We start from the raw sequence: 461373 nt of genomic DNA, 5'->3' as shown, positions 1-461373 counted from the left end.
GATTGCCGCGTTTAATGCCAGCAGATTTGTTTGGTTGGCAATTCCAGAAATGATACTGACGATCTCTTCGATTTTATTCGTCTTTTCAGCCAGTGATTCAGCATCCCTGGCAGCCTGCCTCGTAATCTGATCCATCCGTCCCACCTGTGTGCTCGTTTCACTGATGAACGTCTGGCCTTGTTCACTTTTAACAGCATTGGTCGTGGACATTGTTTCAATCCGATTCGATAGTTCAGCAATCTCGCTGATTCTTTGCACCATATTATCAACAATATCACTCAGCACTGCCGAATGGCCCTGCTGCTGTTCAGCACCTGCAGAGACTTGAAGAATGGAAGCTTTTATTCTCTCGCTTTCATTTTCATGGACCTGTGAATTCTCGAATAGCTTTCTTGCAGAGTCGTGCAAAACCCGGGTATTGTCCTGGCATTGGGCTACGAGCAGCCTTAATTGACTGATCATCGCATCAAAATGGGAGGTCAGCTTCCCAATCTCGTCACTTGAATCACTTGCCAGTTCCACCGCCAGATCACCCTGAACAATTCTCTGTGTCGCTTGTGTGAGGCGATCGATGGGCTTGAATACCCTTTTGAATAAAATAATGATGAAAACAAGGCACCCTATTGAAATTAGTGAACCCGCAATGGCTGTCGAATACATACTCCTGGATACCAGTTCGGCTGGATCAGAGTCTACTTTGAATGAATTCAGCAAGTAAAAATTGTATAACGTCGAAATGGCATAAGCAAAGAATAACAAGCCAAAAAAAGCAAACACCTTTGTTTTCAACGAAAGGTCCCGCATACTATCCACTCCTGTAAAATCCCCAGCGCGAACACTGGGGATGAATGATCTTTCTATCATAATATCGGCATTTCCAGAAAATTTTCCATCCTATTCAACAGCTTTAGCCAGCGCAGCTTCAAATTGTGAAACGATATCCTCTCCGTGCTCAATTCCGACCGAAATCCTCACCAGACGATAAGTGATGCCAAGTTCTTCCTGCGCCTCAGGAGGGAGTGCGCGATGGGAGGTTTTCAGCGGATGGGAGACGGTGGTTTCGACGCCCGCAAGTGTCGGAACGATTTTTACCCAGCCAAGCGATTTGAAAAACTGGGCAGGATCCACATGCTCCGCCAGCTCAATTGATACGATAGCCCCAAATCCTTGTTCAGCTTCTGCGAATGGATAGTATACCTTTGCGATATTCTTATTTTCACGAAGACATTCGGCAAGCAATCTGGCATTCTCCGATTGTGCTTTCATTCTCAAGGCAAGCGTCTTCAAGCCTCTGCAGGTCAGCCACGCTTCAAATGGACTCAGATTCGCCCCAAGGTTGACGATTCTCGCGCGTGCTTCGGCAATCAGTTCTTTCCTGCCAACAATGACGCCTGAAGTGACATCGCTATGCCCGCCAATATATTTTGTCGCACTGTGGACAACCAGATCGGCACCGCCTTCATATGGACGCACATGGAGCGGAGTGGCAAACGTATTATCAACTAATACAACGAGTTTTTTAATCTTTGCCAGCTCGATGACTTCATCCAGCTTTTCAACGCGAAGCAGCGGATTCGTGATCGACTCTGTGTATAGAAGCTTTGTATTATGCTTGATGGCGTTTGTGACATTGCCCAAATCCGAGAACGGCACGAACGTTGTTTCAATCCCGAAGCGCTCAAGCTCTGCTTTTAGCATATGGAAGCTACCTCCATACACATCGTCCGCCGCAACAATATGGTCCCCACTCTTCACAACTGCCAGGACACCTGCCAAAATTGCAGCCAATCCAGATGAAGCCGCCACACCATCCTCTGCATGCTCAAGAGCCGCTACCGCTTGCCCGAGTTCATCCGTATTCGGATTGCCGACCCTGGAGTACAAATAATTGCCCTCACCCTGATAAAAACCCTCCAATTCATCAAGATCATTGAAGGTAAAAGCCGACGTCTGGTAAATCGGTGTTGCCTTGCTTTTAATACCCTGCTGCTTAGTATGTACAGAGTGAAGCACTTCCGTTTCAAATCTGTTGTTCGTCATTTCATCCACCTGCTTTTAAAAAATATAAAAACCTCTCCAAATAAGGAGAGGTTCCAATTGCTAAGCCTCTCTTATCTTCAGAAATCGTTCTTCAGGAATTAGCACCTTTCAATGAAAAAAGAAGGTTGCCGGGCTTCGCAGGGCCTGTCCCTCCGCCGCTCTGGATAAGAGTTATTGATTTAAAATAATTAATATTAGCAGAAGTATATCAATATCGCTGTAAATTCGTCAATGAACGATTTTCTAAAGATTTGTGAAGTCAATCTTCTGGATCACTGTCAAGCAAATCCCATGGTGTGATGACACCGATTGGCTTTCCGTGGCGGTCGCCTGTTTCCGTGATAATGACCGCCTGGAGCTTCTTGCCCCTCGTATGGTAACGCTCGAATAATTCCTCAATATGGTATAAAGATGCTTCCTCATCCACAAACGTCACGAAATAATTTTTCCCCTTGGTCAGCAATTCTTTCACCCGCACATCTTCAAAGTGAACGACACTGTCGGAAAAATGCTTCGCCATCCACTGGATGATCTCTGTTGAAGTCAGCAGTGCAACATATTTATCATCCTTGTCATAGACCGGGAATCTCGTAAAATCAAACTTGTTGATGACCTTAAGCACATCTTTTAGATAAGCATCCTCATAATAATAAAACACAGGACTGGTCGCGATTGATAATGCCGTCTGCGGCTTCTCGAACTCCTTCGCGATTTCCTCAATCCGCTCGACTACCTCGATATGCGGCTCGGCAATATAATAATCCGCATTCACCCGTTCATGGACAATCGCATTCCGCAGCTTGGCAAACTGATGCAGCTCACTTTTATACTTGCGGACCAATGAATGATTCTTATAGCCAGAGTACAGCAGCTCGACAAACGCATCGCTGTCCGTCCCCTTCACCATTTCCTTCAGCGCTTTATGGATCCGGTTAAAAGCCGTTTCAAACTTGCCGGATTGTTCTTTATGCTTTACCTCTTGATTTTCTGAAGACGCCTGAGAAGCAGAAGCTTTTTGCGATTTTTCATTGCCTGTGTTTTGGTTTTTTGCTTCGTCACTGCTTTGATTTGTTCCATTTGTGCTGTTCTGATTCATTGTTTTAGCGTTACTTTTTGTTTTTTTGCTGTTGTTTTGATCCGTTGTTTTACCGTTTTCTTGAGTTGCTGCTTTGCCGTTGTTCTGTTTTGTTGTTTTAGCGTTATCTTGGGTAGTTGCTTTGCCGTTGTTCTGTTTTGTTGTTTTAGTGTTATCTTGAGTCGTTATTTTGCTGTTTCTCTTTTTTGATGGTTTACCATTATTCTGATCGATTACTTTGCTTCTATCCTGCTTTGTTATTTTGCTGGAATCTTTTTTCGGCAGATCGTCAACGTTCTCTTCGGCACGCTTGAGGCGGTTATCGTCAACTGCCGGTCTTGGATTGGTTCGAAGATATGAATTGTTGCCGGTTTTCTTATTCTTGTTTCTATTGTGTTGATTTTTCCTTTTTTTCGACGTTGTCTGTTGCTTATTGGATCTATGTTTAACCTGAATTTCGTTAGCCAAAATGGTCCCTCCGTTGTTTCGAATCACTTCCCTACTCATTACCCCAAAACACGCATTTACTAATCATGGATATATAATGTAGAATTTCCAGATGACTTTTAAGTTTGATACAATAAGTATAGTACATACAATGCAATTAGAAAGTAGATTTTTATAGAAAAGGGTTTGATATTTAGTGGCAGCAACAAAGAAAAAAAGAGTCATAAAAGAGGTCACACAGCTTGTGACAATTACAATCGGGGCGATTATCGCTGCATTCGGGCTTGATATGTTCCTCGTCCCCAACGCCATCCTTGACGGAGGTGTCATCGGCCTTTCGATTATCGCAGCGGAATTGACCAACGTCTCGATGAGTATTTTCCTGATCCTGTTCAATCTGCCTTTCCTTTATATCGGATACAAGAGGATGGGTATGAAATTCACGCTTCGGACGCTGTACGGTGTCATTATTTTATCCGTAACGACAGCGTATTTCCATCACTTCGACCGGGTGACGGATGATTTATTTTTGGCCACCATCATCGGTGCCGTCATCCTCGGAACCGGCGTCGGCCTCGTCATCCGCGCTGGCGGGGCGCTTGACGGCACCGAAATCATCGCAATCCTTGTCAGCAAGAAGCGCACTGTGTCCGTTGGGCAGATCGTCATGATCATGAACTTGTTCATCTTCCTTTTGGCCGCCTTGCTCGTGTTCAGTTGGGAAACAGCCATGTACTCGATCATCACCTATTTTATCGCCTTTAAGATGATTGACGTCGTCGTTGAGGGTATGGAAGAGTTAAAATCGGTCACAATCATTTCCGATGTCCCGGAAGAAATCGCCGAAGCCCTTCTGAAGCAATTAGGACGCGGCATGACCTATATCCAGGGCCAGGGCGTTTTTTCAAGCGAACCAAAGAAAATCATCTATACGATCGTCAGCCGGATTGAATTGTCCACCCTGCGCTCGGTGGTTGATGATATCGATCCGAACGCGCTCGTCGCAATCGAGAATGTAGCCGACGTATCGGGGAGTAATTTTGATAAGGGCAGCGGGCATTAAAAAATGCAGACTTGGTCGAATAATCCATGAATGTGGTCGAATAAATTAAAAATCCGCCAAATTATTTTAAAATGTGGTCGAATTAACTCCAAAAGTGGTCGAATTATTTATTTTTTCGCCAATAAAATTTCTAAAAGAGCTCAATCCTGATATAAAAAATGCCCCTGAGAGGAAATTGCAGGGGCATTTTACTGTTAATCAATCGGATTATTGAATTTTTTCTCTTTCTGGCCGGTTGTAAACTCGACTAGCTCTTCTGGTGTGTTATTGCCTTTTTTCTTATTGTTGTTACGCTGGGCGTTTCCGTTGCCTAGCTTTTGCTTACCCATGCTTCTTCGCTCCTTTTAATGGATTCAAGGTGTAGTATGGATTTTTTCGCTGGCGTTTATTCCAAGTTCGGGTGCACGGCGGACCCTGGTTGCCTGTTCGTAGGCATAGGCAAGCTTGATCAGCAGCGGCTCGCTGAAGGCTGTGCCCGTGAAAGTAATTCCCACCGGTTCTCCTTCTTCCGTGTAATCAGTTGGTACCGTAACCGACGGATAGCCCGCCTTAGAGCCGATCGTCGAGCCGTCCATAGGGAAAAGCACCACATCTGCTCCGTATTCCTTCAGGGCATAGTCAATTCCCTGTTCCCTGGCCATATACAGATTGTACTCGAGTTCTTCGAGGTACTCTGCCTCCGTTAAAGTACCGCTTGTGGCTTCTGATTCCAGCAGCACTTCCTGGCCGTACTTCAACGTTTTCTCACCATGCTCATAATTAAAGGCAATGACATCCGCGAGCGTCTTGATTGGGATATTCAGTCCCTTTAAATAAGCATTCAGATCAGCCTTGAATTCATAGCTTAAAACATTGTGTCCCCACTTCGCTTTTGCTGCTGGGATTGCAGCTTCAATAACCTCAGCGCCAAGTTCCTCCAATTTTTCAAGCGCTTTTTGAAAAATTTGTTCCTGTTCCTTAGTCCATTTACCAATATACTCTTCCCTGGCAACTGCAATCTTTGTGCCTTTTAATGCTTTTTTATCGAAAAGAGAGTCATGGTTGAATTCAACTAAACTTACCATTGTTGCCTGGTCTTGCGGATCCTGCCCGGCAATCGCTTCTAAAAGATACACTGCATCCTTGACGGTTCTCGCCATCGGCCCTGCCGTGTCCTGGGTGTGGGCAATCGGGATGATGCCGCTGCGGCTGACCAGTCCGACTGTTGGCTTGATGCCAACCAGGGAATTCTGTGAGGAGGGGTTTAAAATCGAGCCATCCGTTTCCGTACCAACCGCAGCCGCCGCCAGATTCGCTGCAATCGACGCTCCAGATCCTGCGCTTGAGCCACCGACCTCGAACTTGCCGGGGCCATAAGGATTCAGTACCTGCCCCCCGCGTGAACTGTAGCCGCCTTTCATGCCATTTGCCATGAAATTGGCCCACTCGGTCATATTTGTTTTTCCGAGGATGACTGCGCCGGCTTCCCTGAGCTTGGATGCAACAAACGAATCCTTCAAGGCGATGGAATCCTTCAAGGCCAGCGACCCGGCGCTTGTATGCATTTTATCGCCAGTATCGATATTGTCTTTTACCATGATCGGGATACCGTGCAGCGGACTTCTCGGACCCTTTTGTTTTCGCTCAGCATCCAGTGCAGCCGCGATATGCAGAGCATCTGGATTCAATTCAAGCACCGATTTGATTGTTCTATCAAAAGCAGCGATCCTTGCCTGATACATCAGCACAAGATCATGTGAAGTCAGCTCGCCGCTCTCCATTTTCCCCTGCATGTCATCGATTGTCACTTCCGGGAGCCATTCTTCCATCAATGTATGTAAACGTGGATTTTTCATGTTCAACAGTTCCTTCCAATAATAAACTTCGGAATATATATTCTTTAAATTTCACAAAAATCCCTTTATTTATAGAAAAAAGCTATAGGACCGGCCTATAGCTTTTGAATTCCCTTATTCTGGATCGACAATTTTGCCACCGTAAAATTCCTTCAGCACTGGCTCGATATTAAGCGCCTTGCAGAATTTCTTCAAATCACGTTCTTCTCTTTCATTGACGATCGAGATGACAGTCCCTTCTGCGCCAAAACGGCCAGTACGTCCGGAACGGTGGATATACTTATCCTGTTCTCTTGGAAAATCGAAATGGACGACATGGGTGACACCTTTAATATCAAGCCCGCGAGCCGCGATGTCCGTGACAAGCAGCATCTCACTGTTGCCTTCGCGGAATTTATTCAAGTATTTCTGTCGGTCCTGCTTTGTCAGTTCGCTATGCAGCTGTCCAACCGGGATATCCTTGAAATTCAGCTTCTCAGCAGCGATGATCAGGTTAGGGATGTCCTTAATGAATACGAGCGACTTTGTACCGTCAAGACGCGCGATTTTCTCAAGAATTTTGATCTTGTCACGCTGCTCACTCAGGAAGTAAATATGCTCGACCTTCGCTGCATCAATGGTATCATCCTTTTTCACCTTGATGATTTCAGGATCATTCGCCAGCCTGTTGATTGATTTTTCAACAGCCTCTGGCAGTGTTGCTGAAAATAGTAATAGTTGCCTTTGATCAGCAAGAGTCGATTTTACAATACTCTTAACCGTCTCATTATGTTCAGGGGTCAACAGCTGGTCACCTTCATCAAGCACGATGGTGTGCACTTTGTGCATCTTCAGCTTTTTCTGCTTGATCAGTTCATTCGTCCGTCCAGGAGTGCCGACGATGATGTGCGGGCTCTTTTTCAGCTTGTCAATCTGGCGCTTAAGGTTCGCGCCGCCGATCAGGCTTGCCGATTTGATTCCGCTGCCTTCTCCCCATTTTTGGATTTCAGCGAGGATCTGCATGACAAGCTCCTGTGACGAAGCGAGGATGACAGCCTGTGTATTCTGCAGCTTCGCATCGATTTTATTTAAAACAGGAAGCAGGTACGCTAAAGTTTTGCCAGTACCAGTCGGCGATTCAGCGGCAACATCTTTTCCTTCTATTATTAATGGGATCGTTGTCGACTGGACTGAAGTCATTGCCTCGAATCCAGCCTTCTCCCAGGCCTGCTGCAGGAAAGGGTTCAATTGAGCGATTATTGGTTGAGTTTCTGACATGATTTTCTCCTTCACGTAAACATTCTAGTATTGATACTAGCTAAAACCTGCTTATAAGTCCAGTCTTCCCACGCTGAATCGCGATTTTCATCTAGTTTGTGACTCGGATTTATTTTATTGGCGGAGTTCACAACTTTATTGGCGAAAATATAATTTTATTGGCGACTCATGGACTTCTGTCAATAAAATAGATTATTTTATGCCAGGGATTGGCGTATTTTTTATTCCGCACTCCGTTTACACTTCGTTTGGATGCCTCAGCCAAAAGGAAAAATCAAAAACCGATTATTCCTTTAGGCTGAGGGCAACTCTTTTTTATTGGCGTCTTCTCTTTGCGCCTTTTCGAACGCCAATTCACATTCAATTGGAGTGGCGTATTCAAGTGTGGAATGAATTCTTTTCCTGTTATAAAATTGCACATAAAACTCGACAGCTGCTACCGCGGCTGCCTTTGTGGGAAATACAAATTTATAAAGGTATTCTTTTTTCAATGAAGCAAAAAAGGACTCTACACAGGCATTGTCATAAGGAGTCGCTTTCCTGCTCATACTGATTGTGGCTTTAGCTGTCTTTAGGGCTTCGATATAATTGTTCGAACAATATTGTGATCCACGATCTGAATGGTGGATCCAACCCTCTTCGGGGTTTCGTAATGCAATAGCTTCATTTAAGGCACGGAGTGGCAGAGTATGCTCCATATTATCGTCTATGGCGTAGCTTATAACCCGGCGTGAAAATAAGTCAATAACAGGGTTCAAGTAAATAAAACCTTCTCCTGTATGGATATAGGTAATATCCGTTACCCATACTTTATTAGGCGCCTTGGGGTTGAAGTTACGGTCTAGTACATTTGGATATGTTCTCTTATCATGGTTTGAATCGGTAGTATGAACATATTTTTTCGGTGGCGTCGCATAGAGACCAAGCGCTCTCATACGATTGGCTACCTTCTTTTGTGAGACCTTTATATTATTCTCTGTCACAAGCTTTTTGTGGATCCTAGGACTCCCGAATGTAGAAAGGTTCTCATAAAAGTGGGAAATGATTAGTTTATCCAGATGAGTATCTTGTTTCTGCTTTTCCGTTTCGCCCTGTTCCTGACGCTTTAGCCATGCATAATAACCTGAGGTAGTAACGCCCAGTGCTTTGCACATCCTCACGATGGAGTGTTCATCCCTTTCTGAATGGATGAAAGCAAACTTTACTTCTTTTCTTGCGTGAAGATGTGCATGGCCTTTTTTAAGATTGTATTTTCCTCCTCCAGCTCCAACTTTCTTAATCTTTCTGCTTCATACAATTCTTTGTATTCTGAAGCGGTTAATAAGCGATTCTGGCGGTCTTTCTCTGCATCCTGTTGTCTTTTTCGATAGGCAGCTACCCATTTCTGTAGAGTGTCATACGAAATCTGAAGCTCGTTACTCACATCGACTATTTTTCGACCATCAAAAACAATCATTTTACAAACATACTCTTTAAATTCTATAGGATATTTCTTATATTTTTCCGCCATGTTTACACGTCCCTTATATTGTTGATTATGATTTAAACATGACGCCAATGCCTGTGTCCACTTTTTATACTAGCTTCACTCACATAGCTTTTCTGGCGAAAATTTTATTATATTGGCGATTTCCAACTTTTATTTGGCGACCTGGAAATTCCGCGTGGTTTTTTCCAATTCATATTAAAAAACATCGGACGAATAGTCGCCCGATGTCTTGAAGTTTTATTTATGGATCCAAACTGCACCAGCAGAGTTGTCTTTCGCTTCGCCGATTACCTTGAACTTGATCGGGAATTGAGCTGGAACTTTACGTCCCGCGTCTGGAATCAAGTCATTCATGTAAGACTTTGTAGAATCGAATTCTGTTACTCCTGGAAGACCTTTGTAGTCAAAGATTCCGCGAGATGGAGAATCGACATACCACGCAGGTGTCTGATCCATTGAGAATGCAGCATCTGCTACCTGGTAGCGTGTGCTTTGCTTAACAGAAGGCTTGCCGTTAAGAGTACCAACAATCGCTTCTGGATGTGAGTCGACTGGTCCAAGGAAGCCTTCACCCGGGTGGATACCAACCCAGTTATCTGTGAATGAATCATCCGCATACCATACGACCATACCAGTGTTGTACTTCACGCCGCGTCCTTCAAGCAATGCTTTGTCAGAACCAGCGTAGTTTCTCCACTCCAGATAATAGTAGTGGTCTTTAAAGAACGTGCCATTTGTTTGGATGAAACCATCAAGTGTTACGGCTGCGTCGCCTTCAGCACCATCAGCGAAAACTTCTTCGCCGTCAACTGTCAGCTTAAGCTCGTCCATTGCGAAACCTTCTGGAGCAAGGCCGCCGTCCGTTACGTATTCAAACGCAAGTTTTACTTTCTTGCCTGCGAATTGGCTTAAATCGTACTTTACATCAGTCCAGTTGCCTTCAGTAGTATCCATTCCACCGGCAACGTTTGTATCACCGATTTTGTCGATTTCTACTTCTTTGCCATCCACAAGTGCATTTACGTATACATAATCGTAATCGAATTCAACTTCATAATTCGCTTTGTATGAGAATTCAGCACTTGTTGCGTTTGTCAGATCAAATTCAGGTGTAACAAGTGTTGTATGAAGGTCATCGCCTTTTTGGCTGTAGTAGTACTTTTCGCCAAAGTCAGTTTGGATTCCCTTTACTTCTTTACCAGGAAGGTTTACTTTTACAATTCCCGGATTCTTTGATTTTGTAACACTCTGGTCAATGATTGTTGCCAGACCTTTAGAGTCGATGTCTTCGTAATTCACTTCTGTAATGTTAGCCCAGTTGCCGCCCATTGTCTTTTGGAAGAATTCTTTGTTTTGCGGTGAGAAGCTTGGTGCTTCTGTTCCAGCAATTTTCCCGTTCCAGCTTCCGCCAGACATGATGGACCAGGAAGCTACAGGGTCACCTTGTCCAGTGTACTGAGTGTCATACTCATCTGGAAGACCTAAGTCATGCCCAAATTCGTGAGCGAATACACCTACTGCGCCGTCTTCAGGCTCTACAGTGTAATCGAATGCAGCCATTTGCCCGCCCCAGTAAGGAACTGCAGCAGTTGTTCCAGGTACTCGGAAAGGAGCGTTGCCGACTACCCAGCGGTGTGACCAGATTGCATCGTCACCAAGCTTGCCGCCGCCTGCTTCCTGGCCAACGCCAGAGTGAAGCACCATCAAGTGGTCAACAAGGCCATCCGGCTCATTCTGGTTTCCATCGCCATCGAGGTCGTACTGGTCAAAGTGGTCATATTCAGCTAAGTCGATTCCGGATTCAGCTGCTGCTACCAATGCATCCTTAACAAGTCCGCGTGCACCCTTTGCCCCAGGTGCATTATCATGGCCGCCTTCAGGATTGTCGCCGCCATATTCAGCAGCTGTACCAGGCACCTTCAGCCAGTTGGAAACTTCGCCTGTAACTGTGTAGCTTCCGCCTGATTGCTCTTCATAATATTGCTTGAATGTCTTTACCTTTTCCCCATTGAAAAGTGTGAAGTCTTCATCACCGAACAGCATTTTTTGATAGTGTTCGCGATTGAAGTCATCAGCCCACATATAGCCTTCTTCTTGATCGATGTTATTGTGCGGGAAGTCCGCATATTCTACTAAAAGAACAAGTACCTTATCCTCACGAACGTCTCCATTGTAGTTAGCCTGCTTAGCAGAGTCTACCTTTACTGCACCAGTCGGCTTTCCTTTTTTGAAGTTTTCATGACCTTTATCAAGCTGCTTAGCAAGCTTGTCCTTTTGTTTTGAAACAAAATCTTTGGCTTTTTTATCAAATGCCTGCTCTTCTTTTGTCAAAGACTTATCAGACTTTCCAGGCTTTTCACCTTGCTTCTTCTCGATATAAGCAGTGACTGCCTTGTTTACTTCTTCCTGTGAAGCTCCTTTAGAAATCAGCCCGCGCTTCTGCAAAGCTTTTGCCAGCCGATCTTGGTCGACGATATTCAGGTCGATTGGTGCAGATTCCGGTGCAGTGGCAGCAGCCACATCCTTAGTTGCTGCAGGTGTACCTGCAAATGAACCAGCAAATAACGTCGAAGCGAATACTGCGCTTGCCGCAACGCTGGAAAGTACCTTCAACGAACTCTTTTTCTTCAAAAAGATTACCCCCTGCTATTTTCCAAGTTTCGATTATTCATATATTCTGAAGAATCTGATTGAAATTGTAGCAAGGTTTTGAAAAATTGTAAATTTTTATAATTTAATAATATTTACCTATAAAATTTTGTATTTTTTGTCGGAATAACCCAATCTAAAAATTAATTGATTCTTTTATCCTGTTTTAATCTCAACAATAAGTGTAAATGGAACTATTTCCTTAAACTCATTTATTGGGAAAATTTCTTCGCGTCTCTAAATTTGATTCTATTGGACTATTAGGTAAATACTGGTTCCTAATAAAAAGGAGAGCACAATGGTGTGCTCCCCTTCTAAACTATTAATTTAATTTTGTTACACGGCCCTCGATTTGAGGATTTACTTCACCATGTGCCTTAATATAGTTGACCAATGCATCCAAATCTACTACATCGATTGTCTTATCAGTGATTGTTGCCAGTATTGCATAACCATCCCCGCCGCCTGCCATGTAGTTGTTGACGGTGATCGAGTAAGTTTTATCCATTTCAACAGGTGTGCCATCATTCTTCGTGATCGACACAATGCGGTCTCCCGCAGCTCTTGAATCATCATAAGCTACCTTCAGACCGGAAATAGGCATGATACGGACTTTGCTGCCCCATTGCTGCTCAAGCAATGTTTTAATGACTTCACCAGTCACGTTCATTTTCACAAGATCATTTCCGAATGGCTGGACGGTAAAAGCTTCCTTCCATGTGATGTCGCCGGCGTCGATGTCAGCACGGACTCCGCCAGAGTTCATGAAGGCAAAATCAGTGCCTGTCTGCCAGCGCATAGAATCAGCTACCAGGTTGCCCATAGCAGATTCACCAGCAGCACTTGTATCACGGCTAATATAAGAAGGTGTTGTTCCAATTACTTCATTCAGAATCGGTGCGACATCAGCTACATAGCTATCCAGCATCGCTTTGATTTCAGCATCCGGCTGGATTTTGTCACGGTATGTCGTCACGATTTCAGACTTGCCAACCATGACATCCTTTGTAACAGGGTTGATCAGTAAGTCTACATCAGAAAAAGCAGTACCTGAAGAATAAGACTGGACAACAATCTTGCCATCTACTTTAGTGTTCGTGAAAGCATGATTATGCCCGCCCATTAACACATCTACTTCATCATCCACATTTTGAGCGATCTCAACAAGTTCTTCTCCAGCGTTTGATCCATCTGGTTTAGAGGTTGATGGGTTATGTGCTAATACAACAATTGTTTCTACACCCTGAGCTTTTAACTCCTCAGTATAGCGGTTGATCGCTTCCGCTTCGTCTGTGAACTTTACATCTGTGACAGCACTAGGGATAACAATGCTTGGAGTGTCAGATAATGCTACTCCGATTATTCCGACTGGAATTCCGTTCACATCGATCACAGTATATGGATCTAAAACATTTTCACCAGTCTCTTTGTAAACAAGGTTAGCGGCAAGATATGGGAAGTCAGCGCCTTCGAATTCACCGTACTTATCCACTGTTTTTGGATGGCTTCCACCATCGATTAAGCGCAGCATTTCTTCTACGCCTTCATCAAATTCATGGTTGCCTACAGTACCAGCGTCAAAACCAATCTTGTTCAAAATCTTGATCGTTGGCTCGTCCTGAAGCAACGCTGAAACCGGGGAGCTTGCTCCTACAGCATCGCCAGCATGAAGCATCAATGTGTTAGGATTTGTCGCTTCACGTTCTTTCAAATATGCAGCAAGGTAATCAACACCGCCCGCATTGATTTTAGAATTGTAAGTGTCCAGCTGTCCATGGAAATCATTGATTCCTAAAAGCTGAAGGCCGATTGGCAAATGAAGCTGGTATTTAGCAAATCCATTTGCAGCCTCACCTGCATAGTTAATCAAACCACTCTCTGGCAATGCATTTTGCGCATCAGGAGTTGAGTTGAAAGTAACATTCAAATCTTTGCTTACCCCTGCAAAGCTCCAGTTGTTATCAGCTGATGGATCGATTGTACCAACTTCACGGATATAATCGATGATCGCCTGGCGGTTCTCATCTGGATACATTTCTACTGCTGTCTGGTTTACCACGCCAGGGAATGATCCCGTAGCACGATAGTTGTTTGTTACAACAAGAAACTCTTGCTCAAGGTCGATTGGCTGTCCATTATATTGAAGGTTTTTGATACGGTTTGCCCCAGCATCAACCAGATTGCCCTTATCATCGTACTTAGCCGGCTCTGTCACATCGATTTCATAAGTAACACCATCAATGACATCATAGTTATAAACCGGGAACTTCGGATTGATTAACGGCTGTTCTGTTGTGATGTTCTCATCAATCTGATTGAATTGTCCAGCAGACATTTCAAGCCATTCTTTTACATCGCTGCCTTTGATTTTGATTGTGGAAACTGTATTTGGGTACAAATAAAGATCTGCCACGTTCTTGATTGCAATCGTTCCTTTTGGAATATAAGTGTAATCACTCACACCGCCTCTTCCAGACTTGAATGGAGCACCCGCGGATAGGATTGGCAGATTTTCATCAGACGTTCCTTTTACCTGCTTTTCCACATACCATTTTTGTGCGTTCGTTACGATCTGGATTGATGGGTCATCTTGTACAAGCGCGAAGTAACTGTTGATGTCGGCAGCAGTTTCCCCAACAGGCTGGCGGACATAATTGACAGTTCCTTCATGGTCCTCTTTTACAGCTTCTAAAATCTCTTTGTCAGCCTCAACTAATGGAGTCTTTGTTCCTTTATCGTAAATCGCTCTTAACTCGGACTTAGAATTTTTAACATTCCATTTTCCTTTTTCCTTGGCAATTGTTATGTCCATAACGCCAAGCTGGTTGCCCCAGTTTCCTGCCATGACAACAGGTACACCGTTGATCGTGCCATTGTCAGGGTCCACTCCAGGCAAGTCCGTAAAGCTGCCAGGGAATGTTAAGTGGTTGTGACCAGTGATGATCGCATCAATGCCGTCAACCAGTGACAGGTCGTATGCAGCGTTCTCTTCCATTTCCACAACTTTTTCATCGCCAATTCCAGAGTGGGATAGCGCGATGATGATGTCAGCGCCTTCTTCCTTCATTTTCGGAATTTGTGCTTCAACTGATTTTACGATGTCCTTTGTAATCACCTTGCCATCGAGATTTGCTTTATCCCATTGCAGGATTTGCGGTGTTACAGCACCGACAACACCAACCTTGAGCACCTGTGTCTTGCCGTTATTATCGGTGACTTTCTTGTTGAAAATCGTATATGGCTTAAAGTAGTTTTCATCATTGTCTGGATTATCGTCGCCATCATCCTTGAATACGTTTGCATTGACATATGGCATTGGCGCATCGTCCAGCACTTCGTCAAGGTAATCCAACCCGTAGTTGAATTCATGGTTGCCGACTGTAGCCGCATCATAATCCAATAGTTCCATAGCTTCAAAGACCGGATGCATTTCACCGTCTTCCAGTACATCAACCTTGGCTTTATAGTCGCCAAGCGGATTTCCCTGGATCAAATCTCCGTTATCAAAAAGGAGATTGTTCTTTCCTTCTTTTTCCGCCCTTGCCTGCTTGATCAGGGTAGCCGTCTTGGCCAGGCCGAATTCGTTCGTTGGTGCATCTTTGTAATAATCATAGTTATATAAATGTGTATGAATATCAGTAGTCCCCATGATTCGCAGTTGTACTTCATGTTTTCCTGCTTTATCAGGCTTACCTGCCGCAAATGACTTATAAGAAACAGGTCCTGCCAATACTGACAATGCCATTGTCGTAGCAACGACAGTTTTTCCTAGCTGGCGCAAAGGCTTCTTCAAGAAAATCCATCTCCTTAATAATTAATTTGGTAACATACGAGTTTAATTATAGTAGGATTCATGTAGAAGGAAATGGACTGATAGACCTGACTTTTCTAAACTTTTTGTAAAATTCGAGCTATTTAATAGGTAATTTTTACTTGTTTTTGCAGAAACCCCTCGATATATGTCAGTAATTGCGAATAGTATAATTATCCATTTTTCCGCCAAAAGGACTACAATTGATTTATAAGATTGAAACAATCATAGAGTGGTAATGTATAGGTAGAACCTTTTCAAGGAGTGTTGATAAAGTGAAGGAATTATTGAAAGAATTGATCCTGATTGACAGCTCCACCATGGAAGGGGCCAATCAGGCGGTCGAGTTTTGCAGACAATGGCTGATTGAGCAAGAATTGAAGCCAAGTTTAATCGAGAATAATGGGTACAAAATGCTCGTATGCGAGATTGGCGAAGGCGATAAAACGATTGTTTGGAATGGCCATGTAGATGTTGTCAGCGGGAAAAAGGAGCAGTTCGTCCCCGTTGAGAAGGATGGCAAAATTTATGCCAGAGGCTCAGCCGATATGAAGGCCGGCGTTGCCGCGATGATGTTCGCCATGAAGGAATTACGGGATCAAAAACCTGGTGTGAAAATCCAGCTGCAGATTGTCTCTGATGAAGAAATTGGCGGCCAAAATTGTACAGGCTACCTTGTCGAAAATGGCTATCGCGGAGATTTCGTGATCGCCTCAGAACCGACACAGCTCGGGATTGCCTTGCAGGCAAAAGGCGTCTTAAGACTTGAAGTGGAAGTAACAGGGAAATCTGCTCATGGCAGCCGTCCGTGGGAAGGCGAGAACGCAATCGTCAAAACCTATCAGGTTTACGAAAAACTGCTGGAATTGCCTTTTACCAAAGAAAGCTCGGAGTTTTATCAATCGCCGTCTATTAATCTTGCCATCATCTCAGGCGGTGAAGTTTTCAATAAAGTGCCGGATCGGTGTATCATGTCCCTTGATATCCGTTATCTTCCGGGACAAAAACCTGATACCATCATTCAGCAGATCGAGAGCATTTCCGATGGTAAAGTTACTGTTGGATTAAAAGGTATCCCAGTCGCGACGAAACCAGACGATCCATTCATCACCCAGTTAAAACCCGTCGTGGAAAAGCATATCGATGGTGAAGCCATTCTATTTGGCCAGCACGGAGCAGCAGACACCCAATTTTTCGCAGCCCATGGAATCCCGGCAATCGAGTTCGGGCCAAGTGGTGCGAACTGGCACGGTGACGATGAATTTGTATTGCTGGAATCGGTGGAAAAGTATAAAGAGATTTTAATTGATTATGTAAAATCCTACTAAAAAAGACAGCCACCCGGCTGTCTTTTTATCTGCTAAATCGATATTTCTTTGTCCAAGAATAAAACAATAACCCTAAAACCAAAACAATTTGCAGCAAAAAGACAACCGAATCCCAAAAACGTATGCTGGTCATTGGCTCTGTAAAACCAGGAACCATCATTTCTTTCACCGCGAAAATCATTTGCGGGATGTAATAATAGGCGGTTATGGCGATGGTTAAGAGGACTCCGGCCAGGTAGAAACCCGCATATGTACGGACAAGCCTTTCCTCACCGTCGAAGGTTTCCGTCTGCGGCACCCGCAAAAATGGCAGCCACCGCGCCAGAAAGTTTCGCCCATTTTCCATCAAGTTATAACAACCCGTTTTATTTTCAATCACATAATAAAGATCCGTTTTCATAAAAACAGCAGCCTGATACACCAGGCGTATGAATGTATCCAGCACCACCAGCTTCAATAAACCCATGATGAGCGAACCTTCACTTGTAAACATTTGGGCCAGCAACGCAAAGAATAACACAACAGAATCAAAATACATCCCTGCAAGGTAAAGCTTATTGCGCTTTTCAGCCGGCAGCTTCCAGACCTGTGACATGTCCGTTTCCAAAACCACTAAAAAGAGCCGATGTCCGATTTCTATCTTTGCGGGTAGACCTTCTGACCTGACCGCTAGGACATGACCGAATTCGTGGAGGAGGACGAGAACAAATGTAATCACCAGTAATACCACAATGTTTTTAATCATTATGTCAAAGATAAAAAGATCCGAATAGCGTGGAAAGAGTGTTGGCTTGGATAGCATCAGTCCAATACTTATCAAAAGGAAAACAAGATAACCCTTTGAACTTACAGAATTGAAGAAGAATTGACCTAACTTAGGTGGTATCCATGAAAAGCTTTGATAAGTTTTTATTTCTGCACTCGTCCTAGGTATTGATTCACCGTTCAACTCCCTTACCAAATCTAGATTGATAAGTTGTGATACAAAATCATATATATTTACACCTTCTCCAGGATATTTAGAATTTAATATTTTTTCGATATCGCCAAGTGCCTTATTTTGATTAATCAATTCAATAGCATCAATGCAAATTCTTGGCATTTCGTAGTAATCTGTACTACTGATATCTTCAACAATAAAGTGTTTAGTATCTTTACGAATAATTATAGGACGAAGGGATACTTTTGAGCTAGCAGTAAGATTCATATAATCACCTATTTAAATATATAGGGATGCGGCTATTAGCCAACATCCCCTCCCTATTGATCAGCCCGGCCAGTATGCGCACCACCAGCATGTAGTTTTGATTTTATTTAATTTACGGATTTTCATTTTGTCACCTCCTTTATTCTCTCAATGCTTTGAATAGGAAGGGGTTCTAGCCATTCATACCGTTCATGGAATGAAATCCATTTTGGAAAAACCTTTTCAAATAGTTCTACTAATTCTGGGTCAAATTGTGTACCCTTACCTTCTAATATTCTTTTATACGCTTCTTCAACCGGCATAGCTGACCTATAAGATCGTGATGAGGTCATTGCATCAAATGCATCTGCAATAGATACAACTCTTGCCAAATAAGGTATTTCTGTACCTTTTAATTGTTCAGGGTACCCTTTACCATCCCATCTTTCATGATGTGATTTAATAATATCAATACTCCCCGATAGTCCTCTTACCTTATTAATTGCATCAGCACCAACTTCTGGGTGTGTTTTTATAATTTCATATTCTTCTTTAGATAGTTTTCCAGGTTTCATTAGTATCGAATCTGGAATGTTCACTTTCCCTATATCATGCAGTAAACATGCGTATGTAAAAGATCTGAGTTCATCTTTAGAATAATTCCCAGTTACTTCTGCTAGAGATTTTGCATAGTATGCAACTCTTTCACTATGGCCTTTCGTATACGGATCCTTAAGTTCAATTGTAGCAATTACACCCTTAACAATCCCGGAAAGTTGATTGTCATAAGAGGTTTTTATTGCTTCAATATAGCTTTTAAAACGTTTTAAGATAATAAAACCAATTAATGAAAGAAGTAAAATCAATGCTATAGGAAACAACACTGACGAGGTTTCAAGTAAAATTCCTAAAAAAGCGTATTTCACTATGGTTCCAATAGAAACCGTCCAAAAGAAAATAGAATTAACGAAAATTGGAGCAAATAATATTAAGATTACTTCTACGATATTTCCGCTTTTATATTCCAAATCACTTCCGTAATAAGTAATTGAATCATACATAATAGTTAATAACGAATAACTTATAAAGAAAAAATATTTAATTGTAGATATATATCCTTTTTTTGCCATGAAATATACAATCGGCAACATCAATACTATTAAACAATAATAGTAATATCTAGAATCACCAAAAAAATCCACGGACTGATTCAATACTAACTTAGGGTAAAAATAAAAATAAAAAATATCAAAAGAGATAAAGGAAATATAAAACAAAGCCAAGAACCACTTAATCGCTCTTTTTTCCTCGTGGTGCAAAGATGGATCTTTAAATGAATTTTGCATTATAATACCTCGTTTTCTTAAAAGTACCTAGTCAATTTTCCCTTCATATCGCCATTATTTTGTATAAAATTAATACTTTAAATGAAATAATAAAAAAATGAATAATTTAGCCTACATCATTTTTTCACAATTCGACAATTTTCTCCATTATAAACCAAAAGAACTATTTGGTAAAATAGTCCTTTTGGTTTATTTATTGGGTTATTTTTCATTTTAATTTAATGTATTAACTGGAAACGGGCAATTGGATCGTAATAATCGTACCTTTTCCAATTTCACTTGAAATATTAAATTTCCCATCATGTTCTTCAATGATTTTTTTAGTGACCATCAAACCTAATCCATGTCCATTTTGCTTGGTTGTATAAAATGGTTCTCCCAATTTAGCGAGTGTCTCAGGAGGGATTCCGCACCCTTCATCCTTAACAGAGACAAACACTTTATCATTTTCAACTTTACCATGAGTTATTATAGTTCCTCCATTAGGCATCGCTTCCATCGCATTTTTGATTAAGTTGATAAAAACCTGTTTCATTTGATTTTCGTCGCATAACAGCATAGCGGATTGATCTACATCATATTCAATGTAGATTTCTTTCCTCTGGGCATGCGGGTCAATAACAGAAATAACATACTCAATTATATCGATTAATTTTTTCGGCGTTTTGACTGCAGTATTTGGCTTTCCCAGAATCAGCAGATCATTTACAATAGCATTTATCCGATCAATTTCATTTAGCATGATAGGATAATATTGTTCATCACCCTTATCCTTTTCTTGCTGTAGTTGCGTAAACCCCTTCAAAGAAGATAAAGGGTTTTTTATTTCATGCGCAATCGCAGTAGCCATTTGTCCAATAACAGCCAGCTTTTCTTTTTGTCGTAAATCTTCATAAATAGAAGTAATTGCATTAACATAAGATTGGAAACGATTAAGCAAAATCCATGCAATAGCAGCTATGAAAATAATTAATGCATTTGCCACTAAAACTTCAGTAGTTTGGAAAATCAACCCAGATAGTAGATATTTCAAAAAAATACCCACGCTAATAATCCAGAAGAAACGACTGCTTACAAAAATTGGAGAAAACAAGATAAAATAAATTTCTAGAATATGTCCACTATTAAACTCTTTTTCTGTTCCCCAATAAATCAAGAAATTGTTAATAGCATCTATTAATGTAAAAGATATAAAGTAAATATATTTTATTTTTTCGGGTTGACCTATTTTTACTAAGTATCTTGCTAAAGGAATCAGCGCAAATAAGAATACATGATATAGAAAACCCATTCCCCCTAGAGGTAAACCTATTTCTTCTTTAGTTAAGTATGGGATTAAATAATAATAAATAAAATCATAAGGAACTAATATAATATAAAAAGTCCACAAAAAGAACTTAACTGCTTTTACTTCTTCATAAACTAAAACCGAATTTTTTTTGAATGGTTCCATACGGAATCTCCTTAAATCTTAAAACTTGATAGCCTTATTATAGCAGGATGTGTCATATCTTGTTACTTTTTGTCTAATTTGGCAGAAGATTTTTTAATAAATATTTTTTATAGATTGAAAGGAATCTTTTATAGAATAAATGTGGACCAGGCGATTAATTGCCTGGTCCATCCTGTTTTATGCTGTTTCGCTCAGATTGTATTCATTTAGGATTCCTTCTAGTTTAAGCGCGAGTCCCATGCTGCCCTGGATTTTGAGTTTCCCTGTCATGAAGGCGGCTGTTCCATTCAGCTTGCCCATGATCATTTTCTTGAAGTTTTGATCTGACAGCTTAAGGGTGCAATCTGGAGCTGCTTCTGTTCCTTCGACAACATGTGCCGTTCCGTAAGAGATCAGCAATTGGAATGTTCCGCTGTCATCTCCTGTTATGTCATACTGATATACAGCCTTCATTTTTAGTATTGGCTCTGGTCTTTCATTCATGACCTTCTCGATTTCCTGCCATACTTCTCTGACCGACTTGCTTTCCAACATCCTCGCCACCCCTATCAATCTATTTTTTTCATCATATCCGACTGAACTCCCAAGGGGCAATACGACAATGGCAGTGTTAAAAGAAAATCCCCTACATTCATCGGGTTGCCTTCAACTTAACTACCCGTACTTGCAAAGGCTTTAAGCCCTCTATTCCAAAAAGCATAGGCAATCACACAGCAAACAACCGCAGCAACCGGGGTCCATAGTGCGAATTCTTTATAGCCTGACTTATCGATAAAATAAGCCGCCGGAAAAAATGCGGTGAACCCGTATGGAATAATCCATGTCAGGAACATGCGGATACCCTTATGATAGATCGTCAGCGGATATCTCGCAAAGTCGCTCAGGTTGAAGACGGCCCATACAATAGGAAGACTATCGATCATCCAGAAGCTGAAAGTCGCGAAAAATAAATTAATCGCCACGAAAATCAACCCAGAAGAGATGATCATGATGACCAGCATGGCAATTTCTGTCGCTCCCCAAACAAGGTCAAGCTGTGGAATCGCTGTTCCGAGAATGATCAACCCGATGATCAGCTGGCCAAAGCCATCCTGATGCAGACGATCTGCCACGACATGGAATAGTGGATTGACCGGCCTGATCAGCAGACGGTCGAGTTTCCCCGGTCTTATATACTGCCAGCCAAGCGTCCATAAATTATCAAAGAAAATCTGATGGATCGACCGGCCTGTTGCCGCTATTCCGTATATGAACAATATCTCATAAAACGACCAGCCATTAATCTGTTCAATGTGGTCAAACACTACTTTTACAAAAAAGATCGAAGCGAACTGCTCGAGCATCACTGAGGCGACACCGATCAAAAAGTCAATTCGGTACTCCATCATCACCTTCATATGGCTCTTCGCAAACTCCCAATATAATCTCGTATAACGGCGCATATAATCGCCTCCTAACCTCCAAAAATCGTAATCTGTTTAATCGCCTGCGACCAGATTACCCTTACCAAAACATATAAAGACACGAGCCAAAATAACTGGACGCCCAGTGCCATATAAGCGTCCGTCCCGCTAATGAGGCCTGAGTAAATCGAAACCGGAAGATAGACCATCGCCTGGAACGGCAGGAATTCTGTAATGGTTCTCAGCCAATCCGGGAAAAGCGTGATTGGAACCAGCGCCCCGGAGAAAAACGTAATCAATGATTCCTTCAGCACTCTCACACCCCAGACATTGACCGTCCAGAACGCAAGCACACCGACAAGGAAATCGAAGAATGTACCGATCCAGATGCCCACTAGTGCACTGAGGATAAATAAAATGATCGTCTCAGGTGATTTCGGAAAGCTTAAATCCATAAAGAAGTAAGCAATCAGCACCATCGGCAGTGTCCCCTGGATCAAATACATGATTTTCGAGCCAATATCGACCGCGAACAGTTTAAAAATCATATCGTACGGACGCATCAATTCGATTGCGACCTGGCCGTCCTTAATATTTTCCGCAAGCTCATTGCCAACACCCCCGACAAATCCCTGAAGCATCATCGCAATGACGATATACGTCAGCATCGTCTCAAGGTTGATGTTTTCAATCGTCGTCTGGTTAGCGTAGACCGCCTGCCAGAAGAAGTAAATAATCAACAGCCTCATTACCGCCGAAGCGGTCCCGGCCCAGTACCACGCTGAATAGGCCGTATTCTCCTGCATCCGTCCTTTAGCTATTTGCCAATACTTTCTCATGCTCTCCCCCCTGTTCCTGCTTGTTGTATAGCTCCTCTACGATCGTTTCGATCTTAGGATCCGCAATATTCAAATCACCAATTTCATACATGCCCATCATCTCTGAAATGACGAACGAGCTTTTAACAGCCTCATGGTCAAAAGACAGACTGACCTTCGTTTCTTCTTCATTGGGTAAAATATCTACGTGTCCATTGAGAGTATCTGGCAAAACGAATTTTTCCTTGTCAGCCAGTTCAAAATGGATCACGCGCTTTTGCCCGAATTGCTTTTTGATCTGCTCCAGCCCTCCATCGTACAAAATCGTACCGCCATCAATAATGATGATTCGGTCGCAGATTTCCTCAATATCCTGCATGTCATGTGTAGTCAGCAGCACTGTTGTGCCCCAGCGCTGATTCATTTCTTTGATAAACTTTCTGATTTTCACTTTTACCGCAATATCAAGACCGATCGTCGGCTCATCCAGATAAACAACTTTTGGCCTGTGGAGGAAGGCCGCAGCCAATTCACAGCGCATTTTTTGCCCAAGGGAAAGCTGTCTGACCGGAATGCTGAGCAACGGTTCCAGGTTCAGCACCCCTGTAAACATCGCGATTGTTTCCTGATATTCCTGCTCCGGAATCTCATAAATATGTTTTAACAAATTATAAGATTCACGAACCGGTATATCCCAGAACAGCTGCGTCCGCTGTCCGAAGACCGCCCCGATATTCACCGCATTCTTCTGGCGGTTTTCATACGGCACCAGTCCATTCACTGTCACCTTGCCAGATGTCGGTGTCAGGATTCCCGTCAGCATCTTGATCGTAGTCGACTTCCCTGCGCCATTCGCGCCAATATAGCCAACCGTCTCACCCTGTTCAATCGTAAAATTAATCCCCTTCACCGCATGCTTCGTTTCATACTTCCGGTTAAAAAGCGACTTCACCGCACCCTTAAGACCAGGGTCACGCTTCACCAATTTATATTCCTTTTTTAAATTTTCAACAGTAATCACATTATCACTCTCCAAGAACATACATTCGATTTTCAGGCACAAAAAAACCACAGACATCTGAGTCTATGGTTAGGCAGTTATTTTTCATGACAAAAATAAGCGCTACTACACACAATACAGGCAGGCCGAAGGTAAAACATATGAAATTGTCTTAGTTGCTTGATTCAAATCAATCATTTCGACTGCCTCCTTAAGTTAATACTTTCATATTGTACCTGTTAAAGGAAAAATTGGCAATATTTTTATAAAAAAATAAATAGTGCCTGATTTTACTCAGGCACCGTGAACTAATTTGTTATTGAACTTTAAAAAAGTGATTAATTCTTCCATGGTTTCAAAATGCCCAGTTGTGCCAAATTCATGGAATATATTCATCTTGCGAAGGATCCCGCCGAGGTCAAGGTCGTTGCCGACTAGATAAAGGTTCTGGCCACGTTCTTTCAATTGATCTTTAAGTTGGAGCAGGAGTAATGCTCCCGAAGCATCGACTATAGTGACTTTTTCGATATCAATCACGATATCCTCACTGCTATCCGAACTAATCGTTTTAGTGATCAATTCGGTCGCACCAAAATATAGCGGTCCTTCGAGCGTGTACACTTTTAAACTATTTTCAAACCTACTGGTGATTTTGAAGCCTTCATCGCTCATCCGCTTCATAAAAATCAGCGCGCTCATCACAATTCCAACGCCCACCGCGACCATCAGGTCAATGGCTACAGTTAAGATCATTGTCACCAGCATCACTGCAGCATCGGTTTTCGGCTCGTCCTTAAGAATTTTCAAACTGTCATAATCAAACATCGTAATCCCTGTCATGATCAATATCCCGGCAAGCACTGCAAGCGGTATCTCCTCAGCAAACGGTCCGAACACTAGCATGAAAAGTAGCAGGGCGACGCTGTGGACCATCGCTGACAGAGCAGTTTGGCCACCACTGCGCAAATTGACAACAGAACGGACAGTTGCACCTGCACCAGGCATCGCACCAAACAAACCAGCAAGCGTGTTGCCAATCCCCTGGCCGATCAATTCCTTGTTGCTCTTGTGCTTCGTGCCTGTCATATTGTCCATTACAACAGACGTAAGCAAAGAGTCTATAGATCCAAGAACCGCGATACTTAATGCCGCAGGAATCAATTGAATGATCGTGCCTAAGTCCGTAATTGGCAGATGGAATTGGGGAAGCCCTTTTGGAATTTCGCCAATCCTATCTACACTATCAAAGAATATGAAATCGTTTATAAATGGCAATGTAAAATGTACAGCAGGAAACACTTTTTCCAGAAGGATTACCGCCACTGTACCCAGAATCAGTGCCATCAGACTTGGCGGGATAACCTTGATCCATTTCATCGCAACCAGCATAAAGACAATCGTCAACAGCACAACCAAAAAGCTGCCTGTCACATACTGCAGCTGCCCCATAATAATGATGATGGCAATCCCGTTCATAAAACCGCTAACCACCGGTAACGGAATGAATTTTAAATAATTCCCGGCCTTCAGCAACCCAAAAACAATTTGAAATAACCCGCCCATGAATGCGGCAATGAACGCATACTCCAAACCTTGAGTCGCAACAATCCCTGTAAAAATAATTGTAATCGGCCCAGTCGGACCCGTAACCTGGCTCTTAGTCCCGCCAAACAAAGCCGCAAAGAAACCCGTGATTATGGCACCATACAAACCAATGATAGCACCATCAGAATTACCCGTCGCCTGCATCCCAAAAGCCAATGCCAGTGGCAGCGCCACAACCGAAACCGTAATCCCGGCCAAAAGCTCACGCTTCAGCGTCTGAAACATGTACAATACGCCTTCTTTCTTATACATTTATAAGAAAAATTATACGCCTGTTAAAATCGTTATTGAATATGAAAATAGTAAAAAGAAGTGAACATTTCGAAGTATATATTGGGGGAGTTAAAAAATATGGTCTGACTGATCAGGCAAGGCGGACCAGCCAGAAACTATGCAAGCCAATGACAGCAGTGTAACTAGCAGCAGCAAATAGTGTCAGACCTTTTACGAGCTTTGATTTTGGTACTTTTTTATACAGTGTAAGCAATACTAAAGCCACAGAAAGAAGAACTTTCAGCGCAATGAATACTCCAAGACCAAATGAATAGATCATCTCCATCAATGGATTTGCTTCAGTTATTAGTGAACTTTCAATTCCGGCAACTGTTAAGACTGCGTCGATGAGATTGAGAAGGGAAAAACAATAGAATAACAGGACCAAGTGCATCACCTTCCTTTTCATATTATTATTCCCATGCATCTCGCTGGTAACACTATTTCTTGGCCGGAATGATTGTAGCAAGTATTTCCTTAATCGTATGATTTGGAGTGTCATAACTAAAATATTGATAATTGATAAAATCTGAATATTTTTGGTAAATGTTGCTTCCTTCCTTTTTACTGTTAAAATCTAAATACTTCTTGCTAGATTTATAAGGAAAAGGCTTTATACATTCCAGGAAAGGAAATTCTTGATATACGGAGGATAGTGTCCGGATAATCCTTTTTTTGGTTTTGTGCCTTTCAGCGATTTTTATTAATAGATCAAAGTCTAAATCATCCTTCAAAAAATAAATCATCTGAATAATATCCAAATAGTATTTTAGAGAGTCAAGATTGTGGCGCCATCCATGCAGAACAATCATGTAAAATACATGGGGTCTTGATAACTCTTTAACCGAAGAGTATTGACCTAATGGCTTTGCTGCCAGCCAAAATTCTTCTATATTAAACTGGGCTGTTGACTCCTTCAGTAAATCCCAATGCAGTTCAACCACGAGAGGAATTTTTGATCCAGGAAGCATCTTACTGTAACTGCAATGAAAATGACCAGGAATTTTCTCCTCTTCCACTGTAAAACCTAGTTGGTTCACTAATTTTACGGTTGCATCAACATCATCGGTCTTCACCAACAGATCTATATCAGATGTCTTCCTCGCCCCTAAGCTCCCGAAATAGGATTCCGCGAAGCAGACACCCTTTAGTGTGATGACTTTCATACCTCGATCCTCAAAAGCATTGAGAATCTGAGTTGTTTCGTGTTTTACAAATAAATTAAGCTGTATGGTTTGAAGGTACTGCTCGTATAAATATTGGCGGAAAAAGTCTGGTACTCGCTCAAGCTTTCCTTGTATTTTCAACAAATGATAGAGCTGAGTGGAGATTGAATCTATGTCCTGATTTGTTAAAAGCTGCTCATAATAGACTTCATCACATGGCAACTCAATTTCATTTATATATAACGCTGCCATCAATTGATTTATCATGTTCATAACTCCATTCACTTAGATATCAAGTATAGATGTTCAGACTTTTTAGGCTTCAGTACAGATGAATTCAGCTTTCTGTAGAGACCATTTTCTGAAATCAACTCCTCATGAATACCCATTTGTACTACTTCTCCTTCATCCAGCACAATAATTTGATCAGCATTCTGGATTGTGGATAACCTGTGAGCAATCACAATGGTCGTCTTTCCTCTCATTAAATGTTCAAGTGCTTGTTTTACCTCCGATTCAGTATGACTATCCAAAGCAGAGGTCGCTTCATCTAGCAGCAGAATTGGGGCATCCTTTAAGATGGCTCTTGCAATAGCGATTCGCTGCTTTTGCCCGCCAGAAAGCTTAATTCCCCGTTCACCAATCTCCGAATCATATCCTTGAGGGAGTCCCATTATGAAGTCATGGATGCAGGCCTGTTTTGCAGCCTCGATCATTTCCTCCTCTAAGATTCCTTCTCTCACTAAGGAAAGATTTTCACGGATGGTTCCGGCAAATAGAAATGTCTCTTGTGGCACATGGGCAATGGAGCTTCTTAATTCTGACAGTGTCATTTCTTCTGTGGAAATGCCGTCTATTAAAATCCGACCTGCTTGAGGCTGATAAAAACCTTGAAGTAGATTGAATAACGTCGTTTTCCCTGCCCCGCTCGGACCTACAAGAGCGGTCATTTTCCCTGTTGGAATTTGCATGCTTAAGTTTGAAAAAATCATTTTATTTTCATCGTAACTGAAAGTAATATTCTTAAACTCTATTGATTTCATACTGTGTTTTACCGGTAAGTTAGTTGGTAATTCTAAGGATGCTACTGGTTTTTCAACCAATTCAATGATTCTCTCGATTGCTGTAATTGATCTCTGAAAACCTGCCCATTGTCCCGCCAGGCCAGTTAGCGGATAAACAAGATAACCAACGAGATTGGTAAAGGTTAATAAAGAGCCAATCGACATTTCTTTTTGGTAGACAAAATATGCACCGAGTGACAGACAAGTAAGAAAAACAACAGAACTAATCAGGTACCCACCGGAATAATACCAGCCCTGCAGCTTCGCGTTTTCAAGCTCTAATTTGAAATAATCATCGTTTTCACGAGTGAATTTTTCAAAGACCTTCTTCTCCAGCGTAAAAGAGCGTATAACTTGGAAGCCCTGGAAAGTTTCACTTAAAGTATTGTTGATTTGAGCAATCAAACTATGAAGCTTGCGCCCATTCCGTTTCAGCAGCAAGCCAAATCCCGCACCCGCGACAATCGCTATCGGAGCGATAAGGATGCTTATCATGGACAAAAACCAGTTAATTTGGAAGAGATAAATGAGGACTGCAATATAGGTGAGCGGCAGACGGATTAGATTAATCAAGCTGCTGCCAGTGACACCATCTATGCTATGAATATCATTGGTAAAATACGAAAGAAGATCGCCGGAACGAAGGTTGGAGGCAACACCTGCAGGCAGGCTGAGAATATGCTTGAATAAATGTTCTTTCAAATCCTTTTTCAAGCCATTTGAAGCAATCGTTTCAAAATAAATATCACAGAAATTCGAAATGATGTTCAGAACAGTAAGCCCAATCCCAATCGGAATCAGTCTTTTCAATTCCTCAAAATCACTGCGGATCGCCGCGTCGGTAATATTCCCAAAGAACCAGGCAAAAGCAATGGTAAAGAAAATATCGAACAGTAACAAAAAAAGGAGTGCCGAATAAGCCTTCCAATGTCTAAGGAAAAACGGCTTCAACATCGAAAAGGTATTACGGATATCCTTCATAGAAAAATATTGATTCGCAATCGTTATAAGCTGTTTAACTTTCGCCATAAGGTACTCCACATTTCTGCATAATGAGATTTCCAGTTAAGATACTTCCTCAAGATTCCCGACAGGACAGGCAAGGTCGTGATCAGCTTTGCCCATAGTTCAACTGAGGAACTATGCACAGATAGATTGTGTCTATTCTTTTTAATAGAAGAAAGCTTTCCGATGAGTTGTTCAGGGGTTGCGGGAAAATCATATCCAAGATTTGTATCGCCTTTGAAAAGATAATGTTGGAAGCCATCATTTGATTCTGAACGGATAAACCGGTGAGCAATCAATTGTCCGTGATCGGTGTGGAATAAAATGATCTCTCCCTTCCCAAAAGAACCCGGGCTGCATGGTACGAATTTGCATACATCCCCTCTCTGGATTAGAGGAAACATGCTGTTCCCATGAGCAGGCAATTCAAGAAAGCCATCCTTCTCAATCGCAACCTTTAAAAAACGAATTGTTTCAAGATCAAATAGCATGACAAATCAACCCACACTTCTCCAAATCAGATAGAAATTTATCAATAGCTTCATTTTCGCACTCTGCACCGTATTCCTGGTCAATTGCCATGTGCAGACTCTTCACCGTCTGAGCTTCGCGAAGCTTCAGCCAGCAAAATCCCCCCAGGTCATTAAGCCTTGTGACCGTATATTGATCAGTATCCAGAATAATCCACTCATCCTCAATATGGGTTGCCTCAAAACTATTTTTTTGAATAAATTGAACCATTATGAAATCAGCTCCCAAAATGTAGGATCTTTACGAAAATACAGTTCATAAACAGGGACCTTCTCAACCAAGATCCGCAATAATCCCATAATCCGCTGCGTTTCAGCCGGATCATGGCTCCAGTAAAACACCTTATCCATCAGTGATAATAGTGCATCAGGCTTCCTCATCTTTTCCAGACTGTTAATCTCCGCCTGGTGCAGAAGCTCTATTCCCGCTAATGGAGTTGGCTGTTGATAACCTGTGGATTGCAATTCACTGCGGAAAGGCGAATCAAATACAGTGATCCCATCCTCTTCGATTTTAACGATTGTGGCTTCGTCCGATAATAGATTACGAGGTTGCGATAGCCTTGCAGCAGTCGACTTCCCTGCTCCTGAATGACCAGCGAAGATATGCGCCTTGCCATTCTCGATTGCGCAGGATGAATGAATCAATAAACCCCAATTGTGATAGACAATGTAAGAGCTGTAGAGATTCATTAGCGCATGTTTTAAGGCTAGTTCGTCGTGGACGTGGATGGTAGCTTTTGCATAGTCATGACTTGCTTCTATAAGATAGTCTGCGCGTCGGAAATAGATTTTCTTGGTATCATTGGAGATTTGAACATAGTAATCCTGAAATGGAACTCCGTATCCATCTAGAATTGTGACATTCAAATTTGTCAGTTCATTATTAGATGGAGAAATTTGAAAAGTTCTATAAAAAACTTGTTCGTTTGTTTTATCCTCAAAACAAACTATAAGGTTCCCAAACAACGCATGCTTTTTTGTCATAACTATCTCCTCGAAATCATTAAAGTAAAATTAATTACAACGATCATTACCGTTATAGTGTCCATTATGCTTTCCATTGTTATGACCATTTCCAGGATTAACCGGACCTACGGGATGACCACCTCCAGGTTCTGTACCATTATTAGGTGGAATCCTTCCACAACCAGGATTCCAACTTTGTGCAGTTTCAAAACTAATGGGCTGATGACTTAAAACTAGTGGACTTTCGTTTATTTTAATTTCTTTCATGACACGTTCCTCCTCTTGTTCATTATAAAGAACAATGAAACTAAAATAATAGCGCGTATTCCGCACTTCGCCTTCTTTACTTATGCCATTTTATTATAACAATAAACTCTGTTCTTTTTAAAGAATATGTTTTCGACAATTTCTTTAATGCTATTTAAATTGATGTTACATTTCTTAACCAGCGACCAAACTTTGAACTCTTTTTAAAGTAATAATTCCGGTGCACCAACCACCAAAATACAAAAATACCTATTATATCCTTCACAATGTCTCCTAAAGAAAAGGATCGAAACGGAACATATAACTGGTGTATTTCATCAACTATTCCGTACCCAAGAGCAATTACAGCAGCAGTTACCTCTTGCCAGGTTCGCAACCTACCTAAACTGAGGAATACAAGGATAATGCATAAGTACAACAAGCCAAATTGAAAAAGATGAGCTAACTCCAAAGCAGCACCGATAAGCAGAAAAACAGATCTGCTCAATGAACTGGAAATACCCACTAAACTTTCAGGATCAAAGTAACTTGATTGAATCCAAATAAAGGCCATATAGCAAATGGTTAAAAGTATAAAGAATAAGCTTTTGAAAAACAACCGCATGTTTACCACCCTTGTTTAACTTTGTTTTTTATGTTTTAGCGTTCTTCAGAAGTCTTATCATTAAATCCTTATTTGGATAATCTGTTTCATTAAATTGTTTGATTACATTGTTAACGTCATACCCTACTTTAATGATGGAAGTTTGATAGAAGTTACTATCAACTTCCATGATTGTATAGGAAGCTCTTTTATCCCCATCAAAAGGCAATCCTACACTCCCTGTATTAATAATACATTTACCTTTGAAAAACTTAATATATGGTTTATGGATATGGGCACATACATATATATCAGCTTCTTCAACCATCATTGTCTTCAGAAGGTTTTCTTCATTTTCATCAGGCGGTACTATTTCAAACATGCTATGCGGAGTTGCATGAAAGGCACATATTCGGATGCCCTCGATTTCAAGCTTCATACTTTCTGGTAAGCATTGTAGATATTGAATATCATCCTTAGCCAAGTTAGATAAAGTCCATTCTCGTTCTTTATTCATCACCTCCAAGGAATTTTCCGCTACTTCTCCCAATTTAATTCCTCTTACTAGCCATTCATCAGCATTACCTTTAATCACACTTGTTTGCAGGCGTCTAACTAGGTTTAGTGAACGCTGTGGTTCTGGTCCTCTAAAACAGATATCTCCCAATATAATAATTTTATCAACACTTCTTTGTTGGATATCCTTTAATACTTCTTCCAAAGCCACTGCATTTCCATGTATGTCAGCTGCAAATGCTATACGCATGGTTTGCCCCCCATTTAGTTTTGTGCAGTTAGATAAATGGTTTCCAAAGTTTTAACTTCTTTTGCAGGTACACCCGCATAAAGGGTATTAGGTTTACAATCTTTATTAACTACCGCGCCTGCTGCGATAACGCACCCATCACCGAGTACCACTCCTGGGAGTATCGTTGCTCTAGCACCAACCCAGCAGCCTTTTCCAATTACTACTGGTTTTCTATCTGATATCCCTGCTCTTTTTCCTGGTTGCCCGATTTTGTGGCTTGATGTACATATTAAAACATCAAATGCTATTGCAGCTTTCTCTTTGATGATTACGGTTTCCCAAGCGTCAATAAAAACATTATGATTAATGAAAACGTCTTTTTCTATAACTACACTTTTACCTCTGAATATGCAACCTGCCCTTATGTTGCTTGAATTTGTTCTCATTCCAGATAATTTGTATAAGTAGTACCTTACAATTTTAGGAATTAAAAAGGACTTTGCCATCCCATTAACGACAAAGTTCCATGTAAATGATGAAATAACCCCTTTAATTTTTGACACCAAATAAACACCTCATTAGCGGAATTATTCAACACTATATACCCTTACCTTGAAGCCGTTTTTTAAAATAATAGTGGAGAGGAAATGTGATTAGCTCTTTTTCATAACGATTCATTGCTGTAATCCACATTAAAATTAAAAAAACTAATGTAAAAATAGATATCTTTATAGCGAATAACAACCAGGAATCCACTGGGAATTTACCGTTTATTGTAAATCCGAATAATAAACTGATTATTAAAGGAACACTCATGAGGATAATATTTTTCCAAAAGTCCGGAATATTAATCTGGATTTTTTTCCAATAATAAATATTTATTATTAAGACGTTTCCTATAAAAAAAGCAATAGCTGTCCCTATTGCTGCTCCAACAGGTCCCCACCACTGAACAAAAAGAATACTTAAAAATACATTTCCAACTGCAACAGCGGCGTTGATTATTGTCTTGAATTTTTGCATATTCTTTGCTTGGAGAATAACCCCTCCCATACTCTGTAATAGAGATACAATCATTGGGATTAATATGATGATCGCTATTGTGTAAGAAAGCTCATAATCCTTTCCCACCCATAGGATAATGAATTCTTTGCCAAAGACTATAAAACCACTTAGAGCAAAAGATACAACAATGTATTGAAGCCTGCCTATCCGAATAAACAAATTAGAAAGCTCTTCATCTGAAGTTTCTTTCGTCGTCATCCTGGTGACTTTACTTAAAAACACATTGGAAATTGCTGATGAAAAACCTGAAAAATAACCAGTGAACATAGTACCGATTGCATAAATTGAAATAGCTGCTGTCCCACTATATATACCCAATAGAACCTGATCTGTTGTATCATAAAGCTTGCTGATGATTAGATTTAAAAATATATAGGATGAAAAAAACATGACTTCTTTAAATAAAGAATTCTCAACTTTTTTAAAGCTTATTTTTATCCTTAAAAATCTAAAACAGTAAAACGCATTCAGAAAGATAGTGACTATATTTATAATGGCAGTGATGGTTACCATTGCCACAGTGCCATATCCCATAATTAATAAAGGCAGCATCACAAGAGGACTAATAATGGAACCTGCTATGACGACTAACTTTTGAAAAATAAACTTTTCATGTGCAAGTACAATGACACTAAATAACCCTAATCCTATACCTAAAGATAGATTCAAAGTTACTATAGCCATTAAAACTTCTAATGTTTTCTGTTCATGAACAGTTAGGGAACTTCCGAAGATAGTACCAGAATTCCAAGTAAGGAATGAGCCTGCGAGGAGAGCTATCAAACCCAGGACGAAATACATCCGAAAAAACATTCCATAAATTCTAGAACAGCTTTCTTCATCATTTAATGCTTTATACTTTGCTGTATATCTTATAACTGCATTGCCTAAACCAAAATTTAAAACCCCAATATAGCCTGTCGCTGAATTAGCTAAACTGTATAAACCGTATTCAGACTGCCCAAGCAAGTTCAACATAATTGGAGTATACAGTATGGATATTAAACTATTAATAATTAATGCAGTATAAGATAATATCGCTCCGGCTTTTAATTGATTTTTCACCTTATTAACCCACCATTATTATTTATATAAAAACTTCTATTACCTTTTGAATTTCTTCTCTATTTTCTCCAACATTGATTGTGCTAAGTTTTTTTTCGCTATGATCGTGTAGAATCAACTGTTTTAATGCGTTATAAAGCTCACTTTCTTCGAAGTTAATAACTATCCCTCTTTGTTTCGATTGAATTTGTTCCATTGCACCCACAAAATTCGTAGCAATAACATTAGTTTTGAATAGTAAAGCTTCTGCTAGAGTTATACAATATCCCTCGTGCCGTGAGGGTTGAACATAAATATCACACTGTCTCATGAAAGGATACGGATTACTTTTTGATCCCAATAATATAACATCTTGGGTTAAGTTATAATTATTTATTAGTTTTTCATATTCTCTTCTTGAACTTCCTTCTCCTATTAAGTACCAACGAACATTAAGTCCAGATTTCTTTAAATTTGCCATTACTCGGATAGCTAAATCTTGGCCCTTTTCTTTACTCAATCTTCCCACTGTTAAAATTCTGATTCCATAAAATTCATCTGTAAACCCTTCGCCTATCCTTGCTTCATCGAGCACTTTCTTTGTTGGAACTAAGTTATGAAAAACCTTCACTTTATTAGTCAAACTAGGTATGATACTTACCAACTTATTTTTTGCTTCCGATGATACAGTATAAATACTATCGAATTCGGGATAATTATTGAACGCAAAATTCTGATTGAAGCCTATTTTTGTAACATCAAAATGAATCCATTGAAATTTCTTTTTAGCACTTACTTTTCTTAAAATAAAATAGCTTATGAAGTCCATTGGACCAGCATAAGCTATTGCTGCATCATAATCATCTGAATGGAATGAAATTTTTTCCATCAAATATTTAAACAGGGAGCTTCGATCTTTTTTCATAGCTGATATAAAATAACACCAAGATAATTGGAAAAGTTCATTTATCCTTTTATTAATTAATGTTCTTATCAATATCTGTTTTGGTGGATTGTTCATTAAACTTTTTATACTTTCATATCCACTAAGCTGAATCACCTTAACTCTCTTAGGAATAAACTCTAAAAAACCGCCATACTCCTCAAGCATTAAGATGGTAATATCATACCTATCCTCTGGCATTGCATCTATCAGATTTAATAAAGCTTTCTCCGTTCCACCAATATTCATGTTAATAACCATAAATAGTACTTTTTTCTTCATTTTTAGTTTCACCTACATCAACTGATTAGTCGATAAAATTTTTCGATTTCTTCCACATTTCCTTTCTTCTCTGTTAATAGGTAATTTTTAATTTCTTCTCTTAAATCTGGGTTCTCAACTAACTTAAGAATGCCTTCACAAACTGCATCAGCATTCATTTCAACAACCAGGCCATTCTTTTGATCAATCATCTGGCTAAAAACAGCATCAAATTTAGTTGTAACAACCGGAGTATTTAGCATCCTTGCTTCTGCAATGGCTAACCCAAACCCTTCAAATCTGGAAGTTTGTACATAAATATCTGAATTTTTTATATAAGGATAGGGATTTGCTTTTACTCCTAATAATATAAACTCCTCAGTTAAATTATTTTTTTGTATTAACTGTTTTATCTCTTCTTCTAATGGTCCTTTTCCCAATACATACCATCTAAATTTCACTCTTTTCTCTTTTAGCTTTTTACCTGCTGTGATAGCGATATCATAGCCTTTTCCGTAAGCAAGTCTTCCAATAGTTAATATCCTGATTCCTTTAAATCCATCGTTGAAGATATCTAGGTTAAGATTAGCCATTTCTATAATTGTTTGTGGATTATTGATATCATAGATCACCTGCGTTTTATTTTTAAAGTTGCGAAATGTTTCTAAAAAAGCCCCTTTTGCCGAGTCAGACACTGCAACAATTCCATTATATTGCCGATAGAAATTTTGTTGATATTCCTTTTCTAATTCATCTAAGCTACTACAAACATTTACCCAAGCAAACTTTTTAGTAGCTTTTACTTTTTCTGCAACATAAAACGTCGGAACTCCTTGCGCATAACTTATTGCAATATCATAGGTTTTAGGATTTTCCTCGATTACCTGTGAAGCACTTTGCCAAAATACTCTTGCTTTTTGAGCGTTACTATATTTCTTTCTCCTGAGTTCTATTGTGTATCTTAACCTGGAAAATAACATTTCATATTTAAAATTCCTTGCTGAATACCAAACAGCCCTTTTCAAGGGCATACCGGTAAACTTTGTGTAGCGTATAGGTTCAAGTATATTCACGTATGAAGGAACTAATTGTTGTAAAGCTCCTCCATGCCCAAATAACATTAAATCGACATTATATTTGGTACGATCGATTAACGACAATAAAGTTACCAGACTCTTTTCTGCGCCTGCACACTCGAGAGAATCAATTACAAAAAGCAAATCCTTTTTCACTTTTTCGATCACATCACTTCTGGTTATATTTAGGTTTTAGATTACTCTTTCTTTCACCTGAATTTTATGTTTTAGTTCAGTTGTTGAAACCCCTTTTGTATAAGGAAAATAAACAATTTCCACCCCTACTTTATTAAACATCTTATCCACCTCACTGAACAAAGGGCTTCCTTTCCAGTCATCACCCACGAACATGACATCAAACTTTAAGTTTTCCCACGCCGAAAATTTATCGCGATTTACTTGGGGAACGACCATGTCTACATATTTAATTCCTTCAATAATTTCTGCTCGATCTGCATATGGAATTACCGGTTTCTTATTCTTGTATTCCACTACCAGCTCATCTGTACTGACACCAACTATCAAGAACTCACATTGCTCTTTCGCTCGCCTTAAAATATTTAAATGACCCACATGAAACAGGTCAAAAACACCTGTTGTATAACCGATTTTATGCTGCTTCATTCATTACTCTCCTTTCTTTGCCAAAACAGATTTCTTCCAGGCGGGAAGCCAGGTTCTTTGCTGCATTTCCATCTTCATAAGATCCTATTTTTGATAAAAAGCTTTCAAGCACTTTTCTATATACTGTCTCGTCATAGCTTTCAATTTTCAGCAAAAGCTCTTCGTTGCTTAAAGCTCTAGTAAACGGCATATCCTTCAAATCAAAATATAAGCCTCGTTCATTTTGAATGTAATCTTCCAAGTCAGGGATGTATAAAAAACAAGGTTTTTTAGTGACTGAGTAGTCGAATACCAAAGAGGAATAATCCGAAATCAGGAAATCCGCGATACATAATAGCTCCTGGATGTCATCATATTGGGTGACGTCTATGACTTGACCATTTGCTTTTATTTGATTTGACATTGATATAAGGTGAGGGTGCAGCTTCACTAAGAATATCCACTCTCCACCAAACTTTTTCGCTAGTGCTTCCTTTACTTTTGCAAAATCGATGTTATATACATCAAGGTTTTTCTCTTTTCTGAACGTTGGTGCATAGAGAGCAATTTTGCAGGTTTCTCGAATATTAAGTTTTGAAAGTGTGGATAATCTCAGGTCGTTATTTGAATTGGCAAGGATATCGTTTCTTGGGGTACCATATTTAAAAATCTCTCCATCATACCAAAAGGCCCGCTTAAAGATTTCGGTGCTGTAGTCACAGCCAGATAGTAATAGATCACATTTTTCCGAATCCTTTTTTGCCATTTGTACATAATTGGAAGGAAGATGTTCCTCAGCATCTTTTTCAATCTGCTTTAAACGAAGTGAACTGTGCCAGGTCTGTATGTAATATTGCTCTTTTCTTTTTACAAACAAGTCAGTGGTTCTGAAATTTGTTATTAACACCTTGGAGGTACAAAGCTCATAAAAATAGCGAATAGACATTGTTTTCACTTTTCTTATCCCTTCAATATCCACCTTGGAATCTGGGTTATTCAATGCCCATACCAGGTCAAAGCAATCTTTAGGATAAGTTTTTAGAATATACTCGGTAATATACTTCGGATTGCAGCCATATTGGCTTCCGTAGTAGCTGAAAAGAAAAATTTTGTTCTTCTTAATAGGAAAACAATTAAAAAGAAAGATTATTACAATTGCGACATACTTTTTAAAGACTCCCATAAAATCTCCTCTTTATACAAAGTAAAAAAAACTTCTTCAAATTTTGAGAAGTTTTTCAGGTTGAGTATTCTTTTTGTTTAGTGGTACCATCTGAAATCCTGAAGGCTCAGAAATGATCTCAAGTTGCCTGAAGACTTTCTTGACAGCAGTAAATAAAATATTTAGTATTGGGTGCAGCAAAAACATTGTTAACTCCGTTTTAAGAGTTTTATCTTGAGCTACTGCATTTTTCAGTTCTGCTGAGTTCTTTCTAATATAATCTCTTATTTCTTTCCGATACAAACCACTTTTATTTTTTCTCCAATTCAGTATCAACAAGTTATAGTGAATTAAACTGTTTTTTAATATTCCCTTATATGATTCATCTACCAAGTCTTGATAGTTTTCTTCTATAAATTTGTGCCTTTCTTTTAAACCTGCCAGGATATCCAGGTTCCTCGGTGTATAAGAAGCAACGATACTGTCGCTTCTTTGCATATAGAAATACAATGGCTGATTTATAAGGATGAATTTTTGGACACGGTCCATCACTTGATGCGCCCAAAATACATCTTCAAACAGAACACCCTTTTTAAAAGGAATGTCTTGAAGGATACTGGTTTTGTAGAGCTTTCCCCAGGCAAAATTCTTAACTCTTTCATTTTTCACTAATTCATACATTAATGACTCCGTATTTAGTATTACAGGTGGTCTTTTCGCATTGTAATGCTTGCGGTCAATGAGTAAATGGTCTTCATAGGCATAATAAAAAGCAGATTGAACTACATCTGCTTTATACTTCTTACTGGTGGATAATAGTATGTCTATTGCATTAGCTGCTAACCAATCATCACTATCCACAAAAATCATATATTTGCTTGTAACCTTCTCCATTCCTGCGTTCCTTGCATCCGATAAACCGCCATTTTCTTTATGGATCACTTTTATCCTTGAGTCATTAGCAGCATATTCTTCTGCAATACTGCCGCAGCGGTCTGGGGAACCATCATTAACTAAAATAATTTCAATATTTCTATAGGTTTGATTCAATATACTATCAATACATCTATTCAGATATTTTTCTACTCTATAAATAGGAACGACTACACTAACTTTATCAGGCATTCTATTTCCGCCTACCTTCGAATATTTTACAGGAGTTGGACGAAAGTCGGCTGATTGACCACTCCTTATTTATTTGGATACTTTCTCATTCTGCCACTTGATAAATTCTATAAGCTGTTTATATTCTTGGATATTATCCTTTTTAATGCCTGTTTTTTTCAGTTCTTCTGCAAATTCATAAAGTTCTTTATCGTGGCGAACTCTTTCTGTACTATGACCGTTTATCAACAATGCTTTAAGGTCTACGTCTAAAACATCCGATATCTTCTCCAGAATTTGTATGGAAGGATTTTTATGTACATCCCGTTCTATATTGCTTAAATATGACTTGGAAATCCCGGATCGATCAGCTAATTCAGAAAGGCTCAGCCCCTTTCTTCTTCTAAGTTCAGATAAATTTTTTCCAATCATGTGGGTTACCTCATTATCCTTGGATATTAAACTATTTTTCTTTCAACCTCTTTTACGTTAATAAGATTTTTAATGCAATTAATGACTCGTGATTGGTCTAGTTCCTCCATATTGGAGCCTGAAGGCAGGCAAATTCCGTGGGAGAATAATTGATCTGAGACACTTTCCTTTTCACCATGTGTAAAATACTTGGCACCTTTGAACAAAGGCTGCATATGGAGCGGCTTCCAAACAGGTCTTGCTTCAATGTTTTCTGCAGCTAACCCCTCTATTAGTTCACTTACTGTAACACCTGCTTCTGTTTCATCAATCGCCATTGCTGTCAGCCATCGATTTGAATAGGTTTCATTTAACTCCGGCATAAACTGAATTCCAGGTAATGCAGATAACTCTTGATAATACCTTTCAAAAATTGCTCTTCTTGCTTCGACTCTTTCTTCCAGGACCTCTAGCTGCGCTCTGCCAATTCCAGCTAAAATATTGCTCATTCGATAGTTATAACCGATATTGCTATGCTGATAATGAGGTGCTGGATCTCTTGCCTGTGTTGCCAAGAAGCGAGCTTTATGGATTGCTTCGGTATCGTTTGATACAAGCATGCCGCCACCAGAAGTGGTAATAATTTTATTCCCGTTAAAAGAAAAAACACCGAATTGGCCGAACGAGCCGCTGGGCTTTCCTTTATAGGATGATCCAAGGGATTCTGCTGCATCTTCAATCATTGGAACTTCATACTGAGCGCACAAAGCACTCAGCTCATCCATCTTTGCGCTTTGGCCATATAGATTAACAACAATCACTGCTTTAGGAAGCCTCCCCCTTAAAGCAGCATCTCTAAATGCTTTTTCTAACGCTTCCGGGGACATATTCCATGTCTCTAGTTCAGAGTCGATAAACACCGGCTCAGCACCCAAGTACAAAATTGGATTAGCACTTGCGATAAAAGTTAATGTGGAACAAAATACTGTATCCCCTTTTTCCACTCCCAATAAAGAAAGAGCCAAATGAATCGCAGCCGTTCCAGAACTGACGGCAGCAGCTTCATTGACTCCTGTATATGCGGCTATTTCCTTTTCAAATGAGTCTACATTTGGTCCAAGAGGAGCTATCCAATTTGTCTCGAAAGCTTCTTTAATATATTTTTGTTCATTTCCGCTCATATGCGGGGAGGAGAGGTAGATTTTTTTTTGAACCGTGGTATTAATCATTTATACACCCCCAGTTACTTCTTTCATTTTCACAATCGCGGGTACACCTACTGCGGTACTGTTTGCTGGAATATGATGAATCACTGTCGCACCTGCTCCAACCATTGCCCATTTCCCGATTTCCATACCTGGGATGACAGTTGCACTTGCCCCAACGTGAGCTCCTTCTCTGACCGTGACATTCCCGGTCAAAGTGGCAGTTGGGGAGATATGGACGAAATCCTCAATTTTGCTATCATGCTCAACAACTGCAGATGTATTTATGATCACGTGCGTTCCCAACAAGGAATCCGAATTGACAACTGCACATGGCATTACGACGCTTCCGGGTCCGATCTTGGAGTATTCACTCACTTGAGCTGTCGGGTGGATCAAAGTTGTATAGAACTCTTCGGGAAACCCAAGTCGCTTTACAATTTGCATTCTTACTTTGTTATTTCCAACAGCAACAAAAAACTTCACCTCAGGGAATTCCTCAGCAATCCTCTGGGAAGCATCCACAGGCCCATACAAGATCTGTTCATGAAAAAATTCAGCATTAAATTTATCATCGAGGCAGCCGACTATTTCTGCATTTCCCATGGCTTTAATGACATCTCTAACGACTTTACTATGTCCTCCCTGACCTATAATGGCAATTTTCATCCGTGACCCTCTTTTACGATAGATTTTGAACCTCTAAACGGTTCCATCGTCACATTGCCCGGCTGTGTGACGCCTTCGGATTGGACTACTTTGTAAAGTGTCCTCCATAAGATTTTCAGATCCAGAAGGAAAGAATGATTTTGAACGTACCAAACGTCTAATTTGAACTTTTCTTCCCAGGATAATGTGTTTCGGCCGCTGATTTGAGCTAATCCGGTGATTCCGGGTTTAACAAGATGGCGTTTCGCCTGATCTTTAGTGTATAGCGGAAGGTATTCCATCAATAACGGCCTTGGCCCCACCAGACTAAGATCTCCTTTTAACACATTGATCAGCTGCGGCAATTCGTCCAGACTGTATTTCCTTAAAAATTGGCCCGCTGGACTCAAACGAATTTTATCTGAAAGCAGCTTTCCATTTCGGTCCCGCTCATCTGTCATCGTCCTAAACTTATAAAGATAAAACGGCTTTTCATTTAATCCTGGCCTCTTCTGTTTAAAAATGACTGGTTTCCCCAGTTTCACTTTTACAAATACAGCAGTAGACAAGATGATTGGTGATAATACAACAAGGAGTAAAATTGAACTACTTAAATCTAAGAGCCTTTTCATTTTTGCAACCCCTAGCAACGGTTATGATTAATGTTTATTTTCTAAAACTAATGTGAGCTTCTCTTGGATTTCTAAAATTAATTCTTCGGTTTTGATGTCCTCAATTAATTGCCCCCTAATATAAACTTCCTGCAACAATTCCTTGAAGCGTTGTTGTGGCGTTTCCTGTACACTCATTGCAAAATCCTCTTCTCATTCATTTTTTCGCATAAAAAAAATCCCCACTTTTTGATAAGTGCGGATTGCTTTCTTCATATCCGTTCGGATTCTTCGATTGCCATCTCCATGAATCTTCACACATTTGATGAAGATCCTTTTCTGCTGCCCATCCCAACTCCTGCTTCGCTTTCATTGGATCAGCAAAACAGATAGCAGCATCTCCTGCTCTTGATTCAGCAATTCTATAGGGAATAGGAATGCCAGCGGCTTTCTCAAAAGCTTCTATCATTTCAAGTACACTGTACCCCTTTCCGGTACCAAGATTAAAAGACTCGACTCCATTACTTGTATCTATTTTTTCAAGCGCCTTTAAATGACCCTTGGCAAGATCAACTACATGAATGTAATCCCTCACCCCAGTTCCATCAGCTGTTGGATAATGATTGCCAAAAACACTGAGCTCTGGCAGTTTACCGACAGCAACTTGAGTGATAAAGGGCATTAAGTTATTTGGAATTCCATTTGGATCTTCACCAATCATTCGGGATTCATGGGCTCCGATTGGATTGAAATACCGCAACAAGGTGATGCTCCAGTTTTGATCAGATTGATAAAGATCCCTTAATATTTCCTCTATCATTAACTTCGTCCGCCCATAAGGGTTCAGTGCTTTTAAAGGGAAGTGTTCTGAAATTGGAACTTTCTGCGGCATGCCATATACTGTCGCTGAGGAACTGAAGACAATTCTGTTAACATTGTATTTCTTCATGGTGTTTAATAGATTGATTGTACCGGTGATATTATTATGGTAATACCTAAGCGGCAATCGAACAGACTCTCCAACAGCTTTAAGACCGGCGAAGTGAATGACAGCATCAATCTCATTTTCAATAAAGACCTTTTCAAGCTCTTGCTCATTCAATAAATCAACCTGATAGAACGGAAAGCTCTTCCCGGTGATTTCGCTTATTCTGTTTAATGCTTCTTTCTTGCTGTTCATCAGATTATCAACAACAATAATCTCATTTCCTGCATTTAGCAATTCCACACATGTATGACTGCCTATATAGCCTGCACAGCCTGTTACAAGAATTGACATAGATCCACCTCCGTTTATGCATTTATTAAGCCGTAAATCTTCTGGACTTCATTTTCATTTCCATAATCCATTGACTTTGTATATTTGATTAGCTCATCTCTTAAAATCGGATTATCAAGTAACTCTTGCAGCCCCTCAACAATCCCATCTGCTCCCATTGAGGTTATAAATCCATCTACCCGATCATTCACCTGGCTTTTCGCCGTTGGAAAGTTGGTTATGACAACTGGCTTACCAAGTATCTGCGCTTCACGAATGGTTACTGCTTTCCCCTCATATCTGGAGGGCTGGACATAAATATCGCATGCTTTTATGTATGGATACGGATTCATTTTTTTACCGAGAAGGAAAAAATGATTTTCTAGCCCTAACTCAGTTATAAGCTTACGCAGCTCATTTTCCTGTGAACCATATCCTACAACATACCAAGCAACATCATATCCTTTATTGATTAATTGCCTGCATGCCCTGATTGCATTGTCAAACCCCTTCGCATGAGAAAGCCGTCCAACGGACACTAGAATGGTTTTGCCTGGTTCTTTTTTGATCTCATGCCCACTCTGAATTTCAGATTGCTGTCTTACAAAATCCTGAGAAAGGATATTTTCTATGACCATTGTCTTTTCTTTTAAATGTGGAAATTGGTTTAAAAAGGTGTTCGAGCATTCCTCTGAAACTGCGACTATTTGGTCTAGATTTTTCCACATTTTCATTTCCGACTTTTTATCAATAAAAATATTGGAATAATCCGTATGGACCCAGCCGACCTTCCTTTTCGCCTTTACTTTTTCCCCGATGAAATGATGCGGCCATAAGAATCCAATTGCAAGATCATACTCCTTTGATAATTCAGGCAAAAATGGGCGTGTAAGCTCCCAGCCATATTGGATCGTTAAATATCCCGGTTCCTCAACCTTCATCATTTTCCCCTTGATGCTGCCTTTATACTTCGCTAATAACCTAGAGACCGCAATAGGGTATCGGCCATCTCGTATAATCTGTAAAATCGATTTTCTGAATGTACTATAAGCTGGATTCTCTGGGAGCAATTTCGGTCCTTCAGGCAATAACGAAAAGAACTCTCCTTCATGCTTAAAGAGCATTAAATCGACATCATATTTTTGATAGTCAATGCTATTGAGCAACCCAATCAAACTTCGTTCAACCCCGCCTATGGCTAAATCAAATGAAGCAATCAATACCTTTTTCTTCATTTAGCACTCCGCCCCAATAGTAAATTGCTAACCAACTCTGTAAAGCTTCATCCACTCCTCAATATTTTGTTGAATACTAAAGCCTTTTTCAGATAACGCTTTAACTAAAGTGTCTCTTTCTGGCTTTTTTATATGGATTGCTTTTTCTACTTCTTCTCCCCATTTATCTGGACGCTCACCGAGACTTAAATACCTTACTAAGCCGAGCCCCATATCTGTACTAATGGGAACCGAATTCGACAAGATACAAGGAGTTCCGCTTATCTGGGCCTCAACTGTCACTATCCCGAAGCCCTCAAATATGGAAGGGAAAAGAAAAACATCGAAAGCCTTCATCAGTCTCGGAATATCAGAGCGTACTCCTAAAAAACGAACATGCTTGGAAAGGCCCATATTCTCTGCTTCTTGTTCAATATTTTCTTTTAAAGGACCATCTCCAACCAGCAGCGCCACATACTTTTTATCTTTTTTCACCAGTTGTTTTAGAACTTGCAGAATAAAAGCCTGGTTTTTAGACCTTGAAAACTTTCCAACATGACCGATGATCTTGGCATCTTGCTCGAGCCCAAGTTCCCTGATTACACTCGTTTTAGTGATTGTTTCATCAAGATACTGTCCTAAATCAATACCATTCTTCAGTATTGTTACTTGATTTTCATCAACTGCCTTTTGACCAAATAAAAAAGCTCCAGCCTCTTGGCTGCAGCTGCAATATTGTGTCGCAGAGATTTTAATGATTGACTGCAAACCCTTTAGTACAAGCTTTTGTTTAAAGCTGTTAATCATTGGCCAGTTGTTGCTGTGAGAGTGACAAATACGATGTGGAATTCCTGCAATCTTTGCTGCAAGGGCAGGAAATCCACTCTGGTAATCGGTATGTGAATGAACGGCAATATAGAGATTTGACGACATGATTTCTGCGAGTTTTTTAACGTAAGATATTGGCCCCGCATTTCCTAGGCTGGGAACGCGATAAATCTTTCCGCCTAATTTTTGAATTTCATTATCGTAATCTCCTTGGTCATCGCGATGGACAATAAAATCAAATTGAAGCTTGCATCTATCCAGATTTCGATAAACATTCATAAGTAATGTTTCCGCCCCGCCTCGATCCATCGTACTTACGATATGCAAGACCCTATCGATATGATTCTTTTCCACATTTTATCCCTCCTATCATTAAAAGCTGATATAGTCGCTTTTATAGTTAATATTCAAGCTGATTACGCTCTCGTAATAATAAAAAAGAAAATAAAACACTATGATACCTAGGTACACGAAACGCTGTTCTTTAGGATTAAATAATTTAACGATCCAGGCAATTAAAATCAATTGGTATAAAGTAAAATAAATCGAAAACCGGGCAAAGATCCAATTCTGTGTCGATATAATCATAAATACCAAACCGATTAGAGACATATTCACTATATAATCGCTTTCAGGAAATATTTCCCTTAATCTATCCCTGCCCAGGAATGCAATAAATAACGGAGCTCCAAAAACAGCCACTCTAATTATATTGGCACCACCCTCTTGAAAATCTTTGTAATGACCATATTGTGTATTCTCTATGCTGGAAAACAAGATTGCTGAGAATTTATCAAAGCCTGCCACAATAACCACAGCGATGACCAGTAACATTATAGTTGCTCTTGACCACGCTTTATAACGAACTAAAAAATATATTGGCAGCAAAATTAAAGCACTTTCATGGAATGTAGAAGCAAATAAAACGATTAGTGCATATGCAAAAAAGTTCCCACTGATAATAAACCTGGTGGCAGTAAAAGCGATCGCCGCTGTAAGAACCTGCCTTAGACCGTTCATGGAGACGAGAAATAATCCACCTGTAATATAAACATATGCACTGAGCTCGAATTGTCTAGAGTACTTAAGAAATATGAGTACAATTAGAACATTGGAAATTACTGCAGCTGTAAATATCAATATTTGTGGATCGTCTGATATTCTTTTTAAGAACATTTGCAGGATCCAAAAACCTATGTTTTCTTTCTCTTTTATCTGGCCCCAAGTAAAGTCATTTAATTCGTAGGCATACTTATAAAAGTAAGTATCCCCTATATTGGATCTTAGTCCACCAACTAACGCCAATGACAAAAGAGCTCCAAGCGCGAATATTTTATTATAAGAAATAGACGTGATGGATACCGAGGAAAATGCAGGTTTGGCAAAATATCTGCTTAAGAAAGAAAAGACAAAGACAACTGCAAGGTTCCACCATAAAATGGTCATATTTTATTCCTTCCACTTTTATATAGTACGGGTTTTAAATGAGATAAATATTGATAATAGCACACCAAAAGGGAATGCAAGTGCCGTCAATGTTTTGTTGGGTGTCTCCTTTAATACGTTAAACTCCTTACTTAACAGAGTACTCGAAACATAATGAATTGCTTGCTTAAATTTAAATCTCCAATTGGCAAAAGGCAATTTCATTAATTCTTTACGATAAAACGCGAACCCTTTTGGATTCTTCCGAAATTGCTTTATCATATTAAGTGAGGAACCATCGGGTAAATATTCTACATGGCATAAAACATCATTCATTAGGAGCATTTCATATTCTTGATCAAGTTTATAATACTTATAGGCCAGCCCCACATATTTTTCATTTTCGAATACTGGATATGGGAATTTTTTCGTTAATTCCGTCCGATAAACTAACTTCTTATCTCCAGTCACTCCATATTTATAGTAAAGATCGAATAGTGTTGAAGTTTTCAGTTTATCAGGCAGTTTTGACCCTATAACTGTCCCGTCAGAAAAAGAGTCCAGTCCTATCAGACCACTCACATTTTCGCTTCCTTCTCTCTCCCACATTCCCAAAATCTTTTCTACTGCCTCATTTGGGAGATAATCGTCAGAATCAATACAAACATTCAATTCAGTTTTGATTAGTTCATATGCCGTATTATGCGCTCCATGCATACCCTGGTTTTCTTGCCAAATATATTGAATATCCATTAAGTTCTCAGTCTGCCAATTACTTACTAAATCCTTCGTATTATCAGTAGAACCATCATCAATGATCAACCAAATGAAGTCTTTATTGGTTTGCCTTTTTAACGATTCATAACAATTACCCAAACAATATGCCCTATTGAATGTTGGCGTAAACACCGTTAACTTCTTCATTCATCACATCCCCCGTGACAGTAGAATAAAATTTTTGAAGATAGCCGGAAGCATTCTTTATATCGTAGCCATTATCTGAAATCAATGAGTTTACATTGCTATTCCGGGTAGAGTGTTGATTTATTACATCCTGCATCCTCTCAATCCATAATTTTTTATTGGTGAGAGATATAGAATGAACTAAACCAAGTCCCATGTCTATCTCTTTGGTTATAGAATCAGAGATAAGACAAGGAAGCCCTGAAGCCTGAGCCTCAATTAATGAGACTGGAACCCCTTCAAATATAGAGGGAAACAGAAAAACATCAAATGCCTGCAGAAGTTGTTCTACATCCGATCTGCTTCCAAGAAACTTAATATTCTTAGATAATTCCATCTCTTCTGCTTTCCTCTTAATCTCAGGAAGCAGCGGGCCATCTCCAACCAACAAAAGAATGGCCTCTCTCCTATAAGACAGGAATTCTTTAAACAGCTCTAATAAATAGGAATGATTCTTTGGCATAGAAAATCTACCTACATGGCCGACTAAAAACTGATCTTTCTCCATTTTTAATTCTGACCTGATCAATTCCCTTACTTTTGGAGAAAATTTAAATTTGTCTAAATCAATTCCATTTTTTAAAAATATCGTTCCATTGGCTTTTTTCCCAAATAGCCATTCAGCAGCTTCTTTTGAACATGAAACAAAATCAGTAGCATACTTTGGAATCATTGTTCCGGCATACCATTTGTATATTCTCGCCGCTGCCCCACCTTCACTCCTTGTACTATGGCTGTGAGCAATTCTTACAGAAACTCCTGCTTTTTTAGCGGCACGCAATACAAATCCACTCATTTTATCCATATGTGAATGAACGATCTGGTATTGTGGATACTCAATGAAAAATTCGGTTAATGCCTTAAGATATTTTGAATGTCCTACCTCTGTAATATATGGAATTCTATACACTTTCCCACCCAGTTTTAAAATCTCTTCGTCAAAAACCCCTTCTTTACAAGTCAAAAAATCAAACTGGATTTTTGATCTATCAATGTTTCGATATAGGTTCATCAGCAGTGTTTCAGCCCCGCCACGGTTCATGTTGACGACTACGTGTAACACTCTTAAAGGACTGCCCACTGCGACTCCTCCGTTTCTGCCATATATGGTTTGTAGATTGCACTCTTTTCTTGGAGTATTTTATTTGTGCTGAATTTGTTTATAATCAGCCTGCGGCCATGGGATCCCATTACTGCTCTTTGCGCTGGATCCTTTGCCAGTAGCTTCATCTTTTTCGCAAACATATGTGGGTCAGACCCCTGAATTAACCAGCCTTCTTGCTGATTTGTAATTAGTTCTCGGTGGCCTCTGTTTTCTGTGGCGATAACTGGCAAGCCGCATGACATGGCTTCCATAATATTTACAGGGAGACCTTCCCTAAAGCTGGATCCAACCGCTACATCAGATATTTGCAGTAACTGTTCAATGTCTTTTCTGAATCCTAGAAAATGAACCTGATCTTCCACACCTAGCTTTTTAGCCAATTTGCGACAATCCTGCAATGAAGATCCTTCTCCAGCTAAGAGAAGCTTTGCTTTTGGAACTTCCTCCATTATTTGTGCAAGGACTCGAATTAACAGTTGCTGGTTCTTGTTTTTATTGAATTCAGCCGCGTAAAACATTAAAAAATCGCCAACGTTGTAGCCGTAGGCGATTCTTAATTCCTTTTTGTATTCTGTTTCAGCTGGCTTGAATTTATCTGTATTCACTCCCACTCCATGGACATGTTCAATACGGTCCGCCTTGAATTGATGCTGGTTGGCTCTATTGAAATCCTCTTCATTAATTGTAATCAGGCAATCGGTATATCTTGCCAGCCATTTTTCAATAGGATAATAGACTAGCCAGTTTACTGCCGGTGAACCTTTGCAGAAGTGAAAACCATGAGCTGTGTACAAAACTTTTGTTCCTTTTTCTCGCGCTGCCCTAGATGCAAGTCTGGCCAACACTCCCCCAACTGGTGTATGGCTATGAATGATTTGATAGTCATTTTGGTCGATGATTAATTTCAATTGCTGATAGGCCTTCACGTTTTGCAGACTGAATGGTGACCTTTGTATTGGCAAATCATATTTTTTATCAACAAAAGGGAGGTCCATATCACCGTTAGCAGCAACATGGACCTCCCAACCTTGCTCTTTGAACCATTTCATGTAAGGTAAATGAAATGCATTAAAATGATAATCAACCGTAGCACATAATAAAATTCTCTTTTTCAAAGCCATAATCTTAACTCTGCCTAGCTTTTTCAAGATTTAAAATCGAAGAAAAGTAATCTAGCAGATCAGAGCGCAAATCATCCCGTTGCAAAGCGAAATCAATCGTTGTTTTAATAAAGCCCATTTTTTCACCAACATCATATCTGGTGCCTTCAAAATCGTATGCATAAACAGCTTCATATTCGTTCAAGCCAGCGATGGCATCCGTTAACTGGACTTCGCCGCCAGCTCCAGGTTCTTGCTGGTCAAGAATATCAAATACTCTCGAATTCAGAATATATCGGCCCATGATTGCCAGGTTTGATGGAGCCTCTTCAATCGCTGGTTTTTCTACTAAACTGCTGACACTGTAAAATCGTTCGCCAATACAGTTTCCATCTACAATCCCATATCTTGATACTTCAGTTGGATTCACTTTTTGCACTCCAAGAATCGAAGCATTATATCTTTCATACTGCTCCATCATTTGTTGGAGGCAAGGTTTTTCCGCCTGGACAATATCATCACCTAAGAGAACTGCAAAAGGTTCATTCCCGATAAACTTTCGGGCACACCAGATCGCATGGCCAAGCCCTTTTGGTTCTTTTTGGCGAATATAATGGATATCTACGAGTTTTGATGACTTTTGTACCTCAGTTAGTAACTCGAATTTCCCTTTTTCTAACAAGTTTTGTTCCAATTCAAAGGAGTGATCAAAATGGTCTTCAATCGATCTTTTTCCTTTCCCAGTAACAATGATAATATCTTCAATTCCTGACTCTATCGCTTCTTCGACGATATATTGAATAGTTGGTTTATCTACAATCGGCAGCATTTCTTTCGGCATCGCTTTTGTTGCCGGCAAGAATCTCGTTCCCAGGCCCGCAGCCGGGATAATCGCTTTTTTTACTTTCATCTGTTTCCACCCCTAAACTGAAATTGACATAACCTGAGAATTCGCAAACTTATTATTAGCTAATGCTATCAAACGATCTCTCAATTCTTCTTTTTCCATACTTAAGAAGGTGCCGATAATCTCTTCTATCTCGGATATATATAATTCTGATGTTTTTCCTACATAGATTTTTGGATGCACTTGATGTTCGCCCACTTCATCATCCTTCAAAAGCTCTTCATATAGCTTTTCACCAGGCCGTGTTCCTGTATATTCTATTCCGATTTCTTCAACAGAATAACCTGACAGCTTTATCAAGTTTTTGGCCAGGTCTACTATTTTTACAGGTTCACCCATATCCAGCACGAAGATTTCTCCTCCGTGCGCCAGAGCTCCGGCTTGAATCACCAGCCTTGATGCCTCAGGAATCGTCATGAAGTAACGCACCATATCTGGATGCGTTACTGTCACCGGCCCGCCTTTTTCAATTTGTTTTTTGAAAAGTGGTATCACACTTCCTCGGCTGCCAAGAACATTTCCAAACCTGACTGCGACAAATTTTGTGTTACTGCTCTCATCCATATGGTGAACAATCATCTCCGCTAGCCTCTTTGTGGCGCCCATCACGCTTGTTGGGTTAACCGCTTTATCGGATGAAATCATCACGAATGTTTTCACTCCATGCCAGCTGGCAGCATTTGCTACATTCAAAGTACCAATCATATTATTTTTTACTGCTTCTTCAGGATTGCGCTCCATTAACGGCACATGTTTATGGGCAGCAGCATGATAGACAACATCCGGCTGGAATGTCTCCATCACGGACATCATTTTTTTGGCATCCTGGATTTCAGCAATTACGGAAATGAATTCAATCTTTGAACCTCTAAAACTTTCTTTAAGTTCCATTTCAATTGAATAGATACTGTTCTCACCGTGTCCTAAAAGAACTAATTTTTCAGGATTAAATTGAGCAATCTGCCTGCAAATTTCAGACCCGATTGAACCTCCGGCACCAGTAACTAGCACTACTTTGTTTGTGATATCCTCAGAAATTTTGTCGTCATTTAACACGACAGGTTCTCTTCCCAGTAAATCTTCCACCTGAACATCGCGAAATTGGTTTACAGATAGCTTGCCGGTCATAAGATCCTCCAGCATTGGCAGGATTTGCGTTTTTGCATCCGTTTTTATACATTCTTGAAAAATGACATTAAGTTCCTTCCTGCTTAACGATGGAATCGCAATGACAATATTAGTAACTTTTAATTGCTTAACAATCTCCTCGATTTCTCCGACTCCTCCAAAGACTGGTATGCCCATTATGTCCAAGTGATGCTTTTTGACATCATCATCGATAAAACCAACAGGCTGAAGGTCAGATTCATTGCTTTTCAGCAGCTGCCTTGCAACCATTGTCCCGGCGGAACCTGCACCAATAATTAGTGTCCTGTCGCTATATGATAACCGACTTAAATATAAATCTCTGTAAATCCTCCAACAAAACCGAGATCCCCCGATGAACAAAACCAACAGTAGCCATGTTACGGATAACCTTCTTATAAAAACTTCATTAAGTAGAACTCCGTGGAAAATAGCTGCGGTCAGAATCGAAGCAGATGCTATTTTAAAGATGAGGATTAACTCTCCAATACTGGCATATTCCCAGGCTTTTTTATAGAGTTTGAATTTAAAAGAAAATAAATGATGACTTAATAAAATGGCTGTTGCACTTACTAAATAAAAGAATGGCGACGTATCGATTGTCCCGCGTACAAGTAAATGACTAAAGAAAATCGCTGCCAGGACAATTGCAGAATCAATAATGATAAATAATGAAAGCCTCTGCTTATAGGTCATGCTTTTTCTCCTTCCTTATTTTAATCCAATCTCACACTCCGCAGCTTGATTGCATAGTCGATCAACTTCCTGATTTCCTCCAACTGCTCTTTACTGGCGTCCTGCTTTATGTACCGCACTGCTTTTTTTACCGATTTTGGGAACTTATCAATTTCCTTCATATACTTCCTCCTTAGAAATAAAGTACTTACCTATTTGTTCTTTTCAGAAAACAAATAAGTAAGTACTTTATAATAAAATGGGGCATTCAACCCCCCCTCACATCACACTCTCGACGACCAGAGCGTCTAAGGTCTATTCAACCCACAGCATGACCGAGTGCCTCCTTTGATAATGGCCAGGAGACATCACCACAAAACGAACAAATATTTCTCAATAACGAACAAGGCGGTAAAAAAAATAACTATTTCTATGTCTCATTCAATATGACGCCATAAATTTTAGCTTTAGCGAACTCTAATGCCTTTTTAGCTTCCGACGCTTTTTCAATGGCTGTTCTTCCTTCACCTATAACCAGGATTACACCATCACTTTTATTCGCTAGTAATTTTGTGTCTGTCACATCCAATACAGGTGGGGAATCGATAAAGATATAATCGTATTCTTCTAATGCCTTTTGGAATAATTTCTGCATGGATTCTGAACCAAGTAATTCAGCCGGATTAGAATCAAGCTGGCCGCTTGTTAATATGGCCAAGTTCCCTATTTCAGTTTTATATACAGCATCCCTTAATTCTTCTTGACCAGATAATACATCCGCTAATCCCTTACCGTTAGAAATTTTAAATATATAGTGTATATTTGGATCCCTTAGATTAGCATCAATTAGCAACACTTTTTCTTTTTGCTGCGCCATAGATAAAGCAAGGTTCGCTGCAGCTGTGGATTTTCCTTCACTCGAGCCAGGTGATGTCAGGAGCAAGATACTCTTTTTGCCGCCAGTCAAGAAGTGAATATTGGTACGCAGCGTTCTAAATTGTTCAGCTATGATGGAATCTGGATTGGAATAAACAATCAAATTTCTTTTTTGATTTGCATTTGCTGACCTTCGTTTACTTCGGAACACCGGAATCACCTCGCGGGAAGTCAATGGGATGAATACTTTGCTTCTTAATATTCTTTTTAGTCATTTTTGAAATCCTTCCTACTACAGGGAGACCAAGATAATCCTCTACATCCTTCTGGGATCTGACAGTATCATCTAGTGAATCCAAAAAGAAAACGAATCCTATACCTGCAAATAGACCAAAAACCAGTCCGATAATTCCCGATTTGCTTTTTTCCTCATTAATAGGGGTGGAATTGATTTTTGCTGGTGAAAATATCTCCATGTCACTAAAGTCAAGCAGTCTGGTTATCTCAGTCTTAAACTCCTCCGCTGTCGTATTGGCGATTTCAGCTGCCCGATTAGGATCGGTATCTATCACGCTTATATTTACGACCTTAGAGTCATCAAGAATACCAACATTAATCTGATTGGCTAGAGACTCTGGACTTCGATTCAAATCCAGCTTCTCAACTACCTTCTCTAAGACAACCGGATCTTTCAATATAACCTGCAAAGTATTCATATCCGCTTCCTTGCCTATAATGATCCGTGCCGAAGATTGATACAGAAGAGTGATATCCTTTTCCCCATATAAATATCCGGCAATTGATGCAAAGGCAGTTATGATAGCAATGATCCAAAGACGTTTTTTAATGACAGAAAAAATTTCTTTAAGATTTATTTCTTTGGCTATCCCTTTTTTCGTATTACTCATTGCGCATTTAACCCACCTTATAACTTAGTTTGTTCTAGATAAAGAACATTAAGACCAAAAAAATATTCGTTCTTAATTACCGATTATATATACCTATTTTAGTTCTGTATAAAGAACAAGTCAACGAATTTTTTTACTTTTCATTCTTTTTATGATGACAAGCGATCAGCTTGCTTTTTTAATAATCTGTTAAAAATACCTGAGGAATCATTTTCAAGTTGACGAAACTTTCCACTCTGGATGACTTCTCCATCCTCCACTACGATTATTTGATCCGCATTCCTTATTGTCGACAAGCGATGGGCTATAACTATTATTGTCATCTTTCCTTTTAGTTGTTCGATTGTCTCTTGAATTATTGATTCATTTTCTGAATCTAATGCACTGGTAGCTTCGTCAAGGATTAAAATATTCGGATTCTTACTAAGGGCTCTTGCCATTACTAGCCTTTGCCGTTCTCCACCGGAAAGCTTAATTCCCCTATCCCCTATTTCTGTATCGAGCCCATTAGGTAATTTCCTGACAAATTCTTCAGCAGCTGTTAATTCCAACGTCTTCCATATTTGTTCCGTTGTTACTTCCGGATTAATCATTTTAAAATTCTCTTTTATACTCATATTGAACAAAAAGGGCTCCTGTGGAACATAACTAATAGATTTTCTTAATAAAATTAACAGCTCATCTGTAATTGGCTTGTCATCTATTAAGACCTTCCCGTCTTCAGGCGAATGAAGACCCATTAAAATATCAACCAATGTACTCTTTCCCGCACCTGATGGGCCTACTATTGCTGTCATTTGATTTGCTGGAATTCTTATATTAATATTTTTCAAAGCAAAGGTTGAAATTGAAATATCGTATCTAAAATAAACACCCTCGCATTGGATCCCCTTATTCAAAGCGATTCGCATTGCCTTAGTTTTTTTCAAATCAGATAAAACTTCTCTTGCTGCATTACATTCTTCCCGAAGGGCATTTAATGACTTAAAGGCGTGAATTGTTGATGCTACTTGTTCTAGGTTAGATTGAATTCCGATTACTTTCGGCCACAGGCGAGAGAAAATCACAATAATTAATAAGAACTGGGATGGCTGCGAATTGAACATCTTTACAGAGAAAAAAATAAATATCGCTATAAGAATAGCTGAGGAGATTTTATAAAATAGCTGAGAAGAAATTTTATTATTTATATACTCGACTTGCTCTGAATACATTCCTTGAACTACTGATTGAAGCCAGCTCATTTGCGTCTCTTCTAACGCGTTGCTTTTTATATCCTTGATGCCATTTAATTGATCTGTAATCCCTGCTAAGTATTTCTGGGATAACAATGAAGTTTTTCTGCCTAGCTTTTTCGCTTGTTTAATAAATTTCCGAGAAACCAATGATAATATTAGCCCACTGAAAATAACGAATACTGTCATCTTTGCAGATAACCAGAGGGCGAAGCCAATTTGAATAATACTAAATATAATTGTGGTTAATAGCTGAATAAACTGGTATACTCCTCCCGAAACTCTTGCCAATTCAATCGTCATAATATTGATCAGATCAGATTTTCTTTTTCTTGTGAAAAATCCCCAATTAGCATTTAATAATGCATTATATGTGTCTATTCTTATTTTCCCTATAAATCCATGCGCAATCTTGACATTCCTTATATTTAAGTTTCTATCCACCAAATTTTGTCCAGTAATTAATATTACGTAAGTGAGCAGGATGAAAGGAAATTTCAAAGCATTAGGCATGGATTCCCAGAAGCCAATGGGGCCAGTATAGATTTCGAGGTCTAAATTCATTACCCCGCTCTCGCTAAGTAAGGGAACTAGCAGCAATACACTGAGCCCTTCTATAAAACCAATTAATGCCATTCCAACAATATTCCAATAGAGGATGCTGCCAGAGTAGGTAAATAATCGTTGTATATAATACAAGAAGTGTTTCATGTAATATCCTCCTGTAACAACGCCTGCTTCCTTTTCCTTCTAATTACCCAAAGAAATGGCCTTAAAGGAAAATATAAAAAATGAAGGGCCTTTGGCAATGGCAAAGCTTGAGCATCCTCTGGATATGGATATAGGAAACTAAGAATAAATAATACTTTTTGCTTAAACGACATTAATAAAAACAAATGACTTTTATGGTAGTTTGCAATCTCTTCAGGTAAAGGTTCGACATGGAGATTAACTAATTGCTTAATGTAAAATAAGGCTCCTTCAGCCAGTCTTTTTGATCTTTTCGAGTTGGATATTCCCTTTAGTTCGTGTGGACTGTCAGAATTCAACAATTCCGAAGAAAGGAAAAGGGCCTGCCCTCCTATTGCGGTGAGATGATACTTTTTTAGCAGACTTTTAATAGCGTTCCAGTTCAAATCTTTACTAACCAACCTGTCTATATCTACCAGCCAGCGAAGCCGCGACCAACCATGGCGTGCTCCATGTGAAACCAAAAAAACAAATAAATCTTCCTTACCTAACATATACAAAGGTATATCGGTGATCGTACTTTTGTTCTTTCTTTCCCATAAATCTTCAAATGACGGATTCCATGACGGACCTGGGTTCAATCTCCAGTGTATTTCCACCTTTATTTTCTTTTGCGGATGGATGAAAGTGATATGATGATGTCTCCATTTCCAATCATTCAGGACAGTCAGTATATAATCGTCTTTTACATATCCAAGTTTTAAGAGCGTCATCTCAGCTCGTTCTAAATCTTCAATTGGTATAAGAATATCAATATCAGAAGATGTCCTTAAAGAAAGATCCCCATACAAATATTCGCCAAGAGTAGAACCTTTTAAAAAAATTGTTCGGATTTTCTCGGCAATAAAAGTGCTGGATATACTTTCTGATTCTCCTGTCAGCATTAGCATTTGAAAAATGTTTTTTTGATAATAATGCTGCAGCTTTCCTAATACCTTTGCAGGGATAAGGCTGCAATTTATCCCCTTTAACTTAGTATAAAGTATAGGGTAAACACGATGATGAAGTGTTAGCTGTAAAAAATGATCCCAGTTAATATCTCTAAATCTCTCTTTCTCATTCGAGAGATTCTTATCGTCTATTTTAGAATCCAAGATAAAAAGCAGGAGCTGTAATTCTTTTGAAAAATATTTTCTTTCAACCATATTTTCCATGGTAATTTCCTCTTATTCTATAACTTATTTATTCGCAAACTTGCTTATTACGGTAAACCGTTTCATTTCTTCTGCACCACAAACGTAATATGAACCACTTCGCAGCCAAGCATGGGCAATCATTTTCCCATCTTCATCTTTTGCTGTTCCTAGATACAATGTACTTTCAATTCCCCGTCTTTGCAGCATTTTCATGCCTGCTATTGCTTTTACTAAACATTTACTTTCCCAGAATGTATATCTGCTCATGATATGAATAGCACATGATATCGATTTAATAGTGCCGTATAGGGAAGGATCTTCTTGAAAAGAGGATTCACACATGTGATTACCTAAAGTGCGTGTTAACCGCTTAAACGGTATTACTTTAAGGAAACGCGCCAACGCTAGGAACAGAATGGCCTCTAAAAAAAGCAATTTTTCCGTCCTGCTCAAATGGAATATCGTTATTAGTTTTTGAGGAAATAGCATTTTGCCTCACCTGTTTACAGCGGAAATTAAACCTTCTGAATATAATTTATTTGCAAATGAGATTACATGATTCTCACAATCTGATTTATCAACTTCATATTCTACAAGAAGATTATTAATTAACTCATCAATAGAAATTGGTTCTTTTATAATTTCCCAAATAGCTCCACCAATTTCACCTAGGTTATAGTAATTTCCATTATCCATATTAAGCATCACTTTCTCTCCATCCATATCACTAACGATACTTCCCGGCTTCTGAACGATTTTACTTTCCACTGTTAGTTTTTCTTTTATCAGCATCTGCTTCACTCCTAACATAATTCCTTTAAGATTTTCTCCACCATCTCAGGTGCTGTAAAACCATCGATAGGGCGTTGAACTTGGTACATTTTAATCTTTTTTATAATCCCTGCCGATTCTGTAAAGTGCCACTCCATTAGCCCCAGAAGCTGGATTAAGGAGTATCGAAAAGTATGATTGTATAGTGTTTCAAACCTTTCCAGACTTTGAATTGGTCCTATCTTTACACGGTCTTCCTCTGCTCTTGTGATCTCAAATACTCCCGCAAGCGGTAGTTGCTCCTTGCAGTAACTGGAGTGGACAGGAATAGCGAACTTTGTTTCTCTTTCGAATAATGGAGTAAAAACAGAGGAATCCATCCCAAAATTCTGAAGGCTTTCCTGCCATAATTTCTGTTGAGGGTATGTAGGTATAACGAAAGGACATCCTTCCTTATCCATTACTACAGGTATAATATCATCGCTTAAAAGCTGATATCCATGATTAACAAATGTTGAAGCCAGAGTAGACTTTCCTGCACCAGAATGTCCAATAAATGCATATGCCTTTCCATCGATTGCAATAGCACTTCCATGTAGTGCCATCACTTTCCTTTGCATAAGTAACGCACCCATACAAGTTCCGAGAATATAGAGACGAATCTTGTTATCGTCAGATTCTTTCATGGGGGACACCAGGATTTTTTCACCTTTTTCTATTAGAAACGTAGCAGTTTCAGGAATACGAAACATGACCATCTGATCATCCACAAAGAATTTCCCTGGTTGAATCTCTTTTTCTGCCCATAATTCATTTAATTCTGCAATATCGATATTTACTTCATTCATTTCAAATGATTCTTCTGAAACAACTAATTCTGGTAAGGGAATAGTGCTTTTGATTTTTAGGCCAAAGGCGTGATAAACCATTTTTGCTTTTGCTCCAATCATTCGACTCACTCCAATTAATCCATTAATGACTGTTTTTAAAAAACGCCCTCATACGGAAATTAATTGTATAAGGGCATTTGTTCAGGTATGAATCATCATTGCAAATTAACTGAAGTGAACCATTTCATCAACATCTGGTTGAGTGGCATCTGGGGTCTTAATCCCTGGTCCTGCCATTGTCATGCTAACATTAAGTACTTCTAATTCAGGTCTTTGCCATTGCTTTTTCATTCTTTCACCTCCTCTCAAGAAAGTTTTTTTATAAAGCGATGAACTATTAAACTGCGCATTAAAATCCTAAAATCAAAGTCAAATGCATATTCAGGGTTAGAGTTATCTTTTATCTTTGCTATCGCTGTTTTAATAACTTGAGTATCCAAGAAATTCATAGTTACAGCATCACTACTCATTTTTTCCAATTCCCCTATAAAAGTGTTCCAATTATGAGACATTCGATGAACTCCATCAGCGCCTTGCACACCTCTTGAACTCATATTGAGTCTAACTTTATCCGGTAAATACTCTTTTGTTGCCCTTCTGATAAGCGAACGATCTAACCCTTGACTCACGAATTGATTCTCAGGTACTGATAAACAAAACTTGATTAGACGTAAATCATTGGTCGGATCTCTGTCCCATACGGAATACCTCAAGGAAAATTTCGCCCCGTAAGTCCCCGTTATATTCCAATAATAAAGTTGCCTAAACTGTCTATCCCTTACTTCATAAGCTGTTGGAAGTTTAGAAAGGGAAACATCGATCCCCTGAACATGAAGTTTATTGAAAACGTCAGTTTGTTTTGCAAAGTCTGGGTTAATAATTGTTGGAAAATGAAAAGGCTCTTCAGTATTAATCAAACTATATAAAAAAGGGAAGGCCTTTTTTCGAGCGGCTGCCATAATTTTTGATTTATGTACACCCATGTTTCTGCTATATTGATTTAGTTCTTGATAAAGTTTTATCCATTTGATTTTTTTCATTAAAATAGCATAAAAATCTAACACCGGACCCCAAGAAATAGTCCAATTTCCTCGCTGTCCATTCAGTAGAACACCTATATTTTGATTTTGAGCTTGCTCATACATTCCTCTCAGCCAGAACGTATTCTCAAAGAACTTATAAGGCATTTCCAAAGTATCTAGCCAATCATCAATCTCAGTATATGGACTTCTATCTTCAAAACTCAAATAATGATCATTGATATTTCCAACATGGTTTACAGTAGCTTTTATATAGGGACTTTCATCGGCAACTCTGCTTTTATGGGTCCAATCTTCAAATCCATCAACCGGGATATAACTAAATGTATTCAATTTTTTATTTTCTTGTTTTAATGCTTTTGATGCAAAGCTTACTACTGACCCTGAATCTAATCCCCCACTTAAGTGCGCTCCTACATTATGATGTGTTCTAATTCTAGATTTAACAGCTTTTTCAAACATATCCCGAAAGGCTGTTTCATACTCTTCATCTGATTTTAGTTTTAATTCCTTATTACCTTCCATAAGGTAACAATATCTAGATAACTGAACCCTTTCATTCTTCAAACTAATAGAGTGAGAAGGAGCCAACTGTTCTATTCGTTTATAAGTAGTGGAAGTCGGCTCAACTGATTCAAAGTTAACTGGTATAGCCAAAAACTCTGCCATCCACTGCTCATTCAATTCCTTCTTAACCCCAGGCAACGTAAAAAGAGGCATAATAGTAGTACAAAAAGCAAATCTCTCATCATCTTTGTAATAATACAAAGTCCGTGACCCTGAAAAATCCCTCGCACCAAATAGTTTCTGGTTTCTCTCATCCCAGATCATATAAGCGAAGTCGCCTACAAGGTGTTTTGGAGATTCTTCTCCCCATTTATAGTAAGCTAGCAAAATGAGCTGGCTGTCTGGCATGTGTTTCTGTTTTGATCGCTCGACTTGCAGCTTTTCGAACAATTCTTCGCGATTATCGATGATGGCATCTGCAGTGATCACGCATTGTCTTTCGGAATCATAGAAGGGTTGCTGCTCTCCGACGGATTCTGGAGTGATCCATTGCGCATGATTTCCAATGAAGGCATTGTGTTTGTGCCAGACTTGGATATCGTCTGCCGGGAATTTTTCGAGGCCTTTCATTATGTTCCTTCCATGCTCGAAGGGAACTGGCTCTTTTTTTAAATGTATGATTCCTGCAATTGCGCTCATCTTTTCCTCCTGCCATGGATATCTTAATATAGAATACATTTGTTCTTTATATAGAACATATGATAAAAATACCATCTATGATTTACAGTGTCAACATCCTATAAAGAATTTATTTTCAAAATATTTTAGTAGTCATAATTCCTGATTTCTCGACAAAGAAACAAGCCTAAGCGGACTTAGGCTTGTTTTGACTTTTAGACAGCAGTTTCTTTCTCAAGTTTCTCTATTGCCATAACTACATCAAAGTAATCCACTGATTTCAATCGTTCATTAAATTCATGTCCTGATCTCCAAGTTTCTTCCATATAGACTTCCGTCACCTTCTCTGCCCGTTCATCCCCACTAGCTGAATGCTCCAAAGCATTCACACTCTCAAAGATCTTCACCATCAATTCAGCAACACGCTTGGAGTGAAATGTCTTATGGTCATATGATGCGGTCTGGAGAGACACCAGCAGTTTCTCGAGCTGCTCTATTCCACCACGTACTTGGTCGACATGCTCTCCGTTCATTCCAGCAATTCGCACCTTCATCTCCTCCAAAAACAAACCTCCGGCATTAAACTTCTCCATCAATCTCAATACCTCAAGTCCGAGAATATTCGCCGTACCTTCCCATACGGTCAACACTTGCGCATCTCTTAACAACCTTGGTGTAACAAAGTCTTCAATATACCCATTCCCGCCGTGCATTTCAATGGCTTCATGTGCAAAGTGGACGGCCTGTTCTGCGGTTTCTTTTTTCAAAAGTGCTATGTAGAGTCGATTCAAAACGATGTCTTTTTCTGATACTCCTGGCTCATTCCTCATAACTTTTTCAAATAGTGGCAGGTACTTGAAGACGGTTCTGGTTTCGACTTCGAGTTTTACGGCCATTTTAACTAGGGAGTCTTTGATCATTGGGAAGTCGGCGAGCTTTTTGCCGAAAGCGTCCCTCTTTAGTGCGTACTCCCGCGCTTCGCGATATGCGCGGCGCATGATGCCGAGTGAGGCGACGGTATTGCAGACTCGAGAAAGATTGAGTGCTTCCATCATGTAATAAAAGCCTTTTGTAGGATCGCCAACTACATAAGCTTCTGCACCTTCAAATTCGACTTCTGCTGATGGGACTGCCCTAACGCCGAGCTTATCTTTTAGCCTTCGGATTTTGATGCTGTTCAGTTTTCCGTCATCTTTGCGCCACGGTGCGGCGAACAATGTCAAACCTTTTGTGCCAGCTGGGGCTCCTTCTTTTCTTGCAAGCACCATTGCGGCGCCGCACATTCCTGCGTTGGAGGCGAAGTATTTTTCACCGTAGAGCTTGTAGCCGTCACTAGTCTGGACTGCCTTAACTAAATTCGCACCAACGTCGGATCCACCCTGGCGTTCGGTCAGGAATGTCGCGCCTTCGTATAATGTTGTTTCACCTGTAGATAAAACATGTGGCAGGAATTTCTCTTTTAACTCTGATGATGCATACTGATCCAGCAAATAAGCTGTTGCCATAGTCAGCGTCACCGGACAGTAAAAGCCAGGCTCCGTTTGGGACAGGAGGTAGCCCTGGGCGTAGGAATATATATAATTCCCGCGATGCCCGAGCTCGGGAATTTCTTTATGGACATAACCGACAATCCCTGTATTATATGAATCTTCGACCGTTTTCCGATAGCCATCGTTCACCCACACTTCCGAAATATCGTCACCATAGGCATCGAATTTGATTAGCTTCGGCTGGCCTTCTCGGTCAGTGAACCTGGCGCGCTGGTCGATTTCGTTGGCGCATTTTTCGCCGAACGCCCGCAGCTCCCGATCTGCGTACTCAAAAAATTCTTCATCCATTAAATCCTTCAATAAAGCCCGAAGCTGCGGGTCTTCCTCGTAAAAATTCATTCAATTAGCCTCCTTTTAAAATCCTTCATCAGCCTTTCGATTTCTTCCCTGATTTCAACCAGTTCACATATTCTCTCATTTACTTCTGCCAGTTTCTCTTCCCCGTACTCAATCGTCCGTTTCAACTGCTTTTCACCTGAGCGATCCTCGTTAAATAGCAGCACCATCTCCTTGATTTCCTCAAGTGAAAAACCAAATCTCTTCCCTCGAAGAACAAGCTTTAATCTTGTCAGGTCGCTGCTGGAGTAAACACGGCGGCCGCCTTCGGAACGTGATGGATTCAAAAGACCAAGTTCCTCATAATACCGGATGGTCCGAGTTGTGACGCCAAATTCTTCAGCCAAATCAGAAATCGAATACATAAGCAAAACCTCTACTTTTAACAGAATAATCAGTAAATTAATTATACCATTGACGTTAACGTAAAGAGCAAGCCAGATTTCCCAAGGAAACCTGGCTTATTTTTTCACATATTGCAGCGGGTCGACGCTGTTTGATTTTTCATAGTTCCACTGGCCTTCGTGGATTTCGAAGTGGAGATGCTTGCCGCGGCTGTCTCCGGTATTGCCCATGTAGCCAAGCATTTCCCCTTTATTAATGCTCTGTCCGGTTATCACTGTGCTTTTTTCCAGATGGGCGTATAGTGTGGTGAAGGTCTTGCCGTTAATCTTGTGGGTGATCAGGACGCAGTTTCCGTATGTCGCAGAATAATAGGATCGGATGACGGTTCCGGATGCTGCGGCGACAACGGATGAATCTGGAGATTCATCGGCAATGTCGATTCCAGCATGCAGCCTTCCCCATCTTGGACCGTAGCCGGATGTCAAATCGCCTCTGGCTGGCATGATGAATCCCTCTTCTGGTTGAGTGCTACTAAACTCCACTCTCTGTTTTTCTTTCAAAATCGCAATCTCCTGGGATGCCAGGTTGACATAGACTTCATACATATCCATCAGCTCGGATTCGTTCTCCTGTTTCTGCTTCTGAACCGAATCAAGCAAACGCTGTTTCTCTTTGACCCTCTTTTGCAATTCAGCCTCCAGTGAATCCAATTCAAGCTGGTCTTTTTCCAGCAAAACAATTTTCCGCTCCAACTCTGATCCCTGCTTTTTTTTCAACTCCAGGTCTGCCTGATGCTTTGCCAGTAAATCTTTATCTGCTTTAATGAAGGTGCTGACAGCGGTTGCCGCATCAAACAACTGGGATAGATTTTTCGAATCAAAAATCAGATCCACATACAAGCCTAATCCGTCCTGATTCTGCATGGTCTGCAGACGCTTTTTGATTAATTGCTCTCGATGCTTTATGTTGTGAGCCAGCTTATCGATTTCAATTTTCATATCTGCTGCAATTATCTCCGCCTCAACCATTATGCTTTGCAGATCACGGATTTCCTGATTAATCCTCGACACCTCGTCATCCAGTGCCTTCAGTTCAGAAAGATATTTTTGCTCCGCCGCATCCATTGATTTAATTTGCTTTTCTTTCTCAGTGAAATCCTGTTTCAGGTCAAAACGTTTCTGACGGATTTCGGGCAGATCCTCCGTTGCTTCAGCATAGGCTGAACTCATGCCAGCCAGTCCAATCGTCACTGCGAGAAATACACTTCGTTTAAACACCCTTTTCCTCCGTTATTCAAGTCTGCATGACTGATTCTATGTATTCTTTCATCCAGTATACAGAGGCGAAGGTGCTAAATCTGTCGACTTTTGGGTTCGGGAAAAGTAAAAAACCACCCTCGATAGAGAGTGGCTTACATCACTTCTGAATCAAATAATCTACGAGTTTTTCCTTTGGCTTCCCAAAGATTTCTTGCTCCAGGCGACGGCCTGTTGGTGTTGCCGCAAGTCCGCCTTCTGCTGTTTCCCTCAGCGCGGATGGCATCGTCTGACCGATGGCATACATCGCACCGATGACTTCATCGCAAGGAATTCGGCTTGTGATGCCGGCAAGTGCCATGTCGGCAGCAGTGATGGCGTTCGAAGCACCCATCGCGTTTCTTTTTACACATGGAACCTCGACTAGCCCTGCAACAGGGTCACAGACCAGTCCGAGCATATTTTTCATCGTAATTGCAAATGCTTCAGATGACTGTTGTGGTGTTCCGCCTGCCATTTCAACGATTGCCGCCGCGGCCATACTTGCAGCTGAGCCTACTTCTGCTTGACAGCCACCCGCAGCTCCGGAAATCGAAGCGTTGTTGGCAACGACAAAACCGAATGCTGCTGTCGTGAACAAATACTCGATCATTTCCATGCGTGTTGGGTTCAATTTCTCTTTTACTGCAAAAAGTGTCCCCGGCACAACGCCTGCTGATCCTGCAGTAGGTGTTGCACAGATGATGCCCATTGCTGCGTTCACTTCATTCGTCGCGACCGCTTTGCTGACGGCATCTAATAATAAGTTCCCACCCAAGGATTTCCCGGTGGCGATATAGTTTTGCAGCAAGACTGCGTCTCCGCCGGTCAGGCCGGTCTGGGATTTAACGCCAGCCAAACCTCTTTCCACAGCGCGTTCCATGACCTGCAGGTTATTGTCCATCTGGGCAATGATTTCCTCGCGGGAACGGCCTGAAACTTCTATTTCCTGCCGAATCATGATTTCGGCGATCTTCACGTTATTTTTTTCAGCTAATTCAACAAGCTCCGCAACATTACGAAACATGGCTAGCCCTCCTGATGTAACTCATATTTAGTCAACGAGACGGATGACCTGGTCAACACCATCAAGTGCTGTTAACTCCGTATAAACTCCGTCGTCGAGTTTGTGGTCCATTTCGATGACCATGACGGCGATGTCTCCCTTGTCTTTGCGGGAAACTTCCATATGGCCGATGTTAATTTGATATTTGGATAATACAGATGTCACTGCCGAGATCAGCCCGAACCTGTCATGATGGACGACAAGGATCGCCGGGTTGGCGCCGGACAGCTTCAGCTTGAACGAATTGATTTCAGTGATCTCAATCGTTCCGCCGCCGATGGAAATCCCGACAATTTCAAGCTCCTTGCCCTGTCCATCGTAAAGATTTATTTTTACCGTGTTCGGATGCTCTGTGACAGCATCCTCGGTAATGAATTCCACTTCGAGCCCGGATTGCTCCGCGATTTTCAAAGCATCTGGAATTCGTTCATCAAATGTATCAAAGTCCATGATTCCGGCAACAAGTGCCAAATCTGTTCCATGTCCTTTATAGGTTTTAGCAAAAGAGCCGTACAGGGAGATGACGGCCTTTGTCGGCTGTTTTTCGAACAATGTGCGCGCCACGCGGCCAATCCTTGCAGCGCCGGCTGTATGCGAACTCGATGGCCCGATCATCACCGGACCTATAATATCAAATGCAGAACGATATTTCATGGTGCACTGCTCCTTTTACAAATCTATTGAAAGCGATTTCATATACTATTATTTTTAAATAATCCTAGCCATAGTTATCTTACCACATTATCTATATAGTTTAATCATTTATTGTTGGAAATTTAAAAAACCATCCCAGAACAATCAGGATGGTTCCTTCACGCTGACTTTATTTCTGCCGCTGTTTTTCGATGCATATAATGCTTCATCGGCACGGTTCAGCAATGAGTCAATATTATCGCCGGACTGGAATTCCGTTACTCCGAAGCTCGCAGTCAGGCTGCCTGCTCCTTTAAAGCAATGGTTTTCGACGATTTTGCGTAAATGTTCTGCCTTTTCATACACTTGTCCGCCGGTATCATTGATGATCAGCATGAATTCCTCTCCGCCCCAGCGGCCGAAATGGTCTCCGTCTGTTAGATTGCCAGCGATGATGGCAGACAATTCCTTGAGCACACAGTCACCGATTTTATGGCCGAACTCATCATTCACTTTTTTAAAATGGTCAATATCGAAAAAAATGATCGAAAATGGCTTCTTATCATCTTCTGCAGCTGCGAGCTTTACCTCTAGCCAGGCGTCAATCTGATGGCGATTGGCAACGCGTGTCAGGGAATCGATATAAGCGTGCTTTTTAAAGAAATCTCTTTCTGTAAAAGCACGGAACATATTTTGCGCATAAAAAAGTACGAGAATATAGACGATGTTCGCTGCATGAAATTGAGTCAGGGAATCGATGGGTTCTGATGTCAATTGTCCGCTGTGGATCACCGCGATGGTTAAGGTAATCAGGAAGATGAAGATTGAGAAATACAACCCTCTTTTTGTTCCCAGCACAAGAAAGAAAAACATGATGATTAGCGGCATCCAGACGATGAAATCACCGAGCGAACCGCCGGTTATCGCCAAATCGTTGTGGACAACGTCAAATAAGGTAAAGACATGATATATACTGACTAATAATAAATTGGAATACTCTCCAAACCGGATTCCCCGATTGATAAATGCCAGGACCCAGCTAACAGAAAACCAAAAAATAAGTGTAGAGTTTATGATCATATCAACTTGGCTCTGCTTATTCAGGAAGCTATTGATGACAAGGGCAACCGTGATGATCGGCAGCATCCACATGTAGACGCTTCGCTTCAATTCGTCGATACTATCAAATTTATTAAACATCTATCTCATCTCCCCAGCCGCCAGACATCGATAACGATCCAGCAGGCTCTGCCAAGCTTTCCCTCGAAAATAATTATTATGAATTTGAAATAAATGGGTGTCTTATACGAAGATTACAGCGGGAATCCTCTACTTCTATTGTACTAGAAGACACTATTTTAGTATATTTCCAACTGCAAAAAAAGAAGCAAAAGTCCTAGAAAAGACTCCTGCTTCTTTTTAAATTTATCTTATTCCTCCGTCCAGTTCCAGTACGTCATATCCCCAAGGTTGGCACCCTGAATCTGCTCATTTTCTTTCAGCTTGAGCAGTTCTTTTACAGGTCCGGTCACGACAGCGCCGTAAACCTGGAAGCCTTCCTTCATCAAATAATTGTACCGCTCCTCTAGATGGGAAAGGCCTAGGAAATTTTCACGGTAGCTGGTTGATTCGTTATCCAGGAGGTCTTTCATTTGTTGTAACATCAATTTCTTATTTAGCTCAGTGAATTTCTCATCAAGAGAATACTTACTCTGCGAATTATAGTCATCCCCTGTTTCACGTCCGCCTGTAAAACCAAAAGGTGCGACTGACATAAAATCATTGCTTCCCCACGAGCCTTCTTCATACTCCTTCAACTCCCCAGTATACAAAGGCACCCATAATACATCAAGATCATAGGGCTTCAAAAACTCCAGCATTTCTTCAGGTGTCATATACTCTTTTGTTGAAAAAGAAAGCTCGGCAACCGTGCCTTCATGGACCTTCTCAAGCTTCGTCCATACCGAAGGGTCCTCATTCCCCTCAAGCTTCTTTCCGGTCTTCGGATGCTCCGGAAGGTAAAAACGATACTCACTTTCCGTTTTTGGTTTTAGGTATTCAGTTGTATTTGTTGAAAACATCGTAATCAGCCGTTTGGCCAACTGCTTCGTGCCTACCAGTTCCGGCTCCTTTCCAACCATTTTGTAAACTGGATAAGAAATTTTTTGCGTAAATAAAGGTGTGATTTCCGCTGATTCGATGCTGCCAAACTCCTCCTGCATATTCGGCTGCGTCCAGTCCATCGCCACCCTGCTGTAAAAAATATGTTTCTTATCAAGACCGAGCGCATCATAGCTGATCGAAATCACCAGCATATACAGCCAGAAGAGGAACAGCACGGCTGCGATGACTCTGATCACCTTCACCGTCAATGTGAATCGATATTTTAACAGGATTTTCTTTTCCTTGTCTTTATTCCATTCCATGTTCATCGTCCTTCCATCCCTGTTTTTTCGCCATTTGCGCGAGCTTTTTCCGTGCCCGATGCAGTGTCACCTTCACCTGGTTCTCCGACAGGTCAAGTGCTTCCTGTATTTCCTGATAACTGAACATTTCGACCTCGCGCAAATAGAGGATCGACCGATACTGCTCCGGCAAAAAAGTCATCAGCTGCTGCAGGTCATCGAAAGTCTCCGCCTGTATCGCCTCATCCTCTGGCAGCCCATAAGGACTTGCCATCTCATCCTTCGCAAACAAATAATCGGCAAATGGCACCCATTTCCTTCGCTGCCTCTTGCGCCATTCATCCAGGTAAGCATTGCGCGCCACCTTGAACAGCCAGGCCCTGACATCCTCATTCTCATAAAAAGAAAGCGAAATCGTTGCCCGGACAAATGTTTCCTGCGTCAAATCCTCGGCCAGCTGCGTCGACCCTGAAAGCTTCAGCAAAAAATAATACAGGGGCTTCGTGTACTTCCTATACAAATTTTCGAGTTCATTCCTTCTGCTGTCGTCCATACAATTGCCCCTTAATTTAAAATCCCGCTACTAAAACGATGAACTATGTAAAATGTTACACTCTATTTCCGGTTTTTTGGAAAAAACTTTAAAAAACACTATTTTCACGTTGATTGGCTTGGCTTTCTTTTTTAAAAATATGGTACATTAGATAGGAACATACGGAAGGGAGTTTTTTCAATGACTGAACAAAACAATGCTTTGCCGCCAAAAACATGTGAGATCGAGCGTCTGATTACAATGGAAGACGATATTAATTTAGTGCTGGAAGGCAAGAAAACAGCGACTCGCCGTAACGGCCGTTATGCCGATGTAGGCGAAATCATGGAGTTAAAAGGAAAGAAATTCGTCGTGGACAATGTCTACTCACAATCACTTGGCGAATTGACAGCTGCCGATGCACAGCGCGAAGGCTTTGAAACAGTCGAGGAGTACAAGCAGTCGATCCTAGCTTATCACCCGGGAATGCCATGGCTTCCGCAAATGCGCGTTTGGGTGCATGAATTCAGCCCTGTCGAAGAATAAAAAATGGATTTATTGTACCGGATCATCATTTATCTTCACGTCGCAAGCGTGATTGCGTCAATCGGACCTTTCTTCATATTGATGCCGATTGTAAAAAAACTGCCTGATGCTGTGGGAAGAGAACTGGAAGCCCACTTGGCTTTGCTGAAATCAGTCGTGCGTATGTCCAAGCACGCCGGCCACGTACTGATTGGATCGGGAGTGCTGCTCGTCATCCTCGGCCCATGGACATGGAAAACACCATGGATTGTCGGGACCCTGGCGCTGCTGTTCGCTTCCCTGTTTTTCCTGGCACGGGCATTCTCGCCAACACTTCGGAAATTTGCCGAAGAAGGTGCAAACAAAATTGAGCTCGCCGCTAAGCTGAAGCGCACCATCTGGACCTACATCATCTTATTGATGTCGATGCTTTGGTTCATGGTCGTGAAGCCGAATTTGTGGTGAATAAGTGGAAGCCCGGGCTGCGTAACCGGGCTTTTTTTTAGTGGAATGACCGACTTGGTCGATATAATTGGAAATGTGGTCGAATTAATTCAAAATGTGGTCGATATATTCCAAAATCCGCCGATAAACTCAAAAATGTGGTCGATATATTTAAAAATTCGCCAATAAATTAAATTGGCAGTTTGAAAGTTTAGTTTTTTTCAATGAGATAATTAACTACATGGCAGATGATTTCCCTTTTTCAACAGTCTCACCAGCATAATTCATACATAATACATAGACAAAGGCTGTCCTCCATCATAAAGGACAGCCTTCGTTCAACTATTTACCTATTTTGATCGTTTCCTCGCTGTTCGCGGGAACCGTCAATTCTATTTCAAGATATTGCTTTTCTCCATCACTGTAATTTTGTTTTACAGTACCTGATGAAGCCTGGTAACTTCCCGCAGCCATGTAAAATGGAACCGTTACAGTAATCGCCTTTTCCAGCCTGTTTGTCACGGTTGCTTCCTGGCTGGAGGCTTGTCCATTATTAGGCAGGCTGTAGCTCGCTTCGAATGACATGACTCCGCTTTTTGTATCTCCATTTTGGTAGACTGGCGTGGAGTGTCCCTGGTCATCATATTTATGGGATGTGACCTCGCCGTTCTTCACTTTGAAATTTCTGAATCCTACCCACGGTTTTCCTGTCAGTTCAATCGCAGTTGTGGTTGTATACAGGATTCCGTCCTTCTCTGTAACATCATCAGTGTGGGTGTGTCCATGCAGACTAAGATTCACATTGAATTGTTTCATAACATCTGTCAGTTCCTGGGCATTTTCACCGTGCCATTGCTGGTCATACTTGATTCCAAGCTTTTCCCCAAGCAATAAAGTCGTCAATGACCGCGGATTATGCTTGGCATCATACTGCTTCCAATAGCTCTGGACCTCTGGGTCGCTTTGCGGCCAAATATCACGGTCACGCCATAGTGGATTGTGGTGTGAAAACAACCCTTTAATCTGGCCAGATCCAGCTGTCCTTGCATTGGCGGCCAGGTCTCCCTTAATCCAGTTCAGCTGTTCTTCCCTGATTTGCCCGCCCCATGTCGGAACGGAAACAGTTCCTGTGCCGCTGCGGTCAAATTTGTGCCAATCAAAGGAGTTGTAGCCAATATAATGGGCATATGGGCCATAATCAAATGAGAAATACTGCGGGCCAAAGTATTGTTCCCAATACTTTGCACCATCTGCAAGTGTTGCATCCTGGGCATAATAGTCATGATTGCCAGGGACGATGTAAACAGGGACATTCAGTTTTTGCAGAACACGGAATGTCTCTTCATACTCATAAATATATTCCTGCGGGTTCATCTGTCCATACATCATGTCGCCAGTCACGACAACAAAATCTGGATTCGAAAGATTTACTTCTTTAATCGCCTTCTGGAGATATAACCAGCGTTTACTTTCATCCGGATCCCACATGCCAGCTTCTTTAGCGATAGCTGGATCCACTCCGGAAGGATCATCGGGATCACCTAGATTACGGGGAGAACCCACATGTGTATCTGTCAGATGTAAAAAAGTGAAATCCTTTTTAAATTGGTCAACAACCTTAACGGAGTGTGGCTGTTCATCCGTTATACGCTTGCCGTTCCCTGTAAAAGAGACCTCCAGATCGTATAATTTTTCCGGGACATTGTCAGGGATTTGTACTGTCACATCATAAATAGTGCTGCTCTTTTTCCAGTAAGAATTACTTTCAACAGCCTTTTGTACCGGAAGATTGTATTCTGTGGTCAAAGCAGAATGATTCGTTTGTTTTAATTTTACATTCCAGCCACCTGCAACGGCGCCTTTGCTGTCTACTTTCACAGTCAGGGTTTGGCCCTTCTGTTTGATTGCCGGTGTTGCAAAAAGAGGGTAAATGATTTCGTTTACTTTTGGATCAATTGCGATGTTCGGTGCAGAACCCAAGAAATTTGTGCTGTTTCCGATGCCGCCATCCTTAGTCCCTGCAGCATTCAGTAAGCTGCCATTCGCTATAGTGGATACAGGCAAAATGGCAACAAGAAAAGAACCGATGAACAATTTCATTAATATCTTTTTCACTGATTGAATACCTCCTTTTCTGCCATAATCGTAGCATGGCACTGTAAAGGAGGTATGAAGGTTTCATGACAAAAACGCAAAGGATATTACATGATTCGGCAGTCTTCCGCAGCTCTGCGAATCTAATTTTTTCCTTTTCATTTGCATACATAGCCATTTTCCATTTTAAAAAGAAAACAGCCACTTCAGTAGCGGCTGTCAGCAAAAATTCTTATTTGTCAGTACAAAATCACCTTTTACATAGTCAATTGTCACCGTTTTTGCTTCATATTCTATTGAAGGATCCACTGCGACCTTGATTCCATCGACGAGCATGATCTCGTCATCTTCGTCCGGCTCATCCAGAGCCAGTCCAATTCTGGAGCTCCTTCAGCTGATGCCAGCGAAGTAAAGTCGGATGCATGGAATCTGTTCCTTCATTAGTTGCTCGCGTGCGTTGTCCGTTATCTTCATTTTTTCTCAGGGAAGATTCTTTCAAGGGATGTAATCAATTGTGAATCCAAATTCAGTACTTCGCGGACTTCTCTTGCCTTCGACTTCGCTTCCTCGATGCTGTCTGCTCGATTCAGCTTTAGCAAAGTACCTGCGGCCAGCGTGCCTGTTCTCGTTCTGCCCGTGGAGCAGTGGAAGTAAATATTTTTTCCGGACTCGTAAGCAGTTGCCACCTCATCCATAGCCTTTTTGACCGACTCATCCTGCTGTGAGTCATTATCAAACATTGGCAGGTGGGTGCGTGGATATTCATACTCCCCTTCTTTATTTTCCGCACGCAGATCATACACCATATCGATTTTTTCATTTTCAGTAATTCGGGGATTGCGTTTTCGCCCCCGATAAAAATCCTGCCTGGAATTAACGCCTGATAGTTCTTGCTCATTCACTATTCCTCCTTTTTTAAAAGCCAGGAGTTTCCCCCTGGCTACGATAATTATTTCCCTGTCTCAGCAAATGTCTTGATACGGTCACCGATTTGATCACGCACTCGCTGGAACACGGCCCACTTTTCTTCATCGGTTCCCTCAGCCTTCGCCGGGTCATCAAAGCCCCAGTGTTCACGTCTAACATGCGGTGGTGTTGTTGGGCAATGCTCGTCCGCATGGCCGCAAAGTGTAACAACAAGGTCAGAGTTGTTCAGGATTTCAGAATCAATAACATCGGAAGTGTGGCCTTTAATATCGATGCCGATTTCGTGCATAGCATTGATGGCATTGGGATTCAAGCCGTGCGCCTCAAGACCGGCACTCTTAACTTCCCACTCGTCACCCAAGTATTTTTTTGCCCAGCCTTCAGCCATCTGGCTTCTGCAAGAGTTTCCCGTACATAGGAAGTAGATTGTTTTTTTAGCCATAGCAGATTCGCTCCCTTGTTAGATAATTAGCAACCAAATATATAGACCTACCAATGTGATGAACAAAGTAGGAATGGTTAAGATAATTCCTGTTTTAAAATAAGTGCCCCAAGAAATTTTGACGCCTTTCAATGAAAGGACATGCAGCCACAATAGTGTTGCCAGTGATCCAATCGGCGTGATTTTCGGTCCTAGATCAGAGCCTATGACATTCGCATATATCAACGCTTCGCGGATGACACCTGTTGTGTTAGTATCCGCAATTGCCAGCGCATCAATCATGACAGTTGGCATATTGTTCATGATTGAAGAAAGGATCGCAGCGATGAAGCCCATACCGATTGTAGCAACAAACAAGCCCTGGTCAGCCGCTGCCTGGATGACATCAGCAAGGATGTTTGTCAATCCTGCGTTACGCAGTCCGTAAACGACTACATACATGCCAATTGAGAAGAATACAATCGCCCATGGCGCGCCTTTTACGACAGTGGAGGTATGGACAGCCGGACTTCTTCTCGCCATCATCAAGAAGAAAATCGCAACAACCCCGGCAATGAAGGAAACAGGGATGTTCAGGAATTCACTGCCGAAATAGCCGGCAAGCAGGACGGCCAACACAATCCATGATAAGCGGAACATCTTCATATCCTTGATTGCCTCAGCGGGCTTTTTCAAATCTGACATCTCGTAATTTTTCGGAATGCTCTTTCGGAAAAATAAATACAAGACCAGAATACTTGCACCCAGCGAGAAGAAGTTCGGCACGATCATGCGTGATGCATATTCGACGAATCCAATATTAAAGTAGTCAGCAGAAACAATGTTCACCAGGTTGCTGACGATAAGCGGCAATGATGTCGTATCGGCAATGAACCCGCTCGCCATGATGAATGGAAACACCATTTTTTCTTCGAATTTCAGGTTCCGCACCATCGCCAGTACAATTGGCGTCAAAATCAATGCTGCACCGTCGTTTGCGAACAATGCCGCTACGCCTGCACCCAGCAGGGTAACGTAGACAAACATCCTGACTCCGTTTCCTTTTGCAGCACGCGCCATATGTAAAGCCGCCCATTCGAAAAATCCGATTTCATCGAGTATAAGTGAGATAATAATCAGTGCAATAAATGTAAGGGTTGCATTCCAGACGATTCCTGTAACGTCGATTACGTCCTGGAAAGTAACAACACCAAATAATAAAGCGATTAGCGCCCCACCGATGGCAGACCAGCCAATGCTAAGCCCTTTTGGCTGCCAAATGACCAATGTCAGCGTCACGAGAAAGATCAGTGAAGCAATGATTGCTGTCGACAATTTTCATACCCTCCGTTATTCACAGGAAATCCGTTTTCCCTGCTTTTCTAGTTCTATTAATTTTTCATCCTGGCTTGGCAGTGCATCCAAGAGCAATTGAACAAAATCGAAATGCTCAAATTGCCGGTTCAGTGAGTAAAATATCCACTGGCCCCTCCTGCTTTCTTTTACCAGACCTGCGTCTTTCAGCTTACGGATATGCTGGCTGATCGCCGGCTGGCTCGCCTCGAATATTGCCACAAACTCACACACGCAACAATCCTGATCAGCCAGAATCCTCATCATCGTCAGACGAGTCTTATCACCAAGCAGCTTCAGCAAAGCAGCAGCCTGATCCATTTCAATACTTTGCTTAATCAATTACTCTCCACCTCCAATTACCGTATCATCATATAATGATTTGCTTATATGTTCAATACTTATTTATGAATCCTTTACCAAAAATAAATCAAAAATTTTTGATTTAACAGTTGCAAACTGGTTTTATAGGAAATATAATACAATACATCAAGAGATTTTGATTAAGGAGAGCTGAAAGTGGAAAAATTCATTCCTTTAACAGACCTGACTACTGCCAACCAAACCGCTAAGGAACTGCCGCTACAAAGCACCTTTGAAAAATATGAAAAGAAGTTCAAAGCCCTTTCCGACCAAAAACGCCTGCATATTCTTAACCTCCTATGCCAGCAAGACTCCAGCTGCGTTTGCGATCTAAGTGAACTGATTGACATGCCGCAATCAAAATTATCATACCATTTAAAAATTTTGCTTGATGCCAATCTGATCCAAAAAGAAACAAAGGGAACCTGGAGCTACTACGCCGTGAACACGAAAGAAATCAACCACCTGCTATCTCCAGAGCTTTGCTGCCTTTTCAGACCTAGCAACTGTTGTTAGGTTTACTTTTCAAATATTTAATCAATTTTTTTTGATAAATAAATCAACATATTTTGATTAAGGAGAGGATATACATGTTTTATCAAGATTATCAAACAATGGCCCAGTTAAAACAGCGGGAAGTGGAAAGGAGGGCTAGAGACGCATGGAAGTTCTTTGAACAGCCTGAAATGAAAAGATTATATTGGGTTTCCCCAAAACAAGAACAACAGCCAACATGCTGTCCAGTACCCGCCAATTGCTAAAGGAAGAAGGGAGAAGAAAATGATTGAATTTCTAAAAAGTTTTATATGGATTGCGGTTGAATTAACCTTGCTTTTCATTGGGATTTCCTTTTTGATCAGCCTCCTCCAGGGCTATATCCCTTACGAAAAAATCGAGAAAAAATTAACCGGCCGCAACAAGTTGCTCGCAAGCTTTGCCGCCATCCTGTTCGCCTTTATCACACCTTTTTGTTCCTGCTCGACGATACCCGTAGTTGTTAATATGCTGAAAAAGAAAATCCCGTTTTCAATCGTCATGGTTTTCCTCTTCGCTTCTCCTGTGCTTGACCCAACAATCTTAACGATCATGGGGGTCGTGATGGGCTGGAAGGTGACGATTTTGTATACGGTCATAACAAGTATTTTTTCTGTCATCATAGGTTTCACCCTTGATAAACTCGGCTTCCAGCGCTATGTAAAAAACGTCATCATGTCTGGATATGAAGAAAGCAACCAAAAATTCAATTGGCGGTTCGCTGTAAATGAAACCTGGTCGCTGATGAAAAGCGTGTATCCATACTTGCTGATAGGTGCTGCGATTGGTGCTGTCATTCACGGTTTGGTTCCGACAGAGTTCATCACAAAGTGGTTTGGGCACGATGCATGGTGGTTGATTCCGGTTGCCGCTATCGCAGGCATCCCATTGTACATCCGTTTATCAAGCATGATCCCTATCTCACAAATGCTGATTTTAAAAGGAATGGCCCTTGGCCCGGTGATGGCGATGATGATCAGTTCAGCTGGTGCTAGCTTGCCGGAAGTCATCCTGCTAAAATCAATCTTTAAAAAGCAGCTTGTGATTGCCTTCATTGCATCCGTGATCACAATGTCCACCATATCTGGTTTTGTATTCTATTTTGTTTAATAAATCAATTTTTCTTGATGAAAGGAGGTGAAAATCAATGTCTAACTTTATTAAAATCTTGATGGGCAGCAACTCAAAGTCTGATTGCTGCGGCGTGGAAATCAAGGAAGTCCAGGAAACAGAAGATAAAGCTGAAGCTTGCTGCGGCGGGGAAACAGCTTGCTGCTAGGTTTTCACAGTAAAGGGAAGACTGTGCAATTAGCGATTTTCACCGTGCAATTCCCATCATTGTGCGTGCACTTCCCTGCTTTACAGTGCAATTACAGGCAGTATCCGTGCAAATCTCAATTATCATCAAGAGCAGTAAACAAAAAAGGTGGAACCAGGCATCTAAAACGCCTGATTCCACCTTCTTTTTTACTCTTCCACCTCTAAAATGGGCAGGATATCCACTTTTATTTTACGAATGCGGTGATTTTCTACTTCCTTGACGATGATTCTGAGGTTTTCATAATCAAATGAATCACCGTTTACCGGTATGCTTTCCAATGTTTCAAAAATCCAGCCGCCGAGGTTATGATAAGACGTTTCTGGCATCGGCACCTTGAACAATTCGGCAAAATCATCAAGATCATATGCCGCATCGAATTCATATGTGTTTTCATCGATCTTCGTCATGATGTTGACTTTCTCATCATGCTCATCCCAAATCTCGCCGACCAGCTCTTCAAGGATGTCTTCGAGGGTGATCAAGCCGCTCGTGCCGCCAAACTCATCAACGACAATGGCCATATGGCTCTTCGTCCTCTGCAGTTCAGGCAGCAGTGTAGCGATTTTCATCGACTTCACCACAAACATCGGCTGGCGCAGCATCTCACGGACATTGACTTCTTTATTCTGGATCAGTTCTGCAAAAAATTCACGTTCGGATAAGAATCCGATGATATTATCTATATTGTCTTCGTAAACCGGCACCCTTGAAAAACGTTCCTCAAGGAATATTTGCTTGATTTCCTCAAGTGGCTGGCTTACTTCGATTGTAATCATATCCATTCGATGTGTTAAAATTTCGCCGACAAGAACATCGTTGAATTCCAGGGAACGGTGTACAAGCTCCCTCTCCTCATTGTTGATGACGCCCTCTTCTTCACTGATGTCGACCATCACCTTGATTTCCTCTTCTGTAACAGATGGCTGGACTTCCCCATCCTTCGAAAAGACCTTCGATACAAATGCCTTTAGTTTACTGAACAGGAAATTAATTGGCGTCAGGATTTTGATCAGCAACAGCAGAATACCAGATATTTTTAACGAATAAGTTTCTGCATGTTCCTTTGCGATCGACTTCGGCAGGATTTCACCAAAAATCAGGATCAAGATTGTCATACCAAAAGTACTGATGATAAGACCCGTGCTTGCTCCAAAGATATCAACAGCAACCTTTGATGAAATACTCGCCGCCGCAATATTGACGATATTATTACCTACTAGAATAGTAGACAGCGCGTCATCGAAATTCTCAGCAATATACAGAGCATTCTTGCTTCCAGCGCGGCCCTCAGACTCATAGTTTCTCAGCCTGATTCTATTGACACTGGAAAAAGCGGTTTCTGCCGATGAAAAGAAGGCAGACAAAAGAATTAAAACACCTAATAAAATGACTAAACCTATGGGAACTTCCAAAAAAATTCACTCTCCGAAAAAAAATTTGTCAGAATATATTTTACTTGTCTGGCACAAATAAATCAAATAACTCTACCTCAGCCTCACCTATGTACGGTTTACCCGGCACAAAGGTTTCATAATCAGAGATTCTTCATTTCTTCGCCTGTCAATTTATTCTTATTCGTCAACTTAATCGTTGGAATCAAGCGGTAGCCCAGATAAGCAAATGCTGATCCAAGAATCGCCCCGACAAGGATGTCGGCAGGGTAATGCACACCGACCCATATTCGTGAAAAACCAACGACCAGAGCAAGTAATATCCATAAGTATGTATGCTTTCTTTTAAACAGCCAGAACGTAACCGCCATTGTGAAAAAGATAATCGTATGGTCACTCGGAAATGAATTGTTCACTTCCATATCGATCAATTTATTTACATCGGCCAGCTCAGCAAATGGCTGGTTGTTCGAATGAAACATGCCAGCTATCTTCCCGGTGATTTCCGCTAAAATCAGTGCTGCCAAGCCGCTCATAATCATCAATCGGTTTTCATCCTTCCGGCTGAACAAGTAGATTATCACTGCTAACGCCAGAAGATAAATCGTATTTTTTGCAATCAGGACCATAATCGGATTCAAAAACGTGAATTCCTTTCCTAGGTCATTGACCATTTTGAAAAGTTCAATATTCATATAGTGATGCACACACTCCCCATGACAAATTAATATGATTATACAATATTTCCCCTGTCGAAAAACAAAAAACGAAGGCTTTAATCAAAGCCTTCGATCCTAAACAGGGATATATTTATGATTGTGATTGAATGCATCGGCGAACTCATGAATCGCTTCCACATCGAACCTTGATAGATCTTCCGTCTCACCATTCACACTTTTCGCGATGATTTTTTCAAAGAAATTCATTTTCGAAAAAATGAACTCGCCGCCGAAAAGCCCTTTCGCTATTGCAGCTTCTCTCAGATTGGCCGGAAACGCCGCTTCAAACTGTTCCTGCGCTTCCTTCCCTTCCCTCATGCAGCAGAGAAATAATCCAAGATTCTTCCTCTGAAGCACATCCTCATGCTCCTTCATGAATTTCTTGACTTTCCCCTGAATGCTGCCGCCGTGGATGGACCCGCCAATCATCACCGAATCAAACAGCTCCAAATCTGAATGAAGCCTCGTTTTATCAAGATTGATGGCAATCACATCCCCCTCAATCCGCTTTCGTAAAAGATGCACCGCCTTTGCTGTCGTACCATGTGTTGAGCAGTAAACAATCAAACTTTTCATTAGATCGCCCCCATCACTCTCTGGTATTCTGCAATCGTCCATTTGGGTTCATTATAGCTGTTGGGTGCAGAAAAAGTGTGAGAGATGTATGACAGATTTCTTACAAAATCATTCCAATACATCAGGAATACTTCACTTAGTGAAAAAGATTTGGTCTTCTCACCACGGTAGCCTTAATCTCTCTGTTTTTGCAGGGCAGCTTCTCCATTTCTCCGACCGTAACCTTGAGCTTCCTTCTTTTTCGGGCGGAGCTTCCCTCTTTCTCCGACCGTAACCTTGAGCTTCCTTCTTTTTCGGGCGCAGCTTCTCTCTTTCTCCGACCGTAACCTTGAGATTCCTTCTTTTTCGGGCGGAGCTTCTCCCTTTCTCCGACCGTAACCTTGAGCTTCCTTCTTTTTCGGGCGGAGCTTCTCTCTTTCTCCGACCGTACCTTCGAGATTCCTTCTTTTTCGGGCGGAGCTTCTACTTTTCTACTACTAATATCCTAATACCCACCAACTTCTGCACCTTACCCCTTACTTTGTGCTTTCTCCAGCTCCAACAAATGCTGCTTCATCTCAATTCCGCCACGATACCCTGTGATCGCCCCATTTTTCCCGATGACTCGGTGACAGGGAACTGTAATCAGGACCGGGTTTGCGCCGATAGCGGTTCCGACTGCTCTTACTGCGGCAGGCTTCCCGATTTTTACGGCAATTTCGGAGTATGTATATGTCGCACCATAAGGGATTTCTCTCAATGCTGTCCAAACGGCTTCCTGGAATGGGGTTCCTTTTACATCCACTGGCAGGGAAAAATCAGTGCGTCCTCCCTCCAGATATTCCTTCAATTCGTTTGCGTATGGTTCCATTGCTTCTGAATTCTCTGCGAAATCCGCGGCCGGGAACCGTTTTACCATATGTTCGAAGTCTTCCTCAGGCGAACCAACATAGCATAAGCCTTGAGGCGTTGCTGCAATATAGATTGGGCCATGCTCAAACTCAATAATCCCCCAATGAATTATTTGTTCCATGTAGCCTCACTCCTCTTTTTTCTTCATTATATCGAAAAATCTTGCAAACTAAATAGATTGAATTTTCTTTACACTAGCAAATTTTCCCTTTACGATGAAGATGGAGTGCTTAGTACACTCCCATTAAAACAAAGGAGGTTATAAACATGGACAATGCAAAAAAGCAGCTTATTTTATCTAAAAAGGAAGATGGCCCGTAGTTAAGAGAGGAGAATGGACGTGACACAATTGAACAAGGTGATTCAAATTGAGAAATACCACGAAGGATTGGCGGCAGGAGTCGCGAAGATGTGGAACCTGAGCCGGGATGGCTGGGGCGGCGATACGCGAGTCATGACGGAGGAGCAGGTCAAGAAGAAGGAAGCGAACTCGGACAATATCGAGCTGTACCTGGCGCTGGACGGAGAAGAAGTCGTCGGTTACTGCGGTCTGTCGGAGTACAAGGAGGATACAGGTTCGCTGTATATTCCCCTGCTCAATGTACGCCCGGATTATCAAGGCCACAAGATCGGCAAGAAGCTGGTGCTAGAGGCGCTGAAAAAAACCGTTGAGCTTGGCTGGCCGCGTCTTGATCTTTATACATGGGCCGGTAACACGAAGGCCGTTCCGCTTTATAAGAAATGCGGTTTTTTCTGGGAAGATAGGGATGATTCAACCCATTTGATGAATTTCATTCCGCAAGTGCTGAACACGCCGCTGTTACAGCCAGTGTTCGAAGTGCTGAATTGGTATGAGGATAGTACGAGAATGATAGAAGTGAAGCCGGACGGAATCAGGAAAAATGGTTTTATCTTCTATGAATATAGATGGCAGAACGGAAACACGAATGCCCGGGTTCAATTCGAGAGAACGAGCCGTGGCATGTCGCTGGTTGAAACAGATGACTTCCTTATCGAAATGAAGATGGCCGACCATGAAGTCATCCAGGAGGAAGAACGAAAATTTGAAATCAGGATTGTCAACAAGAGCGGCGAGCCACTCAGATTCAAAGCAAGCGGCGCCTCCGAAGGCCGTGTCTCTTACCAATTCGACTCCGAAAAAGTAGTACTTGATGAATCTACTATTTCGGCAGCTTTTACCGTTAAAAAAGGTGAGGAACCGAGCAACTGGCGGACCCACCCAAGCGTTAATGCTACGGTCTTGGTAAACGGGCTTGAATGCGAGCTGAAACTGGGAATCTTCCCAATCGATCCGGCAAAAATCGAAGCCAGTTACAATGGCAATCTCAGTTTTCTAAACAAAGAAACTACTATTCAAGTAGAAGTGAAAAATAATCTCCAGGATGACGCGGAGTTCCTTTTACAATTCCCTGATACGGAACAGATAGTTTTAGAGAATGATACTTACCGTGTAAATGTCCCCGCGAAAGGTCGGAATACCATCACAGTTCCTTTAACGGTAAAAGAACATGGTTTTTACAACCCTGAACTTAAGATTACCGCCACAAAAGAAAACGGTGAGCAGTTGACATTTGAACAGAATATTTCTGTTGCCTTCAAAGGGCTGGGCAAAAAATTCGGTGGTGAATCGAAGGATTTTTGGCATATCTTCAATGGTCTCGGGCAAATCAATGTCCGCAAGCGGGACCTGTTGACGACCGCAGCTAAAAATACCAAAAGACAGCAGCCATTTGCATTCCTGACACCCAAACTCGGGAAACCTTATTCACTCGAGTTCACGAAAAAAAGCCCGGAAGCAGTCACCTGGGAGGCAAATGATTCTTTCATCGATCTGAAAATAAAACTGGAATCAGGCGAAATGGAAGGCCTTATTTTAACCCAGACCTACCGTTTGTTTGGGGACGGCATCATCCATACGTGGGCCGAAATAGAAAATCAGGGAACAGTGGTCCACGAGAACGTTGCATTCAGCCAGCCTGTCTATCAGGAGATCGAGCAGGCTTATTTCCCGCTCGACAATCAGGTTGTCCATTTTTCTGGAAATCGCATCATCGAGTTCGGGGATCTGGATTCCAAGATGATCACAGGAAACTGGTATTTTTCCGAGGGTTCTTCAGGTCCAATCGGGCTGAGCTGGTCTGAAAAAAGCAACGCAGCTCCTGAGGGCTGGCAGTTTGTCATTGAAGACCAATTCGGCAAAATGGAACCTGGTGCGAAGGCGTTTTCTGAAACAATCACGCTGTCACTTGGAGCATTCCAGAACTTCGAGGAATTCATTGCCTATGCAAAGCAGTCTCCAGTTTCTAAAAAGCCGGAGACGACGGGCGAATTTGGATTCCAGGCAGAACGGCTGGTCGTCCGTCCTGATGCCGAGCCAACTTTTAGGTTGAAAACGTTCAGGAACAGTTACCTGGATGGCACGCTTACCGTTGGAAATGAAAGTCATGCTATCAACTCTGATTTGGAGAAGACATCTCATTCTGTTACCTCCCAACTGCAATGGAATCCCATTTCCATCGTTGAAGCTTTCTATGGAGGAAACGGGACTGAGGCAAGATTCTCGGAATTGCTGCTGTCTCCTGCTGGCACAGTTTCTTCTGGCATTGAGGGCGGGGGTTTCACTGTTGATAATGGTGTCATTAAGATGAAGGCAGACCCTGATTTTTATCCAGGAGTATTCTCCCTCCAGTTGAACGGCCAGGAATGGCTCGCCCATTCTTACCCAGAACCGACAGCGAAAAGCTGGTGGAATCCATGGGCAGGCGGCATGAAAACAGCTCCAAACGGAATCAACACCTTCTCATTGTTAAAAGAAAACAGCACCGCTTCCGTGGTCGAACGGAAGGACAATGAGGGCAACAAGTGGATTGGCCTTGCGATCACTACCGAGTTCAAGGAGCATAAAGACTGGAAAGGCGTTCAATATGTCCAATATTATTTATTGCTTCCAGGCGTGCCGGTAGTCGCATCTTTTGCCGAAGTTGTGAATGATGGCGGCAAAAATATTTCCAGGGAAGTGTGGATGACAGACATCTTTGCCGGAGCCGATAATCTGGCGGATTTCAGGATTTCTGTTAATGAGGGTAAAACTATGCGTTCCTACCATGCTGGCAGTGAGGAGATTCCGCTTCTGCTTGATGGCGACTCCCATATCGAGTCGGTTCATTCTCAGGATAAGCTTTATTTTGTTCCAAACAACGACGCGGGACCTACCGAGGCTTATACGAATAAAGAGGTGCTCCAGCTTGCTTCCAAACATCAGGGCAATTTTGAAAAAAGCGCCCCGCTGTTCCTGTTGTTTGATGATCGTAAATTGGCAGCAGATCTGTTGAAAAAACTGAGAAGAGTTCAATTTTAAAAGGAGAAAACATGAAAATCATCGATGCCCATATCCATCTATCAAATATAAAATCCTTTTATGAAACGGCCGAGAAGCTGTCGTTTGTCGACTATTCCGCTGCCGGCATCCAGCAGGAATTCAAGGATGCCAATGTGGTTCTCGGGATTGGCATGGGGTTGACCGAAACCGACAAGATGGGGTTTCCGGATTATGAAGCCCGGACTCCGATGGGACTGGATTTGGAGTCTGAAGTGCCAGCTAATATCTTCTGGTGTGCCGGGGTAAATCCATACGACCTAGATGAGGCAGCACTCAACCGGCTTGAGGATGAACTTCAACATCCAAAGACAGTCGGAATCAAGATTTATCTTGGATACTATCCTTTTTATGCCTATGACGATGTGTATGAACCAGTCTACAAGCTTGCTGCAAAATACCAGCTCCCGGTCGTGTTCCATACAGGCGATACTTATTCCGAACGCGGATACCTGAAATATTCCCATCCGATGGCGATTGACGAGGTCGCGGTCAATCATCGTGATGTTAATTTCTTGATGGCCCATTTTGGAGATCCATGGACCCTGACCGGAGCGGAAATCATTTATAAGAATCCAAATGTTTTTGCTGATTTGTCAGGGTTGATTGTCGGCACAAAGGAAGACTTGGATAAACGCAGCAAGGGACGTTTCCTTGATCACCTGCGCCATGCACTGGAATTCGCCGATTCCTATGATAAACTGCTGTTCGGCACAGATTGGCCGTTGATTCCAATCGGACCATACATCGAGTTTATCAAAGCTTTGATTCCGCCGGAGCATCATGAGGATGTATTTTACAATACGGCACTTAAGTTATTTCCGAAAATCAGGCCGTTTGTTGAGTAAAGAAAACATTCAGCATGTAGTGTACTTTTCCCATAAAACATGAAGAAGTCCCGTTACCACTATGGTAATGGGACTTTATTTTCACCGCCGCCGGAAAGAAGGACCATTCCTGCTGCGGCCTGATTGTGTTCAGGGCAGCACTGATCAAGCATCCTTCACTGTGTCCCATGATGATGATCTTGCTTCCATCGACCTAGGATGAGCCGCAAGCATATCAAGAAATTTTCACCAACTAAAAAGCCCATCCTTTTTATTGGATGGGCTGCCACAGTTATAGGAATAAACCGCCATAGGCTAACGATGCTGTAATGACATATGCGGGATGAACTTTCCATTTTTCCAATAGCAAGTAGCTGACAGCAATTAAGAGGACTGTTTGTATCATTCCACTGTCTACATAAGAGCTAAAGAAAAAGTTAAAAGTCATGACACCCAGCAATACTGCAATGATTGGTCTGATATAATTCGTCATTCTTTTAACCTTTGGGGAATCTTTATAACGGTACAAGACTCCAAGGAGAAAAATCATTAAGATCAGTGAAGGGGCGACTGTTGCGAATATGCCGACTGCAGCTCCTAGTATCCCTCCCTGTTCATATCCAATATATCCTGCCAGTTTAGTGGCGATTGGTCCTGGCAGGGCGTTTCCGATTGCGAGAACTTCGCTGAATTCCGGTACTGTCATCCAGCCATAGCGGTCGACCACCTCATTTTCTACCAGAGGAATCGATGCCGGTCCTCCTCCATAACCCAGTATTCCCGGAATGAAAAAGGCGAGGAATATATGCCAATAAATCATTAGCCTACCCCTCTTTCACTCTTATTCTCCACCCCAGGAGCCTTATCCTTTTTAGCTATTGCAAGAATTAACAATACAAGAATAAGGATAGCAGGATGGATGTTAAGTACTTCCATCAGTATTAGTCCTCCAACAATCATCAAACCTGCATTCACTTTTCCCAGAGTTTCATTTGATTTCTTGAAAAAGTCCCATGTCATGGTTGCCAGCATTACACCAACCACCGGTACCACAGCTTTTGTCATCCCGTCAACCCAGGGTAAATCTTTAAACGAAGATAGGGAGGTTAATAATATAATCATCAACAAGATTGTCGGAACGATTGTTGCTGCTGTGGCGTTCACCATTCCTGTAAAACCAGCCACACGGTAGCCGATATATCCAGCCATCTTTGTAGCAATCGGGCCTGGAAGGGTATTACCTAAAGCTAATACATCAGCGAATTCATCATCATTCATCCATTTATATTTTTCGACAACCTCTTTATGAACGAGCGGGATGGATGATGGTCCGCCGCCATACCCCAGCATTCCTACTCGGAAGAATGCCAGGAATAGATCGAGCTGCTTCATTTTCATTCAACACCTTTTTTGAGATTACCAAGCTGCGATTGCACCGTCAGTCCTCGACTCTGTTCCGCCCGAAAGCACTCCAGTGGCAGGGTCTCTCCAGATAATTTGGCCCCTTCCAAATCCTCCTCCATCCAATGCGACTTGGATTTCGTGGCCTTTCCTGGCAAGTGCCTGGGCAATATGGGGAGGGAAAGTGTTTTCAACAACCACCTTGTTACCCTCCATCCATTGCCAGCGCGGCGAATCAAGCGCAGACTGTGGATTGAGGTTGAAGTCGATTGTGTTCATGATGACCTGGGCGTGCCCCTGTGGCTGCATGTATCCTCCCATGACTCCGAAAGGACCGACTGCTTCATTATCCTTTGTCAAGAACCCCGGAATGATGGTATGGTATGTCTTCTTGCCAGGTTCAAGGCAGTTATCATGAGATGGATCTAATGAAAAATCGGCACCTCGGTTTTGCAGGGCGATTCCTGTTCCTGGTACGACGATTCCTGAACCGAAGCCCATATAATTACTCTGGATGAATGAAATCATGTTTCCTTCCTCATCCGCTGCAGCGAGATAAACGGTTCCGCCCTTTGGAGGTGTACCAGGCTCCGGCAGTCTTGCGGATTCACCGATCAAGCTTCTTCTTGTTTCGGCATATTCGTCCGATAATAGCTGTTCCGAGGATACTGTCATTTTCTCAGGGTCGGTAACATATTTCTTTGCATCCGCAAATGCAAGCTTCATTGCTTCGATTTGCTTGTGGTATGTATCCACAGACTCTTTTTCATTCAGTTCATAGCCCTTCAGCATGTTCAGCGCCATTAAAGCAACAATTCCCTGGCCATTCGGCGGGATTTCCCATACATCATAGCCTCTGTAATTGACTTTGATCGGCTGTACCCATTCAGGCTTATATGAGGCTAAATCCTCTTTTGAAATAAAGCCGCCATGCTGCTTTGAAAATTCATCTATTTTTTCAGCCAGTCCCCCGCGATAAAAACTTTCCGCATTGGTTTCGGCAATTTCACGCAAAGTGCTTGCGTGGCCTTCAGATTTCCACACTTCGCCTATTTTCGGCGCCTGCCCATTTGGAGCAAATGTATCAAACCAGCCTTTGTATTCGTCACCTTTAAAGATTTCTTTGAATTTTTCAAAGGCAATATTCCAATACTTGCCGAGGACTGGCGATAAAGGATATCCCTTTTCTGCATATTCAATCGCCGGCTGCAAAACTTCGGTCAGCGGCAGCTTGCCAAAGCGTCTTGACAGCTCCGCCCATGCTGCCGGTACACCGGGAACGGTAACAGGAACCAGGCCAAAGGTCGGCATTTTTTCATGACCTTTTTCCTTAACAGCATCGATTGAGATGTTTTTTGGAGCAGGACCGCTGGCGTTAAGACCGTGGAGCTCACCTTTTACCCAGACTAATGCGAATGCATCCCCTCCAATGCCATTGGAAGTTGGCTCAACTACGGTTAAGCATGCTGCTGTTGCAATGGCAGCATCAATGGCATTTCCCCCCTTTTTCAAAATATCCAGTCCCGCCTGTGCCGCCAGCGGCTGAGAAGTAGCAACCATGCCTTTCCTGGCAAAGGTTACCGTTCTTTGTGAATGGTATGGATAATTTAAATAATCTAAGTTCATGACTTTCCTCCCTCTTACTTTCATTTGTAAGTTAATTTACCTTATTAGCTTTACAAATGAATTATTCTCTTTTTATAAAACAGCATTTCATTTTCATATCGAAAGAAACGTCCTTACCTCCCTGGTAAGGACCTTGCACATTATGCATAATGGCAAGCAGCAAAATGATTCTCGCTTACCTCTCGAAAAGCCGGCTCCTCTGCCCTGCATCGATCCGTAGCCAGCGGGCACCTTGTATGGAAACGACAGCCGCTCGGAACATTGATCGGACTCGGGACATCACCTTTTAAGATAACCCTTTCCCTCTTCTTATCTTCTTTGGTTGAAGGAATGGCAGAAAGCAATGCCTTTGTATAAGGGTGGAGCGGATTATCGTAAAGTTCTCTCTTATCAGCCAGCTCGACCATTTTCCCTAAATACATAACCGCGACTCGGTCGCTCACATGCTTCACAACACTAAGATCGTGGGAAATAAATAAATATGTCAGCTGATGTTCATTTTTCAAACGCTGCAGCAGATTAAGGATTTGGGACTGGACGGATACATCCAATGCAGAGACCGCCTCATCGCACACAATTAATTTCGGGTTTGTGCAAAGTGCACGAGCAATGCTCACACGCTGCCGCTGTCCTCCTGAAAATTCGTGCGGGAATCGATAATAATGCTGTTCTGAAAGGCCAACTTCGACAAGCAGATTGCAGACATAATCATATAGCTCTTTCTTCGGTACAATTTTGTGAGTTTCCACGATTTCTGACAACATGGATCCAACAGTCATTCGCGGATTGAGTGAACCGTAAGGATCCTGGAAAATAATCTGCATATCTTTCCGATTATCGCGCATCTGACGCTTGGAAACCCTGGTAATATCCACTCCGTCATAAACGATTGTTCCAGAGCTTGGTTCATGAAGTCTGAGGATGGCTCGGCCCATCGTAGATTTACCGCACCCCGATTCGCCTACAATTCCCAGCGTTTCCCCTCTTTTCAGAGCAAAGGTGATACCATCCAATGCCTTTACCACCTGTTTTTCTCCAAAGAACCCTTGATCACCGACAGGAAAGTGTTTCTTCAAGTCCTGTACATCAAGAAGATTTTCCGACGGCAACTTCGCTAATGGCTGGCCCATTTTTCTCACCTTCCTCCCATAAATTTGTGTATTTCCAGCAACTGACTGTGTGGTGTGAATCGACTTGCTCAAGATCTGGGGATTGTGCCCTGCAGATATCCTGTACATACGGGCATCGGTCCGCAAATCTGCAGCCTGCTGGCATTGCATCCGGAGATGGCACAGATCCTTTTATCACAAAAAGTTCTTCCACATCTTCCTCAGCGTCTACATCAGGGATGCACTTCATCAGACCTTGTGTATATGGATGCAGCGGATTGTTGAAAATGGATGTTCTCGAACCATATTCCACCGCTTTACCGGCATACATAACCAGTACTGTATCTGCCATTTCAGATACAACCGCCAAGTCGTGGGTAATCATAATAATTCCCATATCCAATTCTTTTTGCAGATTCTTCATGAGATCAAGAATCTGAGCCTGAATCGTCACATCAAGCGCTGTGGTCGGCTCATCTGCAATTAGCAGTTCCGGGTTGCAGCTAAGCGCAATCGCAATCATGACCCTTTGCCTCATTCCACCGCTCAGTTCATGAGGATAGGCATCGATTCGTTTGTCCGGTGAAGGGATTCCTACTAGCTGAAGCATTTCAACCGCCTTCTGGCGCGCTTCTTTTTTGCTTACCTTCTGGTGGAGAATAATGGTCTCAGCAATCTGCTTTCCCACTGTCTGTACAGGATTGAGAGAAGTCATAGGTTCCTGGAATATCATCGAAATCTGATTGCCCCTGATTTTACTCATCTGCTTCATTGACTTCTCCGTAAGGTTGTCACCCTTTAAAAGAATTTCTCCTTCAATTTCCCCTGTCTTAGGAAGCAGGCCCATGACCGAAAGGGAGGTCATACTTTTTCCACAGCCTGATTCCCCAACAATACAAAGGGTTTTCCCTTTTTCCACATTAAAGGATAATCCGGCTACAATATTTGTCGTCTTCTTTTTCCCAGCAAAGCTGACCTTAAGATTCTTTACTTCCAATAATGGCTGTGTCATTCGATTGCCTCCTCCCTTCGTTTTACTAGATTAGCAGTGTATGGAAATAGATCTTCCTGGCATTGTTTATAGATTCTAATTAGTTCTTGGACAGGCTCATGATGTTCATCCGCTCTGACATCAACCAGAGGATACTCTTCTTGGTCAACAACATAAAGAGCAGCTGACTGCCTTCCACGTTTGTCTCCTCCTGCTTCCTGTCCGCTGGCAAGAGCCGCTAATAGTCTTTCTGGCAAACTTTCGTTTTTCAGTGCCTGATACGTTTCAAACATGGCATCGATCGTTTCGGGTCCTGTCAGCATATTGCCAGCGACAACGAACTGAAATCCGATTTTATGTCCTTGCCATGGAACAGTGTCTTTACCTGTAAAACCAGTAGCATTCCCATACTTATCAACGATGGCACATTGCCTTCTCTCCGGATCCGGGTCTGAAGCCAGTAATTGCTCCAGCACTTCAGCTGGTAATTTTCCTTCAGCTAAAAGCTTGATTCCGTCAAGGCCATAAAACGGATTAACAGTTGCTTGGGTTGCTATTGCTCCTATACCGGTTTTCACATAAGGGACTAGTGAGCCGACTGCTGGTCTTGCAGTTGATACCGCGACGCCCAGCATTCCTGTTTTCTCACATCTAGCAGTTATCGAAAATGTCATTCTAATAACCTCACTTCAGCTTCGGATCTAATGCATCACGCAGTCCATCACCAAATAAGTTGATTGATAGAACCGTTAAAAAGATAAACAGTCCAGGAAACAACGAAATCCATGGCGCGTCACCAAGATACCCTTGTCCCATTGAAAGCATGGCACCCCAGCTTGGTGTTGGAGGCTGAGTACCAAGCCCCAAATAGCTTAATGAAGCTTCAGAAATGATTGCCGCGGCAATCGATAGAGTAGCCTGGACCAGAATGGGCGGCATGCAGTTCGGCAGGATATGCTTGAAAATGATTTTAAAATCACTGATCCCGGATGCTTTAGCAGCCGTAACATATTCCCGCTCTCTCTGGCTCAATACCTCTCCCCTGACCAGACGGATAAAGTTAGGGGTAAAAATGATTCCAATCGCAATCATGGCATTTTGCAATCCAGCTCCCAATACAGCTGCAAGAGAAAGCGCCAGTACCAGCGGCGGGAATGAAAGCAGGGCATCCGTAAAACGCATGACAACAAATTCATCTAAAACGCCGCGATAATATCCTGAAAAAAGACCGATCGGGATTCCAATCAATAATGCGATGCCTACCGAAATTATCCCGGCCTGGATTGACACTCTCGCCCCATAAATGATCCTGCTGAAAATATCACGGCCAAGCTCATCTGTCCCAAGAAGATTCTCTGAATTCGGGCTTTGGAGGAATTTTGCATAATCTTGCTCACCAGGATTATAAGGGGCGGCCACCGGAGCAAAAACTGCCATAAGGATCAACAGCAATGTAAAAATACCACCAGCTACAGCCAATTTATTTTGAAAAAAGCGGGAACTCATCTCTTTCATTCTGCGCTTTTTCGGGCTCTCAACAACTGTCATTTTTTGATTCAACTGTGCTTCCATGGTCACTGGCCCCCTGTTAGCTTAATTCTCGGATCTAGAATCGAATAAAGAACATCAATAAAGAAGTTAACCACTACAACAGCGATAGCCATGAACAGCACGGCACCCTGCACAACCGGAAAATCCCTTGTCATGATGGCATCGATGACAAGCCTTCCGAGTCCCGGAATTGCAAAAATCGTTTCGGTGATCACCGCACCTCCAAGGAAGGTGGCTAATTGCAATCCGCTAACTGTCACGACAGGAATAAGTGCATTCTTCAAAGCATGGCCAATTACGACTCCTCTTTCAAGAACACCTTTCGCATAGGCGGTCCTAATGTAATCAGCCTCCAGTACTTCAAGCATGCTTGAACGCAGCATCCTTGTGATTTCTGCACTCAATCTGACCCCTACTGCTAGGGCTGGCATAATCATTAAAAGCATGCTTTGTTTAAAATTCGTCCATGGCTCCACATACCCTGAAGGTGCCAGCCATCCCAATGAAATCGAAAAGATGAAAATCAGTAAAATTCCCAGGAAAAACGGTGGAACTGAAACCCCTGACAATGCAAATGTTGTTCCAAAGTAATCCCAGAAAGTCCCTTTTCTTGTAGCTGAAATAATACCGGCTGGAATGGCAATCAGCATAGCAATGATAAATGACATGATGGATAGCTGGATTGTTACCGGCAGCTTCTGAAGCAGCACGGTAAGAACCGGAGTATTATCTTTCAATGAATTCCCAAGATCTCCCTGAAGGACATTTGTTACCCAGTTAAAATACTGGACATAAAGAGGATCATTCAGGCCCATCTGCTCCCTCAATGCCTGCAGCGCTTCTTCAGTGGCCTCCTGCCCGAGAATCATCCTTGCAGGGTCGCCTGGTGTGAGATGAACGAGTGAAAAAACGATTATGCTTACTAAAAATAAGATAACGACCATAAGTCCTAATCGACGAAGCAAAAACTTTACCACGCTGCTCCCTCCTTTTTTTTAAGGTTCAATAGTATTTCGGCCTGGAGACGGGTCTCCAAGCCGAATCAAGTAAATTGCTTATTTAAATGAAACGTCATGGAAGCGCATCATTTGATCCGCTATGTGTTTATAGCCTTGCAGGTTGTTCTTATATGCTTTGTAATCCTTCTCATGATAAATGAAGATGAACGGAACTTCTTCCTGGCCAAGCTTTGTAGCTTCTGAGTAAATCTTCTTTCTTTCCTTTTGATCCGTCTCCACACGGGCCTGTTCTAATAGCTCGTCCATTTTTGGATTGGAATAACCATAGTTGATTGAACCTTCAGTATTGAATAGCGCGTAGATATTTCCATCTGGATCGGTTCTTCCGCTCCAGCCCAAACGGACAGCATCAAATTTGAAGTTATCCATATTATCAAGCATGGTTCCAAACTCAACCATTTCAAGATTCACCTTTATCCCTGCTTCTTTAGCCATGGATTGGATCATTTGCGAGATTTGTTCCTCGACCGGCTTTGGAGACAACTGCAGCGTGAACTCGAATCCATCCGGATAACCTGCGTCAGCCATAATTTTCTTCGCTTTTTCAATATCCTTCTTCTTCGGCTTGATACTTTCATCATATGCCCATGTTCCAGGAGGGATTGCTCCCGCTGAAGCTACTGCTGTATCGCGAAGGGCAACCTTGATAATCGCTTCACGGTCGATGACTAAGTCAAGTGCCTGGCGAAGTGCTTTGTTATTGAATGGTTCACTCTTATGGTTCAAATACAGACCCTGGAATCCAAGAGCTCCCGTTTCAGATAAGGTAAGGTTTGAATCATTCTTAAGCTTCTCGACATCCTTTGGCGGAACCTTGCTGATGATGTCAACATCACCTGATGTAAGGTTTGTCAGTCTGACGTTTTCATCAGCATAGGGACGATAAACAATCTTTTCAAACTTTGGTGCTCCACCCCAATAGTCTGCATTCTTTTCTACTACGATTTTGTCTTGCTTAACACGAGACACAAACTTGAATGGACCAGTACCTACAGGTGAATTAGCGAAGTCTTTGCCCTTTTCCTTTACTGCTGTTGGTGAAACCATCATCCCTGCACGGTCAGATAACGCCGCAAGGAATGGGCTGTAAGGCTCGGAAAGCACAACCTTCAATGTTGTGTCGTCGACTACTTCAATCTTTTCAATAGAAGATAATTCAGATGCACGCGGTGAACCAGTATTAGGATCCATCATGCGTTCAAAGTTGAATTTAACCGCTTCTGCATTGAACGGAGTTCCATCATGGAACTTTACGTCCTTTTGCAAGGTAAAGGTGTATGTCTTACCGTCTTCGGAGATGTCCCATTTTTCAGCAAGCATTGGCACAAAATTAAGCTCTTCATCAACATCAACTAGCTTGTCATAGATACTGTGGAAGACTTGTCGGTCAACAGCAGCTGTAGAAAAGTGAGGATCCAATTGCGGCGGATCATCATCCAATCCAACCACCAATTCTGATTTGTCCGTTTTCGCCGGAGCGCTGGCAGTTGTTGATTTTTCTGTTCCTGTACTGGAAGAATTACTATTGCTGCATCCAGTCAGAAACAATAAAAAACTCATAAATACTGCTGCAAATACTTTTACCTTTTTACTCACTTTTGCTTATCCCCCTTTTTTCGCAAAACAACTCCCTTAACATAAGCAGGCAAAAAGTTACAATCACCTACTTTATGAAAGCGTTTTACTACTTTTAATTTCATTTCGAATTTCGTATTATTATAATACAGGGAATTTAAAAAATCTATATAATATTCAGAAAATATTAAGATTTTTTTCTACTATAATTATTTGAATCTTTTTCCAATTTTTATTGATAATCCTCTCATTTGTAAGCTAAGATAAATCTACTAATTCTAATGGAAAAGTGGTGTTTGGATGAATATTGATGAAACGGACCGTATGATCTTGCAACTTTTATCTGAAAATGGACGAATGTCCTATGTAGATATCGGTAAGGAGTTGAATCTATCCAGGGTATCAATCCGGGAGAGAGTCAATCAATTAATAGAGGATGGTGTCATAGAAAAGTTTTCCGTCGTAATCAATTCGGAAAAAGTAGGAAAAGCTGTATCTGCCTTTTTTGAGGTTGATTGTGAACCCTCTTCTCTCGTAAAAGTAGCAGAAGCGCTCGCCAACAATCCAAGTGTCGCAAGCTGTTATCAGATGACAGGGCCAAGCACCCTGCACATGCATGTTTTAGTAGAGGACTTTATCAGGCTGGAGAATTTTATTAACGAAGAACTGTATAGCCTGGAAGGGATCACAAGAGTCGAAAGCCATATTTTGCTTCGGAGATTCAAAAGCCGTACCGGTATGAAATTGTAGATGGGGGCTGCGAAAGTTAAGGCAGAAATTGAAAAACGACACAGGCAAATTTCGTCTGTGTCGTTTTTTATATTTTATAAAAAGAAAACCAAAACCTGTGATGCAATCGCGACTGAGATCAGCGCAAATGGATAGGCCGCGGCATAAGCGATGGATGGGTCTTCGGAGTCCATCAGCTGGTTGGCTGCGCCGAGTCCGGGGGTGCTTGTCATTCCGCCGCATAATGCGCCTAATGAGTGAATGATGCTGAGCCTAAAAAGCTTTCTTGCGATGAAAAAGCCGGCGATCACAGGCAGAATGGTTATGATTGCTCCGCCGATGACGAGATTGAACCCTTCCTGCTGGATAACCTGGACGATGCCTTTTCCGGCAGTTGTACCGGCACCGGCAAGGAAAAGGACTAGGCCGATATCACGGATGACCTGGTTCGACGGCTGGTAATAGCGCGCGTGGATTGGTCCAAGTCTTCCGAAGTGGCCGATGATCAGGGCAATGAACAAAGGCCCGCCGGCGACGCCGAATGTAATCGTCCCGAGTTTTGGGAAGTGAATCGGCACCATCCCGGCAAGGACGCCGAGCAGCAGCACGAGACTGAGTGACAGGATGTGAATATTGGTTACGGTCAGTTTTTTTCTGCTGAATAATTTTTCGACGTCATCCAATCGGGCCTTGCTGCTGACTAGCGTCAGGACATCGCCGCGTTCAAGGCGCCACTTTGGATTCTGGTTGAATTCGAAACCGCCGCGCTCAATTCTTGTAACTGTGACACCGTATGTGCGCCTCAGTTCAAGTTCCTTGATCGTTTTCCCAATCAGTTCAAGCGCATCGACGGTGACTTTGCGAAGCTCTACATTGTCATGGTTTACGGTGTTTGTCTCCACTTCACGGCCGATATCCACGCAAAGCTTTTTCAAATCGTTTGGCAATCCGACAGCGACAAGCCTGTCCCCTACCAGAATAACGGTATCATTGAGAGCGATGATATTTCGGTCGCCCCGGATAACCCGGCTGATGACGACAGAATTGTTTCGATTGAATTTGAGCTCTTTTAGTGTTCGTTTATTAATGGAAGGGCTGGTCACCTCTATCGTTATGACTTCAGGCGACTCATCATTGCGGACAGGCCCTGACTTCTTTTTCAAATCCTCCGCCAGATCGACCTTCAGCACGCGCGGCAACAGCTGCACGAACAGCACAACTGCTAGGACGCCGAAAGGATAGGCAATCCCGTATCCGACAGAGGCAAGCGGATCTCCAGTGGCCTGGAGGGCGGCAGCAAGACCGGGCGTGCTCGTCAGCGCGCCCGTCATGATGCCGATGCTCAATGCCGGCGACAGATGGAACAGCTTGGACACGATAATCGTCGTAATGGAAGCAACCAGGACAATCAGCAAGCTGATTACGCCAAACACGATCCCGCTTGTTTTCATCATCCGGAAAAAGCGCGGACCGGCTGATAGACCTACTGCAACAATAAATAAACCAAGTCCCAGCTGCTGGATGACCGGTGACACCTGGTAGCCGAAATGGCCGAACACCATTGCCGCCAATAATACTCCCGACGTCCCCAGGCTTAATCCTCGTATTTTGATTTCACCCAGCGCCGAGCCAAGAAATAGTATGACAAATAATATAATTAACGGTTCCTCAAGCAAACCCTTTATGCCGTCCACAGTTGATTCCTCCAAATTAAATCCGTTTGTGAAAATCTACACAACATAGAATAGCACGACAAATGATCATTTCCTAACCAAGACATTGACGAATTTATTACAAAAACAACATCCCCCTGGTGAAAACGCTTTTCTATGCGTTTTCCTTAAAGGAGGAATCTGTAAACTAAAATTATTGCGGCTTTTGTTAAAAATTACAGAGTTCCATGTAAAAGGTCTCTCTTTGACAAGCCGATTTTTCATAAAATCGTTGCTAACGAACGCTTTATAGCGAAATTTTAGTTTATATAGCGACTTTTTGTTTTTTATAGCGAGTTTTCTATTTATATAGCGACTTTTCCATTTTTATAGCGATTTTTTCATTTTTATAGCGAGTTTTTCATTTTTATAGCGAGTTGGAAAAAAACGCAGATTTTTTCCAATTGAAAAAGAGACTCTAAATTGAGTCACTTAAATCATTTCATAAACCCCCTGCGAGGATTCGAGGATATAGTCTGGCTTTGGCTGGCTGATATTGTTTTTTGTGTCCGGCGATGTGGTCAGGGTGCTTCTCCCAATTTTTCCAGTCCTGTTCATTTTGCCAGTTGATCATAACCCGTGGCTTGAAACGAAAAAAAGCCCCTAATCAGGAGCTAATATCCAATGATTTTTCAAGTAATTTTTGATGCCTGAGTTCGAATTGGTGGATGTGGTTCAATTCTTCGAGCAGGTCATGGATCGATACCAGTTCATAATAGATAATCGTTTCTTCGGAGAACCGATTGGCGTCTGCTTCACGCTCATCTACCTCATGTCTTAATAAGCCGAGCAATTCATTGACAACGGCATCATGATCCTCGTCCAGCAAGAAGTCGGGATGATGGAGTGCGGTTTTGATCGATTTCACCATCGCTTCTACTACACCTGCCTTAGTCTCCGATAAATGAATCGAAGGCAGCGAAAAAAGATTTCCGACATGGTAATGGATTTGTCTCAAAATCGTCAGCTTCTTTAATTCATAATGGATATTCTTTAAAAATGAGGAATGAGAAAATGGCTTTATTGAAAAAATTCAACTTTGTTGGGGGCAGGGTCCTTAAAACGGGAATTGCTGTCTTCATTACTGCACTGATTTGTGACCTGCTTGGCTGGCCGCCAATGAGAGCTTTTTCATCCGCCTTGGGACGACGTTGACAGGGCTGACGGTTTCGACGCTTGTAAACCTTTTGGTGATCCGGCCTGATTACTCCAGGCCCATCAAGAGTAAAATTCAGCAACTGATCCACGAGACAGGGAACCTGATTGCCAGCAGAGGAACAGAAATCACGAGGCATCAGCCTCTGCACCGGGAAACGAGATCAGACTTCCAAAGGATCCTCAAAGACATGGAAAGTATTGAAACATTATGCAAATACCAAAAGAAAGAATGGAAGCTGCATCAATTTGACCGGAAGAACATGCAAACGTATACCGTACTATTATATCGTAACGTTCCTGATATACGAAAACAGCATAAAAAAAAGAAAACCCCTCAAGGAGGAGTCTCCTATTCGTTGATCACATATCCATTCCCTGAGACTTCAGTATTCATTGGAACCTTGATATAGATGAAATTCAGTCCCTGCATCATTCCGTAACCGCCGTTGAACTGCTCTCCATTTTCAGCAAACTGGTTAAAAGGAAAGGCATTCGTGTATTTTACAAGTTTGACGTTCACAGGCTCTTGAGGGAATACTTTCAGAGTTGTCTCGCTAAGTTGGATTTCCGGTGAAGTGAAACGATCCGTGATATCGATATTATCTATATATGAAAAAGTGGAGTAATGAGTCACTTCGACCTGATTCTCGAGAGATTTTACCTTCTCGATGAATACCGTGGCATTGATGCTCAACGCATTAATATTCAAAGATTTTCCTTCCAGCGGGAATTCCCATGATTTCATTTTTGTAAGCCCTTCTGCTTCCTCAATTTTTCCAGACTCGACAATCGAATAAACATCACCGTTTATTCGTTCATTTTGCTGAATTTCTTCGTCGGTCAAATAATCTCCCTGATAGGATTCACCCTTTGGAAGAATGAAGGAAATGATTCCAGTGCAAAGCAAGACAACCAGGTAGCCTGTAAATACCTTTGTGGTGCGGCTCCCGTTCATGAACCTCGGACTTATGAACTTATTGGAGAAACTTCCGTAACTAATCATGGCCAATATGATAATAAAGATCAATAAAATAAAACTCATTTCCTCACCTCCAGACTGTCCGAAATCAATATAGCCGATCCAAATGCAATGGCCGATGTAAATAGAACCTTTAACAGGAACAGCAGAAGGGAGGTTTCCTTCACAAAAATTTGTCCAATATCAATCACCAGGGTCGATTCGCTGCCCACAAACACATTGATAAATATGCTTCCGAAAAACAATGCAGGAAGAATGATAATGAAAATTCTGTTTCTTTGGACGAGCATCCCGACCAGGTAGCCAAGTGCCGTGAAAAGGAACAGATACAGGATGGTTCCGGCAAGGCCTTCTGCCATCTGCAGCGTTGATAATCGCTGGCTTTCGATGAACTCCCGCTCCTGCAGGAACAAGACAGATAGCTTCAGCGACTGGCTCGCCAGCAGGAAGGTCACTCCGCCAATGACACTTGCCCAGGCGAGGAACAGGATATTCGCAATATGGCTGCTCATTCTGTTGGCCACAAACGCATAATCATCAAACCGATACGCCTGGGTCGTAACGACAATCGCCGAAATGAAAGCCCAGATCATCATGAAGGCAAGGACGATATTCCCGGAATAATTTTTCATATCATAACTGAAATTTTCAGTACTACCACCGCCGCCTCCTTCTCCGGCAAGCGAAAACAGAATTCCGATGATTTGCAGGATCATCAGTGAAGTGAACATCCCCCGGTAGGATTTCAGTTTGAATCGGAATTGCTTTTTTACAATATCCCAGAGGTTAATCTTTGTTAAAGACATCATCAATCCCGCCTTTCTCCTGGCTCGTCAAGTATAGACAGAGATCTTCGTTTGAAATCGTCGAGAACTCCAGGTCGTTTTTCATTGCTGCTGTAACCTGGTCATCAGACAAGTCGTTGCGGATGACCGCATAGCTCCTGCCAAAACCAGCACTGCTACGATGGAATATCTCATGTCCGCTAAGCCAGTCGTTCAGCATTTCTTCTTTCCCGCTGACAACGACCGCATACTCCCGCAGGTCCTCAACCGTCATATGCAAAAATTGCTTTCCATCCTTTAGGAGCAGGATGTCTTCAAGGATGTCCTCGACCTCATTGAGATGATGGCTTGAAATGATGATTGTCCGTGGGTTGGCAATATAGTCTTTTAGCAGCGCCCGGTAAAAGTCTTTTCTGACGCCAGCATCCATCCCGTTTGTCGGCTCATCAAAGATTGTCAGCGGACAGCGGGAAGCCAGCCCCAAAATCGCATTGAAGGTATTCTTCATTCCCTTCGACAGCCCGGTATGGTGCTGTTTCAGGTCAAGATGGAAATATTCAACTAGGTTCCTGGCAAATTTCATGTCCCAGTTATCATAAAAACTCGCTGCCGTTTCCAAAAGTTCATCAAGATTCAGCGCGGCTGGCAGATTCATATCGTTATCGACCATGATCATGTTCGCTGACACAGACAGGTTATTGAACGGGTTTTCCCCAAATACCCTTACTACACCTGAACTCTCACGCATGAAACCAGCGGCGATTTTCAGCATCGTCGTCTTGCCGGCTCCGTTCCTGCCAATCAGGCCTGTGATTTTATTCTCCCCGATTGAAAACGTCAGCTCATCCAGTGCTTTTTTCCTTCCATAGGTCTTTGTTACATTTTCGAATTCCAGCACACTCATCATGTATCCCCCTTCAAGTCCCGCTTGGCTTCCTGGATCATCGCGATCAATTCCTCCTCAGTCACCTGGAGATGCTCCGCCTCCCGCACCAACTCTAGCACCAATGACTTCAATGTCTGGTTCCTCCGTTTCGCTGTGATAATCTTTTTCGCATCCTCCGATACAAACATGCCGAGACCGCGTTTTTTATAAAGAATGTTTTCATCCGCTAAAATATTCAACCCTTTTGCCGCTGTCGCCGGATTGATATTCAGCATTTCCGCAAGCTGATATTGTGAATGAACCTTCTCATCCTTCTTGATGCTTTCGCTGAGAATTTCCGTTTCCAGCCACTCAGCAATCTGGACATAAATCGGTTTCATGCTATCTGAATTAAGTATCAACCCCGCACCTCCTCTAACAGGTCACATAGTGCATTACTGTTGTAATGTACTATATTATATATTATGCAATTACTCAAGGGATATTTAACCAATTTTATAAAAATTTTTAAATTAAGGGGATTTCTCTCCATAAAAAAACCCCCTCGCATTACACGAGAGGGCAGCTGCTATAATACATGCGTCTTATCCAGCGGGCTTTCCAGCTTTGATAGTTCCAGCTTCATTTTTTCTGTTTCCAGCAGGTAGTTTTCATGCTTGAGCCGTTCAAGTTCAATTTCGTCTTTAATCATGTTGTGTTTGATTTTGGCAACTCTTTGATAATGGCTTGTTAAGATTGCGACGAGCGGAATCGAAAACACCATTATAATCGTTATGGTTCCGGTCATGGAACGTCACTCCAAACTATCATGATTTTATTTTCATCATAGCAAAATAGGTAAAATAAACCAACCCTAAATAGAAGTTTCGAATTGGACCTTGTGAAGCTTGGCAAAAATGCCGCCTTGCTCGATCAGTTCATCATGAGTACCCTGTTCGGCGATTCCATCCTCGGTGACAACGACGATTCGATCGGCACTTCTGATCGTTGCCAGTCTGTGCGCAATGACCAGCGTTGTCCGGTTCTTTGATAGTTCTGCGAGTGCTTTTTGAATGATCCTTTCCGTCTCGGTATCAAGCGCTGATGTCGCTTCATCGAGAATCAGGATTGGTGGATTTTTCAAGAACATCCTAGCGATGGCAATTCTTTGCTTTTGCCCGCCTGACAATTTTAAGCCCCGTTCCCCAATTTGTGTTTCATAGCCATCTGGCAATGCAGCGATAAAGTCCTCAAGATGTGCCTGTTTTGCGGCTCTGACAATATCTTCATGTGTGGCCCCCAATGAACCATATGCAATATTCTCTCGCAGCGTCCCGGTAAAAAGGAACACATCCTGCTGGACGATCCCGATTTGCGAGCGCAGCGATTTTTTCGTCATATCGCGAAGATCGATGCCATCAATCGTGATGCTGCCGCTGGTCACATCATAAAAACGGGGAATCAACGAGCAAATCGTCGTCTTCCCTGCCCCCGACGGACCAACGAACGCAACTGTCTCGCCATGGTTGATTTCCAGATCAATTCCTTCCAAAACGGGTTTGTTCTGGTCATAGCTGAAGGTGACATTCCTGAATTCGATATCCCCTTTCAAATGCGGGACCACAATCGCGTCCTCACGATCGACGACGTCCGGATTCTGGTCCATCAGCTCGGTAAACCGCTTAAAGCCTGCCATTCCTTTCGGATACAATTCAAGAATCGCACTGATTTTATCAATTGGTTTAAAAAGGACATTCACATACAGGACAAACCCGACAAGTTCTCCATAGCTCAGGCTGCCTTGAAAACTCAGCCATGCACCATAAACCAGGACAACAAGGACAATCAGCCTTGTCAGCATATAAATACCGGACGAACTGAACGACATCACCTTATAGGCCGTCAACTTGGCACGGCGGAACTTTCGGTTGTTCTTTGTGAATCTCTCAATCTCATAATCTTCATTTGTAAAAGACTGAACCACCCGAATTCCTGAAACGCTATCTTCGACCCTGGCATTGACGTCGGCAATATCTGTGTACATGTTTTTCCAGGCAGCGTTCATTTTCAAATTTGAATACGTAATCAGCCAAATCAGGAATGGTACGATGATCATCGTGATCAGTGCCAGCTTCACATTGATCGTCAGCATGATCCAAAACGCGCCAACAAATGTCATCACGGCAATGAATAAATCCTCAGGGCCGTGGTGTGCGAGTTCCCCCAGATCAAACAGGTCATTGGTGATCCGGCTCATGATGTGCCCGGTTTTCGTATTATCGAAAAAGCGGAAGGACTGCTTTTGTACGTGCTGGAACAGCTGCTGCCTCATGTCCGTCTCAATATTAATGCCAAGCTTGTGGCCCCAATAATTGACGATGAACTGGAGCAAGGTGCTGATGATGTATAACAGCAGCAATCCGATGCTCACACTGACGATCATGTTCCAGTTGCCGCCTGGGAGCAAGGTATCAATGAACCATTGGACCGCGAGTGGGAATGCCAGCTCCAGCAGGGCAACGATGACGGCACTACTGAAATCAATAACGAAAAGCCTGCGATGCGGCCGGTAATAGGTAAAAAATCTTCGTATCATAACTTGTTCTCCTTTAATATCTTCAAGTGATTATATGTCAAGCAGTGCCACTTTTTCAATAATTATGAAAAATAAACCGAATGAATTTCTTATTTTTATACCTGATTAAAGTTTCTAATTTATGGCTAGTTTATAGAAGGATTAAATGGATTTGAGGTGAAGACATCTGAAGATTACGAAGAGGCATTTCGTTTTTAATCTTGTATTGATTATTGTTCCATGGTTGTCGTTACTGTTCATCGGCAAAAGAAGCTTCAAACGCTACTCATTTGCAGGCATTTTTATCATTGTTTTTGAAATTTTTAACCATATGTATGGCCACAAGCGGAACTGGTGGAAGTTTTACAATAAACGAAAGTCATTTATGCGGGATGAACTCCCTTTCAGCATTGGACCTTATATGCCGCTGTCGATGTGGCTTCTGAAGATTTCAGAGGGGAACTTCAAAAAATTCATCACACTCAATGCGATTGCCGACGGCGCATTTGCGTTCTTCTTGATTGATGTGCTAAAGAGGCTTAAAATCATCAGGCTGAACAAATTGAGCCATATACAGTTCTTTTTCTATTTGCATTACAAAGCATACTTACTGTATGGGTTCCAGTATCTTTTTGAAAAGTGGCGCGGTTATCGCGTGTATATGTAGAAAGAAAGCTCCCGGAGTAAACTTCCGGGAGCTTTCTCTATATTAAGATGGAACGAGGACGCCTTCGAGTTCTTTATTGATTTCTTTCGACCGGTTTGCCGCATGGCTGACTGCCTGGGAAATTGCCGTACCGCCGTTATATTTTCTCAAGGCGTTCAGTCCGGAGGCTGTCGTTCCATTCGGAGAGGTTACATTTTTCCTTAGTACCTCTGGTGTTTCATCCTTTTCGAAAATCATTTTCGCCGCACCGAGGATGGTCTGGGCAATGATTTCACGGGCCATTTTTTCGTCCAGGCCGTTTTCTTTGCCGACTCGCTCCATGTGCTCCATCAAATAATAAAAATAAGCAGGGCCGCTGCCGGCCAATCCAGTGAAGATATCCATCTGTTCCTCTTCAATCAGGAACACCTTGCCCATGCTGCTTAACAGTTCTTTTGCATCCTCTATATTTTCGTTCGTTGTATGTCTGCCTGGAGACATCGCAGTGGCAGATTCCTGGATCATGCTTGATGTGTTCGGCATGACGCGGATCACCTGCTGGCCAAGGTTTAGATTTTCTTCCATAAACCCAGTTGATATACCCGCCAGAACCGAAACAACCACCTGGCCAGGCACTACTTTGCCTTTCAAATCCGCAAGCGCATCCGCTGCTCCTTTTGGCTTCATCGCTAAAATAAATAGATCTATTTCTTCATATGGCAATTCAGCCTGAGGCATCGCAATGATTCCATATCTGGATTCCAGTCGTTCCAGTCTGGCTGCATTGCTTTTGTTCGTAACATAAACTTGTTCTGCACGCATTTTCCCTGACTTGACCACACCAGAAATCATCGCTTCCGCCATTGATCCTGCACCTAAAAACGCTACTTTTTTATGTTTTAACAACCGCATTCACCTCATCACTTTTATTTCCGTTCGCTTTTTATCAAGGCTCTTTTCTCAAACTTTGTTGCTTTTGGCTACAAAATTGGATTGAATGACCTATGTTTCTTCACAAGATTTATGCTAATTATGAGAAAAGAGCCTGCTCACTTCATTCCGAACTTCAAAATGGCTTCTTATCACGTTAAAATCGGCTTTAGGATTTTAACAACAATCTTTACGAAAACAGCCTTTATCAACGTTACTTATGGTAACATCCTGAGGATAAGTTTCAAGGGATACGAGGTGATTCGCGAGCATATGGCCGAGATAGTGAATGAAAGCGGGAACATTCTAAAGAATTACACCTTTATTTGCTTATAAAGAGTCTTAATCACCTATTATGCTAAAATATGAAGATATATAAGGATTCAAAAAATTAGAGATAATTGAGGGGGCGGACATGAATTTAAAAGAAAAGGTCAAAAACCTTCCTTTGACTCCTGGGGTTTACCTTATGAAAGATCAAAAGGGCACAGTGATTTATGTCGGGAAAGCGAAAAACCTCAAGAAACGGGTCCAAACTTATTTTCAAAACTCTGCAGCCCATCCGCAAAAAATTAAAAAGATGGTTGCTAACATAAATGATTTTCATGTTCTGCATACTGATACGGAATTCGAGGCATTCTTGCTTGAGTGCAAGCTCATCAAAGAATTACAGCCTCTTTTTAACAAGAAAATGAAGAGCCACCTTCCTTACTCTTATATTGCAATTAAGATGGACGGGCCTTACCGGAAAATTTCAATTGCTTCTGAAAAATCCGAAGGTAGCGGCACAATTTATTTTGGACCCTATACCAGCATGATTTATGTGAAAAAAGCAATTGAGAACTTGAAGGAGTATTTTAAAATAAATTGTCTTCAGCCACTCAAGGGTTCCCCTTGCCTGAACTATACCCTGGGGAAGTGTAATGGTCTGTGTTTAGGAGGAACAGAGGTTGAGCAATACAATAGGATCGTGGAAAGGTTCATTACTTTCCTTCAGGGATCTAATGAAGAGATCTTGGACGAATTAGAGCAGAAAATGAATCAGGCCTCCGAAGAAAACCAATTTGAAGAAGCAGCAAAATACAGGAATTACATGAAATCACTCTCCATCCTTTTGTATAAAGAAAATATGATCCAATTCACTGGAGGAAATAAAAACATTGTTGTGGTTGAAAGGATCAATGACCGCACACTGAAGGTTTTCCTGATCAAAGGGCATAAAGTCATTTTTAGCAAGGAATACCATTCAGAGAAGTTCAGGCAGCTAGCAGTGGAGATCAGGGACAACATCTTTTACTTCTTCCAGCAGAGTAAGAAAAGGAAATCTGTCATCATCGGCAAGGAGGAACTTGATGAAGCTCAAATCATCTATAGTTATTTAAATGGGGGCAACGCCAGATTCATTACCATTCCAGAAGAATGGCTGGATGGCAGTGAATCTGAAAAACTGGATGTATCTATTAATCAATTACTAAACGCTTAAGTGGGCTGCAAAGATAGATGCAGACCTTTTCTTATGTTTCTTTTGGCCACAGTAATGAAAAGGTCGTGCCGCTTGAATTGCTCTCCTTTAAAATCAAGTCTGCCCCGAGCGACCGGGCAAGCATTTTACTGAAAGGAAGCCCCAGTCCAAGTCCCCTGACCTTTAGTTTTTTCGTCTCACCACGGAAGAACCGTTCAAATACTAGCGTCTGCTCTTCCTCTGGTATGCCTGAACCCGTATCTTTTACATCTATTCTTTCCTCAGACAGGATGATGGAGATTGAGCCTGAATCGCCTATAGCCTGATGGGAGTTATTCAACAGGTTGATGAGGATTTGCTGCAGCCGGAGCGGATCAGTCATTCTGTATACCGATGATTCCGGTGTGATCACCCTGAGGTCAACTGGTTCAGTTTGTGTCAGCTGCCATTGTCGGCCAATGTCCTCAACCAGCTTGTTCAGATCGCAATTTTCCGGCCGAATGGTAATGGCGCCGGCAGCCAGGGAATTGAAGTCGAGCAAATCGGAAATCATGCTCTGCAATCTTTGGATTTCTTTCAGCGTGATATCCAGGAATTCCTGGCGCTCCTCCCCTGTGACGATTCCATCCCGAACTGCCTGGACAAGGCCGCTGATCGAAGTAACAGGCGTTTTCAGATCATGCGTCACACCAGCCAGCAGCTCGGCACGCATTTGCTCCAGCTGTGTAAGACGATTGGTCATTTCTTTAAAGGAAGTTACAAGTTGATGTATCTCAAGTTCTTTTGGATTAGAATCCAGTTTGATGTCATAATCTCCTTCCCGTACCTGTGCCGCAGCCTGTGCGACATCCTGGATGGGCTTGAGGATTTTTTTTGTAAGAAGATAAATGACGACCCAGCCAAGCAAACCCAATCCAAGCAATAAAACGATCAACAAACGGTATTCCTGATTGACATCGGCCAATTCGTCCGCACTCTGCATCACAACTACCCAGCCGGTTTGAAGTTCATTCATTAAGATAGGAGATTTAACGGCATAGATTTGCTGACCATTTATACTCTGCTTGTTAATTGTATCTTCATTTTTAAACACGGAGGCAGGAACTTCTCCCGATGTGTGATGAGGACCTCCTCCGCCCTTCATCGGCCCCGAATTAAGGATATTGCCTTCCAAATCAGTAATGAAAAGCTGAGGCTGATTTTCCATTTGAAGGATTCTGGCTCTGTCCTGCAGCCTGCGGTCAAGGCGTCCATAATCATTATTTGCCGTGGATTGCCCGAATCGATCCGCTGTTTCGACCGCCAGATACTCCATTAAATTCAACCGGTTCTCCAGCGTGGTTTGCCTGATCCACCACATTGACCCGGCCCCTAGCAACAGCAGTCCGACAACAAGGGTAAAAAGATACCTGGTTGTCCAATATCTCAGAAGAGTTGTTGGTTTGTTATTTGTCGTAAACACTGAACTGATACCCCAATCCTCTTAATGTCCTGATTTCACCCTGTTCTGCAGGCCAAGCCGCCAATGATTGGCGTATGCGTTTGACGGACAGGTCCACAGCCCGGTCGCTCCCGTCATAATCCATTCCCCAGACACTTTCAATTAAATCTTCCCTCGTAAAGGTCCGGTTTGGCCTCTCAGCCAGGAATAACAGCAAACTGAGGTCCTTTGGCGTCAGCACCACTTTTTCACCATTGACTGTGACAACATGTGAATCCATATTGATTTTCAGGCTGCCAAATTGTTTCTCATTTTCGGTATCGAGGACATTGGAGGAACGGCGCAGCACCGCATTGACTCTGGCAACCACTTCTTCGCCGACGAATGGCTTGGAGATATAGTCGTCCGCCCCCTGATTCAAACCTTTTAGACGATAGTCAATATCTCCGAGGGCTGTCAGCATGATGACCGGACAGGCACTGGTTTTACGGATTTCCTTTAAAATAGACCAGCCGTCCATTCCCGGCAGCATGACATCCAGCAGCACAAGATCAGGCTTACGCTGAGCAAACAATCCCAGCCCTTCGCCGCCATCATAGGCTTGTACCACCTCATAGCCTTCATGCTTCAAGTAAACCGCCAGCACTCTCGAAATCGTTTCTTCGTCTTCTACTATCAAGATCGTCTTCATTGCCGCTCCTCCTGTTATTCTTAAAAGCCACACTGCCTAAACGTCCCGGCAATCGCTGAAGCTGGAACTACTCGAACTGAATATCTATATTATCATCTTACAAGAAAATCCCCCGTTTTTACCGGGGGACTTTGACAATATTTTTTAAAAAGGGGCTTTTAAAGGCAGCAGGTTATTAAAAGCCCTGACCGGCACCTTTATTGTGCATGCCGCCACGGCCGCCTTTACCGCCGAACCCGCCGTTTTGTCCGATTTCGCCTTGGCCGCCGCCGAATCTGCCGTTTTGTCCCATTCCACCATGGCCGCCGCCGAATCCCTCGCCGTGTCCAAAGCCGCCGCCCATGCCTTTCATACCAAAGCGGCCCATTCCATCTTCAAACAGCTCATCAAGCTTGTCAGCATCCTTGTCCCTAATCTCCTGGATCAGTTCCTGTGAATCCTTATCCGCAGTGGAAATACCCAGTTCCTTCGCAAGGTTCACGACTTTCTTTTCCTGTACTTCCTGGGCAATTTCCCCAATCGTCTTGCCATCGATAGTAATGTTCAGTTCCTTTGCATCTGCTTTTACTTTTGCCGTCTGGACTTCTTGCATGATTTCGCGGATATCCTTGCCTTCTACTGTAACTCCATACTTTTTCGCCTGTTGATTGATATAGGCAGTATGGACTTCCTGCTGAAGCGTCTGCAGGTCTTTGCCTTCCGCAGAAACGCCCAGCTCTTTCGCTTTTTTATTCAAGTTCGCTGTACGGATATCTTCCATTAAAGTCTGAACATCCTTGTTGTCGGTAGACACCCCAAGTTCCTTTGCTTTATCCTTCATGTTTTCTAAGCGGATGGCATCGCGAAGCGCGTCTGCATCCTTCCCATCTGCAGAAATGCCGAGATCCTTCGCTTTTGCCTTCAGATTGGCCAACTGTACTTCCTCGGCAAGTGCTGTGATATCCTTGCCGTCTGTCTTGATTCCCAGATCTTTGGCTTCATTTTTGATTGTTGCTTCCCGGATCTCACTCATCAATGTTTCTGCTGTTTTGCCTGAAGTGCTGATTCCAAGTTCTTTAGCCTTTTCAATCAAGGCTTCGGAGTTGCCTCCCATATATCCTTTATGGCCAAACCCTTTTCCAAAGAAGCTTTTAACTGTGCTTGCGGCTGTGCTGGTGGAGCTATCATCATTCGCTAATGATGTGGTAGCATAGCCTCCCAGCAATAATGCACCCGCGATGGTGAATCCTATGACTGATTTCTTTTTCATTTCTGACATCCTCCTATAAACAATCTTTTTTTCAGATCCGTGATGGACATGGACCTTATACTTATAATTTACAGAGTGAATATGTCAGGAAAATGTCAGGCGAAAAAAAGAAGTAAAAATTTCAGGCAAGTTGACAGTGATCTGGAATAGCGAGTTTCAGCCTGCCTGTTTTGCTATTTAGAGTTTTTTCATGTCCGGAAGATGTCAGAGACAAAATACCCGGCACACCCCGGGTTTTGACTCTATTTCAGCTGCACTTTCTCGCCGCCTACCTCGATGAACCATTTACCTGCAGCAAAGCTTTCCTTTGATACTTCAAATACTTTCGTATCAGTCACAGTGATGCCAGGGTTCAGGTCGCTCGCAATCTTGGCGTTATCAACATTAGTCTCAATCGCGTAATTGGAAGATGCATCAATGTCAGCGTCATACTCTGTTCCTTCTTCATCGACAAGGCTGACAGCAGGGTAGTCGAACATTCCAACCGGTTTTTTTGAAGTGTTCTTGATTTTATATTGGATCGCTACGAAGGTGCCCCCTTCGGATACTGCCTTGTTGACGAACTCATTGCCTACCTGGTCTTTTTCTTCAAATTTAGTGACGGTGATTTCCACTTTATCTGTCTGAACAGCTTCTCCCAACTTATATACTTTTTCTTCTTTTGCCGGGGCTGCCGCGGTTGTTGCTGAAGCACCGTCTGCCTTACCCTCTTCCTCTTCCCCGCCACTAAGTGCTGGACCGACGATTCCAAACAAAATCAATATGCCTATGAAACTCAAAATTTTATGCCTTCCAAAAATCTGCGCTGGTCTTTGCCGCAATGAGGGCATTTTTTCACACCTTTGGCGATTTCCTTTCCGCACGTCTTGCAGTTCCCCAATTTATTGTCCATCATGGTCTGCCTCCTGATTTTATTTCATTCTTTTTTCAATGATTGATTCTGAAACCATCTCATACATCATTTCGATGCCTTTTTCAGAGGCTTCGAAGTTAAAAGAGTTATCAAGGTTGATTCCGAGATTTTCAGCTTCATTGGCAACATCGATATTGGCGCCCATGAAGATGAACTCCCAGCTGTACTTTTCCTGCTGGTGCTGGATCAGTTCCTTCACTTTTCCATATGTGAACTCCCGGCTCGCATTCTCCATTCCATCCGTGGTGATGACGAAGATGATTTTGCCAGGCTTGCGGTCTTCCGAGGTCTTTGCCAGCCGGCAGCCGACATCCAGGATGGTTTTCCCGACGGCATCCAGCAGTGCAGTGGTACCGCGGACAAAATACTCGTCTTCTGTCAGCTTTGCATGCCTGGCATCGATTCCATTCCAAAGGACCTCATATTCATCATCAAAGAGTACGGTTGTCAGGACCGTTTCGCCTGCAAGCTCCGACTGTTTTTTCACAAAAGCATTGAAGCCGCCTACCGTGTCGCTCTCAAGCCCTGCCATCGAACCGCTGCGATCGAGCAAAAAAATGATTTCTGTTAAATTCTTGTTCATGTCTATCATCCTCCTAAGCTGAATCTGATATAATCATATCTAGATTCATCCATATATTGGTCGCCTGTTAAGCGACATTTTAAGGAGGCTGGCCACATGCTGGATCACAGGATAATGGAAGAACTGCAGCAGTATATTGAGCGCAATATGATTTATGTTGTATGTGAAAAGTCAATGGCCCCAATCGAGGATTATGTGCTCGAAAGCATTTCCCCGATGGAAATTGAAAGTTTCATCGAGCAAAAACGGAAGCCGACATTGCACAAGGTACTGTTTGGCTTGATTGATAAAAAAGGGGTCACCGACGCTGAGGTTTATAAAAAGGCGGGCATTGACAGAAGACTTTTTTCAAAAATCCGTTCGAACCGTGACTACAGACCGGGCAAGAATACAGTGATCGCCCTTGCGCTGGGACTGGAATTGGACAAAAAAGAAACCGACAAGCTGTTAAGCTCTGCCGGCTACTCTTTATCGGACAGCGAAACCTCCGACCTTGTCATTCAATTTTGCATTGAAAGAAATATTTATGACATCCACCAGGTCAATTACGCATTGGATTATTTCAGCCAGAAGCCTTTGGGCGGAGTCTTATAAGAAGAGTGTGTCATTATCGGCAAACACATAAAAAGAGCCTGGAGAATCTCCAGGCTCTGGCTGTTAATGAATGGCTGTGCCGCGCTCAAAATGATTCATGCAGGTCAATTCTATAATGTAATCATAGTTGGCAATCGCTCTCTGAAGTTCGTTTTTTTCTTCAATAGACAGGTCTGGATGCTGCATCTTATTCGCCAGCTGCATTTGCAATGCTTCTAATTGAGATTTGACTTCTTGATAGTTCATGTCCAACACCCTTCCTTGAAATGAAATCGCTTTCTTTCTTATCATTATTATATATCGATAACCCCTTTGGGTATCAATGGATTTATTGATAATTTGTGAAACTTTTATTAGGACTCAGCCTTTTACACGCAGCCTCAAATTTATTTTCTTCAGCATATTTCATCAGCAGCCTGAGAACGCGGTTTGTTCCCAGGCTTTCCTTTATTAAATAAAAGTCGATTAGTCAGGCGTTTGAAGTATAATGAATACTATTCAGTTTATGCATATGACGATTCGTTGCGAGAATCCTATATATAAATAAGTGGGATAATAAAATAAAAAGAGGTTTTTATATGAGTAGAAGAAGTTTTGACGATTACAACTTAAGCGACGAAATTAAACGCGCCCTGACAGTGTTGAAATATGAATCGCCAACAGAGGTTCAGGAAGAAGTCATTCCGTTAGCATTGGAAAAGCAAGATCTTGTTGTTAAATCCCAGACAGGAAGCGGAAAGACGGCTTCATTCGGAATTCCCATTTGCGATATGGTTGAGTGGGAGGAAAAAAATCCACAAGCGTTGATTCTCACTCCAACCAGGGAGCTGGCTGTTCAGGTTCGTGAAGATATCACGAATATCGGGCGGTTCAAAAGGATCAAGGCTATGGCCGTTTATGGCAAGGAGCCTTTCTCGAAACAGAAAGAGGAATTGAAGCAAAAAACTCATGTCGTCGTCGGAACCCCTGGCCGTGTGATCGACCATATTGAAAGAGAAACACTCGTTTTAGACAAAGTAAAATATCTGATCATCGATGAAGCAGATGAAATGCTGAACATGGGGTTCATTGAAGCTGTTGAATGGATCATCGAAGAACTTCCACAAGACAGGGTAACGATGGTTTTTTCTGCGACTTTACCTAAGGATGTTGAAAATCTCTGCCATAAGTATATGAAGGAACCAGTTAATATTGAAATTGCTTCTACCGGTGTGACAACGAGTACCATTAAACATTCATTGATTGAGGTAAAGGAAGAAGAGAAAATTTCGCTTCTGAAGGACATTACCGTTGTTGAAAACCCTGACAGCTGCATCATTTTTTGCAGGACGAAGGAAAATGTCGATACCGTGTTTGCCGAGCTTGAGGGTGCCAATTATTCCTGTGAAAGACTTCATGGCGGATTAGAGCAGGAAGATCGCTTCGCGGTAATGGATGGCTTCAAAATGGGCAATTTCCGCTATCTTGTGGCTACCGATGTCGCTGCAAGAGGAATTGACGTCGATAACGTTTCGCTTGTCATTAACTATGACGTACCAATGGAAAAAGAGGGCTATGTGCACCGTACAGGCCGAACTGGCCGCGCTGGAAACAAAGGAAAGGCGATTACGCTTGCTACACCTTACGAAGGAAAATTCATCAGGGCAATCGAACGATACATTGGCTTTGAGATTCCTGTGAAAGAAGCTCCGAGCAAGCAAGACGTTGCAAGAAACCAGGCTGATTTCGATGAAAAAATAAGCGGGCGCCGCGTCGTGAAAAACAACAAAACAGCCCGCATCAACCAGGATATCATGAAGCTTCATTTTAGCGGAGGCAAAAAGAAGAAGCTCCGCGCCGTCGACTTCGTCGGTACAATCGCAAAAATCCCTGGAGTAAAGGCAGACGATATCGGCATCATCACCATCCACGATACCATGTCCTATGTAGATATCCTGAATGGAAAAGGCTCACTTGTCATTCAGGCGATGGAGAATGCAACGATCAAAGGAAAGAAGCTTAGAGTCAGCAAGGCGATTAAATAGAGGGTTATAAGAAAGGACGATTATGACATGCATAATCGTCCTTAAATTTATCTAATTTTTTTACATACAATAATTTCGCGTTCGAAGGTCCCTTTTCTCACGACACAGCGATCAGCAATTTCAAAGCCTGCATCTAGTATGATAGAGTCGATTGGTTCAATCGTGACGATGACTACTTTATCAGCGAATCCGTATGTGCTTTGGAGCATCTCGAGCTGCTCTTCGGGTGTGATGACCGAGCACAGATTGTACGGCATATCAATAAACGCCACATCATAGCTCCCATTGACCCTGCGGATGTCCTTAAAAGTCACTTCCGTTGCATAGCCAAAATGCGCGATATTCTCCCTTGTTCCAGGCAGGATGAGCGGGTTGATATCACTGGCAACGATGTCGATCCCCATCGACAATGCTTCCACCACTACCGTTCCTATTCCGCAGCATGGATCGATCGCTTTAACACCAGCTGGATCAGGAACGGCAATATTGGCGACGGCTCTTGCGATACGGGTGCTTAATGAAGTTGAGTAGCTATGCGGTTTTTGCTGATGGTTCAACCAGACCGCTTCACTGCTGTGGTATTCACCAAAAACCCAACGCTCGTTTACATTCATGATACCAAACAGCACATCTGGATTCACGAGCTCCGGCTCACCGGGAATTTGCAGTCCCACTTTGCGTTCGATTCGGCGCCTCTCTTCAAAATCCACCTTTTCAGGTCCAGACACTTTTACATACATCACTTTAAAAGTAGCGGCATTCAATTCTATCTTCTTTACTTGCTCAATAAGGTCCTCCAATTTCTCACCTTCAAGGATGACATCCATACGTCCCCTCATGAACGGACTTCGGCTTGGATCAATTTTCAAAGTGCTCTCCAGGATGCTGGATTCAGTATCCTCTCCAAAAAATGAGCGCATTTCCAGTGCGCACAACTCTTTTTCTTCACCAGGATAAGCATAATTATATATAAAAAACTTAGGTTCAAAGTTAGTGAATTCCAATCAATTTCAAATCCTTTCGCTGCACAAAACAGCTTTTATCATTCCACATCATATAACCCGCCTTCTGGAAATCGAAATAAAAATGACTTACCCCTTGGGCAAGTCAAGTGCTTGGTATGCGTGCTGATACTTTCCGCCTTCAGCTACTTCAGAATGATACAAAGCCTTAAGGGCAAAGCTTTTCTCTAAATCATGTTCTTTTATCAAACTGGATAAGCGCGTTTGAAGTTCTGGGTTATCCTTAATCAATTGTTTCATTTGAGATTTTACAAACTTCATCAATTTTTACCTTTACCTTTCGAAATCTAATAGTTCCGCTAAGTATAGCATGAACAAGTCTATAGTCGTTCATAACTTTATTCTTGATCAATCCGGCTCCACATGAACATGGACGTCATAAATGTCGAAGTCTTCCATCAGCTTTTGTTCGACCCTTGTGGAAATATCATGTGCAGTGCTGATATCAATTGACGGATTCACTGTAATCACACAGTCGACGACGATATTATTGCCGTAGTTTCGTGCCTTTAGATCATTAATTCCTTTTACGCCAGAAATATTGCAGATGGTTTGTTTATATTCTTTAATTAGGTCTACATCAAAGCCGTCTGTCAGCTGGTGTGATGCTTCGCGGAAAATGTCCCAGCCTGTTTTCAGGATCAACCCGCCAACGATGACGGCGGTGACAGGGTCAAGCCAGGGCAAGCCGAACTGGGACCCGATGATGCCGACTGCTGTTCCGATACTTACCCACGAATCGGACAGGTTATCTTTAGCAGCAGCCATGACCGAGTGGCTTTTTATTTTGCGCGCGAGGTTTCGATTATAGCGATAGACGGTATACATCACTAATGCAGAGAACAAACCTGTCCAGGCGGCAATCAGATCGGGCGCTTCCCTGGTTCCTTCAAAAACCGAGGTGAATGCACTGATTAAAACCTCGACGCCGACAAGGATCATGATAAAGGACGCAACCATCGAAGCGACCATTTCTGACTTCCAGTGGCCGTACAGATGATCCTCATCTGCCGGCTTTTGCGACAGCCTGAGTCCGATCAGGACAGATACCGAGGCCAAAATATCAGTCGTATTATTCAATCCATCCGCCTTCAATGCCTCTGAACCGCTGATATAGCCAACAAATAATTTTAAAGCGGACAGCAATATGTATGCAGCGATGCTTATGATCGCACCACGTTCGCCTTGTTTTAAATTTGAATACCGTTGTTCATTCAATGGACCAGCCTCCAATCAACTGCTAGAACATTTTAACAATCAGAAAGCGAGTGAGTCTATAGAAACCTTTTTACCTTTATGCACGTATATAATATGCGGGCAAAAAAGTTTACTTAATCAAACTAACACATTTTGCCAGGAACGGCAGCGCCAACTCCGCAGTACAATAACTATCGGAAAAGAATGCGACTTTGGTACAGCTACAAATCTACTTACGTTTATGGTAAAATGTAAGCTTCAATAGATTCCTAGGAGGGATTGCATGGGGACAAATAAGAACAAATTGTCCATAAGTTTTGTCTTGATTGCCATTGTTTTATTATGGCTTAAAACCTACTCTGTTTATAAATTTAATTTTGATATAGATATTGAAAATAAAATGCAGGAATTCATTCTGTTCATTAATCCATTAAGTTTCCTGATGTTCGTACTGGGGCTTGGGATATTCATGGCAGGAACGAAACAGAAGATCTTTGTCATTGCGACAAGCTTTATCACTTCCTTCGTTTTGTATGCCAATGTGGTTTATTATCGCGAATTCAGCGATTTCATCACGATACCGCTCCTGACTCAGACAAGCAATATGGGTGATTTGAAGAGCAGTGTCGGAGAGTTGATTGGATGGGGCGACATCGTTTATTTTGCGGATGCGCTGCTGATTCTGGCACTGGCCTTTGTAAAAACGCCAAAGATTACGTATAAAAAATATAAAAACATCTACGCTGCTGCTTTTTACTTCAGTGCGATTGGCCTGGCATTTTTCAATCTTGGCCTTTCTGAATCAGAGCGTCCTGAATTATTGACTCGTACTTTTGACAGGGAAATCCTTGTGAAAAATATCGGGACTTACAATCACCATATTTATGATGCCTATTTACAAACAAAGACGACAGCACAAAGAGCTCTGGCAGATGGCAACCAGCTCACCGAAATCGAGAACTATACTAGAGCTCAATACTCAGAACCATCCAAGGAATTATTTGGAGCCGCTAAAGGCAAGAATATTATTGTGATCTCAATGGAATCTACCCAGAACTTTGTCATCGGCCAGAAGGTGAATGGCCAGGAAATCACGCCATTCCTGAATGATTTCATCAAGGACAGCTATTACTTTGATAACTTTTACCATCAGACAGCTCAGGGTAAAACATCCGATTCAGAGTTCTTGTTGGAAAACTCGTTATATCCGCTCGGCCGTGGTGCAGTATTTTTCACCCACTCCGGGAACGAATATAACTCACTCGCTGAAAAGCTGAAAGAGAATTCGTATTACACAGCGAAGCTTCACGCGAACAACAAGAGCTTCTGGAACCGCGATGTCATGTACAACAACTTCGGCTATGACCGTTTTTACTCATTGCCAGATTATGAAGTGAATGACGAAAATTCAGTAGGCTGGGGCATGAAGGACATGGATTTCTTTGACCAGTCGGTTGAACACTTGAAAGAAATGCCGAAACCGTTCTTCGCAAAGTTCATCACCCTGACAAACCACTTCCCATTCGAATTGGATGAAGAAGATAAGTTCATCGATGAATATGATTCAAACAGCGGTACCTTGAACCGTTACTTCCCGACCGTCCGCTACACGGATGAAGCATTGAAACAATTCATCGAGAAATTGAAGGCAGAAGGACTTTACGAAGATTCAATCATCGTGATTTACGGTGACCACTATGGTATTTCCGAAAACCACAACAAGGCAATGTCACAATATCTTGGAAAAGAAATCACGCCATTTGTTTCAACACAATTGCAGCGTGTTCCGTTGATCATCCACATTCCGGGACAGGAAGGCAAGACAATCTCTACTGTTAGTGGCCAGATTGACCTTCGCCCAACATTGTTGAGCCTTGCCGGTATTGATACGAAGCAGGATATCGAGTTCGGCGGAGATTTGTTCTCCAAAAAGCAGGATAACTTCGTAGTCCTGAGAGACGGAAGCTTCATCACTGAAGACCTCGTTTACACAAAAGGTACTTGCTACGATAAAGCGACAGAAGAGCCTACAGACATGGCAAGCTGTGAACCATATATCGAGACCGCCAAAGATGAATTGAGCTACTCAGACCAGATCATTTACGGCGATTTGCTTCGCTTTTATGGCAAGCAGGAAGAAGAATAACTAAAACTGGCAGCCCCACTGATTTTTCTGGTGGGGCTTTTTTGTGGTTATTGATTAGCATGGTGAGAGGCTTCAGACAATTATTCGCGTGTGTGGCTGCGTTTTGTCCGAACTTGGGGTCACTTCGGACAATTTCTCGAGTTAGTGCACTCGTTTTTGTCCGAACCTGGAGCGACTTCGGACAATTCTGCGAGTTCGTCACCCCATTTTGTCCGAACTTGTGGTCACTTCGGACATTTTCTCGAGTTAGTGCACTCGTTTTGTCCGAACCTGGAGCGACTTCGGACAATTCTGCTAGTTCGTCACCCCATTTTGTCCGAACTGGGGGTGACTTCGGACATTTTCTCGAGTTAGTGCACTCGTTTTGTCCGAACCTGGAGCGACTTCGGACAATTCTGCTAGTTCGTCACCCCATTTTGTCCGAACTGGGGGTGACTTCGGACAATTCCTCGAGTTCGTCGCCGCGTTTTGTCTGAACTTGGGGTCACTTCGGACAATTCCTCGAGTTCGTCGCCGCGTTTTGTCTGAACCTGGGGTCACTTCGGACATTTTCTCGAGTTAGTGCACTCGTTTTGTCCGAACCTGGAGCGACTTCGGACAATTCTGCGAGTTCGTCGCCGCATTTTGTCCGACTGGGGGTCACTTCGGACAATTCCTCGAGTTCGCGGCCCCGTTTTGTCCGAACATGGGGTCACTTCGGACATTTTCTCGAGTTCGTCGCCGCGTTTTGTCTGAACTTAGAGTCACTTCGGACATTTTCTCGAGTTAGTGCACTCGTTTTGTCCGAACCTGGAGCGACTTCGGACAATTCTACGAGTTCGTCTCCGTGTTTTGTCCGAACCTGGGGTCACTTCGGACATTTTCTCGTGCTTCTGGCTGCGTTTTGTCCAAACTTGGGATCACTTCGGACAATTTCTCGTGGATATTGACGTGCTATGTCCGAACATGGGATCACTTCAAACAATATCACGAATCCCTGACCTCATTTTGTCCTAACAAACAAAAAAAACGACCCATAAAGGATCGTTTTTCGAATTATACTTCCATGATTATCGGCAAGATCATTGGCCTTCTGCCAGTTTTGCTGTACAGGAATGGGTTTACGACGTCGATGACGGCCTTTTTGATGCTGGACCAGTCTCTTGTGCCGCCTGCCAGTTCTGTTACGATTTTATCGGTAATCAGTTCTTCGACATTTTTCATTAGGTCGCCTGATTCTCTGACGTAGACGAATCCTCTTGTGACAACGGTCGGTTTGTTGACAAGCTGCTTTTTCTCACGGTCGATCATCATCGTGACAATGACCAGTCCGTCCTGAGACAGCACCCTTCTGTCTTTTAACACGATGTGTCCGATATCGCCAATCCCGCTGCCATCAACATATACAGGCTGTGCCGGTACTTTTCCTGCAAGCTGTCCGCCGTCAGCAGATAACTCAAGAACATCGCCATTATCTAAAATAAAGCTGTTTTCCCTTGGGATGCCGCACTGCTCTGCCAATCTCACGTGCTGATCCAGCATGCGGTATTCACCGTGAATCGGAATGAAGAACTTTGGATTCAGCAGCTTGATCATCAGCTTCTGTTCTTCCTGCTTTCCATGTCCAGAAGTATGGACCTCACTGATTTTATGGTGGATGACATCCGCGCCGATACGGTGCAGTTTATCAATTACCCGGTTTACACTGATCGTGTTGCCAGGAATCGGTGATGATGAAAAGACAATCGTGTCTCCAGGTATGACAGCGATTTGCCTGTGCGTGCCGTTGGCGATTCTCGCAAGCGCCGCCATCGGTTCACCCTGGCTTCCCGTACAGATAATCGTCAGCTCGTGGCTTGGAATCTGGTTGATTTCATTGACACTGACGAATGCTTCGTCCGGAGCCGTGATATAGCCTAACCTGCGGCCAATCTCGAATGTTTTTTCCATACTGCGCCCGACAATCGCCATCTTGCGATTATATCGAAGGGAAGATTTCACCACTTGCTGCACCCGGTCAATATTCGATGCAAACGTAGCGAAAATCACACGGCCGTCCACTGTCTGGAAAATATCCTCGATTGCTTCGCCAACACGTTTTTCAGAGACAGAAAAGCCTGGCTGTTCACTGTTGGTACTGTCAGATAACAGGCACAGCACTCCTTCACTGCTGATTTCAGCGATCTTCTGGAAATCAGTGCCCCTTCCAACCGGAGTTAAATCAAATTTGAAGTCGCCAGTGTGGACAATATTCCCCTCGGGAGTTGTCACGACGACACCGAATGAATCGGCGATACTATGCGTTGTCCGGAAAAAGCGAACCTTGATATTCTGGAACTCGACGACCGTATCATTGTCGATCTGGTGGAACTTGACTCCCTTGATTTTGTGTTCTTGAAGTTTTGACTTGATTAGCTCGACTGCAAAATCACCGCCATAAATCGGTGCTTTTACATCCTGCAGCAAGAATGGCAAGCCGCCAATATGGTCTTCATGGCCATGTGTGACGAAAATCCCCACCAACTTGTCCTGATTTTGCTTCAAATAGGTATAATCAGCGAGCACATAATCAATTCCGAACAATTCGTTATCCGGGAACTTGATTCCGCAATCCACCAATACCATTTCATTTTTGTATTCGATTACATACGTATTTTTTCCGATCTCACCAAGACCGCCCAACGCGAAAATCTTGAGATCTTTTTTCAATTTCTTTTCCATAGTTCAGCTCCTGTTTCTTTGTGCAAATGTATTTATCAATTCCCATGGGAATCATATTATAAAAAGAATAGTGAAGAAATTGGTTGGAGAAAATAGAGGGTTGAATTCTTAAAATATATCACAAATTAAGCGTTTCAACAAATAATGCTCATCCCTTTTCCTATTGAGACGAGTATTATAGGAGAAAAGTTGCTGAGAGTACTGATTTTTTTTGCTAAAATGCCGGGCAGTACCTCCGCTTATTCCTTCTCCAACAAAAAACACCGCAACCGGATAGGCTGCGGTGCTCAACGTCATTACAATATATCTTTAAATGTTTTGGCCTGCTGATCCAACTCACGGGCGGCACTGCCAATTTCTTTAAATGCAGCAACAGCCTGTTCATTAAGCTTCTGGTTATTGGTAATCCCATTTTGTGAGTGCTTGGTGGCTTCGTTGATCTTGGTGATTTCGCCTGTTATGCCTTCAATATGGTTATTGACTTCCTGGATCGAATCCTGCACCCGGGTCGCGAGCTTCCTGACTTCTCCTGCTACGACATTAAAGCCTCTTCCATGTTCGCCCGCTCTTGCCGCTTCGATGGCTGCGTTCAGGGCAAGGAGATTGGTTTGGGCGGCAATCTCGCGGATGGTCTGGACGATGCTGCCAATCGATTTTGCCTGGGATTTCAGTGACTCGAGAATCTCCTGGTTTTCCTTTGATTCCTCCACAAGCCTTGAGGCTGCAATAGCTGCTTCTTCACTTCTCGTAATACCCATTTCTGCCCGGCCGCTCAGATCTTCCGACATTTGCTGGAGCTGTTCTGCAAGTCTGTTTGCATTCAGTTCACGCTGCGTTATGTCTGTCGCAACCTTAACCACGCCGGCAACCTTGCCTGCAGAATCGTACACTGGCGTATAGGTCGCTTCCAGCCACAACAGCTTCCCGCTTTTCGTTACTCGCTGGATCTTTTCCTGAAAGCTTTTGCCGCTCCGGAGGTTTCTCCACAATTCTGCATATCCCCGGCTGCCCGCAAATTCAGGTGTGCAAAACTGTTTATGTAAAAGTCCTGGCATTTCGTCCACTCGATAGCCCATCGTCTTCGCAAAATTTTCATTAGCCCAGAGAACTTTTCCATTTGGATCGAACTGGATCATCGCCAAAGACCTTTCAATCGCAGCCAGGACAGCGTCTTCCTCAAAAACCTGTGTACTCTTCTTTTGCGTGCTAATCTGCATGTTTTTTCCTCTTATCATTGTGTATTTGTAACTATCGTACTAGTACTGTTGCTATTACACAAATCTGAGTATGCTATTTTGTGTATACAATTTCGCTGACGCATAGAATCTCCCGAAGGTCTCATGGTAAGATAATGGATAATCTATGTTAAGGAAGGGATTCCTTTGAATCAAAAAATCTTGCCAGCGTCTTCAAATATGAAAGAGTTTGAGCAGTTCCTGGAAAGCCCTTTTGAAATTGGCGTCATGCTTGAAGTGCATATCGCTCAATTAAAAAATATTAATGCAATGGCAAAACAATATGGCAAAAAAATGATCTATCACGTCGATATGATCCAGGGGCTGAAAAGTGATGATTATTCCACCGAATATCTTTGCCAGGAGTACAAACCGTATGGCCTGATTTCCACGAAGTCGAGTGTCATTTTAAAAGCAAAGCAAAAAGGCGTGCTTGCTGTGCAAAGGGTATTTCTGATTGATTCCCATGCCCTTGAGAAAAGTTATAAACTTATTGAGAAGACACGACCGGATTATATTGAAGTTTTACCTGGAGCCATGCCGTGGATGATCCAGGAGGTTAAGGAACGCGTCAATATTCCGATTTTTGCCGGAGGTTTGATCAGAACCCCTGAAGAGGTAGAAAACGCATTGGGTGCAGGCGCCGCTGCGATTACTACTTCCAAAAGGGAATTATGGGAAATAACGCACTTTCAAGAATCCGACACATGAAAATCCCAGTTATCTGTGATACAATGATTACAAGTTAATAAATCGGGTAGGAGAAATGGAGAGACCACGATAACATTACGGCTTTTGGTAATGTTGTTTGTGGTCTCTCCTTTTTTCATATTCAAGGAGGCGTATCGTATGAGATTCTCAAATCTCGACCGTAAAAATATAGTGACGAAACTTAAAAATGAGGCATTTGACGTGATTGTGATTGGCGGAGGAATTACTGGTGCCGGAATCGCGCTGGATGCGACAACAAGAGGAATGAATATCGCTCTGCTGGAAATGCAGGATTTTGCGGCAGGCACCTCAAGCCGTTCCACAAAGCTGGTCCACGGCGGCCTCCGTTATTTAAAGCAATTCGAAGTGAAAATGGTCGCCGAAGTCGGTAAGGAACGAGCGATTGTGTATGAAAATGGCCCGCACGTCACGACACCAGAATGGATGCTCCTTCCCTTCCATAAAGGGGGCACTTTCGGCAGCTTCAGTACGTCGATCGGACTAAGGGTGTATGACTTTTTGGCAGGTGTCAAAAAATCAGAGCGCCGGAAAATGTTCAGTGCAGCCGAAACACTTTCAAGGGAACCACTCGTGAAAAGAGACGGTTTGAAAGGCGGCGGCTATTATGTTGAATATCGCACCGATGACGCCCGCCTGACCATCGAGGTTTTGAAGCAGGCTGTTTCGAAAGGTGCGTCAGCATTGAATTATTCCAAGGTTAAAAATCTTATATATCAAAATGGAATTGTTGCTGGAGTATTGGTTGAGGACCTTTTAACAGGCGAGGAATACGAAGTGCATGCTAAAAAGGTTGTCAATGCAACGGGCCCATGGGTCGATGGCATCCGTGAAATGGATGATTCGAAAAAAGGCAAAACGCTGAAGCTGTCAAAAGGCGTCCATATTGTCATCGATCAATCACGTTTCCCGCTCAAGCAGGCGATTTATTTTGACACACCAGACGGCCGAATGGTCTTCGCGATTCCGCGCGAAGGCAAAACCTATGTCGGCACGACCGATACTTTTTACAATGAGGATCCCATTAATCCGGGCATGACGGAAGAAGACAGAAGCTATCTGCTGAAGGCAATTCACTACATGTTCCCGGAAGTGAATGTCACGGAAAAAGATGTAGAATCCAGCTGGGCAGGAGTAAGGCCGCTGATTCATGAGGAAGGCAAGGCGCCTTCTGAAATCTCCAGGAAAGATGAAATCTGGGAATCCGATTCAAAACTGATTACGATTGCAGGCGGAAAATTGACTGGCTACCGTAAAATGGCTGAAACAATTGTCGACCTGCTTGCTGAAAAATTTGCAAAAGAAGACGGACGCAGCTTCCCTGGATGCCAGACGAAGAATCTCCCGATATCAGGTGGAGATGTGGGCGGTTCCGCTAATCTTGACACCTTTGTTGAAAAACAGCTTGATGGTGGCATGAAGGCCGGCTTCACAACTGAAGAAGCTCGCAGTTTGGCCTACCAGTATGGTTCCAACGCTCCGGCTGTGTTCCAGCTTGCCTCAGAACACAAGAAAGAAGCAGATCAATTTGGCCTGCCGGTAGAATTGTTTGCGAAATTGGTTTATGCAATCCAGTATGAAGCAGCCGCAACGCCAATCGACTTCTTCAACAGGAGAACAGGCGCGATTTTGTTCGATATTCATGCCGTGCGTCAACACAAGGGAAATGTCATCCACTACATGCGCGACCAGTTTAAATGGAATGAGCAGCAAACCAAAGCTTATACTTTGCAATTGGAAGATGCCCTGACCGAGGCAGTCACTCCGGTAAAATAAACTATTGAACCCTGTTCCACGATTAGGATCAGGGTTCTTTTTAATTGAAAAAAAGACGTGTTTTTTTCCAGTTCGCCAATAAAATTCAATTATCGCCAATAAGTTTTGTTTACAGGCAAGATCATATGCTGAAAATAGCGGAAAGCAAGACCAGCAGGCATTAATCAGACGTCTTTTCACTTAAAAATCACGCGAGTTGTTGCTTCTCGATTAAAATCATGTCAAAAACTTCGCCAGCACCAAAATAACTCTTGCTATAGCACCCCAGATAGATGGTGCAAAGTCGTCTTCAATCAGTTCTTGATTAGCCATATCCTTATTATAACGGTCTCTAACACGATAAAATAATCTCCTCAGATAAGGCCATTCATCCATATTTTCTCTGGTGTTCCTTTTTCATCTCTAGATACTCTTGATCCGTTCTGGCCTGTTTCCATTTTCCCATGAAAATTGCGGCGGATTCGGCCTTCACTGAATCGTTCTGCCGCTCCTTCACCTTGCCGTCCTCATCATATTTCCTGCCGCCCTTATAGTTTGTATACCGTCGGGCACGTGTATAGCCCATCTGCAGGAATTTCCTCGCCATATCCATGCCGACAAAATCATTATTCGCTTTGTAATCAAGGAACATCTGATAGATTTTTTCTGATGATTCCGTTGCGATGTCCGGAGTTTTGAATCGCCAGTGCGGCAGGATTTCACTTTTATAGGGTTCAACCAGCAAGACGCCCTGCTCTCCCCTGCCCACACGGTACAGTTCTGGCTGCTCACGGAAATCAATGCTGTCAAAATCGAGATCATAATTGAAAGGCATGTTACCATTCCTTTTTAATGGCTGTTTACCCTTTTATACAGCCGTGTAACAAGCACGAGTATGGGCTGAACGAATAGACTATTGGCATGAGTATGATGAGTGGGGTGAGATGATTGGTTAAGTACCAGCCTTTCAGCGGAACAGTAAATATGATCAAGGATTTTTCGATTACGCAGTCCGGCGAAAACTCAGGATGTTTTCGATTGATGTCCGTCATCGATGGAACTGGGAGGCAAGTGAACTTTGTGATCGATCCGAGGACTTACTTTGTCGATCAGGCGATGGTGGGCATCGGTGACCTGGTGACGGGTTATTTTGACGCAGATGCACCGGTTCCAATGATTTATCCGCCACAATACCGGGCGCTTGTCATGGTAAAAGAAACCCAAGGGCAGAATGTGAAAGTCGATTTTTTCAACAGCCAGCTGATCAGCAGCGATGGCATGCTGAAGTTGAATCTATCACCAGGGACAGCGATTTTATTGGAAAATGGCCAGAGGTTTACAAAGAGCCCCGCAAACAGGAACCTGATCGTGGTTTATGGTCCTTCCACCTTCAGTATCCCGGCGCAAACGACGCCATACAGGATTATCGTTTTATGTTAAAAGAGACAGCCACGTGGCTGCCTCTTTTTTCAGTATCACCAATGGTTTAATCCTATTTAATCAAACGTTTGATTAACTTCCCCATAATGGATTCTTCCTGACATCCTGCCAAATTTCTGATTGCTCCAGTTCTCCTGCCAGCTGGAAAAGCAAATCCTCTCTTCCCCTTGCTGCCATCACCTGCACTCCGACTGGCAGTCCCCCTTTTGTTTGGTGCAATGGCAGTGACATGGCTGGCTGCCCTGTAAGGTTGGCGAGTTGAGTGAATGGGGTGCGTGCCAGATTCTTTTGAGCAATTTGATCGACTATTCCCGCCTTTTTCAAAATGCTTCCAAGTCCCAGTTTGCCAACAGTGCTGATCAGAAATTTTTCCGACGGTGACGGTTCCAGTTCTCCTATTTTTGCCGGCGGGTGTGCAGTTGTCGGTGTGATGTAAAAATCATAGGTTTCATGGAAGGTTTCCATCATTAGAGCCGCCTTGTCCCATTCTCTTAAACTTAAAACAAATTCCTCTGCAGAAGTGGCTTTGCCAAGCAAGCCGAGCAGCCAGGTTGTTGGCTCCACATCAGAAGCAGTCGCTTTTCGCCCAAGCACTTCTTCCAATGAGGTTAAAAGCGCAGCCGTCTCGCCGAAGTACATGGTCAAATAGCTTGTTGCGATTTTATGGCCGTCAACCGGCGCTTCCACCTCTTCAATCTGGTGCCCCATCGACTCGAGCAGCCGGACCGTTTTCAGGACACCCTCCCGGCAATCAGCGTCAACCTTCGTCCCGATTGGCGATTTCACCGAAAAAGCTATCCGCAGCTTTTTCCCGAGAGGTGTGCTTGCCGTTGATAGATAGCTACCTTCAAATGGTTGGGCAGAAAATGCACCGGCTTTTTCATGTCCGTGAAGGGCGTCCAGCATGGCCGCGCTGTCCCTGACCGAACGGGAAAGGACATGTTCCGCCGAAGCGCCCTGCCATGCCCGTCCATAATTCGGGCCAACCGGTGTGCGGCCGCGGGTCGGTTTCAATCCGAATAATCCGCAGTAGGCTGCAGGAATCCGAATCGATCCCCCGCCATCATTGGCACCAGCAATCGGAACCATGCCCGAAGCAACAGCTGCTGCTGAACCTCCACTCGACCCGCCAGGAGTGTGATCGAGATTCCACGGATTTCGGGTCGGTCCGTAGTGGGCGGGTTCCGTCACCGCGACCAGGGCGAACTCAGGCACATTTGTCTGGCCAAGGAAAACCAACCCAGCCTGGCGCAGGCGTCTAGCATACTCTGAATCTTCCTTTGCCCGGTATTTTAAAAATGCCATAGAACCGGCTGTGATTGGTTCTCCTGCTATTTCCTGCGAGATATCCTTCAGAAAAATCGGTACTCCTGCAAAAGGACCTGTCAGTTGCTGCCCCGCGGCGATTCGCGCCTGCCCGTACATCTTATTGATCACCGCATTCATCTTCGGATTCAGTGAATCCGTTAACCGGATTGCTTCTTCTACCAGTTCAATAGGCTGCACTTCTTTTCTTCTGACTAACTCCGCCAGCCCAAGACCATCATGCTCCTTATAATCGAAACCCTCCAACCCCATCACCACCGTGTATTTTTTATATCTACCATTCTAGAAAAATATTAAATTCCCTCTTTCGTTATACCTGCGGGTAAACTGTTTTCTCCTAATCTTGTGTTTTCGGTTATCAATACGCAACATTGGTGACCTATTTTCTCTGTTTTTGGATTTTCACGGCTCTAATACGCTCCATTGGTGACACGTTTTCCCTGTTTCTGGATTTCCAGGGCTCCAATACGCTCTATTGGTGACCTATTTTCCCTGTTTCTGGATTTCCAGGGCGCCAATACGGTCTATTGGTGACCTGTTTTCCCTGTTTCTGGATTTTCAAGGCTTCAATACGCTCCATTGGTGACCTGTTTTCCCTGTTTCTGGATTTTCAGGGCTTCAATACGCTTCTTTGGTGACCTGTTTTCCCTGTTTCTGGATTTTCAAGGCTTCAATTTGTAACCGAATAACGATTATTCCCGCCAACCAAACACCAGTTGAACAAAAAAAGAACCTACTCCCTGGGGAATAGGCCCATCGAAATAATCTTACGGCTCTTGCCAGCCATCATGAAGGTTAAGGCTTAGAGAATCAACTTCATTCCCATCAACATAGATTTTCCCTTCAAGTATCGTAAATGGTTGGTCAAAGTTAAACCAGCCAATTTGATGGTCGACTACCTGTGAAACTTTGTATTCGCCATCTGGAAGTCGTCCATTAAAGGATCCGTCATAGACATAGCTATCTGTTACCCAATCTCCATCCAATGTAGTAATTGATACAAGACCCTCGGTTACCGGATCCTGGCCATTGTACAATGTGCCCTTCAGACTGACTGCAGGTACAGTAATATCCAGGCTTTGGGCCGGTTCTCCCTTGATATATAGCTTCCCAGAAACCACGCTAAATTCCAGACCGGCATTAAAAGAGGTTCCATCTTCAACGCCGATATCTAATACTCTGTATTCGCCATCCGGCATGCGCAGCTGGAACTTTCCACTGTCAATCCAGATCCAAGTATAGAATGGATTTTCCTCATTGTTAATTTCTATAACGGTCATGCTTCCAGATACAGGTGTCCCTTGATCAGTGAGTGTACCTGATACGGAAATCGGAGGAACTTGAATATCCAGTTGATCCCTCTTTTCTCCATTTATATATAGTTCTCCGGATTCTACGGTAAAAACGGCACCTGAATTAAACGTTGTGCCATCAAATAAATAGACACTGCCGACGGAATACTCTCCGTCAGGGAGACGGAATTTGAAAACTCCTTCTTCATTTGTCATGCTCCAGGCTTCTACAGGCATATCTGCTTCATTCATTTGCGTGACATATATTTCGCCCATCAGCGGAGTTCCTGATTCGGAAAGGGTTCCTGTCACAGTGACGGATGGAAGATTGACCTCCAGTACCTCCTGCAGTTCTCCGCCGACATAAAGTTTTCCGTCCTGAATTGAAAATGCAAGATTCATAGGGACGCTTGTACCTTCCAGATAAACTTCTCTAATATGATAACTTCCATCAGGCAAGCGCATCGTGAATGTTCCATCAGAATTGATATTTTTCCAAACATAGACACTGTAATCCTCAGAAGCTACAACTATACCACCATCGACAACCGGATTCTCTCCGTCTTTCACTAATCCATGGAGACTGACAGGAGGAATTTCCAGCTCAAGAAGAGATTGTTCCTGGCCATCGATGTATAATTTGCCGTTTCTGATTTCAAATTCTGCAGCAAATGGAACTCCTTCTCCTTCCTCGAATAAGTAACCATATGTTACCCGGTAGCTGCCATCCTTCAAGCGCATGGAATAAATTCCATTCTCGTTTGTCGTAGCATAATAGGATTCGTAATTGCCGTCCTGAGAAAGAGTTTCTACCGCAACCTCACCCTGCAGAGAAACACCATCCTCGACTAACTTTCCGGAAAAAGTGACCGGCGGCAATTCGATGTTCAACGAAGGTACAACTTGTCCATTCTGAACCATTTTCCCGCCCTTTATTTCAAAAGCAACGTTTACCATGGTGGTTCGGTATGGTTCATCGACCGTATAAATAGTGTATTGCCCATCAGCCAGGCGATATTGGAAATTTCCTTTTGAGTCTACAGGAGGTCCAAATCCGTATTCATTTCCTTCAATAATTAGATAGGCATTGGTTATCGGCTTCTTTCCATCAGTCACTGTCCCTTTAACATTCAGGTCAGGTACTGTGATTTGGAGAGAAGAAACTTCTTCTCCTTCAATGTAAATAACTCCATCCATTACTTCAAAAGTTAACTGGTTCCAGGCAGAATAGGTTGCATGATCAACACTTACCGAATAGATTCCATCTTCCAGTTTTCTTAGAGAGAATTCTCCCTTTTTATTTGCAGCAACATATTCGATGAATTCACTTTCGTAGTCTTCACCCAAAACCTTTTTTTCCAGAGTAATAGATGCTTCAGCTAAAGGCTTCGCTGAATCACCGACTTTTCCACTATGAGCCTTGACTGGAAGGGTAATTTCCAGGTTCGATTGTGGTTCCCCATCGAGTTGGACCGCTCCATTAACAATAGTAAATTGCTTTGAATAGCGATAGAATCCACCCGCTTCTTCCACACCATATAAATAGTACATGCCATCAGGCAGGTAGGCAGAGAAGCTTCCGTTGTTCTTCGAAGAAATCACATGAATTTCCTCATCATATTCACCATATCTGGCCAGGATCAAATCAGCCTTCAATCCTTTGTCGCCTTCTTTAAGTACACCGCTAAAATTGCTGGCTTCAGATGATGTTTTTTTCTTTTTCTGTTTATCTGAAAGATGAATTTCACCATCTTTATTACCTTTAATTTTCCCTTCTTTTACCGCAAAACTTTCATTTGTACTAAACCACTCATTCTTGCTCTTTATCGCTTTAACTGCGTATGTTCCATCAGCTAATTTTGCCTTGAATGCACCGGACGCATCAGTCGCTGTGAACATGCGGTCCGATTTCCCCTTTTCCTGCAGGATGACCAGACTGTTTTTAACAGACTTCCCGTTCTCCTTAATCGAACCCTTGACTGTTGTCTTCATCTCCTCTTTCTTTGGCGCAGCACTAACACTCCCAAAAGCTGTTGACATGACAAAAACCAGCGATAACAGCAAAAACACTACCTTTTTGGCCATTCATCTTCCCCCAATAATTTAATAGAAAAAAATAGAGTTCTCTACTTTTTCCAATTAATTGTATTCGATGTAAAACCTCCTTCACCTCGTCCTTTTTACCCAGGAAAAATAATTTTATTTCGACAAGATTCCCCTTGATTTTGACTCTACTTTCTCATCGAAGGAGTTCATAGAAATCAAACAGATACCCCTCCATTTTTCGCCCTGCCCAAAAAAGCCTGATCCACAATCAAATCAGGCTCCTGCTTATAATCTTGTTTATTCTTCCAGTATTTCTTTCAAGTTAACCCGATGCTTCTCAAAATCAAATTGGGTATTATTCAGGATATAAGTCGTCAGCTGCAAGTTTTTAAGAATACTGTACTCGAGTTCCTGTCTTGCTTTAAGGACATCAATGGTGCCTTCTAGTTCACTTAATCCGTTAACCAGCCCGTATCCCTGGGACGTATAATAATGGACAAAGCCATTAAACCATTCATCAGGGCGTTCGGTTACTGCCTTGCGGAAGGATTTCTCTATGTCTTCCTGCTTAACGTAGACAAGCAATGGATTCAGAGATTCAACTGCCTCGGCAAGTTTTTTTATATACTGAATGGTTGCTTCATCGGAAGCTCCATACTTGACCATGCCCACAGTCACAGGGTTTTGAATAAAACAGCATTCAAAAATATAGACTTTTTCTTCTGCAGCTGCTTGTGTTGCAAACTCTTCCCAGCTTTCGGAAATGACTGCGATATTTTCTTCCATTGGAAGTTCATATACATCTTTTTTAGAAATAGCGGCTAACAATTCGTCTGGAAAACTACTGCCTAATTCATTTTTGATTTTCATATATGGCAGCAGATGGCGCCCCCTCTTTACGGTTACCCGATCCTGAAAAACCTTGCTGAGACTGCCGCTCTTTTTAAGAAGTTCTTCAAATTCTTCTTCTGTAAAATAAGCAACCCCTTCATAATCTGCCGGATGATCGAGGTTCCCTTCCATATAAAGCTCAGCCGGTACTTGATTCTTAGTGAGGAGTTCATGGATTAATCCTGCGGTTGTCGATTTTCCCGATCCCGGAAGCCCCTCTACTAAAATTAATTTAGTCTTCATTCCATCCACTCCTAAATATCAGTTCTCACGATAATTCTCCATCATTAGCAAGTTTTCCTTTTAGACATAAGAAAAAGAGGCTAATCCGGATTGGATTAGCCTCTTGTAAATACCTGTTAGTCTTCCTTCTCCTCAAGGTCCTTAATCAGTGCCTTCATTTCACCGATTTCTTTGCGCTGAGCTTTGATGATGTCATCTGCTAGTTTTCGTACGCGGGGATCTTCGATATTGGCACGTTCACTTGTCAGAATCGCGATGGAATGGTGCGGGATCATAGCTTTCATCCACGACACATCATCGACGGTGGTCTGGCTCCGGACGAGGAACAGCGAAACTGCAATCACCAGTGCGCTGCCTGCGTATATGCCAAGGTTCATTTTCTTATTTGTGTACATTTTGCTCATGAATGCGAGCATGACAATGGCCATGACCCCGCCCATGATCAAGGCCATATATAATCTTGTTTCGCTGAGGAATACATGATCAATACTGTATGCATTTAAGTACATCAGAATCAGCATGATGATCGTCGAGGTCAGGACCATCAGGCCAAATCTGCCGTAATGATTTTTCATTTTTCTCCTCCTTATTAAATGTGGTTATTTGTTGAATACCCTGATACCTAATAGATATTCATTAAATATTTTTGTTTGGAAATTCTCACAAGTGGGTAAATACTTTTTGGCCCTGCATGGTATTTTTTTACTAAATCACCTGATTATTTTTGTTTTTCTCACTTATTAGATAATTTTTAATAAACTTTCTTTAAAGAGGAAAAGGAGAAAAAACCCCTTTAAATCAACCTTTTAAAGGATCGCTTCCTAATATTGTTTTTGACAATTCACACATCGGAAAGTATTCTAAAATAGAAAAACAGGGAGGGGTAATTTATGTCAAACCTTAATAGGCAGAAAATTGTGGATAGTGTGCCTCAAACAGGATTCTTCGGACACCCTAAAGGTCTCTTCACACTTTTCTTCACAGAGTTCTGGGAACGTTTCTCTTACTATGGAATGAGAGCGATCCTTGTATTCTACATGTACTACGAAGTATCAAAAGGCGGATTGGGCCTGGATGAAACATTAGCACTTTCCATCATGTCCATTTATGGCTCACTCGTTTATATGTCAGGGATCATCGGCGGATGGCTTGCTGACCGTATGTTCGGTACATCTAAAGCTGTATTCTACGGCGGAATATTGATTATGCTGGGTCACATCGCGCTTGCGATTCCTGGAAACGTAACAATGTTCTTCTTATCAATGGTCCTGATCGTAATTGGTACAGGTTTATTGAAGCCAAACGTTTCAACTGTCGTTGGTGAAATGTACAGTGAAAGTGACGCTCGCCGTGACGCTGGTTTCACAATCTTCTACATGGGTATCAATGCAGGTGCATTCCTTTCTCCACTTATTGTCGGCGCAGTATCTGACGCATACAACTTCCATTATGGCTTTGCCATTGCTGCAATCGGTATGTTCGTTGGACTAGTTGTATTCCTTTTAACAAAGAAAAAGAATTTGGGTCTTGCTGGTACAGCAGTGCCAAATCCGCTTTCACCATCTGAAAAGAAAAAAACATTTACAATTTTTGCTATCGCAATCGTTGCAATCGGTATTTTAAGTGCTATTTTAATTCCTGCTGGCCTTTTAACATTCGAAAGCTTTATTAACCTTGTAACGATTCTTGGTATCTTAATTCCGACTGCTTACTTCATTGTTATGTACCGCAGCCCTAAAACAACAGAAGTTGAACGTTCACGTGTTCTTGCTTACATTCCGTTATTCTTGGCTGCTGTTATGTTCTGGGCAATCCAGGAGCAGGGTTCAACCATCCTTGCGAACTATGCGGACAAGCGTACACAATTAGAATTCGCTGGAATGACGATTTCTCCAGCATGGTTCCAGTCATTGAACCCATTATTCATCATCATCTTCGCACCGATTTTCGCTGGATTCTGGGTGAAGCTTGGTGATCGCCAGCCATCAATTCCAAAGAAATTCTCTTTCTCATTGATTTTTGCTGGTCTTTCATTCCTTGTCATCCTGATTCCTGGATACTTCACAGGTTCAGATGCACTTGTTAGCCCATTATGGCTTGTGCTAAGTTACCTGATCGTTGTATTCGGTGAATTGTTGATTTCCCCAGTTGGTCTGTCAGCAACAACCAAACTGGCTCCGGCTGCTTTCTCTGCACAAACAATGAGCCTCTGGTTCCTTGCAAGTGCTGCAGCGCAGGCGATCAACGCACAAATTGTTAAATTCTACTCTGCAGATACAGAAATGACTTACTTCGGTACAATCGGTGGAGCATCCATCGTTCTTGGTATCATCCTGTTCATCATGTCACCTAAGATTCAGGCATACATGAAGGGAATTAAGTAATAAGAAAAGCGTAAGTGCCTTGGTCAGCCCCGACAAGCGCTGGAGGGCTGACCGGTGAAGTCGTTCTTTGACTTCATTGGGCAGACCGAAGCGACTCGAGGGGCTAGGCGCTGAAGCTGGACATTTCTCGAAGTGAAAATTAACTTTCTTATCTCAAAAAAGACGGCTTACTCCAATCCATGGAGAGCCGTCTTTTTTATAAACTTTTTATTTTATTCAGGTTTGATTCTTTCCGGTACCGGATAATCGTCATATCATTATTGATTTCTTTGTTTTCACCGGTCCTCATGTACCCCATTTTTTCATATAAATAGCAATTCCGCTGTTCAGTAAGGATGGTGTCCAGTTCCCATGCATCTGCCTCGGGGTGCATCAGCTCGAGACGTTTCATGACCTGCTGGGCAATGCCCCTGTTATGGAACTGTCCCAAAATATTTATAATACGAAGCCTCATTAACCCAGGGGACTTTTCATGGACATGGACGCTTCCGGCTAGAGTGCCTTCAAAGAATATTTTGTAGTAATCCCCTTGTTCGAATCTTTCTCTGAATCTCTCCATCGTTTGCGTGACAGGACTTGTCTCATGGTCCTGGTATTTTTTATAAAGAGGCATGAAAACTTCCTTCTGCAGGGCTAAAAGCTCCTCAGCATCCTCAAGGGCAGCTTTTTTCAGGGAGATGTTTGAATTGACCATTGCAAATAACAGGTCAAAATAGTTAAAAGGGATAAACTCACCGTTTTTAACCATTTTCTTTATCTCCTCTTCACTTGCCCACTTTGCATCTGCCACTTCCTCTTCCTGAAGTTGCAGCTCCTCTATGGCGATATTTTGCCGGACCAGCCAGATATCATCGAATCCAACAGGAAATTTCACGGTGAATAAGCGTTCAGCCCTTTCCATGTCCAAGTCGATTCCGATTTCTTCCTTTGCCTCGCGAATGGCAGCCTGCTCGCTATCATCACCCATGATGGCAGAACCAGCAGCCGAACAGTCCCACATATTCGGAAAGCCCATTTTCCATGGCTGCCTCCTTTGAATCAAATACTGGCCATCATCATTCACGATCCAGACATGGACAACCAGATGATGATCCCCCGGCTTCATCTCCTTCCCCCGTTCGTGAATCCTGTCCGTCATATGCCTGTATTTGTCGTATATATTCCATAGTTCCATATATTAATGCTCCCCTGTCCTATCTGTTGTTCTTAAATTATACAGGTTTTTTCTGGAAAAAGTATAAAAAAGAAGCATGTACTCACCATGCTCCTCCATTCTCTATTTCACGCTTTTCCTTCTCATCCACTGTGTAGCTGCCCATTTGTCGCCGATGACAACTGGGGCTCCGCCGTGAAGGGTCAAGTCGTTCAAGTCTTGATTGTCATAGAAATATTCAAAATACACGGCCATGCCTTTTTGCGGGGATACAGCGAAGTTGAGTTTAGGGAAGTAGGTTTCTCCTCCCTCTTCGACATCATTCAAATACATGACGAGTGTGCTGATCCTTGGGTTGCTTACATTTGACGCGAAAAAGTCAAAATGTGCTTTGTACTCCTGGCCGATTTTATAGTTCAGGATTTGCAGGCCTTCACCGTGTTCATTGGGAATGTCCATGATTTGCGATATTCTTTTTTCAACACGCGCCACCACGTCATTTTCAGTTTCATCGATAAATGTGCTGCTGCTCGTCCTCAGCTCATCTACTTCACGGGTGTTGCCGACTTTTGAGCGCTTCAGCTTGTCCTTTGACAGCTTGATCAGCTCATCGCATTCTTCGTCACTTAGGACATTTCCCAAAATGACAATTAACGGCTCTTCCATCCTGGCAATAATGTTGATTTCACGATCGTCGGTTTTGATTTTGTTTCCGATGTGATTAAAAATCGTAGGTTCTTTAACAGTTACATCAACAGCATCCATTCTCAACTTTCATCAACCTCTTAATTATGAATTTTTCCAAAAATCAGATTGATCTATATACGAAAGTATCATTCATTCTTTAAGTTCCCTTGTTTCCTCCTGTAATTCAAAATGGATGACAAAACCGAATCTATTACTCTATTCAATTTTTCAATTTATTTTACAACGCGGGAAGGTGATTTACTATCTTTTTTTGGAAATGAAGCCATGAATAAAAAAAAACGCCGCAAGTTTGCGGCGGCGCATTTCACCCATAAGCCTGTGATGCGATTGTGTATAGTGTATCGTTTCTGTACGGCATTTCCTTCGTATGGATTGCCATTACTGGAGGGTTGCTGACTTTTACAAATCCGCTTTGTTCCAAAAAAGCCATCAGCTTTTCCTGGCCTGAAGGTACGTCTACCCTTAATTTCCCTTGATGTTTGGAAGCAAGGCGGTCGATGATTAATTCTGCAATTCTATGATCGGGCGCAACGACCGGGCCCAAAATCATATTAACAGAGCCCAGTACAGAAAGACCAAAACCAATGATTCTTGAATTCTCATCCTTCACGACGATACATTGATATGACTGTTGAAGCCTATTGCGAAGGAAGATACTTCTTTTCTCCCCGAAAGCTGCTCCATCCAGTTCAAGTATATCTTCCAGTTCCTCGTCCTTAAAAGCTTCTATTGAAATCCCGCTTATTTTTTTCAGATTGGTTGGTTTATATTTGTCGCACAGGTATTTATGGACAGAGTCAACCACTGTAAAACCCAATTTCTCGTATAGTGGTTGGCCATCAGGAGTAGCAATTAACAGGATGGAGCGGTCACGCCCGCTTTCTATACATTTTTGCATAACTTCTTTTCCCAGACCGAGCCCTCGATAATCGCTATGAACAATCACCATACCAATTGAAGCGAGCCTACGGTCATATTGAATGATCGCCGCACTGGAGACGACCTGGCCTTCGCTATTCTTGTGGCCATAGATTTTAAAGGATGAGGATAATAGTGTTGCAACTTCCGCCTCGTCATAATCCCAGCCGACAGATGCTGACAGCTCAATCAAGCCTCTCGCATCCATCACGTCCATTTCGAATAATTCAACTGATTTTTTTGATCGCTTCATAAAGACTTCTCCTCTATTTTTCAAAATTCTTCATCGCCTGTTCCATAAATTCAGCCAGGGCAGCCTCATCTCCGGGAAAGGCCGGCCATAGTGGAACGATTAATATAAGATGCAAACAATCCGCTCACCGTCCGGCTGTTAATATGTTTTTCCCCATCCAATATAGCTCTCCTTTCTTCCCTGGAAAAAACAAAGAGAATCCCAGTATTTCTCAGGATTCTCCCTTAACCTATACCGTTTCATATCTCTCATATAACTTGCCAGCTAGATCGACAATCAATTCTTTTAGCTCTACTTGATTCGCCCATTCTTCAGGCACAGCCTTGAGACCCTGGCAGGCACCGATAATATTTCCGCAGATCGAGCCCGTTGAGTCACTGTCGCCATCATGATTTACTGACAGGATCAACGCCTTCCGGAAGTCTGTTTCCTTCAAAGCACAGTACAACGCAATCGCAAGTGCTTCCTCGGCTACCCAGCCTTCGCCAAGCTGCGATATCGCTTCTCCAGAATCCACCTCACTCTTTACAAGTTCAACCGCATCCTCAATGGACTTCAATGTCTCTTCATGATGACGGTAGCTTTTCAAAATGGCAATGGCATCCTCGATGCTTTCGGATAAACTTTTGCCATTGAGCAGTTCTGCAATGATCACAGCGAGTGATCCAGCTGCCAAATATCCTGACGGATGTCCATGGGTAATCGCGGCGATTTCCGCAGCCACTCTGAATGCTTGCTCCGGGTCTTTATGTAAAAATAAGCCGACTGGCGCAACACGCATGACCCCGCCACATCCCTTGCTGTTGTTGATCGGCCTTTCGATCGTTCCCATTTTATTGCTTTCAAGCGCCGACAGGCATGTGTTGCCCGGGGCCCTTGCTGAATACAATTCTTTATATTGTAAAATGCTGCTGCCCGCCTCATGGGGCTGGGGATCAAGCAGCCAGTCATAATGCTCATCCGGCAGGGCTCTTGTCTGGGTATAAAGCCAGCGGAGATAAGATTGATAGATGCCGCTTCCTGCAAAGCTCCCAATCCCCCGTTCGCTCATGCGGTCATATGCCCAGATCAGGCCATCAGCCGTGAACAGCGTCATCTGGGTATCATCGGAAAACAAGGCCTTTCCTGTGTAACGATCAAGCTCTAAATCGGTTATACCTTCCTCGCCAAATCTCGATTTAATCTCATCAAGCTTCATGAACTCTACCGTGTAACCAAGAGCATCTCCAATCGCACCGCCAAGCAAGGACGCTATGAACAAATCTTTTTTAGACATAGGGACTCCTTTGGATTGAAATTTATTAATAGTATTCTTCGCCAAACAGACCTAAAATCCTCCCTTTTTGTAATTCTTCCGGGAAGAGTAAGATGACAGGCACCATCATGCGTTCTTCGTCCAGAGCTTCGTCAAATCCACATACCCAAAATGCCTAATCTCCACATTCATCAGATTGATAGAAAACGGGATTTGCCGTTTTGTGTAATACAGGGGAACACACAGGGATTCGACTTTCATATATTGTTCGATCTGCAAATGGAGGCTGTTCCATTGCTCAAATGGCGTTGTTGTATAGTCTTCAACGACTTGCTGTAAATATTCACTCTTTTCAATCAAGCAATGAAGCGGTGAGAAGCTGTTTTTCAAAAAGAAAAAGTAGGAGAAACTCTGGTTCATTTCGAAAATTTCTCCGTGGATAAACAAGTCCGCTCCCATTTTTACTTTAGGATCATAAAGAGCGTCCCGGAAGGATACTTCCTCCATTTCGACATCCAGGCCAGCCTCCTCGAGCTTTTCTTTTAACCATAAAGACGTATTCGTCGTGTAATTCACATAAATCATCTTGAGCGGCGCTGATAAGGACGGCTTTGTAAATTCCGGCATGGTGTAGGGCCGGGATAAACCGATCAGGCAGCCTTCATTGTTGCCGGTGATCCTTCCATCAACTTCTGGAAGTTCATGACGATGCCGGTCTATGACCATGTGGATGTAGTCACGGACTTCTTTACGAGCCATATCCGAGCTTCTATATGGATTCATGACCACAATGCCAAAGCCTGAATCGCTTTCCACCTTGAAGGTATCGACTTGTTTCGATTCATGGCCGGCATGATAGACAACCTGGAATTCTTTAGGTACCTGGATGAACTCCACACGGTCAAGCAGCGGCCGATACCCGTAGTATTGCTTGAACGCGCTTAAAGCTGTTTTCTCTGCAGATTCCTCTGCCAGATAAAATCCTCCTGTCCCCAGCAGCTTTCCATTCACTTCTTTAAAAATGCTTGCGGTCAAGAGGCCCAAGAGCTGGAGTACATAGGAACAGCCGCCAGGAAACTCAAGCTTCACCACCAGTGGAGATGGAGTTGTGATTGCCGTGATGGGTTCCCACAAGTCTGCAAAATTCTCATCCTGTTTCATTTGCTGCAAACAACCGACGGCATCCTCAGCTTTTAAAATCGAGCCATCATGGAAGGCAACATCCTTCCGTAAATATAATACGAGTTGGTTATCTGTGTATTCCCAGCTGTGGGCCAGTTCCGGGTCAACCGAATCGTCGGCATTCAGAGTGACGAGCCTGTTATAGAGATTGGCGATGATATTTGCGCTATGGGCATCCGCCAATTTTAAAGGATGGAAGGTGACAAAAGGATAAAATCTTGGGATGATTAAGCTGTCCTGTCCTTCCTGGTTGAAGCCAAGCTTTGCCTGGAAAGCAGTCATCAGCCGCTGCTTCGTTTCCACCGACCAATCCAGCAGCAGTAATTTGCTTACAGACTCGATTGGTTCTTTTTCAAGGCTCCTGAAAAATAGATCTTCATATTCCTGCTCAACTTGACGATTCCACTCCAGAGAGGAAGTATTGCCCCTTCCCCTGCCGGACTGGAACGTGAGCCAGCCTTCCTCCTGCCATTGCTGCAGCTTTCGGCGTGTCTGCTTCGTACTGAGCACCAGGACTTCAGCAAGTTCCTCTACTTTTACAGCTCCTGATTTGACCTGATTCCATAACAATAGTAAATGGCGATCCATACGTTCTCCTTAAAAGTGGACAATTTTATTTTAAAAGGGAATTTTTAGTTATATTCGTCTCCTTTAATATACAAAGTATAGAAGGAGGCTGGCAATATGAAATGGAAAGAATATCCTCAAAACTTGAAAGTCCGCTTAATTACTTCTTTTTTTAACCGGGCAATTTCAAGCGCAGTCATGCCGTTCATGGCCTTATTTTTCGCGCAGCATAAAGGAGCAGTGTGGGCCGGGGTTTTTCTCGGGATAAATGTGTTCATTGCCTTCATAGGCAATCTTGTTGGCGGATATATATCAGACCGTTTTCACCGTAAAACGATTCTGCTGCTTACGTCTGCAATCAGTGCTGTCACTTTTGGGTTGATGACGGTCAGCTTGCTGCCTGATCAAAAATGGATAATAGCCTTCGCTGGCGGATATATGCTTTTCATGCTATTCAGCAGTTTGGGCCGTCCTTCGATGCAGGCGATTATCATCGATTCAACGACAGCTGAAAACCGCAAAGCGATTTACGCGCTCGACTATTGGTTCACGAATTTGTCTCTGGCAATCGGGGCTGCCCTCGGCGGGTTGTTTTATGCCCATCACCAGCTGGCTTTGTTCACGGCATTGACAATTGCCTCTGCCTGTCTGCCAATCGCCTATGCGATCTGGCTTCAGGACACATCCGTTCCCCTGCTGGCGCAAAAACACAAAAATATCTTTATCGACCTGATTGCCAACTACAAAGTAGCATTGCAGGATAAACCGTTCGTCATGGCGATTGTTGGTAGCATGTGCATTTACGCAGCTGAATTCTCTCTCAACAGCTATATTGGTGTCAGGCTGGCTAATGAGTTTCGCCCGCTATTTGTTGGAAACTTTGAAATTTCAGGTGTTCGGATGCTTAGTATCCTCAACATCCAGAACATGCTCCTCGTCGTGATGCTGACTTTTATCGTCACGAAGATGACCGACAAATTTGATAAGAAAAAGATGCTGCTTGCCGGACTGATCCTTTACAGCATTGGATACACCGTGATTACTTCTGCAAATGTCTGGTACGCATTGCTTTTGTTCAACCTGGTTGCTACCATCGGCGAACTGATTTATTCACCAATCGCCAATGCCGAAAAAGCCAATATGATGCCAGAAGACAAACGAGGATCCTATTCAGCGTTTTCAGGCATCAGCTTCAGCGGAGCAGATTTGATTGCCCGGTCGACAATCATCATGGGTGCCTTTTTGGTGCCGAGCATGATGAGTGTGTATATCGGCATCATTTTGATGACGGGAACAGCGATGCTGTATGGCGGTTTGTTTGTGGCTCGTGAGAAGAAACGAAAAGAGTTATATGTGAAAACTGTTTAAAAAAGAGGGAAAACCTTATGTGCAGGTTTCCCCTCTTTTCATTTCACGTCTGAAGAGTCGTCGTAATCATAGCGGAAGCCGTCTGATTGATTAGCATGTTCGTTCTTTTGGTCTTTCTGCTGCTGTTCAATCGCATTCTCGTCTTGTTGTTTCTTGTCAGGATTCAAGTGGTTTGCCTCCTTTTTATACTCTATTATCCCAAGTCAATTCTTCTTATATTCATAAGGCTGATGATCGTGGAAATACTAGGAGTATAAATCCTTACATAACGAGGCAGCCCAATGCAGCGCAATTACGCAATCGACTACATTAAATTTTATGCCATCCTGGCAGTCGTCATCATTCATACCTTCCCGGGCAATGATCAGCCCGGCTATTTTGTCCTTGATAATCTTTCAAGGTTTGCTGTTCCGTTTTTCTTCGCTGCTTCAGGCTATCTTTTCAGTCTTAAGGTGAGCGGCAATCAGCAGTCCTTTGCTTACTTCAGAAAATATGTCACAAAAATACTGAAGATCTATGTTAGCTGGCTTATTTTTTATTTTGTCTATGATGTAGCGAGAATCATGCTGACAAATGAAAACCCTTCGGCTGAACTTTCGAAGTATATGGAGAATATGACGGCCCTTAACCTCCTCTATTATGGCCAGGGGACAAGCGGCTATCAGCTGTGGTTCGTGATTTCACTGGTATGGAGCACCGCGATTCTATACCTCTTTTACAGGCTGAAGAAAGTCAGGCTGCTTTTGGTGATCGCACTTTGCTTCAATCTCCTTGGCCTTTTTGGACAGTCTTATTCCATATTCGATGAGCTGCCGGTCAGTACAACCCGCGCCGCTCTATATGTCAGCCTGTTCTATACGGTTTTAGGATTCTGGCTTGCCACCATTCAAACCTGGCAAAAATATAACGGCAGAATCTATTTCTACTTGTTTTGCCTCTTTACCCTTCTGCAGGTTTCAGAAGGATTCTGGCTGCAAAAGGGATTGGAAGCCAAACATGGAGAGTACTTCTTTTCGACGATTTTCCTAACCTTGTTTCTGTTCCTGTACGCGTTAAGCAATCCCAATCTCGGAAAAGGCCTATTCCTCACCAAAATGGGCGCAAACTCGCTCGGAATATATGCCATTCATGTTTTCTTCATTGATATGATTGATCTCTTCTTTAAACAAATCGGCTTGGAACCGAGCACTCATAACTTACTGCAGAATTTAGTGGATGCGTTTCTTGTTTTTGTTGTGTCGTATGCAACTTATCAATTGCTTCAAAAAATGAAGGCATTTCGCCTAAATCGAAACTAACGAAAAAAGCAATTACGAACATATTCAGTTCGCAATTGCTTCTCTCTTAGTTCACTACAAGGGCACGTTTGCCCATCGCATTATATATGTTGATGAACTTTGCTTTTGGCAATCGGACGTCTTTTTTTACTGCTTCACTGTCGTTGAAATAAACATAGTTTGCGTCTGTTCCGGTAATGACGATATTATGTAATGGCCTTGCAGCATTAATCGTTTTGCCTGCTGTCGTTTTCCATGTCCTCGCAACTGGCATTTCATAATTGATCGTAAACCAGACCAGCACCGGCTTACCTTGTTTCACATAACTTTCAATCTCAGTAAAATTCTTGCCAGTCAGAGCAATTCCTCCCGGCCGGTACTTGTCGAGCACTTTTTTAAGCGGCCCTGGATTGATCGTATAGCCATTGCCAAATGGTGTCCCGACAAAGCCAACATTCGGGTCTCCCCAAATTTTGATCGAACCGTCAGAATTCCGGACTAGTTTGGTTGAATCATATGGCATTTGCTTAGCAAGGGTTGTTTTATCAGCATTCACTCCATAGTAGCGGAGAGCCATGGCAAGTGAGGTAACCTCACAGCCGCTCGGCAATTCTGGACGCTGTGCAATCACAGGAATGTCCATTTTTTTGTTGAAAGATGCATTGCTTGTCGATACATAATCCCCGCTGACAAAACCGATTTTTCCTTTATATGAAATTTTATACCAGCCATTGCTTTCCTGTCGGATTACATCGAGCACTGTACCATTATTGATAAGCCCCATGCTCTTATACTGAGTGCCAGGTCCAGTCCTGAAATGCAATCTTGTAGCCGTAACTCTGTATACTGCAGAACTGTACACATAATCACCGCTGACATAAGCCGTTTTTCCATTGAAGGAAATTTTGTACCATCCATTATTCATCCGTTGAATCACATTTAGCTTGTTGCCCTGGACCAGCCGGCCGACTTTTGCATAGTTCGTACCCGGTCCCGATCTGACATTCAGGACATCTGCTGTTACGGTAAAAGTTGGCCCAGCAGCTTGTGCCACTGTTTCATTGCCAGGAAACAAAGGAATTTCCGGCATCATCAGACTGCTGCTGACTAGGATCGTTGAGGCAACCATGCCTTTCGCAACCCTCTTCTTAAACAATGAGTAGTTGTCCTTTTTCATTCGTCGTTCTCCCCCAGTTTTGCAGAATTTCCTCAAGCTGTGTCGAAAACTATGAATCTACTACAAAACTATCGGGAATGGCATATCAAGTCCACCGAAAACCGCGAAAATCGCGATAATTGAACCCATTGGTTTACATGCACAAAGATTAGCAGGAAAATTGTTTTAGACTTTTTACGGAAAATGAGGATAATATGCCGAGAGACAAGCCGCTAAAGAAAGGTCCCTTTCCCTATTGATTTTTCATACTAAAACCCACTCGATATAGCATCAAGTGGGTTCCCTCATTCTTTTATGATAAATCAGCAGAATCTGAGACCCTCTCAAGCCTCTCCAAAATCCGCCTCTTCTGATAAAGCATCGTCCCTGTCTCGGCAAGGTCGCTGACCATTGAGCGATTGGCGAATGCGCCGAACACAATTCCGGCTACCGGCACCATCTGGAGCAGCTTTTTCCAGCCGAATGATTCGGTGTAGGTCAGCGTCACCTCACGCCAGCCTTGAAGCTCAGAAATGACCTCGCGTGACTTATTATCGCTGTTGAAGCCAGTAAGTTCATTCAGTATTGCCTGTTTTCCGACCACATCTGCGGAGGAGAATTGCAGGCATTTAATGATGAAGACACGCTCCTTCTTATCCTTAGGGTCGTAGCCATGGATGATCGCAATATCCTGGAGTGTTTTCAGCGAGAGTGCCAGGACTGCGGGAATATCGATTGCCAGGGTAAAAATCCCGCCGATTCCTGTGCTCGCACCCTGAATGGTTGCTGCTTTTTTTCGCTGCTCGCCCAGTGCCAATGAGGCTGTCTTCATTTCCCCCACTGGGACGTTCTCCAGATCAGAAAGCTGTCTGACACTCCGGCCAGTTTTCTTCTCGATATGGTTGAATACCGACTTCTCGCTCGATAGATACTGGCCTCCGGTTTGAATGTAGCTTCCCATCTCATCCAGCAGGAGACCGACCTTCTCCTGGATGAATTTTGGCGTGAAACGGTCAAGCATCATGAATGGAAGCCTGGTCAGCTTCTCCCAAAACCATAAGCCCTTTTGGTCCTTCTCCCATTTCTCTATTTCCTTCAATTCACTCAGTAGGTATTCTCTTGAATCCATCCTCAACCATCCACCTGTCATTTTTGATACTATATTAACGGTTTACACTATAAGAAGGTTTCATTTTACATCAAGATTATAGTGTTCCTTGGCAAGCTGCTTGAATTTGCTCGAATCTATTTCTTCTTTCGTAACCTGCCCATCCTTCCAGCGGGTGAAACTGGATTCTGTCAGCACCATACTGCCGTTAGCAGTCACCCTGGTCAGCAGCGGCTTCTTGTTAAACGCAGACTGCGGATGTTCAGTGATGATTTTCTTCATTTCTGTTAAATCGCCCATATTCTCCACGGGCTGTCTTGATTCAAAGGCGTATCCAATTCTCCAGTCAGTGTCTTTATGCTTAAGTTTCATCTCTAAAAAGTAGTCACCGAATTCACTTTCTTCTTTCCTCACCCGGAACTCCCCGGTCGGTGTCATGATTTCTGAGCCATCAAGCGGAACTGGCCTTAGCGGCAAATTGCCTCCAAAACCTGTATCAACCAGGTACCTCTTGCCATCATCGTTCAAAATGATCGCAGCATGCGTCAGTCCAGTTGGACTAAAGCCGTTAAGTTCAGGAACGTATACTGCCCCGAGGATCAGCTGGACATCAAGGCCATTTTCTTTTAAAAACAGGTACAAAACCCCGTTAAGATCATAACAAAGTCCGCCTTCGTTTCGGTGGAGAATTTTATCCACCAGGCTGTCCTCGTTCAATTCACCTGGGTCGCCAGAAAGCGTGCAAAGGTTCTCGAATGGAATCGCTGATGCTGTCAGTTCAAGAATTCCGGCAAGATTTTCGAGTGTAATGGGTTCTTTTGAATTCAAGCCAATTCTTTTGCGGAAAAGAACATTTATATCATTCATCTCTCTATACCTCTTTCCAATAGTAGACATACTTCAAGAATACTTGAAAATACCATTCAAATCCCAATTAACTAATAGTTCTATTTCCTTATTTTTTCTTATTTCCTTAACTATAGAATGGTAACATCCCTGCCGTTTTTTGACGAATCCGTGACATTTATTGAAGAACTAAATCATTATCCCTAGAAAACTCCCGATTTACGCAGGATTTTGGAACTATTTGTTTGACAGATGAACGTTGACATTCCATTGCTGGTTAGGCAATTCTATTGTAAAATGAAAAAGATAGATTATTGCAAACGCTTGCATTTTTTAGGGGATTAAATTTTTTTGCCTGCTTGTGCAAACGGTTTCATAAGTTGCGCATTTGAGAAAGGAGGACCTTGAAAAAACTGATTTTGAAGCATCAATCAATCTAGGGAGGAATGGATTCAGATGAGAAGAAGCACCAAACGCAGTTTCTCAATTTTCATGACAGCAATCATGCTGTTGAGCTTGTGGATTCCTTTTGTACCTGCACAGCAGGCTAACGCAGAAGGAACTGCTACAACTTCGGAATCAACCGATCGCAAAGTCCGCTTTACCTATATACGGGAAGATCAAAATTTTGGCGAGTGGAATATTTGGACCTGGAATACTGGTGTACAGGACGGCCAGGTTGATTTTACAACAAAGGAAGGCAGAAAGGCGGTCGCGAACATCCCTGTAGGCGCAAATACGGCCGAAATGGGCTTCGTGCTTCGCAGTACTTATGATTGGAATACTGCACAAAAGGAATTTGGGGACCGTTTTATCAAGGTTAATAAAAATGATTCGATTACTAAAGTGTTCGTTACAAGCGGCGTAGAGCAAATCCGCATTGTGCCTGATGGGTCGGCTCCTGTGATCGCAGATGGAAATGCGACTTTCTTTTACCGGGACAAAGAGTTGTTTGCAAATGATCAGATGAACACAATTGAAAAAGTAGATTTGAAGATTGATGGCAAGACTTTACCAATGACCTATGAGCCTGAGAATGAGAGATTTGCAGTTTCATATGAGAACATTCCAACTGGAACACATGGGTACACATATTTAGTTACAAAGGATGGCGTCACTACCGAAGTAACAGATCCTTACAATCCAGCTTCGGAAATCACCTACGCGAACGCTGACCTGACAGTTTCAGGTTCTGTCAACCCAGCAGAAATTGATTATAGCCAGAACGCTGTGCTGAAAGTTGATGTAGAGGGCCTGACAGATGGAGTTGAAATCAGCAAGATTACGGCTGATGTGTCCGAACTTGGCGGGTCAAAGACTCTTGCAATCGATCCTTCTTTAATGGAAGTTACCATTGCAGTCGATGACAACATAACAGCAGGTGCGAAGACGATTCCTGTAACGGTGACCGATTCATTTGGCAACCCGCATACCGGCAATGCCAATGTTACGGTTAAAACAAGACAATCTGTCGGCGATAATGATTTTGACTGGGATGAGTCGATCATTTATTTCATGCTGACAGACAGATTCTTTGATGGGGATTCCTCCAATAATGATCCTTATGGCTTAAACTATGACACTACTGATCGCGGTACGTATCAGGGCGGCGATTTTAAAGGCATTACTGAAAAATTGGATTACCTGGATGAACTGGGTGTCAACACAATCTGGATTAGCCCGATTGTTGAGAATGTTAAGCATAATGTCCGCTACAAAGATGGCGACCCTTCGTACTATGGTTATCACGGATACTGGGCAAGCAATTTTGGCGAATTGAACCCTCACTTCGGTACGATGGAAGACTTCCATAACCTGATAGATTCTGCCCATGAACGCGGCATCAAAATCATGGTTGATGTGGTATTGAACCACTCTGGTTATGGTTTGAAAGATATTGATGGCCAGGTGACGAACCCTCCTGCCGGCTACCCAACAGATGAAGAACGCAGCACTTTCAGCAATCTTCTTCGCCAGGGTTCCAATGTAGGATCGGATGAAGTCGTTGGGGAACTATCAGGCCTTCCTGACTTCAAAACAGAAGACCCTGAAGTCCGCCAGACAATCATCGACTGGCAGACCGACTGGATTGAAAAAGCAACAACGAGCAGCGGAAATACAATTGACTACTTCCGTGTGGATACTGTAAAGCACGTAGAAGATGCGACCTGGATGGCATTCAAGAACGCCATTACAGAAAAAATGCCGAAACACAAGATGATTGGCGAAGCCTGGGGTGCAAGCGCCAACGACGATTATGGCTATCTGGAATCAGGCATGATGGATTCCCTGCTTGATTTTGACTTTAACAATATTGCGCATTCTTTTGTAAACGGAAACCTGAATGCTGCCAATGATGCGTTGATCAAGCGTAACGCGAAAATTGATAACACCGCTACACTCGGCCAGTTCCTGGGAAGCCATGATGAAAATGGATTCCTGTTTGATGCTGGAAATGATGAAGGCAAGCTTAAGGTTGCCGCTTCCCTTCAGGCAACAGCTAAGGGCCAGCCGGTCATTTACTACGGTGAAGAACTTGGGCAAAGTGGTGAAAATAACTATCCGCAATACGACAACCGTTATGACCTAGCCTGGAATCAGGTGGAAGGCAACGATGTCCTCGAGCACTACAAAAAGATTTTGAACTTCAGGGGCGACCATTCTGAAGTATTCGCAAAAGGCGAACGTACGACAATCGCTGGTTCAGACAGCGACCAGTTCCTCCTTTTTGCACGGAAGCATGGTGATGATGCTGCCTATATCGGATTGAATATTGCTGATGCAGCAAAAGAAGTGACATTGACTGTGGATTCAGCAGATGCCGTTGTGACAGACCACTATTCAGGTGAGACATATACTGCGACAGCTGGAAAAGTAACATTGCCAATCCCTTCTAAAGCAGATGGCGGTACTGTTTTACTAACGGTGGAAAATGGTTCAATCACTCCTGGAGAAGATGGCAATGGAGATGATAATGGCGATGGGAACACTGTTGAACCGATCCCAGCCAATCACATCCGCATCCACTACAAGCGTGACGACAACAATTATGCAAACTATGGAGCATGGCTGTGGAACGATGTAGCCTCCCCTTCTGCCAACTGGCCGACTGGAGCTACAATGTTCGAGAAAACAGACAGCTATGGCGCCTATATCGACGTTAAGCTAAAAGATGGCGCGAAAAACATCGGCTTCCTCGTTATGGACGTGACAAAAGGTGATGCCGGCAAAGACGGCGGAGACAAAGGCTTTACGATTACTTCACCTGAGATGAACGAAATTTTCATCAAGCAAGGCGATGACAAGGTTTATACCTATGAACCAGTCAACCTGCCAGCAAATACCGTCCGCGTTCACTATGTACGTGACAATGCTGACTATGAAAACTGGGGTCTATGGAACTGGGAAGATGTCGCGGCACCTTCTGATGGCTGGCCTACAGGCGCAGCTTCCTTCACTGGAACTGACCGCTATGGTGCCTATGTCGATATCAAGCTGAAAGACAATGCTAAGAAAATTGGCATGATTACCCTGAACAAGGCAACTGGCGACAAGGATGGCGGAGACAAAACCTTCAACCTTCTCGACAGATACAATCACTTATGGGTAAAACAAGGCGATGATAATGTCTATGTATCTCCATATTGGGAGCAGGCAACAGGCCTTATATCTGCAGAAGTCATCTCTGAAGATTCGATTCTATTAGGTTTTACCATGACAGATGGATTGTCGGCCGATGAACTGAAGTCAAAGCTGGAAATCAAGGATGCCAGCGGTGCAGCAGTTTCAATTGAAAGTGTTGAAATCAAAGGCAAATCCGTTACAGTGAAAGCCGCATTCGATTTAGATAAGCTTCCTCTTTCAGTCACATATTCAGGCAGAACAGTGAAGGCTTCTACCAGCTGGAGAATGCTTGACGAGATGTTTGCCTATGAAGGCGATGATCTTGGTGCTGCCTATAAAGACGGGGCAGCAACTTTGAAGCTATGGGCTCCTAAAGCAAGCAAGGTTGTGGCAAACTTCTTCAATAAAGACAATGCAGCTGAGCAAATTGGCAGCATCGAATTAACAAAGGGTGAAAAAGGTGTCTGGTCTGCGGAAATCGCACCTGGTGACCTGAATGTAGCCGATGTTAAGGGTTATTTTTACCAGTATGAAGTGACAAATAGCGGAGTCACAAATAAGGTTCTCGATCCTTACGCGAAATCGATGGCAGCGTTCACGGTGAATACAAAAGGTGGAGCTGGCGCGGATGGGGATACTGTCGGTAAAGCGGCAATCGTTGACTTGAGCGGCACAGATCCTGAAGACTTCGATCATGCGAAAATCAAAGGCTATGAAAAGCGCGAAGACGCGGTAATTTATGAAGTGCACGTACGTGACTTCACATCGGACCCTTCTATTGAAGGCGATCTGGATGCAAGATGGGGCTCTTATAAAGCCTTCACAGACAAGCTGGATTATATTAAAAAGCTTGGTGTAACACATGTTCAATTGCTTCCTGTCATGGCATGGTATTATGGCGATGAAACAAAGATGGGCCAAAGGGAACTTAATTACTCTGCCGGCGGAAATGAGTACAACTGGGGCTATGACCCGCACAGTTACTTCTCTCCGGATGGCGCCTATTCAGAGGATGCAACTGACCCTGAATTACGCGTGAAAGAACTGAAACAGATGATTGATGCAATCCATGATGCTGGAATGGGTGTCGTTCTCGACGTGGTCTACACTCATATGGCAAAAGCCAGCCAGCTGAATGACATCGTTCCTAACTATTACGCGTTCCAGGATGCACAAGGGAACTTCCTTGGCGGCTTCGGGAACAACCTGGCAACAAGCCACAAGATGGCTGAAAAGCTGATGGTAGATTCAGTTAAATACTGGTTTGAAGAGTACAAGATTGATGGCATGCGTTTTGATATGATGGGTGACGCCACCTATCCTTCGATCCAGAACGCTTACGATGCTGCGGCATCTGTAAATCCTGATGCGTTATTCATCGGCGAAGGCTGGAGAACATTCGCAGGCCACATTGCTGAGCCGGATTTAGCTGGCATGGGCGCAGATCAGGATTGGATGGATAAAACGGATAATGTCGGCGTCTTCTCTGATGAAATCCGCAACGAGCTGAAATCAGGCTTCGGTTCTGAAGGTGAGCCTCGATTCATCACAGGCGGTGCCCGCGATATCAACACGATTTTCAACAATATCAAAGCACAGCCAGGCAATACAGCTGATGATGATCCAGGAGATATGGTCCAATACATCGCGGCGCATGACAACCTTCCGCTTCACGATGTCATTGCCCAATCAATCAAGAAGGACCCTGCTGTACCTGAAAACGAGCTGGAAATTCACAAACGAATCCGAATTGGGAACTCCTTGATTCTAACGTCACAGGGCACTGCTTTCCTACACGCAGGCCAGGAGTACGGCAGGACCAAGCAATGGAAAGGTGAAGGTGTCCCTGAGCAGAAGTATCACGAATTGACTGATGAACAAGGAAATCCATTCGGCTACTTCATCCACGATTCATATGATTCATCCGATGCCATCAACATGTTTGACTGGCAAAAGGCAACAAATAAAAAGAAATACTCAGTCAACACTACAACACAAGCCTACACGAAAGGCCTGATTGAGCTAAGAAAGTCAACAAATGCTTTCCGCCTCGGCGAAAAGGATCTCGTTGACCAGAATGTAAGATTGCTTGATCTGCCTGAAATCAAGAACACAGACCTTGTCATCGCATACGAAAATGAATCTACAGATAACACTGGAACATACTACGTATTCGTTAACGCTGACACTCAAGCACGCACATTGACACTAGGCGATCTTGACTTCTCAAAAGGAAAGGTCCTGGTCGATAATGACGAAGCCGGTAAAACTCCGGTATCCAAAAAGTCCGGTTTCAAGCTGTCAAAAGACAAGTTAGCACTTGATCCATTGACAACAGTCGTCATCAAAGTAGACCAAAAAGGCAAAAAGAAATAATCATTTACGGCAGGTATCATCCTTACCAGATGGTACCTGCCGTTATTTTTGCCTTAATCGTTTACTGACAGCGCTATCAAGGGTATTATTAATGAACACACCTAGAACGACTAAGGAGAATCTGATGCTGGATTACAAGTTATATAAGGGCCGCGGCTCGGAGTATATTGTGCTGCTGCACGGGATTGGCGGGAACTCGAACATTTTTTACAAACAGTTGAAACCTTTCCTGAAAAAATATCATATTGTTGCGATCCATATGCCTGGCCATGGAAAATCACCAGACATAGACTCGTATAAAGATGGGTTTTCCTTTGACGTTATTGTCCGGGAAATCCTGCGCACCCTTGATCATCTCTCGATTCGAAAAGCGCATTTTGTCGGGATTTCGCTGGGTTCGATCATCGTCCATCATCTTCTGCAGACACGCCCGGATCGAGTCAGGTCGGCCGTTCTGGGAGGCGCCATCACCAGGTTCAACCTGTTCGCAAAATCTTTGATCAAATTGGCAGGGATAATTAAGGACTTCATCCCTTTTATGTGGCTGTACCGCATTCTGGCCCTGGTTTTGATGCCGAAGGACAACCATAAAGATTCGCGCCGTTTTTTCATCCAGGAGGCATATAAGATGAAGCGGAAAAACTTCCTCGCCTGGTATCATCTTGCCGGTGATGTCAAAGCCACCTACAGCAAGGTCCAGGAAAAAAGTGAGGATGTCCCAAAGCTCTATATATCAGGGGCCGAGGACCATATGTTTGTCCGCGAATTAACCGAGGACCTCCGCAGCGATAAAAGCTCGGAGCTGGTCATCCTTGAACAATGCGGACATGTCTGCAATATCGAGAAGGCCGATGATTTCAACGAGCTATCCCTCGAATTCATGGACAAGCATCAGGTTAAGAAAGCGTATATCAGTTAATGAGAAAAGCTCAAGTCCTCGAAATATAAAAAGGGAGCAGGCCAGGCGGCTTGCTCCCTTTTGGTTGCTTTTTAGTAATAAAATCCAGGCCCACAGCATGGGTACATCGGATATCCGTAACCATAGCCATAACCACCATAAAACGGCCGCGGGTAAAATAAAGCGCCTCCCAATAATCCACCAGCCAAACCACCTAAAAACGGTAATCCAAATCCCCACCTCTGGTCCTGCATTCGATAAGGATGTCTGTATGCGTACATACGGCTTACCTCCCTCTTCTCTATTTTGTATCCACTACCTTTATATGCATTTATCACGGTTTTGGCTTGGGCGAATACCTGTAAGGGAGACTGTTTCTTATCTGTATTCATGAGTTGCCACTCTGAACAAATGCACTTTTTTACTAAAAAAAGAAGAGCATGAGATTCTCCAATCCCATGCTCCTCACTAGACATATTAAACCTTAAATTTTGCTACCATTTCCCTCAAGCTCTCTGCCAGCCTCGCGAGTGAAGCGGAAGATGAGGATACCTCTTCCATGGAGGCCAGCTGCTCTTCCGTGGCCGAAGCGATTTCCGCCGTGCTTGCGACGGAGCCGCGGGCAATTTTTGTTACCTCCTCGATCGAAGCATTCACCTGCATGACGCTTGCCGACATTTCTTCAGAAATCGCGGAGACCTCCTGGATTTCCGAGCTGACATTCTCAATCGATTTTAAAATCTCATCAAATATCCGGCCTGTATCCTCAACCAATGATGTTCCCTCGGAAATTTCAGCTGCCCCTTTATTCATCATCTCGACGACCTGATGGGTTTCTTTTTGGATGACTTCAATCAAGCTGGAAATCTGGCTGGCAGACTGCCTTGAAAGTTCAGCCAGCTTCCTGACTTCATCTGCGACAACAGCAAACCCTTTTCCGTGCTCGCCTGCTCTTGCTGCTTCAATGGCGGCGTTGAGCGCCAGTAAATTCGTCTGGTCAGCGATGCCTGTAATGACCTCGATGATTTTGCCGATTTCAGCCGATTTTCGGTCCAGATCCTTGATGACAGAATTTGTTTCACTCGTTGTATGGTTGATTGTTTTCATCTTTTCAATGACTTTTTCCAGAGAATCATGGCCAAGTGTTGCCTGTTTCGTCGTATCAACCGCAGACTCTGCAACTGTGGAAGTCGTAACCGCGACACGCTGGATGGCACTAGACATCTCTCCTACTGCCTTCGCGCTTTCCTCTGTATTCTTGCTTTGTAGCTCTGCACCGCCGGCGACTTCCTGGATGGCTGTCGCCACCTGGTTCGTGGCAGAATTCGTCTGGTCCGCACTAGCCATCATCTCCTCAGCTGATGCCGCAACCTGCTCGGAAGTGCTGCTCACCTGAAAAATGATATTCCTTAAATTTGTTGCCATCTCATTGAAATCAGTTGCTAATTGCCCGATTTCATCTGTATTCTTCACATTGATTTTTTCAATGGCCAGATTTCCGTCAGCTAATTGCTTTGCTGCCTGAGAGACAAGCTGGACAGGTTTTGAAATCATTCTGCTAATATATGTAGCAATCACAGTCCCAATGACAAATGCCGCCACAGAGAGCGCGATGATGAGCAAGGCTACCTTCTGGACATTTCCGGAAAGGGTTTCACTCGTTGTATTCAGGGCAGCTTGCTGGTACTTAATCGCATCTTCGGCTGCTGAATTCAAGCTAAAGATAAGCTTATTTCCTTTTTCCTGCATTAAAAGCCTTACCTTTACCGTTTGTTCATCCCGGATGAGAGTAAAGGCTTCTGAAGCGACATCATAATATTGCGCCTCAGCCGCGACCAGATTCTCTCCCACTTTCTTCTCTTCAGCGGATTTTGCTGAGCTCAAGTACTTCTTTGAGCTCTTAGCAAAATCCTCTACCGCTCCTTCAAATTCGATCAGGCTCTCACCATCACTATTTGCCATGTATTTTTGAAGCGCAAGCTGCTCCCGCATGACGGCATCCTTCATTTCGACAATCAAATTCAGCTTCCCCATCCGGTCTTCAATCGACGTAGAATACTGACTATTCATCTTGTTAAATTCGAAATTCGTGATGATTGCCACGACTGCCAACAAAGCCAAAACCGAAAAAAAGCCCGCCAATAACTTGGCCCGAACACCAAACTTCATCTGTGGTTTTCTCGCAAAACTCTTCCTGAATTTCATTTTCCGCTCTCCCGTCCAGCAATATAGTCAATTACCGTTTCTCTTCATATTAATTATTTCGGTTCGATTTCAGAAAATTTTAGGACTTTAGCCATAAAACTAAAAAGAACGGCACTCCTACTTTCGATGGAAGTAGAAGAACCGTTCCTATGTTTATGCTTATGAGAGACTGCGATATTTGATTTCCCCGCCGATGATTGTCATATCGATGTTCATGGATAATAATTCGTCTGGATCGGCCATTTCAAATGGGTTGGATGAATACACAGTCATATCCGCAAATTTCCCTCGGGCGATTGTGCCTTTTACCGTCTCTTCATTTGTTGGATAGGCTCCGAGTTCGGTGAACAGGCGGAATGCATCGAACATTGATAATTTTTGCTCAGGTACATAACCCTCGTGGTTTTCACCCGGCTTTTTGCGTGTCACTGCCGCATGGATTCCGAGAATCGGGTCGACCGGTTCTACTGGAGCATCTGAACCTCCAGCGCAAATCACGCCAGCATCCATCAAGGTTTTCCAGGCGTAGGAGAGCTTGATCCGTTTTTCGCCAAGTCGTTCCTGTACCCATGGGAAGTCACTCGCAAGGAAACGCGGCTGGATGTCGGCAATCCTGCTAGGTGCCTTGAGACGTGGAATTAATTCCTCCCTCAGAACCTGTGCGTGGATCAAGCGGTCGCGATAGGCTGCAGCCGGGAACTTGTCCAGCACATCAAGGACATTTTCCAGTGCCTGGTCACCAATCGTATGGACTGCAATCGGCATGTCCAGATCACGCGCCCCTTTTACGATTTCATATAGCTGTTCCTGGTCATACATCGCATCGCCGTAGTGTCCCGGCGCATCGCTATATGGTTCTGTCAGGAGCGCCGTTCTCCTACCAAACGCTCCATCGGCAAAAATTTTCACAGCGCCGATTTGCAGTGTATCATTGCCGTATCCAGTGTACATTCCCGCTTCTTTTAAGTCCGGTAAAAATTCATGGTTGATCAGGAGATTGCTGCGCAAACCAAGCTGCTCTCCATTTAACAGCTCATTGAAAAGATTCCATGTCTGCTCCAATCCGCCGAGATACAGCGGATCATTCGTATGCACGCTTGTCAGCCCCTTGCTGATCGCAAACTGCATCGTCTGGCGCATCGCTTTTTTCCAGTCATCGTAGGAACGTTCCGGAATGTACTGTCTGACTAGATTCGCCGCTGATTCCAGGAACAAGCCCGTCGGCTGCTTGGTGATTTCATCCAGTACGATTGTGCCGCCCTCTGGAACACTTATATCCGGATGATAGCCGATCACCTCGAGCGCCCTGCTGTTGACTAACGTCGCATGCAGGCACGTCCTTGTTAAAAATAGCGGGTTTGCCGGCGCGACATAATCCAGCTCTGTAATTTTCGGAATCCCTCCGTCGGTAAAAAGGTTCTCGTCCCAGCTTGAGCCGACAATCCATTCGCCAGGCTTAAGCTGGTTTGCTTTTTCCTGTATTTTTTTTAGCATCCCCTGCTTGGTTGTGATTCCGACAAAATCTAGGTTGATAAAACTATCTGCCATGATCGATAGGTGAAGATGGCTGTCGATCAGGCCAGGGGTGGCTGTTTTCCCTTCGAGGTCGATAATTTGTGCCTGGCTGCCCCAATGCAGCACCATATCCGCAGAAGTTCCCATATCGATGAACCGGCCATTTTCAATGACCACAGCCTGAACAATTGGGTTAAGTGAATTGAATGTATAGATGGTGCCATTTTTGTAGATGGTTCTCAAGATGATTCTCTCCTTTTTGGTAAAATGAAAGCCAGGAGAGGCACATGCCCGGGAGTGGAGTTTAATAGAAGGAATGGAGGAAAAGCTCTTGTCTATAAAAAGCAACGACAGAAATAACCGGTCATTGCTTTTACAATACACGTTATCTCCCATTTCGATCAGTAGTTCTCCATGCGCCAATTCAAGCATGACAGTCTGCTCCTTTTTCAGAAAGCATCCCAGCAGTAACCAGTCTGACCCTGGCCACGCTTCGGCAAACAACCCTTCCAGCCACCATCATTGATGTCATACTCCGATGGCCTACTCTTGTTGTTCGCTCCTCTACCTCACCGATCTGATAAGATCATATGAAATTAGCTTAATAGTATCATAAATGCCCCAGAAAGTTCACTGATTTTTATTTTGGATTCTTTTAAAATGAAGGAAGAAAGGAAGTGGAAAATGATAGTTAAAGAACGGACCAAACCAGAAGAATTAGAGATTTTACAAGCGTTGAAGCCCCGGATGGAGCTGGAGGAGAAAGCGGCATCGAACCTGTACACGCTGGAAAAAGGCTATGAAGGCGAAGTGCAATTTGACCAGTGGTTCACGAACTGCCGAGTGGAGAGTCTGATTATCAACGACCTTTTACTGGAAGTGAATGGCACCCTCTTTCAAATCGATTCCCTCGTGATTACCCAGGATCGGCTCCACCTTTTCGAAGTGAAAAATTTAGAAGGAGACTACTATTTAGATGGAGACAAATTTAAAACCGCCGCCGGTGCTGAAACCAAAAACCCCCTCCACCAGCTAAGCCGTGCCGAATCCCTGCTAAAACAACTGCTGAAGAATCTAGGATTCTACATCCCTCTCGAACCACACCTCGTGTTCATCAACCCGGAATTCACCCTTCTGCAAGCACCACTGAAATCACCCATTATTTTGCCAACCCAACTGAATCGGTTTATGGATAGGATGAACAGAACCTCCTCAAAACTAACAAACAAACATACCAAACTCGCCGAGGCCCTCTTGTCCTTGCATATTAAGAAATCACCGTTTACCAGAGTGCCAGGGTACGAATTTGATGGGTTGAGGAAAGGGGTTGTTTGTGAGGGGTGTGGGGGGTTTTTGGATTCATTGGGACAAAAAAGATTTGTATGCAGTCACTGTGGGGCACGTGACTCTATTGAATCCCTTGTTTTACAAACGTTAAAAAGTTTTCAAATACTGTTTCCCGATCGAAGAGTAACCACAACCATCATATATGATTGGAGCAACGGAGACCTACCAAGGAAATCTATTAGAAGAGTTTTAAAAAACAATCTATCAGCCAACGGCGAATGCAAATCTACTTATTACGAGTAATAATTTCTACACGGACTTTAGCCAAGGGGAAGTTTTATCTCCTCTTGGCAATTTATTTGACCCGTTTCCCTTTTTCTTTCCTTAACCGGTCATATATCTCATCTTTATTTGACCGGTTTTTCTCTCACTTCCCCTAACTGGGCACATACCTCTTCTTTATTTGACCGGTTTTTCTCTTACTTCCCCTAACTGGGCACATATCTCTTCTTTATTTGACCGGTTTTTCTCTTACCTCCCTTAACCGGTCACATAACTCTTCTTTATTTGACCGGTTTTTCTCTTACCTCCCTTAACCGGTCACATAACTCTTCTTTATTTGACCGGTTTTTCTCCTACTTCCCTTAACCGGGCACATAACTCTTCTTTATTTGACCGGTTTTTCTCCTACTTCCCTTAACCGGGCACATATCTCTTCTTTATTTGAACGGTTTTTCTCTTACTTCCCTTAACCGTGCACATTTTTTCTTCTTTATTTAATTCCACCTCCTTTTCTATCGAGAATGAAACCAAACTAATTTGGCAAAATAATCACAGTAGAAAACGCTTGCAATTTCTAAAATTCGTTTTATAATACTTGTATACAAGTATACTTGATTAACCAGGAAGGTGAGGAAATGACTGAAAAAAATGAATTTCTTTATCCTCAAAAATGGCTTTCGAAGGCGTCGACCGGTGATCGTGTCGCGAGTGAGCTGCGGATGCAGATTATTTCGGGATTGATTGAAAGCGGTGCCACCCTTTCGGAAAACAAATTAGCTGCGGACTTTGGGGTCAGCCGCTCACCCATTCGTGAAGCGCTGAAAATCCTCGCGGCTGAAAACTTGATTCGGCTGGAAAGAATGGGCGCTATAGTCATTGGCTTGACCGAAAAGGATGTTGAGGAGATTTATGACGTCCGCTTATTGATTGAATCATTTGTTTTTGAACGACTGATAAAAATAGATACTTCAAATCTTGTAACTGAGTTGAGCAAAATCCTCGAAATGATGAAAATCGCCATCAAGTACAAGGACGCTGACGAGTTCAGCCTCCAGGATGTGCTCTTCCATGAGACGATCATTAGGGCCATCAATCATTCCCATATCAGAATGATCTGGGATAACACGAAACCGGTTATGGAAGCGTTCATTCTTTTATCGATGCGCGCAAGGATCGAAGAAAAGTACGAAGATTTCGATCGCATCCTCGAAAATCACGAGCTTTATATTGAAGCCATCAAAACGAAGAATCGCGAACTTATGATTAAATCCTTACACCAAAATTTTGATGATGTTCAAGGTAAGGTTGAGGACCTTTGGATATCGCAGCAGACGCTTTCCAAGGGAGTTGAAAAAAATGACTGAGTATATGCTGGGAGTCGATATCGGCACCACAAGCACCAAGGCTGTACTATTCAGTGAAAAAGGTGAAGTCATCCAGCAGGAGAACGTTGGCTACCCTCTTTATACGCCGGATATTTCAACAGCCGAGCAAGACCCGGAAGAAATATACATGGCAGTCCTGACGGCCATCACAAAAATCATGAAGCACCATAAGCAAAAAAAGCTGGCGTTCATCTCATTCAGCAGCGCGATGCACAGTGTCATCGCTATTGATGAATATGATGAGCCGCTGACGCCATGCATCACCTGGGCGGATAACCGCAGTGAAGCGTGGGGGCACAAAATCAAAGCTGAGCTGAATGGGCATGAAATTTACAAGCGGACAGGAACGCCAATCCATCCGATGTCGCCGTTAAGCAAGATCACCTGGATTGTGAACGAGCGTCCCGAAATTGCTGCAAAAACGAAAAAATACATCGGCATCAAGGAGTTCATTTTTAAAAAGTTCTTTGATCAGTATGTGGTGGACCACTCGCTGGCATCTGCAATGGGAATGATGAATCTTAAAAAGCTCGATTGGGATGAAGAAGCCCTTCAAATTGCGGGAATCACCAAAAACCAATTATCCGAGCTTGTACCGACAACAAAGGTTTTCACAGGCACCAATCCGGAAATTGCGAAGCAACTCGGAATCAACCCGCTAACTCCTTTTGTCATCGGCGCAAGTGACGGTGTTCTTTCCAACCTCGGAGTGAATGCGATTGGCAAAGGTGAGATCGCGGTGACGATTGGGACAAGCGGTGCGATCCGCACAATCATCGACCAGCCGCAAACCGATGAAAAAGGCAGGATTTTCTGTTACGCCTTGACCGAAAACCACTGGGTGATTGGCGGGCCTGTTAATAATGGCGGGATGGTCTTTCGCTGGATCAGGGATGAGTTCGCTGCATCCGAAGTCGAGACGGCAAAACGCCTGGGAATCGACCCTTACAATGTGTTAACGAAGATCGCTGAGCGTGTAAGGCCTGGATCAGAGGGATTGCTGTTCCACCCATACCTCGCCGGCGAACGTGCTCCATTATGGAATCCTGATGTCCGCGGCTCCTTCTTTGGACTGACGATGTCCCATAAAAAAGAGCATATGATCCGTGCAGCATTAGAAGGAGTTATTTTCAATCTATATACAGTATTTTTAGCTCTAACTGAAGCGATGGAGAGCCCGGTTACAAGAATCCAGGCTACCGGCGGTTTCGCAAGGTCCGATGTCTGGCGCCAGATGATGTCTGACATTTTCGACCTTGAGGTGGTCGTGCCTGAAAGCTATGAAAGCTCATGCCTTGGCGCTTGCATCCTCGGACTTTATGCCACTGGAAAAATCGATTCCTTTGAAGTGACTTCCGAGATGATCGGCAGCACTCACAAGCATACGCCAGATGAAGAGGCAGCAAAGGAATACAGGCAGCTCGTACCAATTTTCATCAGCTTATCTCGTGCATTGGAGCAAGATTATTCAAGAATTGCAAACTACCAAAGAAGCTTGATCAAATAAGGGGGCGCCTGCTCCCCTTCCCAAAATGGCAACGCTTTATTTTAGCAAAACCGGCTTTTTCACAAAGGGAACACCCCGCTTCATGCGGGTAATATATATACATTTAGGGGGGAAATTACAATGCCATTGGTTATTGTAGCAATTGGAATTTTAGCATTATTATTATTGATCATGGGCTTTAAGCTCAACACATTCATTTCTTTGATTATCGTTTCATTTGGTGTTGCTCTTGCATTGGGAATGCCGCTTGAAGAAATCGTAAAGACAATCGAAGCTGGTTTAGGCGGAACGCTTGGTCACCTGGCACTGATTTTTGGTCTTGGTGCTATGCTTGGTAAATTGATCGCAGATTCCGGTGGTGCCCAGCGAATCGCGATGACGCTTGTGAATAAGTTTGGTGAAAAGAACATTCAGTGGGCAGTTGTTGCTGCTTCATTCATTATCGGTGTTGCTCTATTTTTCGAAGTAGGTTTAGTACTATTGATTCCAATCGTGTTCGCGATTTCAAGAGAATTAAAGATTTCTATTTTATATCTTGGTATTCCAATGACGGCCGCTTTATCTGTTACACACGGCTTCCTGCCACCTCACCCAGGACCAACAGTTATTGCTGGTGAATATGGCGCAAACATTGGTGAAGTATTGCTTTACGGCTTTATCATTGCGATTCCAACTGTCATTCTGGCAGGTCCAGTATTCACGAAAATCGCTAAAAAACTAGTACCAGAATCTTTTAACAAGACAGGAAACATCGCTTCACTAGGCGAACAAAAGACATTCAAGCTAGAAGAAACACCTGGTTTCGGCATCAGCGTTTTCACTGCATTATTGCCAGTCATTTTGATGTCCATAGCAACAATCATTTCTTTACTGCAAAAAACAATGGGATTCGAGAGCAATGGCTTCCTCGCTGCAATCCAGTTCATCGGTGACGCAGGAACAGCCATGCTGCTCTCCCTGTTAGTAGCGATTTACACAATGGGGATTGCCAGGAACATCCCTATTAAAACAGTGATGGATTCTTGTACAACAGCCATCTCTCACATCGGTATGATGCTCTTGATCATTGGTGGAGGCGGCGCTTTCAAGCAAGTTTTGATCAATGGCGGTGTTGGTGACTATGTAGCAGAACTGTTCAAAGGCACTTCACTTTCACCTATCCTGCTTGCCTGGATCATTGCAGCCATCCTGCGTATCTCACTTGGATCCGCAACGGTTGCTGCTTTAACAACAGCTGGTCTTGTGATTCCACTACTTGGCCAAACAGACGTGAACCTGGCCCTGGTCGTACTTGCAACAGGAGCAGGAAGCTTGATCGCGTCACACGTAAACGACGCTGGCTTTTGGATGTTCAAAGAATACTTCGGTCTTAGCATGAAAGAAACATTCGCAACGTGGACACTATTAGAAACAATCATTTCCGTTGCTGGATTAGGATTTATCCTTCTGCTTAGCCTGTTTGTATAAAAAATTTAGGTCAGCCCTTTCCCAGGGGCTGGCCTTTTAATATTTCTACAACTAAAGTCTGAGTAAAATTCCTGCTTCTCTCTGAATCTCTTTAGCTGCCCTTATTGTAAAATAAACCTATAAAATAAATTGAGGTGCTAACAGTGAAAAAAATTTGGTCAAAAAAAATGCCTGCTGTCCAATTCCGGATTGCCCGGCCAACAGATCAATTAGAAAAAGTAGTTGAATTTTACCGCGATGGACTTGGACTTGAAGTCGTTGGGGGATTTGAAAAACATGATGGGTATGATGGCGTCATGCTTGGTCTGCCAGATTTCAGCTATCACCTGGAATTCACTCAGCATGAAAACGGCAGCCCTTGCCCTGCTCCAACCGAAGACAATCTATTCGTCTTCTACATTCCCGATAAGGAAGCCCGCGACACCATCGCCAAGCGGCTGCATGAGATGGGCTATCCGGAAGTCGAGCCGGAAAACCCTTATTGGAAAAAGGCCGGTGTGACGATTGCCGATCCGGATGGCTGGAGGATTGTCCTGCAGAATTCAGCTGGATTGGGGAATTAAAAGCTAGAAAGGCTCTCCTGCGCAAGGTGCTAGATTGGCTCTTCTTCGTTGGATGCCAAAAAGGCTCTTTTGCGCTTGGTGCAAAAGAGCCTTCTCTATGGGTGTTAGCTAAATGAAACCGGCTTGCTAGTTAAAATTCCAGTTCGCCCACCTTTTCATAGCTGCCGATTTTATGGCTCGTAATCTTCTCTGCTGAAACGGCGTAAAGTGTGTCCCCGATATAAAGCAGGCGCTGGATCTGGTGCTCCCAATCCTCGTAATATGGCATGTCGCCGTTAATATGGGTAACCTTGGACTTCAGCTTAAACCCGGTGGAAGGATTGATACTGTAAACATAGGCTCCCTGATACTCAAAGATTTGTTCGTATTCGCTCTTGTCGCTGTTCTGGTAAACGGAGATCGGGAAGGCAAAAATGTCTTTGTCTTTACTGAACAGCAAAGCTTTATGGTCATCATTCAACGGTGAGTACGTGCCCCGGCCGCCAATCACCTCAGTGAATTTCTCTTTCGGGTTGCTCATATCGCTGACATCGAATAGCGAAATCTTGACGCCATTGGTCAGGATCCGCGGCTGCGAGAAGCCTTTTTCAGAGACGATTTTCGTATCCTGGCCAAATCCGATGATATGGTTTTCATCATATGGATGCAGGTAATTACTGAAGCCTGGGATTTTCAATTCACCCAGCACTTTCGGATTGGCAGGGTCGCTTGCATCGAATACGAACAGCGGATCAGTTTCTTTAAACGTAACCATATAAATACGCTCACCCATGAACCTTGCGGAATAGATTCTCTCGCCTCGCGCCAGTTCCTCGATCTTCCCGGTCTCCTTCAAGTTTTTATCAAGAATATAGAGCTGGTTGGAGGATGGCCGCTTCTCATCCCATGCATAGCCCTTTGTTGTCACGACACGGAAATAACCGTTATGCTCATCCATCGAGAACTGGTTCAGCACAGTTCCCGGTACGGTGGCGGAGTTGTGATATTTGACCCCCATGCCTTTAATCGCAAACTTATGGACATCGGTGTCTGGCGCAAGGACTCCGCGCTCTTTGTAATCCATATCGCCGTAATTTTCAACAGCTAGATAGAGGTTATCCTTCGACATATACAGCTGGTTGCCGCTGCCAAGATAGGCCGTCATGGCGACTTCCTTTTTCGGCTGGTCGAGATCAAGCGCGGCAATCATGGTATAGTTCGGCTGACGGGATTCTGGAAAATAATGAATATCGTCATACGTAATTGTTTTTTCCTCTGAACCTAAAACTGTATCGGTGAATTTCGGCCGGATATCAATCTTCCGGTTCCCCTTTAACAGCCAATAATCCGGGTAATGCTGCGTGACGAGATAGACAAGGTTCTCCACCTTCCTTGCCGATACATATGAACCTTCAACCTTGACTTCACGAATCTGTTTCGGATCAGCAGGATTTTTCACATCATAGACAATGATTGCCGTTGTCTGCATCATCGGGGCAATCAGCGAATCTTTGGCGGCATCTTCATATGACTTGTGGATATCATTGTACTGATACCCGATGACCACCAGCTGATCATCCTGCAGGAACAACTGGTTCGGTGAAAAATTCTGATCATAGCGGATTGTCGATAAAACCTTCATCTGGGCGCCAGGTACCGCCTGGATGACTCGCACTTTATCATACTCAGCCTGAAAAATGCTCTTCCCATCAGTTTTGACGATATCTGCTTCATCAACGCCCTGGACCTGGACATTCGTTTCGGATACCTCCCCGCCTCCTGCCGACTTATCCGCCGCTAATGATTCCTCTGACGCTTTATCTTCACTAGACTTGAAGGAATCCTTCACTCCGCCAAACCAGCCACGTTCCTTCTTTTCTTCATCAAGGATTTTTTCAAAATAACCCGCCAGATTTTCCTGTGTGCCGACAGTCGGAAGTGTTTCTTTTACAACAAACTTCCACGACTGGGCAGAATTCAGCTCCCTACCCAGTGCAGATTTAATTCCCTTTTTAAAATGAACGGTATATTCCTTTGCTTTAGGATCATATCCGTTTTCCGGCGGATGGATGTAAACGGATTTCCGGTCGTCCCCCAGCTCGATCCTCGTGTCGAGCTTTTCACCTTGATCATTTGTGATATAAATCAAGTTCGAGTCGAGACTTTTTTCAGAAATCTTATCAGAAAATTGCAGCTGCCACACCTTGTTCGGCAACACCACATGCTCCTCTTCCCATGCATTCACCACTTTGAACTGGGACAGTGAATAAAAAGCCACTAATGCAAGTGAAACCAGTACTAAACCACCCAGAAACCACCATTTTTTCATCTCTTTTCAGCCCCCTTGTAAAAAATTAGACGGGGATTGATTCCAGGTGTTTCATTTTTTTCCAAAATAATTCTGATAGAGATGTAAGAAAAAATCAGTTTCTGAAGTTTGCTGCTTAAAAAAAGGTTTAGCCAGGTGGTAAAATAGGTATATAAGTATGTTGAATTTGTTTTGGAGAGGGATTACATATGAGTATTCTGATCGTCGATGATAATGAAGCGAATTTATTTGTCATTGAAAAGTTATTGAACCGGGCCGGTTACAAAGATCATCTTTCGTTCACGTCGGCTCATGATTTATTCGGCTATCTTGAATCGGATCATCCTTATATCATCGCTGAACAGGTGAATGTGATCCTCATGGATATCATGATGCCTGAAGTGGATGGAATCGAAGCATGCCGGCGCCTTCAGGAGAATCCCCATTTAAAGGATATTCCGGTTATTTTCGTCACCGCCCTTGAAGACACGGACAAGGTTGTGGAGGCGTTGGATGCCGGCGGAATGGATTATCTAATGAAGCCAATCAAGAAAACAGAACTGCTGGCCCGAATCAGGGTCGCACTAAGGTTGAAATATGAAAAAGATTGGCACAAAAAGCAGGAAGAGAAAATTGTCAACGAGCTTGAACTTTCGATGCAGGTCCAGACCAGTCTGCTCAGCGAGCCTGTCGATGAGGATAACCTTCTGATAAAAGCCTCCTATTTGCCGGCGTACAAGCTGGCCGGAGATCTTTATTACTGGCACAGAATCGACGAACATCGATATGCTGTCATCCAGCTGGATATGATGGGACACGGAATATCCTCTTCACTCGTATGCATGTTCATCTCATCTGTGCTCCGCGATGCAATCCGCTCGAATCCCGACCCCGAGTATGTGATTGGTGAACTGAACAAATGGATGAACTCCTTAAACCTACATAATCAAAAAATCCCTTATTATTTTACTGCGATTTACCTGACGCTCGATACCGAGCAGCGTAAAATTGAGTACATCAATGCTGGCCATCCAACAGCGCACGCGATGATCGATGGGAACCATATCGAGGAACTGAAGAGCAATACATGTGCGGTCGGATTTTTCCCTGATATACATACAAACAAGACGACCATCTTCTACTCTGATTCCCTGCAGCTTCTCATCTGTACAGATGGCGTCCATGAAGCCATCGACAAATACGAGCAAGCAGGCACAGAGTTCCTGAAAAACATCACCATGAAGCTTATGGATGAGGCAAGGAACAAAGAACCTCTTGATCTGATTCTGACACCGGAACAGAAGGAAGCTGGATCAGATGATATGTGCACCGTGCTGATTCAGGCGAGATAATAGAAGAGATAAAAAAGCAGCGTGAATTTTCCACGCTGCTTTCTCCAATTTCATTTTGCACAAACCAATGTAATTCTCTCTAGTAATCATCTTCTATTTCCGAGACGTCAAATAAAAAAACGGCCGAGTCGACACTTTGAAAGCTTTCATGAGTGATAATCCCTTGTTCATCTCTCTCTTCGCCGGTTTTCTCCAACGCAAAGCTTGATATGGAATATCCCTCGACCGGAAGCTCTTCATCCTCTAATTCTTGTATTTCCCCTTCCAAAACAGTCATGTTAGCAAGGTCTTCTGTCGCATAACCCTCCCGATCCCCTGAACTTCGGATAATATAGGATGAATAGCTTCCCTTCGCATCAGTAATTTCTTTTATATTTAATCCATCCAGAATTTCAAAGAAGCGCCAGGCCACAACCAACCGATCATATTGAAGCCATGAATCGGCCTCACTATGCCTAACTTGATACCTGCTCTTGTCAGTATCATATTGAATTTTATAGAGGTCAAAATGGCTGTCATTTTGTATTGCGAGCTGCCATCGTAAATTTATTATTCTGCTATCCTTGCCATATTCTACTTCAAAATCCTCAAGTCTCCAATTCTTCTCATCTAGTCCTATCTCATGAATAATCCGCTCATTTTCATGTTTGAAATCTATCTCATACACGGAGCCAAGTTCACGGTCGATGGATTTTGGCAGGCTTACCAATTGGTTATCCGCAAAAGGCAAAATCCAAAAGGTCAGGATAAAAGCGAATACTCCAAGATAAGCAGCCATCTGTTTTGCACGGATATTCACTCTTGGGCGAAAGAACAATAAATACACAAAAAAACCGAGCGGCAATGAAACCTCATTTAAAGTAAGATTCAATGAACCCAGGATAAAGTATCCGATAATTTTAGGCAGGAAATTAGCCTCCTCCTCAACCTTTTTACGCACTAAATATAGGATACTGACAACGAAGAGAACGGTATAAACACCTGATGCCATTTTGACCTCCACCCCAATCATGAAAAAGAACGATTTGGTTTTTCCTTAATTTTACTAAAATCAGCCCCATTAAAACACAAAAAGCAGTGGACTTTTTTTAATCCACTGCCTTTATGCTTAGTTATTTTTTTCGGTATAGTTTCTCCTTCGAATTGAAGGCTTCCAAAAAGCCAAGTTCCGGCCTGACGGTTTCCTTTGTTCCGAGACCGAGAAAGCCTCTTGGACTTAGGCTTTCATCAAAAAGCTGGAATACCTGCTTCTGCAGCTCCAGATTGAAGTAAATCAGGACATTGCGGCAAATGATGAGATGGAACTCGTTAAAGGAACCATCGGTCACCAGATTATGCTGGGCAAATACGATGTTCTTTTTCAAGGAATGCTTCAGGCGGGCGAATTCGCTGTCCGCATCGTAATACTCAGAGAACGATTTGTTCCCTCCAGCCATGATGTAATTTTTCGTATAGGATTGCATTTTATGCAATGGCATTGTCCCTGATTCAGCCTTCGCGAGAACAGTTTCGTTCATGTCTGTCGCATAAATTTTTGTCCGATCAGCAAGGCCCTCCTCCTCGATTAAAATCGCCATTGAATAGGCTTCTTCCCCGGTCGAACAGCCAGCATGCCAGATCCGGATCTCCGGCAGCTCCCTCAAAAGCGGAACCACTTCTTCGCGCAATGCTTTGAAAAAAGAAGGATCCCGGAACATTTCAGTGACATTGATTGAAAAGTCCTTGAGTATCTCATCCAAAACCCGCTCATTATGGATGATTTTTTCGGTCAGGCTTGTGATGCTGGACAATTTTTCAGCATTCATTCTTGCAGTCGTTCTCCTCATGATCGAAGAGCGCATATAATTCCTGAAGTCATAGCCGGACAGACGATAGATCGCCAACAAAAGCAATTCCAGTTCTAATTCTTCGTTTTTCACCTTTCAACCCTCTGCTTTCATCCTGATCGCTCCCAGCATCTATGACAGCCAAACGCGCATGGCTGACAACAGCTGGTCCAGCTTCATCGGTTTGCTGATGTAATCATTCGCTCCTGCATCAAGGCATTTTTCACGGTCGCCCTTCATTGCCTTTGCTGTCAGTGCGATGATCGGAAGCTCCTTGTTATTTTCGTTCCTGCGGATTTGCCTGATGGCTTCATATCCATCCATGACCGGCATCATGATATCCATCAGGACGATATCCGCATCGATTTCCTTCATCTTTTCAAGACAGTCTTCCCCATTGTCAGCCGTAACCACCTTCATGCCCTCTTTTTGCAGGACATTCTTCAAGGTGAAAATATTGCGGTGGTCATCGTCCGCAATCACAACCGTTTTACCAGTCAGGACGGTTGTTTCTCCAACAATGATTTCTTCTTCCGCTTGCGGCGGATCTGGTAAAAGCGGCTCAGGTGCTGCCGTTCTCTCCAAGGATGCTGCCACCTGATCGTTCACTTCAAAACCGCCAAGGGAAGGATAGCCGTCCGGCAGGTTAGGGATGATGAGTGTGAATGTGCTGCCCTCGCCTTCCTTGCTTTCCACCTTGCAGACTCCGCCAAGAAGCATGGCGAACTCTCTGGAAATCGACAGGCCGAGCCCGGTGCCGCCGTACTTCCTCATGGTCGCGCCGTCTACCTGCTGGAACGCTTCAAAAATCATCCTTTGCTTATCTTTCGGAATGCCAATCCCCGAATCCGTCACCGAGAATTTCACCCACGTATCAGACTGCCCTTTTAGAGGACATCCAATCGTTTCCTTCCCATACGCTTTCTCGATTTTGACGGAGACAGAGCCTTTTTCGGTAAACTTGAAGGCATTGGACAGAAGATTTTTCAAAATCTGCTGCAATCTTTGTTCATCTGTATAGATGATTGGCGTTACATCGTCCGCCTTTTCAACGGTAAAATCGATCTTTTTATTCTTTGCAGCCTGGGCAAATTGGCGCTCCATTCGTTCGGTAAACTCATCAAGGAACACCTCTTCGAAGCTCACTTCCAGCTTACCGGCTTCTACCTTGGACAAGTCCAGGATGTCATTGATCAAATTCAGCAAATCCTGTCCGGACGAATGTATGACCTTTGAGAATTCTTTTTGCTCATCGGAAAGACCGTTCTCTTCATCATCAAGCAGCATCTCGGAAAGAAGAAGGATACTGTTTAATGGCGTTCGCAATTCATGGGACATATTCGCCAGGAACTCCGATTTATAGGTCGAGCTTTGTTCAAGCTCTCTTGCCTTCTGTTCCAAATCTTCCTTCGCCGCCTGCAGTTCTTCGGATTTCAGCTCAGCGTCGCGTGTACGTTCCTCCAGCTGCTCATTCATCATCCGCAGCTCCTCAGTCTGCATTTGCAATTCTTCTGACTGTGCCTGCAGTTCCTCAGATTGGGATTGCAGTTCCTCGGATTGGGCCTGCAGCTCTTCCGTCTGGGCCTGCGACTCTAGCAATAAACGCTCCACTTCCATTCGGCCAATGATATTGGCAAGTCCGATTCCCAGGGTTTCAAGGACATTTTCAAGAAGCTTCAGGCTGGCTGGAGTGAACCTGGACAAGCTCGCAACTTCCACCACTGCAACCACTTCATCCTTCAGCATGACTGGAGCCATGACGATGCTCTTCGGCGCTGCATCACCAAGCCCCGTAGAAATTGTCCTGTAGTCGGCAGGAATGTCATTCATCACAACCGTGCGTTTTTCCTCAGCACATTGGCCAATCATCCCTTCACCTGCTACAAAGCCGTCACGCCCAGCTTCATCAGCAAAGGATGCAATCTTTTTAAAATACGGCTTTCCAGCAGATTCGTCTTTAAGATAAAAAACTCCTAGGTTTCCGTCCATTATAGGTGTCAGCTTTTTCATGAAGTTTTCTGCCAGGGAAGAAACGGTCACTTCTCTGCCATAAAGCTTCACCACCTCCACGGAGTTAGATTGGATCCAGTTCTGTTCTTGCATTTCTTCATTATATTCCTTTTCCTTCTCAGTGAGCTTTTCGATGGAAACGGCCATCGAATTATAGGCTCGGGCAATCTCGCCAAACTCACCCTTTATGCCATCGTCCATCCGAGGAATCGAGGATAAGTCATCATAATTGACCTTCTTGATCGACTCCGTAAAGGAATGGACCGTGCCGACCGTATCCCGGATGACCCAGAGCATCACGCCAGTTATCAGGATGATGGCCAGGATGACCATCCCAACCAAACCTGTGACCAGATTATCATAAGTCCCGGTTGCCTCCTTCATGGCGCTGTTCATCAATTCTTCCTGATAATCTTTAAACTCCTCGATTTTTTCAAATAATACATCCCTGGTCGCCATCTCACTCTGATAGAGGCCGCGGACTTCAGACTGGCTCGCTCCATTCGCGATCAGGCCGTTGATTTTATTTTCCATGACCGCATATTCCCGATAGGCGTCCTGGACTTCAACCACCAGTACTTTTGATGTTTTCCGATTCAGGATCGTTTCCAGCTCCAACAGCGCCTTGCCAATATCCATCTGGTCGAGGGAAGCATTGGTTTCCTCTATTGTCGACCCTTCTTCTTCCCCGTACTCCGTGATTAACTCAACAAGGTTACGGTCCCGCTGATAAAGCTCCTTCCTGATCTCCATAACCGTGCTCACTTTTGCATAGCGATCTTCTACGATCTCAAGCAGGTTTCCCCTGATTGAATTCATCATCGCCAAAATTGTAAATAACAAGATGAACAAGAATAACACCGTCAGCCCCAAGCCGACATATTGCTTCTTTTTAAAGCCCATCTTCTCCCCCGCCTTCGCTCGAATTCTATACTTCTATCAATATACCAAAAGCCCTGTCACTTAGCTATTTTCAAGGTACTATTGGCGAACATTGAGAGGAGATCGACAGATGATGTGGGAAAGAATGGCTATGTTTACGAGAAAACACGAATTCTCATTTATGTTTTCGCAAAACTAATTGCATTCAATATAATGACTAGGGATTTTACATAGAAAAACCGAGTATAAAACCTTGACGGTTTCTTACTCGGTTTCGAATTCCCCCACATGCTTTGACCTTACAAAGAAGGAACTTTTATTCTAGTAAACTCTTCTGCCGGCACAGGCCTGCTGAAATGATATCCTTGTGCTTCATTGCATCGATGCCGTTTGAGCAGATTCAGCTGGCTCTCTGTTTCAACACCTTCCGCGATGACGGATATTCCAAGATTATGGGCCATCAGGATAATGGTGGTAGCGATGTTTTCATCGCTTTTATTTTCCGCGATATCCCTGACAAAGCTGCGGTCAATTTTAAGGTGGTCAATCGTGAACCTTTTCAGATAGCTGAGCGAGCTGTAACCTGTCCCGAAATCGTCGATTGAAATACTGACACCTAGCTTCTTCAGTTCTCGCAGGATGACGCTCGCTTTTTCCACGTCCATAGTCATGCTTTCCGTGATTTCAATCGTAAGGAAATGCGGCTCGACTCCAGCTAGACCAAGGGCTTCCCTGATCATCGAAATTAAGTTTGGCTGGTAAAATTGCCTGATGGATAAGTTCACTGACATGGTCAGATCCTTCATTCCATTCGCATGCCATTTCTTCAGCTGCACTAAGGCCGTTTTAAGCACCCACTCACCAATCGGAATGATCAGGCCCGTTTCCTCGGCAATCGGGATGAACTGGTCTGGCGGTACCATGCCGATCCTTTCATTTTCCCAGCGAATGAGCGCTTCCGCACCTTTAATCTCGTGTTTGCACAAATTCACAATTGGCTGATAATGGAGGACGAATTCATCCCGCTCAAGCGCTTTACGGAGATCATTTTCGATTTGCATTTCCTCATATGCTCTTGCATCCAGCATCACGTCATAAGCCTGGAAGTTATTGCGCCCTTGCTTCTTAGCCTGGTACATGGCCACATCTGCTTTTCGGAGCAGCATTTCTGCATCCTCGCCATCTTCCGGATAAAAACTCATGCCTATACTTGTTGAGATAAAAATATCCGTGCCGTCTATGACAATGGGCTCCTCTAACGTTTCAAGGATGACACGTGCCATGTCTTGAGCTTGTTCTTTGGTTGTATGCTCCAGCAAAATGGTGAACTCATCGCCCCCCTGTCTTGAGAACAAGGTACCCTTGTCAAGAATCTGCTTAAATTTATCCGAGACTTCAACCAGTAGCCTGTCACCTATCGAATGGCCGAGGGAATCATTCACAAACTTGAAACGATCGAGGTCAAGGAACATTAGGCATAGTTTTTCCCCATCTTCCACCTTTGTCTCGGCAATCGCCTTCTGGGCTCTTTCATCAAAAAGCCGGCGGTTAGGCAAACTCGTAAGGGCGTCATGATAGGCCATAAAATCTATTTTCTTTTTGGCCTCATAATGCTGGATGACCAGACTGGTGAGATTCGTCGCTTGCTCAATAATCTCCCTGTCATTTTCCAGAGGAGAACTCACACGACAGTAATAAATATTTAACGTACCAATCACCTTATGGTCATCGTCGAAAACTGGCGAGGACCAGCATGCTTTTAAATGATAAGAAAGCGCTATGTCGCGATAGTCCTCCCATAATGGATCGGCCTCTGTATCGGTGACCACCACGGATTCCTTGATAAAGGCGGCCCTTCCGCAGGAGCCAGCATATTCGCCAATTGGCAATCCATCTACGGCTGAATGATATGCCGGGGGCAAGTTAGGGGACGAACCATGCATCAGCCGCTTCCCTTCCTGGTCAGCAATTAAGATGGAACAGTGTGCACTGCTCGTGAAACTTTCGACGAAAAAGACAATCTCATCCAGCACTTCCTGAAAAGAAGCTCCTTTCGCCATCATTTTCAGGATGCGGTTCTTCCCGCTCAACATCGCCTCAAGCCTCTTATTTACCGAAATATCCTGGGCACACCCCACCACACCGAGGATCTCATCGCCAACCTTGATTGGCACAACTGTCAGCAGCAAATTCACTTGCTCTCCAGTTTCTTTTCTTTTGATAACCGTTTCAAACCTCTCACGCTCACCATTGACTACACGCTTAAAATGCCCGATTGTCTCCTCAAGGAAATCCTCGTGGACAATCGAAACGAAGTTCATTCCCAGTGCTTCATCCAGCGGGTATCCGGTGATTTCTATGGCCGCTTTATTGAATAAAATAAAATTTCCATCCTTATCAAGGGCATAGCAGCCATCATGGTTAAAATTGAATAATGATTGGTACACATCAAAAAAAGAGCTGTTATTTATATCTGGCTGCATGAAAATCACCGTCCCTTATAAAAATCAGAAGTATATACATGTCCTTGTATATATATCGACACTCCCTGACTATGGTTACACTGGTATATGTTTACAAATGATTTTTCCGCCAAAAAAAGCCTTTAAATCAAAGGCCTTCTCCTGGAGCTTTCTTAAATTGTAATCTGTTCCTTCTCGGGGGTGGCTAATATTTTACAAAGGTCGTAATACTCCGCTTTGAAGCAATCGTCTTTCTGGCGAGCTCTTCCTTCCAGGACTTCTCATTCAGCTGATATTCTCCATATTGGTCCATATAGGTTTTTTGATAAAGATTGATGGTCCTAGCTTCTTCTGGATGGTTGGAAGACAATGCCCTTCCCCATTTTCCTTCTTCATAAATATAGTGCTCCACTACATCACCGTACTCCATGAAGCCATCGAGGAAATTTAGAAACTCCATGTCTTCCCCTCCATATTCATAAACATAAGGAAGGGAGAGCGGCAGTTCCTTTTTATAGTCCTCCCCGCTTAAAAATGGGTAATCATTGCACTCCATGTGGAATTTTTCTATCGGTTTCATTGTTGCGATGAAATAATGACACGTCATAACGTACACATCCTCATTTTTGCGGTTCGGAAACAAGTAAAAGTAATTGCCTTTACTCTTTTATAACGACTTTTTCATTTATATAGCGACTTTCTGATTAATATAGCGAGTTTTCCATTTTTATAGCGACTTTCTGATTAATATAGCGAGTTTTTCATTTATATAGCGACTTTCTGATTAATATAGCGAGTTTTTCATTTTTATAGCGACTCTCTGATTAATATAGCGAGTTTTTCATTTTTATAGCGACTTTCTAATTAATATAGCGAGTTTTTCATTTTTATAGCGACTTTCTGATTAATATAGCGAGTTTTTCATTTTTATAGCGACTTTCTGTTTAATATAGCGAGTTTTTCATTTTTATAGCGACTTTCTGTTTAATATAGCGAGTTTTTCATTTTTATAGCGACTTTCTAATTAATATAGCGAATTGGAAATTTTCTGGTCTTTTTTTCAGTTAAAAATGCAGCGAGAACTTTTTCAGGCGTCCGCCGCACTTTTTCCAAATTCAACAGATCCGCATGTCTATTCATATCTCATAGATTCAATCGGATCGAGTGCTTGATGCTTTATTGGCCGGCAGCAGTCCGAAGACGACGCCAATGATCATCGAGTACAGCTTGGCGCCGGTCACGACTGGCCATCCTTCAAAATACGAAATCAATGGTGCCCACCCCAGCCGAACAGGATGCCAAGTACGCCGCCTATCAGTGTCAGTAAGTTGCTTTTCACTTCTTGTTTACGAGATTGATATATAAAAAGTTTCAATATCTTTAGAACTAAACCGGGAGATTAGGGTTATCATGTTGTGGGTGTTATTGTCCTACAACAAAAAAACGACAGACACCCCGATAGCATCGAGTTTGTCTGCCGTTTTAAACAACCTTAAATCAGTGATTGTTCATACGAATTTTTCATTTTCGCTCCTAGCACTAACCTCCGAAACAACAACGCCATAACATTCGAATGAGGCAGTAGGCAAACAGGATGACCACGATTAACCCAATGATGCCTACAATGGTATTTATTGTACCAGCCAATGCGCCAAGTCCGGCTAGGACCGCAGCGACTAAACCAAAAGTAGACAACAGGATCAATCCTACACCTACAAGGATTCCAAGAAACAAATCGAACACGCTGCATGCAGCATGAACACCGTTACTCATATGCTTCACCTCCAAACTATTGTTCACCTTTATGATATGCATGTACGTCATTGCTTGTTTATAAAAGGGGCGATTTTGTTACCTTTTTATGCCATGCACCCATATTTCCATCTATGCTGAAACTGGTTTATGATGGAATCATCCAGAACGAATAGGAGAATTGTAATGGAGAAAGAGAAACAGCCAACAAGTTTAAAGCCCTTCTTATCACTTGTTCTATCCACGAATATTCCAAAGGGGGCTCTTTTTACGGGGATGGCTGCCAGTTTCATCACGACTCTGGCCGGCCTGGTCGTTCCGCTTCTGACGAAGAACCTTGTAGATGGTTTTTCTGTTGAAGCAATCAGCTTTCCGCTTGTCCTCGCCATTGGAGCTGCCTTTATTATTCAAGCGCTGATCAGCGGGATTTCGATTTACCTGCTTAGTTACGTTGGGCAGAAGGTCGTTGCCCGGCTGCGCGAACGGATGTGGTCGAAACTGATCCGGATGCCGGTGCGTTATTTTGACAAGCAGTCGAGCGGGGAAACGGTCAGCCGGATTGTCAATGACACCAGTATTGTCAAGGAGCTGATCACGAGCCATTTTCCGAATTTCGCCACGGGTATCATCTCGATCATCGGCGCTGTGGTGATCTTGCTTGTGATGGATTGGAAAATGACTTTACTGATGCTCATTTCTGTTCCGCTGACACTTGCCATCATGATTCCGCTTGGCAGAAAAATGGCGAAAATCGCACGTGGCCTGCAGGATGAGACAGCTATATTTACAGGTCATATCACCCAGACGCTCGGGGAAATCCGGTTAATGAAGGCTTCGACTGCGGAGAAAATTGAAGAAGAGAACGGTTTTAACGGAATTGGCAAGCTGTTCAACTATGGCTTGAAGGAAGCAAGGATTTTTGCCTTGATTGGGCCGATCATGCAGCTGATGATCATGGTCGTCATCGTCATCATCATCGCCTATGGCGGCATGCGCGTGGTGAACGGAACCATGTCGACAGGCGCACTCATCGCCTTCCTGCTTTACTTATTCCAGATCATCATGCCAATCACCTCATTTGCGATGTTCTTCACGCAGCTGCAAAAAGCAAAGGGAGCGACTGAACGCATCATCGAGATTCTGGACCAGCCTCTGGAGGAAAATGGTGAGGGTGTTGAAATGGATATCAGCAACAAGCAGATCACGATTGAACAGGTTTCTTTCGCTTATAGTGAAGAGGAACCCGTCATTGAGAGAGTTTCGCTGGAAGCACAGCCCGGGCAGATGGTTGCCTTCGTAGGGCCGAGCGGCGGCGGGAAAACGACGATGTTTGGCCTGATTGAGCGGTTTTATGAACCAACCCGGGGAGAAATCAGAATTGGTGATACGAACATCCAGCAGCTTTCACTTAACTCGTGGCGAAGCCAAATCGGCTATGTTTCACAGGAAAGTGCGATGATGGCTGGAACCATCCGCGAAAACCTTTATTACGGGCTGGAAAATGGCGATAAAATCCCGGATGAAGTCCTTTGGGAAGTGGCAAAAATGGCGTATGCCGATCAGTTCATCGTAGATTTTCCGAAAGGGCTTGATACCGAAGTCGGCGAACGAGGCGTCAAACTGTCAGGTGGACAAAGACAGCGGATCGCGATTGCCCGTGCCTTCCTTCGCGACCCAAAAATTCTGATGATGGACGAAGCGACAGCCAGTCTCGACAGCCAATCAGAAGGCATCGTCCAGCAGGCACTCACCCGGCTTATGGAAGGCAGGACGACATTTGTCATCGCCCACAGACTTTCCACGATCGTCAATGCCGACAAGATCGTTTTTATCGAAAAAGGACGAGTGACCGGTATGGGCACACATCAGGAATTGATCCAGTCGCATGATTTATATAGAGAGTTTGCCGAGCAGCAGCTGGCATAATCTAAAAAGCAGTTTTCTTCCATAGTATTTTGGAAAGAAAACTCTTTTTTCATCAGCTCCAAAACAAACATTTTTTTGAACCATCTTTATAGTGAAGATATCTCAGACTATCCTCATGAATGAATCCATCTATCTTTTGTCAGATTGCTAAATCTTTTTGAAAATAAACCTGTTCAAGATCCACTATTTCCTTTTTTAACCTGCTATGAAACTCGTTTTCTAATCAAACCGATCTTCTAAATGATCATCATACGACTGATTATAGTAGCCATCAAAAAAATATCTTATATAATAAAATCTCTCATCTAATTTCACCCTGCAACCATTCCTCATCTATACGAAAATAACTTCCTCAGTAGCACGATAGTCCCTTGGTGACAGCCCAACATATTTTTTAAAAGTGCCGCTGAAGTAGTTGGGGGTGTTGTACCCTAGTTCTTCAGCGATGGCTTCTATGGTGTGGTCGGTGTGGCGCAGCAGCCAGACAGCGCGCTGCATGCGGACGAAGGTGACATACTCGACGAAGTTCCGTCCGGTTTCTTGTTTGAAAATCCGGCTGAAATAGGGAACGCTGAGATTGATTTGATCGGCAACTTGCTTGATGGATAAGTCTTCTGTACAGAACCGGGAAATATACTCGGTGCACTTTGTAATTTGCACGTCCTTCGTAATTTCCTCGAAGTAGCGAAGCTGAAGCCTTTCATATGGAGACGTCCGCCTGGCCTTGCATGCTTCCTTGTAGGAATGGTGCAGGAGCAGCGGTTCGCGGTAAACGGAACCAACACCAATATAAAGCTGGATACCGTATTCAGTTTCGAGTGACTCAATGGTCTCCAGGATACTGGCCTCTCCCTCTTTCCAATGCTTCATTGAGCCATATTCGGTCTGCACTTGGAGCAGCATGAGCAAATGTTTTCGATAGGATAGGAAAGTGAGCTGTTGCCCTTCAAACTGCTTTTTAAAAGAATCCTGGATGACAATTGATGCCTGCCAGCCTTCTTCCCTCCGCTTAGCCGGACAGCGGACGAATCCCTGTATGAACAGGACTACGTTAGAAAAAGCCTCCCCCGGGAGGAAGAAACGCGATTGCAGCAGCTCCTCCTCCGTCTGCACATCCCCTGATAAAAGCCTGCGCAAAAAGGCTTCTTTAAAAGGAAGGGCATTGCCTCCAACACCCGAATCCGCAACGATAGAATGGAATAATTCGTCGCTTTCTGTGAATCTATTGATTTCTGTTTTGATTTCATCGATCGCTCGCTTCAATGTGCGCAGAAAGACGCGCTGCTTAACTGATTTTACAAGAAGGTATGTCAGCTTGAACTCGATTGCCAGTGGAGAGGTGTGCAGCAAGGACGGGTCGAGCAGCGGAATGATTCGGCAGCCTTTATTCCGTTTGCGGAAACGGTGTATTTTTACCCAATCATGCCATTTGTTCACTTCAATAATGGCGATATGTAAATCATTCTCATGTTCTACCAGCTTGCAACTCTCCTTGCATTCTTCATGGATCCAGCCGCCAAGCTTCTGATATTCTTTCACATCTTCAACGGAAAGCAATATACGATACAAAGCCGTCACCCCCTTTCGAATATTCATCCAAATGTATAAAAATTAAATCAATCTTAAATATTTGTATATTTCTGATAATTTATTGTAAGGCATTGGACAATTCTCTGTCGTAAAATCAATTTAATCATATCATGGCTTGCCTAAAGGAGGGAAATGATTACCAGCGGCAGGCAAATTTTTTTCAAGGGGGAGTCATATTTGGCAGGAGATTATCGGGAGTATAATTATGTAGCGGCTGATACAATTGATGTTAGCGAACTCGCGCCGCTTGATCCGGAAACAAAGAAAATCATGAAAAGTGAATTCAGTACTGGCATTAAACTTACGCTCTTTTATTATGTTTTTATCCTTTCGATTCCTATTTTGAACTGGTATGCAGGGGATTTCATGTTCTCGCGCATGTGGGGCGGCATGACTTACAGCTGGTTCTTGACCTCGATCGTCGCAATGGCGATGGCGTTTATCATTGCATTTATCCATACAAATTTATATGAAAAGCGTCTGAAGCAGCATCAAGCACAGCAATCTGCATCTTCTGCCGACGGAAGGAGGATTGGCTGATGTCCACTTTCCTTGAACCAAAATTCCTGTTAACCATGATTTTGATGGGTACTATTGTCTACATTACCTACTTGACCAAAAGAAGCGCGACGGCTTCCGACTACTTCGTCGGCGGGCGCAGCTTCGGCTGGTTCACGAACGGCTCGGCTATTGGCGGCGACTATTTGAGCGCAGCCACTTTCCTTGGAATTGCCGGGCTCACCTATCAGTTGGGCTACGATGGCGCGTATTATGCATTCTGCTTTTCCATCGGGCTGACATTGCTCGCGATTTTCGTCGCTGGACCGCTTCGCCGCTTTGGTGCCTATACTGTCGCCGACTTTCTGGCCTATCGCTTCCACAGCCGCCGGGCCCGTCTTGCAGCCGTGGCTGTTGTCCTGGCGATATCAGGTTTTTATGCAGCCCCTCAGCTGCTTGGTGCAGCCCAGATCCTGAGCATGTTTTTTGGGACTAGCTACGAATTCGGAATCATCTTCACCTGCTCCGTAATGATTTTCTATGTAGGAATCGGAGGCATGAAGGGAACCACGCTTAACCAGGCGCTTGAATTATGGATTCGCCTTGGAGCGTTCCTCCTTATGGTCGGTGCAGCCATCTGGGGCGGGCTCCATTACCAAGAAATCCTTGCATCAATTAATGAGTTCAAAGGGACGATCACAGGTACAGCAGGCTTCACGACTGACGGAAAAGATATCCCGTTCGATGGTTCCGTCTGGACTGGAACTGGCAACTACTTCCCGTCCTTCTGGCAGACCATTTCGATGACAATCGGGCTTTCCCTTGGAACAATCGGCCTGCCGCACATCCTTTTGCGCTTCTATACAAACCCAAGCGCGAAAGCAGCTCGCAGATCCGCCCTGATGGCCATCGGAATTGCAAGCGTGTTCTTCCTGTTCGCTGTTTACCTTGGAGTAGTTGGACGCTCAATCTTCCTGACTGGTGAAGCGGATCCGGCTGTCATGAAAGACCTGATTGCCGGCGGAAACAACATGGTCGTTCCGTCCACAGCACAGGCACTTGGCGGAGAATGGCTGCTTGGCCTTGTCATCGCCGGTGCTTTCGCAGCTGTCTTCTCAAATCTTTCCGGGCTGTTCATCGCTAGCTCAGGTGCCCTGGCCCATGACTTGTACGCAACTTTCTTCCGTAAAAATATTACTGAAAAAGAGCGTGTCATCGCTGGAAAAGTCTCAATCATTGTCCTTGGTGTACTGTACGGAGCGCTTGGCCTGATGGTAAAAGAAGCCTCCATCGGCCACCTCGTCGCCCTCGCCTTCACGGTGGCGGCAAGCACGTTCACACCAATCTTTATCCTTGGCATTTGGTGGAGGGGAATGACGGAAAAAGGAGCAATTGCCGGCCTTGTCATTGGCCTTGCCGCATCCATGTATATGATTTTCTTCAAGACCACCCTGCCGGAATTCCTGCAATTCAACGTACCGGGAATCATCACAGTCCCAATCGGATTCCTGTCCGTGTACATTGTCTCGAAGCTTGATCGCAAGGTACCATCTGATGTAAATGAATTTATGAAGCAAGTCCATTCTAAAGAATCTGAGGCAGCATAATCATTTCCAGGACCCCGGGAGATTTCCCGGGGTCCTTTCTTCTTTTTATAGTCCATACTCCTTCTAAGGATGAATTCTTTTTAAAGAAATGATTTACATCACTACTTCAAGTCTGGATAAGTGGTATTTTTACGATATGAAACATGATGAACTGCATCCTATACACTCTGGGAGGAGCATGGACATGAGTGAAATGATAAATAATCGTGAATTGAAAGCAATGGATCCTACAAAACGTAAGGCAACTTTAAAGCAGCTTTTTAAAGATCTTCATGATGGAAAAAATGTGAATGAGGTCAAAGCCCATTTTGATGCTTTTATTGGAAAAATAACGATCGATGAAATCGCCGGTCTTGAGCATGTTGAGCTGGCCGAAGGAGATTTGTCAGTGGCGGAAATGCAGCGGATCTATTCCGCTCATTCTGAGATGTTTAAAGGGGCGATCGAACAGGCCTACTCCATGAATGGACCGGAGCATCAGCCAGGACATCCCGTTCACACCTTCGAAATGGAAAACCGTGAGATTGAACAGCTTTTACAAAATAGACTTCGAGTTCATCTTGAACAATTTGCCATAGAAGACAGCACCGAGAATATCAATCTTCTGCTAGAGGATTGCAGCCTTCTCTATGACATTGACAAACACTACAGCCGCAAAGAAAACTTGATTTTCCCATACCTTGAAAAGTACGGGATTTACGGTCCAACGACAAATATGTGGAGAATTGACGATTTCATCCGCGACGGGATCAAATTAGCGAAGAAAAAACTGACCAATTATGATGGCGATCAAAATGGCGTGATCGAAGAGGTCCAGTTTGTCCTCAGAGAAGTAAGCGATATGATTTACAGAGAAGAAAACATCCTCTTCCCAATGGCCTTGCAAAATTTTACGGAGGATGAATGGGTAAAAATCGCCCGGGAAAGCGATGAGATCGGGTATTGTCTGACAGCCCCTGCTGGGGAATGGAAACCGGCCAGAAAACACATCGACGCAGACGCCATTTCTGAAGGCTATATTAAAATGGAAACGGGAATCCTTTCCCTTAAGCAGCTCGAATTGCTGCTTAACCATCTGCCGGTCGATATCACCTTCATTGACCAGGATGATGTCGTCCGATATTTTTCACATGGAAAAGAACGAATTTTCGCTCGTACAAAAGCCGTCATCGGCCGGACCGTCCAGAACTGCCACCCGCCAAGAAGCGTCCATGTCGTCGAAGACCTATTACGCGATTTTAAATCAGGCAAAAAGGATACCGAAGACTTTTGGATTAAGGTCCGTGACAAATTCGTCTACATCCGTTACTTCGCAGTTCGTGGCGAGGACAACCAGTACATCGGCACCCTCGAGTTCACGCAGAACATCGACCCAATTAAGGCGATTGAAGGTGAAAAGAGGATTTTGTCGTAACAAGAAAAGGAGGCCCTTAAAAAGGACCTCCTTTCCCTTATACTCCCTCTTCCAGGCTTACCTTCGGAGTCTTTTTCATCAAAGGAACCAAAACGATAATCCCAATAAAGAGCAGGATTGCTGCAGTTTCATAAATGTAAACAATAGAAAGATGCGTTTTCAGCCATCCTGCTGCTGACATGGTGATCACCATCGCCCCCATAAAGACTGGGTTAAGGATACCATTCACGCGCCCAATGAAGGATTCTTCAGTGTTTTGTAAAATCATTGTATTGATTCCGATGTGAATGCATGGCATGAACAATCCGGAGAAAAATTGTGCCGTCAATGTCAGCCAGAATACGGTTGATAATCCCATCCCGATAAACCCGATTGCACTGGCAGCCAAACCGATCGCCAGCAGCACCTGCGGCTGAACCTTCCTCGAAATCGCAACTGTGATGCCCCCGCCCAGAATCATTCCCACTCCAAACGCGGCCATTAGCCACTGCAGCTCTTCCTTAGGCAATCCCAGCCTTTCGGTAATCAGGAATACGCCAAGCGGCTGCGTCAATCCGATGGCAAGGCCGGCTGCCGCGAAACATCCGCCCAGCAATGACAGCGCCCTGCTGTTCAATACATAGCGGAATCCCGCCTTCATCTCTTCCATCAGCGTGGTTTTTGGTTTTTCAGCGTCTGGTTCCTTGTCTGCAGGCAGCATCAGCAACACCGCCGCGGAGCAAATGAAGGCAACTCCCATGACGGCGACAGATGCGAGAATCCCGAAGCGCTGATAGACAAAGGTCCCAAGAACTGGCCCAAGAATCATAAAGAGCGCAAAGACGGTCTGGTACATCGACATCCCCATCTGGACAAGTTCCATTGGTACATGCTGCTTGAACAACTTCATTCCGGACGGCTGTGAAAATTGCGACAGGATGGAAGAAACCAATGTCGCGAAGAAAATCATTTTCCAGCTGCCAAAAAACAACGTCAGCAGCACCGCAAAAACAGATACGGCACTTAACAGATCACACCAGATCATCGTCCTCTTCGGCCGCCAGCGATCCGCGAACGTCCCGCCTATAAACGAAAACAAGAAAATCGGTGCGAATTCAGCAACAGATATCAAAGAAACCGCAATCGGGTTTTCGTTCGTCTTCTCAATAACATACAACAGGATCGAATAATTCCGGACCCAAATCCCGATTTGCAGAAACAGCACCGAAAGCAAAATTGTCCGGATTACCTGATTTTTAAACAATGCACCCATGCCCACTTTTTGGTCATGTGTCACTTCCGACATAAAAAAGCCCCCTATTCTAAACTGGATAGAGAGGCACTTCAACCACAAAAAGAACACAGAACATACCACGGCATATTCCTATTTAACATTGAGTTCTCAGAAGGGCAGGCCTAATCCTATCCAGAAAAATTGATGTATTCCAATTCATTCTCAAACAGGATTAGTTATTCATCGCCCCAAGTCACCCTTCCATAAAATAGTATTACCATACTACCTGAAAACAGAATCTAAATCAATACGGTAGGAAGCATGGAGACTGCTGCCTTTTTACGGTAAAAATAAGACCACAGCCGTACTGATGTTTAAGGCTGTGGAACATTATTGGATTATCCCCCTCCTTCTATAATAAAAAAGCAGCATAAAGTAACCTGGAGGTATAGGACATGAAAAAAATAGGGCCAAAGGGCTTAAGATGGTTAAAAATATTGCACGTCTTTCTGGTGGTGTTATTCTTTGGAGGGATTTTGAGCTCCGTAGCGTTAAACCTCCATATTGATTTCACTCAATATGACGATGCCTACCTTGGCTACAAAAATATCATCACGATCAGTGACCAAATTGTCAGATGGGGAGCGATCGGAACCCTTCTGGTCGGCTTCATATATGGCTTCTTCACCAATTGGGGATTTTTCAAGCATAGATGGGTTGGCGTGAAATTCGTACTGTATATCATTCAAACAATTGTCGGGATCTTTGTAGTGGACGCGCTGATGGTCGAAAATATGGAGTTACTCGAGACACAAAAAGAAGCAGCATTAAGCAATCCCATGTTCATTCAAAATCACGAAACAAGGCAAATTGCAGTCTATTTTCAAGTTGCCGTCACCATTTTCATCTTTATCATTTCCTTTTTAAGACCCTGGAAAAAGAAAAAGATTTAGCAGGTATTCCCATAAAAATACAGAATAAAAGAAAGGAAGATACTTATTTGAGGAGGTTATCGTAATGGTCGCAACTCAAGCAATCCTAGCATGGACATTCATCTCGGAATGCCCAATCCCAAACGATGTGGATGAACTTTTAGTGGAAGGGGAGACAGCAGTCGCCGCCTATAAAACCATCCGCGACAGCGCAATTTTCACCAACAAGCGATTGATCGTCCGGGACGCTCAGGGACTTACCGGCAAAAAAGTCGAAATCTACTCCTTGCCTTACTCTTCCATCAACATGTGGTCCACCGAAAACGCCGGCAGCCTGTTTGATGTGAACGCCGAAGTGGAACTATGGACCAGGGCAGGCCATATCAAGGTCAACCTGAAAAAAGGCGTCGACATCCGGAAATTCGATAAGCTGATTGCCGAGGCACTTCTGTAATATGAGATGAGAAAGCATTCCTGGTTCGGGGACAGGAATGCTTTTTTTATGCCTGAATAATAAAATCTTTTTTTATTCCCTTAGAAAATCCTATTGAGCCTTCTATCGGACACTTTTTCCTTCTTCTCCTCCTGGATTGTCCGTTAGAGCCCTCCTATCGGACACTTTTCCCTTCTTCTCCTTCCGTTTTGTTCGATACAGCCCTTCTATCGGACACTTTTCCCTTCTTCTCCTCCCGGTTTGTCCGTTAGAGCCCTTCTATCGGACACTTTTACTTTCTTCTCCTTCCGTTTCGTCCGATAGCAATCAATCACTCTACTAGATTCCTGAAAAAATTTTCCCGCCCTGTCCTTTTCCCCTCCCCGCCTGTATATAGAAGGTGAAAGGAGGTGAGGCAAATGGCAATGGCGATGTTGAAGGATTCGAATATGAGGCTTGTGTTCGAGGCTGGTCTTGATGAAAAGGGCGAACCGATCTTCAAGGGCAAGACGTACCGCTATGTGAGAAAGGAAGCGACTCCTGATCAGGTCCAGCAAGCGGCTGTGGCTCTTGGCGGCCTGAGCGCAAACTTGTTAAGCTCTGTGGAGCGTAACGACAGTTTCGATATCATCTAATCTGGCATTCTATCAATCTAATAGGAGGTGAAATACATGGCTAAAACTCTTGAGTTGCAATTCGCTACTGATCTTGGCAAATTCGCCAAGCTGACGGTTGATAACCCTACAGAGCCTGTCGATCCAGCGGCAGTCAAGCTGGCAATGGAGCAGATCATCGCTTCCAACGCGTTCCTGCTAACGAATGGCACCCTTGTCGCCGTTGACAGTGCTCGTATCATCGAACGCAATGTAACAGACTATGAACTGATCTAATAAAGCTTGAGCCGGTCTACTAACTGAGACCGGCTCTTTTTATAACAACTAAAGAAAGGAGGAATCGCAAATGGAGCAGCTGATTCCGTTCATCAGCGACGTGGGGTTCCCGATTGTCGTGACACTCTACTTGCTTCACCGGATTGAAGCCAAGTTAGATACCGTCGTCCAATCAATCCAGAGCTTGCCGGCGAGATTGCAGGAAAGGCCTGACCCTGAGACGATGTATCCGGCCAAAGTCACCCAGGACCCAATTCGCGAAATAAACTGACCCATCGGCCATCTTTCAAAGATCCGTTTAAGTTGCATCTATAAAAAAGGCAATGAATGGCGTGCAAACTGACATCAGTTTTGGCATGCCATTTTTGTGATTTTTTCATTTTTTAGTTTCACTTGTTTTATTGATTAAAAGACAAAAAAAGATACCCTGCCGCCGCCCACATGACCAAGGCTGATATCTTATTTAGAATCAGCAAGACTTTTCCGGACTTATCAATTTTTCCAGTGATCCTCCCAATATAGGAAATCGCAAAAAACCAAATCCATGAAACCAAAATCGCTGTAACCGCAAATATTATTTTTTCTTCCCCCTCGAATCTGATGGAGCTTGTTCCAATTACCCCAACAGTGTCCATAATGGCATGTGGATTCAATAACGAAACAGAAGCTGCAAATAATATTTGTTTCTTAATAGAAAATTCCTTTGCAATTGAACCTTTTTCATTATTTGGTTTAGTGTTCCATGTGGTCCATCCCATATAGACTAAAAAAATTATTCCTCCACCGACTAAAATAACTTTAAACCAAAATGAACCCAGAATGAGCAAGGATACTCCTAAAACAGATACCGAAATTAACAGGGTATCGCATAAAGCAGCTGTTATCACAGCTGGAAGTACATTCCTATACCTTGGCTGTAATGCCCCTTGATTAAAGATAAATACATTTTGAACACCAAGCGGCAAGATTAATCCAAGTGCAAGTATAAATCCATGAATAAATGCTTCTAACATCAAAAGCTCTCCCATTTGTTTCATATTATTAAGCCTATTTTATTTTGAAACTGTTTCTATGTCTCCAACCAATCAGAGGAATCCAAGCCAACAAAGCTTCAATAATCATTTAGAAAAAGGATTATTTTTCACCAAATTGTCCGAAAGGTTGACTTCCTGCCTGTCATTTATACGATGGTTAAAAAGCTAATTATTCCCCTTTGAAAAACATTAGCTGGCACAATAGGAAAATGGCGTGGGTAATACCCTCGCCATTTGCTATTGCCCCTTTAGACTTAACGGTTTCTTTTCATTTAATCAAACGTTTGATTAATAATCAAAAAAACTATTTTACCGGTATCCAGACCTCTGAATAGTAATCGTGATCAGCTGAGTTTCCTGCTGTATACACCTCTAGCTCCGGGGTGCCGGCATGCTGGTATCCGCTCGATGGGAACCATTCTGTAAAGATTTGCTTCCATACGTTTTGCATGGCGTCTGGCATCGGTCCGTGGACTTCGAAGATCGCCCACTTGGATGCAGGAATCTCCATTTTCAAATAGCCATCTGGTGTTTCTCCATCATATGCCGCAGCGACCCAATAATCCATCTGCTTTACCTGTATTTTGCTTTGGTCTACACAGACACCAAGAAGACCTTTTACATGCTCGTTGTTTTTACTCAACAAGAAATCGCAGGTTCCATCCTGGTTTGCTTTCTCCCACATTTTTGGAATGCCAGCGAGATTTTCCCCATTTTCATAGGAAAATCCCTGTTTGATTCCAATCACTTCAAAACCTTCCTGTTCCACCACTCTGTACTGCATCGGTTCCGCTCCCTTCAGACTCACCTGGATTCCCAGGCGGCTATATGATTTCAGCTTCCCAGTGTACTTTCTCGCTTCACTTGGCGAAATGCCATGCTGCCTGCGAAAAGCCTTCGTAAATGCTTCGGGAGTGTCATAGCCATATTTCAGCGCAAGATCAATAATCCTGGCATCGCTGCTGCACAGTTCACCTGCTGCCAGCGTCAGTCGTCTGCGCCGCAAGTACTCACCGACAGATATATCTGTCAAAAGGGCAAACGTACGCTGAAAATGGAATGGAGATGAATTGGCCTGTCTGGAAATCTCCTCCACCGTTATTTCCTCGAGCAGATGCTCCTCCATATAGTCAATCGCCCTTTGCAAAGCTTCAATCCACGCCATACAACTCACTCCCTTAAATTCATCCTATCAAGTTTACATTCTGGATTCCGGTCATTTTTTGCTCATGTTTGTCAGTTCTATATAAAATCCCCAGTTCCTTTTTTTCTAAAAAAATGATCTTTATTCATCTTTAAATCGTTAGCTCAGCAAACTCTAAAAATACATCTTTAAATAAATAGGTTATGATGTTACAAAATACATATAGAAGGAGAAACGTATGAGCGAACATGATATCGAGCTTTATGCACGTTTGCAGGCAAAAGATAAACGGGCACTTGAACTCTTATATGACCGATATGAAAAGCTTCTGTTTTCGTTCGCATACAGGTTGACTGGCAGGCGTGATCTGTCAGAGGAAATCGTGCAGGATGTTTTCCTCAAACTGTGGACGAAAACGGGAATGTATGATGAAACGAAAGGGAAATTTTCTTCCTGGATTTTGACCGTTACCCGATATGCTGCGATTGATTGTCTTCGTAAAAAAGATGAGAACCATGTCGAGCTTGAGGACCGCGATGCATTAAAATCCATTGAACCTTCCGTGGAAGAAATGGCAGAATGGAAAGAAAAGCGGAGTGAAATCAGGGCGGCCATCAATCAATTGACTGAAGAGCAGAAGCAAATCGTGGAACTTTTTTATTTTAAAGGACTCTCACAGCAAAAAATTGCCGATACCTTCCAAATTCCACTTGGGACGGTAAAAGGACGAATACGATTGGCTCTTAAGCATCTCCATAAAACAATAAGCGGGATCAGGGAAGGGAGGGATCATAGCTATGACCGATCATAAGACATGTGAATGTTTACTGGATTATTTTAATAACACACTGAGTGACGAGGAAAAATCGTTATTTGTGAATCATTTAGCCACGTGCAAAGATTGCCGTGAAGAGCTGGAGGAACTGAATATGCTGACAGCTGACCTTCCTTTTTCAGCAGAACTGATCGAGCCAAATGCAGGAATGAAGGACCGAATCCTTGCTTCCGTCTTTGAAGAGAGTGAAGCACCTGAGGAACTGGATAAACCAACAGAAATAAAGGAATACCAACGCCGGAGTTACAGATGGCTGCAGCCTCTTCTGGCCGCGTCATTGCTTCTTTCCTTATCGGCTAACGCGTACTTTTATTTGAACCAATCCGGCCAGGAGCTCAGCGAAAGTCCACGGGAAGGAACAGATGAAATCGTAAAACAGGTTCAATTGGCGGTTTCAGAAGGTTACGAAGGAAACGCTGAAGCAGCCATGATCAAAAAAGAAGAAGGAATGGCCCTAGTTGTCCAGGCAAGCAACCTCAAGCCTTTAACCGGCAATGAAGCCTACCAGGTTTGGCTCATTGATGAAGCCGGCGAAAAATTCAGGGCAGGAACTTTCCGCACTACTCCGGAAGGAAAAGGTGCCGTCACCTACTCGGTTAAATACAAAGGTGAGCACAAATGGACCACCATCGCAGTCACACTTGAACCAACTCCTGACAGCCAGCAGCCAAAAGGAGAAATTGTTTTAGCATCACAGCTTTAAAATAAACAGAGCCTGAGCGGGAATTCACCTAACTCCTTCAGGCTCTTCTTTTTACAGTTTAAATCACTACGCCCATAACAAACGCTTTAACCAGTGATCTTTTTCAGAGAAATATTTTAATCTTATATGATTCCGATCCTCTTGCGCTTGCCAGAATTCCACTTCTTCAGCAACTGTCCGGTACAAAGTCCAGGAAGGATACACCAGGTTCGGCTGTTGTTGCAAAATGGCCATCTGATTACGTACCGCCTCATCAGCTTCCTGTTGCCGGTTCATTACGGTACTTTGTTTTCCAAGCAGAGCGATCGCCCGGGCTACAGTCCCCCGCTTTAAGAAGTCCTGCGTACAAACTTCTTGATCCATCTTTACCGCTTTTCCGCGGATCCTCACTTGTCTCCCGATTTCCGACCAATAAAAAGTCATAGCAACATGAGGATTATTCTCTATCTGTTTGCCTTTCTCGCTTTCTGAACTGGAGGCGAAATACCAACCATGTTGATCCACATCTTTGATAATCAGCACACGGGCGTCCGGACACCCATTAGCATCCGTTGTTGAAAGTGTCATCGAGTGTGGCTCATTAACGCCATTATCAATCGCAACCTGAAACCATTCCAGAAAAAGATCATATGGGTGTTCTGCTGTGTCTTCAACATTAAATGGCGGAAACGGGCCAACGAGTGTTTTACTTTGTCTTATCACTTTCCTGATATCCTCCATAGAAACCTCCCAGTCAATGCTTTTTCAGACATAAGTTTACGCATCCAAAGACACATGCTTTAATTTTTCAGGATTCCTGACAATATAGATGTCTGTAATTTGATCGTTTTTGACATGGAAGCTGATTACGGTCAAAATATTGTCCTTTCCTTTTACCAGCAGTCCCAACTCACCATTCACATTGACCATTTTAACAACTGCAGGCTCTTCAGCATGATGATTTTGCTTTATGATGTTTAAAATAAATCGGGTAACCAGATCCTTTGAAATTACAGGCTTTAAAGCAGCGTAGACGTTTCCTCCGCCATCTGAATACAGGGTCACTTCTTTACCCAATAACTCTTCAACCTTCTGAATGTTTCCATGATATAAGGCAGACACGAATGCCTGAATCGTCTCCTTGTTTTTCGGTTCAGGTTTTCCTGTTGATACTTCTTTTAACGGGAATTGTTTCTTTACCCTGCTCAGGATTTTTCTGCAGTTAGGTTCGCTTCGATCGACTATATAAGAAATCTTATTGTAATCGTATCCCAGTACTTCCCTAAGAATGAATACAGCTCGCTCAATTGGATTCAAATTTTCCAGTAAAAGCAGAAAGGCAAACGAAAGGGCTTCCTGGTTCATAACCTCTGAGATTGGGTCATAGTCTTTTAAAATCAGAGGATCAGGAAGCCAAGGACCAATATAGACTTCACGCTTATACCTGGCTGATTTGAAATAATCAATACATCTGTTTGTCACCATTTTACACAGATAAGCTTTTTTATTTTCCACCTGTTCAATCGTCTTTTCACTTATCTGCAGGTACACATCCTGTACGATATCTTCTGCATCTGACACACTGCCGAGCATTCGATAAGCAATCGAAAAAAGCAGCGGTTGATACCCCGAATATAGATCCTTCAACTCCACACTCCCCATCAAGTACCTTCAGTTGATCTTACTTGCCAGCTCCCATGTATACTCTCTGATTTTGCTGGCAGGCTTCCCACAAAAGACAACATCAAGTCCCCATTTTCGAGCCCAGACAAAACCGTCGTTTGGCCCCAGGCCAATGCTAAGAAAGTCCGGAAAGTTCTGATGTGCAGGCACTGTATGTCCTTCCATATGCGCCCTCAGGATTTTAGCCAGTCGTTCCGCTTGTGAAATGGCTTCTTTACAGCTCATATCCGCGGCCATTCCGCTATTTGGATCAACTGCATGAACACAGTCTCCAATCCCATAAATATTCTCGCTGCCAACAAGACGATACCAGGGATCGACTTTTATTTTCCCATCTTCAGTGAGTGGGATATCTAATGCGGAAAGGCTGGGATGAGGCTTTAATCCGACAGTCCAAATGCAAAAATCCGCGTCCAGTTTGGACCCGTCAGTGAAACTCACCTTTCCCTCAATGAATCTTTCAGCCCTTTTGCGATGGAATGTTTGGATACCGTGTTCATTGAGCCTTCTTTCAAGCCTTGAACTGACTTTCACTGGTGCTTCATTCAATAATCTCTTGGAACCGTTAATAAGAAATAATTCTATATTCTTTGATATTCCCCTTTTTTTCGTTTCCTCTTTGAACCATGAATTAACTTCTGCTGCGGTTTCGATACCTGTAATGCCGCCTCCCACAACAGCCAGGCGTATATTGTTCTTGGATGAAACTACAATTTTTAATAGCTGCTGCCTAATATCCCGAGCATTTTTCAGGCTAACGAGCGGCACGCCTCCGCGGTTTGAATCAACCTCCCGAAGTACACTCCCCAATGCAAGTACTAATTGATCGTATTCCTGGCGGTGAATCGTGCCATCCTCACTCGTAATGTTTATGGTTTGAGCATCCTGATTGATACCAGTTAATTCACCTTGGATAAAATGAATATTTCCGCAATACTGTTTCAGCGGGATGCAAAGATTCGAGACATCTTCGTTCACAATCCCCTTAAATAACTTTACCTTTTTAAAATGATAGTCATTTTTATCAACCAGGATCACCCTGATTTTTTCATTCAACTCTTTCTTAAGTGCTGCTATAAGATTTATTCCTGCGTATCCCCCGCCAATAACGACAATTGTTTTCAGATTCATCATTGTCCTTTCCTCCCTAAGACCGTTGTACTTTCCTAACGATTAAAGGAGTCATTTTGTGACCACTTGATCAACCTTTTTAAAAAATTTTAATAAAATTTCATCCAAAAGTGATCCATCCTGAAATTTCTCCCGTTAGCATAGTGAAAACCAAAAACAAAGGAGAGATTTCATAATGAATATTAAAAAAGCAGCGATTGCCGTACCACTCAGCCTATCCCTCTTACTTCCTGTTGCCGCAAACTCGGCAGCAGCCCATGATCACGCAACTCCTACAGTATCCGATTCAGCAGTCGATTTAAGAGCTACCCTTGACCAGCTCCTTAGTGAACATGTTTATCTAGCCGTTGAAACGATGCGAAAAGGAGTCGATGGCTCGAAGGACTTTGATCAATCCGCCGCTGCCCTTCAAGGAAACACGGAAGATTTGAGTGCTGCGATTGCCTCTGTATACGGTGACGAAGCAGGTGCGAAATTCAAGGAAATGTGGTCCGCTCACATTGGTTTCTTTGTAGACTATGTAAAAGGAACAGCGGGGAACGACGAAGCAGCAAAAAAAGCCGCCCTTGATGAACTGGCACAATACAAGGAAGACTTCTCTAATTTCCTCTCCACCGCAACCGAAAAACGACTGGAAGCGGATGCCCTGGCTGAAGGTTTGCAGATGCACGTAGACCAGCTGGTCGGTGCCTTCAATGCCTATGTTGCAGGGGACTACGAAAAAGCATATGAATATGAACGTGAAGCGATCCACCATATGTACATGGTGAGCAAAGGGCTTTCCAATGCGATTGTCATGCAATTCCCGGACAAATTTGAAAACCACAAGGCTGTCACGCCTGCAGCTGATTTACGCTCCGATTTGAACTACCTGCTATCAGAACATGCCGGTTTAGCAGTAACAGCGATGCAGAACGGCATTGACGGCTCAAAGGACTTTGAAGCGTCAGCCGCTGCTCTTTCCGCCAATACGGAAGATTTGAGTGCAGCGATTGCCTCTGTATATGGAAAAGAAGCAGGCGAGCAATTCAAACAAATGTGGGCCGAACATATCGGACATTTTGTCAGTTATGTAAAAGCGACTGGAGCAAATGATGAAGAAGCGAAAAAAGCAGCCCTTACCGCTCTTGCCCAGTATAAAGATTCCTTTGCCAAGTTCCTCGAGACTGCAACTGGTGGCAGACTGCCAGCAGATGCCCTGGCAGAAGGGTTACAAATGCATGTTGACCAGCTAGTGAAAGCTTTCGATACCTACACGGCTGAAGATTACGCCAACACCTACCCTGCAGTAAGGGAAGCTTATGGCCACATGTTTGAAACATCAAAAGGACTGTCGGGAGCCATCGTTGACCAGTTCCCTGACAAGTTCAAAGCAGAAATGCCTTCTGAAATGCCTAAGACGGGAATGGGCGGCACCGCTGCTCAGGGACTTCCTTTTGAGGCAATCCTGATTTCAGCCATTCTAGCTCTTGCAGCTGCAGGATTCGTAACCATGAGACGTCTTGCTGCTGACAAAAAATAATAAGCCAGATCGAGAGAAGGCACTTCCCCTTCTCTCTTCTGCCTTTTTACTGAGGTGATTCTCTTGAAAAAACTTTATGCAATGATTGCTGCACTGATATTGGCGGGCTGCTCCACCCAGCCGGGTGCCGAAATGACAAAAGTAACTCAGGCTCCGATAAAGGAGCAGTCTATGTCCAGTCCTTCCACAGAATCCAAGATTGAGATCATCAAAGATAACCGCAGCGGCATCGTTCCTGCCACAATTGAAATTCTCACGATCAATGTCAAAACCAAGATTGAAGAAGTAGGCACCTTAAAGGATGGGCGCATGGCCGTCCCAAAAGATCCTGACAATGTCGGCTGGTACGAACCCGGAACATTGCCCGGAGCTCCCGGAAACGCCGTCCTCGCCGGACATGTAGACGATCTGACAAGCCCTGCAGTTTTCTATGACCTTCACAAACTGAAAAATGGCGACAAGATCATGGTAACGGGCACTGAGGGCCAGACACTAACCTTTGAAGTATACGATCAACAAAAATTCCCGCGTCTGGATGCACCAATCGAAGAGATCTTTGGCTTCTCGTTTGCGAGCACCCTCAATCTGATTACCTGCAGCGGGGATTATGACCCGAAGACAACCGAACGGGCTGAACGGACTGTTATTTATAGCAAATTGGTTGAGGAGGATCATGACAGTCTTTGAACTTAAGCAACTCCTGACAGAAGCCTGAGAGGGCAGGTTTTCAAGTGCAGAATTGGAATCAAATAGAATTTGTAATCTGAGGAATTAAAAATGCTTGGAGCCTCCAAGCATTTTTTACATACTTATCTGATTGATAAATTCAAAATCTCCCTAACCTATGGATGTTAACAGTTCAAATACTCAGTTGTTGTTAAAACCATAATATGATACATTCATATTCTTTATTAAAACAGATTGGCTAATGGATCGATAACCTATTTAATATATCTCTCGAATGTAAGATGACTTTATTTTTGCCGATAAAATGGCTTTAACCTTTTCCTGTTTTCCATTTTGATCAACTGCCACATCGGGATATACGAGAGGCTGAACACAATCAGCGCGGCCACTTCTAGATTCAGGTAGTACATAATGCCGCTTCCGAAAAAGGAAAGGATCGTTTTCGATTCAGTTGGACTGGCCAGGTAGAAGAAGTTCGTGTCAAACAGGAAGTTGAAAATGAAGATGGGAACGGCAACGATATTCACAATAAGATAAGAGAATAGAATGGCTTTGCGGGGGACTCTGTAACCTTCATATACCATGAAATACAATACGGCAATTGGGATGGCCGAGTGATTGAGGAAATACTCGATAAAATCGATATGAGGAAATGTATAAATCATTTCAGGCGTCACCATCGCCAGAATCGCTGGCAGGGAGCCGATAAAATAGAGCACATAAAATGCTTTTACATTCTTCCTCAAAAAGATATACATCGCCAAAAAGGAACTCATCGAACACAGTTGCAGAGGAAGATCACTTATTTCCCACTGGCCAGTCAGGATCAGCCAGGATTGATGTGTTAACTGGCATGCCACCAGCGTCCAGAAAATGGTCCATTTCAAAACATTTTTATGCGGCCTGATCTGCTTTCTGAACAGCACCAGTCCAAGACAGACAGCAAAGAACAGTCCCAGAGTAACCAGATGCCCAGCAGAAAACAACTCAAACCCCTGCATCCCCGTAACGGAAAACATGATGTCATCACCTCGCTGTATTTTAAAAGTCGGTTAACTATAAATATATGCGCGGGATGATGATTTGAACACTAGTGTATGACTGTTTCCTTTAATAAGGATATTCAGGAAATGGCCTAAAAAACAAAAACGGTTCCCGTGATTCACACAAGTACCGTTTGCGTTGTGTTAAAAAAAGAATCGCTCACTTTTTCACACTACGTTTTCCAAAAAAATCTGAACGACCAGCGCCACTGTCATCACCCGCAGTATTGGTTTTACATAGCGGGGGTTGAGCTTGCTGGCAATCCTGACACCAATCTGCGCTCCTGACACTGAACCTAGCATCAAGGCGATGGTCCCTGGCCAGATCACCGCACCTGTCGAAATATAGGTGATGGCTGCACCGAGGCAGCTTGAAAACGTAGCAAGCCGGACATACCCTACTGCCCGGATATAGGCGATGTTCAAATAGCCAAACAAATACAGCATCAGCGTTCCCTGTCCTGGTCCAAAAAGCCCATCATAAATCCCAATCGCATATAACCCCGGGATGCTTTTTCCTGAAGGCTTCAGTGGCTGATCCCCTGACATGTCCCCTTTCCCTAAAAAAGAGGCAAAGAAGGCAAAAATCAGCAAGCCAATTGCCACGACATACATATCTTCATTGGAGATTTTCGATGCAATGAATCCCCCGGTCACACCGCCGCCGAGGCTTACTGGAATGAGCCAGAAGGACTCCTTGAAAGTGATTTTCTTTTCCCTGTATAGATGGAAGAAGCTTGAGAAGGAGCTAATCGTATTCGAAACCTTATTCGCAGCAATCGCCGAATGCACCGGGATTCCTAAAACGAGCATCGAAGGCAAACTGATTAGGCCTCCCCCACCCGCTAGAGTTCCAATCGTAGTCGCTAAAATGCCAATAAAAAAGAGAATTATATAATCCATAATTTCACACCTCCTGACTTTATTATATTTCTGTTTTCGTAATAAGAATATTCGATGTTTTCGATGGTTGATGATAAGTAATAGTTATCAATAAAGCATATTATGATGCATCGTGACTAAGGAATCACTTGTCAGTCAGAACCTCTTCCGTTTTTAGGACATAAACGGATCACAGTTATACTTCCCTGTGCTCTTTTTTGCCTAAAGGTACCCTTATGCGCTCTTCTCTCCCTCATAAGGGTGTCTTTCTTGGCTAAAGGTACCCTTATGCTGCTCTTCTCTCACTCATAAAGGTGTCTTTCTTGACTAGAGGTACCCTTATGTTGAATTCTTCCCTCTCATAAGGGTACCTTTCTTGCCTAAAAGTACCCTTATGTTGCTCTTTTCCCTCTCATAAGGGTGTCTCTCTTGACTAAAGGTACCCTTATGTCGCTCTTTTCTCTCTCATAAGGGTGTCTTTCTCGCCTAAAGATACCCTTATGTTGCTCTTTTCTCTTTCATAAGGGTGTCTTTCTTGACTAAAGATACCCTTATACTGCTCTTCTCTCTCTCATAAGGGTGTCTCTCTTGACTAAAGGTACCCTTATGTTGCTCTTTTCTCTTTCATAAGGGTGTCTTTCTCGCCTAAAGATACCCTTATGCTGTACTTTTCTCTCTTATAAGGGTGTCTCTCTTGACTAAAGGTACCCTTATGTTGAATTTCCCCTCTCATAAGGGTGTCTCTCTTGACTAAAGGTACCCTTATGTCGCCATTTTCTCTCTCAAAAGGGTATCTTTCCCCAACAAAAACAGGGACAGCATAATGCCCGTCCCTGTTAGTCTTTTGATTATGGCAATTTCACGCCGCGTGAGCTCACATACAATGAATACCATTCATCGCGGCTGAGGTTGATGTTGACTGCGTCTCCGCATGCTTTGATCCGCTCTGGATTCACGGTGCCGATGACAGGCTGGATGGCGGCAGGGTGTCTCATCAGCCAGGCGAGCACGATCGCTTCTGGTGTCGTTTGCTTCTCTTCGGCCAGCTTTTGCACCATCGCTGCGGTCTGCTTGACACTTTCACTTTCATTATCGATATTCTTTCCAGTATAAAGCCCTTTTGCTAGTGAACCCCAGGATTGAATCTGGATTCCCTCCATTTGCAGGAACTCGAGGGTCCCGTCTGGGAAGGTGTTCTGGCGTGCAGCTTCTTGGTTCACATGGACGCCGGTATCAACCCAGCCTATTTTATGCAGGCTCATTTCCAGCTGGTTGACGATGATTTTTTCATCGGTATGCCGCTGCAGCAATCGGATTTGGCCAGCGCTCATATTGGAAACACCGAATGATCTCACCTTGCCTGAGGCTTTTAGCTGATGAAAGGCTTCCCCCACCTCGGCCGGTTCCATCAATGCATCGGGACGGTGCAGCAACAGGATGTCCAGGTATTCGATGCCAAGCCTTGAAAGGATGCCATCCACACTGTCGAGTATGTAGGATTTTGAAAAATCATACCTGCCTGGCAGACCAGATTCCTGGTCACCAAAACGAATGCCGCATTTCGACTGGATGATGATTTCCTCGCGAAGACCGGGCTTTTCTTTTAAAACCTGTCCAAAAACCTTCTCTGCTTTACCCAGCGTATAAATATCTGCATGGTCAAACATATTGATTCCTGATTCTAACGCAGCTTCCACTGCTTCATGTGCTTGTTTCACATGCTCTGGCTCGATCGGACTGCGATCCCAGCCTCCGCCAAGACCCATGCAGCCAAAAACAAGCTGCGAAGCATTCAATCCATTTTCATTAATAGGCAGCTTTTTCATTTCTTTGTACCTCCTTTAAAACTCTTTGCAAGACATTTTACCATACTAAAGGGCAAGGCCGTAAATCACAGGGGCTGATGCCACAAAAAAGAAACACAGGATAATCCATGCCTCAGCTCTCCTTACCTTTCATCAGTTTGTACGTTGTTAAAGCCGTCAACACTAGCCCAAATCCGAGCATGACCCCTCCGCCGACCAAAAAGGAATCAATATAACTTTTTACAATGATTTGATAAAACCCTGTATCGGCCCCGCCACGGTCTGCCAGCCAGGAGTCAGCCATCGATATGCCAAATGAAACGCTATTAAAAGTCAAAATTCCTCCTGCCAAAATGCATAAAGCACCAATGATCACAAAGCCTTGCAAATTTTCTTTCATCCCCGTCTCACTCCCTTCAAAAAATTCATTTGATGATTCCGTAACAGACAAGGTCTTCAAATTGATCCTCTTTCTTCACCTGTTCAAGTAAAATCCCCTCTTGCTTCATGCCCAATTTTTGCATGACTTTTCCGGAAGCTGGGTTCGACTGAAAATAGCGAGCATACACCTTGTGATAGCCCTTTACCTCAAACGCAAAATCGACCATGGCCCTGGCTGCCTCCGTCGCATATCCTTTCCCCCAGTATTCTTCTCCGATCCAGTAGGCGATTTCACCATTACTGTACTTCTGGATATTAGACAAGGCCACCGCTCCATATAACTCGCCGCTTTCCCTGTCTGTTACAGCAAACTCATATAATCGATCGGCGTCAAAATGCTCCTGATGAGCTGCCATCCACCCCAAAGCATCCTCGATCGAGTAGGGATAAGGCAGATTCAGCGTGCTTTTATAAAGATTATAATTATTGCAAAGCCTGGCGACAGCGGGTGCATCCGACTCTTGAAATAACCTTAACAAAAGTCGATTAGTCGTAATTGTCCTGTTTGTTGCATCAAAAATCACGGGAATTCCTCCATTCATGTAAAAAAGAACCTTCTTCCGCCTTAATTAGGAAAGAATTCAACAAAAACCTGTCATTCTCCTTTTCACATTGAGTGGTTTTCCTTGTTATTCCGCTAGTTTGGTTTTTACTAATCCCGCGAAACCAGCTGTCATTTCCGCGAAAATCCACATGAATTCCGCGAACTCACACCGGAATTCTGCGAACTGGAAATGCCTGGCTGAATTAAAAGAAATCCTTCTTTATTCTACAAAAGCAGCGCGAACAAACAAAAGCACAGGAGACAAAATCCCCTGTGCTTGCTGTTCAAATATCTACTTGTTCTGGACACCGGCCAAATCAGGCAGCAGATCCACTACTATTCTGATATTCCGGCAGAATCTTTTATACGTACATTAACCCGGGCAATCCTTCTGTCATCCATTTCGGCAACAGAAAACAAAATATCCTTATATTCCACCTCTGGCCGTTCATCATGTCCCGGAATATATCCAAGCTCGCCGAGTACAAATCCGCTTAATGTATCATAGTCTTCACTAGGAAGTTCTATCTTTAAAACTTCCTCCACCTCATACAGATTGAGGGTACCATCCATTGAATATTGGTTGGTATCAATCTGTTCGATCTCGGCGATATCAAGTTCCGGTTCATCATACTCATCGAAAATATTGCCGACGATTTCCTCAATCAGGTCTTCAATTGTCACTATTCCATCGGTCCCGCCATATTCATCAATGGCAATCGTCATATGAATATTGCTCTTCTGCATAACCTTGAACAACTGATCAAGGCGCATCGATTCCAGGACAAAGCTTGGTTCACGGAGCATGCTTCTCAAGTCGAACTCTTCCTGGTCCGCACATTCTATGAACGGAATCAAATCCTTTGTATGAAGGATACCGATGATATGATCGATGTCTCCATCGTAAACAGGCATTCTTGTGTATTTTTCCAGGTTGACGATCTCGACCGTCTCCTTTAGGCTGGTGTCAGCTGAAAGCGCGACAATATTGGTCCGGTGGGTCATGATGTCGGACACCGTCTTATTATCGAATTCGAAAATATTGTTGATCATTATTTTTTCCGAATCCTGTATCGTTCCTTTTTCCCTTCCGACATCCACCATCATCCGGATTTCTTCCTCTGTCACATTCTCTTCTTCTGCATTGGGATCGACCCCGAACAGCCTGACAATCCCATTAGTGGACAGTGTCAATAACTTTACGAATGGTGAGGATACCTTGGATAATACCGTCAAAGGTGCAGCAGCAAACATGGCAATCGGTTCCGCTTTTTGAAGCGCAAGCCGCTTTGGAACCAATTCTCCCAACACGAGAGTAAAATATGACAACACCAAAGTAATCGTGATGACAGATACCAATTCAAGCATGCTTTGAGAAAGCGGTACTCCCCATTCGTTCAATAATGCAGCCATTCTTCCGGCAAAGCTTTCGGCTGCGAATGCACTCGCCAGGAAACCTGCCAGCGTGATGCCAATCTGAATGGTTGCCAAAAATCGGCTTGGTTCTGACGTCAGATTATCCAGCATTTTCGCCTTTTTATCTCCGCTTTCTGCCATCAGTTTGATTTTATTATCATTTAAAGAAATTAATGCGATTTCTGATGCCGCAAAAAATGCATTCAGGACAATCAGGATCAATAACACGACTATCTCGGTTCCCAAAAGGGATCGACCTCCAAATTTATCTTTTTCATGATTGTATCACAAAGATTGATATAACAGGGCATTCGGAGCATTTCAGCTAAACTGTCTTCAACCAATAAATAGATGCTCATCTATATCCTTTGCAATGACATTTTAAAATCCCCTGCCATATTTATACAACCTGCTTTTCCGACTTATCCTTAGTCAAGAACCAACCAGCTGCTGCAATGCCAACAAGGACAGTATAGAAGAACAGCTTCCACTCAACTGAATGGGCGAAATCGTAGGAAAGGACTCCGATTTCAGGATGCCCCAGCGTCAATACAGTCAGTTTGACTCCTACCCATCCAACAATCGCAAACGCGGCGATTTCGAGGCCTGGCCTTGATTTGAGCAGTTTCACAAACAGGTTTGCAGCGAAACGCATGATGATCAAGCCGATCAATCCTCCGGCAAAGACGACCAGGAACTTGCCGCCATCCATTCCGCCAATTTCCGGCAGGCTGGTGTTCGGCAGAGTCATGGCCAGTGCTACAGCCGCAAGGATTGAGTCAACCGCAAATGCGATATCTGCCAGCTCGACCTTAAAAACAGTCGCCCAGAAACCGGATTTCTTTTTCTCCTCAGCTTCGCGATCGTCTTCCACTTTCTTAAAATAAAGCTTCCTGACGATATGATTGATCGCGATGAATAACAGGTATAGCGCTCCGATTGCCTGCACCTGCCAGACATCGACAAGGAAAGAGATGATAAACAAAGATGCAAAGCGGAATACAAACGCTCCTGCCAGACCATAGAATAATGCCTTTTTCCGTTCCTCTTCCGGAAGATGCTTGACCATGATTGCCAATACTAATGCATTATCAGCTGCCAGCAAACCTTCCAGAGCGACTAACAGCAGCAATACCCATCCATACTCAAATAACATTGTCAGTTCCAATCGCTTATCCCCCTTTTAAAAATTAATAAGATGCGTTTCCAGCTTTTTGATCCAGACGTCTCGCTTCGATCCGCTCTTCGATTTTTTCCATCTGCTTTTCATCCTCCAATAGCTCACGCCTGTTAGCCTTCAGCAATTCCTCAAAAGTCACTTTTTTCTTTTTCATCTGATCCAGCTCCTTTCAATCGTTTGATTGTGAAAGTTCCTGTCCGTCTGGTTCAGGTCTGTAAAATATAAAAAGGACCTTCGCCAGACACGGCAAAGGTCCTATGACAACAAAAAAGACCTTTACCAAAACGGTAAAGGTCTTGCTAACAACGTCAAAGTTGCCAACAAAGCCGGGAGATATCAAACCTCCGAAATGACGACTCTGCTGTAAAAGCTACTCCCCTTTAGGAGAACTATTCAATTAATTACATACAATATAATTCATGGACAGGGTATCTGTCAAGAAGTAATGGGAACCGGTGAGTGGTTCCCATCCATACCCTCATTGCTCTCACATGTACGAAAAGGCGCCCTATGTACCAGGGAACACCTGAACTGCCCTGGAATTTGCCTATTATCAGAGATCTTGAGTAATGTGGGTCAGATTGTCTGTCGTGATGGCCAGGTGATCTACAGCCCGGTTAATTTCCTCGAAGTATTTTGAGAAAGTTTCAAGTTCTGCTTCAATCAGTTGGCTTTGATTTTTGCTTTTGTCCACTTCCTCCAGGATTCTATTGAAGAAGTCTGTGATTTGATCCATTTTAGCAGATCCGCTTCTCACTAATTCATTTACTTCAAATGACTTAGAGCTCACATTCTCAATCTGTGCATTCGTTTTCTGGATAAGGTCGCTAACATTCACTACAGAGGCCTTTGTTTGTTCCGCCAGTTTTTTCACTTCATTGGCAACGACCGCAAAGCCTTTCCCATGTTCTCCAGCTCGTGCTGACTCAATGGAAGCATTCAAGGCAAGAAGATTGGTCTGCTCGGCAATTCCCTTCACCAGTTTAACCACTTCATCAATCTCCTGGGAGATACTTTTTAAATCCTTGATCTCAGTGTTGATCGTGGACATATGGTGCATAATGTTTTGCATCTGTGCCTGCTGAAGATCAATTCCCTCTTTTCCTTGACTAGAACGGTTATGCACTTCCTCTGCTGATTGGACACCAAATCCAGCCAGCTCGACCATCATTCTCGTTTTTTCCATAAGAGTCGTTACAGAAGCACTCGTTTCTTCAGTGACGGCAGATAATTCCTGGGCAGTAGCTGCTACCCTCTCGCCAATTTGCTTCTTGCGCTGCTCTTCCTGTTTAATTCTCTCTACTTCTTCCTCATATGCCTCAAGCACCAGCTGTTGCTCAAGGTTGAGGATTTTCGATACAACATTAATCGCCTCCAAGAGTTCTTCTTTATCAGAGATATAATTCTTCAGGATTGAAACAAAGGTTGTAAAAAGACTCTGGAATGCTGCCATATACCATTTGGTTTTCAATCCGATTCTTACATGAACATGCGCTATCGTGTTTCTTTGCCGGACAAATTCACGATCGATTTTCCCATCAAACATTTCATGAATATGCCTGGACAGCGTATGCTTCAGTCTTTCGACACTGCTGTTATCATCTATGATTTTCAACAGGCTTGCTTCTTTGCGAATTTCTGTATAATAGTTTTCCGTAATTGTCTCAAGATGCTCTGCAATGAAAGGCTGGATTATCTTAGCAATCGCAAGGTCTCTCCTGGTCAAGCTGATGATAGAAAGCTGGTTAGCGAGATCTTGGTTAAAAGAAGTATCCAGCACAATATCGTTCTCCAGGTCCTCAATAACATTAAAAATGTGGTTTATGTGACTTTTTCTCTTTAGCAATATTCCCGATACCTCTTCCCCTAAATAGTAATGACAATATGATTTTCTCATGGAAAAGGACTATCTTCCTGTATGAGTGTGTGAATTTTACAACAAATTCACAATACAAGACACAATTTCGACAATTTTCGCCAATAAACAAGGAGTATAGGAGGGTTACTCGCTCTCATGGGTTACCTCTTTTTCCCATTAAAATGAATTTTGAGGTGCAAGCACTTTTAGGAGAAATTCTGTCTAGCTGTTTCTTAATCAACTATTGCCTCCACCTCCTGCCCTTACAAAAAGTTAAAACAACTTTTACATTGGCAAAATAAAAATCTGAATATTCACCATATAGAATAGAAGCAACGGGACAATGAGCTTTAAATATTTGAATTCTAACCTACAGGAGGCTTTAATCTATGAGAGTTGCCATTTTCACTGATACCTTCTCCCCGGATATCAACGGGGTTTCGATTACCTTGAGCCACTTTACCAATTACCTGGAGAGCCAGGGGATCGTGTACAAGGTTTTTGCTCCTGATTCACGCTCGGGTGAATATATTTCCGAACATATCCGAAGATTCAAGAGCTTTTCCCTTTTCCTCTATCCAGAGTGCCGTTTTGCCTTTCCGAATGTGCGCAGCATCAAAGCAGAGCTTGAAGCTTTTGCTCCAGACATCATTCACATCGCCACTCCCTTCAATATGGGACTTTGCGGTCTCTATCTCTCGAAAAAACTGAACATCCCGGCAGTTGGCTCATATCACACAAATTTTGACCATTACCTGAAGTTCTATAATCTTTCTTTTTTATCTTCTTCACTATGGAAATACATGCAATGGTTCCATAAGCCACTTAGAAAACTTTTTGTTCCTTCCCATGAAACAATCCGGCAGCTCAAACGGCGCGGCTTCAGAAATACGGTACTATGCCCTGCCGGTGTCGATTGCACCCTTTATCAACCTGGATATGATCAAGATTCAACCAGAAAAAAATACGGTTTATCTAAACGCTTCACTTTGAGCTTCGTCGCCAGGCTCGCTCCTGAAAAAGACCTCCACACCCTGATGAATATTGCCTCCTCCATTCCGGCCGAGCTGAATGAACAGATAGACTGGATCATCGTCGGTGATGGACCGATGCGGGAGGAACTTGAGGAAAAGGCTCCTTCTAACATGAAGTTCACAGGATACCGTACCGGAAAAGACCTGGCTGAACTCTACTCGATATCTGATGTTTTCGTGTTCCCTTCTCCTACCGAAACATTCGGCATGGTCGTCCTTGAAGCACTCGCAAGCGGAACGGCTGCGGTCACTGCCAATTCGGGAGGAGTTAAAAACATCATCAAATCCGGAAAAACAGGGTTCACTTGTGAACCTGGCAATGTATCAGCTTTTACAGAAGCGATCGTCCACCTTTTAAAAAATGATCATCTCAGAAGAAAGTTTCAGGCAGAAGCAAGGTTATATGCGCTGGAACAAAACTGGGAGGCTATTTTCGAGGAAATGCTCTGGCATTATCGCGATGCCACTGTTGGAAATGATATCTCAAAATTCGCTTAGACCAGTTTTTTAAGGAGTGATGGAAATGGATACTATTTCGCATATTGTCATCGGCATGGGAATCGGCGCTCTTGCCCACCTAGGTCTTAATTCTTTACATTTATTTAACAACAACTCAAGAATGTCTTAAGTTTGTTCCATTATGATTAGAGAAAGAAACTTTTAGGAGGGATTGGATGAAGATTGCTGTTGCTGGAACTGGGTATGTTGGATTGATAACTGGTGTATGCCTTGCTGAGATGGGTTATGATGTCGTCTGCTCGGACATTCGTGAAGACAAAGTCCTCCTTCTTCAATCTGGGAATGCACCAATTTATGAGCCTGGAATCACTTCTATGCTGAAAAGGAACCTGGATGCTGGCCGCCTTCTTTTTACAGCGGATCCGAAAATCGCTTATAAGGATGCAGACATCATCTTTATTGCAGTAGGGACTCCGGAAAATCCAGATGGAACAGCAAATCTTGATCATGTCTTCGAAGCAGCTTATTCGATTGGTCTGAACCTCGATAAAGATTCTATTATTTGCACTAAGAGCACGGTGCCAGTTGGCACTAACGAGCGAATCAAAGAAATCATCCATAGCGTCAAACCCGCCCATATTGAAGTACACACGGCATCTACCCCCGAATTCCTGCGTGAAGGCAATGCGATATATGATTTTTTCCATGGCGACCGTATTGTCATTGGAACCGAGTCGGAGTATGCCGTACGAACAGTTGAACAGCTTTTTCTTCCTCTTAAAATCCCGATTGTCAATACAGACATCAGAAGTGCTGAAATGATTAAATACGCATCCAACGCATTCCTGGCCACAAAAATCAGTTTTATCAATGAAATTGCCGCTATTTGCGATAAAGTCGGAGCGAATATTGAAGAAGTGGCCTTTGGAATAGGCAAGGACCGGCGGATTGGCCCTCAATTCCTGCAAGCTGGCATCGGGTACGGCGGCTCCTGCTTCCCAAAGGATACGAAAGCACTTGTGCAAATTGCTGGCGATGTCGAGCATCAGTTTGAACTGCTTGAAGCGGTCATCAAGGTCAATAGCCGCCAGCAAGCAATTACTGTGCAGAAGGCTAAGGAATTGTTCGGTTCACTCGAGGGCTTGAGAGTTGCTGTATTGGGGCTTGCATTTAAGCCGGACACGGATGATATTCGTGAAGCAGCCTCACTCACGATTCTGAGGGGCCTGCTTTCGAAAGGCGCTTCAGTCATCGCCTATGACCCGGTTGCCGTCCCAAATGCCCGAATTATTTTTGAAAATGCGATCGATTACACGACTAATATCGAAACAGCCATTTCAGGTGCTGAATTAGTGATAATCGCAACGGAGTGGGATCATATTAAGCACCAGCCACTTGAAAAGTATGTACAGCTGATGAAAAAACCTATTATTATCGACGGCCGCAACTGTTACTCTCTGAGGGAAGTCAGCAAGCATTCCATTACTTATTATTCAATAGGGAGATCCTCAACCCAATCAAAAATGGCTGAATGGCATCACAAGCCCCCAATTCTGACCAGGGAAGGACGATTCGATGAAACTTTTACTAGTATTCTACCAAACTGATCAAAGGATTTTCCGGGGAATCAACCGCCATTATCAAAACAAATTCCTGAATGCCTTTTTCCGTACAATCACCCATGCAGGCGGTGCAAGGTTCACGATTTCATCCATCCTGCTGCTGGTCCTGTTTTTAAACGGACCGATCAGGCAGGCAGCTTTTGCAAGTGCAGCTGCTTTAGCGCTAAGCCATCTCCCGGTACATTTCATTAAAAAATGGTACCCGCGGAAACGGCCCTATATCATCCTGGAGAATGCTTTTTTCCCGTCGAACCCGCTGCAGGACCATTCATTCCCTTCCGGACATACGACGGCAATCTTTTCATTGGTCCTGCCTTTCATATTATTCATGCCAGTCTTATCGGCTGCTTTGGTTCCCTTGGCCTGCATGGTCGCCCTTTCGAGGGTATACCTTGGTCTGCACTACCCAACAGATATTCTCGTCGGTGCCCTGCTTGGGACAACAGCCGGTATACTCAGTTACTCGTTCCTTCTTTGAGAATCCGAGGATTGCATATGTACGAAGAAAACGTGAGAAAAGCTTAGTCTGAGTATGTTTTTATCAAAGGAGGGGCCTGGCATGAAAATCGCATTTTTCACTGATACCTTTTATCCAGAGATTAATGGAGTCGCCCGTACATTGAAAAGATTCACAGACTATCTGGCAGAAAAGGGACATTCCGTCAAGGTGTTCGCCCCCGAGAATCCAAGCGGAGAGTATGTTCCGTCCCATATCCATCGATTTAAAAGCGCATCCTTCTTCCTGTATCCAGAATGCCGGGTCGCTTTCCCTAACTATTTTAAAATCAAGGGAGAACTGGAAAAATTCAATCCCGATCTCATCCATGTCGCAACACCATTCAATCTTGGCATCATGGGTGTATATTGCGCAAAGAAGCTGAAAATTCCGCTGGCTGGCTCGTATCACACCGATTTCGACCAGTATCTGCAATTCTATGACCTAGGTTTATTATCCAGCCTGCTATGGAAATACATGAACTGGTTTCACCAGCCACTGCAGAAAATCTTCGTTCCGTCTCATGATACAATGGCTCAATTGACAGAACACGGATTGAAGAATCTGGAGCTCTGGCCAAGGGGCGTTGACTGTGAGCTGTTCCACCCATTTTATGACAAGCTCGCTGTCCGGAAGAAATACTCTTTTAGAAAAGAATATATCTTATCCTATGCAGGCAGGCTGGCTCCGGAAAAAAGTGCCGGACTCCTGCTGGAGATTGCTAAAAACATGCCGCCCCAGATCGCCGATAAGGTTCATTGGCTAATCGTGGGTGACGGGCCAATGAGGGAACAACTTGAAAAAGAAGCACCTGCTAATATGATCTTCACGGGCTACCTAAAAGGCGGTCAACTCGCTGAAGTCTACTCAGCATCCGACCTATTCATCTTCCCTTCTGCTACAGAAACATTCGGAAATGTCGTTCTTGAATCACTTGCCAGCGGCACCCCTGTCATAGGAGCAAACTCTGGGGGAGTAAGAAGCATCATTGAGGATGGAGTGACAGGACGCTTATGTACACCACATGATATCCATCATTTTGCTGAGGCTATCATTAGCCTCCTTACATCAGACAGCAAGAGAGTTCAAATGGGCTACGAAGGCAGAAACTATGCACTCACCCAAAAATGGGAGAGGATTTTCGATAATTTAATAAGCCATTATCTTCAAATAATAGAAACAAGCATTCAGCCTGCACCCTTCCAAAAAGAAGCGTAGTCCTTACGCTTCTTTTTTAATTTGAAACAGGACTATCTTCTTAGTTTTTTAAGAAAAATTTACGAAAATCTTACAATTTATTAATAGTAAAATAGTACATTTGGATTATAAATCATATTTTAGGATGGGATTATATAATGACAGCGATGATATTAGATTCTTCCAGAGACCGTTCTTTCCAGTTATTTAACTTCCAACATGCATTTCAGCCAATCTACAACTTGCAGGATGACTATGTTTTCGGGTATGAAAGCTTGATCAGACATCCTGAAATCCCGAATCCCGAAGTTCTATTTTCACTTGCCATGCAGCAGAATCAGCTATTTGATTTAGATTTTCACTCCATCGCCAATAGCATACATACATTCGAGCAACAGTCCAGGTACTTAAATCCTCCTCGTTTGTCTGTCAATGTCTTTCCATCCACACTTTTAGACCCTGATTTTCTAAGGCAACTGAATCGATTAATGAACAAGGTAGCTTTAGCACCGGAAAGCATTATTTTTGAGCTGAATGAAGCAGAATCAGTTATGTCATTGGGCAAGCTGACAGATGTGATTCACTGCCTTAGATCCCTTGGTTTTAGATTTGCACTAGATGATCTTGGGAAGGGACAATCCTCCCTGCGGATTGCTTTAGAGCTTGAACCTGACATTGTAAAACTTGATCGATATTTTTCAATGGATTTGGGACGATCCATCAAGAAACAAACGTTCCTGAATTGGATTTCTTCATACTTTATTAATGAGGGTGTCTCAGTCACACTTGAGGGTATTGAAACTGCAGAGGAGTTGACCATTGCCAGACAAGCAGGCATCCAGTTTGGCCAGGGCTACTTCCTAGGCAGGCCGGAGCGTTATCTTCTGCATACATAAATGAAATGAAGGTGTAGTTATGCAAGTGACAATTGGGGAGATTGCAGAGAAAGTGATGGTGGTTAATCCTTCAACCAAATGTGAATACATCTATATGATATTCAAAAACACACCGGAGATCGAAGGAGTCGTGGTTTGTTCAGAAGACCGTCCAATCGGGTTAGTGACGAAAACGAAATTTTACCAGAAGTTATCGATCCAGTATGGGTTCGACCTTTTCATGAAAAGGACTGTTGATTTGGTGATGATCACCGATCCGCTCATTGTTGACCATTCAGTACCGATTACTGAAACAAGTGCACAAGCGATGGATCGCGCACAAGAACATCTGTATGACTATGTGATCGTCACTAGAAAAGACCGCCTGGTCGGCATTGTCAGCATCCGGAATTTACTAATGAAACTGGCTGAAGAGCAAATCAGCATTGCCCGCTATTCTAACCCACTAACAGGACTGCCAGGCAATTTCGAGATAAAAAATGCACTCAAGAAGGCGATTGCATCCGAAAATTACACGGTCCTATATATAGATATCAATCTATTCAAATCATTCAATGATACATTTGGATTCAAGCTTGGCGATGAAGTCATTCAGCACACTGCGACAATTCTGAAAGAAACAGTACTAGAAAGCCACAACAAACTGGATACTTTCGTCGGTCATATCGGAGGAGACGATTTCCTTGCCATCCTTCCCCATCATGATTACAAGGATATCTGCCAAACCTTAATTCATCATTTTGAACAATTTGCCCACCAATTCTACACGACTGAAGAACTTGAACATGGCTATATCCATGGAATCAGCCGAATGGGTGTACTAGAAAACATCCCGCTCGTCGGATTGTCCATCGCTGTAATCCAAAACAAGGACTTCAGCTTCAGTACAATAGAAGAAATAAGCAAGGAAGCAGCACGCATCAAAAAACGCTGCAAATCACTCCGCAGAAGCGTTTACCTTACGAGCGAGGATAAGGTGACTGGAGGCTTTCCACAAACTTGAGAAGATAAACAAGGGCCTGGCCTTCCTTTTCAACAGATTTTTCAACTATCATTTAAGTATGCACCAAAAAATCAAAAGCACAGGGCAAACCCCTGCGCTTCTGTTAAAGAGATTCCCGAATAACTCTCTTAGAATGAACCACTGAAAGTATCGCGAAAATGGAATACAATGCTGTATAAAGTCCCATGACAATCAGCATCGGCCACCATAACTCGGTGCCGAAAAAGAACCAGCCGGATTTGACGGCGAAGTAGCTGTGCAGCAGGCCGATTGATAGTGGGATACCGAAATTGAATGCCTGTTTTGCCTGGATTCCCTTTAGTAGATCACCCTGTGTGAAACCAAGCTTTCTTAAAATCGTATAATTCGGCTTTTCGTCTTCTGTCTGATCCATTTGTTTAAAATAAAGGATGCAGCCCGACGTGACGAGGAAGGTCAGCCCAAGGAAACCGACAATGAACATGACAAGCCCCATTTGTTTCTTTTGGGTATTTTCATTATCCAGGCGAGATTCATTGAGATCATTTTCCTGATTTTCATTGAATAGTTGATTCGCCTTCACTAAATCATTCTCGTTTTTAATATCAACCCCAATATACAATGAATAGTCTCTTTGGATGGAAGAGTCCAAATCACTCTTTAATTTCTCAAATACGGACTCATCGACAACGGCCACAGGAGAACCACCGAAATACCGGGAAACAGGATATTCCTTTTCCATTCCAATGTACTGCAATGGAATAGCATGATTTTTTCCGATGATCTCAATCGGTCCTGAATCTTTCATGGAGATGAATTTCATCATAATGTCACTGTAACCTGTCAGATAGGTTTCATCCTTACTCACTTCACTTTGACCTTCCGTCTTTTCGCTAATGACCGAGACCCCCATCGATTTAGGATCCTGGGTGTATCCATCCATTTTCAGTCCGATGATTTCCTCTGCGTTCATTACCGCCTGGAGAACCTCAATCCTTTTCTCCGCATAACCGATATCCTGCGACTCCAACTTCTCCATAAAATCAGCAGCAGAGTCTGCATCAACAAAAGCAAAGTTATCTGGAACATTATTTTTGGCACTCTGTTCTGCAGAATAATAGGAGATATAGCTTAAAGACAATAAGCCGATCGCAAGCGCTGATACCGTCGTGATGATCGTTAACACCAACGCATTCGACTTCATCCTGAACATGATGGAGGATAACGACAGCACTTCATTTATATTTAAATACCCATCCTTCTTTTTCCGGATGAGATTGGCAATGAAGCTGACAGAACCTTTGTAAAATAGATAAGTCCCGATGATGACCGACGCTAAAATGAACACCATGGCGAAGAAGAGTTCGTTCACGGTTGTAAAGTCCCCTTCGAACAGCTTGGATGACACATAATACCCGATCCCAATCAGTGTAATGCCAAGAATGCCTATCATCATCTCCCAGAAAGAAATCTTTTTTGCCCGGCCTTCAGCACTTGAAATGACCCTGAACAGGGATAGAATGCTCTGCCGTTTAATGAAAAGATAGTTCAACAGCAGCATCAATACATAGATGACCGAAAAAACGATCAGTGTCTGCACGAGGGCTGTTCCGGAAAAATGAAGCTTCGCAATCCCTTCAACCTGAGTGATTTTGAACAGAATCATGATGATTAGCTTGGATACTGAAAATCCAAGGAAAACACCCGCCAGCAAGGAGCCATAATAAAGGAGGAAGTTTTCAACACTCAGGATCCGAAAAATCTTGCCCTTTGTCATTCCGACAAGCTGGAATAGGCCGATCTCCTTGCTTCTTCTTTTGATAAAAATGTTATTGGCGTAGGTCAGGAAAATCGCCACGATGGCCACGAGTAGAACAGATGCCGATTTAATAGCGGCCCCTCCTTTAATCGAACCCTTCGTTTCATGCATGGAAGGATCATATTGGAGGGTGACGAAGGCGAAATAAAGGCCGACACTGAACACCAATGCAAAAACATACAGATAGTAATTTTTAAGGTTCTTCTTCAAATTACGAAGAATCAGCTGGTTAACGCTCATGGTGCACACCGCCCAATACGCTCTGGGTTTTCATGATGTCCTTGAAAAATTCCTGTCTCGTCTGGTCACCTTTATTCAGTTCAGTATAAATAAGACCATCCTTTATAAAAATTACCCTGCCACAGTAGCTTGCCGCAACTGGATCATGAGTGACCATCAGAATCGTTGCCTGTCGTTTTTGATTCAAGTCACTTAGTTTATTCAAAAGGTCTGAAGCTGATTTCGAATCCAGCGCGCCCGTTGGTTCATCGGCAAAAATAATGCTCGGGTCATGGATGAAAGCTCGTGCAGCAGATGTGCGCTGCTTTTGCCCGCCGGAAATTTCATTTGGATATTTATTCTTCAACTCCAGAATTCCGAGTTCCGCGGCAATCGCTTCGAACCGCTGATCCGCTTCCTTTTTAGGCGTCTTGCTGACCGAAAGTGGCAAGAGGATATTTTCCTTCACTGTCAGTGTATCGAGGAGATTGTAATCCTGGAACAAAAAGCCCAGGTGCTGCTTGCGGAATTCCGCCAGCTGCTTTTCCTTCATCCCGGTAATCTCGTTCCCTTCAATCTTGATCGAACCATTGGTGACCTTATCGATAGAAGAGAGGACATTCAAGAGCGTCGTTTTACCCGATCCAGAGGCACCCATGATGCTCACGAATTCCCCTTTGAAAATTTTAAGGTCGAGCCCTTTCAATACTTCCTGTTTATTAAACTTATTTCCATATGTTTTATGAAGTTTGGCCGCTTCCAATAAAATCATGTTCACACATCCTTTCTATGATAAATTCATTATAAAATCCTGCCTGTATTCCTTCCTTCGATTCAGGTAACAAATCAGCAAAGGCATGTGACATTATTGTCACATGCCTGTTATCCGGACAAAATCATTGCTTTTAGGGAAGGTCAGCTTGAACGTACTCCCTTTGCCTGGCGCTGATTCCACATCAATCTTGATTTTCAGTGAGTCCGCTGCTTTTCTCGCCAGGTACAGTCCCATCCCCGTTGCTGCATTGTCCTGATGATGAGCAGTTGAAGTAAATCCTTTTTCAAAAATTCGCGGGAGATCCCTGGAATCGATTCCCCTGCCAGTGTCGGCAACTTCGAGGATAGTCTGTCCGTTCCGCTGGTCGCTGGTGATCAGAATATCAGATCTTTCGCTATATTTAACAGCATTTGTCAGCAGCTGCCTGATGATAAAGGCAAGCCATTTGGCATCGGTCATAACCTCTTTCGACTCCAGGTCAAAGTCGAAGCCGATGCCTTTTTGGATGCACCAGGACTGCAGGGTTTTGACCTCGCCAAAAATCACACTCTCCAAATCAGTCTGCTCTATGTATAAGTCATTTTCCATGAAAGGAATCCGTCTTTGATGCAGCTGCTGATCCAGTAAAAGGTGAATCCGCAGCCACTCATAGGTCATTTCTTTTTTCAGCGTCTGATTCTCAAGCCGATCAATCATCAAGCTCAAAGCTGTCAGCGGAGTTTTCACCTCATGGATCCAGGAAAGCAATTCATCCTTTTCCTCGTCTAGCATCCGCTCATTCTCGGAAACTTTATTTCTCAGCCCTTCGAAATGGCGAGTGATGCTTTCTGCTGCCATCCTTTCAAAAGGACTGAGGAATTCCCTGTGTGAAAAATCCATGGTATCTTGCGCTTCTTCAAGCTCTTGATAAAATTTCATTTCCTTTTGATAACGCATCACTAAAAAAACCATAAAAATAATGAGCGATAGAAAGACATAATAAAGAATTGACGTGAGTGATACTGCCGAATCTATATAAGCGATGAAAACAGCGAGGAACTGAAGCAGCAAAAATAACAAGATCCAGCTTCCCCGTTCCTTCAAGTATGTAGTAAACATCATCCATGATCCTCTTCAACAGCCATATATCCCTGCCCAATCTTCGTTTCGATTTTATGGCCAAGCCCGATTTCATCCAGCTTTTTCCGCAGCCGATTGACGTTGACCGTCAATGTGTTATCGCTAATGAACCGCTTATCATCCCACAAGCTGTTCATGACTTCATCACGGCTGACAATCTTATTCTTCTGTTCAATCAGCAATTTTAATATGAATATTTCATTCTTCGTCAATTCGATCCGGCCCAACTCATTTTCAACGATATTCTTATCATAATCAATCGTCGCCCGGCACCATGTTTTCAACTGGTTCTGCGTCGTATTATAATTATAGGCACGGCGAAGGATTGCCTGGATTTTCGCAATCAGCACATCAAAATGGAACGGCTTCTGGACAAAATCATCCGCCCCCATCTGCATCGACATCACCATGTCTGTTGGATGGTCCCGTGAAGAAAGAAAAATAATCGGCACATTCGAATGGGACCGAATCATCCGGCACCAATGAAACCCGTCAAACCTCGGCAGCTGGATATCGATGATTACCAGGTCAGGTTTGATATTGCTAAAATCACTCATCACATCGCCAAAATCCGTAACCCCATACACCTCATACGACCATTGCGTCAGACGGTCCCGGATCTCATTGAATAACGACGCATCATCCTCAATCAATAAAAGCTTTAACAACTAGATCACCACATTTACACTTCAATATCACTATTGTATAGGAATATTTTTCTATATGCCAGATACAGACTGACCGGAAGCCAGCCCTTTCTCAATCATCTATAACGAAACCGACAATCTCCACAGAAAAAATATCGCCGCAACTGCCAATCCTGAAAAGACGGTCTTTTTACTGATTTTATCGCCTTTTTCATTCGTGGCCCTTAAAGCAATCGATCCTGTTATCAATCCAGTTATAGATAAACCCAGGAATAAGTAGGCATAGGGTTCATTGCCCTCCAAATGAATAGTTCCATCTTCATCTGCTGCATTGAAAGCCCATAGGATGCCCCAAATTAAAGTAACAGGAATAACTATTGCTGTTATGTAAGTCAACACCTTCTTCGACATACCATCACCAGCTTATTTTAATTAGTTTAAAGACCTTACAACACCCCAGGCAATAAAGAGTAAACCCATAACAATGCCTGTAAACACAGCTTTCCTAGTTATTTTGCTGCCCTTTTCTTTTACACTATTAAAACCAACTCCCGCCAAAACCACGGCAATTAACATGAGGCCAATAAATAGAATAAGAGGCATCTCATGTTTTGTCGGGTCGATCACTCCCTCTTCTTTTTCCACAAGATATCCCCATATACCAAAACTTCCGAAAACCAAAATGCTGTATATGTAGGAAATGGCTGTTAAAGTCTTTTTCTTCAATGATTTCACCTCTATAGTTATCTGCTTAATGACATTCTCTCAGAAGAAGGATGACACCCACAGACAAACCGAAATTATCTACTGGTGAAACTATCATCCTTAATCAATTTCTCCCTTCTCTTTTTAACGATAAAATGAAAAACAGGTAAATAGATGACTTTTGCCGGTATAACGAAGATTTGCAGCATGAAATAGATGACATAAAACCAGCCGATTCCCTGGCCAGTCTGGTCTGATACGATATCAAATTGTGTCATTAGGAAGAGCGATAAAGCTACCACCGCGATGGGTCCCAGTACCAGCAACAATATGTTGCCGAATATCTTCCACCCGACATAAGATGTTGGTTGAACTGAAAGTTTATATTGAAGAACACTGCAGCCGTACCATATCCCCCCGATTGCCGTTATCACGAGCACAAACAATACAAATCCCATTTGGTTTCCTCCATACATTCATATTCTTTTTCATGTAATACGGACTTTTTTAAAAGAAGTTCCTGGGTCTTTCGTACCCTTTGCATGTTTTTTCCAAACAGCCATCCTTTGAACAAAATCGGGACGACAACCTAATCCCTTTGATTCCTCAGCAAAATTCTTTATGATGAAGTTAGAATTTATTTCATTAGGAGGGTGTTACGATGGAATTAACTGTATATCTAGCAGGTCAAATTCATGATGATTGGCGCGACCAGGTGGCCCAGAAAGCAAAGGAGCGAAACCTGCCCCTCACCTTCGTCGGACCGCAGACAAACCATGACCGCTCCGACCAGATTGGCGAGGAAATCCTCGGCACACAGCCAGGCAACGTTTACAAAGATGACGCCGCATCAGATATCAACAACTTCAGGACCCAGGTACTTATGTCCAAATCCGATATCGTCATTGCCCTGTTCGGCGAAAAATACAAACAATGGAACACGGCAATGGACGCAAGCACCGCCATCGCCCTGAACAAACCAACCATCATCATCAGGCCAGAATCCTTGATCCACCCGTTAAAAGAACTATCCAATAAGGCAAATGTTACGGTAGAAACGGTCGAGCAGGCACTTGATGTCATCAGTTATATTTTTGAATAATTGCGAAAAGGACGATCCTGGTGGAATCGTCCTTTCGTTTTTATTGGTGACCTCTTTTTTCATTTTCAGGCGTTTTAGGGCACCAATACGCCTTATTGTTGATGCTATTATCCATTTACTGGCTTTCCAGTGCTCCAATGCGCCTTATTGGTGACCCCATTATCCATTTACTGGATTTCCGGTGCTCCAAGACGCTTTATTGATAATCTAATTATCCATATACTGGATTTCCGGTGCTTCAATACACCTTATTGATGACCTCATTATCCATTTACTGGATTTACAGTGCTCCAATATACCCTTTTGGTGACCTCTTTATCCATTTACTGGATTTACCGTGCTCCAATACATCCTATTGGTGACCCCTTTATCCATTTACTGGATTTAGCGTGCTCCAATACATCCTATTGGTGACCCCTTTATCCATTTACTGGATTTGCCGTGCTCCAATACACTCTATTGGTGACCCCTTTATCCATTTACTGGATTTGCTGTGCTCCAATACACTCTATTGGTGACCCCTTTATCCATTTACTGGATTTGCCGTGCTCCAATACGCTCTATTGGTGACCTTATTATCCACTTACTGGATTTCCGGTACTCCAATAATCTTATTGGTGACCTCATTTTCCACTTAATGGATTTACAAAAAGAGGGACGGTTCAAAAAAAAGAATCGTTCACCTTTCCATTTTTGTTATAGCCCTCCACAGTTGGGAGAGTTTTTTTGATCACCCTCTGCGAAATCAGCACCTTCTGCAACGGATTCCAGCCCGTAACCTGTTTCGCTGATTTCCAATACTTCTTTGTTTGGCACCTCAGAAAAGTTTTCGTTATAAATGGCTTTCACTTTATTTTTCCTCATGACAATCCTCCATTTTTTGATTGCTCTTTTTACTCCAGCAATCCCAATAATGTATATTCACGAATCGATACCCCGCCAGTCACAGGCAAATGATTTAGTTTCTGAAACTGTTTGACAGCATTCTCCGTCCCTTTATCATATATCCCGTCAATCGGCCCAAAATAGAGCCCCATGGCTTTCAGTCTATTTTGAACAAGCTGGACAAGATTGCCTTTCGATCCATAAGCGATATTTTTAAACTCTCCCTCTCCCATGCCGGTAAGAGGGCCTTCGATATAAACCCTTGTCCCTTGAGGAATCATATCGAACAGCTCTTCAACATCCTTATTGCGCATCCGAATACAGCCGCTGCTGACATTTTTGCCGATCAAGGTTGGTTTATTGGTGCCATGGATTCCGAAATCTCCCCAGGGAACATTTAATCCGAGCCATCTCGAGCCAAATCCCCCACCCCATCCACTTGATTTGCCTACAACTGTAAACATTCCAATTGGTGTAGGAGTTTGCTCATTGCCAGGGGAAATATCGTACTGTCTGGTTACTTCATTTTCTTTAAAAACCAAAAGCCTGTTTGTCCAAAGATCAATTTTTATATAGATGTCATCCTGTTTTTCTCCATACGTCCTTACTTGTGAAAATAACAAAAGAATTGCAATAAATGTCAGTGTTTTAATGATAAACTTCAAGCCCGTCCCCTCCGAAAGCAACTTACCGTCATTAGATTTAACGACAGGAAACGTAAATATACAGACATTTTTTGGCGGTTAAATCATATGGCTTTGCTGCCTCGTTGAATACTGTAAGAATACAGTAGAACTGCTTGACGAGAAGGATGAATAATCCATAGGGAATTTCAAACACTAAAAAAAATAAAGGGGTGAACAAGTTGCTTGCCAATTTCTTTAGAATTTTTAATGCAGTAGTATTATGGACGATCACTTCAATCTTTCTTCCTAAACAATCCTTCAAAAGGTATTTACCTGTCACTTTATTTTGCTCTTTTCTATTACTAACTGTAGAAATGATAAGTCCAATATTTAATTGGTGGGATGTAAAGGGCGGTTACAAATATATGGTGTTTGACGCATTGGCTTTTATTTTAGGTCCATTTTTCACAGTTAATTTGTGGGTGTTTCATTTTACGTTCGGTAAATTCTCTTTGTATGCCATTTCAAATCTAGTTATGGACTTAATTTTCGCTTATATATTCGTGCCGATTTTCCAGAAAATTGGACATTTTAAATTCAAAAGTTTCACTTCAACTAAAATATTTTTGCTTTACTACTCATTTGGTTTACTAAATTATGCATTTCAAAAGTACTTCGAGAAACCTGCTGCCAAAGAAAATACACCCATAATCTCAGAACACGTTTCCCTTTAAAACTCTTTAGTTTAATCTAGAGAGTTTTTTCACATCTACTGTCCCGGTGCACTGATTATTCAATTGCTAAAAAATCAACAAAAAAAGAGATGCGAATTAGCGTGCTAATTCCATCTCCAAAAGGCGTCTTATCTGTTTTCAGAGTGAGATTCACTCATTCCCCTAAAACAAAAGCATTCACGTTGCAACCGGCCGCGCTTTCCTCTTTTGGCTTACTTTTTTCAATACTAGAAAAATGGTTGCCATGCTGACAATCAAAACAGAGCCTCCATATAAAGCCACGGCCCACAATGATTCTGTATCTGTTCCAAGAAAAAGGCCGTGAATCACTGATAGGAACCAGAGCGGGAACACGAGATAATGTGCTTTTTTCCAGGCTGATCGCCCGACTTTTTTCATGAAATCAGATGTTAAGATCACAATGATCAATAAATAAACCGCGATTGTTCCCAATCCTGACAGGATCGGTTCATACGATGCTGAAAAGGGGATGAGCAGTTCCGAAACAGAAAAAGGCTCATAGTTATCAAAAATCAACAGGTATGCATGGATTCCGATGAATAAAAGGGCTACCTGGCCAATAATTTGATGGAAACCAAGGATTGAACCTCTTTTCCGCGGAATATGGCTGTATATGCCCATCAAGAGTGATAATGTCAGCAAAAAATATCCTGTCAATCCTGTGGCGCGGATCGCAATCCAAATCCAATTCATTTCGCTGCCTCCAGTCGTTTGTAAAGTCGTGTATCCCCGCCGATGGCAATCTTGTCCTTTTCAAAGTAAACAAAATAAGCTATTCGCGGAAAATTCCTGTAAAGCATTGCTTTTGCTTCATCGAATGGAAGGATGCACAGAAGCTTCGCCGCGGTTTCAGCTTCCATTGCGGTATTGGCAATGACGCTTGCCTGCAGCACTCCGTTAAAAGCAGGCTCACCTGTCCGGCCATTTAGGATATGGTGATATTCCTGATTCCCTCTGGTCCATCTCCGATAATTTTTCCCTGAAGTGACAAGTGCTTTATCGGTGATTGACAGTTTGATCATGTCCTCTCCCATCAAAACGGGATGTTCGATTCCGACCTCATAGGATCCGAGCACCGCGAGATCTCCCCCGGCATTGATCAGAAAACGATTCACACCCTTCTGTTTGAGATGTTTAATCCCTTCATTAATGATGTATCCTTTTCCAAAGCCTCCGAAGTCAAAATGAAAATCCCTTTTTTTGATTATCCAGCTTTTCGATAGCCTCTCAATCGGTTCCCGGGAAAAATGCTTTTCGGCAAACCCGGTAAAAACAGGCTGATATTGCTCATGAAATGACTCGGTATACCCATTCGCCCTCATCTCTTTTCCAAGAAACGGATGGACATAGAAATCTGATCTCCTTGCGAGCTGAAGCGATCGATCTAGGAGTTCTGCCAGCGTAGAATCCAAATAAATCGGAACATCTAGTGGACTGTGATTGACGAATGCCAGCTGATTTTCGGGAATGAACCGGCTTGCCTTTTGCTCGAAATCTACAATCATTTTCTTTATCTGTAAATGAGCATCGAGATCCATTCCTGAAAGCAGGATGCTGCTATTCATCGCTCTGAACTTCGTCTCAATCATCGTGATGTCCTCGAGCTGCTTTGCTCCTGCCGGAAGCCTCTTGCCGGAGCATTCACGATTTGGTCTTGTCCCCATGAAGTCCCTTGCTCCTGATATTCGCTTCTGTAGTGATCGTCATCATCGTCTTCATAACCTTCATCATCGTCTTCGTAACCTTCATCATCATGCTCTTCATACTCATCATCCTCATCATGATTTCCGTAATAACCATCGCCCTCATCATCGCTGTATTCGTTTTCCTCATAGCCTTCTTCATTAAATGCTGAAAAATTTTCACGAAGCCAATCCTTTTCCGGAACTGAATTTTCATTGCCTGCAGCCTTTTCGTTATTCATCACCAGGCCGCCAAACGTCAGAGCCATAATTGTACTGACAGAGATCACCGACCACTTTACTTTTTTATTCATGCAGGAACTCTCCTCCTATATCCTTTATGGGTATCACTATATCCGCGGATGGTGAAAATACGGTGAAAAGGAAGAGTTAACAAAACAAAAAAAGTATAAACCATGGTTCGGTTCATACTTTTTCTTTGTCCTGTACATAAAATTTATTTTTTTTAAAGTCTGCAATTTACTGTATTCAGTTTGTATAGTTACAAATGTAAACTACAGTTAAAAGGAGTGCTTTCCATGTTCATAAAACTATCAAAAGAACAGCAGCAGACCATGATTGATGAAATCCAGATTTTCTTTTCACAAGAAAGAGGGGAAGATTTAACTGAATTCGCGGCTGAAAGAGTTTTAGACTTTGTCAAAACATCGCTTGCTCCTCATTTTTACAATGCTGCGATTTCGGACGCCAAGATTGTGTTGGAACAACAGTTTTCATCGCTGGAGGATGAGTTGCTCACTCTGGAACGGCCAATACAACGATAAGTTAACTTCTATTGGCGAAAGGCAGCTGCACCACAAACGTACTGCCTTTCCCATATTCACTGTTCACTACAATTGTGCCTTGATGAATGTCAACAATCCATTTGGCGATCGAGAGCCCCAATCCGTAGCTTCCTTCTTGCCTTGACCTGGCCTTGTCTGCGCGATAAAAACGGTCGAAGATGAACGGCTGCTCTTCGGGACGGATTCCGATTCCTGTATCACGGACTTTAATCGTCAGCTCATTTTGTTTTCTTGATAGAGCCAGCTCAACCTTCCCGCCATAAGGGGTGTATTTTAACGCGTTATCCAACAGGATATAGAGAAGCTGCATCAATCGGTGCTCGTCACCCTTGCCAGGAAGTGTTTCAGGTGCATGGAATTGAAGTTCAATTTGCTTCTCATGTGCTATTGGATTCATCGCGTCCACTGCCTTTTGGGCCACTTCTGTAAAATCAAAAACTTCATCATTCCGCTCGATTTTACCTGAATCTGACCGGGCAAGTGTCAGCAGATCGCTCACCAGTCCTGTCATTCTTTTCACTTCATCCTTCATATTAAAAAGCATTTTACGGACCATATGATCCTGTTTATCATCGATCGTCATCTCGATCGCATCGATGGAAGAAAGCATGACACTTAAAGGCGTCCTGAGTTCATGTGAGGCATCCGCGACAAATTCACGCTGTCTGTCAAACGCTGAACTAATCGGGACCATCGCCTTTTTCGACATCCTGCTGCTCAGGAACCAGGCGACCAGTAAGAACACAAGCAGCAAACCAATCAGGATACCGAACAGCCAGGTAAACATTTGATAGACAAAAGATATGTCCGTACCGACATAAAGGTTCCCGATTTCACGATCGTCAACCGATACTTCTTCCTTTGCAATCAAGAGGCGGATGTCCTTCCGAAATAACTCACTATGATCCTCGTGCTCGTCTTCTTCGTCCTCCTCGTAGGATAAATCGACTTTCACTTTCCGCTGGAAAAGTTCCTGAGGATCAAGTGCAGACAATAACTCCGGCCGAGCCTTCGGAAATGCTTCATTCCCTGCAAGCAAGTCACCTTCCGGACTGATGAGATAGACAAAAACCTGGCCGGGACCTCTTAATTCCAGTTCATGCTCCTGAAACTCGCCAACTCTTTCAGGGTTCCTCTCAAGGAATCTTTCCAATCTTTCAGCTTCTCCTTTTGCCAGGGTCTTCACTTCCTGCTCGTGGTCCTGCATGATCACCAAATAAAGCACAGCGAACATGACGATGGAAAACAGCAGCAGGAAGCTCATCAACTGGCCCAAAAATCCCTTCGTCAGCCGCCGCTGGGTCCGTTTGAAGATATTCTGCTCTCTTTCACGGCGCAAGGACTTAGTTTTCAATTTTATACCCTACCCCTCTGATGCTTTGAAGCAAGTCATACTTGCCAAAGCTGTCCAGCTTTTTGCGAAGCAATTTTACCGTCGCATCGATCGTTTTCGTTGATACATCCGCGTCCAATCCCCAAATCCGCTCCAATATAAGCTCCCGGGGCAAAACCTGTCCCCTGTTTTGCAGCAGCAAATCGAGCAGCTGGAATTCACGAGGACTTAGCTGGATCTCCTTGTTTCCATCACTTAATACCTGGCCGATCCGGCTTAACACAAGATCACGATAATGTACCTCATCTTCCACAATCGGAGCAAAGTTCCTCCTTGTCAGTGCCCTGATCCTGGCAAGGAGTTCGTCAATCTCGAACGGTTTGATCAGATAATCATCCGCACCGGCATCAAGGCCATTAATCCTGTCCTCGACCGAATCTTTCGCCGTCAGCATCAAAATCGCCCCGGCATATCCCTCTTTCCTCAAGCGGCGGCAAACCTCCACACCAGACCCATTCGGCATCATCCAGTCCAAAATCAGCACATCATAATGGGAAGAAGTACTGTAAAAATAAGCATCCTCCCCTTCCTTCACCCATTCAACCTGATAACCAGCTTTCTTCTTTAACATATAACTGATCAGCTCGCCAAGCTTCAGGTCATCTTCCGCCAGTAAAATATTCATCGCCCTACCCGCCATTCCGAATTCTATATTTACTTTTATTTTACCTCTTTTGAAGCAAAGGGACGTACCCTTTGCTTCCGGGATTGGATGCAATAAGTACGTCCCATGCTTTTACAGAAATTGAATCTCAGTCAAGAATTTAAATCTTTATGGTCTCCCTTACTTACCTTTTCTTCACGCTCTCCCCAGACTATGTAAGCTACTCCAACAACAAAAGCAAACAAGCTAAACATACTTAACGTATTGCCCACATATTCTAACATGGCGTCAAATAATGACTTATCCCAACTTGCGACTCCAGATCCGAAAATCGCCGCACTTATATATTTTGATGAAATCAATAATGCAGATATGGCAATGAAAGCCACACCCGCTCCCCGTTTATTCATCTTGAACCCTCCCTCAGATGGGGACATCCCCATGCTTCACTACAGCGGTTTTACCGTATAAGTATTCCCGGCATTCACGCTTACGACATTATAATAGGTGATTTTATCATTCGGGAATTTGACTGCGTATGAGATGCCGCCTCCAAAATCCTTAAGCCCCTTGATTGTCACCGTGCTTGGGACCGGGATGGAAATGGCAGCGGGATTGTTGGCCAGGATAAGTTTTTCTTTCACCGGCTGTCCGTTCACCAGGATTTGGACTTCATCATTGTCTTCACTGTTGAAATCCCAGATCAGCATTTTTGCTTCACCGCCGGAATCTCCTACGGTCACTTCAAAATCCTTGGCAGTGATCCCTGCGTTCGTTTCGTCTGTCATAAGGCTTTCTCCTGCAATCGTAGACTTGCTGATCCGATTGGCGACCACTTCTTCCGCGCTTCCTTCTGATGAATAGCCGCCAGAAACCATGCTTAAGCCAATCGCCAATACAATCGCTAAAATCGTGCCAAAGAATACTGGCTTTCGATGGCTATGTTCGTGGTAAATGATTTCCGGCTCCGCTTCTTCCTCTTCGCCGGCCCATTGATTATCCAGTTCATACTCAGTATCTTTCTTTAATTTTTTCCGCATCGCGAATCCCTCCTCCTCCGTCAGCGCACCATCTTGTAGCTAATCGGGTATTTATAATACCAGTACGATAGAAATGCTCTTCCTAACAGGATTGATAGCACCGATAAAACGATCGCGACCGTTTTTCCGATCATCATTTGATCTGCCCACAGGTTGGCAAATGTCAGGCTGAGTTCCATCACGATAAAGCTGACAAAGCACATCTGGAAAAAAGGAAGCAGCACCGGGAATTTGCGGTAGAGCCACGAGTGATACTTCATCGATAAAAAGAGAAGGAAGCCAAGCAAGGCAATCCCGCCCAAGCCCAGACCAAGTCGCGGCGCTCCTAATTTATAAACATCTAGAAGATCAAAGAAAGTCATCAGCGGTCCAAAAACGATGACGAGTGCAGTGATTGGAAATAGAAAAACGTAGAAAAACAAAGACCATAAAAATTTTATGATTTTTTTCATCTAGCAACACCCCCGGCCTGTAAAAAATCCTCCTGCATAAGCAGCGTCAAATCCTCTAATGTTGGCTCGTCGATTTCACTCAGCCTCAATGCATGTGCCCGGATGGCGGCTTCGCAAATATTCCTTGCCAGTCGGCCATTCCCGGCAGAAGTGTTTCCTTCTACACTCTCAAATATTCCTTTAAGCGCCCGGGTTCCATCAGGGCTCAGTTCGTATCCTTTCGGCTTCAGCAGACGTCTGCTAATTTCCACCAGTTCATCGACTGCATAATCAGGGAAATTGATCACATTCGGGAACCTGGAACGCAAGCCTGCGTTCGAATCCAGCAGCTGTTCCATATCATCCTCATAACCTGCTAAAATCACAATGATATTCTCGCGGTGGTCATCCATGAACTTCACAATCGTATCAATCGCTTCCTGCCCGAAATCCTGTCCGTCGCCAAATAAAGCATACGCTTCATCGACGAATAGAATGCCGCCAAGTGCCTTCTCCAAAACTTCCCGTGTTTTCAGGGCAGTTTGGCCAACATACCCGGCCACCAGTCCGGAACGGTCCGTTTCCACGATATGATCCAGTTTGATCACACCAAGTTCCTTCAGCCTTCTGGCCAGAATCCGCGCAATCGTGGTTTTACCAGTACCCGGGTTGCCTTTGAACACCATGTGCAGCGATTGCGCACCCATATCTGGCAGACCCATCGCCTTCCTTTTATTCGCCACTTCGATCTGCGCTGATAGTGAGCGCACGAAGGTTTTGACCTCATCCAGGCCAACAACAGATGCCAGCTCCTGCAATGCATTTTCCTTCGGCTGATCCTCCAGCAGTCCAAAATCAGCCAGGGTCAATCTGTTCAATTGATCCGGCCCGACATTGTCAGTTTCAACGATCCTGACCGCCTGATTCCTGATGGCCGCCTCAAGCGTATTCCTGACAAGACGTCCGTTGCCGCTGTCGTTTTTTCCTGGAATCTGTTTCTTTCCATAAAACTCAGCCAATCCCTGTTTCACACCTACATCCAGGATGAAGCCTTTGCTCTTCGCCTGTATATCAGTGATTTGCGTAAGCTGTTCCTGTGTATAGTCCGGGAACTCAATTTTCAGTGGGAAGCGCGAGCCCAACCCCGGATTGCTCCGTAAAAACTGTTCCATTTCATCGGTATATCCAGCCAGAACCACGACTAGGTCATTGCGGTGATTTTCAATCAAGCGAACAAGGGTATCAATCGCTTCTTTGCCAAACCCTCCGCCTTGAACTCCTTCTTCCACAAGACTGTACGCTTCATCGATAAATAACACTCCGCCTAATGCAGACTGGACGACCTCGGTAGTTTTGACCGCTGTCTGCCCCATATATTCGGCGACGAGATTGCTGCGGTCCACTTCGATCAGATGGCCTCTTTTTAAAAGGCCCATTGATTTCAGCATCTCAGCAAGCATCCTCGCCATTGTCGTCTTGCCTGTCCCTGGATTTCCGGAAAAGACGATATTCAGTGTCTGCGACTGTTCCGTCAAGATGCCAGCCTTTTTCCGCTTTTCATTCGCGAGGATTTGTTTTTCGAGACTCCTGATAAAATCCTTCACATTCTCCAGGCCAACGACTTTTTCAAACGCTGGCTCGAGCTCAAACTTTGGCCGTTCGGCAATTCCGAAATCCTCGGCTGTTAAAAGCTTATAATCCCGGGCACCTGTTTCCTTGTTGAGACGCACCGCTTGCTTGCGGATTGCATCCTCCAGCATGTTTCGGACAAGACGGCCGTTCCCGGCATCATTCCGTCCGGAAATCTGCTTGGAATCAAATAGTTCAAGCAGCTGTTCCTTGATGCCTGGATCAACCATGAAGTCCTTCGCCTTTGCCATTCCCGTCAGAATCTCATACATCTCCTCGGAAGAATAATCCGGGAATTCGATAATATAAGGGAATCTCGATTGAAGGCCAGGATTCATTTTCAGAAACCCATCCATCTCATTCGTGTATCCGGCCAGAACCATGACCAGATTGTCACGGTGGTCCTCCATTCCTTTTACCAGAGTGTCAATGGCTTCCATGCCGAATGGGTCCTGCTTATTCCTGGACAGAGCATACGCTTCATCAATGAACAGCACGCCGCCAATCGCACGTTCAATCGCAGCATTGGTCTTTGGAGCAGTCGAACCAAGATATTCCCCGACCAGATCCTGCCTTGCCGCCTCTACCAATTGCCCCTGGGAAAGCAGCCCCATCGCTTTTAAAATCCGAGAGACGAGCCTTGCAACGGTTGTTTTACCTGTGCCGGGATTCCCGGTGAACACCATATGTATCGCCATTTTACCTGCCGTTTTGTATCCGGCCTCCTGCCTCATCTTTTCGGCCTTCACCGTTTCCAGCAGTTCATGTATCGCCCTTTTTACAGTATGCAAACCGGTCAGGCGATTTAGTTCTTCCAGCAAGTCTTCTATTTTTTCCTCTGCCACCATCGGAATTGATTTTAACAGGAAGCTTTGCTCACCCTTTACCGCCAGCAAATCATCCTGCTGGAGCTGGATCGTAATGAGGTCGCCTGCCAGGAAAGTCCCTCTAGCCCTTAAATCGACAAGCGCCTGGTAAAAGTCCTTTTCTGCCAAACTCTCAATTGCCTCGCCATATTTTTTCGTTGCCAAAATCCGCTCTACTAAACCAGCAAACAAGCCATCTTCGAATTTTACCGTCAGCTGCGTCTGGCTCTCGAGCCTGCGTGCTGCAGCCTGGAACTTGCCCCTTAAGATTGCCTCAACATCCTCAGGCATGAGTGGTGCCGAAATCGCATAGGATTGAATCCCTTTTAAAATAGGAGCTGGTATTTTGCTCGCTACCTCGCTCGGAAGCTGTCCATGGACTTCTTCCTTCAAATCGACGTCGCTGTAGAAGACAAGAAAATAATTCGAAGCATCGACCATCACACTGTTGGACGTCCGGAAAAAGCCATGCTGCACCAGCCTTGAAACATACTGGAGAACCTCAGCGTCAGCCTGCTCGATCCCCAAAAAGCAAACCGTTCCGACCCCATACTCAAAGGCCGCGGAACAATCGAGGACGAAATTGCTGTGGATATCCTTCTCGGTGTAATTCCGCAAATCAATCGTCGCAACCTTCTTATAAGGTACAAGCTTTTTCTTATAGAGCTGATCAATCAACAGCTGCAAAGTCGTAAACTTACCTGTCCCAGCTGGACCCGCAAGCAGGATGGCATTTTGCACCTTGCCTTTTTCCCTTTTGAAAAAAGCCTTTTTATAGGAAACCAGCAATTCATCAATGAACGCACCCTGGCGCAGGATCCTGCCGTTCAGTTCTTTTTTGATTTCCGCGAAAATCGTATCCAGTTCGTCATTGGATCGATTCAAGCCCATTTGCTTGATGCCATACCGCGCATCCTTGACCACTTCCCCGACCGCCCCAGCAGAATGGGGAACATGCTGCGGATTGCCGCCAACCGATTCCGTCCTGAGCGCACCGGAATGCGTCATCGTCTGAGCCTGTGCGCCCATTCGCTGTTTCTTGCCCCTGAATCCCTTTGCCTGGACATAATCCACCAATTGAAGCTCAGGCAGTAAAATACGAAGCCATTTTTGGAAACCCATAGCCAACCTCACCTTACGAATGATTTACTTTCATTTTAAACCAGTTTATAACATTTACAATTGATTTTTCCAAAAATAAGAAGTACAGGGGTACCTTATGTTTCTAGCTTAAAAGGATCAAAGGATACTTCCTCATGCTTTAAAATAAAAAAAGACAACGGGGGTACCGTTGTCTCAATAAGGATTTCTTTTTACGCTTGAATACTCTTTTTTTCAATTGACATACTCCATCTGGTCAAAAGGATCGCTCCAACTACCATCACGCCGCCGATCCACGGAGTGTGGATCAATCCAATGGAGTCAACAATCATCCCTCCTACAAACGCTCCGATGGCGATTCCGAGATTGAAGGCAGCTATATTCAAAGCGGATGCGACATTCACAGCTGCCGGGACATAGCGTTCTGCCAATCGTACAACCAGAACCTGAAGCCCCGGCACATTCATGAACGCAAACATGCCCATCAAGAAGATCGTGATGACTCCAGCCACCTTGAATGGCGCTGTAAACGATAGAATCACGAGTATGATCGCCTGGGCTATGAACATCCATAACAATGCCTTCAACGGATTCTTGTCGGCGGCTTTTCCTCCGATTGAATTGCCGATGGCAACAGCCACTCCATAGACAAGCAGGATGATGCTTACCACTTTTGGAGAAAACCCTGATATATCCTGAAGGATCGGAGTCAGGTAAGTAAAGGCGACAAAAGTGCCGCCATATCCCAGGGCGGTAATGGCGAAGGCCAGCAGCAACGGCCCATTGCCCAATATTTTTAGTTGATCACTGAATTTTGCCGGTGGTGCAGGCTTAATATTTTTTGGTATAAGGATTGCACTTGCGATAATTCCTACAACACCTAATAATGCCACTCCTCCAAATGTTGCCCTCCAGCCGAACAGCTGGCCGATGAAAGTCCCAAGCGGCACGCCAGTTACAGTGGCGACGGTTAAACCTGTGAACATAAAGGCGATTGCGCTTGCTCTTTTATCCTCAGGGACAAGGTCAGCGGCAATCGTCGAACCAATCGAAAAGAAGACTCCATGAGAAAAAGCAGTGATGATCCTTGCTGCCAACAGCAAACCGAAGCTGGTCGAAATCGCTGCAATTGAATTTCCGATGATGAAAATAACCATTAAAGCCATAAGCAAGGTTTTGCGGCTCATTTTATTGGTCAAAGCTGTTAAAATCGGTGCTCCAAATGCTACACCCATTGCGTATCCGGATATTAACAACCCGGCCAAAGTAATTGAGATATTCAGATCTTCAGAAATCGTTGATAATAATCCAACAGGTACAAACTCAGTCGTTCCGATGCCAAAGGCACTGATTGCCAAAGCTAAAAGGGATAATGTTCCCTTGTTATTATTTCGTGTATGTGAACTCATAAAAAGGTTTCCTCCATTGCAGATTATTAAGTTGACCCGCGAAGGCGCCTTTCACGTTTGGCCAACATGAATGCAATTATGAAGGATACCTGATCGCTTGAGAAGTACGCACTTTAAAGTTCCGTAGGCACCCTCAGGTGATATAGGCACCAAAAAGTGCCCTATACTACTTATAGAGATGTAAGGGTATAATGACACTACAATCGACCGGAAAGACAAGGAGGGTGTATTTTGAAGAAATATAATATACCAGTCGAAGCAGCCCTCGAGGTAATCGGCGGGAAATGGAAAGTCGTCATTCTTTGCCATTTGATCGAAGGCAAGAAACGGACAAGTGAATTAAAAAAACTCATGCCCGGCATCACTCAAAAAATGCTCACACAGCAATTGCGTGAGCTGGAAGAAGATAATGTCATTTTACGGGAGGTCTATAACCAGGTCCCTCCTAAAGTCGAATATTCATTGACAGACTATGGCTGGTCCTTGAAAGGGATTCTCGATTCACTATGCGCCTGGGGAGAACAGCATATTGAGAAAAATCAATCTGCCGAACCGGAAACAAAGGAATTTTAGAGAAACAGCGGAGAGCTCTGCTGTTTCTCTTTATTTCAATTGGAAATAGATGATCTCCGGATCGCCTTCATCCAAATTCTCGACGATACCACTCTCAACAAACCCATTCGCTTCAAATACCTTCTGCATACTGAGATTAGAACGATTGGCAGATGAAAAAACTTTTTCAGTAGGCGAAGTTCGAACCAATTCATTCAACAGTTGGCTTGCATATCCCTTACGTCTTTTTCCAGGTGACACAATCACCAAGGATATAAACGTACATTCAAAAAAGTTCGTATCATAAATAGCAAATCCGGCAGCTTCGTTATTTTCTTTTACAAGAATACAATGTTTCTGCTTAATTGCATTCTCAATCATGTTCCGTCTGCTGGTGTTACCGATCATTTCACTGTCGATTTGGACAATCGCCTGTAAATCTGGCATTTGTGCTGCAACAATATTCATAACGATTCCCCTTTTAATAGGTCCTTTTTTAAATAGAAATGCTTAAATTCCCTTCCCACATTGTCCAATGTCCCATAAACTTCATAACCATTATTTTGATAAAAATCCAGCCCCTGAAAGCTCAGGGTGTCCACCTTAATAAAATCACATTGACTCTCTAACGCGGCTTGTTCAATCTCTGCTAACAATTTCGTTCCATATCCTAACCCTCGAATGTCTTCATCAATCATAAGCGTATGGATCTCCAGCCAGTTCCAGCAGATTTCTCCCAGAATGCCTCCACGGATATTCTCATTCTCATCTAGTAGAATGAGGTTCACTTCTTGGTATCTTCCTCTTAAATCTTCAGGAAAATGGCTTAAGTTATATTCATACAGTTTGTGATTAATCTGGTTTTTGTAGCTTTCGTTCAACTCTTTGGTAATGCGGTAGTTCATTTTACTTCCTCCCCAAACGTTTTCATTTAAAGCTTAACATACGTTTCGTTTATTTTCCCTTTGTCCCATGAGTAAAAAGACTCAAAAAGTGGTAATGCGGTGGTATTTACTTTACATATTTTTCCTATCCCTCTATTATGTAAAAAGTTCCATCTCGGAAAAAGCAATCATGGTAAAAAAGCAATCTTTGAAACTATGGAGGTATTTTAAAAATGAAACTTAAAACGTTGGCCGTTTCCTTACTGACGATGATCACAATGGCAGGCTGCAGCTCCGAGCCCACCGCTGAAAAGAAAGAATCACTTAAGGTTGAACCAGTGGAAGTAACGGAAGAAGACTATCCTGACAAAATCGATGAACTGAACACCAGCCTGGATGAAGGGTTCAGAAATTTAAATGCGGTGGCTGAAGAAGACTCTGGATCCAAAGAACGCGAAAAACGGCTGATTGAACAAGTTGATAACATCGAAAAGGCTGTAAACGGTTACAAAGCCATTATCGCCCCTGAAAGATACAAGGAGGTTCATGATCAATATCTATCGGCCATGGAATTTTATACCGAGGGCATTGATACAATTCGCAAAGCCATTGAAAAGAAGGATCAGAAGCTTTGGCAGAAAGGAAATGAGCCCATCAAGGAAGGCTTTAATGTATGGATTGAGGCACACTCCAAGCTCGCGGATTCCGTTCCGGTCGGTGACGGCACGATCACAGCAGCAGACCTGAAACAGCTGGATGCATTAGCTGGCATTGACCGTGATTCAGTGCAGGAGAATATCTCCAAAGACGGAAAAGAATTAGTCGGAAAATGGGGACCAGCCGGCTCACCCCCTTCCATCGTTCTGAATGCAGATGGCAGCTATGAGGGATATGCAAACGGTACTTACCCTTCAAAGGATCATATGTCAAAAGGAACCTGGAAATACGATTCCGATAAAGGAGCATTGTACTTCACTCATGATGAAGCCTATGCAGACGGAAAACCACTAACCGACTTCCGCAAATCGATGATCATGGGAATCCAATCCTTCAAGGATGGAAACATGAGGTTGCTGGATGTGGAATCGTTGAATGAATTTCTTTATGAAAAGATGGAGTAAATAAAAGGGAGGGAGTTCTTGTGTTGAGAACTCCCTCCCTTTGCTAGCTATGGGCACACACTTCAAGTATGGATCAGATTAGTGATCATCTTTAAACCGTCCCCACCGTTACCCTTTCCCAGCCTGAAACCCAGGATATTGCGTCATGCCGCCATCCGCAAACAGGGTGAGTCCTGTGACGTAGCTAGCTTCGCTCGAGGCGAGCCATACTGCACATGCGGCGATTTCTTCAGGCTTGCCGATATAACCCATCGGAATCAGCTCGATGACTCCTTTTTTCAGTTCAGGGTCATCGAACTTCTCGGCATTAATAGGTGTGTCGATCGCACCTGGTGCAATGCAGTTCACGCGAATCCCATGTGGAGCAAATTCGAGTGCGAGCGTTTCGGTCATAAGCTTAACTCCACCCTTGCTGGCTGCATAATGGACAAAATGAGGCCATGGTATTTCCTGATGGACGGATGACATGTTGATGATGGAACCCTTGATTCCATTCTCCAGCATATAGTCAAGAGCTTCCCTGCACCCCAGGAATTGCCCCGTTAAATTGGTGGAAATCACCTTATTCCAGTCTTCGAGGGAGAGATCTTCCGATGGCACTTCATTTTCAATGCCGGCGTTATTGACCATAACATTCAATGACCCGAATGTTTTCACCGCATGATCGATCATCCTTTTGACATCTTCTTCTTTCGTGACATCTCCCTGAATCGCAGTGGCACTGCCGCCCGCTTTTTCAACTTCATCTATAATGGCTTGCACTTCCTGCTCTTCGTTAAAATAGTTAATGACCACCTTTGCTTTCTCAGCGCCGAATCTCACCGCCATTGCCCTTCCGAGACCAGTGGCAGCACCTGTAATCACAACAACTTTTCCTTCAAGACTTGGATACATCATGTCAGCTCCCTTTATCGTTTCGTTACACCCAGTAACACACCGCCTGCAATTATGAGCACACAACCCAGCAGCACTCGCCAAACTTGCTTCTTGCTTTTACGCTCATTTAAAAAGAAAAGCCCGCCAATCGTTGAGATGACAATGCCTGTCTGGGAGAGTGAAAAACTGGTGGCAACCCCGATTCTCGGCAGCGCCAGCAATAACCCCAGATTACCCGTACTCCAGAGGAGCCCGGTTAAGATGTTCCGGACCGCGTACTTGTTGAATGGCTTATCGCGGAACGTCAAAATCAATGCCCCCGTCACCATCCCAATTGCCTGCGGGAGGATGGCGGCCCAACCATCAATGTTGAACCAGCGGATCAAGACCACATATCCAACAAAACCAACAGTTGAAATGAGCAAGACAAGCAGCCCCTTATTCAGGCTCTTCGTCTCTCCCCTTTCACCTCCTTGTTTAAGCGAAGTGAGCAGAGCCCCTGCAATGATCAGGACAAGCGCCGAGATTCCGACGATGTAATTCATTTTTGTCTGCCATTCTTTAAAAATAAACACTCCGAAAAAAGTGGTCCCGAGCAGCTGTAAGCCTGTCGACATCGGCGCCGTTTTCGCAACACCCAGGTAGCGGACAGCACCGAACTGATTCTTCTGTCCAAGTGACCAAAACAACCCAGAAATAAACCCAACCACCCATACAAGCGTAGGCATGTCCGGGTTTTTGTAAAAAAAGACAGCTAAGGCAAAGATCAAAGCTCCGCCCGTCGTCCCAAGCGTCTGGCTGTCCTCATCACCGCCCAGCTTATTGCTGACAAACACAATACTCCCCCACGAAACCGCCGCAAGCAAAGCTAACAAAATTCCTGACATATTCGCAAACCCCTATCTCATTCGTGACTGTCTTTTACTATTAGACTGAGATAGAAAGGCAAATCTTATTCCGCAAGAATACACCCCAAAATAAAATTGCCGTGACTAACACAAAATAAGTTTAAATCAAATTCAGGAGACAAAAACCGATGCTCGCATACTCAGCAAATAATAAAACAGTTACCAAAAAAGATGAGCTTTCCCTTCCCGACTCCAACGAAGAGATCGCATGGATTCATTTTCATTCATCGAATGCCGATCAATTTGAACCGTTTATCAATCAATTGAACATCCATCCTTTAGCGTTGAAAGGACTGCGCGAATTCAGTGATATTCCAAAGATTGATGTTTTTAAAAATGAGGCGATCATTTCGTTAATTGCAATCCAGCCGGATTACTCTCGAGTGAAAATCACGATATTGGTTGGCCATAATTATGTCGTATCAAAGGCTGAAAAGGACCTTTATCTCGCAAAAAATTTGGAGAAACCTTTTATTGAAAATCCACAGCAGATGTCCCATGTGGGAATGGTTCTTTTTCACATACTCGATGAAACAATTGCCCAGGATTTAGAAATGATTGATCAGATATCAGATGAAATCCAAAGTTTGGAGAAGAGGGTTTTTAAAGATCCCTTTGAGAACAAAATTGCCAGAAGTGTATACCGGTGGAAAGCAACCCTGCATGAATTAAGACAAACGATCGAGGCACAAGAGGATGTAATGGAGACGATTAGTTCCGACAAATTCCCGTTCACGAATGAGGAATCAGGCTATTTCATTAAAAGCCTGAACAATAATTATGCTCGGATCGTTAGCGCTCTCGACACCTTCAAGGAAAGTTTAAACAGCATTTTCAATTTACAAATGACGCTCAAAGCCGACCATTCCAATACAATCATGAAGACACTGACCCTTGTAAGCGTCATTTTCTTGCCTATGACGTTCCTGGCCGGTTTATATGGAATGAACTTTGAAATCATTCCCGAATTGAAGTGGAAGTTCGGCTATCTTTACTCACTGATCCTCATGCTTGTGACGGGCTTATCCATTGCCTTATACTTCCGAAAAAAAGGCTGGTGGGGGAAAGGAGAGTAATAGTCCAATCTTGAGCTATGAAGTTCTAGAACCATCGGATGCCAATTTTCATTATTCTTGCAAATCTTGTGTTACAATGCTTGAAAGGAATGTTCCATAAAGGAGGACGGGTGAAATGGCGTTTTTTATTTCCCTTATTTTCATTGTGATTTCCGTGTTCATTTCCCTTATTTTTAAAAATGAGCTCGAGCGGATGTTTCTGAAAGGAAAAGAGTTTTTCCCCTTTCACATATGCAATGTCCTAATCACCTTGATGGTCGCATTCGCCTCCCAGGCTGTTATGACAATCTATGTTTTCGAACACCAATTCCATATCATCCGAGATGTGCTGATCCTGATCGCCATCATTTTGCCTGTTTATATCTCTGGACATTTAGCCTTTGAAAAATACAAATTCGTCTTCCGCAAATTCTCCGCTTCCGATAACGGAAAAGTGCTGGTACTGAACGAAAAGTACTTAAAAAAGAAAAAACGGTTCAAAAACCTTGAACACTATAATGCTATTTCCAAGGAAAAGTAAATAATCGCCTGCCAAAAACGAAAATGCCAGCAACATTAGCCGGCATTTTCTTTTTTTCGATCACTTTTTAAATTAATTTGGCGAATTTTTAATTATTTCGACCACATTTTGGGTTTATTCGACCACATTTTGATTTATTTCGACCACATTTTAGAATAATTCGACCAAGTGAGGAATATTCACCAAATTGTCAGCTTTTATCAACATCCAAATATACAAAAGGACATGCAGTCCGTCCGCATGTCCCTGTTTGTTTTCATTACCCTATACTCATATAGACCCGTTCCGGCCGCCCAACAGTGCCGTATGTTAAATCCGCTTCTATTTTTTCGATGGATACGAGATGTTCGAGGTAACGTCTTGCGGTTGTCCGGCTGACGCCAATTTCGTTTGCGACGCTTTCTGCTGTAAGTCCCGACCCACCCTTTCCAATGACCTCCATGACTTTTTCGAGCGTCAGCGGATCGATCCCTTTTGGAAGGTATGATTTATCATTGTTCAATTCATTCATTTCTTTCCGCAGCAGTTTATCGACCTGCTGTTGTGTCACGACAGGATTGGCTTTGCCTAATTGCGATAATTTTTCATGATAATCCTGATATCTCAGCAGGGATTGCTTGAATCGTTCAAACACTAAAGGCTTGATAATATAATCGAAGACTCCAATACTGATCGCTTCTTGTACTTTTTCGATTTCCCTCGTGGCCGTGATCATGATGACATCGGTTTGTTTTGAATGCAGCTTGAGTTCCCTCAACAATTCGAGGCCGTTCATATCTGGAAAATAAACATCGAGCAAAAGCAAATCCGGCTTCAAAATATCGATTAAGGTTATAGCGTCTACATAACCGGCTGCAATCCCGACGGCCTGAAACCCTTCAATCTTTTCAATGAACCGCTTTTGGATTTCGGCTATCCTTAAATCATCCTCGACGATTAGAACTTCAATGTCCTTTTTCCCCATCGTTCATTTCCCCCTGCTTTTTGGTATCGCCACAGTGAAAATTGTGCCTTCCCCCGGATTAGATGAAAAGGTGATGTATCCACCTAATTGATTTATCGCGTTTTGCACAAGGCTTAGACCAATACCTGAATTACTGTTGCTGTTCTTCGTTGTAAAACCTTCTTGAAAAATGTGTTCGTTGTTTTCACTTTCTATCCCTTGCCCGTTATCTTCGACTTCAATGATCAGCTCTTTGCCAAGATCGGTCAGGAACAGCATGACCCTTTTTTCGGCTTTCCCGTTCTCCCTGACCGCTTCAAATGCATTATTGACCAGGTTCCCAATAATCGTCACCAAGTGATCTCTGTCAATTTCATTTGGCACATCTTTAAAGCTGCTCTCCCTGTCAATTGTAAAATCAACCTTCAATTCGCTTGCCAGGCTGAACTTTCCAAGGACGAAGGCAGCAATGATAGGGTCTGGCACTTCCTTCATTAAAAATTGAATGAATCCCTGGGCTACATCGACTTCCTTAGAAATGAAGTCGATGGCTTCCTTGTAAGAGCCGAGCTGAATCAGGCCAAGGAGAGTATAAAGCCGGTTGGAATATTCATGGGTCTGGGCACGCAACCCCTCCGCATAGGCTTTTACATGCGACAATTCCTGCAGTAAATTCGCCAACTCCGACTTGCTCCGGAAGCTTGCGACTGCCCCGATCACATCCCCTTTCTTATTAAAGATAGGTATTCTATTCGCTAAATATATTTCTCCTAAAATCATAATCTCCTTATCGTACTCTGCTTGTCCTGTTGCAACGACTGAAAGAAGATGCGTATTCTCCAACACCTCATCGATTCTTTTTCCGCGAAGAAGGATTTCATTCGGCACCCTCAATATCTTGTGAGCGTTTTCATTCACGACCGTGATGCGACCATCGGTATCAATGGCAATGATGCCTTCATGAATGGATTCTAATATGGCGTGTTTCTCCTGATACATCCAGGCAATTTCTTTTGGTTCAAGACCGAACAGAGCCTTTTTTATATTCAACGTGATCAGGAAGGCCACCATTAAGCCTCCTATTAAAATAAGAAACGTAGCAGTGAACATTTTTTTCTGTATAGCTGAGATTTCCTTTTCGATATCGGTCTGAAGATATCCTACAGACACCACGCCAACAACTTCTCCCTTGCTGAAGATTGGCGCTTTTCCCCTTAGAGAAGGGCCCAATGTCCCAACAGATTCGGAAATAACAGCTTCTCCGTTAAAGACACGGCCATTATCGCCACCGACCATTTTTTGTCCTAATCGAACTGGATTGGGGTGAGAATAACGTACCTCATCCCTGTTGCCAACCACAATGAATTCTGCTCCTACCTGTTTCCGGATCCTTTCAGCAATCGGCTGAATAACAGCAGCTGGATCATTCTCGTAAAAAGCTTCTTCAATTTCTGGCATATTGGCAATGGATTCCGCCACAGCCAGCGCTTTAGAGCCAATTTCCTTCTTCATGTTCGTCTCGAGAATATTTTTGAAAGTGATTTCGAAAATACCGCCAATTAAGAGAATAAGAATCACAATTAAGAGCATTAATTTTGAATGCAGCCTCACATCAACACCTCTATCCTCATTATAGTAAAAAAACTCCTTATAGAAAGGAGTTTTTTTACTATTTAAACTATTTAACCTTCTATATTGATGATGACTTCTTTCCCTCGCCTTTTCATCAAGAGCGGAATCACCAGCCATAGGAGGGTGATAAGCAGAAACGCGAGAGAAATAGGCCGTGATACAAAGATACTAAAATCTCCATTGGAAATCGTTAAGGCTCTTCGCAGGTTATTCTCAACCATCGGCCCTAGCACCAACCCGAGAACAAGCGGAGCAATTGGATAATCATTTTTGCTGAGGAAATAGCCGAAAATTCCACATGCCAATAACAGCAAAAGATCATTTGTTGATACCTGGACAGCATACACACCAAAAATCGAGATGGCAATAATGATTGGGATCAGGAATTGCTTTGGTGTTTGGATAATCTTCGCAAACACTTTTACGAGCGGAAGATTCAGGACCAACAGCATGACATTGCCGATAAACATACTTGCAATCAGTCCCCATGCTACCTGCGGATGGTCTTCGAATAATAACGGACCGGGCTGGACGTTATACATCATCAGGGCTCCCATTAAAATAGCCGTCGTCCCTGAACCTGGAATCCCCAATGTCAAAAGTGGAATCAGCGCACCGCCGGACGCAGCATTATTCGCCGATTCCGGTGCTGCCACCCCTGCAATGGTCCCTGTCCCGAATTTTGAAGGAGTTTTCGAGATCTTTTTTTCTAAAATATAAGAAAAGAAGGATGCAAGAGTCGCCCCTGCGCCTGGCAAGATCCCAACAAAGAAGCCTAATATGGAACCCCGTGCTATCGGTGCAGCTGACTCTTTCAGCTCAGCCTTTGAAGGCAGCAAATTATTAATCCTCGCGATTTCTCCCTCTTCTTCATCTTTTTCCAAAATCGTCTTAAAAACTTCCCCAAGCGCGAACAGTCCTACGGCGATCGTCAGGAACTCTATCCCCTGATAAAGCCACGGAACATTAAAGGTGAATCTGGCAATACCTGAAACACTATCAATACCAATTGTCCCAAGCAACAATCCAGTAACGGTCATGATCAATGCCTTTGTCACTGATTTTCCGGCCAGGCCGCTGACAGCTCCAAGTCCTAAAAGCATCAATGAAAAGTATTCTGCTGGACCAAATTTTATCGCCACCGATGATAGTGGCTTGGCCAATGCAATAAGGGCGAAAAGCGTAACGATCCCGGCGACAAAGGAACCAATGGCCGCAATCGATAAGGCACTGCCTGCTCTCCCCTTTTTGGCCATCTGGTAACCGTCCAGCGTTGTGACCACCGAAGAGGATTCTCCTGGTGTGTTCAATAGAATCGAGGTGGTTGAACCTCCATACATGGCTCCATAATAGACTCCCGCAAGTAAAATGATGGCACTGGTGGCAGCGGATTCCGGCGGCAGCCAGCCAGTAGCTGATGCGGTTACAGGAATAAGCAGCGCTACTCCACTCATCGGCCCAATCCCCGGAAGAACGCCAACTGCTGTCCCAATCAAGACTCCAATGAAGGCAAATATGAGATTATACCAAATAAAAGCTGTTCCAAAGCCTTGAAATAAATATTCGAGTGTACTCAAAATTCTACAACCTCCAGCGGATAGGCTGCTCCAAAACTATGAAAGCCAAATTGGCCATCCTGGCAGCGTTCCTTTTAATACTTCTACATACATAAAATAAACAAATCCGGAAAAACAAGCAGATATGATAAGGGAAGTCATCACTTTAGAGCGTTCCATCGTTTGAAAACAAACAAATAAAAATAAGAACGTTGTGATGACGTACCCGATTGTTTCCAATGTCAAAATATAAACCAATGTAGCGAAAAAAATGATCAAGAAAGGTTTATACAGTAATTTTTCTTTCGAACTTTGCTGGGTTTTTGCTACCATGGTTTCATAAAACAAACGAATGCTTAACAGAACAAGAATGATACCAAGTAATAAAGGAAAAATATCAGGACCAACGGAGCTGCCATATGATGAACTCGCAAGCTGTCTGCTCCCAACAATAAAAAGAACACCTGTAGCCAAAAATAGTATCGAGGCAATCCGATCGAATTGAATACTCATTGCTTACTCCTTTCAAGAATGGGGGAAGGGAGGAAAACCCTCCCCCTTTTTGGTTACTTCTGCATGCCCAGGGCTTCTAATAATTGCTGAACCTGGCCTTCCTGGTCTTCCAGGAACTTTTTGAAATCTTCGCCATTCTTATAATCAAGATCCCAGCCCTGGGTCTCTACTTCTTTCTTCCACTCTGGGGAGTTTGCGAGCTTTTCAAGTGATTTCTCCCAATAAGCTTTTGCATCATCAGACATTTTTTCAGGACCAAACACACCGCGCCAAATCGTAAATTCAGCTTCCACTCCCTGTTCTTTTGCTGTTGGAACATCTTTGAAATCACCTGCTAAACGTTCCGCAGAAGTGACCGCCAATACCCTTACCTTGCCAGCCTTCAAGAATTCCTTAACACTGGAAGCGTCCGTACCAATGACATCAGCGTTACCGCCAAGCAGAGCAGTAATCGCTTCTCCGCCGCCATCATAAGAAACATATTTCACTTTAGTCGGATCAACGCCATATTTATAAGCTGGCAGGATAGAAATCAGATGGTCCATCGAACCAGGCGCAGATCCGCCGGCAAATGTAAGTTTACTAGGATCCTTTTTTACCTCTTCCAAAACAGATTTCAGGTCTTTGAATTTCGAGTCCTCTTTTACAACAATGGCTCCATAATCTTTTGTCAGCTGGGCCAATGGCGTTGTATTTTTGACCCCATATGGGCTGTTCCCTTCTTTTTTCAGATTGTTGATGATAATCGGAGGTGAATTGACAAAAAGCATCTCATTATTTTCTGCCTGCGCCGTAGCATATTCAGCCATAAACACAGCACCGCCGCCACCCGGCTTATTCTCAACTGTCATAGGCTGTTCCACAATCTTTGTCTCACCCAGTACCTTCGTCAATGAACGTGCGGTTAAATCCCATCCGCCTCCAGCTCCAGATGGCGCCACCACCGTAATAGCTTTAGTAGGATAATCTGAACCTTCTTTCTTGGCAGAGGATGCAGGAGCATCACTGCTGCAAGCACCCAGGCTAACCGCCAGTGCACCAGCACAAAAAACCGCTGAGATTTTTTTCATAGAAAACATTTTAACTCCCCCTTGTAAGCGTTTTCTTAATTTTACAAAGTTTTTGAAAATAGAATAGATTATTCATTTAAACAGCATTAAAAACTTAGTTAACATTTTGTTCATTTTGTTCACGGGGGTTATTTACACATAAAAAAAGCTAGAGTAATAAAACTCTAGCTTGGCTGGTTAGAAGACTATTAGGTGGTTTTCAGCGAAAACCGGCAGTTTATTCGCTAATATTTATTTTTGTTCGGAAAAACGTTACGTTTATTCGCTAAAAAAAATTTTTATTCGCAAAAACGATGCGTTTATTCGCAAACTGGAAATTTCGACTGTTTTTTTCCAATTCTAAAACTCAGGTACTCTCAAAATTTGAAACAAAAGGGACTCTTTGTTTATGAAAATGGCTGGAGTACCTGGTGGTCTTTATTGTTTAACATCATAACGTTTACTGTCATCCGGATTCACTACAAAAACGCTCTGGCAGCATTCCTTGTGTCGGTACCCATTATTGCGATTCTCCTATTGTTTTTTCGTCCAGCGTTACATGATTTGAAATAGGAGGTGATTCGATGGATACACTGTCCACTCCCTTATTCCTGTTTCTACTGTTTTGCATATACATAGGCATGGCTCTTTACCTGGAGAAACAGAGGAGGAGAAAAAAATAAAAGGTTCCGCTGTCTCAGCAGGAAACCTAAATAGTTATTCTTATATAGACCTGATACCGTCCCAGGTCTCATGGTTATTCCTCTAATTGCAGCTGATACCCCTGGCTCTTTAGAGTCTTATAAAGCTGCTCGATATGTGCATGGTCTTTTGTTTCTACTGAGATTTCCACCAGCGCATAACCCGGATAGATATGCTTGCCGATCCGGTGCAGATTGACAAATTGCACGTTCGCGTCCATCTCGGTTACGGAACTTAACACTCTTTGTAATTCTCCAGGCTTATCTTTTAAGGTCATCGTAAAATGTGCAAATCTTCCTGATTCAACCAACCCGCGTTCAATAATGCGGGAGATGAAATTGACATCTACATTTCCCCCGCTTAAAATTGCAGCAATCTTCTTGCCGCTGAGATTCACCTTGTCATATAGCAATGCTGCAAGCGGACTTGCCCCCGATCCTTCAACCAGCAGTTTGTTCCTCTCCAGGACGAGAAGCATGGTCCTGGCGATTTCCATTTCATCCACACAAAAAATGCCATCAACATACTCCCTAATGATATCAAAAGTCTTCTGCCCGGGTTTCTGGACAGCAATTCCATCTGCCATTGTGGGAGCAGCTTCAACAGCAACTGGCCGGTTTTCTTTTAATGACTGTTTCATGCTCGGACAAGCGAGTGTCTGGACTCCATATACCTTAATTTCAGGATTCTTCTCCTTTACCGCCATCGCAACACCTGCTATAAGGCCGCCTCCGCCAACAGGGCAGATGATCGCCTCAACGTCTGGAAGCTGATCAAGAATCTCTAATCCTACTGTTCCCTGCCCGGCAATGACTGCCTCATCATCAAAGGCATGGATAAAAGTAGCGCCAAGCTTGTCTTTCAGCTCCAGTGCATAGGCCAGAGCTTCATCAAAAACGGCACCTTCCAGGATGACTTCGGCACCATATTGCCGCGTTGCCAGCACTTTGCTAAGAGGAGCCCCTTTCGGCATGACAATGGTACATGGAATGCCAAGCATCTGGCTCGAATACGCAACACCCTGAGCATGGTTTCCCGCAGAAGCCGCCACCACTCCCTTTTGAAGCTCTTCAGGTGACAAAGAAATCAATTTGTTATATGAGCCTCTCACCTTGAAGGAACCTGTCTTTTGCAGATTTTCAAGCTTCAAGAAAATTTCATTATTCGAGAGGGTGCTAAATGTTTTAGAATAATCAAGAGGGGTCGAATGCACAATCCCCTTCATTTTTTCACGCGCTAAAATCACATCATCCAAATTCATTGTGAAGCCCCCTGATCTCCATTCATTTTTTTATAGGTTGCTCAGGGAAAGGAAAAGTATGTAAAATGCTATTTGTGGGATGACTCGGTAAGAGATAGAGCCGCCCTTTGATAAAAGACAATAAAACATGAAATTGGTGGAACTTATATGGAAAACTATGTTGAAGCTTTATACCAGGCTGCTTTAAAACACCAGAATGAAGAAGAAGCAATCAGGCTATCCAATTACATGCGGAATCAGTTCAGCTTTATTGGTTTGAGAGCGCCGCAGCTGAAAGAAGTATTCAAACAGCACGTGAAAAATCATGGCCTGCCAGCTAAAGAAGAATTACACCAGGTCATCACTTCCCTCTGGGAGCTGGAAGAAAGAGAGATGCAGATGGCCGGCCTTCTCTTGTTGGATTTAATGAAGAAACAGTTCACAGAAAAGGATCTTTCCCTGTTAAAATACATCATCACGACCAAGCCCTGGTGGGACACGATCGACCATATTGCGAAAAAACATTTCGGTTATTATCTTGAAAAATTCCCACATACCAGGCAGCCAATCGTCGACAGGTGGATTGCCTCCGAGAACATCTGGCTGATCCGCTCCTGTATCTTATTCCAACTGGGATATAAAGAAAAAACGGACGTGGCTATGCTAGAGGATATCATCTCAAGAACATGCCACACCAAGGAATTCTTTATCAACAAAGCGATTGGCTGGGCATTAAGGGAGTACGCTAAACAAGACCCGGAGAAAGTGATCGAAATAACCAATACATACCCTCTGTCAAACTTGAGCCGGAGAGAAGCATTGAAGCATTTGAAGGTAGATTAATTAGAGAGCTGGGGGATTCATGAAAAAAGCAATTCTTTTGTTTATATTTTGGTTCCTCATCATTTTTTCCGTCATTGCACAGCTGTCTGATCGATTCGTTTACTGGCTGAGTCCAGACGCACTTTCTCTCATCGATGAAAGAATGACCTATACGTTTGTGCCTGTGCTGATCAATTTCTTCATTGTATTTTCACTGTGGAAAATAAGAGTTTCAAAATCTCTTTTCAATATGTCGTTAATCACCAACACTATATTTTTCTTGTTTTATTTTTATTATCAATATGGCGATACGGGCCTTGGAATAACAAGATAGATTTCAGGCCCATTAACGCCAAAAGGGAGCACAGGGTACGTCCCCCATGCTCCCTCTTCAAATTATCCTCTTTTTTTCAAAGAAATAACCAGTGCCAGCAATCCTGCAATCAAAGCAGCGATCGAAAGGTAAAGCGGCAAATTGTTTGTTGCCGATTTTGCTTCCGTGTCATTTGCTAGGTCTCCAGCAGCATTGTGGTCTTTGGATGGCTCAGCTGCTGCAGCTCCATGTCCGTGATCCGAAGATCCATCAGCGGGATTTACTGTTGTCACTGAAGCTGGCTTGTCTGCGTCAGGTGCCCCGATCCATTCCACTGTACTGCCATCGCTGTAGGTTTGATAGGCTTTCCAAACGATTTCAGTCGCTTCATCGCCAACTTTTCCCTGGATGTTGAATTGAACGAATTCAGTTGCTGACAGGCCTTTTTCTTCCGCTGCCCACACAACACTTGTTATTTTTCCAGTGTCATCTTTTTGCACTTCATATGTCCAGCCTGGTTTGTCTTCAAAGCGGGTGATGTTCACCTCTTCAGGGAATTTCACTTCCACTTTCGTCGTTTGGGCATCCTCTTTTTCAGAAGGAATCCGGACAGTGAAGACTTCATAATTCCCTTGTGAAGTCTCCTGAGGCTGAACGGATACATGCGCGCTTGCCGCACCGGCAAAAAGTATGATTGCACCAATCATTGCGATGCCTAAAATTAAAAGTTTTTTCATCTTGAAATCTCCTATATCTTCATTTTAATAAACAATAAAATCCTTATGAAACACCTTTTCATTATCCTCGGAATCTACTATTCGAAGCTCCGCTGTCCAGTTCCCTTCAATTGGCAGATACGAGCCATTAATCTTGAATTGGACTTTCCTGGATTGTTCGATTTCGGAAAAAGGAACTTGAATCGGTTGGATTTCAAGGTTGTCTTGATAGATTAAAAATAGTTCAATCCTTTTAATCTCCAGGTTTTCTTTCTGCGCATTTGCGGTCACTTTAAAATGATTGTAGCCAGGTGCCTTCGGTGAGATAGATGTCGTGAAATCAATATATTGATCTTCATTTTTCCAATCCAAAGGTTCATTTTCCGGAAGTGGATTCAAGTGGGTTAAGACACCAACAATCCCTAAAATGATGACCATCACACTGAAATCGATTTTCACCAGGATGCTGAGTGAACCTTCTTTTTTCTTTTTCATACTATGGCGTAAAAGTGCGCCAATCATGAACACAAGTGTGACCAGGCCAACTTTGACTAGAAGCAGTTTTCCCCATAGTGCATGGAGCAGATAATTGAGCTCCGGCAAGAAGATTAACGTGTAAGACACTCCCGTTAAAATCAGGATCAGCATGCTGATCAGAGCAACCTGCGAAAAGAATGGAAGGAATTGGCCAACGTGTTCCCTCTGCTTTTTCCAGTAGGCCAGAATATACAGGATGCCTCCTGCCCATATCGCGGCTGCGAGTAAATGGACGACATCCAGCTGCAATGACATCGAGCGGATTTCCGTTTCAAAGGCGGCAGCATGTCCGTTAAAACTCTTTGCTGACATCACCGCCAATACCCAAATCAAGTCGAGCCATTTGAAACGAAGCAGTAGCGGTAAACCTAATAGAGACAAAAGCACAGAAGCGACCAGGGACAACCCGACTGTTGTCCCTGTCAGAACCGACCCGATTTCAGTCAGTGTCCAGTGATCAACCAAATCGGATAATTGGACGAATACCAATCCCACAGTGGTGATCAACAGGGCAATTTGCAATCGAAACGCCCGCTGTCTAAAGGATGGCTTCATTTCTTTTTCCAAAGTATGTATGGCTCCCCATATGATCCAGCCAGTCGTCAGGATCATTGACATATAAAACAGGATCCTCACCGACGACTTCAATACATTAACTGCAGCCGAGCTCTCTTGCTTTTCCAGGACCTGCTGGTTAATATCCCTTTTGAAAACCGTTTCTTCCCCTATTGAGACGACATAAGAACTCTTTATGGGATGGCCATCCGCTGAAATGACACTATAGGAAATGACATAATTCCCGTCTGGCAGGTCAGGCAAAGGCTGCGTGATGAATTTTTGATTCTTGCTCATCTCCGGCTTGCCGTTGACCACCCTTTCCCCTTTTTCATTAAAAACCTTAATAGAATAGAGTTCATTTTCAAGTCTTTCATCGAAAGTCAGAACAATCTTTGCCGGGGTATCTGTTAATTCACTATCAGGGGCAGGCTCAGCCTTCTTTAGCGTCGCATGGGCAAAGGCCTCTTGGGGAACCATAAAAGTGAATATAATAAAACATAAAATAAAAAGATTACTAATGGCATTTCGATTGGACACGATCAATATCACCTGCTTTTTTCAAAACTCACATACGCAATAGTGTATCACTTGATATTATATACTATCAATACAAGGTTTATGGTAAAAAACATAGGCACAGTGCTTTTCGCTACAAAGGGACTGTTCTGCTGTCTAATGAAATACATATTTTAACTCATTATGAATTAATCCCTACATATGAAAAAAGAAGCATCGGTTACGTCCCATGCTCTGGTGAAGATAGTTGAGTAAAAAAAAGCACCGGTTTCCCCATGAACTGGCACTATACTTCTAAAGAAAAGACGGTTCTCGATTTCATGTTTGGCTATTTCACCATTTCATGAACCAGAAGAACCGTCCTCGTTCTTATTTACTTTCCTTCAAACGTTTATACTGTTCTACTATAATGTTGAAAAGTGGTGATTCCGGGGAAATCTGGGTAAAAGTTTCGATTGCTTTTTCAAACCCATTTTCCTCAATTGTGTTCTGGATTTTAACTGCCTCTTCGTCACCCTGGAAATCGTATAAGAAAGCTGCGGCTACTCCTTTTAGCAGGTTGACAGGTTCTTTGGCGACTACTTCGAAATACTGTCTTGCCGGACTTACAAGGCGGTCATTCGGACCGAGTTTCCTGATTGGGGAACGGCCGACCCTTGTCACTTCATCGACGATGTGCGAATTAGAGAAGCGCTGAAGAATCTTTTGAATGTATTTAGCGTGATCTTCAGCATTGAATCCGTACTTCTTGACTAGAAACTCGCCGCTTTCGTTCAGCGCACCTTCAACCAGCTCACGGATATGCGGGTTTTCCATTGCCTGATTAATGGTTTCTTCCCCGAAGTAATAACCAAAATAGGCTGCCAGTGCATGGCCCGTATTTACTGTGAACAATTTACGTTCAATATAAGGGACCAGGTCCTGAACATAGGTGATTCCCTTTATTTCCGGCTTACCGCCGACAAGCTTTGTTTCTTCTACTACCCATTCATAGAATGGTTCTACCTTCACCATCAATTTATCTTCATTCGTCTGGTTCGGGACAATCCGGTCGACAGCTGAATCCGGGAATCCGAACTGGCCGTCAAACTGAGCGATTTCCTCTTCCGATAACTTCTCAAATACCTTCTCTTTTAAAAGGGAACTTCCGCCAATCATATTCTCACATGCAATGATGTTCAGCGGTCTGTCAGACTGCGCAGCCCTTTTGCGCAGGCCCTCAGCTACCAATCCCGAAATCAAAGGAAGAATATTCGGCCCAATCGCAGTTGTTACCAAATCGGCCTCTGCAATTGCCTGAATCACTTGATCCGGATTCTCTGCGCTGTTGATGGCTCTGACATTCTTAATGATATCTTCTTGTTGGCCAGGCTCTGCGAGAACCACTTTATACTCATTCTTTTCATTAAGCAAATTAACAATTTCAGCGTTAACGTCTACAAAAACCGTTTCATAGCCTGAGTGATATAATAAATTCCCGATAAAGCCCCGCCCGATATTCCCAGCTCCAAAGTGTACTGCCAGCATATTAGTTTACTCCTTCAAAAATCTCTATAATTTCTTCTGGTGATTTTGCTGAAATAAGCTTTTCGATATTTTCCTCTTCAGAGCAAACGATCGCAATATTAGATAAGATGCTCAGGTGCTCATCGTTTTTGCCAGCAATACCGATCAGAAGCTTGACAATATTTCCTCCTCCGAAATCGACGCCTTCTGGCACCTGTACAAACGAAATGCCAGATTCTTTAACAAACTGCTTGGAATCCTCCGTGCCGTGCGGAATCGCTACGAAATTCCCCATATAAGTTGATGTAAGCTCTTCCCTTTCCATCATTTTTTCAATGTAACTAGGTTCGACATATCCTCTTTCGACCAGGACACTGCCTGTCAGCTTGATTGCTTCTTCCTTTGTGTTAAGAGACTTATTTAATAGAATGTTATCTTTCGTTAAAATTGATGACATGTTCATACACTCCTTAGTTGTTCTATTTTTTCGGTGAAAAATTGCTCGAATCTGGTTGATAGATAGGATGAAATTTGATTTTCATCATTAGATTCGAAAATTGCTGTACTTTCTTCACTTTCAATCAGCAACGAACTTAAATGGCTAAGCGCCTCAAGCGTTTTTTCATCAGGTTCCTCAGGAGAAAGCATCAAGAGCAGGAATCTGACTCCCATTGGGGAACCATCCATGCCAGCAGTGATGACGGGATGCTCCAGAGAATAAATCGTGAAGCTCGAGCGAATGACGCCCGGGGAACGGGCATGAAAAAGTGCCATTGCAGTACCCGGAATACCTAATCCCCCTAATTGTTCCCTTGCTTTCAGCGCATCTACCACAAGATCGATATGTTCTACTGCCTTTTTCCGGTATAGCTGTTGAACAGCCTGATTTAGGATTTCATCAGTAGTTTTCCGTTCCCTTATTTTAACCAATTCAAAACCCAAAAGAAGTTTTGAGATCGTTTCACTATATTTTTGAACAGTTTGCAGTTCTTCAATGAAATTTATTGCGTTTTTTGTCTTTCCAGTTTTTTGGCTCGAAAAAGGAAGACTGCGATCGGAACGGTTGATGATTTTATATTTATTGATGAAAGAACGAATCTTTTCAATTTCGTCCTTGTTCAGCATTGGACTGACAATGATGTAGTCATTGTAATCAGGAATTGGAATCGTCGAAATGACGAGCTGGTAATCAGATTGCTTCAACTTTTTGAATTCCATGACTGATACATTTTGGACATTCTTCAGCTCCGGAAATTCCTTTTGCAGTCTGGTGACAAGCATTTTAGATGTGCCGATGCCGCTCGAGCAGATGACCAGTGTTTTAAAGTCAGCAAGTTCCCTGCGCCCCAGTACTGCTGCACCAAAATGCATGACAAGGTAACCAACTTCCTCATCAGGAACATGATGTTCCGGGAAAACTTCCTCTACCGCCTGTTTAACGATCGAGAACAGTTTAGGATAATCCTTTTTAACCTTCTCTGTTAAAGGGTTACTGATGCCCATCCCCTGTTTGATACGGTACATCGCTGGCTTCAAATGCATGACCAGCCCTTCAAATAATGAATGGTTCGCCGATAGTTCTGTTTCTACTTTTTTTTCAACATAATCAATCAGGTGCTTCGCCTTTAGCGCAACCTGCATGTTTGATTCTTCCATCAGATACTCATTATCATGTCTTAGCTTCGCGCCCTTAAGGTGCATGGTGATGTATGCCACTTCTGCTTCAGGAATTCCGATATTGAAAACCTGCTCCAATTGGGCAACGATTTTTTCGGCGAATTTATATTCCTTTGAGGATTGCTGATCCTCCATATAAGATGGATTAATGGCAATTCCTTCACCTTTTTGGATTCTTTCGATTGCCAGAGCAAGATGGACAACCAGTCCAATATAGGCACTGTCCGCCATTGCAAAAGGCAGCTCCTGTATGATGGAATCCACTACTTTTTCAACAATCAGCAGCTTCTGCTTTTCGACCAGGCCCAACAGCCTATCAGAAATTGTGTTCAATTGCTGGGTTGATCGCTTTTGGATGGTCTCCCTTGCAAGGGAAAGGATTTCTGATTCATCCAGATGAGCCGAAATCAGGTATCTCATAGCCCGCCTTTTTGCAGCTTCGTCTCCCTCAAGTTCGACTCCATACCCTCTTTTTCTAATCAGGCTCAAACCGAAGGATTCCAGCTTGTCCTCTAATTTTGATAAATCTGTGCTGACAGTGGCAATCGTGACGTTAAGGTCATTGGCCAGTCCGAGCAGCTTCACCGGACCCTTTGTTTCCAACAGTTCACACAGGATGATTGTCTGCCGTTCGTCTGGAGTATATTCTGTGTGAAAAAGATTAAACAGGAAAAGCTCCAATTGATGTATTTTCTCTGGGTCACCAGATATTTGGACGCCGACCCCAGCTTTTTTCAGCAAGGTAAGCTCATATTCCGCCAGGATATCTTCTATATTTTTCAAATCCCGATGAACGGTCCTTCCGCTTACACCAATCCTGTCTGCGAGATCTTTCACTGTCATTTCTTCTTTTTCAGTCAGCAAGATTTCTAAAACCTGTCTCTCTCTTGCTGAAATATACATAAAGGTCACCCCCGTCTGATGAAATCCAACTCCTCTTAGGTTGTTGACAAAATTGATATTTCATACTGACAATTCTATTTTAAAATGCAAAATCCCCTTATACAACAAATGATAAACGAAAATTAGTCAATTGAGTTGTTGACAAGATTTAATAAGTTAAAAGCCCAACCACAACTGGCTGGGCTCTTTACTTATTTTTTCAGTGAATTGATCAATTCATCATATTTAGGACTGTTCAGGAAGTTTTCAACAGAAATATGAGTAGCATTTGGCAGTTTTGCCTTCGCACGGTCTGTCAAATCTTTATGTGTAATAACAATGTCTGCGTCCTCTGGAAGATTATTAATCGCAGTATTGATGACTGTTTGATCAAGTCCTGCTTTTTGGACTTTATTTCTTAGGATTCCAGCGCCCATCGCACTTGAACCCATCCCTGCATCACAGGCAAACACGATTTTGTTGACATCAACAGCTTTCACTTCAGCAGGCTCACTTGTTAATGCAGATGAAACAGAGCTCTTCTTGCCTTTCATTTCTTCCATTTTAGCTGCAGCTGCAGTCAAATCTTCCTCTGTCGCCTTGCTTGTTTTCAAGATCAGCGATGCAACTGCGAATGAAACGGCTGCGGCTACGATTACACCAGCAAGAGTTGCGAAATAACCGCCTTTTGGTGTCATCGCAAGTAATGCGAAGATACTTCCTGGTGATGGAGCTGCCACTAGACCTGCATCAAGAAGATTGAATGTGAACACTCCGCTCACACCACCCGCGATTGCAGCAAGGATCAGCATTGGCTTCATCAGGATATACGGGAAGTAAATCTCATGGATACCACCAAGGAAGTGGATAATGACTGCACCAGGTGCTGTTTGTTTTGCTGTTCCCTTTCCAAATAACCAGAATGCAAGCAGGATACCCAAACCAGGTCCTGGGTTTGTTTCAAGCAAGAACAGAATTGATTTCCCAGCATCTGCTGCCTGGTCAATTGCCAATGGGCTTAAGATACCGTGATTGATTGCATTGTTTAAGAATAAAACTTTTGCTGGTTCGATAAAGATGTTAGCCAATGGCAGCATTTTTGCATTGATAATCGCTTCCACGCCGCTTGCAAGTACATTGCTTATTCCTTGTACAACTGGACCGATTCCCTTATATGCCAATAAAGTTAAAAGGCCGCCAAGAATACCAGCTGAGAAGTTATTGACAAGCATTTCAAAACCAGATTTTACTTTTCCATGGATGGCCTGGTCAAACTTCTTGATCACCCATCCGCCAATAGGTCCCATGATCATTGCGCCAAGGAACATGGGAATATCCGTACCGACGATGACACCCATTGTTGCTGTCGCACCGACTACACCGCCTCGGACATCATAAATCATCTTACCGCCAGTATAACCAATCAACAGTGGCAGCAGGAATGTGATCATTGGGCCAACCAGCTTTGCCAGATCCTCATTCGGAAGCCAGCCAGTCGGGATGAATAATGCCGTAATCAAGCCCCATGCGATAAAGGCTCCGATATTCGGCATCACCATGCCGCTTAAATAACTACCAAATTTTTGTATCCTTACTTTGACATCTTGTTTATTATCAACAGATTCATTCATCTAGATTCCCCCTCCAATTAGAAGAATTAACTTTATAGTTTTATATTAAAGCGTTTACAAATCTGTTTCAATTTAATGAAAAGTGCATTTTGGCAAAAGGATTGTTGACAAAATTAAAAAGGGACCAAAAAGCCTAATTCAAAGAATGGCTTTTTGGTCCTTTATGATCATTATTCAACCGTCACCGATTTGGCTAGATTGCGCGGTTTATCAACATCGCATCCCCTGTGAAGAGCTGCGTAGTAAGCAATCAATTGCAGTGGAATGACTGAAATAAGCGGAGTAAGCACCTCATGTACTTTCGGGATGACAAAGCTGTCTTCATCCATATTCAGCCCCTTCATGGAGATGATACAAGGGTTTGCTCCTCGCGCTGCCACTTCTTTGACATTCCCGCGGATACTTAAATTCACACTCTCCTGGGTTGCCAGGGCAATGATTGGAGTGCCTTCTTCAATCAAGGCAATGGTTCCATGCTTTAATTCTCCACCGGCAAAGCCTTCAGCCTGAATATAGGAAATTTCCTTCAGCTTCAGGGCTCCTTCCATACCGACAAAATAGTCGACGCCCCGGCCAATGAAGAAGCAATTAGGTGTTACTGACAAGAACTCAGTCGCGATTTGTTCGAAAATTTCCTTGGAATCGCAAAGGACTTCCATAGCATTCGCGATGATCCCAAGTTCTCTTAAAAGCTCAAACTTAACTGGAATTTGACGGCTCTGCGCGGAAACATCCGCTAAGATGGCCAGAACAGCAAGCTGTGCTGTATACGCTTTGGAAGAAGCGACAGCAATTTCAGGGCCTGCATGCAGGAGCAAGGTAAAATCCGCTTCGCGTGATAAAGTTGATCCCGCAACGTTCGTTATCGTTAATGCAGGGTAACCTAATTCTTTCACTTTTACAAGCACAGCGCGGCTGTCAGCTGTTTCCCCGCTTTGGGAAATAAAGATGAACAACGGCTTTGCAGACAGCAAAGGCATATTATAGACAAATTCGCTGGCAATATGGACTTCAACCGGCTTTTTAGCAATCGTCTCAATGAATTGCTTTCCTACCAGTCCGGCATGATACGATGTCCCCGCAGCAATAATATAAATACGATCCGAATCATTCACTGCATTTACAATGTTGGGTTCAATCGTTAACTTTCCCTCTTCATTTTGATAAGTCTGGATAATCTTCCTCATCACCAAAGGCTGTTCATCAATTTCCTTTAACATGTAATGCGGATACGTACCTTTCTCGATATCCGTCGCATCAATTTCCGCGAGATAAGGTTCTCGTTCAATGCTTTCTCCATTTCGATCCTGAATCCGCACTTGATCAGCTTTTACAATGACCACTTCTTTATCCATAATTTCCACATATCTGTTCGTAACCTGGATCATCGCCATAGCATCGCTGGCAACCACATTGAAGTCATCGCCTAATCCAACGAGTAACGGGCTTTTATTCTTTGCGACATAAATCGTTTCATCGTCCTCATTATCGATCAGTGCAAGCGCATAGGATCCTTGAAGCAGATCAAGCGTTTTCTGGAAGGCTGTTAAAACCTCCTGTCCTTCCGAAACAAAACGTTCCATCAACTGCACAATCACTTCGGTGTCCGTTTCACTGGCAAAAGGAACATCACTCAAATACTCACGCTTCAACAAATCGTAATTCTCAATGACTCCGTTATGAACAAGTGTAAAACGCCCTTCAGCGCTTTGATGGGGATGCGAATTCACTTTACTCGGCACACCATGTGTCGCCCAGCGAGTATGGCCAATCCCCATGGAAGCGTCAATATTCTCATCTACGATCGCTCTTAAATCAGCAATCCGGCCCTTTTCCTTAAAAACATGAACACCCTCGCCATTCATGACAGCAATTCCGGCGGAGTCATATCCCCTGTATTCAAGCTTCTCGAGACCCTTCAATAAAATTTCCTTCGTATCTTTATTCCCAATATATCCTACAATTCCGCACATGTTTGTATCCTCCAATGAAGGAGCAGAACGCTTTAAGGGCTTTTCTGCCCCTGTAATGTTTCGCATATCCTTCTCTTTGTCCAAAGGGTTGCCCCCTTGTTTTAAAGAAGAAATTTCGGCTGTGCGAACCAACCGAGAGGCATCCGCCGAACGTTCGATAAACCTCTTCCTCGTCAACTAACCCACTCCCAGGGTTAGTCCAGGCGCTTTCACATTCTCAAACCTTCACAACCCACCTTTCTTTATATGATGTAAAAGAACATCTTAATACTACCCGATAGCCTGACTTCCTACAATGCAGTTCATTAATTCGTCAATTTTCATAATTCCTGGCACAGCCACTATAGAGTAGTGTGACAAGTTATGTCATCATACTCCTGCTCCCTAAGGCAGCAGGACTTAACCTACAGCTTCAACCATATAGAGTAAAATGAAGCTGGCAGACGTGAAAAGAAGATCATTTTCTTTTAGACAGAGGGACGGTTCTGTAGTCTCACACCCTTAAGTGTAATGTATTCCCCGACCCTCATTAAAGAAACATGATGTACAAAAATACCTGTGTAATTGACTCCGTTTCGAGTCGTCTACACAGGTTCTTTTTTGGATATTTCCGCGATTATGGTTTGATTCTTGCCGTTCCTTTTCGCTTGATACAAGCTGTCATCTGCTGCTTTGAAGAAGTTTTCCTTACCGAGGCCCAACACTAATCGTGACATTCACGCTGGCCCCAGTTTATGATTGAAACGCAACAGAGAAAGTGAAATGGCTCTTAATAGACAATTTATCCCCTTCGCATACGGAATTACTAATCAATTAAACCTGTAAAAAATGCTAAATGACCATTCCATGAGTTTGGGAAAAAGTTACCTGAACGATGTATTCATCGACTTAAAGGTGTGAAAATAGGCGCAAAAAGACGGACTTAAGAGATTACTAGATAAAAATAGAAAGCGGCTCGCCTTTTTAATCAGTTCTTATTGATAAAGCTTTCCTCCGGCTTTTTTAAATTCCTCTGCTTTTTCAACAAGTCCCCTCTTGATTGCGTCCTCCGGCTCTAGCTTATGCTCTTTTGCATAGTTCCGGATATCATGGGAGATTCTCATGCTGCAGAATTTAGGTCCGCACATAGAACAGAAGTGAGCAGTTTTTGCACCTTCAGCCGGCAATGTTTCGTCGTGGTATTCCAATGCGCGTTCAGGATCCAATGAAAGATTGAACTGATCTCTCCAACGGAATTCAAAACGGGCTTTCGACAGGGCATCGTCCCTTTTTTGCGCTCCAGGATGGCCCTTTGCCAGATCAGCGGCATGGGCGGCAATTTTGTAGGTGATCACACCCTCACGCACATCGTCTTTGTTCGGCAGTCCCAAATGTTCCTTTGGCGTTACGTAACAGAGCATAGCTGTACCGTACCAGCCGATCATCGCAGCTCCGATCGCAGATGTAATGTGGTCATATCCCGGCGCGATGTCAGTGGTTAGCGGTCCTAGTGTATAAAATGGAGCTTCCTGGCAAATCTCCAGCTGCTTATCCATGTTCTCCTTGATTAAATGCATCGGAACATGCCCGGGTCCCTCAACCATTACCTGTACATCATGCTTCCACGCAAGCTTCGTCAACTCCCCAAGTGTTTTGAGCTCAGCAAATTGGGCCTCGTCATTGGCATCAGCAATCGATCCCGGGCGCAAACCATCTCCCAGAGAGAAGGCCACATCATATGCCTTCATGATTTCGCAGATTTCTTCAAAGTGTGTATAAAGGAAGTTTTCTTTATGGTGATGAAGGCACCATTGTGCCATGATCGAACCGCCTCTTGAGACAATTCCGGTCAATCGTCTGGCAGTCAGCGGAACATACCGCAACAAGACGCCTGCATGGATGGTAAAGTAGTCAACCCCTTGCTCAGCTTGTTCAATCAGGGTATCTTTGAACACTTCCCAGCTAAGGTCCTCAGCAATGCCATTCACTTTTTCAAGCGCCTGGTAAATCGGAACAGTGCCAACCGGAACAGCTGAATTCCGGATAATCCATTCGCGTGTCGTATGAATGTTTTTTCCTGTAGACAAATCCATGATTGTATCTGCACCCCATCGGGTAGCCCACGTCATTTTTTCCACTTCTTCCTCAATGGACGAGGAGACGGCCGAGTTCCCAATGTTCGCATTTATTTTGACATGAAAGTTCCTGCCGATAATCATGGGTTCAGTCTCAGGATGATTGATATTGGAAGGAATGATGGCCCTGCCCCTTGCCACTTCAGATCTCACAAATTCCGGGTCCATATTCTCCCGTATCGCTATGAACTCCATCTCCGGCGTAATGATTCCCTTTTTGGCATAATGCAGCTGGGTAACATTCTTCCCTTCCTTCGCCCTCAATGGCTTACGCGATAGGTCCGGAAAAACCTTATCATTTGCCCGCGGGTCATGCTCACTTGAGTATCCATTGTCCTCGGGCTTTATTTTCCGGCCCTCATACGCTTCAACATCCCCTCGTCTCTGAATCCACCTGCTCCTCAGTGGAGGAAGACCCTTTCTAAGATCGGGTGTATAAGCAGGATCCGTATAGGGACCGCTCGTATCATATACGCGAACCGGCTCATTGGTTTCCTCTCCAAAAGATCCGCTGGTCGGACTTAATTCAATCTCTCGCATCGGAACCCTAATATCAGGCTGCGAGCCCTCCACATAGACTTTTTTGCTCCCAGAGAAGCTTGCCATAATCGAAATGCTGTCCTGGTTTAATGATTTTGCTGTTTTCACTGATCATCTCTCCCTTTTTTAAAATTGAGGGACGAGATCTGGCACCTGGGAAGTTCCCTAGTATGTAAAAAAGCCGGCCCACATAAAGATGGACCGGCTTTAACCGCGAATGTCTCTGCACAAAAAGACTGTGCACTTGTCAACTTCCCCACGCTGGTATGATCCAGATCAGGTCCAAAGAGTCAAGGAACTTTAACGCGTCCCTTTCTCAGCCCAAGCTATTGGGCACCCCTAGTTATTGCTATTCAGTTCCCTTCGAGTATACACAATACGAAAAATAAAGAAAAGTTTTTTAAGCAATAGAGTGCTTATTGCCTATATGGACAATAGAACACACTTTCAAGGAGTTTAGCTAAAGAAGCCCTTAGACAAATACCGACCAAATTCTCCCTCTTCCTTAGAGAGTACAAATAATTACATGAAATTCTATCATTATTCTAAAAACATGAAGACGATTAACACAGCTTCGTAAAGGCTGGTTGACTTATGTTATTAATCATTTTTAAAAAATCCCTCATTTCAAGTTCATACAGTACCTCTTCTGTTAGAAAGCCATATAAAAAATAAGTTTTACGATAGGGGTGTAGGGTATAAAAATATCGAATGCTTATCACGCGATTAGGACATTGTTTTCGGAAAAATAATGGTTAACTTTGATACTTCTGAAAGGAGGAACCACAATGGCATAAATGGCTATTTTGCGCAGCAGTTCTTGCGGGTATCATTACACTTGCCTATTGGGCTGCCACAGGTGATTTCGAATTTGCTTTGGAACGAATGGTTACTGTTTTAATTATCGCTTGCCCCCATGCACTTGGTTTGGCGGGTCCTTTAGTAACATCACGGTCAACCGCCATAGCAGCGAAAAAGGGATTGTTAATTCCTAATAGAGTGGCATCCGAAGGGACATATAAAGGAGTTCGGATTGTTTTTGATAACACGGGGACACTAACCGAGGGAAACTTCGGAGTAACAGATATTTTTCCTGTCCAGGGAATAAGTGAGGAAGAACTTTTAACCCTGGCATATTCAGTTGAAACCCAATCGAACCATCCTATTGCAAAGGGAATTGTATTGATTAAAAAATCCAAATAGAAGAAAGGATGATTTTTAATGAAATCCAATAAATTTTTGTCCATTATAATCACTCTGATTATGGCTCTCGTTTTATCTGCTTGTAACGGAAACAACAACACTTCAGCTCCACCTGAAAATAACGCAGATAAAAAAACGGAAGAATCCAATGAACATATGGAAATGGATCATTCAAGTTCAGGTGAGGTTCCCGAAGAACTAGAAGTTGCGGAAAATCCAACCTACCCGGTTGGGAGCCAAGCTGTCATGCACGCAAAACATATGAAGGGAATGGACGGGGCAGTTGCAACCATTGCAGGAGCCTATAATACAACAGTTTATTCGGTTTCCTATACTCCTACAAATGGTGGTGAACGCGTAGAGGACCATAAATGGGTCATTCATGAAGAAATTGAGAACGCAGGCAAAGAACCATTCAAGCCTGGCGATGAAGTCAAATTGAATGCAGACCATATGAAGGGGATGAATGGAGCCACTGCTGTAATTGATTCAGCCGAAGAAACAACGGTTTATATGGTAGATTTCAAAAATACTGAAACAGGTAAAGAAGTAAAAAACCATAAATGGGTCATAGAAAGTGAACTATCGCCGCAGAAATAAATTTTCAATAACAAAAAATCCCTCTCTTAATGGCCAGGTACTTTCCATTAAGAGGGGATTTTTTTACATATGCCTGAATCCAGGAAGTCCAACAACACGGGTGCATTCCTAAAAAAGGCAAAAAGGCATGAGATTAACGCATCTGCTCCGATAAATTATTGTAATCCTCCTGCAGCAAAAATAACTTTAATGCAGGCATGTGATTCTCCCTTCCAATACCACAATAAATGACACAGTATTGGGTTTCTTAGTTACTTGGCAACTCGATAATAAAAGTACTTCCTTCATGATCTTTACTATCTACTTTAATATGGCCATCATGCAGCTTGACAACAGTCCAGACAATCGAAAGCCCAAGTCCTGTTCCCTCGGTTGTCCTTGTTCTTGATGTATCTGCCCGATAAAAGCGATCAAAGATCCTCTCTATTTCTGTTTTGCTCAATCCTATTCCTGTATCTTCAAAGATTACTGCGATCATTTCCCCTTTTTCTTCAATCGATATGTCGATACTGCCGCCAGATTGATTATATTTGATGGCATTCGTCAATAAATTATCCCAAACAGTATTCAGGAGAGAAGGGTCTCCGTTGATTTCAATGTCTGGTAAGGTGTAGCTGAGCATAATATTTTTTTCATTTACCAGCCATTGATAATTTCGCAGCAATTCCTTAATTTGCTGGCCCACATTATAACGTCTTTTTTTCAATATATCCTCATTACGATCTAACGAGGCAAGGATTAATAGTTGTTTGGTTAAAGTAGACAGTCTTCTGATTTCACCATTAATAATCGAAAAGTAATGGCCTCTTTCTTCTGCACTGACTGACTTATTTTCCAATAGATTTGTATATGCTTTTATATTGGAAAGAGGGGACTGGATATCATGCGAAATGTTCGAGATGAACTCCTTTCTCATGTCTTCCATTTGCTCCAATCTTCTTGCCATCCGTAAAAAACTATGTGAAAGTTCTCCTAATTCATCATGGCGAGTGATCTCGAGTTCAACATTAAAGTCGCCATTCGAGAGTGATTTTGTGGCAGTTGTTAGTTTCGAAATAGGTTTGACCAAATACTTGGTACTGACCAGTACGATGACGATACTTAACATAATCGTGATTAAAAGCATCCATCCAAATAAAAGATGCATCTCATTAAAAAGAAATTTGATATCAGGCCTGACGAAAAGAGCATAATTCACTCCATTATGTGTTAACGGAACACCGATTGTATTCTTTAATTCATTTGCAAAAAAGCCCGTTACAAACGTTTTTTGCGGAAAATGAAGAATACCATGATAATCATTGCCGTTTAATACGGACTCTTTCGTTGAGGCTGAAAGACTTTTGTCCCTGAACGATGAGCCAAAGAAAGATTCTTCCCCAGAATGGTCAACCAAGTAAATCTGATAGCCAATATCAGAAATATTCCCCAGGTACTCGTTCAGGTTGGCATCAGGATGCTCGTACGTGTACCTGGCAATCGAATGAGCAATCTTTGTGATTTTTTGATCGTTCTGCGGCTTCAAATTTTGCTGGTAATAAGCATTGGATACGATAAAGGCCAGGATACTGCTAAAAACCATGATTCCGATCGTAATGACAACAAACTTCACATAAAGAGATTTCATTGGCGCTTAGCCTCCAGTGAATAGCCGACACCACGGACTGTTTTTATTTGAAAGTCATCTGTCAGTTTAGAAAAGCGCTCTCTTAACCTTTTTATATGCACATCAACCGTCCGCTCATCACCTTCATAATCCAAACCCCAGATATGTTCAATCAAATGGTCCCTGGTAAACACCTGCATCGGTTTGGACATGAGAAAATACAAAAGTTCAAACTCCTTTAAAGGAAGAAGATTGTCCGTTTTCCGATTGTTACTTCATAGCTTTGTTTGTTGATCATTGTACTGCCGATGCGGAGGATGGATTCATCTGTTTTATGATCATATCGGCGCAGCAGAGCTTTAATCCGGAAACTTAACTCCTTCGGTTCGAAAGGTTTAACCAGGTAATCATCCGTACCTGCCCGGAATCCTTGCTCTTTATCCTCAATTTGACTTTTAGCCGTTAACAGGATCACTGGAATATTAAACTGGCTTCGAATTTTTTCAGTCAATGTATAGCCATCCATAAAAGGCATCATCACATCAACAACGGCCAGATCACATACTTCCTTATTAAGAATGTTCAGCGCTTCGAGTCCTTCCTTTGCCTTGTATACTGTATAACCCTGTTCAGATAAATGGATAGTTAAAAACGTTAAGACATTCACATCGTCGTCAACAATCAAGATATTCGCCATATTCAGATCTCCTTGGGTAAAAAGTTGCCGTCCACTTTTATTTCGTCACAATAAGCTATGATTCAAACAAAAAATAGCCTGGCGCAATAAGCCTGGGCTGTTTTTTGTGATAAAATACTGCTTTTCTCATTTTGCAATTTGGCCATCACTCATTTTAATGATGTGGTCAGCGTAACGAAGCATTTCCTCATCATGAGTGACCATTAAGGTAGTAATATTTAATGTCTTGGTTAAATCTCTGATTAATGTCATGATATCTTTAGATCTCTTTGAATCCAGGCTTGCAGTTGGTTCGTCTGCAAAAAGAACTTTAGGCTTATGAATGATGGCACGGGCAATTGCCACCCTCTGTTTTTCCCCGCCTGATAAGGAAGATGGATAAGCATTTTTCCGATGTTCCATTCCCACCAATTCCAGAATCCGTTTAATTTCTCTTTTTTGTTCCCGTTTCTCTAACTTTGCTTCCGAAACATCTAACATCAGCATGAGTTGTTCTTCAACGGTCAGGAACGGGACAAGGTGTGCAAATTGAAAGACAAAACCGAATTTACTTGCCCTTATTTTTCTGACCTGCTCTGGACTCATGTCCGTCAAATTTTCGCCTTCAAAAATAACATGTCCTTCCGATGTAGGCTGGAGGCCAGCAGCAATTGTAAGCAGCGTACTTTTACCAGAACCGGATGCACCCACTAAGGCGATTATTTCTCCTTCTTTAAGTGAGAGGTTGATTCCTTTTAGTATTTCTTCTTCGACTTCCCCATTCGTAAACGTCTTTCTCACTTCATCAATTTGAAATAATGCCATTTTACACCTCTCCTTGTTGTATCGCGTGTAGTGGTTCGACTTTTTTAATTTGAATACCAGACAATGTAGCTCCGACAAATCCGATGATCAAAAATACTACAGACAATTGTGCTATTGTCTCGATTGGCAAACTGAAAGGCATCTCTTTTGGTGCAATCATATTGAAGATTTGGCTGAATGCAATAGACAAAACAAGTGACGTTCCTGTAATAAAAATCATTTGTGCCCACATCATTCTGAATAACTTACTAGTTTTCAGGCCGATTGCTTTTAAGATGCCGTACAAGCCAATCTTTTGAACATTCATCATATAGAAGAAGATCGCGAACAGCATTCCACTGATTACGACTAAGAACCAGACAATCATGTTAAGAGACATTTGTTCCGCATTATAACTTGGAATACTATTGAGGAATTCTTTCTTAGAAAATGACTGCAAACCATTCACTTCTTCTGCTTGATCCTCACCAGGTGCGAATACTAATTGCATTTCCTCTACTCGATACATTTCTTTGTAGTTCTCTATATTAATGAAAGCAACAGGTGCATGGCTGAACTTCGTTTGTTCAACAAAACCTTTTACAATAAACTCGCCACTGAATTGATTGTTCGTCAACGTATCCCCAACTTTTATTCCCTTATCCTCCATTGAACGATCCAACCAAACTTCGCCGGCTTTGATATCCTTAAATAAGTTTGATTTGGTTGAAGTTACAAAAGCCACGCTTTGCTGTTTTCCCTGCTCATCATTCAAAAAGCCCATTTGGATCGAAAGTGCCATAGCATCTTTCTGATCGTTCAGTAACTTTTCCTGAACATTGCTATCTATTTTAGACAGATTAAAGGTTTCATCCGCCTCTGCATTCATGTAAAAATACCCGTCTGGTAAATCTTTGATTAAGGACGCATTATCCTGCGACAATCCATTTGCTAAACCAGAAATAATAAAGGTTAACAAACTAACCAGAAAAACAATCGAACCTAATATTATAAATCTCACTTTATTTTTCTTCATTTCTTTCCAGGCAAGGTTCATCATTACATCCTCCATTCTCTCTTTGACTTCCTTAGAATAAACCTCTTATATGAATGGACGATGAACGGGATGTTACATTTTAAGACCTGGATTAACAAGGACATTGTGTCCCCAAAAATCGATTTCCTGATTAGGAATAAGATGACTCTCCCCCTGCATGTTTCGCTCTTACTTAATTAAAAAAGCATAAATTCTTCGGGCTATATTTTTGGTTAGCGAACCTAAAAATATGTTAGTATCGTGGGGAAGTTTTTTTCTACCGAGCTGAAGTCTTTATGGAAACGCGGGCATAGCCAGGTATTTTCATTTTCAAAATAAAAAAAAGAGCATGCATCGATGCTCTTTTACCACCTATATCGGTTTGTAAGAAGTAACCTACTCCTTTTTAGCTGGCATCTGTCAGCCACCTTCAATGCAAGTAGCGCTTGAGCTGCCGACAACAAGATTGAGCTCTGATAACAAGGCAGATAGAACCGACTCTTGTACCAGCGTACCCAGTGTTTTTTCAGAGATTGGGACATTGTATTTTTTAAAGGTATTCTCTGTGTTTCCCCACACTTCAACAATTGCTTTTGGAGACATAGTTGATTGAATTACCACCTCTATCACTCCCTCTTTTACATTGTACCACTCTCTATTTCTATAGAACATACAACTTTATTTTCCCTGAAACTGCTTTTTCGATTTGAAATAGCTACTAATTTCTCACACGAAATCTCACAAAAAACAGGCTTAAAATCAAATAAAACAGACCACTCCGTCTCCTGCGGAATAGTCTGTTTTTTAACTGCTGCTTTTACCCCATCAGAAGGGAACCCGTTAGGATGGACATGCTGTCCATTAACATAAGCGACAAGCTGTACTGTCAAAAGCAGCCTGCCCTATTTAACTTGATGGAGCATTTTTTCAAGATGCTTGACCGTAGGAGTCAGATTAACAAGAAAATAGGATTCTCTTAATCTTCTTGATGGCGCACTGTACTTCAGATAACCCGCTCCGCCTTGATGAAGCATGCTGCCATGAGCAGCTTTTGAAGTTAGATAGGCAGTACGCAATCGTAATTGAAGGAGGTCTTTCCATTGTTGCAAGAGAGTCTCTCCGCCAGCAAGCTTATATGTTTCTTTACGGATTTGCTCTAATTCTTTTTCTAGATCATCAGGCTGAATGGAAAGATAGTCATTGCAGCCTCCCTGCTTATTGCAAACCTGACGGATGGAAGCGATCGATGCCTCTGTTACACCCAGACCAAGCGGGATTTGATATAGGACAAAGGCCGGCCTGATTTTTTCAATGAATGTATCCACATCATGCGAGACAACCCATTTCTCAGGAATTGTCACTTCATCGAATGCACATGAATAAGTGGCACTGCCGTTCACGCCTAAATACTCAAGCTTTGCTTTCAAAGTAAGTCCCTCTGCATGGCAAGGAACTACTGCCATCATTCTTTGATCGGGGCTAACCTCTGCAATGATCCCGAACCAATGGTCCTTACCCAGATTTGAAACAGAAGGCAATTGCCCATTCACCCTATATCCTTCATTCGTTTTCGTCGCTTTTAAATGCAATGTTTCCAGCCCGGCATAATACTTCATCGGATTGGAAAGCCCGGTCCCGCCCAGAAGCTGGCCATTTTCCAACTGAGGTAAAATTTCTTCCTTTAAGTACCTATTATCACTATTTCGGATATAAGTTAATGATGCAAGGTGGCACCAAAGGTTAAAACCAGTTGTCATGCAGACTTTAGATACTTCTTCTACCACATGGACTTCTGTTGAAAAGTCTACCCCAGTATCGGAATTCAAGAATCCAGCTTTGCCAATGCTTTTAAGAAATTCCTCCGCATAATAGGCTTCAGCGTCAATCCTGCGCACGAATGGCTTAAGCTGTTCCTGGATTAAGACCGCCAAACTCGTCATATCTTTCAAAGCTTCCCTCTCCCTTTTCATGCCGTTTTAAAAAGAAAACCTCCAGAAAAGGAGGTTCCGCACTTATGACAATTCAGTAATGGTATCGATCGGCGCCTTAACAGCTTCGCGAGCCTTCTTGACTGTAGACTCATCTGGAGAATCATAGAAGCAAAGGCATTTTGTCATATCTTCACATACATAGGTCCTTGAGAATGTGACTTCAGGAACTTCCGAATAGTGAACGGAATTCTTGGATTTCCTTTCTAGGTAAGCATCCATTGTCAGGTTTTCTGGAAGGTTCCATTCAACAAGGTAATTCACTTTGTCTGCCTGTTTCTTTACTTCCTCTAAATCCCTTCCGACAAGACGGACAGGCTTGATTAGAGTGACAGGAACTCCTAATGCTCTTAAACCTTCATTGATGACATTTCGCTCTTCCGCCTCAAGAATAAAGAAAGCCCTTGATAAATCCTTTGCCACTTGGACCTCAATTAAAGTGGCATTTTGCTTGCCTAACTCATCACGGATCTCACCGGCCTTCTTTTCAAAAGCCTCTTTATCTTTCACTGCACTGTTAAAAATTGATTCCACTAAATATAAAGTTGCCATTCCTTATTCCTCCTTAGTGTATGTGTATATATCCAATCTGTTTACTTGGTATTACTTATAGATTATTTTATTATACTAAGTAATAAAAAACAACTTAGTTGTTTGAAAATTTTTATGATATGATTTATTTAACCAAGCTTCGGAGGTTTTATCTATGAGAGAATCTAAATATGATTTGCCATGCAATATCGCCCAGACCTTGAATATCATTGGAGATCGGTGGACCTTACTGGTATTGCACGAAATCTTAGCAGGAAGAACCACTTTCAATGAAATAAAGAAAGAACTCAATGGTATTTCATCCAATATACTGTCGGACCGCTTAAAACATTTGGAGCAGGCGGGACTCGTGATCTCTTCCCTTTATTCAGAACATCCCCCAAGATATGAATACAGGCTTACAGAAAGCGGCAAAGAACTCGAAGGAGTTTTTAATGCCATGATCATGTGGGGCAGGAACAATCTTGAAAAATGCTACAAGAAGTTAATTCATACAGAGTGCAAGCACGAAGTGGAGTTAGCCTACTATTGTCCCCACTGCAAAAGAAATGTTGATGAAGTTGAAGCAATCGAGCTTGAAAAAGTAGACACAACTGGACTCAAATAAAACATCATTGAGACAGAGAGCGATCATGCCCTCTGTCTTTTCTGTTTAATTTTTCCCTATCCCCCATTGCCGGTTAATCCAGGCTTCAAATACACCCACTGCTTTATCCAGGAGCAGCCCGGAAATCCCAATAAATACAATGCCTGCCATTACTAAGTCAAGTCTCATTGAGTTTCTTGCATCAATGATCAAATATCCCAACCCTGATTGCGCCCCGACCATCTCGCCTGCCACTAGAAAGATCCAGGCAGTTCCAACCGCAATATGAAGGCCATTCGCAATATAGGGGAAAGCTGCCGGGAAAATGATTTTCGTCAATAGCTTGAACCCCTTAATTTCTAGGTTCTGAGCCACCTTCAAATAATTCCGATCCACTTTCCGTACGGCCGAAACTGTTGACAGCAATACAGGGAAAAACGCAGCAATAAAGATAATGACGATTGCCGGGATATCCCCTATTCCGAACCAAAGGACAATAAAAGGTGACCACGCAATCGGAGAAACTGGACGTAAAATCTGGGCTACCGGGTCAAGAACATTCCATAGTAATGGGATTCGCCCAAGAATCAAACCAAGCAGGACCGCTGCTAGGACCGCGGATAAATACCCTGCAAGGAACCGGTATAGACTGACCTGAAAATGTGTAAACAGGGTCCCGTCTTGAATCAGGGAAAGGATCCCTTCCCACACCTTGATCGGGGGAGGAAACAGGACCTGATCGTAATCGCCAATCACAATGATCAATTGCCATACTGCAATCAATAAGGAAAATCCTATGACCGCATTCAAAATAGTTCTGAGTTTCATGATTTTCACTTCGCTTTATCTATTAAAGAATGGTCGACAAATTCACTGTAAGTTGGAGGGTTTTCCATCAATCCCATTTCGATGAGATTTTCGCTAAGCTGCTCAAATTCCGCTTCCTTGATTTTCAAATCATCATAAGAGATCCATTGGAATGAGAGATCAAGCACATCCTTCTCAACTTTCATATACTTTGAAGACATATCCTGGGTCTTTTCATCCTTTAACTCGGCCACATCACCAGCCTTGACATACTGGTCGACAAATTCCTGCGCAATCTTATTTTCCTTTTTGATAAAATCATTACGCAACACCAAAGTGCAGTCGATCGAGTCTTTCCAAACGTCCTGATCCTGGTAAAGGACCTTGCCCTTATCAATGGAAACGGAAATGGCACCAAATGGTTCTGCTACTACATAACCGGCTATCCTTCCTTCTGCCAAAGCTGCCGGCATTTCTGCAGGCGGCATTTCAACTGCCTTTACATCCTCATATTTCAGCCCATTTTGCTTTAACATCTGATACAACAAAATGTTGTGAGTCGAAAATTTATGCGGAATCGCAAAATTTTTCCCTTTTAGATCTTCTGCACTGTTGATATCGTTTGCTGTGACGAATACATTTCCATCTCGGTGTCCCAAGGCGACGGCACTTAAATCAATCCCCTGTTCCTTCGCCTTCATCGCTAATGTAACCAAAACAGAAGCTCCATCTATTCGGCCTGTATTCAATGCATCCATCAGTTCTGGCCAGGAACCGAATTTGACAAGTTCCAAATTGAAATTCTCGTATTCTTGCATTTCTTTTTCAATATAAAGCGGGACAGCGTGTGTAATTGGCAGATAGCCAATCTTAACCGTTTTTTTCTCGCCATCTCCTGTTGATTGTTTGCTGCCGGAACCGCATGCAGCTAATGACAGGGTGAGGATTGAAACCAGCATAAGCAGGATGACTTGACGCATTGGCTTTTTCATTAAAATTCTCCTTTGTCTTTTAAAATAGTTAAATATGATACTCAATCGATGAGTTTGCACGATTAAAATGGAATTCTTCAAAAATCATCTTTCGGTAATGCTGAAAATCGCTGTGGCTGCGATCACGAGGTTTGGACAAGTGGATGTTGATTTCCTTGTGAATCCTGCCTGGATTGGCTTGCATGATAAAAATGCGATCCGACAAATAGATGGCTTCGTCGATATCATGAGTAACAAGGGCAATGGTCGTTTTTTCCTGGGATTGTATTCGAAGGAGTTCGTCTTGAAGATAGTAGCGATTAAACGTGTCCAGAGCTGCAAACGGCTCATCCATGAGAATCATCTCAGGCTGCAGTGCAAGAGCCCTTGCAATCGCAATTCTTTGCTTCATCCCGCCTGAAACCTCATGGGGGAATAACTCACCTTTATCTTCTAAACCCACCAGCGCCAAATAATGTAAGGCCCGTTCCCTCCGCTCCTTTGCATGAAGGTTCAAGCCCTCAAGTCCAAGTTCGATGTTCTTTACAGCAGATCTCCATGGGAGCAGACCATAGTTTTGGAACAGCATGACACATTTGCGTGTCGGCCTGGTCACAGGTTTTCCTTCTAATACGACTTGCCCAGAGTCAACGTTTTCAAAGCCGCCGATGATGTTCAATAAAGTACTTTTCCCACATCCGCTCTCCCCCAAAATCGAAACGGTTTCCCCATGGTTGATATCAAGTGAAATATCGTCCAGAACCTTCATGCTCTTATTGTTGTTAGGAAAGCTTTTACTTACTTGATTCACTTTAATGATCGGACCCTGACTCACGTTCCTTACACCCACCTTCCTGACACACTTTATAATAATTATATTATTCCTATAAAATTAGTATGAATTAACTTTAAGTTATTTTATTATACTTTGTTCATTTTTACAACTTATAATGGCAGAATATTTTTTCAACAATTAGAGAGCGCTCCGGTTCCTGTTTTTGGTCCATTTATGGGACACAAGAACCGTTCCCGTGACTCTCAGGACACCGTTTCGGCTGCTTTAAGAAGTGGTATATAGAAAAGGGAATTTAAAGATAAGAAAAGGAGATTTTAAAATAAAGGGGGAAGAAACATGACGGAACATAAGGATATGCCGAAAGAGACAGGATTGATTGAAAACTTCCGCCTCCTTAGGGAAGGCTATCAATACATAATGAACCGGAGTGATAAGTTCGGCACTCCGGTTTTCGAAACAAATCTTTTAGGGGAAACCGGCATTTGTCTGATTGGAAAAGAAGCGGCGGAGATTTTTTATGACAATGATCGTTTCAAACGGGAAAATGCAGCCCCTAAACTCGCGCAAAAAACTTTATTCGGTGAAGGTGGCGTACAAGGGCTGGACGGCGAACGTCACCACAACAGAAAAGCCATGTTCATGTCCCTGATGTCAAAAGAGTCTCTTAATGAAGTTCAGGCAATTTTTGCAGAAAAGTGGGAGCGTTATAGCAAGAAGTGGGAAGCCGAAGAGGAAATCATCCTTTATCATGAAGTAAAGAAAATGTTGACGGAAACAGCCTTCGAGTGGACGGGCGTCCCGCTTCAAAATGATGAGTTAGTGGATTGGACAGACGAGCTCAGCGACATGTTTGAAGGCGCAGCGAATATTGGCTGGAAGCATTGGCAGGCACGTCGGTCCCGCTCAAAAGCAGAAGAATGGCTTGAAGCATTAGTGGAAAAAGTCCGCTCTCAAGAGATTCATCCGGATGAACAAAGAGCGCTTTATCAGTTTTCTTTTCATACAAATCCAAATGGAGAATTACTGGCTCCCTCTATTGTTGCGGTAGAACTCTTAAATTTATTGCGACCCATTGTCGCCATCTCTGTTTATGTCGACTTCACTGCCCTGGCTGTTTATGAATATCCAGAGGAAGCCGCGAAAGTGAAAAATGGAGGCAAGGAAGAACAGCAGCGCTTCATTCAGGAAGTGCGGAGGTTTTATCCGTTTTTTCCTTTTGCTGCAGCCCGAGTGAAGCGGGATTTCAAATGGAAGGGCTATATGTTCAAAAAAGACACCCTTACACTCCTGGATTTATACGGCACCAACCATCATCCGGAAGTATGGGAGCAGCCGGAGTTATTTGCTCCTGATCGTTTCCTCTCGTGGTCCGGCAGTCCGTTTGATTTCATCCCTCAAGGCGGAGGAGAATATGAGATTGGCCACCGCTGTGCCGGAGAGTGGATGACTGTGCATCTTCTCAGGGTGGCGGTTGATTATTTAGTCAATCACTTAAGCTATACCATCCCGAAGCAGGATTTAAACTACAGCATGAACGATATTCCAAGTCTGCCTGAGAGTAAAATGAGGCTGGCAGACGTGAAAAAAATATAATTTGCTTTGAGACAGAGGGAACCTTTTGCTCCTAAAAAAAACTAGAAAAGTGCCTGTTCTTCAATGAACAGGCACTTTATACATCATACTCCCATAACCCAAGCCTTCCTTTGGCAGGAATGAAGCTGTCCAGCATCTTCATATCGCTGACTTCCCAGACGTACCCTCCCACTTTAAAATCACCGAGGAAAAAGTCATTGCCTGAGACGATCCGTCCATCCTCCAGCACCGCCCATGTCTCGTGGCTTTCCATCACCCTCAAACAATCCTCAAGCAGGCAGGTGGCAATGATCACACCAGTTGGAAGGTCATCAGCATTATACCCATGCTTTGAAAGCAGCGACTTGATTGCCACATGACTGCAGACAACCTTATCGACCTTTTTGCTGGTATGAATCGCAAGAGGTCCGCGATACTTCGTACTCCATGACCTCGTTTCATATTGAGCCTCGCGCAAGACAAACAGACTAGCCCAAGGCTGAATCATCGACAACACCTTCACTCCAGCCACCCTCACCCTCAACAACTATTTAGTCTATAGCATTTCCCGGCAATCGCCTAATCAAACAGGGGGTGGTGACCCTGCCTTATGGGCCAGAGGGACAGTTGTGACGTCCCACGAATTCCCGGAATTTCCACTTCATCCATATACATTATCTTTTCCTGCACGAGCAAAGGGACCATCAAAAGGGCTGCCTTCATGTAGAGGCAACCAAATTCTTGAGATTAATAGAAGGTTAAAGTTGGCCAGAAGACTCCGCCACTACATCTTGCTCCACAACCCTATCCACAAACTCCTTTACAGCCAACCCTGCCTGTTCCGGGAGTTGCATCCAAACATAGGCATGCATGGAACCTTTGATGTTGATGATTTCAGAGAAATCCACAAGCTTTGAAAAAGCATCCACGCTACTCCTGACTTTTTCATCAGCCCATTCTTCTTCGCTTGGCATAAAAAGGACCGGACATTTTATTTCCTTATAATAATCCTGGAATTGAAGCTCCTAATATTTTTCCATGTACTCCATCCTGACATGATTCCGGTAATGACTGGTTATGAAGCCATCTCCATTTTCTTCTGCTGTGCTTTTCAGGTAGGTCAGGAAATGTTCATTCAAAATCCCCATCCATTCAATAGGTATCTTCGCCTCAGCCAGGAATTCGGTGAGAGAAGGATGTTCTGGCATTCTTCGTTCCAATAACTTCTCCCTTTGCCTGTTTTTTTCAGCGGTAATCCCCTCAGCTATCCCATTGAAAATTCCATAATCCCCAAACTCATTGTATAGTGCACCTTCACAAACAATCGACTTCACCATGTCTGGATGGGACGCTGCCAAACTCAACCCCACTTCTGCCCCCATCGAACTGCCTACAACATGACACGTCTTGACATCTAGGGCTTGGAGCAGCAAGTATAAATCATTGGCCAAATCATCAATATGATATCCCGTAGGTGGTTTGGCCGATTTGCCATGCCCTCTAAAATCAGGAGCAATAATCCGGTATTCCTTACTGAAAATCGGCAAGATGCCATCCCACATATTTAAAGTCCCTCCGCTAAAATGAAGAAATAAGACTGCGGGTTTAGTTGAATTTGAATACTTTACATTCAATGCGATTGAATTAGATAACTGGATTTTACTTTCTGTTAGCATTAACGACCCTCCATGCTTCTTCTACTTGCATTCTTTCAGACAGGCTAGTTCTTGGATGCCCATTGATACTATTGGCCCTGGCTGTCAAGATGGTCTCTTCATTGCTTTTTCCTCTTAAAATCTTAAGAGTTGAATCCAATATTTTTATTTGAAGGACCTTGGCCGTTTCCAATACAGAAGCCAATTGTTGTGGCTGATATTCCATCTCAAAAAAACCAACGGAGATAGATTCATATGTTTTTCCTTGCCCTGAATCGATGAATATCCGATCATGCTCTTCCTTCATGAACTGCTGATAAGCCAATGGATTTTCCCAGAAAGCGATAATCCAGGCTGTGTTTGAATCTTTTTCACACCAGCCGCCCAACTGTCCAAGAAATCCTTTCATATGGCCGAGCTGCTCCCATTGTGTTTGTCCGTCTGAAAATAATTCCTTCTTTTGTTCTTCCACCTGGCACCGGATTGATTTTATGAGCATGATTTTTCCCCTAACCCAATCACAATAGATTCTGCAACCCATTCGTATCCAATTTCCTGATAGATTTTATTTGAAGTAGGATTGCTGAGGTCGGTATACAAGCTCGTTGTTTGGTAGCCCTGGTCCAGCATCATTTGTGAGAGTGCTGCAACACAATCAGAAGCAAAGCCTTTCTGTCGATGCTTGATAGGGGTGTAGACAAAATTGATGTTGATGTTTCTTTCCGTGGGCCTTGAGGCATTTGCCATCGAAACAATCTCCCCTTCTACTTCCCACCCCAGTAATCTTCCTCTCCGAATTAATTCATCCGCTTTGGCTTCCGCTTCATCCATGGTAATCGGCAGGTTCACGTCTTCGCAAAATTGATACACCCACTCTTTTACCAAAGCATGTTCCTCTCCTGTCAGTACCCGAGGCCTTCCTTTTGATACGATATTTTTCTTCACCTTATCCAGTTTGTATAATCCCTGGTTCATTTCCACAGTCGCCGTCACATCTCTTAGCTTAGAAAGATAGCCAGAGAGTTCAATAATCAGCTTCCTGTCACCTATAAGGCCAGGTATCCTCTCCAGCTCGTGATGCATCCGTTGTGCAATCTGGCGAAGTTCGTCCGGTGAAAAAGAAGCAGCTTTCGATAAGATGATCTTATCCGGCTGAGTTTGAAGCATAACCCACACAATTTCTTCATCCCTTTTCACGACAGCCATTAACAGCGGGGGTTTTCCTGCAGAATTCAGCACTCCCAGAGATAAATTATTGACCACTTCATCCTGTTTCAAAAACGCGGTTACCTCTTCTTTAAACTGCAAGGGATTTTCATATTTTTGCAGCTTGATCATTCCATCATCCCCATTCCATTGCCTTTCTCAACGTCTTGAATATCAAATCTATATTCGCTATTACAAAGTTTTATCCTGCTTTTACGGTGAAAGGACCAATGGAACGGTTTTGCTGTCCCCGTATTTTTCATGAGATGCTGTCACCGTCTCCATGTTTCATTCATAACTATAAAAACTCTTTTTCGAAGATATGTATGTGCTTGCGAGTTCTAATGCTTTTTCTTTTTCCCCTTTTTCAAAATAGTACTTAAAGAGCTTTCTTTCATAATGGTCGATGAGGATGACGTATCCGATTTGTTTTAAATGGGGGATTACTTTGTCCTCCAGGAATTGATAGTATTTCTCTTCTTGATTTGTCAGCTGATATATATGGAGCTGGAAGTCGATCCAGGTGTGTGAGTTGCTTGTTTTGGCATGTTTCAGGCCTTTTTCGGCGAGTGGGATGAGGGCAGCCTCTGAATATAGCTTACCGCTGGAACATGTCATGATATAGCCATCTAAACTGGTTAAGTAATGCGGCGAGGCATCTCCCATTAAATCGATTGCTTTTTGGTAGTAATCGGCAGACTGTTTATACATCTTGCGGCGGTAGCATTCAAATCCGAGATTGTGATAGATCTTTCCGATCCTGTCTTTTGAATGAAGCGATTCGCTCAATTTGATCAATTGCTCGTACTTGGCCTTCGTTTCGGCAAAATCGTGGAGCTCTTTGGCATTCAGCTGAACAATCAATAGCATTTCCGTATCAATAATTCTCAGGATATTTAATGTCCTTTGGAAATAGGCCAAAGCTTTTTTCCCGTAATAATAAGCGGTGATATTTGAGTGAATGGAATGATAGGCAATCGCTAAATGATAGTAATATTCTTCATTGCTGTATTGTTCGGGGTTGATGGAAGTTAAACAGTCGATACAATCTCGATATTGTCCCTTTAAAAAGTAATAAATCCCAAGGATATGCTTAAGTGTGTTTTGATCCTGAGGAGACATTTCAGCCTCATGCTTTTGCAGGGTTTGTACTATAGCAAATGCAGGTTCTAGTTTGTGCTCAAATAAGTAATGCCTTGCAGAAAGCAGTTGAAATAAAACCTGGAACTCTGGCATATCTATTAAACTCTCTTTTTCAAGTTCCTCCTTTAAGGCCCTCGGATCATTTTCACGCTGCATGATGATGGATTCTAACCACTGATGCAATTTCTGTGATGATTGATGATAGCGAATGATTTCATCTTCAAGGCTAATGTTCAGTTTCTTTGCCAGCAGCGCCGTTATTTCCGGAGAATATTCGGTAATTCCTCTTTCAATCTTGCTGATATGGGTAACCGAGCATACTCCATGGCATAGCTCTCCCTGTGTCAACCTTGCTTTTTCTCTGTAAAATTTAATGATTTTCCCCTCTATCATACGGCACCTCGACGGAAAATAGTTTTTAACATTATAACAAAAGCGGGAGACATTTCTCCCGCTTTCCTGCTAAAAATATTTATTCCTTTGGTTCAAGCCCAATCATCTTCAAAAAGTCTTTTAATCCCTTTTTCCCAATGGTCGCTATCGGCTTTGCACCTGTTCCTGCTGTCTGGCCTTTGGACATGAAGTTCTTCTCAATGAATCTTACATCGGTTTCATTGACCACGCCATCCTGATTGAGATCCAAGTTGATATTGTCTGGGTTCTTTTCACCATAATGATTTACAGCCTCTTTCAGGTCACGGATATCAATGATTTGATCTCCCGTCACATCTCCAGCAAGATTATCTTCCGGATTGTCCCTCCAGTAAATGCCACGGTATTCGCCCTCTGCTACAATACCGCCCATGACATTCTTCACCTGTGTCAAGTGTCCCGGAATTTCTGCATATATGCTATAAGAAACATCTGCAGGAACAACCACTTCATATAATCCGCGATCATCGATATCGGCAGGATAAATACTGCCGTCTTTTCCTTTTGCATAAACCTTGGCATTCAGCTTTGTTAAATCGTATTTCCGGTCGACCCAGCCGCCAGGCGTCAAGAAGGCCTCTGGTCCCATGTTTCCGGTCAACCGTGTATGCCTGGAAATGACCTTGAAGCTTGATAGGCCATAGGCCGGAATTTTCGTTAATTCTGCCTTCCCATATTCTTTATAAGTCAATTCATTCAAGCGGACTCCCAGGCTATCATTGCTGAACGTATCATCAATAAGTTTGAATGTAACATCAAGGAACGGTGTATCCCCACTGATTCCCTCAAATCCTTGTTTTTCTACTGCAGCTCCAACCTTGACGGTATTATCACCTACAACCGCTTCGTCCAGCTTCACTTCTGCGCCCATGCCAGCTGCGAGCTTTTCAAATTCTTCATTTACTTTAACACCCTGGAATTCCAATGTATCAACGTACGTTTTGATATCCAGGGAACCCGAAACAAAGTTCTTTACATTATTCAAGTCCAGGGTTACTGTGACCTCGTCATTTAACTCCAGGCGTTCCTTATTAAACCGGCTTGTTGCATACCCAGTTCCCTCTTTTATAAAGACGTATTTAGGAGATCCTAAGCTGTCTGCTGCGGTTGCTAAATCCCATGGCATCAAACCGAGCTGATATGGCTTTGTCCCATATTCTTCAGGAAGTACCCCAAATTTCGTGTCACCATTATCGGCAAGACGCAGGAATCCCATGATGAATGGAAGGCCATTTTCATAATAGCCTACAGTATTTGATTTCTGAGTGTAATCAAAGCCTCTTTGCTGCAGTAAATCGACTGTTGAATCGGTTACCTTTCCATGTACCCAAAGAGCGCGGGCACCATCTTCCTCTGTCAGCATGCTGTCACTCACTTCTGTTACGCCAGGTTCAATATCAAGCTCCACCTTTGGCGGTGTATTATCGACTAGCCCAACACTTTCAGAATGATAAGTTTTTCCGTCTTTATCTGTACTGATCAGATCAAGGACATATTCACCTTCCGGAAGCTTGTGAATATAGTCGGCAATTGGCTGCTTCTTATTCCCTGTAAAAGAATAAGCCAGCCCTCTATGTCCGAAGTAAATAAGGTATTCTTTATCAGGAGCAGCAGCTCTTGCATCATAGCTGCCGATCACGCCAACAGCCTCCCCTGTTTTGGCATCTTTTGCAATCAGGTCAAAACGCTCCATCGGGCTTTTGAACTTGAAAACAAAATGAGTTCCAGGTGAATAGTATTGATGGAACGGTGTATCATTCGAGACGGAAGGCGAGAGCGGTTCGGCATAAGCAATGCCTTTATCCGTTACCCTGATGGCAAAAGGAATCTGGTAGCTTTCCTCCGGATTTGCTTCATTTGTAAAATGAATATACCCCTCGTAGCGCCCTAGTTCAGCATCATGCGGAACTAGAATACTGGCTTCGACCTCTTTTACCTCTCCCGCTCCTACCGAGATGGTTTCCGGAAGCTGAACCTGGATTTGATTCTTAATCCCATCCTGCACACCTTCCCTAGCCTGATGATACTCGACTTCTGCCTTGAAGGATTGACTCGCAGTTCCTTCGTTCGTCACTTTAATGGTCCGGCTGTCCTGGACATCCCCGTCCTCTATGTAATGGTTTCCATAGCTGATCGAGCCTGTGATCTCATCGACTTCCACATATTCGCCATTTTCGATGTTGTCTGTTTGATCCATCACCTTAAAAGATACCTCAGAATGGACCGCCTGGTAGGCATCCAAACGGCCTGTCCCTACCTCGTAGACCGAATAATCGCTCTTCAGATCATCTGCCGTGTTCATAAGGGCAGTCTTTACTGCGAATGGGTCAAGCCCGGGATTTTCTTGTAAAATCAAGGCCGCTACACCAGCAACATGAGGGGTAGCCATCGATGTCCCGTTCAACCGGGCATAGGCAGCTGTGTAATCAAGGCCGTCCTCCGGGCTATTCATGAACTCAGGATATGTCGAGAAAATGGATACTCCAGGCGCAACCAGGTCAGGCTTAATGTCATAGTTGCTGTTAACCGGCCCTCTTGAGCTGAAGTCCGCAAGAGAATCTCCTTCTGTTTTAATAGAAGATAGCTGATTGAAAGTAATCGATGCATCATTCCTGCCCTTAAGCTGCTCTCCGTCCGCTTTTGACAGCTGGAACGTCGGTATATATTTCGTATTTTCACCGATATATACTGGGATTTCACCTTCTGCGTTGTTGTAGATGATCACGGCAATAGCCCCAGCATTTTTCGCATTTTGGACCTTGGCTTCAAAGGTCAGCTCTCCACGTTCAATCAGGGCGATTTTTCCGGGCAGATCCTGGCCATTGAAATCCTCTGGCTTGCCCAATCCCGCGAACACAAGCGGATACGATTTCCCTTCTAATTCCTTCAGGTTATCGGTAAAATTTTTCGCAAGCAGTTTCATATTTTCAAAGTTTAAATTCCCGGCACTCGCTTTAAAGGTCGGAATCGACATTGCTGCGTCACTTGCGCCAACTGTAATTCCAAATGCACTTGCACCAGGAGAACCCAGCGTTTTTTCATTCGGACCGTTATTTCCTGCAGCAACAACCGAAACGACTCCGGAAAGCATGGCATTATTAATCGCTACCGAAGTTGGATATAGAGGATCGTTGACGGCTGCTCCAAGTGAAAGGTTGATGACATCCATCCCATCAGCAACCGCCTTATCAATTCCTGCCAGTACCCCAGCAGTCTGTCCGGATCCATAAGGGCCCAACACTTTATAGCCATATAAATCCACATCAGGCGCAACGCCTTTTACCGAGTAATCCACATTGTTATGCTTCTGCGCAGCAATCGTCCCTGACACATGTGTACCATGGGATGTATAGTAGGCTCCTCCTGTATAGCTGAATTCCGGATTCTTTGTTGCCTTCCAATCTGCATAGGTTGTCTCCATCGGATCCGCATCATTATTAATGAAATCCCAGCCCTTTACCGAAGCCGGATCGACGGTTTTAGGATCAATCCCCTCCTGTCCGCGGAAACCTTTATAGGAATCTGCTAAATCAGGATGAGTATAATCAAGACCTGTATCCAACACCCCAACTTTGATGCCTTTTCCCGTTATACCTTCAGCATGCAGTTTATCCACACCAATTTGCGGAATGCTGTCTGCCATCTTTGGGGTAATTTTCGGCTGCTCACCTTTTGGGAACTCCAGCTGAACCTGGGCATTGCTCCAGATTCTTTTTACCGCCCCTGATTGAAGAAGCTCTTCAACGGCTGTTCCAGGCAAACTCATAGACACTCCGTTAAAAGCATTTTTGTATTCTCGTTTAATTTCGATTGTACTAGGATCATAGAGGGTGCCACTTCTCTTACTCTTCAAGGCATGTACATGCTGCTTGAATTCCTTGTGGGATTGCTCTACTTTGTCCTTCGCAGTAACAAGAGCCAGCTTCTTCCCCTTCAAAGATGCTTTCTTCACCTCAACCTTTGCTGGCGCCTGGCTGAACTCGACGATCACATCTACTAGTTCAGGAGTTTTCGTATTCACTTCGGGTGAAATGATGAATCCTGGACCTACCTCCAGCTGCTGCAGCGCCTCTCTTTGTTCTGCAGATAGACTGTTAAGGATCTTCTCAGCTTCTTCAACTGTAACTCTAGGTTTCTCTGCCATAACATTGAAAGGTACAGTAGCTGAAATCATCAAACCAGCTGCCAAGGCACCCGTTAATAGGTTTTTACGTCTCTTCATGCTCATCCCCCTGATTTCTCAAATTGATAGAAAAGTAAAAATACTTTCTATATTTATAGTAAGGGGGCTAATGCTAGGCGTAAATGGGGGTAATGAAAGCGGGACTAATGAGATATGCAGACGCTTATTCTGACCCTGTCCTTCCTGTTAAATGGTGATTTATCAGATAAAAGTACCCATCAACTTGGCCTGGTCTGAGCAAAGTAAAAGGGAAGCATTATTTTGCTTCCCTTTTTCAAGAGACATCGGTCATCTCTGGGTACGATCTTGTGCTTCTTTATATGCTTCCCTTCCGTTTTTTTAAGAGGGGCTTTGGAACATTCACATTTTTAAACTTTTCGGGTTCTGACTTTATGAGGGAGGTACATTCTGCAGAGAAATCAAAAGGAATAAACTGTTGAAAATCTATGGCGAAAATATCAGCATCAAAATTTTCCCTGTACTGCTGATCAATTGCCCGCATGCCATGGTCTTGTTCTCTCTTTAAAAATTTAATAATCTGATGTCCGATTGCTCTTCCTAATTCAATTCCTTCTGAGTTGTCAGAGGGAAAATGGACTCCGGCCAATAAACGGCTTAATGCATCTTCCTCAGCAATTCTTCCCAGCTTCTTTTTTTCAGCAGGAAAGTAAGAACTCAAGATGACTTCCGCACAACCAGACACTGCAGCATGTCCTGACGGATATGTTGGAAACCTGGGGGTACATAAAATGGTTTCCAATTCCTGGTCATACTGATTAGGCCTTGCAACATTCCATTCATACTTCAAACTCCATACAACAACCATTGTATCATTGATCGCTCCATGCAATACGGCCTGGATTCGAGCCGCCTGAGTAGGAGTAACACCATACGTATCAATTAGGCGGTCAGCGACAGGAGTCCACTGTTTAGTCGGTACTCCTGTCCCATAATAGATTGCTATTTTCTCCTGGGTTGGAGTTAGATTCTCGAGGGTCCTTTGTACGACCTTCAATTCTTTTTCAAAATTTATCAATCGTGGATGTCTTATGGGAAGCCTCAGCCTTTGTCCAAAAGGATCAGAAAAATATCCTTCTTCATCTCTTTTCAAAAAAAATAGCGGCCACCGTCCCGCTAAAGGTGTAACCGGATCGCGTGGAGATGATTCTTCTCCAGCATATGGCACTTCAGACCACTTTAAATAACTATATCTCAAATGTTTTCACCTCCAGATTTTTTTATCATTATATGAATGAAAATAAAATGTGGATAGGCTTCGGCGGATTTACTTGGAGGGTCATAGGGACGGTTCACGAATATATAGAATTAGCTTCTCACCGGCTCCTCTCCTTTTCCCCACGAAAAAAAGCATAGGGTACGTTCCCATGCTCCGCTATCGTTTAATATAAGCCACTCTTCTCTACTGAAAATTCTATCAACCCAGACCCCGGATCAAACTCCGCTTCGTCTTGAAGCACACCATTCATTTGCACCTTCAACTCTTGGGTTGCTCCATGGACAACCAAACTCATCCGCTCCCATTCAGGGTCATACTGATTGTGTAAAACATCGACCGTGATATCCAGGGAGTCTTCTGCTTTTTTCCCGCAGATCTCCATTTGAAAATAACTCCCCTGGTGATATTCGAAAGTTTTCCCATCGTCTTCATAATGGACATACTGGTTCAATCCGTTCTCTGAAGGATATAAATGAACCTTGATTTCAGACTCTTTTTCCTCAGCCGAATTTTTCACAGAACCATGAACCAGTGTCACACCTTCTTTTACAAAAATCGGCATCGTCGCCATATCTGCTTCAATCAGGTGGTGTTTTCCACCCTCCAGTTTTTCCTCCGTCCAATAGTTCACCCAGCTGCCCTCAGGCAAATACACAACCCTGTGATAGGTGTCTGGCTTCATGATCGGCGCGACAATCACATGTGAACCAATCATGAATTGGTCAGAAAGGTTAAAGGTGTTTTGATCCTCAGGGTATTCAAACACCAGCGGGCGCATGACCGGAACTCCAGTCAGGCTGGCTTCACGGAATAAGGTATACAGATAGGGCAGCCATACATACCTCTCTTGTATGTACTTCCTGATGATCTTTTCATACTCCTCACCGAACGACCATGGTTCCTGGCGGATTGATTCGAGCACGCTATGGTTCCGGAAATACGGAGTGAACATGCCAACCTGGGTCCAGCGTGTCAGCAGCTGCCCTGTTGTATCATGCGCAAACCCGCCAACATCGGGACCGCAAAACGGAACACCTGACATCCCGAGATTCATGCACATCGGAAGCGACATCTGCAAGTGCTCCCAGAAGCTGCGGTTATCCCCTGTCCAAACCGTACTATACCGCTGCACTCCAGCAAAACCAGCCCTCGTCAGTAAAAAAGGACGTTTGCCATCCAGCTGTGCCTTCATTCCCTCATATGTCGCCTCACCCATCAGCAGGCCGTACAAATTATGCAGTTCACGATGGGTTTTAGGGTTGCCATCATTTTTATGCATGACCTTCAAATCCATCGTTTTCGTTTCATTAAAAACGGCCGGCTCGTTCATATCATTCCATATGCCTTCAATCCCCATCCTGGAATAGAACTTATGCTTCTCACCCCACCATTTACGCACATCCTCGCTCGTAAAATCAGGAAAAGCACTCTTGCCTGGCCAGACATCCCCAAAGTAAAGATTCCCCTCAAGATACTTGCAAAAGTAATCCCCGTTCACACCCTCCTGGTAAATAGGATACTCCGGGTCCTCCTTCACACCAGGATCGACAATCGGAATCACATGAATTCCCTCCTGCTTCAAATCCTCCATCAATTTCTCAGGATTCGGGAACCTCTCTTCATCAAAGGTAAACACACGATAACCATCCATATAATGTATGTCCAAATATATGGCATCAAGCGGAATGTCCCTCTCCTGAAACTCCTTAACAAGCTCCCTTACTTCCTGCTCCGACTCATAGCTATAACGCGATTGATGATAGCCAAGCGACCACTTAGGAGGAAGCGGCATCCTTCCGGTGATTTCGGTATACTGCTCCACCACATCCTTTGGCTTCGGACCTGCAAATAGATAATAATCCAGCTGCCCGCCTTCCGCCCAAAAGGAATACGTTTCGTTCGATGTCCTCATGTCAAAAACACTCTTGAAGGTATTATCAAAAAACAGCCCATACGCCATTCCATTGCGAATACCCATAAAGTAAGGGATCGACTGATACAGCGCATCAATTTCAGGATTATGCGGAGCATACACATCCGTGTTCCACATTGTCATCTTTTCTCCGCGTTTGTCCAGGAAGCTCGTCTTCTCCCCAAATCCATAAAAATGATCAGCAGGATGCATCTCTTTAAAACAAATAACCTCTTTCTTTTCATTGAATCCCATCGAGGACTCATGATCCTGTATGATTGTCCGTCCTTGTTCATCCAGCACCGTAATCCTTATCGGACTTTTATGTATGACAATCGCGAGCTTCCCACTTGAAAGCCTGATTTCATCCTCACTCTCGGCAAAAGAAACCTCCACCTCTTCAGGTTCTTTTACGACTGCGAAACTCGAACTCAATGACGGCTGTTCCTTAGGATTCATGACAACCCGAACAATATCATCCCGGTAAAAACAAACCGTTACATACCCATTTTCACAACTTAGGTTAAGGCTGTTGTTTTCAAGCTTACTAGAAACGACCGCTCCCACACTGCGGAAAGCAGCTCCTTTCCTCTGGCTCTTCATTCCTGGTTGAATTGCAAAGCTAGTATCTTGCATGTATCTGTCCTCCAGACTTGTGGTGCACCATTTAGTATTATTCCAGACAGCGGGGCGTCTTCGCTGTATCTCGAGTGAAGTAATTCAACACTCATTCGAAAAATCGCCCTTCTTCATCAATATACCTTATTTCTTTCTGCTTGACTCCCCCTTTGCTAGCCATCTGACAGTACCTACTTTGTAATTTTTTCTTAAAGGAATTTTTAAGGAATTTCGGGAAGATGGTACTACGTTTTGGAGCGAGCTTAGGATTGATTAACACCCAATTTCTTGAATATACAGAAAAAAGACCTGTTAGTAATCTCCTATGGAGCCAGTGAAGAATCTTTATAGGTTTACATATATTCACATTAGCTTAAAACACCCTCTGTATAATCTGGTTTGTATTCAAAATCATTTTGCAGAGGGGAAGGTTTTACAATGAATGAGAGACCGTTTGATGAAATGATCAGCAGCTGGAGTCAAGAAGGTTTGAAAAAGAACATGGACCGCCGCAGCTTTTTGAATGGGGCTGGCAAGCTGGCAGGGCTTTCTCTTGGACTTGCGATCGCTCAATCACTTGGAGGCGGATTCAAGGTCAATGCTGCCCCAGTGTTTAACGAATACCCATTTAAGCTTGGAGTTGCTTCCGGAGATCCTCTTCATGATAGTGTCGTGCTTTGGACAAGGCTTGCGCCAGACCCGCTTGCAGGCGGAGGAATGCCTCAGCATTCTGTACCGGTAAAATGGGAAATTGCCGCGGATGAACACTTCCGCCAAATCATCAAGCGTGGAACTCAACTTGCTACACCTGCTTTAGCCCACTCTGTCCATGTCGAAGTAACAGACCTGAAACCGAACACCGTTTATTTTTACCGTTTTAAAAGCGGAGAGGAATTCAGCCCGGTCGGCAAAACCAAAACGCTTCCTGTACCTGGAGCAAATGTAGCCGCGATGACCTTTGCCTTTGCTTCATGCCAGCAATACGAACACGGCTACTACACTGCCTACCAGCATCTGGCCAAGGAAAATTTAGATCTTGTTTTTCACCTCGGAGATTACATATACGAATATGGCCCGAATGAATACGTGTCGCCAACCGGCAATGTCAGGGCACACAGCAGTTCAGAAATCGTCACTCTTGAAGACTACCGCAACAGGCATGCCCAGTATCGTTCGGATGAGCATTTAAAATCGGCTCATGCTGCTTTCCCTTGGGTAGTCACTTGGGATGACCATGAAGTCGAAAACAATTATGCCAATATCATCCCGGAAAAAGGACAGTCGGTTGAAGAGTTCATCAAGCGCCGGGCAGCTGCCTATCAAGCATATTACGAACATATGCCACTGCGCGTTTCTTCCATGCCGCATAATGAAGGAATGAAACTCTATCGTGACTTTTCATACGGCAACCTGGCTGATTTTTATGTACTCGATACACGCCAATACCGTGATGACCAGGCAAATGGGGATGGAACAAAGCCGCATTCTGAGGAATCACTCGATCCGAATCGCACGACACTTGGCGAAGAACAGGAAAAATGGCTCCTTGGAAATCTGGGTAAATCAACTTCCCACTGGAATGTACTGGCCCAGCAAATTTTCTTTGCCCAGCGAAAATTCGGGACAAGCACTGCCCCGAAATACAGCATGGATTCATGGGACGGTTATCCGGCTGCGCGCGAACGCATCATCGATTTTGCCGCTAGCAACAGCATCAACAACCTTGTAGTACTCACGGGTGATGTTCATGCAAGCTGGGCGTCGAACCTGATGGAGGATTTCAATGACCTGAATGCGAGGATTCTCGGTGCGGAATTTGTCGGCACCTCGATCACCTCTGGAGGCAATGGCTCTGATGTCCGTGCCGATACAGCGGCAACGCTTGAGCGGAATCCGCATATTAAATTTTTCAATAATTACCGCGGGTATGTACGATGCCATGTAACGCCGGACAAGTGGCAGGCAGATTATCGCGTGGTTCCTTTCGTCACCGTTCCAGGAGCCGATATCTCAACCAGAGCATCGTTCGTGCTTAAGAAGGATGAGCAAGGAATCAAGGAAGCTTCGTCCACGATCGTTCCAAACGGTGTCAAGCTATCAAGTGAAACAGAGGAAGACCGCCATAAGGCACATGCCAAAGCGCATCAAAAACAGCTCGAAAAAAAGAAGCAAAAGGTCACTAACTAATAGCCTTACATGAGGAATGGAGGTACACTTTTATGTTGCAAAATATCGGGATTCCCGGTTTAATCCTTGTTCTTGTCATTGCCCTGATCATTTTCGGTCCATCGAAGCTGCCTGATATCGGACGGGCATTCGGCACAACGATAAAAGAGTTCAAGAAGTCGACGAGGGAATTAGTAGAAGATGCCGAATCGGAACAAGACAACAAAGAGAAGAAAACAGTTTAAACGGGAAGATGCAAGCAGAAATTGTACTGCTTGCATCTTTTTTTACGCTTAATTTGCATTGATCGTTACATCCCTTTTATAACCCTGCCCGATTTTTCCTGATAAACTGCCCATCATTCCGCTAAATGAAATCAGCGTACAGGAGTCTATCTGAAAAATAAATAACAAATAGAAAAGAAGCACTGGTACGAAGAAGTGAGCTCCAGTTGTTTGAGACACCTAACAACTGGAATTGCAGTTCTTTTCCCAATGCTTCTTTCTCAAGTACTATGTCCCCTATAGCATACCTTTCTAATACATACGGATACCCCACATTACCAAGGATTGATCTATCCATTCCAGCTTTAATAGAACTATATTTGCCAACTAAAAAGGAATGGCAAGAGCAAAAGTCTGATAGCGGTTGAATCCTCGGTTCTTTTTGTGCCCGTACTCATAAGATAGAAATTCTAGGACCTCGTGACAGTCATTTAACGACTGTCACGTACCTATCATTCAAGTTTACGCTGCGGATAGTTCAGTTCCCTGTTTTCGACGGTAAACGACCTTTGATAACAAAACACTGCATTCATACAAAAATAACAGCGGAAGTATGACAAGAATGTCCGATAGAAAATCTGGGGGTGTTATAAGAACGGCCGTTACAATCAACATAAAATAAGAATACTTTCTCGCTTTTTGCAGTCTGTATGGATTTAACACACCGAGGCTTGTCAGAAACATAATAATGACAGGCAGCTCAAATAAGAATCCGAAGGGCAGGATCATGTTCAGTAAAAAACGAAAGTATTTCTCTGTTGTGAAAAATTCCATGAACATGTCTTCCGACAGCGATAGCAGGAATTGAAACACAAGCGGAAAAATGACGAAATAACCAAAACTAATGCCCATTATAAAAAGCAAGAATAAGGCCGGTATGTAGGCTACTGTTACCTTTTTCTCCTTTTCTGATAAGGCAGGCCGTACAAAAAGCCAAATTTGATGGGCAGCGATGGGAATCGTACCTGCTATAGCAATCACAGCTGCAAGCATCATATAAACCCACAAAATATCACTCGGACCAAGAACGGCTAATTTAATGGATAAATCCTGGATTAACCATTGGTAAATATTCTTTACATAAATAAGAGCCAAAATGACAAATAGCATAAAGCTTCCAACAATGATCATCAAACGTTTACGCAATTCGCTCAAGTGGTCCACAAGATTCATCTGTTTTCCATCCATGAAATCACCTCTTAAAAAAGAAGATGAAAGGTAGTTACCTGCATCTTCTGCTATTTCTATTGAATTTGCCTGCTTTTCTTTTCATCCTTTTCCGGCTCGTCATCCGAGACCAACTCACGTGTTGATTTTTTAAACTCTTTTAGTGTAGACCCAAACGCCCGGCCTATCTCAGGCAGTTTGGATGGACCAAATATAATTAAGGCAATGACTAGAACTAAAATTAAGCCAGGTATCCCTATATTCTGTAACATTGCATAACCTCCAATACTTCAAATCTTTTAAGTTCGGCCACAGCTGAGATGATAAAAAGATGTAAACCATACAAAGTGTTCAGTTTACATCTTTTTAATGGTATCTATTCTATCGTTTTAACTCATTTTTACTCCGTGCCGCTCAAATGCCGCTGCTTCAAGAATGGACATACCTTGCGCCTTGGCCGCCTCAGCCACTTGTTCAGAAACCTGTGGTGTAAGATTCGCAGGTGCAGCAAAGGACATTTCCCTTGCGCGCGCCACATTACGGCGCTGGAACGGTCCCCAAATGGCAAATGTTTTACCAGGGGTTTGAATATTGACGAATAGCGTATTTCCATCTGGAGAGAAGGTCGGACCAGCCAATTCAGAATCGCTTAAACGGTTGGCCGCAAAAGGATATACCTTGCCTTCTGGAGTAATTCCCATAATCCGGTCCTGGCCAGAACCATCTTCTGCATACCAGAGATCTCCCCAAGGGGTACAGCAAATATTGTCCGGATATTCCATGTGCTTTTTGTCATTTCCCTCATAGAAAAGCTCCAATGTATTCGTGTGCGGAACATATCGATAAACACGGCCAAGCTTCTTGTCACCAGCAGATGTGTCATCGAACCAGAAAACTCCTTCTTGGAAAAAAGCTCCCTCAAGTCTGGAGAACACAATGCAGTTTTGCGCAGCAGCTTCTTCACGGCACCAGTGAGGATCTACTTCCTTCCAAACAATTTTAAAAGTTTGTCCTGTTTTAAATGTGCTGGCTGACGGGTCAGCGACCTCTTCAATCGCAGCCGCATACAGCTTGCCGCCCTTTTGCAGCGCACCCGGCTTTTGGCTCAAGTCATTTGGGATAAAACGATACAGAAAGCTCGGGCTTGCATCTTCCGTTAAGTAGACATATCCTGTAGCAGGGTCAATAGCACATGCTTCGTGTGAAAACCGGCCCATTTCCTTGATCGGTGTTTTGGACATATCATTCTCTGGCTGTGTCGGGTCGACTTCGAACACATAACCGTGACCCTCGGAGCGGTTTTCTTCGCAGGTTAGCCAAGTACCCCATGGTGTCGCGCCACCCGCACAATTGCGGATCGTACCTGATGACGTCACATATTCTTTAATCACTTCACGATTTGCCCCTACAACTAGTGCGGTAGTTCCACCCTGGGCATTTACATCATAAGGATTTCTTCCAAATGCCGGACCTGATGACAATTCATGATTGCGAACAAGAATCGTCGTGTTGTTCGGTCCTTCAAAAGCTGCCATTCCATCGAATGCACCAGGAATCTTGGTACCGTCTGTCATCAAGCCGCCTTCTCTGGAGATAATTTTGTATTGGAAGCCTTTTGGAAGATCGAGGATACCATTAGGATCTGGAACCAAATCTCCGTATCCGCCAAATCCGCTGGCTGGATTTTCAGCAGCATCCGCAAGTGCTGTTGAACCCAGTCCCATTACCCCAGTGGAACCAAGAGTAAGAGCAAGCGCGCTCATCCCACCCGCTTTTAAGAAATCCCTACGGTTCAAGCCATTATTAGACATTTGATCAGTCATACCTTATCTCTCCTCATCTATGTATTTATGAATCTAGTAATAGATTAAAAGGAAATTATTAAGACATAACCAGATTATTGTAAAAATTCAGTTTAAAGATAGTAAATGTAAATTAACAATATATTTGGTAGGTCTATCACCTTCAAAGCCGGTGGAAGTAGCTATTCTCAATGTGGCGATTCAAATATGCAGAGGGAACGAACAATGCTATATAAAATTGAAAACGACTAGAAAGAACCACAATAGCCGCAGACAGCAAATCATCAAAAGACTCAATCACATGATTATTCATAACCACTCCTGAAAATTTGACATAACCAATATATAATTCCACAAATATCCAAATTTCCCTCTTGTAAAAATATGAGTCAAAAGACTCAAATACTCATAAAAAATGCTTGCTATCCAATTAAGGTTAGCAAGCTATATGTAATATTCGAGACAGATCACAATCCCCTGTCTACCATTATGGAGTCAATTCAGTGCCGCCACCCTAATTAACTCAAATTTTTGTAAAAATAATACCAAGCAAAGCTGAAAAAATTCCAACGAGCTGGTACATTTTGATTTTCTCCTTGAAAAGCCAGATGCCAGCAAGTATGACGACCAGGCAATTCAGGCTCACAATTGGGAAGATGATGCTGGCTGTTCCCTCTTGCAATGCATAAAAGTAACAGCTGTAGCCGATGACACTGATCAGCCCAACGAGTGAACCGATATTGGCTTCCGTCCGCTGCCAATGCTCTTTTTCCCGAATGCTGTTAATCCCCAAATAAATACTTCCGCCTCCATACATGCAAATTAATGTATTAAGCGAACTGATTTGCAAATAAGAAGTAGTCTTCATCAAGATTCCTAGAATCCCGAACGAAAGAATGGCCAAAAGTACCCGGAAAAGCCATGGACCATACTCGGTTCCGCGGTTCAAACCTGGCGAATATTGAATCACTAAGCCTGAGCCCAGTATGAAAACAATGCCTAGCCATTGGAGCAGGCTGATCTGTTCGTGAAAAATAATCGCTGCACCAAGAATGGGAAATATCGCGTTTGCCCCTACCAGAGGTGACGTCAGGCTGGCCGGTCCGTTCTCAAATGCCCTCGACATTTGGATATTCCCATTCGCATTCAATATTCCAATCAGGCCGCCAAGGACCATTGCCAGTAAGTTAAACTCCAGCTCCCCAGACACCACTCCATAACCAAGGGTGACCAGAAAGGCTACCAAGTAAAAGAAAAACTGAATATGTACCTTTGATAGATGTCGTGCAGTGCTCCATTTAAAAATCGTATTATTGATCCCAAAGCTCAACGTCGTTACAAATGCCGCGGCAATCCACATGCTGATCCTTCTCTCTCTATCACTTTGACTCCCTCATTTTAAAACTGTATCAGAGTATTCGCAATCTATTTTTTCGTGTTTCTAAATAAAAAAAGAACCTCAATTAAGGTTCTTTTCACTCTACCACGGATAGCCTGATAAAAAAGTGCCTCTATCCAGAGTTTAGTGTTTTTCAATAGATTTAATGAATGAACATTCCTCGTCTTTTTCTTCTGTTTGGCCAGATTTAGTTGTTATGGTTTTCATTTATTATTGAATGTCCTTTATTCTGCATTTTGCGGTTGAAGTGGATTGTTTTCTAGAATGTTTTCTACTTCTTCATACCCCTCTGGAAATGCATAGTTATATCTCGGTGGAAGTGCAAAAACATACTCATTATTTTGACCCAGGATTGATGGGCGAACAGGTGCTGCCCCAATATGAAATTCCCCCTTTTCAAGTACGGACCACTGATTAAGTGTAAAAATCATGATCGGAATATCTTGTTTCGGTTTTTCCTCCGTCCATTCAGGATGTCTAATTGAAAGGATTTGGCCACTTTCAATTATTTGTTGATCAGTAGAAATACCTTCCCAGGAATCAGAGACAATCTTGTAACCCTCCCAACTTTTTGGAAGTTCAAAGTTGAATCCATATTCTGTATTTTCATAAAGAATCGTATCTGTTACTTTATCATCAGGTTCGTTCTGATCTAGAGGATCTTTATTATCGTCCACTTTGTTTTCATCTATTGGAGGATTTTCCTTGCTTTGTTGCCCTTGTTCATTTGAATCAGGACTTGATGGACGTTCCTCATTAAACGGAATAATAAGGATGGCGAATAATAGTATAGCAGCTACACTCGCTAAACCCGCTGTAATCCTTTTCATTGTCGCAGCTCTCCCTTTTTTCTTCTTATCATTTGACCTTGCAAATTTCAGCAGATTTTCATGGATAATATCTTGTGTATCCTTAGTGAACTTTTTATCATAATCAGGTTCTGGTAATGATTTGATTTTTCTCTCTAAATCATAAAATTTCTCATGGTCTTTCATAGTGAAAATCCTCCTTCGCTTTTTTGCAGTATCTTTAACGCACGATGGTAGTTAATACGCACCTTATTTTCAGTCCAATTTAAAATGGATGCTGTTTCAGATACAGAAAGTTCTTTAATACCTCTAAGGATGATGACGTCCCGATAATTTGCTTTAAGCGATTGGACTGCTTGATAAAGCAATCTGTTATTTTCATTAAGCTGGAGGATTTCCTCAGGCGTTGCCTTATCTGTTTGGTCATCCCAGAACCTGATCATTTGCTTCACCCTAAGACGCTTCCTTTTTCTAATTTCATCTATCCCCACATGGCGCGCAATCGAAAAAAGCCAGGTTTTGGGACTTGATTTTTCCTGATACGTATCAAAGCCTTTAATTGCCCGCATAAAAACTTCCTGCACCAGATCTTCCACATCATTTGAGCCGATATAATAAACTAAAAAATGGTATATATCTTTGTTGTACAAGTAAAACCACTCTGAAATTTTGTTGCTAATCATCAGCTGGTCAACTCCATTTTCCCATCAATTTTTTATACTCATAAATTAGTCGAATCCGAACAACATTTATTTCACTTTTTACAGTAATTTTAAAAATTATTTTTAATTAGTTTAATATGAAAATTAATGTCCCACGCTAAACTTTCTGAAAGATAAATAAAAAAAGCAACGGAACTTATCTCCATTGCTTTTCTGTTGAAATTTAATTGTGATCGCTAAAGCTCCCCACTGCTTCTCCTGCTGTGGAGTATAAATTTCATAAGTGCCCTCTACCATCTCTTTCATTGTCCAACCTTCACAATCAAAGTCATGGAATGGAATATTTTCATACATCTCTTTGAAGGTATCATAGCTCCGCAGTTCTGTTACTTTTACAGTCAATGTTTCATCTTGTTCAGGCACCTTAACAAATTCGATCAGATTGCCTACTTGAATTTTTTCGTCTCTTTTCATCGTTCAAACGAACTTCTACTTTCTTCTTCCCCTCAATGATCGATTAAAGGTATTCTTCATACAAACCCATACGATGCAGCACGTACTACACTCAGAAGAGAAAACAAGACGGTTCCGCTGTCCCACAAAACGGCCACAAGTCTCTGTTTTATTACATAGAAATCACCTTTTTGTTTTTTAAGCTAGATAACTTTTCAATCCATGTTGTACAGAGCTTGTAGGAAGCCTGGAAAATAGGACTCTGGATAAATGTATAAATAATGGTGAAAATAAAGACCGGCCCGCCCAGTAACAGGGCAACCACCAGCACGACACTCTCGACAATAATTCGCACTCTGCTGATTGAATACCCGAGCTTAACTGAAATCGCAAGCATAAACCCGTCTCTGGGCCCTGATCCAATTCGAGCAGCATTATACATTCCGCCTCCGATACCCATGATCACCACACCAAGCAGCAACACCAAAACATCAAACATGAGCGTGGAAGCCTGGGGCAAGATATCCAGCCAGAGAAAAAAGTCAACCATCGTGCCAACCATCAGTGCATTAATAAAAGTACCAATGTTAACATAAGTTCGATCAATCAAAAGCGTTACAAGAACTAACATGATACCAAAAATCACGTTCCATGTTCCGATTGTCAAACCAAACTTATCATAAAGTGCAATATTCAATACATCCCAAGGGTGGACCCCTAAGTACTTAACCTTGATTGCCACCGCTATACCGTAACTAAAAAGGATAAGTCCGATTATAAAAAAGGGAATTTGTATTTTCAGCTTCAATTTTATCACTTCACTTCTTTTAACTTGCTTAATGAATTTAGTTTAAATCAACACGGAAAGCATTTAAAGCAGAAGTTTTAGTACAAGTGGCAACATAGCACCAGACAGTGAGGGACATGGGGACGGTTCTTGTATCCTGAAAATCCCTGTTTCTTGGTTATTAAATCACCAAAAAAATTCCGCTCGCATGTCTCTAATCAAATTTAAAGGGAAGCGTTATTTAGCTTCCCTTAGGTTATTTAAGCACCATTCAGCTTTTATTTCGACGCCTGAATGGGACAAGATCATCGTTCCTCTTTCCCTTCCGCTATTTTGCACGAATCATACTAATTCCTAATACTGTGGCCGGAAAAAGTGCCAGGACAGCACCAATAAAAAACTGATAAGATTCCTTTCCCGTATCTGGCTGGGTGAAGATTTTATACCTTATGACATTGAGCATCAAAAATATTAACGCAATAGTTACCACTGCTAAAATTGTTCCTGTTACATAGGCTTTGTAACTATTCATTCTCCGTAGTTTTGGGGAAGAGATAAATAGAGACAAAACAACATAAATGACAGCACTAGCAAAATATACGACTAGGGTTAACTGGGAGTAGTTAACTTCCTCGATAATTTGCCCCTCCCTGACTCCAATTGTATACATTCCAGTTGAAGTCAGGAGGAGCTGAAAGCTTATGACAAGGAGGAAAAAGAAGATTTGGAGTCCTCCATTAAACCAGGATATGCTCTTTTTAAAAAGTGATACTCCATAACCGAAGATCACAATTGAACAGATTAGTAGAATGATGGAACTTATATTCAACCAACTTGGCAGCGTCGAGATTGATTGTATATTCATCAATGAAATGAACAGACTGATTATGAAAAACGCAATAGTTACAAATCTGAAGTTCTTTTGCATCTCGTCTTGAGTTGTATGTCCCGACCGGGCTTTTACCGTCTTCATGGCAAACTCCTTTCTGTCTTGCAAACCTTTCTACAATGCAAAAAAGGAGCACAGGGTTTGTCCCCACGGCTCCTAAATGTTCATAGGAAATCACTTAGCATAAAGGGTATTTTAAGCATAACAGCCAATAGCATTTAAAATTATAACCCCAATTCCAGTTACAGCAATCCCTGTTATGGCAGTGACGAATACTGTTCTTAATTGCTTAGTATCCACCCATACTGTAATCCCTAAAATAATCGTAAATAGAATACCAAAAAATATAGATGCTAAAGGATTAGTTGGTGTTATCCAATCATACCAAGACAAAAAATCCATTAAACCCACCTCCATGAGATCGCAAAAAGTTCTATCATTATATTCTAAATATTACCATAAAAAGTAAATTATTTCAAACGCTGTAAAAAAATTAAAACCCCGGTTACCATCCAGTTTAAATAAGTGTTAATGCTATAAATTAAGTGAGCTTAACAAAGACTCTTTGATGCTAAATGTTTGCAAAAAAATTGCATCAATCCCTGTGGATCGATGCAATCATACAGCCTGCTTATTCATTATATTTTCGGTGATTTTATCAAGTTCTATTAAAACGCTTTGCTTAAAAACTCATCATTCTCGATAATCCTACTTATAAATTAGCCATTAACGAAGTAGTGTAATGGTCCAAAATCTTCTGTTTTTCCTCTTTTGTTAATTTGTAATAGGGTGTCTCCTTTACAAATAGAACATTGCTGACAAGGATGCCGGTAATCTGGTGTGCAAAGATTCCTGGATCGGCGGCAATATTTTGTTTTTCAAAATGCAGCTGGATTCCTGCCTTCAATCCATTATAAATGACGCTCGGAAAATCAAGGTCACCAGTCAGGTTTCCCATCATGCTTTCGGAAACAAGCATTTTAATCAATTGATGGTTCTTGGAGATTACCTCCAGACGTTCATCGAGAATTTCTTCAAAAAATCGGCCGGTTTCCTCTTCCGCCAGTTTAAATATCCTGGTTTTGAAGTGATTCTCCAGTGATTTTTTAATAACTGTCTCGAATAGATTTTGCTTCGTTGAAAATTTCCGGTATAAGGTAACCTCTGCAACATCTGCTTCTTTGGCTATTTCCTGGGTAGTTGATTGCAAAAACCCTTTTTTGATAAAGACATTTATTGCAGCTCTTATAATTTGGTCTGTTTTATCTCTCAAACCACGTTCACCCCGTTTTTGTTTGCACTTCCCTCTCAGCTTTCGTTTTAGTCTTTACCAGCCTGTCTAGAAGGACCAGTATGGCTGGCATGACAATGATTGTGCTGATCAGTGAAAAGAAAACGTTTATTAAGGTCATCATACCAAAATTACTTAAAATAACGAAGTCTGAAACAAGAAGGGCACTAAAGCCTCCTATTACAGATAACCCTGAAGCTAAAACTGCCTTGCCAATTTTTTTGTTGGCAATCATTATTGCTTCAATGCCAGAGAAACCTTTTTTCCTTTCCTCATAAAAACGCTCCATGATCAAAATCGTGAACTCTGTCCCTATTCCGATAATCAAAGCGCCAAGTGTGGCAGTAAGCGGTGTATAGCTTATATCAAACAAATACATGATGCCCCCAGACCACCCAACAATGAAAAGAATGGGAAGCAGCGGAATAAAGGCCTTTACGGGATGTCTGTAGATCGCCAAAAGTCCAATAAAGACAAGCCCAATTCCAAGCAAGGTCATTTCATGACGACCGGTTGTCAGCGAAGATACCATTTCAACATCCAGTACCGATTTGCCCGTAACAGTTGTATCGATGCCATTCTGCTCCTTGTCTTCAACATAGGACTCCAGATTGCCGATAAACTCTTTCAGTTCGCTCGCCTCAAGATGTTTAATGCCAACTGTGATAACGCCTTTAGTCCGTCCTTCATTCACCAGCAGCTTAACCTGATCCTCGGGCATATCATTTACAATTCCCTCTGGATCCTCTGGAATCTTCCCGTCATTTGTCTGTTCAAGGACACTTGCAATCGACTTTGTTTCTACTACTACTTCAGGAAATTCATTACTGATTGATTCTGTCATTCGGTCCGTCCAGTTGATTGTTTCTTTATCCAGTACATTGTCGGTGCTGTACATAATCGTTACCTGGTCGGTTGTTCCAAGTATATCTCTTAATTTGTGGATATCCTTTAATTCCTGTGTATCCTGTGGCATGAAAGTTTCTACATCGGTCTCTACACCTGCTTTTAAATCTCCCCATATGCCAAAAACCGCCGTTGATAGAGCTAGAAAGATGACCAGCCATTTTAAAGAAATTACTTTCTTTGTCAATCCCTCAAGTAATCTCTCTGTTTTTGACGACTTACCTGTTTTGATACCTTTCTTGCTTTCTTTTGCAAAAAAATGGTCCCTTGTAAATAGAATGGGAATCAAGATAAATAAGCCGGCAAAAAAGCTGATGAAGATTCCAAGTGTCAGCATTTTCCCGAAATCCTGGATCATGGGAACAGGTGAGGTAAACAGCGCCATAAAGCCAAGTCCTGTCGCAATAATGGCTGTCATTACAGCAGGCACTATGTGTTTGACGGTTTGTTTTAAACTTAAAATGCTTTTCTGATTATTGTTTTTTTCCATTATGCCTCACCCCTTGTGTCCATTTCTTCTGAATAGCGGCTCTGGAACTGGATCGCATAGTCAATGCCAAGCCCAATTAAAATCGGGAATACAGCCATTGAAACCATTGTCATCGGAATGCTCAGCCATCCCATCAAACCTACAGTTGCGACAACCGCCAGCAAAATGACCACAAGCGGAAGCAATCTCCATCTGACCTTGAAGACGAGCGTTAAAACAAGGATCATGAACAGGATGGACAGACCCATCATTTTTTGCATGCTCTCCTTCATTGAAGTCCTGATCGCATCGTCAAGCACCGGCTTTCCTGACACCATCGTTTCGACGTCTTCCAATTTATAATCATCCAGATATTCTTTAATCGCGCCTGAAATCTCACTTTTCACCGAGTCATCAACATTCCCTTCCAGCTTCACGATGAAAAGCATGTACTTATCGTCAACGATCACTTCACTGAATAAATCGCGAAGGTCACCATTTTCTTCATAAATCATTTTATCCAGCGTTTTTCGTTGTTTCGGAAGGCCCGGGGACATATTATCCGAATAGGAAACCATTGTTTCCAGGTTTTCGCTCATTTTGCTCAAATTGCTCCCCATTTCCGAAAGTCCGGCAGACAATGTTTTTAAATCATTCAATTGGCTCGCTTGCTTCTTATTCAATTCACTGAAGGTCGCCTTTTGACTATTAAGCCCCTGTTGCATCCCGTTTAGCCCTTTAATCGTATTTTCAGGGATGGCCGTCATTTTTGAACCATTCAAGGAGGCTTCATTCATTTTTTGCGACAGCTGGACGAACTGATTGCTCATCTGGATCAGCTGCTGAACATGTTTTTGCTGTTGCGGATTTGAATCAAGCGATTTGCCCAGCTGCTCGCTGACTTTTTGCATGTTCAGAGCAGCCTCGTGCAATTGCCCGCCCATTTCCGCATAGCCATTCGCCATCTGGGCAGTTCCAGCAGATAGCCTTTTCTGCCCATCGATCATTTTGCTTAATCCATTGTTTAGCTCAGCCAGGTTCTGTTCGATATTTTTTCCGCCGGGCGGCTGCCCTCCTGTATTCTGGTTCAGCTTTTTGCTTATATCAGTCAAGCTGCTGCCCATTTTGTCCAATCCAGAAATGACTTCATCAAGACCTTCCTTGTATTTTTCGGACTGCTTGACAGAAATCTGATTGATCATCGTATTAGGACTTATAACCGTATAAATATCCTCATAAGAACCCAGCTTCTTTTCCAATCCTGCCATGTGGTTAACAGTATCGATTGTTAAAAGGTCCTCAGATTTTTCAGCTTCGTATAATACAAGAATCGATTCACCCCCAAACTCTTCCTCCAATGCCAGGTTATCCTTATAGGCTTTCGTATCCTCCTCAATCAGAGTTTCATTGCCTGTAGCCATTTTCATTGCAGGCGCACCAGCAGCAAAAAGCAGGACAGCGACAATAGATAGGATAATAAGCTTCATAGGATTCTTTCGGATCATCTCAGATAAAAACATCAGGATTTTCATAGCTTCCCCCTAAATTAAGTTAGTACAAACTAACGTTTTTGTGAAAATTTTTATTATACCTTTTGATTGAATGTTAGTTAAAACATTGATTGGCCGTTTTTATATAACATTTGAAATTCGTTACGAATCTTGCTTTTCCTGATTGTGTTCGTTAGTAATAACTAACATATCCCTTAAAAAAACTCCTTTTTAACTTACCCTGCCTTTCTCTGATTTACAGGGAAGAAAAACTTTTTCATAAGAATGTTGACTAGCGGAGTTTTGGACATGAATTGTACGAGATATGGACGCAACTGGGATACAACAGGATTTGTAGTAAAAATCAATGATTCCACCTTAATTTGTAATCTTTGAAGTTCATCGGCTTCGGGCTTGCGTTTCTCTTCTATCTCTGACAACTTATTAACCGAGTAGTCACCTTCTTTAAGGGCTTCAGTAATTACTTCAGCAGCCACAATAGAATCAGCTAAAGCCACATTAATTCCGATTACACCAATCGGAGTCATCACATGAGCAGCATCACCAACCAAAACTAATCCATCTGAAGCCCAATGATCCAATGTCAAGGAAATGACTTGAAGCTTGACAAATTGCTTCGAGTTTTCCACCCGTTCTTTTAATTCCGGAATTTGTTCAATTACAAGATCTTTAATCTCTTTATAGTTATTTTCTTTTACCCTGGCTTGTTGTTCTTTTGTAAATGTATATCCTATTTGCATTTTATCTGGGTATTTTGGAATCATGAATAGATTATTTTTCCCCGTAAACATATACATTAATTCATGAGGTAAATGGGATGGCCAATCTATTGTGAACCATATTAAGTTACTGCGGTGATGCTCATTAACTTCCTTAAATGATGCTTCTCTCCTAATTGTAGATTGTCTTCCATCACTGCCTACCGTTACTTTAGCAAAAACTTCTGCTGGCTCCTTTTCAATGGTACCTTGCACTCCAATCACTTGACCGTCTTCATCTTTTAAAAGGGTTTTAACATTAGAGTTGAAATGCATTTTAAAGTTCGGAAATTTTTCCGCCTCTTTTAGTAATGCCTGAATGAATGTTGATTGTGCCATTTGGATGGCATAAGGGTATTCTCTAGAAATGTCATCCATTTTAAATTCCATTATTCTTTTTCCTTTATGATGGATCCCGCCTTGTGCTATTTTCTTATGAGGCTGCTCCAGTATATATTCGAGCAGATCAATCTGATCCAGCAGTTGCAGGGTAGATGGCTGAAGAATTTCTCCCCGGTAATCCCGTTCAAGATTAGTGAACTTCTCTAAAAGCAATACTTCATGTCCTTGTTTAGCTAATAACAAACCAAGTAATGCGCCCGATGGCCCTGTACCTACAATACATACATCTGTTTTGATGTTTTTCATGTTGATTCCTCCAATACCACAAAGTATGTTAGCTATAACTAACATTATCTGTGAAAATTTTTTTTAACCACCTAACAATAGAGATACTCTGTAGCTAATCACCAGAAATGATAAAGAGATTACGAACTCTATTATAAGTGCATTATAGTAGTCACTAACACAAACTAATGTTAGTGATAACTTACATTTATTATATTTGATTGTTATCGAGATGTAAACCCTGCTCTTATTTTTATTTAACTAATTCATTTCTTTCTTCTGGTCTAAAAAAATGACGTTTCTGCTGTCTCAAAAATTTACATATTTTCACTTCTAAAATTAATTCTACAAATGTTCCTCCACCTACGAATACATTGCCACCAGTTGTGAAATTTTCGATTAATTTAAAGTTTATTACACCCCCCGAGACATGAGAACCGTCCCTCTACATACCCAAAATGACCGGATCCTTCACTTTTTAAATTTTCACACAACACCCATTTTGCTATGATATAGATATTCACTAGTTTAATAAATTGGAAATGGAGGAATTTCCAGATGTCAGATACATATTTAAAAACAGCTTTCCAGAACTGGATGAGCCGGCAAAAGAAATCGAATGGGGAACCTTATAAGAAAGGGACCATTAATGCATACACAACCGCTTTAAAAAATGCAGCCGCTAAACTGGAAATAGAGGACCTCAATGAAAAGGATTTATTCAGGATTACATCTTCCAACACTTTCGAAGAAATCTATAAAAAAATTACATCTGCTCCTAATTTTCATGAAGTAGATTTGGCGGCTGGCAACCGGGCATTTTCAAACAGCCTGATTCAATACGAAAAATTCTTAAAGGAGTTTGAACAGCCATCCTGCTGGATTTTTCAAGGCAACCCCAAATATTATGACGTCATTGGAGCGGTTCAAGATCTTGATGAAATTACATGGGCTGTTAATCAGAACAAGAAGCAAATAAAGAAAGACGATAAAGTTTATATATGGTTGTCCGGCTCTAATGCTGGCATTGTTGCCTCTGGAACAATCCTTAATGACCCCTATATGGCCGAACCGGATGAGGAAGATCCATACAACCGAAGCGAGCAATTGAATCGCGAACCCTATCTCGCCGTAAATATTGAACTTGATCGTAAATTTATCGATCCCGTTGTGGAACGTTCAACCTTGCTTAAGGATGACCGTACAAAAAGGATGGAGATTTTAACATATCCTGGAGCCACCAACTTTCGAGTGACACCGGAACAGGAAGTGGTGATTGAAAGCATTATTGACGGGACTTATCATCATGTTCCAATAAGCGGCCACCCAGAACCTCATCCCCAAACTGTGCCAGATAAGAAAAGGTACTGGATGTATGCCCCCGGTGAAGGTTCGAGAATGTGGGAAGAGTTCTACAACAAAGAAATTATGGGAGTCGGTTGGGATGGCCTTGGAGATTTAACCCAATATTCAACAAAGGAAGCCATGAAGGAGAAAATGAAGGAAATCTATGGCGAAGAATTTTCCTATAAAAACGCCGGTCACCTTACCTGGCAATTTGCCAATGAAATGAAAATCGGCGATATTATTTTTGTGAAAAAAGGGATTAAGAAAATCATCGGCAGAGGGGAAGTATCTTCAGAATATAGATATGACAGTATTAGAAATGAGTATAAGCATATTCGTTCGGTGAAATGGACCCATAAAGGCGAGTGGGACCATGAAGGGCAAATCATCTTGAAAACACTAACAGATATTACTCCATATAGAGACTATTATAAGAAACTCGAAGAAATGTTCGATATAGAACAAAATGAAATTACAAGTGATATTGAACCAACCCAGTATCCGCAGTATACAGTAGATGACTTTTTGTCTGAAGTATATATGAACGAAGACCAATACAACACCCTGAAAAATCTTCTACTTAGAAAGAAAAACCTCATCTTAATGGGCGCCCCAGGGGTGGGGAAAACGTATGCTGCGGAGCGGCTTGCCTATTCCATCATTGGGGCTAAAGATACAAGCCGGGTCATGACAATCCAATTCCATCAAAGTTACAGCTATGAGGACTTCATTATGGGTTACCGCCCTACCGAAAGAGGATTCAGCTTAACAAAGGGGCCTTTCTATGAATTTTGCAAAGAAGCGGAGCCTGAGGATGAGCAACCATATTTCTTTATCATTGATGAAATCAACCGAGGAAACCTGAGTAAAATTTTTGGTGAGTTGCTGATGTTGATAGAAAGTGATAAACGAGGAAAAGAACTGAGACTCCTCTACTCAGATGAGCAATTTTCAGTACCGAAAAATGTCTATATCATTGGCATGATGAATACTGCAGACAGAAGCCTTGCCATGATTGATTATGCTCTCCGCCGCCGATTTGCCTTTTTTGAATTTGAGCCTGCCTTTGAGAGCGAAGGATTTAAGCTGTATCAGGAAAACATAGCAAACAGCAATTTTGATAGGTTAATTGATACGATCATCGCCCTCAATAAAGCAATTGATGAAGATGCTTCTTTAGGCAGCGGCTTCCGGGTCGGCCATAGCTATTTCTCAACGGACCAGGAAATCGACCAGGACTGGCTTGAAGAACTTGTGGAATACGAACTCGTCCCCCTTCTCAATGAATACTGGTTCGATGAATCTTCAAAGATTGAGTACTGGTCCTCCAAACTTCGGGGTGCCATTCGTGATTAAAATAAAAAATATTTACTATATGCTTTCATACGCTTATCAATCATTAAACGAAACCGAGTACAAGTCCTTGCATTCAGAGCAGTTTGAAAACATTCATGATTTAATGTCAGCCATTTTAATACGCGGAACCTCAAATCAAATTAAGCGGGGCCTGCATAAGAATTATAGGTCCCACACAGAAGAGACAGGAAATTTGCGCGGCAAAATTGACTCGACCGCTTCCATCAAGCAGAACACTTTTTTAAAGCGGAGGATGGTTTGCCACTTTGATGAGTTTTCCGAAAACACTTTATTCAATCAAATTCTAAAGACCACAATGCTGCTCCTGCTTCGCCATGGCAAAGTGAAAGTAACCAACCAGAAGGAATTGCGAAAACTAATGTTATTTTTCGGAAATGTCGGGACAATCGACCCTCAATCCATAAGATGGAGCTCATTAAACTACCATAGGCATAATGCTGCTTACAAGATGCTCATGAATATTTGCGAACTGGTCATTAAAGGTCTCCTCATAAGTACCGAAAATGGCGAGTATAAAATGAAACAGTTTCTTGACGACCAGCAGATGCATAGGCTTTATGAAAAATTCCTGCTCGGATATTATCAAAAGGAATACCCTCAATATTCCGCAAAAGCATCCTATATTGATTGGGTTATTGACGACGGCATCATCGATTTCTTGCCTGCAATGAAATCGGATATAACACTTACCCACGGTCCAAGAACACTCATTATCGACGCCAAATACTACGGCAGGAGCATGCAGACTAATTCTTTATATAATAACAGTACCATTATCTCTAGCAACCTTTACCAGATCTATACCTATGTGAAAAATAAAGACAGGCATGGCAGCGGAAACGTAAGCGGCCTGCTTCTATATGCCAAAACGGATGAGGACATCACCCCTGACAACGATTATCAAATGGGCGGAAACCGGGTTAGTGTCAAAACACTCGACTTAAGCGGGAACTGGGTGGAGATAAAAGAACAGCTGGATTTGATTGGTGAGATGATGTGGACAAAATAAAGGTGCACTGGCATTACTTTAAATATGGCGAACAATCCTCAGAAGAATATTGCAGGTTAGTGGAAAAAAATATGATAAGCAGCGTGGACTGCTTATCGTATTTTTGGATCTCTTAGTGTTTTATCAAGCACGCACTTTACTAATTTATAATTTCCAACGGCTGGCTCAACCTCAGGTCCGGCAGTCCGTATTATTTCTCTTTAGCGAGAGGGAGATTTCGGTGATTTACGATGTCTTTTTAAATGCAGATATAAAAGACCCGGCCATTAGACGAGCACACAAGCAGGCATTGAAGGCTGATAATACAGAGATTACCACTCAAGCAACTTGTTCAATCTGCAATAAATCCGTGTCTGATAAAGTTAAATCATATTATTTATCAAACCACAAATTCAATTTGAAGATTTATTGTTATGAGCATAAGAAGAATAGCAAAATAAACGATTAATGCGATAAAAGAAAGAGGATCGAATTGGGCTATCCTCTTTCTCTTCGTTTTTCTTTATTACCCTTGTTACAACAGCAGTATAGTAAAAGGAGATTATAACAATTTAGACAATTCCCCCAGTGGTTCCGGACAATTCCACGGCCATACTATTTATTCACAATTATGACTCACGAATCACCCCTATGTTTCTAGTTCACTTTTTGAATTTCTTAACGATAAAAAAAACAGCGGGTATAATCGGACCAATCACTTTACCAATTCTCCCAGTTATATTGCCTATTTTAGTTTTACAGTGAGAACAAAAAAGGTCATTCTTAGTTAACGGCCTTCCGCATTTCTTACATTTATTCAAGATTCACTTCCTCCTTTTTTAACAGTAGTTGTTCGCCTGTTAATCGTATTTCTATATATTCCGAGTCTAATTTGTCGATATGGGAATCAATCATTTCTATAATTTTGTCGGGGTTTTTGTACCACATATCTTCTTTTTCAATTTTAGGATTATATGGGAGAAATTCTGCTACTTTTTCCATTTTACCTGCATATTCATTAATACATGCTTTCAAAGGTATTAAGGATTCTTTTAATGAGTTGACTTCTCCCAATTCTTCATAAATTAGCGCAAGGTAATTTGAGGATTTGATTATACTGTCAAATATAGTCTGAGTGTCGAGAAATTCACCTTCAATTTTATTTGTATCGACTCTATGAAATAAAGAATAGAAGATTTGTTTAAAAGATGATTGAGGTAACTTATTTATAAATTTTGTATGGGCTTCAAGGGATTCAATTAGTTGCCTTCTTCCTTTATTCAACTCAGATACAGCCTGAGTCAATAATTGCCTACTTACGATTTTGTCATTAGCTAGCAAAGCTTGCTTATATGTGTCTATAGCACCTTCGATTACACCAATTCGGTCTGTGAGTTGGCCTCGTAACACATCAGATACTTGTTCATTAAGTAATTCCAATTGCTCTAAAACTGCAGCCATTGTTGATTGTAAGGCTATATTATTTAGATTACTAAAATTAATAGGATTCGTTTCTTCTAATCTGACTTGGCAAACAAAAGAACCATTTTGATCTTTTATAGTTGGTAACTTCATCCCAGTTTTATCAAAGTTCCACTCCGCACTTCCCTCTTCCAATTTCTTACTGATATCTTTAGGGATTATCACTTTGTAGAGACTATCCTTTTTAATTAATTTTTGCGCCTCATAAAATGCCGGGACTTTTCTAAACCCATTTATCACTTGATTTAAATTAAGATTGTATCGTTGACTAAGTTGTTTTTTAGATAATTCCAAAGTAGGGTCATTAGAGGATTGTTTAAAAGTAAGGTTGCTCTGTACATTAATAATTTTTTGCTCATTATCCATTTTTACATCCCCTCTATAATAGATATCATGATAACCTTCCCTTCTTTGAAATACTATACCTTCCTTATTCCTAATAAAACCCATTCCAATTTTAGCATTTTCGAAATATATAGACGAGGGAACTATTGTCTCTCGTCATTTTTAATATAACGCATCAATACTATAGTTTGGTATACCTTCCTCTCTCCATTAGCCAGGTATTACTCCTTTTAACTGCCCACCAGATAGATTTTTGCATTGCCGTTTTATAATAAGATTGAACCTCCTTGTTATAGAAAGAGGATGATTCAAATAGCGTGACCAACTCTTTATTTGTAAAAACTCTATTCTTTTCAACTTTCTTTTCTAAACCACGTACAAAATTTAACGTTTGTTCATTAAGGTTATACTTTTCAACCATCACCTTAGAATTTCCCCATTTCAAATTTATAGAGAAGTTTATGAAGCTTTTGACAGGTCAAAAGCATATTACACAAAAGAACCACCCTTTTGGATAACATCGGGTTTAGAAGACTTAAGGAGCTTGATATTAACTGGTCAACTCAACTGGATCTTTTCTTTCTCTTTCTATTTTTACCTTGCATCAATTTTATGAGACAGGGGACGGTTCTACAGATTCTGATATTTACATATTTTCTCCTTTTATGAGACACGAGAACTGTCCCCTTGTCTATCTTCATCTAAAATGCAAGTTACAAAGCTAGTTATAAGTTCTCTAATTCTGCAAGTTGGCCATGAATAACATTTACACATTGGCCAATGGCCATTACTCCATTAATTTCATTTAAATACTTTACTTCAGCATCCGTCCCATATTGTTCATGACTCAAGTATGAAAGAGACTCAATAGTGTTTGCAATATTATTCCCTATTTCTTGAGAAGGGAATGGCATTTGCCTCAGCTCCGGATATTTCTCGATTACTTCAGTTGCTACCTGTTCCCTGGTGCTATAGAGTTCTTCGCGTGATCCGGTTGCCACAGCACTGTTCAATCTTTCGTACCAGGCTTTTATGTCATCATGGAACTGCCTCGATAGTTGAAGACCTACCTCCTGATTTGAATCCAGTTGAGCCGGAACGGTTTGGTTTACATAAATTGAACCATTAAAAAAATCTGAATTCATCAGGCTTGCATGGATTAATTCCATTGCTCTAAAATACTTAGTTGCTTCTCCAAGCGGAAGATAAGCATCACCATCTTCATTTAATTGATAATGGTTTACATAGGGGTCCTCCATATTTGCCGTATATACATATTCGAGATTATTCTCTCTATCCTCATAATTCACAAGCTTATACAACTCTTCATTCATGAAGCCTTCTTTGGAATTTGCCGATTGAGATTCAATCGTTCCAATTAAGACTTTATCGTTCAGCAATGATTGGTCAATATAATAAATAAATGTTTTCACTCCATGCGTTTCTGGATCTTCTTCAAAGATAACATCTTCCCCTAATCGATCGTCCAACTGAACAGTATATTTATAATCAGAATGCTGAAAAGTCATTTCCTCCTTTGGCGGAGTCTCTTCTTTTTCAACAACTTCATTGGTTTCAGTATCATTTGTCTCTGTTTTTTCAACTGCTTTAACTTCATTCGCCTGAGTCTTTTCTTCTTCCTTTGCCTGACTGCATCCAGAGATGATCAGCAGCATGATAAATAAAGGTGTCATTATTTTTTTCATTCCCATGTTCCTTCCTCTCATTCGATGTACTTCGATATAAGCATCGGGTAAAAGTGAATTATTTTAATATTTTTCTACAAAGAAATCGTGCTGAGCAGTTAAACAAATCAAAGTTTCAAAATGAGGAGGGCATTTTTAGATAATCGGGCTTTATAGTAATTGGAACATGAACAGAAAAATAGAAAATTAATAATTAGAGTATAAGTGGGAAACTACTGTATTATTTTACAAGTAGTAAAATTATAAATTCTCTTTCTTTTGTTCCGATAAATAAACAAGAAATTGTTTTTGAAAAGGGACTAGGGGGACAAAAGAATGTTTAAGAAAATTCAAACGAAGATTATGCTTACAATGAGTGTGCTTATTGCAGTCACGCTGATAGGAGTCTCGGCACTCACGTATTTTCAAACGAAAAGAGAAATTCTATCTAATGTAAATACCAGCTCCAAATCTCAAATCGACGATTTAAAAAGTAATATCGATCTTTATCTTAATTTTTATGGCAGTACGGTTGACCGCTATAGCAAAGATAACCGGATAGTTGAATATTTAAAAGAAGTGAAGCAGAACGAAAAAACAGGCATTGAAACATATTGGCCTATTGTGAGTAGTGATTTTGAGAATTTTATGGGACTTAATCAAAACGTAGCTGTTATTTACGTTGGGGCTGAAACAAAACAATTTAAAACGACCCCAGTGATTGATTTGCCGGCGGACTTTGATCCGACTGGACGGCCATGGTATACAGCTGCTCTTAATTCACCGGATAAAGCACTTTGGACAGAACCATACCTTGATGCCAGTTCGGGTGAATATGTGGTTACGGTTGTTAAACCCGTTTTAGATCCAGCATCGAAGCAAGTCCTGGGTGTTGTAGGATTAGATTTAAGCTTATCAGGTTTGTCAGAAATGATTAATAAGACCGCAGTAGGATATAAAGGCTACTCCTTGCTTTTGGATAGCAATGGAATGGCACTCGTCCATCCAAAAGAACAGGGCAAGGATTTGAGTAAGAAACCATATTTCTCTGTATTGAAGGAAAAGGACGCTGGTTTTAAGAAATATGAGGAAAGCAACACAGAAAACCAGCTATTTTACCAAACGTTAGACCAGACAAACTGGAAAATTGGAATGGTGTATGAAACAAACGAATTATTGGCAAGTGCACAAAAGCTAAGAAATTTGATTCTAATCATCGCTTCATTGACCGTTCTCGCCAGTCTTGCCATTACTTATTTCCTGGCAAGAAGTATCGCCAATCCAATTACGCTGTTAAATAGCCGGGTCCAAAAGGTTGCTCAAGGCGACCTGACCGTCAATGTAGTGGCAAATTCTAAGGATGAAACCGGACAGCTTACCGAACATTTCAATGTGATGGTCAAGAATATGCGTACACTCATTTCATCTGTAGAACATTCAGTTGAAAGCGTAAATGATTCTGCTTCGAGTTTAACGGCTGTGGCTGAAGAAACCATCGCTGCAAGTGAGGAAGTGGCCAAAGCGATTGGTGAGGTGGCTGCAGGAGCTACACAGCAAGCCCAGGATTCTGATGAAGCAAATCATCGTACTGTAAGCCTGTCTCTGCAAATTGAAAAAGTCCAGGAGAGCATGGATCAGATGACAGGCCTATCAAAACAAGCGGAGAAAACAAATCATCAAGGACTTGAACAAATGAAGTCCCTTAGGCATAGTACCGGAGAAAGTGATGAAGTCATTAAGAATGTAGGCAATGTCATTAACAAGCTGGCTTCAAAAGTTCAAGAAATAGAGCAGGTTATCCATTCCATAACGGAAATTTCCGAACAAACAAATCTGCTTGCTTTAAATGCAAGTATTGAAGCAGCACGAGCTGGCGACAGCGGAAGAGGCTTTGCAGTTGTTGCAGAGGAAGTCCGAAAACTGGCGGAGCAGTCCGCAAAAGCGGCACAACAAGTTAAAACCACTATTTCCTCCATCGAAAGCGAAACCAATATCGTCGTGAAGGAAATGGAACAAACGCTTAAAATTTCCCATTTGCAAAACGAAGCAGTCAGCCATACAGAAATTGCTTTTAACGAAATCTCTGAGACCATTCATCATATTGTTCAATCCATTGATACAATAAAGGCGGATGTAGCGAATATCAATGAGCTAAAAGACGATGTAGTGGCATCCATTCAAAGCATCGCCTCCGTTGCGGAACAATCAGCAGCTTCATCTGAACAGGTTAGTGCATCCACTGATGAACAGGTACGTGCGTTAGGTTCAGTCACCCAATCTGCCATAGAGCTTAATGAGTCCAGTGCCGAATTAGCCGCATTGATCAAACAGTTTAAAATTTGATAACAACTTACATTGATCTGTGTAAGCCATTAAAATGATCTGAATATAGAAGCTTAATACCCAGGAGTCCATACTTCACAATAAAGTATGGACTTTCTTAATTAGGCCAATGGGCAGCCATACGAATCACAGAAGTGTAAATCTCCATTTTCACAGTACGAGAAAAAGGACATGATTCTCGTAGCTACTCCACTCTCCTAGCCGCCTGCTGAACAGGATCCCACACCCCATTATACGGGGGAGCATACGCCAGATCTAAATCAAGCAGCTCTTCGGTCGTCATCGAATGAAATATGGCCGTTGCCAGTACATCGATTCGTTTATCGACCCCGTTTTCCCCAATAATTTGCCCGCCAAGGACCTTATGTGTTTCTTTATGATAGACAAGCTTCAATTTTATATTTTTACCATCGGGATAATAACCAGCGATATCCGTTGCTGTAATGGTTACAGAGCCACAGGGGATGTTCAGCTTGTTTGCCTCTTTTTCTGATATCCCTGTTCTCCCCAGGGTTAGGTCGAAAAACTTAATAATCGAAGTGCCGACAATTCCTTTAAATGTTTTATGTACATCAACCATGTTCAATCCGGCGATTTGTCCTTGCTTGTTGGCATGTGTTCCCAATGGGACATGATCATCCTTTTCTTTTACCAGGTGATATTGTGTGGCACAATCTCCTGCCGCGTAGATATTCTCGATACTGGTTTGCATATAGGTATTTACCTGGATTGCACCATTTCCATTTGTTTTAATTCCTGTGCCTTCTAAAAAGGAAGTATTAGGCTTCACACCTACAGCGACCAGCACTAAATCCGTTTCATACTCTCCCTTATCGGTTTTCACAGATTCCACATTTTCACTTCCAACGAATGCTTCCACGGATTCACCCATTTTTAACACAATGTTTTGCTTTACTGCTTCTTCATGAATCAGTTCAGCCATGTCTGTATCAAATATCTTGGCTAATTGCTCATTTCTTTCAATGATGGTTACCTTCTTGCCGAGCACCGCAAAACTTTCGGCCATTTCAAGCCCAATGTATCCGCCGCCAATCACGGTCACATTATGTATATCTCTTTCCAGATAATTCATTATTGCTTTTGCATCAGGGATGGTTTTTAGTGAGAAAATACCAGGAAGTGTCACACCTTCCCACTTTGGAACGACCGAGCTTACACCAGTCGCAATCAGAAGGCGGTCATATGGAAGGCTAAACGTTTCACCAGTACTATGGTTTCTTCCACTTACCATTTTATTTTCTACGTCCACCTTTTGGGCTTCATGAAATACCCGTGCATCAATGCCATATTTCTCTTTAAAAGTAGACGGAGTGCGAGCGATTAACTCATCTGTGGACTCAATCTTCCCACTGATCACATAAGGAAGGCCACATTGTCCGTATGAATACACGCCTCCCTTTTCCAATACAGTGATCTCATGTCCAGAGCTGTTCCGGACCATTTGCATCGCAGCACTCATGCCCGCTGCATCTCCGCCAATAATAAGTATTTTCATCTTCATCCCTCCATTCCTTTTGTATCCATTTATGATTGAGTTTTAAACATTTATATCTATATATAAGTAACTTTAGAAAAATGCTGATTAACATCCTATTTATCCTTTGCGAAAAAACTTCCTCTTAGTCGCTATCTATGTAACTGATTGGAGTTCTTAAATCCCAATCAGTAACTTGATAAATAAGAATATTGATTCTGGTTCACCGCCATAATAGCTCCCTCTATATCTCAAGAAGATTGAGCGAAAATTTGAAATAATCCCCAAAATATGATATACTTAATTTCCTATAAAATTTTTGTGTTTTTAGCCCAGTGCTCAGCGCAGCTGGTTCAATTCCAGCAATCATACTAAGTATTTTATTGATTTATTGTGCTATTAAACTGGAGGTGCTGCCTATGCAAAATAAATATAATGCCCTGAAAACCGTGGCTATCGGAATTCTGATTAACTTTGCTAGTGAGACAATCATGATGGTAGGTCCAGCGCTGGGCTAAGAACATAAAGTAAGACTCCTTTTCTTTTTATGAAAGGAGTCTTTTCTGTATTTAATGAACTATTATTATAGTATAAATTTAGGAATAGATAGACTAAAAGAAATCTCATTTTGGTATAATTAGGATTTATTAATATATTTTTAATTATCTTTAAGGAGGACAACACTATCAATACCAATACCTTATTTGAAAAAATACAAAACAATGTAGATGTAAATAGAACCCTTGTTATGCTTGCAAAGAAGTACATATTAGAAATTAAAGAAAGAGAAATTGATATTTCTATTGCTGAAAATAATTTCTTGAATTTACACGGATACACAAAACCTGACTTTATTAATGTTAATTTTTCTGTCTTTGATGAAAAAGATATATATAAAGTTTCTAATTATATTTCATACTCTATAGCCTATTCAGAAGCTGTATTAGAATTAATACACTCAAACTATTTAATAGCTTATGATGAATATTTATATCATCCAGATTATACTATTCGCTGGACAAGTGTGGTTGGTAATAGTGGGGGTACAACTTCATCATGGAATTTTACCCATTTAAAAACTCAGATCCCTCGGAAAGTTAAAAAGGCTTTATCTTTTAGGAATCAAAATTTTATACTCTTTGATCCGGATTTATATATTACTGAGCTAAATATAAGTAATGCCCATACTGAGGTGTTGGAGGCTTTAAGGGATACAATAGATTGCTTTAGAAAAGAACTTTATAGCCCTTCTCTTACAATGTTAGGGAAAGTTGTTGAAGGTGCTTGGATTGAAATGGGTATTTCTCTAGCTAATTTGGCCATTAAACAAAATATTGATAAAGAAAAGAACGAGATACTTATTGAGTATTTAACAGGACCAGATGGATTCGCTAAAAAGGTTGAAAAAATAGTAAATCTTTATTCGAGTCACCATAAAGATTGGTTTTTAACTGTACGTAAAAACAGTGGGATTCAAATCAATCATCTATTAGAAATCAAGGTCTGGACTGATGTTGTTAGAGAAGCAAGAAACGCTATTCATTTTGGTGCAGCCCCTTCCACACCAAACACATTCGAAAAGGCAGCAATACTTTTACTTGCAGCTTCGAAGAATCTCCAAACCTTATATAAGGTCAAATTAGAAGCAGATAAGTTGTAAAGTTTCAATTCACTGTTTGACCATTGACTTACCAGACCAATTAAATATTCTTAGTAAATCGATGATGGAGGGATTCTATGAAATTAAATGGATTGAAAGGTTTATTTAAAAGTATGAAACACCAAGCTATAGAACGATATAAGTTTGATTTCATTTATCAAAATGTTAAGTTTGATGTACTTTACTTTATAGATGAGGTTCCAAACATATTGGCTTTTGGAATAAAGCAACATAATTATTATTTTGAAATACCCGTACGAAAAGAATTTGAGATTACAGCTTTTCTAGATGAATACAATAAATTTTGTAAAATAATGGGCTTTACATATAATCCTGATAGTCCTTATAAACCTGCCTACTTTTTTGAAGAGTTCAATAAACATATCCCTAATATCGCTATTCAGACAAATATCCCAAAACCGAGCCAGGTTGCTGTTTATAGAGATAAAGTTGAGGAAGCCGACAAGATTTACTTTATTAAATGGAGAGATAATACAAAAACCGGTAAAAATGTTAGTTTAAAAAACCTCGAAAAAACACGATTACTTCTTTCATATGACGCATATCTCATGTGTAAAGCAAAGAATATTAGCAGCTGCTGGAGCTCACTTCCATCTGAAGAAAATCAATTTTCGTTACCATACTAAACCGAAGGAAACTAATCGAACGAAAAAGGGGGGGCCATAGTGACTTTAATAGTTGGTGTTAAACTTCCAAATGGAATACTGTTAGTTAGTGATACCCGCGCAACAAATCCAAAGGATGATAGTGTTCTATCGGATTTAACCCGAAAAATTACTCACATAACTCCAAATGCATACTTAGCAACTGCAGGCACTGAAAATACATTCTTAGCCGCAAGGATTATAAGAGCTACTTTATACAATGCTGATCCTAGTTCATATAACCTAAGGGATACAATCTTAGATCTTTATAGAAAAATAAATGAAATCCATATTGGAATTAATAATTCTCCAGCTGGTCCTATCATGTTAGCAGAATTTAATAAAGTACATAATACATTTAACCTATCTACGGTTGATCCAATCGATAATAACTTTACTGAACTTAACCTGTACGGAGAAACTGAAAATGTTGGCGCTATAGGAGCTAACCGAGTTATAAGAGCCCAAATGTGCACATGGGTTAAGCAATTGCTAGGAATGTATGGTAGGAATTTAGAACACCCTTCTGTTTATGAAGACATTGCAAAGAAAATTCAAAAGCTATTTTGTAACTTTAATAATCCTACAATTAGTAAAAGTGTCTATGTTACATACCTTTCTGCAATTGATAACATGGCTGCGTCAGCCCAATTTTTTATTGATGAAAATGGGAGATTAGAGGTTGGCATTAAAGAAAATGATACAGACGTAATAACGTTTAAAGAAGATAACGAATAATACTATTATCTAAAAATCAGTATTAATATTCGTAAAAATCGTACTACACTATTTCCTTTTATCTCTTTTGTGAGATGTAACTATGAGACGAGGGACGGTTCCACTGTCTCATAGTTACATCTTTTCACCATTTACAAGACATTCGAATCCTCCCCCTTGTCCCTCGAAAAAAATCTTTTGTTTAATTTAAGATACCTCAATATCATAAAGCTCCTCAAAAAAACGCTCCTGGAACTTCTTATTCAAAATCCCGGTAAAATAAGCAATCGGATTCTTCACTTTCACCTTCGATTTCAGCTTCCGGACGAGCTGCCTGAAAGAGTCAAGGGATACAGATAACAGGAGATCCGTATCTTTATCATAGTTATTACGATAGGCAGCAACCATGCTCATCCGCCAGAATTCTTCAATCGACTTTGCGGTTGGATAAAAGTATTTTACAAGATTGACGAAATCAATCGGAATCCGGTCACTGACAAAAAGATGATCTTCCGGTGCTTTTTCAGCAACGGGTTTTATCTCACTGATTTCGGATGATTGTTCTTCAGCAGCCTTTTCTTCACGTTTATTATTCTTTTTAATGTTAGTTTCAGAAGGAATGATAGTTTTATATTGGTGGCTCAATTGATCGCCAACCGGTAGTTCATTTATCGGGAAACGATTGAACACATACAGGTTGCTAGACTGTAAACCATTCTTGCGCGCAGTTTCATATACAGTAAAAATACCAATTCCACTAGCCTTCAGGATCATCCTCTTAAAAGTAGAACAGGAAATCCCCATCTCCCCATACTCCTCATAAATCGCCTTAAGAACAGTCCCAATCTTGGCATTGGCCACCCCAGGAACCTTCGCAGCAAAACGAGCCAGCCGCTTCAACCCAATCAACTCACCCTTACTGAAAAAACGCTTCTTATCCGCCATCCACATCTCAAAATGATTATTGAACTCCTTCAACGAACCAAACTGTGAATACTCCGCAAAACTCTCAATAACCGCCGATTTAATTGTCATGCTAATGCACCCTTTCACCCTTTATATATGGATAAAAGGGTGGAAAGGACAGGGTGGAATGCTGTAGATTGTGGCGGTTTTGTGAACAGTTAGATAGGAGCTTTTAGTTGAAAGCTTACTGGTTTGGACAAAAAAATACGATAAGCAGCACGGCTGCTCATCGTTCTCTATGTATTACTAAATGTATTACTATATTTGATCAACCCGTGTAAGTATGCTAATTACTAACTTTTAATAGCACAAGGCTAATTCAACCTAAGAGCGTTTGAAAACTCAACATTTCATTTCGACTTCCGAATACGAGAACCATCCCCGTGTCTCTCATTTTGATTCATCTTTTTTGCTGATTACTTACAAAGGCATCTATTTTTAAAAATGTTTCTATAAACCGCTCAATATCATTACTACTTGTAACTATCTTTTTGATTTCATGTGCTAATTGAACTTTACTTAATGTTAATTTATACTTGTCCTCAATTCTTTTTAAAGTTCTGTTAAATTTTTGCATTCTTCCTGTATGTTCATTAATTCTTAAATCCATGAGTTCTTCTTCTGAAATAGGTATTCCTAATACTGAACTAAGAGCCTTAACTAAAATGCTATCACTTATGATATCCTCTATTTCAGATTCCTCAAATTCATCTCTTTTTATCTGAAAATGCTCGACCCTAGATTTTAAACTTATGTCCCCTATTATTTTGTTTATAACATTGTTACCTTCCCTATCATCATCTAATATCAAAATAGAGTTTAAGTTTGTTTGTTGGGTTACTACATCTGCAAAATATTTAACGTTCCCTGCACTTTCAGCACTTAATAAGTTAATATAATCAGTATCAAACTTTATAATCCCTTCTTCTTTCAATATAGTTATAAAGTGCGGGAGTAATATTTTTTCCGTTGCTCCTTCGACAATAACGTTAATATCTCCAAGAAACAAATTATCATTTATAGAAATCCCTAAATCCCTTTTTAACGAAAACCAGTTGTCTCCATAGTTGTTTTTTAAAACTATGGTAACATTATCTGTATTTCTACCTATATGAAATACATTATTCGAATCAGCTTTATCAATAAAAATTGGAGAATGAGTTGTAATGAATGTTTGAACACTTTCCGAATTACTTTTTATCAGGTTAAAAAGTTTCTTTTGGACTCCAGCATGCAAATTCATCTCTGGTTCTTCTAATGCAAAGATCCTTCTCTTTGGTATTCCATCTAAACTAGAAGATAATATGAGTGCCATAAATACCACCTGCTGCACACCAGAACTTTTATTTATCAAATCATTCATTGTACCAAACTCGTCAATAACATTAATTTCAAAGTCATCATCGTTTTTTTCGATTGAAACCATTAATGAACTATCTAATATGTTCTTAAGAAGCTGATTACTATAAGTTATGAGGTTCTTTCTAGCCTCGTTCTCATCAGGAATAATACTTTTTATGTATTCCAAAGAAATATCTCTTTGATTAATATCTCCTAAATAAATAAATAGTGGTAAAATATCATCCTGTAAACTAGAATATGAATTATTTTTGTTCCTTATAAGATAACCTTTAGATTTCCCTTCAATATCAAAAACCACTTTAATAACCACATATTTATTCTCAATTATAAAATTAGGTATGTTCTGTCTTATAGATTGGGATATATCTGTAAATGTTAATTGAATGAACGGTTCCTTTCTAGCATTTGAATTATTAAAATCTAGTCGGTACTTCAAATTCTTAGGGAAATCTTGCTCTGTGATTTTTCTTTTATTAAAAAAAACATCTAATAATTTTAATATATTACTTTTACCAACATTATTTGAACCTATTAATATATTCAGTTTTTTGTTTACTTCAAGGTCAAAGTCGACTAAACTTTTATAAGCATTGGTCTCAATTTCCTTTATAATCATGGCGTTTTCTCCTTCTTTGATATCCCTTGTACATAAACAACTTTCTGTTCCCCCACCCTTGACATCTCCCTAAAAAACTCATTCTTCTCATACCTCTTCTGGATATCTCTAATCCGTTGAAGTAGCCCTCTAACTCTTTATCTGTACAATAAACAAAGCACCTCTTTTGCCCACGGGTCATCAATATACGTTAAGTATTCTCAAGAGACAGAGGGACGGTTCCGTTTTCGATAGTTTATTTATTGCTATATGGAAACAAGTTCACCATCTTGAGGAACATCATCTTTAGAAATTGTCATCAACGATTCTTTTGAAATGTGCCCTTTCAACTTCGCCAGCCTCTTCGACTGATTCAGCGTTATATCATCAAACAGATTTCGAACAAGACGACCATTTGAAAAGTCATGTTGTTTTTCATTTAATTTCGTTTGCAACCAATTTTGGACTTTTTCAATAGCTTGCTCATCAGCAATATAATCATTTTGTTTGCAGGTGTAAGTGAATATTCGAACTAGCTCATCTAGTGAATAATCACTAAATGAAATAAAAGTATTGAATCTTGATTTTAATCCTGGGTTGGAATCAAAAAACTTCTCCATCAAATTAGGATATCCAGCTACAATTACAACGAGATCATTTCGATAATCTTCTAGAGCTTTTGTTAGCTCAGTAAGACTTTCTCTTCCATAACTATCGCTATGATCATTCTCAGTTAGACTATACGCTTCATCAACAAATAGGACTCCACCTTTCGCACGATTAATTAACCTTTTTACCTTGATGGCCGTTTGTCCTTGGTACTCAGCAATTAAATCAGTCCTACTTGCTTCAATAAAGTGTCCTTTACTTAGTAAACCGATCGCTTTATACATCCTTCCAACAATACGAGCCACTGTCGTTTTAGCTGTGCCGGGATTACCTAGGAATGCCATATGCATCGTTTTGTTAGACTTCTTCAATCCACTTTTCACTCGTAATTGTTGTATTTGATTAAAGTCGATCAAGTCACGGACTTGTTGCTTCACATCTTCCAGGCCAACCAATTCGTCTAATTGGTTAAGTAACGCATCTAGTGACGCATTTGAAGACTCTTTTAAGTCTTGAATAAGACCATCAACCTTTGATGCTCCTAGATATTTATATAAAGTTTCAATAACTTTTTCTTGCTTTTGCTCCATACTGGGTAAAGATTGTTTCTTTGTTAAGATACCTAGGTTTTTAACGAACTCTAAAGCAGCTTTATCAATTTGTTCGTCAGTTATTTCTTGAGCTAATTTTTCCAATTCAGATGCTTGTCCCAAAGCAACGTCTAACTGCTTCGCTTCTTTTATTAGCTGGCGTTTGTAATGCTCTGAAATCATCATAGCACCTCACTCATTATCAAAAGCACTAAAACACATGTTATAGCTATACTAGCAAATGAAAAAACTCGAGTATTCTTCAACTCTTTCGATAAGCTTACTGTCAACAAATTAAGCTCTTTAATCTCATCTTTTACCTTTGACAATTCAGATTCAAAATATGAAGACATACTTTTTGCTTGTTGCTCCATTCCAACGTTGAGTTCCTTCATAGCATTTTCATAACTTGTATTGTTTTTACTGACTTCGTTTGTTGTTGAAGCTAGTTTGGCCTCAAACTCTGAATGGTTTCGAACGACTTTTTCAGATAAGGTTTGGATATCTTCGTGAAACAATTTTTTTAAAACACCGAGTTTCTCTCCCTGACCAGCAACTTCTTTATTGAGAATTTCGATATCAGCCTTGTTTTCCGTAATATTTGCTTCGATTTTAGATATATTATAATTTTGATGTGATACCAGTTGTTTCACTGTTTGAAATTGCGACACTTGGCTTTCTTTTAGTTGATTCAGATGATCTTGAAAATCTGACTGTGATGATAACAATGATTTCGTTTCATCCGTCAAGTCGGCTAATGTCTGATCTTGTCCTTCTATCTTTGCTTCGATTTTAGATATATTATGATTTTGATGTGATACCAGTTGTTTCACTGTTTGAAATTGCGATACTTGGTTTACTTTTAGTTGATTCAGATGATCTTGAAAATCTGACTGTGATGATAACAATGATTTTGTTTCATCTGTCAAGACAGTTAATGTCTGATCTTGTGCTTCAATCTTTGCTTCGATTGCAGTAACATTCTCTTGCATGGTTGAATAGATAGCAAAAATTGTATCCACGTCTGTTAAGTGTTCTATTCTCTCAACCTTTTCTTTAAAGCTTTGCAATACTTGAATAACCTTTTTCTGTTGATTGATCATTTGTTTGATCTCGTTTTGATTAACCTCCACGCCTTCTATTCCCTTTAATGCTTTTGCATTAGCTTCTTCAGCTGCTTTCAATGAGACTAAGATTCCCTGTATGTACTCTTTATCTAATGCAGAAAACGTATCGTAAATGGTATTAAACTCTTGAATGGTTCTAACCAGAACTTTATTTTGGTCAATCATTTTATCTTGAATACTTTCAGTAAGCCTGTTTAAGTCACTACCCGTCACATCATAGTTAAACCACCCAAATAAGCCTCCCGTAACTGGTACACTAGGTAATTCTGATTCTTTAGGCAGTTTCTCACTGAATGCTTTTAACTCATTTTTCTTTTTATTGAAACTATCACCTCTGGTAGACACCATGATTGTCTGGTCATTAGTTGAGGATTCCTCTTTCGTCATTACCTTTGTCATTTCTCATCACCTTTAAAGTAAGCCTTCTAAGTCTTTTTGCATTTGAAGTAATTCACTCTGATTTTTAGTAATAGTGTTCTTGTTTTTAGAACCACTAGCATGATTATCATCAAATATCTTATTAAGAGATTGTTGCATTATGTCCTTCGCCAAGGCGTGATTCTCTGAGATTTCGTTCATCACATTTTCTTTCAATGCTACTACACGTTTTTCAGCTACAAAACGTTGTACTTGTTGAAGATTCATAATCCCATTTTTCTTATCGATAATTTGTTGGTCTTTTTCTTCTTTTATCTTTTTGGCGATAAACTTATCGATAAGATTCAACACGATGGCACCAACTAATCCAGATACTAAACTTGATAAAAATAAGCCGATCAAATTAGCAAGAGAACCCATTAGAGGGATCTCAATTTGCATTCCAGGAACAGTTAGTAAAAATTTTTCAAACACTTCCCCTAAAAAAAGCGCACTGCCCCCCACTAATCCAACAGTTATGATTTTTCCGACTTGCGCTACCTTTATTGAAAACGGTTTTTCCTTGTTCTTCTTATCACGAAGATAATTAACCGCATCAATAAGAGAAGATACTCCTTGCTTAATAACGCTTGCCAGTTTCTTAAATGCACTTACAATCGGACCGAAGATTTCAGATATAATGGTACCAATTAATGTTGATGCTCCCGTTTTAACAAAGCTGAGAATTTTGGAAAAGAACGATTTTATCGATTCACGCATCTCAGATAAGAATCCATTAAACGACTTAGATCCGGCCTTCAAAAAACGGATTAAGCCGTTCATAATTTCTTTCAACAACGTAAAGAGTGCCGAAACAGCCATTGCCTTTAAGGCATCTTTTCCTGCCTTTTTGCCAACTTCTTTTGTTGCATTAATTGCTATATCTTTATTAATTGCGTTTCTAGCTTCTTTATCAGCTCGCATCATAAGTTCATCATCAGCAGCAAGCTTATCGTTCAATCGTTTATCATTTTCTTCTTTTTGTAAACGTTTATCAACAGCTGACATATTTGATTCATCTACTTTTCTACTCGCCCTTTCGTTTTGTTTAATAAGTGATTTTTCTCTAGTCTCACGGGTTTCTATATACTCTTTGTTGCTTTTTGCACCTTTGCTTTTATTCAAAGATTCGTTTGTCGGCTTTAGATTTTCTTCTTTGTTGGCAAGGTTAGCTACACCTAAATTGGCTTGCTTTCTTCTTTGATTATCAAATAATTCTTTTCTAGATACTACATGGTCTAAATTAGCATTTTCATTACGCTTCAATATTTTTCCTGTGTATTCATCCTTTAAATTTCCAGCTTGTTGTTTCTCCTTCATTGCCTTATTGACATCTTTGTATCGTTTATCTTGCATAACCGAATCAGCGATATCCTCATACTGCTCCGGATGCTCTCTATCATATTTTTGAATTAATGTCTCATTCGTCAAGTCGAGTCCAATTTGATTTCCAAACTGCTTCCAAACCTCATCCAATACTATTTTTCCTAGAGAATCAGGATCTGCTATCGATTCCCTATCATTTTCCAGTAGTTCTAAATTAGAAAAACTGTCCTCTAACTGTTTTGATAAGAGACCTTCCACTTCTTCAAAATCAATGTCAGTATCAATATTATCAATTTCAATATTTTGAATTGCATTCTTATTAGCCATTGATTTAAACAGTCCTTCCGAATAAGTTCAATAAGAATCTTGGTAACAATACCTTAATATTTTTCTACCTAGCATGTTTCTTGGGGTGCACTATGGAACACGGGGACGTATCTTATGCTTCTAAAAATTCACTAGAAACATTAGAACGTCCCCCTGTTCCTTCTTCAACTCTCTTAAAGAAAAAGTTAGTAATTTAGAATTCGCTTTCATATAACTTATTTTACCATTCATTAAAAAGGATAAATAGATTTAACTTTCCTTGCTTGATAAGTCTATCTCCGTTATCAACTAATACAAATCGGGCAAAAAAAAGGCCCGAACCAAAGGCAAGGTCCAGACCATCTCACTTATTTGACAACTTTTTCTCTAACCTCATTACTCTTCAACAACTCTTTAACCTTCATATCAATTCTTTCAATCTCAGCGGCAGGATTTCTCCACCAGTTCCGGCTCCAAATCCGTTCGATTGTCCAGCCTCTGCTTTCGAGGAAGCGCTGGCGATAGACGTCTCTTTCCTTTGCATTGGCGGAGCTGTGGTACATGGCGCCATCGCACTCGATCCCCAGGATGTATTTCGAATGATCGTTTGGATCCACGATGGCCAAATCAATCCGATATCCTGACATCCCTACTTGTGTGACAACATCGTACCCAAGGTTTCTCAGCTGCTTATACACTTGCTCTTCGAACGGCGAGTCGAAGTGCAATACTTGGTCTTGTACATGCGTGTTTACATTTTCGTTGATTTCCTGCACCACAGCGCTGATTTGCTGGGACTGGGCAGCAGCAACTGCTCTGACATATTTTAAATATGACTTTAACAGTTTCGGTCCAAGGCCAGCTGTTCCCGCTACATTCAGCTCCTCAGGTTCGACACTTGAAACAACCATGATTTCTTCCTTGGCACGCGTTACCGCTACATTTAAACGGTTCTCCCCGCCTTTTTGGTTCAGCATACCAAATCGGTTGTAAATCCTACCTTCTTCATTTTTAGCGTAGCCAATCGAAAACAAGATGATATCCCTCTCGTCTCCCTGGACATTCTCAATGTTTTTTACAAACACCCGTTCATCCAGATCCCGGGACATCATTTGATTATAAACAGCGCTGAATTTTTCATCTTCCCCTGCCAATTTTTCAATTAAGTCCAGGATTTTTGATTGCTGTTTGGCATTAAAGGTGATAATCCCAACCGTCTTGTTCGGCCGCTGTTCCAGAATATTCTTTAGTGTATTGACCACTTCAATGGCTTCAACCTCATTACACTGGTTGATCCATCGGCCATCAACCTTTTTCCATTCCATCGCAGGCGGTTTCCTGAACGGCACCACGTTAGGAGCAATTTGGACATGACCATTATAGAATGCATGATTAGAGAAATTGATCAGCTCTTCATATTTAGAGCGATAATGCCATTGCAGGATCTTTTCCGGGAACCTTCTTTTCGACAGATTCAGCAAGCTTACTGAGTCATCAGTTTCATATTGTTCTTCCTCTTCATCTTCATTCACAATAGAGGATTGGAACATATTAAATGGAGGAAGCTGCTTTTCATCTCCTGCCACAATCAGCTGTTTGGCTCTGTAAACTGCCGGAATTCCACTCTCCACAGTACATTGGGATGCTTCATCAAAAATGACTAGATCAAACAATCCTTCTTTTAGCGGGAAAATGGAAGAAACAATCTCGGGCGACGCTAGCCACACAGGCAAAATGTCAACCAGCCCATCACGTGCAAATTCGTTAACCAGTTTACGCAGCGACCAAATCATCCGCTTTTTGCCAACCTGGTGTTTGAGCTCCTTCACCTTTCTCGAGTACTGCTGCTGTGCTACATTCACATTGGAGGTCAAGGTATGGATTAAAAACTGAGCAGCAGCCTTCCGTTTTTCATCAATCAGCTTCGCAAATGACTCCCGGATCCTCGCGAACTCATTAGTCGAAACCTGTTTCACCTGAGGATACTTCTGCTCGGTTTGGTCAATCCATTGAACATAGGCTGAATTTCGGAAAAGGTCTACCCAGTAGTCAGGCAACGCCATTTCGCTGTTGTTGCTTTTCGCCTGCAACTTCGATATTACTTTTCTCTCGATTTCCGAGCACCGGTTCCAATAGTTATCCATCTGTTGAAGATCTTCGAAGTCCCTGTGGATGTACTCCAACATTTTATCCAGCTCGTTCATGGGAATATCTCCTTCAGAAATACGTCCCTTAAACTCTTCTACTAAGCTTTCATTAAAGTACTTCTTCAGATGCTCCATTTCGTCCGCCATTGTTTTTGTTTCCTTGCCAAGTTGATGCATCGTCATTAAGGACTTTCTGATTTTCAGCCAGTCTGAAGAACTGGTTCCTTTGAATTTCTCCCCTTCAATGAGCTCCTCGATGATGGACTTACCAGAAAAGGATGTCCACCACCATAACCGCAAACCCTGCAATGTCCGCTTGTTGCCATCCTCAAGATCCGGATAGATTTTATCCAGCTTATTCTGCACTAACCAGGTATAAGCTGGGGAAATCTTCTCATGATCAAGCGACTCCAGGTATTCAACCGATTTCCTCGCCTGTGAGATCAATTGGTCCATCAACTCAATCATTTCCAATTTATCTTTCATGCTTAGTTCCGCAAAAGATTTACGCTGCTTTAATGGATAGATGTCATCACCAAACCGTTCATACCATTCCGCAAAGCTAAACACCTTCTCCGAAATATCGTCCAAAATATCTCGGTTCAACGACGGCAGCACCTCGGTCAAATCAACAATTTGTGTGGTTTCCCCTACCGGATTGGCTTTCCCGTATAAATCATACAAACGGAAGCCATAGTCCTGATATTCATACAAAGCATTCGCAATACTATTCAATAACTCCTCATGTGTCGCCAGTTTGTTGGAGACGGATGCTAAAAATTGGACCGCCTGCTCATAAGTGATCTGGTTATGCTCCAACACGGAGGAAATCTTACTATAAAGCTTCTTCCGATCATTCTTCTCATCATGCACAAGAGCAATATGACTGCTTAATCCCAGACCATCCAGCCTCTGATACACCACATCCAAAGCTGCTCGCTTCTGGCAGACGACGAGAACTTTCTTTTCCTGCTTCAAGGCATCAGTGATCAGGTTGACAATGACCTGGGACTTTCCGGTTCCAGGAGGCCCATGAACCACAATGCCTTTTTTATATCGGGCTTCTCTAAGGATTTCCTCCTGCGATCCATCCGCTTCAAGGAGATTTAGAATATCAGGATTCTCCCGTTCTAGCTCTTCCTCGACTTTTCCCTCTCCTTCATTGAATTCCAGGTCATCAGGCGAAATCAATTCGCCTGCCAATCCTAACGTCCCTTCCTCTGACAGGTCAATGAGTGTGTCGTAATCTTTCACCAGAGAGGAACTGCCTTGCGGGAAATTCCCAATCACGGCATTCTCCAATAACGTCAAGTTGGCAACTGCAGGTTCATCCTCTTTTTTATATTCCTTTAACTTCGTCAGACCAGTTTGGGTAAAATGAACATCCATTTCCCGTTCTTTGAAAAACGTTATCCAAGATTGATAATCATAATTCTTGGCTATCTCCGCTGCTTCCTCAAAAAACTCTTCCGTAAAGTTGAGACTGTTTAGCTTCTTAAATGCCAAAAACAAAGTGCGATTGACCTGGGGACCCCCTTCATCCAGCTTCAACACCCACTTCTGGGATTGAACATTATTCTTTTCAAGCCTTACAGGATATAAAAACAATGGTGCCTGAAAAAATGTCCCATCTGCCAAAGTGCCCGACAGAAACGGAAAGCCCAGGTAAAAGTCATGAACCCCTGTTTCTTCTTCGATCCCTTTCATGTTCCTGCTGAGGTCAGTCAGCTTTCTTGAAATAGCCATTGATTTCTCATCATCCAACGAAGGCTTCAGTAAAACCATTTCACCCTTGCTCTGCTTGATGACTTTCGATACAATCGACTCGCTGGATACCTCTGTTCCCAATTCGTCCAACTCGGTCAGATCGAAACTCCATTTATTATAAAGACGAAGGAGCCGAATCGAACGATTCCGCCTGCTGATATCATTAAGCTTATCCCTCATGTGGATTAATATTTCTTTCATTTTAAAACCTCTTTCTATTGCGATGTTCTAATATCCCGCGTTTCATAAATACGCATCGAAAGAACCGGAAATGCCAAGGATCTTTAAAAGTGAAATAAATTCCCCTTGCCATTTGATCGTATAGTTTATGTCAAATATTATATCAGATTTTGGAAAAAATTGACGAATCATCTTTATGTATACCTTTATTTACCACAGATTATCCTGCGAAGAAACTGTGGCCTATTTAACCAACCTGCATATCATAAAGCTCCTCAAAATAACGTTTCTGGAACTTCCTATTCAAAATCCCGGTAAAATAAGCAATCGGATTCTTCACCTCCACTTTTGACTTCAGCTTCCGGACGAGCTGTTTAAAAGAGTCAAGGGACACGGATAACAGAAAATCCGTGTCTTTTTCATAGTTGTTACAGTACGCAGCAACCAAGCTCATCCGCCAGAATTCTTCTATTGACTTCGCAGCTGGGTAAAAGTATTTTACAAGATTGACGAAATCGCTTGGAACCCGGTCACTGACAAAAAGATATTCTTCCAGTACTTGTTCAGCAACGGGTTTTACCACTGTGATTTCGGATAATTGTTCTTCAGCAGCCTTTTCTTCACGTTTATTATTCTTTTTAATGTGAGTTTCATAAGGAATGATAGTTTTATATTGGTGGCTCAATTGACCGCCATCCGGTAGTTCATTCATCGGGAAACGATTGAATACATACAGATTGCTAGACTGTGTGCCATTCTTACGAGCAGTTTCATATACAGTAAAAATACCAATCCCACTAGCCTTCAGGAGCATCCTTTTAAAAGTAGAACGGGAAATCCCCATCTCCCCATGCTCCTCATAAATCGCCTTGAGGACTGTCCCGATCTTGGCATTCGCCACCCCAGGAACCTTCGCAGCAAAACAAGCCAGCCGCTTCAAACCAATCAACTCACCCTTACTGAAAAAACGCTTCTTATCCGCCATCCACATTTCAAAATGATTGTTAAACTCCTTCAACGAACCAAACTGTGAATACTCCGCAAAACTCTCAATAACCGCCGATTTAATTGTCATGCTAATGCACCACCCTTTCACCCTTTATATATGGATGAAAGGGTGGAAAGGACAGGATGGGATGGGAGGGATTAAGGCGGTTTTGTGAACAGTTAGATAGGAGCTTTTACAGGAAAGTTTGCTGGTTCGGGCAAAAAAATACGATAAGCAGTGTGAACAGCTTATCGTACTCTTTGGATATTAAAATATTAAATCATGCACTTGTGCTACCGACTAGTTCAACCTATAGCCATTTATCAATTCAACATTTTGTTTCGACTTCTGAATGAGACACTGGACCCGTCCCAATGTCTCATTGGCCTCTATGAAGTTGTGCTTTAATTTCATGCCTTATATATTATAATTCCGTACGCTTCGTTTAAGTTAGCTTACACTATAAAATTTATACTATTAGTATATAAAACAAAAATATGAAGCATGCGGTCCTCCAAATTAATGATGAGCCGCATAATTGAATTGGCAAGGGTTAAAGGAATAATTTATTAATTTCCTTAAACATGTTTTCAAACCTATCCAATGTTTCACCGGAAAAATCGTTGGTACTAACACCTAATTGAGTTAGTTTATAAGCAGGGCGGTAATGGTTAAACCTAGTTTTACCGATTACTTTATTTATTTGTTTTATTATTTGACTGGTATTAGGATCCAAATGTTCATTTTTTATATCATCATATTCATGAAAAGCAAGGTTGAAAAACTTGATATATTCTTCTTTTTCAAATAAATCTTCTATATCTGAATAATTACCTTCAATGCTTGAGAACTCATCGAAGAACCTAATATTTTTTTCTTTTATGATTCTATGCATAATTAAATCCTCGACCTTTTTCTTCCCCTTTTGGTCGGTAAATGAATCCAATAAACAAACCACATTTAATTTACTTCCTCTTAATAAAGATATAAATGACGACACTTTATCAAGTCCACCTACCGGAACAATTGTTATATTGTTTGCTAGTCCAACTCGACCATTAGATTCAAGTACTCCGGACATGACAGTTATATATAATAAATCAGCAGGTCCTTCTACTAGTAAGTTATTTTTTGACATATATAGATTTTGAGCAATGTCATAGCCTAACGCAGCTTGTAATGGGAATAATGTATCAGAATCTTTTTCCTCAATAGCATCAGATATTAGGCTGCCCTTCTTTGGATCCATAGAATCAAATACCGTTCGCACCTCATGAAGTCTAGTTGTATCTATCATAAAGGGGGAATGTGTTGTATAGATCACCTGATAGTTATTCGACAATTTTTCTTCAATAAATTTTAAAAGGTCCCCCTGGGCGGAAGCATGGAGGTTTAATCCCGGCTCATCAAGTAACAATATATATTTCCCATTATTTGCATTTTGTATTTTACTGAACCAAACTAAAAATGAAAAAAACCATATAAATCCTTTACTACGATTCTTCAGCGGCAAAGATACACGGTGTTTGGTATTTCTAATTCTAATATTTAAAATTTTATCTTCTCTCACGATTTGATTATTACCATTTTTCTGAATTAACGGCTCAATTTCAAACTTTATTTCAAGGTTAGTATTAGTTGTCCAATATTCCAAAAACTCATCTGTTATAGCATTTGATGTCGCTTCTAATTCAGATATAAAAGCTTCAAAGCTATCAGCATCTTTTAGTTCATCAATATCAATGTTTGCAAGCTCGAATAGTGCCTTTGCAGTATTAAATTCCTCTTTAGTAAATTCTGCATCTGTTTGTTCATTTATCATCTTATTAAGGCTAATACGAGAAGGAATAGAATAATACTCATCGAAATACCAAAATTTCGGCAAGTTAGGTTTAATATAATGTTTAGCAACATATCCTTGTATAAGATTCTTCCAATCGAATGCATTCGGAATAATAGTTTCATTAAGATACGCTAATAAAGAATTGGCGTCTTCATTTTGTTTACACAGTTCAATCAATTCTCTTACTGTATTAGCCCGATCTAATTCTTTCATTAATTCTTCAGCAAAATCATATTTTTGAAGCAAAGTAGAAATATATTTTTTTTCATTTGCTGCAAGGTAGAAGGTGTTACCATTTTTATATTTAACTCCATAACTAACTTCTTTGGACGATAATACTCCTTCCCCAATATCATCGTTTATTTTTTCTATCAGCTCTTCATCTAACAAGAAAGTGCATTTTACAACTTCTACATCTTCCCCTGATTTTTGAAAGTTTTTCCACTCATTCTTGGGAAAATCAAATGTATCATTAAATTCGAACGTAGGGTCGCTTTCAAAATAGTTGAATTTTGCAAGTGCTTCTAAAAAGGAGGTTTTACCGGATTCATTCTTTCCAACTAATCGTGTGATACTACTTTCTATATCTACAACTTGCTCAGTTATAAAACTTTTATATTTATTAATAACCACTTTTTTCAGCTTCATAGTGTGAAGTATCTCCTTAAATAAAATTAATTATATTTTTTACTATAATATACCATTCCATTATTTTACTAGTCTATATTTCCAACTAGTATGGTGTCTGTTACAAAACATAGAATTTTTTTATGCTTCTGAGACCGAGGGACGATTTCACTGTCAAAAAGCATATTTTCACTATTCACGAGACATTGGAACCGCCCCACCCTTTTGTCCCAAAAAAACTTTGGTTTAATTTAACAAACTTGCATGTAATAAATCTCCAAAATAGCGCTCCTGAAATTTCTTCTACAGGATCCCCGTAAAATAGGGGATTCTTCACTTCCACCTTTGTCTTCAACTTCTGGACCAGATGTTTGAAGGAGTCAAGGGATACGGATAACAAGAGATCTGCTTTTTGTTCATTGTTGTTCCGGTAGGCAGTGACCTTGCTCATCCGCCAGAATTCCTCGATCGACTTTGCAGCTGGGTAGAAGTATTTTACAAGATTGACGAAATCGCTCGGAACCCGGTCAATGACAAAAAGATGCTCTTCCGGTGCTATTTCAACACTGGCTTTAACCCCTGAATTTCGAGTGATTGTTCTTAAGCAACATTTATTATTCTTTTTTATGTCTTTTTCAGAAGGAATGATAGCTTTATATTGCTGGCTCAATTAGTCGCCATCCGGTAGTTCATTCATCGGGAAGCGATTGAATACATACAGGTTGCTAGACTGTGAGCCGTTCTTACGCGCAGTTTCATATACAGTAAAAATACCGTTAAGGTTTTGTGAACAATTAGATAGGAGCACTTAAAGGAAAGTTTGTTGGTTCAGGCAAAAAATACGATAAGCGGTTTGAACTGCTTATCGTTCTCTTTTTATTTTTTAAATCTTTATCATACCCTAATGCTATAATTGCCAACGTCTAGTTAACCTTTAGGTTCGTTTTGACATCTTAACATTTTATTTCGACTTAGTACTAATTTCCAGAATATCTATTCGGTGTTATTGAATAATGATAGATCTCTATGTCACTTTCAATAAACCCTCTCCGTTGAGCAGCCTTAAGTGTATAATACATATTATCACGTCCAACACCGTTATCTGTGTGCAAATATATTTTGTCAGCTCGCAATCCTTTTTCACAGAAATATTTCACTAAATCATAGCCAGTTGGCAATAGATTCCCATTATCATCTTCTCCTAAATCGTGATCAAGAGAAAGTATGTGTATCTTGTAATTCTCAAGAAAATAAGTGGCTTCATCTGTATTTCGCGCAACTATAAATCCTTTAGGACAATCCCTTAAGTCGTCAACATAAAGATTAATTTTTTCATCATTCATGAATGTAAACTCCATAATATTTTTTTGTATGATAGCTCTTTGATGGACAGTCTCTTTGTTTACTAAAAACAAATTCCATTTGTAAGTGACATTTCATGAAGAAGATTATTTTAAATTAACTCACATCTTTGCAATGTTATGTAAGCATATGTAGCAATTAAATCTGAACTATCATTCTTTAAGACACTTACAAATGGTTGCTGTCTATCTATATAATCCCACATGTTATGGGGCACGTGTCGTTCACAAACCAGGATTATCTCTGCCCTGCTAATCTTGCCCTTAAAAAGCTCAAAGCCTTCTTCATAAGGGTTATGGATTTCGACAATACACCCATGCTTCTCAAGACGGTTCTTATAGTCATTCATTTGTCTTGAGCCAACTATTAAAACTTTAAAGTTACCAAAGGGATGAAAATTCTTTCGTTTAGTAACCTTTTTGCTAATATTCTTTTGGCCACTATTCTCCGGATTAAATTCGTGCCTGGAATACACACGGGTTATTTCTGCAATCCCTTCAAATACAATTGCTCTTACCGGTAACTCCGAGTCATCCGCATTTATATTAGCTATATTCCTGACAGGTAATTCTTTTGTTTCGGAAGTACTGGTTAAGTCTAAAAACCTCCATTCACCATCTTCCTTTGTAAGATAACCAAGCCTATCTTTTTCACTACTGTTTTTAGGGTTTCTTATAACGAAGGGACTAGTTGCCATTTTCTTGGAATGGTAGCCAAGCAAACTTACTCTCCTCATGAATGTATAAAAGACATTTTGCCCTTCTCGGTAAAAATATTTTAAATTCCCCTGGGTTATGTACTGCTCCAGGAGATTAAGGAAATAAGGTAAATGTGTGGGATTTATCATTTGGTGAAGGTATTTAAACAAAGCCTCCGGGTTGTTCCTTAACTTGTTTTCCAAGACTTTGTATCGGTTAAGCTCCTTCTGTAGTTTTACTATCTCCTCCTTATAGTCACCTTGCTCTTGTTTAACCAATGAATCATAGTTATCAAGCTTCCGTTTAAGATCCGTGTTAGTTTCTTTAAGCAGTTCTACTTGTCTTGCAAATGCGATTTGCTTTTCAACCCCCTTGAGTTTTCTCGAACGCTCCTTTTTTAGTATGTCTAGTTGTTTTTGCATTCCTTTTGTTCGGTTGAACTCGTTTTTAAGCTTATTATGTAATTCTTTTTTTTCAAATTCATATTCCTTTGTAAAATGATTAATTGCTTCCTGTAGCTGCCAGTTTTCCTTTTTCAATGAACCATTCTTTTGCTTTATTATCCGATTTTCTTTCTTCAAATCGGCAATAAGCTTATTTTGGGCTTCAATTTCTTTTTTGACCTTTCTTAACTGGTTGCGGAACTCCTTAATTAAGTGTTTTTCCTTATTTTCTTCTTTAATAACCTGTTCATTTTCTCTTGTACTTGTTTTAATATGAGCTAAGAACTTTTCGTTTAATGCTTCTCGTTTAGCTTTACTCAGTTCAACATTCTTTTTACAATGTGCTCGTCGCTTTTTTTCGAACATCTGCGGCACTCCCTAACAGGAACATAGGTTCTATCTATTTACCTATAATATACCATATAAAGGGATAATAATGAATATTGAGTCTTGTTTGATTTATAAATAAACCTTTTTCGATTCCCACTCAACATAGGACAGAAAGTATAGTTCCACTAACCGTTTGCCGATGAAGCACTTCAAAATAACGTTCCTCAAATTTCTTATTTAGATTCCCGGTAAAATAAGCAATCGATTCTTCACTTCCACCTACAATTTCAGTTTCAGACCAGCTGTCTGTAGGAGTCAAGAGACAGTGATAACAGGAGATCTGTTTCTTTTTTATAGTTGTTGTGGTAGGCAACGACCATGCTCATCCGCTGAAATTCTCCGATCGATTTTACGATCGGGTAAAAGAGTTTTACAAGATTGATGAAGTCACTTGGAACTCAGTCGCTGACCAAAAGATGCTCTTCCGGTGTTTTTTCAGCAAGGTGTTTAGCCTCTGGGATTTCGGAATATTGTTATTCAGCAGCCTCTTCTTCACGTTTATTGTTTTTATGTTAGTTTTAGTAGGAATGAAAACTTTATATTGGTGGCTCAATTGAGCGCCTCCCGGTGGTTCATTCATCGGGAAATCGATTGAAAACATACAGAATGCTAGACTGCGAGCGGTTCTTTCGCGCAGTTTCATATACAGTGAAAATGCCAATTTCACTTGCCTTCAAGATCATCCTTCTAAAAGTGGAACGAGAAAATCCCATCTCCTCGTACTCCTCATAATTTGCCTTCAGAACCCTCCCAATCCTGGGATTATTAAACTCCTTCAAAGAACCAAACTGTGAGTACCCCGCAAAAGCAAAACACTCAATAATTTTATAAAGAGTTTTAGCATCTATACTATTATTGTTATTTGCGATTACAATTACAAAACTAAATCCTAAACGGTGAAAATTAGAATATGTTAGGTGATTTTTGAAAGACTTTATAATAGTGGTAAAATAAAAATACAAAAAAATTTTTAGGGTGGTGAAAAATGCGCTGTATATGTGGAGGACTATTATCAGTTATACGAATTGAAGAATATCCCGAAAATATCAAAGACAGAATTAAATATGATAGATTGTGTGACGTTGAATGCCTATCATGTGGTAAAGTTTATTACAGTCAACCTTATGATTTTGGAAAGAACATAAATATAGTAAAAAATACAGATAAATAAAACCATTTACTAAGTATCCTACTTTTTCAAAAGCCAGTGGAAAAACAAAGTGTATTTAAAATAAGATAGCGTTTCACAAAATTTTCTCGATTGATTAAATTAATCATAAATGCTCACTCCTAAGACAGCTTTTTGTGCTGGCTTTTTTCTTATAATTCTTCTATTTGTTACATAGAGGTTTTTTCACATCTTTCCCCCAACTTGGAAACTTACATAAAAAAACACTTAAAACCATTAAAAGCAGAAGCTACTTCGACTCTTGCATTCCTGCATCAATTATTAATGCATACCCTTTGAGGAAGTGAAACCACTTGTATCCTCGGTTTATCTTTTTATCAAAAAGGAAATAGGAAATAGTAACTGAGTTGTTTTATGGAGGGTGAATATGGCCGATAAATTTTCGAAAGAAATCCGGAGCAAAAATATGAGAGCAATCAAATCTGTTTCAATGATGGAAAATACCATTACTAAAGAGCTCTGGAGAGAGGGTGTACGGTTCAGAAGAAATGTAAAGGATTTAAAAGGGAAACCTGACATTGCAATAAAAAAATATAAAATTGTAATATTTATTGACTCATGCTTCTGGCACGCCTGCCCCCTTCATGGAAATATGCCGAAAACCAATACTGATTTTTGGAAAAAGAAACTTGAACGGAATACCAACAGGGACAAAGAAATAACTGATTATTACATTAAAAACGGTTGGAGTGTAATGAGGATATGGGAGCATGAAGTAAAGAAGGACTTTAATAAAGTCATAGAAAACATTATTTCATTTATCGGGGATAAAAAACATCCAAGAAGGAAATCCTGAATGATCCCCTACTTTTTTCACATTTATGTTACCTAATTTTTGTTTAACCTCTTCTATATCCTGGTTTGAATGAAGATTTAACATCCCACTATTTAAGGCACTCGCTTTCTTGCCGAAGCTCTCGTCTAACTAGAACAGATTATTGATCGTCTTGGTCTTAGCGACGATCAGATTACAAAGAATGTATATCTTCAAGTAGACACAAGAAATGAAAAAGAAGTTACTCATTAATTCTGTAAAATCATGTGAAGACTCAACTAAAATCCTCAATGTTAGCAACCCACACTAATCTTATCCAAAAACCCAATTAAGTGAGAGCGCTTTTACATCATGCCGCTCATTCGTAAGAAAATAGTTTTTTTAAAACCCCTTCCTATCAATCAAGAAAATAGTTTAAAGCCTATTCACTTTTGAACTTTAAACATCAGAACAAATATTCGCTTTCTCCTATTTACTATTTTCTAATTTAACTATATTATATGCTTATGCTTATGCTTATTATTAATTATGGAGGAATAATATTGGATTGTTTAAAAAGAGCTATTAAGGAAGTTCTTAACCTTCAAAGGGATGAAGAATTTTTAGTTAAAGACTTATTTAAAGGATACGAGTGGAATAGACTCGCTATCGGTGAGCGGCGTATGTTAGGTTCATTATTTCTAAATGAAGTAAGGAATGGCAGGTTAACAGATATTGTAAATGTCGCAAAAAAAAGCAGTGCTAATCAGCAAATTTATATAAAATTGTAAGAGAAAAATTGGAGTGGAATTTATGAAAAAACGAAAACCAACAGTTATCGACATGTTCTGTGGTTGCGGAGGCCTATCTCGAGGTTTCATGGATGCTGGATATGAAGTTCTTTTAGGTATCGATAACAATGTGGATGCATTAAAAAGCTTTAAAGAGAATCATGGAAAAGCAGTTGCAATGGACGGGGATTTATTTCAAAACTCCACAATTTTACAAATGGCCAGCTTGACTGAAAATAAACAAATTGATTTGATTATTGGTGGTCCTCCTTGCCAAGGCTTCTCATTAACAGGAAAACGCGCAGAAGATGATGAACGAAACGTTCTTTTTAAAGCTATGGTTAATGCAGTCGCATTCTTCCAACCTAAGGCATTTGTTTTAGAAAATGTCCCTGGCCTTGCTACTTTATATAAAGGTAAAGCCCGTGAGGCAATTATAAAAGAGTTTAGTGAATTGGGATATACCGTAAACGATCAAATTCTATTTGCACCAGATTACGGCGTACCCCAAATTCGGAAACGTTTGTTTTTCGTCGGTCTATTAAATGGAGAAAAATTCGAATTTCCTAAACCTGTATTAACTCCAGATAAATATATCACTTGTGGAGAAGCTATCAGTGATTTACATGATTTCTCAAATAACCTTGGAACAGAAATAAGCGAATATCAATGTCCTCCTAATAGTGAATATCAAAAAAAGATGCGTAAAAAATCTACTCAATTATTTAATCATGTTGGCACACAACATTCTGATCTAGTTATAGATGTAATCTCTCAAGTTCCTGAAGGAGGAAACCATAAAGATTTACCTCCTGGTGTAGGTGATAGCCGCAAATTTAATGAAGCGTGGACACGCTACCATCGTAATAAACCATCAAAGACAATTGATACTGGGCATCGGAATCACTTCCATTATGAATTTAATCGTGTGCCTACTGTACGTGAAAATGCTCGGTTACAATCGTTTCCTGATGATTTCCGCTTTTACGGAAATAAAACTCAACAATATAGACAGGTTGGAAATGCTGTACCTCCTTTATTGGGCTATCACATAGGTACCAAACTTAAAGATTATTTATAAAGGAGATACAATAATGAATTTCATTGATATTTTTGCAGGTTGTGGAGGTTTGTCAGAAGGATTTAAACAAAATCCTAATTATAATATGCTTGCAGCTGTAGAATGGGAAAGACCTCAAGTTGAGAATCTTAGAAATCATTTAAGGAATAACTATAATATGATTGACGCAAATGAACGTGTCATTCGTTTTGATATTCAGCGTACTGAAGAGTTAATTAATGGTTGGGAAAATGATGAAGTATATGATTCTCATGTTGGACTAGATGCCATCATAGGAGATTTAAACGTAGATTTAATTATTGGTGGACCGCCTTGTCAAGCGTATTCAGTTGCAGGACGTATAAGAGATGAAAATGGTATGCGAAACGACTATAGAAATTTCTTATTTGAAAGTTATATGCGATTAGTTAGACATTACCAACCTAATATGTTTGTTTTCGAAAACGTACCAGGCATGCTTAGTGCAAGACCTGATGGAGAAACTTTGGTGACAGATTTAATTAGAGCTGAAATTAATAATTCCGGTTACGAAATTGTAGACGATTTAAAAACATATGCTCAATATGATTTCTCTGATTATGGTGTGCCTCAAAAAAGAAAACGTGTCATAATAATAGGAGTAAAAAATGGTTTTAAAGAAGACATTCAACAAGCTTTACATCAGTTTTATCACGATATTTTACCACAATATCGTGAAAACAGAAGATCGGTTCAAGATGCAATAGGTGACTTGCCTCCTATAATACCTGCAGAATCGGATTATATTTTAAACGGAAGAAAGTATTCTCATATATTTAATAATGATATTTCTAACCATGTTCCTCGTTATCACAACAGAAGAGATATTAATATATTTAATATTTTGTGTGAAGATATTGAGAGCGGTAGAAATGAATATACTACAAGTCAGGCTTTAATGGAATTGTATACTCAAATGACTGGACGTAATTCAAATATCCATAAGTATCATGTATTACGTTGGGACCAGCCAAGCAATACAATTCCTGCGCATTTATATAAAGATGGTCTAAGACATATTCATCCAGATTCAACACAATCCAGAAGTATAACAGTGCGTGAAGCGGCTCGTCTACAAACATTCCCGAATAATTATACTTTTATTTCTAGTATGGGAGATAACTATAAAATGATAGGGAATGCTGTTCCTCCTCTATTTGCACAAAAACTTGCATCGGCCCTAATAGAATTTAATAATATTTAACTAAAAATTACCTCTATTTTCTATTAATAGAGGTAATTTTTGTTATAATTGATATATATTTAAAATGGAGGTAATTTATGACTTACTTGGTAAAGCGATTACAATATCAAGAACTTGGAAGTGTTAATGGCCCTAATGACAATCCTGCTAGAGGGCGATATCTACTTATGTCCAAAAACACAGATTTTTTATCACATCTTCCATTCCTTTCACAAACAATTTTAAACGACTACAGAATACTTACTTTAATCCCTTTGTATAGAGACCGTTTTGAACGCAATTACTGTACATTCGTTTATAATAACGATAAATACCATGGGGGTGGTAATGGTGGTCAACCAAGGGACGAATATCGACTCTATTCAAATCGATTCTTAGAAGGTAACCAGTGGTTATTCCGAAGAGACGATATTATCGTTTTAAAGCCTCAGACTTTACAACTTAATGATAACGGAGAAACAGTTAACGAAACTGTCTATTTTGCATATTTGGAAAATGATCATACTAGCGATTTATACAATCGATTAAGTAATGAAATAGATAATTCGTCTTTTAGAGGAAATTATGCCGTTTTACATGAAGATATCCAAATTATAGAAGACAGAATTCTGGAAATAATGCGGACTAGACCTGATTATATTAATGGAAATGAAGTTAATGAACCTGGGCTGATACAAGTATCAAATGATATCGTAACTCGTAACAATATTAGCCAAACTAATATTGATTCATTATTTTCAAATCAAGTAATGTTCCGAGATTTTGTTTCTGTCGGATATGAAAACTTTTGTGCCATAACCAGACAAGTCATCAATTGTGGTGCCTATAATAACTTACAAGCTGCTCATATTTATCCACGAAGTCATGGAGGTAGCTTTAACCCTAATAACGGGATTCTAATGAATAGAGATTTACATTGGGCATTTGATACAGGATGCTTTACAATTAATAATAATTATACTATTCGAGTACATCCTGATGTAGATAGTGAAATGTTACAGAACATAAATGGTCAAAGTCTATTTGTTCCTGAACAGGACTTTTTCAAACCTTCAATAGAAAATTTGCAATATCACCAACAAAATATATTTGGTAGTTTTTTAGATAGAGGGAGAATCTAATTTATACTTAGAAATTAATAACACAAATAGTTCAATCTATCGTGTGTTTCTTCATAGAGAGACCATAACCCGAACTGATATATAAGTTCGGGTTATTTTAGTCTTATTTTGAATTGCTTCTTTTGATAGTTTCTTTTTCGTGAGAAACTTGTATTTTTTAAGCGGATTGCGGAAGCACATGAAAATGATGATTCAAAAAAAAATATGTATAAATTTTTTTAAATAGAATCAATGGTTTAAAAAAGGAGAAAACCTTAGTCTTTATTTCTTAGATAAACAAAGAATGTTACGCGAAAGCGTACCACTTCTTTATTTTCTAAATGTTAGCGTTTCCTTATAGTCCATAGAAATGGGTGTAAGGAAACGATGGAAAAAGAAGTTCGGGTTAACTTAAAGCAGCTAATTAAAAAACATAATATATCCTTAAGAGAACTATCTAGGCTCGCGGATATCCGGCACTCCGCTTTGAGCGAACTTGCAAATAATAAACGTCAAAACATCAACATGGGACATATTAAGCGGATTGCAGAAGCACTTGATATTGATGACATTCAAGAAATCATTGAAATTATTAATACTAAAGAATAAAGTGCCAGAGGGTGATAAAATGATTGATAACTTTTACTCATCTTGGGATGTTATGCAATTTATAAACGAATACGGTGACGAAATCGAAATGGATATTATCAGGTATCAAAATGAGTATCAGGTTACAGTTAATATTTGTGATGATAAGCCTCCTTTTAGAGACTATACAGTTACAGCAACAGATCTACGCAGTAAGAAAAAAGCAGCAAAAAAAGCATTGTTGGAATTATACCATCAAGCGTATTCTGAAATAAGCACAAAATAGAGGGATGTATTTTATGCTTCTCATTTAATCTCCAGAAAAGAAGCAATAGGTACGTCCCATGCTACTCAGAAACAAACCCATTGAGAAAAGTTTTTTAACATTATTTACAACATAATTATAAAGACACTGGCCCAGATTACTTGCTAAAAACCAGGATTTCATAAACAAAATAAACTTAATAGCGAAAAAAATAAAAAGGATAACGAAATGGCTATCCTCTTTCTTCTACACTATTTATTTTGTTTTATTCTCAAGCAACAACATTACCACGGTTCCGCCACTTAATTTTATTTTTGAACCGACCGAGCCGTCCCCGGGTCTCTTCTATCCATTATCACTGATCTTATGATCTCTTTCAAATCTTAAAGCATAGAATATATCATTCTCTCTATAACCAAAACATCTACATTTTTGTGAAGTTCTAAATTTATATATCTTTTTATCTGAATATGGTGTATGCAAAAACCAACTTTCCCCTGTAGGAGTATATTGTTTATATTTCAATCCATCATGGGTCAATATTTCATCCCAGGACATTTCGGAAAACATTCTAAATGAAGAAATAAACATTTTTTTCTCATCATGGGTCAAAATGTTAAATGAAAAATTTTGATCTAGGTTTTCAAATGAAAGATTACTATTATCAAAATGATTTATACAATAATCTATTTCACTAATGAGACCTTCTTCAAAAAGAATCTCATTTAATAAATAACGATTGTGAAAATTTAATATTTCTACTCTAGTACTATTTTTATTTATTACTAGTACGTCTTCTAAAAATTTATTATGTTTAAAAGAAAGTACTTTTTTTTCTCTTTCACATGATTCAGCCAAAGAGTAATCATGGGTTTTATTTGTATAATCACATAAATATTTATTTGTATGATCATGGAGTTGATTTTCGTGCCAAAAGGATGGATCAGATAACAACCTTTTCAAATACATCTTAAATCGTCTAATTTCATTAGTAGTTTTTACGCTATTATCAGTTAAAACATCATGTAGTGTATGCGTTTCAGTCACTTGTTCATTTATCAAATTATAATGTTTCGACAATTTTATTTGCGCTTTATCCATGATCTTTTGGATCACAATCATTTCTCTTAAGGAAGTAAGGAATTCATTAATACTAGAAAATTGACCCTCTAATGATAGCTCGTTCATTAAAACTTCCATAATATCACAACCCCAACATTTCATCTAAATCTTCATCAAATTGATCAAATAGACCCTTTTGGTGATTCTCAACATCACCTGTTTTATTAAATTCAATTCTTACAGGTATAGTTAAATATTCTTCGCTCAACTTACAAAAATATACTGAAAGATTATCAGTACTAATAACATTATTATAGATTGATTTCCTGACTCCATTAAAAATATGATCACTATGAGTTTCGATAATCAACTTAATACCCTTTTCCGCAGCAAATGTTAAGAACTCAGCTAGTTTTGATTGAGCACTTGGGTGTAAGTGAATCTCTGGATTTTCTATTATAACTAGATCCTCTAGTTTTGATGACAATACACTAATTATTAAAGAAATAACATAACTTAATCCTGAGCCAATATGTTTTGGTCTAACGTATCTATTTTTTGAATACTTGTATTTAACCCTAACTTGATCAGTACCAGTTATATCTTCAGTAGAAATTTCACAATTTAAAATGTATTTTAACCAGTAATTCACCTGAATTTCTAGCGTACTTCCAAAAGATTTTTCCTTTATCAAATTGTCTTGTACAGTAACACTTTTATGATTTTCCAGATAATCAATTGCGTATTCTCCGAAAATCCCAAAGTTTAAATAACTATCATAGTTTTTATCGTATAAATCTTGCGAACCTATTCTTTTAGACGAGATGTAACTAATCCTATGATTTTTTTGATGTAAATAATCGACGAGAATTTCACTATTTTTGCTTACCTCACAATGGACCTTGTCCTCTTCCCAAAATCTAAAACAAATATTATCGTTATTATTATTTAATAATTCTAAATCAAATTCTTTTGCATTTTTAACAAAGTTTCTAACATCTGAAAACTGTCCTAAAGAAACTAATCTCCCATTAAGGGGGAATCTACCGTCTTCCGTAACATTTTGAACGGCCAAGAGTATTGCCTGAATAATTGTGGACTTTCCGGCAGAGTTCATACCTGTAAGTAAAGTGAAATTATTCAAAGATATATCTACATTTTCAAAACTCTTAAAGTTCTTTATCCTCAATCTAGATATCATGCTAATATATTCTCCTTTAAATTATCCATAATTTTCAGCAATTCTGGTACAACAATTCCTCTTCCTCTATCATTGGTAAGGAGCTTATTTAAATGTTCTTCTTTTAGCAACTCAACGCACGTTTCATAAATTCTCTCGTGATTTATAACACAATACTCCTCATCAAACTTTGTAAATAAATAACTAAATGCCTCAAACAATAACATATTAATTGGTTGCTTTTTACCTTTTTTTGAGACTCTTCTAAAAGCATTGTCTCCAAAAACTATTTGATTATTTTTCATCGTTCTTATAAAGTTACTTCTTAGATTAGCGACCTCTTCGTCACTCATATCATTTATGTAATCCATTATCTTACCAAGAAACTCATCAATATCGCCTTTATAGTCAATTATATCTCCATTAACATTCTTTAAGATGTTTTCTTTCAATAGGTAAAAACCGATGAACCTTAGAATTAGATAACGATCTTTCATTCTCTTGGAGTTAATTGAATTACTGGTTACTTCTAAAAAAACATCCTCTACAGATAAGGAAGCAAGTAATTTCGTTGACTTTCCTTGATAAAGTGCATTTCTCATTTCTTGGTTATTCAGGGGTGTGCCACCACGATTGACTCTATCAAAAATATCAAATTTAATACGATCGGGAGTTGGAGGTTTTATTACCTGAGCAATTAGCTGAAAATCCTCTAAATTTGCCTGTAATTTCTTATCTAAGTCACTAAAATACTTATTATTAAGTGTTTTTAAAATCCTTAAATCCGTTAATTTATAATCTTCATTTAAATACTGAAAAAAAGCTGTTAATCTTTGTCTCCCATCGACCACAACTAATTTACCTTCTTTTGTTTCGTTTAAATAAAAAATTGGTAACGGGATTCCCATTAAAACTGATTCAACTAATTCGGATTTTTGGCGATTTTTCCACACATCCTCCCTTTGGAAATCCGGATCCAAAACAACCTGTCCTCTGTTGAATTTCCTATTTAATTCAAATATTGAATATTGTTCTCTTTCAACTTTGATATTTGCTTCAGGATATATATCCTCTAACTCAGACCTTATAGATTGCGGGTTTAATGCACTACCTTCATCCAAATCAAGATCCTCATTTTCTAACCTATAATCAACACTGGTCATCTGAATTTCACATCCTTTTTATTTTATTAGTTATTCACAAAACTATATTATATTAGACACTTTTAGTAATTATTGGTTATACATCAATATTGTATCATAGTTCAATTTGCTAACTTAAGATGTACAGTAATTTTTCACCTCCATTTTATTATTAAATAAAATGTGTACTCCTCAACTGATTCTGCTGTCTCACAAAATTATATGTTTAAAAAATAAACGTTCCTGCGTGTCGCATAATACGTCCTTTAAGGGTATGGGTCCACTTGTGGTCCCTACAAATAAATATTCTCCCCGTTACCCATTTCCTTCGCCTTCTCAAAAACCCCCTTCGCCACAGCCAAATCAAAATAAGCAGCTCCAACCGATTTAAAAATAGTAATATCCTCAACTCCACGCTCAACCGGATTCACATGAAGTTCAGCTAATGTCCCAGAAAGCCGATCAAAAGACCATCTCCCCCGTTCCACTGCATCAATAAATTCACCAGCTTCTGCCTTCATCCCCTCATAATCATCCGCATAAATCAATGTTGCTTTTTCAATCGCACCTAACGGGATTTCGCGCATTTCAGGTAAGTAACTGCCTACCCCGATGATATGTGTCCCTGCTTTTACATAATCAGCATCAAATACTTCTTCGGTTGACCGTGTAGCACAACAAATGACATCCGACTGGGCGACGGCTTCGTTCCGGTCGACTTCGGTATGGATTTTAGCGGTAATGCCGGCCTCTTTGAGCTTTTCGCTGAATGTGTATGTCTTCTCGATGGAACGGTTTATTAAATAGATGTCTTGTATCGGAAGCACGTTCACTATTCCTAGTACTTGCTCGAACGCCATTCCGCCTGTGCCAATGACGGTCAGCACTTGGCTGTCTGGTCTGGCGAGATGGCGGGCTGAAATGGCACTTAATGCGCCGGTTCTCAATCGTGTCAGATAGGAAGCGGACAGTAAGCTTATATGTTTTCCTGTTTGGAGTTCCGTGAGTAAAATAGCTCCTTGTGTGGTTGGAAGATTGGCTGAGCTGTTTTCAGGAAAAATCGAGACAATTTTGGTTGCTGCCATGGATGTTCCATCTGAACTTGGCATATAGAGTACCGATCCGTTTCGTTCAGGGACATTCAGTACTGTCCGATGAGGGTTTTCAACACGTCCTTCATGAATGGCCGCCAACATGGCTTCGACATCGCGAATGGCATCTTCGATTTTATATATGGATTGGATCAGTTGTTCGTTCAGAATAAGCATATAGAATCTCTCCTTTTATCAGAAAAGCGTAAGCGCCTTGGTCAGCCCCGACAAGCGCTGGAGGGCCGACCGGTGAAGTCGTTCTTTGACTTCATTGGGCGGACCGAAATCGAAATGTATAGCCGACTGCCCAGAAACGCAGAAACTGGAGACTCCGACAAAGAAGCGCTTTTTGCTTCTGTCGGCGGAGTTGAAGTTTCGGAGTTTCTAGGAGGCGACACTAGACAAGCGACTCGAGGGGCTAGGCGCTGGAGCTGGACATTTCTCGAAGTGAAATTTACACTTTCTTATCTCTTGAAAAAACTCGGCCAAATTATTTGGCCGAGCTCATTTTACCAGTGATCACAGTTGGTTCAACGCGGCTTTTCACTGCCCAGATGGCGATCAGTGACACCACAGCAGTAAACATGATGTAAAGTGCAACTGGGACGTAGGAATTATCGAATGATGCAAGCAGTGCAGTGGCAACGAGAGGCGCTGTACCGCCAGCGACTGCAGCCCCGATTTGATAACCGAGTGAGACACCTGTATAGCGAACCTTGGCATCAAAGATTTCCGAGAACATGGTTCCAAGTACTGCCGTAATCGGAGCCCAAATGATCCCCAGGCCGATAATCGTCGCCAAAACCAGCATGAGTACACTGCCTTGATGAATCATCCAGAAATACGGGAAAGCAAAAGCCATCATCGCCAATGTACCGGCGATATACATTTTCTTACGGCCAACGCGGTCTGACAGACTACCCATGATTGGAATAAGGATCGTCGTAATGACGGTTGAAATCATGACCGAACCTAACACAGCGGAACGGCTGAATCCTAGAGTGCTTGTCGCATAGGAAACAATGAACGTACTGAAAATATAGAATGGAGCTGTCTCCACCACTTTCGCACCGATTGTGATCAGTACTTCTTTCCAGTAATAGCGAAGTGTATCGACGATTGGCAGCTTTGGAATCTCGCCTTTTTGCTGAACTTCCTTGAATTCTGGTGTCTCATCGATTCCTTTTCGGATCCATAAACCAAAGACCACGAGCAATGCACTGAAGATGAATGGCACGCGCCAGCCCCATGACATGAATTGCTGCTCGGGCAATAAGCTCATGAGCCAAAGAGCGAGTGTCCCCATCACCATTCCGATCGTCACACCCATTTGCGGAATCGAACCGAAGAATCCTCTGCGTTCTGCAGGAGCATACTCAGTTGCAAGCAACAGCGCTCCTCCCCATTCCCCGCCGATTCCAAGCCCCTGGATCAGACGAAGTGTAATCAAAATGATAGGTGCAGCTACACCAATTGCTTGATATGTTGGCAAAATACCCATTGCGAATGTCGCAGCGCCCATCAAGCTCAGTGTTAAAACGAGTGTCTTTTTCCGGCCGATACGATCCCCAATATGACTAAAAATGATTCCTCCAAATGGCCGGATGAAAAACGAAAGTGCGAACGATGCATACGCTAAAAGCAAGCCTACTGTTGGATCCTCGTTGACAAAGAATAATTGGTTAAATACAAGTGCGGCCATTGTTCCATATAGAAAATAGTCAAACCACTCAATGGAACTGCCAACAAGGCTGGCAATCAATACACGATAAGTCGTCTTCTTATCCAATTGCATTTTCCCTTCCCCCTTTTTTAAAATTGAAGTGGTACTTCAATTAGATTTTAGATAATGGTTAATTTTCTGTCAACTTTGTTCAGATTGACACAATCCATATATAAGGGAAAAATAGGAATTAGGAAGGTGAGATTTTATGATCGGTGTACGACTAAAAGAAATCCGGAAAGAGAAAAAGATGACTTTGAAAGAACTTGCCGAAGGGGCAGGTGTATCTATAAGCTTTTTATCACAAGTTGAACGCGGAAAGTCCAGCGTCACACTGGAGTCCCTTCGTAAAATATCCGAAGTGCTTGGCGTCAATCCAAGTACCTTTTTTCCAAGTAACAATGAGCAGGAGAGTGAACCCTCATTTCATTATCAGGACCTGACACAACAAGTCCCAAACCCGGACTTTCACCCAATACTCGTCACACTCCCAGCGAACCAAAGCGACGGACAACCCTTCGCCCACAGCGGACATGAATTTGTCTATGTAATAGAAGGAACTTTGACCCTGCAAATAGACACAAAGATGATCGAACTCCATCAAGGAGAATCCTGGTTCTTTTCAGCTAGTGAAACGCATTTCTGGTATAACCATACAGATCAGACGATTCGGTTTTTAGTTGTCTCTTCCAAGTAAGATTTGGTGGTCCTCCCGCCCTATGTGGAAAGCATATAAAAACTTTTGGGACATGGACCGACCTCCCATGTCCCCGAGTTCCAATTATACCGTTGCCTCAGACTCGCTCTCACTCATATTGATCACTTGCCCAATCAGCACGATGTCCTCCATGATAGACTCCTTAAGCAGTTCATCCTCACATTTTTGATAATCCTCTTTCAGCCGCTGAAGTTCCTTTTTCAATAATGCCATTTCGATGTCGTTCATCTGTAAAATCCCTTTCGTAGTAAGGTAGATTGGTTGTATGTGCTGCAACAAAGGAGCTCCGATATGCTTTTACTGTGTTAAAAAGGCTGATTCCGCATTGATTGTATAAAAAATTTCCATGCCGCATTCGGGATGTCTTCAAGGCTCTTTTCTTGATGCTCCCTACACTCCTATTTGTGGAAACAGCAAAGTTTACGAAAAGAACTTTTAAAAAAGAAAAAGCCGAAAAAAACAGGGTCTTACCTGCTCTTTTCGGCTTAAGTCTGGCACAATGTGTCCAGTACACCACTGCCTATGCTTTATTTGGTTTTAGAATTAAAGTGATGACACTCTTATCAAGTTCAAAATCCCAGTCAACAAAGACATCCTGGATTTTCGAATCAAGTATTTCAGAAAACTGGGTGCTGCCAGTCAGCATTCCGCCTTCAAGCTGTCTTTTCGCGACGCTTAATGTCTCATCGAATCCAAGGGAAACTAGCTGTTTTTCAATCGGCACTAATATTCCCTCTCGGATGACAATCAATGACCGGGGGCTGAGCATGTAAGAGTATACGCTATCCGGCGCTTTTTCTGCTTGCTCGCTTATATGGATGATTTCCTTGTGGATCTCATCTCTTCCTTTATAATCAGCTCTTTCATCTTTTCCCTCATCCGGACTGTCCGGACTGATGGCCACAAAAACTCCTGAAAGGTTTTGGAGGTTCCAACCATAATAGATATGCTGTACTTCCATGTCCGTTAATGCTTTTATTTGACCGCGTATTTCGGGGTCCAGTGATTTCATAAGATATTCTCTTGTGGTCAGGACGGTAAGTTCTTGTCCCTGTTCCAGAAGTGCCTGTTCCATTGGAGAAATAAAGCCGCTGATATACACCAATACATACGGCTGGGATATGGTAACATGGATGACTTCTGGTCCTTTGCCAAATTTATCACGCAGCAGCTTGCCAAAATTATTCGCCAATTTTGTTTGCTGTGCTTTTTTATCCATTTCATGACTCATCCTTTTAAGAAAGAAGCATCATATCCTCTTTCCTGATTTGATTTTATCATCATTCTAAATAAGATGAAATAGTCCGGTATGCTTTTTCCCAGTTTTCCCCCAATTTAAAAATCAAAACATGAATAAAATCAAAGGGATTCAACATATGGATGTAGAAAGAATAGGTAAGGAAGAATAAATGACACTGTATGCTATAATATAATGAAGGATTTCTTGTCTTATACTATTCTTACATTTCGTCAAAACAATAAATGGATTCAGGATACTAGGCTTGAATTTGAAGAGGATGACGAGAATGGATTTGAAGAAGGAAGAAAAAGCGCTGGGGAGTTACATAGGGAGAATTTTACGAGAACATTTTGGCAAAGGGCCTGGTTCTGTATTCGCTACTATTTCCCACCCCTATATCACTGTGTATATAAAAGACTTTTTGTCTCCGATGGAACATAAATTAATGCTAAATGGACAAAGCAAATATGTCGAGAATATCAGGGACATGGTAATGGAAACACTCTCTGAAGAAATCAAAGCCTATATGAAGAACGACCTGGGTTTAGATTTAAGTGAGTTCCATTATGATTGGAATCTTGACAGCCACTCAGGTATGTTCATGGGAGTCACAGTAAATGAACCCGAAGATACTGGCTGCTCCTATAAAAATCAGGAAGATGTCCATGATGAAGTCATAAAGGTGAGTATAAAAGCAGAAAAGGCTCCGGGTGAAGTCTACTCATGCATGCTGAATCCACGAACATTAGTCGTTGTCCGAAAAAAAATCTTGGTCGCTGTTGAAAAAGAAATGATCAGCATAGGCTTTTCCGAGGCTCTCACCCTTGCTAAACGAAACCTTGAGAAAAGACTTCTCTATGAGCATACAGACTCGCTCCAGACCTACCTCGACGCCAAATTGGAAAACGCTTTTGTATCATGGAATTTTGATTTGGATAATAGCTTGATGGTATTTATTTTAAAGCCGAATAAATGATGGCCGTAATTATCTGGGCGATAGAACCAGACATAAGCCAAAAGAAGGTGAACCCACCTTCTTTTGGCTTTTTTCTTTTTTAGGGGATCTTTTTATAATATCTGAAGGGTGGGGAAAAGAATGATAGAGGAATTCCAGGATATGCATAAAAAAGCATTGGTTAAGATCCAATGTGAAAACGACATCACCACAGCTCGAAAAACCGGAAGAATTTTTTCAAATCACCTTCACTTTAATTCTATAAATCAAGCAAGAATCATTACCACAGTATCAGAACTTGCAAGAAACATATATAGATATGCCGGCACAGGACAAATCAGCTTTGAGCGGATTGAAGAAGCAATTAAAACAGGTTTAAAAATCACAGCCATTGACCATGGACCTGGAATCATAGACATAAGCAATGCCCTGAAACACGGATATTCTTCATCAGGCGGTCTCGGAGCTGGCCTGCCTGGCGTAAAAAACATGATGGATGATTTTTATATTGAATCTTCACCAGTCAATGGGACGAGGGTGACTGTCGTTAAGTGGCAATAAAAATCATAAATTGGGACATGAGAACTCTGCCCATGTCCCTGATGAGAACGGTTCTAATGAGACGCCATAACCGTCACCATGTCTCATACAGGGAAAAAGGCATGGTGAGCAACTATTGCCCCCGTGCCTTTTCATGTGTCATTCCGTTCGTTAGAGTAAATAGAGATCTTGACCTCTCGCAGTTTCAGAATCTCCCGAATTTCGCAGTTTCCCTTTGCTGTGATTATTGGCCAGATTCTTCTTCAGTTTCAGTTTCTTCTTGTTGGTTTTCTTCAGTTTCTGGATCCTCTGAATCTTCATTGCTGCAGCCTGTGGCTACTAAAGCTACCATCAGTGCCGCCATTAAGGTCATAAGCCATTTTTTAAAATTCATCATTTTAATTTGCCTCCTTAAAAGATAGATTAGATCCTGCATTACTATCATACTGCTTTTTATTTTTAAAAATGGCTATTTAACTGAATATTAACAACACTTAACTGATTCTTCACCATTGCTAAATATTCTTAACTATTAACACAAACTTTGACCATATCCTATTCAGAAACCCTTTATGGACATACCTTGAATGAGTAGGTCTTCTGGGCGTTTTTACGGGAAAAGAGAACACCCCATGTCCCCTGAAGGAAAAAAGGAAGCGCAAAGCTCACTATTCGAAACCTTACGATAATGATAAGATGATGCTACACTGAACTATTTTTATGAAATGAGGTATAGCCTTGCTTGTATTCGAGACAGAACGTTTGAACATCCGCTGGCTAGAAGTCAGTGATCAAGAGTTTATTTTTACATTGCTGAATGAACCAGGATGGCTAAAGTATATTGGAGATAAAGGCATTCGGTCGCTTGAGGATGCGAAGAATTATATTTTGACCGGGCCAAGAAAGATGTACGAACAATTTGGGTTCGGGCTTTTTATGGTTGAACTGAAAGAGAGCAAGCTGCCGATTGGTTTATGCGGCCTGATTAAACGGGATGGATTAGAGGATGTTGATATTGGATATGCCTTTCTTGCCGAACAACAATCAAAGGGTTATGCCTTTGAATCAGCAAAAGGAACATTGGAATATGCACGCAAACTAGGATTGGATCGAATCGTTGCCATTACAACCAAAGACAATGCTTCCTCCTCCAAACTCCTTGAAAAGCTTGGTATGCGTTTTGAAGGATACGTGACTCTGCCTCCAAGTGATGAAGAGTTAAAACTCTATGCTATGAATACAGCAAAATAATAGATTTAGGGTAAATGCATTGAGCTATTTACCAAACAGAAGAGCTATTTTTGGAGAATAGTCATTTAAAAAGTTAAACGCCTGGTTTTATCAACCAGGCGTTGTCTTCATATGATCATTTTGATTGTTCATATTAACGAACTTTCCTTCCAAAGCCTCAATATACCTCTTAGCGGATTTTTGAACAGACTGATGGGCATCTTCCTTAATGACACGATGAAATGCATTATATAGTCTGTCAAAATTCAGAACATTGACCTTAGCTGCCATCTCCTGAACCTTGTTAGCTGGCAATGGAATAAGGTTTGGATAACTATACATGAAACTTACCCATTGTCGATCGGCCACTATTTGAATAATATCACCAGTAAGAAGGACCCCTTGCTTGTTCACATCATTTTCCCAGTGTAAAACACTTCCCCCATGAAAATGGCCACCCAAACGATACAATGTTACACCCGCATCAAGCTCAAGGGAATCACCAGACCAGAATATGATCCTGTCACTCGGCCTGGTGACCCACTGGCGGTCAGCTTCGTGGATATAAATGCTTGCTCCGAATCGTTCAGCCCATTCAACCTGTGTCGAATAATAATGCGGATGGGATAATGCGATTGCATCAATTCCCCCTAGAGAATGTATTTCCTTTTCTGTTTTTTTGTCCAGGTAGGTGATGCAGTCCCATAACAAGTTGAACCCTTCATTCCGAACTAAATAGGCTGTCTGCCCAATCGCAAACGAAGGAGTAGTGGTAAGGCTGTACAGTCCTTCCTCTTCTTGTACAATGGTATTTTTATATTCCCCTGAATCTACAAGCTGTTGAAGCGTCGTCCATGACTGCCCATCTGGATGGACATACTGTCTTTCGTCAGCGCAGATCAAGCAGGTTTCAGGAGCATGAGCAGAATTGGGATATTGGACACCGCACGTATTACATATATAATGGTTCATTTTGAACACCTTCCTGTGATTTTTCTTATCTTTATTATAAGAAATCCATTAAGCAATCTCTTCGGAGGAATGGTGTAAGCTAACTACAACTTTTGGATGAGGTTTTTATTTTCTTTATCGGATTTGTAAAAATTAAATTGATCAATAGAAAAAAAGCAGACTTTTTCCAAATAGCATAATTCCTATCCTCTCAATCACCTATGTTCCAGCAGCAGTATAGGAAGAGATTCTTTTAATAAAAAGACTTTTCCAGTGGTGTCCAACGGTCCGTTGACCTAATACCCATTATATTTTTAAAATTGATGAGACGCTGGAACCGCCCCTATGTCCCTCCTTAAGATAAAGAATCCCTTTCCATATTAGGAAAAGACTTCTAAATCTATAGTTATTTTCATCAAATCACTCTAAAAAATGCTCTGACTAACCCTTTAAAACCTCTCTCTACAGTGGTAATTGGATATTCAATATTAATCTTCATAACCAATTTTTTTAACGTTGTTTCCTGGTACTTCATATATGTATTAGTATTATCTACAGTTGGACCGTGAAGTACGTAAGCAGTGGGACCAAAAAGCATATTATTTGTAATAATAAATATACCGTCTTTTTCGGTTCTAATAACATCCCAACCTTTTGGTTCGTAATTCTCAATGTTAAAAGGAGTGTTATTTAGTTTACTCATAAAAAAGCAACATCCTAACTTATTATTCTCATATTTACTTTTATCGCTTTAGAACGAATGAGAAAAGTTTATACATCAAAAATGGTCCTGCAGTAAAAAAGGTGAAAAATATTACAGTCATTATTAGCTTTTGTTGTATAGTATAATTATTACTTCCAAAGGTTGATGACAATGTAATCCCTAAACCTATTAAACTGAAGAGAAGAAAAAAATATTTAATAAACATTAAAGATTTTGACATTTTATTCCCTACTCCCGGAATTAATTTCATTTAACTTGTATATATAATCCTCCACCCATCGGCCCTACACCTACGAATGCTCTTCCACCAGATGGGGAGAATTTCATCTGACCACCTATTGAACCAAGCGCAAGATCCCCTCCAAGTTCTACTGTTAATCCAGCAAGTTCAAAATCTATTTTTGCATCAAATTTAACTATTGATGCAACAGCACCTATTTCAAATTTATTGTCACTAATATTGAAATTTAAGTCCCCAGTTGCTAACTGTACTCCACCTGATACTAATTTTGATTGCAAACCACTATCAACAACACTACCACTAGCGGCTACTCCATCACCATAGTTTATTTTAGTACAGACCAGAAGCATAGGGACGTATCTTATGCTCCCATAAAGAATCAGTTGAAAAAAAGCACAGGGTTCGTCCCCGTGCTTCCAATATACTTTACTCTCCTCCATTTGAAGAAGATGCGACTGCTGCGCCCGAAATAGCTGCAATTGATGCTGCTTGCTGAGCTTGGATCAATGTTTCGATTGTGGTGGAAAGATTGGTCTGAAGCAAGGATGAATGGTCAATTTTGTCGCTGATGACGAAATTGACGGCCATCATAAAATTGATGTCTTTCTTCCACTTGAATAGCTTCTCATCGTTCAGTTGCTCCCATATTGCTTTTATCTCCAAAAGATTATCGTTCCCTTTTTCAATTAAGGTGAGCAATGCAATCTGAGGGTAGAACATGGATTTAGGTTTGATTCCTTCTTTTTTCATTTTGTCGTAAATTTCAGTGGACAGTGCAACCATGTCTTCTGACTGGCTATTTTCATTCAGAGAAAGTATATGACTCATGCTTTGCAGGTCATTTCCTTTTCGGAAACCGTTTTGCGAAAGCTTGCTGTACAAGTCTTCAATATGAAAAATCAACTCATCCGTCTGGCGGTCGTTTAGAGCAAGCATGACAGCAAGCGGATAATCGCTGTGACCAGTCAGGAACAAATGCTCTTCCCTCATTTTCTTGTAGACCACTCTTGCCCGTTCAGAGAGAGACTTAAGGTCTTCAGCATTTGCTGTGACCAGCAGCATCGCGGCAATGTAGGTGAAAGTATTTTTGCTGAATCCGGCTGAAACCAATGAATTGTATGCAGCAATAAAGGCAGGGTAATGATCTTTTGGACTGTCAAACTTTGTGTCAAGCATGGCAGCAAAGGTAAAACGAGACTCAGAGCGCAAAGGCGAAAACAACCCCGATTCTCTTTTTATATAATCTGCAAGCTCCGTAAATCGATCAATATCAAAGGACCGGTTGTTGGAAATATACAATGAAGCAACCATCATCAAAACCGATTGATCATTAACCTTCCAGCGGTATCTTTCTCTAAGCTGGGAATAAATTTGGATATAATCCTGAATACTCCTGTTTGCTTTTTCCATAAAAACCTCCATTGATCAGTCATACCTTACATACGATTCAAAATGGAAAAAGTTTTCTATTTTTATAGCTGAGGGACGGCATTTTACAGAATCCAACGTATAATCACCCTCCAAGACAGAGAAAAAAACTGGGCAAAAAACACTATACCATAAGTTCTTATATAGGATTTCGGTAATCCTAAAATTCCTAAAAATTACAAATATTATCTAATCCTATGATAAAATATATTGGAAAATATTAACTCGTGGGGAGAGTTGGACAATGTACAATGCAGGCATACTAGGGATTGGAGCAAACATTCCGGAAACAGTCATAACAAACGAAGTGATCGCCAAGCGCTTTGGTATTACGGAAGAAGAGATTTACAGGAAGACAGGTATTTTGGAAAGACGCTATGAATCTACCGATGCTTCGCTTACGGACATGTGTGAAGTTGCGGGCATACAGGCTATCCAAGATGCCGGACTTGATCCAATGGACATCGACATGGTCATTATTGGAACGAACACTCATGACACCCATATCACGGCTGCATTGGTGCAAGACAGAATTGGAGCTGTACAATGCGCAGGCCTGGACCTGCACTCTGGATGTTCCAGTTTTATTACGGCTTTGGCAACAGGGGCCCAGTTTGTCCAGACCGGATTATACAAAAACGTGCTGGTCATTGCCGTGGATAAATGCTCTTCCCTCTTGAATCCCATGGACAAGAAGACTGCGCTGCTGTTTTCTGATGGTGCTGCGGCTGTCGTTGTAGGCCAAGTTGGAGAAAACAAAGGGATTCTGGGAATCAATATGCAGATGGACGGAAGCGGAGGAAAATACCTTCACCTCGATGAGAATAAAAATATTAAGATGGATGGAAGGGCCGTTTTCGATTTCGCTGTCAACAAGTTCCCCGAGGCAGTTCATAAAGTATTGGATGTTTCGGGGCTGAATCTGGCGGATGTCGATTTCATCGTTCCGCACCAATCAAACCTGCGTATTATCGAAAAAGGAATCGAGACTCTTGGATATCCAGTGGAAAAAGTCCATACCAAAACCATCCAATATTACGGGAATTCATCTGCACCAACAGTAGCCATCGGCCTTTACGAGGAAGTGAAGCAAGGGAAAATCAAGGATGGAGATTTAGTTGTTCTAGTCGGGTATGGCGCAGGCCTCGGCTGGGGAGCCATCACCCTTCGCTGGGGGAGATAATTGCTTAAACTGAAGTATGAGAGAGACATGGACTGCGGAGTCCCCGGGCATCCGCTGATTTTAATCAAACGTTTGATTAAAGAAGTATAAAGCTAGATGGAGTCAATACCGCTGTCCCAGGGATTATTCAATTGACAACCTCATCGAATCTTCAAGTGATCCTGGAAGTAATGCATGAAAATTTAAAAAATGGTAGCATTGTTACAAATATCCAATTTGAAAGGTGACCATATGATATCAAACTATAAAGATATAATCTCAACACAGGAAGAATTTGAAGAGTTTCGTTCTTCGATCGGAAATCCAAGCCTGAGGGCAGCAAATAAAGTGATTTCTATTATTGACGATCATTGTAAGAACTTCATTTCAAAGTCTCCCTTTTTATCTATGTCCACTTCTAACACCGACGGCCATTGTGATGTTTCACCACGCGGAGATTTTCCCGGATTTGTAGCAGTTCTTGATGAAAAGCATCTTTTTATCCCCGAACGTCCTGGAAATCGCAGACTGGATTCAGCTCATAACATTATTACCAATCCTCATATCGGGCTGCTCTTTCTCATACCTGGACTGGGTGAAACTTTAAGAATCAATGGGAAAGCCTATATCTCCCGTGATTCTGACCTTCTCGAAAAAACAGCTGTCAATGGAAAGACTCCTTTGTTTGGTATTTTAGTAGAAGTCGAAGAATGTTACGCTCATTGTGCTAAAGCATTTATAAGATCAAACTTATGGCAGCCGGAATCATGGTTACAGACAGATGCCCTTCCATCTGTCCCAAACATGCTAGTTGCGCACTCAAAGCTGCCAAACACGACGGCTGAACAAGTTGCAAAGGAATTAAATGAAGGTTATACAACCAGGCTTTATTGATCATAGAGACTAGTAGACGTCTCACTCAAAACCGAAATAGTTATGAAAACCCCTGAGCTGACAGATTAAAGAGGATAGCATAATGTCTATCCTCCTTCTTCAGCACAATTCATTTCATTCCCTTATTACCATCATCATTTTCCAGGGGCGAATTGGAAAAGGAAGATTCACTTTACCAGAGCGCATGGCAACTCCCTGTTTTCTCCAGTTCATGAGACGCCCGTGTCCCCTTCTTGTACATATCTCTATGACCGTCTGGCTCTGTTGTTCCCTCCATATCATCTACTCATAACCAATTTGTGGTATCCTGAAAACAGTGCAAAGGGGGAGTTACGATTAAAAGAATCACTTTAATAATAAGTCTATTACTATTTCTTTTCGCTTTATTTTTCCTCTTCGATCATTCCGTGAAAATTGTTCCAGTTACCGAATTTACTAGTGACCCTAATCTCCATCTTGAAATAACAAAAATGCGCGAACAAAAAGAGGATGGCCGAAATTTGATTGATGTATATAAAGAGCTTCCTTTGATTGATGTACATAGTCACGACGTCCATTTAGTTGATCGCAATGAGAAAAGAATACAGGATTACGGTTCATACATGAATGTTTGGGAAACTTATGGAATTGACCAGACCGTATTATTCGGTGATATATCGGAACCATCTGCTGTCCAATCTGATCGTTTAACCTGGAAGTATTATAAAAAATACACCGATTATATCGTTCCTTCATTTGCGGGAATTCCTCTAAAAAAAGATGAAAACGGGGTTGAACTTGTAAAGGAAAAATTAGAGCAGGGTTACTTGAACATAGGGGAAATTATGGCCTCTTCTACTTATTCGCCATTTGCAAATGTAAAATGGAAGGCTAAACACCCCTACGATGGTGCATTGCCGGAAATTTATCATCTTGCTGGAGAATATAAAGTACCTATTTTACTGCATATCGATCCTCCAAATGGTGTACCCATCAATTCCCTTAAAACAGCGTTAAAGAACCACCCAAAAACAATCTTTATCTTCGCACACGGGAATGTATATAATTCTCCTGGAAATTTAGATTCACTTTTAAAACAATATGATAATCTTTATATTGATTTTTACGCAGGGTTTTCACGTTATCATAAAGGCAGCGAACAAGACCTAGAAGATTTTGTACCTTTGATTGAAAAATACCCCGATCGCTTCTTATTGGGCTCAGATTCCGGGTACGATATTGGATTAGAAAATTCTTATCTAGCGATGTATGAATTAATTGATCTGTTATCTCCAGAAACAGCGGCAATGGTTGCATCAGAAAACTTCAGAAAATTAATAGAAGAACAGCCGCCAACAGATTATCAGATTAAAGAAATTAAAGATCTAACCAAGAATCTGAACATTAAAGATAAAAGTTATTTTCTAAATAAGCGGCAAGCAAATGAACTCATTTTTTCCTTAGAAAAGAACAAGTAGCAACAATGCGACACTGGGACGGAAATATTCAAAAAAACTAATTAATTTTGGCCGTGTCCATATTGTACAAGACGAAAAAAGAAGCAAGGGGGACGTCCCCTCGCTTCTCGGATGGTAATCCTATTCTTTTACCCTACTTCAAAATAGCTAAAATCGTATTCTTAAAACTATCATAAACATCTGACCAAAGAGCTGATTCCTCTGTATACCTTTTTCTTAAAGAACCAAAGGCTTCTTTTTGTTTCTCCGCAAAGGAGGGATCATCTTTTGGCGGCAGTGCCGCACGAACTTCATCAACGATTTGCTGAGCTTTGGGTGCGCGAGGTCCCCACTTTCCAAGCAATTGTCCTTGATTGTCAAAGATTAAAATCATTGGAATTGCCCGTCCGCCGTTTGTTAAGTGACGATCAATCAAATCTGTATCTGCATCCCGCAATGCGACGCGCACTTCAATATCTGCCGCTTCAACTAATTTGCGGATAATGGGATTGATCATCATGGCATCTCCACACCAATCTTCCGTAATTGTCAGGAAATGGAGTTGATGTTTTTTTAACTCTTCAGCCAATCCATCTGCCGGGAGTTGAAATTGTTCATAAACAGCAAAGCTTTCCTCTTTTAACATCCTCATTTCATCCATATAAGTTTGAATCGATTTTCCCTCTTCAAAATACTGTTGTTCTGTTTTCATTTAAATTCCTCCTAAGTTATATCCGTCCTGAAGGTAGTGCAGGTATCGTCACGGCAATTCTTGCTTTCATCTGGATCCAGAATATATACTTCTTTTGTGGCGGCATTAGCCTATTTTATAACGTTTTTCTAAATGAATAGCACCATTTATCATAATCTAGTTTTTCTTCATAAAAACGATGAGCTTTATCTCGCTGAATTCCTGATTCTAATGCCACATACTCAGCTCCATTTTCTTTTGCCCACTTATGTATATAACTTAATAATTTCTCTCCAAATCCAGAAGATCGGTGAGCATTATCAGTCACCAGATCATAGATAAATACATGACGTTTATTATAGAAGTTAACCCTCCAGTTTAAACCAGCCAAGGATACCATCCGATTATCTTTATATAAAGCATATAAAGTATATCCATCTTTCCTCATTTCCTCTAGTAACTCTAAGTATGTCTTTTGTGTCAGATCAGTACGTAACTGATTCATAATTGGAAAAGCTTCTAACCATTGTTCTTTATTGGTTAATTCCTGTATTGTCTCTGCCGTAGAATTCATATTTACACCCCTTAAAAAGTTAAACTCATGCAACTTCCTGGATCAACGCCGCCGGAAGTAGTCGAACTTAGAAATACAGCCCTCAAGGATCGTCGATTTGCGATTCGCTAAACTTTCCCGTTCGTACACAGTAAAAATGTCACCATTGTTTGGTGACACTATGTTCTAAAACGTCCTTTTCTCAACGGGTACAAATAAATCCACTCGGCATTTCCCTTCAGGATCCTCGGATGGGTTATTCATATTGAATTCCAGATTCTCTCTCTGATAATCGGCTGCATAATCGCTATTTGGCAGCCATTCGGCAAACAAATACTGATAGGCGGAATGTAGTTTTTCAGGTTTTTCATAAAAGGAATAAAGTGCGTATTGCCCGCCATCCAACTTCCTGAATTCCATATCTTCATGGTTGTCCTTATTAAAACCGTCTGGTAATGTAACGCAGGCATCGTGACGGCAATCCTTGCTTTCCACTTGATCCGGATTATCTAATGATATGCCGATGAATGACTGCTGAGGAGGGTATAGTCCATTGCTGGCTGCCCAATGGATCAGCTTTCCCCAGTGTTCCTGGGGTTCAAAATAACTCCCCGTTCGCCTGATATAGGCTATTTGCATTTCAGGTAAGTTCTTGATTAGGATATTCATTTTTTCTGCCCCTTTTTGAAAAGATTTGGCCTACCGCATCCTTATTCATTATTCATAAAGTTTTGTCTCTCCAGGTAGTTGAGCACAGTTTGTGAAAATTCCTGATGCGATTGCTTCGTATACTTGGCTATCGTATAAATCTGAGCCAGGTTTTTTAATCCCAATTGCTCTGTCATTTCTTTAAGCTTCGGGACGGCCATGTAACGGTTCCAGCCTTTTTCATTACGATCTTGATAAATTTCCTGAATATCATCATCCGTATAATCGTGATACTGATCGTAGTGAACAAGTCCCTGCAATGGCAGCCTGTCACGCGGGGCAGGGTTTTCTGCCGGATATCCTAATGAATAGCCGACAACGGGTACGACATTTGGCGGCAAGTTAAGCAATTCACCAATTTGATCACAATTCGCAAGCGTTGAGCCCATATAACAAATGCCCAACCCTTCATTTTCCGCTGCTAAAGCACAGTTTTGTGCGGCCAAAGCTGCATCAATGGCTCCGATCATAAAGCTCATGTAATTATCAAAATGTACAGGTGCGTCGTTAAGGGCAAGCCATTTTCTCATTCTATTAAAATCAGCACAAAAGGTTAAAAGGATTGGCGCATCGACCACCATCGATTGCTCCATATGTGCATGGTATAGCTTTTTCTTAAGTTCCTTGTCTTTCGTGACGACGATTGAGTATGTTTGCATATTGCCGCTTGACGAGGCACGGATACCCGCCTCTAAAATCCGCTCTAGCAGCTCTTGACTGACTTCCCGATCTTCATATTCTCGAATCGACCGGTGCCCATGGATTACCTCATTCAACTCCAAAACAAATCACTCCTTTTGTTTCTATTTTTCTAGCTCCACTAAATATTCCTTCAATCGCCCTTTTGTTTCAGAGGAAAGCGGCGTCGATTTTCTAGTGTCGTCATCCATTTGCACAATGACGGTTTCTGCCACGGCAGCAATTTCTCCATTTTGATAGATTCCTTGGAATAAAGACAAGGAACTGTTGCCGATTCTTGTAATGGCACTGCCGATCTCCACCGTTCCAGGCCACCGTATTTCTGAAAGTAAATCCAGCTTAAGGCTCGCTATGACAAACGAGGCCTTTTCAGCATGCAGCGGCTCCTTTGCATAGAGAAGCTCCGTTCTTCCCGTTTCCAGGAAGGTTGAAAACAATGCGTTATTTACATGTCCCTGCCGATCCGTATCTGCATATCTAATCTTATCAAATGTCTTTAGTGGGAAATCTTCATATTTGGGTCTCATCTGCAATACCATCATTCCTCCTGCCACTAACTTTTAGAGTCATATACTAGATACACTCTTCAACACCTTTAGCAATAAATCCTTCTTCACCATACCTTTACTACATTTCTTGCCCCAAAACACTGATGGGACACAGGGCAGGTTCTCGTGTCTCACGCGGGAACCGAAGTATTTTTGTTTGAAGCCATGTAGCCAAGGAAAAAAGAAGCATGACAATGCTCATTTCAGCCTGTACGCGAGATTATACGGCTAGATTCCTAGATTCTTACAATTCACAGGACACCAAAAACGTCCCCTTGCCTTCTCACATTGCCCCTGTAAATTTTATTTTTCAATGAACATATATTTAAGTTTCAACAAACCATTTTTTAGGTAAAAGTATCTAAAACTTTCATCTCAGGAGGAGTCTTATTTGGCTAATGAAGAAATAGTCATTTATCAAGGAAAAGAATATATCATTGTGCATCAGTATGATTCAGGCTATGTAGAAATCAGAATGCTAAAAAGCAGGAGTATTGAACTGGTACACGAGTCAGAATTAAAATCGCGCAACTAATTCTGATTCCTGGAAAAATGGTGATTTCATAAAATAAGACGGAGGTACAATGTCTCTTTTTACACGCAAAAGATACCCTTACGAGGCCTCGAATACTAGCCAAAAGGTATCTTCATGGGGGAAAGGTGCACTTATGAAGACTCAACACCGTGCATAAGGGGCTCTTTATGGGCGAAAGGTGCCCTTATGTGACCTCATTACCCTGCATAAGGGTCTCTTTATGAGCGAATGGTGCCCTTATGAAGCTTCAACACCCTGCATAAGGGTCTCTTTATGCATGAAAGGTGCCCTTATGAGGCTTCAACACCGTGCATAAGGGTCTCTTTATGAGCGAATGGTGCCCTTATGTGACGTCATTACCCTGCATAAGGGTCTCTTTATGGGCGAAAGGTGCCCTTATGTGACGTCATTACCCTGCATAAGGGTCTCTTTATAGGCGAAAGGTACCCTTATGAAGCCTCAACACCGTGCATAAGGGTCTCTTTATGAGCGAATGGTGCCCTTATGTGACCTCATTACCCTGCATAAGAGTCTCTTTATGAGCGAATGGTGCCCTTATGTGACGTCATTACCCTGCATAAGGGTCTCTTTATGCATGAAAGGTGCCCTTATGAGGCTTCAACACCGTGCATAAGGGTCTCTTTATGCATGAAAGGTGCCCTTATGAAGCCTCAACACCGTGCATAAGGGTCTCTTTATGAGCGAAAGGTACCCTTATGAAGCCTCAACACTATGCATAAGGGTCTCTTATACGCAAATAAACTCCCTTATGAGACCTCGAATACCAGAAACGTCCCCTTGTCGCACTCTTATCACATAAATAATCAACAAAAAACCAGCAGTAGCCCCCGCTGGTTTCATCTGATCATTTTGTTTTATAAAACCTGTCCCTAACCCTTTTTAAACGGGCATGATACCTAAGGATATCAAGCCTTGCTTTTTCAGCTTCAGGCGCGATTGGCCGCAGCTTTTCAATTTCCCAGTAGTCCACGATGACATCAAGTACCTGATCAAAATACTCGAGTGGGCCGTAATTGGCTTCCTTGGCAATGATGGACATCCGGTCTTCAAAGTCAGGCATGACGGCACCTGGCATTTTGAAATTCATGATGACATTCCCCAGGTAGTAACAGTAATTAGGCTCCAATTGCAGATGATATTTTATGACATCCCGGTAAAAAGCATAATGCAAGGTCTCGTCCTTTGCCAGGCGCCGCAGCAGGCTGGACAAATCCCGATCGTGCGGCCCTGCTACCTTTGCCACATTATTATAAAAAACCATGGTGGCCAGCTCCTGCAGAGATGTATAAACCATCGTCTCAAATGGCGTATGGAAGTCAGGGTTCCAGCCATTTTCCACGGTTTGCTTATGCAGCTGATGAAGCCTGTCCGGATTGACATTACGCGTGATTAGCAGATATGTTTCTAGAAGGTTTGAATGCTGATCCTCTTCTGCTGTCCAGGTATGGACGAAATCCTTGATGACCGTTAATGATCCTTTGAAGGTCTGATCCAGATAAGAGGTGAACCACGGCAGATTCACTTCTGTTAAGAGAGCTGTTTCAACAGCCGTAATTACAGATGCAGGCAGGGTTACCTGGCTTTCGTCCCATGGAACACGTCTGAAATCCTGTGCCTTATCCCATGGCAGAAATTCGTGATAGCCCCAGTCTATCTTCTCCGCCCTTTTCTTATGTTCTTCATATAATTCTCTGACCTTTGGTTCAAGTCTGAAATCTAAATGGTTAGTTAGCAAAGTACACCCTCCATGACGAATAAAGTTTGTTTCATAAACCGAAATCCAATCCTGAAAACCTTTTACAACTAACTTATAGGACCTGTTACTAATTTAATTCAACTATATCACATTAACACTATAGAAAACTAAAATTTAAATTCTTCTATATAATTTTGGGACTTTTAGCCCTCTGTTACTCAATGGAGGTTTCAGGTCTGATACCTTACTAACGACGCGGCGAAAAAGAGATTAAATGACTGCATTGTGTTATATGGGATTTGCCATTTATGATGTATATATGGAACTCATCACATATGAAGTCATTTCAATTTCTGTATTCTTCTTGGTCGTAACCAGGATAGAAACATTAAGGGGAGAAAAATATGATTAATTATCACAATCGTACATTTGTATCAATTGATAATACTGCTAACGGCGAAGTATCTTCAAAAACAACCTTTAGATATAAGCAAGAAGGGAATATTATCTCAGCAACGTACAGTGGAGGAGAAATTGTCAAAGGCTTACTAATTGGTATTGTTAATGAAGATGGATGTTTAGAGTTTAGGTATAACCACATTAATAGAAAAAATGAAATTAGAGGAGGAGAATGTGTATCAACTCCTGAAATCCTGTCTAACGGTCGGATCAGGCTGTTTGAGAAATGGAAATGGCTAGATGCAGAACAAACTGAGGGAAATTCAATTATTGAGGAAGTTGTAATTTAAATTCATTAAATAGCGAGAGGTCATTTTCAGTCTTTCGGATTTTAGTTACCCAACAAAAAAAACCCCTTGATATCGTTAAAATCAAAGGGCTTACCCACCTTAATTATGTGCCTTTTCTAGAGCTAGTTTTATCCCAAAACCTATCAGTATTGCACCTGTGATTCCTTCAATAATATTTTGTGTTTTAGGTTTTTTCATAAAAGCGCTAATTTGATTGATTAAGGAGACATAAAGCACAAACCAAACCGCAGTCAATACAGTATAAGTGATGCCCATCATAAGGAACGGAATAAAGGTATTACTTCCAGGTTCCACGAACTGAGGCAAAAAGGTTAAGAAAAAGACAGCCACTTTGGGATTTAGAATATTGGTAAGGAAACCTTGTTTAAAACAGGATGCGTTTTCAGGGTGGGTTTTGGTGATCACTTCAGCGGTGGCTGCTTCTTCTTTTTTTCTCAAAGACCATAAGGTTCTGACACCAAGATAAATTAAGTAAACTGCACCTGCGAATTTGAAGATAGAAAATAATAACGCTGATTTTACAATGATTGCCGAAAGTCCTAATACAGCAGCAGAAGTGTGGATCATAAGGGCGCAACAAGTGCCTAAAACTGTTTTAAATCCTCCGATTCTCCCAATGGCAATTGTATTTTTTGTCGCAATGGCAGTATCGGGACCAGGTAAAATAATGAGAAAAATACACATGAGGACAAACAGATAAAAGTTTTCCATATAACTACCCCCTTTTGGTTAACGATAATATGTAATTCTTACACTGTATTATATATAAACCGTATTATTAAATGAATATAAATCTTTTGAAAGTTCAGATGGTTTTACCCGGGAAGGATCAGCATCTTATGTATCGACATCCTTCAGGCCTGGTTTGTTGAAGGAGAATTCCCGTTTTAAGCGAATTAGAATTTCAGATAGTCCTAACACGCATACTGGGTTTAAAAATATCAGGAATAGAAGAGGTGTGAGATATGAAGATAAAAAGAATCGATCATGTAAGTATAAATGTAAATGATCTAACAGAGGCTAAGGCGTTTTTTATTGATTTAGGACTTGAAGTGCAGGCGGAATGGGAAATGGCTGGAGAACAGTTGGACAGAATAGTTGGGCTAAATGATGTTAAAACGACATGTGTAGGACTTGGGATGCCAGATGGTCAGGTATGGATAGAGTTAGTCAAATTTCATACACCATCCGATGAAAAAGGGATTCAGCAACCTTTTGCTAATACGCTAGGTATCCAACATATTTGCTTCTCTGTTGAAGATATTGAAGCCATTGTTGCCAAATTGAAAAATAGGGGCACTGAAATCTTTAGTGAGATCCAGCAATATGAAGAAAGTTATAAGCTATGCTACGTTCGGGGTCCAGAGGGAATTATTTTAGAATTAGCGGAGAAAATTGGATAAATCTTTTAAAAAGTTTCTCCTCAACTAGCGGGTTTACCAAACCCTTTAGATTCTATGCAATATAACAGCCGGCAAAAAAACAGCATGCTAAATCCTATGCGATTTAACATGCTATTCCGGTTGTTATTTCTTTTATCATAATCCCTAATAAGGACTAGCAGCTGTAAAAGTAAACGGTACATTTGCTCCCGAATATAATCCGACATACACATAGCGTGTGCCGCCAGGGATGACCCCTGTTTCGTCAGCCCCAGATGTAGCGACACTTCCAATCAACTCAAAGTTTTTATTATAGAAGTAGACATCATAGTCATATGACCCGTCATTGCTTCCTTTTAGTGTGAAGTTATGGATGCCATCCCCATATTGCTCTGGAAGGGTCACAACATATCCATCTGCCCCCTGGGATGCCGGCTCTGGGTTTTGCGTTGTCACGAACTCATTCTCTGTAACGGCGAGAGTCGCTGGTACACCTGCCAGACTTCCGATTCCTGTTCCTGCATTCCCTGCCTGAACCATGCCTTCAGCTGCAAACGATGCTTCTGGTTCTAGTTTAAGCGGTTCAATCTTGGATTTTTGCTCAGAGAAGGCTTGCACTTCAGCCACTTGAACGAAGCCTTTTGCATTGTCCTGCGCATCATGTGCGACAAATTTAAGGTATTTTGCCTCAACTGGCTGCGGAAGATCGATTCCCTGGTAGTGAAGGTCGGCTACCGTTGGTCTTGGCTTCCCGGCTTCAAACTTTCCTTTCCAGACGGTTGTGAAGTTTTCACCGTCAATTGACGTCTGCAGGCTGAAGTTTTTCAATGTGGCAAATCGTGAACCTGAGATATCCTTCATGGCACTCACTTGAACATGAGAAATTTCCACTGGCTCATCTCCCGCAAGGTCAACGGTGAAGTCCGCACCAAGGAACCCATTTTCCTGCGTATTTGATGCGAACACACTGGCTTCCGTGTCGTCAATCGCAAACTTAACCGGGTTGCTGTCCGATGATCCAGATACGTTGGAAATCGCTGCCCCGTTAAAGGACGAAGCGACGTTTGGCCCAATGGTGAACGTTAAACGGTTCTTCTCCCCTGCCTTGATGGCTACATCACGAATGGTCCTGGATCCGAAGCCTTTTGCCTGAATCGTAATGTCGTAGGTTCCTTCTGTTATATATGCCCCAAAGTCACCCTTTTGCCCGGATATCGCAATTGGGCTTGTTCTTGCCTCGAATTCACCGATGATGATTCGTGCATCCTTGATCGGTTTATTCGTAGCAGCGTTAACGACCTTACCAATTAACTGTCCATTTCGCTGTCCATCTGGATGGTTGAACCCAGGAACTGGATCCGTATCATCACCGCCCTTGGATAATGCATTGGCCCCTAAGCCCCGTTGTGCGAATGCGGTCCATAGAGCTTCATAGTGCTTTCCATCATAGCGTTCAAAATCTGCTGCGATGATGGCGGTTCTCATGTCTTCCATTGATGGGTCAGGAACGGAGATTGGCATCGCATCCATGACAAGATGCTCGATGACTGATTCTGCTTCCGTTTTCCCTAGTCTATCAATCAATGTATCTCTTACATGCCATAAAATCGATGCCCAAATATCGCCGTCTGAGTGAACCTCTGGGCCGCCGACATCATAGCCAACATCCCCATAATTGTATGGTGCCTCATCAAGTGCATAACTGCGGATGCCTCGTTCTGCGTTCCCTGTCACATATGCTCCAACAATTGGCTTTTCCTGCAATCCTTTTTTAACAAGATAGTGCATTCCAAAGAAGTCGCCCCAGCCTTCTCCCATCGAACCTGATTGATGGCTGCCGAGTGCTTCCCCGCCGGCAACGAAACGATTCGTCAACGCATGGGCGTATTCATGATAAATGATTCCGGCGTCAAAATCTCCGTCTGCATATTGCCCTTCAAATGACCCTGGAATCGGTTCCCAAAGGAACATTCCACTCCAAGCCGGTATTCCATCTGGCAGTGTCAGCATGTAGGCATTATCTCGCCCCGTATATGTTGGCTCCCCTCCTGACAGCGCTCCTGCCTGAACAAGTCCCAAGACTGCATCACCGTCCACTCCGCCTTTTCCGAAGTTGGAAAGCTGCAGGTTGCCAGCCGCCTCTGTCCATCCAAGATTATAGAAATAGTCGTGGAACAGATTATGATGGTAAAACAAGTTCGTCGCTGCACTGTTTAAGTCCTCGGCATAGGATGGTGGTGTCGTTTGCCCGTTTGTTTTTTGCCAGGCGTTTTTAAATATGAAGCTAAAATCGCCATCTAATGCAAGTGGACGGACAGCCTGATCCGCGGGGACTAAAAAGTTGCTCCAATTCGCATACGAGTTGGCATTGTTTCCGAATGTCGTCAATCCCAGGCTTGTGCCCGGAATGAGCCAGCCTTTTGGTGACGCCTTTGGATCTCCTTTAAATGACTTCGCAACCTGTGTTCCGCCAGCTGGCGCACCAGGATAGTTCTCAAAGATGAGTCCCTCTGTTTCAAGTAGATAATCAACTAAGGAACGCTGATATAAAAGCTTGCCGTTTGCGGCATCGATCACCATCTCAAAGCCTTCATTCAGCTCCTTGATGAAAAGCACCCGAAACGCTGGCCGGACACCATCCTCCGTTATAAAGGTTGCCTTCTTCACACGCTGCTCAGCCGGCAGTACCTCTCCTCCATCAAAAACGGCCCAGCCGTTTTCCGTACGCAACAGCTTTGAAACAAAGCTTACGCCTGGCAATTCCAGATCCACTGCTTTCTTTAACGCATCCGCTTCTGAAAGCTGGAAGTCTGCAATCAGGCTTGTTTTACGGCTTAGATTTCCGGCTGCGGAAAGGATTTGGCCATCTTTATTGACGGCGATGATCACACGCCCTCCGTACACTGACTCAATGCCATCAAATGTCTGCTGGAGGGTAACGGGACGCAACCCAGTTCCTGGCATTTCGAAATTTTTGCTTACCACAAATGAGTCGATGTCCGAGGGCTGAAGACCATATAGCGCTGCATTTTCCTTTAACCAGTTGCGGGCAATCGTCTCAGCGCTCTCATTAGAAGGAGCTGTTAAATATCCATTTTCTTTAATAACGGTTGATGGGGTGCCAAACAGGTTGTTCCACTTAATCTTCGTTCCGGAACCGATTGATTGAATCAGTTTGTTAGCCGCATCAAGTTGATTCTGGTTCGGCAGAACAGTGTTTACCACATTTCGGACATCATACAGATGGGACTCATGATCCTCTTGGATTCCCTCTGCGGTCACAGGGCCTTTTACTTCATCAGCATGGATACCGCTTGTTAACAAAACCTGGCCAGCCAGCAGCGTCGAACATACAGCCGTCACGAGCTTCCGTTTTTTCATCTATACATAACCCTCCTCGAAAAATCTTGTTTCAAGGAAAGAATACGTGAGTCTCCTCTGTTTTACCTCTCACGCAAGGGCAAAATACATACTATAGGTCATGAAAATACTACTAAGAAACTATGGAGGATAGGACTTGTGGATAGGTCACAGAGACGGTTTGCGCCGGGGCAACCGGACGGTTCTCAGTCCCCTATGTCTCACACGCTTTCCAAGCAGCTTAATTAGCTGGTAAACTATTCATAAATCTTTTATGAACGGAAGGAGCAGCACTTTGAAAAAGCACGGGATTATATCACTGGGCGAAGTAATCGTTGATTTGATCGCAACGGATTTCTCCAATACAACGTTTCAGCGATTATTAGGGGGAGCCACTGTTAATGTGGCAGTCGGGGTTAGCAGACATGGCATTCCATCGTATTATTTATGCAAATTGGGAAGGGATGAGAGCAGTAAATTTGTTGAGAGCGAATTAACGAAGGAAAAGGTTGATCTTTCTTTTTGTTCTTATGATTCGAATAAAGAAATTTGCTCGGTTTATATCTACTTAAACGAGCTGGGAGAACGTTATTTCCACTCGTATGTGAACGAAACGCCTGATGAGTGGATCACTGCAGGGGAACTTGATAACGGCCCTTTTCAAAAAAGTAAGCTATTTTACTTTGGATCTGGCACTCTTTTTCACCCTATTGCCAGAAAAACAACGGAACAGGCTATCCACTATGCAAGAGAAGAAAATTTGAACATTGCATTCGATACCAATATCCGGCTGAAGCGATGGGAAGGTGAGAGCCAGTGCAGAGAAACGATTCTTTCCTTTGTTCAAAAAGCCGATATCGTAAAAATGACGGAAGAAGAATTGCAATTTTTAACAGAAACAGACACTCTTGAAACCGGTTTAGAGTATATTGCACAATTGAAGATCCCTTTCCTATTTGTCACTAGAGGAAAGGACGGCGCATACGCCATACATAAAAATAGGATCGTACATGTCCCTGGAATTCCGGTAAAGGCGATTGACACAACAGGTGCCGGTGACGCGTTCATGGCGGCCCTTCTATCCCGTTTTCATGACAATGGTATCCCTAACAATGAAGCTGAATTAAAGGAGTATACTGAGTTTGCCAATAAAGCCGGTGCACTTTCTGCCACTAAGTTGGGGGCTTTATAAAGAGTCTGTTCTCCACTTTACGGTTGGTCTCTGTCTTCTCTATTACAATTTACAAAACAACCAGTACATGCGGAATTATGAGAAGCCGGATGCGTGCCCATTACTGAAAGATGTCCTTATGTAAACTCTAAGCCTCATCAAAGGGTATTTTCACCCCCGAATGATACCCTTATCTGGCTTCAAACTCACCTCAAAGGGTACCTTTACCCCTGAATGGTACCCTTATGTGACCTCATACCGCTTCCAAAGGGTATCTTTATCCCTGAAAGGTACCCTTATGTGACCTCAAATCCCTCCCAAAGGGTATCTCTATCCCTAAAAGATACCCTTATGTGACCACGAACCCTTCCCAAAGGGTATCTTTACCCCCTAAATACACCCTAATGCGGCCTCAAATCCCCAAAACAAAAGCCCTCCTAATCATTAATGATCAAGGAGAGCCTATTTTAAACTTAAGCAATCTTTACTTTCAATAACCTCTCCATAGCCATATGCAAGTCCGAGGTTACCGGGATGTCCGAAACATTAACGCCTAAATTAACCATGGTTTGCGCGATCTCTGGGCGAATACCAGAGAGTATTGTATTTATTCCTAACAGTGACAATGCTCTTACTACTTTGAAGATCCTGTCAGCAACCATGGTATCAATAATCGGCACACCCGAGAGGTCAATGATTAAATGTTCCAATGAATATTCACTGCTTTTCATCAGAGCTTTGTTCATCAATTCTTGAGCTCTCTGGGTATCTATATCCCCTATAATAGGGAGTACGCCAATCTTATCTGAAATTTTAATGACTGGAATGGACAATTCCAGCGCAGAGGCTTCTGCTACATTAATTCGAGTGTAGAACATTCGTGTGTAGGATATGCTTAACCAATGTACAGCGCGGTCAACTACGGCATCAAAGTCAGATAATAATTCATAAAAGTCGGCTATTGGCAAATTAAGCTCAATCGCTTCATCCTTGATTATGTGTCCTATAAGGTTTCTATAGTCTCTGACTTCATCGAGAGCAATCTCCAGCGGAAGGTTGTAGTTCACTAACGTATCTACTGCTTCCCGCCCCCATTCCTTTAATACTTCGAATGTAGTTTCTAAATCACTCGCAACAGAAAGTGCATATATGTCAACGATATTCTCACGCCACTCTTGTAGCTGGGAGTCAATTCTGGTTGATGTTTGGTGGGAATTCAGCTGAGTTTTGTGTTTAATGAGCCGTTGTTTCTCTAAAAGAATCTTATCAGATATTTTTTGAAGAAAATCAACTTGTGTTTGTTCGCTCATGGTTTCTCACTCCCTAAAAAGGTATTGTCTATTTAAGGGTAACATATAAGCTGATTAGGATAAATATTTGGTTATTTGTACCAATTGCTTTTTTGCCTCCATTCCATAAAAAAGAAGCACAAAATCGTCCTTGTGCTTCTACAGCCCTCTATAAAATTGGCAATGTGATTGTCACGGTTGTACCTTCGTTGAGTTTGCTTTGAATGGTCAGCTGTCCTTTATGGACTTCGATTAATTTCTTGCAAATCATCCATCCAAGCCCGATTCCTTTTTCATGATTGGCAAAGTGGGGTTCTCCAAGTGTTTTCAGTCTTTCGGGACTGATTCCTTTTCCGTTATCTTTGATATTTATAAGGACTAAGTCATTTTCGGTGACTGCTTCCACTACTACTTTTGCAAATGGAAGATTTTCGATTGAATCCATTGCGTTTTCAATTAAGTTATTCAATATATCGATCATCTGCTGTTCGTTGCCAAGCAGCTTCGTCTCTCGTGTCAATCCCGTTGCATTCAGGCTTAACCTGGATTCTGCATCCCGATTTTTATAGACAGCTTCTTCCAGCAAGTCGACTATTACGACTGGATTCAACTGTGAATTCCCATTCTTGCCTAGCTGCAATATTTGCTCAATAAACTTTTCAATATTAAGAATCTCTAATTCCATCAATTGATAATAATGATCAGGAATCCGATCATTCATCAATTGCAGGAACCCTTTAATACTTGTAAGCGGGTTTCGCACCTCATGGGCGATACCGGCTGCAAGGTTTTGCAGCATCAACAGCTTTTTTTGCTTTTGCAATAGCTCTTCTCTTTCTTTTAAATATGTGATGTCCTCTGCAACGCCAGCAATCCTTGTCATGTGGCTGTCAGTATTCCTGACATAAAAGACTCTTTCCTTAATCCAGCGGCGCTCTCCATTTGGAAGTTTAATATTATAAGAGACCATCTTCCCGTTTTCATCGGCACTATCAATATTATCTTGTTCGATTTTATAAGACTCCAAGGGTGACAAATCATGATGTGAGATAGTTTGTGGGGAGATCCCGATTAATTTCTCAAAACCAGGACTGATGTAGGTAAAACACTCTGATGTAATGTCTTTGATCCAGAAAATATCGCTTATATTTTCTGCGAGCTGCCTGAACTTTTCCTCACTTTGAACGAACGATTGGATTGCTTCCCTTCTTAATGAAACATCTCTTGCAAATACTAGTGAGCCTGTTTGATTATTCATAGAGATTTGTGTCGCATGAACCTCCAAAAATAGGATCGTACCATCAAGGCAAATGAACTTTTCTTCCAAAACGCCAATATTTCTATTTACATGAAGCTGAGCAATCCGCTGTTTGACTATTCCATGATATTCATGGTGAATGAAGTCATAAATAGATTTGCCAATAAAATCATAGGCTGAATCTCCTTTCAGCAATTTCACGCCTGCGGGATTCATGTATTCCACTTTTTCATCCTGCTGGACAAAAATCATTTCAGGAGAGTGCTCAATCAGCTTCTGATAAAGATCCTGGCTTGCCTTCAGATCCTTTTTAAGGGTGTTCTCGGCCGTGATATCCCTTGCAACCCCAAGAATGGAGAGAATGGTACCGTCATCATTTCTAATAGGAGAAACAGAAACGTGAAAGTCGACTGACTTGCCATTGATCTCCATCTCGCATTCATAAATATAGGAAGAACCATTAAAAGCAGCATCCATGGCAGCTTTGTGCTTGGAGTCAGGTGTAAATCTCACTACATCTTCTACTCGTTTCCCGATAATTCTATTTCCTTCCGGATGATGACGATCCATCCACTTCCCATACAAACCAGTATAGATATGATCTGTATTGACTGTGAAAATCAGCTCATCCATGGCTTGAATCAATGTATCGAAGCGGTGTTCAGCCTCTCTATAATGAGGTTCGTCCATTAAAGTGGCCGTCATATCTGAAATGGTGATGATCGAATATTTCCAATCTCCCTGAGTATCACAAACGACACTCTTGCTTAATTCAAACAACCTGATGGTCTCTTCATTGCGGACCCTGCATTGAAACAAATGAGTTTCACAAAGCTCCTCATCAAATAAAAATTGATCCATCATACCGTCTTCATCTTCTGAAAGAATCTGTAAAAATGGACTTAATGTGTTTTTTCCGATTAGCATACTTGGCTCTATATGAAGCTTTTCACTTAAACTCTTATTTAGAAACATAATTTCCTGTTGGGAATTAATAATTAAAATCCCTGTCGAAACACCATCCAAAAGAGAATAGTCCGTCAGTTCCATTACTGCTTTTACATCATTCATCGTATAACACTCCCTCTGCTTTCCGCGCTCCTGCCCAAATCGTAGCAACGGGAGTTAGATTATTTGTGATGACTCATCGTAAAATTTTATGTAAATGTTTAGGTGATGAAACTGAATGTAATTATGATGGCTGTCTATTACACGAACCATTGCCCCTATCATAACACACTAAGTATAGAACGAAAGCTTAATCACAATAATTATTGGAATCTTGCGAAAAACTTACGAAAACTCATCATTTCTACTTTCCATTGCCTAAAAAACACTGGATTTGTCCTCATAATGCCATAAATTTAATAAGAATTATTCCCTTCCAAAAATAGAAAAATTAACCTTACAAAACCTTAACATTCAATTTACAATCTGTCGGTATACTAAATTTAATAGGTCGATAGTATCATAATTGGAGGTAATGATTTTGAAGTTTACCACAAGATTTTCATCTTTCACCCTGGGCACTCGCCTTCTGTTCTTATTCCTCTCCCTGCTGATGGTTTCGGTCATCACCGTGGGTGTCAGTTCCTATGTGAAAGCAAGGGATATGGCTGTTGAGACGGTCGAGCACCGCCTTGGAAGAGAAGCGCAATTAATCGGATTCATAGCCGAGAATTTGAAGTTTGTGTATGTAAGTGACGAAGAATATTTCAAACAACAGCTTGAGGCCAATGTCCGCTTACAGCAGAAAACTCTTAAGGATGATGGAATGGTTTCAGATTTCTTTTATATTCGAGAAGGAAAAGCTGCTCCTTTCAACGCAAGCAAAAAGTCTGCATTTACCTTTTCTGATAAGCAAATTCAATCCATCCAAAAATACAGGAACGGGGTGCTCCACTCCGAATTCAATGGAGACGACTACACGATTGCTTTTAATGAAATGAAAGAAATCAACGGGATTTATGTGATTGTGATTCCTACCAGTACATATATGGGACCCGTTAACGAAATGGCCTATTTTACGATCATCGTCATCATAATAAGTCTATTAGCAGCGACGATCATGATCAGTCTGTTTGTCAAAAAACTGACGAAGCCTTTGAACGAGCTTCGGAATACGATGAAAAAAGTCCGCGATGGCCATCTGCAAAGCGCTCCCGTCATACGGACCTCAATCCCGGAAATCAACTCTTTGCAAAAAAGCTACAACAGCATGATTGAGCAGATGATGAAAATGGTTACGGAACTGTCTGCAACGACAAAAGAGTTAAGCAATACCGGCAATTCGCTGATGGATTCTTCCCAAAGCTCGCTGGCAAGCAGTCAGCAGCTCGTCGCAGCCATCCATCTTGTCAAAACGGGAGCAGAACAAACCGCAGCCAGCTCAGAGACAAGCGTTCGAAGCTTTACTGATATGAAGGATATGATTGAAGCAATGGTAACGAATATGGACAGTGTGTTGAGCAGTGCGGCCACAATGAATACTTCCGCGGCCAGCGGCGAAAAAAACCTGAGGGAGTTAATCACAATGATTCACTCTTTTGAAACAGACTTCAAACAATTAGCCAGCACAGTCCGCCAGGTAAAAGAATACTCGCATTCGATTACGAAACTTGTTGGCATGGTAAAGGCGATTGCTGATCAGACAAGACTGCTCGCGCTCAATGCCTCGATTGAAGCAGCCCGGGCTGGGGAAGCTGGAAAAGGCTTTGCTGTTGTTGCCAATGAAGTCGGCAGTCTCGCCGAACAATCCGCAAAAACGGCTGAGGAAATTACCCAGGCCATCGGAAAAATGGAGAAGATTACGGTAGGTGCCACCACAGAATTTGATGAGATTCACACGAAAATCAATACAAATTTATCGATGGCAAGCAGCTCACAAACTTCCTTCGACGAACTGATGAACGGGATATCCGCCGTGAGCAGCAGGATTCATTCTATGCAAAATGAACTAAAAGACCTTGAGAACACCCTTCCGCAACTAGCTGAAGGAGCCGACCGCTTCCTTTCCGTCTCTCAGGAAACCCTGGCAAGCGCAGAAGAAATGCTAGTAGCAAGTGAGGGCCAAGTCGACCAGATGGAAGCGACTGATCAAATCGGCATGAAGCTGAATAGCCTGGCCACGTCATTATCTGAAATCACCAATCAGTTCAGCCTTGAAGGCAAAGCCTGATCCATTGAGATCGGGTTTTTCTTTTAATAAATAACTGAATCTTCTTAAAAAATTCTTAATAATTCACCTGCATCTTCTTAATATCCTTCCTATACTCTATTGGTAATCGTTCCTATTAATCTAAAGGAGGATTCACCAATGAAAAGCAATCTTTCTGCAGAAGAACAAGAGAAATTAACTGACTTAAAGTTACAATTAATGAATGCCCTTGACCAAGATGAACGGCACTCCATTTTGAAAGAAATTGAACAATTGCTCAACAAAGCGAAATATCGGCATAGATTCGTGAAGACGCTGGAGAGAAACTGGGATCATTCCCAGGTCTCATTCGGAAACCAAAATCGTTAAGAGCCCGCGACAAATTTTAGAGGATAGCGAAATGGCTATCCTCCTTCTTCTATATGTTTTATGAAAGAGACTTTTCAAGTTCTCTAAGTTTTCGTTATGTCAGCCTTAACCATCCAATCTTTACGGATATTGAATGTCTAAAGCGGCCTCATCAGACTTTGTCTCTTTTCGAATGTTGCGATTTCTGTGACACCTTTTCCCATCAGCATGCTTTTGATTTGATCCGAGTAAATTCCAAGATCGTTCGGAAAATGTGAATCGGATGACATCGTGAACTTTACGCCTTCTGCGACCAATACATCCAAAAACCGGGGGCTTGGGCACATTTCCCTGACCGGGTATCGATAATACAGGCCAGGGTTGATTTCAGTCGCAACATCATTTTCAACCAAGACCCTCGCCACTTCTTTATACATTCCCAATAAGGATTCTTCGTCTGGACGATGATTGAATACTTTCATATTGTCAAGATGGGCAATAAAGTCGAACATCTTGCTTTGTGCTGCCTTTTTCACCGTTTCAAAATGTTCCTTGTATAGCTGAACTAGATCATATTCCTGGAATGTATCCTGAAGCTCGGGGTTATCAAATCCCCACCCTTGATGGAAGTGAACAGATCCAATAATATAGTCGAAATCATAACCGCTTAAAAGTGACTGCAGCTCTGCTTCTCCGCCGACAAAATAGTCTGCTTCGATTCCGAGTTTCAATTGTACTCCCTTTGCTGCCCATGCTTCTTTCTGGGAATTGATGAAACTGACAAACTCATCGAGGCTTCTGACCATCACCTGGTCCAGCCATTTGGCCTGTTTGCTGCCTGCTTCACTTGATGATACATCCATGAACTTTCTGAAGTAGGCTTCTGTTTCCTTGAATCGGTACAAATGATCCACGATCCCTACTTCTTTTATTCCTTTATTTAAAGCTTCCTGCAGGTAAAGGTCCAGCCACCATTGGGAGTATTCCCCTTCAGCTAACCGTCTGCTTATTCTCGCCATACTTTCATTCAGCCATTGTTTTGAATGCCGCATTTCCCCATTTGGTTCAAAATGCTCCATTGCCTTTAAAGTCTTGTCCACAAAAGAAAGGGAGTACGGACCTTCTTCAAGATGGATATGATAGTCTACTTTCATGATTCCCATCCTTTCTCCATGATGGATCCACGTTGATCCATTCATATCGATTCTGATGCCAGTCATCCGGCTTTTCTTGATCGCAAATAATTTTGGTCAGGTTGGTAATCGGTCCTATTTCAAACAGGGATTTTTTATTCAGTTTTGAGGAATCTGTCAGGAGGATGGCTTCGCGGCTGCACTTCATCATTACCTCTGATACGAGTGATTCCTCGATATCAAAGTCATATACAGCCTCCTTAGTCAGTCCGCCGCAGGATATGAAGCTTTTATTCAAATTAAATCTTCTTAAAAATTCAACTGTGTACGTTCCTTTGACGGATAGCTGGTAAGGATTCGTGACACCCGGAAGCATGATGACCTCCGCAGTGATCCTTCCTTCCTCAATCGCCAGATTAAATCGATTGGCTGCACTCAAAGAGTTCGTCACAATTGTCAGTCCATGCACATCTTCCAGCATATCTGCTATATGCACAGTAGTCGTGCCTACATCCACACCAATGGTATCGCCATCTTGAATCATTCCTGCCGCATATCTGGCAATTTGCTTCTTTTCTTCAAGGTGAAGGGACAGCTTTTTGGCATAGACCATCTCTTTTTCCACTGAACTAAAAGCTACGGCCCCGCCGTGAACCCGGCTGACCTTTTCATTCATTTCCAGTTCAGCTAAATCCCTGCGGATCGTTTCCGGCGTCACTTCAAGGCAACTCGCTAATTCTGTCACCCACACTTTTTCCTGCTTTTGCAATTGTTCTAAAATGAAGTAATGGCGCTGATTTTTATTCATTTCACTGCCCTCTATCAATCTATATTTCTGCTATCCCTCAATCGCGACAATGTGATCCTGATGGATATACAATTCTGTCTCCTGATCCAGTTCCCTCTTATCCAGGTCACGATTCAGCAGATCAACTGTCAGCTTCACTGAACCAGTATTGTAATAGCAGCGAATGGTACTTCCCAATGTAATCGCATGTTCCAGCTTCCCTTGAAAACGGATGGCCTTTTCGCCCATCATCGGTTCGAGACTGATCGTTTCACTGCGGATCGCATATTTGTTGTTTCCAAGTTTCGGAGAAAAAGTGGAATCCAATTGTTTCAACTCGCCAGCTGATAAAATATTGTAATTTCCGATGAAGGTTGCGACAAAGTTAGTTTTCGGCTTGGCATACAGTTCCGAAGGGCTTTCCTGCTGAACGATCTTCCCTTCACTCATGACGAAAATCCGGTCTGATAAAATCATCGCTTCTTCCTGGTCATGTGTCACAAAAATCATCGTGATTCCGAGCTTCTTCTGCAGCGATCGAATATCCATCTGCAGCTGTTTCCTGATTTTTGCATCCAGGGCACTTAAAGGCTCATCTAATAATAACACTTTTGGTTCCGTCACAAGGGAACGGGCTAACGAAATCCGCTGCTGCTGTCCGCCTGATAGCTGCTCAGGATAATAATCGGCCTTATCCTCCAAATTCACTAATTGCAAGGCAGCCAATACTTTTTCCTTAATGACTGACTTTGCCAGCTTTTTAACCGATAGGCCAAACGCGATATTCTCATAGACTGTCATATTAGGGAAAAGCGCATACGATTGAAACACCATCCCTACATTCCGATCCTTTGGCGCCCGATCACTGATTTCTTCTCCGTCCAGATATACTTCTCCTTCCTGGAACGTTTCCAAACCAGCTATAACACGAAGCAGGGTGGACTTTCCGCATCCACTTGGACCAAGTAATGTAATCAATTCACCTTTTTCAATCGAAAGAGAGATATCTTTCAAGACTTTGTTTTCACCATAGCTAAGAGATAAATGATCGATTGCGATAAAGTTCATATTCTCTGCCTCTTTTCTTTTTTGACTCCGATTTTTAAAATGGACACAGATTTTAATGGTTCTGCAAGCGATATTCTGTCGGCTCTTTTGCCAGGAACTTGTTTGCGGTTTGAATTCTTCCGGCCTCTTCTATCCGGAGAGGTTAAATACGTAATCACCAGGCTGATCAGGATTAACAGGATAAAATAAGCGACCATCACGGAACTTGCCAGGTGGCCATTCTCATTCATCCTTCTAAGCATATAAATCCGGATCGTTTCATAACGGCCGCCAATCAATAGATTCGTAAGGACAAACTCTCCAAAAAAGCTCGAAAAGATCAATAAAGTCGTAATCAGCAAGCCCAGCCGAATGTTCGGCAGGATGATTCTGATGAAGGATGTAAATCGATTGGCTCCCAGAATTTCGGCGGCTTCGATTAATTTTTTCGTTTGGATGCTCTCAAGACTATTGCGGACACCCTGGTACATGAAGGGCAAGGAGCCAATAAACAAAGCGCCTACCAGAACCAAATACATCGGGATCACTGAACCGGAATACATCCTGAGCAGCCCCGTAGCTAAAATGACCCCAGGTATGGCATATGGCATCAGGACCAGGCCTTTCATGAATTGATCCACCTTTGGGAAGTACGTATACACCAGGAATACGGTCGGCACCATCACAACTAGTACCACTGCCAATGTCGTGAACGTTAAGGTAAAGGACCGTACGACAGCTGAAATGAAATTTGGATCCTCGATCAGCTGGATAAACCATTTAAAGGTGAAATCATTCGGCAGCATCGTGTTGGACCACTTTGTCGATGTTGCATAAAAGAAAGTAGAGACAAACGGGAAAAGCATATACAATCCAAAAAGGGCGAGGATCAGGTAACTGATGTAATGTGTTTTCTTTGTCTTCATGCCAGATCCCTCCTGACTTTCTTCAGAAGCATTTGTGACAGGGCCAGAATCGCCATCATGATGACGGCAAACAGGACAGCCAGCGTACTGCCAATCACAGGCCGCGCATAAATATCACCTGATACAAGTGCAGCAATCCGGATGGTGACCAGGTTGATATTGCTGCCGGTCAAGGCATAAGCCGTTTCATACGTGCCCATCCCATTGGCAAACATAATGACGAAGGTTCCCGCAATACTTGGCATAATACTAGGCAGTCCAACCTTTCGCCAGTAAGTCCCGCTTGAAGCTCCCAGCATGAAAGCAGCTTCCTTCCACTCTCTTTTGATTTTTTTCAGTGAAGGATAAATAAAGAGAATCCCGAGCGGAATTTGGAAATATAGGTACGTGAGCGCCAACCCCTGCCATGAATAGAGCTTGAATCCGTTGATCAGCGGGAGGTTCGCATCTTTAAGAAATAGAGTGAACACCCCTGAATTTCCAAGAAGGATGATAAAGGCGAATGCCAGTGGAACACCGGCAAAATTTGCTGCTACATTGATATACACAGTCAGTTTATCCTGGACCTTTTCCGGCAGATTCGTCATCGCATAAGAGACAATAATCGCCAATACAAGCCCGGCAACAGCAGAGAACAGAGAAATCAATCCGCTGTTCAAAAAGGACTGTGAATAAAAGGAATTGGTCAAGACTTCTATATAATTGTCTAGCGTAAAGCCTCCTGTGGATTCGCTCGTAAAACTTGATGTAATCATGAGCGCCATAGGAATCACTAAAAACATCACAGTCATGAGAAAGAACGGGACCAATAGCAGTATCGTTTTACGCGATTGTTTCCTTTTCAACTGAATCCTCCTCGCTTTCCAATACACCCCAGTCTAGTTCCTGCATCTTATGCCCTTTTTCAATCCCAAGCATGTTGCAGACAAGCGGAGCTAATTGAAGCTGTTCGACCACTTTTGAACCAATATGCGGTCTGATACAATCCGAAAATAGGAATAACGGAACCTCACGATGTTCAGGCATAGTGCCGCCGTGATTTCCGAAGTCATCCATTCCGTGATCGGAAGTGACCAGGATTTGATAACCCATTTCCATCCAGATTGGCAGATAGACTCCTAATATCGTATCGATTCGATTGACCGCCTGACGGTATTGAATGGAATTCCCAGTATGCTTGTGTCCTTCATCATCAATATTCATCGAATGCACATACATGAAATCAGGCTCGCAGGTGGAAATGATATGATGAGCATCCTGAAAAAGGTGTGAATCCGGATAAGTATCATCCGAATAAAAGATTCCATGCTGGATATTTCTTGATTCGTCATGCTGGATCCGATCCTCGAGCATCGAGTAAGGCGCCCGGTTATACAGCTCACTTACCCAGTGGTAAGCAGCCGCGCCAGTCTTCATCCCCGCCTCTCTTGCCAGGGAAAAAATGCTTTGCTCTTTCGACCTTTGGACAGAATAATTGGTAGAAATCCCATTTTCATGTGTGGGAACACCTGTCAGCAATACTTCATATAATGGCCTCGAATTACTGGGCGTTTCAGATTGCACCTTAAAACGGCTGGCCAGTTTCTTTTCAACGAAATGATTTAAAAATCCTAATTGCTGGATGGCAGTGTCGTAACGACAGCCATCCAACGTAATCATGATTACTTTATTATTTGGCATTGACTAACACCTCTTGTTGCCATAACTGAGGTAATTCCATGGCAGTTTGATCCCATGCACTGTAGTCTTTTACTGGCTTGGCATTCTCATATGCCTTATCCGGCAGAAGCTTTGCCTGAACTTCTTCCGGCAGCTCCACATCACGGATCGGACGAGCATACCCTTTTGCCAGGTTGGTTTGGCCTTCATCCGATAAAATGTATTCTCTCGCTAACTTCGCTGCATTCGGATGCGGAGCATTTTTGTTAATCACTGTTGTATACCCGCTCACTACTGAACCATCTGTTGGAATCGTCACTTCAAAACGCTCCGGATCGATTTGGTCTCGATAGTTCAATCCATTAAAGTCCCATACGATCGCAACATCGATTTCCCCTTTTTCTAAATTTGCCACACTGACATCAGCGGAGGTCAAGCGGCCCTCTTTTGCAATTCCCTTAAAATAATCAACGCCCGGTTTGATGTTTGTTTCATCCCCGCCATTCGCAAGTGCTGCAGCCAGCACACCGAATTGCGCCTGGGTTGCTTTTGTCACGTCCCCAGTGGAAATGCTATAGTCTCCATTCGCAAGTTCTTTCCACGAAGTTGGTGCTTTATCAACATTTTGCTTATCCGTAATGAAAGCAATTGTCCCTGTATAACTTAACATCCAGTCGCCGTTATCATCCTTCGCCCATTCAGGGACTTCATCCCAATAGGAAGTTTTGTACGGCATTGTCAATCCTTTCTTTTCTGCCAGCGGCCCAAAGTTAATGCCAACATCCCCAATATCTGCTGTGCCATTCTTTCCCTCTGATTCGAATTTCGCCAACTCTTCCGCACTTGACATGTCCGTATCAGATTGAGTAATTCCGTATTCAGCTTCAATTTGGTCCCAAGTGTCAATCCAGTTCGCCCAAGTATCAGGCATCCCGACACTTGCGATCTCCCCTTCTGTTTTCGCTTTTTCAATGATCGTATCAACAGAATCTTTTTCATTCACATTCGACGCAGCACTTTTATCATCACTATTTCCACAACCTGCTAACGCTAAAGAAATCATTCCTATTCCAACTGCTGCCTTAAATTTTGTCAATTTCATGATAACCTCTCCCTGTCTTTGTTTTTTTCATTCAATCGATCTTCGACACCAAACAACTCCGGCGCCCCTATGTTTGAAAATCTTCGGACATTCATAACGCACCTTAGTGGAAACGAATACTGATTGCCCCCTTACGTCAGAAGTTGAAAATGAAATTCTTTTCTCGTAATCAGACATGTTTTTGCTTTATGTTTGTTTCATGTCTGTTTACACCTATAAATCTATCAACCAAATATAAAGCAGACATTTATCGTACATTAACATTATGTAAAAGATTATTAAGGTTGATTAACAATCTTTCCTATCAGTCCTGGATGCGATGCACTGCTCCATCCACCTTTTTCAAGAAATATGACATGTTGTTACATTGACATATGACACTGTGTCATATATTATTTAACTATAATATGACACAGTGTCACATCCCTAAACTGAGGTGATTACCATCCCTAAGCAAACGTTTTTTAATTTGCCAGAGCCTAAAAGGAAAAAGCTTATTGAATCAGCAGAAACCGAGTTCACCAGGGCTCCCCTTTTCGAAGCGTCCATCGCGAATATTGTGAAAGAAGCGGGAATATCGAGGGGCAGCTTTTATCAATATTTCGAGGATAAAGACGATTTATATTTCTATTTATTAGAGGATAAATTGAAAATGGCCAAAATCTATTTCAGCGCATTATTGGAAAAACATCAGGGTGACTTAATCGAGGCACTGATTGAACTCCAGAATTACTTCTTGCTTGCCTTATCAGATGAAGAAGAGAAGCAATTTTTAAAAAATGCCCTGCTCTACACCACAAATAGAGTCGAAAGCTCTTTTACAAGTATCTGGGATGCCTATCTGGAAAAAGAGGAATATAAGAAGATTGGGAAACTGATTGATCGAAAACTTTTGAATATCCATGCAGAAAAAGAGCTGCTGCATATCTTCAAAGTCGTCTCTGCGTTGGCCTTTAACAACTTAATTGAAAAAACGGTAAAGGGCTTATCGGATGAAGAGGCAATTGAATCGTTCAAACTTAGCATGAGTTTGCTGAAACACGGAATCTACCATTCGGAGGTGCACGATAAATGACTGTAACGATTTATGGATTAGGATGCAGATCAACGAAGAAAGCAAGAAAGTGGATGATCAATAACAAAATCCCTTTCGTCGAAAGGAATATGATGGAGGAGCCTTTAACGGTTCGTGAACTTCAGGAACTGCTGCGGATGACAACGGATGGCACGGATGACATTATCTCTAAGAGATCCCTTCCATACAAGACCCTTAATATCGATTTTGACAAACTTTCCTTAATTGAGTTACTGGAGATTGTCCATCAACATCCACGGTTATTAAAAAGCCCGCTGATCGTGGATAACAAGAAGCTTCAAGTTGGGTATAACGAGGAGGAAATCCGCCAGTTCCTTCCGAGGAAGGTTCGTAAATTCCAGTGGCTGCAATGGAAAATGGAACATTTATACCCTCTCGAGGGATAGCAGGAAACTGAATTTCAAACTTCAAGGAGCAGTGTACAAATGGAGGAATTGACTCAGCAGTATACCATCAATCCTAAAAAATTGCGGAACGACCTAAAAAGGTTTTCGTTACTCTATAAATTCGCATTGGATGAAATGAATACCAAAATCAATATTTTAAAAGAAGAATTCATCCACATTCATGATTACAATCCAATCGAACATTGCAATTCAAGAATTAAATCACCCGAGAGCATCATGAAAAAACTGCAAAGGAAGAACCTTGAGTTTTCAATTGGATCGATCAGGGAGAATATCAAAGACATAGCCGGAATCCGGATCATCTGTCCCTTCATTACGGATGTTTATAAAATAAGCCAGATGATTGAAAAACAACAGGACATAGAGCTGGTTGAACGAAAGGATTATATCAAAAATCCAAAACCAAACGGTTATCAGAGTCTCCATCTCATTATTAAAATTCCGGTTTTCATGTCTGACCGAGTCGAAATGGTCTTTGTCGAATTGCAGATCCGTACCATCGCCATGGATTTCTGGGCCAGTCTCGAGCATAAAATTTACTATAAGTATGATAAGGAGATTCCGGAAAGGATTAAAAAGGATCTTAAGGACGCAGCCCTTTCCGCTGCTGAACTGGATTTGAAAATGGAGAGGATCAATAATGAAGTCGCCCATTTAAAAGGGCAGGATGATGCAACTGAAGACCTTCTTCTTTTACAAAAGAACAATGTCCGATCCTTCCTTAATGGGTTTTTGGTGGAGGTACCTAAAGACTTAAAAAGGTAGGTCGTCTCAACTCTCGCGAAGCAATGGATAATCCCTTGCTTCTTTTTGCCCTTCAGCCCGCGGGACGCACCGTCAGCTATCCCTCCCTAAAAACAGAAGCATAAGTTTCATCCCTTTGCTTTAAGATATAAGAGAATTAGCTTTTCTGTTGGGATCCTTAAATTCCCAGGGTTCATCATTTGACTTCACGGCTATTTCATACTATATTAGTTGACGTATCAATAATTGAGCTATCAATTAATCAAAGGCGGCGGTTGCAGATGGAGAACGGCAGCATGGAAAATGAACTCATCATCCAAAGGTTGTCCGAGATAAACAAAAAAGCCATGGCGAAGTTTGAGCGCTGTGCTGGCATCAGTCCATCACGGCTTGAGATTCTCCGGGTAATTTATGAATCGGAGGAAATCACTCAGAGGGCACTTCAGAAAAAAGTCAATATTGATCATGCGGCGGTGACCAGGCATCTGAAACAGCTTGAAGATGACGGGATGGTAATCCGCAGGAAAAATTCTGAAGATCAGCGGTTTACCTATGTCCAGCTGTCTGAAGAGGGAAAACGGAGAGTGAGCGCGTACTGCGAAGAAAAACAACGGTTCATTTCCAGCTTCCTAAAAGGTTTTACAAATGAAGAAACTGAAGCTCTTCTCCAAATGCTTACACGCCTCCAAAAGAATATAGAAGAGATTTAACCTTACACCAAGACGAACATAAGGAGAGTGCAACATGACCACACTTACACAGAACGACTTCAAAGAAATCATCACAGGCCGCCGCTCCATCAGGAACTATGATTCAACGGTAAAAATCAGCAAAGAAGAAATGGCCCAAATCCTTGAGGAAGCAACTCTGGCTCCATCCTCCGTGAACCTGCAGCCATGGCGTTTCGTCGTGATTGATTCGAAGGAAGGAAAAGAAACCCTTGCACCTTTAGCAAAATTCAACCAGAGACAAGTCGAAACATCAGCGGCCATGATCGCAGTGTTTGTAGACATGAACAGTGAAGAATACCTGGAAACGATCTATAATACTGCAGTGAAAAAAGGGTTAATGCCAGCTGAAGTCAGAGACCAACAGGTTCCCGCAATCGCAGGACTTGTGGAAACCATGACAACCGAGCAAAAGAAAGAAATGTTCCTCATCGATGCTGGACTCGTTTCCATGCAATTGATGCTCGCAGCTCGCGCACACGGCTATGATACAAACCCAATTGGCGGATACGAAAAAGACCAAATCGCAGAAGCCTTTGACCTGGACAAGGATCGTTTTTACCCTGTCATGCTCATCTCCATCGGGAAAGCCGCTGACCAGGGGTACCAATCAGTCCGCTTGCCTGTAGATGTCATCGCACAGTGGAAATAATAGAAAAAGGAGAAATGAACAATGATTATCATTCATGCCGGTTTTCAAGTAAAAGCAGACGTAGAACAGGAGTTTCTAAAAGAAATAAAGCCATTAATCGAAGCATCAAGAGCCGAGCAAGGCAATGTCTCCTATGACCTTTTAAAAGACACCGAAAAAGCCGGAGCCTACACAATGGTTGAATTATGGAAAGACATGGAGGCCGTCAAGCTTCATAACCAGGCAGAGCATTTCACCGCCTTCATGGCCAAAGCACCACAATTCATGGCCGCTCCAACAGAAGTAAAGCTATTTAATGCCGAGCCGATTTCAAAATAGAAAGCAAAGGGACATTTCCTTCCAGCAAAGTAATGGGTTTTCTTTTGAAGTGCAAATTTGAAAAAAGCATTATGAAATAGCAGGCCAAATCGCTTAATAAAAAAGGAGTTAGATCTAAAAAATCTTAGCTCCTTTCATTTGTATTCTTTGTTCAAAGTAAAGCATCCTATAGTATAGGTGCATTATTTTTGATTTAATTGATTTTTAAAACTTAACTTAATAAATTGTATAACAAATTAAAATAGCCCAATTTCTTAGTAAGAAATTGGGCTTTTACTGTTAATATGAAAAATTTCTATTCTATATTTTCTATTTACCTATATGAATCATGAATTGGATTGAACAAGTCTTCCATTGCATTTCTAACAACTGAAAAGTGTTCCACATTGTAATGACCATGAAGAGTTTTATTATGATGCTTAATAATTTGTTCTGCACTTAAAGCACCACTAGCCGTTGTTGAATGTCCATCACCTACTAATGTAACATCCATCCCATTAATCGTGGCTGTTCTGACTGCACTGTCTATACAGTGCTCAGTTTTACACCCCATTATAACGACATGCTCACTCTTTTGAGATTTTAGGTAATTCAGTAGTCCTGTTCCATGAAAAGAATTCGTTGCAGCTTTATCAAAAATCATTGTATCCGCAGGAATATTAATTTCTTCATGAACTTGAAATCCTTTATCTTTTCCTTTAGCAACATCTAAATCTCTTACAAAGACAACTGGAACACCGAATGTTTTTGCTTTTTCAATTACTGAATTGATATTACTTATTAGTTGTTCTTTATTAAATACAGCACTTTCTTTCTGATTTCCATCAATTAACTCTTGTTGGGCATCAATAATTAATAATGTTTGATTCAAGTGATTTTCCCCTTTCAATTATAGGAAAACGCATTATTAAATTTATTTAGACGTATTCCCCTTAGTATTCATTATCCCAATATATTTTTTCTTTGCCATAATATCTACCTCCTAAATGAAAATATTAGACTGAATTTTCAGACGTTAAAATTTTAACACAAAAATAATAATTTATATAGTACCGTTAGTGGAAAAAGAAGAAACAAGTTTCAACTAATAATTAGCTTGAGTTCTTGCTTAAAAGATCCTTGGTTACCTCTCGTGCCTAAAATACTTGTCGTAATTCAATCTGACCTTCCCCTTGTCCTTGCGGGTCGGGCATCCGCATGGCCCACTCGATGGCTTCTTCCCTCGTATTCACATCAATCAAAATGAACCCGGCAATCAATTCCTTTGTTTCCGGAAATGGGCCGTCCGTAACCACCGGATTTTCACCTGTTTTCGGGAAATAAATGCGAATCCCCTTTGTACTTGGATGAAGCCCTTTAGCCATAACCCGCACACCTGCCTTATCTAATTCCTCATTGTACTTATCCATGGCTTCCATGAGCTCTGGGCTCGGGAGATTTCCGCCTTCTGAATTCTTCGAGGCTTTGACAATCAACATAAACAGCATAAAAAATTCCTCCTTAAGGTTGAATTTGAGTCGTGTCTAACTCATATCTTACTGAGGAGCCCTATTTTTATCAAAGCTCAAAAACAACAATCTACAGGAATGCTAAACTGCCTGTTTAGCTTATTTAATGTTTTATTTTGCTGGCGGAACCCTTTTCAGCATAAATTTATGATAAAGTTATTTAAAGGCTCATATGTCTATTTCAATGGGGTGCAGATGTGGAAAGTACGCATTTAATGGAAGTTAATGAAATTCAAAACCTTACTAAGGGCCATGTTTTATATTTCTATGAGAATCAGGATCAGTATATTTTAAATGCGGCCGAATTTATCACTTCCGGTTTGGAACTGAATGAATATTGTATCATTGTAGAAAATGATCGAAATACATTGTTGATTAAAAAAAGACTCACGTTATTAGTGAATGAATACCAATTAGAAAAAGTGGTGTTTGTCAATAATTATGACTTCTATTATGCCACGGGAGACTTTAGAGTTAATTCTATTTTCGATTATCTTCCTGACTTAACTGGAGGTAATTCAGAAATTGATTTAGTCGCCCGAAGCTGGGCCCATGTAGAATGGCGGGATGAGCGGGAAGTAAGTAAAAAATTATTGGATTCTGAAAATGAAGCTGATAAAATTGTGACCGAAACAAATCTTCTTTCTGTTTGTGCCTACGATTCAAAAAGGGTTAGTAAGGAATTTAAGGAAGGGCTTCTACCTTGCCACAACTTTCTTGTAAAAGAGAAGCAGTGAAGCAACAGGATAAACATATTATTACAGATTTATTTTTTCTGAATATGTCCTGTTTACGAAATTAAGCTCACTTTGAATAAAATGGTTGGTATTATAGCATATAAAATAACAGTGTGATGATGACCATTCTCATGCTGCTAATCAGTGTGCTAAATACAGTGTTAATTCTTATGAAAAAACGTCATAAACCTTGATATATCAATTAAAAGGCATGCAAAATCATATGGATTCAGCATGCCTTTTGTTTAGTTTTTTCACGTTTTGCACTCCAAAAGAGAACCAATATCCTGCAAAGTACCGTTTTCTCTTTTGAAATGCAAAATAGGAAAAAGCATAGCAAATAACAACAAGTTTCATATATGAATTAGCAAACCAAAGCGCATCCTATTTAGCAATAAAGAAGGAACTAGATATGAAAAATTCTAGTTCTTTTCTTTTACTTCTTTATTAAAGTAAAGCACCCTTATGTTTAAGTACATTTTTTCACAAAGCCTGTATTAAGTAGGAAAGCGATGCTTAAAAGCATCGCTTAAACTTTGATTTTAGAAGATACTGTTCCCTGTTTTAAAATTTCATTTTTTATTAATAAAAATGCCTTATAACCAAATATAAAACCTAATGTATTTAGAAGTAAATCATCAATATCAAAACTACGATAAGAATAACCAATAGATAAGGAAATTGATAACTGAATAATCTCAATCAAAAATGAAATTAGAAATCCGCTAACTATTAATTTCCTTAGGCTTAAATTCCTCTTAATAAAGTGGAAATATAATCCTAAGGGAGCCAATAGAACAAGATTCCCTCCTATATTTCTAAGTTCTAAAAAATAGGTATGATAAGTAACTGCGTTCTGAAGTGAATTCCAGACAGTCATAAAAGGAATTAAATTATACTTATAAGGAACATCAACACCAAGGGATATTAAGTAATCATTAATAAAGTTCTTTTGAAATGGAATTGGAAAAATAGTTATATTTAATAGACATATCAAATAAATTAAAAAAACTGCGTCAATAATTGAACGACCGACTGTAATTCTCTTATTTTTCAACCTAATGAAGTAAATTATAAGGAATATAATACTGCTTAAAAACGCTAATGGTTCTATTCCAATCAAAATGATTTCCCCCAAAAAGTGATACCAAAATTTTACACGATTTACAGTGATGTGTCGATAAAGTTCTTAAAGATTACTGCTTCTTTTGTTCAATAAGGAATTCAACAAAAAAGGTGGCTAATCCTTCTGGATCAACGCACCCGTTTCTTTAAAAATACTCATTTGTTACTTCAAATGATCCTTATAAGTCGGATATTTCGGGAAATACATACCTCCACCTGATAGGAATTCTTTTGTTTCAACATCATAAATTGCATATTTACCTCTAAATTCTTTCTCTGTGTCTTTAAAGGAATAGAAGAAAAAAACTTGCCTATTGGGGCTGACTGTCTGATGGTATTTTAAATCTATATCAGGATAGGTATGAAAAACATTTCCATCCCAAGTCATATAATTGAATCCTTTAAGCTCATTAAACAATACCTTTTTCCTAATATTAACTGATGCATCAGTCATTTCTTTAAAGAGACCAGCATCCAAATCTTCTTGGCTATACTTATGTCTTACGTAAAATTCCTGATGTACTGGATACCTTCTATCTCTTAGAGCCTGGTAAAATCCATCTACAGTTTCATCAATTATTTTTTCCGTATTTGCAGGATACAGGTAGTCAACTTTATTTGGATAAGAAGCTCGTGAATAAACAGGATTTCCTAATAACATAAAAATGCTACATACAATGTACAAGCTAATTAATAATGAATTTTTCATTTAGGTTACTCCTTTTTGAAAGTAATGTGCCCTAAATGTTCTTTAACTAACCTGCTCCTTATGTTAAATAAGGAATTGCATTATTCTTCAAGAACAATGCATCCTTGCTATTAATACTTACCTTTTTCAATGTTACTTCCTATCCTTTTCATCTTGTTGGTCGATGTTCTCGCCCCATTTAAATCCAGACTTCCCCATATAATAAAGTATCCCTATAGAAGATAAAACAGCTAATATTGCTATAACTAGCTCCATTTATTACCCTCCTATTTATTCAAGACACCTGTATCTTTACTTAAATAAGAAATTCAACAAAAAATGCGTTAATCCTTTATCGATCATCGCATTCAAACACACCCATTTGTCCATCTAGAATGATTTATTAACTTTCTCTTTTTTAGATTTTTTGCCCCATAAAGCCGAAGCTATTGCACCGAAGAAATTACTTAGAGCTTCTATCATAAATGTTTTCACCTTTTTATTGATGTAGCCACAATTCCTCTTCAAGATTACTGCTCCTTTTGTTCAAATTGTAAGGATATTAGAATCAAAATTAAAAATAATCTCTGTAAACAAAAATCATTGTTATTAAAGAAAGAATGGTATAGGCAATTGCAGTATATAACGCAAAGTTTGGTCTGATTTTAAATTTTTCAGGTGCCATTTTATACATAGTTTGAGCTTGGATCAACATATTGCTATTTTGAGTAGTAAGGCCACCTCTGGAAGTGAAAAATCCAATTATTATTGAAGTTATAAGTCCCACAAAAAAAGAGTAATCTATAAAGGCTGCATTTAAAAAATGGGATACTACATAGTTTATTCCCAATATCAAAACCAAAGTTATAACAATATTAAGAATCTTCCCCACAAATACTCCCCCCTTTTCTTAATTATTACGTAAAATTTGGGGGAAAGTTTCATTTATGTGTGTAAAACCTGGCTGGTTTACTTTTTTAACTATCCTGCACCGTTCGTATTATAAGGTCATCGTATTATAAGGTCATCCAGATAAGAAAATATTTCTGGTTGACCTTTTTCTATATGGTCTTATTATAACGGTAGCCGGGGTAAAACGTAACTGCACGTGGGACCTGGATCCCGTCAACAAAACAGTTTGCCCCCTACTTGTAGAAACATGATTGAGGCTGGTTGGGACATAGATCTCGTATAACAAGCGAAGCTGTGACACTGCAAGGAAAATAAGGGGTACCGGCAAAATAAAAGATTAGGAGATGGTTATGGATGAATCCAGTCGTTGGTCTGGATATTTCTAAGGGGGAAAGTCAGGTTCAAGCTTTTGTCGATAAAGGCAAACCATTCCGTAAGAGCTTTAAAGTAGCTCATACACTTCAGGGGCTTGAGTCACTTGTAGAGTTTTTAGAGGTAGTACAAAAAGAATCGGGTCTAAAACCTCCAGTTATTCTTGAAGCTACTGGACACTATCAAACATCAGTAGTCCAATATTTAGAGGAACGTGGGTATTTATTAATCATTATTAACCCTTTAATTTCCTACAAGGCGAAAAGTTCAAGTTTAAGGAAAGTAAAGACAGATGCCGTCGATGCTTACCACCTCTGCGAGTTGTATTACAAGGAAGAGTTAGAGCCATATAAAAAGCGAGGGGTCCAGCTTTTAAACCTTCGTAACCTTACAAGACAACACGAGAATATTACAGGAGTCATGATTCAGACAAAGCTGCAGTTCCAGGCTATTCTGGATCAAGTATTCCCTGAGTATCGAGGGGTGTTCGGTGATTTATATTCTGTGGTATCACTCTTAACGTTAAAGGAGTTTCCATCATCTGAAGACATATTAAAGGCTAGTGATGAAGCACTCTCAAATAGGATTAAGGAATTATGTAAAAGTCGCTCAATCAGATGGGCCAATGAAAAAGCCTTACAACTAAAAGAGGCGGCAGCTCGCAATCCCTTTGAAAAGACAGTCTATCAGAGTCATATCTTAAGCTTAGGTATGTATATTGATATTATTCTTCAATACAAAGAACACCTATCCACGTTGGAGTCAGAGATAGATGCCCTCGCTAAAGAAGTTGAAGAATATAATATTATCAAATCTATCCCTGGTATCGGAGAAAAGATCGCGGCAACGATCATTTCTGAAATTGGAGAGATAGATCGATTTACTGACCCTAAAAAGCTCGTGGCTTTCGCTGGAGTAGACCCTAGTGTTTTCGAATCTGGCAAGTTTACTGCCACCAAAAACCGAATCACCAAAAGAGGTTCCAGCAGGCTTCGTCACGCCTTATATATGGCTGTTCGATGTGCCATACGCGATTGTCGTAAACAGAAAACGACGGATGAAATCATTCCCCGAAACAAACGAATGCGTGAGTTTTACGACAAGAAGCGTGAAGAAGGAAAGCCATTTAAGGTAGCTGTAATTGCTTGTGTAAATAAGCTCTTACATTGGATATTTGCCCTTTTAAGAAACCGGACCACTTTCCAAGATATAGCTTAGAAACAACATCTAACTAAATTACGAAAAACCTTCCAATTCTAAGAATATGAAGGTTATTTGGTATACCCTTTTTTAGTATATCACGATGAATTTTATAATTTTAATGAAAAATATTGACAAACTATTAGCTGGTTTTGTTTAATAAGGATTTTCACAAAAAAGTTGCTTATCCCTTCCTGGATCATCGCATTGGAGAGAATAAGGTTCTTTCCTGACCTTGAATCATACTTCATTTCAAGATTGGCTCAATAGTTTCAAGTCTGCCTCTGTTAGTTTGTGAATTCCAAACAAAAGTCCCTAAGTATTCCTTATTTAAATCAACTAAATAAAATTCATTCCTTGACACCCTAATTTTTTTATCGTTTAATATCAAATAGTATTTTGTATCTTCTTGAATTTTCTGTTCAACCTTAAATACTCCACCAGTAGAAACTTCTTTAGATTGAAAATTTAATAAAGAAAATATTGTTAATAAGGAGATTATTACTAACACTGCTTTTATAACAGGGTTTATATTCGGCTTTTGGATTCCCCATTTTCGTAAGTATTTTATTACAAAATACATATATATTAAAAACGTTATTGGAACAATAAAAGAAGACAAAGTTGCAGGTATATACAACATCTCGTGTAATGAATAATTAAAATCAGTTATAGCTTGGATCCGACCAAGCTGCACTCCTAAAAAAGAAACATATATTATTCCTAGCAACCAATATAATGATGTTTTCTGGGCTCTCAATAGACTTCGTTTATCTTGTTCTGTTTCATTTTTAAATTTCCTCTCAACTTTCATAACCTTACCCCTTAGAAATTCTTAAATCGTTTACTTCCTTCTTCAACATAACTGCATGTTAGCTAAATAAGGAAATCAATAAAAAAGGCCGTTAATCCTTTTGGATCAACGCACCCCTTCGCCGACCCTTCTTTTGCTAAACTGCTCCCCCCTGTTCGAAAATAAGCAAGAATGTGCCTAAACACTTTTGTATCAATATTTTTTATAAACTAATTATTTCTAACTTATAACTCCTAAATAATAAAGAACAAAATATGCAATAAAGCACAATAGAGATCCTACTAAGAAGGGATTAATGGTAAATGTTGCTTTCTCATGTTGTGGCTTGTAATTTCCTAAGAACATATGGAAAACTGCTACCTGTGAATTCTTTGACAATGCGTCTCCTTTAGAACTAAATAAAAATGCTATAATGGTAAATCCAACTGACCCTAAAAACATTGTATCTACAAGATTTGTTTCAAAATAATGTGATACCCCAAAAAGCAAACCTAATTCTAAAACCAGGACTAGTAAAACGAAAAATATATACCATTTTAACTTCAATGTATCCCCCCTTTTATAGTATTTATTACGAATAAAGTCGTCAGAAGTTTCAAAAATATGTTTATATAGGCATCTAAATCTTAAGAAGCCACTTCCCCTATTCGGGCCTAATTTGACTAATCAAACTCAGTCCGCTGCCAACTGATAACTCCAAGCCAGTTCTTCTCACTGCTGGATCTACACCTGCTCACACCTAATCTGCAATTATTTTTGAACTTCCTACTGACTCGTAATCCTTCATTCCTAACTGTTCTCTAAATTCTTGTTGAACTAACCTGCATCGTTACTTTAATATGAAGAAAAAGGGATTATTCGTTAATGAAAAACCGCCACTTTGCTAACAACCAATTATCATTTTATGAAAAAGAAGAGTTAATCGTTCTGTGTTTCGCTTCTAGAACGATAGTAATTATTAATCATACTATTAGCGATAGATACAGCATCATCTTTAGATAATTGATTTTTTGCTTTAGTTAATGAACCCTTTTCAAACGTTAACAATCCTACACGGTATAATAGCTTACTATTCTTATCAGGATCTCTCCAAGTAATAGCTATTTCCTCTATATTGTTGAGGTAAAAAGCCTTGATATCATGATCCAACAATAACTCTTTACCTGGAATAGAAGTACCATCATGATACCAAACCGTACTTGTAACCCTTTTATTATCTCCAGTGTATAGAATCATTATTGCAGGAATCATTCCTGTTGGGTCATTATCGTAATCTAACTTTACTTCCTCAACTTTAAAAGGGATTTCTTCTAGCGATGGAGCAACAATCTTATCATGAAGTTTTGTAGGTATTCTGTTATATGTGGATTCCAATTGCGGATAATCATCTAGCAGTTTCTCAAACGACGATGCATATAGATTTATGTCTTCCTTATCCTCTGACACATTTGTTGAATTGGAACAACTGACTAAGAAAATTATCAATACAAGATTGCAAATGCAAAGTTTAAATAGTCTGCTCATTCATAATTGCCTCCAAAACTATTCCTGATTAGACAGCTAACTGGATGCTTCTTTAAACACAAATTTGGAATACCTTCTTCCATATAACTGCTTCGTTTGTTCAATAACAACGCTGCCTGTTCTTATGCTATAAAGATCACTTGCCCTCTGAGTGTATATATGATTCATCTATAAGTTAATGTCTTTTTTAGGTAATACTGCTGATTTTCTTTGTTTGGATGTCCTTCAATTACACCGACTATCTCATAACCATTTTTTTGATAGAAGTCCGGTGCTTGAAAGCTAAACGTATCAAGTTGAATTAATTGGCACCTGTTTTCTCTCGCTATTTTTTCTATATGATTTAATAACTCTTTCCCATAACCGCTACCCCTAAGTGATTCATCAACCCACAGGAAATCAATATGTAAGTTATACCAAAAAATTGTTCCTTTATGCCACCTAATATTTCTCCTCCTTCATCCCTAAGAATAAAGCTAATATTCTTAACTGGATGTTTTACATCATCAGGTAGCTTAGAAAGATTATGTTCAATTACATTCTTTCGAATGTATTCACTATCTTCTTGGTTCCATTGTTGAGTTATTTTCAAAATTTCCCCTCCCTAGAAGTCGCTGAATAAATATTCCAACACTTTTGCTTGTTCAACATTCCTGCATCGTTTGTGCAATAAGAAATGAAACATCAAAGTGCGTTAATCTTTCCTAGAGCAACGCACAATTAATAAAGTCATCATTAAATTTCTTATTCCCTCAATTTATCTGACAAACCTTCGTCATTTCCATACTTAAATTCTCCTATTTTTCCTTCTGACATCAAAACCTTACCTTCTACATCCACAGTTTTTTCTTCTTCGCCGCTCTTTTGATAACCAACTTTCGCAACAAAGATATAAAGTCTCGGGTTATGCTGATTTTGCTCGGTGGTAACTCCCTTAAAGCTTAACTTATAACCAGCGTTGTAAGCATATGTCTGGTATTGAGTACCGCCATATGCTGCTATGAAGGAATGGAGACCCGCATCTGTAAAGAAAGAACCGTACTTCTCTTCTAAATATTGATCAAATTCTTTGTTCTCTTCTTGACCATTCACAACAGTCTTATATTTAGGATTCCACATTAGACCCATTAACTTCTCATCTGGACCGGTAAACTCAAGCTCAAGTATTTTTTTAATTGCTTCTTTATTTCTTTGTATAGATGTCGCATCCTCATTTGAAGGCTTATTTAGAGACTCCTTTGGCTCCCCAGCCTGTCTCATGTTAGGTCCATTTAATAAGTTTAGCTGGATTCCAACAAAATATAGAATACCTAAAAACAAGACCGAAACCACCGAAACACTAAGTAGAGTGTTAAATTTATTTTTCAGCTGAAATACGTGTTTTTCAATTTTGGTCTTTTTTATGGAGTTCAAGACTTGCTGATGATGCCTATCATCAAAATTCACATCTTTCAAAATGGTGTTATCCATTTTTTCTTTTAAATTATCAAGTTTATTTTCCATCAATTGCTCCCGCTCCTTCCAATGATTCTTTTAATTTATGACGTCCTCGATGCAGTCTTGTTTTAACGGTATTAGAGTTAATCTCTAACAGATCTGAGATTTCCTCGATGGATAGATCTTGATAATAAAATAGAATAATGACTTCTCTCTGTTTTATAGGGAGTTTTAATACATGAAGTGATATTAATTCATCTTCATGATGATAAATTGCAGAAACAGTTTGATGATTTTGTTTAAAAAAATCAGTCAAAAATAAATTTTTATAATGCCAACTCTTCAATACATCCTTACACCTGTTCACCGTAATTCGGATCAGCCAGGTTTTATAAGATGAATCATTACGAAAGGAATCCATCTTTTCATAACATTTTATAAATACATCTTGCGCCACATCTTCTGCTAATCTTTTTGTTTCAGATATGTAAAGGCAATCCTGATAATATCATTGCCAAATGTATTCATGAGCCATTTCAGTTTTTCCTCTCGGTTTAAATTCTTTACCGGGTCAATCATATTTGCTCACAACCTTGTTTTTGATAATTAGACGATTTGAAATTTTTCAAGGTTCCATTTTTCGGAATCAGCAACAATTTTTTACATAAATAATTCTCAATAAAAAAACCGCCAAGAATGACAGCTTATTACTTATCTCCAAAAATACCATTAAACTCGTTATTAAGATAATTTCTAATAAACTTCAACAAAAAGTCCCGCAAGAACATATATTCGTGTATTATTTATTTATGACTATCAAGGGAGGGGTTCTTTTTGAATTCAATTGACCTAATTATTTTAAACTTTAATGAAGTTAGAAGAAGAAGTATTAAGGTGTGGTCATCAATACCTGAAGAAAAACTAAAATGGAAGCCTGATGATGAAGCCATGAATTGCATAGAAATGATCAGGCATGTTTTGGAAAGCGAACATTATTATCACCTAGCTATCATTAATAGAGGGAGCCTTCCAGAGTTTACTTCTCCTTTCGAAAACAGGCCTTTCACTACAGTAAGCGCGGAAATGGAGTTTGCAAAACCATATCGTAATAAGTTCTTCGACACAATCAAGTCATTTTCTGAGGAAGATTTAACAAAAATAAAGATAGACCGCTCTGATTCAGGATACATAAGAGACTTGGGGGATATGCTCCTCCGTATTGCCTACCACGAATCAATTCACACTGGTCAGCTATTGGATTATTTAAGAACTGCAGGGGTTCCACGGATACGAATTTGGGATTAAATTATAGTACAGGTGCTTTCACTATAGTGAAGTACCTTTTATTTTGTATTAGTTCTTCAGAGACTAAAAAGTGAGATACTATTCAAGAGTTCTTCTTCAACTCCCTGCATCGTTTGTATTTAAAGTAAGGTTCATCATTTTCGACTGCACCTTGGGGAGATTTTACCCCCAATTGTTTCTTTGAGTTTATCTATAATTTGAACTTGGTTTTCATTATCAGAATAAAATGTGCCTTTGAATCAGGGAACTTGTTTATACACCATTTTTTTCTCCACATATATTGATATTGCAAGTAATTCAATAAATGAAAGGAGGATAATGATAATGTGTGAATACTGTGATTCTAATGAGGGTCATCAAAAGAGGACAAGTTCAAGCCGCAGCAGATGTGATAAATGTGCTTGTAATATACTAAACAGGTTAGAGCGAGGAACAGAAGTAGATGTATTTTTATCAGGTGGTAAAGTATTAGAAGATGTAATCTTCTTGAGAATTAATAATAGAACTTGCTGTGCAACATTTAAAGACGAAGAAAAAGAGCCAGGTACCACTCTTTTTGTCGACTGCCGTGACATAGTTGCTCTTCGTATAGAGTAACTTTAGCCGAAATTAAAGCCTGTTTGGGATATCCAAATAGGCTTTAAAATTAAAATAAAATTTTTTATAGTCGGATCCTCCCTAATAATAAAGATTTTAATAATAGTATCTTCATTCTTATTGAACCTATCATGCTGCTATAGAATTCCTGTAGAAAGCTAATTCTCAACTTTGAATAAAATAAGGTCCCTCAGTAAGATATGAGTATAGACACCACTCTAACTCAGAACCCTAAGGAGGAACCCTTACTATGAAGTTTAAAATGCAGGACAAACAAAATCAACTGATAGAGAGAATTTCAGATAGCCACCTTGTAGTTGGTGTGGATATTGCACAAGAATTACATGTAGCCAGAGCTGTGAATTTCCGTGGAATAATAGTGGGAGATCCACTTACCTTCGAAAATAATGAAGAAGGTTTTGCTAAATTACTACAGTGGATAAACCAGTTAAAAACCTTAAGAGGCTTTTCTTCAACTATCATAGGGATGGAACCTACAGGACATTATTGGATTAACCTTTCAAAATGGCTATATGATCAAGACATTGAAGCAGTAACTGTTAACCCTCATCATGTAAAAAAGAATAAAGAAAACCGTGATAATAGCCGATCGAAAAGTGATAAAAAAGATGCTCTCGTTATCGCTGATATGGTCAAGAATGGTTATTATTCCTTTATTCGCCCTAATTCAGAGGTCTTTGAAAAACTAAGAGTTTTAATGTCTAACCGTGATATGACAGTTAAGAGACTTGTTAGTGCCATCAATCAAATTAACCGTTGGGTCGATATTGTTTTTCCAGAACTTCGACAGGTATTCAAAGATGTCAAAGGCAAAGGGGCTATGGCGACTCTGCGCCTATTCCCTACACCACTTGAACTACGCTCCATGAAAGCACCCGATGTCGTTGAAGGTTGGAAATCCCAAATGAAAAGACAACCTGGGATAAAAAAAGCACAAGCCTTAATTGAATTAGCTGTGCATTCAGTCGGCACTCGACAAGCACTCGATGCTTATAAACTACACCTGGAACAGCTAATTGAAGAGTTTGATTTAGCCACTGCGCAACTTGAACGAGTTGAACAGGAAGTCACTTCCCTACTTAAACAAATTCCTTTCGCAAAAAAGTTGCTTGCCATCAAAGGAATTAGTGAAATTGCACTTGCAGGCATTCTTGGAGAATCGGGTGACCTCAGTGGTTTTGCGCATGGTAATTCTCTATTGCGCCATGCTGGATTACATCTTTCAGAGGCCAGTTCAGGTAAATGGAAAGGACAAATTGTCCTTTCTAAGCGTGGCAGATCGCGTTTACGGCGCTTTTTGTATTTAGCCACAATGAGTCTTGTCATGAACAACCCTGATTTTAAAGAGCTGCACGCTAAGAATGTTAATGTGAAGAAGATGAAGAAAATGAAATCAATAATGAAATTAATCCATAAACTCGCCAGAGTATTAGTAGGAATGGCCAGAAAGAATGATTCTTATCGTTCCGAGAAGATCCAATCGATTACGCCAATAGCTGCCTAACGTTTAGTTAATAATTAAAGAAATACTTTAGATTTAATACCTTTCGAATACTGCCTTTTTCGCAGGACTCAAAGAATGTACAAGTACCGGATTTATTGAACAAAAGGGCTCAGACCCGTTTCTTTAGAAAGACCGGCCTCTACCACTTGGATAGGTGTAACGAAGGAATGAGAGGGCTTTTGACCCGTTGAGACATGGGAGTGAAAACCTCCAGGGGTAGCGTGGAGAAAACGTACATTATATGGAAATCATTGGATTTAGCAGTAAATCCTTTATTAAAGTACGCCTTCAGGTAGCCATAATGTTCAGACTCATTCAATCTATCCCCTACTATTCTTTCAAGTGATTTGAAATCCTGCGAATAAGTGAGTATTCGAGAGATAATGGTATCTAACTGAGGGAGTTCAATAAGGAATTCAATAAAAACAGCCGCCACCTATGGAAGCTGGATATTGACCAACGCATCCGTTGTTTAGGTAAGAATCTACTATTGATTTGTTACGATTAATTTTCGTGTTTTAACGTCGTATATTTTATAACTAATTTCAAACATATGATCTTTTGTAACTGTGAGCTCGCAATAATATGGAATTGACTTTCCATAAGCATCAAGTGCAGGAATATCTCTGAAGGTAAATATTTCATCTGAATCGAGTATTCTAAAGGTCGTTACTGATGAACGACCTGATGAATCGATTTCGATAACACATTTCCCTGCGACGACATCATATTCCTTAAGAACCATATATTTTATGCTTGGAAGAGTAATGGCTAAAAATAAAACACCAAGTAAAAGGATTCCCAAGCTCTTACCTATATTTAATATTGAATAATCCTTGTTACTATACATACCACTAAAAATAAACACTGCCCCTAAAACAAACAAGACTCCAAGTATGAGTATTAAATAATACATGAAAATCTCTTGATTTCCCAATTCCAATCCCTCTTTTAGCTTAATCAAAACTCGATTGATTTTGTATAAATTTATACGAGTTAATTGTAAAGAAGGTTTCACATTGTTTTACTTGCAGGTTCTCCAGATGATTGATTAAAATGGTTGGTATTTTAGCAAATAAAATGACATTCCTATGATGCTAATCCCAAGTCCATAAAAAAGAGGATAGACATAGGTCTATCCCCCATTAAAAATCCGAGGCAGGAACCTTTCTACGCCTTACGGATTTTCACTTTATCTTCATTGTCTTTGCGGATTTTTTCCACTAGCTGGGTGATCTTTTCATCTTTCTTTTGTGCTAGAACTTGCTGCTCAAGCTGTGGTTTGATTTTTTCGAGTTCTTCTGGCTTTTGCTTTTGGCCTTCAGCTTGCTGCTTGTATTGATCATACATTGCCTGGATTTCTTCATCGGAGGCTTCTACCTTGCCGATCTTGCTGTCCAGATATTGTGTGACAGTCATTTGCTTTTTCAGTTGGGCCTTAAGTTCTTTCTCACTCAATTTGTTCTTTTTCAATGCTTCTTCATACTGTTTTTCATCTTCGAAGTTGGTTTTGATCTTTTCCAATTCTGCATCGATTTCTTTCTGTTCAACAGAGACGCCGTCCTTCTCTGCTGTCTGGAGAAGCAGCTCCGCATTGATCATTTGATCCAGAACAGACTTTTCAAGTTGTTCCTTCATCTTGCTATCCATCTGGTCTGCCGGCATACCTTGCTGTTCGTAAGTTGCCTTCATGGCATCCAGTTCTTTTTTATATTCTTTTTTTGAAATATCTTTTCCATCTACTGTTGCAACTATATCTTCTTTATTTTCTTTTTCAGCATTCCCTTTCGAGCTATCATTGCTGCATGCGCCAAGCACTAGGGCGGCGATGCTCAAGAAAAGAACGCCTGTTAAAAATCGCTTCATCATAAACAAACTCCCCTTTCAACCAACATGTCCGTCATAGTATCACATTTCTCGAAGAAATAGAAGGTTTTAAAGGAATTGTTATTGGATTGTAATATAGTTAATGATAAAAAAGTCCCGAAAATCACACATAATAGTTTGGCTCCTACAGCACAACCAATCAGTCACCACTCAAAGGGAATAAAGGATATTCCCACTGATGCGTACACTCTTCCAGCATATAATAGCCTCGCTCTTCATTCGGCACGATGCGGTTGCACTGCTGTCTTGGAATGGGTCCCTTATCTTCTTCGCTTGTCACATCAATCCAGCTCTCACCTGTTGCTTCGTCATAACGTGTTGTCAGCCGGTTTCCATTGACTACAATGATGTGGCCGTTTTCTTTCATCTCGGCTTTTTTCATGAAAGTCACGATATCACTAGTGTGATCAGCTACACTCTGCCCTGGCTTGAACGGTCCAAGATGAACCTCTTTCATTCCCTTCCAGGCAGGAAAACGCACCGTGCTTTCCGTCACCCATTCAGCCCTGTCCACACCGAGGATTCCTTCCGCATCCAAACCTGGATGTTCCGTTCCCTGTACAACCATGGTGATCGATTGATCATCAAGCAGTTTGCCAATCAAGCCAAACCTTGTTCTGTAAAAATGGTATTGATACGTCGTTTCGCCTAGCGAAAAGAATCGGTATTCAATGACGACGGACTGGTTGTTCCACGGCGATTCAATTTTCTTAAAGTGATTTTCCTTGACCAGAAGCATGAGACCGTGAAGCAGCATAACCGGAACGATCACGGTCACTCCAATGGCTGCACCCCATTTTTTGCGACGGGATGACCGATAAGCGATGACCGCTAAAACAATCACATTTGCGGCCAATGGAATCAAGTACCCCGTTGGCTTCAAAAACAGAAAGAAGTATCCTGCCATATGCATGATGACAAGCAATAAGTCCATACCAGCTAACAACCATAATGCTATTTTATTGTTCATTGCTTCTTCCCCACTTTTATTTAAAAACATTCGTCAACCCTGACCGATAACATCCAACTTTGTATATTTATGGTAACATAAAAACAGGTCATACATAGCACTGGAGGTTGAATTGAAGAATTTGAATCAGGTTTTATCAGGTATTCACACAAAGATCGATTTTTCAGGTACGGTTTTCGTCCAGCAGGGGAATGCTCCGGCAGCAAGTGCAAGCTTTGGCTTTTCCAACCGCTCGGATCAGGTAAAAAACAACACTGACACGCGTTTCGGCATCGCTTCTGGCTGCAAGCTGTTCACGGCAATTGCCATTTGCCAGCTTGTCGAGGATGGAAAACTCACCTTTGATACGAGATTGAGAGACTGTCTTGACATCAAGTTTCCTAGATTTAATGAAGAGATTACGATTCAACATTTGCTGACGCATACCTCGGGGATTCCTGATTATTTTGATGAAAAAATCATGGATGATTTCGAGGATCTCTGGGTGGCGAGACCGATGTACCACATCAGGAACCTCAGCGATTTTTTGCCGATGTTCCAAAATGAACAAATGAAAGCTGCTCCCGGTGAAGCTTTTCACTACAATAATGCTGGCTATATTTTACTCGGACTGATTGTTGAACAGGCTTCCAAGATGACATTCACGGATTATGTCGAGGAACATATTTTCAAAAGAGCTGGCATGAATGATTCAGGTTATTTTTCATTTGATCAATTGCCCGCCAATACAGCGACCGGCTATATCGATCTTCCTGACGGAACATGGAAAACCAATATCTATTCCCTGCCGGTAAAAGGCGGCTCTGACGGAGGAGCCTATATCACCGTAAACGACATGGCCGAGCTGTGGAAAGCGTTATTTGGGCAGCTTTTACTCACAAAGGAGACCTTGGAACGACTGCTCACCCCCCACGCGCAAGCCAACGAAACCGGCTATTACGGGTACGGCATCTGGATCAAGAATGAATCCGGGCAAGTAGCTAAATACCATGTGATGGGCTATGACCCAGGAGTCAGCTTCCACTCCGCCTACTACCCGGCCACCCAGGCCATCGCCGTGGTCTGCTCCAATAAATCCGAGGGTGCCTATGACATCATGGAGGCTGTGGAACAGGGGCTCTTAAGCGGTATTTGAATTAGCTAGTTACATAGGTACGTGATTTTAATATATGGTGGTGTTGCAAAATCATTTCAAAATGGAAAATCTATCAAGGCATTATGATCATCATTTTGGTCATTCTCGCTTTCATAGCAGACTTGTATAAGGACAATCTTTCTAGCAATACCGTTCAATATCCATATTTGCAATTTCTCTTATCAACTTTGTTCATTGCCGCTGTTTTAGGAATAATTAGCTTGATCTTATATTTTCAAACGAAGACGAGCCAATCATTCTTAATCCATCCGGCATGGGATAAAATGAATATCGTGGTATTGGTGGTCTTTTTCCTTTCAGTCGTCATTTTCATTAGCCTGGTCATGTTTACTCCATTGGCGTCCGCAGTGGAACATAGCCGCTGGATCTTGTATATCATTCTTTACTACTTTCTATTTTTAGCCAATGTTTTAACCTTATCGATTGTTCATAAAAATAATAAAAGTTTAGGAAATCAACAAAAAATCAGATCATCATTTGTTTGGACATTATTGATCCTATTGCTGGTGATTTTCTTCATTCCTGGATTGTAAGCGAAATATAAAGAGGATAGCTTAGTGGCTATCCTCTTTTGTATACACATATTGTCTAAGCCTTCGATTTAAGCAAAGATTTTCTCTACATCAACGTTGAATTCTTTCAAGAACGCCGACCTTATGATGCCTTTATCTTTAGCAACGTCATGTAATTTAAATGTCTTCTTTTCATCTAAGACATACACTTGAATGGTATTTATGAGCGGATTCACGATCCAATATTCCTTTACACCAAACTGCATGTAAAGGTTCAGTTTGAAAACCAGGTCATGCGATTGATTCGAAGGACTAATAATCTCAATGATCAGTGAAGGAACCCCTACATATCTATTTTCCTGGAAACCTGTTTTGTCGCAAATGATAGAAAGATCAGGGATAACAATCCTGGTCCCTTCCATATGATCGCTCTTTAGCTCTACATCAAACGGCGCTTGGAACACCTCACATCCTGAGCCATCAAGCAGCTGGAACAACTGAGCATGCAAACGTCCTGATATTCTTTGATGCTTCGTGGAAGGAGAAGGTGTCATAAAAACCATACCGTCTATATACTCCAGTAGCTGGTCGGAATCCTCTCTATATCGATAAAATTCACTTAGTGATATACGTCGATCTTCTGGTAAGCTCATGATCTCACCCTTCCTGCTTTTAATTTCATTATATAATATACGCTTTATATTCACCAAGGAACACAAACGGGACAGAGGGACGGTGATGTGCCCCAATAAGTTTTATTCCCTTCGCTGAAGGCTAAATGTAGTTATGCACTTGCTTGTTGTGGAATAGTATGAACAAATACGAAAAGGAAAGCTGGGATGAGGATGGGACGATTTCTTTTAATTCTGCTTGCCTCGATCGTTGTGGTCGCGGTCAATGCACTTGCGAATATTCTGCCGATCAATGGGCAGAACACCGGGGAAATTTCGAATAAGCTGTATGTTTTGTTTACTCCGGCAGGATATGTTTTTGGCATCTGGGGATTGATTTATTTTTTATTGTTCATTTGGACAATCAGGCAGTTTCCGGCTTCACGAAGGGATTTGCCGGTCTACCAAAAGTCCGCTCCGCTTTATGTGCTAAGCTCTGTCCTCAATACCGCCTGGATTCTTTTATGGCATTACGAGTTCTTCCTATTGACGGTTTTTGTAATGATTGGTTTGCTGCTGACACTTATCAAGCTTTATCAGCTGATCAAAAATGAAGAACATTCTTTTTGGGATCTGCTCCCTTTTTCTGTCTACCTCGGCTGGATCAGCGTCGCCACCATCGCGAATATCAGCTATTACTTGAAATATATCGGCTGGAACGGCTTCGGTCTATCCGATGTGGCCTGGACACTCATCATGCTCGTTATCGCTACACTCCTGGCTGTTTATTTTCAATATAAAAATGAGGATCGCATCTATCCACTGGTCTTCGTCTGGGCCTTCATTGGAATCGGTGTTAAAAATGCTGCCGCCCATCCGCTAGTGAGCACCACTTCCTATGTCTTATCTGCCATCATCCTGATCACGATTGTATTCGGAGTGTTCAAGAAGCGTTGACACTGGTCATTGTTTCAGGATTCCAGCTACGGTGCCAATCGAAAAAATTCATCTATAAAATCCATAATGATGGCATAGCCGAAAAGACTAATAGGCACAAGATTGACAATCAAGACAAAAATCCTTTTCAATAAACTCTCTTTGCTGAACATCGAAATGATGCTGAAAGGGATGCCAACCAAGGTAAGGATGAATATGAATGATCCAAGTTCTCTTGGTATAGATGTGAAAAGCGAAAGAGGAATCACAATGATTACAGCTATCGCGATAAAGAATGACATGGTTGTGAAGATTTTTAGCTCTTTCCTTTTCAAGTGATTCACCTCTTTCTTCCTTATATAATCATCTCATATTGGATTCTATCTTTTAAAGGATTTTATCGCTTCCCTTCATGCCTCCGTTTAGAAGGATATTCAAAGTTGGTATCGAATAGAGATAGAATAAATAAGCTCTTGTCGGCAGTTTTATGGTTGTGAAAACAAAGGGGGAATTACAAATGATCTCATTAAAAGATGTGAAGGAAGCGCGGGAACGAATTAGCGACATCGTTCATGTAACACCTATCCTAAAATCAGACCAACTATCGATGGCATGCGGCAACCAGATTTTTTTCAAATCAGAGCACTTGCAAAAGACTGGCTCATTCAAGATCCGCGGCGCGAGTAATAAAGTGAAACAAGCTGTCGAGAATGGCGCAAAGTATGTAACCGCAGCCTCCTCGGGCAATCACGGCCAGGCAGTTTCCTATGTGGCGAATAAATATGGAGTGCCTGCTACCATTGTCGTTCCAGAGGATATCAGCCAATGTAAAATGAACGCCATTCAAGCCTATAATGGCAAGACCGAAATGTGCGGCATAACGTCTGCGGAGCGGCTGCCAAGGGCCCAGGAAATCGCTGAGCAAGAAAATGGTGTATTCATCCCACCCTATGACGATCCGTATATCATGGCTGGTCAGGGAACGGTAGGATTGGAGGTTCTCGAACAGATACAAGATGTCGATGCCGTGATTGTTCCGATTGGCGGTGGCGGTCTTCTTTCGGGGATACTCACTGCCATAAAAGAGACAAACCCACGGATCAAAGTAATCGGTGTAGAACCCGAGATTGCGAATGACACTTATCTATCTTTAAAAAACAAGAAGATCACCGCAATCCCAGCCACCTCCACAATCGCTGATGGCTTGAGGAGCAGCCAGCCTGGAGACCTGACCTTCCCTGTCCTGATGAAATACCTCGATGACCTTGTCCTGGTCAGTGAAGAAGAAATCCGCCATGCATTTAGCTTCGTTTTGGAACGAATGAAACAGCTGATCGAACCTTCAAGCGCAACAACAGTCGCAGCTGCCATGCATAACAAACTGCCTTTTAAGGATAAAAAAGTGGTGACCGTCATTTCAGGCGGGAATGTGGATTTGGGGAAGATCTCTGGATTGATCAGCTAAAGAAAAGGAAATGGGGACGGTTCTCCCGTCCCCAAGGTTATATTTTATTCTTCTGTCGGGACACCAGAACCGTCCCCGTGTCCCATCCTTTTCTACTCTTACCTCTCGTGTCCCAGGTACCACTGCGCCGCAGCTTCGACTTCCTCACGGGTCAACTGATGGCCTCTATTCTCCCAATGGAGTTTCACATCAGCACCAGCTTTCTCAAGCAGGGATTTAAGTTGTTCAGATTCCATCGGTGAGCAGATTGGATCATTCGTTCCTGCCGCAATGAATACCGGAGTTCCTGTCAGGTCAGGCAGTTCAATACCTCTTCTCGGCACCATTGGGTGATGAAGGATGGCTCCCTTCAAGGCATTTTCATAGTGGAACAGCAGGCTTGCCGCGATATTCGCTCCGTTTGAATAACCGACGGCAATCACATTGTTACGGTCAAAGTCGTATTTTTCAGCTGCTTCATCAAGGAATTCATTCAATTCTTTTGTCCGGAAAATTAAATCCTCTTCGTCAAACACACCTTCTGCCAGCCTTTTGAAAAATCTTGGCATTCCGTTTTCCAATACGTTCCCGCGGACACTTAAGACAGAAGCTTCATCATCAATCATTCCAGCTAGAGGCAGCAGGTCCAATTCATTGCCTCCTGTGCCGTGAAGCATTAATAATGTTGGTTTTGTTGATACCTTACCCTTGTTGAATATATGTTTCATTGTTTATCTCCCTCCAAAACACGTGCCTCCACCTGCGGAAGCTTGTGCTCTAATTCTTCCCTCTTTGACTCGAGCCATGACGGCAGCATCAGTTTTTTTCCGAGTGCGTTCGCTGGCTCATCTACCCCAAAGCCCGGTGCATCCGTTGCGATTTCAAAAAGAATGCTCCCGCCCTCGTGAAAATACAGGGCCTTAAAATAGTTACGGTCGAGAATTTCTGTTGGATAAAATCCCTTCTCCACTAGAAGTTCTCTCCACCTTTGATGGTCTTCTTCATCTCTCGCTCTCCAGGCAATATGATGGACCGTTCCTGCTCCCATCAATCCGCGTACCGAAGGACTAAGCTTGATGTCAATCGTGTTGCCAATCTCTGTTTTAAACCTGAGGAAGCTTTCTTCCTGGCCAACTGGCTCAAGTCCGAGAATATCTTCAAGTACCTCTGCCGTTTTATGAGGCTGGGCTGAAATCAATGTCGCTCCCCCAAACCCTTTGATCGCAACATCAGATGTAACTCCTCCATAGCTCCAGGGATTCATGGCTCCCTCATTCCTTTCAACCAGTTCGATTTCAAGCCCGTCAGGATCCTGGAACTGCAAATAGGTTTCGCCATAACGGACATTCTGAATGAACCTGACTCCAAATCGTTTCAACCGATCCTTCCAAAAAGACAGGGATCCGGCGGGTATGACATAGCTGGTCACACCAACCTGTCCGGTGCCAATTCGCCCTTTCATCTGGTTTTCCCATGGAAAGAAGGTGATGACTGTTCCAGGATCCCCGGCTTCGTTGCCAAAATAAAGATGATACACTTCAGGCCGGTCGAAGTTAATCGTCTTTTTCACAAGCCTAAGACCTAATACACCTGCGTAAAAATCAATATTCCGCTGCGCATCGTTGACCATGGCCGTAATATGGTGGATACCTGTTGTCTTTTGCATTTCCTTTTCACCCTTTCTCCGATCGGATACTACTTGGGCCTTTCGATTTCAAAAATTTCTCCGACTTTCGCGTAATTATTCCCTGCCAGCCTGCTCACAGCCGCCAGCCCCTCCGGATTGATCCTTCCATGATTGTAGATGCTATCCTCTATATGGAACTGTACGACTTTCCCGATGATGAAATCGCAGCCCGACACATTTCCGCCCCCTAATTCCAACGCCTGCTCCAGCACGCATTCCATCCTGACTTTTGCTTCCTTCACCCCTGGCACTGAAACTTTCACACTTTTAACCGGAGTTAACTGAGCCAGCTCGACTTCACTTTCTTCAGGAGCAAGGCTGGCGGCTGTTTGGTTTATTTTTTCAACATTCTGTTCATCAACGATATGAACGACAAATTCCCCGGATTCAAGAATGTTCCTCGCCGTATCCTTCTGCTTTCCTCCTGACCGCTGGATGGATAGCGAAATCATCGGCGGATTGGACGATACGATATTGAAGTAGCTGAACGGCGCACCGTTCAAGACTCCATCCTCGGAAGCTGTTGTGACGAAGGCGATTGGCCTGGGAATGATGCTGCCAATCAGAAACTTGTAATTCTCTCTCTCGGAAAGCTGGTCTGGGTCAACCGGAAGCATCGCCATCAATCCAGCTCTCTCACTTCGATCGGAATGAGCCTTCTCTCCAGCTGCCCGCGATACTGTTCATATTGTTCTGGCAGCATTAATTTCTCACCCATCGTTTCCTGTGATTCATCGTGAGCAAATCCTGGTGGATCCGTCGCAATTTCAAACAGGATTTCACCATGCTCTCTAAAATAAATCGCATTGAAGTAGTTTCTGTCCCTTACAGGTGTTACACCATAGCCATTGTCTGCCACGTATTGCTGCCAATCCAGCTGGTCTGCGTCATCGACAGCCCTCCAGGCAATATGATGCACGGTTCCTACACCCATCTCCCCACGGCCAATCGGTGTCAATTTAAGGTCGATGACATTCCCGATGTCTGCAGAAGATCGGAAGCGAATGAAGTCTCCTTCTTTTCCGACAACCTCAAGTCCCATCACTTTTTCCAGCAGATCTGCTGTTTTTTCCGGCTGGGTCGATAACAGTGTCGCTCCGCCAAATCCTTTGATGGCAACATCAGGCGTTACCTCACCGAAGCTCCACTCATTGATTTCCCCTTCTTCTCGTTCCACAATCTCCAGGTGGAGACCATGAGGATCATCAAACTCTAAATATTGTTCGCCGAACCGCTCCATAATTGTGAATGGTACATTAAATTTTTCAAGGCGGTTTTTCCAAAAATCGATAGATCCTTTCGGAACCACATAGGAAGTCACTCCTACCTGTCCGTCGCCAATGACTCCCTGGCGAGCACCTGCCCATGGAAAGAAGGTGATGATGGTTCCCGGCTTGCCGCCTTCATTTCCAAAATAAAGATGATATGTCTCTGGATCGTCGAAATTGACGGTTTTCTTTACCATTCGCAGTCCTAATACACCACTGTAAAAATCAACGTTTTCCTGTGGATGGCCGACTATTGCGGTAATATGGTGAATGCCCATTGTTTTTTTGGTCATTATTAACACTCCCATTTATAATCTAATATAATTTAGAATAAAATAGCATCTATAGCGTATCGGCCAGGGCCAATCAGTGCTAATCCAATCGTGACAGCAATCAATGTCAAGTTATACTCATAGCCATTTGAAGTGGACCACAAACCATTTGGGCCATGCACTTTTAAAATGGCCATCAGCATGGTTCCGGCAATCATCAAAGCTGCGAGTGGAGTGAAAAGCCCTGCTGCCAATAATATTCCCCCGAGAAGTTCTGCTAATCCCGCAAAGAGTGCCAGCGTGACTCCAGGCTTCATGCCGATCGAATCAAACCAGCCGCCTGTTCCTTTTAATCCATAGCCCCCAAACCAGCCAAACAGCTTTTGCGCACCATGTCCAATAAATAAAATACCAATTACCAATCGTATGATTAACAAACCTAAATCCATCATTTATATAATCCTCCTGAATTTTTATCTCGAATTCGAGATATATAGTGATAAAAATGTATTTAAAGGCCTTTTGCCCGATAACCGATTCGTTTTAATAAACTGACTGTCTGATTGACTTCCTCGGCATCCAAATCTGCAAAAATCCTGCTCATTTCCATTTCATGCTGAGGAAAAATAGTATCCATCAGCTCTTTACCTTCATTCGTTAAAACCCCATAAGTGACGCGGCGATCTTCGGGACAGGCCCGCCGTCTCACATAATTTTTCTCCACAAGCTTATCAATGACATAAGTTATGCTGCCGCTCGAAATCAGAACCTTTTTTCCAATAATTTGAATAGGCTGCTCCCCCCTGTGATAAAGCAGCTCCATCACAGAAAATTCCGTAGGATTCAATCCATACTGTGCTGCGTCTTTTCGAATCACATCGTGAATAGCCTGCGCGGCACGAATAATCACGGTTACAGCTTTTAACTCTTCTCTTGGCTTTTCCATTTTTCCAACTCCTTTACATTATGCTGGATTCGCATGTAATCCAGCATAATGGCCAAAGGTTTTAAGCTGCAGGGTTTACTTCTAATTCAACTTTGATTTTGATGTCTTTTCCCACCAAGACGCCGCCTGTCTCAAGTGCTGCATTCCATGTCAGACCAAATTCTTCACGGTTGATTTTTGTTTCTGCTTCAAAGCCATAAACTTCTACGCCCCATGGGTTTGTGCCTTTGCCGCCGAATTCCACATCGAATGTGACTGGTTTCGTTACATCCTTGATTGTCAAGTCACACGTTACTTTGTAGTCATCGCCGTCTCTTGTAATGCTTGTAGATTTGAAATCAATGGTTGGATACTTCTCAACATCAAAGAAGTCAGCTGATTTCAAGTGATTTTCACGATCTTCATTACGAGTGTCAATGCTAGCTACATCAATTTTGAATGCAATTGAAGCAGTTGTTAAATCTGTAAGATCCGCTGCCTCAACATCTGCAGTATAAGAATCGAAATGACCCTTCACCTTTGATACCATCATGTGTTTCACTTCAAATCCAATTGCTGAGTGTGCCTGATCGACTGTCCATTTTGCCATTTTAAAATTCCTCCTAATATTGTTTTTATCTCGAATTCGAGATATTGATTTAAAAAAATATCTCGAATTAATTTATTTTTAATTCGAGATAAATTTATCATATATTCCACAAGGATGTCAATAGATAATTTTCATTCTTTTTCTCCTAAATCAAAACGGAACCCAAACGACGATTCGAGTTCCGTTTCTTGTTTTATTTTTCAAAGTGAACTTCTTAAATTAAAGAGTCTTTAAAAAGCAGATGTCCAGCCGCCATCGACGGTAATCACGGTTCCATTAACAAAGCTGGAGTCATCAGATGCAAGGAACAGTGCTGCCTGCGCAATTTCTTCTGGCTTCCCGGCGCGTGGCGATAATGAGTGGGTCAAGCCTGCACGTGACATGCCAAACTCATTAATGCCCTTCATGCTTGATCCGATGTTGGTTTCGACCGCTCCCGGTGCAATCGCATTGCAGCGGATCCCTTTTTGCGCATACATGAAGCCAGTGTTCTTTGTCAGCCCGATCACGGCATGCTTGGATGCACCATAAGCTGCACCAGCATGGGCACCGCTAAATCCGCCGGTGGAGGCTATATTAATGATGATACCTTTTTCTTTTTCAAGGAAAAGCGGTATCGCCTTACGCATCGCGCGCATCACGCCCTTTGTATTCACATCAAAAATCTGGTCCCATCTCTCGTCTGTGATATCACCAACAGGCTCAAAGCCATCCATAATCCCCGCGTTATTCACCAAAATATCCAGTGTTCCATACTCACTTACAGCAGTATCGATCATATTCTCAACATCCGCAAGATCCGCCACGTTCACTTTTAGCGCTTTTGCAGTCCCGCCGTTCGCAACAATCCCTTTCGCAACATCCTCAGCACCATCAAAATTATAGTCAGCCAGTAAAACCTTCGCACCCTCCTGGGCATATAATTCCGCAATCGCCTTTCCCATCCCCGACGCAGCACCCGTCACTACAGCCACTTTGCCTTCTAATTTCATCACGATTCCCTCCAGTCTATTATTTTCCTTCAACTCTATTTTAAGCTTCTGTTTGGCACTTCTGCTAATTTTATGTGAATAATTAGTTAATTTGGTTTGGACAAAGCGAGCAGCTTTGGCCTCGGTTATCTCTTAACCTGCCCTTACTTCAGATAAGTATTATTTTGACTGGTTTTCATCAACTAACCTTAAACTTGTCAAAAAACCGGCAACAATCCTGACTCTTCCTCTCTATAGGAATTAGCACACGATAGTTTCAATTTTCTGTAAGTTTGTTCTTATTCTGATAAACTTGGTTAAAAGAGGGGGAAGATTAAAATGGAATTACAAGTCTGGCAGCCGGTCATATGTCTGGTGAAAGGCAACATTATTGGGGCAACCTTTCAATATTTTGATACAGAAGATCAGGGCGGTCTTAAAATTGTCCTGACGGATATCAAAGGAACTATGGTGGAAGTGATTTATGATAAGCATTCACCAATTGTGGGCGACTGTGTCTGGACGTTTCGTTACGCAAATGAGATAGCAAGGTCTGACCTGAACAAGTTCATTGACCGCGCCGACCACTCCAAACTTACTGACCCGGCCGCGCATCATTTTTATAAAGCCTTACAATCAGACTATATCGCATGGTATGATCAGCTTCCCTGGCTCGGCAGTGAGGATGCCCCACACGTTGAGCATCATATTTATATGTATAATGATGGAGTTTTCGAAGTCATCAGCGATTATGAGCCGAGGTTTATCGTAAAAAAACAGGGTGACGGTTCCTGAAAAATAGGAACCGTCACCCTGTCTGATTTATCTCACCAATCCATCCCCGACCATGACGTACTTTCTCGTCGTCAAAGCGGACAGTCCCATTGGTCCTCTTGCATGGAGCTTCTGTGTGGAAATTCCGATTTCTGCTCCAAACCCCAATGCTCCCCCGTCGGTAAAACGGGTGGAAGCATTATGATACAGTGCTGCTGCATCAACAAGCTGCAGGAACTTCCTGGCGTTGTCTTCGTTTTCGGTAATGATTGCTTCTGAGTGCTTCGTACCGTACTGATCGATATGCTCGATGGCTTCATCGATGTTATCGACGACTTTAACGGCCATGTCGAGGCTCAAATATTCATCGGTCCAGTCGGTTTCCGTTGCCGGGATTACGTTCGGCAGTGCGGCTGCTGCTTTTTCATCTCCATGCACGGTGATTCCGTTATCCTGGAATGCTGCAGCAAGCTTCTCCTTGTTATTCTCAAGCCATCCCTGATGGACGATAAGTGTTTCCGCTGCGTTGCACACAGCCGGGCGGTCTGTCTTGGCATTGATCATGATGTTCAGCGCTTTTTCAGTGTCCGCTTCTTCGTCCACATACAGGTGACAGTTGCCAACTCCTGTTTCAAGCACAGGAACGATCGCATTTTCGACGACTGCTCTAATCAGAGCTCCGCCTCCGCGCGGGATTAAAACATCAATATGCTCTTTCATCGTGAACAGCTGCTGGGTTGCTTCACGGTCTGCTGTCGCAATGAATTGGATGGCGTCTTTTGGCACCTTTGTGTTTTCCAGAGCCTTGTGCAGGATGTCGACTATAGCATTGTTCGATGACAATGCAGAAGATCCGCCTTTTAAAATGATTGCGTTGCCTGATTTGAGCGCCAGCCCTGCTGCATCGACGGTCACGTTCGGGCGTGCTTCATAAATCATCCCGATGACACCAAGCGGAACACGGATTTCTTTTACATTGAGTCCGTTCTCGAGCGTCCAGTCTGAAAGGACGTCCCCGACTGGATCATCATGCTCCGCCACCTGGCGCAGCCCTTCCGCAAAGTCCACGATTCGCTCGCGAGTAAGTTCGAGCCGATCCATGAATGCATCCTCGAAGCCTTTTTCCCTTCCGTTCTGCAGATCCTTTTCGTTCTCTGCTAAAATGGCTTCATAATTTTTCTCCAGTGCAGCAGCGAGGACCAGCAGTGCTTCATTTTTTTCCTCAGTGGAAAGGATGCTCAGCTGTTTCGCTGCCTTTTTCGCTGCAATGGCCTGATCTTCTACTGTCATAGTTTTGGTCATGGTCAATGTCATCAAAACGCCTCCTGTAAAGTTTTAGACTGATACCGGTAATGCAAAATCAAGTGAACAGACAAAGGTGCCCTGTTCGATCGCTTCTTTTCGCTCACATTCTTCTTCAATCAGTGTTTCTTCCAATTTCACGCTGGAATAATTGATTCGTCCAAGGCCGATCTCTTCTCCGTCTACATCCATTACTCTGACGACGGCCCCCTCACCGAACTTCCCTTTTACCTGAAGGATGTCGGATGGGAGGATATTTTTCCGGTCTTCAATGATCGCCGCACTTGATTCTGGGCGGATGATTACTTCCCCCTCAGGCCCGGAATGGAAAGCGATCCATTGCTGATTGTTATCGAGGTTGAAGCCCTCCGGATCCTGGTTGAAATATGTCCCCTTTGCACTTCCAGTCACCGCCTTCATCAAAATGTTTTCGCTGTCGGCCTTTCCTAAAAATGAATCAATTCCCGATGCCATCGCAATTTTTACAGCGGAGATTTTCGATTTCATTCCCCCAGTACCAACAGCGCTTCCAGAACCGCCTGCTGCCGCTTCGATTTCGGGAGTGATTCCGCGCACCTTATCAAGCAGCTTAGCCTCTGGGTTCGAATTCGGATTCGCATCATACAACCCATCGATGTCGGAAAGGATGATCAACTGATCTGCCTCTATCAGCGCCGCGACCTTCGCCGATAATGTGTCATTGTCGCCGAAACGAAGACGGTCGACCGTAACCGTATCATTTTCGTTGATAATCGGGATGATCCCTCTCTCCAACAGCACGTTCAACGTATTTTTCATATTGTTGTATCGATTCTCATTCGCGAAGTCGCTTCTCGTGATCAAAATCTGGGAAGCCACATACCCATGAGATAAAAAGAGTTCTGAGTAAGATTCCATCAACAAGCCCTGGCCAATCGAAGCTGCTGCCTGTTTTTCCGGCAATGAAGTCGGCCGCTCGATGCATCCAAGCTTGCGGTAGCCTGCTGCCACAGCGCCTGATGAAACCACCGCCGTTTCATACCCCGCATCCTTCAAGGCAACAATCTGGTTCGCCAGGTTTTCCAGCTTCCTGCGGCTGATTTCCCCGTGCATACTCGTTAGTGAACTGCTGCCAATCTTAATTACAACTCTTTTTATCTTCCTGTCTTGCTCTAACATCCAATACCTCCTTGTAAATCTGCCTGAGCACCTCATTCAAAAAGTGTTCGTAAACCGTTCTTTTTTTACCAACGTTATCTATGGTAACATCCTCAGAATGACATTCAAGGGATGCGGAGCCATTCGCGAGCATAAGGCCGAGATAGTGAATGGAAGCGGTAACATTCCAAAGAAATACTGGGTTAAATCTGGATGAGCCAGACTCACGACTGCTGAGGGAAGAATATGAAGAAATATCGGAAGTTTCGTAGGCTTACAAAATGATATCCTTTTAAAACCACTTGAATTAACAATGAAGAACGCCTACTTTGGTAAAATGCTTTCCTAAGAGCAACAGGGTCTATTTCGACTTAGTAAATCATATTGTGATTTAACTGAATATCCTGTGGGTCATCAAATTACGGTACATTTTTACCGAGAAAATCAAAAATCACTTAACGTTGACGTTAAGCGATTTTCATCAATGAGGATGTTTAGCTAAGAACCCTTTACTTTAAGTACATTGTTTCACAAAGTTAGGACAAATAATGTTATTTAATACACTTTATCATTGAACTACTAATTAAACTTCTTGTATGAATTTTATTTACAATAAAAAATTTTTTCACTCTAATAAATGTCCAAACCTTTCTATGTTAATCGCATTTAATAATAACAAGAAAGGTGGTGGACAAGATGAACAGTAAGGATAATTTTATAAATGGAGCACATAAACTAGTAGGTGAAGATGTTGAAGTTATTACAACAGAAGGCACCTATAGAGGTACCCTTTTATCTGTTGGAAGTGATTCTCTTGTTTTAGAAACACGCATTAGAGGTCGTTTAGTACGATTACTTATTCGATTAGCTCTAATTGTTGCTCTTTTTAGGTTATTTTTCTAAAATAACCTTATAAACTAGGATTCGCAACTAAAAGTTATAAGAATAGGTACCCCCCTTTGCCAGAAGAAATTCTGGCTTTTTCATTTTGCAATAACGGCCTATTACGCATTACACAAATGACGATTTTCTTATTCCACATTACTGCCCCTTTAGTTGATGAAACTTAGTAAATCAATAATGTTACTCCATTACCTTTCACTTGAGCTCCGCAAGGGTAATTACCCGATTCATACAATTTTAGTAATTCTTTAAAAAAGCTGACTTCATTTTCTTTTATGCTAAATGAACTTTCCATAATTGCATTTACAATATCCCATTTCACACAATCAATAAAAACTTGATCTAGGTTGTTCTGTTCCTTTATCATCTCTATCATATTTAGGACGAAATACTTTTCATCATATTTTGCGATTAACTTATGATCCTTTACATATCCTGAACCCCATGCCGGATACATCGTGATCAAATCCCTATCGATCCTGGCTAGTATCCTTTTACACAAAAAACGCCCATCCCGAGGGATAGGCATTCTTGAATTTTTTAAAATATTTATGACGGTAAGCGACTTCGTTCTTCTAAAATTCGTCCAAATTGCTTCTCTTTAAAATCTATCTAACTACTTTTTCTTTCTTCTTGCTTTCATCAATTGGAGCAGGAGCAACGCTCTGGTCATTTGCGGTTAAATCGATGCCATAGTCCTTTGCGAAGACCATATGTGTTTCAACCAGCACGTTTTCATTATTTTCATCCAGATTGAAAACCCTTGCGCCTCTTAACCGGTTGCGGTCGGCTCCAGGCAGGCCATAGGTGCCAAAACCTGTACTGCCTCCATATCCAAGCATGACTCCATAATAGTTTCCTGAATACGTATTGATGTGGTCATGCCCGCAAAATACGCCTTTGACATCACCGCGGTCAAGAATGGCAGAGAACATGCCGCTGTTGATCGGACCGGGACATTCGTCTTCATTTCTTTCGCCAGTGATTCCATGCTTTTCCACAGCGTTCGCATGATGTGCATCCGTTCTACCATCGACGCTTGCGAACCACATAAAACGATGCTCCCAAAGTGGAATATGGATGAACATAAGGGAAGGGACTTTATGGCCGACTTGCTGTTCGAGACTCTTTGATGTTTCATAGTACCAATTCACCTGATTGAAACGCAGCCAGTCCCATGTTGGGTAGCCGCTGAAGTCCTGTCCGGCAATCGTTTTCGGCGCATACCGTCCGCTGTCAAGCAGCCAAAGATTGAAGGCAGCTTTTTTTCCGTGGGAATTCTTGATCAGGAGATTCATATTGCCTGTTCCAGTAATTCCCTTCGGACCCGGCTGATTCATATTGAATTTGTAGGACATATAAATATTGAGCATGTCATCCTCATTCAGGCCGCTTTTTGGTGTGGAATCCTCGTCGTGATTCCCATATGTAATAGCCCATTTGATTCCCCTTTTTTCCATTGGCTGGGCTACATTGTTGATGGCCTGCTTCATTTCATCAGGGGTATCACAGCCGCCTGTTATATTGTCTCCGTTCAGCACCACAAAGTCCGGCTTTTCTTCATCAAGGACTTTTCCCATTAATTCAATCGTCCTTCTATCAATATTCTCATCATCCTGCGTATCATTGAACTGGACAATCTTAAATTTACCATCAGGTTTGAATTGAAGCTTCATTTCCACATTTGCCGCCGCATATGCCTTTGGTTCAAACAAATTAGCCGGAATTCCCGTGGATGCCAGTGTCAATGCAAGAGCACCCACTCCTCCCGCCTTTAAAAAATCTCGCCTTTCAATTCCTTTACCTAATCCCTTATTCGACATAAAGATCCCTCCCCTATTCAATCTATTGATAGAATAGCAAAGAGATTTTAAAAGTCTGCTTTGTTTATGTAAAAAAACATGAAGAGAATGTAAAATGAAATTCTTCTGGAGGAACCAGCTTTTCCATGTATGCTTTCAAGGAGATTGAAGAAGCAGGTGACCATACTAACTAGAGCCAATATAGATGGACCGCTTACCGGAATCGGGAATGGAGAGTTTAAGTACATAGCCTACGGTTCATAAGGGAATCTGGTGCAGCTCGTTCAAAATGCAGGCTATACAAAAAAGGCCTGCCTCCTCAATTGGAAGGCAAGCCCGGATGCAAAACTTAATTACTGATCAAAATATCATCGAAATTGAGCCTTTTTCCGGAAGTTCCAGAAACAACGATCCTGAACCTTACAGGTGAGGTTAGGTTTAATGTAAAAGTTTTAACCGCTAATGCCGATCCGCTGGTATTCGAGCTGCCGACGTTGGTCCAAGACGTTCCTCCATTCGTCGACATTTGCAGCTGCCATGAGGCACCAGTGTCGGTTCCAAAGTTCGCGTGGGAAACTTGTACACTTTTTGCCCCGTTTACATCAAATTTCATTGTAAGGGTCCCATATGACCGGACGCGCGCAGACTGTATACCATTTTTCTTATCACTGGATAAATTGCCAAGCAACGCATTGTCAAAATACCAGGATCCACTTGATAGCGACACATTCCCTGCAGAATACGCTCCCTTTGTCCCTGACTCAAAATCCTCATCCACTGTTGCTGGTCCCACAGTGCCGCCATCATCGTAACCATATGATCCCGACTTGAAGGTTGATGGGTCATACTACTTGTAGTCCGCTGAAGGCTGTGACCAAGGCTCCGCTTCTGGTTCAGTGGAAGTCTCAGGTGTTTCCATCGCTAACAGGTCTGTTGGCTGATCAAGCTGCAATCCGCTAACCTGTGATAAAGAAGTATAATTTTCCTGCTTGGCTAGCCAATCAATCAAATTGACAAGCAAAGTACTGTCGTTCTGCTCTTTAAATCCATCATAGGTAGTTTTCGTACCGCCCGTTTCTTCACGCAGGTATTTTGGAGTTGAATCTTCTACCGGGGAAGAATCCCCAATGAACGCAGCCTTCCCTAATCCAACCTTGGAAACCGCTGCATAAGGTCCCTCTGCCCTGCCGCCCCCATTATAGACACCCTGGTCAACAGCATGTGTCCAGGCCGCTGTAGTTTGAGGCAAGTAGACAACACCTTTTGCCTTGTTTGGGTCCATAATCGCCAAAGTTGACCCTGCATGCATCGCCACAGTCCCGACTCCGGATGTAATCCCGAACGCCTGACTCGGCGCAACAATGTCATTCGCCGTTACGTCGCCAATTGCGTTGTAGCGGAATCGCACCCCAAAGTTGTCTCCAAGCCAGTCAGAACCCGTGACTCCCTGCATGGCTGAAGATGAAGCTTCCTCTGAACCCATTCCTTTTGCCGGATCATAGTAAGCACCGCGGCGGTATCCGTTAAAAATCTCAGAAGCATCCCAGCGGTTCTTGTTTCGGTCCGCATTATAATGATCACCGATGAAAAATATGCTTCCGCCATCTTGCACATACTGAAGCATCGCAGCCTGTTCAGACGATTTGTATGGTATATTCGCTTCGCCGATGATAAAGACATCATAGGCTTTTAAATCCTCGTACGTAATGGAAGTGTTTTTCCTCAGTTCTTTCGCATAGTATCCCTTATTCGCCAGGGCGCTGGCAAAATCAGAGAAGGCCCCATCGAGAACCCAGTCGGCAGCACCTGCCGTTTGGCCATGAGTATTGTCGAATAGCACCCTCTTGCCATTCGCAGTTCCGTAGGGCTGAAGCTCAGGCGCCTGGTCAAGCGCATTTTCCGCAGACACTTCGGAGGCGAAATGAAACAAAGTTGGAGACAGCAGCATCAAAATCAAGGCAAAAACAGAAAACTTTTGACGGAACATTTTCTCACTCCTTATTGGTGTTTTCCTCACTAACTTACCACACCAATATTGACAGAATGTTAAGAAACCATTAATTTGAAAATTTCCCAACATAGGGTACGTCACCATGCTTTCGAGGCCAGTTCAAGTAAATAATGGCTCCTTTACTTGAATAACACTTTTACAGTTCACTTATGGATAGTTTTTAGAAGTCAATCAACTTTCTGTGAAATCCTTCTAATTAATTTTTAGTTCGTATATCATTTGTTCACCTATCTTACCCATTTTTCGTCTCCCAGTATCAACGAATCCTACCTTTCCATATAGCTTTTGAGCAGGGATATTTCTGCTGTTAACTGCTAAAACAACCTCATTTGAATTTGGGTAGTTTCTGAGTACAAAATCGTTTAATAGGTTCATTCCTAACTTCGCATAACCCTTGCCTTGCTCAGAAGAGTTAATTGATAATGCTATTAAGAGCAATGCTCGTGGATTTTCAGTAAACTCCAATATTTCATCTCCTGTACGTAATACGAAGAAGCCGACTGGTTCTTCTTCGCTCAAGATTACTATCGGGTGTCTACTCTTATCAGTCTTTGCTTTTTCTAACATCTCTATAGGCAGTGCTGTAAATTGCTGTTGAGAGCCAGGTAAGAAAAATTCACTTAACGCCAACTCATACTCCGAATTATAGAATTCCAATTTAACACCATTATCTTTCATTGGTTCTTTGTTTTGTGTACCCATCAGTCCTCATCCCCAATAATACGAATATGCATTCTCAATAAGTGTTATTGCTAATTACAATCCATTCCATTATCGTGCTTACATAGTCCAATTCGAGAGACGTGTTATCATTTCATCTAGGTATTAATTTTCATTTGAAAGGGATTTCCGTGATCCTTTGAATTTAAAGATAATAAAAAGAGTGAGATGAATGATTAGTATTACGGGGAAATATATTGAATTTATAATTTCTAAATTCAATGCTTTTTTAGCTGCCTCCAGACTTCCGTCAAACTTTGCATACTCATCTGCTTTTATATATTCAATATGCAATATTCCGGCAACAACACAAAATCCCAAAAAGCTTATCACTAGAAATAGGTATTTGATCTTCCTCATTATTTCCTCCCAAAAAAGGTGGTCGATCTCCTTCCTGGATCAACGCACCCATTACTTCAATAGAGATTGGGACTTGTATTCTTTCGTTATGTAGTCCATTAAAAAATCTCTATCTTCTGGAAATGATAATTCTAAAGTCTTTATTTCATCAACGTTTTTCCAAGCAATATCATAAATCAGATTATCTGGATCTTGGAAATTTCTTTTTCCACCGACTGTCTTTACTAAAAAATAATGGACTTCAAATGAAATATTAAGGTGTTCATAAATTCCTCTTTTAACCTTTATTTCTTCAACTATTTCGGCAATATAACCTGTTTCTTCCTCAATTTCTCTAACACAACATTCTTGGAATGTTTCGTTATGTTCCTTTCCACCCGATGGAATAGACCACGTTTTTTTCTCTTCGGGTTTTCCTTGCAAAACCATTAACAAATCACCATTTTCATTAATACATACACCTGAAGAACCAAACCATTTTTGCACTTTATAGTACCTCTTTATTTAATATGAAAACCAATAGAGTGGCTGATCCGACTATCGAAGGTTTGTTTTTCTTACCTATTCCATAGATTATACCTATAATTGCAGCTATTGTAAGAGTGAGAACAAGGACCATTCCAAACACTCCTTTTTTATACAATTATTGCCAAACACTGATGGATGCTTACCTTCTATTGAATCCAAGTTTTAACCTTCTTCGCTGTATTCTAACATTTAGTTTCTATATATAAATTGTCCTTCTATTGAACTTTGCTGCGTAAATAGTTCAATAAAAAACAGTTTCTGTTAAGAAAGTTGAAATGACTTGTTTAAACAACAACTTTTCTTCTAGGAAAGGGTAATGATTGCTCTCATTAAAAACAATTAGTTGGGATCTTGGGATTAACTCGCTCATTTCTACGGAGAAAGAATACGGGCATTGTACATCATGTCGGCCACTCAAAATTAAGGTAGGAGTTGAGAGCTTTTCTAACTCACGGGTTACATCAAAAATCATTTCTTCCCTAATAAAAAAATTCATTCTTGAAGCAGACATCTTTTTATGTATGCCTAAAGGAAAATATTCATCATACTTATCTGGATGAAATAAAGACAGTTTAGTTCTCTCTTTTGAGAAACGCTCTCTTTCACTAGGTGTTAATTCAGTGCTTTTTAAAGTCTCTATAAGCTGCTGCATTCGGTCGAACTGTGGGTGGTCAGGATGATAGATACATTTAGAGGATGAATTAGCATATTTCCTTGCAGCTGCCCCGACAATTATTAGTGAAGTGAGTGACTCAGAAAAATGAATACCGTAAATGACCCCTATCATACCTCCTGTTGAGTGACCGGCAAAGCTCCACTGGGAATAACCCAGGGCCTCCCGGATTGCTTCAAGATCGTATACAGCATCAAACATACTCAACTCATGAGCCTCATTTGCCTTACTTGAATTTCCGGCCTGCTTTAAATTCACGAGATAGACCATATTATTCTCTGTAAAAGTATCTGCGAAGTAATCACCTGTATGGTTAAACTCTGAATAATGATGAGTAACGCAAATCGGACTGCCCTCTCCCTTAACAAAAACCTCAAAGTATCCACGTGCGGTATTAATTAATCTCGTTTCCCAATAGGACATTATTGAATCTCCTTACTTTCCTAGTTATCTTTACATTGATCGTCCTGGAACAAACATTTCATTGCTTTTAAATACTTTCTATAAAACATTCAATAATCCCTCTTAGTATCCAACTATATGGAAGAGATTTGTTTGTTAAATCACTATATCAATGATTCTAAATTACTGGTTGAAGATGTTAATCCAGCGTCATTATTTTGACAGGTTCGGCGGTTGAAGCCGATAAGCTGTCAAGATAGCATCGGTATTTTGACAGGTCCGAGGGTTGAAGCCGATAAGTTGTCAAGATAGCATCATTATTTTGACAGGTTCGGGGCTAGAAGCCGAAAAGTTGTCAAGATAACATCGGTATTTTGACAGGTCCGAGGGCAGAAGCCGATAAGCTGTCAAGAAAGCATCGTTTTTTGGACAGGTCCGAGGGCAGAAGCCGAAAAGTTGTCAAGAAAGCATCGGTATTTTGACAGGTTCGGGGGTTGAAGCCGATAAGCTGTCAAGAAAGCATCGGTATTTTGACAGGTTCTGGAGTTGAAGCCGATAAGCTGTCAAGAAAGCATCGTTTTTTAGACAGGTCCGAGGGCAGGAGCCGAAAAGTTGTCAAGAATACATCGGTATTTTGACAGGTTCGGGGGTTGAAGCCGAAAAGTTGTCAAGATAGCATTGTTATTTTGACAGGTTCGGGGGTTGAAGCCGAAAAGTTGTCAAGAATACATAGTTATTTTGACAGGTTCTGGGGCAGAAGCTGATAAGCTGTCAAGATAGCATCGGTATTTTGACAGGTTCGGGGGTTGAAGCCGAAAAGTTGTCAAGAATACATAGTTATTTTGACAGGTTCTGGGGCAGAAGCTGATAAGCTGTCAAGATAGCATCGGTATTTTGACAGGTTCGGGGGTTGAAGCCAAAAAGCTATCAATCATCCAGGATGATGCGGGTAGTTAGTGGCTAGTTCTTGACTCAAAACATCGTTCAGAAACCATGTTGCCATATCTGCTGCTATTTCCCACGCTAAAACCTAGCAAGCCTTTTCCTTATAATAAAAAAACAAGCGAATTATGAAAAATTCGCTTGCAAATAAATCCGTATCCTAAGTTTTGAACCGGGCCACTAACAATCTTCACCGGCTCCTTTTTTTACGCTTTTGTAGTTTCTCTTTTTCCTTCCGTCTCTGCTACAATCACGGCACAGGCAGCATCACCTGTGATGTTTACAGCCGTGCGAGTCATGTCTAGCAAACGGTCAATTCCGATAATCAGGGCGATCCCTTCCACTGGCAGGTTAACGGATTGGAGGACCATCGCCAGCATGATCAGCCCTACTCCCGGAACACCCGCTGTTCCTATGCTGGCCAGAACAGCTGTCAGGACAACGGTGATCAGTTGGGTTAAGGTCAGATCCACGTTAAATACCTGTGCGATAAAAATTGTCGCTACCCCTTGCATGATGGCCGTACCATCCATGTTGATTGTCGCACCGAGCGGTTGAACGAAACTGCTGATTGACTCAGGGACTTTTAGATTTTTCTGTGCGGTGCTCATGGAAAGCGGCAGGGTAGCATTGCTGCTCGAAGTACTGAAAGCAACGCCCATCGCCGGGGCAAACCCTTTAAAGAACCAAATCGGACTTTTCTTTGCCAACAGTGCCACCGAAGATCCGTAAACGAAAATGGAATGAATCAGAAGTGCCAGCAGGACAACAGACATGTAAAGGCCCATGGCTTTGATGGCATCGAGTCCCTGGCTGCCCACTGCTGAAACAATCAGTCCGAATGTACCATATGGTGCAAACTTCATCACCAGGTTGACTAAGTACATTAACAGGTCATTCCCCTGTTCAACGAGGTTCAGTATCCCTTTCGTTTTGTTGCCAAGCATGGTCAGGGCGAAGCCGACAAAGACGGAGAAGGTGATGATTTGGAGCATGTTTCCTTCTGCAAAGGCTTGGATAGGATTTTTAGGGATAATATTTAACAGCGTATCAGAAACCGGCGGAGCTTCTTTTGACTGGAACTCCGCATTGGCGGTGTCAAAAGTACCGACATTACCAGGCTGGAAAACATAGCTCAGAGAGATGCCGATGATGAGAGCCATAGTCGTAGTCATAAGGAAATAAGAAATGGTTTTAAGGCCGATCCTGCCAAGCTTCTTCGGATCGCCAAGTCCCGCGGTTCCAAGTGTAATCGAAAAGAAGACAATTGGCACTACGAGCATATTGATAAGGTTTAAAAAGATTTTCCCCAGCGGTGTGAACACAAACTGATCGAGCTGCGGAAAAATGCCGGGTGCAAACAGATTGATCAGCAGCCCAGTGATTCCGCCGGCTATAAGGGCTATGATAATTTTGGTAGACAGTTTCATAAAGGTAACCTCCAAGTTGTGAATATTTTCCTGAAAAAGGCAATAAAAATACACAGAGGCAAAAACCACTGTGCATGAATGCAGTGTTTTCCTCTCAACACGCCTACGAGGTTAGCTGTCGGGTTCGGGTTTTGAGAGTACCCTACCTGTTAAGGATTCACCCCAATTACTAAAAAAAGTAACAATTGGTTCCCCCGCTCAAAGGATTAAGCGATTATGTATTATTTTTTTAATATAATATCAGGTTTATCCGATTTTGGGAACAAAAAAAATTTTCCTGATTCATCCCGTTGGCAATCTTCCCCCCTTGGAACCGACTAAATAACTAATTGATCCTTATGGCCTTTTAACTAATTTTATTGTTTGCAATTTTGACCAAAATCCCTATAAAACCTAAATCTAAAACGTATGACGAAATCTGATAGTCACGATATATCAGTTTTTTTCACAACAAAAATGCCGGGTGAATTCCCTCCGTTTACAACTCCATTGTAATTATCTTCTTTTCCCCATTTTTCTAAAATGTTACTTCTTCCTGCCAATATAAAGTAAGTGTGTTGAAACCCCAAGAATACTAGGGTCAGTAGCTTTTTCTTTTATTAAATCAATAATTTTTCTTACTTCTTGATCACCTTTATCTCTCCAATAACTCCAACTATCATTGTTAAGTATCGCTCCTGGATTCGAACCTATTAAATCCAATGTTTCAAATCCTTGTGATTCCATAAAAGGATTGATGTCTGCAATATTAAAATAATACGCCCCTGTAAAACGTCCCTCATCAGCGTGGTTAAAGCAACCTGTTTGAGAAAACCGATTAATGGTATCCATATTATCATTCGGCTTCCAATTCATCGGATTTATCAGCGATGTAAGTATGTGCCTAATTCTGGGCATAAAAGCAACGAAAACTAGTCCGCCTTTTTTGGTTACTCTATTTAACTCTTCGACAGCCTGGATACGTTCATCTTCTTTTTGTAAATGATACATAGGACCAAGCATTAACGATGCGTCGAATTGTTCATCTTTAATCATATTAAGCTCTCTGGCATCCGCTGCATAAAACCCTTCGAATTGCCCTTCTAATTTCAATTCCTTAGCTTTATCTTTTGCGATTTCAACTAATCGTGGGGTTAAATCCGTGAGTGTTACCTTATAACCTTCTTTTGCAAGTTCCATTGAATACTTGCCGGGTCCAGCACCATTATCAAGGACGTAACCATTTTGGGGCATATGTTTTTTTATAAAATGCCAATTCACTTGGAATTCAATTGGTTCACGCTCTAATCTTCCCCACTCATCAAATTGATTGTAATAGTTAATGATTTTATTCATTATTTCACCCATATTCCACTTTTTATCTAATGAAAAGCCTTCATATCCTTTTAAGCTAAACTCCCTCGTTATTCAATAAGACCTTCATAAGAGTGCTTTAATCCTTCTTGCAAGTTTATTTTCCTTTAAAATCCTGCAGATCTTTTAAAAGACCGGAATTACATCCATGATTAACCGAGCGTCACAAATAAGGGAGATAATAAACCCAATATAACGAAATGCTTAATCGTAATCATCCATCCAATACAACACATCTGGTACTGGGGTAAATTATATCTCCATAGAAAAGTGGTCTTTGTCTATCCATCGTTATAATTCATCTTTTCATAAACTTTACTAAACTGTATTATTCTTCCTGATAAGGAATAATCCTTCTATAAATTAACCTACTTCCTTAATTTAATAAAAGAATTCAATAAAAAGCGGCCGCTCAGGCTACAGGTTTCCCACCTGAAATGCACTAAGAGAGACCGAGAATACCCAGTTATAATGAAGCTTTTTCAGCATTCCTTTTCGTCATCACTCCTTGCATTTTCCTGGCTGAAAAGTTTTTATTAACTGCTTTACATGTGTCTTCCACGTTGAACCTAAAAAAAAGAAGCGCCTATGATCAGGCGCTTCCCTGTGAACATTGCTACTCTTCCCCTTTAATGAGCTTTTCCCGATCCACAAACATCGGAGGCTGCTCGAGCCAGCCTCTTTCAATAATCATCTGGGCTCCATCTTCGGAATAGGCTAAAGCTCTTAAAATAAAACCGCTGTACATGGCTCCTACATCTCTTCTCATACTCAGGGACAAAGCCATTCCATAAGCAGCTATTCCCAATTGGGAAAGGATGCCAACCACAAAGAGCATCAGCCGGTCAGAATATGGCGCATCAGTTGAATCACTGACGATAGCATCCCAGGTCATCGAGTTGGGGACATTGCTTTCCATCAAAACATGATGGCTCTCCCTCAAGATTTTGTCGCAAAATTGGACACCTGAATAAAAATAAGATTTCAGATCACGATCCTGGGTTACCTGGGCAAAGCCTAATAGTGTGGATTTCCCCAACTCATTATGAAGCGAGGTCAAATAGAGATGATTTACCTCATTCCCCAGAAGCGGCCGCTTTTTCCCGAACCAGCCTGTCAGAAAGTTTTGCTTTTCCACGAAGTCCACCTTCTTGGGATAGTTCATGTATGGAGGCCGGATGTAAACCCCTTTCTTCTTCATCAGTGTGGTAATCTCACGATAAAGCTCCGTCGCCTGTTTGTGGAATTTTTCAAAAAGGGCTCGGATATCATCCCTGGATGAAGTCGCAATGGCACTGGAATGGCTCGTCAAGCCAAACTTGCTCATATGCTGCATGTACTCCATGTAAAAAATATCAGAAAAGAGCCGTGGAGCAGACAGATTCACATGCTTTTCAACCGGGAATCCTTCTGGCCTGGCGATGCCCTCCTGCTTATAAATTTCACTAATGTCTTCCAAATGAGAGTCCGCCACTTCGATCGTGAATTCAAGAAGTGGTTTTACTTCCGGATCATCAACCATTTGAAGGAAATGAGTCAGTATACATTTAACAACACTGTCGTTAATATATGTATCCCATAAATTCGAAATCTCCGCACAGGTTAAATGAGCCTTTTGATTTGATGCTTCCATACATACCCCTCCAGAAAAACAACAAGATGTTATTATAGTTTTTCCTGTTCCATCCAAATAATGTATTTGAATTCTTAGGACCTCCTTGAAAAAAAGAGCCCGAATAAAAACATATAAAACAAGTTTCACAAATGCCCATTTCCTATAAACTAAACTGTAGATTTTATTGAAATCGGGGAGTGAAAAAAATGAATGAGGAACTTCAAAGCTTGTTTAATGATTTAATTCAACTGGAGCATGTTTCTTCAACCTTATACCTCGCGATGTCCGCTGCTATGGCCAGACAGAATTATACAGGTATTGCTCATTGGTTAAGGCTGCAATCAGAAGAAGAGAGAACCCATATGCTGACCTTAGTTGATTTTGTCCTGGACCGGGATGGTACAGTCCAAATAAACAGCATTCCTGCCCAGCCAACCGACTTCGGAACTCCGCTTGAGACATTTCAAAAGGTATTGAGCCATGAACAGTATGTCACCAATACTTACCGCCAGGCCTATAACTATGTGAATCCAATCGACCCTCAGGCTGCTTTGATCGTCCAGGACCTTTTAAGGGAACAAATAGATGAAGAAGCACAAGCCAAAACCATCATTGATCGCCTTAAACTTGCGGGAAATAACCCTTCCGCTCTTTTACTGATTGATCAAGAATTAGGGGCCAGAGCGGCTGCCCCGGCAGCAGGCTAAACTTTGGTATAGGTACGATTTAGCTGGCTGATAACTATCTCAATTTCACGTTAAAAGGCAAAGGGACATCCCCTTTGCCTTTTTGGATTTTAAACGGAAGGATACAAGGGGAACTTTCCAAAGCCCCTCACTGTCCTTTCTTTATGATCGCCGTTCTGTCCTCCATCTGCGGTGGCTCCTCAAAGCAGCCGTTCTTAATTTTTTTCTATAGCTTCCATAGAAATGAATACCTTTAGCGAACACGATGGATTTCATGGCAAGTTCATTTCTTAAGCTAGAAAATGCCCCGCTCACTGCCCTTAAGAAAATCCAAAACCATTAAGGTGTAAATGCAGGAAATGGCAAAGAGTTAGAATCGGGCACCAAGGGATCTGCTCTGTATTTTTCCAAAGCATGATATCTCTACTGAAAAACACAGCCAATCAATCCTCCAATTTTAATCAAACGTTTGATTAAATAAACTAAACCCTTATTAAACGGGCTTCCTAACAAAAAAATCACACTGAGCCCAACTCATAACCCATAAGGTTAATCTCTCTTCTGCTTTGAACTTACAGTCTTCTTAAACAGTGCAACAGTCACTAATCCATTTTGACTACATATGAAATTATCTCTTTTACTGTCTTTTTCCCTGTACTTACAAAAGTGTACACGTTACAAAAAGAGGAAATATCCTCAAATTTCACAGTACACAGATGCCGTTTTACCAGGTGCAATGATATTTGATATTTTGTTTCAGAATTTCTCAAAGAAAATCTAATGCTCAACAGAAACTTTTTCGAATCAGCATTTATCAGCATAAAAGAAGCTTCCCATTCCTGGGAAGCTATTGTTTATTTGTCTTTAACTCCGAGAAGTCTTAGGCTGTTCAAGGTAACAAGTAAAGTTGCGCCCATATCAGCGAATATTGCAATCCAAAGGGTGAGCCACCCTGGAATCACCAGCAATAACGCGATAAGCTTTAAGCCTAAAGCGAAGGTTATATTTTGTTTAATGATCGCTAAAGCTGTTCTGCTTAGTTTTACCGTATAGGGAAGCTTTCCTAAGTCATCGGCCATCAGGGCAATATCAGCGGTTTCTAATGCTGTGTCTGTTCCCGCACCTCCCATTGCCACCCCAACAGTGGAGGCTGCAAGAGCAGGAGCATCGTTCACTCCATCACCGACCATGGATACGCGGTTAAATTCATTTCTGAGGTCTTTGATGTAGTTAAGCTTATCCTGCGGTAAAAGCTCTGCTTTAATATCCGAAACGCCTACTTGCTGTCCAATGGCATTCGCAGTCCTTGAGTTATCTCCTGTTAACATGATTGTTTTCTCGATACCTAAGGAGTGAAGTTTTTGTATCACTTTTTGACTATTTTCCCTCACTTCATCTGCAACAGCGATCAATGCGGTAATTTTCGTTGACGTTCCAGCAACCATTACAGTCTTACCCTGATTTTGCAGGGCTTCCACTTTCTTCTTTAGTTCGGCGCTAATCCCCCCAGCAAGGATTTCGTCCAACAAATTCGGACTGCCGACAAAATAGGTCTCACCATTGATATTCCCTTTAATCCCTTTCCCAGTTATCGAGGTGAAATCAGTAATATCAACACTTTGATAATCCAGGCTTTCCTCCTCTGCCTTTTTCATGATCGCCGAAGCCAACGGGTGTTGTGATCCATTTTCCAGGGCAGCAATGATTTTTAATTGTTCGTTTGAGGCTCCATCTTGCGGAAGGTAATCGGTGACGACAGGAACCCCTTTTGTCAATGTTCCTGTCTTATCGAAAGCAATGGCTTTTATCGATCCCAATTCTTCCAGATGAATTCCACCCTTAATTAATACACCGTTCCGGGCTGCATTTCCGATTGCAGTAACAATTGAAACAGGAGTAGAAACTACAAGGGCGCAAGGGCAACCGACCACCAGTACAGCCAACCCTTGATAAATCCAGGTGCTCCAATCAGCTCCGAAAAGCGGGGGAAGTACGGCAACTCCAAGGGCGATTAACATGATGACAGGCGTATAGTACTTAGCAAAGCGGTCAACAAACGCCTGTGAAGGTGCTCGCTCACCTTGAGCTTCTTCAACCAGATGAATGATTTTCGCAATGGTCGTGTCGTCTACATGCTTGGTTACTTTAACCTCTAGCAGTCCTTCTTCATTAAGAGTTCCGGCAAAAACTTCATCATCGATTTTTTTAGCCACTGGTACGGACTCTCCAGTGATCGCTGCCTGGTTAACAGCAGAAGTTCCCTTTAAAACGATGCCATCCATCGCAATTTTTTGCCCGGGTTTGACAATCATGATGTCTCCAATTTGAATTTCATCGACCTGGATCATCAGTTCCTGACTGCCTCTTCTGATCAGGGCTTCCCTTGGTGCAATGTCCATTAATGACCGAATGGATTGACGGGCTTTATCCATCGAGTAGGTTTCAAGGGCTTCACTGATGGCAAACAGGATGACAACCGTAGCACCTTCTCCCCATTCACCAATGACTGCTGCACCAATGACGGCAATGGTCATTAAGGTTTTCATATCAAAATTTAATCGAAACAGGTTTTTCAATCCTGTGTTAAACAGACGATAGCCCCCTATTAAGATAGAGGCTGCGTATGCAATAATGGACGCAATATTCTCTTCACCGTTCAATTGTCCGGAAATCCATCCCATCAGCAAGAAAACAAATGAGCTGATGACTGTAGCATGCTTTTTCAAAAATGGCTCTTTCTTTTCTTCAAATCGTTCCTTCTCCGGTATGACTTTAAGATTCTCGAAAGCCCCGGCCTTTTCAAGTTGTTCAATGGAAACATTCCCGTATAAAACAAGTTTGGAAGCGCCAAAGTTAACACTTGCATCTGAAACACCCTCCAGGTGTTTTACGTTCTTTTCGAACGTAGTAGCACAGCCTGCTCAGGAGAATCCCTGTACACGGTAAACATGTTTTTCGGCTGATTGCTCAATCGCTTTATCCATGCACTTTCCCCTCCTTTTCATGAGTGAAGGCTAGTTGAATCAGTTGTTTGACATGTTCATCATCCAGCGAGTAAAACACAAGCTTTCCATCTTTACGATGTTTTGCCAGCCCCATGTTGCGGAGCAGGCGTAAATGATGAGAAGCAGTTGCTGTTGTACACTCTACAATATTGGCGACGTCACACACACAAAGCTCATCTTCTTCACTTAATGCAAAAGCTATTTTTAGTCTTGTATCGTCTGCCAATGCCTTGAACATTTTAGAAACAGAAACTGTATTATGTTTAGATAAAGATTCCTTTACCCTGTTCACTTTTGGTCCATCAAAACATGTTATTTCACACACATCATCATGTTTCAAACGATTCTCACCTCTCATTCAAACATTCATTTGAGTATCAGTATATGCAATGGATTTCAAATAGTCAAACGATTATTAGAATATTATAAGATCTGATCCGGTTGGATATGGTCAGATTTTAAGGGACTGCATTTTACGGGTCGATTCTAGAAGGATGTACTGTTTCAATTACTGGTGTAATTACTTAAGAAGTACAGGCTAGTTAAACAATTAACAATTAAAAAAAGAATGGAAGCCCATTCTTTTCTGTGTACCAATTATTCTCTGTTTTTTAAAGTTTTCATACCTTTTTGGGGCTGGTCCAGAGCCTTCGCATCATGTTGTATAGCAACCAGGTAAACCATATTGTGCACAGCCAATTTCTTTAGCTGCAAAAATCTTAATATATTCTTCCACTTATCAGTCAAAAAATAAGCCTGTAATTGAGCTTGTTATTTAACTGCCCTTCCATTCACTTTTCAACTGCCTATTATGCCGCGTACAAAACCGGATTCCTGGTTTTTTTAAAAAACCTCAGGGTAAAGAAATACTAATACCATGACATAAGGAGATGTAGCAATGAGCATTAAAGCGCTAGTTTTGAATTGCAGTTTGAAAGACAGCACGCAGCAATCCAATACCCGTGCGCTGATCGACGAGATTGTAAAGATTTTTGATGAAAACGGAGTGGAGACGGAAGTACTCAGGATGGCAGACTACCATATCGGCTTTGGGATTACCCATGAGGCAGTTAATGAAAAGGATCACTGGCCAGAAATCTTTGAAAAAGTGAAGCAGGCGGATATCCTTTTGCTTGGCTCGCCGGTTTGGCTTGGCGAACAGAGCAGTCTGGCCACTTTAGTGGTGGAAAGATTGTATGGCGGAAGCAGCCTTACGAACGAAAAAGGCCAGTATATCTACTATAACAAGGTAGGCGGAGTGGCAGTGACCGGGAATGAAGACGGAGCGAAAAATGTCTCTAGCTACCTAATTTACGCCTTGTCCCATATTGGGTTTACAATACCTCCAAATGTCGATACCTATTGGGTAGGTGAAGCGGGCCCTGGCCCTTCCTTTATCGAGGCAAACGGGAGAGAGAACGAATTTACGATGCAACACGTAAAAACCACTGCCTACAATTTACTGCATTTTGCCCGGCTGCTGAAGGAACATCCGATTCCGGCAGAAGGAAATGTGAGTGACAGCCAATAATAAGATGTCTAGAAACAATGGAGTGAAAAATCAACTAGCATGCTAAATTAGCAATCCAATTCAAACAGAACTGGATTGCTTTTTTTATAAGTATTTACTTAATAATTCATCTGGAATATGACAATAATCATTTGGACATTTAGCTAAGCGATCTTGGTGCTCTTCCGCACTTCTTACATAATTTGTAAGAGGTAAAACTTCCACAACGATAAGGTCATAATCATCTCTCTCATTAAGGAACGCCTTCACTTCGGTTAAGTGTTCAGGCTTTTCACTATACACTCCAGTTCTGTATTTCTCCCCAACATCCTGTCCTTGTTTATTCAAACTATAGGGATCAATAATTTCAAAAAAATACCCCATCAATTCCCGGACCGTTACAATCTTTGGATCAAATCCAGTTTTCACACATTCGGCGTAGCCATCATAATCACCATCAAGTGTTTGACTGGTCCCATTCGCTCTTCCCGCTTCTGTAAACTTGACTCCAGGCAAAGTTTTTATAAAAGTCTGTACCCCCCATAAACAACCACCAGCAAAATAGATTATTTCCATATTGACTCTCCTCTTTGTTTAAAAGTGAAATAGGGTCTTATTTTACCGAAAGGTCCTTAAAGAACATTTATATAATAGAATGATAGGAAAATAGCAAAAGTAAGCATCCCTATAAATAAACATAAGAAAATTATAAATAACCGATCAACACTTTTCAAAAATCCCCCACACTGAATATTCCCTTCTCCTTGTACAAAACAAGATGGAGCCGTCCCCAGCAACAAAAATAAAAAGCATCCCGAAGGATACTCAAACATAGATTTTAAGCGGTTCAACGCTGATTTTCAGGACAACGGTTGATGGGTCATGGACCATATTGATTTTCTCTACCATATATTCTTTCTTGTTGATTGTTACCGTATTACTCGCCCTCAATGCTGCAATATAGTGCTCCCAATGTTTTACATTGGCACTTAAAAGACATTTTTCTTTCAGATAATAATCCACCCTGTTAGGTATGCGGTTCAACTCTACACCCCCTTTTGATAGAGTCTATGAACAATGGTACCTAATCATGACAAGCTGTTAACCTTAGTTTTTCGATATCGAGAATGGTGGGATTACGATATAATCAGATTAAAAACCTTGTAAGAAAGGGCGTTGAATGATGGCAATTCGTTACGAGTTAATCCCTGATGAGCAGATGGATACTGTGAAACATCTTTGCAATGAGCTGATGGCCTACCAAAAGTCACTAGCCACTATACGTCCCGAGCTCTTTGATGGCATGAGCTTTGAAACCAGAATGATCCCTTCGGTTAAAAACGCGAAGGCGAATCAAATCATTGCTGCGATGGACGGTGATGAGCTGGTCGGATACGTGTACAGCAATGTTTCCCCAAAAGAAGTTTATTCGAATGATTTCGCTGTTTTTTTCGATATGGATTCGGTAAAGGGAAGTGATGTCGGCTGCCTTTCGCAATTTTATATCAAAGACGGATATCGCAGCATGGGAATCGGAACTGTTCTCTTTGAAAAATCAAAGCGCTGGCTCGATTCATATGACGGCATCGACGACCAGTTCATCTATGTTTCCAATGGGAATGATGCGGCGCTAAATTTCTACATAAGTAAAGGCTTTAAAATAAGCCATCAAATTCTGGATGGATTCATTACCGTTCTCAGGAATACAAAAAGTGATTCCAAATAGAGGACGTTCCATTCGCATTTTTTCTTCTTCCAATGATATTAATCATGATGCATTCGATTTCCCGGATCCGGAAAAACAACGTGAAATTGAACTACTTTTTTAAAATAATCTGGAGGTTCGAAATGGAAATTAAAGCGGATGATCTAACAAGTCCTAAGGTGACAGCATTAATCGGGGAGCACTTGCATGGAATGACACTTCACTCCCCGCCGGAGAGCATACACGCCCTCGGACTTGAGGCGTTGAAAAAACCTGAAATTACATTCTGGACAGTCTGGGATGGAGACCAGTTGATGGGCTGCGGTGCATTGAAGGAGCTCGATCGCGAGCATGGTGAAGTGAAATCGATGAGAACCGCAGCTGCCCATCTTCGTAAAGGTGTCGCGCAGGCCATGCTTCAGCACATCATTTCAGAAGCCAAAGGCCGCGGCTATAAAAAACTGAGCCTGGAAACAGGTTCAATGGAAGCGTTCATACCAGCAAGGAAACTTTATGAAAAATACGGCTTTGATTATTGCCCGCCTTTTGCAGATTATACCGAGGACCCGAATAGCTTATTTATGAAGAAAGAATTGTAAAGTAACGCCGCTGGAGAAACAGGCGACCTGGTTTTGCGGCAGTTAAAGAGCCATAAAACCGGGCCGTTGTTATACTGATTGATTATTAGCACCAATTCTTATATGTTCTGTCCCCCTTATTCATTTGAAAAATAACATCCCCCTCATCGAGAGAATGGGGATGAATCGCCCTGCCTTCATTTCTGGACGTAAGGAATTCCCTCCCTATCTAATAATTTTTACTTTTCCAATAAAAAACATCTTTTAGCAATAACTTCCTCCCTGCTATAATACTATCGATAACTTAATAAAGGGGAATGAGAATGACAATTCAAGAGTTTGAAACACTGGTGAACAAGCTTGAAAAACAGGCTTCTGCCAACCCTAAGCTTTACAGATTCAAGGTCATCATGCTCACTGGTCTTGGTTTTGGTTATGTCGCATTATTTTTGTCGTTATTTTTATTTTTAATGGCGATTTCAGCAGCCATGATTGTGGATGGGAATTTCACCTTTGGGAATGTGAAAGTTCTGCTCTTGACGGGGACCTTGTCATTCTTCATTATCAGAGCCCTGATTGTGAAAATGGAAATGCCTGAAGGGTATTATCTGCAACAGGAGGAAGCTCCTAAGCTGTTTGAGATGATTGACTCTTTGCGCCTAAAAATGAATACACCACCGATTGATGAAATTGTACTCGACAGCGAATTCAATGCCTCCGTCGCCCAAATTTCACGCTATGGATTCATCGGGAAAAAGCGGAACGTCCTGGTCATCGGCATCCCGCTACTGTCGACTCTTTCCCAGGAACAATTTACGGCTGTTCTTGCCCACGAACTTGCCCATATTTCGAATTCCGATACGGCCCTGGGTGCAAGAATATACCGTTTGAGAATGAGCTGGGGGCGCTTAATGCATTCCCTTGAGGAAAACGAACAATTTGGCACTTTTATTTTCAGGAAGTTTTTTCAGTGGTATTACCCGAGGTTTGATGCCTATTCATTCGCCATGGCCAGGCAGGAAGAATACGATGCAGACCGCTCCGCAGCATCGGTCACATCCCAGCAGGCAATGGGAGAAGCGTTAGCTATGATCTCTGTGGCGGCCCCCTATTACTACCGTGATTTTTACAGTGAATTGTTTGAAGAATGTGCGAAGACCAATAGTGTACCTCAGCCATATTCAAACTTTGCCGAGCAGTACCGGTCACTTAGCGAGCAAAAAGCAACTAAATATTTCAGCGAACAGCTGGAAGTTGAGAGTTATGTGACGGATACCCATCCTTGTTTAAAAGACAGACTTTCAGCACTGGGGGCAGAAGCACTGTTACCAGAGAGACAACAAGCTTCTGCGCTTGATTACTTCTTCGCCTACCCAGGCCGGATCCTGAATGACTTCAATAAAATGTGGGTGGACCACAATCAGGATGACTGGAAACAAGAAATTGAAAACTTCAATGATTCTAAGCTGCGATTCAAAGAATTATCGGCCAAACAAGTTGCCAACCTTGAAGAATTGCTGGAAAAAGCTTTTTTGACAGTAGAGTTTAATAGTCTGGAAGCCGCGATTCCATTGTATGAAGAAATAGCGAAAAAACACTCGGAAGATCAGCGAACCGCAGGAGCATTAATGACTTTAGGTGAGTATTATCTGGATTCCAGGGACACAGCGGAAAAAGGAATCCAATTGATCAACCTGGCTATGTCGTACGATTGGGAATTGCGTTTGCCAGGGCTTGACCTATTATGCGGATACTATTATGAAACAGAACAGAGCGAGTTATTCGAAAAGACGAGAGAGGAACTGGAAAAGTGGGAAGAAATCGTAGAAGCTTCCAACGAAGAATGCGACTTTATCCAGCCAAAGGACCGCTTTATCACTCACGACAAAGAAAGCAAAGAAATCATCGCAGGAATGAATCAACTCGCACAGTACAAAGAAATCACAAATGCTTACCTTGTACGAAAGCAGCTCAACTCAATTCCTGAGCGTAAACAGTACGTGCTTGGACTTGATCTGTCACTTCCGAAAACCACGGATCTAGATGAAGCTGAAGAAGCTTTATATGAAAAGTATATTAATGGTCTAGGCGAGTTCGAGGATACATGTGTGATTATCCTCAACGATAAGAAGGACTTGCGAAAAAGCATGCTAAGCGTGGAACATTCCTTGATTTATACTGTAGAGGATAACGAACTAGTCTCTTAATAACGGAAGCAGCGAAGCTAATGGACTTCGCTGCTTTTCTGTTAAATTGAATTCGATCATAATGGAACAATGAACAGAGATAGAACGAATATCACCATTCCTGAGTATCCAAGAGAGTCTAATATTATATTGGTTTTACCTTCCTCATCAAAACGTTCTTCTTTTTCGATTTGTTTAAGGACCTTTTGCTGCAGATGTTCATCTGGAAAATTCTCATTTGCTTGTTTAGCTCGGCCTCCAAAGAAAAATAGCCGATGTATTTTAACAGATGGCAGCATTAAAATAATACCTGCCGCAATTCCTCCCAGACCAATCACATCTCTGTTGATGCTGGAAGTAAACAAAACCGATATCAGGACCAAAAGAGAAAATACGATTAAGCTGATGACTAAAACGTACTTTATTTTGCCCAGAACGTTCCCTCCATTCTTATAACATCAGGCTACTTCATGAACCAGACAATCAATATGATAATCAGTACAAAAACAAAACAACCACCCTTTGTAGGACTTCCGTATACAGCCCTATTCCAGCCGTCATCACCGTCTATTTTACTTTTATCATCATCTCGGCCATGCCTGGACATTAAATCACTCCTTTGAATGGTTGGATATATTAGATGGTTTTTAAAACCTGTTAAGAGCAGAAGTATAAAGAATTTCTTACTAACACTTACGTTTTAAACAAAAAAAATGTTTCAATAAAACACAAAAGGACGGTTCACCCGTCTCATAAAGTTTTTTATATTCCTTTTCCAGGACACCAGAACCTTCCCCATGTCCCACCTTTTTATCCATTTAAATAAAGGTATATAATCAGAAAGATGATCAATCCAATCATGAAAACTGAACCAAGACTTGCACTAAACACGACATAGACCTTTGTGTGGAGTATGACATGAACAATTAAAACTATAAGCAAACCTAGAAGCAAATAGATGGCTAATTGCAAATTCTTATTCCTATTCAAACGATCAGCACCTTATAGTTCCAATTTATCGAAAAGCAGTAGTTGTCCATATTCTTTATATATTTGATCGTGGCAAATTTTATACCAATCACGCCAAAAAAGAAAAGGACGGTTATCCCGCCCCCTCTAAATTACTTCTTATTTACTTTCTTCCGCTGCCAGAACCGTCTCCAATTCACTATACTGTTCGGATGGGACAAGCTCATCCTCCAGCAGGACATAAGGATGTGTTTCCATCAGGATTTTTCTGAGGTGCTCTGGCATTTTCACCCCTTGATAAGCGCAAATCAATGGAAAGAATAGTTCGTTTACAGCATCGTCTACTATTCTCTCAAAATCTTCAATAATATTCAGAGGCTCTTTTATAGAAGCCCACTCGACATGTGCCCATGACCGGAAAGAAATTTCATTTTCCACATATGGCTGGACTGTTTTTTGAAAATACTCCGTAATCGCAGGAGGATGGTAACTTCCACTTGAATAATAAAAATCGAAGTTATTGACCCAGTGAACCAATTCCATTTGGACTGATGTTAACCGTTTGTTCAGTTCTGCATGCAGGATTTTGTAAATCCGATCATTTTCAATCAGGATCACATAATCCCCCGACAGAACACCTTCTTCTATATATCTTATGGCCTGTTCTATGTAATTTCTCATACCATCATATGAGTATAGGATATGAACATTCTTTTGGTCCCCTAACATCTGAGCCATTTTATATTTCAAGTGATCACTCCTTTTTTTGTTTGCTTCCATTTTACGCGGTTTCCGAAGAGAATACTATTTGTTTTTTTTTTGAAAAACTTACCCTTAAAAAACAAAAAGGGACGGTTCTCCCATCCCCTCAAAACACATGTTCACTCCTGTTCTCCGGGACACCAGAATCCTCACGAAGTCCATCCCGTGCCACAGTATGCTTATTCCCCTTTTTTCTCGGACAGCTTAACCGGCGCCAGGTCCCAGACTTCTTTCACATATTTCAAAGCATTATACCCCGTTATCTTTAGTTTCATATCATTCTTTTCGAGGCCATCGATTCCCAGTGTCTGTTCGGTGACAAAATAGCGGGGCTCCACCAATTTTTCATAATCGACCGGCCCTTTATTCTCATCGTATTCGATGCCATTTTTATCAATGAGCACTCCTTTAGATTCCATATGGTTGATGATTGGCTGATCTGCATAACCGTCGTTAAAATCGAACTGAAGCGAGTCGTATTCCCGATTTTTGATTTCGTTATCTGTTATTACGACATTGGTCATCTGCCCATTTTCAACCTTATCGATGCTGATGTCACTGCCTGCATACTTGATTGTCTGGGGGAATTGCCGGGTTTCGCCAAGGTCGATGGTTTTAGGTTGGATTACGGATAAATACACCGATTTTAACTTGGCTCTCACCTCTTTTGGCTTTTCCCCATGAACGGGATCGAAGTAAGTTTGAAAAGCAATCCAATCATTGTCCTGCTGGTAGTCCATAAAGTAGCTGCTATACATGTCAGCCTCCACTTCGTTCTTGTTGACTTCAAGAGTACGGAAATCAATCCTATCAATCCGTTTCTCCAGTTTTTCTGTATTGATCGCATACTGTAAAATCGTTGTCGTTGGAGCAATCGTCAATTTATCAATCCTGATTGGGACTCCCTCGATTTCTTTTTGTTGATTGACAGAGTATTCCAGGGAAGGCTGTTTGGTTGCCGGGAATTCGAAGGACCAATCCCCTGTTTTATACTCACCAGGAGTGAAACCAAATCTCAATGCAGTGTCGTTCGTCAATTCCTGGATCTTGGTGATCCTCAGCTTGATCAGCCCCTCCTCCTCTTTTAGCGGACTGAGAGCAACCTTGCCGTAAAACACATTCTTCTCCCTTTTGTTCATTCCCGCTTCAGCATCAGGAATAGAAAACCGCGGATAGCTTTGCGTTTCCATAATGTCCTGTTCATTCTCAACGGAAACTCCATCATCAAAGCCCATGAAATATTGCTTATTCTCCTCCGTAGCATGAATCTCATAAAAAACCAGCGTCTGGATGTCATCAGCAACCACCCCGTTGATTTTCACCGTTACTCCTGCACTTTCCGCTTCCAGGCTCAGCCTTTTACCAAGGCCTTGCTGCAAAAAGGAACGTAATTGTTCATCATCTTCCGCCCATGCATAGTAGACCTTCGGCAGCGCACCCGTCATGAAACCAAACGCCATTACAAATGCAAATACACTTGCAAAAATAAGGGCCAGCTTGTTACGCTTTTTATTCTTCTTTTGCCGGTTTTCCTTTTTTTCTGACAGCCTTTTCCTGACGTTTTCCAGGAGTTGAGAAGGTATCGTAAGTCCTTGCACCTCCTCGACCTGGTTCAGACTGGTCATTGCCATTTCCTGAAAGCTCCCTAAATCAGCCTGGCATTCCGGGCAGTAATAAAGGTGCATTTCAAATTCAATCTTTGCCTGACGATCCATCAATTTTTCCAGATAATCGATATAATGCTTATGGTATTCTTCACAGCCATGATAGTCATCTCCATACAGCTGGTCCCGGACAGACTGAATCCCTGAGAACAGATGTCCCTTTATTTTATCCACGGCAATCCCAAGGATTTGTGATGCCTCCTCAAGGGAAAAGCTCGCTGCATAAGTAAGGATAAGCGCTTCCTTATCATCATTATTAAGATGGTCAATCGCTTTGAATAAGTCCTCCCTTGTTTTCTCAGAGTCTTGCAAACCGCCATCTTTAGAAAGCTCCCGTGCGTTCTGAACAAAAATCGTTGTCACCCACATTTTAAAAGAGATATCCCCTTTATACCTCGGCCACTCCTTATGCACCCTCACAATTGACCGGTAAAAGAGATTCTCCATCTGCTGCTGGTTTTGAACATAGAACCAGCCCAGCGTATAAAAATATTTCTTATACTGATCAAACCAATCAACGACAGATTCAATCCCTTTCTCCTGGATCGCCGCTATCGAAATCGGCTCTAGTTTTTCCAGTATCATCTATATTCCCCCCAGGGACAGCGATCCCGAGCATAATTTTTGAATAATCAGTCACCTTTAAAAACACCTTGCCTTCAAGAACATCAAGCCATGACTTTCTTTAAGTCTTTCTCTCTAACCCAAATCTGGGCATCTCTGATTTCATATTTGATCTTCGCTTCATCCAGACGCGGTAACTGATTTTCGGTAGTGTCTGTCCAATTTGTAAGTGATTCATTAGGATTACAAGAAGCTAAAGTGATCAATAGGAAAATGATTATTTTCTTCAAGCTGACCACCCTTTTCTTATAACTGTCTACCACTTCAACAATACCACAAATTGGCAAATAGAGACATAGGTTTTGGAGCTCTTTCTGACCGTCCTAATAAAAAAGCAGCCAGGATTGATTTTGCTCCTGGCTGCTTCTTTTCAGACTAATCTGGCTGGATGACATTATCAATCTCAGACCAGTCGAAGGTTCCTGCACGAATCTTTTCGCGGCGGTCTTTGGTAATGATATCTGTCGGTCTGCCGCCATTTGGCCAATCTTTATCATGGCCTTCCCAGACCGGACGATCCTGGGAAAGGATAAAAGCTGCAAGATTTGCTGCTTCCTGATCCGTTAAGGTTCCGCCATTCGGCGGCATATTATTCTGGATATACCCTGCTATTTTTGACAATCTTCCCATTCCTGCCCCATCGTTGAAGGAGTTTTCTCCCCATAGGGACGGTCCAATTGTCGCACCTTTCCCTTCGCCATTTTCACCGTGGCAGGCGACACAGCCTTTTTCGGTATACAGTCTCTCGCCATCCTCGACTTTCGGCAGCGGGATTTCTTTCATCGTGTTCTGCATTCTCCACGGGAGCTCAGTGCCAACTTCAATCCCCTCTGAGATATAAGTCAGATAGGAAATCATCGACCGCATCTCTTTGCTGTCATTAGGCAGCTTTTTTCCATTCATGCTTCGGACCATACAGCCATTTACTCGGTCTTCAAGCGTATAAACAACACCTTCCCTCGGCCGGTATTGAGGAAATTGAGTGGTCACCCCCACCATCGAAGCAGACTTCGCAAGCCCTGCATCGGCATGGCAGCTGGAACAGGACAACTGGTTCCCGACATATCCATCCAGAACAGTATCCGTTTCATGGAATACTTTTTGCCCATATGTAATGTATTCGGTCATGGGATTTTTCGGATCGAGATCGTCCATTGACGGCGGATTATAAGCCGCATCCCCGCCTTCATTTTCTCCCCCGCCCTTTTTACTGTCAGCGGCCTGCTCATTCGTCTTTCCTTCCGTATTCTTGCTTTGACTCTCTTCAGGATCTTTATGGGCATTATCATTGCTGCAGGCTGCAAATGAAAACACAAGCGCCAACATCAAAAAAACTACCCAAATTGGCTTCTTCCGCATTTTTTCAACTCCTAAAATAATTTCATATAATAGCTTCTTAATTTTTTATCGAAATTATTCGCCGAGAAGTTTTTAACCCTTGCATTGCAAGATACCGTAATGTAGAGTATATGTATATCTTGTAATACAAGGTACCACTCTTCGCATCAAATACCTTGCAATACAAGCTACTGAAAGGAGCCTTCTATATGGCTGATACGACACAAATGCTCAAAGGGATCCTGGATGGATGCCTTTTATCCATCATCAAAGAGGGCGAAATCTATGGGTATGAATTGGCCGCCAAGCTAGAGTCCTATGGCTTCCATTCTTTTAGCGAAGGGACGATCTATCCCCTGCTGCTGAGGATGCAAAAAGAAGGCCTGGTGAGCACAACGCTAAGGAAATCCACTGCTGGGCCGAAACGTAAATATTACACATTGACCGAAAAAGGTGAGCAGGAATTGGAGCAATTCATCATCCGGTGGACGCAGCTGAGCGCCTCGGTGAACAATGTATTGAATAAAGGCTATTTTCGTAATGATAGTTGTTAAAATCCTAAAGCCAATTTTAACGTAATACAAAGCTATTTTGTAGGTCGGTATTAAGTTGGTATGCTCTTTTCTCATAGCAAGAATCTACTTAAAGAAGAAGCATAGTTCATTCACTTCTATGGTGTAGCCAATAGCAAAAAAGTTTGAGAAAAGAGCCTAAACAAAAGGGGGAAACGATGGGATGGTCTCGAAAAAAGCGGAACAATTTTTAGTGGAACTGCGGATGTATTTGATCTCAAAGGGGAAAAACGACCAGGAAATCAATGAAATCACCGAAGAACTTGAAGTGCATTTAATGGAGGCAGAAGCTGCCGGCAAGGATGTCAGCCATATCATCGGAGACAGTCCGAAGAATTATATGAAGAGCATCGGCGAATCAATGAAGACCGATTATGGTCAGTTGGCCGGCCTTGTTCCATTGATGATCCTGATGATCACAGCCTATTTAAGCATTGGGCCGGCAATCGAAGGGACGTTTTCCGTTTCTCAAGGCACCATCTGGTTTGCAATTATCATTAGCGGCATAGGCATCCTGACCTACGGTTTATTCTTATTCAAGGTGCTGCCAAAATTCTTTCATTCTAAATGGGGCTATGTTATTTTTTTCGGTATCTCTATAGCGACAACCAGTTTAATCGTGGTATTCCTGCTCTGGTACAAAGCACAGGATTTCGAACCCACCTTTATTGCAACCCCAGCGCAAAACAACTGGATCATCGTCCTCTGTGCTGTGATTTTCATTGGTGCAGCTCTTTACACCAAAACCTGGTTCACTGTCCTGATTCCTTTATTTATATCCATTGGTTCAATTGCCACCCGATTCATCCCGGATGAAACAAACAATGATTCCCTGTACATCACGATTATTATCCTTACATTTTTACTTGCATCAGCTGTGTTAATCGCCATCTATTTTTACCAGAGAAAAAAAGAGCAAAAGAAAATTTAATATTTCAAAGGAGCTCAACTAAGTTAAGCTCCTTTCTGTATTTTAGTGGATCTCATGCTCAGGATAAATCAATTCATTGTCAACAAAAATCCTGCACTCAACGGTTATTGCACCGCCGAGGCTGACTTTAATATGCTGGTTGTTCCAAGAAAAATTGGATGCACCTATGCACAGCCGAACTGGTAAAAATCAAAGAAAATTTCCAAGTCGCCAAAAAAGTTGTGAACATCGCCAATAAAATTATTTTTTCGCCAAAAACATGGCAAGCAGGTCCAAATAGGAACGCTAATGCCTTTCAAACAAGGATGTAAACAGATTCTATACTGAAATAGAACGACATTTTTTAAAAATACAGTCTTGAGCACCCTTTTCATGGTCAAACTGCAGATAATGATGGCATTAACCAATTAGCAGGGTTTCACCAAGAAGGACTTCGTGAACAATTGTCGTATATAATAAGGCTAAAATCTATAGTCATTTTGAGAGGGTGAACGCATGGCGCTGAGCTTTAAAATCGCTGACGAAATGGAGCTGCACGAAATCTATGAATATGCTGGAGTCAACCGTAAAGAAGCAACAAATCACGATTCAGAAGATAATCAGCAAAAAATGATTGAAGCATATGAGCATTCTGCGAAATATAATGCTTATTTTGTTTGCTTGATGGATGCCGACACACTTATTGGCTGGGTTCAAATTGATAAAGCATTCGATTACTTAACGGGGGATGAAATCGGCTGGATCAATGATTTATATGTAAAAGCGCCCTACAGAGGCAAAGGCTATTCCAAATTATTGATGGAAGAAGCGTTTAAGGAGTTTCGTAAAAACGGATATAGCGATGTAAGGCTGAACGTCTATTCACACAATGAAAAAGCAATAAAGTTATATGAGAAAATGGGATTTAAGGATGTCAGCAAATTCATGAAGATTTCTTTATAATATCAAAAAAAACGCTGTTGAGGCTCAACAGCGTTTTTTTACTTTTACCCCACAATCAATCTTTCTTTCGGATAATGGCATTTAGGCTCTGCTTTTCCACGGTTAAACAAGAAAATGAAGGACAGGATCCCGATTCTTCCGATAAACATCATGGCAATGATGACGACCTTCCCTGCGTAACTCAGATCAGGTGTTATCCCCATTGACAAGCCAGTTGTTCCGAAAGCAGAACTGACCTCGAACATGATTTCCATCATCGAGAACTTCTCTGTTGCATTCAAAATGACCACCGCAGCAAAACAGAGGATGATCGCCAAAAAGCTTACGACCACTGATTTCCGGATATCTTCTTCATGCAATTCACGGCCAAATACCTTGATCGAGTTATGCCCTTTTGCAAAGTTGATAATGACCAATAATATTACAGCGAAAGTCGTCGTCCGTATTCCCCCGCCCACCGAGCTTGGCGAAGCCCCGATGAACATTAAGAAGCAAAGAAGCAGCAATGTCGGGTCAGAAAAATCACTGACATTCATCGTAGCAAGGCCGCCATTCCTGGTGGATGACGATTGAAACCAGGCAAAGAAGAAGGATTCATGCCAATTATAATCTTTAAAAAAGTGATTATACTCAAACAGCAAGATGGCGAATGCACCGAAGAACATCAGTGCAAAAAAGGTCAAGGAAGTCACCTTGGTATACAAAGAAAAATGGGTTCGATTGTGTTTTTTGCGATTCAGGAAAAATTCCTTCAATTCGACCAAGACAGGGAATCCAATCGCACCCAGGGTCAGCAGAATAATGTTCACAGTCTGCACAAAGTAATCATTCGCAAACGGAATCATCGAGCTTCCCGTAATATCAAATCCCGCATTGGTCGTTGCACTGACAGCCGCAAACGCTCCCTGAAGATACGCTTCCTCCCATGTCGGAAAATACCCTAGAAAATAAGTCCCTAAAATCAACGCTCCCAGTGCTTCAATCAACAGGATGATAATCAAAATCTGCCTCATCAGTTTGACCAGGCCCGACATTTGGGATTGGTTCTGGTCCGTCATGATTAACTGCCGGTCTTTAAGGCCGATTTTTTTTCGCAGCACCAGCCAAAAAAATGTACCGAGCGTCATGATTCCGATTCCACCAAACTGGAGGATGAACATTAGGATAAAAATGCCGGTTGTGCTGAAGGTATCCGGCGTAGACACGACAGCAAGACCGGTTACACTCACCGCACTCACTGCTGTAAACAAGACATCAATGAATGTCCAGCTCACCCCCGGCTTCAACGCGATTGGCAAGCTAAGTAACGCAGCCGAGATCAAAACAGCGAAAACATAAAACAAAACAATGATCTGAGCCGGCTTTAAGCGATTCCTTCTCAAAATATTGACCAAAGATACCCCTTCTTTACTTTTCAACTTATACGGGATAGAATCCCCATCCCTTAAAAAACCACAAAAAAACCATCCCAAATAAAGAATGGCCATAAGACCCTTCTCCCAACCGCGCTTACGGAGTTAGCTGTCGGATTAGGGATTGAGAGCATCCCCTTTTAGCTGCACACGCTAAAATTCACCCCAAGATAAAATCAATTTATCCAAAAATGGTTCCCCCGCTCATAGGATTCAGCAAAAAGGTTTGTTATTAAAATGAATACATATAAATTACTCCTATATCATTTTGGTGTCAATGCCCATTTTACAGTTTAGCCCAGATTGGAGGCGATAGGACAGTTCTTCCGTCTAACTTAGGCAAGATACGAGCACATATTGATACTACTTTAGTAAATACTAATGCTGATAAAACGATAACTGAGGAGGAATCCATAATATGCAACAGAATCAACAAAAAGCAAAAAGCGGCAATGCTGCAACTGCCGGATTTGCAGGCACAGATGCACAGCAAGTAAAACAGCAAATCCAAAAAGATGTACAGGCAGGCCAGGGAGCGATGACCTCCCGGGAAGCAGGAGCCATGCGGGATTAAAAAACCACTTTAGAGTGGTTTTTTCTATGTTCATAATCGTTTTGTCCATTTTTGTACTTCTCATTGCTCCACTTTTTCTAGCTTCTTTCTTAATACCCTTAGCCCTGATTAATCCCAGGACTATTTTTGACAGCTATTACTCTTAGCACCCCAAACCTGTCTAAATCCAGAGCTTTTTTTGACAGCTTTTACCCTTCCACCTTCAAACCTGTCTAAATCACGCGCTTTTTTTGACAGCTTTTCCGCCTTCAGCATCAAACCTGTCTAAATCCAGAGCTTTTTTTGACAGCTTTTCCTCTTAGCACCCCAAACCTGTCTAAATCACGCGCTTTTTTTGACAGCTTTTCCTCTTAGCACCCCAAACCTGTCTAAATCACGCGCTTTTCTTGACAGCTTTTCCCCTTTCACCATCAAACCTGTCTAAATCACGAGCTTTTCTTGACAGCTTTTCCGCCTTCAGCATCAAACCTGTCTAAATCACGGGCGTTTTTTGACAGCTTTTCCCCTTAGCACCCCAAACCTGTCTAAATCACGCGCTTTTTTTGACAGCTTTTCCTCCTCCACCCTCAAACCTGTCTAAATCACGGGCTTATTTTGACAGCTTTTCCGCCTTCAGCATCAAACCTGTCTAAATCACGGGAGTTTTTTGACAGCTTTTCCCCTTCCACCCTCAAACCTGTCTAAATCACGCGCTTTTCTTGACAGCTTTTCCCCTTCCACCCTCAAACCTGTCTAAATCACGGGCTTATTCTGACAACATTTCCTCAAAACACCGCAAACTTGTCTGAATCCTTAATCGGGAGATCAAGTCACGTAAAATATTAAGGGACACGAGAACGTCTCGTGTCCCATCCAAACCTACATATTCTTGCTCTGCTGAAGAAGTTGGGACTTTCCTGTGCGTTCCCATTCTTCTACTGTCTCATATGCTTTTTCTGGTGTGTATCCTTTTCCGACAAGCACACCCATTAGAATGAATTCCTGCAGGATGTGTGTAGCGTTGATTCCTCTTTTCACGTCCTCCAGTCCTTCTTGCACTAAAAACTCGGTGTGTTTTACCCATTCGTCCGGGGTCTTTCCAAAAACCTCTGGAACTCCATTGCTCGCTACTGGTCTTTCCATTGCATCTGCATGGGTCACATGCACTGTACCAAATGGATGGTTTGGCGGAGCATAAATGGAGTATAACTTGAGTGGAGTATTGCCTGTGTTGGTCACGTTATGCCATGTTCCTGCGGGAATCATGATGGCGGAATCATCGGCGACATTGGTTTGGAAGGTCAGGTTATCTCTGCTTTTGCCCATTTGGACAACTCCCTGGCCTTTCTCAATCCGCAAAAATTGATCGACCTTCGGATGGATTTCCAAACCGATATCGTCGCCAACCTCGATGCTCATCAAGGTGACCTGCAGATGTTTCCCTGTCCACAAGGCTGTCCGATAATTCTGGTTTTGAATCGATGCTTCATTGATATTCACCACATACGGGTTTGGACCATAATCCTTTAAAACAAGTTCCCTGTAAGGATAGTGGAAAGAATGATAACCATTCGCCTGGTCCCAGTTTACGCATTGTCTTCCATTATTGTAGTACATCGGCCCATTGACATAATAAGGGTAAGGATTTGAATATCCATAGTACATTTTTGCTCAATCCCTTCACAATTTCTCAGAATATCCTATGCACTTGTGACAGGAATGTACTTAGCAGAAAAAAGGACTGCCTAAAAACTGCATGTATTTCTGGCCCTCGAAAAAAGCCCCGACAAAAAGTCAGGGCTCCTCGTTATTTCCTATGCATCTTGAACTCTAAAAACAACTCATTGTAAAAAGCAAGGTTTGCCTGGCCGAGATTTTCATAGACCTCAAGCTTCTCTGTCAGCTCTGCCGATGGATAGAATCTTTCATCCGTCACCATCTCTTCTGGCATAAACTCAAGTGCTGCTTTGTTCGGCGTCGAGTAGCTCACCCACTCAGTATTGAGCGCAGATACTTCCGCATCCAGGATGAAGTTGATGAACTGGTGCGCTCCGTCAACGTTCTTGGCTGTCTTCGGGATGACCATATTATCGAACCAGAGATTGGAACCTTCTTCCGGAACGACATAGTCCAGTTTTTCATTTTCGGACATGATGTCGGCGGCGTCACCAGACCAGACGAGACCGATCGGTGCTTCTTCGTTCGCTAACAAGATCTTTATTTCATCACCGACGATGGCTTTGATGTTCGGCGTCAGTGTGTCGAGCTTCTCTTTCGCCTCACGGAGATGGGTTTTGTTTGTATCGTTCAAGGAATAGCCGAGGCTGTTCAAGCCCATACCCATTACTTCGCGGGCTCCGTCGACTAACAGGATTTCATTTTTTAGCTCAGGGTCCCAGAGGTCATTCCAGCTTTTAAATTCCTTTCCGTCCAGCAATTCGGGATTATACACAATCCCAACTGTTCCCCAAAAATAAGGAATCGAGTACTTATTGTCGGGATCGAAGGGTAGATCCATGAAGCGTTCGTCGATATTTTTCAAATTCGGCAGCTTCGAATGATCAATCGGAATCAGCAGGTCCTCTTCCCGCATTTTTTCAATCATATATTCGGAAGGGACAGCAATATCATACGATGTTCCGCCCTGCTTGACCTTCGTCATCATCGCTTCGTTCGAATCGAATGTTTCATATACGACGCTGATGCCTGTTTCTTTTTCAAAGCGTTTGATGAGATCCGGGTCGATATAATCTCCCCAGTTGTAAATTGTCAACGTATTGTCACCTGAGTATCCCTGGGTGTCATTCAGCTTCGAAATCGCCACAAGCAGCAGTGCTGATACGATGGCAATCGCGATAAACACGCGGACTAATTGCTTCATTTCTTCACCCCCACTGCGTTCAGCTTCTGGCGCTGCGTGATGAAGTAGTAGACCACGACCAGCAGGATCGTGAACAGGAATAACAATGCTGATAACGCGTTAATATTCAGGGATACGCCGCGGCGTGCCAGCGAGTAAATTTCGACGGACAGTGTACTGAAGCCGTTGCCTGTCACGAAGAACGTCACGGCAAAATCGTCCAGTGAATAGGTCAGCGCCATGAAAAAGCCAGCCATGATGCCAGGCGAGATGAACGGCAGGATGACCTTAATCAATACTTCCCAGGTGCTTGCCCCCAAATCCCTCGCAGCGTCCACGAGCGATGAGCTCATTTCCGACAGCTTCGGCAGTACCATCAAGACAACAATCGGCACGCTAAAAGCAATATGGGACAGCAGCACGGAATAAAATCCGAGCTTATAACCGGAAATCGTGAACAGAATCAGGAACGAGGCCCCGATGATGACATCCGGACTGACGATCAGGACATTGTTCAATGACAGCAGCCCATTGCGGATGGATCGTTTTTTCACCTCATGGATCGCCAGTGCCCCTATCACGCCAATAATCGTCGCAAACAGCGCGGACAACAAGGCGACGACCAGTGTATTCAGCACAATGATCAGCAGTCGCATATCTGAGAACAATTCCTTGTACCAATCAAGGGTAAAGCTCTCGAAATGATACATCGTTCCGCCGCTATTGAATGAGTAATAAATCAGGAAAAAGATCGGTGCGTATAAGATAAAGAAAATAATCATCAAGAAAACGTTCGTTAGTTTAGATGTTTTTCGCTCCACCTTACACACCTCTCTTTCTTGTACCAGTAACAGCCATGATGGCAAACATGATGATGATTAAGAATACCGCAATCGTCGAACCCATTCCCCAGTCCTGCGTCACAAGAAAATGCTGCTCGATCGCCGTACCAAGCGTGATGACACGGTTTCCGGCAATCAGGCGCGTCAGCATGAAGAGGGACAGCGCCGGAATGAACGTGACCTGGATTCCTGATTTTACCCCTTCAATCGTCATCGGAAAAATAACCCTCGTGAATGTCGTCCACTTTGATGCACCCAGATCATTGGCCGCATCGATCAGCGTCGGATTCAATTCATTCAGCGAATTGAAAATCGGCAGGATCATGAACGGGATAAAAATATAGACCGATATGAAAATAAAACTGAAATCGGTGAACAGGATCTGCTGCGTGCCAATCCCGATTGCTTCCAACAATTGATTGCTGATGCCGTATGTCCCGAAAATCCCCAGGAAAGCGTACGCTTTTAACAAAAGATTGATCCATGAAGGAACAATGATCAGCAGCAGCCAGAGCTGTTTATGCTTTGTTTTTGTTAAAAGATAGGCAGTTGGATAAGCAACCAAAAATGAGAAAAAGGTAATTAAGAATGCGTACCAGAAGGAGCTCAGGGTCATCGTCAAATAGACCGGCGTGAAGAACTTCTGGTAGTTTACAAACGAAAAATCACCGTTGATGTCCAGGAATGAATAGTAGACTACAAGCACTATAGGCGCGATAACGAAAAACACTATCCAGAGTGTATAAGGCAGCGTGTACCATGAACGTGTCAGTCTCGTGTTCATTTCACTTCTCCATCCTCATATGCTTCGAGACGCGCATCGAACTCCTCTTCCGTTTCGCCAAGGCGCATGACGTGGATCGCCTCCGGGTCGAAATAGAGTCCAATCTGGTCACCCACTGCCGCTTTTTTAGTAGAATGGACGAGCCATTCATTGCCCTCGTTGTCGTAGCAGCTAAGCTCATAGTGCACGCCGCGGAACAGCTGGGAATCGACTTTTACCTGAAGCTTGCCATTCTCCGTCTTCGTGATCTCAAGATCCTCAGGACGGATGACGATTTCAACCGGCTCACTCGGGTTGAAGCCCCTGTCGACACACTCGAAACGCTTGCCGGTGAACTCGACGAGATTGTCTTCAATCATCGTGCCTTTGACGATGTTCGACTCACCGATGAAATCAGCGACAAAACGGTTGATCGGTTCATCGTAAATATCCGTAGGGCTGCCGCTCTGCATGATTTTCCCCTGGTTGATGACGAAAATCTCATCCGACATCGCGAGCGCTTCCTCCTGGTCATGCGTGACAAAAATGAACGTAATGCCAAGACGCTGCTGCAGCTCGCGAAGCTCATACTGCATCTCCGTCCGCAGCTTCAGGTCAAGCGCCGATAAAGGCTCATCCAACAGGATAACCTCCGGCTCGTTGACAATCGCCCTGGCGATCGCCACACGCTGTCGCTGTCCGCCTGACATTTCACGAATTTCACGAGTCTCATAGCCTGATAGATTCACAAACTGCAAAGCCTCTTTTACCTTCGCTTCAATGACAGCATTCTTCATCTTCTTGATCCGCAAGCCGAACGCGACATTCTCAAACACATTCAAGTGAGGGAACAGCGCGTAATCCTGGAAAACCGTATTCACCTGGCGCTTATTCGCAGGCAGATCATTGATCCTCTTTCCATTGAAAAAGATGTCCCCAGACGTCGCCTCCGTAAAACCAGCGATTAATCTAAGAATCGTCGTTTTCCCACAGCCCGACGGCCCCAGCAGTGTATAGAACTTCCCCCGCTCAATCTCAAAACTAACATCGTCCAGAACTGGCGGGTCATTGTCATATTGCTTTGTTACATTGTTGAATTGAATAATCGTAGAATGTCTCATTATCGAACCCCCTTCTCATTTTGCTTCATTCCAATAAAAAAAGGCCTAAAAGCCTTGGTAAATAAATAAGTAATTTGGCATTCGAAATAATTATACAATAGGGCGAGGAAAATACAATGGCCGAAAAATTACGGGCTTTTCTTGACAGCTTTTCCTCCTAACACCGCTAACCTGTCAAAATCCAGACCTTTTCTTGACAGCTTTTCCTCCTAACACTGCTAACCTGTCAAAATCCTGACCTTTTCTTGACAGCTTTTCCTCCTAACAACGCTAACCTGTCAAAATCACGACCTTTTCTTGACAGCTTTTCCTCCTAACACCGCTAACCTGTCAATATCCAGACCTTTTCTTGACAGCTTTTCCTCTTAACACTGCTAACCTGTCAATATCCAGGCCTTTTCTTGACAGCTTTTCCTCCTAACACTGCAAACCTGTCAAAATCACGACCGTTTCTTGACAGCTTTTCCTCCTAACACCGCTAACCTGTCAATATCCAGGCCTTTTCTTGACAGCTTTTCCTCCTAACACCGCCAATCTGTCATAATCCAGGCCTTTTCTTGACAGCTTTTCCTCCTAACACCGCAAACCTGTCAAAATTCCGAGCGTTTCTTGACAGCTTTTCCTCCTTACACCGCTAACCTGTCAAAATCACGACCTTTTCTTGACAGCTTTTCCTCCTTACACCGCTAACCTGTCAAAATTACGAGCGTTTCTTGACAGCTTTTCCTCTTAACACTGCTAACCTGTCAAAATCCAGACCTTTTCTTGACAGCTTTTCTTCCTAACAACGCTAACCTGTCAAAATCCTGACCTTTTCTTGACAGCTTTTCCTCCTTCACCATCAAACCTGTCAAAATCCAATAAGAGTTCAAATCCCAAACAAAAAAGCTGCCTAAATGACAGCTTCAAACCAAAACAACCCGATTACTCCTGATCATCGAGTTCTACGAAGTACTGGTCTTTCCTGTAAGCTACGGCTTCCATGGTGGCGACAGGATTTTCTTCGTGGAAAATCTCGATTCTGTAGAATCCTGTCCGGAAGTTCCGCCTTGTTTCTGTCGCCCTTGCCACAATTCTCTCGCCCGGTTTTACCGCTTCAATGAACTGGATGGTGGTGGATAGCCCTACCGACGTTTTCCCATAGGCATTGCAGGCTACGGAAAAAGCGTGATCGGCTAATGCGTAAATCACCGCGCCATGGACGGTTCCGTGTGCGTTGACCATATGGCTTTGCACATCGAGCACAGCTTCCGCGAAGCCCGCTTCGAATTTTGTTAACTGAATGCCTAATGACTGCGCGTATGGATCGTTTTTTACCCGCTCCAAAATTTGTTTATAGTGCTTGTCATGGATTTGGTATTCATCAATTCTTTTCTTCACAATGGCCTCCCCTTAAAATCAGTCCCTCTCTCTTGCTCTTTGTGTGTCCCTGATATTCTTCTGAACCGTGATTGCTGCAAATAGGCTAAGCACAAATGACATGCCGTAGAATCCTTTTTCGCTTAGGACGATACTTCCTGCATTATACAAGCCAATGGCCATCAATGAAATCGATACGATCAGGGCGAACCAGCTGATGCCATAATAGATGCTGGTAACCGGTATTCCCTCTTCCTTGTCCCGGACCGCTTTTTGCAATGATACTGATGCATAAAGTCCAAATATCAAAACAGCAAAATAATAGCCTTTTTCATTCAACTCCATCGCTGCGTTGAACAATCCGATCAAATAAGCAGATACTCCAACCACGAGTGCCGCCCAGGAAGCCCCCTTGAACGCCGAAGTCGGCTCTCCCTCTTTCCTTTCCACTCTTACCTTCGGCTTACTTTGCTCGCCTTTATTCAATAAAATCTCCTGATCATTAGACATTGTTGCTCTCCCCCTCTTTTACCTATAAAAATAGTGCTTATGCATAAATTTATTATATAGAAATTTATGACAAATAATAGATAAAATTCTCAAATTTGTGATTTTACAGAAAGGACAGGAAAAAATCATATTTATTCCAAAAGAGGAGATAATACGTTGCGAGGTGAGAATATGGATAATGACAAAGTAAAGCTTACTTCGTCTGAGATAGGTTCCTTGTGGGGCGAGTATGTAAACGGGACAATGATCGATACTGTAAACAGATATATGATTTCCATCATTGAAGATGAGGCAATAAAGGGCATCTTTGAGGACGCGATCAGTACATTCGCCCGCCAAAAGAAGCAGCTCACAGAATTCATCGAGAATGAAGGGTTTCCTGTTCCAATTGGATTTGGTGAAAATGATATCAATATCGGGGCTGACAGGCTGTTCTCTGATATTTTCTGCTTGAATTATTTACATATCATGACATTGCACGGATTGATCGGGCACACCACCGCACTAAGCGTATCAGTCAGAAAAGATTTACGGGAATTCTATGATTCGTGTGATAACGATGCCAAGAACATGTATCACCAGACAATTGAACTATTGCTTGAAAAAGGCAATTTCCAGAGAGATCCTCTATTTTATCCTGATAAAAACCCTAGCTTTATTGAGAGTGAAGATTTTACCGATGGAATTTTTGGAAAAGGAAGATGTTTATCTGCCACGGAAGTGATCAGCATTTCTTTCAACATCAAGAAGAATATTATGGCCAAAACACTTTCGATTGCTTTTAGCCAAGTGGCTCAATCAAAAGAAGTCAGAAAGTTCCTAGTGGAATCAGAGAAAACCGCGGACCAGCACATCCAAAAGTTTACCAGCATTATGCATCATGATAACTTGCCAGTTCCCCGTTCATGGGAAACAGAAGTGACAACTTCTACAGATTCCCCATTTTCAGACAAGCTCATGATGTATCACACAGGATTCCTGTTCCAAGCCTCGCAAGTCTACTACGGAACAGGATTGGCATCTGCCATGCGGACGGATTTAGTCACAACGTACGAAAGCATCATCCTAAAAAATATAATGGTGACCAAAAAGTGGTTTGATATCATGAAAAAGCACAAGTGGCTGGAACAACCCCCGCTAGCGCCAAATCGAAAAGAACTCTCGGGTGAAAATTAACGATCAAATGTCCTTCCGTATCGGTTGGACATTTTTTATCGCTTTAAATTCAGGTTCAACCCGGCACTGATCTCTATCGCTGAATCGTGACATGCGGCTTACTGAAATGGCTCGTTCCTCCGCTCCCTACCAGGATGTACCCGTTTTTAGGGAAAAGAGCCAGCCTATTTGAACCATCAGAAAGGATCAGCTCAACCGACGCTTTATTCTTCAGCGCGATATATTTAACATAGCCAGTCTCCGTAATCGTCGTCTCCCAGTTGTCGTCAAATTCCGCCCTCAACACACGGTTGGAATACGTTTGATTCGTTATCTCCCTGTCCATTTACATCACCCCTCCCTTTTAAAAAAATGCTCTCGATATTTTATTCACGATTTAAATATTAGAATAGACAGGTACACACTTCAGTCCACAAAAATAAAGGAAGCCACCTTTAACGGCAGCTTCCCTTCCATTTCACTATTTCATCTTAGCCAGCTTACTGTTGATTTCCGAAATCTCCTTCTCCACCTCATAAAGATTCTTCTGCATCCGATCCCTGCGAGCCGTCAGCACACTCAACTGCTGCTTAAGCTCCTCTTTGGTTTCACTCAAATCATACAGACCTCCAATGCATTTAAAAAATAAACCACGACGCTCGATTCCCGAGGGATCCCCTTTTTCAGAAATCCCATCTTATTATTTACATTTATTTAATGTAAAGCAGCATTGAAAAACGGAAATACCTTACTAAAAAATGGACCATCCTCTAGATATTAAAAGTCAGCTTTTATAAAGAGGCCCTGTCAGTTTTTTTGTCAACACTCTGTTTTTTGACGGTCATCTGAAACAGGTGGCTCTTCTTGCCAGCCATTTTTAATCAGGAGTCGGGCAAACTGTGATAACACTTTAAGGTCTCTGGAAATTGCTACCTCACAATGAACGATTAAATCAGCTCTCATGCTGGTAATCGCAGCATAACTGTAATAGGATACTGCCATATTAAATAGGCTGCCTGCATGAAACAGCATTAGTTTGTCTGAAAACGGTGCAATCGAAGAATCAGTTATCTCCGAATCCAAGCTCGGAGGAATTCGAAGGTTATTTGCTTGCAAGAGTGATGAAAATAACCCAATATGTTTATTGGTTACTTGCATACCCTTTTCCATGAACTTTCGTACTTCATTTGATTTACATACTTTACTGAACCCCAGCATAAGTCCCTTTTGCAATATCGTTTTTTTCAGATTAAAGAAAATGTTTCCACTTTCAATTGTATTTAGTTGTCTCTGTTTCCCAATAACATCCGTCACATAATTGATATCTTTTATGTAACTTACTTTTTTTGGAGTCGAAAAATAGGGTGATTTCTCATATAAACCCTTTGATAGCAGAATATCAACCGTGATGTTATAGAGATCCATTGCTTCGTTTAAGCATCTGTAATAAAAATCCCTTACATCTTTTCTTGACGATGAATTAAATGCCATTGGATATAAGGAACATCCATGCATGGACATACTATAAATATATATTAACCAAAAATTTTCAGAAAATAATGGAGGAGCGTCTAAATTCACGTCATCTTTGGTAAAACCGTGAGGAATCGGAAAGTTTTCTTTATTGAAAAAATCTTGGAGATCTTTAATATGTTGAATTGATAACTTCATAGCGAATTCAAGAGTTGAAACTATTTCCTTATCTTTTACACACTTCAATGCATATTCTAAGACGCAAATTGACATTGTTTCACGAATATAATGAATCCATAAATTCGTTATTTCCGCTGATGTCATCCTATTTTGGTCCACTGAAATAACTTCCTTTCTTTAGAAGATACTTCATTTAAATTCCCCCAAAAATGGAAATCCATTCATCGCCGTACCGGTTTTTCCTGCCCAATAAACGAAGTAAAAGGAACCTCCTATATAGAAAGTTCCCCGGCCAACGCATATTTAGAGAGTAGTATTTACAAGCATCGCAATCTGTACAAGCCAAAAAGACAGGCGTGTGATGGTTCCATTGACTTGATAGTAGGTCGAATCCTCTGGTGAGGAATACAACCCATTCGTATAAATAATAATAGCCTTCACTCACTCCCTGCTTTTCAGGATAAGCTATCCTTCTTACGCGGCACGATTTTTAAAAAACCGATAATGCAAAGGGCACCGATTCCTTTTACAATACTATTTCCAATTAATGAATCCTCCACCGTTACGCCAATAAGCAGACTTCCTATAAGCAACAGTATAAAACTGACCAAGGCTCTCATATTACATCCTCTCCTACTGCGAACACGCCCGGATTAATAAAACAACACCCAAAACCATCACGACCGAAATGATATTCACCAGACACCCACTGCTTGGGGAGCCTGTAACCCCTCGTGCCCACGCGTTGTTCAGGGCGGCCCCTGGATTTTTCCGCTGCTCCTTTAATTTCAACCGCTCTCTATTTTCTTCTGACATATAGAGCCCCCCGATTTGTATAAAAAGGCGATAGCGGCCAAAACACAGCCCTATCGCCCATTGAACAGCATCATTTCACGCCTGCGGAAATACTTGCTCTTTTTCTCGCCCGTAAAAATCTGACGAGATTCAAAATGATTGTTTTTATGACAGCATATGTCGGCACAGCCAGCACCATTCCCAGCACGCCGGCCAGATTCCCGGCAGCCAGTAAAATAATGATGATGGTTGCCGGATGGGTATCCAGTGTTTTACCGAGGATCAGCGGAGAAAGCAGGTTTCCTTCGATTTGCTGAGCCACCAGGATGACCACTACGACCAGCAAAGCCTTCGTCGGTGAATCGAAGAAACCAACCAGCACGGCCGGCGCTCCGCCGATAATCGGCCCGACATACGGGATGATATTTGTAAAAGCGACGATCAACGCCATGATCAGCGCATAGCGCAAATCGATGATCATATAGCCGATAAATGCCAAAATCCCAACCGCCGAAGCAACTGTCACCTGTCCCTGGATGTAGGCAGACAGGGTTTCGCCCGTTTCCTTCAGAATCTTCAGCCCCTCATCACGGTACTCTTTCGGAATAAACTTTGACACAGCTTGAGGGAATCTGTGTCCATCCTTGAACATGTAAAATAATAAAAACGGCACGGTCACAAGAATAATTGCTATGTTGGTAACGACACCGAGGAAGCCTTTCAATCCACTCGTCAGCTTGTTTGGCAAAGTATTCGCATACTCTATCAAGCGCTCCTGCACCGTATCAATCATTTCCCGCTGCTCATCCCTGAAGCTTTTAAACTCAGAAGAACGGACAACATCATAAAAATACTCAGTCGTCTTGTTAGCAAATTCAGGAAGGTCATTAGCAAGCTCGGTTGCCTGCTTGGAAACCGCCGGAACCAGATTCCCGATTGCCAGGACAAAAAGCGCTCCGAACACAACATAAATGATCAAGATCGCAAGCACGCGCGGAACCTTCTTGCGCTGCAGAAAGTCAACCACCGGATTCAGCAGGAAATAGAGAAAACCGGTAATCAAAATCGGAAAAAAGATAGTCGAGATAAAGATTCCGATTGGTTCAAACATAAAGGAGATCTTCGTTGAAACATAAATAATGGATGTGATAAGCAAAATTTGAATCAGCCAAAACTGCACTTTCGATTTATTCAATGTATGTACCTCTTGCCTTAGATTATTTTGGTAAAATTATAGCAAAATTCAGAGCTAAAGTATATCCATGTCTCGATTTTGAGCTTCGATCTCCACACTCAATTTCTTCCTTAGCATCGAAATGGAAATTGGCGTAATGATCGTCATGACACCAATAGTCGTGAATGCAATCCCCCAATTAAAATAATCGAGCAGGAACCCAAAAATCATCGGTGAAAAAATCGTTGCGCTAAAACCCATAACAGATTGGATTCCCAGTGCGATTCCTGTGATTTCCGGATCGGAAATCTCTGTAATCATCGTGTTATAGATAGGGGAATCGGCGATGATCGTAAATCCATAGACGAAAACAAGCGGAAGCAAAATCCACATGCTTGCGTGTGTCAGCCAGCCAATCGACAGCGAACAGGCGATGCTGATATAGATGAACAACTTGATTGATTTTAACCGGCCAAACGAATCAGACATCCTGCCCCCAATGAAACTGGCAACCCCGCCAATCATCACCACAAACGCTCCAATAAAATTGCCAACCGAAATCGCATTCGCGACACTATGGGTCTGGAAGTAATACACCATAAAAGGTCCAATCCACGCCCACATCGCATATAGCTCCCAGCAGTGCCCCGTGTAACTGAAATTCACCAGCAAATTTCTTCTGGCCAGGACCCGTTTTAACAGCGCCATACTCAAACGCTGATTATGAATATGGATATTTTCCGGAATCCTTGAAAAGTAAATAAGCGAAGCAGCAAGGATAGCAGAACATGAAGTAATGAAAATAACACCCTTCCACCCCACCAAGTTAATGAACAAACCAGAAACCAGCAGGGAAAATCCCGAGCCCACCACAAGTGAACCAACAAAAAGTCCCAGGGCCGCCCCACGCGCCCGGTCGCTCGAAGTCTGCGCGACAATCTTCATTCCCGGCACATAAATCCCCGCAATCCCCACCCCCGAAATAAATCGCAATAATAAAGCCGACCAAAACCCTTGCGCCAAAACGCTAAAAAGAATACCCGATAGCCCAGCTATCAGAGCTCCATACATAAACGAGTACTTCGGATTATAACGATCACTCAAGAAGCTGTAAAAAAACACCGCCGCCACATAGCCAATATGAAAAAAACCAACGATTATTCCCGATTGCGTCGAGGACAACCCCCACTCCCTCTCCACAACCGGCATCACCGCAGAAAAATTAAACCACACCTGCATTGCCAGAAATTGAGCAAACGATAAAGTCCATAACAAACGAGTCAAACCCATTACCGCCTCTCTCTTTTAATATTAAAATACCGAATTTTCGGAATTTTAACAAGGTGAGTTTTTCCTAGGGCAGTTACCCATCAAACCTGTCCGAACCCCGGCTTACTTCGGACAGCTTTCCTCCGTTTACCACTAA

At 41.9% G+C, this 461373-nt stretch carries 436 protein-coding genes, 5 pseudogenes and 5 riboswitches (1 of these 446 running past the window's edge); of the genes and pseudogenes, 117 read left to right on the top strand and 324 right to left on the bottom strand.

What is annotated here, in order from left to right; translation table 11 throughout:
• The 3 genes from QNH36_RS04680 to QNH36_RS04670 form a co-directional block, all read right to left on the bottom strand.
• A protein-coding gene (locus tag QNH36_RS04680; RefSeq protein WP_283904847.1) for a methyl-accepting chemotaxis protein crosses the window boundary here: on the bottom strand, positions 1–804 show its 5' portion. Its footprint begins 492 nt before the window's first position; 804 of the gene's 1296 nt are visible here — the first part of the coding sequence; it begins with the start codon at positions 802–804; its stop codon lies beyond the left edge, outside the window.
• Positions 805–894: 90 nt separating this feature from the next.
• On the bottom strand, positions 895–2040 hold the full coding sequence (locus tag QNH36_RS04675) for a trans-sulfuration enzyme family protein (RefSeq protein ID WP_283904846.1): 1146 nt from the start codon (positions 2038–2040) through the stop codon (positions 895–897).
• A gap of 68 nt (positions 2041–2108) precedes the next feature.
• Positions 2109–2211: riboswitch (SAM riboswitch) on the bottom strand.
• A gap of 88 nt (positions 2212–2299) precedes the next feature.
• The gene (locus QNH36_RS04670; RefSeq protein WP_260983521.1) at positions 2300–3583 is read right to left on the bottom strand and encodes a CBS domain-containing protein; all 1284 of its coding nucleotides are present in this window, start codon (positions 3581–3583) and stop codon (positions 2300–2302) included.
• 175 nt (positions 3584–3758) lie between these two features.
• Here QNH36_RS04670 and QNH36_RS04665 point away from each other — a divergent pair, with 175 nt between their 5' ends.
• Positions 3759–4625: a YitT family protein gene (locus QNH36_RS04665; RefSeq protein ID WP_144475243.1), complete on the top strand. Its 867-nt coding sequence runs from the start codon at positions 3759–3761 to the stop codon at positions 4623–4625.
• Between the two features lie 194 nt (positions 4626–4819).
• Here the strand turns inward: QNH36_RS04665 and QNH36_RS04660 are convergent, their stop codons facing one another.
• From QNH36_RS04660 to QNH36_RS04630, 7 genes are all read right to left on the bottom strand, one after another.
• Complete coding sequence (locus QNH36_RS04660) at positions 4820–4954, bottom strand: hypothetical protein (RefSeq protein ID WP_260983522.1); 135 nt, start codon at positions 4952–4954, stop codon at positions 4820–4822.
• Between the two features lie 24 nt (positions 4955–4978).
• Positions 4979–6460, bottom strand: coding sequence for an amidase family protein (locus tag QNH36_RS04655; protein ID WP_144475244.1), 1482 nt, complete (start codon positions 6458–6460; stop codon positions 4979–4981).
• Between the two features lie 114 nt (positions 6461–6574).
• Positions 6575–7717, bottom strand: a complete 1143-nt coding sequence (locus tag QNH36_RS04650; protein ID WP_283904845.1) for a DEAD/DEAH box helicase — start codon at positions 7715–7717, stop codon at positions 6575–6577.
• Between the two features lie 293 nt (positions 7718–8010).
• Positions 8011–8907 (bottom strand): IS3 family transposase, encoded by an 897-nt coding sequence (locus tag QNH36_RS04645; protein ID WP_283905374.1) that lies wholly within the window; start codon positions 8905–8907, stop codon positions 8011–8013.
• An 11-nt stretch (positions 8908–8918) separates the two neighbouring features.
• Positions 8919–9227, bottom strand: coding sequence for a transposase (locus QNH36_RS04640; RefSeq protein ID WP_283903722.1), 309 nt, complete (start codon positions 9225–9227; stop codon positions 8919–8921).
• Positions 9228–9443: 216 nt separating this feature from the next.
• Positions 9444–11837, bottom strand: coding sequence for an immune inhibitor A domain-containing protein (locus QNH36_RS04635; RefSeq protein WP_186326661.1), 2394 nt, complete (start codon positions 11835–11837; stop codon positions 9444–9446).
• A 340-nt stretch (positions 11838–12177) separates the two neighbouring features.
• Positions 12178–15648: a bifunctional 2',3'-cyclic-nucleotide 2'-phosphodiesterase/3'-nucleotidase gene (locus tag QNH36_RS04630; RefSeq protein ID WP_251544680.1), complete on the bottom strand. Its 3471-nt coding sequence runs from the start codon at positions 15646–15648 to the stop codon at positions 12178–12180.
• Between the two features lie 293 nt (positions 15649–15941).
• Here QNH36_RS04630 and QNH36_RS04625 point away from each other — a divergent pair, with 293 nt between their 5' ends.
• Positions 15942–16994, top strand: a complete 1053-nt coding sequence (locus QNH36_RS04625) for a M20 family metallopeptidase (RefSeq protein WP_222125052.1) — start codon at positions 15942–15944, stop codon at positions 16992–16994.
• 25 nt (positions 16995–17019) lie between these two features.
• Here QNH36_RS04625 and QNH36_RS04620 read toward each other — a convergent pair whose 3' ends face one another.
• The 56 genes from QNH36_RS04620 to QNH36_RS04345 all read right to left on the bottom strand — a co-directional run bounded on the left by QNH36_RS04620 (position 17020) and on the right by QNH36_RS04345 (position 70138).
• Positions 17020–18201, bottom strand: a complete 1182-nt coding sequence (locus tag QNH36_RS04620; RefSeq protein WP_251544681.1) for a hypothetical protein — start codon at positions 18199–18201, stop codon at positions 17020–17022.
• Positions 18202–18323: 122 nt separating this feature from the next.
• Positions 18324–19526 (bottom strand): HD-GYP domain-containing protein, encoded by a 1203-nt coding sequence (locus QNH36_RS04615; protein WP_251544682.1) that lies wholly within the window; start codon positions 19524–19526, stop codon positions 18324–18326.
• A gap of 226 nt (positions 19527–19752) precedes the next feature.
• Positions 19753–20979 (bottom strand): ATP-binding protein, encoded by a 1227-nt coding sequence (locus QNH36_RS04610; protein WP_251544683.1) that lies wholly within the window; start codon positions 20977–20979, stop codon positions 19753–19755.
• A 177-nt stretch (positions 20980–21156) separates the two neighbouring features.
• Positions 21157–21513, bottom strand: a complete 357-nt coding sequence (locus QNH36_RS04605) for an SCP2 sterol-binding domain-containing protein (RefSeq protein ID WP_251544684.1) — start codon at positions 21511–21513, stop codon at positions 21157–21159.
• A 116-nt stretch (positions 21514–21629) separates the two neighbouring features.
• Entirely contained in the window at positions 21630–22421 is a 792-nt protein-coding gene (locus QNH36_RS04600; RefSeq protein ID WP_144475251.1) for an ABC transporter permease, read from the bottom strand.
• A gap of 11 nt (positions 22422–22432) precedes the next feature.
• Entirely contained in the window at positions 22433–23221 is a 789-nt protein-coding gene (locus QNH36_RS04595; protein ID WP_144475252.1) for an ABC transporter permease, read from the bottom strand.
• Entirely contained in the window at positions 23196–24221 is a 1026-nt protein-coding gene (locus QNH36_RS04590) for an ABC transporter ATP-binding protein (RefSeq protein WP_251544686.1), read from the bottom strand. The genes QNH36_RS04595 and QNH36_RS04590 overlap by 26 nt, the downstream gene beginning before the upstream one ends.
• A gap of 273 nt (positions 24222–24494) precedes the next feature.
• On the bottom strand, positions 24495–26030 hold the full coding sequence (locus tag QNH36_RS04585; protein WP_283904844.1) for a SulP family inorganic anion transporter: 1536 nt from the start codon (positions 26028–26030) through the stop codon (positions 24495–24497).
• 139 nt (positions 26031–26169) lie between these two features.
• Positions 26170–26487 carry a DUF5658 family protein gene (locus QNH36_RS04580; RefSeq protein ID WP_283904843.1) on the bottom strand — a complete coding sequence of 106 codons (318 nt, stop codon included), beginning with the start codon at positions 26485–26487 and terminating at the stop codon, positions 26170–26172.
• A 31-nt stretch (positions 26488–26518) separates the two neighbouring features.
• Positions 26519–27511 carry a nucleotidyltransferase family protein gene (locus QNH36_RS04575; protein WP_283904842.1) on the bottom strand — a complete coding sequence of 331 codons (993 nt, stop codon included), beginning with the start codon at positions 27509–27511 and terminating at the stop codon, positions 26519–26521.
• Between the two features lie 14 nt (positions 27512–27525).
• Positions 27526–29337, bottom strand: coding sequence for an ABC transporter ATP-binding protein (locus tag QNH36_RS04570; RefSeq protein WP_283904841.1), 1812 nt, complete (start codon positions 29335–29337; stop codon positions 27526–27528).
• Positions 29313–29804 carry a S24/S26 family peptidase gene (locus QNH36_RS04565; RefSeq protein ID WP_283904840.1) on the bottom strand — a complete coding sequence of 164 codons (492 nt, stop codon included), beginning with the start codon at positions 29802–29804 and terminating at the stop codon, positions 29313–29315. The genes QNH36_RS04570 and QNH36_RS04565 overlap by 25 nt, the downstream gene beginning before the upstream one ends.
• On the bottom strand, positions 29794–30054 hold the full coding sequence (locus QNH36_RS04560; protein WP_283904839.1) for a PqqD family protein: 261 nt from the start codon (positions 30052–30054) through the stop codon (positions 29794–29796). The genes QNH36_RS04565 and QNH36_RS04560 overlap by 11 nt, the downstream gene beginning before the upstream one ends.
• Complete coding sequence (locus tag QNH36_RS04555) at positions 30054–30830, bottom strand: hypothetical protein (protein ID WP_283904838.1); 777 nt, start codon at positions 30828–30830, stop codon at positions 30054–30056. Before QNH36_RS04555 ends, QNH36_RS04560 begins: the two co-directional genes overlap by 1 nt.
• Before the next feature lie 30 nt (positions 30831–30860).
• Entirely contained in the window at positions 30861–31079 is a 219-nt protein-coding gene (locus tag QNH36_RS04550) for a hypothetical protein (RefSeq protein ID WP_283904837.1), read from the bottom strand.
• 154 nt (positions 31080–31233) lie between these two features.
• Positions 31234–31683: a VanZ family protein gene (locus tag QNH36_RS04545; RefSeq protein WP_283904836.1), complete on the bottom strand. Its 450-nt coding sequence runs from the start codon at positions 31681–31683 to the stop codon at positions 31234–31236.
• Between the two features lie 28 nt (positions 31684–31711).
• Positions 31712–32428, bottom strand: a complete 717-nt coding sequence (locus QNH36_RS04540) for a metallophosphoesterase family protein (RefSeq protein ID WP_283904835.1) — start codon at positions 32426–32428, stop codon at positions 31712–31714.
• 14 nt (positions 32429–32442) lie between these two features.
• The gene (locus QNH36_RS04535; protein WP_283904834.1) at positions 32443–32973 is read right to left on the bottom strand and encodes an acyltransferase; all 531 of its coding nucleotides are present in this window, start codon (positions 32971–32973) and stop codon (positions 32443–32445) included.
• Between the two features lie 34 nt (positions 32974–33007).
• Positions 33008–34540: an oligosaccharide flippase family protein gene (locus tag QNH36_RS04530; protein WP_283904833.1), complete on the bottom strand. Its 1533-nt coding sequence runs from the start codon at positions 34538–34540 to the stop codon at positions 33008–33010.
• Between the two features lie 22 nt (positions 34541–34562).
• The gene (locus QNH36_RS04525; RefSeq protein WP_283904832.1) at positions 34563–35744 is read right to left on the bottom strand and encodes a glycosyltransferase; all 1182 of its coding nucleotides are present in this window, start codon (positions 35742–35744) and stop codon (positions 34563–34565) included.
• Positions 35745–35761: 17 nt separating this feature from the next.
• Positions 35762–36967, bottom strand: coding sequence for a glycosyltransferase (locus QNH36_RS04520; RefSeq protein WP_283904831.1), 1206 nt, complete (start codon positions 36965–36967; stop codon positions 35762–35764).
• Between the two features lie 24 nt (positions 36968–36991).
• On the bottom strand, positions 36992–37423 hold the full coding sequence (locus QNH36_RS04515; RefSeq protein WP_283904830.1) for an FAD synthase family protein: 432 nt from the start codon (positions 37421–37423) through the stop codon (positions 36992–36994).
• Positions 37410–38585 carry a CDP-glycerol glycerophosphotransferase family protein gene (locus QNH36_RS04510; RefSeq protein WP_283904829.1) on the bottom strand — a complete coding sequence of 392 codons (1176 nt, stop codon included), beginning with the start codon at positions 38583–38585 and terminating at the stop codon, positions 37410–37412. The genes QNH36_RS04515 and QNH36_RS04510 overlap by 14 nt, the downstream gene beginning before the upstream one ends.
• A 36-nt stretch (positions 38586–38621) precedes the next feature.
• Positions 38622–39689, bottom strand: a complete 1068-nt coding sequence (locus QNH36_RS04505) for a glycosyltransferase family 2 protein (RefSeq protein WP_283904828.1) — start codon at positions 39687–39689, stop codon at positions 38622–38624.
• A gap of 69 nt (positions 39690–39758) precedes the next feature.
• Positions 39759–40100: a helix-turn-helix domain-containing protein gene (locus QNH36_RS04500; protein WP_283904827.1), complete on the bottom strand. Its 342-nt coding sequence runs from the start codon at positions 40098–40100 to the stop codon at positions 39759–39761.
• Between the two features lie 26 nt (positions 40101–40126).
• Positions 40127–41308 (bottom strand): DegT/DnrJ/EryC1/StrS family aminotransferase, encoded by a 1182-nt coding sequence (locus tag QNH36_RS04495; RefSeq protein WP_283904826.1) that lies wholly within the window; start codon positions 41306–41308, stop codon positions 40127–40129.
• On the bottom strand, positions 41309–41953 hold the full coding sequence (locus QNH36_RS04490; protein ID WP_283904825.1) for an acetyltransferase: 645 nt from the start codon (positions 41951–41953) through the stop codon (positions 41309–41311).
• A complete protein-coding gene (locus QNH36_RS04485) occupies positions 41950–42564 on the bottom strand; it encodes a sugar transferase (protein WP_283904824.1) in 615 nt (204 codons plus the stop codon). The genes QNH36_RS04490 and QNH36_RS04485 overlap by 4 nt, the downstream gene beginning before the upstream one ends.
• 27 nt (positions 42565–42591) lie before the next feature.
• A complete protein-coding gene (locus QNH36_RS04480) occupies positions 42592–42741 on the bottom strand; it encodes a YwzD family small protein (protein ID WP_283904823.1) in 150 nt (49 codons plus the stop codon).
• A 19-nt stretch (positions 42742–42760) separates the two neighbouring features.
• Positions 42761–43822 (bottom strand): UDP-glucose 4-epimerase GalE, encoded by a 1062-nt coding sequence (gene galE, locus QNH36_RS04475; protein ID WP_283904822.1) that lies wholly within the window; start codon positions 43820–43822, stop codon positions 42761–42763.
• 14 nt (positions 43823–43836) lie between these two features.
• Positions 43837–45036 (bottom strand): glycosyltransferase, encoded by a 1200-nt coding sequence (locus tag QNH36_RS04470; RefSeq protein WP_283904821.1) that lies wholly within the window; start codon positions 45034–45036, stop codon positions 43837–43839.
• 27 nt (positions 45037–45063) lie between these two features.
• Positions 45064–46152: a glycosyltransferase family 1 protein gene (locus tag QNH36_RS04465; protein ID WP_283905373.1), complete on the bottom strand. Its 1089-nt coding sequence runs from the start codon at positions 46150–46152 to the stop codon at positions 45064–45066.
• A 63-nt stretch (positions 46153–46215) separates the two neighbouring features.
• Positions 46216–47289, bottom strand: coding sequence for an EpsG family protein (locus tag QNH36_RS04460; protein ID WP_283904820.1), 1074 nt, complete (start codon positions 47287–47289; stop codon positions 46216–46218).
• Between the two features lie 18 nt (positions 47290–47307).
• Positions 47308–48192, bottom strand: coding sequence for a glycosyltransferase family 2 protein (locus QNH36_RS04455; RefSeq protein ID WP_283904819.1), 885 nt, complete (start codon positions 48190–48192; stop codon positions 47308–47310).
• Positions 48155–49312, bottom strand: coding sequence for a glycosyltransferase family 1 protein (locus tag QNH36_RS04450; protein WP_283904818.1), 1158 nt, complete (start codon positions 49310–49312; stop codon positions 48155–48157). The genes QNH36_RS04455 and QNH36_RS04450 overlap by 38 nt, the downstream gene beginning before the upstream one ends.
• A complete protein-coding gene (locus QNH36_RS04445) occupies positions 49297–50457 on the bottom strand; it encodes a glycosyltransferase family 4 protein (RefSeq protein WP_283904817.1) in 1161 nt (386 codons plus the stop codon). Before QNH36_RS04445 ends, QNH36_RS04450 begins: the two co-directional genes overlap by 16 nt.
• A gap of 4 nt (positions 50458–50461) precedes the next feature.
• Positions 50462–51346: a UTP--glucose-1-phosphate uridylyltransferase GalU gene (gene galU / locus QNH36_RS04440; protein WP_283904816.1), complete on the bottom strand. Its 885-nt coding sequence runs from the start codon at positions 51344–51346 to the stop codon at positions 50462–50464.
• Between the two features lie 12 nt (positions 51347–51358).
• Positions 51359–53185: a polysaccharide biosynthesis protein gene (locus QNH36_RS04435; RefSeq protein ID WP_283904815.1), complete on the bottom strand. Its 1827-nt coding sequence runs from the start codon at positions 53183–53185 to the stop codon at positions 51359–51361.
• A gap of 20 nt (positions 53186–53205) precedes the next feature.
• On the bottom strand, positions 53206–53346 hold the full coding sequence (locus tag QNH36_RS04430; RefSeq protein ID WP_176167227.1) for a hypothetical protein: 141 nt from the start codon (positions 53344–53346) through the stop codon (positions 53206–53208).
• A gap of 248 nt (positions 53347–53594) precedes the next feature.
• Complete coding sequence (locus QNH36_RS04425; RefSeq protein ID WP_283904814.1) at positions 53595–54251, bottom strand: CpsD/CapB family tyrosine-protein kinase; 657 nt, start codon at positions 54249–54251, stop codon at positions 53595–53597.
• A complete protein-coding gene (locus QNH36_RS04420) occupies positions 54238–54948 on the bottom strand; it encodes a YveK family protein (RefSeq protein WP_283904813.1) in 711 nt (236 codons plus the stop codon). Before QNH36_RS04420 ends, QNH36_RS04425 begins: the two co-directional genes overlap by 14 nt.
• Positions 54949–55097: 149 nt before the next feature.
• Entirely contained in the window at positions 55098–56894 is a 1797-nt protein-coding gene (locus QNH36_RS04415; protein ID WP_283904812.1) for an ABC transporter ATP-binding protein, read from the bottom strand.
• The gene (locus tag QNH36_RS04410) at positions 56891–58087 is read right to left on the bottom strand and encodes a nucleotidyltransferase domain-containing protein (RefSeq protein ID WP_283904811.1); all 1197 of its coding nucleotides are present in this window, start codon (positions 58085–58087) and stop codon (positions 56891–56893) included. Before QNH36_RS04410 ends, QNH36_RS04415 begins: the two co-directional genes overlap by 4 nt.
• Positions 58088–58111: 24 nt before the next feature.
• On the bottom strand, positions 58112–58558 hold the full coding sequence (locus QNH36_RS04405; RefSeq protein WP_283904810.1) for a lasso peptide biosynthesis B2 protein: 447 nt from the start codon (positions 58556–58558) through the stop codon (positions 58112–58114).
• Between the two features lie 6 nt (positions 58559–58564).
• Positions 58565–58861 (bottom strand): lasso peptide biosynthesis PqqD family chaperone, encoded by a 297-nt coding sequence (locus QNH36_RS04400; protein ID WP_283904809.1) that lies wholly within the window; start codon positions 58859–58861, stop codon positions 58565–58567.
• 11 nt (positions 58862–58872) lie between these two features.
• Positions 58873–59790, bottom strand: coding sequence for a phosphoenolpyruvate carboxykinase (ATP) (locus QNH36_RS04395; RefSeq protein WP_283904808.1), 918 nt, complete (start codon positions 59788–59790; stop codon positions 58873–58875).
• A 105-nt stretch (positions 59791–59895) separates the two neighbouring features.
• The gene (locus tag QNH36_RS04390) at positions 59896–60021 is read right to left on the bottom strand and encodes a paeninodin family lasso peptide (RefSeq protein WP_283904807.1); all 126 of its coding nucleotides are present in this window, start codon (positions 60019–60021) and stop codon (positions 59896–59898) included.
• A gap of 14 nt (positions 60022–60035) precedes the next feature.
• Positions 60036–61976 carry an asparagine synthase-related protein gene (locus tag QNH36_RS04385; RefSeq protein ID WP_283904806.1) on the bottom strand — a complete coding sequence of 647 codons (1941 nt, stop codon included), beginning with the start codon at positions 61974–61976 and terminating at the stop codon, positions 60036–60038.
• Positions 61977–62170: 194 nt separating this feature from the next.
• Positions 62171–63844, bottom strand: a complete 1674-nt coding sequence (locus QNH36_RS04380) for an acyl-CoA dehydrogenase family protein (RefSeq protein ID WP_283904805.1) — start codon at positions 63842–63844, stop codon at positions 62171–62173.
• Positions 63841–64206 carry a MerR family transcriptional regulator gene (locus QNH36_RS04375; RefSeq protein WP_481825302.1) on the bottom strand — a complete coding sequence of 122 codons (366 nt, stop codon included), beginning with the start codon at positions 64204–64206 and terminating at the stop codon, positions 63841–63843. Before QNH36_RS04375 ends, QNH36_RS04380 begins: the two co-directional genes overlap by 4 nt.
• A 96-nt stretch (positions 64207–64302) precedes the next feature.
• The gene (locus tag QNH36_RS04370) at positions 64303–65463 is read right to left on the bottom strand and encodes a murein hydrolase activator EnvC family protein (RefSeq protein ID WP_283904803.1); all 1161 of its coding nucleotides are present in this window, start codon (positions 65461–65463) and stop codon (positions 64303–64305) included.
• Positions 65464–65602: 139 nt separating this feature from the next.
• Positions 65603–66508 carry an L-serine ammonia-lyase, iron-sulfur-dependent, subunit alpha gene (gene sdaAA / locus QNH36_RS04365; RefSeq protein WP_283904802.1) on the bottom strand — a complete coding sequence of 302 codons (906 nt, stop codon included), beginning with the start codon at positions 66506–66508 and terminating at the stop codon, positions 65603–65605.
• A gap of 27 nt (positions 66509–66535) precedes the next feature.
• The gene (gene sdaAB / locus QNH36_RS04360; protein ID WP_283904801.1) at positions 66536–67201 is read right to left on the bottom strand and encodes an L-serine ammonia-lyase, iron-sulfur-dependent subunit beta; all 666 of its coding nucleotides are present in this window, start codon (positions 67199–67201) and stop codon (positions 66536–66538) included.
• Positions 67202–67345: 144 nt separating this feature from the next.
• Positions 67346–68380 (bottom strand): GGDEF domain-containing protein, encoded by a 1035-nt coding sequence (locus QNH36_RS04355; RefSeq protein WP_283904800.1) that lies wholly within the window; start codon positions 68378–68380, stop codon positions 67346–67348.
• 230 nt (positions 68381–68610) lie between these two features.
• Positions 68611–69612: an anti-sigma factor gene (locus QNH36_RS04350; protein WP_283904799.1), complete on the bottom strand. Its 1002-nt coding sequence runs from the start codon at positions 69610–69612 to the stop codon at positions 68611–68613.
• Positions 69593–70138 carry a sigma-70 family RNA polymerase sigma factor gene (locus QNH36_RS04345; protein WP_144475267.1) on the bottom strand — a complete coding sequence of 182 codons (546 nt, stop codon included), beginning with the start codon at positions 70136–70138 and terminating at the stop codon, positions 69593–69595. Before QNH36_RS04345 ends, QNH36_RS04350 begins: the two co-directional genes overlap by 20 nt.
• Positions 70139–70318: 180 nt before the next feature.
• Here QNH36_RS04345 and QNH36_RS04340 point away from each other — a divergent pair, with 180 nt between their 5' ends.
• Complete coding sequence (locus tag QNH36_RS04340; RefSeq protein ID WP_283904798.1) at positions 70319–70663, top strand: ASCH domain-containing protein; 345 nt, start codon at positions 70319–70321, stop codon at positions 70661–70663.
• Positions 70664–70666: 3 nt separating this feature from the next.
• Positions 70667–71107 carry a hypothetical protein gene (locus QNH36_RS04335; RefSeq protein WP_144475269.1) on the top strand — a complete coding sequence of 147 codons (441 nt, stop codon included), beginning with the start codon at positions 70667–70669 and terminating at the stop codon, positions 71105–71107.
• Between the two features lie 321 nt (positions 71108–71428).
• Here QNH36_RS04335 and QNH36_RS04330 read toward each other — a convergent pair whose 3' ends face one another.
• From QNH36_RS04330 to QNH36_RS04310, 5 genes are all read right to left on the bottom strand, one after another.
• Positions 71429–73201: a metallophosphoesterase family protein gene (locus QNH36_RS04330; RefSeq protein WP_283904797.1), complete on the bottom strand. Its 1773-nt coding sequence runs from the start codon at positions 73199–73201 to the stop codon at positions 71429–71431.
• Between the two features lie 449 nt (positions 73202–73650).
• Positions 73651–74082, bottom strand: a complete 432-nt coding sequence (locus QNH36_RS04325) for a protein-tyrosine phosphatase family protein (protein WP_283904796.1) — start codon at positions 74080–74082, stop codon at positions 73651–73653.
• A 47-nt stretch (positions 74083–74129) separates the two neighbouring features.
• A complete protein-coding gene (gene arsC, locus QNH36_RS04320; RefSeq protein WP_144475272.1) occupies positions 74130–74549 on the bottom strand; it encodes an arsenate reductase (thioredoxin) in 420 nt (139 codons plus the stop codon).
• Positions 74550–74567: 18 nt separating this feature from the next.
• Positions 74568–75863, bottom strand: a complete 1296-nt coding sequence (locus QNH36_RS04315) for an arsenic transporter (protein WP_144475273.1) — start codon at positions 75861–75863, stop codon at positions 74568–74570.
• 15 nt (positions 75864–75878) lie between these two features.
• Positions 75879–76202, bottom strand: a complete 324-nt coding sequence (locus QNH36_RS04310) for an ArsR/SmtB family transcription factor (protein ID WP_144475544.1) — start codon at positions 76200–76202, stop codon at positions 75879–75881.
• Between the two features lie 255 nt (positions 76203–76457).
• Between QNH36_RS04310 and QNH36_RS04305 the strand changes: the two genes are divergently transcribed.
• The 4 genes from QNH36_RS04305 to QNH36_RS04290 all read left to right on the top strand — a co-directional run bounded on the left by QNH36_RS04305 (position 76458) and on the right by QNH36_RS04290 (position 78057).
• Positions 76458–76760 carry an ArsR/SmtB family transcription factor gene (locus tag QNH36_RS04305; protein ID WP_283905372.1) on the top strand — a complete coding sequence of 101 codons (303 nt, stop codon included), beginning with the start codon at positions 76458–76460 and terminating at the stop codon, positions 76758–76760.
• Between the two features lie 74 nt (positions 76761–76834).
• Entirely contained in the window at positions 76835–77005 is a 171-nt protein-coding gene (locus QNH36_RS04300) for a hypothetical protein (protein WP_251544700.1), read from the top strand.
• A 19-nt stretch (positions 77006–77024) separates the two neighbouring features.
• Positions 77025–77888 (top strand): permease, encoded by an 864-nt coding sequence (locus QNH36_RS04295; RefSeq protein ID WP_251544701.1) that lies wholly within the window; start codon positions 77025–77027, stop codon positions 77886–77888.
• 37 nt (positions 77889–77925) lie between these two features.
• The gene (locus tag QNH36_RS04290) at positions 77926–78057 is read left to right on the top strand and encodes a hypothetical protein (protein ID WP_260983524.1); all 132 of its coding nucleotides are present in this window, start codon (positions 77926–77928) and stop codon (positions 78055–78057) included.
• A 188-nt stretch (positions 78058–78245) separates the two neighbouring features.
• On the opposite strand, the gene QNH36_RS04285 is transcribed toward QNH36_RS04290, so the two are convergent.
• The 4 genes from QNH36_RS04285 to QNH36_RS04270 form a co-directional block, all read right to left on the bottom strand.
• Positions 78246–79511 carry a hemolysin family protein gene (locus tag QNH36_RS04285; protein ID WP_251544702.1) on the bottom strand — a complete coding sequence of 422 codons (1266 nt, stop codon included), beginning with the start codon at positions 79509–79511 and terminating at the stop codon, positions 78246–78248.
• A gap of 122 nt (positions 79512–79633) precedes the next feature.
• The gene (locus QNH36_RS04280; RefSeq protein ID WP_144475276.1) at positions 79634–80185 is read right to left on the bottom strand and encodes an undecaprenyl-diphosphatase; all 552 of its coding nucleotides are present in this window, start codon (positions 80183–80185) and stop codon (positions 79634–79636) included.
• A gap of 99 nt (positions 80186–80284) precedes the next feature.
• Positions 80285–80785 carry a flavodoxin domain-containing protein gene (locus QNH36_RS04275; protein ID WP_144475277.1) on the bottom strand — a complete coding sequence of 167 codons (501 nt, stop codon included), beginning with the start codon at positions 80783–80785 and terminating at the stop codon, positions 80285–80287.
• A gap of 508 nt (positions 80786–81293) precedes the next feature.
• Positions 81294–81797 carry a methylated-DNA--[protein]-cysteine S-methyltransferase gene (locus QNH36_RS04270; RefSeq protein WP_144475278.1) on the bottom strand — a complete coding sequence of 168 codons (504 nt, stop codon included), beginning with the start codon at positions 81795–81797 and terminating at the stop codon, positions 81294–81296.
• 219 nt (positions 81798–82016) lie between these two features.
• On the opposite strand from QNH36_RS04270, the gene QNH36_RS04265 reads away from it, so the two are divergent.
• Both QNH36_RS04265 and QNH36_RS04260 read left to right on the top strand, forming a co-directional pair.
• Positions 82017–85055 (top strand): GNAT family N-acetyltransferase, encoded by a 3039-nt coding sequence (locus tag QNH36_RS04265; protein ID WP_283904794.1) that lies wholly within the window; start codon positions 82017–82019, stop codon positions 85053–85055.
• Positions 85056–85066: 11 nt separating this feature from the next.
• A complete protein-coding gene (locus tag QNH36_RS04260; RefSeq protein WP_251544707.1) occupies positions 85067–85921 on the top strand; it encodes an amidohydrolase family protein in 855 nt (284 codons plus the stop codon).
• Positions 85922–86192: 271 nt separating this feature from the next.
• Here QNH36_RS04260 and QNH36_RS04255 read toward each other — a convergent pair whose 3' ends face one another.
• The 9 genes from QNH36_RS04255 to QNH36_RS04215 all read right to left on the bottom strand — a co-directional run bounded on the left by QNH36_RS04255 (position 86193) and on the right by QNH36_RS04215 (position 95193).
• Positions 86193–86720 (bottom strand): chromate transporter, encoded by a 528-nt coding sequence (locus QNH36_RS04255; RefSeq protein ID WP_144475281.1) that lies wholly within the window; start codon positions 86718–86720, stop codon positions 86193–86195.
• Complete coding sequence (locus QNH36_RS04250; RefSeq protein WP_144475282.1) at positions 86720–87292, bottom strand: chromate transporter; 573 nt, start codon at positions 87290–87292, stop codon at positions 86720–86722. The genes QNH36_RS04255 and QNH36_RS04250 overlap by 1 nt, the downstream gene beginning before the upstream one ends.
• A gap of 24 nt (positions 87293–87316) precedes the next feature.
• Positions 87317–88927 carry a gamma-glutamyltransferase family protein gene (locus tag QNH36_RS04245; RefSeq protein WP_283904793.1) on the bottom strand — a complete coding sequence of 537 codons (1611 nt, stop codon included), beginning with the start codon at positions 88925–88927 and terminating at the stop codon, positions 87317–87319.
• 140 nt (positions 88928–89067) lie between these two features.
• Positions 89068–90057 carry an ABC transporter ATP-binding protein gene (locus QNH36_RS04240; RefSeq protein ID WP_283904792.1) on the bottom strand — a complete coding sequence of 330 codons (990 nt, stop codon included), beginning with the start codon at positions 90055–90057 and terminating at the stop codon, positions 89068–89070.
• Positions 90014–91048: an ABC transporter ATP-binding protein gene (locus QNH36_RS04235; RefSeq protein ID WP_283904791.1), complete on the bottom strand. Its 1035-nt coding sequence runs from the start codon at positions 91046–91048 to the stop codon at positions 90014–90016. Before QNH36_RS04235 ends, QNH36_RS04240 begins: the two co-directional genes overlap by 44 nt.
• On the bottom strand, positions 91045–91701 hold the full coding sequence (locus QNH36_RS04230) for a DUF1028 domain-containing protein (RefSeq protein WP_144475285.1): 657 nt from the start codon (positions 91699–91701) through the stop codon (positions 91045–91047). The genes QNH36_RS04235 and QNH36_RS04230 overlap by 4 nt, the downstream gene beginning before the upstream one ends.
• A gap of 10 nt (positions 91702–91711) precedes the next feature.
• Positions 91712–92542 carry an ABC transporter permease gene (locus QNH36_RS04225; RefSeq protein ID WP_144475547.1) on the bottom strand — a complete coding sequence of 277 codons (831 nt, stop codon included), beginning with the start codon at positions 92540–92542 and terminating at the stop codon, positions 91712–91714.
• A 59-nt stretch (positions 92543–92601) separates the two neighbouring features.
• Entirely contained in the window at positions 92602–93555 is a 954-nt protein-coding gene (nikB, locus tag QNH36_RS04220) for a nickel ABC transporter permease (protein WP_186326669.1), read from the bottom strand.
• Between the two features lie 78 nt (positions 93556–93633).
• Positions 93634–95193: an ABC transporter substrate-binding protein gene (locus QNH36_RS04215; RefSeq protein WP_283904790.1), complete on the bottom strand. Its 1560-nt coding sequence runs from the start codon at positions 95191–95193 to the stop codon at positions 93634–93636.
• A gap of 279 nt (positions 95194–95472) precedes the next feature.
• On the opposite strand from QNH36_RS04215, the gene QNH36_RS04210 reads away from it, so the two are divergent.
• Positions 95473–95922, top strand: coding sequence for an Lrp/AsnC family transcriptional regulator (locus tag QNH36_RS04210; RefSeq protein ID WP_144475286.1), 450 nt, complete (start codon positions 95473–95475; stop codon positions 95920–95922).
• Positions 95923–95996: 74 nt separating this feature from the next.
• Here QNH36_RS04210 and QNH36_RS04205 read toward each other — a convergent pair whose 3' ends face one another.
• Both QNH36_RS04205 and QNH36_RS04200 read right to left on the bottom strand, forming a co-directional pair.
• On the bottom strand, positions 95997–97595 hold the full coding sequence (locus QNH36_RS04205; RefSeq protein WP_283904789.1) for an aspartate:alanine exchanger family transporter: 1599 nt from the start codon (positions 97593–97595) through the stop codon (positions 95997–95999).
• Positions 97596–98220: 625 nt separating this feature from the next.
• A complete protein-coding gene (locus QNH36_RS04200) occupies positions 98221–98571 on the bottom strand; it encodes a hypothetical protein (protein ID WP_283904788.1) in 351 nt (116 codons plus the stop codon).
• Between the two features lie 56 nt (positions 98572–98627).
• Here QNH36_RS04200 and QNH36_RS04195 point away from each other — a divergent pair, with 56 nt between their 5' ends.
• Complete coding sequence (locus QNH36_RS04195; protein WP_283904787.1) at positions 98628–98768, top strand: aromatic acid exporter family protein; 141 nt, start codon at positions 98628–98630, stop codon at positions 98766–98768.
• A 352-nt stretch (positions 98769–99120) separates the two neighbouring features.
• On the opposite strand, the gene QNH36_RS04190 is transcribed toward QNH36_RS04195, so the two are convergent.
• From QNH36_RS04190 to QNH36_RS04165, 6 genes are all read right to left on the bottom strand, one after another.
• Positions 99121–99813, bottom strand: a complete 693-nt coding sequence (locus tag QNH36_RS04190) for a hypothetical protein (protein ID WP_144475288.1) — start codon at positions 99811–99813, stop codon at positions 99121–99123.
• Positions 99810–100559, bottom strand: a complete 750-nt coding sequence (locus QNH36_RS04185) for a hypothetical protein (RefSeq protein ID WP_144475289.1) — start codon at positions 100557–100559, stop codon at positions 99810–99812. The genes QNH36_RS04190 and QNH36_RS04185 overlap by 4 nt, the downstream gene beginning before the upstream one ends.
• Positions 100537–101442 (bottom strand): ABC transporter ATP-binding protein, encoded by a 906-nt coding sequence (locus QNH36_RS04180; RefSeq protein ID WP_313959702.1) that lies wholly within the window; start codon positions 101440–101442, stop codon positions 100537–100539. The genes QNH36_RS04185 and QNH36_RS04180 overlap by 23 nt, the downstream gene beginning before the upstream one ends.
• On the bottom strand, positions 101439–101822 hold the full coding sequence (locus QNH36_RS04175) for a GntR family transcriptional regulator (protein WP_144475290.1): 384 nt from the start codon (positions 101820–101822) through the stop codon (positions 101439–101441). Before QNH36_RS04175 ends, QNH36_RS04180 begins: the two co-directional genes overlap by 4 nt.
• 167 nt (positions 101823–101989) lie before the next feature.
• Positions 101990–102208 (bottom strand): hypothetical protein, encoded by a 219-nt coding sequence (locus QNH36_RS04170; RefSeq protein WP_251544717.1) that lies wholly within the window; start codon positions 102206–102208, stop codon positions 101990–101992.
• Between the two features lie 66 nt (positions 102209–102274).
• Positions 102275–103996 carry an ABC transporter ATP-binding protein gene (locus tag QNH36_RS04165; protein ID WP_283904786.1) on the bottom strand — a complete coding sequence of 574 codons (1722 nt, stop codon included), beginning with the start codon at positions 103994–103996 and terminating at the stop codon, positions 102275–102277.
• Between the two features lie 223 nt (positions 103997–104219).
• On the opposite strand from QNH36_RS04165, the gene QNH36_RS04160 reads away from it, so the two are divergent.
• Positions 104220–104642: a hypothetical protein gene (locus QNH36_RS04160; RefSeq protein WP_260983527.1), complete on the top strand. Its 423-nt coding sequence runs from the start codon at positions 104220–104222 to the stop codon at positions 104640–104642.
• A 42-nt stretch (positions 104643–104684) separates the two neighbouring features.
• On the opposite strand, the gene proC is transcribed toward QNH36_RS04160, so the two are convergent.
• Positions 104685–105533 (bottom strand): pyrroline-5-carboxylate reductase, encoded by an 849-nt coding sequence (gene proC, locus QNH36_RS04155; RefSeq protein ID WP_283904785.1) that lies wholly within the window; start codon positions 105531–105533, stop codon positions 104685–104687.
• Positions 105534–105966: 433 nt separating this feature from the next.
• Between proC and QNH36_RS04150 the strand changes: the two genes are divergently transcribed.
• The gene (locus QNH36_RS04150) at positions 105967–107034 is read left to right on the top strand and encodes a GIY-YIG nuclease family protein (protein WP_283904784.1); all 1068 of its coding nucleotides are present in this window, start codon (positions 105967–105969) and stop codon (positions 107032–107034) included.
• Positions 107035–107065: 31 nt separating this feature from the next.
• Here the strand turns inward: QNH36_RS04150 and QNH36_RS04145 are convergent, their stop codons facing one another.
• The 5 genes and pseudogenes from QNH36_RS04145 to QNH36_RS04120 form a co-directional block, all read right to left on the bottom strand.
• Positions 107066–108475, bottom strand: a complete 1410-nt coding sequence (locus QNH36_RS04145) for a HAMP domain-containing sensor histidine kinase (RefSeq protein ID WP_144475296.1) — start codon at positions 108473–108475, stop codon at positions 107066–107068.
• A complete protein-coding gene (locus QNH36_RS04140) occupies positions 108459–109145 on the bottom strand; it encodes a response regulator transcription factor (RefSeq protein ID WP_283904783.1) in 687 nt (228 codons plus the stop codon). The genes QNH36_RS04145 and QNH36_RS04140 overlap by 17 nt, the downstream gene beginning before the upstream one ends.
• Before the next feature lie 175 nt (positions 109146–109320).
• Complete coding sequence (locus tag QNH36_RS04135) at positions 109321–110394, bottom strand: hypothetical protein (RefSeq protein WP_283904782.1); 1074 nt, start codon at positions 110392–110394, stop codon at positions 109321–109323.
• Between the two features lie 242 nt (positions 110395–110636).
• A pseudogene (locus QNH36_RS04130) lies at positions 110637–111286 on the bottom strand (DUF4352 domain-containing protein).
• A 19-nt stretch (positions 111287–111305) separates the two neighbouring features.
• Entirely contained in the window at positions 111306–111890 is a 585-nt protein-coding gene (locus QNH36_RS04120) for a vWA domain-containing protein (protein WP_251544724.1), read from the bottom strand.
• Positions 111891–111986: 96 nt separating this feature from the next.
• Here QNH36_RS04120 and QNH36_RS04115 point away from each other — a divergent pair, with 96 nt between their 5' ends.
• Positions 111987–112484 (top strand): hypothetical protein, encoded by a 498-nt coding sequence (locus QNH36_RS04115; RefSeq protein ID WP_144475300.1) that lies wholly within the window; start codon positions 111987–111989, stop codon positions 112482–112484.
• Between the two features lie 63 nt (positions 112485–112547).
• Here QNH36_RS04115 and QNH36_RS04110 read toward each other — a convergent pair whose 3' ends face one another.
• Positions 112548–112730 (bottom strand): DUF3896 family protein, encoded by a 183-nt coding sequence (locus tag QNH36_RS04110; protein WP_144475301.1) that lies wholly within the window; start codon positions 112728–112730, stop codon positions 112548–112550.
• A gap of 332 nt (positions 112731–113062) precedes the next feature.
• Here QNH36_RS04110 and QNH36_RS04105 point away from each other — a divergent pair, with 332 nt between their 5' ends.
• The gene (locus tag QNH36_RS04105; protein WP_283904779.1) at positions 113063–114508 is read left to right on the top strand and encodes a DEAD/DEAH box helicase; all 1446 of its coding nucleotides are present in this window, start codon (positions 113063–113065) and stop codon (positions 114506–114508) included.
• 47 nt (positions 114509–114555) lie between these two features.
• Here QNH36_RS04105 and QNH36_RS04100 read toward each other — a convergent pair whose 3' ends face one another.
• The 3 genes from QNH36_RS04100 to QNH36_RS04090 all read right to left on the bottom strand — a co-directional run bounded on the left by QNH36_RS04100 (position 114556) and on the right by QNH36_RS04090 (position 116748).
• On the bottom strand, positions 114556–115512 hold the full coding sequence (locus QNH36_RS04100) for a TRM11 family SAM-dependent methyltransferase (protein ID WP_283904778.1): 957 nt from the start codon (positions 115510–115512) through the stop codon (positions 114556–114558).
• An 87-nt stretch (positions 115513–115599) separates the two neighbouring features.
• Complete coding sequence (locus QNH36_RS04095) at positions 115600–115791, bottom strand: hypothetical protein (RefSeq protein WP_144475303.1); 192 nt, start codon at positions 115789–115791, stop codon at positions 115600–115602.
• A gap of 87 nt (positions 115792–115878) precedes the next feature.
• Positions 115879–116748 carry a cation diffusion facilitator family transporter gene (locus QNH36_RS04090; RefSeq protein WP_283904777.1) on the bottom strand — a complete coding sequence of 290 codons (870 nt, stop codon included), beginning with the start codon at positions 116746–116748 and terminating at the stop codon, positions 115879–115881.
• A gap of 262 nt (positions 116749–117010) precedes the next feature.
• Between QNH36_RS04090 and QNH36_RS04085 the strand changes: the two genes are divergently transcribed.
• On the top strand, positions 117011–118873 hold the full coding sequence (locus tag QNH36_RS04085) for an LTA synthase family protein (RefSeq protein WP_283904776.1): 1863 nt from the start codon (positions 117011–117013) through the stop codon (positions 118871–118873).
• Between the two features lie 1035 nt (positions 118874–119908).
• Here QNH36_RS04085 and rnjA read toward each other — a convergent pair.
• Positions 119909–121573 carry a ribonuclease J1 gene (rnjA, locus tag QNH36_RS04080; protein ID WP_283904775.1) on the bottom strand — a complete coding sequence of 555 codons (1665 nt, stop codon included), beginning with the start codon at positions 121571–121573 and terminating at the stop codon, positions 119909–119911.
• Between the two features lie 296 nt (positions 121574–121869).
• Positions 121870–122790: a methyl-accepting chemotaxis protein gene (locus tag QNH36_RS04075; protein ID WP_144475307.1), complete on the bottom strand. Its 921-nt coding sequence runs from the start codon at positions 122788–122790 to the stop codon at positions 121870–121872.
• 159 nt (positions 122791–122949) lie between these two features.
• Here QNH36_RS04075 and QNH36_RS04070 point away from each other — a divergent pair, with 159 nt between their 5' ends.
• Both QNH36_RS04070 and QNH36_RS04065 read left to right on the top strand, forming a co-directional pair.
• Complete coding sequence (locus QNH36_RS04070) at positions 122950–123519, top strand: glycerol-3-phosphate responsive antiterminator (RefSeq protein ID WP_144475308.1); 570 nt, start codon at positions 122950–122952, stop codon at positions 123517–123519.
• 138 nt (positions 123520–123657) lie between these two features.
• Positions 123658–125313, top strand: coding sequence for a glycerol-3-phosphate dehydrogenase/oxidase (locus QNH36_RS04065; RefSeq protein ID WP_283904774.1), 1656 nt, complete (start codon positions 123658–123660; stop codon positions 125311–125313).
• 367 nt (positions 125314–125680) lie between these two features.
• On the opposite strand, the gene QNH36_RS04060 is transcribed toward QNH36_RS04065, so the two are convergent.
• Positions 125681–126127, bottom strand: coding sequence for a DUF4385 domain-containing protein (locus QNH36_RS04060; RefSeq protein WP_251543304.1), 447 nt, complete (start codon positions 126125–126127; stop codon positions 125681–125683).
• A gap of 113 nt (positions 126128–126240) precedes the next feature.
• On the opposite strand from QNH36_RS04060, the gene QNH36_RS04055 reads away from it, so the two are divergent.
• A complete protein-coding gene (locus QNH36_RS04055) occupies positions 126241–126732 on the top strand; it encodes a hypothetical protein (protein ID WP_251543305.1) in 492 nt (163 codons plus the stop codon).
• A 72-nt stretch (positions 126733–126804) separates the two neighbouring features.
• Here QNH36_RS04055 and QNH36_RS04050 read toward each other — a convergent pair whose 3' ends face one another.
• The 4 genes from QNH36_RS04050 to QNH36_RS04035 form a co-directional block, all read right to left on the bottom strand.
• Positions 126805–128310 carry an amidase gene (locus tag QNH36_RS04050; protein ID WP_353056128.1) on the bottom strand — a complete coding sequence of 502 codons (1506 nt, stop codon included), beginning with the start codon at positions 128308–128310 and terminating at the stop codon, positions 126805–126807.
• A 515-nt stretch (positions 128311–128825) separates the two neighbouring features.
• A complete protein-coding gene (locus QNH36_RS04045) occupies positions 128826–131435 on the bottom strand; it encodes a carboxypeptidase-like regulatory domain-containing protein (protein ID WP_283904773.1) in 2610 nt (869 codons plus the stop codon).
• Positions 131436–131693: 258 nt separating this feature from the next.
• Positions 131694–132530: a P-loop NTPase family protein gene (locus QNH36_RS04040; protein WP_283904772.1), complete on the bottom strand. Its 837-nt coding sequence runs from the start codon at positions 132528–132530 to the stop codon at positions 131694–131696.
• 116 nt (positions 132531–132646) lie between these two features.
• On the bottom strand, positions 132647–133105 hold the full coding sequence (locus QNH36_RS04035; protein WP_283904771.1) for a DUF305 domain-containing protein: 459 nt from the start codon (positions 133103–133105) through the stop codon (positions 132647–132649).
• A 315-nt stretch (positions 133106–133420) separates the two neighbouring features.
• Between QNH36_RS04035 and QNH36_RS04030 the strand changes: the two genes are divergently transcribed.
• Positions 133421–134914, top strand: a complete 1494-nt coding sequence (locus tag QNH36_RS04030) for a peptide MFS transporter (protein WP_144475315.1) — start codon at positions 133421–133423, stop codon at positions 134912–134914.
• Between the two features lie 196 nt (positions 134915–135110).
• Here the strand turns inward: QNH36_RS04030 and QNH36_RS04025 are convergent, their stop codons facing one another.
• The 5 genes from QNH36_RS04025 to QNH36_RS04005 form a co-directional block, all read right to left on the bottom strand.
• Positions 135111–136088, bottom strand: coding sequence for a bifunctional NUDIX hydrolase family protein/GNAT family N-acetyltransferase (locus QNH36_RS04025; protein WP_251543315.1), 978 nt, complete (start codon positions 136086–136088; stop codon positions 135111–135113).
• Between the two features lie 102 nt (positions 136089–136190).
• The gene (locus tag QNH36_RS04020) at positions 136191–136832 is read right to left on the bottom strand and encodes a 2OG-Fe(II) oxygenase (RefSeq protein ID WP_251543718.1); all 642 of its coding nucleotides are present in this window, start codon (positions 136830–136832) and stop codon (positions 136191–136193) included.
• Between the two features lie 247 nt (positions 136833–137079).
• Positions 137080–137946, bottom strand: coding sequence for a GNAT family N-acetyltransferase (locus tag QNH36_RS04015; protein ID WP_251543317.1), 867 nt, complete (start codon positions 137944–137946; stop codon positions 137080–137082).
• Between the two features lie 229 nt (positions 137947–138175).
• On the bottom strand, positions 138176–139222 hold the full coding sequence (locus QNH36_RS04010) for an ADP-ribosylglycohydrolase family protein (RefSeq protein WP_251543319.1): 1047 nt from the start codon (positions 139220–139222) through the stop codon (positions 138176–138178).
• A 105-nt stretch (positions 139223–139327) separates the two neighbouring features.
• Positions 139328–140971 carry an ABC transporter substrate-binding protein gene (locus QNH36_RS04005; protein ID WP_251543320.1) on the bottom strand — a complete coding sequence of 548 codons (1644 nt, stop codon included), beginning with the start codon at positions 140969–140971 and terminating at the stop codon, positions 139328–139330.
• A 96-nt stretch (positions 140972–141067) separates the two neighbouring features.
• Here QNH36_RS04005 and QNH36_RS04000 point away from each other — a divergent pair, with 96 nt between their 5' ends.
• Positions 141068–142318, top strand: coding sequence for an MDR family MFS transporter (locus tag QNH36_RS04000; RefSeq protein ID WP_283904770.1), 1251 nt, complete (start codon positions 141068–141070; stop codon positions 142316–142318).
• A 38-nt stretch (positions 142319–142356) separates the two neighbouring features.
• Here the strand turns inward: QNH36_RS04000 and QNH36_RS03995 are convergent, their stop codons facing one another.
• A complete protein-coding gene (locus QNH36_RS03995; RefSeq protein WP_283904769.1) occupies positions 142357–142485 on the bottom strand; it encodes a hypothetical protein in 129 nt (42 codons plus the stop codon).
• Between the two features lie 114 nt (positions 142486–142599).
• Here QNH36_RS03995 and QNH36_RS03990 point away from each other — a divergent pair, with 114 nt between their 5' ends.
• Positions 142600–143616, top strand: a complete 1017-nt coding sequence (locus QNH36_RS03990) for an acyltransferase (protein ID WP_283904768.1) — start codon at positions 142600–142602, stop codon at positions 143614–143616.
• 46 nt (positions 143617–143662) lie between these two features.
• On the opposite strand, the gene QNH36_RS03985 is transcribed toward QNH36_RS03990, so the two are convergent.
• The 3 genes from QNH36_RS03985 to QNH36_RS03975 form a co-directional block, all read right to left on the bottom strand.
• Positions 143663–144772 (bottom strand): SH3 domain-containing protein, encoded by a 1110-nt coding sequence (locus tag QNH36_RS03985; RefSeq protein WP_144475322.1) that lies wholly within the window; start codon positions 144770–144772, stop codon positions 143663–143665.
• 292 nt (positions 144773–145064) lie between these two features.
• Positions 145065–145880, bottom strand: a complete 816-nt coding sequence (locus QNH36_RS03980) for an EcsC family protein (RefSeq protein WP_283904767.1) — start codon at positions 145878–145880, stop codon at positions 145065–145067.
• A 60-nt stretch (positions 145881–145940) separates the two neighbouring features.
• Positions 145941–146726: an arylamine N-acetyltransferase family protein gene (locus QNH36_RS03975; protein WP_283904766.1), complete on the bottom strand. Its 786-nt coding sequence runs from the start codon at positions 146724–146726 to the stop codon at positions 145941–145943.
• A gap of 435 nt (positions 146727–147161) precedes the next feature.
• Here QNH36_RS03975 and QNH36_RS03970 point away from each other — a divergent pair, with 435 nt between their 5' ends.
• Together QNH36_RS03970 and QNH36_RS03965 are read left to right on the top strand one after the other, a co-directional pair.
• A complete protein-coding gene (locus QNH36_RS03970) occupies positions 147162–152705 on the top strand; it encodes a pullulanase (protein ID WP_283904765.1) in 5544 nt (1847 codons plus the stop codon).
• A 91-nt stretch (positions 152706–152796) separates the two neighbouring features.
• Positions 152797–153624, top strand: coding sequence for an alpha/beta fold hydrolase (locus tag QNH36_RS03965; RefSeq protein WP_251665128.1), 828 nt, complete (start codon positions 152797–152799; stop codon positions 153622–153624).
• A 71-nt stretch (positions 153625–153695) separates the two neighbouring features.
• On the opposite strand, the gene QNH36_RS03960 is transcribed toward QNH36_RS03965, so the two are convergent.
• The 3 genes from QNH36_RS03960 to QNH36_RS03950 all read right to left on the bottom strand — a co-directional run bounded on the left by QNH36_RS03960 (position 153696) and on the right by QNH36_RS03950 (position 157569).
• Positions 153696–153884 (bottom strand): hypothetical protein, encoded by a 189-nt coding sequence (locus tag QNH36_RS03960; RefSeq protein ID WP_144475327.1) that lies wholly within the window; start codon positions 153882–153884, stop codon positions 153696–153698.
• Positions 153885–154080: 196 nt separating this feature from the next.
• Positions 154081–155808: a methyl-accepting chemotaxis protein gene (locus tag QNH36_RS03955; protein WP_283904764.1), complete on the bottom strand. Its 1728-nt coding sequence runs from the start codon at positions 155806–155808 to the stop codon at positions 154081–154083.
• Between the two features lie 159 nt (positions 155809–155967).
• The gene (locus QNH36_RS03950) at positions 155968–157569 is read right to left on the bottom strand and encodes an amidohydrolase (RefSeq protein WP_481825316.1); all 1602 of its coding nucleotides are present in this window, start codon (positions 157567–157569) and stop codon (positions 155968–155970) included.
• A gap of 151 nt (positions 157570–157720) precedes the next feature.
• A riboswitch (Lysine riboswitch) is annotated at positions 157721–157898 on the bottom strand.
• Between the two features lie 85 nt (positions 157899–157983).
• Between QNH36_RS03950 and QNH36_RS03945 the strand changes: the two genes are divergently transcribed.
• The 5 genes from QNH36_RS03945 (at position 157984) to QNH36_RS03925 (ending at position 163814) form a co-directional block, all read left to right on the top strand.
• Positions 157984–158913, top strand: coding sequence for a nuclease-related domain-containing protein (locus QNH36_RS03945; RefSeq protein WP_283904763.1), 930 nt, complete (start codon positions 157984–157986; stop codon positions 158911–158913).
• Between the two features lie 614 nt (positions 158914–159527).
• Complete coding sequence (locus QNH36_RS03940) at positions 159528–160256, top strand: GntR family transcriptional regulator (RefSeq protein ID WP_144475330.1); 729 nt, start codon at positions 159528–159530, stop codon at positions 160254–160256.
• Positions 160249–161784, top strand: coding sequence for a gluconokinase (gene gntK / locus QNH36_RS03935; protein ID WP_283904762.1), 1536 nt, complete (start codon positions 160249–160251; stop codon positions 161782–161784). Before QNH36_RS03940 ends, gntK begins: the two co-directional genes overlap by 8 nt.
• Positions 161785–161904: 120 nt before the next feature.
• On the top strand, positions 161905–163251 hold the full coding sequence (locus QNH36_RS03930; protein ID WP_144475332.1) for a GntP family permease: 1347 nt from the start codon (positions 161905–161907) through the stop codon (positions 163249–163251).
• A gap of 167 nt (positions 163252–163418) precedes the next feature.
• A complete protein-coding gene (locus QNH36_RS03925; protein WP_144475556.1) occupies positions 163419–163814 on the top strand; it encodes a VOC family protein in 396 nt (131 codons plus the stop codon).
• A 130-nt stretch (positions 163815–163944) separates the two neighbouring features.
• Here QNH36_RS03925 and QNH36_RS03920 read toward each other — a convergent pair whose 3' ends face one another.
• Positions 163945–166122, bottom strand: coding sequence for a beta-propeller domain-containing protein (locus QNH36_RS03920; protein WP_283904761.1), 2178 nt, complete (start codon positions 166120–166122; stop codon positions 163945–163947).
• A 188-nt stretch (positions 166123–166310) separates the two neighbouring features.
• Between QNH36_RS03920 and QNH36_RS03915 the strand changes: the two genes are divergently transcribed.
• Positions 166311–167453 (top strand): PP2C family protein-serine/threonine phosphatase, encoded by a 1143-nt coding sequence (locus tag QNH36_RS03915; protein ID WP_283904760.1) that lies wholly within the window; start codon positions 166311–166313, stop codon positions 167451–167453.
• 79 nt (positions 167454–167532) lie between these two features.
• Here the strand turns inward: QNH36_RS03915 and QNH36_RS03910 are convergent, their stop codons facing one another.
• The 7 genes and pseudogenes from QNH36_RS03910 to QNH36_RS03880 all read right to left on the bottom strand — a co-directional run bounded on the left by QNH36_RS03910 (position 167533) and on the right by QNH36_RS03880 (position 176406).
• Positions 167533–168444: a hypothetical protein gene (locus tag QNH36_RS03910; RefSeq protein ID WP_283904759.1), complete on the bottom strand. Its 912-nt coding sequence runs from the start codon at positions 168442–168444 to the stop codon at positions 167533–167535.
• A gap of 121 nt (positions 168445–168565) precedes the next feature.
• Positions 168566–169372, bottom strand: a complete 807-nt coding sequence (locus QNH36_RS03905) for a CheR family methyltransferase (RefSeq protein ID WP_283904758.1) — start codon at positions 169370–169372, stop codon at positions 168566–168568.
• A gap of 39 nt (positions 169373–169411) precedes the next feature.
• Positions 169412–172192: a response regulator gene (locus tag QNH36_RS03900; protein WP_283904757.1), complete on the bottom strand. Its 2781-nt coding sequence runs from the start codon at positions 172190–172192 to the stop codon at positions 169412–169414.
• Positions 172193–172470: 278 nt separating this feature from the next.
• On the bottom strand, positions 172471–174654 hold the full coding sequence (locus tag QNH36_RS03895; protein WP_283904756.1) for a sensor domain-containing protein: 2184 nt from the start codon (positions 174652–174654) through the stop codon (positions 172471–172473).
• Positions 174655–174838: 184 nt separating this feature from the next.
• Entirely contained in the window at positions 174839–175240 is a 402-nt protein-coding gene (locus QNH36_RS03890; protein WP_144475339.1) for a hypothetical protein, read from the bottom strand.
• Positions 175241–175765: 525 nt separating this feature from the next.
• Positions 175766–175972: pseudogene (locus QNH36_RS03885) on the bottom strand (ABC transporter permease); the annotation flags it as partial.
• Between the two features lie 200 nt (positions 175973–176172).
• Positions 176173–176406: an ABC transporter gene (locus QNH36_RS03880; protein WP_144475340.1), complete on the bottom strand. Its 234-nt coding sequence runs from the start codon at positions 176404–176406 to the stop codon at positions 176173–176175.
• 165 nt (positions 176407–176571) lie between these two features.
• On the opposite strand from QNH36_RS03880, the gene QNH36_RS03875 reads away from it, so the two are divergent.
• Positions 176572–178311 carry an ABC transporter ATP-binding protein gene (locus QNH36_RS03875; RefSeq protein WP_283904755.1) on the top strand — a complete coding sequence of 580 codons (1740 nt, stop codon included), beginning with the start codon at positions 176572–176574 and terminating at the stop codon, positions 178309–178311.
• Between the two features lie 333 nt (positions 178312–178644).
• On the opposite strand, the gene QNH36_RS03870 is transcribed toward QNH36_RS03875, so the two are convergent.
• Positions 178645–179880: a helix-turn-helix domain-containing protein gene (locus QNH36_RS03870; RefSeq protein ID WP_283904754.1), complete on the bottom strand. Its 1236-nt coding sequence runs from the start codon at positions 179878–179880 to the stop codon at positions 178645–178647.
• Positions 179881–180078: 198 nt separating this feature from the next.
• Here QNH36_RS03870 and QNH36_RS03865 point away from each other — a divergent pair, with 198 nt between their 5' ends.
• The 3 genes from QNH36_RS03865 (at position 180079) to QNH36_RS03855 (ending at position 183420) form a co-directional block, all read left to right on the top strand.
• Complete coding sequence (locus tag QNH36_RS03865; RefSeq protein WP_283904753.1) at positions 180079–180441, top strand: hypothetical protein; 363 nt, start codon at positions 180079–180081, stop codon at positions 180439–180441.
• Positions 180441–182006 carry a sodium/solute symporter gene (locus tag QNH36_RS03860; protein WP_251543348.1) on the top strand — a complete coding sequence of 522 codons (1566 nt, stop codon included), beginning with the start codon at positions 180441–180443 and terminating at the stop codon, positions 182004–182006. The genes QNH36_RS03865 and QNH36_RS03860 overlap by 1 nt, the downstream gene beginning before the upstream one ends.
• A gap of 184 nt (positions 182007–182190) precedes the next feature.
• Positions 182191–183420 (top strand): DUF438 domain-containing protein, encoded by a 1230-nt coding sequence (locus QNH36_RS03855; protein ID WP_283904752.1) that lies wholly within the window; start codon positions 182191–182193, stop codon positions 183418–183420.
• Positions 183421–183457: 37 nt separating this feature from the next.
• On the opposite strand, the gene QNH36_RS03850 is transcribed toward QNH36_RS03855, so the two are convergent.
• Entirely contained in the window at positions 183458–184705 is a 1248-nt protein-coding gene (locus QNH36_RS03850) for an MFS transporter (protein WP_283904751.1), read from the bottom strand.
• 383 nt (positions 184706–185088) lie between these two features.
• Between QNH36_RS03850 and QNH36_RS03845 the strand changes: the two genes are divergently transcribed.
• From QNH36_RS03845 to QNH36_RS03825, 5 genes are all read left to right on the top strand, one after another.
• Positions 185089–185586, top strand: coding sequence for a DUF2269 family protein (locus QNH36_RS03845; protein WP_283904750.1), 498 nt, complete (start codon positions 185089–185091; stop codon positions 185584–185586).
• 64 nt (positions 185587–185650) lie between these two features.
• Entirely contained in the window at positions 185651–186019 is a 369-nt protein-coding gene (locus tag QNH36_RS03840; RefSeq protein ID WP_144475347.1) for a PH domain-containing protein, read from the top strand.
• 398 nt (positions 186020–186417) lie between these two features.
• Entirely contained in the window at positions 186418–186633 is a 216-nt protein-coding gene (locus tag QNH36_RS03835; RefSeq protein WP_144475348.1) for a DUF1659 domain-containing protein, read from the top strand.
• A 36-nt stretch (positions 186634–186669) separates the two neighbouring features.
• Positions 186670–186888: a DUF2922 domain-containing protein gene (locus QNH36_RS03830; protein WP_144475349.1), complete on the top strand. Its 219-nt coding sequence runs from the start codon at positions 186670–186672 to the stop codon at positions 186886–186888.
• A gap of 70 nt (positions 186889–186958) precedes the next feature.
• Positions 186959–187159 carry a YvrJ family protein gene (locus QNH36_RS03825; protein ID WP_283904749.1) on the top strand — a complete coding sequence of 67 codons (201 nt, stop codon included), beginning with the start codon at positions 186959–186961 and terminating at the stop codon, positions 187157–187159.
• Positions 187160–187286: 127 nt separating this feature from the next.
• Here the strand turns inward: QNH36_RS03825 and QNH36_RS03820 are convergent, their stop codons facing one another.
• Entirely contained in the window at positions 187287–187901 is a 615-nt protein-coding gene (locus QNH36_RS03820; protein WP_283904748.1) for a LysE/ArgO family amino acid transporter, read from the bottom strand.
• A gap of 325 nt (positions 187902–188226) precedes the next feature.
• On the bottom strand, positions 188227–189087 hold the full coding sequence (locus QNH36_RS03815) for an AraC family transcriptional regulator (RefSeq protein ID WP_283904747.1): 861 nt from the start codon (positions 189085–189087) through the stop codon (positions 188227–188229).
• A gap of 217 nt (positions 189088–189304) precedes the next feature.
• Between QNH36_RS03815 and QNH36_RS03810 the strand changes: the two genes are divergently transcribed.
• Complete coding sequence (locus tag QNH36_RS03810) at positions 189305–189877, top strand: RNA polymerase sigma factor (RefSeq protein WP_283904746.1); 573 nt, start codon at positions 189305–189307, stop codon at positions 189875–189877.
• The gene (locus QNH36_RS03805) at positions 189864–190604 is read left to right on the top strand and encodes an anti-sigma factor (RefSeq protein ID WP_283904745.1); all 741 of its coding nucleotides are present in this window, start codon (positions 189864–189866) and stop codon (positions 190602–190604) included. The genes QNH36_RS03810 and QNH36_RS03805 overlap by 14 nt, the downstream gene beginning before the upstream one ends.
• 66 nt (positions 190605–190670) lie before the next feature.
• Here QNH36_RS03805 and QNH36_RS03800 read toward each other — a convergent pair whose 3' ends face one another.
• From QNH36_RS03800 to QNH36_RS03790, 3 genes are read right to left on the bottom strand one after another with little or no spacing between them, the layout of a single operon-like run.
• Entirely contained in the window at positions 190671–191324 is a 654-nt protein-coding gene (locus QNH36_RS03800; protein WP_283904744.1) for a pyridoxine/pyridoxamine 5'-phosphate oxidase, read from the bottom strand.
• Positions 191325–191360: 36 nt separating this feature from the next.
• Positions 191361–192230, bottom strand: a complete 870-nt coding sequence (locus tag QNH36_RS03795) for an RNA polymerase sigma-70 factor (protein WP_283904743.1) — start codon at positions 192228–192230, stop codon at positions 191361–191363.
• 24 nt (positions 192231–192254) lie between these two features.
• Positions 192255–193400 carry an NAD(P)/FAD-dependent oxidoreductase gene (locus QNH36_RS03790; protein WP_283904742.1) on the bottom strand — a complete coding sequence of 382 codons (1146 nt, stop codon included), beginning with the start codon at positions 193398–193400 and terminating at the stop codon, positions 192255–192257.
• A gap of 172 nt (positions 193401–193572) precedes the next feature.
• Here QNH36_RS03790 and QNH36_RS03785 point away from each other — a divergent pair, with 172 nt between their 5' ends.
• Together QNH36_RS03785 and QNH36_RS03780 are read left to right on the top strand one after the other, a co-directional pair.
• Complete coding sequence (locus tag QNH36_RS03785) at positions 193573–194919, top strand: copper amine oxidase (RefSeq protein WP_283904741.1); 1347 nt, start codon at positions 193573–193575, stop codon at positions 194917–194919.
• A 63-nt stretch (positions 194920–194982) separates the two neighbouring features.
• Complete coding sequence (locus QNH36_RS03780; protein WP_283904740.1) at positions 194983–195606, top strand: class F sortase; 624 nt, start codon at positions 194983–194985, stop codon at positions 195604–195606.
• 287 nt (positions 195607–195893) lie between these two features.
• Here QNH36_RS03780 and QNH36_RS03775 read toward each other — a convergent pair whose 3' ends face one another.
• The 9 genes from QNH36_RS03775 to QNH36_RS03735 form a co-directional block, all read right to left on the bottom strand.
• Positions 195894–196625, bottom strand: a complete 732-nt coding sequence (locus QNH36_RS03775) for a YwaF family protein (RefSeq protein ID WP_283904739.1) — start codon at positions 196623–196625, stop codon at positions 195894–195896.
• Positions 196626–196817: 192 nt separating this feature from the next.
• The gene (locus QNH36_RS03770) at positions 196818–197552 is read right to left on the bottom strand and encodes a sulfite exporter TauE/SafE family protein (RefSeq protein WP_283904738.1); all 735 of its coding nucleotides are present in this window, start codon (positions 197550–197552) and stop codon (positions 196818–196820) included.
• 827 nt (positions 197553–198379) lie between these two features.
• Positions 198380–199357, bottom strand: coding sequence for an aldo/keto reductase (locus QNH36_RS03765; RefSeq protein WP_283904737.1), 978 nt, complete (start codon positions 199355–199357; stop codon positions 198380–198382).
• A gap of 112 nt (positions 199358–199469) precedes the next feature.
• Positions 199470–199736: a hypothetical protein gene (locus QNH36_RS03760; protein ID WP_144475360.1), complete on the bottom strand. Its 267-nt coding sequence runs from the start codon at positions 199734–199736 to the stop codon at positions 199470–199472.
• Between the two features lie 25 nt (positions 199737–199761).
• Complete coding sequence (locus QNH36_RS03755) at positions 199762–200301, bottom strand: GNAT family N-acetyltransferase (RefSeq protein ID WP_283904736.1); 540 nt, start codon at positions 200299–200301, stop codon at positions 199762–199764.
• Positions 200302–200657: 356 nt separating this feature from the next.
• Complete coding sequence (locus QNH36_RS03750; protein ID WP_283904735.1) at positions 200658–201983, bottom strand: hemolysin family protein; 1326 nt, start codon at positions 201981–201983, stop codon at positions 200658–200660.
• A gap of 154 nt (positions 201984–202137) precedes the next feature.
• A complete protein-coding gene (locus QNH36_RS03745) occupies positions 202138–202893 on the bottom strand; it encodes a TerC family protein (RefSeq protein WP_395883504.1) in 756 nt (251 codons plus the stop codon).
• A 34-nt stretch (positions 202894–202927) separates the two neighbouring features.
• Positions 202928–203071, bottom strand: a complete 144-nt coding sequence (locus QNH36_RS03740; protein ID WP_144475364.1) for an FbpB family small basic protein — start codon at positions 203069–203071, stop codon at positions 202928–202930.
• Between the two features lie 399 nt (positions 203072–203470).
• Entirely contained in the window at positions 203471–204697 is a 1227-nt protein-coding gene (locus QNH36_RS03735; protein ID WP_283904734.1) for a globin-coupled sensor protein, read from the bottom strand.
• 467 nt (positions 204698–205164) lie between these two features.
• On the opposite strand from QNH36_RS03735, the gene QNH36_RS03730 reads away from it, so the two are divergent.
• From QNH36_RS03730 to QNH36_RS03705, 6 genes are all read left to right on the top strand, one after another.
• On the top strand, positions 205165–206307 hold the full coding sequence (locus QNH36_RS03730; protein ID WP_283904733.1) for a glycosyltransferase family 4 protein: 1143 nt from the start codon (positions 205165–205167) through the stop codon (positions 206305–206307).
• Between the two features lie 176 nt (positions 206308–206483).
• Positions 206484–207875 carry a UDP-glucose dehydrogenase family protein gene (locus QNH36_RS03725; RefSeq protein ID WP_283904732.1) on the top strand — a complete coding sequence of 464 codons (1392 nt, stop codon included), beginning with the start codon at positions 206484–206486 and terminating at the stop codon, positions 207873–207875.
• Positions 207844–208368, top strand: a complete 525-nt coding sequence (locus tag QNH36_RS03720) for a phosphatase PAP2 family protein (RefSeq protein ID WP_144475369.1) — start codon at positions 207844–207846, stop codon at positions 208366–208368. The genes QNH36_RS03725 and QNH36_RS03720 overlap by 32 nt, the downstream gene beginning before the upstream one ends.
• 81 nt (positions 208369–208449) lie before the next feature.
• A complete protein-coding gene (locus QNH36_RS03715) occupies positions 208450–209604 on the top strand; it encodes a glycosyltransferase family 4 protein (protein ID WP_283904731.1) in 1155 nt (384 codons plus the stop codon).
• A 137-nt stretch (positions 209605–209741) separates the two neighbouring features.
• On the top strand, positions 209742–210479 hold the full coding sequence (locus tag QNH36_RS03710; RefSeq protein ID WP_144475371.1) for an EAL domain-containing protein: 738 nt from the start codon (positions 209742–209744) through the stop codon (positions 210477–210479).
• Between the two features lie 19 nt (positions 210480–210498).
• Positions 210499–211482: a diguanylate cyclase domain-containing protein gene (locus QNH36_RS03705; protein ID WP_144475372.1), complete on the top strand. Its 984-nt coding sequence runs from the start codon at positions 210499–210501 to the stop codon at positions 211480–211482.
• Positions 211483–211585: 103 nt separating this feature from the next.
• On the opposite strand, the gene QNH36_RS03700 is transcribed toward QNH36_RS03705, so the two are convergent.
• The 7 genes from QNH36_RS03700 to QNH36_RS03670 form a co-directional block, all read right to left on the bottom strand.
• Positions 211586–213520, bottom strand: coding sequence for an ABC transporter permease (locus QNH36_RS03700; RefSeq protein ID WP_283904730.1), 1935 nt, complete (start codon positions 213518–213520; stop codon positions 211586–211588).
• Positions 213510–214271, bottom strand: coding sequence for an ABC transporter ATP-binding protein (locus QNH36_RS03695; protein WP_144475374.1), 762 nt, complete (start codon positions 214269–214271; stop codon positions 213510–213512). Before QNH36_RS03695 ends, QNH36_RS03700 begins: the two co-directional genes overlap by 11 nt.
• Positions 214272–214370: 99 nt before the next feature.
• The gene (locus QNH36_RS03690) at positions 214371–215372 is read right to left on the bottom strand and encodes a sensor histidine kinase (protein WP_283905370.1); all 1002 of its coding nucleotides are present in this window, start codon (positions 215370–215372) and stop codon (positions 214371–214373) included.
• A complete protein-coding gene (locus QNH36_RS03685; protein ID WP_283904729.1) occupies positions 215372–216061 on the bottom strand; it encodes a response regulator transcription factor in 690 nt (229 codons plus the stop codon). Before QNH36_RS03685 ends, QNH36_RS03690 begins: the two co-directional genes overlap by 1 nt.
• A gap of 99 nt (positions 216062–216160) precedes the next feature.
• Positions 216161–216451 (bottom strand): hypothetical protein, encoded by a 291-nt coding sequence (locus tag QNH36_RS03680; protein ID WP_283904728.1) that lies wholly within the window; start codon positions 216449–216451, stop codon positions 216161–216163.
• Positions 216452–216472: 21 nt separating this feature from the next.
• Entirely contained in the window at positions 216473–216766 is a 294-nt protein-coding gene (locus tag QNH36_RS03675) for a hypothetical protein (RefSeq protein ID WP_283904727.1), read from the bottom strand.
• Between the two features lie 74 nt (positions 216767–216840).
• Positions 216841–217203 (bottom strand): hypothetical protein, encoded by a 363-nt coding sequence (locus QNH36_RS03670; protein ID WP_283904726.1) that lies wholly within the window; start codon positions 217201–217203, stop codon positions 216841–216843.
• A 203-nt stretch (positions 217204–217406) separates the two neighbouring features.
• Here QNH36_RS03670 and QNH36_RS03665 point away from each other — a divergent pair, with 203 nt between their 5' ends.
• Positions 217407–217847 (top strand): YtoQ family protein, encoded by a 441-nt coding sequence (locus QNH36_RS03665; protein ID WP_144475379.1) that lies wholly within the window; start codon positions 217407–217409, stop codon positions 217845–217847.
• A 696-nt stretch (positions 217848–218543) separates the two neighbouring features.
• On the opposite strand, the gene QNH36_RS03660 is transcribed toward QNH36_RS03665, so the two are convergent.
• The 5 genes from QNH36_RS03660 to QNH36_RS03640 all read right to left on the bottom strand — a co-directional run bounded on the left by QNH36_RS03660 (position 218544) and on the right by QNH36_RS03640 (position 222109).
• Positions 218544–218711, bottom strand: coding sequence for a hypothetical protein (locus tag QNH36_RS03660; RefSeq protein ID WP_283904725.1), 168 nt, complete (start codon positions 218709–218711; stop codon positions 218544–218546).
• 29 nt (positions 218712–218740) lie between these two features.
• A complete protein-coding gene (locus QNH36_RS03655) occupies positions 218741–219397 on the bottom strand; it encodes a L,D-transpeptidase family protein (protein WP_283904724.1) in 657 nt (218 codons plus the stop codon).
• Positions 219398–220269: 872 nt separating this feature from the next.
• Entirely contained in the window at positions 220270–220806 is a 537-nt protein-coding gene (locus QNH36_RS03650) for a ferric reductase-like transmembrane domain-containing protein (RefSeq protein ID WP_144475382.1), read from the bottom strand.
• Positions 220803–221777 (bottom strand): FAD:protein FMN transferase, encoded by a 975-nt coding sequence (locus QNH36_RS03645; RefSeq protein ID WP_283904723.1) that lies wholly within the window; start codon positions 221775–221777, stop codon positions 220803–220805. The genes QNH36_RS03650 and QNH36_RS03645 overlap by 4 nt, the downstream gene beginning before the upstream one ends.
• Positions 221699–222109 carry a hypothetical protein gene (locus QNH36_RS03640; protein ID WP_283904722.1) on the bottom strand — a complete coding sequence of 137 codons (411 nt, stop codon included), beginning with the start codon at positions 222107–222109 and terminating at the stop codon, positions 221699–221701. Before QNH36_RS03640 ends, QNH36_RS03645 begins: the two co-directional genes overlap by 79 nt.
• A 225-nt stretch (positions 222110–222334) precedes the next feature.
• On the opposite strand from QNH36_RS03640, the gene QNH36_RS03635 reads away from it, so the two are divergent.
• The gene (locus QNH36_RS03635) at positions 222335–222580 is read left to right on the top strand and encodes a DUF2164 domain-containing protein (protein WP_283904721.1); all 246 of its coding nucleotides are present in this window, start codon (positions 222335–222337) and stop codon (positions 222578–222580) included.
• A gap of 1 nt (position 222581) precedes the next feature.
• Here QNH36_RS03635 and QNH36_RS03630 read toward each other — a convergent pair whose 3' ends face one another.
• From QNH36_RS03630 to QNH36_RS03600, 7 genes are all read right to left on the bottom strand, one after another.
• Positions 222582–223955: a sensor histidine kinase gene (locus tag QNH36_RS03630; protein ID WP_283904720.1), complete on the bottom strand. Its 1374-nt coding sequence runs from the start codon at positions 223953–223955 to the stop codon at positions 222582–222584.
• Positions 223945–224619 (bottom strand): response regulator transcription factor, encoded by a 675-nt coding sequence (locus QNH36_RS03625; RefSeq protein WP_144475386.1) that lies wholly within the window; start codon positions 224617–224619, stop codon positions 223945–223947. Before QNH36_RS03625 ends, QNH36_RS03630 begins: the two co-directional genes overlap by 11 nt.
• 131 nt (positions 224620–224750) lie before the next feature.
• Positions 224751–225008 carry a hypothetical protein gene (locus QNH36_RS03620; protein ID WP_283904719.1) on the bottom strand — a complete coding sequence of 86 codons (258 nt, stop codon included), beginning with the start codon at positions 225006–225008 and terminating at the stop codon, positions 224751–224753.
• A gap of 39 nt (positions 225009–225047) precedes the next feature.
• The gene (locus tag QNH36_RS03615) at positions 225048–225638 is read right to left on the bottom strand and encodes a hypothetical protein (RefSeq protein ID WP_251543401.1); all 591 of its coding nucleotides are present in this window, start codon (positions 225636–225638) and stop codon (positions 225048–225050) included.
• Positions 225639–225658: 20 nt separating this feature from the next.
• On the bottom strand, positions 225659–226090 hold the full coding sequence (locus QNH36_RS03610) for a hypothetical protein (RefSeq protein WP_144475388.1): 432 nt from the start codon (positions 226088–226090) through the stop codon (positions 225659–225661).
• Entirely contained in the window at positions 226087–229686 is a 3600-nt protein-coding gene (locus QNH36_RS03605) for an AAA family ATPase (RefSeq protein WP_283904718.1), read from the bottom strand. The genes QNH36_RS03610 and QNH36_RS03605 overlap by 4 nt, the downstream gene beginning before the upstream one ends.
• A gap of 191 nt (positions 229687–229877) precedes the next feature.
• A complete protein-coding gene (locus QNH36_RS03600) occupies positions 229878–231074 on the bottom strand; it encodes an MFS transporter (RefSeq protein WP_283904717.1) in 1197 nt (398 codons plus the stop codon).
• A 231-nt stretch (positions 231075–231305) separates the two neighbouring features.
• Between QNH36_RS03600 and QNH36_RS03595 the strand changes: the two genes are divergently transcribed.
• A complete protein-coding gene (locus tag QNH36_RS03595; protein WP_144475391.1) occupies positions 231306–231647 on the top strand; it encodes a winged helix-turn-helix transcriptional regulator in 342 nt (113 codons plus the stop codon).
• Positions 231648–231677: 30 nt separating this feature from the next.
• Here QNH36_RS03595 and QNH36_RS03590 read toward each other — a convergent pair whose 3' ends face one another.
• Positions 231678–232094, bottom strand: coding sequence for a GNAT family N-acetyltransferase (locus tag QNH36_RS03590; RefSeq protein ID WP_283904716.1), 417 nt, complete (start codon positions 232092–232094; stop codon positions 231678–231680).
• A complete protein-coding gene (locus tag QNH36_RS03585) occupies positions 232091–232531 on the bottom strand; it encodes a GNAT family N-acetyltransferase (protein WP_283904715.1) in 441 nt (146 codons plus the stop codon). The genes QNH36_RS03590 and QNH36_RS03585 overlap by 4 nt, the downstream gene beginning before the upstream one ends.
• Positions 232532–232743: 212 nt before the next feature.
• Here QNH36_RS03585 and QNH36_RS03580 point away from each other — a divergent pair, with 212 nt between their 5' ends.
• Positions 232744–233631 (top strand): DUF6376 family protein, encoded by an 888-nt coding sequence (locus QNH36_RS03580; RefSeq protein ID WP_283904714.1) that lies wholly within the window; start codon positions 232744–232746, stop codon positions 233629–233631.
• Between the two features lie 108 nt (positions 233632–233739).
• Here the strand turns inward: QNH36_RS03580 and QNH36_RS03575 are convergent, their stop codons facing one another.
• Together QNH36_RS03575 and QNH36_RS03570 are read right to left on the bottom strand one after the other, a co-directional pair.
• Positions 233740–234525: a glucose 1-dehydrogenase gene (locus QNH36_RS03575; protein WP_144475560.1), complete on the bottom strand. Its 786-nt coding sequence runs from the start codon at positions 234523–234525 to the stop codon at positions 233740–233742.
• Positions 234526–234539: 14 nt separating this feature from the next.
• Complete coding sequence (locus tag QNH36_RS03570; RefSeq protein ID WP_283904713.1) at positions 234540–235394, bottom strand: GRP family sugar transporter; 855 nt, start codon at positions 235392–235394, stop codon at positions 234540–234542.
• 149 nt (positions 235395–235543) lie between these two features.
• On the opposite strand from QNH36_RS03570, the gene QNH36_RS03565 reads away from it, so the two are divergent.
• Together QNH36_RS03565 and QNH36_RS03560 are read left to right on the top strand one after the other, a co-directional pair.
• Positions 235544–236491 carry a magnesium transporter CorA family protein gene (locus QNH36_RS03565; protein WP_283904712.1) on the top strand — a complete coding sequence of 316 codons (948 nt, stop codon included), beginning with the start codon at positions 235544–235546 and terminating at the stop codon, positions 236489–236491.
• A gap of 115 nt (positions 236492–236606) precedes the next feature.
• A complete protein-coding gene (locus tag QNH36_RS03560; protein WP_144475396.1) occupies positions 236607–237011 on the top strand; it encodes a hypothetical protein in 405 nt (134 codons plus the stop codon).
• Between the two features lie 259 nt (positions 237012–237270).
• Here the strand turns inward: QNH36_RS03560 and QNH36_RS03555 are convergent, their stop codons facing one another.
• The 6 genes from QNH36_RS03555 to ilvA all read right to left on the bottom strand — a co-directional run bounded on the left by QNH36_RS03555 (position 237271) and on the right by ilvA (position 244667).
• Positions 237271–237975, bottom strand: a complete 705-nt coding sequence (locus QNH36_RS03555) for a response regulator (protein WP_283904711.1) — start codon at positions 237973–237975, stop codon at positions 237271–237273.
• Between the two features lie 3 nt (positions 237976–237978).
• Positions 237979–239565 (bottom strand): ATP-binding protein, encoded by a 1587-nt coding sequence (locus QNH36_RS03550; RefSeq protein WP_144475398.1) that lies wholly within the window; start codon positions 239563–239565, stop codon positions 237979–237981.
• A gap of 71 nt (positions 239566–239636) precedes the next feature.
• The gene (locus tag QNH36_RS03545) at positions 239637–241163 is read right to left on the bottom strand and encodes a tripartite tricarboxylate transporter permease (protein ID WP_283904710.1); all 1527 of its coding nucleotides are present in this window, start codon (positions 241161–241163) and stop codon (positions 239637–239639) included.
• A 36-nt stretch (positions 241164–241199) separates the two neighbouring features.
• Positions 241200–241655 carry a tripartite tricarboxylate transporter TctB family protein gene (locus tag QNH36_RS03540; protein ID WP_283904709.1) on the bottom strand — a complete coding sequence of 152 codons (456 nt, stop codon included), beginning with the start codon at positions 241653–241655 and terminating at the stop codon, positions 241200–241202.
• A 53-nt stretch (positions 241656–241708) separates the two neighbouring features.
• Positions 241709–242734: a Bug family tripartite tricarboxylate transporter substrate binding protein gene (locus QNH36_RS03535; protein WP_283904708.1), complete on the bottom strand. Its 1026-nt coding sequence runs from the start codon at positions 242732–242734 to the stop codon at positions 241709–241711.
• 727 nt (positions 242735–243461) lie between these two features.
• Positions 243462–244667 carry a threonine ammonia-lyase gene (gene ilvA / locus QNH36_RS03530; protein WP_283904707.1) on the bottom strand — a complete coding sequence of 402 codons (1206 nt, stop codon included), beginning with the start codon at positions 244665–244667 and terminating at the stop codon, positions 243462–243464.
• A gap of 147 nt (positions 244668–244814) precedes the next feature.
• Here ilvA and QNH36_RS03525 point away from each other — a divergent pair, with 147 nt between their 5' ends.
• Together QNH36_RS03525 and QNH36_RS03520 are read left to right on the top strand one after the other, a co-directional pair.
• Positions 244815–245489 carry a DNA alkylation repair protein gene (locus tag QNH36_RS03525; RefSeq protein WP_283904706.1) on the top strand — a complete coding sequence of 225 codons (675 nt, stop codon included), beginning with the start codon at positions 244815–244817 and terminating at the stop codon, positions 245487–245489.
• A gap of 19 nt (positions 245490–245508) precedes the next feature.
• On the top strand, positions 245509–245802 hold the full coding sequence (locus tag QNH36_RS03520; protein ID WP_283904705.1) for a hypothetical protein: 294 nt from the start codon (positions 245509–245511) through the stop codon (positions 245800–245802).
• Between the two features lie 62 nt (positions 245803–245864).
• Here the strand turns inward: QNH36_RS03520 and QNH36_RS03515 are convergent, their stop codons facing one another.
• The 9 genes from QNH36_RS03515 to thiC all read right to left on the bottom strand — a co-directional run bounded on the left by QNH36_RS03515 (position 245865) and on the right by thiC (position 258497).
• Positions 245865–246518, bottom strand: coding sequence for a YcnI family copper-binding membrane protein (locus tag QNH36_RS03515; RefSeq protein ID WP_283904704.1), 654 nt, complete (start codon positions 246516–246518; stop codon positions 245865–245867).
• Between the two features lie 24 nt (positions 246519–246542).
• Positions 246543–248129, bottom strand: a complete 1587-nt coding sequence (locus QNH36_RS03510) for a copper resistance CopC/CopD family protein (protein WP_283904703.1) — start codon at positions 248127–248129, stop codon at positions 246543–246545.
• 348 nt (positions 248130–248477) lie between these two features.
• Entirely contained in the window at positions 248478–249635 is a 1158-nt protein-coding gene (locus QNH36_RS03505) for a mannitol-1-phosphate 5-dehydrogenase (RefSeq protein WP_283904702.1), read from the bottom strand.
• Position 249636: 1 nt separating this feature from the next.
• Positions 249637–250071, bottom strand: coding sequence for a PTS mannitol transporter subunit IIA (locus QNH36_RS03500; protein WP_481825301.1), 435 nt, complete (start codon positions 250069–250071; stop codon positions 249637–249639).
• A gap of 2 nt (positions 250072–250073) precedes the next feature.
• The gene (locus tag QNH36_RS03495; protein WP_283904700.1) at positions 250074–252194 is read right to left on the bottom strand and encodes a BglG family transcription antiterminator; all 2121 of its coding nucleotides are present in this window, start codon (positions 252192–252194) and stop codon (positions 250074–250076) included.
• A gap of 191 nt (positions 252195–252385) precedes the next feature.
• A complete protein-coding gene (locus QNH36_RS03490) occupies positions 252386–253804 on the bottom strand; it encodes a PTS mannitol transporter subunit IIBC (protein ID WP_144475422.1) in 1419 nt (472 codons plus the stop codon).
• 170 nt (positions 253805–253974) lie between these two features.
• Entirely contained in the window at positions 253975–255777 is a 1803-nt protein-coding gene (gene glmS / locus QNH36_RS03485; protein ID WP_283905369.1) for a glutamine--fructose-6-phosphate transaminase (isomerizing), read from the bottom strand.
• A gap of 584 nt (positions 255778–256361) precedes the next feature.
• Entirely contained in the window at positions 256362–256493 is a 132-nt protein-coding gene (locus QNH36_RS03480) for a hypothetical protein (RefSeq protein WP_283904699.1), read from the bottom strand.
• A 258-nt stretch (positions 256494–256751) separates the two neighbouring features.
• Complete coding sequence (thiC, locus tag QNH36_RS03475) at positions 256752–258497, bottom strand: phosphomethylpyrimidine synthase ThiC (protein ID WP_283905368.1); 1746 nt, start codon at positions 258495–258497, stop codon at positions 256752–256754.
• Positions 258498–258667: 170 nt separating this feature from the next.
• Positions 258668–258782: riboswitch (TPP riboswitch) on the bottom strand.
• A gap of 534 nt (positions 258783–259316) precedes the next feature.
• Between thiC and QNH36_RS03470 the strand changes: the two genes are divergently transcribed.
• Together QNH36_RS03470 and QNH36_RS03465 are read left to right on the top strand one after the other, a co-directional pair.
• Positions 259317–259634: an HAD family hydrolase gene (locus QNH36_RS03470; protein WP_481825315.1), complete on the top strand. Its 318-nt coding sequence runs from the start codon at positions 259317–259319 to the stop codon at positions 259632–259634.
• An 18-nt stretch (positions 259635–259652) separates the two neighbouring features.
• Positions 259653–260234: a YdhK family protein gene (locus QNH36_RS03465; RefSeq protein WP_251543461.1), complete on the top strand. Its 582-nt coding sequence runs from the start codon at positions 259653–259655 to the stop codon at positions 260232–260234.
• Between the two features lie 247 nt (positions 260235–260481).
• Here QNH36_RS03465 and QNH36_RS03460 read toward each other — a convergent pair whose 3' ends face one another.
• From QNH36_RS03460 to QNH36_RS03425, 8 genes and pseudogenes are all read right to left on the bottom strand, one after another.
• Positions 260482–261861: a sensor histidine kinase gene (locus QNH36_RS03460; RefSeq protein ID WP_283904698.1), complete on the bottom strand. Its 1380-nt coding sequence runs from the start codon at positions 261859–261861 to the stop codon at positions 260482–260484.
• Positions 261858–262537 (bottom strand): annotated as a pseudogene (locus tag QNH36_RS03455) (response regulator transcription factor). The gene QNH36_RS03460 and the pseudogene QNH36_RS03455 overlap by 4 nt, the downstream one beginning before the upstream one ends.
• Before the next feature lie 126 nt (positions 262538–262663).
• Positions 262664–263341, bottom strand: coding sequence for an ABC transporter ATP-binding protein (locus QNH36_RS03450; RefSeq protein WP_283904697.1), 678 nt, complete (start codon positions 263339–263341; stop codon positions 262664–262666).
• Between the two features lies 1 nt (position 263342).
• Entirely contained in the window at positions 263343–264377 is a 1035-nt protein-coding gene (locus tag QNH36_RS03445) for an ABC transporter permease (protein WP_283905367.1), read from the bottom strand.
• A 399-nt stretch (positions 264378–264776) separates the two neighbouring features.
• Positions 264777–264977: a hypothetical protein gene (locus QNH36_RS03440; protein ID WP_144475428.1), complete on the bottom strand. Its 201-nt coding sequence runs from the start codon at positions 264975–264977 to the stop codon at positions 264777–264779.
• A gap of 17 nt (positions 264978–264994) precedes the next feature.
• Positions 264995–265246, bottom strand: a complete 252-nt coding sequence (locus tag QNH36_RS03435; protein WP_144475429.1) for a hypothetical protein — start codon at positions 265244–265246, stop codon at positions 264995–264997.
• A 12-nt stretch (positions 265247–265258) separates the two neighbouring features.
• The gene (locus QNH36_RS03430; protein WP_144475563.1) at positions 265259–266296 is read right to left on the bottom strand and encodes an acyl-CoA dehydrogenase family protein; all 1038 of its coding nucleotides are present in this window, start codon (positions 266294–266296) and stop codon (positions 265259–265261) included.
• Positions 266297–266368: 72 nt separating this feature from the next.
• A complete protein-coding gene (locus QNH36_RS03425) occupies positions 266369–266896 on the bottom strand; it encodes a DUF4242 domain-containing protein (RefSeq protein WP_144475430.1) in 528 nt (175 codons plus the stop codon).
• A gap of 154 nt (positions 266897–267050) precedes the next feature.
• Here QNH36_RS03425 and QNH36_RS03420 point away from each other — a divergent pair, with 154 nt between their 5' ends.
• On the top strand, positions 267051–267503 hold the full coding sequence (locus QNH36_RS03420) for a winged helix-turn-helix transcriptional regulator (protein ID WP_144475431.1): 453 nt from the start codon (positions 267051–267053) through the stop codon (positions 267501–267503).
• Between the two features lie 45 nt (positions 267504–267548).
• Here the strand turns inward: QNH36_RS03420 and QNH36_RS03415 are convergent, their stop codons facing one another.
• Genes QNH36_RS03415 through QNH36_RS03405 form a run of 3 tightly spaced genes read right to left on the bottom strand, consistent with a single transcriptional unit; the run spans position 267549 to position 270095 of the window.
• Positions 267549–268310, bottom strand: a complete 762-nt coding sequence (locus QNH36_RS03415) for an ABC transporter permease (RefSeq protein WP_395883498.1) — start codon at positions 268308–268310, stop codon at positions 267549–267551.
• A gap of 5 nt (positions 268311–268315) precedes the next feature.
• Positions 268316–269281, bottom strand: a complete 966-nt coding sequence (locus tag QNH36_RS03410; RefSeq protein ID WP_283904696.1) for an ABC transporter substrate-binding protein — start codon at positions 269279–269281, stop codon at positions 268316–268318.
• A gap of 28 nt (positions 269282–269309) precedes the next feature.
• A complete protein-coding gene (locus tag QNH36_RS03405) occupies positions 269310–270095 on the bottom strand; it encodes an ABC transporter ATP-binding protein (RefSeq protein WP_283904695.1) in 786 nt (261 codons plus the stop codon).
• A gap of 297 nt (positions 270096–270392) precedes the next feature.
• Here QNH36_RS03405 and cypC point away from each other — a divergent pair, with 297 nt between their 5' ends.
• A complete protein-coding gene (cypC, locus tag QNH36_RS03400; protein WP_144475434.1) occupies positions 270393–271649 on the top strand; it encodes a CYP152 family fatty-acid peroxygenase CypC in 1257 nt (418 codons plus the stop codon).
• 76 nt (positions 271650–271725) lie between these two features.
• Here the strand turns inward: cypC and QNH36_RS03395 are convergent, their stop codons facing one another.
• The 9 genes from QNH36_RS03395 to QNH36_RS03355 all read right to left on the bottom strand — a co-directional run bounded on the left by QNH36_RS03395 (position 271726) and on the right by QNH36_RS03355 (position 284032).
• Positions 271726–272151 carry an ASCH domain-containing protein gene (locus QNH36_RS03395; protein ID WP_283905366.1) on the bottom strand — a complete coding sequence of 142 codons (426 nt, stop codon included), beginning with the start codon at positions 272149–272151 and terminating at the stop codon, positions 271726–271728.
• Positions 272152–272386: 235 nt separating this feature from the next.
• On the bottom strand, positions 272387–272602 hold the full coding sequence (locus tag QNH36_RS03390) for a hypothetical protein (RefSeq protein ID WP_283904694.1): 216 nt from the start codon (positions 272600–272602) through the stop codon (positions 272387–272389).
• A 51-nt stretch (positions 272603–272653) separates the two neighbouring features.
• On the bottom strand, positions 272654–273304 hold the full coding sequence (locus QNH36_RS03385) for an alpha/beta fold hydrolase (protein ID WP_144475435.1): 651 nt from the start codon (positions 273302–273304) through the stop codon (positions 272654–272656).
• The gene (locus tag QNH36_RS03380) at positions 273288–273782 is read right to left on the bottom strand and encodes a YdbC family protein (RefSeq protein WP_283904693.1); all 495 of its coding nucleotides are present in this window, start codon (positions 273780–273782) and stop codon (positions 273288–273290) included. Before QNH36_RS03380 ends, QNH36_RS03385 begins: the two co-directional genes overlap by 17 nt.
• A complete protein-coding gene (locus QNH36_RS03375) occupies positions 273773–274621 on the bottom strand; it encodes a GNAT family N-acetyltransferase (protein WP_283904692.1) in 849 nt (282 codons plus the stop codon). The genes QNH36_RS03380 and QNH36_RS03375 overlap by 10 nt, the downstream gene beginning before the upstream one ends.
• Positions 274622–274777: 156 nt before the next feature.
• On the bottom strand, positions 274778–276025 hold the full coding sequence (locus tag QNH36_RS03370) for a helix-turn-helix domain-containing protein (protein ID WP_144475438.1): 1248 nt from the start codon (positions 276023–276025) through the stop codon (positions 274778–274780).
• Between the two features lie 79 nt (positions 276026–276104).
• A complete protein-coding gene (locus QNH36_RS03365; protein ID WP_144475439.1) occupies positions 276105–280286 on the bottom strand; it encodes a S8 family serine peptidase in 4182 nt (1393 codons plus the stop codon).
• 277 nt (positions 280287–280563) lie between these two features.
• Complete coding sequence (locus tag QNH36_RS03360) at positions 280564–281463, bottom strand: vanadium-dependent haloperoxidase (protein ID WP_144475440.1); 900 nt, start codon at positions 281461–281463, stop codon at positions 280564–280566.
• Positions 281464–281647: 184 nt separating this feature from the next.
• On the bottom strand, positions 281648–284032 hold the full coding sequence (locus tag QNH36_RS03355; protein ID WP_283904691.1) for a glycoside hydrolase family 31 protein: 2385 nt from the start codon (positions 284030–284032) through the stop codon (positions 281648–281650).
• A 420-nt stretch (positions 284033–284452) separates the two neighbouring features.
• Between QNH36_RS03355 and QNH36_RS03350 the strand changes: the two genes are divergently transcribed.
• Together QNH36_RS03350 and QNH36_RS03345 are read left to right on the top strand one after the other, a co-directional pair.
• On the top strand, positions 284453–286201 hold the full coding sequence (locus QNH36_RS03350; protein WP_481825300.1) for an alkaline phosphatase D family protein: 1749 nt from the start codon (positions 284453–284455) through the stop codon (positions 286199–286201).
• A gap of 32 nt (positions 286202–286233) precedes the next feature.
• Positions 286234–286425 (top strand): twin-arginine translocase TatA/TatE family subunit, encoded by a 192-nt coding sequence (locus QNH36_RS03345; RefSeq protein ID WP_144475443.1) that lies wholly within the window; start codon positions 286234–286236, stop codon positions 286423–286425.
• A 501-nt stretch (positions 286426–286926) separates the two neighbouring features.
• Here the strand turns inward: QNH36_RS03345 and tatC are convergent.
• From tatC to QNH36_RS03275, 14 genes are all read right to left on the bottom strand, one after another.
• The gene (tatC, locus tag QNH36_RS03340) at positions 286927–287652 is read right to left on the bottom strand and encodes a twin-arginine translocase subunit TatC (RefSeq protein WP_144475444.1); all 726 of its coding nucleotides are present in this window, start codon (positions 287650–287652) and stop codon (positions 286927–286929) included.
• Between the two features lie 56 nt (positions 287653–287708).
• Positions 287709–287903 carry a twin-arginine translocase TatA/TatE family subunit gene (locus QNH36_RS03335; protein WP_144475445.1) on the bottom strand — a complete coding sequence of 65 codons (195 nt, stop codon included), beginning with the start codon at positions 287901–287903 and terminating at the stop codon, positions 287709–287711.
• 117 nt (positions 287904–288020) lie between these two features.
• Positions 288021–289454, bottom strand: coding sequence for an alkaline phosphatase PhoX (locus QNH36_RS03330; protein ID WP_283904690.1), 1434 nt, complete (start codon positions 289452–289454; stop codon positions 288021–288023).
• 502 nt (positions 289455–289956) lie between these two features.
• Complete coding sequence (locus QNH36_RS03325) at positions 289957–290793, bottom strand: DMT family transporter (protein ID WP_283904689.1); 837 nt, start codon at positions 290791–290793, stop codon at positions 289957–289959.
• Between the two features lie 263 nt (positions 290794–291056).
• A complete protein-coding gene (locus QNH36_RS03320; protein ID WP_283904688.1) occupies positions 291057–291827 on the bottom strand; it encodes a hypothetical protein in 771 nt (256 codons plus the stop codon).
• Positions 291824–292324, bottom strand: a complete 501-nt coding sequence (locus QNH36_RS03315) for an RNA polymerase sigma factor (protein ID WP_144475448.1) — start codon at positions 292322–292324, stop codon at positions 291824–291826. Before QNH36_RS03315 ends, QNH36_RS03320 begins: the two co-directional genes overlap by 4 nt.
• 123 nt (positions 292325–292447) lie before the next feature.
• Positions 292448–292777: an ASCH domain-containing protein gene (locus QNH36_RS03310; protein WP_260983533.1), complete on the bottom strand. Its 330-nt coding sequence runs from the start codon at positions 292775–292777 to the stop codon at positions 292448–292450.
• Between the two features lie 151 nt (positions 292778–292928).
• Complete coding sequence (locus QNH36_RS03305) at positions 292929–293564, bottom strand: YczE/YyaS/YitT family protein (RefSeq protein ID WP_395883499.1); 636 nt, start codon at positions 293562–293564, stop codon at positions 292929–292931.
• 307 nt (positions 293565–293871) lie between these two features.
• On the bottom strand, positions 293872–294516 hold the full coding sequence (locus QNH36_RS03300) for a hypothetical protein (protein ID WP_144475450.1): 645 nt from the start codon (positions 294514–294516) through the stop codon (positions 293872–293874).
• A gap of 111 nt (positions 294517–294627) precedes the next feature.
• Entirely contained in the window at positions 294628–294834 is a 207-nt protein-coding gene (locus tag QNH36_RS03295) for a hypothetical protein (protein WP_144475451.1), read from the bottom strand.
• A gap of 310 nt (positions 294835–295144) precedes the next feature.
• The gene (locus QNH36_RS03290) at positions 295145–295705 is read right to left on the bottom strand and encodes a TetR/AcrR family transcriptional regulator (protein ID WP_283904687.1); all 561 of its coding nucleotides are present in this window, start codon (positions 295703–295705) and stop codon (positions 295145–295147) included.
• Positions 295706–295712: 7 nt separating this feature from the next.
• Positions 295713–297119, bottom strand: coding sequence for an efflux RND transporter permease subunit (locus QNH36_RS03285; RefSeq protein ID WP_283904686.1), 1407 nt, complete (start codon positions 297117–297119; stop codon positions 295713–295715).
• On the bottom strand, positions 297119–298630 hold the full coding sequence (locus QNH36_RS03280; protein WP_283904685.1) for an MMPL family transporter: 1512 nt from the start codon (positions 298628–298630) through the stop codon (positions 297119–297121). The genes QNH36_RS03285 and QNH36_RS03280 overlap by 1 nt, the downstream gene beginning before the upstream one ends.
• 194 nt (positions 298631–298824) lie before the next feature.
• On the bottom strand, positions 298825–300015 hold the full coding sequence (locus QNH36_RS03275) for an FAD-dependent monooxygenase (protein ID WP_283904684.1): 1191 nt from the start codon (positions 300013–300015) through the stop codon (positions 298825–298827).
• A 537-nt stretch (positions 300016–300552) separates the two neighbouring features.
• Between QNH36_RS03275 and QNH36_RS03270 the strand changes: the two genes are divergently transcribed.
• On the top strand, positions 300553–302697 hold the full coding sequence (locus tag QNH36_RS03270) for a DUF8426 domain-containing protein (RefSeq protein ID WP_283904683.1): 2145 nt from the start codon (positions 300553–300555) through the stop codon (positions 302695–302697).
• Positions 302690–303727 (top strand): 5-methylcytosine-specific restriction endonuclease system specificity protein McrC, encoded by a 1038-nt coding sequence (gene mcrC, locus QNH36_RS03265; RefSeq protein ID WP_283904682.1) that lies wholly within the window; start codon positions 302690–302692, stop codon positions 303725–303727. Before QNH36_RS03270 ends, mcrC begins: the two co-directional genes overlap by 8 nt.
• Before the next feature lie 792 nt (positions 303728–304519).
• Here the strand turns inward: mcrC and QNH36_RS03260 are convergent.
• The 3 genes from QNH36_RS03260 to QNH36_RS03250 form a co-directional block, all read right to left on the bottom strand.
• Positions 304520–305554, bottom strand: coding sequence for a hypothetical protein (locus tag QNH36_RS03260; RefSeq protein WP_283904681.1), 1035 nt, complete (start codon positions 305552–305554; stop codon positions 304520–304522).
• Positions 305555–305714: 160 nt separating this feature from the next.
• Positions 305715–305954 (bottom strand): hypothetical protein, encoded by a 240-nt coding sequence (locus tag QNH36_RS03255; RefSeq protein ID WP_283905364.1) that lies wholly within the window; start codon positions 305952–305954, stop codon positions 305715–305717.
• 304 nt (positions 305955–306258) lie between these two features.
• Entirely contained in the window at positions 306259–307239 is a 981-nt protein-coding gene (locus QNH36_RS03250) for a hypothetical protein (RefSeq protein ID WP_283904680.1), read from the bottom strand.
• A gap of 315 nt (positions 307240–307554) precedes the next feature.
• On the opposite strand from QNH36_RS03250, the gene QNH36_RS03245 reads away from it, so the two are divergent.
• The gene (locus QNH36_RS03245) at positions 307555–309561 is read left to right on the top strand and encodes a methyl-accepting chemotaxis protein (RefSeq protein WP_283904679.1); all 2007 of its coding nucleotides are present in this window, start codon (positions 307555–307557) and stop codon (positions 309559–309561) included.
• Between the two features lie 184 nt (positions 309562–309745).
• Here QNH36_RS03245 and QNH36_RS03240 read toward each other — a convergent pair whose 3' ends face one another.
• Positions 309746–311077 carry a CoA-disulfide reductase gene (locus tag QNH36_RS03240; RefSeq protein ID WP_283904678.1) on the bottom strand — a complete coding sequence of 444 codons (1332 nt, stop codon included), beginning with the start codon at positions 311075–311077 and terminating at the stop codon, positions 309746–309748.
• 727 nt (positions 311078–311804) lie between these two features.
• Between QNH36_RS03240 and QNH36_RS03235 the strand changes: the two genes are divergently transcribed.
• The 3 genes from QNH36_RS03235 to QNH36_RS03225 all read left to right on the top strand — a co-directional run bounded on the left by QNH36_RS03235 (position 311805) and on the right by QNH36_RS03225 (position 314119).
• Positions 311805–312716: a hypothetical protein gene (locus QNH36_RS03235; protein WP_283904677.1), complete on the top strand. Its 912-nt coding sequence runs from the start codon at positions 311805–311807 to the stop codon at positions 312714–312716.
• A 77-nt stretch (positions 312717–312793) separates the two neighbouring features.
• Positions 312794–313363, top strand: a complete 570-nt coding sequence (locus QNH36_RS03230; RefSeq protein WP_283904676.1) for a DUF6037 family protein — start codon at positions 312794–312796, stop codon at positions 313361–313363.
• A 39-nt stretch (positions 313364–313402) separates the two neighbouring features.
• Positions 313403–314119, top strand: coding sequence for an Ntn hydrolase family protein (locus QNH36_RS03225; RefSeq protein WP_283904675.1), 717 nt, complete (start codon positions 313403–313405; stop codon positions 314117–314119).
• A gap of 186 nt (positions 314120–314305) precedes the next feature.
• On the opposite strand, the gene QNH36_RS03220 is transcribed toward QNH36_RS03225, so the two are convergent.
• From QNH36_RS03220 to QNH36_RS03170, 11 genes are all read right to left on the bottom strand, one after another.
• Complete coding sequence (locus QNH36_RS03220; protein WP_283904674.1) at positions 314306–315133, bottom strand: hypothetical protein; 828 nt, start codon at positions 315131–315133, stop codon at positions 314306–314308.
• Between the two features lie 331 nt (positions 315134–315464).
• Positions 315465–317042, bottom strand: coding sequence for an ATP-dependent nuclease (locus tag QNH36_RS03215; protein WP_283904673.1), 1578 nt, complete (start codon positions 317040–317042; stop codon positions 315465–315467).
• Between the two features lie 245 nt (positions 317043–317287).
• The gene (locus QNH36_RS03210) at positions 317288–318406 is read right to left on the bottom strand and encodes an AAA family ATPase (RefSeq protein WP_283904672.1); all 1119 of its coding nucleotides are present in this window, start codon (positions 318404–318406) and stop codon (positions 317288–317290) included.
• Positions 318403–319746, bottom strand: coding sequence for a hypothetical protein (locus QNH36_RS03205; RefSeq protein WP_283904671.1), 1344 nt, complete (start codon positions 319744–319746; stop codon positions 318403–318405). Before QNH36_RS03205 ends, QNH36_RS03210 begins: the two co-directional genes overlap by 4 nt.
• Before the next feature lie 12 nt (positions 319747–319758).
• Complete coding sequence (locus tag QNH36_RS03200) at positions 319759–321417, bottom strand: hypothetical protein (protein WP_283904670.1); 1659 nt, start codon at positions 321415–321417, stop codon at positions 319759–319761.
• A gap of 347 nt (positions 321418–321764) precedes the next feature.
• Complete coding sequence (locus tag QNH36_RS03195) at positions 321765–325511, bottom strand: AAA domain-containing protein (protein ID WP_283904669.1); 3747 nt, start codon at positions 325509–325511, stop codon at positions 321765–321767.
• A 226-nt stretch (positions 325512–325737) separates the two neighbouring features.
• Positions 325738–326565 carry a hypothetical protein gene (locus QNH36_RS03190; RefSeq protein WP_283904668.1) on the bottom strand — a complete coding sequence of 276 codons (828 nt, stop codon included), beginning with the start codon at positions 326563–326565 and terminating at the stop codon, positions 325738–325740.
• Between the two features lie 466 nt (positions 326566–327031).
• Entirely contained in the window at positions 327032–328969 is a 1938-nt protein-coding gene (locus QNH36_RS03185; RefSeq protein WP_283904667.1) for an AAA family ATPase, read from the bottom strand.
• A gap of 175 nt (positions 328970–329144) precedes the next feature.
• Complete coding sequence (locus tag QNH36_RS03180) at positions 329145–329618, bottom strand: hypothetical protein (RefSeq protein WP_283904666.1); 474 nt, start codon at positions 329616–329618, stop codon at positions 329145–329147.
• A 307-nt stretch (positions 329619–329925) separates the two neighbouring features.
• The gene (locus tag QNH36_RS03175; RefSeq protein WP_283904665.1) at positions 329926–330291 is read right to left on the bottom strand and encodes a cyclic-phosphate processing receiver domain-containing protein; all 366 of its coding nucleotides are present in this window, start codon (positions 330289–330291) and stop codon (positions 329926–329928) included.
• Between the two features lie 110 nt (positions 330292–330401).
• Entirely contained in the window at positions 330402–331817 is a 1416-nt protein-coding gene (locus tag QNH36_RS03170; RefSeq protein WP_283904664.1) for a hypothetical protein, read from the bottom strand.
• A 1580-nt stretch (positions 331818–333397) separates the two neighbouring features.
• Between QNH36_RS03170 and QNH36_RS03165 the strand changes: the two genes are divergently transcribed.
• The 7 genes from QNH36_RS03165 (at position 333398) to QNH36_RS03135 (ending at position 338852) form a co-directional block, all read left to right on the top strand.
• Positions 333398–333826, top strand: a complete 429-nt coding sequence (locus QNH36_RS03165; protein WP_283904663.1) for a very short patch repair endonuclease — start codon at positions 333398–333400, stop codon at positions 333824–333826.
• Between the two features lie 521 nt (positions 333827–334347).
• On the top strand, positions 334348–334575 hold the full coding sequence (locus QNH36_RS03160; protein ID WP_283904662.1) for a single-stranded DNA-binding protein: 228 nt from the start codon (positions 334348–334350) through the stop codon (positions 334573–334575).
• Positions 334576–334597: 22 nt separating this feature from the next.
• Positions 334598–335656 carry a DNA cytosine methyltransferase gene (locus QNH36_RS03155; protein ID WP_283904661.1) on the top strand — a complete coding sequence of 353 codons (1059 nt, stop codon included), beginning with the start codon at positions 334598–334600 and terminating at the stop codon, positions 335654–335656.
• Positions 335657–335669: 13 nt separating this feature from the next.
• Complete coding sequence (locus QNH36_RS03150; RefSeq protein WP_283904660.1) at positions 335670–336878, top strand: DNA cytosine methyltransferase; 1209 nt, start codon at positions 335670–335672, stop codon at positions 336876–336878.
• 77 nt (positions 336879–336955) lie between these two features.
• Positions 336956–337999: an HNH endonuclease gene (locus QNH36_RS03145; RefSeq protein WP_283904659.1), complete on the top strand. Its 1044-nt coding sequence runs from the start codon at positions 336956–336958 to the stop codon at positions 337997–337999.
• 366 nt (positions 338000–338365) lie between these two features.
• Positions 338366–338587, top strand: coding sequence for a helix-turn-helix domain-containing protein (locus QNH36_RS03140; RefSeq protein ID WP_283904658.1), 222 nt, complete (start codon positions 338366–338368; stop codon positions 338585–338587).
• A 19-nt stretch (positions 338588–338606) separates the two neighbouring features.
• Positions 338607–338852 carry a hypothetical protein gene (locus QNH36_RS03135; RefSeq protein WP_283904657.1) on the top strand — a complete coding sequence of 82 codons (246 nt, stop codon included), beginning with the start codon at positions 338607–338609 and terminating at the stop codon, positions 338850–338852.
• A 324-nt stretch (positions 338853–339176) separates the two neighbouring features.
• On the opposite strand, the gene QNH36_RS03130 is transcribed toward QNH36_RS03135, so the two are convergent.
• From QNH36_RS03130 to QNH36_RS03110, 5 genes are all read right to left on the bottom strand, one after another.
• The gene (locus QNH36_RS03130) at positions 339177–340031 is read right to left on the bottom strand and encodes a hypothetical protein (protein WP_283904656.1); all 855 of its coding nucleotides are present in this window, start codon (positions 340029–340031) and stop codon (positions 339177–339179) included.
• Between the two features lie 4 nt (positions 340032–340035).
• Positions 340036–341094, bottom strand: coding sequence for an AAA family ATPase (locus QNH36_RS03125; protein WP_283904655.1), 1059 nt, complete (start codon positions 341092–341094; stop codon positions 340036–340038).
• A complete protein-coding gene (locus tag QNH36_RS03120) occupies positions 341091–342236 on the bottom strand; it encodes a DUF262 domain-containing protein (protein WP_283904654.1) in 1146 nt (381 codons plus the stop codon). Before QNH36_RS03120 ends, QNH36_RS03125 begins: the two co-directional genes overlap by 4 nt.
• Positions 342237–342508: 272 nt before the next feature.
• Complete coding sequence (locus QNH36_RS03115) at positions 342509–343483, bottom strand: ornithine cyclodeaminase family protein (protein WP_283904653.1); 975 nt, start codon at positions 343481–343483, stop codon at positions 342509–342511.
• Between the two features lie 313 nt (positions 343484–343796).
• The gene (locus tag QNH36_RS03110; RefSeq protein ID WP_283905363.1) at positions 343797–345095 is read right to left on the bottom strand and encodes an MFS transporter; all 1299 of its coding nucleotides are present in this window, start codon (positions 345093–345095) and stop codon (positions 343797–343799) included.
• Positions 345096–345237: 142 nt separating this feature from the next.
• Between QNH36_RS03110 and QNH36_RS03105 the strand changes: the two genes are divergently transcribed.
• Entirely contained in the window at positions 345238–345726 is a 489-nt protein-coding gene (locus QNH36_RS03105) for a helix-turn-helix domain-containing protein (protein WP_283904652.1), read from the top strand.
• An 84-nt stretch (positions 345727–345810) separates the two neighbouring features.
• Here the strand turns inward: QNH36_RS03105 and QNH36_RS03100 are convergent, their stop codons facing one another.
• Both QNH36_RS03100 and QNH36_RS03095 read right to left on the bottom strand, forming a co-directional pair.
• Positions 345811–345975 (bottom strand): hypothetical protein, encoded by a 165-nt coding sequence (locus QNH36_RS03100; RefSeq protein ID WP_283904651.1) that lies wholly within the window; start codon positions 345973–345975, stop codon positions 345811–345813.
• 292 nt (positions 345976–346267) lie between these two features.
• Complete coding sequence (locus QNH36_RS03095; RefSeq protein ID WP_283904650.1) at positions 346268–346966, bottom strand: Na-translocating system protein MpsC family protein; 699 nt, start codon at positions 346964–346966, stop codon at positions 346268–346270.
• Between the two features lie 307 nt (positions 346967–347273).
• Between QNH36_RS03095 and QNH36_RS03090 the strand changes: the two genes are divergently transcribed.
• Both QNH36_RS03090 and QNH36_RS03085 read left to right on the top strand, forming a co-directional pair.
• The gene (locus QNH36_RS03090) at positions 347274–347963 is read left to right on the top strand and encodes a Na-translocating system protein MpsC family protein (protein WP_283904649.1); all 690 of its coding nucleotides are present in this window, start codon (positions 347274–347276) and stop codon (positions 347961–347963) included.
• A gap of 141 nt (positions 347964–348104) precedes the next feature.
• Positions 348105–348503: an anti-sigma regulatory factor gene (locus QNH36_RS03085; RefSeq protein ID WP_283905362.1), complete on the top strand. Its 399-nt coding sequence runs from the start codon at positions 348105–348107 to the stop codon at positions 348501–348503.
• A 223-nt stretch (positions 348504–348726) separates the two neighbouring features.
• Here QNH36_RS03085 and QNH36_RS03080 read toward each other — a convergent pair whose 3' ends face one another.
• Positions 348727–348879: a hypothetical protein gene (locus QNH36_RS03080; protein WP_186326684.1), complete on the bottom strand. Its 153-nt coding sequence runs from the start codon at positions 348877–348879 to the stop codon at positions 348727–348729.
• A 341-nt stretch (positions 348880–349220) separates the two neighbouring features.
• On the opposite strand from QNH36_RS03080, the gene QNH36_RS03075 reads away from it, so the two are divergent.
• On the top strand, positions 349221–349733 hold the full coding sequence (locus QNH36_RS03075) for a GNAT family N-acetyltransferase (protein ID WP_283904648.1): 513 nt from the start codon (positions 349221–349223) through the stop codon (positions 349731–349733).
• 90 nt (positions 349734–349823) lie between these two features.
• On the opposite strand, the gene QNH36_RS03070 is transcribed toward QNH36_RS03075, so the two are convergent.
• From QNH36_RS03070 to QNH36_RS03055, 4 genes are all read right to left on the bottom strand, one after another.
• Complete coding sequence (locus QNH36_RS03070; protein WP_283904647.1) at positions 349824–350684, bottom strand: MBL fold metallo-hydrolase; 861 nt, start codon at positions 350682–350684, stop codon at positions 349824–349826.
• Between the two features lie 394 nt (positions 350685–351078).
• Entirely contained in the window at positions 351079–351366 is a 288-nt protein-coding gene (locus QNH36_RS03065) for a hypothetical protein (protein ID WP_283904646.1), read from the bottom strand.
• 267 nt (positions 351367–351633) lie between these two features.
• Positions 351634–352068, bottom strand: coding sequence for a hypothetical protein (locus QNH36_RS03060; RefSeq protein WP_283904645.1), 435 nt, complete (start codon positions 352066–352068; stop codon positions 351634–351636).
• Positions 352055–353038, bottom strand: a complete 984-nt coding sequence (locus QNH36_RS03055; protein WP_283904644.1) for a DUF4003 family protein — start codon at positions 353036–353038, stop codon at positions 352055–352057. The genes QNH36_RS03060 and QNH36_RS03055 overlap by 14 nt, the downstream gene beginning before the upstream one ends.
• Positions 353039–353300: 262 nt before the next feature.
• Here QNH36_RS03055 and QNH36_RS03050 point away from each other — a divergent pair, with 262 nt between their 5' ends.
• From QNH36_RS03050 to QNH36_RS03040, 3 genes are all read left to right on the top strand, one after another.
• Positions 353301–354239: a 3-oxoacyl-ACP synthase III family protein gene (locus QNH36_RS03050; RefSeq protein ID WP_283904643.1), complete on the top strand. Its 939-nt coding sequence runs from the start codon at positions 353301–353303 to the stop codon at positions 354237–354239.
• A 231-nt stretch (positions 354240–354470) separates the two neighbouring features.
• A complete protein-coding gene (locus QNH36_RS03045; protein WP_283904642.1) occupies positions 354471–355112 on the top strand; it encodes a pyridoxamine 5'-phosphate oxidase family protein in 642 nt (213 codons plus the stop codon).
• Positions 355113–355612: 500 nt separating this feature from the next.
• The gene (locus QNH36_RS03040; RefSeq protein WP_283904641.1) at positions 355613–356569 is read left to right on the top strand and encodes an amidohydrolase family protein; all 957 of its coding nucleotides are present in this window, start codon (positions 355613–355615) and stop codon (positions 356567–356569) included.
• 133 nt (positions 356570–356702) lie between these two features.
• Here QNH36_RS03040 and QNH36_RS03035 read toward each other — a convergent pair whose 3' ends face one another.
• From QNH36_RS03035 to QNH36_RS03015, 5 genes are all read right to left on the bottom strand, one after another.
• Positions 356703–357260: a thioredoxin family protein gene (locus QNH36_RS03035; RefSeq protein ID WP_283904640.1), complete on the bottom strand. Its 558-nt coding sequence runs from the start codon at positions 357258–357260 to the stop codon at positions 356703–356705.
• Positions 357261–357375: 115 nt separating this feature from the next.
• Positions 357376–357813 (bottom strand): GNAT family N-acetyltransferase, encoded by a 438-nt coding sequence (locus tag QNH36_RS03030; protein WP_283904639.1) that lies wholly within the window; start codon positions 357811–357813, stop codon positions 357376–357378.
• A 165-nt stretch (positions 357814–357978) separates the two neighbouring features.
• Positions 357979–358461, bottom strand: coding sequence for an AraC family transcriptional regulator (locus QNH36_RS03025; protein ID WP_283904638.1), 483 nt, complete (start codon positions 358459–358461; stop codon positions 357979–357981).
• A gap of 41 nt (positions 358462–358502) precedes the next feature.
• Positions 358503–359282, bottom strand: a complete 780-nt coding sequence (locus QNH36_RS03020) for a nitroreductase family protein (protein WP_283904637.1) — start codon at positions 359280–359282, stop codon at positions 358503–358505.
• Positions 359283–359303: 21 nt separating this feature from the next.
• The gene (locus QNH36_RS03015) at positions 359304–359741 is read right to left on the bottom strand and encodes an acyl-CoA thioesterase (RefSeq protein WP_283904636.1); all 438 of its coding nucleotides are present in this window, start codon (positions 359739–359741) and stop codon (positions 359304–359306) included.
• A 397-nt stretch (positions 359742–360138) separates the two neighbouring features.
• On the opposite strand from QNH36_RS03015, the gene QNH36_RS03010 reads away from it, so the two are divergent.
• On the top strand, positions 360139–360282 hold the full coding sequence (locus QNH36_RS03010; RefSeq protein WP_186326687.1) for a hypothetical protein: 144 nt from the start codon (positions 360139–360141) through the stop codon (positions 360280–360282).
• A gap of 865 nt (positions 360283–361147) precedes the next feature.
• Here QNH36_RS03010 and QNH36_RS03005 read toward each other — a convergent pair.
• Positions 361148–362038: an acyl-ACP desaturase gene (locus QNH36_RS03005; RefSeq protein ID WP_144475495.1), complete on the bottom strand. Its 891-nt coding sequence runs from the start codon at positions 362036–362038 to the stop codon at positions 361148–361150.
• A gap of 365 nt (positions 362039–362403) precedes the next feature.
• Between QNH36_RS03005 and QNH36_RS03000 the strand changes: the two genes are divergently transcribed.
• Positions 362404–362748, top strand: coding sequence for an avidin-fold protein (locus tag QNH36_RS03000; RefSeq protein ID WP_283904635.1), 345 nt, complete (start codon positions 362404–362406; stop codon positions 362746–362748).
• A gap of 99 nt (positions 362749–362847) precedes the next feature.
• Here QNH36_RS03000 and QNH36_RS02995 read toward each other — a convergent pair whose 3' ends face one another.
• Entirely contained in the window at positions 362848–363480 is a 633-nt protein-coding gene (locus QNH36_RS02995) for a LysE family translocator (protein ID WP_283904634.1), read from the bottom strand.
• Positions 363481–363734: 254 nt separating this feature from the next.
• Between QNH36_RS02995 and QNH36_RS02990 the strand changes: the two genes are divergently transcribed.
• Positions 363735–364172: a VOC family protein gene (locus QNH36_RS02990; RefSeq protein WP_283904633.1), complete on the top strand. Its 438-nt coding sequence runs from the start codon at positions 363735–363737 to the stop codon at positions 364170–364172.
• Positions 364173–364316: 144 nt separating this feature from the next.
• Here the strand turns inward: QNH36_RS02990 and QNH36_RS02985 are convergent, their stop codons facing one another.
• A complete protein-coding gene (locus QNH36_RS02985) occupies positions 364317–367532 on the bottom strand; it encodes a M36 family metallopeptidase (RefSeq protein ID WP_283904632.1) in 3216 nt (1071 codons plus the stop codon).
• Between the two features lie 274 nt (positions 367533–367806).
• Here QNH36_RS02985 and QNH36_RS02980 point away from each other — a divergent pair, with 274 nt between their 5' ends.
• Entirely contained in the window at positions 367807–368703 is an 897-nt protein-coding gene (locus QNH36_RS02980; RefSeq protein WP_283904631.1) for a carbohydrate kinase family protein, read from the top strand.
• A 452-nt stretch (positions 368704–369155) separates the two neighbouring features.
• Here the strand turns inward: QNH36_RS02980 and QNH36_RS02975 are convergent, their stop codons facing one another.
• Together QNH36_RS02975 and QNH36_RS02970 are read right to left on the bottom strand one after the other, a co-directional pair.
• On the bottom strand, positions 369156–369992 hold the full coding sequence (locus QNH36_RS02975) for an STAS domain-containing protein (protein ID WP_144475500.1): 837 nt from the start codon (positions 369990–369992) through the stop codon (positions 369156–369158).
• 148 nt (positions 369993–370140) lie between these two features.
• Complete coding sequence (locus tag QNH36_RS02970; RefSeq protein ID WP_144475501.1) at positions 370141–372300, bottom strand: PAS domain-containing sensor histidine kinase; 2160 nt, start codon at positions 372298–372300, stop codon at positions 370141–370143.
• A gap of 418 nt (positions 372301–372718) precedes the next feature.
• Between QNH36_RS02970 and QNH36_RS02965 the strand changes: the two genes are divergently transcribed.
• Together QNH36_RS02965 and QNH36_RS02960 are read left to right on the top strand one after the other, a co-directional pair.
• A complete protein-coding gene (locus QNH36_RS02965) occupies positions 372719–374407 on the top strand; it encodes a methyl-accepting chemotaxis protein (RefSeq protein ID WP_260983537.1) in 1689 nt (562 codons plus the stop codon).
• A gap of 138 nt (positions 374408–374545) precedes the next feature.
• A complete protein-coding gene (locus QNH36_RS02960) occupies positions 374546–374755 on the top strand; it encodes a hypothetical protein (protein WP_144475503.1) in 210 nt (69 codons plus the stop codon).
• Between the two features lie 137 nt (positions 374756–374892).
• Here the strand turns inward: QNH36_RS02960 and QNH36_RS02955 are convergent, their stop codons facing one another.
• The 7 genes from QNH36_RS02955 to QNH36_RS02925 are packed head-to-tail and all read right to left on the bottom strand — an operon-like array spanning position 374893 to position 381388.
• On the bottom strand, positions 374893–375888 hold the full coding sequence (locus tag QNH36_RS02955; RefSeq protein ID WP_144475504.1) for a histidinol phosphate phosphatase domain-containing protein: 996 nt from the start codon (positions 375886–375888) through the stop codon (positions 374893–374895).
• Positions 375860–376675 (bottom strand): DeoR/GlpR family DNA-binding transcription regulator, encoded by an 816-nt coding sequence (locus tag QNH36_RS02950; RefSeq protein WP_144475505.1) that lies wholly within the window; start codon positions 376673–376675, stop codon positions 375860–375862. Before QNH36_RS02950 ends, QNH36_RS02955 begins: the two co-directional genes overlap by 29 nt.
• Positions 376676–376705: 30 nt before the next feature.
• Positions 376706–377722, bottom strand: a complete 1017-nt coding sequence (locus QNH36_RS02945) for an ABC transporter ATP-binding protein (RefSeq protein ID WP_144475506.1) — start codon at positions 377720–377722, stop codon at positions 376706–376708.
• Positions 377719–378627: an ABC transporter permease gene (locus tag QNH36_RS02940; RefSeq protein ID WP_144475507.1), complete on the bottom strand. Its 909-nt coding sequence runs from the start codon at positions 378625–378627 to the stop codon at positions 377719–377721. The genes QNH36_RS02945 and QNH36_RS02940 overlap by 4 nt, the downstream gene beginning before the upstream one ends.
• Positions 378624–379472 carry an ABC transporter permease gene (locus tag QNH36_RS02935; RefSeq protein WP_260983538.1) on the bottom strand — a complete coding sequence of 283 codons (849 nt, stop codon included), beginning with the start codon at positions 379470–379472 and terminating at the stop codon, positions 378624–378626. Before QNH36_RS02935 ends, QNH36_RS02940 begins: the two co-directional genes overlap by 4 nt.
• Positions 379450–380307 carry an alkaline phosphatase family protein gene (locus tag QNH36_RS02930; RefSeq protein WP_144475508.1) on the bottom strand — a complete coding sequence of 286 codons (858 nt, stop codon included), beginning with the start codon at positions 380305–380307 and terminating at the stop codon, positions 379450–379452. The genes QNH36_RS02935 and QNH36_RS02930 overlap by 23 nt, the downstream gene beginning before the upstream one ends.
• Complete coding sequence (locus tag QNH36_RS02925; RefSeq protein ID WP_144475509.1) at positions 380297–381388, bottom strand: ABC transporter substrate-binding protein; 1092 nt, start codon at positions 381386–381388, stop codon at positions 380297–380299. Before QNH36_RS02925 ends, QNH36_RS02930 begins: the two co-directional genes overlap by 11 nt.
• A 469-nt stretch (positions 381389–381857) precedes the next feature.
• Here QNH36_RS02925 and QNH36_RS02920 point away from each other — a divergent pair, with 469 nt between their 5' ends.
• The 6 genes from QNH36_RS02920 to QNH36_RS02895 all read left to right on the top strand — a co-directional run bounded on the left by QNH36_RS02920 (position 381858) and on the right by QNH36_RS02895 (position 385333).
• The gene (locus QNH36_RS02920) at positions 381858–382463 is read left to right on the top strand and encodes a TetR/AcrR family transcriptional regulator (protein WP_251543632.1); all 606 of its coding nucleotides are present in this window, start codon (positions 381858–381860) and stop codon (positions 382461–382463) included.
• A complete protein-coding gene (spx, locus tag QNH36_RS02915) occupies positions 382460–382870 on the top strand; it encodes a transcriptional regulator Spx (RefSeq protein WP_144475510.1) in 411 nt (136 codons plus the stop codon). Before QNH36_RS02920 ends, spx begins: the two co-directional genes overlap by 4 nt.
• Before the next feature lie 39 nt (positions 382871–382909).
• The gene (locus QNH36_RS02910) at positions 382910–383656 is read left to right on the top strand and encodes a GTP pyrophosphokinase (RefSeq protein ID WP_144475511.1); all 747 of its coding nucleotides are present in this window, start codon (positions 382910–382912) and stop codon (positions 383654–383656) included.
• A gap of 260 nt (positions 383657–383916) precedes the next feature.
• Positions 383917–384345 carry a MarR family winged helix-turn-helix transcriptional regulator gene (locus QNH36_RS02905; RefSeq protein WP_144475512.1) on the top strand — a complete coding sequence of 143 codons (429 nt, stop codon included), beginning with the start codon at positions 383917–383919 and terminating at the stop codon, positions 384343–384345.
• 34 nt (positions 384346–384379) lie between these two features.
• Complete coding sequence (locus QNH36_RS02900) at positions 384380–385015, top strand: nitroreductase family protein (RefSeq protein WP_144475513.1); 636 nt, start codon at positions 384380–384382, stop codon at positions 385013–385015.
• A gap of 21 nt (positions 385016–385036) precedes the next feature.
• A complete protein-coding gene (locus QNH36_RS02895) occupies positions 385037–385333 on the top strand; it encodes a putative quinol monooxygenase (RefSeq protein WP_144475514.1) in 297 nt (98 codons plus the stop codon).
• 313 nt (positions 385334–385646) lie between these two features.
• Here the strand turns inward: QNH36_RS02895 and QNH36_RS02890 are convergent, their stop codons facing one another.
• On the bottom strand, positions 385647–386204 hold the full coding sequence (locus QNH36_RS02890; RefSeq protein WP_144475515.1) for a cysteine hydrolase family protein: 558 nt from the start codon (positions 386202–386204) through the stop codon (positions 385647–385649).
• A gap of 265 nt (positions 386205–386469) precedes the next feature.
• Entirely contained in the window at positions 386470–386820 is a 351-nt protein-coding gene (locus QNH36_RS02885; protein WP_144475516.1) for a YciI family protein, read from the bottom strand.
• Between the two features lie 218 nt (positions 386821–387038).
• On the opposite strand from QNH36_RS02885, the gene QNH36_RS02880 reads away from it, so the two are divergent.
• Entirely contained in the window at positions 387039–387578 is a 540-nt protein-coding gene (locus QNH36_RS02880) for an MEDS domain-containing protein (RefSeq protein ID WP_144475517.1), read from the top strand.
• Positions 387579–388107: 529 nt separating this feature from the next.
• Here the strand turns inward: QNH36_RS02880 and QNH36_RS02875 are convergent.
• The 4 genes from QNH36_RS02875 to QNH36_RS02860 form a co-directional block, all read right to left on the bottom strand.
• Positions 388108–388701 carry a VanZ family protein gene (locus tag QNH36_RS02875; RefSeq protein WP_186326689.1) on the bottom strand — a complete coding sequence of 198 codons (594 nt, stop codon included), beginning with the start codon at positions 388699–388701 and terminating at the stop codon, positions 388108–388110.
• A gap of 165 nt (positions 388702–388866) precedes the next feature.
• Positions 388867–389412 (bottom strand): hypothetical protein, encoded by a 546-nt coding sequence (locus tag QNH36_RS02870; protein WP_144475519.1) that lies wholly within the window; start codon positions 389410–389412, stop codon positions 388867–388869.
• 132 nt (positions 389413–389544) lie between these two features.
• Positions 389545–389667: a hypothetical protein gene (locus tag QNH36_RS02865; RefSeq protein ID WP_260983539.1), complete on the bottom strand. Its 123-nt coding sequence runs from the start codon at positions 389665–389667 to the stop codon at positions 389545–389547.
• A 298-nt stretch (positions 389668–389965) separates the two neighbouring features.
• On the bottom strand, positions 389966–390283 hold the full coding sequence (locus tag QNH36_RS02860; protein ID WP_144475520.1) for a hypothetical protein: 318 nt from the start codon (positions 390281–390283) through the stop codon (positions 389966–389968).
• Between the two features lie 374 nt (positions 390284–390657).
• Between QNH36_RS02860 and QNH36_RS02855 the strand changes: the two genes are divergently transcribed.
• Entirely contained in the window at positions 390658–391893 is a 1236-nt protein-coding gene (locus tag QNH36_RS02855; protein WP_283904630.1) for an IS110 family RNA-guided transposase, read from the top strand.
• A 229-nt stretch (positions 391894–392122) separates the two neighbouring features.
• On the opposite strand, the gene QNH36_RS02850 is transcribed toward QNH36_RS02855, so the two are convergent.
• From QNH36_RS02850 to QNH36_RS02825, 6 genes and pseudogenes are all read right to left on the bottom strand, one after another.
• Positions 392123–392689 (bottom strand): hypothetical protein, encoded by a 567-nt coding sequence (locus QNH36_RS02850; protein ID WP_144481502.1) that lies wholly within the window; start codon positions 392687–392689, stop codon positions 392123–392125.
• Between the two features lie 219 nt (positions 392690–392908).
• The gene (locus tag QNH36_RS02845) at positions 392909–393235 is read right to left on the bottom strand and encodes a hypothetical protein (protein ID WP_144481501.1); all 327 of its coding nucleotides are present in this window, start codon (positions 393233–393235) and stop codon (positions 392909–392911) included.
• A gap of 372 nt (positions 393236–393607) precedes the next feature.
• On the bottom strand, positions 393608–394213 hold the full coding sequence (locus QNH36_RS02840; RefSeq protein ID WP_144481500.1) for a hypothetical protein: 606 nt from the start codon (positions 394211–394213) through the stop codon (positions 393608–393610).
• A 164-nt stretch (positions 394214–394377) separates the two neighbouring features.
• Positions 394378–394805 (bottom strand): annotated as a pseudogene (locus QNH36_RS02835) (GNAT family N-acetyltransferase).
• Between the two features lie 152 nt (positions 394806–394957).
• Entirely contained in the window at positions 394958–395719 is a 762-nt protein-coding gene (locus QNH36_RS02830; RefSeq protein ID WP_222125091.1) for a hypothetical protein, read from the bottom strand.
• On the bottom strand, positions 395706–396071 hold the full coding sequence (locus tag QNH36_RS02825; RefSeq protein WP_313959742.1) for a sigma-70 family RNA polymerase sigma factor: 366 nt from the start codon (positions 396069–396071) through the stop codon (positions 395706–395708). The genes QNH36_RS02830 and QNH36_RS02825 overlap by 14 nt, the downstream gene beginning before the upstream one ends.
• Positions 396072–396484: 413 nt before the next feature.
• Here QNH36_RS02825 and QNH36_RS02820 point away from each other — a divergent pair, with 413 nt between their 5' ends.
• From QNH36_RS02820 to QNH36_RS02810, 3 genes are all read left to right on the top strand, one after another.
• Positions 396485–396955 carry a DinB family protein gene (locus tag QNH36_RS02820; RefSeq protein ID WP_144481498.1) on the top strand — a complete coding sequence of 157 codons (471 nt, stop codon included), beginning with the start codon at positions 396485–396487 and terminating at the stop codon, positions 396953–396955.
• Between the two features lie 408 nt (positions 396956–397363).
• A complete protein-coding gene (locus QNH36_RS02815; RefSeq protein ID WP_395883904.1) occupies positions 397364–397552 on the top strand; it encodes a penicillin-binding protein in 189 nt (62 codons plus the stop codon).
• Between the two features lie 250 nt (positions 397553–397802).
• Complete coding sequence (locus QNH36_RS02810; protein ID WP_283904629.1) at positions 397803–399077, top strand: IS110 family RNA-guided transposase; 1275 nt, start codon at positions 397803–397805, stop codon at positions 399075–399077.
• A gap of 487 nt (positions 399078–399564) precedes the next feature.
• Here the strand turns inward: QNH36_RS02810 and QNH36_RS02805 are convergent, their stop codons facing one another.
• The 3 genes from QNH36_RS02805 to QNH36_RS02795 form a co-directional block, all read right to left on the bottom strand.
• Positions 399565–400014: a hypothetical protein gene (locus tag QNH36_RS02805; RefSeq protein WP_144480062.1), complete on the bottom strand. Its 450-nt coding sequence runs from the start codon at positions 400012–400014 to the stop codon at positions 399565–399567.
• A gap of 233 nt (positions 400015–400247) precedes the next feature.
• Positions 400248–400946: a SurA N-terminal domain-containing protein gene (locus tag QNH36_RS02800; protein ID WP_144480064.1), complete on the bottom strand. Its 699-nt coding sequence runs from the start codon at positions 400944–400946 to the stop codon at positions 400248–400250.
• Between the two features lie 157 nt (positions 400947–401103).
• On the bottom strand, positions 401104–401934 hold the full coding sequence (locus tag QNH36_RS02795; RefSeq protein WP_144480066.1) for a hypothetical protein: 831 nt from the start codon (positions 401932–401934) through the stop codon (positions 401104–401106).
• A gap of 112 nt (positions 401935–402046) precedes the next feature.
• Between QNH36_RS02795 and QNH36_RS02790 the strand changes: the two genes are divergently transcribed.
• Together QNH36_RS02790 and QNH36_RS02785 are read left to right on the top strand one after the other, a co-directional pair.
• Entirely contained in the window at positions 402047–403069 is a 1023-nt protein-coding gene (locus tag QNH36_RS02790) for a serine hydrolase domain-containing protein (RefSeq protein WP_260983653.1), read from the top strand.
• Between the two features lie 83 nt (positions 403070–403152).
• The gene (locus tag QNH36_RS02785) at positions 403153–403623 is read left to right on the top strand and encodes a hypothetical protein (RefSeq protein WP_144480070.1); all 471 of its coding nucleotides are present in this window, start codon (positions 403153–403155) and stop codon (positions 403621–403623) included.
• A gap of 68 nt (positions 403624–403691) precedes the next feature.
• Here the strand turns inward: QNH36_RS02785 and QNH36_RS02780 are convergent, their stop codons facing one another.
• Positions 403692–404255 carry a Uma2 family endonuclease gene (locus QNH36_RS02780; RefSeq protein ID WP_144480072.1) on the bottom strand — a complete coding sequence of 188 codons (564 nt, stop codon included), beginning with the start codon at positions 404253–404255 and terminating at the stop codon, positions 403692–403694.
• A gap of 192 nt (positions 404256–404447) precedes the next feature.
• Between QNH36_RS02780 and QNH36_RS02775 the strand changes: the two genes are divergently transcribed.
• Positions 404448–405170: a TspO/MBR family protein gene (locus QNH36_RS02775; protein WP_144480074.1), complete on the top strand. Its 723-nt coding sequence runs from the start codon at positions 404448–404450 to the stop codon at positions 405168–405170.
• A 26-nt stretch (positions 405171–405196) separates the two neighbouring features.
• Here QNH36_RS02775 and QNH36_RS02770 read toward each other — a convergent pair whose 3' ends face one another.
• The gene (locus tag QNH36_RS02770) at positions 405197–405484 is read right to left on the bottom strand and encodes a 2-acyl-glycerophospho-ethanolamine acyltransferase (protein WP_144480075.1); all 288 of its coding nucleotides are present in this window, start codon (positions 405482–405484) and stop codon (positions 405197–405199) included.
• Between the two features lie 182 nt (positions 405485–405666).
• Between QNH36_RS02770 and QNH36_RS02765 the strand changes: the two genes are divergently transcribed.
• A complete protein-coding gene (locus QNH36_RS02765) occupies positions 405667–406614 on the top strand; it encodes a threonine ammonia-lyase (protein ID WP_144480077.1) in 948 nt (315 codons plus the stop codon).
• 98 nt (positions 406615–406712) lie between these two features.
• On the opposite strand, the gene QNH36_RS02760 is transcribed toward QNH36_RS02765, so the two are convergent.
• The 8 genes from QNH36_RS02760 to QNH36_RS02725 form a co-directional block, all read right to left on the bottom strand.
• Positions 406713–407321 carry an alpha/beta hydrolase gene (locus tag QNH36_RS02760; RefSeq protein WP_144480079.1) on the bottom strand — a complete coding sequence of 203 codons (609 nt, stop codon included), beginning with the start codon at positions 407319–407321 and terminating at the stop codon, positions 406713–406715.
• On the bottom strand, positions 407318–408259 hold the full coding sequence (locus QNH36_RS02755; RefSeq protein ID WP_144480081.1) for a ring-cleaving dioxygenase: 942 nt from the start codon (positions 408257–408259) through the stop codon (positions 407318–407320). The genes QNH36_RS02760 and QNH36_RS02755 overlap by 4 nt, the downstream gene beginning before the upstream one ends.
• 29 nt (positions 408260–408288) lie before the next feature.
• Positions 408289–408897: a flavin reductase family protein gene (locus QNH36_RS02750; protein WP_144480471.1), complete on the bottom strand. Its 609-nt coding sequence runs from the start codon at positions 408895–408897 to the stop codon at positions 408289–408291.
• A 5-nt stretch (positions 408898–408902) separates the two neighbouring features.
• The gene (locus QNH36_RS02745; RefSeq protein ID WP_144480083.1) at positions 408903–409841 is read right to left on the bottom strand and encodes a ring-cleaving dioxygenase; all 939 of its coding nucleotides are present in this window, start codon (positions 409839–409841) and stop codon (positions 408903–408905) included.
• A 32-nt stretch (positions 409842–409873) separates the two neighbouring features.
• Positions 409874–410272, bottom strand: a complete 399-nt coding sequence (locus tag QNH36_RS02740; protein WP_283904627.1) for a DoxX family protein — start codon at positions 410270–410272, stop codon at positions 409874–409876.
• A 59-nt stretch (positions 410273–410331) separates the two neighbouring features.
• Positions 410332–410766 carry a MarR family winged helix-turn-helix transcriptional regulator gene (locus tag QNH36_RS02735; protein WP_144480087.1) on the bottom strand — a complete coding sequence of 145 codons (435 nt, stop codon included), beginning with the start codon at positions 410764–410766 and terminating at the stop codon, positions 410332–410334.
• A gap of 61 nt (positions 410767–410827) precedes the next feature.
• Entirely contained in the window at positions 410828–411355 is a 528-nt protein-coding gene (locus tag QNH36_RS02730; RefSeq protein WP_283904626.1) for a YceI family protein, read from the bottom strand.
• A 230-nt stretch (positions 411356–411585) separates the two neighbouring features.
• Positions 411586–412347, bottom strand: coding sequence for an SDR family oxidoreductase (locus QNH36_RS02725; protein WP_144480473.1), 762 nt, complete (start codon positions 412345–412347; stop codon positions 411586–411588).
• A 318-nt stretch (positions 412348–412665) separates the two neighbouring features.
• On the opposite strand from QNH36_RS02725, the gene QNH36_RS02720 reads away from it, so the two are divergent.
• Positions 412666–413121 carry a hypothetical protein gene (locus QNH36_RS02720; protein ID WP_144480091.1) on the top strand — a complete coding sequence of 152 codons (456 nt, stop codon included), beginning with the start codon at positions 412666–412668 and terminating at the stop codon, positions 413119–413121.
• Positions 413122–413148: 27 nt separating this feature from the next.
• On the opposite strand, the gene QNH36_RS02715 is transcribed toward QNH36_RS02720, so the two are convergent.
• Positions 413149–414417, bottom strand: coding sequence for a glutamate-5-semialdehyde dehydrogenase (locus QNH36_RS02715; RefSeq protein ID WP_283904625.1), 1269 nt, complete (start codon positions 414415–414417; stop codon positions 413149–413151).
• 18 nt (positions 414418–414435) lie between these two features.
• Positions 414436–415560: a glutamate 5-kinase gene (gene proB / locus QNH36_RS02710; protein WP_283904624.1), complete on the bottom strand. Its 1125-nt coding sequence runs from the start codon at positions 415558–415560 to the stop codon at positions 414436–414438.
• 675 nt (positions 415561–416235) lie between these two features.
• On the opposite strand from proB, the gene QNH36_RS02705 reads away from it, so the two are divergent.
• Positions 416236–416442: a DUF2642 domain-containing protein gene (locus tag QNH36_RS02705; protein ID WP_144480097.1), complete on the top strand. Its 207-nt coding sequence runs from the start codon at positions 416236–416238 to the stop codon at positions 416440–416442.
• Between the two features lie 163 nt (positions 416443–416605).
• Here QNH36_RS02705 and QNH36_RS02700 read toward each other — a convergent pair whose 3' ends face one another.
• From QNH36_RS02700 to QNH36_RS02650, 11 genes and pseudogenes are all read right to left on the bottom strand, one after another.
• Positions 416606–416899, bottom strand: coding sequence for a hypothetical protein (locus tag QNH36_RS02700; protein WP_144480099.1), 294 nt, complete (start codon positions 416897–416899; stop codon positions 416606–416608).
• A gap of 151 nt (positions 416900–417050) precedes the next feature.
• Positions 417051–418265 (bottom strand): metallophosphoesterase, encoded by a 1215-nt coding sequence (locus tag QNH36_RS02695; protein ID WP_144480100.1) that lies wholly within the window; start codon positions 418263–418265, stop codon positions 417051–417053.
• Between the two features lie 328 nt (positions 418266–418593).
• On the bottom strand, positions 418594–419037 hold the full coding sequence (locus QNH36_RS02690) for a hypothetical protein (protein ID WP_283904623.1): 444 nt from the start codon (positions 419035–419037) through the stop codon (positions 418594–418596).
• Positions 419038–419094: 57 nt separating this feature from the next.
• A pseudogene (locus QNH36_RS02685) lies at positions 419095–420192 on the bottom strand (Ig domain protein group 2 domain protein); the annotation flags it as partial.
• A gap of 255 nt (positions 420193–420447) precedes the next feature.
• Positions 420448–420957 (bottom strand): GNAT family N-acetyltransferase, encoded by a 510-nt coding sequence (locus tag QNH36_RS02680; protein ID WP_251545059.1) that lies wholly within the window; start codon positions 420955–420957, stop codon positions 420448–420450.
• Between the two features lie 123 nt (positions 420958–421080).
• Positions 421081–421335, bottom strand: a complete 255-nt coding sequence (locus QNH36_RS02675) for a hypothetical protein (RefSeq protein ID WP_283904622.1) — start codon at positions 421333–421335, stop codon at positions 421081–421083.
• 51 nt (positions 421336–421386) lie between these two features.
• Positions 421387–421821 carry an NUDIX hydrolase gene (locus tag QNH36_RS02670; RefSeq protein WP_283904621.1) on the bottom strand — a complete coding sequence of 145 codons (435 nt, stop codon included), beginning with the start codon at positions 421819–421821 and terminating at the stop codon, positions 421387–421389.
• A 283-nt stretch (positions 421822–422104) separates the two neighbouring features.
• Positions 422105–422959, bottom strand: a complete 855-nt coding sequence (locus tag QNH36_RS02665; protein ID WP_283904620.1) for an alpha/beta fold hydrolase — start codon at positions 422957–422959, stop codon at positions 422105–422107.
• A gap of 1127 nt (positions 422960–424086) precedes the next feature.
• On the bottom strand, positions 424087–425310 hold the full coding sequence (locus QNH36_RS02660; RefSeq protein WP_283904619.1) for a dicarboxylate/amino acid:cation symporter: 1224 nt from the start codon (positions 425308–425310) through the stop codon (positions 424087–424089).
• Between the two features lie 86 nt (positions 425311–425396).
• Positions 425397–425533: riboswitch (cyclic di-AMP (ydaO/yuaA leader) on the bottom strand.
• 302 nt (positions 425534–425835) lie between these two features.
• The gene (locus QNH36_RS02655; protein ID WP_251544964.1) at positions 425836–426645 is read right to left on the bottom strand and encodes a class I SAM-dependent methyltransferase; all 810 of its coding nucleotides are present in this window, start codon (positions 426643–426645) and stop codon (positions 425836–425838) included.
• A 634-nt stretch (positions 426646–427279) separates the two neighbouring features.
• A complete protein-coding gene (locus QNH36_RS02650; protein WP_144480113.1) occupies positions 427280–428296 on the bottom strand; it encodes a DUF3231 family protein in 1017 nt (338 codons plus the stop codon).
• Between the two features lie 188 nt (positions 428297–428484).
• Here QNH36_RS02650 and QNH36_RS02645 point away from each other — a divergent pair, with 188 nt between their 5' ends.
• Positions 428485–428985 (top strand): ferritin, encoded by a 501-nt coding sequence (locus QNH36_RS02645; protein ID WP_144480115.1) that lies wholly within the window; start codon positions 428485–428487, stop codon positions 428983–428985.
• An 833-nt stretch (positions 428986–429818) separates the two neighbouring features.
• Here the strand turns inward: QNH36_RS02645 and QNH36_RS02640 are convergent.
• A complete protein-coding gene (locus QNH36_RS02640; RefSeq protein ID WP_283904618.1) occupies positions 429819–431948 on the bottom strand; it encodes a heavy metal translocating P-type ATPase in 2130 nt (709 codons plus the stop codon).
• A complete protein-coding gene (locus tag QNH36_RS02635) occupies positions 431941–432309 on the bottom strand; it encodes an ArsR/SmtB family transcription factor (RefSeq protein ID WP_144480119.1) in 369 nt (122 codons plus the stop codon). Before QNH36_RS02635 ends, QNH36_RS02640 begins: the two co-directional genes overlap by 8 nt.
• Positions 432310–432867: 558 nt before the next feature.
• Here QNH36_RS02635 and QNH36_RS02630 point away from each other — a divergent pair.
• Complete coding sequence (locus QNH36_RS02630; protein ID WP_144480121.1) at positions 432868–433500, top strand: flavodoxin family protein; 633 nt, start codon at positions 432868–432870, stop codon at positions 433498–433500.
• A gap of 84 nt (positions 433501–433584) precedes the next feature.
• Here the strand turns inward: QNH36_RS02630 and QNH36_RS02625 are convergent, their stop codons facing one another.
• Together QNH36_RS02625 and QNH36_RS02620 are read right to left on the bottom strand one after the other, a co-directional pair.
• Positions 433585–434055, bottom strand: coding sequence for a peptide-methionine (S)-S-oxide reductase (locus tag QNH36_RS02625; protein WP_283904617.1), 471 nt, complete (start codon positions 434053–434055; stop codon positions 433585–433587).
• A gap of 249 nt (positions 434056–434304) precedes the next feature.
• Positions 434305–434523: a hypothetical protein gene (locus QNH36_RS02620; RefSeq protein WP_251544960.1), complete on the bottom strand. Its 219-nt coding sequence runs from the start codon at positions 434521–434523 to the stop codon at positions 434305–434307.
• A 136-nt stretch (positions 434524–434659) separates the two neighbouring features.
• Between QNH36_RS02620 and QNH36_RS02615 the strand changes: the two genes are divergently transcribed.
• From QNH36_RS02615 to QNH36_RS02605, 3 genes are all read left to right on the top strand, one after another.
• Positions 434660–435205, top strand: a complete 546-nt coding sequence (locus tag QNH36_RS02615; protein WP_283904616.1) for a GNAT family N-acetyltransferase — start codon at positions 434660–434662, stop codon at positions 435203–435205.
• 122 nt (positions 435206–435327) lie between these two features.
• Positions 435328–435783, top strand: a complete 456-nt coding sequence (locus QNH36_RS02610) for a GNAT family N-acetyltransferase (protein WP_144480127.1) — start codon at positions 435328–435330, stop codon at positions 435781–435783.
• 302 nt (positions 435784–436085) lie between these two features.
• Positions 436086–437969 carry a M48 family metalloprotease gene (locus QNH36_RS02605; RefSeq protein ID WP_283904615.1) on the top strand — a complete coding sequence of 628 codons (1884 nt, stop codon included), beginning with the start codon at positions 436086–436088 and terminating at the stop codon, positions 437967–437969.
• A gap of 56 nt (positions 437970–438025) precedes the next feature.
• Here the strand turns inward: QNH36_RS02605 and QNH36_RS02600 are convergent, their stop codons facing one another.
• The 6 genes from QNH36_RS02600 to QNH36_RS02575 form a co-directional block, all read right to left on the bottom strand.
• Positions 438026–438286, bottom strand: a complete 261-nt coding sequence (locus tag QNH36_RS02600; RefSeq protein WP_283904614.1) for a hypothetical protein — start codon at positions 438284–438286, stop codon at positions 438026–438028.
• Between the two features lie 125 nt (positions 438287–438411).
• A complete protein-coding gene (locus tag QNH36_RS02595; protein ID WP_283904613.1) occupies positions 438412–438555 on the bottom strand; it encodes a hypothetical protein in 144 nt (47 codons plus the stop codon).
• A gap of 521 nt (positions 438556–439076) precedes the next feature.
• Positions 439077–439667 carry an MEDS domain-containing protein gene (locus QNH36_RS02590; protein ID WP_144480133.1) on the bottom strand — a complete coding sequence of 197 codons (591 nt, stop codon included), beginning with the start codon at positions 439665–439667 and terminating at the stop codon, positions 439077–439079.
• Positions 439668–439858: 191 nt separating this feature from the next.
• On the bottom strand, positions 439859–441928 hold the full coding sequence (locus QNH36_RS02585; RefSeq protein ID WP_144480135.1) for a DUF4179 domain-containing protein: 2070 nt from the start codon (positions 441926–441928) through the stop codon (positions 439859–439861).
• An 83-nt stretch (positions 441929–442011) separates the two neighbouring features.
• Positions 442012–442197 carry a hypothetical protein gene (locus QNH36_RS02580; RefSeq protein WP_283904612.1) on the bottom strand — a complete coding sequence of 62 codons (186 nt, stop codon included), beginning with the start codon at positions 442195–442197 and terminating at the stop codon, positions 442012–442014.
• Between the two features lie 145 nt (positions 442198–442342).
• Positions 442343–443326, bottom strand: a complete 984-nt coding sequence (locus QNH36_RS02575) for a c-type cytochrome (protein ID WP_283904611.1) — start codon at positions 443324–443326, stop codon at positions 442343–442345.
• 188 nt (positions 443327–443514) lie between these two features.
• On the opposite strand from QNH36_RS02575, the gene QNH36_RS02570 reads away from it, so the two are divergent.
• The 3 genes from QNH36_RS02570 to QNH36_RS02560 all read left to right on the top strand — a co-directional run bounded on the left by QNH36_RS02570 (position 443515) and on the right by QNH36_RS02560 (position 445750).
• Complete coding sequence (locus QNH36_RS02570; RefSeq protein WP_144480139.1) at positions 443515–443859, top strand: PadR family transcriptional regulator; 345 nt, start codon at positions 443515–443517, stop codon at positions 443857–443859.
• A gap of 181 nt (positions 443860–444040) precedes the next feature.
• The gene (locus tag QNH36_RS02565) at positions 444041–444808 is read left to right on the top strand and encodes a DUF1129 family protein (RefSeq protein ID WP_283904610.1); all 768 of its coding nucleotides are present in this window, start codon (positions 444041–444043) and stop codon (positions 444806–444808) included.
• Positions 444809–445303: 495 nt separating this feature from the next.
• On the top strand, positions 445304–445750 hold the full coding sequence (locus tag QNH36_RS02560; protein WP_251544951.1) for a GNAT family N-acetyltransferase: 447 nt from the start codon (positions 445304–445306) through the stop codon (positions 445748–445750).
• A 44-nt stretch (positions 445751–445794) separates the two neighbouring features.
• Here QNH36_RS02560 and QNH36_RS02555 read toward each other — a convergent pair whose 3' ends face one another.
• Positions 445795–447144 (bottom strand): TrkH family potassium uptake protein, encoded by a 1350-nt coding sequence (locus QNH36_RS02555; RefSeq protein ID WP_251544950.1) that lies wholly within the window; start codon positions 447142–447144, stop codon positions 445795–445797.
• Between the two features lie 97 nt (positions 447145–447241).
• Positions 447242–447391: riboswitch (cyclic di-AMP (ydaO/yuaA leader) on the bottom strand.
• Positions 447392–447580: 189 nt separating this feature from the next.
• Between QNH36_RS02555 and QNH36_RS02550 the strand changes: the two genes are divergently transcribed.
• Entirely contained in the window at positions 447581–447736 is a 156-nt protein-coding gene (locus QNH36_RS02550; RefSeq protein WP_186326841.1) for a hypothetical protein, read from the top strand.
• An 858-nt stretch (positions 447737–448594) separates the two neighbouring features.
• Here QNH36_RS02550 and QNH36_RS02545 read toward each other — a convergent pair.
• The 7 genes from QNH36_RS02545 to yiaA all read right to left on the bottom strand — a co-directional run bounded on the left by QNH36_RS02545 (position 448595) and on the right by yiaA (position 455170).
• Entirely contained in the window at positions 448595–449380 is a 786-nt protein-coding gene (locus QNH36_RS02545; RefSeq protein WP_283904609.1) for a cupin domain-containing protein, read from the bottom strand.
• A 142-nt stretch (positions 449381–449522) separates the two neighbouring features.
• On the bottom strand, positions 449523–450596 hold the full coding sequence (locus QNH36_RS02540) for an ABC transporter substrate-binding protein (protein ID WP_283904608.1): 1074 nt from the start codon (positions 450594–450596) through the stop codon (positions 449523–449525).
• Positions 450593–451357, bottom strand: a complete 765-nt coding sequence (locus QNH36_RS02535; protein ID WP_481825314.1) for an ABC transporter permease — start codon at positions 451355–451357, stop codon at positions 450593–450595. Before QNH36_RS02535 ends, QNH36_RS02540 begins: the two co-directional genes overlap by 4 nt.
• Positions 451358–451397: 40 nt before the next feature.
• Positions 451398–452201, bottom strand: a complete 804-nt coding sequence (locus QNH36_RS02530) for an ABC transporter permease (RefSeq protein ID WP_283904606.1) — start codon at positions 452199–452201, stop codon at positions 451398–451400.
• Positions 452198–453301 carry an ABC transporter ATP-binding protein gene (locus tag QNH36_RS02525; RefSeq protein ID WP_283904605.1) on the bottom strand — a complete coding sequence of 368 codons (1104 nt, stop codon included), beginning with the start codon at positions 453299–453301 and terminating at the stop codon, positions 452198–452200. Before QNH36_RS02525 ends, QNH36_RS02530 begins: the two co-directional genes overlap by 4 nt.
• A gap of 924 nt (positions 453302–454225) precedes the next feature.
• Complete coding sequence (locus QNH36_RS02520; protein ID WP_144480156.1) at positions 454226–454681, bottom strand: PaaI family thioesterase; 456 nt, start codon at positions 454679–454681, stop codon at positions 454226–454228.
• A gap of 18 nt (positions 454682–454699) precedes the next feature.
• Positions 454700–455170: an inner membrane protein YiaA gene (gene yiaA / locus QNH36_RS02515; protein WP_144480158.1), complete on the bottom strand. Its 471-nt coding sequence runs from the start codon at positions 455168–455170 to the stop codon at positions 454700–454702.
• A 171-nt stretch (positions 455171–455341) separates the two neighbouring features.
• Between yiaA and QNH36_RS02510 the strand changes: the two genes are divergently transcribed.
• Positions 455342–456346, top strand: a complete 1005-nt coding sequence (locus QNH36_RS02510; protein ID WP_283904604.1) for a DUF3231 family protein — start codon at positions 455342–455344, stop codon at positions 456344–456346.
• A 73-nt stretch (positions 456347–456419) separates the two neighbouring features.
• Here QNH36_RS02510 and QNH36_RS02505 read toward each other — a convergent pair whose 3' ends face one another.
• From QNH36_RS02505 to QNH36_RS02475, 7 genes are all read right to left on the bottom strand, one after another.
• Positions 456420–456671, bottom strand: a complete 252-nt coding sequence (locus QNH36_RS02505; RefSeq protein ID WP_144480160.1) for a hypothetical protein — start codon at positions 456669–456671, stop codon at positions 456420–456422.
• Between the two features lie 135 nt (positions 456672–456806).
• Complete coding sequence (locus QNH36_RS02500) at positions 456807–456941, bottom strand: hypothetical protein (RefSeq protein ID WP_260983660.1); 135 nt, start codon at positions 456939–456941, stop codon at positions 456807–456809.
• A 203-nt stretch (positions 456942–457144) separates the two neighbouring features.
• Positions 457145–458137 (bottom strand): DUF3231 family protein, encoded by a 993-nt coding sequence (locus QNH36_RS02495; protein ID WP_251544942.1) that lies wholly within the window; start codon positions 458135–458137, stop codon positions 457145–457147.
• Between the two features lie 144 nt (positions 458138–458281).
• Entirely contained in the window at positions 458282–458419 is a 138-nt protein-coding gene (locus tag QNH36_RS02490; protein WP_283904603.1) for a hypothetical protein, read from the bottom strand.
• A gap of 14 nt (positions 458420–458433) precedes the next feature.
• Positions 458434–458598 (bottom strand): hypothetical protein, encoded by a 165-nt coding sequence (locus QNH36_RS02485; RefSeq protein ID WP_283904602.1) that lies wholly within the window; start codon positions 458596–458598, stop codon positions 458434–458436.
• A 266-nt stretch (positions 458599–458864) separates the two neighbouring features.
• Positions 458865–459968: an AI-2E family transporter gene (locus QNH36_RS02480; RefSeq protein ID WP_283904601.1), complete on the bottom strand. Its 1104-nt coding sequence runs from the start codon at positions 459966–459968 to the stop codon at positions 458865–458867.
• A gap of 54 nt (positions 459969–460022) precedes the next feature.
• A complete protein-coding gene (locus tag QNH36_RS02475; RefSeq protein ID WP_481825299.1) occupies positions 460023–461231 on the bottom strand; it encodes an MFS transporter in 1209 nt (402 codons plus the stop codon).
• Positions 461232–461373 lie beyond the last annotated feature (142 nt).

This window comes from Mesobacillus sp. AQ2 (assembly GCF_030122805.1).
GTDB lineage: Bacteria > Bacillota > Bacilli > Bacillales > Cytobacillaceae > Mesobacillus > Mesobacillus oceanisediminis_A.
Note: the sequence above shows the minus strand (reverse complement) of the source record. Positions and strands in the feature narration are given on the sequence as shown.

Excerpts from the sequence above, each read along its gene's own strand:
- QNH36_RS03740 (WP_144475364.1), bottom strand. The coding sequence starts at position 203,071 with ATGAAAAAGAAAAAAGTGACTTTTGAGGAATTGCTGAAGGCTAACAGG.
- QNH36_RS03840 (WP_144475347.1), top strand. The coding sequence starts at position 185,651 with ATGGTCGCAACTCAAGCAATCCTAGCATGGACATTCATCTCGGAATGC.
- QNH36_RS03070 (WP_283904647.1), bottom strand. The coding sequence starts at position 350,684 with ATGAACCATTATATATGTAATACGTGCGGTGTCCAATATCCCAATTCT.
- QNH36_RS03465 (WP_251543461.1), top strand. The coding sequence starts at position 259,653 with ATGAAATCCAATAAATTTTTGTCCATTATAATCACTCTGATTATGGCT.
- QNH36_RS03625 (WP_144475386.1), bottom strand. The coding sequence starts at position 224,619 with ATGAATATTTTACTGGCGGAAGATGACCTGAAGCTTGGCGAGCTGATC.
- arsC (WP_144475272.1), bottom strand. The coding sequence starts at position 74,549 with ATGGCTAAAAAAACAATCTACTTCCTATGTACGGGAAACTCTTGCAGA.
- QNH36_RS02745 (WP_144480083.1), bottom strand. The coding sequence starts at position 409,841 with ATGACCAAAAAAACAATGGGCATTCACCATATTACCGCAATAGTCGGC.
- QNH36_RS03045 (WP_283904642.1), top strand. The coding sequence starts at position 354,471 with ATGATATCAAACTATAAAGATATAATCTCAACACAGGAAGAATTTGAA.
- QNH36_RS02760 (WP_144480079.1), bottom strand. The coding sequence starts at position 407,321 with ATGAAACATATATTCAACAAGGGTAAGGTATCAACAAAACCAACATTA.
- QNH36_RS03575 (WP_144475560.1), bottom strand. The coding sequence starts at position 234,525 with ATGTATCCAAGTCTTGAAGGAAAAGTTGTTGTGATTACAGGTGCTGCC.
- QNH36_RS04445 (WP_283904817.1), bottom strand. The coding sequence starts at position 50,457 with ATGGCTTTGAAAAAGAGAATTTTATTATGTGCTACGGTTGATTATCAT.
- QNH36_RS04250 (WP_144475282.1), bottom strand. The coding sequence starts at position 87,292 with ATGAAGCAGCTCGATCTATTCCTGGCATTCTTCCGAGTAGGAATGCTG.
- QNH36_RS03215 (WP_283904673.1), bottom strand. The coding sequence starts at position 317,042 with ATGATTATAAAGGAAATTGAGACCAATGCTTATAAAAGTTTAGTCGAC.
- QNH36_RS04300 (WP_251544700.1), top strand. The coding sequence starts at position 76,835 with ATGTTTTATCAAGATTATCAAACAATGGCCCAGTTAAAACAGCGGGAA.
- QNH36_RS02505 (WP_144480160.1), bottom strand. The coding sequence starts at position 456,671 with ATGGACAGGGAGATAACGAATCAAACGTATTCCAACCGTGTGTTGAGG.
- QNH36_RS04640 (WP_283903722.1), bottom strand. The coding sequence starts at position 9,227 with ATGGCGGAAAAATATAAGAAATATCCTATAGAATTTAAAGAGTATGTT.
- QNH36_RS03610 (WP_144475388.1), bottom strand. The coding sequence starts at position 226,090 with ATGAAAAAAATCATAAAATTTTTATGGTCTTTGTTTTTCTACGTTTTT.
- QNH36_RS02675 (WP_283904622.1), bottom strand. The coding sequence starts at position 421,335 with ATGAGGAAGATCAAATACCTATTTCTAGTGATAAGCTTTTTGGGATTT.
- QNH36_RS02700 (WP_144480099.1), bottom strand. The coding sequence starts at position 416,899 with ATGTATCCGGCATGGGGTTCAGGATATGTAAAGGATCATAAGTTAATC.
- QNH36_RS03100 (WP_283904651.1), bottom strand. The coding sequence starts at position 345,975 with ATGAACGACATCGAAATGGCATTATTGAAAAAGGAACTTCAGCGGCTG.
- QNH36_RS04260 (WP_251544707.1), top strand. The coding sequence starts at position 85,067 with ATGAAAATCATCGATGCCCATATCCATCTATCAAATATAAAATCCTTT.
- QNH36_RS03410 (WP_283904696.1), bottom strand. The coding sequence starts at position 269,281 with ATGAAAAAGCCAATGCGTCAAGTCATCCTGCTTATGCTGGTTTCAATC.
- QNH36_RS03585 (WP_283904715.1), bottom strand. The coding sequence starts at position 232,531 with ATGAACTACCGCATTACCAAAGAGTTGAACGAAAGCTACAAAAACCAG.
- rnjA (WP_283904775.1), bottom strand. The coding sequence starts at position 121,573 with ATGGAAAAGAAATTGAAAAAAGATCTCAAGATTTTCGCGTTGGGCGGT.
- QNH36_RS03130 (WP_283904656.1), bottom strand. The coding sequence starts at position 340,031 with ATGGAAGTTTTAATGAACGAGCTATCATTAGAGGGTCAATTTTCTAGT.
- QNH36_RS04565 (WP_283904840.1), bottom strand. The coding sequence starts at position 29,804 with ATGCTATTTGATCTTGAAACAATTCGTTTTTTAAAGGTTGCGATTGAG.
- QNH36_RS02940 (WP_144475507.1), bottom strand. The coding sequence starts at position 378,627 with ATGAAGACAAAGAAAACACATTACATCAGTTACCTGATCCTCGCCCTT.
- QNH36_RS03280 (WP_283904685.1), bottom strand. The coding sequence starts at position 298,630 with ATGAAAATCCTGATGTTTTTATCTGAGATGATCCGAAAGAATCCTATG.
- QNH36_RS03810 (WP_283904746.1), top strand. The coding sequence starts at position 189,305 with ATGAGCGAACATGATATCGAGCTTTATGCACGTTTGCAGGCAAAAGAT.
- QNH36_RS04675 (WP_283904846.1), bottom strand. The coding sequence starts at position 2,040 with ATGACGAACAACAGATTTGAAACGGAAGTGCTTCACTCTGTACATACT.
- QNH36_RS03235 (WP_283904677.1), top strand. The coding sequence starts at position 311,805 with ATGCTTGCAAAGAAGTACATATTAGAAATTAAAGAAAGAGAAATTGAT.
- QNH36_RS04170 (WP_251544717.1), bottom strand. The coding sequence starts at position 102,208 with ATGACCGGAACCATAACGATTATAATGGTGTTTTCGATTCCGCTCGTC.
- QNH36_RS04230 (WP_144475285.1), bottom strand. The coding sequence starts at position 91,701 with ATGACATTTTCGATAACTGCTAGATGTGAGAAAACAGGAATGCTGGGC.
- QNH36_RS02545 (WP_283904609.1), bottom strand. The coding sequence starts at position 449,380 with ATGTACTATGGATATTCAAATCCTTACCCTTATTATGTCAATGGGCCG.
- QNH36_RS04255 (WP_144475281.1), bottom strand. The coding sequence starts at position 86,720 with ATGATTTATTGGCATATATTCCTCGCCTTTTTCATTCCGGGAATACTG.
- QNH36_RS03535 (WP_283904708.1), bottom strand. The coding sequence starts at position 242,734 with ATGTTTTCTATGAAAAAAATCTCAGCGGTTTTTTGTGCTGGTGCACTG.
- QNH36_RS03365 (WP_144475439.1), bottom strand. The coding sequence starts at position 280,286 with ATGAAGAGACGTAAAAACCTATTAACGGGTGCCTTGGCAGCTGGTTTG.
- QNH36_RS02565 (WP_283904610.1), top strand. The coding sequence starts at position 444,041 with ATGGTCTCGAAAAAAGCGGAACAATTTTTAGTGGAACTGCGGATGTAT.
- QNH36_RS04660 (WP_260983522.1), bottom strand. The coding sequence starts at position 4,954 with ATGGGTAAGCAAAAGCTAGGCAACGGAAACGCCCAGCGTAACAACAAT.
- QNH36_RS03650 (WP_144475382.1), bottom strand. The coding sequence starts at position 220,806 with ATGAATTGGATTTGGATTGCGATCCGCGCCACAGGATTGACAGGATAT.
- QNH36_RS03055 (WP_283904644.1), bottom strand. The coding sequence starts at position 353,038 with ATGGAAAAAGCAAACAGGAGTATTCAGGATTATATCCAAATTTATTCC.
- QNH36_RS03600 (WP_283904717.1), bottom strand. The coding sequence starts at position 231,074 with ATGAGTTCACATACACGAAATAATAACAAGGGAACATTATCCCTTTTA.
- QNH36_RS03700 (WP_283904730.1), bottom strand. The coding sequence starts at position 213,520 with ATGAGCGTTAACCAGCTGATTCTTCGTAATTTGAAGAAGAACCTTAAA.
- proB (WP_283904624.1), bottom strand. The coding sequence starts at position 415,560 with ATGTTAGAGCAAGACAGGAAGATAAAAAGAGTTGTAATTAAGATTGGC.
- QNH36_RS04210 (WP_144475286.1), top strand. The coding sequence starts at position 95,473 with ATGAATATTGATGAAACGGACCGTATGATCTTGCAACTTTTATCTGAA.
- QNH36_RS03210 (WP_283904672.1), bottom strand. The coding sequence starts at position 318,406 with ATGATGATTTCAGAGCATTACAAACGCCAGCTAATAAAAGAAGCGAAG.
- QNH36_RS03860 (WP_251543348.1), top strand. The coding sequence starts at position 180,441 with ATGTCCACTTTCCTTGAACCAAAATTCCTGTTAACCATGATTTTGATG.
- QNH36_RS04615 (WP_251544682.1), bottom strand. The coding sequence starts at position 19,526 with ATGCAAAATTCATTTAAAGATCCATCTTTGCACCACGAGGAAAAAAGA.
- QNH36_RS02625 (WP_283904617.1), bottom strand. The coding sequence starts at position 434,055 with ATGGAAATAATCTATTTTGCTGGTGGTTGTTTATGGGGGGTACAGACT.
- QNH36_RS03240 (WP_283904678.1), bottom strand. The coding sequence starts at position 311,077 with ATGAAAATACTTATTATTGGCGGAGATGCAGCGGGCATGAGTGCTGCG.
- yiaA (WP_144480158.1), bottom strand. The coding sequence starts at position 455,170 with ATGTCTAATGATCAGGAGATTTTATTGAATAAAGGCGAGCAAAGTAAG.
- QNH36_RS02735 (WP_144480087.1), bottom strand. The coding sequence starts at position 410,766 with ATGGAAAAGCCAAGAGAAGAGTTAAAAGCTGTAACCGTGATTATTCGT.
- QNH36_RS03760 (WP_144475360.1), bottom strand. The coding sequence starts at position 199,736 with ATGAAAGAAAATTTGCAAGGCTTTGTGATCATTGGTGCTTTATGCATT.
- QNH36_RS03925 (WP_144475556.1), top strand. The coding sequence starts at position 163,419 with ATGCCTGCTGTCCAATTCCGGATTGCCCGGCCAACAGATCAATTAGAA.
- QNH36_RS02795 (WP_144480066.1), bottom strand. The coding sequence starts at position 401,934 with ATGAACAATAAAATAGCATTATGGTTGTTAGCTGGTATGGACTTATTG.
- QNH36_RS03000 (WP_283904635.1), top strand. The coding sequence starts at position 362,404 with ATGATTAATTATCACAATCGTACATTTGTATCAATTGATAATACTGCT.
- QNH36_RS02810 (WP_283904629.1), top strand. The coding sequence starts at position 397,803 with ATGAAGTTTAAAATGCAGGACAAACAAAATCAACTGATAGAGAGAATT.
- QNH36_RS04310 (WP_144475544.1), bottom strand. The coding sequence starts at position 76,202 with ATGGATCAGGCTGCTGCTTTGCTGAAGCTGCTTGGTGATAAGACTCGT.
- QNH36_RS02985 (WP_283904632.1), bottom strand. The coding sequence starts at position 367,532 with ATGAAAAAACGGAAGCTCGTGACGGCTGTATGTTCGACGCTGCTGGCT.
- QNH36_RS03295 (WP_144475451.1), bottom strand. The coding sequence starts at position 294,834 with ATGGATTTTTTGTCTTGGTATGATTGGATAACACCAACTAATCCTTTA.
- QNH36_RS03720 (WP_144475369.1), top strand. The coding sequence starts at position 207,844 with ATGAAACTTTTACTAGTATTCTACCAAACTGATCAAAGGATTTTCCGG.
- QNH36_RS03415 (WP_395883498.1), bottom strand. The coding sequence starts at position 268,310 with ATGAAACTCAGAACTATTTTGAATGCGGTCATAGGATTTTCCTTATTG.
- QNH36_RS03835 (WP_144475348.1), top strand. The coding sequence starts at position 186,418 with ATGGCAATGGCGATGTTGAAGGATTCGAATATGAGGCTTGTGTTCGAG.
- QNH36_RS04115 (WP_144475300.1), top strand. The coding sequence starts at position 111,987 with ATGCTGGATCACAGGATAATGGAAGAACTGCAGCAGTATATTGAGCGC.
- QNH36_RS04400 (WP_283904809.1), bottom strand. The coding sequence starts at position 58,861 with ATGCTGATAAAAGAAAAACTAACAGTGGAAAGTAAAATCGTTCAGAAG.
- QNH36_RS03850 (WP_283904751.1), bottom strand. The coding sequence starts at position 184,705 with ATGTCGGAAGTGACACATGACCAAAAAGTGGGCATGGGTGCATTGTTT.
- QNH36_RS04275 (WP_144475277.1), bottom strand. The coding sequence starts at position 80,785 with ATGAAAAGTTTGATTGTTTACTGCTCAACACATGGTACGACAGCAAAG.
- QNH36_RS02960 (WP_144475503.1), top strand. The coding sequence starts at position 374,546 with ATGAAAAGCAATCTTTCTGCAGAAGAACAAGAGAAATTAACTGACTTA.
- QNH36_RS04405 (WP_283904810.1), bottom strand. The coding sequence starts at position 58,558 with ATGCTATTTCCTCAAAAACTAATAACGATATTCCATTTGAGCAGGACG.
- QNH36_RS02610 (WP_144480127.1), top strand. The coding sequence starts at position 435,328 with ATGGAAATTAAAGCGGATGATCTAACAAGTCCTAAGGTGACAGCATTA.
- QNH36_RS02605 (WP_283904615.1), top strand. The coding sequence starts at position 436,086 with ATGACAATTCAAGAGTTTGAAACACTGGTGAACAAGCTTGAAAAACAG.
- QNH36_RS03580 (WP_283904714.1), top strand. The coding sequence starts at position 232,744 with ATGAAACTTAAAACGTTGGCCGTTTCCTTACTGACGATGATCACAATG.
- QNH36_RS02765 (WP_144480077.1), top strand. The coding sequence starts at position 405,667 with ATGATCTCATTAAAAGATGTGAAGGAAGCGCGGGAACGAATTAGCGAC.
- QNH36_RS04460 (WP_283904820.1), bottom strand. The coding sequence starts at position 47,289 with ATGACCATTTTATGGTGGAACCTTGCAGTTGTCTTTGTCTTTTCTTTC.
- QNH36_RS02865 (WP_260983539.1), bottom strand. The coding sequence starts at position 389,667 with ATGGAGCTAGTTATAGCAATATTAGCTGTTTTATCTTCTATAGGGATA.
- QNH36_RS04570 (WP_283904841.1), bottom strand. The coding sequence starts at position 29,337 with ATGGCGAAAGTTAAACAGCTTATAACGATTGCGAATCAATATTTTTCT.
- QNH36_RS03035 (WP_283904640.1), bottom strand. The coding sequence starts at position 357,260 with ATGAAAACAGAACAACAGTATTTTGAAGAGGGAAAATCGATTCAAACT.
- QNH36_RS03525 (WP_283904706.1), top strand. The coding sequence starts at position 244,815 with ATGGAAAACTATGTTGAAGCTTTATACCAGGCTGCTTTAAAACACCAG.
- QNH36_RS03570 (WP_283904713.1), bottom strand. The coding sequence starts at position 235,394 with ATGTCAGGAATTTTGTTAGCTTTGCTTGCGGCGGTTTCGTGGGGGAGT.
- QNH36_RS03590 (WP_283904716.1), bottom strand. The coding sequence starts at position 232,094 with ATGAATATTGTTGCAGCACAAATGCCAGATTTACAGGCGATTGTCCAA.
- QNH36_RS02730 (WP_283904626.1), bottom strand. The coding sequence starts at position 411,355 with ATGGCAAAATGGACAGTCGATCAGGCACACTCAGCAATTGGATTTGAA.
- QNH36_RS02695 (WP_144480100.1), bottom strand. The coding sequence starts at position 418,265 with ATGTCGAATAAGGGATTAGGTAAAGGAATTGAAAGGCGAGATTTTTTA.
- QNH36_RS04120 (WP_251544724.1), bottom strand. The coding sequence starts at position 111,890 with ATGAACAAGAATTTAACAGAAATCATTTTTTTGCTCGATCGCAGCGGT.
- QNH36_RS03890 (WP_144475339.1), bottom strand. The coding sequence starts at position 175,240 with ATGACGTGTCATTATTTCATCGCAACAATGAAACCGATAGAAAAATTC.
- QNH36_RS02680 (WP_251545059.1), bottom strand. The coding sequence starts at position 420,957 with ATGGGTACACAAAACAAAGAACCAATGAAAGATAATGGTGTTAAATTG.
- QNH36_RS03335 (WP_144475445.1), bottom strand. The coding sequence starts at position 287,903 with ATGTTACAGAATATAGGGATACCTGGCTTAATTTTAGTTCTAGTCATT.
- QNH36_RS02850 (WP_144481502.1), bottom strand. The coding sequence starts at position 392,689 with ATGAAAGTTGAGAGGAAATTTAAAAATGAAACAGAACAAGATAAACGA.
- QNH36_RS04505 (WP_283904828.1), bottom strand. The coding sequence starts at position 39,689 with ATGCCTGATAAAGTTAGTGTAGTCGTTCCTATTTATAGAGTAGAAAAA.
- QNH36_RS02705 (WP_144480097.1), top strand. The coding sequence starts at position 416,236 with ATGAACAGTAAGGATAATTTTATAAATGGAGCACATAAACTAGTAGGT.
- QNH36_RS04395 (WP_283904808.1), bottom strand. The coding sequence starts at position 59,790 with ATGATTGGAGCAAAAGCAAAAATGGTTTATCACGCCTTTGGCCTAAAA.
- QNH36_RS03960 (WP_144475327.1), bottom strand. The coding sequence starts at position 153,884 with ATGTACGCATACAGACATCCTTATCGAATGCAGGACCAGAGGTGGGGA.
- QNH36_RS03790 (WP_283904742.1), bottom strand. The coding sequence starts at position 193,400 with ATGATGAATCTGAAAACAATTGTCGTTATTGGCGGGGGATACGCAGGA.
- QNH36_RS03920 (WP_283904761.1), bottom strand. The coding sequence starts at position 166,122 with ATGAAAAAATGGTGGTTTCTGGGTGGTTTAGTACTGGTTTCACTTGCA.
- QNH36_RS03390 (WP_283904694.1), bottom strand. The coding sequence starts at position 272,602 with ATGCCAAGCGAAGAAGAATGGGCTGATGAAAAAGTCAGGAGTAGCGTG.
- QNH36_RS04065 (WP_283904774.1), top strand. The coding sequence starts at position 123,658 with ATGAGATTCTCAAATCTCGACCGTAAAAATATAGTGACGAAACTTAAA.
- QNH36_RS04420 (WP_283904813.1), bottom strand. The coding sequence starts at position 54,948 with ATGAGTAATACGAAAAAAGGGATAGCCAAAGAAATAAATCTTAAAGAA.
- QNH36_RS04235 (WP_283904791.1), bottom strand. The coding sequence starts at position 91,048 with ATGACACAGCCATTATTGGAAGTAAAGAATCTTAAGGTCAGCTTTGCT.
- QNH36_RS03615 (WP_251543401.1), bottom strand. The coding sequence starts at position 225,638 with ATGCGGAAAAAATTAAAGAAAGATACTGAGTATGAACTGGATAATCAA.
- QNH36_RS04510 (WP_283904829.1), bottom strand. The coding sequence starts at position 38,585 with ATGGGAGTCTTTAAAAAGTATGTCGCAATTGTAATAATCTTTCTTTTT.
- QNH36_RS03050 (WP_283904643.1), top strand. The coding sequence starts at position 353,301 with ATGTACAATGCAGGCATACTAGGGATTGGAGCAAACATTCCGGAAACA.
- sdaAB (WP_283904801.1), bottom strand. The coding sequence starts at position 67,201 with ATGAAATATCGTTCTGCATTTGATATTATAGGTCCGGTGATGATCGGG.
- QNH36_RS03515 (WP_283904704.1), bottom strand. The coding sequence starts at position 246,518 with ATGAAAAAACTTTTAATTTTAGGCATCGCAATGATTGGTGCAATCATA.
- QNH36_RS03350 (WP_481825300.1), top strand. The coding sequence starts at position 284,453 with ATGAATGAGAGACCGTTTGATGAAATGATCAGCAGCTGGAGTCAAGAA.
- QNH36_RS02550 (WP_186326841.1), top strand. The coding sequence starts at position 447,581 with ATGCAACAGAATCAACAAAAAGCAAAAAGCGGCAATGCTGCAACTGCC.
- QNH36_RS02895 (WP_144475514.1), top strand. The coding sequence starts at position 385,037 with ATGATTATCATTCATGCCGGTTTTCAAGTAAAAGCAGACGTAGAACAG.
- QNH36_RS03800 (WP_283904744.1), bottom strand. The coding sequence starts at position 191,324 with ATGGAGGATATCAGGAAAGTGATAAGACAAAGTAAAACACTCGTTGGC.
- QNH36_RS04600 (WP_144475251.1), bottom strand. The coding sequence starts at position 22,421 with ATGCGCCGTTATACGAGATTATATTGGGAGTTTGCGAAGAGCCATATG.
- sdaAA (WP_283904802.1), bottom strand. The coding sequence starts at position 66,508 with ATGTTTCGTAATGTTGCGGAGCTTGTTGAATTAGCTGAAAAAAATAAC.
- thiC (WP_283905368.1), bottom strand. The coding sequence starts at position 258,497 with ATGGCAAGCTTCTCTGGGAGCAAAAAAGTCTATGTGGAGGGCTCGCAG.
- QNH36_RS03730 (WP_283904733.1), top strand. The coding sequence starts at position 205,165 with ATGAGAGTTGCCATTTTCACTGATACCTTCTCCCCGGATATCAACGGG.
- QNH36_RS03300 (WP_144475450.1), bottom strand. The coding sequence starts at position 294,516 with ATGAAGACGGTAAAAGCCCGGTCGGGACATACAACTCAAGACGAGATG.
- QNH36_RS03900 (WP_283904757.1), bottom strand. The coding sequence starts at position 172,192 with ATGGGCTTTAAAAAGAAGCAATATGTCGGCTTGGGGCTGACGGTGTTA.
- QNH36_RS04085 (WP_283904776.1), top strand. The coding sequence starts at position 117,011 with ATGGGGACAAATAAGAACAAATTGTCCATAAGTTTTGTCTTGATTGCC.
- QNH36_RS02660 (WP_283904619.1), bottom strand. The coding sequence starts at position 425,310 with ATGAAACTGTCTACCAAAATTATCATAGCCCTTATAGCCGGCGGAATC.
- QNH36_RS04280 (WP_144475276.1), bottom strand. The coding sequence starts at position 80,185 with ATGAATATTGAACTTTTCAAAATGGTCAATGACCTAGGAAAGGAATTC.
- QNH36_RS03425 (WP_144475430.1), bottom strand. The coding sequence starts at position 266,896 with ATGGCAACTTTATATTTAGTGGAATCAATTTTTAACAGTGCAGTGAAA.
- galE (WP_283904822.1), bottom strand. The coding sequence starts at position 43,822 with ATGTCAATTCTTGTAACAGGCTGTGCAGGCTATATAGGCAGTCATACA.
- QNH36_RS04655 (WP_144475244.1), bottom strand. The coding sequence starts at position 6,460 with ATGAAAAATCCACGTTTACATACATTGATGGAAGAATGGCTCCCGGAA.
- QNH36_RS04355 (WP_283904800.1), bottom strand. The coding sequence starts at position 68,380 with ATGTTTAATAAATTTGATAGTATCGACGAATTGAAGCGAAGCGTCTAC.
- QNH36_RS03975 (WP_283904766.1), bottom strand. The coding sequence starts at position 146,726 with ATGAATGATATAAATGTTCTTTTCCGCAAAAGAATTGGCTTGAATTCA.
- QNH36_RS03115 (WP_283904653.1), bottom strand. The coding sequence starts at position 343,483 with ATGCTTATTCTGAACGAACAACTGATCCAATCCATATATAAAATCGAA.
- QNH36_RS03970 (WP_283904765.1), top strand. The coding sequence starts at position 147,162 with ATGAGAAGAAGCACCAAACGCAGTTTCTCAATTTTCATGACAGCAATC.
- QNH36_RS03710 (WP_144475371.1), top strand. The coding sequence starts at position 209,742 with ATGACAGCGATGATATTAGATTCTTCCAGAGACCGTTCTTTCCAGTTA.
- QNH36_RS03955 (WP_283904764.1), bottom strand. The coding sequence starts at position 155,808 with ATGAAATTCAGGAAGAGTTTTGCGAGAAAACCACAGATGAAGTTTGGT.
- QNH36_RS03775 (WP_283904739.1), bottom strand. The coding sequence starts at position 196,625 with ATGTTTTCCGTTACGGGGATGCAGGGGTTTGAGTTGTTTTCTGCTGGG.
- QNH36_RS03500 (WP_481825301.1), bottom strand. The coding sequence starts at position 250,071 with ATGTCATCAATTTTAACGAAAGATAACATTCTATTAAATAAGTCTCTT.
- QNH36_RS03540 (WP_283904709.1), bottom strand. The coding sequence starts at position 241,655 with ATGAGTATTCAATTCGATCGGATTGCCTCGATACTATTTTTGGCTACA.
- QNH36_RS04015 (WP_251543317.1), bottom strand. The coding sequence starts at position 137,946 with ATGAAGCGATCAAAAAAATCAGTTGAATTATTCGAAATGGACGTGATG.
- QNH36_RS03030 (WP_283904639.1), bottom strand. The coding sequence starts at position 357,813 with ATGAATTCTACGGCAGAGACAATACAGGAATTAACCAATAAAGAACAA.
- QNH36_RS04295 (WP_251544701.1), top strand. The coding sequence starts at position 77,025 with ATGATTGAATTTCTAAAAAGTTTTATATGGATTGCGGTTGAATTAACC.
- QNH36_RS02665 (WP_283904620.1), bottom strand. The coding sequence starts at position 422,959 with ATGTCCTATTGGGAAACGAGATTAATTAATACCGCACGTGGATACTTT.
- QNH36_RS02485 (WP_283904602.1), bottom strand. The coding sequence starts at position 458,598 with ATGAGAGCCTTGGTCAGTTTTATACTGTTGCTTATAGGAAGTCTGCTT.
- QNH36_RS04185 (WP_144475289.1), bottom strand. The coding sequence starts at position 100,559 with ATGATGTCTTTAACAAAGATTAACCTCTGGGATATTGTAAAAAAGCAA.
- QNH36_RS04290 (WP_260983524.1), top strand. The coding sequence starts at position 77,926 with ATGTCTAACTTTATTAAAATCTTGATGGGCAGCAACTCAAAGTCTGAT.
- QNH36_RS03745 (WP_395883504.1), bottom strand. The coding sequence starts at position 202,893 with ATGTTATTTGAGTATGGATGGGTATTGCTGCTGTTAGTCGCTCTGGAA.
- QNH36_RS03715 (WP_283904731.1), top strand. The coding sequence starts at position 208,450 with ATGAAAATCGCATTTTTCACTGATACCTTTTATCCAGAGATTAATGGA.
- QNH36_RS02955 (WP_144475504.1), bottom strand. The coding sequence starts at position 375,888 with ATGAAAGTAGACTATCATATCCATCTTGAAGAAGGTCCGTACTCCCTT.
- QNH36_RS04455 (WP_283904819.1), bottom strand. The coding sequence starts at position 48,192 with ATGAAGAAGTTAACGGTGTTTACGCCAACATTCAATAGGGCATATTGT.
- QNH36_RS03025 (WP_283904638.1), bottom strand. The coding sequence starts at position 358,461 with ATGAATATCCTAATCAAGAACTTACCTGAAATGCAAATAGCCTATATC.
- QNH36_RS04075 (WP_144475307.1), bottom strand. The coding sequence starts at position 122,790 with ATGCAGATTAGCACGCAAAAGAAGAGTACACAGGTTTTTGAGGAAGAC.
- QNH36_RS03230 (WP_283904676.1), top strand. The coding sequence starts at position 312,794 with ATGAAATTAAATGGATTGAAAGGTTTATTTAAAAGTATGAAACACCAA.
- QNH36_RS03560 (WP_144475396.1), top strand. The coding sequence starts at position 236,607 with ATGGCGTTTTTTATTTCCCTTATTTTCATTGTGATTTCCGTGTTCATT.
- QNH36_RS02950 (WP_144475505.1), bottom strand. The coding sequence starts at position 376,675 with ATGAATAAAAATCAGCGCCATTACTTCATTTTAGAACAATTGCAAAAG.
- QNH36_RS04240 (WP_283904792.1), bottom strand. The coding sequence starts at position 90,057 with ATGGGCCAGCCATTAGCGAAGTTGCCGTCGGAAAATCTTCTTGATGTA.
- QNH36_RS03355 (WP_283904691.1), bottom strand. The coding sequence starts at position 284,032 with ATGCAAGATACTAGCTTTGCAATTCAACCAGGAATGAAGAGCCAGAGG.
- QNH36_RS04380 (WP_283904805.1), bottom strand. The coding sequence starts at position 63,844 with ATGAATTTTTACGAGGAAGACCCGCAGCTTCGGGCTTTATTGAAGGAT.
- QNH36_RS04500 (WP_283904827.1), bottom strand. The coding sequence starts at position 40,100 with ATGATTGGAAAAAATTTATCTGAACTTAGAAGAAGAAAGGGGCTGAGC.
- QNH36_RS02970 (WP_144475501.1), bottom strand. The coding sequence starts at position 372,300 with ATGAATGATGTAAAAGCAGTAATGGAACTGACGGACTATTCTCTTTTG.
- QNH36_RS04245 (WP_283904793.1), bottom strand. The coding sequence starts at position 88,927 with ATGAACTTAGATTATTTAAATTATCCATACCATTCACAAAGAACGGTA.
- QNH36_RS03645 (WP_283904723.1), bottom strand. The coding sequence starts at position 221,777 with ATGGGGACAAGACCAAATCGTGAATGCTCCGGCAAGAGGCTTCCGGCA.
- QNH36_RS04515 (WP_283904830.1), bottom strand. The coding sequence starts at position 37,423 with ATGAAGCAGCATAAAATCGGTTATACAACAGGTGTTTTTGACCTGTTT.
- QNH36_RS03185 (WP_283904667.1), bottom strand. The coding sequence starts at position 328,969 with ATGAAGCTGAAAAAAGTGGTTATTAATAAATATAAAAGTTTTATAACT.
- QNH36_RS02535 (WP_481825314.1), bottom strand. The coding sequence starts at position 451,357 with ATGATTATTTTCTTTATCTTATACGCACCGATCTTTTTCCTGATTTAT.
- QNH36_RS03200 (WP_283904670.1), bottom strand. The coding sequence starts at position 321,417 with ATGGCTAATAAGAATGCAATTCAAAATATTGAAATTGATAATATTGAT.
- QNH36_RS03385 (WP_144475435.1), bottom strand. The coding sequence starts at position 273,304 with ATGCTAACAGAAAGTAAAATCCAGTTATCTAATTCAATCGCATTGAAT.
- QNH36_RS02825 (WP_313959742.1), bottom strand. The coding sequence starts at position 396,071 with ATGGATTCCTTTCGTAATGATTCATCTTATAAAACCTGGCTGATCCGA.
- QNH36_RS04585 (WP_283904844.1), bottom strand. The coding sequence starts at position 26,030 with ATGTTTCAGACGCTGAAGCGTGAGCTTTTGGCCGGGATTACGGTTTCG.
- gntK (WP_283904762.1), top strand. The coding sequence starts at position 160,249 with ATGACTGAGTATATGCTGGGAGTCGATATCGGCACCACAAGCACCAAG.
- QNH36_RS02655 (WP_251544964.1), bottom strand. The coding sequence starts at position 426,645 with ATGAATAAAATCATTAACTATTACAATCAATTTGATGAGTGGGGAAGA.
- QNH36_RS03945 (WP_283904763.1), top strand. The coding sequence starts at position 157,984 with ATGAAGGAAGAAAGGAAGTGGAAAATGATAGTTAAAGAACGGACCAAA.
- QNH36_RS02975 (WP_144475500.1), bottom strand. The coding sequence starts at position 369,992 with ATGAGCGAACAAACACAAGTTGATTTTCTTCAAAAAATATCTGATAAG.
- QNH36_RS02585 (WP_144480135.1), bottom strand. The coding sequence starts at position 441,928 with ATGATACTGGAAAAACTAGAGCCGATTTCGATAGCGGCGATCCAGGAG.
- QNH36_RS02570 (WP_144480139.1), top strand. The coding sequence starts at position 443,515 with ATGGCTGATACGACACAAATGCTCAAAGGGATCCTGGATGGATGCCTT.
- QNH36_RS02530 (WP_283904606.1), bottom strand. The coding sequence starts at position 452,201 with ATGAACACGAGACTGACACGTTCATGGTACACGCTGCCTTATACACTC.
- QNH36_RS04340 (WP_283904798.1), top strand. The coding sequence starts at position 70,319 with ATGACTGAACAAAACAATGCTTTGCCGCCAAAAACATGTGAGATCGAG.
- QNH36_RS02560 (WP_251544951.1), top strand. The coding sequence starts at position 445,304 with ATGGCGCTGAGCTTTAAAATCGCTGACGAAATGGAGCTGCACGAAATC.
- QNH36_RS03255 (WP_283905364.1), bottom strand. The coding sequence starts at position 305,954 with ATGGTTGAAAAGTATAACCTTAATGAACAAACGTTAAATTTTGTACGT.
- QNH36_RS04480 (WP_283904823.1), bottom strand. The coding sequence starts at position 42,741 with ATGAGTGTACAGGAAACGCCACAACAACGCTTCAAGGAATTGTTGCAG.
- QNH36_RS04165 (WP_283904786.1), bottom strand. The coding sequence starts at position 103,996 with ATGATACGAAGATTTTTTACCTATTACCGGCCGCATCGCAGGCTTTTC.
- QNH36_RS03915 (WP_283904760.1), top strand. The coding sequence starts at position 166,311 with ATGAGTATTCTGATCGTCGATGATAATGAAGCGAATTTATTTGTCATT.
- QNH36_RS04150 (WP_283904784.1), top strand. The coding sequence starts at position 105,967 with ATGAATTTAAAAGAAAAGGTCAAAAACCTTCCTTTGACTCCTGGGGTT.
- QNH36_RS04335 (WP_144475269.1), top strand. The coding sequence starts at position 70,667 with ATGGATTTATTGTACCGGATCATCATTTATCTTCACGTCGCAAGCGTG.
- spx (WP_144475510.1), top strand. The coding sequence starts at position 382,460 with ATGACTGTAACGATTTATGGATTAGGATGCAGATCAACGAAGAAAGCA.
- QNH36_RS03310 (WP_260983533.1), bottom strand. The coding sequence starts at position 292,777 with ATGAAAAGAGACGAAAAAATTCAAGTAGGCAATCTGATCGAATTTGTT.
- QNH36_RS03965 (WP_251665128.1), top strand. The coding sequence starts at position 152,797 with ATGAACACACCTAGAACGACTAAGGAGAATCTGATGCTGGATTACAAG.
- QNH36_RS03765 (WP_283904737.1), bottom strand. The coding sequence starts at position 199,357 with ATGAAAAAGCTGCCTATTAATGAAAATGGATTGAATGCTTCGCAGCTT.
- QNH36_RS03430 (WP_144475563.1), bottom strand. The coding sequence starts at position 266,296 with ATGACGAGTTTGGCGGTCTTAATCCAGGAACAGCTTAAGCCATTCGTG.
- QNH36_RS04545 (WP_283904836.1), bottom strand. The coding sequence starts at position 31,683 with ATGCGGTTGTTTTTCAAAAGCTTATTCTTTATACTTTTAACCATTTGC.
- QNH36_RS04525 (WP_283904832.1), bottom strand. The coding sequence starts at position 35,744 with ATGAAGAAAAAAGTACTATTTATGGTTATTAACATGAATATTGGTGGA.
- QNH36_RS03375 (WP_283904692.1), bottom strand. The coding sequence starts at position 274,621 with ATGATCAAGCTGCAAAAATATGAAAATCCCTTGCAGTTTAAAGAAGAG.
- QNH36_RS02740 (WP_283904627.1), bottom strand. The coding sequence starts at position 410,272 with ATGATGGATTTAGGTTTGTTAATCATACGATTGGTAATTGGTATTTTA.
- QNH36_RS02575 (WP_283904611.1), bottom strand. The coding sequence starts at position 443,326 with ATGCGGAAGAAGCCAATTTGGGTAGTTTTTTTGATGTTGGCGCTTGTG.
- QNH36_RS03205 (WP_283904671.1), bottom strand. The coding sequence starts at position 319,746 with ATGACAAAGGTAATGACGAAAGAGGAATCCTCAACTAATGACCAGACA.
- QNH36_RS04190 (WP_144475288.1), bottom strand. The coding sequence starts at position 99,813 with ATGAGTTTTATTTTATTGATCTTTATTATCATATTGGCCATGATTAGT.
- QNH36_RS04470 (WP_283904821.1), bottom strand. The coding sequence starts at position 45,036 with ATGAAGAAAAAGGTATTGATTGCTTCATTTGATTTAGCCATAGGCGGG.
- QNH36_RS03195 (WP_283904669.1), bottom strand. The coding sequence starts at position 325,511 with ATGAAAGAAATATTAATCCACATGAGGGATAAGCTTAATGATATCAGC.
- QNH36_RS03480 (WP_283904699.1), bottom strand. The coding sequence starts at position 256,493 with ATGTCACGATTAGTGTTGGGCCTCGGTAAGGAAAACTTCTTCAAAGCA.
- QNH36_RS03330 (WP_283904690.1), bottom strand. The coding sequence starts at position 289,454 with ATGACTGATCAAATGTCTAATAATGGCTTGAACCGTAGGGATTTCTTA.
- QNH36_RS02995 (WP_283904634.1), bottom strand. The coding sequence starts at position 363,480 with ATGGAAAACTTTTATCTGTTTGTCCTCATGTGTATTTTTCTCATTATT.
- QNH36_RS03085 (WP_283905362.1), top strand. The coding sequence starts at position 348,105 with ATGCATAAAAAAGCATTGGTTAAGATCCAATGTGAAAACGACATCACC.
- QNH36_RS04110 (WP_144475301.1), bottom strand. The coding sequence starts at position 112,730 with ATGAACTATCAAGAAGTCAAATCTCAATTAGAAGCATTGCAAATGCAG.
- ilvA (WP_283904707.1), bottom strand. The coding sequence starts at position 244,667 with ATGAATTTGGATGATGTGATTTTAGCGCGTGAAAAAATGAAGGGGATT.
- QNH36_RS03275 (WP_283904684.1), bottom strand. The coding sequence starts at position 300,015 with ATGAAAAACATCAAAACAGATGTATGTATTGTAGGTACAGGGCCATCG.
- QNH36_RS04575 (WP_283904842.1), bottom strand. The coding sequence starts at position 27,511 with ATGATAAATCAATTGATGGCAGCGTTATATATAAATGAAATTGAGTTG.
- QNH36_RS04550 (WP_283904837.1), bottom strand. The coding sequence starts at position 31,079 with ATGAAAGAAATTAAAATAAACGAAAGTCCACTAGTTTTAAGTCATCAG.
- QNH36_RS04540 (WP_283904835.1), bottom strand. The coding sequence starts at position 32,428 with ATGCGTATAGCATTTGCAGCTGACATACATGGAAATGCAGTGGCTTTG.
- QNH36_RS03220 (WP_283904674.1), bottom strand. The coding sequence starts at position 315,133 with ATGACAATTAAATCGGCGGTTATTGAGAGTTTTGCGGAGTATTCACAG.
- QNH36_RS03270 (WP_283904683.1), top strand. The coding sequence starts at position 300,553 with ATGTCAGATACATATTTAAAAACAGCTTTCCAGAACTGGATGAGCCGG.
- QNH36_RS03670 (WP_283904726.1), bottom strand. The coding sequence starts at position 217,203 with ATGGGATTTGTATTGTTTGTGCTCGTGATAACGGCAATCGGGGGGATA.
- QNH36_RS04555 (WP_283904838.1), bottom strand. The coding sequence starts at position 30,830 with ATGACAAAAAAGCATGCGTTGTTTGGGAACCTTATAGTTTGTTTTGAG.
- QNH36_RS03170 (WP_283904664.1), bottom strand. The coding sequence starts at position 331,817 with ATGTTCGAAAAAAAGCGACGAGCACATTGTAAAAAGAATGTTGAACTG.
- QNH36_RS04045 (WP_283904773.1), bottom strand. The coding sequence starts at position 131,435 with ATGGCCAAAAAGGTAGTGTTTTTGCTGTTATCGCTGGTTTTTGTCATG.
- QNH36_RS03940 (WP_144475330.1), top strand. The coding sequence starts at position 159,528 with ATGACTGAAAAAAATGAATTTCTTTATCCTCAAAAATGGCTTTCGAAG.
- QNH36_RS02780 (WP_144480072.1), bottom strand. The coding sequence starts at position 404,255 with ATGAGCTTACCAGAAGATCGACGTATATCACTAAGTGAATTTTATCGA.
- QNH36_RS03250 (WP_283904680.1), bottom strand. The coding sequence starts at position 307,239 with ATGAAAAAAATAATGACACCTTTATTTATCATGCTGCTGATCATCTCT.
- QNH36_RS03770 (WP_283904738.1), bottom strand. The coding sequence starts at position 197,552 with ATGGATTATATAATTCTCTTTTTTATTGGCATTTTAGCGACTACGATT.
- QNH36_RS03680 (WP_283904728.1), bottom strand. The coding sequence starts at position 216,451 with ATGTCGAAGAAGGTGTTGACTTACATAACAGCAATAGTTATTCCTGTT.
- QNH36_RS02615 (WP_283904616.1), top strand. The coding sequence starts at position 434,660 with ATGATGGCAATTCGTTACGAGTTAATCCCTGATGAGCAGATGGATACT.
- QNH36_RS04435 (WP_283904815.1), bottom strand. The coding sequence starts at position 53,185 with ATGACCTATAAGCAGAGGCTTTCATTATTTATCATTATTGATTCTGCA.
- QNH36_RS03125 (WP_283904655.1), bottom strand. The coding sequence starts at position 341,094 with ATGATATCTAGATTGAGGATAAAGAACTTTAAGAGTTTTGAAAATGTA.
- QNH36_RS03785 (WP_283904741.1), top strand. The coding sequence starts at position 193,573 with ATGAATATTAAAAAAGCAGCGATTGCCGTACCACTCAGCCTATCCCTC.
- QNH36_RS03930 (WP_144475332.1), top strand. The coding sequence starts at position 161,905 with ATGCCATTGGTTATTGTAGCAATTGGAATTTTAGCATTATTATTATTG.
- QNH36_RS02775 (WP_144480074.1), top strand. The coding sequence starts at position 404,448 with ATGGGACGATTTCTTTTAATTCTGCTTGCCTCGATCGTTGTGGTCGCG.
- QNH36_RS03095 (WP_283904650.1), bottom strand. The coding sequence starts at position 346,966 with ATGGATAAAAAAGCACAGCAAACAAAATTGGCGAATAATTTTGGCAAG.
- QNH36_RS02650 (WP_144480113.1), bottom strand. The coding sequence starts at position 428,296 with ATGGAAGCATCAAATCAAAAGGCTCATTTAACCTGTGCGGAGATTTCG.
- QNH36_RS03855 (WP_283904752.1), top strand. The coding sequence starts at position 182,191 with ATGAGTGAAATGATAAATAATCGTGAATTGAAAGCAATGGATCCTACA.
- QNH36_RS04035 (WP_283904771.1), bottom strand. The coding sequence starts at position 133,105 with ATGAAAAATCATTACGGCAGATTTGGCCTGATGGTCCTGACCTCGACG.
- QNH36_RS03690 (WP_283905370.1), bottom strand. The coding sequence starts at position 215,372 with ATGTTTACTACATACTTGAAGGAACGGGGAAGCTGGATCTTGTTATTT.
- QNH36_RS03895 (WP_283904756.1), bottom strand. The coding sequence starts at position 174,654 with ATGCAGCCAGATATAAATAACAGCTCTTTTTTTGATGTGTACCAATCA.
- QNH36_RS03065 (WP_283904646.1), bottom strand. The coding sequence starts at position 351,366 with ATGAGTAAACTAAATAACACTCCTTTTAACATTGAGAATTACGAACCA.
- proC (WP_283904785.1), bottom strand. The coding sequence starts at position 105,533 with ATGCGGTTGTTAAAACATAAAAAAGTAGCGTTTTTAGGTGCAGGATCA.
- QNH36_RS03325 (WP_283904689.1), bottom strand. The coding sequence starts at position 290,793 with ATGTGGATTGCCGCGGCATTTGTAACGACGTTGAGCTTTGGGATCAAT.
- QNH36_RS03450 (WP_283904697.1), bottom strand. The coding sequence starts at position 263,341 with ATGGCATTATTTCAAATTGATGAAGTGAGAAAGACGTTTACGAATGGG.
- QNH36_RS03345 (WP_144475443.1), top strand. The coding sequence starts at position 286,234 with ATGTTGCAAAATATCGGGATTCCCGGTTTAATCCTTGTTCTTGTCATT.
- QNH36_RS03140 (WP_283904658.1), top strand. The coding sequence starts at position 338,366 with ATGGAAAAAGAAGTTCGGGTTAACTTAAAGCAGCTAATTAAAAAACAT.
- QNH36_RS02510 (WP_283904604.1), top strand. The coding sequence starts at position 455,342 with ATGGATAATGACAAAGTAAAGCTTACTTCGTCTGAGATAGGTTCCTTG.
- QNH36_RS03980 (WP_283904767.1), bottom strand. The coding sequence starts at position 145,880 with ATGGATTCAAGAGAATACCTACTGAGTGAATTGAAGGAAATAGAGAAA.
- QNH36_RS03820 (WP_283904748.1), bottom strand. The coding sequence starts at position 187,901 with ATGTTAGAAGCATTTATTCATGGATTTATACTTGCACTTGGATTAATC.
- QNH36_RS03145 (WP_283904659.1), top strand. The coding sequence starts at position 336,956 with ATGACTTACTTGGTAAAGCGATTACAATATCAAGAACTTGGAAGTGTT.
- QNH36_RS03190 (WP_283904668.1), bottom strand. The coding sequence starts at position 326,565 with ATGACAATTAAATCGGCGGTTATTGAGAGTTTTGCGGAGTATTCACAG.
- QNH36_RS02870 (WP_144475519.1), bottom strand. The coding sequence starts at position 389,412 with ATGAAAAATTCATTATTAATTAGCTTGTACATTGTATGTAGCATTTTT.
- QNH36_RS03640 (WP_283904722.1), bottom strand. The coding sequence starts at position 222,109 with ATGAATAAAAAAGTAAAGTGGTCGGTGATCTCTGTCAGTACAATTATG.
- QNH36_RS03880 (WP_144475340.1), bottom strand. The coding sequence starts at position 176,406 with ATGAGTAACGGTGTTCATGCTGCATGCAGCGTGTTCGATTTGTTTCTT.
- QNH36_RS04485 (WP_283904824.1), bottom strand. The coding sequence starts at position 42,564 with ATGAAAAGGCTCTTAGATTTAAGTAGTTCAATTTTACTCCTTGTTGTA.
- QNH36_RS04375 (WP_481825302.1), bottom strand. The coding sequence starts at position 64,206 with ATGTATTCGATTTCTGATTTGGCTGAAGAATTTGGCGTCACAACTCGG.
- QNH36_RS04140 (WP_283904783.1), bottom strand. The coding sequence starts at position 109,145 with ATGAAGACGATCTTGATAGTAGAAGACGAAGAAACGATTTCGAGAGTG.
- QNH36_RS04225 (WP_144475547.1), bottom strand. The coding sequence starts at position 92,542 with ATGAAAGAGATGAGTTCCCGCTTTTTTCAAAATAAATTGGCTGTAGCT.
- QNH36_RS02785 (WP_144480070.1), top strand. The coding sequence starts at position 403,153 with ATGATCATCATTTTGGTCATTCTCGCTTTCATAGCAGACTTGTATAAG.
- QNH36_RS03985 (WP_144475322.1), bottom strand. The coding sequence starts at position 144,772 with ATGAAAAAGGACAACTACTCATTGTTTAAGAAGAGGGTTGCGAAAGGC.
- QNH36_RS03620 (WP_283904719.1), bottom strand. The coding sequence starts at position 225,008 with ATGAATAAACGGGGAGCGGGTGTGGCTTTCATTGCCATATCTGCATTA.
- QNH36_RS03320 (WP_283904688.1), bottom strand. The coding sequence starts at position 291,827 with ATGAAAGACCATGAGAAATTTTATGATTTAGAGAGAAAAATCAAATCA.
- QNH36_RS04135 (WP_283904782.1), bottom strand. The coding sequence starts at position 110,394 with ATGAAAAAGAAATCAGTCATAGGATTCACCATCGCGGGTGCATTATTG.
- QNH36_RS03175 (WP_283904665.1), bottom strand. The coding sequence starts at position 330,291 with ATGAATGATGAAAAAATTAATCTTTATGTTGACGACTTAAGGGATTGT.
- QNH36_RS03825 (WP_283904749.1), top strand. The coding sequence starts at position 186,959 with ATGGAGCAGCTGATTCCGTTCATCAGCGACGTGGGGTTCCCGATTGTC.
- QNH36_RS03150 (WP_283904660.1), top strand. The coding sequence starts at position 335,670 with ATGAATTTCATTGATATTTTTGCAGGTTGTGGAGGTTTGTCAGAAGGA.
- QNH36_RS02725 (WP_144480473.1), bottom strand. The coding sequence starts at position 412,347 with ATGAAATTAGAAGGCAAAGTGGCTGTAGTGACGGGTGCTGCGTCGGGG.
- QNH36_RS03155 (WP_283904661.1), top strand. The coding sequence starts at position 334,598 with ATGAAAAAACGAAAACCAACAGTTATCGACATGTTCTGTGGTTGCGGA.
- QNH36_RS04620 (WP_251544681.1), bottom strand. The coding sequence starts at position 18,201 with ATGAATCTTACTGCTAGCTCAAAAGTATCCCTTCGTCCTATAATTATT.
- QNH36_RS03830 (WP_144475349.1), top strand. The coding sequence starts at position 186,670 with ATGGCTAAAACTCTTGAGTTGCAATTCGCTACTGATCTTGGCAAATTC.
- QNH36_RS04020 (WP_251543718.1), bottom strand. The coding sequence starts at position 136,832 with ATGGATGCTGTTGATGTAACTGTTAAAGAACCTACGATTTTTAATCAC.
- QNH36_RS02855 (WP_283904630.1), top strand. The coding sequence starts at position 390,658 with ATGAATCCAGTCGTTGGTCTGGATATTTCTAAGGGGGAAAGTCAGGTT.
- QNH36_RS02945 (WP_144475506.1), bottom strand. The coding sequence starts at position 377,722 with ATGAACTTTATCGCAATCGATCATTTATCTCTTAGCTATGGTGAAAAC.
- QNH36_RS04605 (WP_251544684.1), bottom strand. The coding sequence starts at position 21,513 with ATGTTGGAAAGCAAGTCGGTCAGAGAAGTATGGCAGGAAATCGAGAAG.
- QNH36_RS03380 (WP_283904693.1), bottom strand. The coding sequence starts at position 273,782 with ATGCTCATAAAATCAATCCGGTGCCAGGTGGAAGAACAAAAGAAGGAA.
- QNH36_RS03495 (WP_283904700.1), bottom strand. The coding sequence starts at position 252,194 with ATGTATATTTCAGCAAGAGAGAGACAGGTTTTAGAAATCTTGCTGACT.
- QNH36_RS02905 (WP_144475512.1), top strand. The coding sequence starts at position 383,917 with ATGGAGAACGGCAGCATGGAAAATGAACTCATCATCCAAAGGTTGTCC.
- QNH36_RS04410 (WP_283904811.1), bottom strand. The coding sequence starts at position 58,087 with ATGGAAAATATGGTTGAAAGAAAATATTTTTCAAAAGAATTACAGCTC.
- QNH36_RS03490 (WP_144475422.1), bottom strand. The coding sequence starts at position 253,804 with ATGAATGAATCTGTTGATAATAAACAAGATGTCAAAGTAAGGATACAA.
- QNH36_RS04390 (WP_283904807.1), bottom strand. The coding sequence starts at position 60,021 with ATGAAAAAGCAATGGCAAAGACCTGAATTAGAAGTACTTAATGTTAGC.
- tatC (WP_144475444.1), bottom strand. The coding sequence starts at position 287,652 with ATGGATGGAAAACAGATGAATCTTGTGGACCACTTGAGCGAATTGCGT.
- QNH36_RS02630 (WP_144480121.1), top strand. The coding sequence starts at position 432,868 with ATGAGCATTAAAGCGCTAGTTTTGAATTGCAGTTTGAAAGACAGCACG.
- QNH36_RS03015 (WP_283904636.1), bottom strand. The coding sequence starts at position 359,741 with ATGATGGTATTGCAGATGAGACCCAAATATGAAGATTTCCCACTAAAG.
- QNH36_RS03260 (WP_283904681.1), bottom strand. The coding sequence starts at position 305,554 with ATGGATAATGAGCAAAAAATTATTAATGTACAGAGCAACCTTACTTTT.
- QNH36_RS03445 (WP_283905367.1), bottom strand. The coding sequence starts at position 264,377 with ATGAACCTTGCCTGGAAAGAAATGAAGAAAAATAAAGTGAGATTTATA.
- QNH36_RS04610 (WP_251544683.1), bottom strand. The coding sequence starts at position 20,979 with ATGGAACCATTCAAAAAAAATTCGGTTTTAGTTTATGAAGAAGTAAAA.
- QNH36_RS03315 (WP_144475448.1), bottom strand. The coding sequence starts at position 292,324 with ATGATTAGCAACAAAATTTCAGAGTGGTTTTACTTGTACAACAAAGAT.
- QNH36_RS04490 (WP_283904825.1), bottom strand. The coding sequence starts at position 41,953 with ATGAAAATTGCCATTATAGGTCAGGGAGGACATAGTAAAGTCGTTAGA.
- QNH36_RS03505 (WP_283904702.1), bottom strand. The coding sequence starts at position 249,635 with ATGCTGGCAGTACACTTTGGAGCTGGGAATATCGGGCGGGGCTTTATC.
- QNH36_RS03910 (WP_283904759.1), bottom strand. The coding sequence starts at position 168,444 with ATGGCATCAGGTGTTTATACCGTTCTCTTCGTTGTCAGTATCCTATAT.
- QNH36_RS03605 (WP_283904718.1), bottom strand. The coding sequence starts at position 229,686 with ATGGGTTTCCAAAAATGGCTTCGTATTTTACTGCCTGAGCTTCAATTG.
- QNH36_RS03565 (WP_283904712.1), top strand. The coding sequence starts at position 235,544 with ATGCTCGCATACTCAGCAAATAATAAAACAGTTACCAAAAAAGATGAG.
- QNH36_RS04430 (WP_176167227.1), bottom strand. The coding sequence starts at position 53,346 with ATGAAGGAAATTGATAAGTTCCCAAAATCGGTAAAAAAAGCAGTGCGG.
- QNH36_RS03845 (WP_283904750.1), top strand. The coding sequence starts at position 185,089 with ATGAAAAAAATAGGGCCAAAGGGCTTAAGATGGTTAAAAATATTGCAC.
- QNH36_RS03660 (WP_283904725.1), bottom strand. The coding sequence starts at position 218,711 with ATGAGGAAAAATAAAGTGAAAGCCATTTATAACGAAAACTTTTCTGAG.
- QNH36_RS04465 (WP_283905373.1), bottom strand. The coding sequence starts at position 46,152 with ATGGATCGAGGCGGGGCGGAAACATTACTTATGAATGTTTATCGAAAT.
- QNH36_RS03245 (WP_283904679.1), top strand. The coding sequence starts at position 307,555 with ATGTTTAAGAAAATTCAAACGAAGATTATGCTTACAATGAGTGTGCTT.
- QNH36_RS03460 (WP_283904698.1), bottom strand. The coding sequence starts at position 261,861 with ATGAAATCTCTTTATGTGAAGTTTGTTGTCATTACGATCGGAATCATG.
- QNH36_RS03285 (WP_283904686.1), bottom strand. The coding sequence starts at position 297,119 with ATGGAAAAAAACAATAATCAGAAAAGCATTTTAAGTTTAAAACAAACC.
- QNH36_RS04180 (WP_313959702.1), bottom strand. The coding sequence starts at position 101,442 with ATGATGAGTGTGCTGGAATTCGAAAATGTAACAAAGACCTATGGAAGG.
- QNH36_RS03520 (WP_283904705.1), top strand. The coding sequence starts at position 245,509 with ATGAAAAAAGCAATTCTTTTGTTTATATTTTGGTTCCTCATCATTTTT.
- QNH36_RS02720 (WP_144480091.1), top strand. The coding sequence starts at position 412,666 with ATGGAATTACAAGTCTGGCAGCCGGTCATATGTCTGGTGAAAGGCAAC.
- QNH36_RS03705 (WP_144475372.1), top strand. The coding sequence starts at position 210,499 with ATGCAAGTGACAATTGGGGAGATTGCAGAGAAAGTGATGGTGGTTAAT.
- QNH36_RS03370 (WP_144475438.1), bottom strand. The coding sequence starts at position 276,025 with ATGATAGAGGGGAAAATCATTAAATTTTACAGAGAAAAAGCAAGGTTG.
- QNH36_RS02990 (WP_283904633.1), top strand. The coding sequence starts at position 363,735 with ATGAAGATAAAAAGAATCGATCATGTAAGTATAAATGTAAATGATCTA.
- QNH36_RS03805 (WP_283904745.1), top strand. The coding sequence starts at position 189,864 with ATGACCGATCATAAGACATGTGAATGTTTACTGGATTATTTTAATAAC.
- QNH36_RS04270 (WP_144475278.1), bottom strand. The coding sequence starts at position 81,797 with ATGGAACAAATAATTCATTGGGGGATTATTGAGTTTGAGCATGGCCCA.
- QNH36_RS03120 (WP_283904654.1), bottom strand. The coding sequence starts at position 342,236 with ATGACCAGTGTTGATTATAGGTTAGAAAATGAGGATCTTGATTTGGAT.
- cypC (WP_144475434.1), top strand. The coding sequence starts at position 270,393 with ATGACGGAACATAAGGATATGCCGAAAGAGACAGGATTGATTGAAAAC.
- QNH36_RS04025 (WP_251543315.1), bottom strand. The coding sequence starts at position 136,088 with ATGGAACTATGGAATATATACGACAAATACAGGCATATGACGGACAGG.
- glmS (WP_283905369.1), bottom strand. The coding sequence starts at position 255,777 with ATGTGCGGAATTGTAGGATATATTGGGAATAAAGATACGAAGGAAATT.
- QNH36_RS03815 (WP_283904747.1), bottom strand. The coding sequence starts at position 189,087 with ATGGCGTGGATTGAAGCTTTGCAAAGGGCGATTGACTATATGGAGGAG.
- QNH36_RS02750 (WP_144480471.1), bottom strand. The coding sequence starts at position 408,897 with ATGCTTCCGGTTGACCCAGACCAGCTTTCCGAGAGAGAGAATTACAAG.
- QNH36_RS03135 (WP_283904657.1), top strand. The coding sequence starts at position 338,607 with ATGATTGATAACTTTTACTCATCTTGGGATGTTATGCAATTTATAAAC.
- QNH36_RS02595 (WP_283904613.1), bottom strand. The coding sequence starts at position 438,555 with ATGTCCAGGCATGGCCGAGATGATGATAAAAGTAAAATAGACGGTGAT.
- QNH36_RS02885 (WP_144475516.1), bottom strand. The coding sequence starts at position 386,820 with ATGCTGTTTATGTTGATTGTCAAAGCCTCGAAGAATTCAGAAGGCGGA.
- QNH36_RS04040 (WP_283904772.1), bottom strand. The coding sequence starts at position 132,530 with ATGAAGACTAAATTAATTTTAGTAGAGGGGCTTCCGGGATCGGGAAAA.
- galU (WP_283904816.1), bottom strand. The coding sequence starts at position 51,346 with ATGAAAGTAAAAAAAGCGATTATCCCGGCTGCGGGCCTGGGAACGAGA.
- QNH36_RS03080 (WP_186326684.1), bottom strand. The coding sequence starts at position 348,879 with ATGATGAATTTTAAAAAATGGCTTATGACCTTAATGGCGGCACTGATG.
- QNH36_RS03725 (WP_283904732.1), top strand. The coding sequence starts at position 206,484 with ATGAAGATTGCTGTTGCTGGAACTGGGTATGTTGGATTGATAACTGGT.
- QNH36_RS04195 (WP_283904787.1), top strand. The coding sequence starts at position 98,628 with ATGGCTTTATTGAAAAAATTCAACTTTGTTGGGGGCAGGGTCCTTAAA.
- QNH36_RS03470 (WP_481825315.1), top strand. The coding sequence starts at position 259,317 with ATGGTTACTGTTTTAATTATCGCTTGCCCCCATGCACTTGGTTTGGCG.
- QNH36_RS04105 (WP_283904779.1), top strand. The coding sequence starts at position 113,063 with ATGAGTAGAAGAAGTTTTGACGATTACAACTTAAGCGACGAAATTAAA.
- QNH36_RS02755 (WP_144480081.1), bottom strand. The coding sequence starts at position 408,259 with ATGCAAAAGACAACAGGTATCCACCATATTACGGCCATGGTCAACGAT.
- QNH36_RS02925 (WP_144475509.1), bottom strand. The coding sequence starts at position 381,388 with ATGAAATTGACAAAATTTAAGGCAGCAGTTGGAATAGGAATGATTTCT.
- QNH36_RS02525 (WP_283904605.1), bottom strand. The coding sequence starts at position 453,301 with ATGAGACATTCTACGATTATTCAATTCAACAATGTAACAAAGCAATAT.
- QNH36_RS04095 (WP_144475303.1), bottom strand. The coding sequence starts at position 115,791 with ATGAAGTTTGTAAAATCTCAAATGAAACAATTGATTAAGGATAACCCA.
- QNH36_RS03665 (WP_144475379.1), top strand. The coding sequence starts at position 217,407 with ATGGAATTAACTGTATATCTAGCAGGTCAAATTCATGATGATTGGCGC.
- QNH36_RS04000 (WP_283904770.1), top strand. The coding sequence starts at position 141,068 with ATGAAATGGAAAGAATATCCTCAAAACTTGAAAGTCCGCTTAATTACT.
- QNH36_RS04650 (WP_283904845.1), bottom strand. The coding sequence starts at position 7,717 with ATGTCAGAAACTCAACCAATAATCGCTCAATTGAACCCTTTCCTGCAG.
- QNH36_RS03165 (WP_283904663.1), top strand. The coding sequence starts at position 333,398 with ATGGCCGATAAATTTTCGAAAGAAATCCGGAGCAAAAATATGAGAGCA.
- QNH36_RS03990 (WP_283904768.1), top strand. The coding sequence starts at position 142,600 with ATGCAGCGCAATTACGCAATCGACTACATTAAATTTTATGCCATCCTG.
- QNH36_RS04495 (WP_283904826.1), bottom strand. The coding sequence starts at position 41,308 with ATGATTAATACCACGGTTCAAAAAAAAATCTACCTCTCCTCCCCGCAT.
- QNH36_RS02800 (WP_144480064.1), bottom strand. The coding sequence starts at position 400,946 with ATGATGAAGCGATTTTTAACAGGCGTTCTTTTCTTGAGCATCGCCGCC.
- QNH36_RS02910 (WP_144475511.1), top strand. The coding sequence starts at position 382,910 with ATGGAGGAATTGACTCAGCAGTATACCATCAATCCTAAAAAATTGCGG.
- QNH36_RS04005 (WP_251543320.1), bottom strand. The coding sequence starts at position 140,971 with ATGGATCGCCATTTACTATTGTTATGGAATCAGGTCAAATCAGGAGCT.
- QNH36_RS03695 (WP_144475374.1), bottom strand. The coding sequence starts at position 214,271 with ATGATTTTATTGGAAGCGGCCAAACTTCATAAAACATATGGAAATAAG.
- QNH36_RS04350 (WP_283904799.1), bottom strand. The coding sequence starts at position 69,612 with ATGAACATGGAATGGAATAAAGACAAGGAAAAGAAAATCCTGTTAAAA.
- QNH36_RS02900 (WP_144475513.1), top strand. The coding sequence starts at position 384,380 with ATGACCACACTTACACAGAACGACTTCAAAGAAATCATCACAGGCCGC.
- QNH36_RS02840 (WP_144481500.1), bottom strand. The coding sequence starts at position 394,213 with ATGAGCAGACTATTTAAACTTTGCATTTGCAATCTTGTATTGATAATT.
- QNH36_RS04580 (WP_283904843.1), bottom strand. The coding sequence starts at position 26,487 with ATGAAAAGGAAGGTGATGCACTTGGTCCTGTTATTCTATTGTTTTTCC.
- QNH36_RS04010 (WP_251543319.1), bottom strand. The coding sequence starts at position 139,222 with ATGTCTAAAAAAGATTTGTTCATAGCGTCCTTGCTTGGCGGTGCGATT.
- QNH36_RS04030 (WP_144475315.1), top strand. The coding sequence starts at position 133,421 with ATGTCAAACCTTAATAGGCAGAAAATTGTGGATAGTGTGCCTCAAACA.
- QNH36_RS03090 (WP_283904649.1), top strand. The coding sequence starts at position 347,274 with ATGGATTTGAAGAAGGAAGAAAAAGCGCTGGGGAGTTACATAGGGAGA.
- QNH36_RS03105 (WP_283904652.1), top strand. The coding sequence starts at position 345,238 with ATGATCGGTGTACGACTAAAAGAAATCCGGAAAGAGAAAAAGATGACT.
- QNH36_RS04060 (WP_251543304.1), bottom strand. The coding sequence starts at position 126,127 with ATGCCTTTCAATTATGATCTCGATTTTGACAGCATTGATTTCCGTGAG.
- QNH36_RS04385 (WP_283904806.1), bottom strand. The coding sequence starts at position 61,976 with ATGAGCGCAATTGCAGGAATCATACATTTAAAAAAAGAGCCAGTTCCC.
- QNH36_RS02930 (WP_144475508.1), bottom strand. The coding sequence starts at position 380,307 with ATGCCAAATAATAAAGTAATCATGATTACGTTGGATGGCTGTCGTTAC.
- QNH36_RS04415 (WP_283904812.1), bottom strand. The coding sequence starts at position 56,894 with ATGAAACACTTCTTGTATTATATACAACGATTATTTACCTACTCTGGC.
- QNH36_RS02540 (WP_283904608.1), bottom strand. The coding sequence starts at position 450,596 with ATGAAGCAATTAGTCCGCGTGTTTATCGCGATTGCCATCGTATCAGCA.
- QNH36_RS04595 (WP_144475252.1), bottom strand. The coding sequence starts at position 23,221 with ATGAGAAAGTATTGGCAAATAGCTAAAGGACGGATGCAGGAGAATACG.
- QNH36_RS04050 (WP_353056128.1), bottom strand. The coding sequence starts at position 128,310 with ATGGGGTTGGAGGGTTTCGATTATAAGGAGCATGATGGTCTTGGGCTG.
- QNH36_RS03420 (WP_144475431.1), top strand. The coding sequence starts at position 267,051 with ATGAGAGAATCTAAATATGATTTGCCATGCAATATCGCCCAGACCTTG.
- QNH36_RS03875 (WP_283904755.1), top strand. The coding sequence starts at position 176,572 with ATGGAGAAAGAGAAACAGCCAACAAGTTTAAAGCCCTTCTTATCACTT.
- QNH36_RS04345 (WP_144475267.1), bottom strand. The coding sequence starts at position 70,138 with ATGGACGACAGCAGAAGGAATGAACTCGAAAATTTGTATAGGAAGTAC.
- QNH36_RS03060 (WP_283904645.1), bottom strand. The coding sequence starts at position 352,068 with ATGGAGGAGAGTAAAGTATATTGGAAGCACGGGGACGAACCCTGTGCT.
- QNH36_RS03555 (WP_283904711.1), bottom strand. The coding sequence starts at position 237,975 with ATGGGGAAAAAGGACATTGAAGTTCTAATCGTCGAGGATGATTTAAGG.
- QNH36_RS02645 (WP_144480115.1), top strand. The coding sequence starts at position 428,485 with ATGAATGAGGAACTTCAAAGCTTGTTTAATGATTTAATTCAACTGGAG.
- QNH36_RS03635 (WP_283904721.1), top strand. The coding sequence starts at position 222,335 with ATGTTCATAAAACTATCAAAAGAACAGCAGCAGACCATGATTGATGAA.
- QNH36_RS04560 (WP_283904839.1), bottom strand. The coding sequence starts at position 30,054 with ATGGTTCAATTTATTCAAAAAAATAGTTTTGAGGCAACCCATATTGAG.